We start from the raw sequence: 448,192 nt of genomic DNA, 5'->3' as shown, positions 1-448,192 counted from the left end.
CGCTACTTCCAGCAGGAAGTGAATGACAAGCTGAAGCTGGTGCCGGAAGGCATCGAGGGCCGCGTCGCCTACAAGGGCCAGGCCGGGGCCATCCTGCATCAGCTCGTCGGCGGCCTGCGCGCCGCCATGGGCTATACCGGCAACGGTACGCTGGAGGCCATGCGCACCAACTGCCGCTTTGTCCGCATCACCTCGGCCGGCCTGCGCGAAAGCCATGTGCATGACGTGGCGATCACCCGCGAGGCACCCAACTACCGGCAGGAGGGTTGAGGTCTCCATGACGCCTGCGGCGCGGCTCGCCGCCAGCATCGAGATCATCAGCGAAATCCTGCAGCGCGCCGCTGCCGCTGACCGTGTGGTCACCGACTGGCAGCGGCGCAGCCGTTTTGCCGGTTCAAAGGATCGCCGGGCGGTGAGCGAAACCGTCTATGCCGTGCTGCGCGAACAGGGCATGCGGCGCTGGCGTATCGAGCAGACCGGCGCCGAGCTGACACCACGTCTCCTGGTCTTTGCCGATGCGTCCACGCCGCCGCATGTCTGGCGGCAGCTCTGTGCCGATGGCGGCTACGGCCCGCCGCCGCTGGACGAGACCGAAACCGCGGCGCTCCTGCGCCTGCCGTCCGATGAAGACGCGCCGCTCTGGGCGCGCGCCAATCTGCCGCCGGCAGTGGCCGACATGGTGCAGGCCACATTCGGCAGCGATACCGAGATGGAGCTGGCGGCGCTGAATGGCCGCGCACCGCTCGACCTGCGCGTCAACACGCTGAAGAGCAATCGCGAGCTGGTGCTGGAACAGTTGCGCGCCGATGGCATCGCTGCGGCTGCCACGCCGCTGTCGCCGATCGGCATCCGCATCCCCGAGCGCGTGCGCCTGGACATGAATTCGCTCTATCGCGACGGCCTGATCGAGCCGCAGGACGAGGCGGCCCAGCTCGCCGGCCTGCTGGTCGATGCGCGGCCCGATGAACTGGTGATCGATCTCTGCGCCGGCGCCGGCGGCAAGACGCTGCTGCTGGCAGCAACCATGCGCAACCAGGGTGAAATCCAGGCCGCCGACAATGACCAGCGGCGGCTGGAGCGGCTGGTGCCGCGGCTGGATCGCGCCGGTGCTCGCAATATCGTGATCCATGATGCCGATGCGCTGCCGCAACTGCTGGGCGCGTTCGAGGGCAGGGCTGATCGCGTGCTGCTGGATGTGCCCTGTTCGGGCAGCGGCACCTGGCGGCGCAATCCGGAAGCGCGCTGGCGCTACGATCCGGCCAGCCTAGACGAGGTTTTGCGGCGTCAGCGCGGCCTTCTCAGCGATGGCGCGCGGCTGGTGAAACCGGGCGGCCGGCTGGTCTATGCGACCTGCTCGATCCTGCCGGCCGAGAATGGCGACCAGGCCGACTGGTTCCTGGAGCATCACGGTGAGTTTACGCCGCTGCCTCTGGCCGATGCCTGGCCGCCGGGTGTAACCGATCAACGCATACGTTCCGGCGACCGTCTCAGCCTCACCCCGTACCGGCATGGCACCGATGGTTTCTTTGCCGCCGCATTCCGGAGGCAGGCATGAGCGGCCAGGAACGGCATCTTTGCGAGGAGCCTGTCCATGTCCCGTCTCTCGATCTCCCGTTTCACCCTGGCCCTGCTGGCGAGCCTGCTGATTGCGGCACCGGTCTTCGCCGCCGGCGGCAGCGATCCGGCACCGGCCGCCAAGCCGGTCGATCCGAATTTCACCGAGGGCAAGAAAGCCATCGACGCCAAGGACTGGGCGAAAGCCATTCCGCTGTTCGAGCAGGTGGTGGCCAAGGATGCGCAGAATGCCGATGCCTTCAACTGGCTGGGCTATGCCTGGCGCAACCAGGGCAACTACGACCAGTCCTTTGCCTTCTATGCCAAGGCGCTGGCGGTCAATCCGCGGCATCGCGGCGCCCACGAATATGTGGGCGAGGCCTATCTGAAGGTGAACAATCTGGAAAAGGCCGAGGAGCATCTGAAGCGGCTCGACAGCCTGTGCACCTTCGGCTGCGCCGAATACACCGAACTGAAGGCCAAGATCACCGCCTACAAGGCTGCCAAGCCGAGCTGACCGGCTCGGTCCGCCCGTCCAACCGGGCCATCCGGACCCCGGCTTCGGCCGCGGCGAGGGTGGCCCCCGTCGGGCCGGCCGGGATATACTGGCGGCCCCATCAAGGAGCCGTGCCATGATCCGTTCCGGTCACCGTTTCCCCCGTATTTTCCTGGCTGCTGTTCTGGCGCTGGCCCTGCCGGCCGCGCCGGTGTTCGCCATGGGCAACAACGATCCCGGCGCCGGCATGCCCAAGGCCGCCGATCCGAATTTCACCGAAGGCAGGAAGGCCATCGACGCCAAGAACTGGACGGTCGCCATCGACCTGTTCCAGAAGGTGGTGGCCAAGGACGCGAAGAATGCCGACGCCTTCAACTGGCTCGGCTATGCCCAGCGCAACCAGGGCGACTATGACAAGGCCTTCGCCGCCTATGGCAAGGCGCTCGAACTCGATCCCAAGCATCGCGGCGCGCATGAATATGTCGGCGAGGCCTATCTGAAAGTGAACAACCTGGCGAAGGCGGAAGAGCATCTCAAGACGCTGGATGCGCTCTGCACCTTCGGCTGTGCCGAACTGACCGAACTGAAAACCAAGATCGCTGCCTACAAGGCGGCCAAGCCGAGCTGACGTCCCCGCGCCAGCCCGCACCACGACAAGCAGAGGAGCTTTAAACGCCGATGGCGGAGCGCATTCTTATTATCGATTTCGGATCCCAGGTCACCCAGCTGATCGCGCGCCGCGTTCGTGAATCCGGTGTCTATTGCGAAATCGTACCCTTCCAGAAGGCAGAAAAGTGCCTGGACCTGGTGAACGATCACGGCACGCTGAAGGGCATCATCTTCTCCGGCGGGCCGGCCTCCACCACGGAAGAATTCTCGCCGCGCGCACCGGAAGGCGCCTTCAAGCTCGGCCTGCCGATCTTCGGCATCTGCTATGGCGAACAGACCATCTGCATGCAGTTGGGCGGTAGTGTCGAGACCGGCCATCATCGGGAATTCGGCCGCGCCTTCCTCGAGATCAAGGACGACTGCGACCTGTTCGACGGCGTCTGGGCCAAGGGCGAGAAGCACCAGGTCTGGATGAGCCATGGCGACAAGATCACCGAGATCCCGACCGGCTTCCGCGCCGTCGGCGTCAGCGATGGCTCGCCGTTTGCCGCCATCGCCGACGATGTGCGCAGGATCTACGCCGTGCAGTTCCACCCGGAAGTGATGCATACGCTGGACGGCGCCAAGCTGCTGCGTAATTTCGTGCGCAAGGTGGCAGGCTGCAGCGGCGAATGGACCATGAAGGGCTTCCGCAACGAGGCCATCGCCAAGATCCGCGAGCAGGTCGGAAAAGGGCGCGTGATCTGCGGCCTCTCCGGTGGCGTGGATTCTTCTGTCGCGGCCGTGCTGATCCACGAGGCGATCGGCGAGCAGCTGACCTGCGTCTTCGTCGACCACGGCCTGCTGCGCAAGGGCGAGGGCGGGGAGGTCGTCCGCCTGTTCCGCGACCATTACAACATCCCGCTGATCCACAACGATGCGTCGGCGCTGTTCCTGGGCAAGCTGGCCGGCATCAGCGATCCGGAGACCAAGCGCAAGACCATCGGTGGCCTGTTCATCGACGTCTTCGAGGCCGAGGCCAAGAAGATCGGCGGCGCGCAGTTCCTCGCCCAGGGCACGCTCTATCCGGACGTGATCGAGAGCATCAGCTTCTCCGGCGGCCCCAGCGTCACCATCAAGTCGCACCACAATGTTGGCGGCCTGCCGGCGCGCATGAACATGCAGCTGGTTGAACCGCTGCGCGAGCTGTTCAAGGATGAAGTCCGTATGCTGGGCCGCGAACTCGGCCTGCCGGAGTCTCTCGTCGGCCGGCATCCCTTCCCCGGCCCGGGCCTGGCCATCCGTATTCCGGGCGATATCACCAAGGAAAAGCTCGACCTGCTGCGCGAGGTGGATGCGGTCTATCTCGACGAGATCCGCCGCTCCGGCCTTTACGACCAGATCTGGCAGGCCTTCGCCGTGCTGCTGCCGGTGCGCACCGTCGGCGTGATGGGCGATGGTCGCACCTATGATCAGGCCTGCGCCCTGCGCGCGGTGACCTCGACCGACGGCATGACGGCGGATTACTTCCCGTTCCCGCACGACTTCCTCGGCCGCGTCGCCACCCGCATCATCAACGAGGTGCGCGGCATCAACCGCGTGACCTACGACATCACCTCCAAGCCGCCCGGCACCATTGAGTGGGAGTGATGCTGGATCAGGCGTGACAAAGCTCTTGTTCGTCTGCAGCCGGAACCAATGGCGCAGCCCGACTGCAGAGGCGATCTGGCGCCGCCGGCCCGGCTTCGATGTCCGTTCGGCAGGCACCAGTCCGAACGCGCGCAAGCCTATCGGCCCGGCAGATATCCATTGGGCAGATATAATATTTGTCATGGAGCACAAGCATCTGAAACGCCTTCGAGCGGAATACACGCAGCTGCTTGAACACAAGCGGGTGTACGTTCTAGATATTCCCGATGACTATCGCTTCATGGACCCTGAGCTGGTGGACATGCTCGAAGAGTCCGTGAATTCATACCTTGCCACTTAATGTAGGCCCTGAAAGTACCGCGCGTGGGCGCGGGTACCGACCAGAATCGCCTCAGATTTTCCAGCCCACACGGACCCTATGATTCGTCTCGATAACGTCAGCAAGCAGCACGGCCACCAGATCCTGTTCATCGATGCGTCGATGGGCCTCCAGAAGGGGGAGAAGGCCGGGCTGGTCGGGCCGAATGGCGCCGGCAAGTCGACCCTGTTCCGGATGATCGTCGGCGAGGAAAAACCCGACGATGGCCAGGTGGCGATCGATACTGGGATGACCATTGGCTATTTCAACCAGGATGTCGGCGAGATGTCCGGCCAGAGTGCCGTCGCGGCGGTGATGGACGGCGTCGGACCGGTGAGCGCGCTGGCCGCCGAAATGGCGCAGCTCGAGGCCGCGATGGTCGATCCGGACCAGGCCGACCAGATGGACGCCATCATCGAGCGCTATGGCGAGGTGCAGGGCCGCTTCCAGGAACTGGATGGCTATGCGCTGGAAGCGAAGGCGCGCGAGGTGCTCGCAGGGCTCAGTTTCAGCCAGGAGCGCATGGATGGCGATGTCGGGCTCTTGTCCGGCGGCTGGAAGATGCGCGTGGCGCTCGCCCGTATTCTGTTGATGCGCCCCGATGGCATGCTGCTCGATGAACCGAGCAACCATCTCGATCTCGAAAGCCTGATCTGGCTCGAAGCCTTCCTCAAGGATTATGACGGCGCGCTGCTGATGACCTCGCATGATCGCGAGTTCATGAACCGCATCGTCGGCAAGATCGTCGAGATCGACGGCGGTTCGCTCACCACCTATTCGGGGAATTACGATTTCTACGACCAGCAGCGGGCGCTGAACGAAAAGCATCGCCAGGCGCAGTTCGAGCGCCAGCAGGCCATGCTGGCCAAGGAGATCAAGTTCATCGAGCGTTTCAAGGCGCGCGCTTCGCATGCCGCCCAGGTGCAGAGCCGGGTGAAGAAGCTCGACAAGATCGAACGTGTCGAGCCGCCGCGGCGGCGTCAGGCGGTGCAGTTTGAATTCCGCACGCCGCCGCGCTCGGGCGAAGACGTGGCGAATTTCAGGGATGTGCACAAGAGCTATGGCAGCCTGTCGATCTACACAGGGCTGGATTTCCAGGTGCGCCGCAAGGAACGCTGGTGCATCCTGGGTGCCAACGGCGCCGGCAAATCCACCCTGCTGAAACTGATCGCCGGCGATACCAAGCCAGACCAGGGTACGGTGGCGCTGGGCAGCAGCGTGAAGATGGGCTATTTCGCCCAGCATTCGATGGACCTGCTGGACGGCGACGACACGATTTTCGAAACGCTCGACAAGTCATTCCCGCAGGCCGGACAACCGGCGCTGCGCACGCTGGCCGGCTGCTTCGGCTTCTCCGGCGACGATATCGAGAAGACCTGTCGCGTGCTGTCGGGCGGCGAGAAGGCGCGTCTGGTGATGGCCAAGATGCTGTACGACCCGCCGAACTTCCTGGTGCTCGACGAACCGACCAACCATCTCGACATGGCGACCAAGGAAATGCTGGTGGCGGCGCTGGCGGATTTCGAGGGCACCATGCTGTTCGTGTCGCATGACCGCCATTTCCTCGCAGCGCTGTCAAACCGCGTGCTGGAACTGACGCCCGAAGGCGTGCACCAGTTCACTGGCGGCTATACCGAATATGTGGCGCGCACCGGCCAGGAAGCACCGGGGCTGCATCCTGGCGGCTAGTCAGCAGGTGAGGCGGCATTCTGAGGCGTTAGACGGGGGAGCGGCATGAATCCATTTCCAGAAGACATTTTCACCGAACCGGAGGATGTCGATCCCGACACCCTGGCGAATCTGGGCCCGCTGCGCCGGCTCGCCGGTGTGTGGGAAGGCAAGAAGGGCATCGACCTCAATCCGAAGGCCGATGGCCCGGAGCGCCGGCAGTATCTTGAGCGCATCGAGATGCAGCCGATCGATCCGCAGGCCAATGGTCCGCAGCTGCTCTACGGCCTGCGCTACCACGTGCACGTCAACACGCCGGAAGAAGACATCACCTTCCACGACCAGACCGGTTACTGGCTGTGGGAACCGGCGACCGGCCTGGTGATGCAGACGCTGGCCATCCCGCGCGGCCAGACCGCGCTGGCGGTCGGCCAGGCAAAGCCCGATGACCTGAGCCTGGTGGTCAACGCCACGCGCGGCCAGACCAATTACGGCATCTGTTCCACCGATTTTCTCGAATACGCCTTCCGCACGGATTCCTACCGCCTCGAAATCACCTTCGACGCGGACGGCAGCTGGAAATACGTGTCAGACACCATGCTGATGGTGCGCGGGCGCAGCGAGTTGTTCCGGCATCGCGATGTGAACCGGCTGGTGAAGGTGGCGGAACCGCAGCCAAACCCGCTGCTGCTGCGGCAGAGGGAAAAAACCGCATGAGCGCCGCCAAAGCTACATCCCCCTCGAAGCTGATCGACGCGAAGATCAAGGCGCTCGGCGACTGGCGTGGTGAGACGCTCGCCCATGTCCGCGCGCTGATCAGGGCGGCTTTGCCGGACGTGGTCGAGACGGTGAAGTGGCGCGGCGTGCCGGTGTGGGAGAGCAACGGCATCCTCTGCACCGGCGAGACCTACAAAGCAGTCGTGAAGCTGACCTTCGCCAAGGGCGCATCGCTTGACGATCCCAAGGGCCTGTTCAACGCCAGCCTTGAGGGCAATACCCGGCGCGCCATCGATATCCACGAAGGCGAAAAGATCAACGCCACGGCTTTCAAGGCGCTGATCCGCGCCGCCGCGGCGCTGAATGCGGCGGCGCGCAGCAGGACGAAGCCGAAGCGCGCCTAGCCCTTCGCCGGAATGCGGGCAACCACCTTGAGTTCGAAATCGAAGCCGGCCAGCCAGGTCACGCCGACCGCTGTCCAGGCCGGATAGGGCGGTTCGCCGATTTCCTCGTCGCGGACCTTCAGCACGGTATCGAACTGCGTTTGCGGATCGGTGTGGAAGGAGATGACGTCGATGACGTCGTCGAAGCTGCCGCCCGCCGCCGCCAGCACGGCCTTCAGATTGGCGAAGGCGCGCCGCACCTGATCCTCGAAGACCGGTTCGGGTGAGCCGTCGTCGCGGCTGCCGACCTGGCCCGAGACGAAGAGCAGGTCGCCGGCGCGGATGGCAGGGGAATATTTGTGCAGGTCGTACAATGCATGGCTGTTGGCGGGAAAAACGGCGTCGCGTTTGGTCATGTCGGGCTCCTGGGTGTGAATGCAGGGCTAACATAAGGGCGGGAGATTAATGGGATTAGGCGTGGAAATCTGTATAAGCTGATGTAAAATCCCCAGTAATGTCCCGCCCGTCGCTTCACGACCTGACCGCTTTCGTGGCGGTCGCCACCCACCGCAGTTTCCGGCGCGCCGCTGACGAACTCGGCACCGCACCGTCCACGCTGAGCCATGCCATGCGCGGCCTGGAAGAGCGTCTGGGCGTGCGCCTGCTGAACCGCACGACGCGCAGTGTCTCGCCGACCGAGGCCGGGTTTCGGCTGCTGGCCAGTCTGCAAACCGCGCTGGCCTCGCTCGACGATGCGCTGGGCAGCGTCGCGGCCTTCCGCGGCAAGGTCGCGGGCACGGTGCGGATCAACGCGCCGCGTCTGGGCGCGGTGCTGCTGGTACGCCATGTCCTGCCGCGGATGGCGGAGCGCTTTCCCGATGTGACGGTGGATCTGGTGGTGGAAGGCCGGCTGGTCGATATCGTCTCGGGCGGCTTCGATGCCGGCATGCGGCTGGCAGACTCGATTCCGCGCGACATGATCGCGGTTCCCTTCGGTGGGCCGATAGGATTTATCTGCGTCGCCTCGCCGGACTATCTGAAACGCGCGGGTGTGCCGAAAACGCCCGACGAGCTGATGCGCCATCGCTGCATCGGCCATCGCCTGCCGGGCGGCAAGCTTTATCGCTGGGAGTTCGAGCGTGCCGGACAGGCGCTGGTGATCGATGCGCCCGGCTCGGTCATCCTTGATGACGAGGAGCTGATGGTGGAGGCCGCCGTGAAAGGCTTAGGCGTTGCCTATGTGGCGAATGCCGCCGCCACCGCAGCGCTCAAGGCGAAACAACTGCGCACGGTACTGTCTGCCTGGATGCCGGCGGAGGAAGCCATCGCCGTCTATTATCCCGGGCATCGCGCCGTGCCGCCGGCCCTGCGCGCGTTCCTCGATGTGGTGAAGGAAGTGGGCAGGGGCCGGTAAGGCTTGGCCATCGATTTAGCCCTTTGCTGCCGCTTCCAGCCCGGCGATATCGAATTTCACCATCTTCAGCATGGCCTCGGTGACGCGCTTGGCCACCGCCGGATCCGGGCTGCCCATCAGTTCGCCCAGGCGTTTCGGTGTGATCTGCCAGCACAGGCCCCAGCGGTCGCGCAGCCAGCCGCATTGTTCGGTCGAACCGCCATCCTTCAGGGCATCCCACAGGCGGTCGATCTCGGCCTGGGTCTCGCATTCGACAATGATCGAGAAGCTGTGGTTGAACGGATCCAGCGGCCCCGCCTGGATGGCCATGTAGCGCTGGTCGCCCAAGGTGAAGCCCGCCAATGTCACGCTGCCGGCCGGCCCGCTGGGTGTCTCGGCGGGCAAGGTTGAAACCCAGCCGACCGACGAGCCGGGGATCAGCGATGTGTAGAAGCGGATAGCCGCCTCCATGTCTTTCTCGAACCAGAGATGCTGCGTGACTTTCATGATGTGTCCTTCTGTGTGGCCGGCCCGCAAGGGCATGTGATCCAAGGACGGTGCGGCCGGCCCCGTTCCGACAGGCCGGCGCAAAAAACGTTGCGGTTCGGTATCGGCAATAAATTAGCATTGACTAATCAATAAGTGACTGCTAATATGATTTCATGATTGAAGCAGCCCCCATCAATGCCGTCATGCGCGCGCTCGCCGATCCTACCCGGCGCGCCGTCTTCGAACGGGTCGCCAATACCAGCGAGATCACCGTGGCCGAGCTGACGCGCGGCAGCGGGGTGACGCAGGGCGCGGTCTCGCAGCACCTGAAGGCGCTGAAGCAGGCCGGGCTCGTCATCGAACGCCCCGAGGGCCGCAACGTTTATTACCGCGCCCAGCCGCAAGGGCTGGAGCCGCTTTTCGACTGGATGAGCCATTACAGCGTCTTCTGGCGCGAGCGCTTCGCCGACCTCCGCACCCTCCTGAAGGATATCGATCCATGAGCACTCTCGCCGTGAAGCCGCAGGCGCAGTCCATCGTGGTCGACGAGGTCTTCCACCATGCGCCGGACATTCTCTGGAAAGCGATCACCACCGGCGCCCTGATCGGGCGCTGGATGATGGAGCCGACCGGTTTCGAGCCGGTGGAGGGCACGCGTTTCACCTTCAAGACGGCGCCGGCCGGCGCCTGGGACGGCATTATCCGCTGCCAGGTTCTGGAGGTGAAACCGAACGAGCGCTTCGCCTATGCCTGGACCGGCGGCGATGAGGGCAATGTCGGCTATGGCTCGCGGCTGGATACGGTGGTGACCTTCACGCTGACCAAGGTGCAGACCGGCACGCGGCTTCGCCTGGAGCATTCCGGCTTCGTCCTGCCGAAGAACGACACGGCCTATACGAATATGAGTCAGGGCTGGGTCAAATGCGCCCGCAACCTCGACGGCGTCGCCGGCGACCTGGACTGAACAGGAGAGACGACCATGAGTAAGCCTTACACGGGCGGCTGCGCCTGCGGTGCAATCCGCTATGAGATCGCCGCCGAGCCGGTCTTCTCCAATCATTGCCAGTGCCGGCACTGCCAGCAGGAGAGCGGCACCGGCCATGGCTCCTACATCACCTTCCCGAGCCGCAAGGATGTGACGTTGACCGGCAAGGCGGCCCATTGGGATCTGCGTGGCGACAGCGGCAGCATGAAGACCCGCGGCTTCTGCGCCACCTGCGGTTCGCCGGTCTATCTCACCTTTGCGGCGATGCCCGACATCTTCACCATTCATGCCGCCAGCCTGGACGATCCCGGCCGTTTCACGCCCCAGGTGGTGACCTATGCGATGCGCGGCCATGCCTGGGATCATCTGGATCCGGCGCTGCCGAAATTCGACAAGATGCCGCCGGGCTGATAACGGGACGGGCGCGGCGGCGGCCGGCTCGCCTAGCCATGGCGGGGCAGATGCACTAGAACGTGGTCTGCTGATTCCAGAGGAATGGGGACATGGCCGCCACTGCAAAAATCCTGTTGCTCGGCTCGGGCGAGCTGGGCCGCGAATTCGTGATTTCCGCCAAGCGGCTGGGCGCCCATGTCGTGGCCTGCGACAGCTATGCCGGTGCGCCGGCGATGCAGGTGGCCGATGAATACGACGTCTTCTCGATGCTGGATGGCACAGCTTTGGGTGCCGCCATCGACAGGCACAAGCCCGATTTCATCGTGCCGGAAGTGGAAGCCATTCGCACCGAGGTGCTGAAGGACTATGAGGACCGTGGCCAGAATGTGGTGCCTTCGGCGCGCGCCACCATCATGACCATGAACCGCGATCGCATCCGCGAGGTTGCCGCCACCGAACTCGGCTTGCCGACCTCGAAATACCTCTATGCCGAAAGCCTGGAAGAGATGCGCGCCGCCGTCGCCAAGGTGGGGATTCCCTGCGTGGTCAAGCCGGTGATGTCGTCGTCTGGTAAAGGCCAGAGCACGGTGAAGACGCAGGCCGATGTCGACAAGGCCTGGAATTATGCCGTGGCCGGCATGCGCGGCGACCGCGTCTGCGTGATCGTCGAGGCCTTCATCGCCTTCGATTACGAGATCACGCTGCTCACCATCCGTACCCGCGACGGGGTCGTCTTCTGTCCGCCGATCGGGCACCGGCAGGAGCGCGGTGATTATCAGGAAAGCTGGCAGCCGACTCCGATGTCGGACAAGGCGATTGCCGAGGCGCAGCGGCAGGCGAAAGCCGTGGTCGACAATCTCGGTGGCTATGGCCTGTTCGGCGTCGAGTTCTTCATCAAGAATGACGACGTGATTTTCTCCGAGTTGTCGCCGCGCCCGCACGATACCGGCATGGTGACGTTGATCTCGCAGAACCTGACCGAGTTCGACCTGCATGCCCGCGCCATCCTCGGCCTGCCGATCCCCTCCATCACGCAATACGGCGCCAGCGCCTCGGCGGTGATCCTGGCCGATCGCGATTCCAGCGATTTCTCGGTGGAAGGTGTCGCCGATGCCCTGCAGTCGCCGGGCCTGGGTATCGACATCGATGTGCGCATCTTCAACAAGCCGACCACGCGGCCTTATCGCCGCATGGGGGTGACGCTGGCGCTGGTACAGGACGGCGATACCGATGTCGCGCGCAAGGCTGCGAAGGCTGCTGCCGACAAGGTGAAGATCAGCTATCGGAGCTGAAGCGGTCTGCCGGCGAAAGCTGTTTTTCCGGAATAGAAACAATCGGTGGCTGGCGAGGGCTGGAAAAAACCGCAACGTCACCCATGTTCTGCGCAGACCGCATTGCATGGAAAATTAAAATGACCGCCCAGACCATCCTCAAACTAAATGACGGCCGCGCCATCCCGCAAATCGGGCTGGGCGTATGGCAGGCCACCGACGCGCAGGCCGCCATGGCGGTGCGCACAGCGCTGCAGGCCGGCTATCGCCATGTCGACACGGCCGCCATCTATAATAACGAGACCGGCGTGGGTGAGGGTATTCGCGCCGCCGGCGTGAAGCGCGAGGATGTCTTTGTCACCACCAAGCTGTGGAACGATGCGCAGGGGGCCGATACAGCACTCAGGGCCTTCGACCAGAGCCTGAAGCGGCTCAAGCTCGATTATGTCGATCTTTACCTGATCCACTGGCCGGCCCCGCGCAAGGGGCTGTATGTCGAGAGCTGGCGTGCCCTGATGACGCTGAAAGACCAGGGCCGGGCCAGGTCGATCGGCGTCTCGAATTTCACCGCCGAGCACCTCGACCGTCTGATCGGTGAAACCGGCGTCACCCCGGTGCTGAACCAGATCGAACTGCACCCGCGCTTTCAGCAGCGCGCGCTGCGCGAGGTCCATACCCGTCTCAAGATCGCCACTCAGTCTTGGAGCCCGCTTGGCCAGGGTCAGCTGCTGTCCGATTCGGTGATCGGTGCGATTGCCGCCAAGCACAAGCGCACGGTGGCGCAGGTCGTGCTCCGCTGGCATGTCGAGGCCGGCCTCATCGCCATTCCGAAATCGGTGACGCCCGGCCGCATCAAAGAGAATTTTGATGTTTTCAATTTCGCCCTTGATGCCGACGACATGGCGCAGATCGCAAAACTTGATACAAAGGATGGCCGCATCGGCCCGGATCCGATGACGGCAGCATTCTGACCGGCATTTCAGCAGGGGAGAACATGTCCATAGACCGCAGCAATCCATCGGGCCTGGCGAAGCCGACCGGTTATACGCATGTCACCGTGGTTTCGGCTGGCCGCCAGGTTCATATCTCGGGCCAGGTTGCGCTGGATGCCGAAGGCAACCTTGTCGGCAAGGGCGACCTGGGCGCGCAGACCGAGCAGGTACTGAAGAATCTGAAAACCGCGCTGGCCTCGGTCGGCGCGGATTTCTCGAAGGTGTTCAAGATGGTCACCTATGTGGTGGACCTCTCGCCCGACAAGCTGCCGGCCGTGCGCGGCGCGCGGGCGAAGGTTTTCGGCGACGGACCCTATCCGGCCAGCACGCTGGTCGGCGTCACCGCGCTGGTCAATCCGGATTTCCTGATCGAGATCGAAGTCATCGCCGCGCTGGATTAAATATTGGTCTGGACTGAAGCGCCCTCTAGACCGCGCCGTCGTCCGGGATCGGCAGCACACGGCCGCAATGCTTGCAATGCACGGCGTCGCGGTCGTGGATGCGGAGCGCGCAGTCCGGGCATTCGAAGCGCACCTTGTGCGGGCGGAAGATCGCCTGCAGCAGCCGCAGGAACAGGCTGACGCCCACAATCATGATGAGCACGGCCAGCAGCCGGCCGCCAGGTCCCACCAGGGTGATGTCGCCAAAGCCCGTCGTGGTCAGCGTGGTTATGGTGAAATACAGCGCATCGATATAGGTCGCGATGCCGTTGTTGATGTTGTGTTGCGTCACATAGACGAAGGACGTGACGATGAAGACAAAGACCGCGAGGTTGAGGCTGCGCTGGATCACGTCTTCATAAAGGCGGAAGCGCTGCGACGTGGCGCGCAGGTCCTTCAGCAGCCGGTAGGAGCGCAGCAGCCGCAGGGCGCGGAAGACGCGCAGGAAGCCCAGATTCTCCAGCACCGCCGGCAGGAACAGCGAGGCGATCACCGCGATGTCGGTGGCGGTCGCAAGGGTCAGCAGATGCTGGCGGCGGTCTTTCTCGGCATAGAGGCGGGCGGCGAATTCCAGCGTGAGCAGGGCGCCAAGCGTGAAATCGAGCGGCAGCAGCCACCACTGGTCCTGCGCGGCCGAGGCAACGATGAAGACGGCGATGGTGAGCAGGTCGAAGCCGATCAGGCTGTAGCGGAACAGCCGCGCCCGGCGGCTGTCGCCGAAATACAGGGCCTGCAGCGTTGTGCGGAAGCTCGTCTCGCGTGGCATGGGCCCTCGGCTGCCGGGCGGTTCATCCTACAGTCCTGATTTTAATGGGCTATTTCCGTGCTTGACGCAACCGGGGCGTCTCTTGTATTAAACCAAAAGGTTATTTAACTAACAGGTTTAATTCAGATGGCCATCGACCACCTCAGCACCACGCTGTCCGCGCTTGCCGATCCGACCCGCCGGGCGATCCTGGCGCGGCTGGCGCTGGGCGAGGCCTCGGTCGGCGAACTGGCCGAACCCTTCGAGATGTCGATGCCGGCCGTGTCCAAGCATCTGAAGGTGCTGGAGCGTGCCGGGCTGATCACCCGGGGTCGCGAGGCCCAGTGGCGGCCCTGCCGGCTGGAGGCGGGACCCTTGCGCGATGTTGCCGGCTGGCTCGAGGAATACCGCCAGTTCTGGGATGCCAGCCTGGATCGGCTGGATGCCTATCTGACCGCGATGGAAAAGGAAGAGGGCCATGACTGAGATCGCCGTCCCGGCCGCCGACCGCGAACTGACCCTCACCCGACTGATTGCCGCGCCGCGCGCCAGAGTCTTCGCCGCCTGGACCGAGGCGAAGCATATGGCGCAGTGGTGGGGACCGAAGGGCTGCACCACGCCGGTCTGCGAACTGGATGCACGGGTGGGCGGTGCGATACGGCTGGTCATGCGCACACCGCCGGATGGCAAGGACCGTCCGCTGAACGGCGTGTTCCGCGAGATCGTGCCGAATGAACGCGTGGTCTTCACCCTCAGCATCGACAACAGCACCCATGCCTGGGACGACCTGCCGGTGCCCGATGCCGTCCACGTCGTGACGCTGAGCGACGAAGCCGGCAAGACCCGGCTGACGGTCACCACACGCGTGAAGACGGTCGCTGATCGGGACTTCCTGGCCAGCAACGGCCACGGCGAGGGCTACATGTCCAGCCTGATACGCCTGGAAGAGCTTGTGACCCGGTCCTGATTTTCCACCCCAGAAGAAACAGAGAGAAGAAGCGATGTTGAAGATTCTTGCCATTGTTGCCGGCGTGCTGGTCGTCGCCATTGTTGCCGTGATGATCGTTGCCGCCACGCGGCCCGACGAGTTCCGCACCGCCCGCAGCACCAGCATCAAGGCGCCGCCGGAGAAGATCGCGCCCTATATCAACGACCTGCGCCGCCATGTGGAATGGTCGCCGTGGGAGAAGATGGATCCGGGCATGACCCGCAGCTACAGCGGATCGCCGGCCGGCGTGGGCCAGCATTACGACTGGGACAGCAAGAAGGATGTCGGCGCTGGCAGCCTGGAGATCACCGAGATCACGGCGGCGCGCACCAAGATGAATCTCGACTTCACGCGGCCCTTCAAGAGCAACAACTTCGTCGAATTCACCTTCGAGCCGAAGGGGGACGCCACCGAGGTCACCTGGACCATGCATGGCATCACGCCCTATGTCTTCAAGATCGTCCATGTCTTCATCAATCCGGACAAGATGGTGGGCGGCGCCTTTGCCCAGGGCCTGGCCGACCTGAAAGTGCTGGCCGAGAAATAGGCCGCTTGCGAATCGTCGCGTCGTTCCGGCATAAAGCCCCGATCCCCCAAGCTTCCGGCTGCTGGAGCGACGCGATGAGCCTCACGATCTATGGCATCAAGAACTGCGACACCATGAAGAAGGCCTTCACCTGGCTTGACGATCATGGCATCGCCTATGATTTTCACGACTACAAGAAAGAGGGCATCGCCAAGGGCAGGCTGGACGCCTGGTGCAAGGCGCTCGGCTGGGAAACCGTGCTCAACCGCGCCGGCACCACCTTCCGCAAGCTGCCCGATGCCGACCGCGAGGGTCTCAGCCAGGGTAAGGCGATTGCCCTGATGCTGGCGCAGCCCTCGATGATCAAGCGGCCGATGCTGGATCTCGGTGACGGCAGCCTGCTGATCGGCTTCAAGCCCGAGGCCTATGCGGCGGCCTTCAAAAAGAAGGCCTGAGTTCATAAAAGAGACCTGCGCATCGGTTCCCGTGGCGGCATAATCCGGCCATACGGAGACAGGACCGCAGCATGGACAAACTCTATCTGGACGACCTGAGCGTGGGGCAGCGCTTCATCAGCGGGACCCATGCGCTGGACGAGGCGCAGATCAAGGCCTTTGCCGGCCAGTTCGACCCGCAGCCCTTCCATCTCGATCACGAACAGGCAAAAGCCACGCTGTTTGGCGGCCTGGCCGCCAGCGGCTGGCACACGGCGGCGATCACCATGAAGCTGCTGGTGGCGTCCGCGCCGCTGGCCGGCGGTATCCTCGGCGCCGGCGGCGAGCTCGCCTGGCCGCAGCCGACCCGGCCCGACGACGTGCTGCATGTGGAAGCGGAGATCGTCGAGATCATCCGCTCGAAATCGCGGCCGGACCGAGGTTCGGCGATGATGCGGATCGAGACCAGGAACCAGCGGGGCGAGATCGTGCAGACCTTTGCCGTCCGCACCGTCGTCCCCGTGCGGCCGCAGGCCTGAAAGACCGCCGGCGGGCTTGCCAATCCGCCGGGCTTACCTACTTGGTGGCGGGTCAACCGGCAGCAGACCGGCCAGTGGGGGCTGGGCCTGCCGATCCGACCAGGAGATCATCACCAATGTCGCTTTCGATGTACCAGGCCTCCGTGCCGGTCTTTACCCGTGCCCTCGGCATGCTGTCCAACCTGCTGACCAAGGCCGAGGCCCATGCCGCCGCCAACGGCCTCACGCCGTCCGACCTACTGGATGCCCGGCTGGCGCCGGACATGTATGCCCTGACACGCCAGATCCAGGCCGCCGCCGATGCCGCCAAGTTCGGCGCCGCGCGTCCGGCCGGCGTCACGCCGCCCAGCAACCCGGATACGGAGACCAGCTTTGCCGAACTGCAGGCGCGGCTGAAGGCGATGATCGATTTCATCAACGGCATCGGCGAGGCGGCTTTCGAAGGCGCCGAGACGCGCCCGGTGGTGGTCAAGACCGCCAATGGTGAACTGAAGTTCACCGGCCAGAGCTATCTGCTCACCTTCGCGCTGCCGAATTTCTTCTTCCACGCGGTCACGGCCTACGACATCCTGCGCCACAAGGGCGTGGCCCTGGCCAAGCGCGACTTCCTCAATCTGGGCTGATCAGCGCGCCAGGCCTTCGCGATAGCTGGCGTAGAACGGACGCCAGCCGAGCGCGGTCCTGGCCCGCGTATTCCTGAGCCGGAAGGACGGAAAGCCGGCCGCCCCACCGGTGTCCGGCGCGGGCTGGCCGAGGCTGGCGGCGATGAAGCCGAAGACATCGCGCCATGGCGCCGGTGCATCGTCGCAGACGATCAGCGTCTGCCGCGACGGCCAGGCTGCCACGGCGTTGGCGGTGGCCGCCGCCATGTCGGCGATATGCACCAGCGAGACATAGTCGCTGCCGTCACCGGGCATGCGCAACTTGCCGCTGGCTGCGCCCGCGAACCAGCGCTCGTCGAAGCCAGTGCCCGGCCCGTAGAACAGGCCGCCGCGCAGAATGATCCAGTCTAGTCCGGATGCCCTGATCGTTGCTTCCATCGCCAGGGCGGCATGGATTGCCTTGCCCGCGATCGTATCGGTCGACGCGGCAAAGACGTGATCTTCATCTGACCAGGCGTCGCTTCCCGATGCGTTCACGAAGCTGATGCTCTGCTGCAGGATGCGCGTGATGCCGGCCGCGCGGCAGGCCGCGATGAAATGCGGCGCACCCTCGACGCGCAGCTTGTCGTTCGCGGCGAAGTCTCCGCGGCCGCTGGGGCCGGGCAGGGTGGTGGCGAGATTAATGGCGGCGGAACAGCCGTCAAAGGCCGCCGTCATCGCCGCCGTATCGAAAATATCCGCAACCCGCACCGTCGCGCCGCAGGCCCGGGCAACCCCGGCGGCCTCGGGGCGCCGGACAATGGCGGTCACCGCATGACCGGCGGTGACAAGGCGCGGGATTAGGTGGCGCGCATAGACGCCGTTGCCGCCCAGCATGGCGATCTTGTCCGTCATGGTCGTCTCTCCCCAATAGCGCTGGGAAGACTATGACGGGTTCTGCCTGCGGTCTACTTGCCGTCGAAACGGCGGCTGAAGATCACGCGCGGCTCTTCAATATAGCCGAGGGCTTGGTAAAAGGCGCGCACCCTGTCGTTCTCGGGCCGCACCATCAGCATCACCTTGGGGATGCCGCGCGCCTTCACCCAGTCTTCGGCCGCCGCCACCAGCCGGCGGCCGATCCCGCCCTTCTGCAGGGCGGGATCGACGGCCAGGTAATAGAGCCAGCCGCGATGGCCGTCATGGCCAACCATGACGCTGCCGATAACCTTGCCATCCTCATCGCCGATGAGGATGGTCGATTCCGCTTTCGAGATGCAGGTGTCGATGTCGCTGCCGGGATCGTTCCACGGCCGGGTCAGGCCGCAGGCTTCCCACAGGGCGATGACGGCGGCGCGATCTTCGCCGCGATAGGGGCGGATATCCATGATGGCTCAGCCGGATGTCTGGTTGCCGTCGGGCCGGAAGCGGCTGCCGAGCCGGTAGCGCGACGACGGGTGCAGGAAACGCACCAGCGTCACCGTCGTGCCGCGGTTCCAGGTGCGCCGGGTCAGCAGCAGGCAGGGTTCGGTCGCCGGCATATGCAGGCGACTGGCCTGGTCGGCGGTTGGCAGCACGGCATCCACCACATGCTCGATCTGATCGCAGGGCACATGGCGTACCAGGTATTCGCTGGGCGGAATCTCGGTAAAATCCTGCGCCAGGAAATCCGGCGCCATCTTCGGGTTGACGTAGCGGTCTTCCAACTGCACCGGGGTTTCGTTTTCCAGATGCAGGCAGACGATGTGATAGACGGACTCGCCCGGCGTCAGGCTGAGCCAGGCGGCGATCTCCGGCGGCGCGGCGATACGCTCGGCGACCTGCAGCACGCAGCGATAGTCGTGCCCGCGCTGGCGGATTTCACTGGCGATATTGGCGATCTGCAGCAGTGTCGACTGCGGCTTGTCCTCGGCGACGAAGCTGCCGACGCCGACCACGCGCACGATGCGGCCCTGGTCGACCAGTTCGCGCAGGGCCCGGTTCACGGTCATGCGCGAGGTGCCGAACTCGACGAGCAGTTCATGTTCCGAGGGCAGGCGATGGCCTGGTGGCCAGGAGCCATCCTGGATCTTGCGCTGGATGTAATCCTTCACCTGCTCATACAGCGCCATGGCCGGCGCCGTGGCCGACGCGGTTCGGGTAAGTTTGCTGGCGCTGGCGGTGGTCATGGCATCAGTGATCGGCAGCGATGGCTTCGGCGCGGATTTCCTCGGTCAGCCGCGCCTTGATCGCCATGAATTCCGGCGAGGTCTTGATGGTGTAGGGGCGCGGATGCGGGAAGTCGGTTTCCACTTCCGTCTTGATCCGGCCGGGGCGGGCGGTAAAGACCACCACGCGGCTGGCCATGAAGATCGCCTCGTCGATGTCGTGGGTGACGAACAGCACGGTCTTCTGCGCCTGCTCCCAGATGCCGAGCAGCAGTTCCTGCATCAGCACGCGGGTCTGGTTGTCCAGCGCACCGAAGGGCTCGTCCAGCAGCAGGATCTTTGGGTCATTCGCCAGCGCCCGGGCAATCGCCACGCGCTGCTGCATGCCGCCCGATAATTGCTTGGGGTAATGATCCTCGAAGCCGCGCAGGCCGACCTGGGCGATGAAGCGTTCGCTGATCTCGCGCTGCTGTTTTGCAGGCATGCCCTTCTCGCGCAGGCCGAAGCAGATATTCTGCCGCACGGTCAGCCAGGGAAACAACGTGTAGCTTTGGAACACCACGCCGCGGTCGGCGCCCGGGCCGATCACCGGTTCGCCATCCAGCAGGATGTCGCCGCTGGTCGGCGTCTCCAGGCCGGCCACCAGGCGCAGCAGGGTCGACTTGCCGCAGCCCGATGGGCCCAGCACGGTGATGAAGTCGTTGTCGCCGACTTCGAGGCTGACGGGCAGCAGGGCCTGGGTGGGCGGCGCATCGCGGCGCACGCCGGGGAAGGTCTTGCTGACGTTCCGGATCGAAAGACGGCTCACCGCAGCAGACTCCACGAGAACAAGCGTTGATTGAGTTTCTTGAAAGCGAGATCGGAGATCAGGCCGACCAGGCCGATCACCACGATGCCGGCGATGATATGGTCGGTCGCCATCAGCGCCTGGCTGTCGGTAATCATATGGCCGATGCCCGAGGAGGCACCGATCAGTTCGGCGACGATGATGTAGGTCCAGCCCAGGCCCAGCACCTGGCGCAGCGCCTCGCAGATTTCCGGCGCGGCGCCCGGCAGCAGCACGCGGCGGATCACGCCGGTATCGGTGCAGCCCAGCGTATAGGCGGCTTCCACCAGGTCGCGGCGGGTGGCGGCGACAATCATGGTGATCATCAGGGTAAGCTGGAAGAAGCAGCCGAGGAAGATCACGGTCAGTTTCTGCTTTTCGCCGATGCCAACCCACAGGATCAGCAGCGGAATGAAGGCCGAGGCCGGCAGGTAGCGGGCAAAGGAAATGAAGGGCTCGAAGAAGGCCTCGATCGGCTTGTAGGCGCCCATGGCGATACCGAGCGGCACGGCAATGATGGCGGCGATGGCGAAGCCGCCCACCACACGCCAGATGGTCATGGCCACGTCGAAGCTGAATTTCTGGTCGAGAAAAAGATGTATCCCGGACTGCAGTGTCTGCCATGGGTTCGCCAGGAAATGCGGCGGCACCAGGCCGGTGACGGTAATCAGGGCCCACAGCCCCACAAAACCAACGAAGAACGCTATGCCAAGAACGATACGGCTCTCGCGCGTCACGGGGACGAGCAGTTTCATACGGACCTCGGCATGGTGTTCATCATCGGTATCTGCGGGACTGTGGGCATTGTACTGATCTTACGCTTTTAGTTCAGGAAGCTGGTGTCAAACAGGCTGTCCATGTTGGTCGGCGCGGTCTTGATCACGCCGATTTCCTGCAGCAGCACGGCGGCTTCCTTGTTGAAGGCCTGGATTTCGCCATTGAAGAACTTCTTGTTGGCCTCGCGGTCGGCCCATTTGATCATCGACTGCGACTTCTCGAACTGCTCGGCCGTCTGCTTGACGTCGGCGCCCATGATGGTGAAGGCCTTCACCTTGTCCTTGGCGATCATTTCCAGCGACTCGAAGTAGCTTTCGACCAGCGCCTTCACGGCCTTCGGGTTCTCCTTGATGAACTTGGGCGTGCAGCCGAAGCTGTCGAAGACCATCGGATACTGCAGCGAGTCAGCGATCAGCTTGCCCGACTCCGGCTTGTTGCGCACGAGGCTCAGATACGGCTCGTAGGTGACGGCGGCGTCGAGGCCGGCAGTGCCGGCGACGAAGGCATTGGCGGCCGGGGCCGGCTCCAACGTCACCAGGGTGACGTCGCTGAGCTTCATGCCGTTCTTCTTCAGGATCCACGACAGGGTGAAATGCGGGTTGGTGCCGGGTGCCGAAGCGGCAACCGTCTTGCCCTTCAGGTCGGCGACCTTCTCGATGCCCGGCTTGGCGACGATGCCGTCCGAGCCCATGCCCTGGTCCATCTTGAACAGCTGCGTGGTGGCGATGCCGTTGGTGTTCCACACAATCCAGGTTTCCACCGTGGTGGCGGCGCACTGGATGTCGCCCGAGGCGAGCGCCAGATGGCGGTCCTTCTGCGGGATCTTGGCGATCGTCACATCGAGGCCGTTCTTCTTGTAGATGCCGGATTCCTTGGCCAGCGTGATCGGCGCGAAACCGGTCCAGCCCGAGATGCCGATGCCGACTTTGGTTTCCTGCGCCTGGGCCAGCGAGGCGGAAACGGCGAGGGCGGCGCCGAGCAGGGTGCCGACTGCAAGTTTGGTGGATGTGGACATCGTGGTCTCCGTGAGAGGTGAAGCGTGAAAGATGAACGGGACGCCCCGGCTGCAACTGGGCCGGGACAGGGTGAACTCAGGTGATGGACGCGCCGGCGGAATAAATGACGGGAAAGATCGGCGCATCGAACGGATCGCCATCGGCCATGGTCAGGCCGGTGAACGGCGGCGATCCCTTGCCGGCACGCTGGGCGTAGACGGCATCGTCGCCGACCCAGCGGGCGGAAAAGACCCGGCGCATGCGCGGCGAATGATTGGCCGGCGCGCCATGTACGGTACGGAAGTTGAAGGCGATGGCATCGCCCGGCTGCATGTCCCAGCCGGCGATGTCCAGCTCGCTGCGCATGCCCTCGATATCGGGCATCACTTCGAAATCGTCGTTGTCGTAGAGCCGCGTGCCGTTGAAGCGCATCGGCCGGAAATCCTTGCCCCAGCGATGCGAGCCGCGCACGCATTCCATCACCACGTCGCGCGGCACCGGATCGAGCGGAATCCAGAAGCTCACGCTCTGTTTGCCGTCGACGCAGTAATAGGGCTGATCCTGGTGCCAGGGCGTGATGGTGCTGCCGCCCGGCTGCTTGACCAGCACATGGTCGTGGAAAAAGCGCCCGGTCTTCGAGCCCATCAGGGCGGCGGCAACCCGGGCGGCATCGGACTGCTTCACGAATTGTTCGAATTCAGGGATGCGCTGCCAGTTGCACAGATCCTGGAAGAACGGCGCCGAGCCGTCTTCGGGCTTCACCGTGCGCTCCAGCGGACTTGGATTGGCCATCAGGGTTTCGATGCCGGCGCGCAGCGGCTCGACCCAGGGCTTGAACACACCGCGCAGGACAATCACGCCGTCCTGCTGGTAGGCCGCCACATCGTCCGGGCTCACCAGCGCCTCTTGGCTGACTGGCGACTGTTGTACGGCACTCATCCCCACCCCACTAGATTGGTCTATACAGGTTGGAAAGCACAAAGCATGCCATGGCTTAGTGCCTGTCGGGGCGCGGTGCGGGCGATGCCCGGATGCTGAAGAAGGCTGTATTCAGCGGCAACCTGCCCATGTTTTGGGCCTTGTTGTCGCGCCCCGCCTGCTTGCGTCCTGGTCGTTTCGACCACCCCCGACGCTGCCCAGATTAAGGCCGTGGCGCGAAACTCGGCAAGTCAAATAATCATGTATAGACAACTGAACGGACCGGGCCTTAGGCTGACCGGGTCGTCGGCAGGGGAGATTCGTCATGCGTTATCGTTTGCAGCCCGGAAAACTGCCATTGCGTGACCTTGCCCGGCTGTATCGCGGCGAGGGCCCGATGGCGATCGATCTCGATGAAACCGCCCGCGGCCCTGTGGAAAAGACCGCGGCCCTGGTCGCCGCCGCGGCGGCTGGCGAAGCGCCGGTCTATGGAATCAACACCGGGTTCGGCAAGCTGGCGAAGGTGCGCATCGCGCCCGACCAGGTGGCGGAGCTGCAGCGTCGCCTCGTGCTAAGCCATGCCGTGGGAACTGGCCCGCTGCTGCCCGATGCCATCGTGCGGCTGATCCTGCTGCTCAAGATCAACAGCCTCGCGCAGGGACTCTCGGGCGTGCGCTGGCAGACCATCGAAGCCCTGCTGGCCCTGCTCAATGCCGATGTGCTGCCCTGCATTCCCGCGCAGGGCTCGGTCGGCGCCTCGGGCGATCTGGCGCCGCTCGCACATCTGGTGCTGCCGCTGATCGGTGTCGGGACCGTGCGGATCGATGGCGTGGAGCTGCCCGCCGCAGCCGGCCTGGCCAAAGCGCGGCTGGCGCCGCTCACGCTGGGCGCCAAGGAGGGCCTGGCGCTGCTCAACGGCACGCAGGTGTCCACCGCGCTGGCGCTTGCCGGCCTGTTCGCCACCGAAGACGTGACGGCGGCGGCGCTGGTCACCGGCGCGCTCAGCACCGATGCCGCCGCCGGCAGCGACACGCCGTTCGATCCGCGCATTCATGCGGCCCGCGGCCAGCCGGGCCAGATCGCGGTGGCCGATATGCTGCTGCATCTGCTGGAGGGCTCGCAGATCCGCGCGTCGCACCGCACCGGCGATGAACGCGTGCAGGATCCGTACTGTTTGCGCTGTCAGCCCCAGGTGATGGGCGCGATCCTCGATCTGCTGCGCAACGCCGCCGGTACGCTCGCCTGCGAAGCCAATGGCGTCTCCGATAACCCGCTGGTGTTTGGCGAAGGTGAAATCCTCTCCGGCGGCAACTTCCATGCCGAACCGGTGGCCTTTGCCGCCGACATGATCGCCATCGCCCTGGCCGAGATCGGCAATATTTCCGAACGCCGCATTTCCCTGCTGGTCGATCCGGTGCTGAGCGGCCTGCCGGCGTTTCTCGCGCCGAACCCCGGCATCAACTCGGGTTTCATGATCGCCCAGGTGACGGCGGCGGCGCTGGCGTCGGAAAACAAGCAGCGCGCCCATCCGGCCAGCGTCGATACCATCCCGACCTCGGCCAACCAGGAAGACCATGTCTCGATGGCGGCCCATGCCGGCTACCGCCTGCTGGCGATGGCGGAGAATGTCGCTGGCATCGTCGCCATCGAATGGCTCTCGGCGGCCCAGGGCGTCGATCTGCGCCAGCCATTGCAGACCTCGCCGCGGCTGCAGGCTGCGCATCGGTTGCTGCGCGACCAGGTGAGCTTCATGGGCGAGGATCGTTATCTGGCGCCCGATCTGGCGGCGGCCAAGGCGCTGGTGCGCGCGGGCAGCCTGCGCCAGCTGCTGGCACAGGACCTGATCGCGGCCTGAGCCGTCAGGTCTTCGAGGTCAGCCGGCAGACGGCAAGCGTCACGGCGAAGCTGGCGAATGCGACGAGGACGCCGGCGAGGAAAAGCTGTTCCAAAAACGGCATGGGGAGACTCCTTCTGCGATGCCACGCAGACAGGCTATGCCGTCCCGGCGCCGGCCGGTTTGATCTGGATCAAGGCAGCGTCCGGTTGCCCGGAAAAAAGCGACTCGCATCCGGCTCGCGGCGAATCGGATTGTCAGCGAGTCAGGGTCCGCCTCGGGCTTGTCTGGGCCGTGGGATATGCTACCTCGGTTCACCCGCTGCGGATGGTCCGATTCTGTCTGGCGGGAGCAATCCGCAGAATTTGGAGAGGGCAATGAACAAGGCTGATTTGATCGAGATCGTCCGCGAGACCGCCGGCAGCACCAAGGCGGCGGCCGGTGAGGCCGTGGATGCGCTGTTTGAGGCGATGGCGAAGTCGCTGAAGAAGGAAGGCGGCTTCACCATCGTCGGCTTTGGCACCTTCAAGGTGTCCAAGCGCGCCGCCCGCAAGGGCCGCAACCCGCAGACCGGCGAGACGATCAAGATCGCAGCCTCGAAGTCGGTGCGTTTCAAGGCGTCGACGAATTTGAAGAGCCGGCTGTAAGCCCGGCACCCTTCGGCATGCAAAAGGCCCGCTGCTGCAGCGAGCCTTTTTTATTCCGGTTTATTCCAGCGCGAAGCTGTCGCAGAACTCGCCGTAATCGCAGGTGATTTCCTCACCCCTGGCGATGTCGCGCGCCGCATAGGTGAGCGGCGTGGTGTTGTCGGTGTTCGGCGTGGTGCTGTGGTTGATGAAGCGGGTGTTGTCCAGGCTGACCACCCAGCCGCCGGCAATCTGCGGCGTGACATAGCCGTAGCGGTCGACGAAGGCGCGCGCCACCTCGGGCAGGTTTTCGAAATCGCTTTGCGGAATGATGCGGTCGAAGGCGGGTTCGAAGCGCCAGATCAGCGTGCCCTTCTTGATGGGCTCTGCTGCGAACAGGCCGACGCCCTCGATGGTGCTGGCGGCGGTGTAGGTGGAAACCAGAAGCATGCCGGCTGACTCCGTGTGACCGGCGTCAGCCTAGCATGCTCCCATTCAGATGATCAGCCCATGCGCATCTTGAAGAAGGCCACGGCCTTGCCGAAGCCGTCCTCGGCCTGCTCCTTGCGGTAGCTCGGGCGGTAGTCGGCATGGAAGGCATGCGGCGTGTCGGGATAGACGTAGAAGACGGCGAACTTCTTCTCGGCTTCCAGCGCCGCCTTCATGCGGTCGACGGTATCGTTCGGGATGCCCTGGTCGGCGCCGCCGTAGAGGCCGAGCACCGGCGCTTTCAGTTGCTTGACCACATCGATCGGATGCTTCGGCGTCAGTTCGGAGGCATTGCCGACCAGGCGGCCGTACCAGGCCACACCGGCTTTCACCTTCGGGTTATGCGCGGCATAGAGCCAGGTGATGCGGCCACCCCAGCAGAAGCCGGTGATGCCCAGCTTGTTCGGGTTGCCGCCGTTCTTGGCGGCCCAGGCGGCGGTGGCGTCGAGATCGGCCATCACCTGCGCATCCGGCACCTTGGCGGCAGCGGCCTGCGCGCCGGCCATGTCGGTCACCTTGCTCATATCAGCCTGGCGCGCATAGAGATCGCCGGCGATCGCCTGGAAGCCCTGCTTGGCGAAGCGGCGGCAGGTATCCTTGATGTATTCGTGCACGCCAAAGATTTCCTGCACCACCAGGATGGTGGGGAAGGGACCCTTGCCGGCCGGCTGGGCGCGATAGGCCTTCATGGTGCCGCCCGGCACCGGGATGTTCACTTCGCCGGCAGTCAGGCCGGTCTCATCGGTCTTGATCGCGGTCTGGCCCATCACCGGACCGGCGGCCACGGTGAAGCCGGTGATCAGGCTGGTGGCCATGAAGCCACGGCGGTTGAAATCGACTTTCGGCATCAGGGCGAGCAGATCGGCGTTCATATAGTCCTCCATGGAAATCCGGCCGGGAATCCAGAACGGCCCCGGCGAAACAGACGCGGCAGGATAGCGGGGAGGCCCCGTATCCTGTCGATAAAAATTCCGTGAGAATCGGCAGATATCGGATGAATTATCCGAACAGGCGGTAGGCGAAGGCGACGCCTGCGAAAATCGCCAGCCAGATGGCGAGGAACATCAGGATGCGGCTGCTCTTCCACGGCAGGCGGAGCGCCGCCGGCAGGATCAGCAGGACCGCCAGAAGAACGGCGGCAAGCTGCAGCCAGTCAGGCTGGGTCACAGAGGATCAGTCGGCCGCCGAGACCTTGGTGGCACCGCCGCGCATGCAGGTGCGGTGCAGACGGTCGGCTTCCGGCTCCTTGAAGGAGAGGAAGCGCATCTCCAGGCCGCTGACCACCTTGTAGGACGGATTGGCCTCGGCGGTCGGGCCTTGATGTTTGGCGGGCAGGGTATGCACGACCGACAGCACATTCTCCGGGCTGATGCGCATTTCGATCTTGCCGCCATCGGCAGCCTTATCGCTGGCGCAGACCCGGCCGAGCTGACGGTCGAAGCTCTTCACGCGGTCGTATTTCGGATCGGCGACGCCATCGGGCACATCGCTGCTGACGCTGCTGGCGAGCAGGGCCGGGCGGTATTTGTGGAATTCGGCGGTGGCCAGCACGATGCTGCCATAGGGGAAGAAGATTTCGACATCGTCCAGGCGAGCATGTTCGCCCAGACGGCCATCCACCACCGGCAGTTCGATCACGCGATACGAGGGCAGGCGGGTGACATCTTCGTTCAGGCGGATGATGCCGCGGTCATTGCCGCGATCCTTGGCGCGCTCTGCTTCGAAGGGCACGATTGCGGTTGGTTTGGCGCCTTTGCCCTTGCTCTGGGCGGCCGCCATCTGTGGCACGAATCCGACGCTTATGCCGGCAGCCATAACAGCTGCCACAATCCAGAATCGACGCATGAAGGTCCCCCCTCGAAGCGGATCGCCTGACCGGCGATATGGGCGCCACTCGCCCTTTGGTCTGTCGAATGTTGGGCGCAGACTAGCCGTTTTTCCGATTCTTGCCAAGAGTCCAAGAGTTATCAAAAGGTTACTGGCAAATTTGGGAGTCTTCCGGGCTTTGCCATCGTCTGACGATCCGGGTAATGTACGGCCGCTTTCAGGCCGACCCCTTTGTCATGACGGGCCGGCCTGTTGTCGCTTGAGGAGTGCCGCGTGGCCAATTTTATCGAGGAAGTCGACGAGGAAGTCCGCCGCGACCGGCTGGAAATCCTGTGGAAGCGGTTCAGCCCGTTCATCATCGGCGCTGTTGTCCTGCTGCTGCTGGCGGTGGCCGGGCATCAGGTCTGGAAGAGCTGGCAGGCCGACAAGGCCGCCGCGGCCGGAACGGCGTTCAGCGCAGCCCTGACCCAGGCGCAGGGCGGCAAGCCGGCGGAAGCCGCGCAGGCCCTAAGCGAACTGTCGAAGACGGCGCCGCGCGGCTATGCGCAGCTGGCGCGGTTCCAGCAGGCCGCCATGCTGATCGAAGCCAAGGATATGCCCGGCGCCATTGCCGCCTATGATGCCATCGCCGCCGACAGCAGCTTCGAAACCCGTTTCCGCGATCTCGCCCGCTATCTTGCGGTGTTCCACGGCCTCGACACCCTGGAGCCCGAGCCGATGCGCCAGCGTCTGGGCGCCATTGCGACCGACAGCCCGTGGTCGGCCAATGCGCGCGAATTGCAGGCGCTGGTCGAACTCAAGGGCGGCAATATCGAAGCGGCGCGCAAGCAGCTGACCGCGCTGGCCGACGATCCGCTGGTGCCGGCAGGATTGCGTGGCCGCGCTGCCGAGCTGCTCGCCGCGCTCGGCGGACCCGTGCAGTAACCAACATAACGCCAAAGGCTCGTTCATGAAGCGCTTCGCCGTCCTGCTGCTCGCCGCCGCCAGTCTCGCCGCCTGCGATACGGTTGGTGACTGGTTTGCCGACAGCAAGCAGCTGCCGGTGGCGACCGGTGAACGCATTTCCGTGCTGGCCTTCGACAGCCAGCTCGATCCCGATCCGCAACTGGCGGAAACCCCGGTCAGCCTGCCCAGGCCGTGGAAGAATCCCGACTGGCCGCAGGCCGGCGGTTATCCCGGACATGCCATGCAGCATCTGGCGCTTGGCGACACGCTGCGCCGCGCCTGGGCGGCCGATATCGGCGCCTCGGCGAGCGACGAGCAGAAGATTCTGGCCCAGCCGGTGGTGGCTGAAGGCCGCGTCTTCACCATGGATGCCGAAGCCCAGGTCAGCGCTTTCGACACGGCCAATGGCCGTCGTCTCTGGCGCGTGCGGCTGACGCCCAAGCGCGAGGATGACGGCGCTATGGGCGGCGGTCTCGCCTATCATGGCGGCAAGCTGTTCGTCAGCACCGGCTACGGCGATGTCTTCGCGCTGGAGCCGGGCACCGGCCGCGCCTTCTGGATCGCGGCCCTGAAGCAGCCGATCCGCGGCGCACCGTCGGCCGATGCCGGCCGCGTCTTCGTCATCACCTACGACAACCAGATGCATGCCCTCGATGTCGAGCGCGGCGAAGAAATCTGGTCCCATGCCGGCATCAGCGAAGCGGCCGGTTTCCTCGGCGCCGCCAATCCGGCGATCGAAGGCAATATCGTCATCACGCCCTATTCCTCGGGCGAGTTGCTGGCGCTGCGTGCCGATACCGGCGTGGTCGCCTGGTCGGAACAGCTGGTGCGCGCTGCCGGCCGTATCAGCCAGGCCGGCGCGCTGAACGACATCAACGGCCGCCCGGTGATCGATCGCGGCGTCGTCTATGCCGTCAGCCAGTCGGGCCGCTTCATCGCCATCGACCTGCGCACCGGCGAGCGCATCTGGGAGCGCGTCATCCCGAGCATCCAGACGCCCTGGATCGCCGGCGACTTCATCTATGTCATCACCATCGACGCGGAAATCCTCTGCTTGTCGCGCCGCGACGGCAAGGTGAAGTGGATCCGCCAGCTGCGCCGCTATGAAGACCCCAAGGCCAAGACCAACAAGGGCATCATCACCTGGTACGGCCCGGCCCTGGCTGGCGACCGCCTGCTGGTTGCCTCGACTGACGAGCGCGTGCTGGCCCTGTCGCCTTATACCGGCGACCTGATCGGCCAGGTTTCGCTGTCGGATAAGGCCTCGCAGCCGCCCGTGGTGGCCGATGGCACCGTTTATATCGTAACCGACGACGCGCGACTGATCGCGCTGCGTTAAGGAAAACCATGTCCGCCAAGATTGCCATTGTCGGCCGACCCAATGTCGGCAAGTCGACGCTGTTCAACCGTCTGGTGGGCAAGCGGCTGGCGATTGTCGACGACACGCCGGGCGTCACCCGCGACCGGCGCGAGGGTGCTGCGCGTCTGGGCGATCTGGAATTCACCGCCGTCGATACCGCCGGTCTGGAAGATTCCGACGTCGAGAGCATGACCGGCCGCATGCGGGTGCAGACCGAGGCGGCGGTAACCGAAGCCGATGTGGTGCTGTTCGTGATTGACGGCCGTGCCGGCGTCACCCCGATCGACAAGCATTTCGCCAACTGGCTGCGCAAGCAGAAGACGCCGGTGCTGCTGCTGGCCAACAAATGTGAAGGCGGGGCCGGCAAGACCGGTGTCGGCGAGGCCTATGGCCTGGGCTTTGGCGATCCGCTGCCGGTATCGGCCGAGCATGGCGAGGGGCTGTACGATCTGGCCGTCGCGCTGATGCAGCATATCGGTGGCAATGTCGATGGCGTGCCGGCCGAAGACAGCGACCTGCTCGACGACGTGATGGCCGATATCGACATCGACCCCGATGCCGAGGCGCCGCCGGAAGAAGACAAGCGGCCGATTCAGCTCGCCGTGGTGGGCCGGCCGAATGCCGGCAAGTCGACCCTGATCAACAAGCTGATCGGCAGCGACCGTCTGCTGACCGGGCCGGAGCCGGGCCTGACCCGCGATGCCATCGCCATCAAATGGGAATACGAGGGCCGCGAAATCCGTCTGGTCGATACCGCCGGCATGCGGCGCAAGGCCCGCGTCGACCAGAAGCTGGAAAAGCTGTCGGTCGCCGACTCTTTACGCACCATCCGGCTCGCCCAGGTGGTTGTGCTGGTGCTGGACGGCGCGCTCGGTTTCGACAAGCAGGATCTCACCATTGCCGATCATGTGCTGAGCGAAGGCCGGGCACTGGTTCTGGCGGTGAACAAATGGGATGCCGTCGAGGATCGCGCGCTGACGCTGAAAGAGATCGAGGATCGCCTGGAACGCTCGCTGCCGCAGGCGCGCGGCGTTCCCGTTATCACATTCTCGGCCCTGACCGGCCGTCACCTCGACCGCCTGCTGCCGGCGGTGATGAAGCAGTATGAGCGCTGGAACACCCGTATCCGCACCGCGCCGCTCAACCGCTGGCTCGATGAAGTGACCCAGCGCAATGCGCCGCCGCTGGCCGGTGGGCGCACCGTACGCATCCGCTATGCCACCCAGGTGAAGGCGCGGCCGCCGACGATTGCGCTGTTCGCGCCGCGTGCCGAATACATCCCGGAATCCTATCTGCGCTATCTGATCGGCAGCCTGCGCGAGATTTTCGACCTGCAGGGCGTGCCGATCCGTATGCACCTGCGCAAGGGCAAGAATCCCTTCGTGGACGAAGAAGACTGATCTAGAATCCCCCGCATAGACCGGCGGGAGGATTCGATGGACAGGTGGTTTCGGGCGGCGCTCGATTACATTCCCGATTGGGTTGATTTCCAGGTTCGCGGTTCGGGTCGTACCGGCTGCGTGCTCGCCATCGCCCATCGCGGCAAGCTGGTGTTCCAGCATGCCGTCGGTCATGCCAACGACCTGAAGCAGACGCCGCTGACCCTGCAGCATCGGTTCCGCGTCGCTTCCCATTCCAAGACCTTTACGGCCGCCGGCATCATGAAGCTGCGCGAGCGGCGCAAACTGCGCCTGGACGACTCCATCGGCCAGTATGTCGATGGCCTGCATCCCAAGCTGGCCGCGGCCACACTGCAGCAGTTGCTGTCCCATGGCGCCGGCGTGGTGCGCGATGGCGGCGATACCGGCCACTGGTCCGACACGCGGCCCTTCCGCAATGATGCGGAATTGCGCGCCGACCTGGCGCTGCCGCCGACCATCGAGCCCAACACGCGGTTCAAATATTCCAATCACGGCTACGGCCTGCTCGGCCTGGTGATCGAGGGCATCACCGGCGAGCCTTATGTCGACTGGATGCGGCACGAGATCGTGGCCGCGGCCGGTTTGCGCGAGACCGAGCCCGATTTTCATCGGCGCCGCTGTGCGCCGATGGCCAGCGGCCACAGCAGCAAGCTGCTGCTCGGTCGCCGCGTCATCATTCCCGGCGACAACGATACGCAGGCGCTGGCGCCGGCCACCGGCTTTGTCAGCACGGCGGCCGATCTGGTGCGCTTTTACAGCCAGCTGATGCCGTCGTCGAAAAGCCATCTGCTATCGGTGGCCAGCCGGCGCGAGATGATCCGCCGGCTGTGGCGCGATCCCTACAGCAGCATGGAAACCCATTACGGTCTCGGCATCATCAGCGGCCAGATCGGCGACTGGAGCTGGTTCGGCCATTCCGGCGGTTTTCAGGGTTTCATCACCCGCACCGCCAGCCTGCCGGATCAGGAGATCACGATTTCGGTGCTGAGCAATTCCAGCGACGGTCTGGCCGGACTATGGCTCGATGGCATCGTGCATATCCTGCGCGGCTTCGCCCGCCATGGCGCACCGACACGGCGCACTGCCGACTGGCGCGGGCGCTGGTGGGGCCACTGGGGCGCTACCGATCTGGTGCCGATGGCCAACAAGATCATGGTGGTTAATCCGGTCTTCATGACCCCCTTCATGGATGCCAGCGAACTGACTGTCGAGGGCCGGGACCGCGCGCGCACCACACAGGGCGGCGGCTATGCCAGCTATGGCGAGCCGGCGATGCTCAAGCGGAACGCGCGCGGCAAGGTGAGCGAGGTCTGGATCGCCGGCTGGCGCATGCAGACTGAAGCCAAAGCGGCGCAGGCGATGAGCGCGCTATACGAGCCGAAGGTCACAAAGACAAAGGCGCGCAAGCGCCGCTGAGGCGGCTACGGCTGGCCGTTGCGACCGAACTGCAGGAAACCCGGCCGTTCGCTCAGCCGCTCGTAATAGGCGCTGACGGCCGGGAAGTCCGGTCGCGGCATGGGCGTCCCGAACCAGCGGTTCACCGACAGGCCGATGACGATATCGGCGGCATTGAAGGCGGCGCCCGTCACATAGGCCGCGGTGCGCTGCAGTTGCTGCTCCAGCACTGCGACCTTGGCGGTCCAGTCCGTGATCGAGCGTTCGATCTCGGCCTGGTTGGTGAAGGCGGCGGGATTGCGCACCAGCGCCATGTAGGCATAGCGCCAGGCGCCGTTGAAATCGCCGAGCTGCCAGTCCATCCACATCTCCACCTTGGCGCGGCTGGCGCTGTCGGTCGGCAGCAGGTCGGGGCGGCCATGACGGCCGATCAGGTAGCGTACGATGGCATTCGATTCCCACAGCACCACGTCGCCGTCGCGCAGCACCGGCACCAGGCCATGGGGATTGAGCGCGAGGAAGGCCGGGTCGCGCGTCGAGCGGCCGTCGCCGCCCCAGCTCGCGTCATGGACATAGTCGCGGCCATCCTTCAGGCCGAGTTCGGCGCAGGTCCACAGCACCTTGCGCACATTGATGGAACCGGCTTTACCCAGGATGGTCAGCATGGCGCTCTCGGAACGGCTTGGAAAAAATCGCCGGGACTGTAGCCGAAAATACTTCGGCCGCGACCGAAACATTGCACCCCTGCAATCTGTCATAAGGGGGTGTCGTTATCGTGACAGGAGAGTCGTGTGTTTGCCGGTTTTGAACTATCCGCCCTGGTCTGGATCGCCTTTGTCTTCCTGCTTGCCGGCACGGTGAAGGGCGTGATCGGCCTCGGCCTGCCCAGCATTACCCTGGGCCTGCTCGCCGCCACCATGGACCTGCGCATGGCGATGATCGTGCTGCTGGTGCCCAATCTCGCCACCAATGCCTGGCAGGCGTTTGTCGGCGGGCATTTCCGTGTGCTGCTGCGCCGGCTCTGGCTGTTCCTGCTCGCGGCCACGGTGGCCATCTGGTTCGGCGTCGAAGCGCTCAGCATCATCGATCCGAAATGGCTGAACGCGCTGCTCGGCCTGCTGCTGATCGCCTATGCGCTGCTCGGGCTGCTGCGGCCGCCGGTGGCGCTCAGCGTCCGCCATGAACGCTGGGCCGGACCGCTGGTCGGCCTCGTCAACGGCGTGCTGACCGGGCTCACCGGCTCCTTCGTGGTGCCCGGCGTGCTCTACCTGCAGGCGTTGGGATTGACGCGCGACCAGCTGGTACAGGCGATGGGCCTGTTGTTCATGGCCTCGACGCTGGCGCTCGGCGCAGCCCTTGGCGGCCGCGCCATGCTGGACGCCGACCAGCTGCTGCTGTCGGCGCTGGCCGTGGTGCCGGCGGTGCTGGGGATGGTGACGGGGCAGGCGCTGCGCAGCCGCATGTCGGAAGCCGCCTTCCGCCGCGCCTTCTATATCGCCCTGCTGCTGCTGGGTCTTTATATCGTCGGGCGGTTCATCCTGTGACCCGCCCGACGATCGCGCGCAATCAGAGCGGCTTGTTCAGGTAATGCGCCACTTCCTGCGGGAAGAAGCCGACGCTTTTGACGGCTTCCTTCAGCTTGGCTTCCGACACGCCGAAGCGGTCGGTCCAATATTCGATCTCGCTCTTGTCGGCGACATTCACGCGCTCATGCAGGCGCTTGCGCGTCTTGTCGCCGGCGCCGGCCTGGTCGCCGTTTTTCGCCAGCGAGGGCGTGCTGGCGGTCGGCTGGCTGATCGAGGCCGGATCGCTGGCCGGGAAACTGTCGCGCAGCGCCGCATCCAGCTCCACGTCCTCGTCGCGGTCCTCGCGCTTGGCTTCCTGCATCTGCTCTTTCGAGGGCTTGCTCGACTCAGTCTTCAGTTCCGAAGGATGACGGCTGCTGGCCATGACGGGCCTCCTTTGTGGGATCGCAGGAATAACGGTCCGCAGCCACGGCAGTTCCCGCTGGCGAATCGCGAAAAAGCAGGCGAAGCGCGGGCTTAGGCGGGGCTTATCCATGCTATGCTCCATGCCGGGACTCGCCAAACGCGGAGACGGCTCCATGGCAATCGCGGCAACGATCATGGTGGCGCTGGTGGCGCTGCTGCATGTGTATTTCCTGGTGCTGGAGATGGTGCTGTGGACCAAACCCACCGGCCTGCGCGTTTTCCGCAACACGCCGGAGAAAGCCGAGATCACCCGCGTGCTGGCGGCCAACCAGGGGCTCTATAACGGCTTCCTCGCCGCCGGCCTGATCTGGGGCTTGCTGCATCCCGATCCGATTGCGGCGCGCGAGCTGCTCACCTTCTTCCTCGCCTGCGTCATCGTCGCCGGACTCTACGGTGCCTGGACGGTCAGCCGCCGTATCCTCTATGTGCAGGCCCTGCCGGCGCTGGTGGCGCTGACCCTGGTCTGGCAGGTGATGTGATCTAGACGGCACCCTGCCGGCTCTGCCAGCGGAAGCCGAGCACGGCGCTGAGCAAAAGCGCGGCGCCGCAGGCGGCGATCACCGGCCGCGCGCCGAACCAGGCGAACAGCCAGGCGCTGACCGCCGTCGCCAGCAGCGCGCCGGTCCAGGCGCCGACCAGCTTCAGCCGATAAAGCCGTGCCACCATGCGGCGGTTGGCCTCGGCCTGGATCTGGCTCAGGAAACTCAGGTCGGCCAGCGGCCCGCCGCAGGCGGTGAAGGCGGCGGCCAGCATCAGCCAGCGGATATCGGGCGCCGTCGCCATGGCGCAATAGCCGATGCCGGCCACGATATGCCCGGCCCGCGTCCACCAGGGCGCACGGCGGATTTCCAGGTTGCCGGCCACCAGGCTGCAGGCGATGTTGCCGGCGCCATAGGCCGCCATCACCGCGGCATAGCCGCCCAGGTCGCCCATCGCCTCGCTCTGGATCATCAGCGCCACGCCGAGGATATAGCCGACCTGCCAGGCGCCGTTGCTGACCACATTGGCAACCAGCGCGAACCACACCGGCGGCCGTGCCCGCGCCGCCTGCAGGGCCTCCAGCACCTCGCGCAACGGCCGCGCGGCTTCCGCGGCGGTGGGCAGGGCCTCGGCCGGCTTCACGTCGGGCGGCACGCGCCGGTGCAGCAGAAACGTCGCGGCGGCCGAGGCGAAGAAGCCCAGCGCCGCCGCGGTGAGGATCGCCATCTGCGACAGCACGGTCTGCAGCAGGCCGATCAGCAGCGGCCCGACCACGCGCGACAGCCGGGCGGCGGCATCGATCAGCGCATTCATCGCGTTCAGCAGCGCGCCCTCGCGCGTCAGACGCGGCAGCGCCGCATAGATCACCGGATAGGGCAGCGGCCGCAGCAGTGCCATCAGCAGCACGGTGGGCACGAAGAACCAGGTCGCATCGGGCGCCACCAGCAGCCACAGCGCCGGCAGCAGTACCAGCACCGCGCGCAGCGTGTCGATCACCGTCAGGCTGGAGAATTCCTCGAAGCGGTCCACCAGCAGGCCGCCGAACAGGCTGAGCAGCAGCGACAGCGCCGCCGTGCCCATGATGACCCAGGAGGCATGGGCGCCCACCGCGTCGACGGCGATCCAGGCAATCGAGGCGTCATACACCTGCAGGCCCACCTGGCCGATGCTGGTGCCGAACCAGAGCAGGGCCATGTTGCGGTCGCGCAGGGGGCGGAACAGGCGCATGGAGGCGAAAGAAATGAAAGCGGGGCGAGAGAAAGAAAGAGAAAGAAGCGGAGCGAGAGAAAACCGGGCGAAACAGGCGTTGAATCGGTTGTACGCCTCGGGCCGCGCCGCTTCAACCCGCCGCTGACGTCATTCTGTCGGCGCGCGGCCCGCGGTCGCGCATGATCGTCGCCGCGCGGAACCAATCGATGACAGCATGGTTGTTGGATACCCGAGCCGCAGACGGCTCCACTGTCGCCGGCAGCGACGCACCAGCAACCTGGAGACGCCCCCATGGCCAGACAAGCGACCAAGACCAAAACCGCCAGCACCAAGGCCCGCAGCGGCGCCGCGCGGAAAACGGCCAAGACTGCCAAGTCCGCCAAGTCAGCAGCGTCGCGCGCCAAGAGCGCGACGCGCAAGGCGAGCGCCCGCAAGACGACAGCCGCCCGCAAGACGACAGGCGCCCGCAAGGCCGCGCCGAAATCTGTCGCGCGCCAGTCTGGCGCCAGCAAGTCCGCCGTCACCACCGGCCGCGCCACAGGACGTGCCACCGTGGCGCAGAATGTCAGCAAGCCCTCGCAGCTGCCCTTCACCGCCTCGGCGGCGATGACCAAGGTGGTGAAGGAGATGGTGACCAGCCTGGCCGTGGAGGGCACGCCCGATGACGCCATTGCCCTGCTGAAGGCCGATCACCGCAAGGTGGAGGGCCTGTTCGAGCAATTCGAGCATACCCAGAACAAGGCCGAGAAGGCCGAGCTGGCGGCCAAGATCTGCCTGGAGCTGCGCGTGCATACCCAGGTGGAGGAGGAAATCCTCTATCCGCCGGCCCATAAGGAGATCGAGCACGATCTGGTGGATGAAGCGGTGGTGGAACATGCCGGCGCGAAAGACCTGATCGCGCAGATCGAGGCCGCCGATCCCGCCGATCACCTCTATGATGCGAAGATGAAAGTGCTGAAGGAATACATCAAGCATCATGTGAAGGAAGAGGAAGAGGAGATGTTCCCCAAGCTGAAGGGGCATGACCTCAACCTGCATGCCATGGCCGAACAGATGGGCGCGCGCAAGGCGCAGCTGCTGAAGCAGTTCGCTAGGGCGAAGTAACGGACACAGTCGCCGCCACGGCACGGCGGAAACGGCAAAGCCCCGCGCGCGCGATCGCGCGGGGCTTTTTCGCATTCGGCCGTCAGTCCAGGGTGTCAGTCCAGTTCGGCGGGATCGACGATATCGGATATGCCCAGCAGCGCGGCTGGCGGTTCGGCCTGCAGCCGTGCCGGACGCCGGCGGAAGAACGGCCGCCGGCTGGCGGTGACATCGATGCGGCGGATATCGGCGTTGGCGCCCGGTGCCGGGGTAGAGAGGGCCAGGGCAGCCAGGAGCGGGGCGGTCTGGCGGTTCGACCAGGCGATCCGGTAGGCGGGGCCGGACTGCTGCACCACCACATGGGCCTCGTCGGCGCATGCGGTGGCGGCTTTCACCGCTTCGGCCATCGCCTGGTCGCGGGTGAGATACCCGCCATAGGTTTGGCCCTTCTTGCGGATTCGCCAGACATCGTCTTCCTCGATGACGAAGTAGTAGATCGGCATGGGGCCCTCCCGGGAGCGCGCGTGTTGATTGGCGGCCCTAACGGTGGATGGCATATGCCTGTTCCGTGATCGTTTTTTGAAGCCGAATGTGCCGCGTCTGCCAATGCTGCGGCGCAGCGCGGCGGTACATAACCACGCCGGCCCGAATAAGCCCGTAAACCGCGCCATCATAAACCTGTGACAATCGCTCAGGCTGGTCTGGCTGGGATTGACGCTGGCGCCAGACGGATTTTGAATAGTGGGGCTGCGCGGCTTTTCGGGCCACCATGCGCTCTGCGGGTCAGTAGGATCTGCAGGTCAGTACGATCTGTCCCTTTGCCGACGGGAGATTGTGATGCATGCCCTGATCATCGAAGACCACGATCCGATGGCCAATGTGATCGCTGCCATCCTGACCTCGGCGGGGCATACAGTGGTACGCGCCAGCGACGGGCGCTCCGGCGTGGCGAAGTTCGAGGCGGAACGCTTCGACGTGGTGATCACCGACATCATCATGCCGGATCAGGAGGGCCTGGAAACCATCCGCCAGCTTGTGCAGCGGCAACCGGATGTGCGGATCGTCGCCGTGTCGGGCAGCGGCAACAATGGCGGCATCGATTACCTGCGCATCGCCCGCGAATTCGGCGCGGCGGCCACGTTGCAGAAACCATTCCAGCCGGAAGACCTGCTGCGCCTGGTGCAGATGCAGGAGCGCGGCGTGGTGGCTGCGGCGGATTGAGGCGGCACGAAACAGGTCTTCCATTGCGACGGAAACGACAAAGCCCTGCGTGAGCAATCATGCGGGGCTTTGTCATTTGGACCATCGTGAGTGCATAACTCCGTATTATTCAAATACGAGAAAAATGCGCCTTTCTTGCTTTAATTTAGAATATCTCTCATGGCATCGTAATTTTAAAAGGGGAGGGGTTATGCAGTCATATACTCGGCGAGTAATAGATAGCATTTTACCACTCTCTGTGGCCGATACGTTGCCCAAGGCATTTGAAGAATGGGTATTCACCGGGCATACGGACGATCACGAAGAGCCTTGCGAGACATGCCATCTCTGCGGGCAAGATGGATTGAGGTATCACTTCGAGATATCGAACAAACTTACCTGTCACACCATGATGGTTGGATCGCATTGCATTCTTCAATTCAATGTCGCGGTCTTCCATGGCGGTCGTCGTCTTACATTGGCGGAAGCGAAAAAGAGGCTTGATGAGATCACAAACCAGATGAGACTCGATGCCTGCATTCGTGCTCTCGAGAATCTGGCGAAGATCGAGCAAAATGACATTCTAGAAAATGCACTTAAGTACTATAGAAAGAATAAAAAACTAACTCCCAAACAGGCCTTCGTGGTTTTCTGGCGCCTAACAAAAAATAAAATAGACCACTCTCCCTCCTTCTTTAACATCACCTTGCAGAAAGATCGTTACGTAGCCGATTTGGCGAATATGCCAACCGGTAGAGTGCACTATTTTTGGAGGGCACTGACTGGGGGGCAGAGGAAAAAGGCGGTAGAGCTGGGACATCCACCGCCTAAATAGAAATTTAGGCGGCAATAGTCGCGAGAAACATAATGCCCCCTTCAACGCGCTTTCTAATTGCTCGTAGCTTCGCAAAGCCGTGCTTTCCAGCGGCACCATGTGTCGCTTCGTTAAAGACATTGAATAATTCAATGATGTTGTCGATATCGGCTTCCACGAAACCCGCAAGTTCTGCGGTGTTGATATTTTTCCGGCTCAGTAAATATTGAATTTTTGCACGTCGAGTTGGCTTGTCCTGCTGTGTACGTTGACACATTGGGTCGGCAGCGATGACATCCGTGTCATCGGCCCAAGCTTCCAATATCTCTGTGTAGATTTCCCGGACGCTCGTGCAGAAGTGCCGGGCGGCATCTGGGTTGTCTGGATTAAGAGCGAAGACAGCTCCTTTCCAGCGATCGCGTAGGTCTTCAGAGAATCCGGATAGATACTCAAGAACTCCTGTGTCTTCGATTGGCGTATCTGTGGTGGCGGGCGTTTCATCCAGCAGTGTGCCCATCACCTCAATACTGTTGGCGCTTTCTTGTTCAGAAAGAGCGACAAGATTTGCATGCTCTGATGAAATGGGGCTTTCTTCGCGAACTCGTTCATAGTGATCATGAAGCGAGTAAGTGGACGTCCGGACTGCGCTATACGACACAACAATAGGACGATTTCGGAGAGCGTTAATCTGCTGTTGTAGTCTTTGGCGGTCAGCGCGAATCCCCGCATTATAGATGTTTAATGCGTGATTGTACTTAGCGATTGCCCGAGCTGCGTTCTGATTTGCCTGACGAATTTCGCGGTCGATGGCTTCGTGACGACGGCGTACTTCACGGTTATGGTTTTCTATGATTTGTTTGTTGGCCCGATTTATACGATCAATTTCCTGATTGCGGCGCCGAATCTCTTGATTTTGGCGCTCGATCATCTGTCGGACCATAGCGTTATATTGGGAAGGAGTTAGTTTGCGCGTCATTGGTGCAAGTCCTTCTAAATTCTTTGGTCGCGATACGGACTCTCAGACTAATGGTTGGAGATGTAATTTCTTGAAATTATAATTTCTTAATCTGAGTGTTCAATCTCTCCAAATCCTTCATCACCCAATCCGCGTCGCGCGTGAATGTCGCGTCGTCCATCTCCGGCAGTCTGAACAGTGTGAGGATCACCTCGGCGCCGTCGCCATTGGCGATCACGCGCAGCGGCACATAGATCTGCATGCCCGCCATTCCATTTTGGCTGGGTGTCGTCACCGTATGGTCGAGGATGCCGAAGGGATTGCGCGGGCTGAATACCACCGTCATCAAGCCGGCCTCCTGCTGCGCCACCCAGCGGCCATCGTCGAGCTGGCGCAGGCTGCCGAGCCCGCTGGCCCAGGCGGGCCAGTTGGCCGGATCGGCGAGGAAGGCATAGACCGCCGCCGCCGGCCGGCCGATAGATATACTGAGATGGCGGCACGGCAGGGTGGGCCCCGACGGCGCCGGGCCGGGCAGGGGGACGGGCGGGGTCATGGACGGCTCCCTTGATTTTTACGCATGTTCATTATATGTTCTTTTTCGGGTGTCGTCAAATCCGGATGATGCTCCGTGTCCGGATTTCTGACCGGGCAACCCGGGGAAGCCGGACGAAGCAAAACGAAGCCCGGCGAATGCAAACGAACGCAAACGAAGCCGAACGAAGCCGGCCGAAGGCAAACGAAGCAAAAGGAAGCCCGAGGGAAGCCGGCCGAAGCGGAATAAGCCGGAATAAGACGGAATAAGGCGGAATAAGCACCGGATAAGCCGGAATAAGGATCGGATAAGACGGAATAAGGCGAAACAGACATGCAGGGCGCCGTGATTTTCAGCCGAACCGGGGTGTTCGCCGGGGCAACCTTCGCTTGCCCGGCGGAAGCCGGGCGCTATAGTCCGCCCCCATGATCGCCCCCGTTAACATATCCGGTCTTAACAGTCTGGGCCTGCCCGGCGCGCCGTCGCAAACCCGCGTGGTGGTGGCCATGTCGGGCGGGGTGGATTCCTCCGTGGTCGCCGGCCTGCTCAAGCGCGAAGGCTACGATGTCATCGGCATCACACTGCAGCTCTACGACCATGGCGCGGCGCTGGCCAAGAAAGGCGCCTGCTGCGCCGGCCAGGATATCCACGATGCGCGCCAGGTGGCCGAGCGACTGGGCATTCCGCATTACGTGCTGGATTACGAAAGCCGCTTCCGCCAGTCGGTGATGGACGAATTCGCCGACAGTTACGTGAATGGCGAAACGCCGATCCCCTGCATCCGCTGCAACCAGCGCGTCAAGTTCCGCGACCTGCTGGAGACCGCGCGCGATCTCGGCGCCGCGGCGCTGGCCACCGGGCATTATGTGAAGCGCGCTCTTGGTGCAGACGGCCAGGCTGAATTACACAGGGGCCGCGATCCGCGCCGCGACCAGAGCTATTTCCTCTACACCACCACCCAGGCGCAGCTCGACTATCTGCGCTTCCCGCTCGGCGATCTGGAAAAGCCCGCCGTGCGCAAGCTGGCGGAAGAGTTCGGGCTGATCGTGGCCGACAAGCCGGACAGCCAGGATATCTGCTTCGTGCCCAATGGCGATTACGCCAGCGTCGTGGCGAAGCTGCGCCCCGAAGCGGCCGAGCCGGGCGAGATCGTCGATCCCGAGGGCCGCGTGCTCGGCCGTCACGAGGGCATCATCCATTTCACCGTCGGCCAGCGCAAAGGCATCGGCATCGCCGGCCCGGAGCCGCTCTATGTTCTGCGCATCGATGCGCCGAAGCGCCGCGTCGTCGTCGGGCCGAAAGCGGCGCTGGCGCGCAGCCATGTCATGCTGCGCGAACTCAACTGGCTCGGCGGCGCCATCCCGGCCGAGGGGCTGGAGGTCAGCGTGAAGCTGCGTTCGGCGCAGCCGGCGGTGGCGGCGACGATCTTCGCGGCCGGCGAGGGAACCGCCCGGCTGGAGCTGGCCATGGCCGAATTCGGCGTCGCGCCCGGCCAGGCCGGGGTGGTCTATGCCGGCGACCGCCTGCTCGGCGGCGGCTGGATCGCACGGGCGGCGGCAGGCGAATTAGCGGCCTGAAATCAGGGGCTTGCGGCGCGCTTGACAGATCGGGGCCGGTTCCGTATTCCATGCGCCTCCGCGCCGGCTTTTACCGGTGCGGGCCCGGATGTGGCTGGATAGCTCAGTTGGTAGAGCAAGGGACTCATAAGCCCTGGGTCGGCGGTTCAAATCCGCCTCCAGCCACCATCCCGCCTCTTATAATCCCCGCACCATGCCGCCATCGACCCGCAGTTTCACGCCGGTGATATAGCCGGCGCGCGCGCTGGCCAGGAAGGCCACCGCATCGGCGAATTCCTCGGGCCGGCCATAGCGGCCCGTCGGAATCGTCGCCTGCGAGGCCTTGGCGATCTCCTCGCGGCTCTTGCCCTGCCTGGTGGCCGCGGCACCGTCGAGCTGGTCGACGCGGTCGGTATGGATGCGGCCGGGCAGCACCAGGTTCACCGTCACGCCGCTGGCCGCCACTTCGGCGGCCAGGGTCTTCGACCAGCCCAGCACCGCCATGCGTAAGGCGTTCGACAGCGCCAGATTCGGGATCGGCTGCTCGATGCCGGATGAGGCAATGGTGATGATGCGGCCGAAGCCGCGCGCCTGCATCGGCGGCAGCAGCCGGTTGCTCAGGTGAAACAGATGTCCGGCCATGGCGGTGAACTGCTGCTGCCACAGCTCCAGCGCCATGCCGGCGGCCCCACCCGGCGGCGGCCCGCCGGAATTGTTGACCAGGATATCGACGCCATCGGGCAGCATCGCCTCCGCCAGCGCATCGACCGAGGCGCGGTCGGCGAGGTCCAGCGGTTTTGCCGAGAGCCGCGCTGCGACTTCGGGCGACTCTTGCGCGATCCAGGCCTGGGTATCGGCCAGCGTGCGGGCGGCGGCGATGACACTGGCGCCTTCGCGGGCCAGCACGCGGGCGACGGCGGCGCCCAGGCCGCGGCTGGCGCCCAGCACCAGCGCGCGTTTGCCGGTGAGTCCCAGATCCATCAGCCGATCTCCTGCAGGCGCTTGGCTTGCCGCGCGATCATGGTCTCGATCTCCGCGATGTCCGCAGGCGAGAGCTTCGGACCGGGCTTGCGCAGGGCGGCAGAGGCAATCACGCCGCGCTTCTGCAAAACGTATTTCCTGATGGCAAGACCAGGGCCGGGCTGCTGCTCGTAACGCGCCAGCGGCAGATAGGCGTCGAAGATGTCGCGCGCGCGGCCCGGATCGTTCTGCTGGTAGGCGCGCACCACGCCCACCATCATTTCCGGATAGGCGAAGCCGGTCATGGCGCCATCGGCGCCGCGCTCCATCTCCTCGGGCAGGAACAGCCCGCCATTGCCGACCAGGATGCTGACGCGCCGCAGGTCTTTCATGGCGCGCAGGGCCGAGAGTTTGGCCAGGCCCGGCCAGTCCTCGTGCTTCAGCATCACGCAGGAGGGCAGCGCCTTGATGATGCGGGCGATCACCCCGGGTGACATATGCACATTGGTCGATTGCGGGAAGTCCTGCACCACGAAGGGCACGGCGCTGCCGATGGCCTCGACCGCATGCTCGTAATAGGTGACGATCTGATCGTCGGTCTTCAGCGTACCGGGCGGTGCGATCATCACGCCGGCGGCGCCATCGTCCATCACGGCTTTGGTCAGTTCGGCCATCGAGGCAAAGCCGGGGCTGGACGCGCCCACCACCACCGGCACCTTGCCATTGAGCCGTTTCAGGACTCTTTGGACGAAGCTGCGCGATTCCGTCAGCGTCAGTTTCGGCGCTTCGCCCATCATGCCCAGCAGGGTGAAGCCGGTGACGCCCTGCGCCATGTAGAAATCGACCATGCGGTCGGTGCTGTCCAGGTCCAGTGCGCCGCTGTCGGTAAACGGCGTGACCGAGATGATGTAGACGCCCTTGGCGGTTTCGTCGAGTTTGGCCATGAAGTCCTCGTTAGGCGAGCGGTTATGTTTGGAGCAGTTTGCCCGGGTTGAGAATATTGCGGCTGTCGAACAGCGCCTTGATGTCATGCATCATCTGCAGCGCAACAGCGGGCTTGTAGCGCGGCAGCTCGTCGCGGCGGAGCTGGCCGACGCCATGCTCGGCGCTGATGCTGCCGCGATAGCGCTCGACCAGGTCATGCACCACGGCATTGAGCGGTCCGGTGAGGGCGTAGAAGTCGTCGTCGTTCATATGCGGCGCGCGCTGCAGGTTGTAATGCAGGTTGCCGTCGCCCAGATGGCCGAAGACCAGAAAATTAAGACCGGGGAAGGCGGCTTCGACGGCGGTTTCACACTCATCCATGAAGGCGGCAAGCCTTCCGATGGGCAGCGCGATATCATGCTTGATGGTCTTGCCGGCCCGCACCTGCGCTTCCGAGATGCCTTCGCGCAGGCGCCACAGGGTTTTTGCCTGTTCCTGGCTCTGGGCGATCACCGCATCCGTGGCCTCGCCGGCCTCGACCGCCTCGGCCAGGACGCTTTCCAGCAGGCCGCCAAGATCGGCGGATGCATCGGCATCGCTCAACTCGGCCAGAACCACGGCCGGCGGGACGGCTGCAAAGGGCGATACGGTCCCGGTCACATGCTGCAGCACCAGATCCAGGCAGTTGCGGGTCATGAATTCAAAGGCGGCCAGGCGGTCGCCGGCGCGTGCGCCCAGCCGCACGAAGAGCTTGAGTGCGGCATCGCGATCAGGCAGGGCGACCATGGCGGTGGCGCGCGTCGCGGGGGCGGCATAGAGCTTCAGCACAGCCGCCGTGATGACCCCCAGCGTGCCTTCCGAACCGATGAACAGGTCGCGCAGGTCATAGCCGGTATTGTCCTTGCGCAACCCGCGCAGCCCGTCCCAGATGCGGCCATCGGCCAGCACCACTTCCAGCCCCAGCGCCAGTTCGCGGGTGTTGCCGTAGCGCAGCACGGCGATGCCGCCGGCATTGGTGGCAAGGTTGCCGCCGATGGTGCAACTGCCTTCGGCGCCCAGGCTCAACGGGAAGAACCGTCCGGCTTCGCGCGCCGCGGCCTGGATATTGGCAAGGATGCAGCCGGCATCCACCGTGATGGTGTTGCCGACCGGATCGATCTCACGGATTCTGTTGAGCCGGCCCAGGCTGAGGATCACCTGCCGGCCGCTGTCGTCCGGCGTGGCGCCGCCGGCCATGCCGGTATTGCCGCCCTGTGGGATAACGGAAACGCGCGCCTCGTTGCAGCAGCGCAGCACGGCCGCGACTTCCGCGGTATCGGCCGGCCGCACCACCGCCAGGGCGCGGCCGCGATATTTCTTCAGCCAATCGACAACATAAGCCGCCTGATCGGCATCTGCGGTCAGCACATGGGCCGGACCGACGATACCTTTCAGTTGAGCCAGAAATGCCGCGTCGCTCATGTCTTGCGGGCCTGCCATTCGGCCACGGTCATGCGCGGAATCTCGAACCGGTCACGGGTGCGGGTGTACCAGCCGGCGCCGTGCATGCGGCCGACCAGATCGAGAGCATCGGGATCGACATGCAGCTTGTCGTCGATGGCGCCATCGGCGATATGCAGATGCACGATCTCGCCCGTCACCAGGCTGCGGTTATAGGGCAGTGCCTGCGTGGCAAAGAGCCGGCATTCGAAGCTGACCGGCGACTCTGCGATGCCCGGCACGGCGATCTGTTTGGAGTCGCGCGGCGTGAAGCCGGCAGCCTCGAATTCGCTGACGCCTTCGGGAAAATCGATGGCACTGGCCACCATGGCTTCCGCGATGGCATGGCTGACCAGGTTCACCACGAATTCGCCGCGTTCAATGATGTTGCGCGCCGTATCCTTGTGCGGCTTGCCGTCGTCGCGCTTGCTGCCCTCGATACCGATCACCAGCAGTGGCGGTGCATTGCTGAAGACATTGAAGAAACTGAACGGTGCGGCATTGGTGCCGCCGTCGGCATTCAGCGTGGATACCAGCGCGATCGGGCGCGGCATCACCGTACTGACCAGCAGCTTGTAGATGCGGTCGGGCGAGAGATCGGCGGCGGCGATGTCCATGCCGGCTTACCAGCCCAGACGCACGCGGCCGAGCGCCATGGTGGTGGCGGCCTGGGTGGGCTCGATCACCGGAATGCCGAGCGCATCCTGCAGCGGGTCGCGGAACACCGCCATGCCGGCGCAGCCCATCACGATGGTATTGGCCTGGCGTTCATCGCGCAGGCGCTTACCGGTATCGATCATGCGTTTCAGCGTGCGTTCGCGATCCGAAAGTTCGGCCACGGTCAGGCCGATGGCCATCTCGCCGGCGAGACGATCCGTGATCCCCATGGCGCCCCAAAGCCGCAGATGGCGCGGGATCGAACCATCGAGAATGGCGATGACGCCGAATTTATGGCCCATGGTCATGGCGGTGAGCGCGCCGCTTTCGGCGATGCCGAGCACTGGCTTGCTGACCGTTTCGCGCACCACATGCATGCCGGGATCGCTGAAACAGGCGATGACGAAGGCGCTGGCTTCGGCTTCCAGCGACTTGGCGAGGCGCGCCAGCGGCAGCGCCACGGACTCCACATCATGCTGGGTCTGGATGCCGGCGGGGCCTTCCTTCAGCGTCAGGCTGCGGATGGCCGGACCGCCGCTGATGCGCAGCGGTTCCAGCGCGGCATCGATGCCGGCGGTGACCGCTTCGTTCGAGTTGGGATTGATCACAATGATGGTGGGCGTCATCGCAGGTCCTCGCAGAAGTCATCGTCAGTCTATGCCAGCCCGGGGCTCCTGTGGGTGGCATGGTCCTTGCGTATTTGTCGCGCGCCCTTAACGCAATGTTATGGGCAGGGCTGATTTTAGGGCATCATGCGATGGCCATAAGAAAATCAGGTCACGGGAGGCCGGTATGTCGTTGAATCTTCGTCAGATCGAGGTGTTTCGCGCGGTGATGAGCACCGGATCGATCAGTGGGGCCTCCAAAGTACTGCATGTGTCGCAGCCTGCCGTCAGCCGTCTGCTGTCCTATACCGAGACCCGGGTCGGTTTTCCGCTGTTCGAACGCATCAAGGGACGGCTCTATGCAACCCCTGAGGCGAAACGCCTGTTCCGCGAGGTCGATCATGTCTACCTCGGCGTGCAGCGGGTGAACGAAGTCGCGCATTCGCTGGCCGAGCGGCGACAGGGCGTGCTGCATGTCGTCTCCAGCCCAAGTATCGGCCATGTGCTGATTCCACAGGCAATCGCCACGCTCTGCGCGCAATACACCGATGCGAAAGTGACCTTCAATTTCCTCAATTACGCGCCGCTGCAGGACCGCCTGCTGAACCACCAGGCCGATATCGGCGTGATCAGCACGCCGATCGAGCATCCCAATCTGGAGACCAAACCGCTGGGCCAGAGCCCGGTCTGCTGCGTCTGCCCGGAAGATCACCCGCTGACGCAGAAGGCCATGCTGACTCTGGCCGACCTGCAGGATTATCCGCTGGTCGCCTATGACCGCGAGACGCCGTATGGCCGCATGGTGGCGCAGATGTATCATCGCGCCGGTTTGCCGCTGAAAACCACCATCGAGGTCGGGTCGCCGCAAAGCGCCTGCGCGCTGGTGCAGGCGGGGGCGGGCATCGCGCTGATCGACGAATTCTCGCTGCACAACTGGCCAAACGGCCATCTGGTGATGCGCCCGGTGGTCGACGCGCCGGTGATGATGGCGAACCTGGCCTTCCTGCGCTTCGAGCCGATGTCGCAGCTGGCGCAATCCTTTGTCAAAATCCTGCGCAAGCTGATGGCCGTGAACGGATTTTCGCTGCAGGACGAACTGCCGGAACGAGCCGTCCGGCACTGACGCGGGGTGCGCTTCTGGGCCCATAACATCGTGTTAAGGGCGGATGACAAACCGGCATGAGACATTCTGGTGCTGCATTGCGAGAATTTCGCTTCCGGAGCGCTGAATCGTCTATCCAGCTTTTGAGTGGGGCGCATGAGTGATTTCGATCTGGTGGTGCGCAATGGCCGCGTCGCCACCGCGAGCGATGTATTCGAAGCTGATATTGGCGTGCGCGACGGCGTGATTGCCGCCGTGGGAAAAGGGCTCGGGCCCGGCAAGCGCGAGATCGACGCCGCCGGTCGCTGGGTGTTGCCCGGTGGCATCGACAGTCACTGCCATGTGGAGCAGCTGTCGGGCATGGGCGTCATGTGCGCCGACGATTTCTATTCCGCCACGGTCTCGGCCGCCTTTGGCGGCACCACCACCATCATTCCCTTCGCCGCCCAGCACCGCGAGATGAAAATCCCCGAGGTGGTGGCCGATTACGGCCGGCTGGCGCGCGAGAAGGCGGTGATCGATTACGGCTTCCATCTGATCCTGGCCAATCCCGACGATACGGCGCTGCAGACCGACCTGCCGCAGGCGATCCGCGACGGCATCACCTCGCTCAAGGTCTATATGACCTATGACAAGCTGCGGCTGGACGATCACCAGCTGCTGGATGTGCTGTCGGTGGCGGCGCGCGAGCAGGCACTGGTGATGGTGCATGCCGAGAATCACGACATGATCCGCTGGCTGGCCCATCGCCTGCTGGAGCAGGGCCACACGGCACCGAAATTCCATGCCGTCGCCCATGACCCGATTGCCGAGAGCGAGGCGACCAACCGCGCCATCGCGCTGTCGCGCCTGTTGGGCGTACCGCTGCTGATCGTGCATGTCTCCGCCCAGGAGGCGATCAATACCATCCGGCGCGCCAAGACGCGCGGCGCGGCCGTCTATGCCGAAACCTGCCCGCAATATCTGTTCCTGACCGCCGAGGACCTGGATCGTCAGGGCCTGGATGGCGCCATGTTCTGCTGCTCGCCGCCGCCGCGCGACAAGGAATCGCAGGAAGCGGTCTGGGCCGGCATGAAGGACGGGACGCTGCTGACCTATTCTTCGGATCACGCGCCCTATCGTTTTGACAAGAGCGGCAAGCTGCCCAAGGGCGATGCCACCACCTTCAAGGAAATGGCCAATGGTGTGCCCGGCATCGAGCTGCGCCTGCCGCTGCTGTTCTCGGAAGGCGTCATGGCCGGCCGCATCACCATTCAGGAATTCGTGGCGCTGACTGCCACCAACCATGCCGCCATGTATGGCCTCACGGGCCGCAAGGGCGTGATCGCTGTCGGCGCGGATGCGGATATCGGCATCTGGAACCCGGAACGCGAAATCACCGTGACGGCATCAATGCTGCACGACAATGTCGGCTACACGCCCTATGAGGGCCGTCAGTTGAAGGGCTGGCCCGAGATCGTGATCAGCCGCGGCCGCGTGGTGGTCGAGAACAACACACTGAATGCCGAGCGCGGCTCCGGCCAGTTCCTGAAGCGCAAGCCCTCCGACATGCTGGCCAACCCGACCGGCATCTCGGCCGCTGTCGCGCGCCAGATGCTGCGCAGCCTGGTGGGCATGCCATGAGCGGCCTGAAACGCCCTTACGGCATTGCCGTCGCCCAGCTCGGGCCGATCAATCTGGCCGACAGTCGGGCGGCCGTGGTCAAGCGCCTGATCGCGCTGCTGCGCGAAGCCCATGGCCGCGGCGCGAAATTCGTGGTCTTCCCCGAACTGGCGCTCACGACGTTCTTCCCGCGCTACTGGATGAGCGAAGACGAAGCGGTCGAGCGTTTCTTCGAACGCAGCATGCCTGGCCCGGAAACCAAACCGCTGTTCGATCTGGCCGCTGAATTCAAGATCGGTTTCTACCTCGGCTATGCCGAGATCACGCCGGACGGCCGCCGCTTCAACACCGCGATCCTGACCGACGAGAACGCCAAGATCGTCGGGCGCTACCGCAAGATCCATCTGCCCGGGCATTCGCATCATATCGAGACCGCGCCGTTCCAGCATCTGGAGAAGAAGTTCTTCGAGGTCGGCAACGAGGGCTTCAAGGTCTGGGAAACGCTGGGCGCCCGCATCGGCATGTGCATCTGCAACGACCGCCGCTGGGCCGAGACTTATCGCGTGATGGGCCTGCAGAGCGCCGAGATCGTGGCGCTGGGCTACAACACCCCGAGCTGGAACATCCACTGGTCCGAGCCGCCGCATCTGCGCATGTTCCATCACCTGCTCTCCTTGCAGGGCAATGCCTACCAGAACGGCATCTGGGTGGCGGCAGCGGCCAAATGCGGCAAGGAAGACGGTTTCCACATGATCGGCGGTTCGGCCATCGTGTCGCCCACCGGCGAGATCACGGCGTTCGCGCAGAGCGAGGAAGACGAGCTGATCTTCACCAATGCGGATCTCAGCATCGGCGAGACCTTCCGCGAGCATGTGTTCAACTTCGCCAAACACCGCCGGCCCGAGCATTACAGCCTGATCATCGAGCGCACCGGCGCCGGCGCGCCGCTCGGCACGGCACCGGACTGAAACTTGCAAGGACCAGTTCACGCTTTCCATCCATCATCCAACAAGGGGGTTGTCATGACGTATCGCATATTGAACCGGGGGCTCGTCGCCGCCGTTGCCGTGGCCTTTGCCACCCTGAGCCTGCCGGCTCTGGCCCAGACGCTGAAGACCGGCATCGATGCCACCTTCGCCCCGCATGCCATGGCCAAGCTGGGCGGCGGCCTGCAGGGCTTCAACATCGATCTCGGCGAAGAGCTGGCCAAGAAGCTGGGCAAGAAGATCGATATCGAGGGTACGGAATTCTCCGCTCTGATCCCCGGCCTGAATGCCAAGAAGTATGACTTCGTGATCGCGCCGGTGACGGTGACGCCCGAGCGTTCTAAGAACATGCTGTTCAGCGACGGCTATCTCAATACCGACTATGGCTTCGTGCAGAAGAAGAGCACGCCCGACATCAAGACGGTGGAAGACCTCAAGGGCAAGACCATCACCGTCAACAAGGGTTCGGCCTACGAAAACTGGGCGCGTGACAATGCCGAGAAGCTTGGCTTCAAGTATGACGTCTTCGGTACCAATGCCGATGCCGTGCAGGCGGTGCTGGCCGGTCGCGCCGATGCCAACATGTCGGGCAACACCTCCAGCGCCTGGTCGGCCAAGCAGAATCCCGACCTAAAGGCCACGCTGGTGATCTCCACCGGCCTGGTCTGGGCGATGGCCTTCCGCCTGGACGACAAGGCGCTGCGCAACGAGCTCTCCATGGCCATCAAGTGCATGAAGCAGGATGGCAGCCTGGCCAAGATCGTCGAGAAGTGGCTGGGCGAGAAGCCGAAGCCGGGTTCGGCTGCCGCCACCATCACGGCCGGCTTCGGTGTGCCGGGCATGGAAGGCTACGATCCGACGGAAACCCCGCTGAAGTGCTCGTAAGCATTTGCTGGCAAGGTAAATGAGTCCGTCACCGATCCTGGAGCTCGTAGGCCTGCACAAGGCCTACGGCTCCCTCGATGTCCTGCGTGGGATCGATCTGCGGATCTGGCCCGGTGAGATGGTTTGCGTCATCGGGCCGTCCGGTTCGGGCAAGAGCAGCATGCTGCGCTGCTGCAACCGGCTGGAAGAGTCGACGGGCGGGCAGGTGGTGGTCGATGGCATCGACATCACCCGCACCGATGTCGATATCAACCAGGTGCGCCAGCATATCGGCATGGTGTTCCAGAGCTTCAATCTCTATCCGCATCTGACAGCGCTGGGCAATGTCGCGCTGGCGCTGCGCAAGGTGCAGGGCAAGTCGAAGGCCGAGGCCGAGACGCTTGCCATGGCGGCGCTGGAGCGTGTCGGTCTGGCCGACAAGGCCAGGGTGCATCCGGCGCAGCTTTCGGGCGGCCAGCAGCAGCGCGTCGGCATCGCGCGTGCCATCGTGCTGCAGCCCAAGCTGATCCTGTTCGATGAACCAACCAGCGCGCTCGACCCGGAAACCGTGGGCGAGGTGCTCAAGGTGATGCGCCAGCTGCGCGAAGCCGGCATGACCATGCTGGTGGTCACTCACGAAATGGGGTTTGCCCGCGCGGCGGCCGATCGCGTCATCTTCATGGATGGCGGCGTGATTGTGGAGCAGGGGCCGCCGGCCGAGGTTTTCGGCGCGCCGCAGCACGAGCGTACCAAGGCTTTCCTGTCGCGCTATAACGGCGCCGCCGAATGAGCCTTCGGCCATGACCGATCTCGAACGGTTCATCCATACCTTCTTCAATCTGGAGGTGGCGGCGAAATACTGGCCCGATCTGCTGAAAGGTCTGGGTGTCACCGCCGGTGTCGGCGTGCTGGTTGCCATCAGCGGCCTGGCCTTCGGCGTGGTGCTGGCGGTGCTGCGCGCTCTGCAGATCCGGCCGCTGTCGCTGCTGATCATCGCCTTTGCCGATATCATGCGGGCCCTGCCGCCGCTGGTGCTGATGATCATCTTCTTCTTTGCCTTTCCGCTGATCGGCATGCCGATGAACGCCTTTGCCACGGTCTGGCTGGCGCTGTCGCTGGTGCTGGCCGCCTATGCCGAGGAAAGCATCTGGGGCGGCATCCTGGCGTTGCCGCGCGGCCAGTCGGAAGCGGCGCGCTCCACCGGTCTCACCTGGTGGCACACCATGACGGCGGTGATCCTGCCGCAGGCCTTCCGCATCGCCGTGCCGCCGCTGACCAACCGCGTGATCGCGATCAGCAAGAATGTGGCGCTCGGCTCGGTGGTGGCGCTGAACGAGGTACTGAACGAGGCGCAGTCGGCCAGCAGCAATTCGGGCAATCCCACGCCGCTGACCATGGCGGCGGCGGCCTATCTGCTGCTGTTCATTCCGATCCTCTATGCGGCGCGGCGGCTGGAAACCCGCTGGCAGTGGAAAGTCTGAGGCACGCACCATGGACGCACTGCTGCGCAACTTCTTCAATATCGACGTCTTCATCCAGGTCTTTCCCTATCTGCTGCAGGGCCTGTTCACCACGCTGTGGCTGTCGGCGCTGGTGATTCCGCTCGGCCTGATCGGCGGTCTGGCGGTGGCGCTGATCGGCACCCAGAGCGAAAGCCGGCTGGTGCGGTTCCTGGTGGCCGCCTATGTCGATGTGTTCCGCGCGCTGCCGCCGCTGGTGCTGCTGATCTTCATCTATTTCGGCACGCCCTTCCTCGGCCTCGACATCCCCAAGCTGCTGGCGGTGGCGCTCGGCTTCCTGCTCAACAATTCGAGCTATTACGGCGAGGTCTTCCGCGCCGGCCTGCTCAGCGTGCCGCAGGGCCAGATGGAAGCGGCGCGCTCCACCGGTCTGAGCCGGATGCAGGCGCTGGCCTATGTGATCGTGCCGCAGGCGACGCGCAACGTGCTGCCCGATCTGGTCGGCAACAGCATCGAGGTGGTGAAGCTGACCACCATCGCCAGCGTGGTGGCGCTGCCCGAACTGCTGCGGGTGGCGCGCGATGCACAGGCCCTGCTGTTCAATCCGTCGCCGGTGGTGCTGGCGGCGCTGATCTACCTGGCGATCCTGTGGCCGCTGGTGCGCTGGCTCAGCCGGCTGGAGCACAAGAATATGGTGGCGCGCTGAAGCCTGCGGCTCTTGCCGGTGCGCCGGTTCCCGGCTAAGCAGGCAGCCAACGTCTTGCCTACCATTCCGGGAGAAACCGCATGACCAAGCTTCGGATCACGGCCGGTGATTTCGTCTTCGGCGCCAAGTTCGAGGAAGAAGCCGCGCCCAAGACCTGCGCGAAATTCCGCAGCCTGCTGCCCTATAACGAGAAGATCATCCATGTGCGGTGGAGCGGCGAGGGCTGCTGGATCCCGCTCGGCGATCTCGACCTCGGCCTCGGCTACGAAAACCACACCAGCTATCCGGCGCCGGGCCAGATCATCCTGTATCCGGGCGGGATCAGCGAGACCGAGATTCTGCTGGCCTATGGCGGCGTGCATTTCGCCTCCAAGATGGGCCAGCTGGCTGGCAACCATTTCATCACCATCACCGAGGGGCTGGAGAACCTGATGCCGCTCGGCAAGTCGGTGCTGTGGAAGGGCGCCCAGTCGATCCGCTTCGAACTGGCCTGAACCAGCCGGCACGGATTTCACAGGCAGGGCCGCGGAATACCGCGGCCCTTTCGCTTTCTGCCTTGGTTTATCGCCACTTGGCAGGTTGCCGTTTTCCAACCTGCCGAAACGGTATGCATCTTGCTTAGTATTGGGGCGGGCGCGCCGTGGAAGGCGCGCGGTGGGATGGATTTGTGGCTGGCGTACGCATTCTTCTGATCGACGAGGACCCGGAACGCGCGGTGGTTCTGGCCGAGGCCCTGCAGGGCCAGGGCTACGACCTCGTGGCGCAGCTGGCCCCGCGCGACCTGAGCGCAAAACGGGTGCAGGAGATTGCGCCCGACGTGATCATCGTCGACATGGAATCGCCCAGCCGCGACACCATCGAAAGCATGCGCCAGATCAACGCCGACCAGCCGCGGCCGATCGTGATGTTCGTCGACCAGTCCGACGAGACCATGATCAATCAGGCCATGCAGGCCGGGGTTTCGGCCTACATCATCGATGGCCTGAACGTGAACCGGGTGAAGCCCATCCTTGATGTGGCGATTGCCCGCTTCCGTGAATTCCAGGCGCTGCGCGACGAGTTGAAAAAGACCAAGGCGACGCTCAACGAGCGCAAGACCATCGAACGGGCCAAGGGCATGCTGATGAAGGAGCGTGGCCTGAGCGAAGAGGACGCCTATGCGGCCCTGCGCAAGCTGGCTATGGACCGCCAGCAAAGGCTGGCCGATGTGGCCGAAACCCTGCTGGCTTTCGCCGATCTCCTGAAAAGCAAATAGGGCAGTCCGGCTGCCCTTTTGCGCAGCACTACAGGGCAGTCGCCCGATTTATGTGCAGTGCAGCAATCGCAACCCGACTCGGCCATCCGGTCTATATCCTTGAAAAGCCGATAAAATCCGCACGGACCGGGACTGGCATGCTTCATGCTTTGTTAAACGTGACTTCCGGCTGCAATGGCGCAGTCGGTCCATAGTTCCGACCTCCCAGCCAAGGCCTCCCCAGGCAAACGCTGATCGGTCGCGAAACGGACAATGGCGTCCGGCAATGCGGTCCCGCAAGGGGCCTCGATTGTCGGGCGCTTTTTTTATGGCCGCGGACAGGGCGCGGGACACAAAAGGAGGGGTTCTACATGGTTGCGAAGTCCAAGGGTTTTAATCGTCGTCAGCTGTTCAAGGGCGCCACGGGTGCTGCGGCATTGATGGCAGCGGCCCGTATTCAGTTCCCCGGCGGCGCGTTCGCGCAGGCCGCCGGCCCGGAAGTGAAGGGCACCAAGCTCGGCTATATCGCGCTGACGGACTCGTCGCCGCTGATCATCGCCAAGGAGAAGGGCATCTTCGCCAAGTATGGCCTACCTGACATGGTGATCGACAAGCAGGCTTCCTGGGGCGCGACGCGCGACAATATCGAGCTGGGCGAGGCCGGCGGCGGCATCACCGGCGCGCATATCCTGACGCCGATGCCCTATCTGATGGCCGCGGGCAAGATCACCAAGTCCAAGATTCCGATGGCGATGCTGGCGCGCCTGAACACCAACGGCCAGGCGATCTCGGTGTCGAAGGCCTATGCCGACCTCAAGGTGACCTCCGACGCCAAGGCGCTCGGCGTCGCCTTCCGCAAGGCCAAAGCCGAAGGCAAGGACATCAAGTGTGCGATGACCTTCCCGGGCGGCACCCATGACATGTGGATCCGTTACTGGCTTGCCGCCAACGGCATCGATCCGGAGAAGGATGTCTCGACCATCACCGTGCCGCCTCCGCAGATGGTGGCGAATATGAAGGTCAATACCATGGAAGCCTTCTGCGTCGGCGAGCCCTGGCCGTCGCAGCTGGTCAATCAGGATATCGGCTATACCGCGCTCACCACCGGCGAACTGTGGAAGGACCATCCGGAGAAATCGCTCAGTCTGCGCGCCGACTGGGTGGAGAAGAACCCGAAGGCGGCCAAGGCCATCCTGATGGCGACACTGGAAGCCCAGCAGTGGTGCGACAAGACCGAGAACAAGGCCGAGCTGTGCAAGATCGTCGGTGGTCGCGATTGGTTCAAGGTGCCGGTGGAAGACATCCTCGATCGCCAGACCGGCAAGATCGATTACGGCAACGGCCGCAAGGTGACCGTGGGTCCGGAAAGCCCGCTGGTGATGAAGTTCTGGCGCGACTTCGCGTCCTATCCGTTCCAGAGCCATGAGCTTTGGTTCATCACCGAGAATATCCGCTGGGGCTACCTGCCCGGCGATACGGATGCCAAGGCGCTGATCGGCCAGGTCAACCGCGAAGACCTGTGGCGCGATGCGGCCAAGACACTGGGTGTGGCCGCGGCCGACATTCCGGCCTCGACCTCGCGCGGCAAGGAAACCTTCTTCGACGGCAAGGTCTTCGATCCGGCCGATCCGGCTGGGTATCTGAAGAGCCTCGCCATCACCCGCGTCTGAACTCCAGGGTGATCTGATGTCTGCTCACGACAAGGAGCTGTCCATGGCCATCAAGACCGATGTGCTGAGCAAGGCGGAACTGGGGGGCGGCGAGAGTATTCTCGCCGCCCTGTATCCGCGTGTGCTGAGCGGCCTGCATTTCATCGCCACACGCGTTCTGCCGCCGCTGCTGTTCCTTGCGCTGCTTGGCGTCATCTGGGAAGTCGCCTGTTCCGGCCCGAAGGCCACACTGCCGCCGCCGTCCAAAGTGGTGGCCGATACCTGGGAGCTGATCATTGATCCCTTCTTCGACAAGGGCGGCCTCAACAAGGGCATGTTCTGGCATCTGGCTTCCAGCCTGAAGCGTGTCGCCATCGGCTTCTCGTTGGCGGCGGTCGCCGGTATTGCACTGGGCGTGCTGATCGGCCAGTCGACGCTGGCTTTCCGCGGCCTCGATCCGATCTTCCAGGTTCTGCGTACCGTGCCGCCGCTGGCTTGGCTGCCGCTGTCGCTGGCGGCCTTCCGCCATGCGGATCCTTCGGCCATCTTCGTCATCACCATCACGGCGATCTGGCCGATCATCCTCAATACCGCGGTCGGCATCCGCAATATTCCGCAGGATTACCGCAATGTGTCGCGGGTGCTGCGGCTCAACGGTCTTGAATTCTTCTACAAGATCATGCTGCCGGCCACCGTGCCGTTCATGTTCACCGGCCTGAAGATCGGCATCGGTCTCAGCTGGCTCGCCATCGTGGCCGCGGAAATGCTGATCGGCGGCGTCGGGATCGGCTTCTTCATCTGGGATGCCTGGAACAGCTCGCTGATCAGCGAGATCATCCTGGCGCTCATCTATGTCGGTCTGGTCGGCTTCATGCTCGACCGCCTGATCGGCTTCATCGGCAGCCGCATCGGCGGCTACACCTCGGCGCAGTAGGAGCTGCAGGTATGGCACGCCACCCGGGGAAGAAGGCTGTGAGGGCCGTCAGTACGGCGGCCCCGACCGCCCTGCGGATCGGTTTCATCGCGCTGACCGATTGCGCGCCGCTGATCGTTGCCAAAGAGAAGGGCTTTTTCGAGCGCCATGGCCTGGATGTCACCCTGCAGCGCGAGCCCTCCTGGGCCAATATGCGCGACAAGGTGGCGCTGGGGGCACTCGACGCCGCCCATATGCTGGCGCCGATGCCGCTGGCCGCCACATTGGGCGCCGGTGGCTGGAAGAAGCCGCAGATCACGTCGTTTGCGCTGAACCTGAACGGCAATGCCGTGACGATCTCGGCCAAATTGTGGAATCGCCTGCTGGAGGCCGAGCCAGCCCTGCTGCACGACCGGCATGAGGCCGGCAATGTGCTGCGCCGTCTGATCGCCGCGGACCGCAAGGCCGGCCGCGACAAGCTCACCTTCGCCACCGTGTTCAATTATTCTTCGCATCAGATCCAGCTGCGGTACTGGCTGGCTTCGGCCGGCATCGATCCGGATCGCGATGTGCAGCTGGTGGTGGTGCCGCCGCCGCAGATGACGGATCGCCTGGCGGCCGGCGAGATCGATGGCTTCTGCGTTGGCGATCCGTGGAATTCCCTGGCGGTGCTCCGCGGCGTCGGCCGCATCCTGATCTCGGGCTATGAAATCTGGAACAATCGTATCGAAAAGGTGATCGGCTGCAATCGCGAGTGGGTGGAACGGAATCCGCTCACGCACAAGCTGATGCTGATGGCCCTGATCGAAGCGGCCGAATGGCTCGACCGGCCGGAGAACCGTCTGGAAGGCGTCGAGATCATGGCGCGCCCCGAGTATATCGGTCCGGAAGCGGCGGAAGCGATCCGGCTCGGCATGCTGGGCGTAGTGCGTTACGGCCTCGATGTCAGCCCCGAGCATATGCCCGATTTCATCGTCTTCGGCCGTTATGCGGCGAACTTCCCTTGGCGCAGCCAGGCCGAATGGTACCTGAGCGAGATGCAGCGCTGGAAGCTGATCGATCCCGGCACCGATATCGCCGCCGTGGCCGATGCGGTTTATCGCACCGATCTCTATCGCGAGGCCGCCGCCGCTCTGGATCGCCCGTTCCCGCTGATCGATCGCAAGCCGGAAGGCCTGCATGCCGGTCCCTGGACTCTGGCCCAGGCCAGCGCGCCGATCGAGATGGGCGCCGATCTCTTTTTCGATGGCTCGTATGTGTCTTCGGCACGCCCGCTGGCGCCGGCCGTCACCCGTGAACCCCAGACCACCACCGTCGCCAAGCGACGCCCCAGCGCGAATCAATAGGAGTGCCAGCATGACTGCCTATCTCAGCATCGAAGACGTCGGCATGACCTTCAAGGGCGCCAATGGCCCCTTCATCGCGCTGCGCGATATCAAGCTGGAGATCAATAGCGGTGAATATGTCGCCCTGATCGGCCATTCCGGCTGCGGCAAGTCGACCCTGCTCAACATCGTTGCCGGCCTGCAGCGCGCCACCACCGGTGGCGTATTGCTGGAGGCGAAGGAAGTGACCGATCCCGGCCCCGACCGTGCCGTGGTGTTCCAGAATCACTCGCTGCTGCCCTGGCTGACCGTGTACGACAATGTACGTCTGGCCGTGGACAAGGTGCACAGCAAGACCAAGTCGAAGACCGAGCGCGACGAATGGACCCGGCATAACCTGGCGCTGGTCGGCATGGATCACGCGCTGGACAAGCGCCCGCAGGAAATTTCCGGCGGCATGAAACAGCGCGTGGGGATTGCGCGCGCGCTCGCCATGGAGCCCAAGGTTCTGCTGCTGGACGAACCCTTCGGCGCACTGGACGCGCTCACCCGCGCGACCCTGCAGGATACGGTGATGGACCTGCAGGCCAAGCTGAAGAACACCGTTATCATGATTACCCATGATGTGGACGAGGCCGTGCTGCTGTCCGACCGCGTGGTGATGATGACCAACGGGCCGGCCGCCACCATCGGTGAAATCCTCGAGGTCAAGCTGGCGCGGCCGCGCAACCGCCTGGCGCTCGCGACCGATCCGGAATATGCGCGCTGCCGCCAGCAGATCATGGAATTCCTGTATGCGCGCCATCGCGCCCCGGCCGTGCACGCCGCCTGAACAGTTAGAGAGGACGTCGATATGTCTATGCGACGGAGTATGAGCCATGGCTGAGAAAGAGAAACTGGTCATCGTCGGCAACGGCATGGCGCCTGGCCGCATGCTGGAGAAACTGTTCGAGGCCGCTCCGGGCCGTTACGATGTGACGATCTTCAATGCTGAGCCGCGGGTCAATTACGACCGCATCATGCTGTCGCCGGTGCTGTCGGGCGAGAAGACCTATGAGCAGATCGTCATCCATGGCGATGGCTGGTACATCAACAACGGCATTACCCTGCACAAGGGCACCCGCGTCACCGGTATTGACTGCGCAGCGAAGACCATTTCCACGGATAATGGCCTGACCGAGCCTTACGACAAGCTGGTGATTGCCACCGGATCGGTGCCCTTCATCATTCCGGTGCCCGGCCACAAGCTGCCCGGCGTTCTGAGCTATCGCGATCTTGACGATGTCGATGCCATGATCCTGGCCGCCAAAGCGCGTGGCAACGCCGTGGTGATCGGCGGCGGCCTGCTCGGCCTGGAGGCGGCGGCCGGCCTGGCGGAGCAGGGCATGCAGGTGACGGTGCTGCATCTGATGCCGACCCTGATGGAGCGCCAGCTCGATCCGGCGGCCGGCTATCTGCTGAAAAAGGCCATCGAGGAACGTGGCATCAAGGTTCTGACCGGCGCCGATACCAAGGCGATCCTGGGCGAGAAGAAGGTCGAGGGTGTCGAGCTGAAGGACGGCACGGTGATCCCGGCCGACCTGGTGGTCATGGCCGTCGGCATCAAGCCCAATGCCACGGTGGGCAAGGAGGCGGGCCTGACTGTCAACCGCGGCATCGTGGTCGATGACCAGATGCGGACGTCTGACCCGAATATTTTCGCGCTGGGCGAATGCGCCGAACATCGTGGCGCCACCTATGGCCTGGTCGCGCCGCTTTACGATATGGCCGGCGTGCTGGCCAAAACACTGATCGGCGAGCCGGCCGCCTATAACGGCTCAGTCACCGCCACCAAGCTGAAGGTCACCGGCATCAACCTCTACTCGGCCGGCGATTTCGCCGAGGCCAAGGATCGCGAGGAGATCGTGCTGCGCGATGCCAGTCGCGGCGTCTACAAGCGGCTGGTGATCAAGGACCAGCAGATCATTGGCGCCGTGCTCTATGGCGATACCGAGGATGGCGCCTGGTTCTTCCAGCTGCTGCGCGAGCAGAAGGATATCAGCGATCTGCGTGAAACCCTGATCTTCGGTCAGGGTTACGCCGGAGGGTCCCCCCTGGACCCTATGGCGGCCGTTGCAGCCTTGCCGGATGAGGCAGAGATCTGCGGTTGCAACGGCGTGTGCAAAGGCAAGATCGTTTCCGCCATCACCAGCAATGGCCTGACCAGCCTGGAGGAGGTGCGCGCCACCACCAAGGCTTCGGCCTCCTGCGGCTCCTGTACCGGCCTGGTGGAAAAGCTGATCGGCTTCACGCTCGGCGACGGCTACAAGCCGGCCGAAGTGAAAGGCATGTGCGGCTGCACCGATCTCAGCCATGACGATGTGCGCCGGCTGATCGTCGCCAAGGAACTGAAATCGATCCCGGCTGTGATGCAGGAGCTGGAGTGGAAGACCTCCTGCGGCTGCACCAAATGCCGCCCCGCGTTGAACTTTTACCTGATCGCCACCTGGCCCGGCGAATATGTCGATGACAACCAGTCGCGCTTCATCAATGAACGCGCGCACGCCAATATCCAGAAGGATGGCACATACTCCGTCGTTCCGCGCATGTGGGGCGGCGTCACCAGCGCCAAGGAGCTGCGCGCCATCGCCGATGTGGCCGACAAGTTCAATATCCCGACCGTGAAAGTGACGGGCGGCCAGCGCATCGATCTGCTGGGCGTGAAAAAGGAAGACCTGCCCGGTGTCTGGGCCGATCTCAATGCGGCCGGCATGGTCTCGGGTCATGCCTATGCCAAGGGGCTGCGCACGGTGAAGACCTGCGTCGGCACAGAATGGTGCCGCTTCGGCACCCAGGATTCCACCGGCCTGGGCATCAGGCTGGAGAAATACACCTGGGGCAGCTGGACGCCGCATAAGGTCAAGCTTGGCGTCTCGGGCTGCCCGCGCAATTGCGCCGAGGCGACCGTGAAGGATATCGGCATTATCTGCGTCGATTCCGGTTACGAACTGCATATCGCCGGTGCCGCCGGCCTCGAGGTTAAGCAGACTATCCTGTTCCACAAGGTGGAAACCGAGGCCGAGGTTCTGGAATTCACCGGCGCCATCATGCAGCTCTATCGCGAGCAGGCGCATTACCTCGACCGCATTCATAAATGGCTGCATCGCGTTGGTCTCGACACGGTGAAGCAGCAGCTCATCGAGGATGTTGAGCGTCGCAAGGCGCTGTCGGCCCGTTTCGAGTATTCGCAGGTCTTCGCCCAGATCGATCCCTGGGCCCAGCGGGTGGAGGGCGCCTTTGCCCATGAGTACAAGCCGCTGGCCGATCTGCGCGTGGCGCAGGCGGCCGAGTAAGGCGCGTAGGAGAGGCCGGTGATGAAAATGAGCAACGACTGGCTCGATATCGGTACGCTGGATGATATCCCGCAGCGCGGCGCCCGTGTGGTGAAGACCTCGCGTGGCGACATTGCGGTGTTCCGCACCATGGATGACAAGATTTTCGCTCTCGACGACAAATGTCCGCATAAGGGCGGCCCGCTGTCGCAGGGCATAGTGCAGGGCGATGCCGTGAGCTGCCCGCTGCATAACTGGCTGATCGACCTCCGGACCGGCGAGGCCCAGGGCGCCGACGAAGGCTGCACGCGCAGCATCGCCGTACAGCTGAAAGACGGGCGTATTCTGCTGTCCTGGCCGGGAATCGATTCTGGCATGGCAGTACAGGCGGCCTGACATCATGACGGGCGTCACCGAGACTCGCACGACTTGCCCCTATTGCGGGGTTGGCTGCGGCCTGACGGTGACGCGGGATGAAGCCGGCAGCGTGGCAGTGAAAGGCGACGCTGACCATCCGGCCAATTTCGGCCGCACCTGCTCCAAGGGCTCGGCGCTGGGCGAAACACTCGGCCTGGACGAGCGGCTGCTGCATCCGGTCGTGGAGGGCGCTCGCACGACTTGGAATACGGCCCTGGATCGCGTGGCCTCCGTGTTTGCCGATACCATTGCGCAGCATGGCCCGGACTCGGTGGCCTTTTATGTCTCGGGCCAGTTGCTCACCGAGGATTATTACGTCGCCAACAAGCTGATGAAGGGTTTTATCGGCTCGGGCAACATCGACACCAATTCCCGGCTCTGCATGGCTTCGGCCGTCGCGGGGCACAAGCGCGCCTTCGGCACCGATACGGTGCCGGGCAGCTATGAGGATTTCGAGCAGGCCGATCTGGTCGTGCTTGTCGGCTCGAATCTCGCCTGGTGCCATCCGGTGCTGTTCCAGCGTCTGGCCGCCGCCAAGACGGCGCGCCCGGACATGACCGTTGTCGTCATCGATCCGCGCCGCACCATGACGGCACGGTCCGGCGACCTGCATCTGGCGCTCAATCCCGGTTCCGATGTCGCGCTGTTCAACGGGCTGCTGGTGCATCTGATGGATGCCGGCAAGGCGGATGCCGCTTTTGTTGATGCCCATACCGCCGGCATCGCCGCGGCACTGGCGGCGGCGCGCGGCCTGTCGCTGGCCGAGGTGGCCGAAGTCACCGGCCTGAGCCAGGTCGAGCTGCGACGGTTCTACGATCTGTTTGCCCGCACCGAGCGCGTCGTCACCGGCTTCTCGCAAGGTGTCAACCAGTCGAGCAGCGGCAGCGACAAGGTCAACAGCATCCTCAATTGCCATCTCTTCACCGGCCGCATCGGCAAGCCGGGTGCCGGCCCGTTCTCGATCACCGGCCAGCCCAATGCCATGGGCGGTCGTGAGGTCGGCGGCCTGGCCAACCAGTTGGCCTGCCATATGGAGCTGGGCGATGCCGGTCATCGCCGCATTGTTCAAGGTTTCTGGAAGTCACCGCGCATCGCCGACAAGCCGGGCCTGAAGGCCGTCGACCTGTTTCGTGCCGTGAAGGATGGCGCGGTGAAGGCCATCTGGATCGCCGGCACCAATCCGGTGGACAGCTTGCCCGATGCCGACGATGTGCAGGCGGCGCTGCAAGCCTGCCCCTTCGTTGCGGTATCCGATGTCATGGCGGTGACCGATACGGCGCGCCATGCCCATGTGCTGCTGCCGGCCGCCGCCTGGGGTGAAAAGGATGGTACGGTAACCAACTCCGAACGCCGCATCTCGCGCCAGCGTCCCTTCCTGCTGATGCCGGGCGAAGCAAGGCCAGACTGGTGGATTTTCACGGAAGTGGCAAAGCGCATGGGCTGGAGTGACAGCTTTGCCTATGAGCGTCCGGCCGATGTGTTCCGCGAATATGCGCAGCTCAGCGGTGTCGAGAATGATGGCGGCCGTGACTTCGACATTTCCGCTCTGGGTGAGATCACCGCCACCGAATATGAGAGCCTGTCGCCCTTTCAATGGCCCTATGTCGCCGGCACGGACCGCAGCGAGCGCCGTTTCTTTGCCGATGGGCGCTTTTACACGCCGGATCGCCGCGCGCGCTTTATCGCCACGCCATTCAAGGCACCCATGGAGCAGGTCTCGGATGAATGGCCGCTGGTGCTGAATACCGGCCGGATACGTGACCAGTGGCACACCATGACCCGCACGGCGCTGTCGCCGCGGCTGATGGGCCATATCGCCGAGCCTTTTGTGGAAGTGCATCCCGACGATGCCGCACGCTTTGGCGTTGCCGCCGCCGGTCTCGCGGTGATCGAGAACCCCCGCGGACGCATGCTGGCCCGCGTGCTGGTGACACCGGACCAGAAGCGCGGCACGATCTTCGCGCCGCTGCACTGGACCGACCAGCTGAGCGCGCAGGCCCGGGTCGATACGCTGGTCAATCCGGCGACCGATCCGGTTTCCGGCCAGCCCGAGCTGAAATTCACCGCCGTATCGCTGCGGTCTTATGAGGCGGCCTGGTACGGCTTTGCTGTCATGGCGCACAAGCCGGCAGAGATCGAAGCCGGTTACTGGACGCTGGCGCGTGCAAAGGATGGCTGGCGGCTGGAACTCGCCGATGAGGCCCTGCCGCAGGACTGGACGGTCTTTGCCCGCATGCTGTTCGGCATTGCCGAAGATGCCACGGTCGAAGTTCTGGCCTATCACGATGCGGCTTCGCGCCAGCATCGCTTTGCCGCCTTCCGTGATCAGCAGCTGATCGGCGCATTGTTTGTCGGCCCGGAGCCGGTGGCGGTGTCGCGCGCCTGGGCGGCGGAACAGCTGGGGCTGGCGGTTGCCAATCCGGCCGCGCGGTTGCGTCTGCTGGCCGGCCGTGCCGGTGCGGATCAGCCCGATCGCGGCGCCATCGTCTGTGCCTGTTTCGACATCGGCAGCAACCAGATTGCCGGCGCAGCCAGCGCCGGCTGTCAGACCGTTGAAGCCGTTGGTGTCGCCACCCAGGCCGGCACCAATTGCGGCTCCTGCCGCAGTGAAATCCGGAGGATCATCGATGCAGCCCGTATCCAGAAAGCCGGCTGAGGCCGTGCAGGCGCAGCGCATCGGGCAACTGGCGAAACTGCCGGTATTCCTAGATCTGCACGGCAAGTCCGCTATCGTCGCCGGCGGTACGGCGGCGGCGGCCTGGAAGGCCGAGCTGCTGGCGGCGGCCGGCGCCAGCGTGACGGTTTATGCCAATGACTTCAGTGCCGAGATTCTGGCCCTGGATGTCTTGCGGATCGAACGCGGCTGGCAGCCGGATGATCTCCGCAATGTAACCCTGGCCGTTATCGACGCCGCGGATGATGTGGAAGGTGCGGCCTTCCATGCGGCGGCCCGGACCGCCGGCGCCATCTGCTCGGTGATCGACAAGCCGGCCCATTGCGACGTGCAGTTCGGCGCTATCGTCAACCGTTCGCCCGTGGTGATCGGCATTTCCACCGATGGCGCCGCACCGGTGCTGGCGCAGGCGATTCGTCGCCGCATCGAGACGGTACTGCCCGCCACGCTCAGCCGCTGGGCCACGGCTGCGAAGAGCATTCGCCGTCATCTGGCCGAACGCCTGCCGACGGTGGCGCAGCGCCGCAGCTTCTGGGAGCGGTTTGCAGAACGCGCCTTCCTCGAACCCACGGTGCCATCCGACAGTGAACTGCTGCAGGGCCGGGCTGCCACTGTGACCGGGCATGTCACCCTGGTGGGTGCTGGTCCCGGCGATGCCGAGCTGTTGACCCTGAAGGCCATGCGCGCCCTACAGTCGGCCGATGTGATCCTGTTCGACGATCTGGTTTCTGACGATGTGCTGGAACTGGCGCGGCGCGAAGCCCGGCGCATGATGGTGGGCAAGCGCGGCGGCCGGCCGAGCTGCAAACAGGAAGAGATCAATGCCCTGATGATCAAGCTGGCGGCGCAGGGCAAGCGCGTGGTGCGGCTGAAGGCCGGCGATCCGATGGTCTTCGGTCGTGCCGGCGAGGAGATTGCGGCGTTGGACGCCGCCGGCATTCCGGTGACAGTGGTGCCGGGGATCACGGCGGCGCTGGCGGCAGCCTCCAGCCTCGGCGTGTCGCTCACTCATCGCGATGCCGCGCATTCGGTGCGCTTCGTCACCGGCCATTCACGGCGCGGCGGCCTGCCTGATGATCTGGACTGGCGCGGACTGGCCGATGCCGAGACATCGCTGATGGTCTACATGGCCGGTCGCACCGGCGGGAACTTTGCCGCGCGGCTGATCGGGCAGGGGCTGCCGGCCGGCACGCCGGTGGTTGTCGTGTCTGCTGTTTCGCGGCCTGAGGAGCAGCGCTGGCATGGTTCGCTGGCGCAGCTGGGCGAGGGCCTGCAGCAGATGGGGATCGACAGCCCTGTGCTGGTGGGAATTGGCCAGGTGTTTGCCGCAGCGCAGCGAAAGGCTGTCGCCACGCCGACCGAACGGATCACCCGTATCGCCTAGAGGATCGGCCCTTCGACGAAGACCCGTCCCTTGGGATCTTCCACCTCGATCACATACAGGTCGGGGTCGCGGCGGATCGCCTTTTCGATGGCGGCTTCGGCTTCGGCATCGCTCAGACGGTCGGCGCCGCCCAGCTTCAGCCAGCCGGCCCGGCCCTCGGCATCACGGGCCTGGCCCAGCACCATGGCTTCCTGAGCACTGAAGGCGATTTTGAGCAGCACGGTACCGGCATCCGGGTCGCCCTTGCGGCGGATCGCCACCGGAATCGCTTCCAGGTCGTATCGCCGCAGTACCGCCTGGACCAGCAGCCGGGTTTTCAGCCTTGCTTCGCTCATGGCCGCACCCTGCCCCGGAATGGCGCCCGCCACAAGGCAGGGTCACAAGGCGGCGGAGGCATGCTGGCGGGGGGCGCGGGCCGCTGGTAGACTGTGAGTCGGTTCCGGAGAGCCAGATGAACCAGTTGAAACCGGAGATCGATCTCGACATCGCGGGCAAACGCACCCGCGCAGGAACCCTGCGCCAGCGCATTGCCGACGAGATTCTGTCCGGCGCCCTGCCGCCCGGTGCGCGCCTGGAAGAGCAGGATCTGGCCGACCGTTTCGGCGTGTCGCGTACCCCGGTGCGCGAAGCCCTGAAAGCCCTGGTCGAAACCGGTCTGGTGGAAATCCGTCCCCATCGCGGCGCCCTGGTCGCCATTCCCAGTCGCCAGCATATGCATGACCTGTTCGAGGTGATGCGCGAGCTGGAGGCGATCAGTGCACGCTATGCCGCCCAGCGCATGACCGCGGGCGAGCGCAAGAAGCTGGAAGAACTGCACGAGCGGTCGCGCTTCATGGTGCGCGACGGTGAGATCGACGCCTATGCGGCGATGAATGTCGCATTCCATACCCTGATCTACGAAGGCACGCATAATACGGCGCTGGTGGAGAATACGATGACGGTGCGTCAGCGCCTGTCGCCATTCCGCCGCGCCCAGTTTCGTCTCGTCGGTCGCCTGGCCAGCTCGTTCGCCGAACATGATGCTGTGGTGCGGGCGATCCTGCAGGGCGATGCCGGTGCGGCCGAACAGGCCATGGCGCATCACATCGGCACGGTCGACGTCGCCTCGGAAGAATTCACGAAATAATCGCCGTTACTTGACCGGCATGCTGCGTGTTGCCTCGTCCTGGGCGCGGATGCGTTCGCGGTGCAGCACGTAAAGGCCGCTGCCGACGACAATGACGATTCCGCCCCAGGCCAGCAGATTGGGGATATCGCCCCAGACCACGAAACCCGAGACCAGAGCGAAGATCAGCCCGGTGTAGCGGAAGGGCCCGACGGTGGCGAGGTCGCCATGACGGAAGGCGTCGACGATCAGCAGATAACCGATAATCAAGAAGACGCCGGCGCTGGCCAGCAAGAGGTATTCGCGCCAGGTGATACTGGCCCAGCCTTCAAAAACCGAGAGTATCAGTGCGCCGCCCAGTACGAAGATCGAATTGGTCAACGCGATGACCAATGAGGGAATGTTCTGGTCGATCCGACGCGTGGTCAGGTCACGCGTCACGATGAAAATGGTGGAGGCCATTGCCACCAGCGCATAGGCGTTAAAGCCTTCAGCGCGGGGCTGAACGATCAACATAATACCGCCGAAGCCGACAACCACTGCGGTCCAGCGCCGCCAGCCAACCGGGACCTGCAGAAACATCGCTGCTACGGCGGTCATCAGCAGCGGCGTGCTCATGTTGATCGCCGTGATATTGCCGATCGGCATGTGGAACAGCGCCACCAGGTAAAGAATCGTGGCGATCACATCCAGGCTGCTGCGCGCCATGACTGCGGGGTTGATGGCGCGGCGCAACTGGGCCACCTGGCCGGTGGCGAAGACCAGCGCCAGAAGAAGCAGGGTGGCTATGATATTGCGCAGTGTGATCAGCTGGCCGGTCGGTGTGGTGGTGCTGGCCAGTTTGATCAGGGTGTCGTTGGTGACGAAGGCGCCCATGCCCAGAATCATCGAGGCCACGCCGCGACGGGTGCCGTAGCCGAACAGGCGGGCATAGAAAGGTATGGCAGCGGGAGATGGCGGGACGGGACGCATTGTTGTGATTTTGATTCTGTAAAACGGCACACTACCTATATTGCCTGCGGCCGGATACCCGCCGGCCTGCAGGGCAGTCCTGTGCGGAATGCAGGGCTGCGCACTATATTACTGACAGCCGATCCGCCGACCCTGGAGATTGCCATGTGGTTCACTGCGCCGCGTCATAAGATTGAATTGCCTGCGCGCGACAAGGCCTTGCCCGGCCGCAGCAGCGTCATGCCGGTCCCGGCCAAGCATTTCGTCAACGGCCATGCGATCAAAGGCCCGTTCCCCGAGGGGATCGAACTGGCGACGTTCGGGCTGGGCTGCTTCTGGGGTGCGGAGCGCAAATTCTGGCAGGCGGGACCGGGCGTCTACAGCACGGCGGTGGGCTATGCCGCCGGTTATACGCCGAATCCGACTTATGAAGAGGTCTGCAGCGGCCTGACCGGCCATAACGAGGTGGTGCAGGTGGCCTTCGACCCGAAGGTGATCTCCTATGCCGCCCTGCTGAAGATTTTCTGGGAAAGCCACGATCCGACCCAGGGCATGCGTCAGGGCAACGACACCGGTACCCAGTATCGCTCCGGGATTTATGTCCATTCGGCCGAACAGCGGCGGGTAGCGGAAGCCTCGCGCGCGGCTTATCAGGTGGCGCTGACCAAGGCTCGGCGGGCCAAGATCACCACCGAAATCCTTGATGCGCCGCCATTTTATTATGCCGAGGATTACCATCAGCAGTATCTGGCCAAGAATCCCAATGGTTACTGTGGGTTAGGTGGAACCGGGGTCTCCTGTCCCATCGGCCTCGAGGTTGTGCAGTAAGTTTTTCTTACTTTTGGCGTCCATGCCGTATAAAAACACGGCATGGACGACTTTGATCGGAAAATACTAGAGCATATTCAGGTATTCGGGCGTAGTTCGTACGGAGAGATCGGGGCGGTTATCGGCCTGTCGGTTTCGGCGGTGAACGAGCGGCTGAAAAAGCTGGAAAAGCAGGGCGCCATCGCTGGTTGGACAGCGCGCCTGGACCCGGTAGCCGTCGGCTGCGAAGTTCTCGCCTTCGTCTATGTCCTGATTGAACGGCCGGAGCATGAGCCGGCTTTTCTGGCCCTGGTGCGGGAAGAACCCACCATCCAGGAATGCCATCATGTGGCTAGTGACTGGTCCTACCTGCTGAAGGTGCGCACGGCGAGCCTGGCCTCGCTGGAGGACCTAGTGGCCCGCCGCATCAAGGCGTTGCCGGGCATTCCCCGCAGCCAGAGCATCATTGTGCTGTCCACGGCCAAGGAAACCGCGGCCATTGCGATCCCGGTACCCCGGACGTGACGGCGGATTCAGAGCTTTTTCTGCGCGGCATCCTGCTCGGGCTGGCGGTCGCCATGCCGGTGGGACCGATTGGCGTGTTGTGCATCCAGCGTAGTCTGGCCGGCGGATTCTGGGCCGGATTCAGCGGCGGAATCGGCACTGCCGTGGCCGATGCCGTGTATGCCGCGCTGGCGGCAGCCGGCTTTGCCGCCCTGGCCGGCCGTATCGGGCCGGTACAGGGTGTTCTGCATTGGGCGGGGGCAGCCTTTATGCTCTGGCTCGGCTGGAAAACCATCACCAGTCCGGTGACCGATGCGGCCGCCGACCTGCCGCAGGCTGGCCGGCCCCTGCGGCTTTTCGCTGTCACATTCGTGCTGACCATGAGTAATCCGACAACCATTCTGTCCTTTGCCGCCCTGTTTGCCGGACTGGGGCTGGCAGCCGATCCGACGCTGGATGCAGCGGCCATGGCGGTTGCCGGGGTTTTCATCGGTTCGCTGCTTTGGTGGGCTGTTTTGAGCGGCGGCGTGGCGGCATTACGACAGCGGATCGGTCGCACGGCGCGGGTCTGGATCAATCGTATTGCCGGTAGTGCGCTGATCCTGTTCGCACTCGCACTCGTGCTCTAGCCAAGCCTTGTCAGCCCCGGGCTGAATCGGCAAGCTGCGTCCCCAGTTTGGCGCAACGAGGCGCCATTTAAAGGAGATATCCGTGATGATGATGCGATGGAAAACGTTGGGCGCGGCGCTGCTGCTGACGACTGGCGTATTGGCCGCGCCGATGCTGTCGGCCCAGGAACTCAAAATCGGCATTTCGACCGAGCCGAGCGCGATGGACCCGCACTATCACAATCTCGGTCCGAACAACCAGCTCGCCTTCACCATTTTCGACACCCTGATCCTGCAGGACGAGACCCAGAAGCTGGTGCCCGGTCTGGCCGAAAGCTGGACGGCCCTCAACGACACCACCTGGGAATTCAAGCTACGCAAGGGCGTGAAGTTCCATGACGGTTCGCCGTTTACCGCGGCCGACGTCGTCTTCTCGATGGCGCGCCCGGCCAAGGTGCCGAACAGCCCCTCGCCGTTCACGCTGTTCACCCGCTCGTTCAGCGAAGTGAAGGTGGTCGACGACTTCACCGTGCAGTTCATCACCAAGGCGCCCGCGCCGCTGCTGCCGACCGATGTCAGCCGCGTCGCCATCATGTCGTCCAAGGCCGCCAAGGCCGATGTCGCCGAAGGCATGACCACCGAAGCGCTCGGCAAGGGCGAAGGCCTGGTCGGCACCGGCGCCTACAAGTTCGTCGAGTGGACCCGCGGCAACCGCATCGTCTTTGCTGCCAACAAGGATTACTGGGGCGACAAGCCGAAATGGGAACGGGTGATCTATCGCCCGATGTCGAATGACGCCGCCCGTGTGGCAGCCCTGCTTGCCGGCGATGTCGACATGATCGAGAATCCGCCGCCGGCCGATCTGAAGAAGCTGCGCGAGAATCCGAATGTGAAGATCAGCCAGGCTGTTTCGAACCGCCTGATCTACATCCATCTCGACAGCTTCAGCACGCCGGCCACGCTGGGCATCACCGACGTTACCGACAAGAATCCGCTGAAGGACGTGCGCGTCCGCAAGGCGCTGTCGATGGCGATCAACCGTGACGCCATCACCAGCCGTATCATGGAAGGCCTGGGCCAGCCGACTGGCGACTTCCTGCCGTCGCCGATGTTCGGTACCCGCAAGGATGCCAAGCCGGAAGCCTTCAATTCCGACGCGGCCAAGAAGCTGCTCGCCGATGCCGGCTATCCGAACGGCTTCAGCATCACGCTGGGCACGCCGAACAACCGCTATATCAATGATGCCGAAGTGGCACAGGCGGTGGCGTCGCAGTGGACCCGTATCGGTGTGAAGACCAAGGTGGATGCCACCACGGCCACCGTGTTCTTCAAGAACCGCGACGAGTTCAAGTATTCTGCCTATCTGGCTGGCTGGGGCGCCGGCACCGGCGAAATGTCGGATCCGCTGCGCTCGCTGGTCGCCACGCCGATCCGCGAAAAGGGCTTCGGCGGCACCAACAAGGGCCGGTATTCGAACCCGCAGCTCGATGCAATCATCGAACAGGCGCTCGGCACCGTCGACAATGGCAAGCGCGAAATGCTGCTGCAGCAGGGCTCGAAGATGGCGATGGACGACCAGGCGCTGATCCCGCTGCATATCGAGATCACGCCCTGGGCGACCCGCAAGGGCCTCAGCTACAAGGCGCGCGCCGACCAGTACACGGTCGCCAACGGCGTCGCCCGCGACTGACCGCGGCACAGCCGGAAACAAAGACGCCGCGGGAGCGATCCCGCGGCGTTTTTTTATGAGAGGAACTGTTCGTTGAGGATGCGCTCTTCCAGGCTGTGGCCGGCATCGAACAGCAGGGTTAGGCTGAGATCCGGCGCCTCGCGGATTTCCACGCTCACCACATCGCGCACTTCGTTGAAATCGGCGGTCGCCGAGACCGGACGCTTGGCGGTTTCCAGCACTTCGATTTTCACTGTGGCATTGCGGCCGAGCAGGGCACCGCGCCAGCGGCGCGGTCGGAAGGCGCTGATCGGCGTCAGTGCCAGCACCCCGGCCGAAAGCGGCAGCACCGGGCCGTGGGCGGACAGGTTATAGGCGGTGGAGCCGGCTGGCGTCGCCACCAGGGTGCCGTCGCAGACCAGTTCCTCTACGCGCACGCGGCCATCGATCAGGATGCGCAGCTTGGCGGTCTGGCGCGTCTGCCGCAGCAGCGCCACCTCGTTGATCGCCAGCGCTTCATGGCTTTTGCCCGAGGCGGTGGTGGCACGCATGCGCAGCGGATGCACAGTGGCGGCCTGGGCTTCGTTCAGCCGCTCGACGAGGCTGTCTTCGCTGTATTCGTTCATCAGGAAGCCCAGCGTGCCCTGATTCATGCCATAGATCGGCGTCTGGCCGGTCATATACTGGTGCAGGGTCTGCAGCATGTAGCCGTCGCCACCGAGCGCCACGATCACATCGGCCTTTTCCGGCGCCACATCGCCATAGCGTGCGGCCAGCCGTGCGCGCGCGGCCTCGGCGGCATCGCCTCTGGCGGCAACAAAGGCGATCTTGTTAAACTGCGTCATGGGATACGTGCCCGCCAGCCTTGGTTGGAGCGACTTCAGACCTGCAACTGCGGTCAGTATAACCAGCCGGGCAGGGGGCGGACAGCCCTCGGCGCGGCCGTCGAAGGCGGGATTGCCAGCTACAGGGGTGTGGGATGCTGATGCGTCGGTTCAGACAGGTTTTCATCATCCAGGCCCTGGCCGTGCTGTTGCTGGCCGGTATGGCTGACGCGGCGGAAAAGGATCGCCATGCGGGTTACTATTATCCGCCGCTCACATCCCGCGAGGTCTACAAGGCGCGCGCCGTGGTAATGCCGGAGGCATCGGGCGATGTGCGCCTGGGTTTTGTCACCGGGTTGGCCTACCAGCAGAATGCCCGGCCCTATCCGCCCACCTTTGTCATGTTCGCCAAGGGCGAGGACTTCGAGCGCCTGATTATCGTCGCCATCGGTAACGGGTTCCGCGGCCTGTATCAGGCGCGGGCGGTGCTGGCGCAGATGACCAGCATTGCGCGAGGCGCGCCGGTGTTTCGCGACAACGGCCTGCAGGATATGCTGACCTTCCTCGACCTGGCCCGTATGCTGGGCTTTGAGGAATTGACCATTTCCGATGGGCAGACTTTCGCTCATCGCATCGATCTGAAATAGAGGATTGCGGCCATGACGGTATCGGTTTGGAAGCGGCTGGCGGTTGCGACAGTGCTGTCGCTGGGCGTCGCCATGGCGGCGCATTCGGCCGGGGCGCAGGAGCTGCGGATTGGCCTGTCGACCGAGCCCAATTCCATGGACCCGCATTACTTCAACCTGACGGCCAATAACCAGATTGCCTATTCGGTTTTCAGTACCCTGATCCAGCAGGACGAGACGCAAAAGCTCACGCCTGGTCTTGCCGAAAGCTGGACGGCGCTCGACGACACCACATGGGAATTCAAGCTGCGCAAGGGCGTGAAGTTCCATGACGGTTCGGCTTTCACGGCAGCCGATGTCGTCTTCTCGATGGCGCGCACGGGGAAGGTGCCGAACAGCCCGTCGCCCTTTACTGTCTTTGCCCGCGCTTTTTCCGATGTGAAGGTGATCGACGATCACACGATTCATTTCATCACCAAGGGGCCGACACCGCTGCTGCCCAACGACCTGAGTCGCGTCGCCATCATGTCGTCCAAGTCGGCCAAAGCCGATCTCGCCGAGGGGCTTGCTACCGAAGCGCTTAACCGCGGCGAGGGCCTGGCCGGCACAGGACCGTACAAGTTCGTCGAATGGACACGCGGCAACCGGCTGGTGCTGGCGGCCAATCCGGATTACTGGGGCGGCAAGCCGAAATGGGACCGGGTCATCTACCGCCCGATGTCGAACGATGCCGCACGCGTTGCCGCACTGCTCGCCGGCGACGTTGACATGATCGAGAATCCACCGCCGGCCGACATGAAGAAGCTGCGCGAGAATCCCAACCTGAAGATCAGCGACGTGGTGTCGAACCGCCTGATCTATATTTCGCTGGATGTGGGCGAGCCGACCGCGGGCATCCCTGATACCGACGGCAAGAATCCGCTGCGTGACGTGCGCGTGCGCAAGGCGCTGTCGCTGGCGATCAACCGCGAGGCGATTGCCAGCCGCATCATGGAAGGCTTGGGCAAGCCGGTGGGCGATTTCCTGCCCAGCCCGATGTTCGGCACCCGCCCGGATGCCAGGCCCGATCCATATGACGCCGACCGCGCCAAGAAGCTGTTGGCCGAGGCGGGTTACCTGAACGGTTTCACCATCACCATCGGTTCGCCGAACAACCGCTATATTAACGATGCCGAAGTGGCGCAGGCGATTGCCTCGCAATGGACCCGCATCGGCGTCAAGGCCAAGGTGGACGCTGTGAATGCCACGGTGTTTTTCAAGAACCGTGACGAATTCAAATATTCGGCCGGCCTGGTCGGCTGGGCTGCCGGTACTGGCGAAATGTCGAACCCGCTGCGTTCCATTGTCGCCACCGTCAACCGCGAGAAAGGTTTCGGCACGGCGAACAAGAGCCGCTACTCCAACCCGGCGCTTGATACGATCATCGAGCAGGCCATCGGCACGGTGGATAACGCCAAACGCGAGGCGCTGTTGCAGCAGGGCTCGAAGATGGCGCTGGATGACCAGGCGCTGATCCCGCTGCATATCGAGGTGACGTCCTGGGGATTGCGCAAGGGTTTCAGCTACAAGGCCCGCGCCGACCAGTACACCCTGGCCGATGGAGTGTCGAAAGACTGAGGCTCAGCCGGCCGCTTAATCAGCCGCCGGTCTGGTCAGCCTCCGGTCACGCTCATATGGCGCGGCACGGCGGCGGTGGCCTGGCGGCGATCGATAATGAAGTCATGGCCCTTGGGCTTGCGGGCGATGGCTTCCCGGATGGCGGCTTCCAGGGGCAGGTCGCTTTCCGACATCCGTAGCGGTGCGCGCAGATCGGCGGCATCGTTCTGGCCCAGGCACATATATAACGTACCTGTGCAGGTGAGGCGCACGCGGTTGCAGCTCTCGCAGAAATTATGCGTCATCGGCGTGATGAAGCCGAGCCGTCGGCCGGTTTCTTTCACGGTGTAATAGCGCGCCGGACCACCGGTTTGATAATCGGTATCTTCGAGAGTCCATTTGCGCTGGATCTGGCCGCGTGCCATCGACAGCGGCAGATACTGGTCCAGCCGAGCAGCTTCGCCGATCTCGCCCATCGGCATCACCTCGATAAATACGAGGTCAAAGCCTTCATCGCCGCACCAAGCGATCAGGTCGTTGAATTCCATGTCATTGACGCCGCGCAGGGCGACGGCATTAATCTTCACTTGCAGCCCGGCTGCCTTGGCGGCCTGCAGGCCGGCCATCACCTTGTCGAGCTTGCCCCAGCGGGTGAGCTCGGTAAACTTTTCGGCATCCAGCGTATCGAGCGAGACGTTGATGCGGCGCACACCGGCCGACGCTAGGCCATCGGCGTATTTTTCCAACTGACTGCCATTGGTGGTGAGCGTCAGTTCGTCAAGCGCACCGGTTTTCAGGTGGCGACCAAGATTGTCGATCAGGGTCATGATGCCGCGGCGCACCAGAGGTTCGCCGCCGGTCAGGCGCAGCTTGCGCACCCCCATGCGCACAAAGGCCGAGCAGAGCCGGTCGAGTTCTTCCAGGCTCAGGACGTCGGCTTTCGGCAGGAAGGTCATGTCTTCCGCCATGCAGTAGACACAACGGAAATCGCAGCGGTCGGTGACCGACACGCGCAAGTATGAAATCGAACGGCCGAAGGGGTCCTGCATGGTGGCGCTTAAGATAGTGGCGGGGCAGGGTCCGGGCAACCCCGGCCAATCCCGGGCTTTGCGGCGGTTTACGCCAGCGGCAGCCGGACCTCGACAACATCATGCCCGTGGCTGCCGGCACTTTTGAAGCCCAGTTCGGTGGCCAGCGCCCGCATCGCCTGGTTTTCGCGCAGGATGTCGCCAATGATCTCCCGGGTCCCGCGCTGCCGGCAATAGTCGATAATCTTTCGCATCAGGATTTCGCCCAGGCCCTGCCCCTTCATGTCGGTCCGCACCAGCACGGCAAATTCGGCGCGCAGATTGTCGGGGTCGGTGATCGCGCGCACCACACCCAGGGTCTCAGCCTGTCCGTCACTCTTGAGGCGTGTGGCGATGAAGGCCATCTCGCGCTCGTAGTCAATCTGGGTGAAGCGTGCCATTTCCGAATGCGGCAGGCTGCGCATCGGCGAGAAAAAGCGCAGGCGGTAATCCTCGGCCGAAACCTGGCTGACGAATTCGGCGTGGGCGGGTTCATCCTCGGGGCGGATCGGCCGCAGGAGGACCTTTTCGCCGTCCCGCAGTTCGATGGTTTCTTCCAGGCCGCTGGGATAGGGGCGGATCGCCAGACGGTCATGACCCGTCACCGTGCTGTGCCGCACCACCATGCGGGCATCCAGCGCCATCATGCCTTGGTCGTCGGCGTAAAGCGGATTGATATCGAGTTCGGCGATCTCGGCATGATCGGCGATCATCTGGGCGACGCGGATGATCAGGGCGGCCAGGGCATCGCGGTCGACCGGCGGAAAGTCGCGATATCCGGCCATCAGGCGGCTGACCTTGGTGCGGTCGATCAGATCCTGGGCCAGATGCATGTTCAGCGGCGGCAGGGCCACGGCGCGGTCGCCGATCACTTCGACCCCCACACCGCCCTGGCCGAACATGATGGCGGGACCGAAAATCGGATCGGTTAGAGCGCCAACGATCAGTTCGTGCGCGCGCGGCCGCCTGATCATGGCCTGAACCGTGAAGCCGTCGAGGCGCGCCTGCGGCCGATGCTGGCGGACGCGCTCGAGCATGGCGACGGCGGCAGCCAGCAGTTCTGCTTCGCTGCTGAGATTGAGGGCCACGCCGCCGACATCGGATTTATGCGTGATGTCGGGCGACAGAATCTTCAGCGCAACCGGGTAACCGATGTGCTGTGCCGCAGCAACCGCATCGGCCGGGGTTGCAGCGGCGGCGGTCGGCACGGTCGGGATGCCATAGGCGGCGAGAATGCGCTTGGCTTCGATCTCGTTGAGCATGCTGCGCTGTTCTGCCAGCGCCGTCTGGATCACGGTGCGGACGGCGGCATGATCGGGCTGGAAATCCTGCGGCATCTCTGCCGGTGTTTCCATGAGGTTTTTCATGTTGCGCCGATAGTCCACCATATGGGTGAAGGCGCGGATCGCGGCGTCGGGCGTGTCATAAGAGACCAGTCCCGCTTCGGCAAAGGCCTTGCGTGCCGGCAGCACGGAATCGCCGCCCGACCAGCAGGTGAGGATATTCTTCGTGGTGCCGCGCGCGGTTGCGATCACCGCTTCGGCCGGCGCCAGCGGCGGCGCAATCGCGGTCGGGGCGTGCATGACCAGAACGGCATCGACGCCGGGATCGGTCATCACCGCATGCAGTGCTGCGGCATACCGCTGGGGCTGTGCATCGCCGATAATATCCACCGGGTTGGCATGCGACCATGTGGTCGGCAACACCCGGTCGAGCGCCGCCACGGTGATGGGGTTCAGTTCCGCCAGCAGGCCACCATGTTCGATCAGGGCGTCGACCGCCATCACACCCGGACCGCCGCCATTGGTCACGATGGCCAGACGCTCGCCCGGCAGGCGGCGGCTGCGCGCCAGGGTTTCGACGGTCTCGAACAGTTCTTCGATGCCGTCCACCCGCAGGATACCGGCGCGTCGCAATGCGGCTGTGTAAACATCATCGCCACCGGCCAGCGCCCCGGTATGCGAGGCTGCGGCCTGCGCAGCGCGTGCGTTGCGTCCCGATTTTACGGCGACGATCGGTTTGGTGCGGGCGGCTGCGCGGGCCGCCGACATGAATTTGCGCGCGTTCTTGACGGACTCGATATACAGCAGGATGGCACGCGTCTGCGGATCGCTGGCGAGATAATCGATGATGTCGCCGAAATCCACGTCGGCACTGTCGCCGACCGAAAGGAAATGGCTGAAGCCGATGCCATGCTGCTTGGCCCAGTCGAGCACGATGGTGCATAGCGCACCGGACTGGCTGACAAAGGCGAGTTGTCCGGCCTCGGCATTGGTATGGGCGAAGCTGGCATTCAGGCGCAGGCCGGGCACCAGCAGGCCGATGCCATTCGGTCCCAGGATGCGCAGCAGATGCGGCTTGGCGGCATCCAGCATCGCCTGCTGCAACGTACGGCCATCGGCCGTGGTCTCGGCCGAGAGGCCGGCGGTGAGCACGACTGCGGCGCGGCAGCCCATGGCCGCCAGGGCCTCGATCTGCGGCGGGACCTGTGCGGGCGGCACGGCGATGACGGCCAGATCCGGTGCGCTGGGCAGGGCGGTCACGCTGCCATAACAGGGCCGTCCCTGCAGGTTGCGGTATTTCGGATTAACCGGCCAGACCGCGCCGGCAAAGCCGCCCTGCACCAGATTGTCGAGCACGACAGTCCCTACCTTGCCCGGCCGGTCCGAGGCGCCGATGACGGCGACCGAGCGCGGTGCGAACATTTTGTCGAGATTGCGAATCGTCATGCGGCAGCACTATAGCGGATCGGTGACGGTGGCGTGACGCACCATATGAATGGCCGGCGGAATGGCAGCCAGCACCAGGGCAACGGCCAGCCAGTCCGGCAACGGCCCCCAGAGGATCATGGCTGCGCAACCGCCGATCAGCAGCACGCTCAGCGCGAGTGCAGATGCTGTTATGCGTTGTGGGCAATGCTGCCAGGCCGCGACAGTCAGAGTAACGGTGCTTGCCAGATTGGCCAGCAGCATCGCGCCGGCCACGCCTTCCAGTCCGGCCAGACGTGCAGCCGGCCAGACTGTGGCAAGGAATATTCCGAGCGCCAGCAGGTTGTTGCTGACCGACCAGCCGGTGCGACCGGTTCGCAGGATGCCGCTGGTGAGTGGCGATTTCACGGTAATGACCACGCGCGACAGCAGCAGCAGCGCATAGAGCCCTGCCATCTGCGGCATGGGATCATGGGCCAGCAGTCCCGACAGTAGCGGTTGTGCAACCAATGCAGCGAGAGCAAGCAGTGCCGCCGCCGCAAGGGCAAGGCTGGTCACCCGACTGACGATCTGTGCGGCTTCGGGACGGCGTAGGGCGTGGTGCATAAGGCCGCCCCAGGCCATGAAAAAGGGCAGGGCCAGCAGGCCTTCGAACAGCAGGGTGATGCGATTGACCACCAGGAACAGGCCAGCCGCCTCGATGGAGATCATGGCGGCGAGCAGAAAACGGCAGAGTGTATCGAGGCTGTAACGCAGCATCAGTCCCAGCATCAGCGGCACGCCATACCGCAGCAGCCGTGCCATTTCGTCACCACGGATTTTCAGAGACAGGCGGCGTCCCACCATGGACAGCGCGAACAGGCTGGATAATCCCAGCGACACGGCCTGTGCGATCAGCAGGCCGGACAATCCGTAATCCAGTCCGGCGACCAGCCAGGTGCTGAGCAGCAGCAGCAGCACCAGTTGGGCGATGGCAATGGCGCCGGTGAGCCAGATATGGCGGCTGGCGCGTAATTCGGTCAGCAGCATGGATTGTACCGCGCCGAACAGCGGCGGTGGCAGCAACAGCCAAGCCATCGGCAACGGCGCCGCGTCGAAATAGGCCATGACCGACGCGCTGGAAAACAGCAAAACCAGCAGCAGGCCGATCAGAAGACTGGCGGTGATGGTGAGCAGCAGCGCGTTGCCGAGCAGGACGGGGCGCTGCTCGGGCGGGTGCTGTGCATAATAGTAGAGATAGGCGAATTTCATGCCCAGCATGGCCAGCGTGCCGGCTTGCACCTGCGCCGCCTCGATCAGGCTGTAGAGGCCCAGCTCCGATGGCGACAGGTACGCGGTGATCAGCGGCAGCAGCAGCAGATTACCGAGGGTGAGCATGCCAAGCGACAGGAAATAGCCGGAATAATCGCGCAGCAGGGCGGCGGTGAAGGCGGCCGGGCCGGCCAGCCGTTCCGGTGCGCGGGCGCTGGACAGGTCTGCGCTGGTGGGCATGGACTCGGGAACGCTCAGGACATTCTCCCGGGACGGGGCCTGACCGCAGTCGGGGGCTTACGAATCCCTTAACGGTCATGGCATAAACATCGGCATATTATCATGCAGCCCGATCATATTATCCGGAAAATCAATGAAGCGCTGGCCGCGGCCAAGGCGTTCCAGGCCGGCCGTCGTTTCGATGACGCGCGCCATGCCTGCAGTCTGGTGCTGAAAGTCGATCCGCAGAATCGGCGGGCGAAGATTCGCCTCGGCCTGATCGCGAATGCCGAAGGCCATTACGAGCTGGCTGCCGGTTATTTCGATGAAGCCGTAGTGCAGATGCCGCAGGATGCCTATGCCGTGCGCTTGCTCGCCATGGCCTGGCGCCAGGCCGGCCGGCCCGAGCAGGCCGAGGAAGTGCTGGATCGTCTGATGCCAGTACTGCCCGAAGATGCCGAGCTGTTGCTGGAAAAGGCGCGCTGCCGCATCGACCGCGACGCGGCGACTGAAGCCGTGCCCTATCTCGAGCGCGCCGTGGCCCTGGCGCCCGATCATGCGACAGCCAACAGCTTTCTGGGCATCGCGCGGCGCAGCGCCGGCGATCGTCCGGGCGCGCTGAGCGCTTTTCAGGCCGCACTCGCGCTCGACCCGCGCGATGTGGCGGCGCTGAACGGCATCGGCAACGATCTGCTGGAGCGCGAACAGTTCGATCAGGCCGTGGCCTATTACCGCAAGGCGCTGGAGTTGCAGCCGGGCTTCATGAAGGCGCACAAGAACCTCGCCTACACACTGAGCCTCACCGACGATACGGTAGCCGCGCGCGCCTGTTTCGAGGATTTGCTGGCGCGCTATCCAGCCTACGCCGAAGCACGGATGGATTTCGGTCTGTTCCTGCTGTCCAACCGGGACTACGACCGCGGCTGGCGCGAATTCGAGGGGCGCTGGGATTTCAATGGCTATCGCGAACCCGACTGGGGCGTCGGTCTGCCACGCTGGGACGGCGCGCCGCTGGCCGGGAAGCATCTGCTGCTATGGGGCGAGCAGGGCATCGGCGACCACATCCTCTATGGCACGATGCTGCCGGCTGCGATCAAACGGGCCGCAGGACTGGTGACCATTGCTGTCGAGAAGCGGCTGGTGCCGGTTTTCGCGCGGGCGCTGGCATCGGACCGGGTGCGTGTGATCGAACGCGACGCGACCATGCAGGCCGATCTGCAATGCCCGTTCGGCAGCATGGGACAGTGGTTGCAGGGTGAAGAACGCAATGGCGGCCATTATCTGAACGTGGACGAGGCGCGCGCGGCAACATTGCGGGCGCGCTATGCAGCATTGGGCAAGCCGGGCGACCGTTTGATGGGCCTGTCCTGGCGCAGCATCAACTGGCATATCGGCGCCTACAAGAGTCTCGATCTAAAAACACTGCTGCCGATCCTGAAGCGGCCCGGCATCGTCTGGGTCAGTCTGCAATATGGCGATGTGGCAAGAGAAATCGCCAAGCTGGCGGCGCGTCAGGGCATCGTGGTGCACCAGGACCCGGAGATCGACGCAACCAACGACCTTGAGGGTCTGGCAACGCAGATCGCGGCGCTGGATGGCGTGGTCAGCACCAGCAACTCGACCGTTCATTTCGCCGGCGGCCTGGGCAAGCCCTGCTGGGTGCTGCTGCCTTACGGGCGTGGTCGCATGTGGTACTGGCCGCGCCATGGCGAAACCACGCCATGGTACGACTCCCTGCATCTGATGCGTCAGCACTCGCCCGGCGACTGGTCGGGTCTTCTCGATGCGGTGAACGGGGCGCTCGATGGCCACGGCTGAAGCGAAATCCGAAGCCGCCCGTCTGCTGATGGCCGGGGTCGCTGCCCATGGCCGCAACGACCTGGCGCAAGCCCGGCAGAGCTACGAGGCCGCCTTGCAGGTGCTGCCCGATCAGGCCGATGCGCTGCATCTGCTTGGCGTGATCGCCGACCAGGAAGGCCGCCCAGCCGATGCCGTTGCCCTGATCCGCCGCGCCATCGTGTTATCGCCGCAGGCTGCCGAATTCCATGGCAATCTCGGCACGGCGCTGCTGGGCACCGGCGACCGGCCGGCCGCGATGGCGGCCTATCGTCAGGCCCTGGCCCTCGATCCGGCCTATGCGCAGGGTCATATCAATCTGGGCAACCTGCTGCAGGATGACGGCGATGCTGCGGCTGCATTGCCGCATTACCAGTCCGCCGTGGCGCTGGCGCCGGCCGATCCGGCGGCGCGGCGCGGTCTGGGTACGGCGTTGCTGGCGCTGAAGCGCGACCAGGCCGCGCTGGAACAGTTTGCCACGGCCATCCAGGCCAACCCCGATGTCGCCGATCTGCGTGATCTGGTGGCGCGTGCGCTCGGCAATCTCGGCCGCTATCCCGATGCGATCATGCATCATCGCAAGGCCATGGCGCGTGCGCCTGCCGATCTGCGCTATCGCGAATCCTATGCCAGCACGCTGCTGAAAAAAGACACACCCGGAGCGCGCAGCGAAGCCGAGCGCGAATTGATGGCCGTGCTGGCGCAGGAGCCGGACCGGCTTGAAGCGCTCATCACGCTCGGCGCCGTACTGATGAAGCAGCAGCGTCCCCATGATGCGCGGCCCTATCTGGAGCGTGCCCTGGCGCAGCGGCCGGACCGTCTCGATGCTCTGGTGAACTATTCGGCCGCGCTGTCCTTCGCCGGCCGTTTCCCCGAGGCGCTGGCAACGGCAGAACAGGCTAATCTGCTTTCGCCCGACGATTGCATCGTGCTGGCCCATCGCGGCACCGTGCATGAATATGCCGGCGACTATGAGCGTGCCCTGGCCGATTATGGTGCGGCGCTGCAGGCCACGCGCCGCCGCACGCCGGAGATGCTGGCCGAGGTGGAACTCAAGCTTGCGGTGCTGCAACTGTCGCTTGGCCGGTTTGCCGAGGGCTGGCCGCGCTATCGCGCGCGCACCGATGTGCGGCTGCCCGATCCGCGCGGCGCCGCCTTCCGGGCGATGCTGCCGGCCTGGGATGGCGAAGTTCGTGCCGGCCAACGCATCCTGGTCTGGGGAGAACAGGGCATCGGCGACCAGATCATCTATGCCGCGATGCTGCCCGCGTTGCAGGCGCGCGGGGCTGCCTTCATCTTTGTCTGCGATCCACGGCTGGTGCCATTGTTCCGCCGGTCCTTTCCGCAGATGGCGGTGGAAGCGGCGCGGGAAGGCGAGCTGGAGCGATTCAGGGGGCAGGCCGATGTACAGATCGGCCTGGGCGAACTCGGCCTGTGGCTGCGGCCCAGCCTGGCAGATTTCCCGGCACCGGCGGCTTATCTGCGTGCCGATGCCGATGCGGTTGCCGAACTGCGCCATCGGTATCGCAGCCATGGACGGAAACTCACCGTCGGCCTGATCTGGCGCAGCGGCAATGTACGCATGGGCGGCTACAAGAGTGTGCCGTTGCGCGACTGGGCGCCGGTACTGCGGCGCCCGGACATTCTCTTCGTTGACATGCAGTATGGCGATACGGCGGAGGAGCGCCGTCAGGTGCAGGAGACGCTTGGCGTCGATATCCTGCATGATGACAGCGTGGATGCCATGAACGATATCGACCGCTTCGCCGCCCAGTGCGCCGCCGTCGATCTGGTGATCGGGGTGAGCAGCAGCGGCCAGCATGTGGCGGCCGCGCTGGGCCAGCCCTGCTGGATCGTGCTGCCCGGCGGCCTCGGTCGGCTGTGGTACTGGTTTCTCGATCGCAGCGACAGTCCCTGGTATCCGCAGGTCCGTCTGTTCCGCCAGCCGCCGGGCCATAGCGAAGACTGGGCTGCGACCATCGCGCAGGTCGGCGCAGCGCTCGATGAGCGGTTGCAGGGAGGCGCGGCATGAGTATCTCGTGGCAGGTATTGCTGCAGCAGGCTGCAACCGATCATGCCGCCGGCGATCTGGTGCGCGCGGAGGCAGCTTATCTGTCGGTACTGCAGCAGATGCCGATGCAGGCCGATGCCCTGCATCTGCTCGGGGTGCTGCGGGACCAGCAAGGCCAGCATGAGGCTGCTGTCGACCTGATCCGGCAGGCTCTGCAGCAGGCGCCTGATGCTGCCATGTTCCACGGCAACCTTGGCAACGCGCTGCTGGCCCTGCAGCGAGCGGCTGAAGCTGAAGTGGCCTATCGCGATGCCATCCGCCTCGATGCGACCTATATCGAAGGGCATTACAATCTTGCCAATCTGCTGCGCGACCGTGGCGAGATTTCTGCCGCGCGCGAAGCTTTTGAAACCGCGCTGAGGTTGCAGCCTGACCATCTGCCGGCGCGTAACAACCTGGCGATGCTGCTGTGGGAAGATCTCGGCGACAGCGCGGGTGCGGCGGCGCAGTTCAACCGGCTGCTGGCGCTTGCGCCGGACTGGCCGGCGGCGCGCATGAATCATGGGCTGTTTCTGCTCGGCAATGGCCGCTATGCCGAAGGCTGGCGCGAGTATGAATGGCGCTGGCGCAATCCGGCCTATACGGAACGGGACTGGAGTCTCGGTCTGCCGCGTTGGAACGGCCAGCGCCTGGATGGCCCTCTGCTGCTGTGGGGCGAGCAGGGCGTTGGCGACCAGATTCTATATGGCACCATGCTGGCCGATGCGGCGCGGCGCTGTGGCCAGCGGGTCATCGTCGCTGTGGATCCGCGTCTGGTTGCATTGTTCACGCGCAGTCTGACCGGCGCGCAAGTCAGCGTTGTTGCACGCGGCGCGCCCGTTGATGCCGTCGCGCAGGCGCCATTCGGCAGCATGGGGCAGTGGCTGCGATTGCAGGAAACCGATTTCGCCGCATTGCCGGCACGCGGATATCTGCAGGCCGATGGCCTGCGGCAGCAGCAGTTGCGCGCGGTCTATCGTGATATGGCCGGTGCTGAGCGCGTGATTGCAGGCATCTCGTGGCGCAGCGGCAATACCAGTATCGGCGGCCATAAGAGCATTCCACTGCCGGATCTGCTGCCGGTGCTGCAACGGCGCGACATCTTCTGGGTCAGTCTGCAGTATGGCGATGTGGCCAGTGATCTGGCCTGGCTGGGCGAGCGCGGCGTGACGCTGCATCACGATCCGGCCCTTGATGGCCTGCTTGATATGGACGGCTTTGCCGCCCAGGTCGCAGCACTGGATCATGTGGTGACGGTCAGCAATACCGCCGTTCACGTGGCCGGAGCCCTTGGAATCGCCTGCCACCTGCTATTGGCCAGAGGGCGGGGACGGCTGTGGTATTGGCCGGCAGAAGGGGCTGACAGCCGGTGGTACCCGACTGTTACACTCTGCCGACAGATCAGTCCGGGCAGCTGGGACGGGCCGATCCAGGTCGTGACTCGGGCTTTTGAGGACCGCAAAAGGTAGATTTTATTGTAGTAAAACAGTCATTTGCCACCCGCCAAGGCAGTATAATTCGTGTGCGGAGCAGAGGCTTCCCTAACGGAAGCGATATGGTGAATAATTGGTAAAGATTTGGTAATGCTCCATTTTTCCCGCCTGTCACCCATTTTTTCTGTTGACGAGATGGCCGCCGGTCTGGTTTAAAAGCCACGGTCCTTAAAAAAGGGCATGCCTAACTACTTCCTAGAAAGGGAAACACAATGGCTAATTCGGTCAATACCAACGTTGGCGCGCTCGTCGCTCTGTCCTCGCTGCGCGGCCTCAACGCTGACCTCGACAAGACTTCCAAGCGAGTTCAGACCGGTTTCAAAGTTGCCGACGCGTCCGATGACGCCGCCGTCTTCGCGGTGGCGCAGGGCATCCGTGGCAACATCAAGGCTTATGCCTCGGTGCAGTCCTCGCTGGCTGCCGGCGAAGGCCTTGGCCAGGTGACCGCTGCCGCGCTGAGCGGCATCTCGAACCTCGTTGGCGACATCAAGGCGAAGTTCGCCAACCTCGCCGACGGCTCGCTGACCACTGACCAGCGCACCGTTTATCAGAACGACGTGACCAAGCTGATCGGTCAGATCACCAACTACATCAACCAGGCGACCTACAACGGCAAGAACCTGCTGAACAGCGACACCACCTCGGCGGTCACCTTCGTGGCCGACGTGACGGGCACCACGCTGACCCTGCAGAATTCGAGCAACCTGTCGACCGCGACGAGCGAAGCGGGCGGCCTGTCGGTCACTCTGGCTGCTTACACCTCGGCTGGCGGCTACTCGGCCGCTGTCTCGGGCCTGGGCACCTTCGAATCGCTGGTCAACTCCATCTCGGCGCAGATCGCCGCGCAGTCGCGCTCGATCACGCTGCAGAAGGGCTTCGTTGACGACCTGGTCGACGCCACCAAGAAGGGCCTTGGCGCCCTGGTTGACGCCGACGTTGCCGCTGAGAGCGCCACCCTGCAGTCCCTGCAGGTCCGCCAGCAGCTCAACATCCAGGCGCTGTCGATCGCCAACCAGCAGCCGAACACCCTGCTCAGCCTGTTCCGTTAATCGGCAGTCTGATCTCTTTCGGAAAAGGGGGCCTTATGGCCCCCTTTTTTTATCTTTTCGGTTTTCGGCCAAGGCCTGCCGGCGGCATTCCTTGACGGGGCTGCGGAAGCGGGATAGCCCTCTCTCAGGGCCCATCAACAGTGGAGGGAGGGGACGCAGACCCCTCCGGATCTCGTGCCGCTTATCATCACGCTCAAGGCCGGTGAGAAGTTCATTTTGAACAGGGCGGTGCTGAGCCTGTCGAAATCAGCCAGCATCATTATCGAAAATAAAGCATCCTTCCTCCGCGAAAAGCACATTATGCGGCTGGAGGATGTCGATTCACTGGCCAAGAAAATCTATTATCTCTGCCAGCTGGCTTATCTGTGGGAAGAGAAGTTCGACGAGTATTACCCCCAGATTAAAGAGGCCAGTTTGGAGTTTGTTAAGGCGGCGCCGAGTACTCATGCGGTGATCGCCTCCCTCGGAGCGGCCCTGGTCCAGAAGGATTACTTCAATCTTCTGAAGCTGGCCCGCCGCCTGATCGAGGTGGAGAGGAGATTGCTTGATGCCGGGACCAAACCCCTACCAGACAGCGCAAAACACCCTTGAGACGCCGCGGCAGCTCGAGTACCGCCTGTTTTCGGCGGTGACGCGAGCGCTGATGGACGTCCGCCCGCTGATGGGCACCGGCAGCCCCGCCGAAGTCGCCAAGATTGCCTATGCCATCGGCTGGAACCGCGATGTCTGGAATCATCTGATGCCGGAAGTGCTGGACGAAGCCAACCGGATGAGCAAGGACCTCAAGGTCTCGCTGATCAACATCTGCATCTTCGTCAACAAGCATACCGACAAGATTACCCAGGGAATCTCCAAGGATGTCGATGCGTTGATCCAGATCAACCGCAATATCATGGACGGCCTCAAGTAGGCTGATATCCGGCTGCAGATGGGCGGTCTCTCCCCCGACTGGCGGCAGCGTCTTGCCGCTGCGATGCAGCACCATCAGTCCGGGCAGCTTGCCCAGGCCATCGCGCTTTACCAGCAACTTGCGACCGAGCAGCCCGACCATGCCGATGCCCTGCATCTGCTGGGCATGGCGCTCGACCAGGCCGGCCTTCCGGCGCAGGGCAGGCCTGCGATCGAACTGGCAATCCGGCTGTCGCCCGACACGCCCGCCTATCATGTCTCGCTTGGCAATGCCTGTCGGGCCCTGGGCGATGGCGATGGCGCCGCCGCGGCTTATGCGCAGGCGCTGCGGCTGATGCCGGCCATGGCCGATGCCCATAACGGGCTCGGCCTGCTGGCCCAGCAGCGACAGGACTGGCCGGCGGCGCGCCAGCATTTCCAGGCCGCGCTGACCGTTGCCCCCGGCGATACCGATGCACAGCTCAATCTGGCTGTGACGGCATGGTCTGCGGGCGAGACCGAGGCCGCGCTGACGGCGCTCTCGGCCCTGCTGGCGGCACATCCCGCCTACATGCCCCATGTGGTGCAGCTGGCGCGCAAGGCGCTGACCGGGCGATCTGCCGCATCCGCCACGCGCCTGATCGATCTGCTGGCAGCCTCCGGCCTGCCGGCGGCTGAACTGCATGTGCTGCGCGGCAATCTGGCGGCGGGAACCGGCGATGTGACGCAGGCGGAGCAACACTACCGCGCTGCCCTCGATGCGATGCCCGACAACCGCGATGCGCTGCGGCTGCTCAGCCATCTGCTGCTGGAGCGTCAGGATTATGCTGCGGCCTTGCCGCTGCTTGAGCGCGCCCATGCGCTGCAGCCGGGCGACTTTGCTGTTTTCTCCGGGCTGGGCGCGGCGCTGATGCGCACCGGCGCTTACGAGCGCGCCATTGCCGTGTTGCAGCAGGTGGTCGCGCATGATCCCGCACTGACCGGTGCATGGAGCGACCTTGTGATCGCCTGCGTGAAATTGTCCCGGTATCCGGAGGCGATTGCAGCCCTGCGCCAGCTGATTGCGCTCGATCCCGGCAACGCAGCCAATTATGCAAATCTCGCCAGCTACGAGGCGCATATCGGCAACATGCAGCAGGCCGAGGATGCCTTGGCCATCGCGCTGTCTCATGATCCCGATGCCGCTGCCACGCTGGGCACGCTGGCCAATATCCGCGACCTGCGCGGCGATGCGGCAGAAGCCGAAGCGATCTATCGCCGTCTGATCGCGCGCGATCCGGCGGATGCCGTCACGCAGACCAACCTGGCGCTGCTGCTGCTGCGGCAGGGCCGCTATGCCGAGGGCTGGGCGCATTATGCCTGGCGTTCGAAAGCGCGCGACTGGAGCAGCGCCGATGGCAGCCGGGGCCTGCCGCGCTGGGATGGCCATATGCCGCCGCCCGGTCCGTTGCTGACCTGGCGCGAGCAGGGCATCGGCGACGAAATTCTCTATGCCTCCGTGCTGCCAGAACTGGCCGCGCGTGGATTGCCGATCGTGCAGGCCACCGATCCGCGTCTGGTGCCGCTGTTCGCCCGTTCATTTCCCGATATTCGCGTCGTGGCGGATGACGGCAGACTGGATGTCGCCGCCCTTGGTCTCGCCTGCCAGCGGCCACTGGCGGATCTGGCCGCCCTGTGCCGGCCGGACATGGCCAGTTTCGCAGCGCATCCGAACGCCTATCTGAAAGCGGCTCCCGAACGGCGCACGCTGCTGCGCGACCGGTATCAGGCGACCGGGAAAAAGCTGCTGATCGGTGTGGCGTGGAGCAGCCGCAATCCGCGCACCGGTCGCAACAAGTCGCTGTCGCTGCTCGACATGCAGCCGCTGCTCCAGGAGCCCGATGCAACCTATGTGTCGCTGCAGTATGGCGCGGCGGCCGGCGACATCGCCGAGTTGCAGGCGCAGGCGGGTCTGCAGGTGCTGCAGGATGCTGAAATCGATCCGCTGGCCGATATCGATGCCCAGGCCGCGCAGATTGCTGCCCTCGACCTCGTGGTCACGGTCAGCACGGCCACCGCCCATCTGGCGGCGGCGCTGGGGGTTCCGACCCTGATCCTGCTGCGGCAGGACTGGGGCCAGCTCTGGTACTGGGGCGAGGCCGGGGTCCGGACGCCGTGGTATCCCGCCGTCCAGCTCTGCCGCGTACCGCGCGGTGCCACCGCTGCCGATCTGGTGGCCCGGGGCCGGGTGATGATGCAGGGCATGCTGGCCCCGTTTCGCAGCCGCGGAATGCCATAGGTCGGAAAGGGGCTTGTCTGCTAGAATTGCCCCCAGCTGCTTGCCACTGGACGCCGCATTTACGTTCGATAAACCAAAATATGCGAGGAAGGCGTTGGCTAAGAACAACGCCGATTCGCAAAACAGAGGGGAATACCCATGGCGATGAACGAAGAAGAGCAGAGCAAGGTGACGCGCGAGTCCTTCGTCGCAACCTGGGAAGCCCTGGTGAATGGCGGTATCAGCCGCGAAGTCGTGGCGGCCATTGCCATGAGCATGGCGCTGGCAGAACTCACCTCGCTGTTCGGCAAGGCCGTAACGGCGCATGGTCTGGAGAAGCTGCCCGATACGATCCGTGCCGGTGCCTTTGACAGCAAATAAGCCGCAGACCTCGCGGAGAAACAAAAAAAACCGGCCAATGGCCGGTTTTTTCATGTCTGCTGGGCAGTGAGTTTAAACCGAGATGTCGACCTGGGCGCCGACGCCGGATGCAGTAGGCGCCTTGGGGCGTGCGCCAGCCGCCGAAGCAGCCGTGATCGCCTTGACGTTTTCCAGTCCGGCGCTGACAGCGCTCAATACGGCAAGCTGACTGTCACGGGCGGCCTTCAGGCCAACCATGTACAGCTCTCCTTTAACACCGCTGATTTCCATTCTGGAAACCTCCAAAATTCGTTAAGGCGAAGTTTACCCTGTCTTCAGTGGGCCGCCAAGCATTTCCGCAGGCTGCAGCCGGGCCGCGCTGTGGACAAACCTGGCGGAGCGGGAGAACTGTTCAGCCTGTAATGCTGTTTATTTTCAATATGTTGGGTCGATTTTCTGGGGACGGCCGGTTCGCTGGACGCTTGACAGGGCGGGGCCGGGGCTTATGACTTGCGCAACATTTTTCAGCGCTGACCGGCGCTTACCATCTTTCAGGAGCTTCCGATCATGACCCGCGCTTTCTTGTTCCCGGGCCAGGGCAGCCAGGCCGTCGGCATGGGCAAGGATCTGAACGACGCATTCGCCACGGCGCGGGAGCTGTTCCAGGAGGTCGACGACGCCCTGTCGCAGAAGCTGTCCAGCCTGATGTTCGCCGGCCCGGAAGCGGACCTGACCCTGACCGAGAATGCGCAGCCGGCGCTGATGGCGGTCAGCCTGGCGGTGGTGCGCGTGGCCGAGAAGGATTTCGGTATCGACCTGGCGGCCAAGGGCGCTTTCGCTGCCGGCCATTCGCTGGGCGAATATTCCGCGCTCTGCGCCATGGGTGCGCTCAGCGTTGCCGACACGGCCCGCCTGCTCAAGCTGCGTGGCCAGTCGATGCAGAAGGCGGTGCCGGTCGGCACGGGCGCCATGGCGGCGCTGCTGGGTGCCGAACTGGAGCAGGCCCAAGAGGTGGTGACCGAGGCCGCCCAGGGCGAGATCGTCGGCTGCGCCAATGACAATGGCGGCGGCCAGGTGGTGATCTCGGGGCAGAAGAGTGCTGTCGAACGTGCCATCGAAATCTCGAAGACCAAGGGTATCAAGCGCGCCATGCTGCTGCCGGTCAGCGCGCCGTTCCATTGCGCGATGATGCAGCCGGCTGCCGATGCGATGGCCGAGGCGCTGGCCGGTGCGACAGTCAATGCACCGAAACTGCCGGTCGTTTCGAACGTTACGGCCAAGGGCGTGTCCAATCCCGACGACATCAAAAAGCTGCTGGTGCAGCAGGTGACCGGGCTGGTGCGCTGGCGTGAAAGCATGCAGTGGCTGAAGGCCCAGGGCGTGGCGCAGGCCTTCGAACTGGGCTCGGGTAAGGTTCTGGCTGGCCTGATGAAGCGGATCGACAAGGACATCGAGACGGTCAGTGTCGGCCTGCCGGCTGAGCTGGAAGCCTGGGCCAAGAGTCTCTGATACTGGGCCTGTGATCATTATCAAGGAGAAAGCGTGATGTTCGATCTGACCGGCAAATTCGCTCTGGTCACCGGCGCCACCGGCGGCATCGGCAGTGCGGTCGCCACGGCCCTGCATGCGCAGGGCGCCACGGTGGCCCTGTCGGGCACGCGCGAAGCCGTGCTGCAGGAGCTTGCCGCCAAGCTGGGCAGCCGTGTGCATGTCGTGCCCTGCAACCTGGCCGATGCGGAGGCCGTGAACGGCCTGATCGCCAAGACTGAGGCCGCGATGGGCCAGGTGGATATCCTGGTCAACAATGCCGGCATCACCCGTGATACGCTGGCCATGCGTATGAAGGACGAGGACTGGCAGACCGTTCTCGACGTCAATCTGAGCGCCGCCTTCCGGCTGGCGCGCGCCTCGTTCAAGGGCATGATGAAGCGCCGCTGGGGCCGCATTGTCAGCATCACCTCTATTGTGGGCGCCACCGGCAATCCGGGCCAGGCCAATTACGCAGCTGCGAAGGCCGGCCTGACCGGTATGAGCAAGGCGCTGGCCCAGGAAGTGGCCTCGCGCAATATCACCGTGAACTGCGTCGCACCCGGTTTTATCCAGACCGCGATGACCGATGTGCTGACCGATCAGCAGAAGGAAATGATTTCGCAGAAGATTCCGGCCGGCCGACTCGGCCAGGGCCCGGAAATCGCTGCTGCGGTGGTTTATCTGGCCTCGGACGAAGCCGCTTATGTCACCGGTCAGACCTTGCATGTGAACGGCGGTATGGCCATGATTTCCTAAGGAAATCTGGCGTCGAATCAGCCGTTTCGGATGGTCTGGAACGGCTTGGAAGCGTGGGGTTTCTATGCTAAGGGAGGCCCCCATCTGCCCGTCGCCGTGCAAACGGCCGACGCCGGCAGTCACAACCACAGGGATTTAAGAAATGAGCGACATTGCTGAGCGCGTGAAGAAGATCGTCGTCGAACATCTGGGCGTCGAAGAAGAGAAGGTGGTCGAGGGTGCGAGCTTCATCGACGACCTGGGCGCCGACAGCCTGGACACGGTCGAGCTGGTGATGGCGTTCGAAGAAGAATTCGGCGTCGAGATTCCGGACGATGCGGCCGAGAAGATTCTCTCCGTCAAGGACGCCATCGACTTCATCAAGGAGCGTTCGGCGTCGTAATCCGCCAGCGCTGCTGCCCTAGCGTTTTCGCTTCCGTTTTCGTCAGAAAGGTTCCGCCATGCGTCGTGTCGTCGTCACCGGCCTCGGCCTGGTCACGCCGCTCGCCTGCGGCGTCGAGGCGACCTGGACTCGGTTGATCAACGGTGAATCCGGCCTCGGCCCGATCACCCGTTTCGATGCATCCGAGATGCCGGCGCGTGTTGCCGCTCAGGTACCGCTGAAGGCCGACTTCCCGGACAGGGCAGACGCCTTCGATCCTGACGAATGGATGGAAGCCAAGGAACGCAAGCGCGTCGACGATTTCATCGTCTACGGCATGGGTGCGGCAAAGCAGGCGGTGAAGGATTCCGGTTGGGTCCCCGCCGATGAGGAGCAGCGCTGCCGCACCGGCGTGCTGATCGGCTCCGGCATCGGCGGCCTCAACGGCATCGAAGAGGCGGCGATCACCCTGCGTGACAAAGGTCATCGCCGCATCAGCCCGTTCTTCGTGCCGGGCCGTCTGATCAATCTGGTCTCCGGCCATGTTTCGATCGAATACGGCTTCAAGGGTCCGAACCACGCGGTGGTGACGGCCTGTTCGACGGGTGCGCATGCGATCGGCGATGCGGCCCGTCTCATCATGTGGGACGATGCCGATGTGATGGTGGCCGGCGGTGCCGAAGCCACTATCGGCCCGCTCGGCGTGGCCGGCTTTGCGGCCGCCCGTGCGCTCTCGACCGATTTCAATGACAATCCGAAAGCGGCTTCGCGTCCCTGGGACAAGGGTCGTGACGGTTTCGTCATGGGCGAAGGCGCCGGCGTGGTGGTGCTCGAGGAACTCGAGCATGCCAAGCGTCGCGGTGCCAAGATTTACGCCGAAGTGGTCGGTTACGGCCTCTCGGGCGACGCGCATCACATCACCGCACCGCATGAAAGCGGCGATGGCGCGTTCCGCTGCATGCAGATGGCGCTGAAGCGCGCCGGGATGCAGCCTTCCAATATCGACTACGTCAACGCCCATGGCACGTCCACGCCGCTGGGCGACGAGATCGAACTGGGCGCGATCAAGCGCCTGTTCGGCGATGCGGTTGCCAACCTGTCGATGTCGTCGACCAAGTCGTCGATTGGTCACCTGCTCGGCGCCGCCGGTGCCGTGGAGGCGATCTTCTCGACGCTGGCGATCAAGACCGGGATCGTGCCGCCGACGCTCAACCTGGATAATCCCAGCGACGTCGCCGTCGGCATGGATCTGGTGCCGCACAAGGCGAAAAAGCGCGAGGTGCGTGCGGCCCTGTCGAATTCCTTCGGCTTCGGCGGCACCAACGCGTCGCTGATCCTCAAGAAGTACGACGCCTAAAGTCTTCCGATGAAGCGGATGCTGCGTGCGCTGCTGGCAACCCTGCTGGCGGTCGCCATCGGCCTGTCCGCCGCCTGGCTGTGGTATGCCGCCTGGCTCGACAGGGCCGGACCGCTGGCGCGCGAGACGATCGTCCTGATTCCGCGCGGCACCCGTGTCTCCGGCATTGCCGAACGTCTGGCCGAAGCCGGCGTGGTCAGTCAGGCGCGCCTGCTTGAAGTGGCGGCCTGGCACACCGGCCTGGCAGCGAGCCTGAAGGCTGGCGAGTATCAGTTCGCCGCCGGCGACAGCCCGCGCAGCGTGCTGGAGCGGATTGCGGCCGGCAAGGTGCTCGCCCGCCGGCTGACCATTCCCGAAGGGCAGATGACGGTGGAGATTCGCCGCATCATCGAAGCGGGCGAGGCGCTGGCCGGCACCTGGCCTGCCGATCCGGTGCCCGAAGGCAGCCTGCTGCCCGAGACCTACCAGTATATTTACGGTGACAGCCGCAACGATCTGGTGGCGCGCATGCGCAAGGCGCGTGAGGAACTGATGGCCGAACTATGGCCCAAACGCGCAGCCGGCCTGCCGTTGGCCACACCGGAGCAGGCCGTGATCCTGGCGTCTATCGTCGAAGCCGAGACGCCGGTGCCGGCTGAACGGCCGCGGGTGGCCGGCGTGTACCTGAACCGCCTGAAGCGTGGCATGAAGTTGCAGGCCGATCCGACGGTGGCCTACGGGATCACCAAGGGCGAGCGCGAGCTGGAACGCCCGCTGACGCTGAACGATCTGGCGCAAGCCACGCCGTGGAACACCTATACCATTGACGGCCTGCCGCCGGCCCCGATCAATCATCCTGGCCGCGCCAGCCTGGCGGCAACCCTGCAGCCGGAAAACCACGGCTTCCTGTATTTCGTGGCCGATGGCAAAGGCGGCCATGTCTTTGCCGCCACCTATGAGCAGCATCTGCGCAATGTGGCGGCCTATCGCGCGACGCAGCGGCGTTGATTATTCCTTGGCCGGCGCCGCCCGCATCATGCGGTCGACCAGCGCATAGGGCAGCAGGCCGAGCAACCGCACGAAAGCGACCATCGGCCAGGGGAAGGCGATGCGGCCCTGATTGGCGGCCAGGCCGCGGATAATGATTTTCGCCGCCTTGTCGGTATCCATCAGGAAGGGCATCGGGAATTTGTTGCGGGCGGTCATGCGGCTGACCACGAAGCCCGGGCAGATGGCCGAGACTTTCACGCCGCGGGGCGCCAGCATGCCACGCAGTTCTTCGGCATAGGCGCGCGCGAAATGCTTGGTGGCGGAATAGGGCGCGGCACCTGGCATGCTGACGAAGCCGGCAATCGAGGACACGATGGCGATCTGTCCCTGGCGCTGCTGCACCATGATCGGCACGGCGGGATTCACCGTATTCAGTACGCCGTCGATATTCACCGCGGTGAGCGCGCGGACATGGCCATCGAACTGGTCCCAGGATTTGAAGCTGCCGCCGACACCGGCATTGGCGATCACGAGGTCCAGTCGCGCCCGGGCCGCGATCCCGGCAATGAAATCCTGCATGGCCGCGCGGTCGGTGACGGCCACGGCGCGGGCCTCGACCATCGCGCCCTTGGCGCGGCAGGCCTCGGCCACGGCCTGCAACCGCGCTTCGTCGCGGCCGGTCAGCGCCAGCAGCACGCCGGGGCGGGCGTAATGTTCGGCCAGCGCCTGGCCGATTCCACTCGATCCGCCGGTAATGACAATGCCGGAAAGCGGTTGTTCTGCCATGGCTTAGCCTCGACCCTCCGGCTGATTCCCCCTATAGTGCGCGCACCGTAGCATTTTCGGGGGAATCGTGTCGCTTGTCAGTATGACCGGCTTTGCCCGCGTCGATGGACGCGCCGGCAGCAAGGCTTGGATCTGGGAACTCAAATCGGTCAACGGCCGCGGGTTGGAGCTACGCTTCCGCCTGCCGCCGGGCTTCGATTCCATTGAACCGGAGATTCGCACCCTCGCGCAGACCAGGCTGGTGCGCGGTAATGTCACGCTCAATCTGCAGCTCGCGGAAAACGCCGATGCGGCGCCACCGGCCTATCGCCTGAACGAGGCGTTGCTGGAACAGCTGCTGGCCGTCGGCAGCAAGCTGGAGGCGCGCGGGATCGGTGCGCCGCGGCTGGATGGTCTGCTGGCGGTGCGCGGTGTGGTCGAACCGGTCGCTGGTGCCGTTGAAGACGAAGCGGCACGCGCGGCCACCGAAGCCGCGATGAAAAAGACCTTTGCGGCCGCCCTTGATCAGCTGGTGAGCAGCCGGGCTGCCGAAGGCGCCAAGCTTGGCGGCATCCTGGGCAGCATGCTGGACGAGATCACGGCTCTGGTCGGGCAGGCGGCCGGCATCGAGGCGGTGCGCCCTGATGCCCTGCGCCGTCGCCTACGCCAGCAGCTGGACGATATTCTGGCCCAGAAGCCGCCGGTGTCGGAAGAGCGTCTGGCCCAGGAACTGGCGATGCAGATCACGCGGCTCGATGTGCGCGAGGAGCTCGATCGCCTGAAGGCCCATGTGGAGACCACGCGCAGCCTGCTCGGCGGCGCCGACCGCGGCGTTGGCCGCAAGCTGGATTTTCTGGCGCAGGAGTTCAACCGCGAAGCCAATACCCTGTGCTCGAAAGCCTTCGATGCCGGGCTGACCGCGGTTGGCCTCGAACTCAAACTGGTGATCGACCGTCTTCGCGAGCAGGCCCAGAATGTCGAGTAAGTCCTCCAAAGCCCCGGCGATCTCGGTGGCGCGCCGCGGCCTGATGCTGGTGCTGTCCTCGCCGTCGGGCGCCGGCAAGACCACGATCTCGCGTCGCCTGCTGGAAACCGACGACGACCTGCATCTCTCGATCTCGGTCACCACGCGCGCACGCCGGCCGGGTGAAGTGGACGGTACGCATTACCACTTCATCAGTTCGGAAGATTTCGGCCTGATGGTGAACCGCCAGGAACTGCTCGAGCATGCCAAGGTGTTCGATTACTACTACGGCACGCCGAAGGAGCAGGTGGAAAAGCGCCTCTCCGCCGGACAGGATATCCTGTTCGATATCGACTGGCAGGGCACGCAGCAGCTGCGCCAGCGGGCGCGTGACGACCTGGTCAGCGTCTTCATCCTGCCGCCTTCGACCCGCGATCTGGAAAAGCGCCTGCACACCCGGGCGCAGGATTCCGCCGAGGTGGTGGCCAAGCGCATGTCCAAGGCCGCGGATGAGATCAGCCACTGGGCCGAATACGACTACATCGTGATCAATGACGATGTGGAGCGCTGCCTGGCCGAGGTGCATGCGATCCTGCGGGCCGAACGGTTGAAACGCCATCGCGGCGTCGGCCTGGTCGATTTCGTCAAGCAGCTGCGCGAAGGCCGCTGATTACAGCAGCCTAGCCAGCGCGCAGAATTCCTCGACCGACAGCGTTTCGGCGCGCCGCGTCGGATCGATGCCGGCGGCGTTCAGCTTGGCATCGGCGTCCGGCCAGAGCGGCTTCAGCGCCGCGCGCAGCATCTTGCGACGCTGGTTGAACGCGACGGCGGTCACGCGCTCCAGCTTTGCCGGTTCGGCCTCGGCCAGCGGCTGTTTGCGCGGCTGCAGCTCTACCAGCGTCGAGGTCACCTTGGGAGCGGGCACGAAGGCTTTCGGCCCGATATCGAACAGCATGCGCACTTCGCAGCGCCATTGTGCGGCCACGCTGAGCCGGCCATAGGTTTTACCCCCTGGCTTCGCCGCCATCCGCTCGGCCACTTCTTTCTGCACCAGCACGGTGATGCGGGAAAAATTCTGTGCCTGCGCCACCCAGCTCAAGATCAGCGGCGTGGCGATGTTGTAAGGCAGGTTGGCGACAACCTGCCAGGGCGGCGGCGCCAGGTCGGCAAAGGCGGTCTCCAGCGCGTCGCCCGGATGCAGCTGCAGGCGGCTGCCCGCGGCCAGCGCCAGATCGGCCAGTGCGGCGAGGCAACGCTCGTCGCGCTCGATGGCGACCAGGTTCGGCGCGCCTTCCAGCAGCAACGCGCGCGTCAGGCCGCCGGGGCCGGGACCGATCTCGATCACCGTCGCGCCGGCCGCCCAGGGCATGGCGGCGCGGGCGATCTTGCGGGTGAGATTGAGGTCGAGCAGGAAATTCTGCCCAAGCGATTTGCGCGCGGCCAGCTCATGCTGCGCGATCACCTCGCGCAGCGGCGGCAAGGCCTCAATGGCTGCTGACATTGCGCCCCGGATGCGTCCTGTGGCGGGCCATGGCCGCGGCCATGCGGATGGCGGCGATCAGGCTGTCGGGCCGGGCGATACCTTTGCCGGCGATGTCGAACGCCGTGCCATGGTCGGGCGAGGTGCGGATCACCGGCAGGCCGAGCGTGACATTGACGCCCTGGTCGAAATCCAGGGTCTTGATCGGGATCAGCGCCTGGTCGTGATACATGCACAGCGCCACGTCATAGGTCGCACGCGCCGCCGCATGGAACATGGTGTCGGGCGGCAGGGGGCCGCGCGCATCGATGCCTTCGGCGCGCAGTTGCGCCACGGCTGGTGCGACGATGGCGGCATCTTCGCTGCCCATGTTGCCGCTTTCGCCCGCATGGGGATTGAGGCCGGCAACGGCCAGTCGCGGCCGGGCAATGCCGAATTTCGTCTGCAGGTCCTGCGCCACGATACGCCCGGTCTCGACGATCAGCGCGGGCGTCAGCATGGCAATGGCCTCGCGCAGGGCCACATGGATGCTGACCGGCACGACACGCAGCCGTTCCGAGGCCAGCATCATCACCGGCTTCGGCGCATCGCAGAGTGCGGCGAGGAATTCGGTATGACCCGGATGGCTGAAGCCGGCATCGTAAAGCGCCGCCTTGTGGATCGGATTGGTGATCATGGCGGCGACCGTACCGTTGCGGCACAGCGTGGTTGCCAGTTCGATGGCATGCAGCACGGCCGGCGCATTGCGGCGATCCGGGATTCCGGGTTGCGGCAGGGCCGGCAAGGGCGCGGGCAGCACCGGCAGGGCATAGGGGAAAACATCGGCGGCTTCCGCGACGTCCTCGATCGCCTGGACCGGCACTTGCCAGCCCTGCTGCGCGGCAATGGCCTGCAGGCGGGCAGGATCGTCGAGCAGGAAGAAGGGTGGCAGGTGATCGGTATCGCGCCGCAGCCAAGCCAGCAGGGCGATCTCGCCGCCGATACCGGCCGGTTCGCCCATCGTCACGACAAGCGGCAGGGCCGGCCCGGCGGCGGTGGCGCCGTTATCTGAATTCGATGGTGGCATCGCGGCGCAGTTCGCGGATGTAGCGCTGGGCCATCAGCTCGGCGCGCCGCACCAGCAGGCTCTGACGCACATCGAGGCGATTGATACCGCTGGCCTCTTCACGGGCGCAGAGCGTGAACAGATGCACGGCGCGCGAGGCCCGCACCGGCTCGGAGGTCTCGTTCACCTTCAGCGGCGTGACAGCCTGGCGGAAATTCTCGGGCAGATCGCCCAGCCGCAGGGTGCCCAGGCTGCCCGAGCCGGTCGCCTGCAGGTCGGCGGCCACCTTCTCGACATCGTCGCAGCTGCGGATATTGCCGCGGGCGGCGCCGGCCTTGGCGACGGCCGCCTGGACATCGGCAGCGGGGGCATTCTGCACCAAGGGCAGCAGGAGCTGTTTCAGCGTCACCCGGGTGTCTTCCACGCCGGGCATGGCGATGCGGCGGCGGTCGCGCAGGGCGATGATTTCCCAGCCGCCGATGGTGCGGACCGGCTCGGAGAGGTCGCCCTTGTTCAGTTTGGCGATGGCAGCTTCGACCTCTTCGGCCAGTGTGCCGCGCTGGACCCAGCCGACATCGCCGCCGCTGGCGGCTGTCGTGCCGCGGCTGAACTGGCGGGCCAGGGCCGGGAAGCTGCTGCCGCCCTTGATCTGCTCGATGATGCGCAGCGCGAGCTGGCGCTGGGGCTCTTCCTGGTCCGGGCTGTCGACCGGCACGAGAATTTCCGAAATCAGGTCTTCGGTCTGGCCGACATTGGCGCGCAGCTTGGCGACCGCTTCGTCGATTTCCTGTTCGGTGATGGTGACCTGGGCGCCGACGCGGGCGCGCACCATGCGGCTCCAGGTCAGTTCGTTGCGGATCTGGCTGATCGCCGCCGTCGGATCGACGCCGGCGCGTTCGGCAAATTCCTCGAAGCGGCCCGCCGGAATATTCATCTGCCGCTCGATGGTGGCAATGGCGTTGTCGATCTCCTGCTGCACCGGGCTGATGCCGCGTTTCTTGGCTTCCTGCAGCTGCAGCCGCTCGTCGATCAGGGACCGCAGGGCCTGGTCGCGCACGGCCCGGCGGATTTCCGGGTTATCCGGCAGGCGCGTGGTGGCCATGATGATGCGCGCGCGTTCGTTCACGTCGCGCAGGGAAACGACCTCGTCGTTCACCAGGGCAACGATGCGTTGCTGGTCCTGCGCATGCAGGGGAGCCGCAAAGGCGGCGCTCAGGAGCAGAATGAGTGCGAAGATGCGATGCATGGTTGGCTCAGCTGAAAGTCGCAATCCTGAAACGCAGGCCGATGGTGGTTGCCGGCTGGATATCGCGATTGACCGTGAATGTCCGCTCGGCGAACAGGATGATGTCGAAGCACTCGTCAGTATAGCGCAAACCGCCGAAATTCAGCAAAGAGCCTTCGGTCTTAAGGTCGCGGGTATGCCGGAATTCGGTCGACCAGTATTTCGTCAGCTGCATGCGGACGGCGGCGCTGACGGCCTCCTGGTTGCCGGTATTCTGCAGATAATCGGTATTGGTGACGTCGGCGTAGGAGAGCGAGACGTAGTTGGTGCTGGTGCCGATGGTGGTGCCGAGTTCATGCCGGCGCACCGAAAGTTCGCTGTTCTGGGCCAGGCGGACGCGATCCACCAAGGTGATATAGCGGCCGGGCGAAACCGTCAGCCGGCCGACATAATCGGAGAACTCGTCGCGCAGGCCGGAGGTTTCCGTGAAAGTGTCGTCGGCCTTGGCGCGCAGCGACTGTCCGGCGAGGAATTCGACATAGCCGCCGCGGTCGCTGTAAGCCGCCGTGCGCAACCCGTAATTCAGTTTGGGGCCACCATCCCAGCGGTCATAGCCGCTGAACCGGCTGAGCGAGAAGAGATTGGTTTCGTCGAATTCGAAGCTGAGCGAATCCTCGTTCGGGATGCCCTTCTTATTGCCGCCATAGGGCGTGACGACAGCCATCGCGATGGGTTCGATCAACTGGCGCATGCTGCCTTCGTCGCGCACGAAGGGATAGCGCCAGTCGAGCGCCACCAGCGGCAGGACGCGGCCGACCATGTCGGATTCACTGGTGCTGCCGGGTGTCGCCAGTGCCGACTGGTTGAGGTTGTTGGTCCAGTAGCCGTCGGCGCGCACCATGGCGGTGGCCGTGAAGACTTCGCCGCTGGGCGCATAATAGGGCTGTGCCCAGGACACCGTGCTGCTCAGGCGGCGCGTGTCGGTGCCTTCGGTGCGCATGAGCGACACCATGTTGGCATCGAGCGCCCAGCGCCCGCCGTAATCGCCCGGCTCCATGACGGCCGAGTAATCCATCACCGGCACGGCAACCGGCACGTTGCCGTTTCTCACATTGGTGCGCAGATTCTGGAACGAGAAGGCATTCACCGACGCGAAATGCCGGTTATTGATCGCTTCGGCATAGATGCGGCTGGTCAGCGTGTTGCTGCTCGGCCGGTCGTTGATGCGGTAGCGGCTCAGATAGGTGTCGTCGGACGCGCGCAGGATATTAGCGCCCATGGTGACGTCGTCGGTGGCGCGGAAGGCCATGTTGGTGCGGAAATGTCCGCGCACGTCGCCGCTGACATCTTCTTCAGTGATGCTGCCGTCGGTTTCGATTACGCCGCGCGCCATGCGTTGGCGGTATTCGGCGGTCAAATGCGCGCCCTGACGGCTCGAATACTGCGGCGAGATCGTCACATCGGTGCTGTCGTCGATCACCTGATAATAAGGGAGCTGGAGCATCTGCCCGAAATACGATGTGTTAACATACCGGGGCGGCAGGATGCCGCTGCGCCGGTTCACCGTCGGGTCGGGATGACTGAAATACGGCGTATAGAGCACCGGGATGCCGAACATTTCAAAGACGGCGTTGCGGTAGGTGATCTCCTGCTCGGTCTCGTTATGCTCGACGCGTTCGCCCTTCAGCTGCCATAGCGGCGCGCGGGTGGGATCATCCTCGCAGAGCGAGCAGGTCGTGTAGACGGCCTTGCGCATCACGGTGCGGTTGCCATCGCGTCGTTCGGCCGACACGGCTGCACCGCGCGACTTGTCCGCCAGCAGGAAGGAGGCGTCCCGGATGAAGCCGTTCCGCATGCCCGACGTCAGTTCCATGTAATCGGCGAAAAGCACCGTGCCGTTTTCTTCCAGCAGGGTGACATTGCCGCTGGCGATCGCCCTGTCGTCCTTCTCGCTGTAGCTCACCAGGTCGGCCATCAGGGTGCGGCCGCCCTGGGCGAGTTCCACCTTGCCCTCGGCACTGATGAGGCCGAGCGACTGGTCGTATTTCAGGCTGTTGGCGGTCACCAGCACAGGTTCGTTCCGGCCGCCCTGCGACTGAGTCTGGGACTGCTGGTTCTGCGCCTGGGCCGAGGCCGGACTGCTGGCGGCGATCTGTATGGTGGTGGATGCGGCAATGGCCAGCAGCAGGCCGAGCGCTGCTGACGATAGCAAGCCGCTGCGCCGGACCGTCATCCGTCCTCCAGGTGAAAGAGCAGCGAGATGCCGAGCATGGCGAAGATGGCCGTGGGTGCCCAGGCCGCCATTTGCACGGGCAGGGTGCCGTTGAGGCCGAAGGGTTGGATCACTTCGACGCTGAAATACAACAGGAAGCCGGCGGCAACGCCGCCCGCCAGCATCAGGCCGATGCCGCCGCGCCGGGTCAGCCGCAGGCTGAAGCTGGCGGCAATCAGCAGCATGGCGCAGAGCAGCACCGGCGAGGCGAGCAGGCTGTAAAAATGCAGGCGATGACGCACGGCCGAGAAACCCGCCGTTTCCAGCGTGGCGATGAAGGAGGGCAGTTCCCAGAACGAGATCGTGCTGGGTGAGGCAAAGCTTTCCTGGATGCGGTCGAAGGTGAGCGTCGTGGCCACGCTCAGCTTTTCAAAGCGTTCGGCCGGCCGGTCCGGATAGCTGACGATCGCATTCTCCAGCTGCCACTGGCGATCCTCCAGCAGGGCAACAGCCGCATCGATGCGCTTCACGAACTGGTCGCGGCCATCGTAATAGAACAGGATCGCGTCGCGCAGTTCCACGCCCTGTTGGGCCACGCGCAGGGCGTGCACCACCACTTGGCCGGAAGCATCGGCCTCGCGCATCCACAGACCGCTGGAAGAGACCGCCAGCATGCTGGTGCGGCCGCGCATCACCTTGGCGTCGATATTCTCGTAACGCCCCAGCATGGCGGCACTGAGCGGGTTGTAGACGGTGACCAGGAACACGCCGAGCATCGCAGCAATCGCAATGCCGGGGAACAGGAACTGCCAGACGGAGACGCCAGCGGCACGGCTGACGGTCAGCTCCTGCGAGCGCGTCAGGCGGCTCAGCGCCAGCATGCTGCCGAACAGCACGGCAAACGGGAACAGCTTGGTCATCAGGCTGGGCAGCTTGAGCAGCGACATCTCGAATACCAGGTCGAGACCGGCCTCGGTGCGGCCACTGGCCCGGCGCAGCATTTCCACGGTGTCGAAACTGAAGGCCAGAACGGCCAGCACCACCAGAACGGTTAGGATGCCGGCGAAGAACTGGCGGCCGAAGTAGATCGAGAGCGTGGTGGATTGCCGCATCAGCCAGCCGCCTGCAGTTTGGCGCGTGTGATCGGTTCGCGCAGCAGCAGCACGGTGGCGGCAATGAACAGGGCCGGCAGAATATACATCAGCGGCACCAGGGCGATGCTCTTGGCGGCCAACTGGGTGACGCCAAGGCTCACCACCTGCAATGCAATGGCTGCGGTGGCGCCGATCGCCAGGCGCTGGCCATGGCCGCGCCGGTTGTATTCGCCGCCGATCACGCTGGCGATGGCGATCAGGATCAGGGCCGGTGCATAGATCGGGGTGATCAGGCGGCGATGTCCCTCGGCCACCAGCTTGCCGTAATGCTGACGGTCGTCGGCGTTGCTCATATCGGGCCAGAACAGGTCGCCCAGGAACCGCTCTGACGGTTCGCGCCAGGCCTGGCCTTCCTTTTGCGCGTAAGTCTCGAGATCCAGGCTGTAATTGTCGAAATACAGCAGCGACAGCGACCGGCGCTCGGCGTCGATCTGCTGGCGGTTGCCCTTCACCATGTAAAGACGCGGGCCCTGCGGGGTGCGGATCAGCGTGGCCTTCTCGGCCATCATGGTGATCGGCAGCGTGGCGTTGCGGTTGTCATGCACCAGAACGCCCAGCATGTCGCCATTGCTGTCGCGCTCACGCACATAGACGGTCAGGTTCGGCGTCGGCGTGTTGAATACGCCCTCCAGGATGGCCATGCCGGCGAGGTCGTTACGGAACTCGTACTGGCTCGCCTTCAGCGTGCTGGAGCCCAGCGGCATCAGGAACAGCAGGATCACATACATCACCGCCATCACGACCATCGCGATGTAGAGGGCGGGTCGGGCCAGCGCCAGGCGGCTGAAGCCGGCGGCCGACAGCACGATCACCTCGGAGTCGCTGGACAGGCGGTGGAAGGCATAGAGCGTGGCGCAGAAGGCGGCGACCGGCAGGATGATGGCCATGATGTTGGGCAGCACCAGCATGGTCAGGTAGAGGAAATCGCCGAACGCGAGGTTGTTGTTCACGATGCGGTCGATGAACCGCAACGACTGGGTCAGCCAGATCACCCCGGTCAGGGTGAGGGTGGCAAAACCGAGCGGCCAGGCGATCTGGCGCATGATGTAAACGGAGACCCCGCGCATGGCGCGCAGTATAGCCAATCCGCCCTTTGCCGCCACCGCCTCGCAGTGAAAAGAAGAACTTGGTCCACAACGCAGAATCGGCGATTCGGGCATGCGCGCCGATTGATCGGGCAAGCCCCGGGCCGCTATAGTCCTCGACCGGTCCCCGACAGCCTTTTTGATCCGGTTGGAGCATCATGAAAATCGAAATCGTCGACGCCAAATCCCCCAAACGCGGCAGCCTGGTCCTGGTCGTCGGCGAAGGCCGGCAGCTGGGGGCCTTCGGCCAGCGGACCGACAAGGCCCTGGGCGGGGCCCTGGGCAAGGCGATGGCGGCAGCGCCGCGGTTTACCGGCGCCCGCGGCCAGTGGCTCGAGCTTCTGGCGCCCGGTGCCGGCCTCAGCCGCATCCTGCTGGCCGGTCTGGGCAAGCCCGCCGAGACCAAGGCCGCGACCTATGAGGCGCTGGCCGGCGATGCCGTGCGCCGGCTCGCCACCTCGGGCGAGGTCGATCTGGCCGTGGCCGCCGAAGTCCTGAAGGGCACCGTGCTGCCGGCTGCCGAGGCCGCGGCCCGCGCCGCTCTGGGCGCCCGTCTGGGTAGCTACCGGTTCGACAAATACCGCACCAAATTGAAAGACAAGGACAAGCCCAGTCTGAAGGCCGTCAGCGTGCTGAGCGAGACCGCGGCGGCGGCGAAAAAGCTGCATGCGCCGCTCGACAAGCTGGCCGCCGGCGTCGAGATCACCCGCAACCTGGTGACCGAGCCCGCCAATGTGATCTTCCCGGCCAGCCTGGCCGCCGAATGCCGCAAGCTGACCAAGCTGGGTGTCAAGGTCGAGGTGCTGGGCGAGCGTGAAATGAAGCGGCTCGGCATGGGCGCGCTGCTCGGCGTCGGGCAGGGCTCGGCGCGCGAATCGCAGCTCGTGGTCATGCAGTGGAATGGCGGCAAGAAGGGCGTCAAGCCGGTTTCGCTGATCGGCAAGGGCGTCTGCTTCGACACCGGCGGCATCTCGATCAAGCCGGCCGCCGGCATGGAAGAGATGAAATGGGACATGGGCGGCGCGGGTGCCGTGATCGGTGCCATGGCGGCGCTGGCCGGCCGCAAGGCGAAAGCCAATGTCGTCGGCGTGGTGGCGCTGGTGGAGAACATGCCGTCGGGCACCGCGCAGCGGCCGGGCGACGTGGTCACGTCGATGTCTGGCCAGACCATCGAGGTGCTGAACACCGATGCCGAAGGCCGCCTGATCCTGTGCGATGCCATGTGGTATGCGCAGCAGCGCTTCAAGCCGCAGGCCATGGTGGATCTGGCCACGCTGACCGGCGCCATCATCATCGCGCTCGGCCATGAACATGCCGGCCTGTTCTCGAACAACGACCGGCTGTCGGAACAGCTCACCGCTGCCGGCAAGACCGAGGACGAGCCGCTGTGGCGCCTGCCGCTGGGCGAAGCCTACGATGCCGGCCTGAATTCGCCGATCGCCGATATGCAGAATATTGCGGGGCCCGGCTTTGGCGCCGGCTCGATCACGGCGGCGCAGTTCCTGCAGCGCTTTGTGGTCGACAAGACCCCCTGGGCGCATCTGGATATCGCCGGCACGGCCTGGAGCAAGAAGGACAAGGCCACGGTGCCGAAGGGTGCCACCGGTTTCGGCGTCCGCCTGCTCAACCGCCTGATCGCCGATAACTACGAAGATCGCTGAGTGGCCGAACTGCTGTTCTACCATCTGACCCGGCGGCGCCTCGACCAGGTGCTGCCGGAACTGCTGGAAAAGACCCTGCAGAAGGGCTGGCGGGCCGTGGTGAAGGGCGGTTCGGACGAGCGCATCCAGCAGATCAACAGCGACCTGTGGACCTATGGCCGCAACAGCTTTCTGCCGCATGGCATCAAGGCCGATGGCTTCCCGGATCAACAGCCGATCTACCTGACCATCGAGGACGAGCGGCCCAACGACGCGCAGGTGCTGTTCCTGGTCGATGGCGCCGATGCCGATGATGTCGCCGCCTACACCCGCGTCTGCGACCTGTTCGACGGCAATGACGACGCGGCGGTCGGTGCCGCGCGGGCGCGCTGGAAAAAAGCCAAGGAGGCCGGCCACACGCTGACCTACTGGCAGCAGTCGGACACCGGCGGCTGGGTCAAGAAGGCGGAAGGCTAGGCCGCCTCGCTCTGCGCTTCTTCCAGTTTCGCCTGGGCGTCGAGCCAGGTTTCTTCCGCCGCTTCCAGCTTCTTCACGATCTCGCCATGCTGCTTCTGCAGCTCGGTCTGCTTGGCCGGCGCCATCTTCGTATAGGTGTCGGGATCGGCGAGCGTCGCATCCAGCCGCATCTTCTCGGCAGTCAGCTTGGCCATCGCCTTTTCCGCATTGGTGACGGCGATGCGCAACGGCGCCAGCGCCTGACGCGCAGCGGCGGCGGCCTTGCGGTCGGCCTTGCGGTCCGACGACGAGACGTCGGTGCTGTTGCCGCCGCCCTTCAGCTTCACGGTCGCCTGCGCACGGCGGCGGTCGGCCAGCAGTTTGGCGTAATCGTCGAGATCGCCGTCGAAATCCTGCACGGTGCCGTCGCCGACCAGCCAGAAGCGGTCCGCGCAGGCTTCGGCCATATGGCGATCATGGCTGACCAGAATCACGGCGCCCTTGAACTCGTTCACCGCCTGCACGAGGGCATCGCGCGTATCCATGTCGAGATGGTTGGTCGGTTCGTCGAGGATCAGCAGATGCGGCGCATGGTAGGTCACCATGGCAAACAGCAGCCGCGCGCGTTCGCCGCCCGAGAGCTTGCCGGCCGCCGTCTGCGCCTTTTCGCGCGTCAGGCCGAAACTGCCCAGACGCGTGCGCAGCTGCTCGATGGTCCATTTCGGCATCAGGTCGGCCAGATGCTCGACCGGCGTGCGGTTTTCATCCAGCACTTCATCCTGGTCCTGGGCGAAATAGCCGATGCGCAGCTTGCCCGAGCGCTGAATCTTGCCGGCCTGAGGCTTGAGCGTGCCGGCGAGGATCTTGGCCAGCGTGCTCTTGCCGTTGCCGTTGGCGCCCAGCATGGCGATGCGGTCTTCCATGTCGATGCGCAGATCGAGATGGCGCAGGATCGGCTTGTCCGTCGTGTAGCCGGCGGTCAGATGCTCCAGCATGATCAGCGGCGGCGGCAGTTCTTCCGGATCGGGCAGGCGGAAGATCACGGAGGGGTCTTCGACGGCGGCGGCAATCGGCTGCATCTTGGCCAGCATCTTCAGGCGGCTCTGCGCCTGGCGCGCTTTCGAGGCCGAGGCGCGGAAGCGGGCGACGAACTCTTCCATATGCTTGCGCTGTTCGGCCTGGCGCGTGGCGAAGGCGGTCTGCTGCTCCATGCGCAGGCGGCGCTCGGTCTCAAACGTGTCGTAGTTGCCGCGATAGAGCACCAGCTTGCCGTTATCGATATGCAGGATGTGCTCGATGGCGGAATTCAGGAAATGGCGATCATGGCTGATCAGCATGAAGGTGCGTGGATAGGTCTTCAGGTAGCCTTCGAGCCACAAGGAGGCTTCGAGGTCGAGATGGTTGGTCGGCTCATCGAGCAGCAAGAGATCCGGCTCGGCAAACAGACAGCCGGCCAAGGCGACACGCATGCGCCAGCCGCCGGAGAAACTTTCCAGCGGGCGGTTCTGCGCCGCTTCATCGAAGCCCAGGCCGGCCAGGATGACGGCGGCGCGCGCCGGCGCCGCATGGGCGTCGATCTCGGCCAGCCGCATATGCACGGCGGCGATGCGCTCGGCATCCTCCATGCTGGTGGAATGCTCCAGCTCGTCGGCCTCGATGAGAAGGGCCTCGCGCTCGGTATCGGCGGCCAGCACATAGGCGATCGGGCTCTGCTCGCCGCCCGGCGGCTCCTGCGGCAGCTTGGCGATCTTGCAGTCGTTGGGCAGTTCGACGCCGCCGGTTTCGGTCTGCAGGTCGCCGGTGACGATCTTGAACAGCGTCGATTTTCCGGTGCCGTTGCGCCCGACCAGGCCGACCTTGTGGCCGGCCGGGATCGTGGCCGAGACATGGTCCAGCAGCACACGGCCGGCAATCCGGTAGGTCAGGTCGCGAAAAGACAGCATTTATAACAACTTAAGGTCGGGGCCGGGGAGGGCCGGTGTCAGGGGCGCGGGGCCGGGATGGTTGCGGCCCTCGAGCGGAGCCTCTATATACCCGCCACCGATTTTTAGCCAAGACCCAAAGGACTTCTGATCATGGCGATTGAACGCACTTTCTCGATCATCAAGCCGGACGCGACCCGCCGCAACCTGACCGGCGCGATCAATGCCAAGATCGAGGCCGCCGGCCTGCGCATCGTGGCCCAGAAGCGCATGCAGATGAGCCAGGCCCAGGCCGAGAGCTTCTACGGCGTGCACAAGGCCCGTCCGTTCTTCAAGGACCTGGTCGACTTCATGATCTCCGGCCCCGTCGTTGTGCAGGTGCTGGAAGGCGAAGGCGCCATTGCCAAGTATCGCGACGTGATGGGCGCCACCAACCCGGCCAATGCCGCGGCCGGCACCATCCGCAAGGAATTCGCCGAGAGCATCGAAGCCAACTCGGTGCACGGCTCGGACGCCGCCGAGACCGCCGCGGTCGAGATCGCCTACTTCTTCGCCGGCATCGAAATCGTCGGCTGATACCATCCTTTCAGTCTCCGGACTGGATCAGGGCCCGGCAGCGATGCCGGGCCTTTTTTCGTATGCGCCGGCCCTGCATCGTCGTTCCCGCAAAAGCGGGAAACCAGACCTGGAGCCTGTCCGCACGCCGTCTATCCGTCCTTATTCGACTCTTATCCGTCGCTATTGAATCCTTATTTGCGCTTATCCGCGTCTCATTCGGTGCTGTAAGCGTCGAAACTGATGCTGTAGCCGTCAAATCTCGCCAAATCGGGATGCAGTGGTATGCAGCTTAGTTGGAGCGCATACGTGCTTATCCGATGCTTGGCTCTCCAATATTAGGTTTTAACAATTGCGCCTCGCGCGATTGGCAACGGTGACTCGGCAAGCCTTACTGGAGTCTGTTGACAGATTAGAACATTATAAGTACATTATATGGGAATAATGTCAAATATTCTGGTGAATTTGTACCCATCTCTTTGGGAAATAAGAAGTTTAAGAGAATCAAGATTGCCTTTTGGGATGCAGTAGACCTATATAAAATCTAGAAGATAACGTTTTTTCGTTGAAAAGGCCGATTTATGATAACTTCCTTCGGAATAAAAAACTTCTATTCGGTCTTGCACGAACAGGTAGTTGATTTGCGAGTGCCCGATACCAGTCCGGACTTACCGGAACGGTTTGTGCGGCCGTTTGAAGGTGCAGGTCGAATAAACAAAGTTCTCGCAATTTATGGAGCGAATGGCTCTGGGAAATCGACAACTTTGCGAGCCATTCCGTTTTTGAAATGGTTCGTCAAATCCTCCTTCGAGCGAACACCGAGTGAATATCTACCTTATTTCGAATTTGCGGATAGGCGTGCTGGTATCGATGAAACAGAACTATGGGTGGAGTTTGATACTGATTTAATTGAAGGCTTGCCAAGGTGTTTGTATCGGTACGAAGTGCGGATCAAGACAGATCCTGATCACGTTACTTATGAAGCGTTGAAGGTGAAGCCGAAACGCAATTATCAGCGCGTATTTGAAAGAACTGAAGAAGGCATTTCATTCAGCCCTTATATGCAAATTTCCAAGAACGATCCGCGGCGAGAAAGCATTCGTCCAGATTGTAGTTTAATCAGCACGTTTGCAAAATTTGCTCATCCGTTGGCCACAAAAATTGTCCAACTGATGTTGCTGGTTCAATCAAATATCCATCTTATGAAGAAAGAGGAATTTCCAGAGAAGCAAGCAATAGAATTTTATGCCGAAAATCCGGCGCTTCTCCAAGCCCTTAATAAGCGTATACGGTTTATGGATCTTGGTGTTGAAGAAATAGAAATAGACGAAACTTCTGAGGGTCATAAGGCATATTTTAAGCACGTTGGTTTGCCGAGGAGGCTTTTACTTGCGCGTGAGTCTCACGGAACGCAGCAATTCTTCCGTTTCTTCCCATATCTTTATTTTGTGTTGGCGTCGGGGGGGGTGGCTGTCATGGATGAATTTGACAGCGATATCCATCCGTTGTTGCTGCCGGAGATTTTGCGATGGTTCTATGATCCAGTCACCAATCCAAATAACGCCCAGCTCATAATGAGTTGCCACAACCCATATCTGCTGGAGCATCTTGAGAAAGAAGAAGTTGCCTTTACTGAAAAAACGGCAATGGGAGAAACCGAGCTATTCTCCTTACGAGACATAAAAGGTGCTCGGCGTGATGCCAGCCTTTATGCCAAATACATTGGTGGCGCATTCGGCGCTATTCCGAGGCTTGGATAGCGGAAAATGGTGGCAAGAGGACGAGTCCGGGTAGTCAGGACCCGTGTTTTTGTCGGCTGTGAAGGAGAATCCGAGCGCGCATATGCGGCTTGGCTTCAAAGCCTTGCTGACGCTTTGGATTTACCTCTGTTCATTGACCCCGTGCTTGCTGGCATTGGCGGTGGTGATCCAGAGGGTATCGTTCGAAGGCGAATTATGGAAATGATACGCAAGGAGCAATCGCATGGCGTCTATCAACATCGCGCGATTCTGCTGGATAATGATACTGCTATGCGCCAGCGCGACAAACGTGATGCTGCTATTCGGTTTGCGGCAGACCACGGTGTAACTTTGATATGGCAAGAGCCAGATCATGAAGGTCTTCTGCTGCGGCATTGCCCCGGATGCGCGACTCACCGGCCGGTGGCTGGAGGAGACTCAACCCGAAGGCTCCGCGCTCATTGGCCGGATTATGAAAAGCCAGCCGATAGGATTGCTTTGGCCAAGCGGTTCTCATTAGACGATTTGAAACGTCTAAGTGCCCACGAAATTGAACTTGTCAGCTTCCTGAGGGGCTTAGGATTCAATATATAGAGGAGGCAACTTCTAGATCGCGGATTAGCTTAACCCGCGAACTGTTATCGTTCCGTTTTTAATTAGGACGCTCTGGCCCTCGATCACCAGCCGGCCTTCCGCCAGCAGCTTCAGCGCCTGCGGATAGATCACATGTTCCTGCGCCAGCACGGCCTCGGCCAGGTTCTCCGGCGTCGCATCCGGCGGCACCGGCACGGCGGCCTGCGCAATGATCGGGCCGTCATCCAATGCCGGGATCACGAAATGCACGGTGCAGCCGCTGATCTTCACGCCGGCGGCAATCGCCTGTTCATGCACGCGCACGCCCTTGAAGGCCGGCAGCAGCGAGGGATGGATATTGATCATGCGGCCATGCCAGCCGCGCACGAAATCATCGGTCAGGATGCGCATGAAGCCGGCGAGGCAGATCAGTTCGATGCTTTTGCTACGCAGCACCGCATCCATGGCGGCATCGAAATCCGCGCGCGTCCGTCCCTTGCTTTCGATCACCGCGGTTTCGATGCCGTGCTCGCGCGCCACCGTCAGGCCCTCGGCATCGGCGTGGTTGCTCAGCACCAGGGCGATGCGGGCCGGATAATCGGTGCTCTTTTCGCTGGCCTCGATCAGCGCACGCAGGTTGCTGCCGCGCCCGGAGATCAGCACGGCCACGGCCTTGCGCTCGGGGCGCTTCGCCGCCGTCATAGGATCAGTTCCAGGCCGTGTCGCAGTTGCGCATGCTGACCATCGGTTCGGCGGCGCTGTCCTGCTGGGCCTCGATCACGCCCAGGCGGGAGACGGTCTCGCCGGCCGTCTTCAGCTTCTGGATCACGGTCTCGGCCTTTTCCTTGGCCACGACGACGACCAGGCCGATGCCGCAGTTGAAGGCACGCGCCATCTCGGCGTCGTCGATCTGGCCGGCGGCTTTCAGCCATTTGAATACCGGCGGCAGGGTCCAGCCGGTGGCATCCACGATGGCGTCGGTGCCATCGGGCAGCACGCGCGGGATATTGTCGACCAGGCCGCCGCCGGTGATATGCGCCATCGCCTTGATCAGGCCCTCGCGCACCAGTGGCATGCAACTTTTCACGTAGATGCGCGTTGGGACCATGAGGATTTCCGCCAGCGGCTTCGACGGCTCGAAGGGGGCGGGGCTCTCAAACGAGAGGCCGTTATCGGCAATCACCTTGCGGACCAGCGAAAAGCCGTTCGAATGCACGCCCGACGATGCGAGGCCAAGCAGCACGTCGCCCGGCTTTACATTCTGTGGCAGCAGGCGGCCGCGCTCGGCGGCGCCGACGGCGAAGCCGGCGAGGTCGTAATCCTTGGCGGCATACATGCCGGGCATTTCGGCGGTCTCGCCGCCGGTGAGCGCGCAGCCGGCCTGGCGGCAGCCTTCGGCGATGCCGGCCACCACCTTGGTGGCGACATCGACTTCGAGTTTGCCGGTGGCGTAATAGTCGAGGAAGAATAGCGGCTCGGCGCCCTGCACCAGGATGTCGTTGACCACCATGGCCACCAGGTCGATGCCGACGCCGTCATGGCGGCCGGTTTCGATGGCGATCTTCAGTTTGGTGCCGACGCCGTCCGTGGACGAGACCAGGATCGGATCGGTGAAGCCGGCCGCCTTGAGGTCGAACAGCGCGCCGAAGCCGCCGAGCGAGGCATCGGCGCCCTTGCGGCGGGTGGAGGCGGCGAGCGGCTTGATCGCATCGACCAGGGCTTCCCCGGCATCGATATCGACACCGGCGGCTTTATAAAGCGGCGACGTGTTGATGATGGCCTCCACGGCGGGTAGATTGAGCGGCGCTGAATAATGCTGGCACCATACTTATTCCCCCTGTCTTTGCAATGCTTGCCTCACCCATGCTAAGAGCCTGTTTTTACGCGATATTCGCCTTCGTTCTGGCTCTGGCTGCAAGCCTGCCGGGCCTGGCCCAGCCGCGGACTCCGGGGGGCGCGCGCCCTGATCCCTTCACGGTGTCGGATGTGGCGGTCGATGCCTCGGCCGACAGCGCCGCCGCCGCCCGGCCACTCGCCATCGCAGACGGCGAGCGCCGCGCCTTCACCACGCTGCTGCGCCGCCTGACCCAGCCCGAGGATCACGGGCGTCTGCCGCGCCCGTCCGAGGCTTTGCTGAACGATGTGATCGCCGGTTTCGGCATCGACGAGGAACGCGCCTCGGCCACCCGCTATATCGGCAAGATCAGCGTCACCTTCCGCGCCGAGGCGATCCGCCGGCTGCTGCAGGATAACAAGCTGGCCTATGCAGAGACGATGAGCCGGCCGGTGCTGCTGGTGCCGGCCTGGCAGTCGGCGGGCGGCGCAAAGTTGTGGGAGGCCGACAATCCCTGGCGCGCCGCGTGGCTCCAGCGTCCCGATCCGCAGGGCGGCCTGGTGCCGCTGCAGATCGCGGCTGCTGCGGACAGCGGCCCGGCGCTCGAGCGCCTGCTCGGCAATGCCGATGACCTGAAAGCCATGGCGCGCCGCGCCGGTCTGGAAGATGCGCTGGCCGTCGTCGCCACCTTGCAGCAGGCCGATCCCGGCGCCGTGCGCATCGACATCGCCGTGCAGCATCAGGGGCCGGGCCTGTTCCTCGACGGGCTGGAGCCCTTTACCGCCACCGGCGGCACCCAGGAAGAAGCCCTGCTGTCGGGCGCCATCGAAATGGCGCGCCGCATCGAAAGCCGCTGGAAGCAGGGCAGCGTGATCGACCTGGAGAAGCAGGGCCAGATCAGCGTCGCCGCCGGCTTCCAGAGCCTGGCCGAATGGAACAAGCTGCGCACCGCGCTCAGCGCCATGCCGATCGTGCGCAAGGTGGATGTGCTGCGGTTGTCGCATCGCGATGCCCAGCTGCTGCTGGAGTATTATGGCGAGACCGAACAGCTCTCCACCGCGCTGGCCCAGCGCGACGTCTCGCTGCAGCAGCGCGACGGCTTCTGGCAGATGCAGAGCCGCAAGTGACCCGCCGCCAGCAGATCATCGCCTGGATTTGCCTGCTGGTCGGCGCCATCGCGCTGCTCATCATCCTGCGCGACATGCTGCTGCCGTTCGTGGCCGGCATGGCGCTGGCCTATTTCCTCGATCCGGCCGCCGACTGGATGGAGCGCCGCGGGGTGAAGCGCTGGCTCGCCACCCTGCTGATCATCGGGCTGTTCTTCGTCGCCTCGATCATCGTGATCGTGCTGCTGGTGCCGGTAGTCTCGACGCAGTTCGCCAAATTCATGGACCATGTGCCGGAATACATCCTGTATTTCCAGGAGCGCGTGCTGCCCTATGTGCAGGGCCTGGCCGAACGCTTCGGCTTCGATCTGAACGGTGATCCGAAACAGGCGCTCGGCGGCCATAGCGAACAGGTGATGAAGGTGGTCGGCGGTGTGCTGACCAGCCTGCTCGGCGGTGGCCAGGCGATCTTCAACATCATCTCGCTGCTGGTCATCACGCCGGTGGTCGGCTTCTACCTGCTGCGCGACTGGGACGAGATGGTCGCCCGCATCAACAGCTACCTGCCGCTCGACCATGCCGATACCATCCGCCAGCAGGCGCGCGAGATCGACCGCGTGCTGGCCGGCTTCGTGCGCGGCCAGCTGCTGGTCTGCCTCAGCCTCGCTGCCTTCTACGGCATCGGGCTCACCGCCGTCGGGTTGCAGTTCGGCCTGTTTATCGGCGTGACCGCCGGCATGATCTCCTTCATCCCCTATGTCGGCACCACGCTCGGCTTTGTCGTCAGTGTCGGCGTGGCGCTGGCGCAGTTCTCGCCCGACTTCCTCTGGGTCGGCATTGTCGCCGGCATTTTCATCATCGGCCAGGTGATCGAGGGCAATGTCCTGCATCCGGTGCTGATCGGCGACCGCGTCGGCCTGCATCCGGTGTGGATCATCTTCGCGCTGCTGGCCGGCGGCAGCCTGTTCGGCTTTGTCGGCATCCTGCTGGCGGTGCCGATCTTCGCGGTGATCGGCGTGCTGGTGCGTTTCGCGCTCGACCGCTATCGCGAGAGCTATCTCTACCGGCCCGGTGCGCCGGAGACGCCGGCCGACGAGTAAGTTTTCCCATGCCGCATCCGCAGCTTCCCCTCGGTCTTGCCCTGCCGACCTCATGGGCGCGCGAGGATTTCCTTGTCGCGCCCGGCAACGAAGCCGCGCTCGGCGCCATCGAGCGGCCGTTCTCCAGCCTGGTGCTGCATGGTCCGCCCGGCAGCGGCAAGACGCATCTGGCGCATGTCTGGGCGAGTCTGTCCGGTGCCCGCCTGGTCGATCACGATGCGCTGACCACGGCCGCGGTGGATGACCTGGCGCAGCAGCCGCTGGCGCTGGATGACGCCGACCGCGTGGCCGATCCGGCGGCGCTGTTCCACCTCATCAACCTGATGCGCGAACGCGGACATGCCCTGCTGCTGACCGGCGCGCGTGCGCCGGCGCTGTGGCCGTTCACCCTGCCTGACCTGATGTCGCGACTGAAGGCAATGCCGTCGGAGGGCATCGACGAGCCCGACGACGCGCTGCTGGCCGCCGTGCTCGTGAAGCTGTTTGCGGATAAACAGCTTCAGGTCGGCGAGGGGCTGGTGAGCTATCTGGTGCCGCGCATCGAGCGCTCGTTCCATGCCGCCCGCCACTGGGCGGCAGCGCTGGATGCGGCGGCGCTGGCCGAGAACCGCCCGGTCACCGTGGCGCTGGCGCGCCGGCTGCTCGACGAGAGCGCCGCCGTCTAGTCTTCGATCTTCTTGCCGTCGAGATCCTTGGCGCTGCGCTCGGCATCCTTGCGGGCCTCGCCGCGCGCCTGCTTGCTGGTGCCGAAGGTGACGCGGTTCGCCGCCGCCTGCGCCTTCTGCTGCTGGCGGGTCAGCGCCTTGCGCGCCTTGTTCAGGTTGATCACGTTACCCGGCTTCTCTGGGGCCATGCCGCCAGTATAGGCGACCGGATTCAATTGTCGATCTGCCAGGCGAGCGCCAGCGTCTGCCAGACGATGCTGCGGGCGATCTCGGTGGCGATGGCATTGGGCTGCTGGCGCAGAGTAATGCCGTCGATCACATGGACCGCGCTGCTGCGGCCCTCGAAGCCATAGCCGGCCTCGGTCATGCTGTGAAAGCTGATGCTGCCGCCGGCCTGCTGGCGGCAGCGGCCATAGCTGTCGCGGTGCCGGCCCCAGGCATCCAGCAGCCCGTAGAAGATATGCACCTGCGTCGGACCGGCGGTGGCGTAATCCACCGGGCACCAGCCGGCGCAGCCGGGCGCGAAGGCGAAGACCGCCGCCGGCATCGCCGTTCCCTCGCTGCCGAAATAGCTGGCGCTGTTCAGTGCCTCGGTGCCGCCGCGCCCCGAGCCCATGATGGCGAAACGGGTCGTGTCGATGCGTGGCTGCTCGCGCCGCGCGGCATCGAGCGCTTCGCGGGCGTCGATGGCATAAGACAGCGTGCAGCCGGCATTGAGCCAGTCATGGCGGCCGCGCAGGGCGGCGCTGCGCGGCTGCGCCACCGCGATGCCGCGTTCCAGGAACCAGCCGATCCAGGGATTGCGATGGGTCAGCGAACTGCCGCCATTGCCTTCCAGCAGGATCACCAGCGGCGCTGGCTGATGCCCTGGGGGCAGGAACCACAGCAGATGATCGCGGACATCGTCCGGGCTGGCCCCGGCGGGACAGCCGGCGAGAGAGACGGTGGCGAGCAGCAGGAGCAGGGCATGGCGCAGGGTCATGGCCCCAGAGCAGCAGGCCAGCCGTCAAGCCTGCGTCAGAAAACGGCCATTCCCATCGTGAAATGATCGTGAAATCCTGCCCCCGGGTTGCCACGCAGGGTAAGCGGCTTTGCCGGGGGCTCGACCTTGGCTAGAATCGCTACCCGGAACGGGGAGTCGAGGCTGTCGTGTCATATGTCGCGATCAGGGAGGCCGGCGCAGGCGCCGGGCCGGAAGGCGGATCCGCCCGGATCGAGCTGCTGGGTCCGTTCCGCCTGATCGCGGAAGGCCAAAATATTGCGGAAGGATTGGGCCGCAAGAACCAGGCCCTGCTGGCCTATCTGGCCGCCGTACCGGACCATCGCGCCTCCCGCGAAAGACTGGCCAGCCTGCTGTGGGGCGAGCGTTTCGACGAGCAGGCGCGCCAGAGCCTGCGGCAGACCCTGATGGCGCTGCGCCGCAGCCTCGGCGATGCCGCGCCCGGCCTGCTGGTGGTCGATCGCGCCGAGGTGCGTCTGGATCCCGGCGCCTTCACCACCGATATCGCCGTCTTCGATGCCGCCGCGGCGACGGCCGATCGCGCACTGCTGGAACAGGCGGCGGGCCTGTGGCGCGGCGACTTCCTGGCGGGCCTGGATATTCCCTCGCCCGATTACGAAGACTGGCTGCGTGGCCTACGCGAGACCTGGCGGCTGCGCATGGTGGCCCTGCTGATGCAGCAGGCGCATGTGTTGCTGCAAGCGGGCGACGGACCGGCGGCGCTGCTGGCGGTGAACCGGCTGGTCGGCCTCGATCCGCTGAACGAAGCCGCAAGACGGCTGGAGCTGGATGTGATCGCCCGCTTCCGCGGCCGGGCTGCGGCGCTGCAGGCCTATCAGCAGTTCGCCGGACTGCTGCAGCAGGAATTGCAGGTGGCGCCGGCCAGCGAAACCCAGGCGCTGGCCCGTCGGCTCGGCGAGGGCGATGACGCCACGGCGATGCTGACTGATACGCCGCGGGCGATCGATGTGACGGCCGAGACCGTGCCGTTGCGCCGGCACCGCTGGATTGCGGCTGCGGCGGCGGCTGTCATGGTGCTGGGCGCCGGGATACTGCTGCTGCGTGCGCCGGCAGAACCCGCGGCCGTTGTTGCAGCAGTGCCATCGACCAAGCCGCCATTCACATTCCATGTGGCCGCGGCGGCCGGCGACAGTGCGGCCTTCTGGGACGATCTGAAAACCCGGGTGGCGATGCTGCCGGTGACGACGCTGGCGCGCGAGCGCGGCATGGCGGCCTTCGTGGTGGAGGGTGGCGTGCATGCGGCGCCCGAAGGACAGGCGATCAACCTGCGTCTGATCGACAATGTCGCCGGCCAGACGCTGTGGGCCGACCGCATTCTGGTGCCGCGTGCCGACGGACCGGCGGCCGGCGAGGCCGCCACACGGCTTTATGCCGAGCTGCTGGTCGTGATGCAGCAGCGGCTTGGTCCGTTGCCGCCGCTGTCGCCGCAGATGCAGGCGGGCTGGGAGAGTTTTCGCGGCGGCGTCACGCGGGAGAATGTGGCCGAAGCGCAGCGTCTGTTCGGCGAGGCGCTGGCCGCCAATCCCGAGGATGCGGCAGCCAAGCTGGGTCTCGCCCATTGCCTGGCCATCAATATCCTCAATCGTTGGTCGCGCGCGCAAAGCCCGGAAGAGGAGACGCGGCAGGCACTCGCCTATCTGGAGCAGGCTGCGGCGCGGCTGCCCCGCCATATCCTGCTGCATTACACGGTCGGCCTGGCACACAAGGCACGCCGCGACTATCCGCGCGCCCTGGCCGCCTGGCAGGTGGCGCTGGCCATCGATCCGCGCGACGGCGCCACCCATGCGCAGATCGCCCATGTCAATCTGCTGACCGGCAACGTGCAGGGCGGTATGCAGCAGGCCGAGCTGGCGATCCGCCTCAACCCCTATTCGCGGGCACTCGACCGCGCCTATTTCTATGCCGGCATGGCGCGGCTGCTGAATGGCGACTATGCGCAGGCCGAGCAGCATCTGGCGCGGGCGGCAGCCATCAACGGGCAACTCCCCGATGTCTTTGCCTGGCGGGTGGCGGCGCTGGCGCAACTGGGGCGGCAGGCCGAAGCCGAAGCCGCCTATGCCGACCTGATGCGACGGTTTCCGACCTGGAATGTCGACCACCATTTCCTGCAGGCGGTCGATCGCAGCGTCATGGATCGCTTCACCAGCGGCATCGCCAAGGCGATGCCTGCCACGCAGGCTTCAAAGTCGAAGTAGGGCGGTTCAGGCCTCTATGCTGCCGGGCGCGCTGAAGGCATAGCCGCGGCCATAGATCATCTTGATCGGCGCTTCGATCTGGGTGTGGTCCTTGATCTTGCGGCGCAGGCGGTTGACCACCGCATCCAGGTGCCGGTTGTCCCAGTTCACATTCGGCCGCGCCAGAATCTGCGCCAGATCTTCGCGCGAACAGGGCTGGCCGGATTTTTCAAGCAAGGCCGTGATGAAAGCCAGTTCGGTTGCAGTCAGTTTGACCTCACTGCGATTCGGCGCCACCAGATGCCAGTTCGAGCGCAGCAGTCGCCACTGATCCGGCGTGCGGCCGACGGCCTTGCTGCGCGGATCCTGCAGGCGCCGCAGCAGGCTCTGCACCGTGGCCTCGATCTCGCGCAGCGACGAATGCTTGACCAGATAGATGTCCGCGCCGCTCTCGAAGCCACGGATGCGGTCTTCGCTTTCGCCCAGCGCGGTCAGCATGATGATGCCGCAGTCGATCTTGCCGCGAATCTCGCCCGCAAGATCGAAGCCGTTGCCATCGGGCAGGCCGATATCGAGGATGATGATGGCCGGCGGCTCCGGCAGGTCGAGCTGCTGGCGCAGTTCCTGCGCGGTGCCGACGCCACGGACAGCAAAGCCGCGCATGGCCAGATATTCGACCAGATCGTTGCGCAGCGACGGTTCGTCTTCGACGACCAGGATGGGTGTCGCAGTCATGCTTCCTCGTTGAGTCCGTCCACGGGCATGCCGGGCAGGGGCAGTCGAATGGTGGCAACCGTGCCGCCGCCGCGTCCCGAGCGCAGGGACAGCAGGCCGTTATGATAGTCCAGCAGGCGCCGGGCATTGTGCAGGCCCAGTCCGGTGCCGGTTGCCGGCATGGTGTTGGAGGCGCGGAAGAAGCGGCGCCCGATGGAGGCGATCTCGGCTTCGGGGATGCCGATGCCCTGGTCGCTCACCGTCAGGATGATGGCCTTGTTCTCGCTGCGCACGGCGATTTCAACCGGGCTGCCGTCCGGCGCATATTTCAGTGCGTTGTCGATCAGGTTGATCAGCACGGTGGTCAGCATATCCGGGTCGCCGCGATAGAATGGCAGCCCCGCATCGATGCGGAAGTTGAGCCGGCCGGCGGCTTCAATGCCCTCGAAATGGCGCTGCACGCTGGCCATCAGATTCTGGATATCGATCCGTTCCGGCTGCACCACATTCTGCTGCCGCCGCTCGGCATCGAGGAAGCGGTCGATCAGCTGCACCAGCCGGCTGACGGCCTCACGGATATTGCCCAACCGCTTGGTCACCGGCTCCGGTGGATCGGGCAGCACCACGCCGATCATTTCGGCGGCGCGATCCACCACCGCCAGCGGCGTGCGGAATTCATGGGTCACCATGCGCATCAGCTGGCGCTGTTCCTGCCGCAGAGCTTTCTCGGTTTCCAGGGTGGAGGAAAGCTGGTCCTGCAGTTCGCGGCGCTGCGTCACCTCTTTCAGCAGCGCCTCGTTCTTCTGCCGGATGCCGGTCGACAGCCGCACACCCACCATCAGCAGCAGCATCAGGAACAGGCTGGTGATGAAGATGTTCAGGAAGAAGAAATACCAGGCCTGGGTCACCTCGGAGACGAGCTGCTCCGGGCTGTACCAGTATTCGAAGGCAATGGCGCTGCGCACCGCGAGCGCGATCAGGTCGCTGACGAATACCAGGCTCAGCGCCCAGCGCAACACGGGCGGCTGTGTGCGGTCGCGCGCCAGTGTGGCGATCATGAACAACAGCATGGCACTGCTGATGATGTTGCTGACGATGACACGGATGGCGATGTTGGCCGGGTCGATCAGCAGCGCGGCGGGCCAGAACACCAAGGCGAAGATCACGCAGGTCCACATCAGCCATGGCTGGCCGCGCTGGTCGAGGAAGCGCGCCACGCCATGGGCGATCAGCACGGTGCCGATATGGGTCAGGTAGTTCTGCGCGATGATGAAGACGCCGACGGGGACATCGATGCTGCCGCGGATCGCCAGCAGCAGCAGGCCGATGGCGAACAGCAGGTAGCCGACGGCGACGAAGCGCAGTTCGAACATGTGCCGCTGGGTGAACCAGAGCAGCAGCCACACCATCCCCTGCAGCATCACGGTGGCGGTCAGAATCAGGACGGTGGTGTTCAGGTGCAGCATGGCGGCGCATCCTGTCCGAACTCCCCGTTGCATGCCAGATGTCTGGCCGGCCCGAAACGGCGAATGTTCCCGTCGCGTTCATTGACAGGGTGGTCCGGCCCGCCGGTCGATCCGGCCCGGGCCGGCGACGCTAATCCTTCGATCTGTCATCCATAAGCTGGGCCGGGACGACGAAACTGGCGAGGAATCCGCCTTTCCCCGCCACCTGGCCCCAGCTTTTGGCGCTGAAGGTCAGTTCGGCCAGGCCGCCGGTCGGGTATTTGTCGGTCAGCCGCTCCAGGGCGTCGCCGGCGCTGGTGCCGGTCAGGTCGCGGGCGAAGTCTTCCAGGCCCGGGTTATGGCCGATCAGCATCAGTTCATGCACCGCCGTCGGCGTCGATCGCACCAGGGCCAGCAGGGCCGGGGGTTCGGCCAAGTACAGCCCGGCATCGAAGCGGACCCGGGCATCGCCCGGCACTTTCGGCGGCTTATCGCCGGCCAGGCGCTTTTCCAGCCGCTCCCAGGTCTGCCGGGTGCGGGTGGCCGGCGAACACAGCACCAGGTCCGGGTGAATCGCCCGCTCGGCCATATGGCGGGCCAGGGCCCGGCAGGCCTTCTTGCCGCGGGGGCTGAGCGGCCGGGCGAAATCGTCCAGGTCCGGGTCGTCCCAGGCAGACTTGGCGTGGCGCAAAAGCCATAGGCGGAGCATGGAGTTATCCTTTGTTTAAGCCGGGGCGGCAGACTGTCGCTGCTTTGACATAAAGGGTGGTTAGACCTATACCCGAAGGCGTCGACCGGTTCATCCTCCGGGCAGATCGCCGGTAACGACAGAGGCATTCGACATGCGCAGCAAGGCGGACAATCTCAAGGTTCTGAAGACCGATGCACCGGTGATCGAGGCGGTTCCGACGCCCGATCCGGGCCCCGCGCCGCTGCCCGGCCGGCCGCCGATCACGCTGAGCGCGCGCGAGCGCTTCATCAATCGCGAGCTGTCGTGGCTGGCCTTCAATCTTCGCGTCATGGAAGAGGCCAACAACAAGCGCTATCCGCTGCTGGAACGTCTGCGCTTTTTGTCGATCTCGGCCAACAATCTCGATGAATTCTTCATGGTGCGCGTCGCCGGCCTGCATGGCCAGATCAAGGCCGGCATCGAGGATGCCAGCCAGGAAGGCCTGACGCCGGCCCAGCAGCTGGCGCAGATCAACGAGGCTGCCGCCGATCTGATGAAAAAGCAGCAGGTCTGCTGGTCGTCGCTGACCGACGAACTGGCCAAAGCCGGCATCCATGTCCTGCAGCCCGACCAGCTGACAGCCGAGGACCGGCGCTGGCTCGAGGATTATTTCCTCGGCCATGTTTTCCCCGTGCTCACGCCGCTCGCCATCGATCCTGCTCATCCGTTTCCGTTTATCCCCAATCTCGGTTTCGCGATGGTGATGCAAATGCGACGGATCCGTGACGGCCGCAGCCTGAATGCGCTGCTGCCGCTGCCGAGCCAGGTCGACCGCTTCACCCGCCTGCCGGGCGATGGCATCCGCTTCCTGTCGCTGGAAAACCTGGTCGGCCTGTTCATCAACAAGCTGTTCCCCGGCTATGAAATCCTCGGTGCCGGCCAGTTCCGCATCACGCGCGACAGCGATATCGAGATCGAGGAAGAAGCCGAAGATCTGGTCCGCCTGTTCGAAACGGCGCTGAAGCGCCGCCGGCGCGGCACCGTGATCCGGCTGAAGATCAATGCCGGCATGCCCGACGACCTGCGCCGTTTCGTCTGCGAGGAGCTGGAAGTCAGCCCGGAGGCGGTGATCGCCGTCGATGGCATCCTGGGTCTGGCCGACACCAAGAAGCTGATCGTCGACGATCTGCCGGAGCTGAAATTCCCGCCCTTCAATCCGCGCTTCCCCGAACGCATCCGCGATTACGGCGGCGACTGCTTCGCCGCGATCCGCCACAAGGATCTGGTGGTTCACCATCCTTATGAAAGCTTCGACGTGGTGGTGCAGTTCCTGCGCCAGGCGGCGGCTGATCCGAATGTCGTGGCGATCAAGCAGACGCTGTACCGCACCTCGGACGACAGCCCGATCGTGCGTGCGCTGATCGAGGCGGCCGAGGCCGGCAAGTCGGTGACGGCACTGGTCGAGCTGAAGGCGCGCTTCGACGAAGCTGCCAATATCAAATGGGCGCGCGATCTCGAACGTGTCGGCGTGCAGGTGGTCTACGGCTTCATCGAGCTGAAGACCCATGCCAAGATTTCGCTGGTGGTGCGCCGCGAAGGCGGCCAGCTCAACACCTATGTGCATTTCGGCACCGGCAACTATCACCCCTATACGGCGCGCGTTTACACCGATCTGAGCTATTTCACCGACGACAGCGACCTGGCGCATGACGCCACCTATCTGTTCAACTTCCTCACCGGCTATGCGGCGCCGGAAAACCTGAAGAAGGTGGCGATCTCGCCCTATACGCTGCGGCCGCGCCTGCTGGAGCTGATCAACGAGGAAATCCGCCATGCCGAGAACGGCAAGCCGGCGGCGATCTGGGCCAAGATGAACAGCGTGGTCGATCCGGTGGTGATCGATGCGCTGTACCAGGCCAGCCAGGCCGGCGTGCAGATCGACCTGATCGTGCGCGGCATCTGCTGCCTGCGGCCGGGCGTGAAGGGCCTGAGCGAGAATATCCGCGTCAAAAGCCTGATCGGGCGCTTCCTCGAACATTCGCGTATCGTCTGCTTCGGCGCCGGCCATGGCCTGCCGTCGGCGGAAGCGAAAATCTTCATCTCCTCGGCCGACTGGATGCCGCGCAATTTCGACCGTCGCGTCGAAGTGCTGATCCCGATCGAGAACACGACCGTGCATGAGCAGATCATGGACCAGATCATGGTCGCCAACCTGAAGGACCAGGCGCAGAGCTGGTATCTGGGCGCCGACGATACCTATTCGCGGGCGTCGTCCGACCTCGACGCGTTCAGCGCCCATACCTATTTCATGACCAATCCCAGCCTGTCCGGTCGCGGCAAGGCGCTCAAGAAAGCCGGGGCCCTGCCGCGGCTGCAGTGGAAAAACCAGTAGGAAAGCCGCGTGGCCGTTGCGCAGACCCTGACCAAACCCGTTTCCGCCCAGTCGGCTCTGCCCTTCGGCGTTATCGATGTCGGTTCCAACTCCGTACGCCTGGTGGTGTTCGGCGAGCCGTTGCGCTCGCCGATCGCCATGTTCAATGAAAAGGTGCTCTGCGGCCTCGGCCGTGGATTAAGCCAGACCGGCGCGCTGGACGGCGAGGGCGCCAAGCAGGCGCTGCTGGCGATCCGGCGCTTTGCCGTGCTGGCGCGCCGCATGGATGTGCGGTCCTTGCGCATCGTTGCCACCGCGGCCGTGCGCGATGCCAGCAATGGCGCCGCTTTCGTCGAGCAGATCGAGCGCGAGACCGGCGAGACGGTGAGCGTGCTGACCGGCCAGGAAGAGGCGACTTTCTCGGCCTATGGCGTGCTGTCGGGCATTCCCGATGCCTGCGGCGTGATGGGCGACCTGGGCGGCGGCAGCCTGGAACTGGTGGCGCTGGACGGCACCAGGCTGGGCGACAGCATCACCCTGCCACTCGGCCCGCTGCGCATCGCCAACCTGGACTCCTATCCCGTCGTGAAGGCCTATATCGACGAGAAGATCGGCGGCGTGCCCTGGCTGAAAAAGTGGAAGGGCAAATCGCTCTATGCCGTCGGCGGCTCGTGGCGCGCCATCGCGCGTGTGCATATGGCGCAGAAGCACAGCCCGCTGCATATCATCCACCAGTATACGCTGGGCCGCAGCGAGGCCGCCGACTTCACCCGCCTGATCGCCAAGCAGAGCAAGGAATCGCTGGCCCGCGTCGAAGGCGTGCCGCGCCGGCGCCAGGACGTGCTGCCGCTGGCCGCGCTGGTGATGCGCCGGCTGCTGAAATTCCTCGAGCCCAAGGATGTGGTCTTCTCGGCCAACGGCCTGCGCGAGGGGCTTGCTTACGCCCTGCTGAACGAGCGCCAGCGTGCCGAAGACCCGCTGCTGGCCTTTTGCACCCATATGGCGATCCGTGAAGGCCGGTTCGGCGAGCATGGCGCCGAACTCGACCGCTTCATCGCGCCGCTGTTTGACCGCGACCAGCCGCCGCGCCAGCGCATCCGCATGGCTGCCGCCGTGCTGTCGGACACCGCCTGGCGCGTGCATCCCGATTATCGCGGCGAGCAGTCGCTGGGCGTGATCCTGCATGCGCCCTTTGGCGCCATCACCCAGGCCGAGCGCGCCCTGCTGGCGCTGACGGTGTTCACGCGCTACACCGGCACGGCCAGCGATCCGGTGGCGGCGCCGGCCTGGCAGTTGCTGAATGCCGAAGAGATCGAATATGCCCAGCGCATCGGGCTCGCCCTGCGTCTGGCGCAGACCCTGTCGGCCGGGGTGCCGGGCATTCTGCCGGAGTGCAAGCTGCGTCCGAACGGCAGCGGCATCGTGCTGGAGCTGCCGGCCCAGCATGCGGTGCTGGATGGCGAGGCGGTGCAGCGCCGCGTGGAGGCCCTGGCGAAAGCGCTGGGCCGCAATGGCGAAGTGCGGGTCCTGAAAGCCCGCTGACGATTACTTCAGTTCGACCAGCTTGATGCGGGTGCCTTCGGCCGCCAGCGCCAACTCACCATGCTTGAGCCGGAGGGCGTCGTTGCCGAACAGCTCGCGGCGCCAGCCCCGCATGGCGGGAACATCGGCATTGTCATCGGCAGCGATCTTGTCGAGGTCGGAGGAATTGGCCAGCAGCTTCTGCGCGACATCGTGGTCGTCGCATTTCAGCTTGAGCAGCACTTTCAGCAGTTCGACCAGCGGCCCGATGCCGCGCGGCAGTTCCGGCTCGCGCTCCAGCACCGGCCAGGTGGTCTTCGGGCTGGCCAGCTTGGCGGTGATCGCGGCCAGCAGGCCGGTGCCCATCTTGCCCTCGGCAAAGCCCTTCGACAGGCCGCGCATGCGCTCCAGGTCGTCGGCCGATTTCGGCGGATGGGCGGCGATTTCCATCAGGGTTTCGTCGCGGATGATGCGCTGGCGCGGGATATCGCGGTTGCGCGCTTCCACCTCGCGCCAGGCGGCGGCGGCCTGCAGCACAGCGAGATACTCGCCCTTGGTGGTGCGCGGCTTGAGCCGCTTCCAGGCATTGTCGGGCGCCACCTCGTAGGTGGCGGGATCGGCCAGCAGCGCCATCTCGTCGGCCAGCCATTCGACCCGGCCGGATTTCTGCAGCTTGGCGTTCAGCTTCTCGTAAATCTTGCGCAGATGCGTCACGTCGCCCAGGGCATACACGACCTGCTTTTCGGTCAGCGGCCGGCGCGCCCAGTCGGTGAAGCGCGAGGACTTGTCGACCTGGGCGCCGGCCAGCTTGGCCACCAGCTGCTCATAGCTGACCTGGTCGCCGAAGCCGCAGACCATGGCGGCCACCTGGCTGTCGAACAGCGGGGCAGGGACCTCGCCCATCAGCTTGGTGAAGATTTCCAGATCCTGCCGGGCGGCGTGAAACACCTTCAGCACGGCCTTGTTGCGCAGCAGCGCGAACAGCGGCTCCAGGTCCAGGCCCTCGGCCAGGGGGTCGATCACCCGCGCCTCGTCGGGTCCGGCCAGCTGGATCAGGCAGACCTTGGGCCAGTAGGTGGTCTCGCGCATGAACTCGGTGTCCACGGTCACGTATGGTGTCGTGGCCAGGGAGGCACAGAAACGGGCAAGGTCTTCGGTGGCGGTAATCGGGGCGGGATCGGCACGCATGTCCGGTCAGATAGCATGCCCGGGCCGTCAGCCCAATGGCCGGTTGCGGGCAGGATGCGGAAATTCCGGCCGGATCGGTCTTGACTTTCGGGCCCCAACCGGGCCTGTTCCCCCTTTGATTTCCTCAGCTTTTCGACGGATTTGGCGATGTCCCGTTACCGTACCCATACCTGTGGTCAGCTCCGCCCCGAACAGGTCGGCAGTGAAGTGAAACTTGCCGGCTGGGTCCATCGCAAGCGCGACCACGGCAACCTGCTGTTCATCGACCTGCGCGACCATTACGGCATTACCCAGTGCGTCGCCCAGAGCGGTTCGGACGCCTTCAAGCAGATGGAAGCGCTGCGCTCGGAATACGTGGTCAGCGTCACCGGCAAGGTGGTGGCCCGCACCGGTGACACCGTGAACCCGAACCTGCCGACCGGCAGTGTTGAAGTGGTGGTGGCGAGTATCGAAATCCTGGGCGAGGCGGCCGACCTGCCGATGCCGGTATTCGGCGAGCAAGAATATCCGGAAGACATCCGTCTCAAGTATCGTTTCCTCGACCTGCGCCGCGAGCGGCTGCACAACAACATCATCCTGCGCTCGAAGGTGATCTCCTCGATCCGCCGCCGCATGACCGATCAGGGCTTCATGGAATTCCAGACCCCGATCCTGACGGCCAGTTCGCCGGAAGGTGCGCGCGACTTCCTGGTGCCGAGCCGCATGCATCCGGGCAAGTTCTACGCCCTGCCGCAGGCACCGCAGCAGTTCAAGCAGCTCATCATGGTCTCGGGCTTCGATCGTTATTTCCAGATCGCGCCCTGCTTCCGCGACGAAGACGCGCGCAAGGACCGCAGCCCGGGCGAGTTCTACCAGCTCGATGTCGAGATGAGCTTCGTCGAGCAGGATGACGTGTTCAACGCCGTCGGCCCGGTGATCCATGGCGTGTTCCAGGAATTCGCCAACGGCCGCGACTGCGGTCCGCTGGAATTCCCACGTATCCCGTATCGGGAGTCGATGCTGAAATATGGCTCCGACAAGCCGGACCTGCGTAACCCGATCATCCTGGCCGACGTGACCGAGGTGTTCCGCGGTTCGGGCTTCGGTGTCTTTGCCCGCAACATCGAGAACGGCGCCGTTGTGCGCGCCATTCCGGCGCCGGGTGCGGCCGGCCGCCCGCGCAGCTTCTTCGACAAGATGAATGACTGGGCGCGCCAGGAAGGCGCCGCCGGCCTCGGCTATATCATCCTCGACAACGGCGAGGCCAAGGGGCCGATCGCGAAGTTCCTCGATGCCGACCGCATCGCCCTGCTGAAGCAGCTCGGCAATGTGAAGGATGGCGATGCCATCTTCTTCGCCTGCGACAAAGAGCTGCCGGCCGCCAAGCTGGCCGGCCAGGCCCGCATCCGCATCGGCGACGAGCTGGATATCTGCGAGAAGAACGTCTTCAAGTTCTGCTGGATCGTCGACTTCCCGATGTTCGAGTATAACGAGGACGACAAGAAGGTCGATTTCAGCCACAACCCCTTCTCGATGCCGCAGGGCGGCCTGGAGGCGCTGAACACGCAGGACCCGCTGACCATCAACGCCTATCAGTACGACATCGTCTGCAACGGCGTGGAGCTGTCGTCGGGCGCGATCCGCAATCACAAGCCCGAGATCATGTACAAGGCCTTCGAGATCGCCGGTTACGGTCCCGACGTGGTCGAGGATAAGTTCGGCGGCATGCTGAATGCGTTCAAATACGGCGCCCCGCCCCATGGCGGCATCGCGCCGGGCATCGACCGCATCGTCATGCTGCTGGCGGATGAGCCGAATATCCGCGAAATCGTGCTGTTCCCGATGAACCAGCAGGCGCAGGATCTGATGATGCAGGCGCCGAGCGAAGCGACGATGAAGCAGTTGCGCGAGCTGCATATCCGCGTGGTCGCCCCCGACCTCGAGAAGAAACCTTCGTGATGTAAGGCAGGGCGGCCATGCTCGATCCTCTCGACTATGTCCGCTTTGCCGTCACGCTGTTCTCGATCCTCGATCCTTTCGCGGCCATCCCGCTGTTCCTGATGCTGACCGGCGACCGCTCGCGCGAGGAGCGGCGCAGCACCGCGCGCACGGCGGCGCTGGCGGTCTTCGTCATCCTGCTGGTGGCGGGTTTCTCGGGTGACCTGATCCTGCGTCTTCTGGGCGCCAGTCTGCCGGCCTTCCAGGTCGGCGGCGGCATCGTGCTGTTCCTGATGGCGCTCAGCATGATCAATGCGCGCATGAGCCCGCAGCAGCAGACCCCGGAAGAGCATGCCGAGGCGACGGGCAAGTCCGGCGACGAGCGTGCGGCTGTGGGTGTGGTGCCGCTGGCCATGCCATTGCTGGTTGGCCCGGGCTCGATGTCGGCCACCATCATCTATATGGAGCGCGGCGCCGGCTGGCAGCACAAGAGCTTGAGCGTGGCCGTGCTGGCGCTGATCTGTGTCAGCATCTGGGTGGTGCTGCAGCTGGCCCGTCCCATCGGCGACCGCCTGGGCCAGACCGGGATTAACATCCTCAACCGCATTTTCGGCTTGCTGCTCGCCGCAGTAGCGGTTCAAATCTTTGCCAGCGGTCTGCGCGGCCTGTTTCCGGCCCTGGGCTGATCCGCCGCGCGGGAGTTTCCCGCCGTATTCAGCGTTGCGTCTAACGAACAACAAAAGAGAACAGCCTCGCCATGCTCGATACCGAAGCCAAGAATTTTCTCGATGCCGTGAAGCTTGCCGGCCGTCCCGATGTGGCCACGCTGACGCCGCCGGAAGCGCGCAAGATGTACAGCGAGACCCGCGCCGCGGTGACGCCCGAGCCGCCGGAGATGTCGGAAGTCGACAACATCGCCGCGCCCGGCCCGCATGGCCCGATCCCGCTGCGCTATTACCGACCGGCCGGCGCCGACAAGAAAGAGGCGCTGCCGGTGCTGGTCTTCTACCATGGCGGCGGCTGGGTGATCGGCGATCTCGACACCCATGACGTGGTCTGCCGCAGCCTGGCCAGCGAGACGCGCTGCGCCGTGGTCTCGGTCGATTACCGCATGGGGCCGGAGCATAAATTCCCCGCCGCGGTGGACGACGCCTATGCGGTGGCCGCCTGGGTGGCGACCGAGGCCAAGCATCTGCGCATCGATCCGCGCAAACTGGCGGTCGGCGGCGATTCTGCCGGCGGCAACCTCGCCGCCGTGGTCTGCCTGCTGGCGCGCGACAAGGCGGCGGCCGGCGAGGCCGATGTGCCGAAGATCGCCTATCAGCTGCTGATCTATCCGGCCACCGACATGCATATGCAGACCGGCTCCCATGACCGCTTTGCCAAGGATCATCTGCTGACCCGCGCCAGCATGGACTGGTTCCAGCAGCAGTATCTGAGCGACATCGCCGACCGCGACGACTGGCGCGCCTCGCCGCTGCGCGCCAAGAGCCTGGCGCATCTGCCGCCGGCCTATGTGCTGGTCGCCGGCCACGATCCGCTGCGCGACGAGGGCGAGGCCTATGCGAAAGCGCTGAAGGCCGCCGGCGTGCCGGTGGTGTTCCGCGAGTTCCCCGGCCAGATCCACGGCTTCGTGGTGCTGGGCAAGGTGCTGCCCCAGGCCGGCGAGGCGATTGCCGAAATGGGCACGGCGCTCAAGCTGGCCTTTGGGTTGGGGTGATTATTGAAGGGCATCTTTGAGTCGCTTTAATAAAAAATCGTCAGGCAAAATTGTGGACGTTGTAGTGTAAACGCGCTTACTAGCTTGGCGGGCAATAGCGTCATTCAATTCCTCAGTAACTCTATCTATCGAGTAGCGTTGAATTACTATGTCAGCGATACCGTCGCGATGAAATGCGAAAAACGCGTGCGATGGCGACAAAGGTAATGCGATAAAACAGTCTCTGCGATGCAGGCCTACAGGAAAAATTAGAGGTCTGTCGCCAGTGATCAGCGATGTTCCACTACTGGAGGCATCAATAACCAACCATTTCATTTCCTTAAAATCTCTGATCGCCTTCGGGTAAGAGCCAATTTTAGGTATCTGGCCAACGCCAATATTCTTTATTAGTCCGGGGTAATTAAGATCAACCCAGTGGTCTACGCTGTCGGGATCGCTAGGCCCTTTTGCAGCGGTGTACTCATCTTGCTTACTCTGAATGTTTTCCAAAAACCCGGCGCTTAATGCATCTTTTATTTTCGATACATTCTCTGGCGTTCTAACTTTCAAGTTCAAAACAAATTGCGCCCAAACCGTCCTTTGTTCGTTTGATAATTTCCGAAAGCTAATAAGGCGATCTAGAATTATTGCACTTTTATTGTCCAGCGGAGAGTAAAAATCCGTTTCAACCTCAGCGGCATTAGACGCGAGAAATTCCTCTGAATATGAATACAGATCATGCTCGTAGCCGGTTCTTTCTGGTACAGAGTATTGCCTGTCAATTTTTCCACGAAGATTCTTGAATATTTGGATTTTCCCGTTCTCGTCTTTCCACTTTCGTAAGTAGAACGCAGGAACTGAGTGATGTTTTTTGGGTGTGTTCATCTTTTTTACTCCCGCCCCAGCACCAGTACCCATAAACTCCGCCGCAGTTCGGTCGGATCGACCCGCGTCTCCGCGCCCATCTCGGTGACGCCGGGATGCAGCAGGTTGCGGCGGTGGCCCTCGCTCTGCATCCACAGCCGTACGACCTCCGCCGCATCGCAGCCGCAGAGCGCGATGTTTTCCGCGCCGGCCCGATAGCGGTAGGCCACGCGCTGCAGGCGCAGGATCAGGTCGCTGCCGTCGCAGCCGTCATGCGACAGTTTTCCGCAGCTCTGTAAATCGGCGGTATGTGCCGCCGCCGCTGTCGCCAGCCGCGTATTCCAGCCGAGCGGCGCAAGGCTGTTGGCGGCGCGCACCGCATTCACCTGGAACAGCAGTTCATTCTGCCAGATCGCATCCATCGCTGCGGCCGGAGGAATGCGGCCAAAACATGACAGCAGCAGCACGATCACGCAGAGATGAAAGCGCGTGGCATCTTGAATACGCAAAGGATATTTCCGATCTAGCGTCCTGCAACTCATACACGGAGGCTAGACGAGCGATGATCGACGCGAAATCCCTGCTGGACCAGTTTCTCGGCGGCAACAGTGTCAATTCTGGTGGCAAACCGCAGGGCGCCAGCGCAAATTTCGGTGATCTCGCCAAACGCGGCCTCGATACGCTGGGCGGCGGCAAGGGCCTCGCGGTTGGCGGCCTGCTCGGCCTGCTGGTCGCCAACAAGACCGCGCGCAAGACCGCCGGCACAGTGGCGGTCTATGGCGGCGCGGCGGCGCTGGGCCTGCTGGCCTGGCGCGCCTTTCGCAATTACCAGGATGGGCAGAAGGCCGGCACGGCGCCGGTGGCGCAGCCGACCGATATCGCCAATGTCGATCCGAAATACCTGCCCTCGGCGGCGCCGGCCAGCAATGGCCAGCCCTTCGAACTGGCGCTGATCCAGGCGATGATCGCCGCGGCAAAATCCGATGGCCATTTCGATACGGTGGAGCAGGGCCGGCTGTTTGGCGAGATCGAGCGCATGGCGCTGGATTCGGAAAGCAAAGCCGCGGTCTTCGACCTGCTGGCCAAACCGGTGAGCGTCGATGCGATTGCCGCTGCGGCGAGCAACGAAGAACAGGCGGCCGAACTGTATCTGGCCTCGCGCATCGCCATCGACCCGGATCATCCGGCCGAGCAGGCGTATCTGGCGGCGCTGGTGCAGAAGCTGCAGCTGCCGCCCGATCTGGTGGCGCATCTCGACCGTCAGGTGATTGCCACCCAGGCCGAGGTCAAGGCGGCGTAAGCGCCGTCAGGCGCGGAGATAGCTGGAGAGGCCCTGGCCCATACTGCCGCCGCCACCGAACAGGCTCAGCAGGAAGGACGTGTTGTTGGCACGCATCACCTGCTGCATCAGGCGGTAGTTGTAGGCGCCGCCGCTGTTGTAGGGGTCTTCCTTTTCCTTCTTGGCCTTTTCAGCGGCTTCCGCCTTGGCCTTTTCCGCCACCACCTTGGGATCCTTGGGGTCGACGGGAATGGCGCTGCTCGGCAGATACTGTTTCAGTTCGGCAAAGGCCGCGCGCTGTTCGTTGGTGGTATAGGCCTTGGTCTCATCATAGACGATGGCGTTCAGCTCTTCGCGGGTGAGGCCCTTGAAGGGATTGTCGGTGCTCCAGCCATTGGCGAAGCGGGTGGCCAGCCGGGCGCGCTCGACGCGTTCGGGCGTGCCGGTGACGGTCTCGTTGTTGGCGGCCAGCTTCTGGGCCATGGTCAGCGTCGTGGCTGACTTGGCCAGCACGGATTTCTCCAGCTCGTCGCGTTTGGTCAGGGCGGCGCGGCGCTCGTTGATGGTGTAGTCGCCACCGTCGTTGGCGATCACGGCGGTGAGTTCGTCGCGGGTGAGGGCGGCAAAGGGATTGGCGCCCTTGCCATTCAGGAAGTCGGTGGCCTTCTTGGCCGCGGTCAGCCGTTCCGGCGTGCCGGATTTCGGCACTTCCGCGTCGGCGGTCTTTTTCTCGAACTCGCTCTGCGGCACCAGGCTGTCCTTCATCAACACGAAATCCTGGCGGGCGAATTCGCTGTAGGCGGCGCGGCGTTCGTTGGTGGTGTATTTGCCATCCTTATCGACGATCACGGCGGCCAGTTCGGCCGGCGACTTGCCCTTGAAGGGATTGGCGGCCTTGCCGTCGATGAAATCGCTGGCCTGCTGGGCGGCGGCCTTGCGCGCGGTGTCGGCCTCGGTCTCGCCGGTCAGCGGCGGCAGCGCCTTGTCGGCTTCCTCGGCCTGCTGGGCGCTGGTCAGGAAGATGGCCGAGAGAATCTGCTTCATCTTGCCAGTGATCAGGTCTTCCTCATCCGGCGTGGCGGTGGCCGCAGCCTGCTCGGCCAGCACCTTCAGGGCGGCCGGCGACAGCGTCACTTCCACGCCCAGATCCTGGCGCAGGTCGGTGGCGACCATGACCGGCTTCTTCGCCGTCTCGCCAGACGCAGTGTCGGGCGTCGTGGTCGCCGGTTTGGCGGTGCCGGCCAGGATGGTGCTGGTATAGCCGTAGGCCGAGGTAATCGAGGTCATGGCGGAATCCTTTGCTGCTGGCAGACTTGCAAGCGGCAGGCCATCCAAATCCCTGTTTAAGCTATTGAAATATCATTGCGATTTATTGCTGTGGCCCGGCAGGGTCTGCCGGCCGGCAAAAGCTGCCGGGACAAAGAAAAGCCCCGGCATCCTTTGGGATGCCGGGGCGGGCCGGAGGAGAAACCGGCGGTATCTTACGAACAGCCCGTGGTGCCGCCGCAACTGTCGCATTTCAGGCAGGTGCCGTTGCGCACCAGGGTGAAGTTGCCGCATTCGGGACAGCTGTCGCCCTCATAGCCTTTCATGCGCGCCAGCGAGCGCTGCTGCGCCACGCTGGGGGTGCCGTTGCCGCCGCCCATTGCGGCCACAGGCACATCCATTTCGGCATGGATATGCGTGTCGGTGGTGACATGCATCATCGGTCCATCCGTGCCGGTGGCCTGCAGTTCCGTCGCCGGCGCGCGATTCTGGCCGCCCTTCAGCACATAGAGGTTGGAGCGGATATAGCCGGTGGAGGCGACCTTGATCTGCTCCTGCTCGACCTTCACCTTCTCGGAGGCCGGCAGCTCCTTGGCGCCCAGCGCATCGTGGCGCAGGTCTTCCGGCTGCACATGGGCCAGGTCGGTGCGGCCGAGGTAGCTGATCGCCAACTCGCGGAACACATAGTCGAGGATCGAGGTCGACATCTTGATGACGTCGTTGCCTTCCACCATCCCCGAAGGCTCGAAGCGGGTGAAGGTATAGGCATCGACGAACTCTTCCAGCGGCACGCCATACTGCAGGCCGATGGAGATGGCGATGGCGAAGTTGTTCATCAGGCTGCGGAAGGCGGCGCCTTCCTTGTGCATGTCGATGAAGATCTCGCCCAGCTTGCCCTCGTCATATTCGCCGGTGCGCAGATACACTTTATGTCCACCGACGATGGCCTTCTGGGTATAGCCCTTGCGGCGCAGCGGCAGTTTCAGGCGGCCGGCGATATGCTTCTCGACGATGCGCTCGGCGATGATCTGGGCGCGCGCCGCTGCCGGGGCTTCCGCCACCTGCTCGGCAATCGTCTCCATGGCGTCGACATCATCATCCAGCATCTGCGCCTGCAGCGGCTGGCTCAGCTTGGAGCCATCGCGATACAGCGCCATCGCCTTGCAGCCGAGTTTCCACGACAGCATGTAGGCCTGCTTGCAATCCTCGACGGTGGCGAGGTTGGGCATGTTGATGGTTTTCGAAATCGCGCCGGTGATGAAGGGCTGGGCCGCCGCCATCATGCGGATATGGCTTTCGGCCGAGAGGAAACGCACGCCGTCCTTGCCGCAGGGATTGGCGCAGTCGAACACCGACAGGTGCTTGTCCTGCAGGTAGGGCGCGCCTTCCACCGTCATGGCGCCGCAGCAATGGAGATTGGCGGCGGCGATTTCGACGCTGCTGAAGCCCAGCGCCGTCAGCAGGTCGAAGGCCGGATCGTCGAGCTGGGCGTCGGTGAAGCCGAGCGCCTTGCAGGTATCGGTGCCGAGCGTCCAGCGGTTCAGCACGAACTTGATATCGAAGGCGCCGGGCAGGCCGGCCTCCACCTTGGCGATGGCGGCAGCGCCAAGGCCGCGCGCCGCCAGGGTCTCGTGGTTGATCCCGGGTGCGCCATCGAGCGTGCCATGACCGACGGCATAGTCGATGATGCCCTTGATCTGGCCGTCGTTGTAACCCAGCGTCTTCAGCGCCAGCGGCACGGTGCGGTTGATGATCTTGAAATAGCCGCCGCCGGCCAGCTTCTTGAACTTCACCAGCGCGAAGTCGGGTTCGATGCCGGTGGTGTCGCAATCCATCACCAGGCCGATGGTGCCGGTCGGCGCGATCACGCTGACCTGCGCGTTGCGGTAGCCATGCTGGGTGCCCAGCTCCAGCGCGCGGGTCCACACGGCTTCCGCGGCGGTCAGCAATGCCGCATCGGGGCAGCTGGCATGATCCAGCGGCACCGGCGGCGTGGTGAGGCCGTCATAGCCGAAATGGTCGCCCTGGGCGGCGCGGCGATGGTTGCGGATCACCCGCAGCATGTTCTCGGCATTCGGCGCATAGCCGGGGAAGGGGCCCAGTTCGCCGGCCATCTCGGCCGAGGTGGCATAGGACACGCCGGTCATCAGCGAGGTGATGGCGCCGCAGAGCGCGCGGCCGGCTTCGGAGTCATACGAGAATCCGCAGGACATCAACAGGGCGCCGAGATTGGCGTAGCCCAGGCCCAGCGTGCGGAACTTGTAAGAGCGCTCGGCGATCTCCTTGCTGGGGAACTGCGCCATGAGAACGCTGATTTCCAGCACCACGGTCCACAGCCGCGTCGCATGTTCGAAACCGGCGATGTCGAACTTGCCATCCGCCTGGCGGAAGCACATCAGGTTCATCGAGGCGAGGTTGCAGGCCGTGTCGTCGAGGAACATGTATTCCGAGCACGGGTTCGACGCATTGATGCGGCCGTCGGCCGGGCAGGTATGCCAGTCGTTGATGCTGGTATCGAACTGGATGCCCGGATCGGCCGAGGCCCAGGCGGCATAGCCGACCTGTTCCCAGAGCTGGCGCGCCTTCAGCGTCTTCGCCGGCTTGCCGTCGTTGCGGCGGATCAGGTTCCAGTCGCCGTCCTGTTCCACGGCCTGCAGGAAGCCATCGGACACGCGCACCGAGTTGTTGGAATTCTGGCCCGAGACCGAAAGATAGGCTTCCGAATCCCAGTCGGTGTCGTAAGCCGGGAAATCGATGGCGGTGTAGCCCTGCTTGGCGAACTGCACCACGCGCTGGATGTAGTTTTCCGGGATCATCACCTTGCGCGCGGCAAGGATTTCCTTGCGCAGCTGCGCATTCTTCTTCGCATCGAAACGCGCCTCGCCGCTGCCGAGCTGGCAGGCGGCCATGATGGCGCCCAGATGCTGCTGAGACAGCTTCGAGCCGGTGACCAGCGCCGCCACCTTCTGCTCTTCCTTCACCTTCCAGTCGATGAACTGCTCGATATCGGGATGGTCGATATCGCAGATCACCATTTTCGCGGCACGCCGCGTGGTGCCGCCCGACTTGATGGCGCCGGCGGCACGGTCGCCGATCTTGAGGAAGCTCATCAGGCCCGACGACTTGCCGCCGCCCGAGAGCCGTTCGTTCTCGCCGCGCAGCTTGGAGAAGTTGCTGCCGGTGCCCGAGCCGTATTTGAACAGGCGCGCCTCGCGCACCCACAGGTCCATGATGCCGCCCTCGTTGACGAGGTCGTCCTGTACCGACTGGATGAAGCAGGCATGCGGCTGCGGATGTTCGTAGGCCGAGGCCGAACTGGTCAGCAGGCCGGTCTTGAAGTCCACGTAATGATGGCCCTGGGCCGGGCCGTCGATGCCATAGGCCCAATGGAGTCCGGTGTTGAACCATTGCGGCGAGTTGGGCGCGGCGATCTGCGCCGCCAGCATGAAGCGCATCTCGTCGAAGAAGGCGCTGGCGTCCTCTTCACTGTCGAAATAGCCGCCCTTCCAGCCCCAGTAGGCCCAGGTGCCGGCGAGGCGGTCGAACACTTCGCGGCCGCTGGTCTCCTGGGTGAAGCGATCTTTCTCAGGCAGGCTGCTGAGCGCATCCGTGTCGGCCTCGCGGCGCCACAGGAATTCCGGCACGTCGCTTTCCTCGACCGGGCGCATCGCCACCGGCACGCCGGCGCGACGGAAATACTTCTGCGCCAGCACATCGGCGGCCACCTGGCTCCAGCCGGCCGGCACTTCCAGGCGATCGAGCTTGAAGACGCTGCTGCCGTCGGGATTGCGGATTTCGCTGCTGGTGGTTTTCCACTCCAGTCCGGCATAAGCATCCTGACCGGCCACCGTAAAATGCCGCTGAATACGCATTGCGTGATTCTCCCGCCGAACCTAATGAAATCAAAGCGTTGTTTCGGTTGGAAAACCCAATATCTGGTTACCAAGCCCCCGCAACAGGCGCTAAATCTAGGGACCTCTCGTGAGTCGGAGCAAATGGAGAATATTAATTAATTCAGGATGGTTCTTTTTACGTTCTCTTGACTGGATTTCGCCATATTTAGGCTTATGACTATGACTCGTTGAGTTCTTCAGGATTCGCCCCATGCGCCCTCTATTGCTTGCTGCCGCCATGATTTTTTCCGCTCTCGTGGCGGGCCCGAGTCTGGCCCAGGACAAGGCCACCCGGGCGGCGGCCGAAAAGCTGATGACGACCATCGGCCTGGAGAAGCGCGTCGAGACCATCACCCAGCTCTATCTGAACTTCCTGCCGGCCGGCACTCCGGCCGAGCAGCAGCGCGCCGCCGAGCTGCGCCAGCGCGCGCCCAGTGCCGGGCCGCGCTTCCGCGGCGCCGTGGTCAATGCCGCCAGCCAGAGCTACACACGCGGCGAGATCGAGGCGCTGGACGGCTATTTCGCCAGCGGCGAGGGCCAGCGCCTGCTGACCACCGTGCTGACCCGCGCCGTGCTTGGCGTCGGCCAGAAGGGCGGCGTGAAGGCGGGCGATATCCTGCGGCCCGAAGAACTGCCGCTGGATAACCCGGCGCTGCAGGCGGCGGCGAAGAAATACCCGGCCTTCGAGAGCGTGGCGCGTGGCGAGCTGCAAAAGGAATTCGCCCAGGAAATCGCGCTGATCACGGCGCGTTGAGCGCGGCGTGATGGACAATCGTCTTGAGCAGCAGATCGGCTTCATTGTCGAGATCGACAAGCTGAAGACCATCCTGCGGCGCACGCTGATCATGGATGCGTCGCGGCGCGAGAATGACGCCGAGCATTCCTGGCATCTGGCCACCATGGCGCTGGTGCTGGCCGAATATGCCGAACCGGGCGTCGATATCGGCCGCGTGATCCAGATGCTGCTGTGGCACGATCTGGTCGAGATCGATGCCGGCGACACCTTCCTCTATGACGTAGTGGCGACCGAGGACAAGGACGCGCGCGAGCAGCAGGCCGCCGACCGGCTGTTCGGGATGCTGCCGGCGGAACAGGGCACGGCCTTCCGGGCGCTGTGGGACGAGTTCGAGGCGCGCGAGACCAAGGATGCGAAATTCGCCCGTGCCATCGACCGCGTGCAGCCGATGCTGCACAACTTCCACACGGAAGGTGGCACCTGGCGTGAATACGGCGTGACGCTGGACCAGGTGCTGGCGCGTAAGAGCCTGGTGGCAGATGCCTCGCCGCGTCTATGGGCCTATGTGCAGGCGATGCTGGCGGAAGCCGTGCGTCGCGGCTATCTGGCAGAGAAAAAAGCCGGATAATCAAAGTCTTCCGGCCTGATATCGACTCGCAGCAGGCCCAGCGAAGGCTTGCCCGCAGCCGCCCGCAATGCCATATTCCGGCTGTATTTCCAGCCGGATTCCCGGCCTGAGGTGGGCGTTTCATGAGTCTGATCGGCACCAAGCTTTTCACCTGGTGGAAGGGCGAGCACGTCGGCACCGACGGCTTCGGCAACCGCTATTTCCGTCTCAAGGACGGCAAGCGCAAGCGCTGGGTGCTTTACAACGGCCTGGCGGAAGCCTCCAAGGTGCCGCCGGAATGGCATGCCTGGCTGCATTACACGGTCGACGACGCGCCGATCCATGGCGTCGAGCACAAGCCGTGGGAGAAAGAGCATCTGCCGAATCTGAGCGGCACGCCTTACGCCTACCGGCCGCAGGGCAGCGTCGCCAAGGGCGGTCGCCGCCCCGCCGCGACCGGCGACTACCAGGCCTGGCAGCCTGAATAACGACGACAGCGCAGTCACAGGCAGGGGCAGGGGATGAACGGCAATCTGGTGGAGACGCTGATCGGCGCTGTGGTGCTGCTCGTCGCCGGTTTTTTCCTGGCCTTCGCCTATACCACCGGCGGCGTCGGCAGCAGCCGCATGTCCGGCTATGAGTTGCAGGCGCGCTTCAACCGCGCCGACGGTCTGGTGGTGGGCGGCGATGTGCGCATGAGCGGCATCAAGATCGGCACCGTGACCAAGCAGGCTCTGGATCCCAAGACCTTTGACGCCATCGTCAGCTTCTCGGTCGACAGCCGCTATCAGCTGCCCGAGGACTCTGCTGTGAAGATCGCGTCCGAGGGCCTGCTGGGCGGCAACTTCATCTCGGTCGAGCCGGGCGGCAGCAACACCACGCTGAAGCCGGGCAGTGAGATCAAGTACACGCAGGGCTCCGTCAACCTGATGGATTTGATCGGCCAGGCCATCTTCAGCGCCACCGGCGCCGGTGGCGGCAAGGACAAAGAGAAGAGCGGCGGCGATGCCGAGCTCAACCCGCTGCAGGGCATCGCGCCCAAGGCCAACTGACCGTCAGAGAGTTTTTCGTGCGCGCGTTCCGTCGTCTTCTGCTGGCCGTCGCGCTGCTGACCGCACCTGCTGCGCATGCGCAGATGCCCGATCCCATGCCGCAGTATCCGTCCACGCCGATGCCGGTCGTCGTCCTGCAGGGCCTGGATAAGATCACCGCGCGCATCTACACCTTCGAGGCGCCGGTCGATCAGACCATCGGCTTCGGCACGCTGAAGGTGACGCCGCGCACCTGCCGCAAGCGGCCGCCGGAATATCCGCCCGAAAGCATGGCCTTCCTCGAAATCGTCGAGCAGCGGCCCGAGCAGGAAGCCAACGCGCTGTTCAAGGGCTGGATGTTCGCCTCCAGCCCGGGCCTCAACCCGCTGGAGCATCCGGTCTACGACGTCTGGGTGATCGACTGCAGGACCAGCGCCGCCGGCGCATCGCCGCGCAGGCCGTAGAAATCCGCACGCCGCGGCAACGCGTCGTACAGCAGGTCCAGATACTGCTCGCGTTTGATCTCCACCGCGCCGAACTGCGCCAGATGCGGCGTGACGAACTGCGTATCCAGTAGGGTGAAGCCGCCGGCCAGCAGGCGGCCGATCAGATGCACCAGCGCCACCTTTGAGGCATCGGTCGCGCGGCTGAACATGCTCTCGCCGAAGAAGGCAGCGCCCAGATGCACGCCATAGAGGCCGCCGACCATGGCGCCGCTGTCGTCCCAGCATTCGACGCTGTGGGCAAAGCCCAGACGATGCAGCTGGGTATAGGCCTCGCGGATCGGCGTGTTGATCCAGGTGTTGCGGCGCTGCATATGCTCTGTCGGTTCGGCGCAGGCCGCCATCACGCCGGGGAAATCGGTATCCACGGTGACGCGGAAGGTCTCGCTGCGCACCTTGCGCGCCAGCTTGCGCGGCAGGTGAAAGCCATCCAGCGGAATGACGCCGCGATATTTCGGATAGACCCAGTAATAACCGGGATCGTCGGCCGCATCGGCCATCGGGAAATAGCCGCGGGCATAGGCCTGCAGCAGCAATTCGGGGGTGAGCGGTTCGGGGCGCGTGCTCATGCGGAAGAGCTAGGACGCGCCCCGGCCAAGATCAGCCCTGCCTGGCGATAAATTCTTCCAGCCAGTGGATGTCGTAGGCGCCATTGACGAAGTCGGGCTCGTTGATCAGCGCCAGATGCAGCGGAATCGTCGTCTCGATGCCGCCGATCACATATTCCTCCAGCGAGCGGCGCAGCCGCATCAGGCATTCGTTGCGGCTGGTGCCATGCACGATCAGCTTGCCGATCAGCGAGTCATAATGCGGTGGAATCTGGTAGCCGGTGTAGAGCGCAGAGTCGACACGAACGCCGAGCCCACCGGGCGCGTGATAATCGGTGACGCGGCCGGGCGAGGGCGCGAAGGTGCGCGGATTCTCGGCATTGATGCGGCATTCGATGGCATGGCCGCTGAACTTGATGTCGGCCTGGCTATAGCCCAGCGGCGCGCCATCGGCGATGCGCAGCTGCTCGCGCACCAGGTCGAGGCCGGTGATGGCTTCGGTCACCGGATGCTCCACCTGCAGGCGGGTGTTCATCTCGATGAAGTAGAATTCGCCATTCTCGAACAGGAATTCGATGGTGCCGGCGCCACGGTAGTTCAGCTTGGCGATGGCCTTGGCGGCGATGTCGCCGATCTGCACGCGCTGGTCGTCGTTCAGCGCCGGCGAGCGGGCCTCTTCGAGAACCTTCTGGTGGCGGCGCTGCAGCGAGCAGTCGCGTTCGCCCAGATGCACGGCATTGCCCTGGCCGTCGCCGAAGATCTGGATCTCGATATGGCGCGGACGGGCGAGATATTTCTCAACGTAAACCTGGTCGTTGCCGAAGGCATTGCGTGCTTCCGAGCGGGCCTGCTGCAGCGCCGGACCGAATTCGGCCGGGGAGCGCACCACCTTCATACCGCGGCCGCCGCCGCCGGCGGTGGCCTTGATCAGCACCGGATAGCCCATGTCGGCGGCAAGCTTGAGCCCCTGCGCCTCGTCGTCCACCGCGCCCTTCGAGCCGGGCACCACCGGGATGCCGAGTTCACGCGCCGCTTCCTTGGCGGTGATCTTGTCGCCCATCAGCTTGATATGCTCGGAGGTCGGGCCGATGAAGGTGATGCCATGGGCTTCGACGATCTCGGCGAACTTGGCGTTCTCCGACAGGAAGCCGTAGCCGGGATGGATCGCATCGGCGCCGGTGATCTCGGCGGCCGAGATGATGGCGGGGATGTTGAGGTAGCTCTGGCTGGACGGCGGCGGGCCGATGCAGACGGACTCGTCGGCGATGCGTACATGCATCGCATCGGCATCGGCGGTGGAATGCACGGCAACGGTGCGGATACCCATCTCGCGGCAGGCGCGATGGATGCGGAGCGCGATCTCGCCGCGGTTGGCGATCAGCACCTTGTCGAACATGATACGCGGCCCTGTCCTGTTACTCGATGACCAGCAGCGGCTGGCCGAATTCGACCGGCTGCTGGTTCTCGATCAGGATGCGCGCGACGCGCCCGCCCTTGGTGGCGGTGATCGGGTTCATGGTCTTCATGGCTTCGACGATCAGCACGGTCTGGCCGGCAGCCACGCTGTCGCCCACCTTGACGAAGGGCGCCGCACCCGGCTCGGGCGAGGTGTAGACGGTGCCGACCATCGGCGACTTCACGGCGCCGGGATGGCTGGCATCGTCGCTTGCGGCCGGCGCAGCGCCGGTGGCGGCAACGGCTGCTGCCGCGGCCGCAGCGGCAATCGTGGGCGCGGGGGCGGCGGCATAAACCGGCGCGCCGGCCTTGGTGACGCGCACCTTCAACGGGCCTTCGCCCCACTCGATCTCGGTCAGGCCGGTTTCGTTCAGCAGGTCGGCGAGATCGCGGATCATCTGCTGGTCGATGCGGCTGTCCTTGGCTTTATCCTTGGGCGCGGCCATGCGCTACTCCTGTATTCGCGAGACGAAGAAAACGGTTCAGACGATATCGGCCAGCGCTTCGAGCGCCAGCACGTAACCCTTGGGGCCGAAGCCGCAGATCATGCCCCTGGCCGCGAGCGACACATAGGAATGATGGCGGAAGTTTTCACGGCGGTGGATGTTGGACAGATGCACCTCGACGCAGGGCGTCTCGGCGGCATTGATCGCATCCAGGATGGCGACGGAGGTATGGGTATAGGCGCCGGCATTCAAGACGATGCCGGCGGCCTTGGTGCGGGTCTCCTGGATCCAGGTGACCAGCTCGCCCTCGTAATTGCTCTGGCGGAACACGATGGGCAGGCCCAGCCGCTTGCCGGCGGCCTGGCAGAGCTTTTCCACATCGGCCAGCGTGTCGCGGCCATAAATCTCGGGCTGGCGCAGGCCCAGCATGTTCAGGTTCGGACCGTTCAGCACATAGATGACGCGCGGCCGCTTCGCCGTCGGTTTTGCTGCGGATTTCCGTGCCGTTGCCATGCGATTCCATCGCCGTTCGTTGACCAGACCGCCTGCCGTACACCATCGCACAGCAGGGGGCAACCCGTTGATCGCGCTGGGAGCCGGTGGCCTGTGGACAGCTTTCGGCCGGCTCCGATGTTCGCGGGATGCTTCACGTGAAACAGGGTTTTGCGCGGCGGTCTTTTCTCTGGCCGGATGGCGGAAAACCGCCGCAGGCCGGCCGGGACGATGGGCGGCCGTCGGGCATCGCAGCGCTTCATTTGGCTTCGTTTCTGGTTACAGTAGATTATGAAACAAATACCGCCCCTTTATGAGGGTATTATGCGGTGACAATTGCCTTGACGCCGCCGGCCGGTTAATCCGGAGCCATGACCGCCCCAGACCCCGCCGACCAGCCCGCGCTGCATGTCGAGATCAATCCCGTCACGCCGTTCCAGCAGAACTGCTCGCTGATCTGGTGCCCGCAGACCATGCGCGGCGCCCTGGTCGATGCCGGCGGCGAGCCCGAGATGCTGCTGGCCGCGGTCGCGCGCCAGGGCGTGACCCTGGAAAAGCTGCTGGTCACCCATGGCCATCTGGATCATGCCGGCGCGGTGATGGAGATCGCCGAGCAGCTCGGCCTGCCCATCGAGGGGCCGCATGAGGATGACAAGTTCTGGATCGACGGCATGCCGGCGGCGGCCAAGCAGTATGGCTTCCCGCCCAGCCGCAGCTTCACGCCGACGCGCTGGCTGCAGCATGGCGACACCGTCACCGTGGGCAACCTGGTGCTCGACGTCATCCACTGTCCGGGCCATACGCCGGGCCATGTGGTGTTCTATCACGGGCCATCGAAGGCGGCGCTGGTGGGCGACGTGATCTTCCAGGGCTCGGTCGGCCGCACCGATTTCCCGCGCGGTAATGCGGCCGATCTCGTCCGCTCGATCCGCGAGCGGCTGTTCCCGCTCGGCGACGACATCACCTTCGTGCCGGGCCACGGGCCGCTCTCGACCTTCGGGCAGGAGCGCAGCAGCAATCCCTATGTGTCGGATCGCGCGCTGGGGATCGCCGGCTAGTCCATTATACCTAGGTTTGGTCCCGCCATATGCAGGTCCGATGGAGATGCGCAGCGCAGCACCCTACCTTTCGTGTGCATATCGAAAGGAACTGCCATGCGTTACCGGATTTTCGGCCAGACCGGCCTGCGAGTTTCCAGCTTTGCCCTCGGTACGGGCAATTTCGGCAAGGGCTGGGGCTATGGTTCCGACCGCGCCGAGGCGCAGGCGATCTACGCGCGCTACCGTGAAGCCGGCGGCAATTTCATCGATACAGCGGACCAGTACCAGTTCGGCCAGTCGGAAACGATGGTTGGCGAATTCATTGCTGCCGAGCGCGACGATGTCGTACTGACGACGAAATACTCACTCGGTGACAGCCCGGCGGCAGGTTTGCAACGCAGCGGCAACAGCCGCAAGGCGATGGTGCAGTCGGTGGAGGCTAGCCTGAAGAGGCTGAAGACCGACCGTTTGGATCTGCTCTGGGTGCATATGCCCGATGGCGTCACGCCGGTCGATGAAATTGCACGCAGCCTGGATGACCTGATCCGTGCGGGCAAGATTCTTTACGCCGGGTTGTCGGATTTTCCGGCCTGGCGCGTGGCTACGGCAGTGACGCTGGCGGAACTGCGCGGCTGGACGCCGGTTTCCGCCGTTCAGCTGGAATACAGCCTGGTCGAGCGTACGGCGGAGCGCGAATTGCTGCCGATGGCCGCGGCTTTCAATCTCGGCGTGGTCGGCTGGTCGCCGCTGGGGGGCGGGCTACTGACCGGCAAATACCGCAAGGGCGAGACCGGTCGCGCGCAGGGACTGGGGGCTGTGATCCATGCCGAAAGCGATGCACGCAAGACCGCGACGGTGGATGCGGTGCTGGCGGTGGCGCAGGAAACCGGTCATTCGGCTGGGCAGGTGGCGATTGCTTGGGTGCTGGGGAAGGGTACGCTGCCGATCCTCGGTCCACGCACGCTGGCGCAGCTCGACGACAATCTGGCAGCCTTTAATGTGACGCTGACGCCGGCGCAGATCGCCCGGCTGGACGAAGCCAGTGCCATCACGCTGGGTTTCCCCTTCGATGTGGTGGCGGGCACGGCCGGGCCGCTCGCTGGCGGCAAACCCGAGTTGGTGGATGCACCAGTGCGGGCTGTGCGTTGAGCTAGGTGTTGTACTTCACCACGGTCTGGTCAATCGCGCCGAAGATCGACTGGCCCTTGCTGTCTGTCATTTCCATACGGACATGATCGCCAAACGACATGAATGGGGTCTTCGGCTTGCCGTCGGCAATGGTCTCGATCATGCGGATCTCGGCCAGGCAGGAGAAGCCCTTGCTGGCATCGCGGTTCGATACTGTGCCGCTGCCGACGATGCAGCCGGCGCGCAGACGCCGCGTCTTCGCCGCATGGGCCACCAGATCGGCGAGGCTGAACTGCATGTCGGTGCCGGCGTCGGGTGCGCCGAACGGCTTGCCGTTCAGATGCGTCACCAGCGGGCGCATCACCTTGTTGTCTTTCCAGTCGCTGCCCAGTTCATCGGGCGTGACGGCGACCGGCGCGAAAGCCGTGGACGGCTTGCCGTGGAAGAAGCCGAAGCCTTTCGCCAGTTCGCCGGGGATCAGGTTGCGCAGACTGACATCGTTCACCAGCATCAGCAGGCGGATATGCTTTGCGGCCTCGGTGGATGAAGCACCCATCGGCACGTCGCCGGTGATGGCGGCGACCTCGCCCTCGAAATCGATGCCGTAAGATTCATCGGCCACTTCGATATCGGCGGTGGGGGGCAGGAAGTCATCCGAACCGCCCTGGTACATCAGCGGGTCATGCAGGAATTCCGGCGGCATCACCGCATTGCGCGCCTTGCGCACCAGTTCGACATGATTGAGATAGGCCGAGCCGTCGCACCACTGAAAGCTACGCGGCAGCGGCGCATGCAGCTTCTGCGGATCGTAAGCAATCGCGCCGGTGGCCGTGCCTTTGTTCAGGGCGTCGTACCGCTCCTGCAGCTTCGGTGCCATCACGGCCCATGAGTCGAGCGCCATCTGCAGTGTGGGGCAGAGTCCATCCACCGGCAGCATGGTTTTCAGGTCGCGGCTGACGACGGTGAGGCGGCCGTCGCGGCCATGCCGCAGCGAGGCAAGTTTCATGGGTGGGTGTCTCCCTATATGAATTTTACATCGTCATTCCCGCGAAAGCGGGAATCCAGGCGGTGGAAAGACTGGGCTCCCGCTTTCGCGGGAGCGACGAGAAAACTACTCCGCCGCCTGTTTGAATCCGTCCGGATTCCAGCTCGCCGCATAGCCGGTGAATTCGATGCTGTCGGCCGCAGCGCCGACATCCAGCGCGTCGCGGGTATCCAGCATCACCGCCACTTCGTCGGTCTCTTTTTTGGCGGCTTTCGCACCGGCGGCGAAGGCCTTCGGATGCGGGCCATGGGTGAAGCCGCAGGGATGCAGGCTGATCATGCCGGGATGGATGTTGTCGCGGCTGAAGAAGCTGCCGCGGTGATAGAAGATCACCTCGTCGTAGTCGTCATTGTTGTGGAAGAACGGCACTTTCAGCGCCTCGGGGTCGGATTCAATCGGGCGCGGCACGAAGGTGCAGACCACAAACCGGCTGGCCAGGAAGGTGGTGTGCGCGCTGGGCGGCAGGTGATAGCGGTGGCTCATCAGCGGACGGATGTCGCGCCAGTTGAGCTTCACCGCGGTGAGATCGCCCTTCCAGCCCACCACATCCAGCGGGTTGAACGGATAGGTGACGGTGGAAAGCTGGCTGCGCCGCTTGATGACGATGCGCCAGGGCTTTTTCACCTGCTGCTGGGCGAGGAACGGTGTGTCCAGTTTGGGAATCTGCAGCACGCCGGGATCGAAGATCGCATGCGGCCCGACCAGACCCTTGTCGGGCAGGCGGTAGCTGTCGTTGGTGGCTTCAATGAGCAGGAACTTGCTCGGGCTCTTCGGCTCCAGGCGCCACATGGTGCCGCGCGGCAGCATGATGTAATCGCCTTCGCTGTAGGACAGCCGGCCGAAGTCGCAGTAGAGATCGCCGTCGCCGTCATGCACGAACAGCAGCTCGTCGCCGTCGCCGTTGCGCACCAGATGGTCCATCGGTGCCGTCATCGTCATATGGCGATACTGCACATGGGCGTTCGACAGCAGCGTCTTCGCCTTCCACGGACAATCCACCGCATCGGCGAATTTCGCCGTATCGAAGGCGCGGGGTTTCAGCGGGCCTTCCCAGTCGATCCAGCCGGTCGGCGGATTCTGGTGATAGAGATGTGCGGCGGGGCCGAAGAAGCCCTCCTTGCTCATCTCGCGTTCGTAGGTGCCATCGGGGAGGGCGACATGGGCCTGCTTCGCGGCCGTGCCCTCGCTATGGCTCATCGGTATCCAGTTCTTACCCATGGGCGTTTCCTCCTGGACCTGTTTTTCTTAATTGGCCTTCAGCACGCCGCGGCGGATCTGGTCGAGTTCGATGGACTCGAACAGCGCCTTGAAGTTGCCTTCGCCGAAGCCGTCATTGCCCTTGCGCTGGATGATCTCGTAAAAAATGGGCCCGATGGCGTTCTCGGTGAAAATCTGCAGCAGCAGACCCTGACCCTTGGTCGGCGCGCCATCGATCAGGATCTGCAGCTCCTTCAGGCGGGCGACATCCTCGCCATGGCCGGGGAGGCGCTCGTTGATCTGGTCGAAATAGGTGTCGTTGGTCGACTGGAAGGGCAGGTCGCGGCCGCGCAGCGCACTGACGGTGCTGTAGATATCGTCGGTGCCCATCGCCACATGCTGGATGCCTTCGCCGTGATAGGCCGTCAGGTATTCGGCGATCTGCGACTTGTCGTCGGAGCTTTCGTTGATCGGGATGCGGATCTTGCCGCAGGGGCTGGTCATCGCCTTCGACTTCAGGCCGGTCAGCTTGCCCTCGATGTCGAAATACTTGATCTCGCGGAAATTGAAGAGGCGTTCGTAGAAGCCGGCCCATTCGCCCATGCGGCCGCGATGCACGTTATGGGTCAGGTGATCGACATAGGTGAGGCCGACGCCCTTCGGGTTGCGGTCGACGCCCGGGATCGGCACGAAGTCGACATCGTAGATGGTGCCGCGTTCGCCATAGCGGTCGACCAGATAGATCAGGCTATCGCCGATGCCTTTGATGGCGGGGATGTTCAGCTCCATCGGGCCGGCATGGGCCTCGACGCCCCAGGCGCCAAGTTCGACGGCGCGCTTGTAGGCTTTCGGCGCATCCTTCACGCGGAAAGCCATGGCGCAGATGGACGGGCCGTGGATGCGGGCGAAGCTCTGGGCGAAGCTGGCGGGTTCGGCATTGAGGATGAAATTGACGTCGCCCTGGCGGTACAGCGTCACATTCTTGGAGCGGTGCTTCGCCACCGCCTGGAAGCCCATGCGCTCGAACAGCGCGGCCAGCTTCTCGGGCTCGGGGGCGGCATATTCGATGAACTCGAAACCGTCGGTATTCATCGGGTTGTCGAACAGGTCGGCCATGGGGTAACTCCTCCCAGAGGACTGAATTGCGATTAGTCACAATATTAGTTACAATTGAAACTATATTCAAGGTCCCGAGGACCCAAAATGCCCAAAAGCCCGCTCGCGCTGGAGCGCTTCCTGCCTTACCGGCTGTCGGTGGTGACCAACCGCATCAGCGGCGCCCTGTCCCGTCATTATGCGGAGCGTTTCGGCATCAGCATTCCGGAATGGCGGGTGGTGGCGAATCTCGGCCGTTATCCGGGCCTGACCGCCAACGACGTGGTCGAGCGCTCGGCGATGGACAAGGTGACGGTCAGCCGCGCGGTGGCGGCGCTGGAAAGCAAGGGCCTGCTGGAGCGGGTGCGCGACGATGGCGACAAGCGCAAGTCGCGGCTCACTTTGTCTAAAAAGGGCCTCACGGTGTACAGCGAGATCGCGCCGCTGGCGCTGGGCTTCGAGCGCGACCTGCTGACGGCCTTGACGGTGGACGAGGCGGCTCAGCTTGACCGCATCATCGACAAGCTGAATGCGAAGATGGATAAGGTGGATGTCGCCTAGTCCACGCTGGTCGGCGGGGCGACCTGCTGCTTCTGTTGCGCTGCCACCTTGGCCTCGAAATTCTTCTTGCCGCGGCGATGCACGAAGAACAGCACGATGCCGACGACGGCAAAGATGCCCAGCATGATCAGGCCGAAATCCTTGGCGATATTACCCAGCGCCGCCTCGAACATCACGCCGAGCAGGTAGCCCGCCCAGCTGAAGGCATTGGCCCAGAGGCCGGCCGCGACAAAGTTGAGCGCGGCGAAGCGCGGCCAGGAGATCATGCTCATGCCCATGGCCAGCGACGAAAAATTGCGCACGCCATAGATGAAGCGGAAGCTGAGGATGAAGCCGACATGGTATTTGTGCAGCATGTCGAGGGCGACGTTGACGCCGCCCTGCAGCTTGGGGAAGCGCTTGAGCAGGCGGTGGCCATACTGGCGGCCGACCCAGAAATAAAGCTGGTCGCCGCAGAAGCTGCCGAGCCAGGCGGCGGCAATCAGCCAGTACATGTGCAGCATGCCCTGGCTGGCAGCGGCACCGGCGAAGATCACGAAGGTCTCGCCTTCCAGGAAGGTCCAGACGAAGGTGATGATATAGAACCACTCACGGTAATCCGTGATCAGGCGGTCGATATCAAGGAGCGATGAAAACCAGACGCGGAATTCGGCAAAGAGCTGGATGAGTTCGTTCACGACCGCCCCGACAAGGTTTAAATCAGGCCGGCAAGCGGCGACGAAGGATCAGCATACAGTTTCTTCGGCATGCGGCCGGCCTGATAGGCGAGGCGGCCGGCTTCGATGGCCAGCTTCATCGCCCGGGCCATGCGGATCGGGTCCTTGGCTTCGGCAATCGCGGTGTTCATCAGCACGCCGTCGCAGCCCAGTTCCATGGCGATGGCGGCGTCCGACGCGGTGCCGACGCCGGCATCCACCAGCACCGGTACTTTCGCATTCTCGATGATGACGCGAATGCCGACCGGGTTCTGTACGCCCAGGCCCGAGCCGATCGGCGCGGCCAGCGGCATGATGGCGCAGGCGCCCAGCTCTTCCAGCTTCTTCGCCGCGATCGGGTCGTCGGCGCAGTAAACCATGACGTCGAAGCCCTCTTTCACCAGCAGCTTCGTCGCGGCCAGTGTGGCTTCCATGTCGGGGTAGAGGGTCTTCTGGTCGCCCAGCACTTCCAGCTTCACCAGTTTCCAGCCGCCGGCCTCGCGCGCCAGGCGTAGCGTGCGGACGGCGTCGTCGGCGGTGAAACAGCCGGCGGTGTTGGGCAGGTAGGTGTAGATCTTGGGATCGACGTAATCGACCAGCATCGGCTGGTTGCGGTCGGTGACATTCACGCGGCGCACGGCCACGGTGACGATCTCGGCGCCCGAGGCCTCGATGGCCAGCTTGGTCTGCTCGAAATCCTTGTATTTGCCGGTGCCGACCAGCAGGCGCGAGCGGAAACGCTTGCCCGCCACCTCGAAATAATCGTCCTGCCCCAGCGGCGCATTGCCGCCGCCGATGAAATGCACGATCTCGATCTTGTCGCCGTCGTTGAGCGCGGTCGCGTCATAGGCCGAGCGCGGTACGATCTCGCGGTTCAGCTCGATGGCGATCTTGCGCGCATCCAGCTCCAGGGCGCCCAGCAGCTGTGCCACGGTTGCCGCTGCCGCCATGTCGCGCATTTCGCCGTTAATCGTCAGACGCATGTTCTAAGGCTACCCTGCCAGCCTGTGCCATCCATTGGCCCATGCCGGACAGATGGGGTCCGCAGGGCGCGCCGACAATAGAGCGGGCGCTGACGGCGCGGCAACCCTTTCGATGGTCCAATAATCCCGACAAGGCTTTGTAACATAACGAGACTGCGGTAGAATCCGGCGCATTGGAGGGGGGCTATGCTGCTATATGGGTATTTCCGGTCCTCGGCCGCCTATCGGGTCCGGATCGCGCTCAATCTGAAAGGCCTGGCCTACGACCAGACCTTTATCCATCTGGCCAAGCTGGAGCAGCTGAAGGACAGCTTTGCTGCGATCAATCCGCAGAAGCTGCTGCCGGTGCTGGTCGGCGATGACGGCACCCAGATGACCCAGTCGCTGGCGATTATGGAATATCTGGAGGAAACCCATCCCGAACCGGCACTGCTGCCGAAGGATCCGGCGGCCCGCGCCCGGGTGCGGGCCCTGGCACTGGCGGTGGCCTGCGAAATCCATCCGATCAACAACCCCCGCGTGCTGCGCTACCTGACCGGCACGCTCGGCGTCTCGGAAGAGCAGAAGGACGCCTGGTATCGCCACTGGGTGGAAGATGGTCTGCAGGCGGTGGAAAAGCTGCTGGCGGCCAGCCCGGACACCGGCCGCTTCTGCCATGGCGACACGCCGACCATGGCCGATATCTGCCTGGTGCCGCAGGTGGCCAACGGCCGCCGCTTCAAATGCGATTTCTCGGGCTGCCCGACCGTGATGCGGATCGAGGCGGCCTGCCAAACGCTGGAGGCCTTTGCCAGGGCCGCGCCGGCGCAGCAGCCGGATGCCGAATAGATGAGCGCGCCCGCCCCGCTGCGCCCCCGCGTCACGACCCGGCTGGTCCTGGCGGTGCTGGGGCTGGCCGGCCTGGCGGTGCAGGTCCTGCCGGCCGCGGCCCAGCAGGCGCCGGCCGTGGTGCGGATCGGCACCGGCGGTGAAAGCGGCACGTATTTTCCGGTCGGCAGTCTGATCGCCCGTGCGGTCAGCGAGACGCCGCTTGGCCCGGGCTGTGCGGCCGGGCAGGAGCGTGACGGCCGGTGTGGCGTGACCGGCCTGGTGGCGGTGGCGCAGACCTCGAATGGCTCGGTCGCCAATGCGACGGCCCTGCAGAACGGCGAGATCGAGATGGCGCTGGTGCAGGCCGATGTCGCCACCTGGGCTTATGGCTCGAAGGAGATTTATGCCAACCGGCCCTCGCAGGACCGGCTGCGCTTCGTTGCGCATCTGTATTCGGAAGCCATGCATGTGGTGGTGCGCCGCCAGGCCAATATCGGCCGCATCAACGATCTGCGCGGCCGCGCCGTGGCGCTGGACGAACCGGGCTCGGGCTCGCTGATCCATGTGCGCAACCTGCTTGGCGCTTACGCCCTGACCGAAAGCGACCTGCGCGCCTTCTACATCAAGCCCGACCTGGCCATCCCGCAGATGGCCGGCGGCCAGCTTGACGCCTTTTTCATCGTTGCCGGCTGGCCGGTGAAGTCGGTGGAGGATGCGCTGGCGACCGCAGGCGCCCGGCTGTTGCCGCTGGATGCAGCCCAGGTGCGCGGCGTGATGCAGCGCAATCCGTTCCTCAGCTTCGGCAGCATCCCGGCCGGCACCTATGCGGGCCAGCCGGAGATTCCGACCCTGATGGTCGGCGCGCAGCTGATCGCCCGCGCCGATCTGCCCGACGAGCTGATCGCCGGGTTCCTGGAGGCGCTGTGGAGCGAGCGCGGCCAGGCGATCCTGCGCAGCGGCCATCCGCGCGGGCAGGATATCCGTTTCCCGGCCGCCACCACCGGACGCAGTATCCCGCTGCATCCGGGTGCCGAGCGGTTTTACCGGGCGCGTGGCCTGCCGACGGGTTGATGATGAAATTCGTCTTCGGTCGGCAACAGATTGCGGCGGTTATGATCCTGGTGGTGGCCGGCGTCCTCGGCATTGCCTTCTATATCCAGAATACGCTCACCACGGTGGCGCGCGACCTGCCGCTGACGCTGCTGGACCAGGAGCGCGATGCCGAAACCATGATCCGCGAGATCGGCAACCTGGTCTGGGCGGTGGAGGCCTGGCGGCGCGATCCGAGCGATGCATCGCGCAACCGCGTGGCGGTGTATCTCTATTCCACCCGCGCCCGTGCCGATGCGCTGCGCGCCAACTACAATCTCGACAATATGGTGGGAGCGGCCGGCATGCATGCCGTGGCCAATCCGGCGCTGCAGGATATCGCGCGCTGGTTCGAGCGCGGCGTGCCAGGGCAGGAACCCAATTCGCCCGCCGTGATGGCGCTGATCCATGGTCGGGCGCAGGATGCCGCCAACCGGCTGCTGGGTCTGCTGGAGCAGTCGCGCAGCACGGCGCGCGACATGCTGCTGACGCAGGAGCGCCGGCTCGACCGCTTTGCCGACGGCGTCGGCATCCTGACCGGTTTTGCCGTGCTGCTGGTGATCGGGCTGGTGCTGCTGCTGTTCCGCGAGCGCCGGGTGGTGGAACTGAAGGAGCAGGCCGAACTGGCGGCGCTGTCAGCGAAACGGGCAGCGGAAGAGGCCAACCGCGCCAAGTCGGAATTCCTCGCCAATATGAGCCATGAACTGCGCACGCCGCTCAATGCCATCATCGGCTTCTCGTCGATCATCCGCAACGAGATGCTGGGAGCGGTGAATGTGCCGCGCTATCGCGAATATGCCGGCGACATCCATGCCAGCGGCGAGCTGCTGCTGGCGATCATCAACGATATCCTCGACCTGTCGAAGGTGGAGGCCGGCAAGTTCGAGCTGGCCGAAGAAGATTTCGATGCCGACGAGATCATGACGGCGGCGACGCGCCTGGTGCGCGACAAGATCGAGCGCGGTCGCGTGGAGCTGAAAGTCGTGCCGCCGCAACGGCTGATCCAGCTGCATGCCGACCGCCGCGCGTTGTTGCAGGTGCTCATCAACCTGCTGGCCAACGCGATCAAGTTCACCGAATCCGGCCAGGTGACGCTGACCGGCGAATGCGTCGAAGGCGGCGGCTTTGCCTATGTGGTGACCGATACCGGCGTCGGCATGACGGCAGCGCAGATCAAGATCGCGCGGCAGCCGTTCGGCCAGATCCAGAATTCCCTCACCCGCGGCCAGTCCGGCACCGGCCTGGGGTTGCCGCTCAGCGAACGCCTGGTGCAGATGCATGACGGCTGGCTCGATATCCAGAGCACGCCGGGCGTGGGTACGAAGGTGACGGTGCATCTGCCGCCGGCCCGCGTGCACGACGGCTTCCAGATCGGCAGCGCGTAAGCGGCTTCTATCCGCCCAGGGCGATGAGCGCGTCGGGCAGATCCGAGAAATGGTCGATCAGGCGGTCGCCGCCCAGCTCGGCCGGCGGGATGGTGGTATAGCCGAAGCTGACCACCACGCAGGGCAGGCCGGCGGCTTTGGCGGCATTCACATCGTTGGCGGAGTCGCCCACCATCGCGGCCCAGGCGAAATCCTCGCCGAGCCTGTCCAGCGTGCCGCGGATATGGCCGGGATCGGGTTTGCGCACCAGCAGGCTGTCGCCACCGACGATGGTGCCGAAGAACCCGGTCAGGCCGAGCTGGTCGAGCAGGCTGCGGGAAAAGCCTTCGGGCTTGTTGGTGCACACGCCCAGCGCATAGCCCTGTTCGGACAGCTGGGCCAGGCAGGTGGTGACACCGGGGAAGGGACGGCTGGTATCGGCCAGATGCCGCTCGTAATAGATCATGAAATCCTTGAACGCCATCTCGAAGGCCGCAGGCTCCGGCATGCCGCCGCTGGCCTTGAAGCCTTTTTCCAGCAGGGCGCGTGCACCATCGCCCACCATGCTGCGCACCGCGTCCAGCCCGATCGTCGCCCGCCCGGCGCGGTCCAGCGCATAGTCGGTTGCCGCCGCCAGGTCAGGCGCGGTATCCACCAGTGTGCCGTCAAGGTCGAACAGAATGGCTTTCCGGGTCATGGTTTTTCCGCGGTTCGGGAGGCGTTACAATTGGTAAGACCTTGAAACAGACCGAAATTGGAATTTATTTCCGCTTTCCGACTGGACTGTGAGACAGTCCGCGCGGCAAAAAAAGCCGGCGAATCACCGACCTTTTACACGGAACCCAAGCATGGCGAAACTGGCCACCGCCGTTGTCGTTCTGGCCGCAGGCCAGGGCACCCGCATGAAGTCGACGCTGCCCAAGGTGCTGCATCCGGTGGCCGGGCAGGCGATGCTGCGGCATGTGCTGGATACGGCGGCCACGCTGCAGCCCGAGCGTGTCGTCGTGGTGATCGGCAAGGGACATGACGCGGTGGCCGCGGCGGCCGCGCCGGCCAGTGTTGCCGTGCAGGATCCGCCGCGCGGCACCGGCCATGCGGTGATGGCCGCAATGCCGGCGCTGGAGGGCTTTGCCGGCGACGTGATCGTGCTCTATGGCGATACGCCGCTGCTGACGCCGGCGCTGCTGCAGAACCTGCTGGCGGCGCGGCGCGCGGCCCATGATCCCGCTGCTGTGATCACCGGCTTTCGCCCCGCCGATCCGGCCGCCTATGGCCGGCTGATCGTCAATGCCGACGGCCTGCTGGAAAAGATCGTCGAATACAAGAATGCAGATGCGGCCGAGCGCGCGGTGACGCTGTGCAATGCCGGCCTGCTGGCACTGGACGGTAAGCGCCTGCCGGCCCTGCTGGCGAAGCTGAGCGACAAGAATGCGCAGGGCGAATTCCTGCTGACCGATGTGGTCGAGCATGCCAATGCGGCGGGCTGGACCTGCGGCGTGGTGGAGGCCGATCCGGTCGAGGTGATGGGCATCAACAATCGCGCCGAGCTGAGTATCGCCGAAGCCGCGATGCAGCAGCGCCTGCGCCAGGCCGCGATGGCCGGCGGCGTGACCATGACCGCGCCGGAGACGGTGTTCCTGCGCACCGACACCGTGCTGGGACAGGATGTGGTGATCGAGCCCTATGTCGTCTTCGGCCCGGGCGTCAACATCGCCGACAGCGTGCTGATCCGCAGCCACAGCCATATCGAGGGCGCCAGCATTGCGTCGGGTGCGACGATCGGCCCGTTCGCGCGCCTGCGGCCCGGGGCCAGGATCGCGGCCGGTGCCCATATCGGCAATTTCGTCGAGATCAAGAATGCCAGCATCGAGGCCGGCGCCAAGGTCAATCACCTGACCTATATCGGCGACGCCCGCATCGGTGCGAAAGCCAATATCGGCGCCGGCACCATCACCTGCAATTACGACGGCTTCACCAAGGCGCATACCGATATCGGGGCCGGCGCCTTCATCGGCTCGAACTCGGCACTGGTGGCACCGGTGAAGATCGGCGACGGCGCCATGGTGGCGGCCGGCAGTGTGATCACCCGCGATGTGCCGGCCGATGCGATGAGCGTCGCGCGCGCGCGGCAGGAAGACAAGCCCGGCCTGGCCGCGAAGTTCCGCGCCATGAAGTCGGCCCTCAAGACTAAAAAGTAGGAGCAGCAGTATGTGTGGCATTGTGGGAGTGGTGGGGACGCGCAATGTCGTGCCGCTGCTGATCGACGGGCTGAAGCGCCTGGAATATCGCGGCTACGATTCCGCCGGCATCGCCACTCTGGTGCAGAACGGCGCCATCGAACGGCGCCGTGCCGAGGGCAAGATCGTCAATCTGGAAGAGCGTCTGACCCAGCAGCCGCTGCAGGGGTTCATCGGCATCGCCCATACGCGCTGGGCCACCCATGGCGCACCCAACGAGGCCAATGCGCATCCGCATGCCACGGCGCGCGTGGCGCTGGTGCATAACGGCATCATCGAGAATTACCGCGAGCTGGGCGAGGAACTGGTGGCCAAGGGCCACAGCTTCACCAGCCAGACCGATACCGAAGTGGCCCTGCACCTGATCGACCAGTATCTGGCCGAAGGCAACGATCCGGTTGCCGCGGTGCAGGCTGCGCTCGGCCGCCTGCGCGGTGCCTTTGCGCTCGGCATCCTGTTCCATGGCAAGGAAGACCTGCTGATCGGCGCCCGTCGCGGCGCGCCGCTGGCCGTGGGCTTTGGCAATGGCGAGATGTATCTGGGCTCCGACGCCCTGGCGCTGGCGCCGCTGACCGACAGGATCGCCTATCTGGAAGAAGGCGACAGCGTGGTGCTGACCCGCGCCGGCGCGCAGTTCTACGATGCCGGCAATGCGAAGGTGGAGCGCGTGGTGAAGCCGACCGCGATCAGCGGCGCCATGATCGGCAAGGGCAACTACCGCCACTACATGCAGAAGGAAATCTACGAGCAGCCGGCGGTGATGGGCGACACCATCAATACCGTGGTCAGCCCGACCGACCGCCTGGTGCATCTGCCCGATCTCGGCCTCGATCTGGCCAAGATCACCCGCATCACCATCGTTGCCTGCGGCACGTCATATTACTCCGGCCTGGTGGCGAAATACTGGCTGGAGCGCTATGCGAAGATCAATGTCGAGGTCGATGTGGCTTCGGAATTCCGCTACCGCGAAGCCCCGGTCGATCCTGCCGGGCTGGCGATCTTCATCTCGCAGTCGGGCGAGACCGCCGATACGCTGGCCGCGCTGCGCTATGTGAAGCAGAATGGTGGCCGCACCCTGGTGATCGTCAATGTGCCGGAAAGCAGCATGGCGCGCGAAGCCGATGGCGTGCTGCCGACCAAGGCCGGCCCGGAAATCGGCGTCGCCTCGACCAAGGCCTTCACCTGCCAGCTGGTGACGCTGGCCGCCTTCACCCTGGCCATGGCGCAGGCCCGCAAATCCCTGCCGGCCGCCGATCTCGCCCGCATGATGGCGGCGCTGATGGAGGTGCCGGCCCAGGCGGCCGAGGTGCTCAACCACGACGATGCCCTGCATGCCCTGGCCGAGAAGATCATGGATGCGCGCGACGTGCTGTATATCGGCCGCGGTCCCTGCTATCCGCTGGCCATGGAAGGTGCGCTGAAGCTGAAGGAAATTTCCTATATCCATGCCGAAGGCTATGCGGCGGGCGAGCTGAAGCATGGTCCGATCGCGCTGATCGACGAGGTGGTGCCGGTGATCGTAATCGCGCCGAGCGACAGCCTGTTCGAAAAGACCATCTCCAACATGCAGGAGGTGATGGCGCGCGGCGGCAAGGTGATTTTCATGTCGGACAGGAAGGGCTTCGCCCATATCGACGAGCGCACCTTCGCCACCGTCGAACTGCCCGAGGTCGATCCCTTTGTGGCGCCGATCCTCTATGCCATTCCGGTGCAGCTGTTGGCCTATCATGTCGCCGTGCTGAAAGGCACCGATGTCGATCAGCCGCGCAACCTGGCCAAATCCGTAACCGTAGAGTGAGCTGAATGAGTGTCCGCGACCGGGGCCTGCTGCCCTACGACCTGAGCATCTGCGGCGTTGCCGAGCTGGAACAGTTTGCCGGCAACGTGACGCATATCCTCGGTATCCTCGATCCCGGCACGCCGCAGCCGGACGGCTATGTGCATCACCCGCAGGCGCTGCGCGATGAATTCCGCTTCTACGATATCGTCACCGAGGCGGCCGGCCGCACCCTGCCGACCGAGCATGACGTGGCCGCCATCCTGAAGGTGGGCGAGAAGCTGGCGGCGCAGCCGGTGAAACATCTGCTGGTGCATTGCTATGCCGGCGTCTCGCGTTCGACCGCTTCGGCCGTCGCCCTGATGGCCCAGCGCAATCCGGGCCGCGCGGCCGATATCTTTGCCGCCCTGGGCGATATCCGTCCCAAGGCCTGGCCCAATACGGTGATGATCGGTCATGCCGACCGCCTGCTGGGGCTGGGCGGCACGCTTGTCGAAGCGCTCCGCCTGCACCACATTGCGGTGGCTCACCGCTATCCTGAGGTCCGCACCCTGATCTCCAGCGTCGGCCGTGGGCATGAACTGCCTGCCGAATACGCTGCCGAAGGACCGGACCCGCATGACCCAGTATGATTTCGACCTCTTTGTGATCGGCGGCGGTTCCGGCGGTGTGCGCGCCGGCCGTATCTCCGGCGGCTATGGCGCGCGTGTCGGCGTGGCCGAGGAATACCGCTATGGCGGCACCTGCGTGATCCGCGGCTGCGTGCCGAAGAAGCTGCTGGTCTACGGTTCGGAATATGCCCATGCCTTCGCGGATGCCGCCGGCTTCGGCTGGACGGTGCCGGAGCCGAGCTTCGACTGGGCGACCATGATCACCAACAAGGACAAGGAAATCGCCCGGCTCGAAGGTATCTACCGCAAGCTGTTCGAGAATGCCGGCGCAAAAACCTTCGACGGCCGCGCCACGCTCAAAGACGCCCATACCGTGGTGATCGGCGACAAGACAGTGACGGCCGACAAGATTCTGATCGCCACCGGCGGCCATCCGGTCAGGCCGGCGATCCCGGGCGCCGAGCTGATGATCAGCTCCAACGAGGCCTTCCATCTGAAAGACCAGCCGAAGCGCATCGCGGTGGTCGGCGGCGGCTATATCGCGCTGGAATTCGCCGGCATCTTCAACGGCTTTGGCTCGGCCGTCACCGTGCTCTATCGCGGCGACCAGATTCTGCGCGGCTTCGACGACGATATCCGCAACCATCTGGCCGGCGAGCTGGTCAAGAGCGGTATCGACCTGAAGCTGAAAACCGATGTGACGAAGGTTGAGAAGGCAGGCGCCGCCCTGCTGGTGCATCTGACCGATGGCAGCACGCTGGAGGTCGATGCCGTGATGGCCGCCACCGGCCGCAAGCCCAATACCGACGGCCTCGGCCTGGAGGCCATCGGCGTGAAGACCGATGCCGATGGCGCCGTGGTGGTGAACGAATATTCGCGCACCAGCGTGGAGAATATCTATGCCGTGGGTGACGTCACCAACCGCATCAACCTCACGCCGGTGGCGATCCGCGAAGGCCACTGCTTCGCCGATACGGTGTTCGGCAACAAGCCGCGTTCGCCCGATCATGCCGATGTGCCGGCCGCCGTGTTCAGCCAGCCGCCGGTGGGCACGGTCGGTTTGAGCGAGGCCGACGCCCGCAAGCAGTATGGCGACGTCGATATCTACCGCACCAGTTTCAAGCCGCTGCGCGCCACCGTCTCGGGTGGCCAGGAGCGCGTGATGATGAAGCTGGTGGTGGATGCGAAATCCGACCGCGTGATCGGTGCCCATATGGTGGGCGAGAGCGCCGGCGAGATCCTGCAGGGCATTGCCATTGCCATCAAGGCGAAGGCGACCAAGGCCGATTTCGACGCCACCATCGGCATCCACCCGACGGCGGCGGAAGAATTTGTCACCATGCGCGAGAAGGTGAAAGCCTGAGATGACGGCCGGGCCGCGCACCGATGCGAAGATCACCCTGATCCTCGGCGGCGCGCGCTCGGGCAAGTCGCGGCTGGCCGAGCAACTGGCCGCCGAACGCCAGGGCCCTCTGGTCTATATCGCCACGGCCGAAGCCTGGGATGACGAGATGCGCCAGCGCATCGCCGAACACGTCGCGCGGCGCGGGCCGCGCTGGCAGACCGTGGAAGCGCCGCTGGACATCACTATTCCCGCCGATGCCGGCGCCGTGCTGGTCGACTGCCTGACCCTGTGGCTGTCCAACCTGATGCATGCCGACCGCGATATAGCGGCCGAGACCGAGCGGCTGATCGGGGCACTGAAGGTGGCGCGCTGTCCGGTGCTGCTGGTCTCCAACGAGGTCGGCCTCGGCATCGTGCCGGAGAATAAACTCGCACGTGACTTCCGCGACCATCAGGGCCGGCTCAACCAGGCCATCGCTGCGGCGGCGGATCATGTGATCTTCACCGCCGCCGGCCTGCCGCTGGTCCTGAAATGACGGCACGCGCGCTCATGTTCCAGGGCACCGGCTCCGATGTGGGCAAGTCGGTGCTCTGCGCCGGCGTGATCCGGGCGCTGGTCCGGCGCGGCCATCGCGTGCTGCCGTTCAAGCCGCAGAACATGTCGAACAATGCCGCCGTCACCGCCGATGGCGGCGAGATCGGCCGGGCGCAGGCGCTGCAGGCGCGCGCCGCGAACGTGCCGACCAGCGTGCATATGAATCCCGTGCTGCTCAAACCCCAGGGCGACCGCACCAGCCAGATCGTCGTGCAGGGTAAAATCTACGGCCAGAGCGATGCGCGTGGATATCTGGGCCGCAAGGCCGAACTCTGGCCCTTCGTCGCCGAAAGTTTTGGCCGGCTGCAGGCCGAGGCCGATTTCGTCATCGTCGAAGGCGCCGGCTCACCGGCGGAAGTCAACCTGCGCGCCAACGATATCGCCAATATGGGATTCGCCACGCGAGCCGGTGTGCCCGTGGTGCTGGTGGGCGATATCGACCGCGGCGGCGTGATCGCCTCGCTGGTCGGCACGGCCGCGCTGCTGGAGCCGGAAGAGAAGGCGCTGGTTGCCGGCTATGTCATCAACAAGTTCCGCGGCGATGCCAGCCTGTTCGACGAGGGCCTGCAGGTCATCACGCAGCGTACGGGCTGGCGCAGTTTCGGCGTGCTGCCGCATCTGCCCGAAGTCAGCCGCCTGCCGGCGGAGGACGCGCTGGGGCTGGATAACGCCGAGGCCGGCGCCGGGGATACCGTGATCGCCGTGCCGCGGCTGAAGCATATCGCCAATTTCGACGACTTCGATCCGCTGCGGCAGGAGCCGGGCGTGCGCCTCGTCTTCGTGCCGCCGGGCCAGCCGCTGCCGGCCGATGCGGCGCTGGTCATCCTGCCCGGCTCGAAGGCCACCATCGCCGATCTGAAAGACCTGCGCGCGCAGGGCTGGGATGGCGATCTGACCGCGCATCTGCGGCGCGGCGGCCGCGTGCTGGGCATCTGCGGCGGCTACCAGATGCTGGGCCGCAGCATCAGCGATCCATCCGGCATCGAGGGTGCGCCGGAAGCGATCGAGGGCCTCGGCCTGCTGCAGGTCGATACCGTGCTGACCGATGCCAAGACCCTGATCGAGACCCGCGGCTTCGAACGCTTCACCGGCGAAGCCGTGCAGGGTTACGAGATGCATGTGGGCAATACAGCGGGTCCGGACACCGCACGGCCGTTGCTGCGCCTGCAGGGCCGTCATGACGGCGCCGCCGCGCTGGATGGCCGCATCGCCGGCTGTTACCTGCATGGCCTGTTCGGCAGCGATGCCTTCCGTGCCGCCTATCTGTCGCAGCTTACCGGGCGCTCTGTGGCGACGGGCGATTACGAGGCCGGCGTGGATGCGGCGCTGGATGCGCTGGCCGAAGCTGTCGAGCGGCATCTCGACATGGATGCGCTGATCAAAGCAGCGCGCTGACCAGGGCTGCGCCGAACAGCAACGCCACGGCGATGCGATACAGATGCAGGCCACGGCGGATATCGCCGGCCACGGCTTCGGCGCGGCCATCACCCATCCAGTGATCCTCGACCCAGGTTTCGCCATAGCGGCGCGGCCCGGCCAGTTTCAGGCCGAGTGCGCCGGCCATGGCGGCTTCCGGCCATCCCGCATTGGGCGAGCGGTGCCGGCCCGCATCGCGTTCCACGGCTTTGAAGGCCGCGGCGGCGCTGGCGGTCGGCAGCAGCGCGGCAGCGACAATCAGCAGCAGGGCGCTGAGCCGCGAGGCGGGCAGGTTGACCAGATCGTCCAGCCGTGCCGCCGCCCAGCCGAAGGCGCGGTATCGCTCGCTCTTGTGGCCGATCATGCTGTCGGCGGTGTTGAGCGCCTTGTAGAGCGCGATGCCGGGCAGGCCGCCGACCAGCAGCCAGAAGGCCGGCGCCACCACGCCATCGGAAAAATTCTCGGCCAGGCTTTCCAGCGCGGCGCGACTGACGCCGTGTTCGTCCAAGCTGTCGGGGTCGCGGCCGACGATCATCGCCACGGCCTTGCGGCCGCCGGCAAGGCCATCGAGCTCCAGGCCGCGTCGCACGGCGGCCACATGGTCGTGCAGGTTGCGCGCCGCCAGCAGGCTGGCGCAGAGCGCGGCTTCCAGCAGCCAGCCCCAGGGCAGGCTGCGCAGGGCGGCGCTGACTGCCATGGCAATTACGGCGGTCGCCAGCAGGACCAGAAGCAGGGCGGCAGCACCGGCCAGCCGCCGCCAGCCATCGCTGCGCAGCGGACTGTTCAGGTTGCGCTCCAGCAGGCCGATCAGGCCGCCGATCCAGCTGACCGGATGGCCGATGACGCGATGGACCGCGGCCGGCCAGCCGATCAGGGCTTCCAGACCGAGCGCAACGACCAGGAGCCAGAGGTTGATTGCTGCAGGCTGCACCGTACAATCGCCCTTCGTTGATGAGATCAGGCGTTTCAGATGAGGTCACCATGGGCGAGGTCCCGCCGAGCCGTCAACCTGCCGCGCCTGTCGTTTCCGGGCCTGTTCATGGCGGCGACCTCAGTGCGCTGCGCGCCGCGCCGGATGCCTTTGCCGGCGACTGGCTCGATCTCAGCACCGGCATCAATCCGGTGCCGTATCCCCTGCCGGCGCTGTCCCCCGACGCCTGGACGCGGCTGCCGGCCCGCGCGGCGCTGGCCGATCTGCTGGAGGCGGCACGACAGGCCTATGGCTGCGATACCGAACGCGCGGGCATCGTCGCCGTGCCCGGCACCCAGGCGGCAATCCAGTGGCTGCCGCGGCTGTTCGCGCCGGCGCGGGTCAGCGTGCTGGGGCCGACTTATGGCGAACATGCCCATGCCTGGCAGCAGAACGGCCATGCGGTCACCGAGATCGACGGCATCCCCGGTACGCTGAGCGGCACCGATATTCTCGTCGTGGTGAACCCGAACAATCCCGACGGTCGCGCCATCGGCGCGCAGATGCTGCAGCGCTGGCATACCGAACTGAGCGCGCGCGGCGGCTGGCTGATCGTGGATGAAGCCTTTGCCGATGTGGTGCCGGAGCTCTCGCTGGCGCCACTGGCCGGCATCCCGAACCTGCTGATCCTGCGCTCGTTCGGCAAATTCTTCGGCCTGGCCGGACTCAGGCTGGGTTTCGTACTGGGCGATCCCGAGGTGCTGGCCGTACTCGATGCCGCCATCGGTCCCTGGGCGGTCAGCGGGCCGGCCCTGGAAATCGGCGCTGCGGCGCTCCGCGATACGCAATGGCAAGCCGCGATGCGCGACGAATTGCGGGCGCGCAGCCGCCGCTTCGACCAGGGCATGCGCGACCGCGGCATTCATGTGCTGGGCGGCATTTCCCTCTATCGCCTGGCCAAGCTGCAGGATGCCGCCGCCTTTGCCGTGGCCCTGCAGGGACAGGGCATCCATGTGCGCCTGTTCGACTACCAGGCGCACTGGGTGCGGTTTGGCCTGCCCGGCGATGAGGGCGAATTCTGGCGGCGCCTCGATCTGGTGCTGAAAGGCTTCAGCCTTTAGCCAGGCTGCGCTTGTGCAGCAGGCTGGCGCCGATCACCAGCAGCGTGACGACCGCGATCATGATGGTGGAGATCGCGTTGATCTCGGGCGAGATGCCTAAACGCACGGCGCTGTAGACTTTGATCGGCAGCGTCGTGGCCCCCGGCCCGTTCACGAAAGAGGTGATCACCACATCGTCGACCGACAGCGTGAACGCCAGCAGCCAGCCAGCGGCCAGGGCCGGCGCGATGCCGGGCACGGTGACCAGCAGGAAAGCCTGCACGGGACCGGCGCCGAGATCGCGGGCGGCCGCTTCCAGATCGGGATTCAGCGTCACCAGCCGCGACTGCACGATCACCAGCACGAAGGCGGCGCCGAAGGTGGCATGAGCGATGGTGACAGTGAGCAGGCCGCGCTCGACATCCAGCGCCACGAACAGCAGCAACAGGCTGACGCCGAGGATGACCTCCGGCAGCACCATCGGCGCCAGCATCATGGCGCCAAACAGACCGCGGCCGGGAAAGCGGCCGAGCCGGGTCAGCGCCAGCGCGCCGGCCGTGCCAATGATGGTGGCGAGCGTGGCCGACAGCGCGCCGATGCGCAAGCTGAACAGCGCCGCGTCCAGATAGGCGGGATTGGAAAACAGCGTCTCGTACCAGTGCAGCGACCAGCCGCCCCAGACCGTGACCAGCCGCGAGGCGTTGAAGGAAAAGATCACCACCAGCAGGATCGGCAGGTAGAGGAAAGCCAGGCCGAGGCCGAGCGCCGTGAGATGGATGCCGCCAAAGCGCTGCATCAGTGTGCCGCCCCCTTGTCGTCGGCGAGTTCCACCTTCTGCAGCCACAGGGCTGGCGCCAGCAGCAGGGCGGTGAGCAGCACGGCGATCGCCGAGGCCATGGTCCAGTCGCGGTTGGAGAAGAATTCGGTCCAGATGGTCTGGCCCAGCATGATGGTGCCCGATCCGCCCAACAGGTCGGGGATGACGAACTCGCCCATGGTGGGAATGAAGACAAGCAGCCCGGCCGCGATCAGGCCGGGGCGGGCCAGCGGCACGGTGACCAGCCAGAAGGCCTTCAGGGGCGAAGCGCCGAGATCGATGGCGGCTTCGGCCAGCTGGCGCGGCTGACCATGCAGGCTGGCATAGATCGGCAGGATGGCAAAGGGCAGGTAGCTGTAGGTCATGCCGATGATGATGCCGAAGCCGGTATTGATCATCACCAGCGGCTGGTCGATCAGCCCGAGCCAGAGCAGGGCGGCATTGATCAGGCCTTCAGGTTTCAGCAGCGCGATCCAAGCATAGACGCGGATCAGCAGCGAGGTCCAGAAGGGCAGCACGATGAGGGTGAGCAGCAGCGGCTGCCAGCGCTCTGCCGCGCGATCGACGGCACGGGCGATGCCCAGGCCCAGCACCAGGCAGAAGACGGTCGACAGGCCGGCATAGAGAAGGCTGTTGCCGAAGGCGCGCAGATAAAGTGCATCCTCGAAGATCAGGGCGTAATTGCCCAATTGTGCGTTCCAGACGCCATCCTCGATCAGCGGCGTATAGGGCGGCTGGGCCAGCAGAGGCTCGGCGAAGCTGATCTTCAGTACCAGCAGCAGCGGGATGGCGACCAGCGCCAGCAGCCACAGGCCGGGCAGGGCAAGCAGGGCGAGGCGGCGCCGGCTCACAGACTGTCCCGCAACGGGATCAACGCATCGGCATCCCAGCTCAGCCACACGCTCTGGTCCAGTTCCAGCAACGGCTCGTGAATGGCATTGAGCTGCGAAGCCTTGATGATCCGACCATCGGCCAGCGTCACGTCCACCGTGGTCATGTCGCCGATATAGTCGATATCGGTGATCGTGCCGGTCGCGGTATTCGGCCCGGCGGGCAATGCTTCGCGGGCAATCTCGATCTGCTCCAGGCGCAGCGCCAGCAGCTGCCGGCCGCCGGTGCGGCCTTCGGGGCGGAAGCGCAGGTCGAGGCTGCCGCTCTTCGCCGCGCCGTCGGCCGAGACGATCTCGGCCTCGAACAGGTTGGTCTCGGCCATCAGGCTGGCGACGAAGCGGTCCACCGGGCGGTCGTAGATGGTGCGCGGCTGGTCGATCTGACGGATGCGGCCATGATCCATCACGGCGATACGGTCGGCCAGCGCCATGGCTTCGTCATTGTCATGGGTGACGAAGACGAAGGCGATGCCGGTCTGGCGGTTCAGCTTGCGCAGCTCGGCCTGGGTCTGCTGGCGCAGGCGCTTGTCCAGTGCGCCGAGCGGTTCATCCAGCAGCAGCAGGCGCGGCCGCTTCACCAGCGCGCGCGCCAGGGCCACGCGCTGCTGCTGGCCACCGGACAGCTGATGCGGCTTGCGTTTCGCAAAGCCGGCGATTTCGAGCATCGCCATGGCCTCGCTGACGCGGGTTTCGATCTCGGACTTCGGCAGGCCGTCGCGGCGCAGGCCGAAGGCGACATTGTCGGCGACGCTCAGATGCGGAAACAGCGCATAGGACTGGAACATCATGTTCACCGGCCGCCTGTGCGGCGGCAGCGCCGTGATGTCGGCGCCATCCAGCAGGATGCGGCCGGCATCGGGCACTTCCAGTCCGGCGATCATGCGCAGCAGGGTCGACTTGCCACAGCCGCTGGGGCCAAGCAGCACCAGGGACTCTCCCGGCGCAACGCTCAGGTCGAGGGCATCGACTGCCGTTTCGCCGCCATAGGATTTACTGACGCCCTCGACCTGCAACAGACTCATGCGGTCAGTTGCCGCCCTTGATGCGGGTCCAGCTGCGGGTCAGCAGGCGCTGTTCGGCCTGGTTGAAGGGCTGCACGGTATAAAGCGACTTGATGACATCGGCCGGCGGGAAGACATCCTTGTCGGCCATGGCTTCCTTGTCGACCAGCGACAGCGAGTCCGGCACGGCATTGGGATACTGCACCGCATTGGTGATCTTGGCGATCACCTTGGGCTGCAGGATGTAGTTGATGAAGGCATGGGCGTTATCGGGATTGGGCGCGTCGGCCGGAATCACCATCACGTCGAACCACTGCTGCGCACCTTCGCGCGGCAACAGGTACTGGACCTTCACACCCTTCTTGGCTTCTTCCGCGCGTGTCCGCGCCTGCAGGATGTCGCCGGAGAATCCGTAGACCAGGCAGGCATCGCCGTTGGCGAGGTCGTTGATGTATTGCGAGGAGTGGAACTTGCGGATGAAAGGCCGGACCTTCAGCAGCGCCGCTTCGGCCTTGGCGAGGCTGGCGGCGTCTTTCGCATTGGGATCGAGGCCGAGATATTTCAGCGCGGCGGTCATCAGCTCGTCCGGCGCATCCAGCACCATCACGCCGCAATCGGCGAATTTCGACACGATCTCCGGATCGAACAGCATCTTCAGCGAATAGGCTGGCGGATTGGGCAGGCGCTGCTTGATCTTGTCAGGGTTCAGCCCGATGCCGCTGGTGCCCCAGAGATAGATGGCAGCGTGTGCGTTGCCGGGATCGAATTTCGCCAGCCGCTCCATCAGGGCGGGATCGAGGTTTTTCAGGTTCGGGATCTTCGCCTTGTCGAGCGGGCGCAGCAGCTTCGCCTGCACCTGGCGCGCCATGTAGTATTGCGTCGGCACCACGATGTCATAGCCGGTCTTGCCGGCCAGCAGCTTGCTCTCCAGCGTGTCGTTGCTGTCATAGACGTCGTAACGGACCTTGATGCCGGTTTCGGCCTCGAAATCCTTCAGCACCTGCGGATCGACATAATCCGACCAGTTATAGACGTTGACCACCTTGTCCTGGCCCCAGGCGATGTTCTGGGCGGGCAGGGCAAGGGCAAGCACGGAAAAGGCCAGAATGGCGGCAAGGCGCATGATGGAAGTCCCCCGGAGTCAGTGACCGGATTATGACAATCCGTCCCCGCAGCGGCAATCCCGGGGCAAGCTGTCCCGGACTGTGGATTGTCATCGACCTGTCACGACTGTCTCCGACTTATCCCCAGGTTTTCATCGCCCTGTCATCGAATCGCGATGGAATAGGGAACCGGTGATTCGGCCGGAAGGGCCGGTTTAGGGAGAGAGATCACGCAATGCGCATTCTGATCGTTTCCGATGCATGGCACCCCCAGGTCAATGGCGTGGTGCGCACGCTGACCAAGACCCGTGAGATCCTGGAAAAGCGCGGCTATCTGGTCGAGGTGATCGGGCCGGAGCAATTCCGCCGCATCCCGTGCCCGACCTACCCGGAGATCGAGCTGGCGATCCTGCCATACCGCAAGCTGGTGCGGCTGATCGAGGCCTTTGCCCCGGACGCCATCCATATCGCCACCGAGGGTCCGCTGGGCATGGCGGCGCGCAAATACTGCAAGCGCAACGACCTGATCTTCACCACCGCCTATCACACCAAATTCCCCGAATACGTCCATGAGCGCAGCGGCCTGCCGCTCAGCTGGAGCTATGCCTTCATGCGCTGGTTCCATAATGGCGGCGCCGGCGTGATGGTGGCGACCGACAGTCTGGCCCAGAGCCTGACCGAGCATGGCTTCAAGAACCTGCGCACCTGGTCGCGCGGCGTGGATGTCGAACGCTTCAAGCCGCGGCCGAAGGACATCCTCGATCTGCCCCGACCGATCTATCTCTATGCCGGCCGCGTCGTGGTCGACAAGAATATCGAAGCCTTCCTGAAACTGAAGCTCGACGGCACCAAGCTGGTGGTCGGCATCGGCCCCGACCTGGAAGGCTATCGCGCCAAGTATCCGGAAGCGGTCTTCGCCGGTTATCTGGAGAACGGCCATCTGGCCAGCTATTTCTCGGCCGCCGATGTCTTCGTCTTCCCCAGCCTGACCGACACCTTCGGTCTGGTGCTGCTGGAGGCCATGGCATCGGGTGTGCCGGTGGCGGCCTATCCGGTCACCGGGCCGATCGACATTGTCGGTCCGCATCCGGAGGTCGGCTGCCTCGACGAGGATCTGGCCGTGGCAATCAAGGGGGCGCTGGGCAAGTCGCCCGAGGCCTGCCGCGCGCTGGCGCTGCAGTATTCCTGGGATGCCTGCACCGACCAGTTCCTGAAAAACCTGGCGCCACTGCGCAAGCCCCTGCCGGACCAGCAGGCGACCACGACGGCGGCCAGCCGGGCCGCCTGAGGGTCCGTCTCTCTTTTTTGGAAATATTCCAGATAGAGAGACCGTCAGCATGCGGCGCTAATCCTGCGGGATTAGTTTGCGTGCATTGCATACAAGAGTCTGCTGTTCACGCAGATTTCATGCGGTGTTTCGGCGAGTCTCTCGCAAAAACGGCCTTGATCGGAAACGCCTCCGCCCCTATGGGTTAGCCGCGCGCGAGCCCAGGGGGATGTCATGCCGCATCTGACCGCCCGGAATTCTTCAGCCCTGCTTGAGAAGCTGTACATGACCGTCGTCGACGACGGCGCGCTGAAACCGTTTCTCAGCGAGCTGGCGCTGGCCTATGACGCCAGCCTGGCCACGGTCGCGACCATGGACGGCCACTCCCGCCACGATCACCTCCGCATTTCCAGCGCCGTCGATCCGCAGCAGGGCGCCAGCACGGTGCCCGGCTATTACGCGGCGCTCAGCCCCTTCCGTCCGGTGATGCTGCAGAAGCAGAATTACGGCCGCGTCATGACCTCGAGCCAAATCGTCGATCCCGAGCGGCGCGCGCGTGACGCCTTCATCAATGAATTCCTCAAGCCGGACGGCCATGAATACCTGGTCACTGGCATCTTCGGCGAGGGCGAGGGGCGGCATAATTATTTCGTGCTCAATCGCGGTGGCAGCCATGGCGAGTTCGACACCGATGCGGTCGCCGGCCTGGAAGACCTGGTGCCGCATTTCCGTACCATGCTGCGCATTCGCAACCGCATGATCGCGCGTGACCGCCACATCGATGTCATCCGCATGTCCGCGGACCAGCGCGGCGACGGTCTGGTGCTGCTGGATCGCCGCGGCAAGGTGCAGGTGATGAATGCGCAGGCCGAGGCCCTGCTGGGCGATGCGGATGGCCTGAGCCTGACGGACAGTCTGCTGCGGGCAGCGCTGCCCGAGGATGACGGCCTGCTGCAGCAGGCCATTCACCGTTTGCTGCAATCGGTTGCAGCGGGCGAGATGGAGCCTGCTGTATCGCTGGCGGTGCGCCGCCCGTCCGGCGCGCAGGCCTGGCGGGTGCATGTCATGCCGCTGGCGCTGCGCAAATTCCTCTTCGCTGGCGATGAAGTCGATCTGGCGGTGCAGATTGTCGGGCCGCCGGCAACGGTGACAACGGTGGACGAGACCATGGCCGAGCAGTTCGGTCTCAGCCGCGCCGAAATCCGCGTCGCCACCCATCTGGCCGCCGGCGTGCCGCCGAAGCGGATCGCCGATATGCTGGGAAACAGCATAAACACCATCAAGGTGCATCGGCGGAACCTCTACCGGAAGCTGGGTGTCAGCCGGCATTTCGATCTCGTGCGCCTGTTCGGCGGCAAGCCCTGAGCGCCGGGCCGGCGGAATAATCGCCGCTGCGCCTTGAATACGCCCCGCGGGCTTCGTTAGGCTTCACTCATATATCAGTATGAGGGAGGGGCCATATGGCCGTCGAAATCGTCCAGACCATCGCCATGATGCCGGCCGTGCAGCAGGTGCTGGATCGCGACTATGTCGTGCACAAGCTGTGGGAAGCCAAGGATCGTGACGCGCTGCTCAAGCAGGTGGCGCCCACTGTGCGCGGCATCGTCACCTCGGCAAGCTCGGGCGTGAACCGGGCACTGATGGAAGCCCTGCCCAAGGTTGAAGTGATTTCCAGTTTCGGCGTCGGCTATGATCCGATCGATATCGGCGCCGCGAAAGAGCGCGGTATCATCGTCGCCAACACGCCTGATGTGCTGACCGAATGCGTGGCCGATACCGCGATGTCGCTGACGCTGGCGATGATGCGCCGTATCCCGCAGGCCGATCAGTTCGTGCGCCAGGGCAAATGGCCGACCGACAAATTCCCGCTCACCGAGAAGCTGGGCGGCAAGGTGATGGGCGTTCTGGGGCTGGGCCGGATCGGCCAGGCGATTGCAAGGCGCGCCGAGGCTTTCGGCGTCGAGATCGCCTATTTCGGCCCGCGCAAGAAGGCCGATATTGCGTACAAGTATTACGACAACCTCGTCGCCATGGCGAAGGAGGTCGATATCCTGATGATCGCCTGCCCGGGCGGCAAGGAAACCCATGGCATCGTGAACCAGGCGGTGATCGATGCGCTGGGACCGAAAAGCTATGTCGTCAATATCGCGCGTGGCAGCGTGGTGGACGAGCCGGCGCTGGTGAAAGCGCTGGTCGACGGCAAGCTGGCGGGCGCCGGCCTCGATGTCTTTGTCGACGAGCCGAATGTGCCGTCGGCCCTGTGGAAGCTGGATAACGTGGCGCTGGCCCCGCATATCGGCTCGGCCACGCATCAGACGCGCCAGGCCATGGGCGATCTGGTGCTGAAGAATCTTGCGGCGCATTTCGCCGGCAAGCCGGTGATCGCGCGCGTGGTCTGAATTTCCGAAGGATAGTCGTTTGCGGCAGCCCCGGTGCAGACCGGGGCTGTTTGCGTTTCAAGCGCTAGATGTCGGTATCGGTTTTGCTGCCGCTGGTCAGGCGGGTCTTGCCGCTCATGATCTTGTGCAGCAGTTCCATCGCCATCATCTTCACGCCGTGATCGACGATGCGGCGCTGTTCGTCCAGATGGGTCTGCACGGCCGAGCCGCCCTTGCCGCTACGCGCCACGGTCTCGGCGCTGTCCAGCGGCACGGTCTCCAGGCCGGTGGCATTGTTTTCCAGCTTGCGGGTGAAGAAGGCATAGATATCGCCCAGCGAGCGCGCCTTGCCATCGGGCGTGTAGAACACCCCCTGGTTGGCAGACGCGGCTTCCGGCAGCAGGGCGGCGCCGCTCTGTGCCGGATTGTCTTTCAGGCCCGACAGGAATTTGGTGGCGCCGCTCGCGCCGAGGAAATGGCCGAGATAAAGGTCGACCTTCTTCACGTCGACGCCGAATTCGCGCGACAGGATCTGCTGGTTGCTGCGGGCATATTCCGCCGCCATCACCGAGGCGACGCGCGGATCGTCACGTAAAGACAGGATGTCGCGGCGGGCCTCGGCATCGCTGACACGCGGGCGACCATCGCTGCCGGTAGAAATCTGCTGTGCCTCGCTGGCGAGGCCGTGCTTGGCGCCGTGGTCGCGCACGGTTTCCAGCCAGGTGCTTTCGATGAACTGGAACAGGCCGCGCGCCGAACTGGTCTTGGCCTGGGCATCGGCCTTGAAGCCGCTTTCCTGTCCGGCCTGCGCCACCAGATAGGCGAAGTCGACGCCGGTGCGGCTGCTGGCCTGCTTCATGGTGTTGAGCAGCTCGTAGCTCACCTTATGGCCGCCGATGCGATAGCTGTCGGCAGTGGCGGCGGGCGGGAAGGGCGTGACAGGAGGCATGCGCTGAACCTGATAAGAGCAGTGTTTCCTTTAGCCGGCGCGCGGCAAAGATTCCGTTAACAACCGCGTCATAAGGTATCCCCTTGTTACAATTCGGGTTTTCAGGCAAACAGAACGCATGATTGAGCAGCTGTCGGCCAATATGGCGACTGTGGACTGGGCGGCCAACGGACCCTGGCTGGCCCTGCTGCTGATTCTGCTCAGCGGCATCGGCCTGCCGGCGGCCGGTTATGCCCTGTTTGACCGCTGGGCGGCGCGCCGCCTGCGCATCGATACCATCGCACTGGCCACCCGCTATGGCGGCTTCATGAATTCCTGGGCGGTGTTCGGCCGCCATGCCGGCGAATACCGCGATCTGCGGCCGCTGTTCCCTGAGGCGCAGGCGGCCGAACTGGCGCGCTTCCATGACGGCACCGCCTGTATCGCCGCGCGGTTCCGCACCGAGACGGCAGCCCAGTCTGCGGCCGAGCAGCGCTTCGCCAGCTTTGCCGCCGCCGGGGTGGAATATGCCGATGCCGGCGTCTCGTTCCAGACCGGCGGCGCCGGCGAGAAGAAACGCGGCTATGCCAAGGGCCAGTGGCTGGTGATCGGCGATACGCTGTTTGCCTTCTATGGCCCCGACAGTCCGGCGCTGGCGCGGCGGCGTCAGGCGATCCCGGCCCTGCGTGCCCGCCGCTTTCCCGGACCGCTGCGCATGCTGCACAGCCGCGGCGGTCATAGCGCGCTGGCGGGTTTATGGATTTTGCTGCATGTGCTGGTGGCCGGTCAGTGGCTGGAGCACAGCGCGCTGCGCGTCGGCGAGGGCGCGCCGGTGCCGGCCAGCGAACTGCGTCTGCGCCTGATCGGGCTGGATAACCGCAGCCTGCGTCTCAGCACGATCCGCAAACCGGACGGCCTGACGATTGCCGGCCGCAGCGACGACCTGCGGCAGCAGGATCTTGGCCTGCTGGCCGGACGCGACTGGATCACCGGCGTCGATCTCGTCATCGATCTCGAACGCAGCGTCGTCAAGGTGTTGCCGCTGGTCGGCCGTAGCCCGCCGCCCGAACGCCTGGGCGAGGCGCCGTCGCCGCCCGAGCGCTGGCGCAACAACGGCCTGCTGCTCGACGACAACGATCCGCTGCTGCTGGCCGTGCGCGATGCGGTGGTGGCGGCCGGCTGGGACTGGCAGCCGGTGTTGTGGCCAAGCCTGCCCCGGTTGCGTCCGGGCTGGCTGCAGTGGGCATGGCCTCGTTCCGACGGCTGACTTATAGTTGCCTCCACGTATACGGAGGAAGCCATGCCCAAAGGCTACAAGGCCATGCTCGATGAAGCACTGGCCGAGATCGTCACGCTGACGCCGGAACAGGCGGCGGCCGAGCGGACCAGGCCCGATGTCGTCTTTGTCGATATCCGCGATCCGCGCGAGCTGGAGCGCGATGGCGCCATTCCCGATGCGCTGCATGCCACGCGCGGCATGCTGGAATTCTGGATCGATCCGGAAAGCCCGTATCACAAGCCGGTCTTCGCAGAAGACAAGCGCTTCATCTTCTTCTGCGCCGGCGGCCTGCGTTCGGCGCTGGCGACCAAGACGGCGAAGGATATGGGGTTGCAGAAGATCGCGCATATCGATGGCGGCTTCAGCGCCTGGAAAAAAGCCGGCCTGCCCACCATCGAATGGAAGCCGAGGAGCAAGGCATGAGCGGCGGTCCTCTCTCGGGTCTGAAGGTGATCGAGATGCCGGCGATCGGGCCGGTGCCGTTCTGCGGCATGCTGCTGGCCGATCTGGGCGCCGATGTGCTGCGCATCGACCGCACCGGCGATGTCGATCTCGGCCTGCCGATCGAACCGAAATACGAACTGCTCGGCCGTGGCAAACGCTCGCTGGCCCTCGACCTGAAAGACCCGAAAGCCATCGCGCTGGTGCTCGACCTCTTCGGCAAGGCCGATGTGGTGATCGAGGGTTTTCGCCCCGGCGTGATGGAACGCCTCGGGCTCGGACCCGATGTGGCGCAGCAGCGCAACCCGAAGCTGGTCTATGGCCGCATGACCGGCTGGGGCCAGGATGGGCCGCTGGCCATGGCCGCCGGCCATGACATCAACTACATCGCGCTCACCGGCGCCCTCCATGCCATCGGGCATAAGGATGGCAAGCCGGTGCCGCCGCTCAATCTGGTCGGCGATTTCGGCGGCGGTTCGCTCTATCTGGCCATGGGCGTGCTCGCGGCGCTGTTCGAGCGCCAGCAGTCCGGCAAAGGCCAGGTGGTGGATGCCGCCATGGTGGATGGCGCGGCCTCGCTGATGACCATGTTTTTCGGCATGAAGGGCGGCGGGCTGTGGAGCGATGTGCGCGGCGCCAACATGCTGGATACCGGCGCGCCCTGGTACGACACCTACGAATGCCGCGACGGCGGCTTTGTCGCCATCGGCTCCATCGAGGGCAAGTTCTATGCAGATCTGGTCAAGGTGCTGGGGCTCGATCCGGCGACGCTGCCGAAACAGCATGACCGCAAACGCTGGCCGTCTTTACGCGCCGCCTTCGCCGCCACCTTCCGCACCAAAACGCGGGACGAATGGTGCGCGCTGATGGAGGGCAGCGATATCTGCTTCGCCCCGGTGCTGAGTCTGGAGGAAGCGCCGCGTCATGCCCATATGGCGGCGCGCCAGACCTTCGTGTCGCCCGATGACGTGGTGCAGCCGGCGCCGGCGCCGCGCTTCTCGCGCACGCCGGGCGCCATCCGCGCCAAGCCGCCGTCGCGCGGCGAGGGTGGGGAGACGGCGCTGAAAGACTGGGGCGTCGCCTGATGCCGCGTCTGGCGAACAAGGTGGCGCTGATCACCGGCGCGGCATCCGGTTTCGGTCTGGCGACGGCTGAACTGTTTGTTGCCGAAGGCGCGCGCGTCATCCTCACCGACCGTAACGCCGAAGGTGCAGCAGCAGCAGCTGCACTGGGCCCTGCTGCGCGCTTCCGCAGCCTCGATGTCACGCAGGAAGACCAGTGGCAGACGGCGATTGCCGATGTGGCAGTGCAGGAAGGCCGGCTGGATATCCTGGTCAACAATGCCGGGATCGGCCTGTTCCGCAAGGTGACGGAGATGACGCTGGCGGAATGGCGCCTGGTGCAGGCGGTGAATTCCGATGGCGTGTTTCTCGGATGCAAGCATGCCGTGCCGCTGATGCGCGACAAAAGTGGCGGCGGCTCGATCGTCAATGTCGCATCGGTGGCCGGCAAGACCGGCGCGCCGGACATGACCGCCTACTGCGCCTCGAAGGGCGCGGTGACACTGTTCACCAAGGCGCTGGCGATGGAGGCGGCCCATGGCCGCTGGAATATCCGCGTCAATTCCGTGCACCCAGCCTATGTCGCCACCGCGCTGGTGGAGGCGCATATCGCCCAGGCCGAGGATCCGGTGAAGGCGCGCCGCTTCCTCGAACGCCTGCAGCCGGTCGGCCGCATGGGCACGGTGGAAGAGGTGGCGCATGCCATCCTGTATCTTGCCAGCGATGAGGCGAGCTTCGTTACCGGTTCGGAACTGATGGTCGACGGCGGCCTCACCGCGCAGTAGCCTTTTCTTCTTTTTGATTGAGCAAGCGAACAGGAGTATCGCATGGATTTCGGTATCAAGGGGCGTAACGCGCTGGTCTGCGCTGCCAGCAAGGGGCTGGGCTTCGGTTCGGCGCTGGCGCTGGCCAAGGAGGGCGTGCATGTCACCATCACCGCCCGTGGCGCCGAGACCCTGGAAGCGGCCGCGAAGAAAATCCGCGAGGCCGCGCCGGATGTCAGCGTGAAGACGGTGGCCGGCGACATCACCACGGTTGAAGGCCGCGAGCAGGCGCTGGCCACAGCCGGCGAGATCGACATCCTGGTCAACAATGCCGGCGGGCCGCCGCCGGGCGATTTCCGCGACTGGGACCGCGAGCACTGGATCAAGGCGCTAGATGCCAACATGATTACCCCGATCCTGCTGGCCAAGGCGGTGATCGACAAGATGGCGGCGCGCCAGTTCGGCCGCATCGTCAACATCACCTCCAGTTCGGTGAAGGCGCCGATCCCGATCCTCGGCCTCTCCAACGGCGCGCGCTCGGGCCTGCATGGCTTCATTGCCGGCTTGTCGCGCCAGGTGGCGAAGGACGGCATCACCATCAACAACCTGCTGCCTGGCCGCTTCCTGACCGACCGCCTGCGCGTGACCATGAACAAGGGCGGCGCGCTGCAGGGCGAGGCGCTGGACGCCGAGATCGCCAAGCAGGCCACCACCGTACCGGCCGGCCGCTTCGGCACGGCGGAGGAATTCGGCCAGGTCTGCGCCTTCCTCTGCTCGGTGCCGGCGGCCTACATGACCGGCCAGAATGTGCTGCTCGACGGTGGCAATTATCCCGGCAGTTTCTGACATCTGCCTTGACGGAGAGGGGGCTTCGGCCCCCTTTCTTTTTTGTTCTTGTTATAACTAGACCAGTCTATATAATTGTAGCATGTCCAAAGCCGCTACCCTGGCCCGCAAGCGCCCCGCCACCACCCGCGACCGCTTTGTCGTGATGACGGCGAAGCTGATGTCGCGGCGCGGCTATGCCGGGGTGGGGCTGAACGAGATCGTCGAGAAAAGCGGTGCTCCGAAGGGGTCGCTCTACCATTACTTCCCCGCAGGCAAGGAACAGCTTGCCGCCGCCGCCGTCACCTGGGCCTCCGACTGCTTCCTCGCCACCCTGACGGCCGAGATCGAACAGGCCGGTTCGGCCGCCGCCGCGATCCTGGCGCTCAGCGTCAAGATTGCCGGCTGGATGGAAGAGTCCGGCTTCAAGGACGGCTCGCCGCTCACCATCGTCGCGGTCGAGACCGGGGCCTTTGTCGAGCCGCTGCGGCTGGCCTGCCAGACCGGTTACCAGGCCTGGGCCGACCTGCTCGCCGACCAGTTGCGCCGCGACGGCAAGCCGGCGAAAGAGGCCAGCGACCTGGCGCTCTGGGCCGTGGCTTCGCTGGAAGGCGCCATCGTGCTGGCGCGTACCCAGCATTCCGCCGAACCGCTGCGCCGCATCGGCAAACTGCTGCACCGGAGTTTCAGATGAGCGAAGACGACACCCCGAAGCTGCTGCTGACGCGCGAGCGACTGGAGCATGTGATTGCCATTAGCACCTTCACCAGCTGGGTCGGCACCCGCGTGCTGGAGCTGGAGCCCGGCCGGGTCAAGGTGGAGGTCGATGTGCGCAAGGAGATGAAGCAGCATCATGGCTTCGTCCATGGCGCCATCATCGGCTACATGGCCGATACGGTCTGCGCCTGGGCCGCCGCCTCGGTGGTTGGCGATGTGGTGACGTCGGAATACAAGCTCAACCTGCTGGCGCCGGCGCTGGGCGACAAGCTCACCGCCATCGGCACGGTGGTGAAGGCCGGCAAGCGCCAGGCGGTGACGCGCGCCGATGTTTTCATCGTGGCGGACGGTGTCGAGAAGATCGTCGGCACCGCCCTGGCCACGATTGCCCGAGTTTAGGCTTTACGCCTTCTCCACCGGATGCGCGGCGCGGAAACCGACCTGCAGCCGGTTCCACACATTGATCGCGCCGATCAGCAGCGTGAGCTGCACCTGTTCGGCTTCGGTGAAGGCGGCCTTGACCAGAGCGTAATCTGAATCCGGCGCGCCGGTCTCGGCCACCCGGGTGAGGGATTCCGTCCAGGCCAGCGCCGCCCGTTCGCGGTCGTTGTACAGCGGCGATTCCCGCCAGGCGTTCAGCATATAGAGCCGCATCTCGGTCTCGCCATGCTTGCGGGCATCGGTGGCGTGCATGTGGATGCAGAAGGCGCAGCCGTTGATCTGCGAGGCGCGCAGCTTCACCAGTTCGCGCAGGCCCTGTTCCAGGCTGCTGCTGTTGAAGCTGGCCTCCAGGGCCATCATGGCCTTGAGGCCTTCGGGGATGGATTTGAAGGGGGCGTTCAGGCGGGGTGTCATTGTCGTTTCTCCGTGGCGTGCACCATGCACGCTTCACTCCCATAGACGGGGCAGGTCCGGCCGCTGTGACAGGCCAGGCGGTTATTCTCCGCCATGATCGGCCGGTTGTCCCGTTTCCGCCGGGGCAGGCCGGAAATGACGGTTTCGTGGAAGGGGTTATGGCCCTCCCAAAGCCGTTGTGCCCCTCTGCGAGCGGCGTTACACTCCATCGCTTTCCAGTGCCAAGAGGCCTGAATTTATGAGCTGGGAAGCCGAGATCGCCGAGCTACGGCGACGCGAAGAGATGGCCCGCCAGATGGGCGGGGCCGACAAGATCAAGCGCCAGCATGACGGTGGCAAGCTGACGGTGCGCGAGCGCATCGACCAGCTGCTCGACCCCGGTTCCTTCCATGAGGTTGGCGCCATTGCCGGCCGCGCGCGCTATGACGCCACCGGCCAGCTCCAGGAGTTCAGCCCGACCAATTTCGTCTTCGGGCGCGGCAGGATCGACAGCCGTCCCGTCGTGGTCGGCGGCGACGACTTCACCGTGCGCGGTGGCGCGGCCGATGCCTCGATCTGGCAGAAGCAGGTGCATGCCGAGCAGATGGCGCTGGAGCTGCGCATCCCGATGGTGCGCCTGGTGGATGGCACCGGCGGCGGCGGTTCGGTCAAGTCGCTGGAGATGGAAGGCCGCACCTACGTGCCGCTGATGCCGGGCTGGGAACATCTGGTCGCCAATCTCTCGACCGTGCCGGTGGTCGCCCTGGCGCTGGGTTCGGTCGCCGGCCTGGGTGCCGCCCGTGCCGTCAGCAGCCATTTCTCGGTGATGGTCGAGGGCATCTCGCAGATGTTCATCGCCGGGCCCCCTGTTGTGGCGCGCACCGGCGTGATCATGACCAAGGAAGAACTCGGCGGCGTCGACATCCACACCCGCGCCGGTGCGGTCGATCTGGCCGTTGCGACCGAAGCCGAAGCCTTCGAGGCGGCGCGGCGCTTCCTGTCCTACCTGCCGCCGTCGGTCCATGAGCTGCCGGCGCGCGTAACGCCGACCGACGACATCAATCGTCGTGAAGAGAAACTGATTGCGACGATCCCGCGCGACCGCCGCCGCGTCTACAAGATCCGCGAGATCCTCGACTCCGTCGTCGACGACGGCAGCTTCTTCGAGATGGGCCGCATGTACGGCCGCTCGGTGGTGACGGGTCTGGCGCGGCTGGACGGCTGGCCGGTCGCCATCCTGGCCAGCGATCCCTACCATTACGGCGGCGGCTGGACTGCCGACGCCGCCCACAAGATCACGCGCTTCGTCGACCTGGCCGAGACCTTCCATCTGCCGGTGGTGCATTTCGTCGATATCCCGGGCTTCCTGATCGGCCCGGAAGCCGAGCAGAGCGGCACCATCCGCCATGGCGCCCGCGCGCTCGCCGCTGTCTATCAGGCCAGCGTGCCCTGGTGCTCGATCATCCTGCGCAAGGCCTTCGGTGTTGCCGGCGCCGGCCATTCCAATCACACGCGCCTGCGCTACCGTTATGCCTGGCCGTCCGGCGACTGGGGCAGCCTGCCGCTGGAGGGCGGCATCGAGGCGGCCTATCGCGCCGACCTGGAAAAGGCCGAGGATCCGGCCGCACTGCTGAAAGACATCGAAGAGCGCCTCAATCAGGTGCGTTCGCCGTTCCGCACGGCGGAGGCCTTCCTGGTGGAAGAGATCATCGATCCGCGCGACACGCGGCCGCTGCTCTGTGAATTCGCCAACCTCGCCGCACCCTTGCGCAAAACCGGGCCATCCACCTTCGGGTACAGACCATGAGCACCACCGAGATTCCGAATATCCCCAACGAGAAGAAGCCGGCACCGAAATCCATCGTGCTGACCTCGCATCCCAACAGCTCGGCCGGCAGCAAGCCGCTGTCGGTGGAATGGGGCGCCGCCGATCCGCAGCAGCGCGGGCCCATCGTGGCGACCTTGAAGAATCCGGGGGGCAAGAATGCTGTGGGCACCCATTCGGGCGCCTATTCGCTCTATCGTGCGCTGGCCGTGGCATCGGGCCAGCTCAAGGCCGAGCACAAGCCCGATCTCACCAACACCGCGCCGGCCGAGCCGCTTGGCCCGTTCCCGCAATGGGCCGATCCGGAAAAGATCGTCTCGCTCGATCCCTGGGGCCATATCACCAGCCAGGTCTTTGCCGAGCAGATCAAGGCCGGCTGGGATATCCGCCCGACCATCGCAGTGACCAAGGCGCATATCAACATGCCCGAGCTGCACGATGCCGTGCGCGCCGGCCGCATCAAGCCTGACGGTCATATCCTCGCCAGCAACGGCGATGTGAAGGTGACCAAGGTGGCGGTCGAGCCGGTCTGGTATCTGCCCGGCGTGGCCAAGCGCTTCAACATCAGCGAAACCGAATTGCGCCGAGGTCTGTTCGAGCAGACCGGCGGCATGTTCCCCGAGCTGGTGACGCGTTCCGATCTCAAGGTCTTCCTGCCGCCCATCGGCGGCATGACCATCTACCTGTTCGGCGATGTGTCGAAGCTGGGCAAGCCGGCCACCAAGATCGCCTGCCGCATCCATGACGAATGCAACGGCTCGGATGTCTTCGGCTCGGATATCTGCACCTGCAGGCCCTACCTCGCGCATGGCATCGAAGTCTGCATCGAAGAGGCCCAGCAGGGCGGCGTCGGCATCATCGTCTATAACCGCAAGGAAGGCCGCGCGCTGGGCGAAGTCACCAAGTTCCTGGTCTACAACGCGCGCAAGCGCCAGGAATCAGGCGACCGCGCCGAGACCTATTTCCAGCGCACCGAATGCGTCGCCGGGGTGCAGGACATGCGCTTCCAGGAGCTGATGCCGGACGTGCTCCATTGGCTCGGCATCAGCCGCATCGATCGCCTGGTGTCGATGAGCAACATGAAATACGACCCCATTGTCGCCAGCGGCATCCAGGTGGTGGAGCGCGTGCCGATCCCGGACGAGCTGATTCCCGCCGATGCCCGGGTCGAGATGGATGCCAAGAAGGCGGCCGGCTATTTCACCGACAAGGTGCCGGACGAAGACGAACTGAAAAAGGCCAAAGGCCGCGGTCTCGAGGAGTAAACCTGGTGAGTAACCTGAACGATCCGGCACAGGCGGTGGCCTGGCTGCGGACGCCGAAGGCGATCCGTGAACGCTGCCATGCCCTGTTCAACCTGGCCGAACGCGAGGCCCTGCCGAATTTCAGCCTGCATCTGGATAAGCTGGAGCCCGCCGCCGATTACGTGGCGCAGGTGATCCGCGAGAATTATCCGACGCTGGCCATTCCCTATCATGCGCGCTGGCGGCATTTCGCCGCCGGGGGCGTCAATCGCTGGCGTGATCTGGAGGCGACGTTGAAGGGCGCCGATACCGACGAGATCGCCCGCATCCGTTTCGATCTCTGCGTCACCAGCGTGCTGCTCGATGCCGGCGCCGGGCCGGGCTGGTCCTATGACGAGACCGGCCATGGCAAGGTCGCGCGCTCCGAAGGCCTGGCAGTGGCCAGCCTGCATGCCTTCCGCGCCGGACTGTTCTCCGGCGACAAGGCGCAGCCGTTGCGCGCCGATGCTGCCGGGCTTTCGCCCTTGGCCCCGAATGCCATCGCCCATGCCTTCCAGGTCTCGGATGCCAACCCGCTGGTCGGCGTGGAAGGCCGCGCGGCGCTGATGCGCAATCTCGGCCAGGCGCTGAAAAGCCGGCCCGACCTGTTCGGACCGCAGGCCCGCATCGGCGGGCTCTACGATTATCTCAAGAGCCGTGCGGTGACGGACGGCAAGCTGCCGGCGGCCGCCATCCTGGCCGCCGTGCTGGAAGGCCTGGGCCCGATCTGGCCCTCGCGCATGACCATCGACGGCGCCAATCTGGGCGATGTCTGGCGTCATCGCGGCCTGATGAGCGGCGATCTCACCTCCGGCCTGATCCCGTTCCACAAGCTGTCGCAATGGCTGACCTACTCGCTGGTGGAAATCTTCGAGGATGCCGGCATCGTGGTCAGCGGGCTGGACGATCTCACCGGCCTGCCGGAATACCGCAACGGTGGCCTGTTCATCGATCTGGGCGTGCTCAGCGTGCGCCACGACGCGCTGAAGAAATATCCGATCCCGGTCGAGGACGAGGCAGTGGTGGAATGGCGCGCGCTGACGCTGGCGCTGCTCGACCAGATCGCCGATCCGGTGCGCGCCCGTCTGGGCAAGACGGCGGCCGAGATGCCGCTGGCCCGCATCCTGGAAGGCGGCACCTGGGCGGCCGGGCGCAAGATCGCCAGGGAGAAGCGACCCGATGGCGGCCCGCCGCTGACAGTGGCCAGCGACGGCACGGTTTTCTAGGATTTCATTTTTCGGGGGAGAGTAGACGATGAATGCGTTTCCCAATGCCACGGTCGTCCAGCATCCGCTGGTGCAGCACAAGCTCACGCTCCTGCGCCGCAAGGAGGTCTCGACGGCCGAGTTCCGCCGCCTGGTGCGCGAGCTGAGCCTGCTGCTCTGCTACGAGGTCACCCGCGACCTGCCCATGGAGAAGGTCGATATCGAGACGCCGCTGGAGCATATGAAGGCGCCGCTGCTCTCGGGCAAGAAGCTGTGCTTTGTGCCGATCCTGCGCGCTGGTAACGGCATCCTCGACGGCATGCTGGATCTGGTGCCGTCGGCCCGCGTCGGCCATGTCGGCCTCTACCGCGACCCGGAGACCCTGGTGCCGGTGGAGTATTACCTGAAGCTGCCGGAAGACGTGCGCGAGCGCCTGGTGATCGTGGTTGATCCGATGCTGGCAACGGGTCATTCGGCTGCCGCCGCTGTCACCCGCCTGAAAGAGGCCGGCGCCAGCCAGATCAAGTTCGTCTGCCTGCTCACCGTGCCGGAAGGCCTGCGGGTGATGCAGGACAATCATCCTGATGTGCCGGTCTTCACCTGCGCCATCGACCGCCAGCTCGACGAACACGGCTATATCCGCCCGGGCCTGGGCGATGCCGGCGACCGGATCTACGGCACCAAATAGGGTTACGCCGCCGCCGGCGTCGCCGGCCCGCGGATGACCAGACAGTCGTCATAGACCTGCGCATCGACGGCGAAGACGCGGCGCAGCAGCTCGCTGTTCAGCACGGCTTGCGGCCGGTCCAGCGCCTCGATGCGGCCGCGGTTCAGCACCAGCACGCGGTCGCTGTAGCGATAGGCCAGCCCCAGATCGTGCAGCACGGTGACGACGGCCACGCCGCGGGCGGCCAGGTCGCGCGCCAGCGCCAGCACCGCATGGGCATGGGCAAGGTCCAGGCTGGCGGTGGGTTCGTCCAGCAGCAGCACGGGCGCAGCCCCGCTGAAATCCAGCTGCGCGATCACGCGGGCCAGCTGCACGCGCTGCTGTTCGCCGCCTGACAGCGTGCCATAGGAGCGGTCGGCCAGATGCAGGATGTCGGCGGCGCGCAGCGCCTGTTCGACGGCAGCCGCATCGGCGGCGGCCGTGCCGGTCTCGCGGAACGGCATGCGGCCCAGCGCCACCACAGCGCGCACCGGCAGAGCAAAGGCCAATTTGGAGGCTTGCGGCATCACGGCGCGACGACGGGCCAGCGCCAAAGGCGTCCAGCCGGAGAGCGGCATGCCGTCCAGGCGGATTGTGCCGGCGCTCGGTGCCAGATCGCCCGCCATGGCCGAGAGCAGCGTGGTCTTGCCGGCGCCGTTGGGACCGACGATGGCCAGCAGTTCGCCGGCCGCGAGATCGAAAGACACGCCGTCCAGCAGGCGGCGGGTCGGTTTTTCGACGGTGACGGTGTCCACCTGCAGGCTCATGCGGCGAACTCCCCGCGGGCCCGCCACAGCAGGCTGAGGAAGACCGGCGCGCCGATCAGGCAGGTGAGCAGGCCGAGCGGCAGTTCGGCCGGGGCGACGATGATGCGCGCGATCAGGTCCGCACCGATCAGCAGGGCCGCGCCCAGGATGGCGCAGAGCGGCAGCAGGCGACCATGCTGTGGTCCGGCGACCAGGCGGACCACATGCGGCACCAGCAGACCGACGAAGCCGACGGTGCCGCTGACCGCGACAGCGCCGCCGACGGCCAGCGCCGTGCACAGGCAGGCCAGGCGCTTGACCCGTTCGATCCGGAAGCCCAGATGGCCGGCTTCGCGCTCGCCCAGGTTCAGCGCATCCAGTGCGCGCGAGAACCAGGGCAGGGCGATGATTGGCGCGGCGGCAAAGGGCGCCAGGATGGCCACGCTCTGCCAGCGCGCGCCGCCGACACTGCCGAAGGTCCAGAACGAGATGTCGCGCAGCTGGACGTCGTTGGCGAGGAAGATCAGGAAGCCGGTCAGCGACAGTGCGATGGCGTTGAAGGCGATGCCGGCCAGCAGCAGCATCGGCACCACCGTCGTGCCGTTCACCAGGGCGACGCGATAGATCATGGCGATCACGGCTAGGCCGCCGGCAAAGGCACCCAGCGGCAGCAGCACCGGCTGCCAGACGGCCGGGAAGGCCGTGCCGGTCAGCACGATGATCGTGGCGGCGGCGACGGTGGCGCCGGCCGACACGCCGATCAGGCTGGGATCGGCCAGCGGATTGCGGAACAGGCCCTGCATGATGCCGCCGGAGATGCCGAGCGCGGCGCCGACCAGGCCGGCCAGCAGCACGCGCGGCAGGCGCAGGTAGAGCACGATGGATTCATGACGGCTTTCGGCAGCCTGGCCGAACAGGGCGGCCAGCACCTCCGATGGCGACAGCCGCACGGCGCCGATCGCCAGCCCGGCGATGGCGGCGATCAGCAGCAGGACCAGCGCACCGCCCAGCAGCAGCGGCAGACGCAGGCGCAGCGGCGCGACACCGGCAGGGGCTTCGATCACGCTCATAGCCAGGGACGGGCCGGCAGGGCCGGCAGGGCCGCGCCGGGATGCAGCAGTTCGGCCAGGTCATGGGCGGCATGGGCGATGCGCGGGCCGAGGCCGAGCATGTAGAGCGTATCCATGGCATGCACGCGGCCGGTGCGGATGGCCTTGGTGGGCGCCAGCGCCGGCAGTTTCGACACGCCGGCCGCGCCGCCCAGCGCCTCGAAGGAATGGCCGGGCAGCAGGACGACATCGGGATCGGCCGCAAGGGCTGCTTCCGCATTCAGCGGTTTGAAGTTCTTGTAGTCGGAGACGACATTCTCGGCGCCGGCCAGCTTCAGCATGGCATCGGCCGAGGTTTCCTGACCCGCGGCCAGGATATTGCCGTTGCTGGTGCTGAGCACGAACAGCACGCGGGTTTTTTTCAGTGGCGCGACCATCCGCTGCAGGGCCTGCAGGTCGGCCTCCACGGCATCGGCCATGGCCTTGCCCTGGGCCTGGCGGCCGACCGCCTCTGCGACAGCCAGAATCTTTTTCGGCACGGCCGGATCGATATAGCTTTCCGGCACCACCAGCAGCGGCAGGCCGGCGGCCCGCAACTGCGCGATCGTCGCCGGCGGGCCGGCATGGTCGGTGGCGATCAGCAGGGTGGGCGAGAGCGACAGGATGCCCTCGGCGCTCAGCGTGCGCACATAGCCGATCTGTGGCAGCTTGCTGGTCAGGCTGTGTGGATACAGGCTGGTGGTGTCGACGCCGGCCAGCTGGTCGCCGGCACCGAGCGCCACCACGATCTCGGTCAGGGCACCGCCGGCCACCACCAGACGCGGCGGCGCGGCGGCATGGCCGGGGCGCGGCAGCGCAGTGGCGGCGAGGGCGCCCAGAAGGAAGCGGCGCGTGAGTGTCATGGCGATGCTCCTGTGCGTACAGGGAAGGTGCCGGCCCGGATCGGTATCCGGACCGGCCGTGAGATCAGGCCGCGGCGCGCGACACCAGCGATTCCGCCAGCGTGCGCCAGTCCTGCAGTTCCGGATTGCCCGGCTTGCGCTTGCCGAAGAAGGAGACGATCAGCTCGCCGTCCTTGTCGAACAGCTCCAGCGAGGTGACCGTGCCGTCCACGCTGGGCTTGCGCACCAGCCAGCTCGACACGATGGCATCCTCGCGCAGATGCAGGTTGAACATCGGATCCAGCACATTGAGCCACGGGCCGGTCGGCACCAGCCGCTTCACCGTGCCGGTGTGGATCTGGATCATGCCGGGATTGCCGACAAAGACCATGATCGGCAGGTCGGCTGCCGAAGCGGCTTCCATCATGCGCCGGGCGCTGTCGTTGCTGACCGGCACGGCGAAGTCCTGGCCGGCGAGGCGGAAGGCCTGTTCGCGCGCCACCTTGTGCTTGCGCAACAGCGGGAAGAAGTCGTGGGTATCCTTCAGCGCGGCCCATTCGCTGCGCAGGCCGGCAGCATCGATCTCGGCATCCGGGCGCGGCGCAGGCCTGGCCGCGGCCGGCTTGATTGCCAGTTCGGCCGACTGCTCGGGCGCACGGAATGTCTCGGCGATGGCCTTGAAAGCGGCGGTGTCGGTTTTCTCGGTGGCGTAGATCTTGTGGATCGCCTGGCCGGCGCCATCGAAGAACTGCAGGCTGATGCGCGGGCCGGCCTTGGTGTCCTCGGCAACGGCGAAGCCATGGGCCCAGGGGCCGAAGAAGATGCGCAGGTCGATGTCGTCGCCGAGGATCAGGCCGACATGGCCTTCCAGCGACAGCGCGCCATAGACACCATGGCGCTCATGCACGATGGCGTTGTTGCGGGTCAGGGCCATCACTTCGCCAACGCCGCTGACAGCGCTGATGATGTCGGACCACGGACCCTGCAGGCGGGTGGCGCCCCGGTCGGTTCCTTGGCCCAGGCGGGTGGTCAGCAGCTCGGCCTCGGAGACGTCGAGGCGGGCGGCGGCATCGCGGATGCGCAGGTTGGGCTCGGCAGCGCGCAGCGCGGCCCAGCGGTCGGCGAGGGATGAGTTCGGTTGGCTGGTCATCGGAAAGCTCCAGGCTGTGTCGTGGCAGATACCGGCCGTCCCGATGGGGCTCGGGACGGCCGGGTTTAATCAGAATCCTTTGGTGTAACTGACAGAGATTCGGTAATCGCGGCCTTCTTCGTAGAGGCTGGCCAGATGACGGCGATAGGTATTGTCGAAGACGTTCTCGACACCGGCATCGACGCGGAAGCCCTGCAGATAATCCGGCATCGGCAGCCACGATACGAACAGGCTGTGCACCGCATAGCCGCTGGTCGTCGGCGTGGCCGAGGTCGGGGTACCTGTTACGAAGGGCACGTTGCTCACGCGGTCCTGCTCGGCGACGAATTCGCCGCGCCAGCCGAACTTCAGGCCGTATTGCGGCAGCTTGCCGCCGAGCACCGCGGTGAACTTGTCGGCGGGGATCGAATCCAGCGGGCGGCTGGTGCGGTCGTTCTCGCCGCGGATGCGTGAATATCCCATCGAGCCAAAGGCAAAGCTCGTATCATAGGCGGTCGAAAGCTCGGCACCCTGGATCGTGGCTTCGGGGATGTTCTGGTTGGTGGTGCTGCCGGCGCCGGCATTGCCGGTGACGATCGTCTCAATGAAGTCTTCCGCCTTGGTGTGGAAGTAGGTGGCGTTGACGCGAAGGCTGTCCTTCGCGGTCATTACATTGTCGAACTTCAGCTTGACGCCGCCTTCCGCCGTCTCGGTGGTCTCCGGCTTCAGGTTCGGGTTGGGGACGAACAGGTTGCCCGGGCCCAGATGCGCGCCGGCCACATACATTTCCAGCAGGCTGGGGGCGCGGAAGCCGTAGCCGTAGGAGCTGTAGAGGCTGAGCCAGGTCATCGGCTGCCAGTTGGCTGCGAGTTTCGGCGAGAACTGGCTTTCATCCTTCGGCGTCGAGATATTCGCCTGGCTTTCATAGGTATCGAACCGGCCCGATGGCGTCAGGGTGAAGCCGCGGAACAGCTCGATCTCGTCCTGGATGTAGTAGCCATAGACATCCATTTCGGCATTGGGATAACCGGCACGGAAGCTGTTGTTGCGATATGAGCTCTGATGGTCCTGGTAGTATTCGGTGCCGAAGGTTACGGCATGCTTGTAGCTGCCGGTTTCGAAACGCGACGTGTTGTAGATGTCGTAGCCGTCGGTGGTCAGCAGGGTCCGGTCATAACGGGCGGCAGCGGGGCGCGACCGGTTCTCGTTGGTGGCCAGCTCGTTGCGATACAGCTTCACCGTCGGGTTCAGCAACGGCATATCGGGATTGGTGAAGGAGTAGGCGGTGGTATAGGTCCGCATCTCGGTGTCGCGATACACCGGATAGGCCTCGTTGACGCTCTGCACGGCATCCGGGTTCGACAGGGTGTCGCCATCCTGCTTGAAGCGGATCGCGCTGAAGCTGAGCTTATGGCCCTCGGCCGGTCGGATCGTTGCCTTCAGCAGCATGTCGCGCAGGTCTTCCGATGACGGGACCAGTTCGGTGCCGCCGCCCTGCTTCAGGGTACCGGCATCGCGATAGGAGAAATTGCCCAGCAGGTCGACCTTGTCCTGGTAACGACCGAACACGCCGGCGCTGTAGTAGTTTTCGCGCGCGACCGAGCTGTAGCCATACTTGGTGCGGAAGCCCATGGTCTCTCCGCTGTCGAGCAGGTCGGAGGCATCCTTGGTTTCCATCGCGACGACGCCGCCGATGGCGCCGGAACCATGCAGGGCAGAGTTGCTGCCGCGCACGACCTCCACCTGTTTCAACAGGTCGGGGTCGAGGAAGAAGCGGCCCTTGTGGCCGGCATTGAAGTTTTGGCGGGCGCCGTCCAGCGTGGTGACCACGCGCTGGCCGCCCATGCCGCGGATGTTGACGTCCTGGCCGATGCGGCGGGGACCGCCGCTCATGTCGACGCCCGGCAGGTCACGCAGCAGGTCGTCGATCTTCGACGGGCTGCGGCTGTCGATCTGCTCGCTGTCGATGACCGAGACATTTGCCGGCACCTCATCAAGGGTGTGGGCGGTCTTGGTCGCCGTGATGGTGACCGGGTTGAGGTTCACCGCGTCGGCCACCTGCTGGGCCATGGCGTCCTGGACGCCCGCGCCGCCGAGCAGGGCGCCTGCCACGGCAACGCCGCGAAGAATCGGATGTCGATTGGATATAGTGGTCACGTAGGTCCCCATGCCTTGGTTAGCCGGTCATTTCTGATCTGGCTGGCTGCCTTGCGCGGGGCGTACGCTGGGTGGCTGGCTGTCGGTGTACAGGGTCTTATTACGAAGCTTTGCCTTTTGCAACTACGAGTCATTATTAAGTGTAAAAATTTGAACCCGTAAAACAACGGCTTGATCGCCCGATCTGGCGTCTGGGAAGCCCAGGGGTGCCCATAGGCGACCGGCGGGCGGCATTAGGGCGTGGCGGCACAGGCCTGACGCCGGTTCGGGTCCGCCGGCCTCGCCGGTCATCGGCGGCCGGTCCCCTTCGTATCCACCATCACAGCGCCGGCGCAGATGCGGGCGCATAGTGACGCCACACTAGAAATTCTCCCCGAGGAGCCGCGTCATGGCTGCCATTCTTCTTCGCCGCGCTCTGCGCGTATCGCTCACTCTCGCCGCCGCGGCTGTCGCCGGCGTCGCCGCCAATGCCTGGGCGGCGCCTGATCAGCCGGCCGGTTTCGGCATCCAGCCCGCCGCCGTCACCAGCCCGGCCCCCCGCGTGGTGGGCGAGGAGAGCCGGCGCGGCCTGCCGGTGGTGCTGGGCGGCCGCATCGCCAGCGGCCCCGGTTCGGGCGTGAAGTTCACCCTGGACGACCGCACCAGCGTCATCATCGGCCCCAACAGCGTCATCAGCGTCGACGAGTTCGCCGCCGACCGGGTGGTGCTGCGGCTCGAACGCGGCAGCTTCCACCTCGACAGCGCCAATCCCGGCAATGTGTACGTTGTGATGCCGGGCGGCACCGTGACGGTGAAATCTGCCACCATCGGTGGCCGCATCCTGCCCGATTGCACCGAAATCGCGCTGCTCAGCGTCGGCCGAGCCGAGGTGACCAGCTTCGGCGGCCACAGCGTCAGGCTCGACAAGATCGGCGCCGCCACGCGCCTGACCGGCCTCGGCAGCCCGAGCCAGCCGCAGGTTCTGTCGCCGCAGCGGCTGCAGGATTTCATCGGCCTCACCAGCCAGATCGCGGCCCGCTGAGGCGCGGACTCGGTCTCGCGAGTCGCGCTGCGCGAGGCTGCCGCAGCGTCTCCGGACCGCCGCGGCGGCGCTTACCGAAATTTTATCCTGCGCCGCCGCACGCCGCTCGCTCGCGACCCGAAGATCAGAAAAAGCCGCAATCCATGCGGCTTTTTTGTATTGCGGCGAGATGATGGCGCAGCGCGGCTGTGACGCACAGAACACGCTGCCGGTAAAAAATTTTCCCCACAGGGCAATTTCCTATTGCAATGGGGGGGAGATGTTGTAAATACCGCTTCAACGACGCACCCGCACGTGCCGATGGCCCCTGGCAGGTTATGCAACGACGAACGCGTCCTTTTTGGTCGCACAGCCTGATAGCTGTGCCGGTTTAAAGCCGGTCCGAGAGGGAGGTTTCGATGCTTGCAGCCAGCGCTGGCCGCACCAATACCCGTCTGCGACGTAATTCGCAGAAGCGTATCGAGTTGGGTCAAATTACCCCCAAGATGCAGAAGTTTCTCGCCGAAGCGCGGGACACCGAGCCGTTCCTGGTCGTCGATGTCGATATCGTCGAGCAGAACTACCGCGAGCTGCGCCGCCTGCTGCCGATCGCCAAGGTCTACTACGCGATCAAGGCGAACCCGGCCCCGGAAATCCTGCGCCGCCTGCGCACGCTCGGTTCGAATTTCGACACGGCTTCGGCCAACGAGATCGAGCAGTGCATGCTGCAGGGCGTGACGCCCGACCGCATCTCGTTCGGCAACACCATCAAGAAGAAGCGCGACATCGCCTGGGCCTTCGAGAAGGGCGTGCGCCTCTATGCCTTCGACTCGCTCTGCGAGCTGGAGAAGCTGGCCGAGCTCGCGCCGGGCTCGCAGGTCTTCTGCCGCGTGCTGATGGAATGCGAAGGCGCCGAATGGCCGCTGTCGAAGAAATTCGGCTGCGCCCCGCGCATGGCCGCCGACCTGCTGGTCAAGGCGCGTGAGCTGGGTCTGGACCCCTATGGCATTTCCTTCCATGTCGGCTCGCAGCAGACCGATCTGAACCAGTGGGACAAGGCTGTGGCCCAGGTCTCGCAGATGTTCACCGTGCTGCAGCAGCACGATGTCGATCTGCGCATGGTCAATCTCGGCGGCGGTTTCCCGGCGAAGTACCGCACGGATATCCCGATGCTGGAGGCCTATGCCAAGGCGATCAGCGACGCGATGACCGCGCATTTCGGCAACAATCTGCCCGATATGATTATCGAGCCGGGCCGCGGCCTGGTGGGCGATGCGGGCGTGATCCAGGCCGAGGTCGTGCTGATCTCGGAGAAGGATTACGACGACGACCGCCGCTGGGTGTACCTGGATATCGGCAAGTTCTCCGGCCTGGCCGAAACCATGGACGAGGCGATCAAGTATCGCATCGTGACCCCCCGCGATGGCGGCCCGACCGGGCGCGTGTCGCTCGCCGGTCCGAGCTGCGACAGCGCCGATATCCTGTACGAGAAGGCGGAATACCAGATGCCGCTGGCGCTCGAAGTGGGTGACAAGATCCAGATCCTGTCCACCGGTGCTTACACGACGACCTATTCGTCGGTTGGCTTCAATGGCTTTCCGCCGTTGAAGAGCTACTGCATCTAAGCATTAGCGGTTTCCAGCGTACCGAGTGGGTTCCGAAAGGGCCGGCCGCGCAAGCGGCCGGCCTTTTTTCATGGCGGCACCTGCAACCGGGAGACGGATGGCCTCTGGCCACAACCCAACCCTAATTTGCCTAACCCATATGTATAACTGGCAAATTGCCGTTTCCTGTTGCGGTTAAGGCTGGCCTGTGTGACAAATTCCTGCCCGAAAAACGCGTAAAAAGCTGCGACTCAATGAAATGGGTCGAGAAACAGGGGATTTGGCCGGTTGCAGAGGATCTGAACCCGGCTTCCGTCCTGCGGCCACGGGCAGCCGAAGGGACGGCAAGGGGAATGCGGTGAAGGAACCACCCTTCGGCGAAGACCGCTTCATGGCCGCGCTTGCGCGCCATCGCGAATCTGCGGATGAAATTTCCCCAGCGCCGGCCGAAACCGAGGCCGCCCTGCTGCATGCCGCCCTCGACACCATGGGCGAGGGCTTTGCCGTCTGGGATAGCGGCCCCAACCTGGTGCAGGTCAACCGCCGCCTGCCCGATCTGTTCGGCATCCCCGAAACCTTGTTGCAGCCCGGCCTGCCGGCACAGGAGTTTCTCGGCCTGCTGGTCTCGCGCGGGGTGCTGACCATTCGCGCCGAGGAGGCGACCGCCTGGATCGAGGCCTATATCGCCGCCTCCACGCGCGCCGACCGCAAGCAGGAAGTGCGCCTCACCGACGGCACCTGGCTGAACTTCGACTGGCGCCGTTTGCCGCCCAGCAACGGCAAGCCGGGCGGCTATGTCTCGGTCTTCACCGATATCACGGTGCGCAAGCGTGCCCAGATCCGCCTGCGCCAGGCGGAAGCCAAATACCGCCAGATCTTCGACAACGTGCATGAAGGCATCATCCAGGTGACGCCGGAAGGCCGCGTGCTGTCGGTCAACCGCGCCGGTGCCGCCATCTTTGGCTTCGCCTCGCCCGAGCAGATGCTGGCCAATGTCACCCGCGCCGGCGACCAGCTCTATGTGAATCCGGAACGGCGCCGGGAGTTGTTCCGGCATCTGGAACGCCATGGCCTGGCGCGCGATTTCCGCTCCGAGATGCGCCGCAACGACGGCAGCACGATCTGGATTTCCAAGACCATGCGCCGGGTCACCGACGAGAGTGGCAACGTCGTGATGATCGAGGGCATGTTCCGCGACGTCAGCACCCAGCGCCGCAACGAGCAGCAGCTGATGATGGCCAAGGAAGAGGCCGAAGCCGCCAGCCGCGCGAAATCCGACTTCCTCGCCAACATGAGTCACGAGCTGCGCACGCCGCTCAACGCCATCCTCGGTTTCAGCCAGGTGCTGATGGACGAGATGATGGGGCCGCTGGGCAATGCCAAGTATCGTGAATACTGCCGCGACATCGTGCAAAGCGGCGAGCATCTGCTGGCGCTGATCGGCGACATCCTCGATATGGCCAAGGTCGAGTCCGGCAAGATGGCGCTGGACGAGGAATGGCTGGATGCCAGCGAAAGCCTGGACGCGGCGCTGCTGCTGGTGCGCGAGCGCGCCGTCAACAACCGCATCCAGATCCGCAAGCAGTTCGCCAATCCGCCGCCGGCCATCTGGGGCGACATGCGCCGCCTGCGCCAGGTCTGGATCAACCTGTTCAGCAACGCGGTGAAATTCACCCCGCAGGGCGGCAGCGTCGATATCCGCTGCGAGCTGCAGGCTGACGGCCGGCTGGAAATCGCCGTCACCGATACCGGCATCGGCATCGCCGAAGAGGATATCGAACGTGTGCAGCAGCCCTTCAGCCAGGTGGCCAATGCGCTGTCGCGCAGCCATGAGGGCACCGGGCTCGGCCTGTCGCTGTGCCGCAGCCTGGTCGAGCTGCATGGCGGCGAGCTGTATATCGAAAGCCGGGTCGGCGAGGGCACCTGCGTGACGGTGACGCTGCCGGCCGAACGCTGCCGGCCGGGGCCGCTAGCCGGCGTTCAGCTGGCCGGTGCGCAGGACCAGTTTGCCAACGGCTTTGCGTTCGCCCAGGCAGCGCAGGGCGGCAGCAGCTTCCTCAAGCCGGTAGACGCCGCCGATGTGCGGCCGACCGACGGCCCCGTGCTGGCCGCCGACTAGCCAGTCGCGCAATCCCTGATCCAGCGCCCGGGCGGCGGCCGGATCGCGCCGGGCTTGCTCTCCCGCACGCACGCCGATCAGTTCGGCTTCCTTCAGCAGCAGGCGATTGGCTGGCAGCCTCGGGATGCCACCGCCCGCAAAGCCCACCACCAGCCAGCGCCCGCCGGGTTTCAGCGCGCGCCAGGCCGTGCTGAATATCTCGCCGCCGACCGGATCGAACACCGCATCGGCCTGCACGGTCTTTTCCCAGCCTTCGCTGGCGGGATCGATGCAGAGACTGGCGCCAGCGGCTTGTGCTGCCGCGCGCTTCTCCGCCGAGGAGGCCACCGCAATCACCTGCGCCCCGATCCGCGCGGCCAAAGTCACGGCCGCCAGCCCGGTGCCGCCGCCAGCACCCAGCACCAGCAGGGTTTCGCCGCGCCTCAGCCGGCCGCGCCACAGCAGCGCCACCCAGGCGGTGGCTGCTGCGACCGGGAAGGCGGCGGCTTCCTCCCAGCTCCAACCCGCCGGCTTGGGCAGCAGGGTCTCGGCCGGCGCGACGATCTCTTCGGCATAGCAGCCTTGGCCACGCAGCAGCACGGCCTCACCCACGCGGCAGAGATCGGACGCCGTTTCAATCACATCGCCGGCTGCCTCGAAGCCCGGCACGAAGGGCAGCGGCGGCTTGTGCTGGTAATCGCCGGCCACCTGCAGCAGATCGGGGAAGTTCACGCCGGCGGCGCGGATGGCGATGCGAACTTCGCCGGGCTTCAGCGGTTCACGCGCCAGCGTCGCCATCTCCAGCACATCGGGCGGGCCGAGCCGGCGACAGAGCATGGCGCGGTAGGTGCTGCTCATGGCTTCCGGTGGATGATGCGCCAGCCGAAGCCGAGCGTCAGCAGCAGCAGGACGCCGCCGATCAGATAGGGCAGGGTGATACCCACCTCGTCGAACAGCAGGCCGCCCCAGATCGGCCCGGCGACGCGGCCGAGCGCCCCCACCGCCTGGTTGACGCCCATGGTCAGGCCCTGGCGGCCGTCATCGGCGCTGCGCGAGATCAGGCTGTTGATGCTCGGGTTGACCATGCCGAACCCGCCGGCGGTGCACAGCATCGAGATCGCCATCAGCGGGATGCTGAACACGCCATAGGTCATCGCCGTGCCGATGGCGAGGATCACCAGGCCGATGCTCAGCACCCAGGCCTCGCCCATCCAGCGGGTCAGCGGGCCGATCAGCACGCCCTGCATGGTCAGCACGATGCAGCCGATGAAGGTGAAGGCGAGGCCGACGTCATAGGCATGCCAGTCCAGCCGCGTGGCGGTGAACAGCGGGAACAGCGTCTCGATCTGGGCGAAGACGAAGTTGATGGCGAAGTTGACCAGGATCAGCGCCAGCGCCTGGCGGTTGAGGTCGCCGATACCGGCCAGCGGATTGCGGAACAGGCGTCCGGGTTCGGTCGGCCGCGCATGGGTTTCGCGCAAGGTGAGCAGCGCCAGCAGCAGGGCCGTGGTGGAGGCCGCGGCGGCGGCGAAGGCCGGCCAGGCATAGCGCGGATGGGCTTCGTCCGGTCCGATCAGCAGGCCGCCCAGCACCGGGCCCAGGATCATGCCCAGCCCGAAGGCCGCGCCGATCATGCCCATGCCCCGGGCGCGTGTTTCCGGCGTGGTGGCATCGGCGATGATCGCCTGGGCGATGCCGATCTTGCCGCTGCCGATGCCGGCCAGGATGCGGGCCAGGAAGATCACCAGCAGGGTGTCGGCGAAGGCGAGCCAGATATAGCCGAGCGCGCTCACCGCCGTGCACAGCAGGTAGACCGGCTTGCGGCCATAGCGGTCTGACAGGCCGCCCAGCACCGGCGAGGCGGCAAACTGGGCGATGGAAAACACCACCGCCAGCAGGGCCACCGTGAAGGGCGAGGCACCGTAATGGATCGCGTAAAACGGCAGCAGCGGCAGGATCAGGCCGAAGCCGATCAGGTCGACCACCGTGGTGAAGAAAATCGCGACCAGCATTGAGGCGACAATCTCGTGAAAAAGCGCGAAACCGGCGGGAAACAAAGCGGATTTGCGGCTCCCGGCATTGCCCGGTGGAGCCCGCTCCGCTACTTTCCGCGCAATTTTCTGCCGCGCGGTTTCCGCTGTACTGGCGAAGGACGGGACATGAAGGTTAAGGGCGTAGCCTACCGTACGATCTGGGTCAACGGCGACGGCTGGTCGGTGGGCATCATCGACCAGACCAAGCTGCCGCATGCCTTTGTCACCACCAACCTGACCACCTGGGAAGAGGCCGCCCATGCGATCAAGGCGATGATCGTGCGCGGCGCGCCGCTGATCGGCGCCACCGGCGCCTACGGTCTGGCGCTGGCCATGCGCGTCGACGCTTCAGACGCGATGCTGGATAAAGCCTATGCCGTCATCAACGAGACGCGGCCGACCGCCATCAATCTGAAATGGGCGCTGGATCGGGTGCGCAACGCGCTGCACAACCAGCCGGCCGAACAGCGCGCCGCGACAGCCTATAAGGTCGCGGCCGAGATCGCCGACGATGACGCCGCCACCTGTTCATCCATTGGCGACCATGGCCTCAAGATCATCGAAGACCTCTACGAGAAGGCCGGCCGCAAGCGCACCATCAACATCCTGACCCATTGCAATGCCGGTTGGCTCGCCACGGTGGATTGGGGCACGGCGATTGCGCCGATCTACAAGGCCCATGACAAGGGCATCCCGGTGCATGTCTGGGTCGACGAGACGCGGCCGCGCAACCAGGGTGCATCCTTGACCGCCTGGGAACTGAACAGTCATGGCGTGCCGCATACGGTGATCGTCGACAATGCCGGCGGCCATCTGATGCAGCATGGCAGCGTTGACATGTGCATCGTCGGCACCGATCGCACCACCCGCGAGGGCGATGTCTGCAACAAGATCGGCACCTATCTGAAGGCGCTGGCGGCGCATGATAACGGCGTGCCGTTCTATGTGGCGCTGCCGCATTCCACCATCGACTGGACCATCCGCGATGGCGTGAAGGAAATCCCCATCGAGGAACGCGCCCAGGAAGAAGTCACCGTGATGAGTGGCCGCACGGCCAGCGGCGAGATCGTGCCGGTGACGATCACGCCCGAAGGCAGCAGGGCCGCCAATTTCGGCTTCGACGTCACGCCGGCCCGCCTCGTCACCGGTCTGGTCACCGAGCGCGGCGTCTGTGCCGCCTCGGAAGCCGGCCTGACGAAACTGTATCCCGAGTTTGCGTAAGCCATCACCCGTCATTCCCGCGAAAGCGGGAATCCAGACGACAGAAGAACTAGACTCCCGCTTTCGCGGGAGTGACGATTTAAACAGGATTGCCCGATGAAAAATCTCTGGTCCGATCGCGACGCCAAGGCCGCCATTGCCCATTACGCCAAGCAGGGCGTGAATGCCGATCTGGCGATCCGCACCTATACGACGCGCCTGCTCGGCGGCGTGCCCGATCTGGTGCAGCATGGCGGCGGCAACACCTCGGTGAAGACCCAGATGCCCGATCCGCTCGGCAAGCCGGTGGACGTGCTCTGCGTCAAGGGTTCGGGCTGGGACATGGCGGTGATCGAGCCGCCGGGCCTGCCGGCTGTGAAACTGGCGCCGCTGCAGGACCTGATCGCGCTGAAAAGCCTGACCGACGAGGACATGGTCAATATCCAGCGCTGCAACCTGCTGGACTCGACCTCGCCCAATCCCTCGGTGGAGACGCTGTTCCACGCCTTCCTGCCGCACAAGTTCATCGACCATACCCATGCCAGCGCCGTGCTGGCGATCACCGACCAGCCCGATGGCGATGCCATTTGCAAAAAGCTGTACGGGAACCGCGTCGCGCTGGTCGAATACGAGATGCCGGGCTTCGGTCTCGCCAAGAAGGCCGCCGCCGCCTTCAAGGCCAATCCGCAATGCCAGGGCCTGATCCTGCTCAAGCATGGCATCTTCACCTTCGCCGAGACGGCGAAGGAGGCCTACGATCTGATGATCGAATTCGTCAGCAAGGCCGAGGCGCATCTCGCCAAGGGCAAAAAGACCGTCTTCACGCCGGGCAAGGCGCTGCCGAAAAAGATCGCCGCCGCCGAAGACGTGCTGCCGATCCTGCGCGGCCTGCTCAGCATCCCGGTCGATGCCGATGGCGCCGTCACGCGCTGGGTTTTCAACCTGCGCGACAGCGCCGATATCCAGGCCTTCGCGCGCGGCAAGGATGTGATGCGCTACAGCCAGGCCGGCACGGTGACGCCCGATCATGTGATCCGCACCAAGCCCTGGCCGCTGGTGCTGCCGGCGCCGGAAGCCGGCAGGCTCGATGCCTTCAAGGCGGAGGCGCAGAAGGCGGTCGATACCTATATCAAGAAGTACAAGGCCTATTTCGAGCGCCACAATGCCAAGGCGCAGCCAAAGAAGATCATGCTCGATCCGATGCCGCGCGCGCTGCTCATTCCCGGCCTCGGCCTGGTCGGCGTCGGCAAGACGCGCAAGGATGCCGTGATCGCCGGCGACGTGGCCGAGATGGCGGTCAGCATCATCACCAAGGCCGAAGCCATCGGTAAATTCACCAGCATCAAGGAGCGCGACATCTTCGATGTCGAATACTGGTCGCTGGAACAGGCCAAGCTGGGCAAGGGCGGCGAGAAGCCGCTGTCGCGCCAGGTGGCGGTCATCACCGGCGGGGCCGGGGCCATTGGCGCGGCGACCGCGAAAGCCTTTGCCGCCGAGGGCGCCGAAGTCGCCGTGTTCGATCTCGATGGCGCCAGGGCCGCCGAAGTGGCGAAGAAGCTCGGCGGCATCGGCATCGCCTGCGACGTCACCGATCCGAAAGCGGTGCAGGCAGCCTTTGCCAAGGTCGTGCAGCATTTCGGCGGCGTCGATATCGTCGTCTCCAATGCCGGCAATGCCTGGGGCGGCAGGATCGGCGAGGTCTCCGACGACCTGCTGCGCAAGTCGTTCGAGCTGAACTTCTTCAGCCACCAGTCTGTCGCCCAGGCCGCCGTGAAGGTGATGCTGCAGCAGAAGACCGGCGGTTGCCTGCTGTTCAACGCCTCCAAGCAGGCGGTCAACCCGGGTCCCGATTTCGGGCCGTATGGTCTGCCGAAAGCCGCGACGCTGTTCCTGTCGCGCCAGTATGCGCTGGATTACGGCGCAGAGGGCATCCGTTCGTCTGCCGTGAATGCCGACCGCATCCGCTCGGGGCTGCTCACCGACGAGATGGTGGCCAAGCGTTCGAAGGCGCGGGGCCTGAGCGAGAAGGATTACATGTCGGGCAACCTGCTGCTGCGCGAAGTGAAGGCCAGCGATGTCGCCCAGGCCTTCGTGCAGTTGGCCGTGGCGTCCAAGACCACGGCGGCGGTGGCCACCGTGGATGGCGGCAATATCGCGGCGGCGCTGCGGTGAGCACGGAGGCATCTGCGCCGCGCTGGCTCAAGCCGGTCACCGAATACGGGCCGCTGGTCGTCTTCTTCGGCGTCTACAGCGCCGAGGGCCTGCTGCCGGCGACCGCGGCGCTGCTGGCGGCCACCGCCATCGGCCTCGGCCTGTCGCTGTATTACCTGCGGCGCCTGCCGCTGCTGCCGCTGGTCACCGCCGGCGTGGTTGCCGTGTTCGGCGGCCTGACCCTGTGGCTGCAGGACGAAACCTTCATCAAGATGAAGCCGACCATCGTCAACGCCATCATCGCCGTGCTGCTGCTCGGCGGCGCGCTGCTGAACCGGTATCCGGTGAAGCTGGTGCTGGGCGCGTCCCTGGCGTTGACCGAGGCCGGCTGGCGTCAGCTGACCTTGCGCTGCGGCCTGTTCTTTGCCGCCATGGCGGTGCTGAACGAGATCGTCTGGCGGACCCAGAGCACCGATCTCTGGGTGGCGTTCAAGGTCTTCGGCCTGATCGGCCTCACGGTCGGGTTCATGCTGCTGCAGATGCCGCTGATCGCGCGGCACCGGATCGAACGGCAGAGCTAGGCTTCGATCACCGCCAGCACCTGGCCTTCCTTGACGCTGTCGCCCTCGGCGACCGTCAGGGACGCGAGCCGGCCGGCCTTGGGCGCCTCGACCGGGATTTCCATCTTCATCGATTCCAGGATCATGACGACGTCGCCGGCCGCCAGGCTGGCGCCGATGGCCGCTTCGAGCTTCCAGACCTTGCCGGTCACGTCGGCCTTGATGGGTATGCTGGGCATTGTTCCTCCTGTCTTAACCATCTTAATACCTTGGTCATGCTTTGCTCGTCAGCCTAAAATGCCCCGTGCTGCTTCAGAGTGCCGTCCCGATGAGCCGTCTGCCGATCTATTGCCGTAACGTCATGCCCGTCCTGCTCGCGGCCCTGCTGCTCAGCGGCTGCGAAGGCTATTACCAGGCGCGGCGCGAACTCGGGCTCGATCCGCAGGATCCGCCGCGGCCGGAGGTGCAGCTGCCGCCGCCCGGCACCATTTCCCAGGCAAGCTGGACCGCCCAGCGCGCCGCCAGCATGGCGAAGAGCGACCAGAGCAACACCACGCCGGTGGGTTACAAGGAGCCGGACAAGCCGGCCCAGCCAGCCGCAGCCGCAGCGCCGGCAGGCGCAACGCCAGCAGCAGTAACGCCGATGGCTGCCGCGCCGGTCCCGGCCCAGTCTGGGTCGTCCGCCCCGCCGCGCATGGCCAGCGCACCCGCCAGTGCACCTGCCAGTGCGCCAGCCGCGCGTCCCGCACCCGCGATACCGCCCTCGACCTCCAATCCGGCAGCGCTGTCCGTGACGCCGTCGCCGGCCCTGCCGGCCGGCTACAAACCGTCGCCGTCGGTGGTCGATCAGCCCGGCGCGGCCCAGGAGCAGCAGCAGATCGCCGCCACCGCCGGTGCGATGCCGACCCCGCCGATGCTGTCGGGCAGCATGAAAGACTCAGCCTCGGCCATGGCCGGCGGCTGGAAGGCGCATCTTGCTTCCCACCGCACGGAATCCGCCGCCATCAACGAATGGCAGGAGCTGCTGAAGGCCAATGCCGCGCTCTACGGCCAGTACGATCCGCTGGTGGAATGGACCGACACGCCGCGCGGCGCCTTTGCGCGCCTGGTGCTGGTCGGCTTCGCCGAGCGCAAGGATGCGGATGCCGCCTGCGCCAGGCTGCGCTCGTCCACGCGCTACTGCGCGAGCATCAAGGACTGATCGGTTTTCAGTGCGGCTGATCGGCTGCGGCGTCGGGCTTTTTCGGCCTGGGCGGCGGCAGCGGGCGCGGATATTTCGCCACGATCTTGCGCAGGCCGGCCAGCAGTTCGGCGCTGTCATCCGGCGTCTTGCGGCTCTGGTCGGCGGCGCAGAGCAGCCGCAGCACCGACTGGTGCATGGCGATGGCTTCCGGACTGTACAGGCCGGCGGCATGCAGACGGTAGAGCAGCTCGCACAGGCTGTCGGCGGCTTCGGTCACCAGCGGCGCGCCGAAGGTGCCGCCGAGATCGCGGATCTGCATGGCCTGGCCATACGCCGCCTGCAGGGCTTCGGGGATGCTGCCGGGCAACTGGTCGAGCGTGAGGTCGAGCGCCTGCAGCGCATCGCTCACCCAGGTCAGATAGCGCCCGCGCTCGGCGCGCACAAAGGCATCGGCGGCGCCCAGCAGGGCGGCGGCCGACTTGCCGCCCTCGCGCAGCGCCAGCATGGCGAAGCGCGACTTGATCTGCACGATCTTCACCTCGGCCTTGGCGGGTTCGGGCTGGATGACCTGCAGATCGGTTTTGGTGTCGCTCATGACAGGCGTATCCGTCAGTGCAGCGCCATCCGCGCTTCGTTGGCGGCCAGCACCGGCAGGGCGGCGCTGCCGCTGCGGCGGTCAGGCGCCAGCGCCGGCCCGGCATCGCCCTTGAAGCGGCGATCCGGCCCGTTATAGACCGACGCCATCACGAAGGGGCGCGGGTCTTCGGCGATCCACAGCAGGCGGTCATACAGCAGCTTGGGCGAGATCGGCTTGGCCAGCACGAAATTGGCGCCGCAGTCGCGCGCACGCTCCACGGTCTGCGCCTGCGCATGGCCGGTCAGCACGATCACCGGCGTGTAGCGGTTGGGGTTGTTATGGTCGGCGCGGATGCGGCGCACCAGGTCGAAGCCGTCGAGCTGCGGCAGGTTGCAGTCGCAGACCAGCAGGTCGGTAATCTCGGCGCGGCTGCGCGCCAGCGCGTCATCGCCGGTACCGGTAACAGCGATATGCTGCGCGCCCAGCGCATGCAGGATGCCGTAGAGCAGGGTCTGGAAGTAGGCATTGCCGTCCGCCACCAGGAAGCGGAGGCTGTTCAGATTCAGGGCCGGTTTCGCCATCGCAGTCGCTTTCTGTGTTTTGCAGCGGACGCGGTTACGTCTGACTCGGGGTGGCTATCTGGGATAGTATTTATCCAGAAAGAAAAACAATCATCAAGAGAATATCTGGCTAGAGTTGTATTGCTGTCGCTGTAATAAACGTTAATTTGCAGGAAGTGTTTGAAAAGTCAAATATATCCGTCTACGGAGCAGCGTCCGGTTCCGGCATCGGCCCGGCAGGCCCGGAATCAAAAAGGCCGGGGTTTCCCCCGGCCTTTGTCGTCTTGATATCGGCTGCCTGCTTTAGGCAGCGTCAGCAGACCGTGACGCGCGCTTGCGGTCGTTCGGGTCCAGCAGCTTCTTGCGGATGCGGATCGACTTCGGCGTCACTTCCACCAGCTCGTCGTCACCGATGTAGCTGATCGCCTGCTCCAGCGTCATCTTGCGCGGCGGGGTGAGGCGCACGGCCTCATCCTTGCCCGAGGCGCGCATGTTGGTCAGCTGCTTGGCCTTCATCGGATTGACTTCGAGGTCGTTGTCGCGGCTGTTCTCGCCGATGATCATGCCCTCATAGACCGGCGTGCCGGGATCGACGAACAGGGTGCCGCGCTCCTCGATATACCACAGCGCATAGGCCACGGTTTCGCCGGTGCCGTTGGCAATCAGAACGCCGTTGCGGCGGCCCGGGATGACGCCGCGATGCGGGCCGTAACCATGGAACAGCTTGTTCATGATGCCGGTGCCGCGCGTGTCGGTCAGGAACTCGCCGTGATAGCCGATCAGGCCGCGCGAGGGTGCATGGAAGGTGATGCGGGTCTTGCCGCCGCCCGACGGGCGCATGTCGCGCAGCTCGGCCTTGCGCAGCGACATCTTTTCCACGACCACGCCGGTATAGGCGTCGTCGACATCGACATGCACTTCCTCGATCGGCTCCAGCAGGTCGCCGTTCTCGTCCTTCTGGAACAGCACGCGCGGGCGGCTGATCGACAGCTCGAAGCCTTCGCGGCGCATCACTTCGACCAGCACGCCGAGCTGCAGTTCGCCACGGCCGGCGACCTGGAAGGCGTCCTTCTCCTCGGTCTCGCGAATGTGAATCGCGACGTTGCCTTCGGACTCGCGCATCAGGCGGTCGCGAATGACGCGGCTCTGCACCTTGCTGCCTTCCTTGCCGGCGAAGGGCGAATTGTTCACCGAGAAGGTCATGGCCAGAGTCGGCGGATCGATCGGATTGGCCGGCACCGGCTCGGTGACGGCGGGATCGCAGATGGTGTCGGCCACGGTGGTGGTGGTCAGGCCGGCGATGGCGACGATATCGCCCGCATCGGCTTCTTCCACCGGCACGCGTTCGATGCCGCGGAAGGCCAGCAGCTTGGTGACGCGGCCGGTCTCGATCTCGGTACCATCCGCGCGCAGCGAATGGATCGGCATGTTAACCTTCAGCTTGCCCGAGTAGATGCGGCCGGTGAGGATGCGGCCGAGGAAGTTGTCGGCCTCCAGCGTCGTGACCAGCATCTTGAACGGCGCATCCTGTTCGGCGGTCGGCGCCGGCACATGGCGGACGACGAGGTCGAACAGCGGGGCAAGGTCCTTGCGCGCGCCTTCCAGGCTGTCATCGGCCCAGCCGCTGCGGCCCGAGGCGAACATGCAGGGGAAGTCGAGCTGCTCTTCGCTGGCATCCAGCGCCGCGAACAGGTCGAAGACTTCCGAATGCACTTCCACCGGACGGGCGTCCTGGCGGTCGACCTTGTTGATGACCACGATCGGACGCATGCCCAGGCCGAGCGCCTTGCCCAGCACGAACTTGGTCTGCGGCAGCGGGCCTTCGGCGGCGTCCACCAGCAGGACGACACCGTCGACCATGCTCAGGATGCGCTCGACTTCGCCGCCGAAATCGGCGTGGCCGGGGGTATCGACGATATTGACGCGGGTGCCGTGCCACTCGACCGAGGTGCACTTGGCCAGGATGGTGATGCCGCGCTCACGCTCCAGATCGTTGCTGTCCATGACGCGCTCGGCGACCTGCTGGTTCTCGCGGAACGAGCCGGACTGGCGCAGCAGGGCGTCGACCAGCGTGGTCTTGCCATGGTCAACGTGGGCGATGATGGCGATATTGCGAATGTCCATGCGGCTTACACGAAAGGCCCGGTCCATCCTGAGGGCAGGTGGCCAGGCGCGATTCCTTTGGGTTCGGGCTTAAGTTGCGGGGTTTATACGGGTCCGGACCCTTTGTGACAAGGCCAGATTTGTTGCGCCGCAATGACGGCGGCGCAGGGCTGGTATGCCCGGCGGATACCGGGAAAAACCTAAAACTGTTCAAAGGGTTAAGGCAGAACGATTCGACTCAGCGGGCACGCCGGATCTGGCGCACCGGAGCGGGGGTGGCCGGGGCGGTCTGGCCGGCTGAAACCTGGGCCACAGTTTCGGTCGCCTGGGCCGCCAGCCAGGTCACAAAAGATCGCACGCGGGTGTCGTTCGACAGCCGCGCCGGCCAGACGGCGATATGGGCCTTCTGCGAGGTCATGTCCCAGTGCCGTGGCAGCACCCGCACCAGCCGGCCCTCGGCCAGCGCGTCATGCACCAGCAGCGACCGCCCCAGCGCCACGCCGGCGCCTTCGAGGGCAGCGCTCACCGCCGTGCCGATCTCGTCGAAGCGCAGGCTGGCGCGCGGCCGGGTGGTCACGCCCAGCCGCTTGAACCAGGTGCTCCATTCCCATTCCTGGCCCTGGCCGCCTTCCGCGCTCTTGAACAGCAGCGGCAGGCCGGCGATCTGCGCCGGTTTTTTCAGCGGCGCGTCCAGCACCGTGGGCGCGCAGACCGGAAACACCTGTTCATGGAACAGCAGGCGCTGGGTGCTGGTGTTGCGGCCCTCGTCGGGCTTGACCCAGCTGACGCGCAGATCGAGATCGCCGCCGCGCGCCTCGGCCTGGGCGCGGGTGGTGAAGATCACCAGCTCCACATCGATGCCGGGATGGCGCCGGGCAAAGGCGGGCAGGCGGCGCAGCAGCCAGTGATGCGCCAGCGCCGCGCCGATGCCGACCCGCAGGCGCGCCGGCGCCGCGGCCAGGCGGCAGCGGGCGCGCAGCCCGGCCATGCCGTCGAACACATCGCCCAGACCCTCCGCCAGCGCGGTGCCGGCCGGGGTTGGCGCCAGGCCGGCGCGGCGCCGCAGCAGCAGCGGCGTGCCGATGAAAGCCTCCAGCCGGCGCAGGCGATGGCTGATCGCGCTCTGGGTCACGCCCAGTTCAGCCGCCGCCGCCGTCATGCTGCCATGGCGCAACGCGGCGTCGAAAGCGACGAGGGAGTCGAAAGGCGGCAGCGGGTGCTGGGCAGACATGCAGAGTAGTATGAATTAGATTCATGCTTCTGTGAAGCCTTGTCGCGCGCGCGCAACCGCCGGCCGTGGCATGCAGGGGCATGACCGATCTCACATCCGCTCCGCGCGCCGGCCTGCTGGCGCATCCGATGGCCGTCGCCTGGGTGCTGGCGCTGTCGGTCAGCCTGGCCAACTTCGATGTCACCGCCATCGCCGTGGTGCTGCCGGCGATCCGCGACGAACTCGGCTTCTCGATCAGCGCCACCGCCTGGGTGATGGATGCCTACAGCCTGGCCTTTGCCGGCACGCTGTTCGCGGCCGGGGCGCTGGCCGATCGTTTCGGCCGCCGCCGCATCCTGCTGCTCGGCAATGTCGGTTTCGCGCTGGCCTCGCTGCTCTGCGGCCTGGCCTGGGATGGGCCATCGCTGTGGATGGCCCGCGCGCTGCAGGGCCTGTGCGCGGCCTTCTTCATCACCGGTGGCCTCGCCGCGGTCTCGCTGGCCTACCCCACATCGAATACGGCCGCCCGCGCGCGCGCCTTCGGAATCATCGGCGTCACCAGCGGCGCGGCGATGGCGCTGGGCCCGACGCTCGGCGGCTTCATCGCGGCCGGCTTCGGCTGGCGCTGGATCTTCCTGGTCAACCTGCCGATCTGCGCCGTCTGCGAATGGGCCGTGCGCCGCGTCACCGCGGAATCGCGCGACGAGGCGGGCCGCGCGCTGGATCTTCCGGGCGTGGCGCTGCTCACGCTGGCCATCGCGCTGCCGGTGCAGGCCCTGCTGCATGCCGACGGACCGGTGCTCTGGCGCTGGGCGGCCGTGATCGCGGGGCTGGCGCTGGGCGTTATGCTGGTCTTGCAGCAGAAGCGGCGCGCCAAACCGATGCTGGACCCGCTGCTGTTCCGCCGGCGCGAGGCCATCGGCATCGGCTGCCTGCTGCTGTCCCTGTCGGTCAGCTACTGGGCGACGCTGATCTACCTGCCGCTCTGTCTGCTGGCAACCTTCGGCCTCGGCATCGAACAGGGCGGGCTTGCCATGCTGGCCGCCACGGTGCCGATGCTGGTGCTGCCGCCGGTCGGCGTCTGGGCGACGCAGCGCTATGGCTGGCGGGTGAATTTCACCGGCGGCATGCTGCTGCTGGGTGCCGGTCTGGCGCTGCTGGCCTGGGCGGTGTTCACCGGCGCCGCGCTCTGGGTCGTGCTGGGCGCGATGCTGCTGATGGCCAGCGGCGCGGGCTTGAGCAATTCGCAGGTCTCAGGCGCGCTGGTGGCGCTGGCGCCGCCGGAACGCGCCGGCATGGCCTCGGCGATGGCGACCACGCTGCGCCAGGCCGGCTTCGCCATCGGCATCGCCCTGCTCGGCGCGGTATCCTCTGGCGGCACGGCTTTCGCGCCGGCCTTCGCGCTGGCGGCGCTTGCGGCGGGGCTCGGCGCGCTGGCGGCGCTGCTCACCCTCAGTCCGGGCCGGCAATCACCGTGATTTCCGGCGTCACGCTGCGCCAGTCGCCGCTCCACCAGCCGCGATCCTCGCGGCGCTGCCAGAACTGGCAGACGAAGATCAGCATGACCTGATCGCTGCCGCGCAGCGGCGTCACCAGACGGTAGGTGATGCCGTTCACGAAGTTGCCTTCGTCGTGATAGAGGCTGGAGGAATAGACCGGCCGCGCTTCGGCGATGGCGGTGCGGTTCAGCAGCCGTACATAGTCGTGATAGCTGGCGGGCAGCAGTTCATCGATATGACGGCCGGTCGGTTCGCGGCCGGCATGCTGGACCACATCGGTGCCGGCCAGACGAAAGCGGTAGCGCTCGTCGGGCGGTGCGCCGCTGCGTTCGAGCAGCATGATATTGGGCAGCAGGGCGGGGAAATGCAGCGGATCGATGGCGCTGCGTGGCGGCGCCTCGCCGTTCTCGCGGCGGGCAAACCAGTATTGCGCAAGCTGCCGCAGCCGTTCATCGGGTATGCTCCCGATGCTGCCCCGCCTGATTTCAACACTGACGCGCGGCGTGGTTGCGAACGTCTGCATGGCCTATTCAGTGCAGATCGTTCGCGGCCCGGCAAGAGTCAAATGGGCTGGATTCAGCAGAGGGTCGGGGTTAGCAGAAGGCTGGGGTCAGACCACGATATTGGCGATCAGGCCGGTCTTCTTCTGGTCCAGCTCCTTGGACAGACCTTCCTTCATCTTCTTTTCCAGCAGTTCGCGGAACTCGTCCTCGATTTTCTTGCGCGATTCCTCGTCCATGTCGGCCAGCGACTTCTCGTCCAGGCCCTTGCTTTCGAGGAACTGCTTGCGGATGCGTTCGGGCACCGAAAGCTTGGCGTAATCGAGGAATTCCTGCGTCGCATCCGGCTTCACGCCGGTCTCGCCGGTCAGCGCGGCGGCGGTGGCAGAGGTGGCGTCGTCCTTGGCTTTCGCCGCGGCATCGGTCGGCTTCACGCCGCCGGCCTGGTTGATGCCGTAATAGGGGTTGGTGAAATAATTCGAGGCAATCGTGCTCATGGAGCGGTCCTTACACCAGCAGGTTGGCGAGCCCACCGGCGGTTTTGCCGGTCTGCTGTCGCACCATCTCTTCCACCTTCTGGCGGATGCCTTCCTCGATGGCTTCGCGCTGTTGCGCGTCCATCTCGTTCAGTTTCTCCTGGGTGACGTCCTTCTCCTTCAGCTCCTGCAGGCGGAGCTTCTCGGCATCGGACATTTTCGCGTAATCGAGGAAGTCCTGTTCGGGACCCTTCTTGATCTTGTCGACTTCCTGGACGGTGCCCTGGTCATCGGGCGCGAAGAAGTCGGCCGCCGAGGTGCTGCTGATCTGTCGCGGTGCGAACAGGGTGGCGAGAGCATCGAGGCCGCCGCCGATTCCGGAAATGGACATGGCTATTCTCCGTGGTGTTCTGGACACGGAGGAAGCAAGGCATATGCCAGCGGTAGAAGTGTTGCGGTTGCAAGGATGTGTCGCGGATTACCGCGAAATCACAATGCTACGGCATATGGTGAATACGCGTTAACCGGAAAGTTTTGCCGGGCAGCGCGAGCAACACGGCGCGATTTGCCGGGACGGAATTACCGATCCACATGCCCGAGGTCGCGGTCCGGATCGAGGCGGTCGCGCACCAGCTGCTTGAGCGTCTTCACATCGGGGAAGCCGCCATCGCGTTTGCGCTCCCAGATCAGCGCATCGTCGTAATGGATTTCGAAGATGCCGCCGGTGCCGGGCTTGAGCGCCACGTCTTCCACATCGTCGACAAAGGTGGAGAGCAGCTCCTGCGCCATCCAGGCGGCGCGCAGCAGCCAGTGGCATTGCGTGCAGTAGGTGATGCGGATGCGGGGCTTGGCGGCCATGGCGGGACTCCGGAAAAAGTCCAGCCAGCCTAGCAGGTTAGGCGGGCTCGATAAAATATGATGACGATCATAATATTCCATGGCAGTCTGGCGCCATGAAATCCGCAACAGCCCCAGATCCTTCCGACAATCCGGCCAGAGCCCAGGCCCGGGCCCATGCACCGGCCCGCACCAAGGGCTATGCCACCCGCCAGGCCATCCTCGCCGCCGCCGCGACCGCGATCCGCGAGCAGGGGCCCGACCGCATCAGCGTGGTGGCGGTGATGCGCGCCGCCGGCCTCAGCCATGGCGGCTTCTACGCGCATTTCGAGTCCAAGGAAGCGCTGGTGGCGGAAGCCATCGCCAGCATGTTCGCCGGCGGCCGCGACCGCTTCATCGCCCGCATCGGCAGCCGCACCGGCCCGGAGGCGCTGAAGACCTGGATCGACAGTTACGTGTCGCGCAGCCATCGCGACAATCCCGGCGGCGGCTGCGCGCTGTCGACGCTGATGTCCGACATGCCGCGGCTGGATGCGGCGGCGCGCGCCGCCTTCGACGACGGCATGCGCGGCATCGCCGCCCGGCTCAGCCGTTATCTGTCGGGGCCGCAGGCGCAGGCCGAGCCCCAGGTGCTGACCCTGCTGGCCGAGATGGCCGGCGCGGTGGCGCTGTCGCGCGCCGTCGCCGATCCGCAGCTCTCCGACCGCATCCTGAAACAGTCGCGCGCCGCCCTGAAGGCGCGCATCGATGAAATGAGCGCCGCATGAACCAGCAGGCCCCCGTGACACCGGCGATGCCCGCCGCGGCAGGCAACCGTGAGGCTTTGCTCACCGCGCCGATCCTGCCCACGCTGCTTAAACTATCGGTGCCCAATGCCGTGGCGATGACCGCCACCGCGCTGGCGGCGATTGCAGAGACGGCTTATGTGGGCGTGCTCGGCATCGAGCCGCTGGCGGCGATGGCGCTGGCCTTCCCGATGATCATGCTGATGCAGATGATGTCGGCCGGCGCCATGGGCGGCGGCGTGTCCTCGGCGATTGCCCGCGCGCTCGGCGCCGCCGACCTGCCGCGCGCCAATACGCTGGCCATCCACGCCATCGTCATCGCGGTGTCGGCCGGGTTGTTCTTCACGGCCTTCTTCTGGCTGCTCGGCCCGGCGATCTACAGCCTGCTCGGCGGTCGCGGCGAAGCCCTGCATCAGGCGATCCTCTATTCCCACACGGTGTTCACCGGCAGCATCGCCGTCTGGCTGTTCAACACGCTGGCCTCGGTGCTGCGCGGCACCGGCCGCATGATGGTGCCTTCTGTCATCAGCCTGCTGGTGGCGGTGGCGCAGATCGTCATCGGTGGCACGCTCGGTCTGGGGCTTGGCCCGGTGCCGCGTTTCGGCATGATCGGCGTCGGCCTCGGCCAGGTGATCGCGTTTGCGCTCGGCGCCCTCTATCTCTTCTGGCATCTGCGCTCGGGTCGCGCCCGGCTGCGGCTGACGTTTGCCGGCTTCAGATCCGAACGCGCGCTCTATCTCGATATCCTGAAGGTGGGCGCGCTCGCCTGCGTCTCGTCGCTGCAGACCGTGCTGACCATCCTGATTTTCACCGGCCTGGTGGCGCGCTTCGGCACGGTAGCGCTCGCCGGCTATGGCATCGGCGCGCGGCTGGAATTCCTGCTGATCCCGATTGCCTTCTCGGTCGGCGTCGCCAGTGTGCCGATGGTCGGCATGGCCTTTGGCGCGCAGAATATCGCGCGCGCCCGCCATGTCGCCTGGACCGCCGCCAGCTTGGCTGCCGCAGCACTCGCCGTGATCGGCATCATCGTGCTGATCGTGCCCGATGCCTGGACCACGCTGTTCACCACCAACCCGGATGTGGTGGCGGCGGCGCGCCAGTATCTGATCGCCGCCGGCGCCGGCTTCCCCTTCTTCGGCTTCGGTCTCTGCCTGTATTTCGCCAGCCAGGGCTCGGGCAAGGTGCTCGGCCCCGTGGTGGGTGGCACCATCCGTCTGGTCATGGTCGCCCTCGGCGGCTGGTGGCTGACGGTGAGCGGGGCGGAGGTGTGGACGCTGTTCGCGCTGGCCGGCGCGGCGATGGTCGTATACGGCGTTTCCACCGGCCTGCTGGTGAAGGCGACGCGCTGGTAGCCGGAAGCCCGGTTTTTTAAGGAACCTTCCGGCCCCCCCGGTCGTCCTGTTCCTGTCGCCCGGGCCCGCAGCGGGACGGGGCCAGAGAGGGCCACGGCTGCCATGAAACTGTTTGAATGCCTCGGCTGCGGCCAGCCGGTCTATTTCGAGAATACCTCCTGCGAAAGCTGCGGCCGCCGTCTGGGCTACCTGCCGCAGGCCGGCGTGCTCAGCGCCCTGGAACCGGCCGCGCCCGTTTCGGCCGATCCGCCCGCCGATCTCAATGCCGTCAACCCGAATGCCACCAATGGCGTCTGGCGCGCGCTGGCCGCGCCCGAGGCGCGTTGGCGCTTCTGCATCAATGCCCAGCACGATGCCTGCAACTGGCTGGTCGAAGCCGAGCCCGAAGGCGCAGCCCCCAACCCCGAGGCCTATTGCAGCGCCTGCGCCCATAACCGCACGGTGCCCGATCTGGGCGATCCGCAGCATCTGAACAACTGGCGCCGCATCGAAAGCGCCAAGCATCGCCTGTTCCACGGCATCCAGCGGCTCGACCTGCCGCATGAGACCCGCGACCAGGATCCGGATGAAGGCCTGGCCTTCGATTTCCTCGCCGATCCGCCCGACCCGAAAGCGCCGCGCATCGTCACCGGCCATGACAACGGCCTCATCACCATCAATCTGATGGAAGCCGACGACGCCAAGCGCGAAAAGATCCGCGTCGCCATGCACGAACCCTATCGTACGCTGCTCGGCCACTTCCGCCACGAGGTCGGGCATTACTACTGGGAGCGGCTGGTGCGCCGCGCCGGCGACAACTCGGAAGCCATGAGCGGCTTCCGCGCCCTGTTCGGCGACGAGCGCACGGATTATGGCGAGGCGCTCAAGCGCCATTATGCCGATGGTCCGGCGGCGAGCTGGCAGGACGGCTTCGTCAGCGCCTATGCCGCCGTGCATCCCTGGGAGGATTTCGCCGAGACCTGGGCGCATTACATGCACATCGTCGATACGCTGGAAACCGCCGGCGCCTTCGGCCTGCGGGTCAAGCCACGCATCAGCCGCGGCGAGGAGATCGGCACCCGCATCGATTTCGACAGCTATCAGGCCGAGAGCATCGACCAGCTGATCGAGGCCTTCCTGCCGATCACCTTCGCGGTCAACAGCCTGAACCGCTCGATGGGCCAGCCCGATCTCTATCCCTTCGTGCTCAGCCCGCGCGCCATCGAGAAGCTCGGCTTCATCCATGCGCTCTGCCGCCATGCGCGCGAGGGCCTGCCGCAGATCACGCCGCGCCTGTCGGCCCAGCCGGCCGCCATGCCGCTGCAGGCGAGCCAGCCGCAGGCGGTGCCCATCACTGTCGAACCGGCCACGCCGCCCGCGCCGCTGCCCGAAGGCCCGGCCGACGAGCCGGTGACGCCGCAGACCGCGGCCCTGATCGCGGTGGCCGCGCAGCTCGCGCTCGATCCGGTGGCGTGAATTCAGTCCACGCTTTCGTCATCCCCGTGAAAGCGGGGATCCAGAGCCGCGAGGCTCAGGCATTGGCCTCTGGGTTCCCGCCTTCGCGGGAACGACGGGGAGAGTTATCCCTTCTCAGGCGTCCTGGGCGCCGTGGTAGAAGAAGATGGAGAGGATGCGGTCCACCGTGACGCCGTCTTCCGACAGCGGGCAATGCGCCAGTTCCACATCGGCAAAGCTGAAGCGGAAGGGAATATTGACCCGGCCGCGCCAGTGGATCATGCGGCCGCTCTCGGCCACCTGGCGTCGGATATCGACAATCTTGGCCTGGCTCTCATCGGGCGCCGTGTGCAGGTTCACGCTGGTTTCGATATAGCGGTTCATCAGCGGCACCGGCGCCGCCGCCAGCACGATTTCGCCCGCCACCCGCACGAAGAACCGCATGGCATCGCCGGCTTCGCGGCGCACCTCGACCAGCACCACATGGCCCAGCAGGGCGGCAATCGCCATCGGATCGAAGGCGGCGCGCGCCGGCAGCCGGTCGGCCGGATGGATGCGCTGCATGTAGCGCAGGAAATCGGCGACGACCCGGCTGTCGGCAGCGGCCAATCCAGCGTCGAGCGCGGCCAGATTGGGATGGGTCATGGTTATTCGCTGCCGCTGTAATAGAGAGCCGAAAAGATGCGGTCGATGGTAACGCCGTCATCGGCCAGCGGGCAATGCACGTATTCCACGTCATCGTAATCGAGGCGGAATTTCATGCGCGGCTTGCCGCGCCAGTAATACAGCCGGCCGGTCGCCAGCACCTCCTGGCGCACATCGGCGATGATGTCGGTGCTGCGCTCGGTGCGATGCGGCTCGGCCAGGCGGCTGAACTCGTCCAGATAGCGGTTCATCATCGGCGCCGGCGCTGCGGCCAGCATCACCTCGCCGGCGACGCGCACGAAGAACCGCGCCGGGGCCGGGGCCGGCTGGCGATGCACCTCGGTCAGCACCACATGGCCCAGCAGCTCGGGGATATGCAGCGGATCGATATCGCGGCGGCCGGGCAGGCGGTCGGCCGGGTGGATGCGCCGCATGTAGGTCAGGAAGGCGGCAACCTTGCGGCTGCGGACGCGGGGCAGCGTGGCGTCGATGGCGACAAGGTTGGGATGGGTCACGGCTGCGGGTCGAGCGCGGCCAGACCTTCGTAATGGAAGATCGAGACGATCTGGTCAATGGTGCGGCCGTCTTCGGCCAGCGGGCAATGCACCAGTTCGATGCTGGCGTAATCCAGCGAGAAGCGCACCCGCGGCTTGCCGTGGCGATACAGCATGCGGCCGGTATCGATCACCGTGTGGCGGCTTTCGATCGGGAAGCGCACGGTGGATTCAGAGGTATTGGCGATCTCGTCCATGTAGCGGCCATGCAGCTTCATGCCGATGGCGGCGGTGACTTCCTCACCGGCGACCTTGACGCGGAAGCGCGGCCGCTCGCCGCCATACTCCACCTCGGTCAGGACCAGATACGGCAGCAGGCGCGGGATGGCCATCGGATTGAAGCGGCTGCGCGCCGGCAGGGCGTCCACCGGGTGGATGCTGCGGTAATAGGTCAGGAACTGCGCGGTGGTTCCATGCCGCGCCACGCCCTGGGCGGCGATGACAGCCTCAAGGTTGGGGTGCAGGGCGGGAAACGACTGGGCCGTGGTGAAGAGGGGCATGCGCCGCCCTTTCCTGGTCGCGGGAGCGCGCTGACTACCAGCTTGCATTGCGACGCACCATTGCAGGGACTGCAAAGCTGCTCTGCGGTATGACAGCGGACAGATTAAATATAATTAATCCTATAAATTCCTATTTTGTTCTTTTCATTTGACCAATCTGACCCTAATCTCTTGGCACCCCCTCAGCCGCGGAGACCCGCCATGACCCGTCGCACCGCTTACGATCCCTTCAAGGATGAGACTCTGGGGACCGGCCATGAAAGCGCCTGGCCGCCGCCGGAGCCGGCGCCTTCGCTCCCCAGGCCCAAAGCGCCGCGGCGCCGGCCGCAGCTGATCGACTGGCGCGGCGTCGCCCGGCGCATGGCCGAGGGCGAGGGCATTCCCGTCATTGCCGCGGCGCTCGGGATTCCCGAACAGCGCATCTGGTCGCATCTGAACAAGAGCAGCCGCTTTGCCCTCTACATCCGCCAGGCGCTGGAGCGCCAGCGCCTGCTGACCCGGGCGCAGTTCCCGGCGCTGGCTGCCAGCATCCTGCGGCAGGGGCTGACCGCAGAGCGGCTGTTGCCCGCCGATGTGCTGGTCTGGCTGAGCGCGCAGATGAAGGCACAGGATCAATTCAGCTCCGAGGAGCTGACGGCGCAGTTGCGCGCGGCCTGCGCCTCGGGGCGCAAGGCGAAAGACGACGCGCAGGTTGTGCAATCTGCCGCGCCGATTTCACCAGCACTAGAAACGAAGCAAAACGAAACCCAAAGAAGCGAAACGCCGCGACCGTTTCCGCTCGCGGCGCCAGTTACACAGGACTCAGGCGGGCCAGACTCAGGCCGGAATGCCGCTGCCGGTGCGCACGCGCTCCAGCAGCCGGTCCATGAAGGCCTCGCACAGGCCGATCTGGCTGAGCGCGATGAACTCGTTGGGCTTGTGGGCCTGCTCGATCGAGCCCGGGCCGCAGACGATGGTGGGAATCCCCAGTTCGGAGAACAGGCCGGCTTCCGTGCCGAAGGCCACCTTCTGCACGCGGTTGGCGCCGGTTAGGGCCTTCGCCAGCTCGATCACGCCGGCGCGGTCATCCGTTGAGAGTCCGGGGAATTCCGAAATCTGCGTGAAGGTGAAGCCCGCAGCGGGATCAATCGCCTTCAGCTCCGGCTCCAGCTTGGTCCTCGCATAGGCGACAACTTCAGCAAACAGCGCATCCACATCGTCCTGCGGCAGGTAGCGGATCTCCCACAGGAAGTGGCAGTCCTTCGGCACGATGTTCAGCGCCGTGCCGCCATTCACCACGCCGGTATGCAGCGAGGTATAGGGTGGCGCGAATTCCGGATCGAACGGCCCGTTGTCGCGCTTGTTGCGCGCCAGCGACTTGATGAAGGCGATCAGCTCGGCCGCCGCCTCCACCGCATTGGCGCCCTGGTGGGTCAGCGAGGAATGGCATTCAAAGCCGCGCACATCGACGCGCCAGCTTTTCTTGCCCTTGTGCTGGGCGATCACTTGCATCTCGGTCGGCTCGCCGACGATGCAGGCCTTCGGGCGCACCGGCATCTCCTTCAGCGCCTCGATCAGGCGCTTGGCGCCCAGGCAGCCGACTTCCTCGTCATAGGTGAAGGCATAATGGATCGGCGTCTCCAGCGTCTGCGCCAGGAATTTCGGCGCATACGAGAGCGCGATGGCGACGAAGCTCTTCATGTCCGAGGTGCCGCGGCCATAGAGCAGGCCGTCCTTCTCGGTCAGCGTGAAGGGATCGGTGTCCCACTCCTGGCCATCGATGGGCACGACATCGGTATGGCCCGACAGCACGATGCCGGGTTTGTCCTGCGGGCCGATGGTGGCATAGAGGTTGGCCTTCTTGCCGGTGGCGTCATGCACCAGCGTGGAGTCGACGCCGAGGCCTTTCAGGTGGTCGCGCACCCAGTGGATCAGGTCGAGGTTGGAATCGCGGCTGACGGTCGGCATCTCGATCAGCTGCTTGATCATCGCGAGCGCTTCGGGGGAGGGCTTGGGGGTGGTCATATTTTTTGTCTCTCTATGTACAACTATTATTCGTCATTCCCGCGAACGCGGGAATCCAGAGTCCAGAGCGGCGGCCCTGGTCCCCGCCAAGAAGATCTTCTGGGCGGGGACGACGAGGGGTTACGACGACTGCAGGCTCTTGATCTGCGCGTCCAGGTCGTCGGCGATGAAGGCCTGCACGATCTCGTCGATGCTGGCATCCACGGTGAAGCCCAGATCCTTGGCGCGCTGCGACGTGGTCTCGCCAGGCCAGCCGTCGACGATCTTCTGGATATGGGCATCGGGCGTCCAGTGGATGGTGCCGATCTTGCGGTTGGCGCCCTTCAGGGCGGGGGTGGCGCGCTCGACGGCGGCCGCCATTTCGCCGGCGGTAACGCGGATGCCGCTCAGCAGCAGCGCACGGTCGGTGCCGAATTTCTCCGCCGGCAGGTCATGGGCGCGGATGAAGGCATCGACCACGCGTCGTGGCGAGAGACAGGCCATCGGGCTGTCGGGCCGCACCGGGCAGGTGGCGTCGACGCCGCTCAGCGGCTCGCGGATGATCGAGCTGGCCCAGGTGCTGGCGGCTTTGTTCGGTTTGCCCGGCCGCACCATGATGGTGGGCAGGCGGATGCTGCGGCCATCGAGGAAGCCCTTGCGGCTGTAGTCGTTGACCAGCAGTTCGCCGCTCAGCTTCTGCGCGCCGTAGGAGGTGGTCGGCCGCTGCGGCGTGTCGTCGCCCACCGCCTGTGGCAGCTTGCCGCCATAGACGGCCACGGACGAGGCGAAGACCACGCGCGGCGTGTGGGCCATGGCGCGGCAGGCTTCCAGCACATTCTTGGTGCCCTCAAGGTTGACGCGGTAGCCGCCCTCGAAATCGGCCTCCGCGCCCGAGGAGACGATGGCGGCGAGATGGAAGACGGAGTTTGTCTTGTCGCCGATCAGCGCCTTGACCTGCGCCGCATCGCTGATGTCGCCGGCCTTGATCGTGACCTTGGGATCGATGGGACCCATGGCCATGACGGTATCGAACAGGGTGATATGGGCGATCGGCTGCGGCTTGCCGTCGGCTCCGGCCAGCGTGCCGCGACGCAGCAGTTCGCTGACCAGTTTCTGGCCGATGAAACCGGCGCCGCCGGTGATGACGACATTGAGCATGAGCGCCCCTTTCCCGAAAGCGCCCACGCTAACCAGCCTTGTTCAGCCAGACAAGGCGTGCGGCGGTTATCGTCCCGGCGGCGGCCCGTCGCCGCGCATATGCGGCGGTCCGCCCATCGGCCCGCCGGGCGGGGGACCGCGCCGCAACATGCGTTCGCCGAATTCGCGGCGCTGCTCCGGCGTCATGGCGTCGGCGGCGGCCAGCAGGCCGGCCTGCAGACCCTGCTGCAGCTGGTCCAGGCGCTGGCGATGTTCGGCCAGCACGGCGGCCAGGCGGTTATGGTCATAGGGTTCGGCGGTCAGGGCGCTGCCGAGGTCGCGGCGCATCTGATGCTGCGACAGCGCGCCGCCCTTGCGGCCTTCCTGGAACGCCTGGCGGAAGGCCTGCGCGGCATTGTCGGGCAGCCGGCGGGCATACTGGTCCTCGATCTGCGCGCCGCGGCGCTCGGCCATCTCGCGGTATTTGAAGAACCGCACGGCGCCGAAACTGGCGAAGCCGATATTGAGCGCCACCGAGGCGATCAGGCCGATGGCCAGCCAGCGGTTGATCTTCGACTTGGGGGCGGAGGCGACAGGATCAGACATGATGGCTCAGTCCTCGGTGAGGAATGGTGTGGCACTGGCGATCTGCACGCCGACCATGTCGGTTTCCTGCGCATCGATCAGGCCGAAATTGACAAAGCCGGCGCTGACGCCGATGGCCAGCGCGAGCGCCAGGGCTGCGAATTGCGGCATGGCGCGGCCACTGGGGAACAGCAGCGCCAGCGCCTCGATCACCTGCACACGCCAGTGCGGCGCCGCAGCGGGACGTGTGGCGATCTGGTCCAGCACGCGCTGGCGCAGCGCCGCGCTCGGTTCCAGATCGGGCAATGCGGCGCCCTGCAGCAGGCGGTCGAAGGCGGCCGCCTGGCGCTGCAACTCCTGCGCGGCGGGCGAGGCGGCGAGGAAGGCTGCAGCGGCAGCGCGCTCGGCTTCGGGCCACAGCGCCGGGTCAGCCCCATAGGCATCAAGCAGGTCGGTGAAGCGGGCGATATTCATGGGGTGCCTCCTTGGCCCAGCGCAGGGGCCAGATCGTCGCGCAACGTGCGCTTGGCGCGGATCAGCAGGGATTCCAGGGCGCCGACGCTGATATCCAGCGCCTTCGCCGCATCGATGTTGCTTTCGCCTTCCCAGAAGCAGAGCAGGATGGCGGCGCGCTGGCGTTCGGGCAGCTTCTGCAAAGCGGCGGCGACGCGGTCGCCGGTCTCATGGGCGAGGCGCGCCTCGTAGGGCGTAGCGCCATCCTCGTCGATCGGCTCGGGCTGGTCGTCCAGCACCGCCATCTTCGGTTTGCGTTTGCGGTCGATGCTCAGGTTGACCACCACGCGGTTGAGCCAGGTCTTGAAGCTGGCGCCGCCATCGGGACGCCAGCGCGCCGCATGCTGCCAGACCCGCAGGAAGGCCTCCTGCGCCACCTCTTCGGCATCGGCGCGGTCATACAGTACGCGGTAGGCCATGGTGGTCGCATGGCGCAGGTATTTGTCGACCAGCAGGCGATAGGCCGCGTGGTCGCCGCGCGCGACCCGCTGCATCAGGGCGGCGTCGATATCACTCATGCGCTCGGCCGGACCAGTGTCCAGCCGGGGCAGGGCGAGGGAAGCGAACATGGGAGACGGTCCTGCTCATGCCGTTGGGTTCTGGAGGGTTACACGGCGGCATGGCGGCTTTCCTGCGCAGGAAAATCAGGCCTGACCGGCGGCTTCCAGATCCTTCAACTCCTTGGTCAGGCGGGCGATTTCCGCGCCCACGGCGGCGGCGATGTCCGGCGCGTCCCAGTCGCGGTACTGCTGCTGCCGATAGGCCAGGGCATTGCGATAATAGAGCCAGGCGTTCAGGCGGCAGCGCACATAGTTGTTCTGGGTCTTGATCACTTTGCCCGGACTGCCCACCACCACCGAATTGCTGGGGATGACGGTGCCTTCCTTCAGGAAGGTGTGGCCGCCGATGATGCAGTTATCACCGATCTCGCAGCCGTCCATGATGGTCGAGCCGATGCCGATCAGGCAGTTGTCGCCGATGGTGCAGCCATGGATGGTGCAGTGATGGGTGATCGAGCAATGGGCGCCGATGTAAGTGCCGGTCTGGCTGCCCACATGCAGCATCGAGAAATCCTGGATGTTGGTGTGCTGGCCAACGACGATCTCGTAATTCTCGGCACGCGCGGCCACATTGATCCAGATGGAGGAGCCTTCCTCCAGCCGGACCTTGCCGTAGATCTGGGCGGTGTCGTGGATATAGGCGGGATTGTTCAGGACCACGTCGGGGCCGTACACGGGCATCGCATTCCTCCATCCGTTGGTCCCAGCTTAACCAACGGTGCGAGGGCGCAAAAGGTGCCCGGCCCGGCCAAAACGAAACGGGCCTCCCCCAGGATCGCACCCGGGGGAGGCCCGTGCATGGCAGTATGCGAATGGTGCCTTACTTGGTGGCGTCCTTCAGATAGGCGATCAGGTCGGCGATCTCGCTTTCCTTCTTGATGCCGGGGAAGACCATCTTGTTGCCCGGGATATAGCCCTTGGGGTCGGCGATATAGGCGGCGACGGTGGTTTCGTCCCAGGTGATGGCCTTGGCCTTCATTGGATCCGAGTATTTGAAGCCGGCGCTGGTGCCGGACTTGCGGCCGAACAGGCCGGCCAGGCTCGGGCCGACCGTATTCTTGCCGGCTTCGAGCTGATGACAGGCGCGGCATTTGGCGAAAGCCTTGCGGCCTTCTTCGGGATTGCCGGCAGCCTGGGCTGCAGAAATGCCGGCCAGCAGGCCGACGGCGGTCAGGGCGGTGAACAGGACTCGGGACATCGGGGGGCTCCTGGGGACGAGGGGAAGCGGCTGGTCGGCTAAGCTTTCTGAGAAAAACTGTGTTTCTGAGGAAAATAGTCCGATCTGGCAAAAAAATAACACAGCGACTCGCATCGGCAACAGCGGCGCATTGCCGCATTTACCGGTGCTTAAGAAGCGGCTGCTTAGATGCCCCGCCTGAGTGGTGGAGAGACGCGTAGCATGAATATGATGGCGAATCTGGGGCAGGCGCGGGTGCAGGCGATGTTGCAGGCAGGCAATGACGTGCTGCAGGTTCAGCAGGCCCTGGCGACGAAGCGCAGCAATCTGGTTGCCGAACTGCTGCGTGGCGAAGAGGATTTCTTCGAGCAGCAGCATTATCCGGCCGGCGATGTCTTCGATCCGGCAACAGGTGCGCAGTACTACTACCATGCCCATCGCAACGAAGACCGTGAGCACGGTCACTTCCATGTCTTCCAGCGGCCCAATTTCATCCCCGAAAAATTCGAGCCGGCGCGCTATGTGAAGCCCGGTGTCGGCCGCTGCGGCCCGCAGGACGCGATCGGCCAGCACTGGCCGCGCGGCGAGCAGGCGCTGGCCCATATCGTCGGCGTCGCCATGGACCATTACGGCCAGCCGATCCGGCTGTTCACCACCAACCGCTGGGTCACCGACGAAACCTGGTTCCCGGCCCGCGACGTGATCGCCATGCTGGATCGCTTCGAGCTGCGCCACGCCTGGCCGTCGGCCGAGGTGAACCGCTGGCTCAACGGTCTGCTGCATCTGTTCCAGCCCGAGATCGTCGAACTGATCCGCCGTCGCGATGCCGCCGTGGAAGCGCGCGGCCGCGCCAATCCGCGCGGCGACGCGCTGGAAGACCGCAGCCTGGAAGTCACCGCGTCACTGGATATTTCGGTGGAACGCCGGGTGCGTCAGCTGCGCCGGTCGCTCGCGGCCTGAGGCTTTACGGCAGGTAGCCCAGATTGCGCCATTCCGCATAGGCCTTGCGGAAGGTATGGAAGGAATCCCACACCTTCTTGAATTCCGGGTTGGCGGCGCTTTCTTCCTTCACCACCTGGATCCAGGATGATTTGAGCGCATCCATCACCGCCGGCGGCAGGGTATGCACCTGCACGCCGCGCTGGCGGATTTCCTGCAGGGCTTTCACCTGCTGCACTTCGCCTTCCGCCAGGCTCTCGCGGATGTTGTCGCCGCAGACGCTGGTGATCAGGCTGCGCTGGGCATCGGTCAGGCCGTCCCAGACCTTCATATTGATCAGCAGGGTGATCAGTGAACTCTGCTGGTGCCAGCCGGGGAAGTAATAATGCTGCGCGGCCTTCTCGAAGCCATAGCGCACATCGACAAAGGGCAGCGAGAATTCGGCGGCATCGATGCTGCCGGTCTGCAGCGCATAGAAGGTGTCGCCGCCGTTCAGCGCGACCGTCTCGACGCCCAGGCGCCGGATCACCTTGGCGCCGATGCCCATGAAGCGCATGCGCAGGCCCTGCAGGTCCTTCACCGTGTTGATCTCGCGGCGGAACCAGCCGCCGGATTCCGGCGGCAGCACGGTGCAGACCACCGGCTTGATGTTAAAGCGCGAGAAGCTCTCGTCCATCAGATCCTGGCCACCGCCATAGGATAGCCAGGCGAGGTATTCGCTGGCCGAGGGGCCGAAGGGCACGGTGGAGAACAGCCAGAAGACGCTGTCGCGTTCGGCGAAGAAATTCGGCGATGACCACACGGCGTCGATGCTGCCGTTGGAGACCTTCTCGAACAGCTCGGCATTGGGCGCCAGCATGTTGGGCTCGAACAGCTTGACGTCGATATTGCCGTCCGAGGCGGTGGAGAGCTTCTCCACCATGCTCACGGCCATGGTGCCGATCTGCGGCGCCGATGTGGGGGCGGCGCTGGCCAGCTTGATGACGACGGGGCGGCCGGGGGCTTCGGTGACGGCCGGCGGCGTGGCGAGCTGGCCGGCGTCGGGGTCCTTGATGGCACGCGCTTCCGGGGTATTGGCAGACCGCTGCAACGAGACGGTGCCGATACCGATCAGAATGCCCAATACCAATGCCAGGCCGGCAACCGTGACCAGGCGCGCCATGTCAGCAATACCCTTTTCCTCGGTCAGCGTAAGGTCCCACCAACGCTGCGGCCCAGGCACTGTCACCGGGCCGGTGTCACAATAGGCGGCAAGCCGAGCAGCCGTCTATGCATACGCCGCTGCTCAAGGGCCTGTCAGAGCCCAGTTTTACCGGAAACCACCCACACGTCAGGTTGAGAGTTGATAACAAATAACCGTCTGGAGAGGCAAAACCGGGCGCGCAGCCGGCAGCCGCCCTACGGAGCCGGCCGGGGCTTTGGCGGCACCACGCCGTAGTCGCGGATCCAGGACAGGCTGTCGGCGGTCGCCCCCGCGGGACGGTATTCGCAGCCGATCCAGCCGTCGTAGCCCAGGGCGTCGAGCTGGCGGAAAATGAAGCCGTAGTCGATCTCGCCGTTGCCGGGCTCGCGGCGGTCGGGCGGATTGGCGATCTGCACATGGCCGATCACCGGCATCTGGCGGGCGATGCGCTTTGCCAGATCGCCGTGAATGATCTGCGCATGATAGACATCGAATTGCAGGCGCAGGTTGGAAGCACCCACCTCCTGGATCACCCGCTCGGCGAAATCGAAATCGCTCAGGAAGAAGCCCGGCACGTCGCGCTGGTTGATCGGTTCGATCATCAGGGTGATGCCGGCGCCGCCAGCCTGCTGCGCCGCCCAGGCCAGGTTGTCCATGTAGCAGGCTTCCATGGCCCGGCGGTCGGCCTTGGGCGCCTGCAGTCCGGCCACCACATGGATCTGCCGGCAGCGCAGCGCCTCGGCATATTCAAGGGCGCGCGCCATGCTGGCGCGGAAGTCCTGGCGGCGATCGGGCAGGGAGGCCAGCCCGCGTTCGCCGGCCGGCCAGTCGCCCGGGGGCGCGTTGAACAGCGCGACCTGTAAACCGGCATCGCGGACGGCAGCGGCCACGGCGGCGGCGCTGTGGTCGTAGGGGAACATGAATTCCACGGCCTGGAAGCCCTGGGCAGCCGCGGCCGCGAAGCGGTCGAGGAAGGGCTCGTCCTGGAACAGGAAACTCAGGTTCGCGGCGAAACGCGGCATCTCTCGGCCCCCCGGCCCGTTGAACCCGATCTGTCACCGGGCGTTGGTTTTCCGAGACTGTCATTTCTGCTAACTGTTGAGCAAGTCTTCTTCTTTTCCCTGTCCCAGTCCAAGGACCCCCATGCCCGACGGCATCCTGCAGGCGGAACGTGACGGCGGCCGGTTGCGGCTCAGCGCCAGCGGCGCCTGGACCCTGCCGAGCGCCGCCGCCCTGCTGGCCAGCATCGAGGGCCTCCAGGCCGGCGGCCTGCGGCAGGCGGTGCTGGAGACCGGCGGCATCAGGCGGCTGGACACCGCCGGCGCGGTGCTGCTGCACCGGGTGGAGGCGGCGCTGGCCCGCCAGGGCGTGCAACTCGACTGGAGCGGCCTGAAGCCCGAGCATAAGACCCTGGTCGACTATGTGCGCGCCTGCGACGCCACGGTGCCGATGCGGCCGCAGGCCGGCAGCGGCGCGCTCGCCCTGATCGCCTATCTCGGCTGGCTCACGGTGTTCTTCGGGCGCGAGGCGCTGCGCTTCATCGCCTTCATCGGCCAGGTCACCCTGACCATGACGCGGCTCGGCTGGCAGCCGCAGCGCCTGCGCTTCACATCCGTGGTGCATCACATGGAGCAGGTGGGGTTGAAGGCGATCCCCATCGTCGGCCTGCTGTCCTTCCTGATCGGCATGGTGATGGCCTACCAGGGCGCCAGCCAGCTGCAGCGCTTCGGCGCGCAGATCTTCGTGGTCGACCTCATCAGCATTTCGGTGCTGCGCGAACTCGGCGTGCTGCTCACCGCCATCCTGATCGCCGGCCGTTCGGGCAGCGCCTTCACCGCACAGATCGGCAGCATGAAGGTGAACGAGGAAATCTCGGCCATGCGCACCCTGGGCCTCGATCCCATCGAGGTGCTGGTGCTGCCGCGCGTTTTCGCCCTGTTGCTGACCCTGCCGGTGCTCGGCTTCTTCGCCGATGTCATGGGCCTGCTGGGCGGCGCGCTGATGGCCTGGAACACGCTGGGCATCGATCCGTTCCTGTTCTTCAACCGCCTGCACGAGGGCAATGCGCTGCGCCATTTCACGCTCGGCATCGTCAAGGCGCCGGTATTTGCCGTGCTGATCGCCCTGGTCGGCTGCTACGAAGGCCTGCGCGTCAAGCATGACGCCGAGAGCGTCGGCCGGCTGACCACGCGCTCGGTGGTGCAGTCGATCTTCCTGGTCATCGTCTTCGATGCCCTGTTCTCCATCGTCTTCAGCCTGCTGGGTCTGTGATGTCAGAAACAGCCAAGACTGAAGAAAAGGATGTCGTCATCTCGGTGCGTGGCCTGGTCAACCGCTTCGACGGCCCTGCGGTACACGATGGCCTCGATCTCGATGTCTATCGTGGCGAGGTGCTGGGGGTGGTCGGCGGCTCGGGCACCGGCAAGTCGGTGCTGTTGCGCAGCATCATCGGGCTCAACCACACGCGTGGCGGCAGCATCCGGCTGCTGGACACCGATATGATCGCCGGCAAGCCCGATGACCTGCGCGCCGTGCGCCAGCGGTTTGGCGTGCTGTTCCAGGATGGCGCGCTGTTCTCGTCGCTGACGGTGGCGCAGAATATCCAGGTGCCGCTGAAGGAATTCTACGACCTGCCGCAGGACCTGCTGGACGAGATCGCGGCGGCGAAAGTCCATATGGTCGGCCTGCCGGCCGATGCGGCGGGCAAGTTTCCCGCCGAGCTGTCGGGCGGCATGCGCAAACGCGCCGGTCTGGCGCGGGCGCTGGCGCTCGATCCGGAAGTCGTGTTCTTCGACGAGCCGACCGCCGGCCTCGATCCCATCGGCGCGGCTGCCTTCGACCAGCTGGTGCGCGACCTGCAGAAGGCGCTGGGGCTCACCGTGTTCATGGTGACCCACGATCTGGATTCCCTCTATGCCATCTGCGACCGCATCGCCGTTCTGGCCGAGAAGAAGGTGCTGCTGACCGGCCCGATGGATGTCATGCTGGCCGAGACGCATCCCTGGGTGGTCGAGTATTTCCATGGGCCGCGGGCCCGCGCCGCCGCCGTGACCGCGGCGCAGGACGAAAGGTAAAAGACAATGGAAACGCGTGCCAATCACCTGCTGATCGGCAGCTTCATGCTGGTCTTCCTGGTCGCCATCGTCACCTTCGTGCTGTGGCTGGCCAAGACCCAGAGCGACCGCGATGTCGCCCGCTACAATATCTTCTTCACCGGCTCGGTTGCCGGCCTCGGCGTCGGCGGCGACGTGCGGTTCAATGGCATCAAGGTCGGCAGCGTCACCCAGATCGTGATCGACCGCGAGGATACCAGCCGCGTGCGCGTGATCGCCGAGATCGGCGCCGACACGCCGGTGCGCCAGGATTCGATCGCCACCCTGCAGCTGCAGGGCATCACCGGCGTGTCCTTCGTGCAGATTTCGCCGGGCAGCCGCGGCGCGGCCATCCTGCCGGTGGTCAGCAGCAGCGATCCGAAGGACTATCCGGTGATCAACTCGAAATCCTCGGCCATCGAAGCGCTGGTGGAAGCGGCGCCCGAGCTGTTCCGTCGCGCCGCCCAGGTGCTGAGCGACGAGAACCTGGCCAACCTGAGCGGCGTGATCGCCGACCTGAAGACGGTGACCGGTTCGCTGGCCTCGCGCCAGGATTCGATCGGCCGCGCCATCGACAGCTTCGAGCGCACCAGCACCGACATCGCCAAGGTGGCGGCTGCCGCCGGCGACATCGCCGGCAAGCTGGACGGCCTGATCCGCGAGGCCGAACGCACCTTCCAGCAGACCAACAGGATGCTGGATGGCGATGCGACGGCGGCGCTGGCCGATGCGCGCGGTGCCATGAAGAACCTGAACGCCACGCTGGCCGAGCTGCGCGCTATGGCGGAAGAAAACCGGGCGCCGCTGAATGCCATCACCACCGACGGCTTCGGCGAGTTCCGCCGCTTCGTCGCCGAGGCGCGCAATCTGGTGATGAGCCTGTCGCGCGTGGCGCAGCGGCTGGAAGACGATCCGAGCGCGGTGCTGTTCGGCAACCGCGACGCTGAATACCGAACCGAGGGAGGCCGCCGATGAAGGCGACACTGACACGACGCGGCCTGGTGCTGGCCGGCGCCAGCCTGCCGCTGGCCGCCTGCGGCGGCCTGATCCCGCAGGCGCCGCCGTCCAACCTCTACACCCTGTCGCCCAAGACCACCTTCCGCGGCGACCTGCCGAAGGTGGATTTCCAGCTGGTGGTGGAGGAACCCTATGCCGCTGGCGGCCTGGATAACCATCGCATCGCCATCTACACCACGCCGTTCGAGGTGAAGTATTACGCCGAGGCGCGCTGGGCCGAGCGGGTACCGCGCATGGTGCAGACCCTGCTGGTCGAAAGCTTCGAGAATACCGGCAGGATCGTTTCGGTCGGCCGCCAGTCGGTCGGCCTGCGCTCGGACTTCAACCTGAAGAGCGAGCTGCGCGAATTCCAGGCCGAGCTGAAGGAAGGCACCGTGCCGGAGGTGCTGGTGGCGCTGAACGCCAAGCTGGTCAGTCAGACGCGGCACCAGATCGTCGCCTCGGCCAATTTCGACCGCCGGGTGAAGGCAAAAGGCGCGGGCCTGCCGGCTGTGGTGGAAGCCTTCGACGAGGCGCTGGGCTACGTGCTGCGCGAGACCGTGCAGTGGTCGCTGACCAACATGCGCAAAGATGTGCTGTAACGGACCTTACAGCCCGCTGCGCAGTTCGACGATCGGCTTGGACATCACGGCTTCGGTGTCCCAGGGGAACAGGATCCAGGTATCCTGGCTCACTTCGGTGATGTAGCTGTCGACCATCGGCCGGCCCGACGGCTTGGCATAGATGGTGGCGAAATGCGCCTTGGGCAGCAGCTGGCGCACGGCCTTGGCCGTAACGCCGGTATCCACCAGGTCGTCGACGATCAGCCAGCCTTCGCCCTGATCGGGGAGCGCGGCGGTGGCGTCCTTCAGGATGTTGACCTTGGAGCCGCGCTCTAGCTCGTTATAGGTGGAGCAGGAGATGGTCTCGATCACGCGCACGTTCAGTTCGCGCGCCACGATGGCCGCCGGCACCAGGCCGCCACGGGTGATGGCGACGATGCCCTTGTACTTGCCGCCATTGGCCTGCGCCGCATCGAGCAGGCGCCAGGCCAGCGCCTTGCAGTGGCGATGCAGCTCTTCCCAGGAGACGGGGAAGAATTTGGTGTAGCCATGGGTCTCGGTCATCTCAGGCTCCCGGCGCCGTTGTGGCCTGGCGGTAGGCTTCCATGGGAGTGCGGACCATGTCCGGGATCTCCACGGATTTCAGAATTTTCTCGTCGACGATGCAGGAGACATGAGTCGCGGTGAAGCAGACCTCGCCGGCGGCATTCCGTCCCTTGATGTCGAAGGTGATGGTGGAGCGGCTGATCTTCTCGATCCGCAGCTCGACCGTGAAGGGATCGCCGCCTTTGAGGGCGCGCTGGAAGTCCAGCCTGGTGCTGACCGTGGGGGCGCCGAGGCCGAATTCCTTGTGCAGGCGCAGGAACCAGACGCCCACCACTTCGCGCCAGAAGGCCTCCAGCGTCTCCATCACATAGTCGAGGAACTGCGTGGTGTAGACCATGCCGGCCGGGTCGCATTCGCCCCACTGCACGATGCGCGGGACGGCGAAGGGCCGGTCAGGGGTATAGGCGGGTTTTGAATCGCTCATGGGGGCGGATGATACGGAGGCCGCCGGGCAAAAAAAAGGGCGTCCGCTGGGGATTCGGACGCCCGGTTGGTCTGGGAGACTTGTCTGGGAGGGAACCCTTACGCGCGGACGTACTCGAAATCGACCGCCTGGTTGTTGATGCCGCGGGCCGGCGGCGCGATCCAGCCGGCGAATTTGCCGATCTCGGTCACCGGCTTCATCAGGCTGATGACATAGAGGCGGTCGTCCTCGGTGGGCAGCCAGTCATGATGCTTGGCGTCCCATTCGGCCTGACTGACGATGCGGCCCTGCGGATCGACGCGCAGCTCGGCGAACTGGCCGATCTGGCGGTGGAAGGCGCGGTGCGGAATCTTCAGCTCGAAGTCGATGCCGTGGCGCTTGATCACCTGGTTCCAGCGCATCACGCCGCGGGCGCAGTCGGCCACGTAGTCGTCGCGCAGGCGCTCGTTGAGCGAGACCAGGGCGGCCTCTTCCTTGTCGCGGAAACTGTCGCCATGGGCTTCCAACACCTTGTAGCTGGCATCGGTCAGCTTGTGGTCATCCTCGATGCGCATTTCATCGAAGCGGCCCTTGATGCCCATGGTGTAGTAGTTGGCGGCGTTGGTGGAGATTTCCGAGCCGAAGAGATCGACCGAGACCGAGAAGTGGAAGTTCAGGTATTTCTGCAGGGTCGGCAGGTCGATCACGCCATGCTTGCGCACGTCGTCGGTCTTGAAGTCGCGCATGACTTCGCAGGTGCGCTGGATCACGCGGCTGATGCCGGTCTCGCCCACGAACATGTGGTGGGCTTCTTCCGTAAGCATGAAGCGGCAGGTGCGCGACAGCGGATCGAAGCCGCTTTCGGCAAGAGATGCCAGCTGGAACTTGCCATCGCGGTCGGTGAAGAAGGTGAACATGAAGAAGCTGAGCCAGTCCGGCGTCGCCTCGTTGAAGGCGCCGAGGATGCGCGGCTTGTCGTCATCGCCCGAGCGGCGCTGCAGCAGGGCTTCGGCTTCCTCGCGGCCGTCGCGGCCGAAATGGGCGTCCAGCAGGTAGACCATGGCCCAGAGATGGCGGCCTTCCTCCACGTTGACCTGGAACAGGTTGCGCATGTCGTAGAGCGAAGGACAGGTCTGGCCGAGCAGACGCTGCTGTTCCACCGAGGCCGGCTCGGTATCGCCCTGGGTGACGATCAGGCGGCGCAGCACGCCGCGATATTCGCCGGGCACTTCCTGCCAGGCGTCTTCGCCCTTGTGGTCGCCGAAGTTGATCTTGCGGCCGGCTTCCGGCTCGGCGAGGAAAATGCCCCAGCGGTAATCGGGCATCTTCACATAGCCGAACTGCGCCCAGCCCTGGCTGTCGACGCTGGTGGCGGTGCGCAGATAAGCCTCGCGGGCCTGGAAGCCGGCGGGGCCCATGTCGCCCCACCAGTCGAGGAATTTCGGCTGCCAGTCTTCCAGCGCGCGCTGCAGGCGGCGGTTGTCCGAGAGATTGACGTTGTTCGGAATGCGGGACGTGTAGTCGATAGCCATGGTCGATCTCCCTTACACGCGTTTGCGGTCGTAGGCGGCGCGCTGGCCGGTGCCGTACTGCTTGAGCGCGCCCTGTTCGCCAACAGCGTTGGGACGCTGGAAAATCCAGTTCTGCCAGGCGGTGAGGCGACCGAAGATCTTGGTCTCCATGGTCTCCGGGCCGCCGAAGCGGAGCGAGGCTTCCATGCCGGTGAGGGCATCGGGCGAGAAGGCGGCGCGTTCCTCGATGGCGATGCGCACCTCGTCGTCCCAGTCGATATCGTCGGGCGTGAAGGTGACGAGGCCGGCTTCGTCGGCTGCTTCGGCATCCAGGTCCTGGCCGATCTGCTTCTTGATGCTGTCGACGCGGCTGAGATCATCCAGGTTGCGGCTGGCAATGCGGCTGAGGCCGTTGCCCATCGGATAGGCGCCGAAGTTCAGGCCGGTCAGGCGCAGCGTGGCCGGCGGGCGGTTGTCGCCTTCCATCTGGCCGTCCAGCATGTAGGAGCGGTCCGCGGCTGCCACCAGTTCGAACAGCGTGCCGGTGAAGCAGGAGCCCGGCTCGACCAGGGCGAAGATCGAGCGCGAGGAGACATCGACGCGCTTGAACACGCGCTTGAGGAACAGGCGGGTCTCGCGCACCAGCCAGTTGGTTTTATAGCGCTCGAGGACGTCATCATAAGCCGCGACCAGATCGGCATCGCCCTGGCTGCGGAACACCCACATGCCCACGGTCTCTTCGTTGGTGCGCAGATGCAGGATCAGGTCGTCCATCTCGCGGGCGAAGGCCAGAGACCAGAACTGGTCGCCCTGGGCCTGGATCGCCTCGGCGGTGGCTGGCGGTGCAGCCTTGGGGCCCTGCACGGTGATCTCGGCGATGCCCTTGGCGCGGTCGATCTTGGCCTCGACATGGCTGTAGCTGATGCGGTCGCCATCGATCTTGCGGTTCAGCGGGGTGAGCGCAATGCCCTTCGCATCGGCCGGGCGGTCGGACTTCGCCGCCATCTCCAGCGCGCGTTCGCGCATGGCATCGGCCAGCTTGGTGCGCGGCACGACTTCATCGACCAGGCGCCAGTCGACGGCGCGCTTGCCCTTGATGCCTTCCTCGATGGTGCAGAAGAAATCGGCGCGGTCGCGGCGCACCATGCGCTTGTCGACCAGGCGGGTGAGGCCACCGGTGCCCGGCAGCACGGCCAGCAGCGGCACTTCCGGCAGCGAGACCGAGGTGTTGCCGTCATCGGCCATCAGGATGTAGTCGGCGGCGAGCGCCAGTTCGTAGCCGCCACCGGCGCAGGGGCCGTTCACGGCGGCGATATAGGTCTGCTTCGATTCCGCGGTGGCGTCTTCGATGCCGTTGCGGGTCTCGTTGGTGAATTTGCAGAAGTTGACCTTCCAGCCATGGGCCGACTGGTTGAGCATGCGGATATTGGCGCCGGCGCAGAAGATGCGCTCCTTGCCGGAGGTCAGGATCACCGAGCGGATTTCGGGATGCTCGAAGCGCAGGCGCTGGATCGCGTCATGCAGCTCGATATCGACGCCGAGATCGTAGGAATTGAGTTTCAGTTCGTAGCCGGGACGCAGGCCGCCGTCTTCCTTCACATCCATCGCCAGCGTGGCGACCGGACCGTCGAAGGTCAGCTTCCAGTGCTTGTACTGGGCGGGCGCGGTGCGGAAATCCACCGGAGCATGGGTGCCGTTGCGTTGTTCGGCCATTGGGGCAATCCTCCCTGAACTGTTTCTGCATTATAATGCATAATCGGGAGGCCGCAAGAACTATCTTGCAGTTACTCAGCCGCCTCCCGGGCCAGCCAGGCGGGGTGGGCTTTCAAAGCGGCGGCGAGGTCGGCCCCGGCCTGAACCACGGATTTGCCGGCGGTGTCGAAGGCCATGTCGGCGCGGGCATAGAGGGCTTCGCGCTGGGTCAGGATGCGGCGCAGGTCGGCCATGGCTTCCGACTGGCCGGCGATCGGCCGCATGTCGCCTTGCGCAACCACACGGCCCATATGCTCCTCGGGTGCGGCCTTCAGCCAGATGGTGAAGCAGTGGGTGAGCAGATGCGCATAGGTGCCGGGTTCCGACGGCAGGCTGCCGCCGGTGGCGATCACCTTCGGCGCGGGATCGGCGGTGACGCGTTCCAGCGCGCGACGCTCGAAGCGGCGATAGGCCGACTGGCCGTAGAGATCGAAAATCTCGTTCAGCGACAGCCCGGCTTCGATCTCGATTTCCTTGGCCATTTCGACAAAGTGGAGTCCGAAGGCTTCGGCGAGTTGCTTTCCCAGCGTGGTCTTGCCGGCGCCGCGCAGGCCGGTCAGCGCAATATGGCGCTTGATCCCCGGCGACACGCCGAAGCGGTCACGCACGAAGCTTTGCAGTTCCTGCAGCTGTTCGGTGGAGAGGTCTTCGATCTGGCGCAGCAGCAGGGCCTGGTCGATGCCGATCTGGGCGCGGTCGCCGAGGAAATCGGTGATCGGCAGATCCATGGCGCGGGCGATCTGGCGCAACAGCAGGATGGAGATATTGCCGGCGCCGCCTTCAAGCTGGGCGAGGTAGCGCTCGGAAACGCCGGAATCCTTTGCCAGAATCTTGCGGCTCATGCCGCGCCGGGCACGGGCATTGCGAACGCGTTCCCCCACCACCTGCAGGAAGGCGGTGTCTTCGGGTGTGGTTTTGTCCCGCGTTTCACTCATGAGATGCACTATAATGCAATTTGCACTGGAGCGCCAGAGATTGATGCGTTATAGTTCGGGCTGGATCGTGTTGAGGAAGGGTAGTCCATGCAGGTTTCGATTCTGGTCGGCACCATGACCGGCACCGCCGAGCTGGTGGCTGGCGACATCAAGAAGACGCTGGAGGGCAAGGGCCACGGCGTCGACATCCTGCTGATGGACAATCTGAAAGCCGACGTGTTCCAGCGTCCGGGCGCCTTCCTGATCGTCACCTCGACCTACGGCCAGGGCGACGTGCCCGACAATGCCCGCGATTTCCTCGCCGACCTGCTGGCGGTACGGCCCGATCTGACCGGCAAGTATGTCGGCATCATCGGCCTGGGCGACACGACCTATCAGGATACCTTCAACCACGGCGGCAAGCAGTTCGAAGACGCGGTGCGCAGCCTCAATGCCTCTGTGGTGGGCGAGCGCATGCAGCATAACGCTTCGGGCGGCACGCTGCCGGAAGACGACGGCATGGCCTGGGCGGTGGAATGGGCCGATCAGGTCGCACCGCTGGCCAAGGCCGCATAAACGTCCGCAGCAAGCGGGCGGCAAAAAACAAAGATATTCCCCGGGAGGAAATCATGCCGCGCTTTCTCGAGCTGCCGCGGCGGTATAACGCCGCGACCCATTTCGTCGACCGCCATATCGCCGAGGGCCGCGGGGCGAAAACCGCCTTCATCGATGACAAGGGCCGCTATACCTATGCCGAGCTGCTGGCCCGGGTGAACCGCGCCGGCAACCTGCTTAAAAGTCAGGGCGTGCAGCCGGAGCAACGCGTGCTGATCGCGCTGCTGGACGGCATCGATTTCCCGGCGATGTTCTTCGGCGCGATGAAGATCGGCGCCGTGCCGGTACCGGTCAACACGCTGCTCACCACGCCGGACTACGACTTCATGCTGCGCGACAGCCGCGCCGTGGTGCTGGTGGTATCCGACGCACTGATGGAGCGCTTCCGTCCGATCATTTCCGATCAGCCCTATCTGCAGAAGGTGCTGATCTCGGGGCAGGTACCGCCGACGGTGACGCCGCTGACCAAACTGATGGATGAACAGTCCGATCAGCTTGAAGCGGCAGCCACCACGCCGGACGATATCGGCTTCTGGCTCTATTCCTCGGGCTCGACCGGTTCGCCCAAGGGCACCATCCACCTGCATGGCGATCTGGTGCATACCGCCGTGCTGTACGGCGAGGATGTGCTGGGCATCCGGGAAGACGATGTGGTCTTCTCGGCGGCGAAACTGTTCTTCGCCTATGGCATGGGTAATGCCATGACCTTTCCGCTGCAGGTCGGCGCCACCGGCGTGCTGATGGCCGAACGGCCGACGCCGGCTGCGGTGATGAAGCGGCTGAAGGAGCACCAGGCGACGATCTTCTACGGCGTGCCGACGCTGTATGCGGGTATCCTGGCCGACAGCGGCATCAACAAGGACAGCGGTTCGGCGAAGCTGCGGCGCTGCGTCTCGGCCGGCGAGGCGCTGCCCGAGGATATCGGCAAGCGCTGGGAAAAGCTGTTCGGCGTGGAGATTCTCGACGGCATCGGCTCGACTGAGATGCTGCATATCTTCCTCTCCAACCGGCCCGGCGAAGTGCGCTATGGCACCACCGGCAAGGCCGTGCCGGGCTATGACCTGCGCGTGGTGGGCGAGGACGGCAAGGAGTCCGCGCCCGGCGAGATCGGCGAACTGCTGGTCAGCGGGCCGTCCTGCGCGGTGGCCTACTGGAACAACCGCGCCAAGAGCCTGAACACCTTCCAGGGGCCGTGGACGCGCACCGGCGACAAGTATGTCTGCGACAAGGACGGCTATTACACCTATGCCGGCCGCAGCGACGACATGCTGAAGGTCAGCGGCATCTGGGTCTCGCCGTTCGAGGTCGAGTCCGCGCTGCTGGCCAATCCGAAGGTGCTGGAAGCCGCGGTCGTCGCCCATGCCGATACCGACGAGCTGGTGAAGCCGAAGGCCTATGTGGTGCTGAAGGCGGAATTCGTGGCGGGAGAAGCACTGGTCGGCGAGCTGCAGATGTTCGTCAAGGATCGCCTCGCGCCCTACAAATATCCGCGCTGGATCGAGTTCGTGCCCGAGTTGCCGAAGACGGCGACCGGCAAGATCCAGCGTTTCAAGCTGCGGCGCTGACTGCTCATGCCGGCGGGCCTGCAGACGGTCGAGACCTCAGCCGGTCGCATCGAGTATCGCTGGGTCGGGCATCGTGGCTCCGCCCTGCATGATGCATCTTTGCCGGTGCTGGTCTTCCTGCATGAAGGCCTGGGCTGCGTCGCGCTGTGGAAGGACTTTCCCGACCAGGTGGCGCAGGCCACCGGCCTGCCGGCGCTGGTCTACAGCCGCATCGGCTATGGCGGCTCGGATGCCTGCACACTGCCGCGCCCGCTGACCTACATGCATGCGGAAGGCGAGACAGTGCTGCCCGAACTGCTGTCGGCGCTCGGCGTGCAGCGTCATATCCTGGTCGGTCATTCCGATGGCGCATCGATTGCGCTGATCAACGCCGGTTCCGGTGAACGTCCCGGCCTGCTTGGCGTTGTCGCCATGGCGTCGCATGTCTTCTGCGAAGAGATTTCCGTCACCTCGATCCGCGCCGCCGGCAAGGCCTATGCCGAGGGCGACCTGCGGGCGCGGCTGGTGAAGTATCACGGCGTGAATGTCGACAATGCCTTCCGCGGCTGGTGCGATGCCTGGCTCGATCCGGCCTTCATGCGCTGGAATATCGAGGGCTATGTCGACCGCATCGGCGTGCCGGTGCTGGTGATCCAGGGCGAAGACGATGAATACGGCACGGCTGCCCAAGTGGAGAGCATCGCCCGGCGCGTCGCCGGTGGGGCGGAAACCCGGATGCTGCCGGCCTGCGGCCACAGCCCGCAACGCGATCAGCCCGACGCCTGCCTGCGTGCGATTAGCGCATTCTGCCGGCGAATCATCGCGGCCTGACTATCCTTACAGACGAGTGCGACGGGCCCACTGCGACGTCTGGCTGCAGTCGGGGATATATGCTTGTGCCGATCGTCGCTTTTTGTCTAATTCTAGTTGCATGCGAATGATTTTTAACTAAATAGGTTTTATGAGCGAGAGCATTCCCCAGCCCAGCGCCAAGCCGCATGCCGACCGTATTCTGGTGGTCGATGACCATCGCGAATTCGGCGAGTTCGTGCAGCGCGTGGCTGAAAAGGCGGGCTTTGCCGTCACCGTGGTCGATACGGCCGAGGCCTTCCGCGAACTCTATCCGCAGGTCCTGCCGGCCATTGTCTGCCTCGATATCGTGATGCCGATGGAAGATGGCATCGAGCTGATCACCTGGCTGGCACGCGAGCGCGCCGCGGCGGCGATTTTCATCATCACCGGCCATGATCCGTCCTTTGCGCGGGCGGCCGTGGAGATCGGTCGCAGCCGCGGCCTCAATATCGCCGGCGTGCTGCAGAAGCCGGTATCGCTCTCCACCCTGCGCGATATCCTGCAGGCGACACGCGCCGATGCCGGCCGGCTCGCCGCCGACTGATCGGTAAAATCAGGATGTCTTGAGCGCTGCTGCGATCTTGACCAGCAGGCGTGCCATATCGACAGGCTTGGTATCGTAATCGATACAGCCGGCGGCCAGACTGCGTTCGCGGTCGGTGGCCAGGGCATGGGCGGTCAGTGCGATCACCGGAATGACGGCCGTGGCCGGGTCCGCCTTCAGGCGCCGGGTCGTCTCCAGTCCGTCGATGCCGCTGCCCAGACCGATATCCATCAGGATCAGGTCGGGTTGCATGAAGGGTGTCAGTTCCAGGGCTTCCTCGCCGGTGATGGCGTAATCCACGCTGAAGCCGCGCTTGAGCAGCCGGCGGCCCAGCATGTCGCGGTTGAGGGCATTGTCCTCGACAATCAGCACCCGGGTCATGGTCAGACCATGGCCGCGGTCATATCGACCCGCGCCGGCAGGACAATGGTGAAAACGGCGCCGGCGCCCTGGGCCGACTGCAGGGTGATGTCGCCGCCGAGCAGGCGGATCAGCCGGCGGCTCAGGGCCAGGCCCAGACCGGTGCCGCCGTGATGGCGCGAGACATTGCTGTCGCCGCGGTTGAAATCCTCGAAGATCGCTTCGTGATGCTCGGGGGCAATGCCGATGCCGGAATCGCGCACGGCAATCTCGATCCAGTCGGCAGCGTCGCGGCGGAAGGAACGGGTGGCGATGGTCACCGTGCCGTTCTTGGTGAACTTGCCGGCATTGCTGAGCAGGTTGATGATCGCCTGTCGCAGCTTGGTGACGTCGGTATCAAGCTGGGTGATGCCGCCCTGGTGCTCGACGATCCAGGTGTTGCCGTTCTGCTCCAGTATGCGGCGGCAGACGGTGATCGAGTCGTCCAGCAGGTCGCCGAGCTGGGCGCGCTCGATGGCGATTTCCATCTTGCCCGCCTCGATTTTCGACAGATCGAGGATGTCGTTGATGAGGGCGAGGATATGCTTGCCGGCGGTGTGGATCTTTTCCAGGTCGCCGGTACCGTCATCATTGCCCGCTTCACGGGCCTCCTCGATCAGGATTTCGCTGTAGCCGATCACGGCATTCAGCGGCGTGCGCAATTCATGGCTCATGCTGGCGAGGAATTCGGTCTTGGCGTTGCTGGCGCGCTCGGCGCGGTGCTTGGCTTTCAGCAGTTCCACGGTGCGTTCGGCGACCATCATCTCCAGGTTTTCGTTCTGCTGCCGCAGCCGTACGGCTTCAGCCTGGGCGCGGTTGGCCAGCGTTTCATCCACCATGGCCGCCAGCAGGCCGAGCGACAGGATGACGAAGGAGGCGGCGGCGACCGAGATGGCCAGCAGTTCGGGCGGAATGCCCTCAGGCGCATCCAGCGCGCCATGGCGGGGGATGAAGCTGGCGGCAGCCATGCCGGTGTAATGCATGCCGGCGACCGCCACGGTCATCAGTACGGCAGCCACCAGCTTGAAGGGCAGGGATTTCGACTGCTGCGACAGCCAGAGCGCAGCGGTGGCGGCCACGATGGCGATCAGGATCGACAGCACCACCAGGCCGGAATGCCATTGCAGCTCGGCGCCCATCTGCATTGCCGCCATGCCGGTATAATGCATGGCGTTGACGCCCAGGCCGGTGATGCAGCCGGCCAGCAGCAGTCCCGGCAGGCGGGTATCGCGAAAGGCGACGAAGCCCATGCCGAAGCCGACGACGGCGATCGCGACCAGCATCGACAGGATGGTCAGGCCGGCGTGATAGCGCACCGGCATGCCCAAATCGAAGGCCAGCATGGCGACGAAATGCATGCTCCAGATGCCACCGCCGAGCGCAATGGCGGTAGCGGCGAGCCAGCCGTAACGGGCCGGGCCGCTGCTGACTTTCAGGCGCCCGGCGAGACTGAGGGCGGTGAAGCCGGCGAAAAAGATGACAGCCAGGGACAGCAGGACCAGTTCGAGCTGGTAGGCCTCCTGCAGCGGGATCGACAGGTATTGCGGGTTGGCGGCTGGCATAGCGGGTCCGGATGATCCTATCGCGGTGATACAGCAACTCGCGGAGTCGCCGAAGATTTTTTTGCTGTGCCGGCGGCCGGCCGGAGGGCGATTCTCCGAACAAGTTTATGTGATTTTTACTCTCACTTGCAGGCCCGCGAGCGCGGTGGTAGCGTCTGGCACTGCAAGTCATTCGCATAAACACAAACAAAACCGTCCAGGAGCCATCATGCTCAAGATTCCGACTCCCTTCGCCGTTGCGCGCCGCGCCGCCCTGCTGGGTGCGCTGGCTGGCGCCGTTCTGGTCGCCCTGCCGGGCTTGGCCGTCGCGCAGGACAAGGTGCTGAACCTGTATTCCTCGCGCCATTACGACACCGATGAGGCGCTGTACGAGAATTTCACCAAGGCGACCGGCATCAAGATCAACCGTCTGGAAGCCGGGGAGGACCAGTTGCTGCAGCGCCTGAAGGCCGAGGGCGACAAGAGCCCGGCCGACGTGCTGATCACTGTCGATGCCGGCCGCCTCTGGCGCGCCCAGGAACAGGGCCTGCTGCAGCCGCTGAAAAACGCCGCCCTGGAAAAGGCGATCCCGGCGCATCTGCGCGAGGCCGAGGGCCACTGGTTCGGCTTCTCCAAGCGCGCCCGCATCTTCGTGGTCAACAAGGACAAGGTGAAGCCGGGCGAGCTGACCCGTTATGAGGATCTGGCCGATCCGAAGTGGAAGGGCCGCCTGCTGATCCGCTCGTCGACCAATGTCTACAACCAGTCGATTGTCGGCTCGATGATCGCCACGCTGGGCGAACCGGCCACCGAAATCTGGGCCAAACATGTGGTGCAGAATTTCGCCCGCGCGCCCAAGGGCGGCGACACCGACCAGATCAAGGCGGTGGCGGCCGGCGAGGGCGATGTGGCGCTCTCCAACACCTATTACTTCGCCCGCCTGCTGAATTCGTCGAAGGCGGAAGACAGGGCGGTGGTGGCCAATCTGGCGGTGATCTTCCCCAACCAGGGCGATCGCGGCACCCATATCAACATCAGCGGCGCCGGCATTGCCAAGTATTCGCCGAACAAGGCGAATGCCATCAAGTTCCTCGAATACCTCGCCTCGGCGCAGGCGCAGACCTATTTCGCCAAGGGCAACTACGAGTTCCCGGTGATCGCCAATGTGCCGCTGCACCCGGTGATCGCCTCTTGGGCGGAATTCAAGGAAGACCAGATCAACGCCGCGGTGTTTGGCCGCAACAACGAGGCGGCCCTCAAGCTGATGGACCGCGCCGGCTGGAAGTAATCGGGCCGGCCGGAAATATCCGGTCATCGGTCACAATGGATGAAGGGCGGGGTTTTCCCCGCCCTTTTTCGTTGCTACATGCAGGCGACGACAATCCGCTGCAACAGGACAGGCTGCCATGACCCAGGCGCGAAACCGGACCTTGATGATGCTGGCGGCGATGCTGGTCTTTTCCTTCGGCGGCGGCCTGATCGGCGGCTATTTCGGCAGCCAGCAGGTGCTGCGCGGCCAGAGGGCCGAGAATGCCCGGCTGCAGGACAGCATCGATCGCGTGTCGAGCGCCACCGTCAACGCCATCACCTCGCTGGCGACGGATACGGAAATCGTCGCGGCCGACATCGTGGAGCTGAGCAACCGGCTGGATGCGCTGGAGGTCAAGGCCAGCGACATGAGCGAAAGCATGAGTGCGGCCAGCCGGCGCTGACGCCGCAGCTCAGTCGTTGGCCTGCAGCTTGCGCATCGCCGCGGTGACCATGGGATTGCGCGTATCCAGCCTGCTCAGGCTGCCATGCAGCACCTGGCGCAGCGATTCCGGGTTGCTCACTTCCATCGGCGTCCAGAAGCGCCGGCTGGCGCGGAAAAAGCCCACTTCATCCAGGAACGAGACGCCGAAGTAATAGGCTTCCGGCGCGCTGTCATAGGGCATCTCGTCGAAGCTGCCATCGGCATTGACCGAAACGCTGAGCGAGCGCGCCAGCATGATGGTCAGCTCGGCGGCGCAGCGGGCCCGCTGTTCCGCCGTCATATGCGGCCAGGCGCGGCGCAGCAGGCGCGCCACGTCATAGGCATGGTGGTTGTTCTGGGTGCCCTGGTCGCGCCAGCCATAGGGGTAGCGCGCGGTGCGGATGGCAAACAGCGTGTCGGCCAGTTCCTTCATATGCGGCGGATCGTTGGGGCGGTAGCTGATCGCATGGAAGGTGATGCTGAGATCGTTGGTCTTGCGCACCTCGCCATCGACCAGATACCAGGCGCCCCAGAATCCGGTTTCCGGATTCTGGGCGCGGTTGTCGAGGAAATCGAGCAGCGTGTCGGCCAGCGCCTTCACCGGAATCGTCTTGGGCAGCAGCGCCGCTACCTCCGGCATGAAGAACAGCTGCGCCAGGCCGGTAATGGTGAGGTTGAGTTCCTTGCGGTTGTCGATGCCGTTCCGCGCCACGTCGGAGATCAGCAGGCTTTCCAGCCGGTCGCGCAGTTTCTGCGGTGTATCCACTGGCGCCAGGAAGCCGAGCGCATGCTGCGGCATCTTTCCGGCATGGGCCAGTTCCTTCAGCGGATCGACGCTGGCATGCATGCGCAGATACCAGGCCGTGAAACAGCCGCCCCAAGACCCGTCCTCGGCCGACTGCTGGAAGGCATCGTCCTGGGCCGGGTTGCCCAGGCTGGCGCGCAACGCGTCGAGGCGGCGACGGATCGCGGCGGTGTCGTTGGTGTAATTGATGAGGTCGCGGGCTTCGCTCAGGATCTGCGTCGAGCAGAGCGGTTCGTGACCGGCATGGCCGCGGGCGACGATCTCATCGCGCAACTGGCGGAATTCCGGACCGAAGCGGCCGTTCATCTCGCGCTTGAACGGCGAGGTCGGAATATAGTTGGGCACAAAGCGGTAATGGATCGGCGTCGGCCGGCTGACCAGCGGCGAGGGCTGCGCCACGCTCCATTCCGGCCGGACCACGGTGACCATGGCGCCGCCGATCAGCAACGCGCAGCCGATGGCGGCGGCAATGGTAAGGCGGCGCTTCATGTCGATCGATCCCGCGTTTGCCGAAGGATATCAGGCCCGCTGTGACAGCACCATGAAACAGGGCACCGGCTGGCCCATTTCCTCGCGGCCATGGGTGTCGTCGAAGCGCAGGATGGTGAAGCCGGCCTGTTCCAGCGTCCGGCGCACATAGGCGGCGTCATGCTGGTAACGGCCAGTGGGACCGAGACGATAGCCGGCGGCCGGCACCTCGCCGGTGGCGGCTTCCACCGTGAAGGCAAGCAGGCCCTGCGGATTGCTGCGTGCGGCGATGGCCTGGAAGCTGGGTTCCAGTGCGCCGAAATAGCAGAACACGTCGGCGGCCACGGTGACGTCGTAGCGCTCGTTGCCCCTGGCGAGGAAGGCGCCCAGTTCTTCCTGGCGCAGATCGCTGTACAGCCCGCGCGCCTGCGCCTTGGCCAGCATGCCGCCGCTGAGATCGACGCCCACCAGCTTTTTCGCCAGCGGCTTGAGGAAGGGCGCGCACAGGCCGGTGCCGCAGCCGGCATCGAGAATGGTCAGGCTGCTGCGGCCATCCAGCGCATCCTTGACATGGCCGCAGATCATTTCCGGCACGCGATAGCCCAGATTGCCCAGCGTGGTCTCGAAATCGCCGGAGAAGCGGTCGAAGGTTTCGCGCACATAGTCGTCGCCGGCGCGTTCGGGCGCCTGTTCGCCGAGCGCTGCCGCGGCCATATGCTGCGCCACCGGATCGTTCGGGCTCACCTGCTGCCAGCGCAGCGCGAAGTCGCGCGCCTTGTCGCGGTTGCCTTCGCGGATCAGGCCGTAGAGCATCTCGCCCATGTGATACTGCAGCATGGTGTCCTTCGGCGCTGCGGCCAGCGCGCGGAAGGTGACTTCGGCGCCCTCGACATAGCGGCCGACCTTGTACAGCGCCAGCGACAGGTTCTTCAGCGCCTGCGGATGCTCGGGCACCAGGCCCACCACGGTCAGGCTGGTTTCGATGGCGCCGGCGAAGTTGTTGCGCGCCAGCAGCAGGCCGGCGAGGTTGGCATGGGCATCGGCATAGGCCGGCTCCAGCTCGACGGCGCGGCGATAGGCGGCTTCGGCCTCATCGGGACGATCGGTGTCGCGGAGCGCGTTGCCCAGGCTGAAATTGGCCTGCGCATAGGTCGGGTGCATGGCGATGGCGGTGCGATAGCTGGCGATGGCGCCGTCCATATCGCCGTTCTGCCGCAGGGCGACGCCGAGATTGAAATGCAGCAGCGCGCTGTCGGGGATATGCTTCAGGCCGGTGCGATAGGCTTCCAGCGCCTGGTTGATGCGGCCATTGCGCAGATAGGTATTGCCGAGATGCACATGGGCTTCCAGGCCCAGCGGCGCCAGCTGGATCACCCGCTTGAAGGCCTGCACTGCCGGCTTGAAGTTGCCCATGGCGGCATGCAGCTGGCCCAGGCCATACCAGGCATCGGGACGGCCGGGAGCCGTCTTGACCAGATCCTGCAGCAGCGCCAGCGCACCCTCAGTCTGGCCCTGCGACAGCAGCGCATTCGCCACCATCAGCGGATCGCCGGGCTGCCCGCCCTGGGGCATGAGCGCGTCACTTACCGAATTTGCCATTTTTAAAAGCCTTGCAACGGACAGGTCACTCTTCGCCGGGTCGTGACCGGGCCACGGCGGCATGCAGCCAGATTACGGGAACCAGGCTGACCGCCACAATGATCAGCGCCCCGGTGGAGGCCTCGCTGAGACGCTCGTCACTGGCCAGTTGGTAAACCCGCACGGCCAAAGTGTCAAAATCGAAGGGCCGCACGATCAGCGTGGCGGGCAATTCTTTCAGGACATCCACGAAAATCAGCATGGCCGCCGTCATCAGGCTGCCGCGCAGCAGCGGGGCGTGAATCCGCCGCACCACGCCCAGCGGCGTCTGGCCCAGCACGCGGGCGGCCTGGTCCAGGCTGGGGCGAATCCGGTGCAGGCCGCCATCCACCGTGTTGAAGGCGACGGCGAGGAAGCGCACCAGATAGGCATAGAGCAGCGCCACCACCGTGCCGGTGAGCAGCAGGCCGGGGCCTTTGCCGAAGGCGGCCTCGGACCAGCGGTTGATCTGGTGGTCGAACATAGCGAGCGGCAGCAGCACGCCGATGGCGATCACCGAGCCCGGCACCGCATAGCCCATGGTGGCGAGCTGGATCAGCCAGTTCATGGCGCGATTGGGTGCCAGCCGGTTGGCATAGGCCAGCGCCAGCGCCACCACGATCAGCACCACGGCGGCGAGGCCGGCCAGCACGAAGCTGTTCAGTGTGAAGCCGGCGAGGCGGCCGATGCTGAACTGGTCGCCTTCGCCGATGGCCAGATGCAGCAGCCAGCCGCCGGGCAGCACGAAGCCGATGACGATCGGCAGCAGGCAGGCGAGGATCGCAGCCGTTGCGGCAACCGGTGTCAGCGGGCGCAGCGGCAGCGGCCGCGTGCGGGCCGAGGTGTGATGGAAGCGTTTGGCGTTGCGGCTGGCGCGTTCCAGCATCACGGCGGCCAGCACGAAGACCAGCAGCACGCCGGAAAGCTGCGCCGCAGCCGTAACGTCGCCCATGCCGAACCAGGTGCGATAGATCGCGGTGGTGAAGGTGGGTACGCCAAGCCAGCTGACGGCGCCGAACTCGGCCAGCGTCTCCATCAGCACCAGCGCCACGCCACCGGCGATCATCGGCCGCGCCAGCGGCAGAGCGATGCGGAAAAAGCGCTGCCAGGGACCGAGGCCCAGCGTGCGGCCGACTTCCAGCACGCAGATCGACTGGTCGAGGAAAGCGGCGCGTGCCAGCATGAAGACGTAAGGATAGAAGGCGAAGATGAACAGCGTCACCGCGCCCTGCAGCGACAGGAAATCGGGAAACCAGTAATCGCCGCGCTGCCAGCCGAACAGATGACGCAGGCCGGTCTGTACCGGGCCGGCGAATTGCAGCAGGTCGCTGTAGACGAAGGCGCTGACATAGGCCGGCATGGCCAGCGGCAGGAACAGGCCCCAGGACAGCCAGCGCCGGCCGGGGAATTCCGTCATCGTCACCAGCCAGGCGCAGCCGGTGCCGATCACCATGGCGCCAAAGCCGACACCGACCATCAGCACCGTGGTGTTGAACAGCATCTCGGGCAGCACGGTGGCGACCAGATGGCGCCAGACCTCGGCGGCGGGCTGACTGAGGTTCAGCAGGATGGCGAGGGTGGGGGCCGCGATCACCACGGCGACCAGCGTGGCGAACACGGTCCAGCCGCCGCCATGCCGGCCGCGCAGGCGCATGGCCGGCGCGACGGGGGGAGACGGCAGGGGAGCGGCGGTATCGGTCACGATGCTCGCAACGGCGGGTTGAAGGAGGCGGAAACGGATGCCTCTGCTTACGGCATTTGCAAGCTATTCGCAAATATCCGGAGGTCGTTTTCGGCCTCCGGCGCGAGGCATTCCGACGCGGCCTGCCATCACGCGATTGCCGGTTTGCCGCAGCTTACCTATGCTGGTTATCCAGGCAGGAGGGCAGGCAATGGCGGAGACGGCACGGTTCGCCCGCAATGGCCAGAACAGACCGAGCGATGCACAGCTGCGCTACCTGCGCCGCGGGCTGCGGCAGGCCGGCGGCAAGCTGCCGCTGTTCGACGAGCATGGCCAGCAGATCAGCACCCACACGATCCAGTCCTGCATCACGGCCGGCTGGGCCGAGCCCTGGTTCGAGAATCCGATCAAGCCCGACTGGCTGGTCTGCAAGCTGACCCCGCAGGGGCGGGCCTTATTCGATATTCGTGGATAGTGAGAATGCGTTCCAGTTTTGCCATGCGGGCCGGTCTGCTCGCCCTGTCGATATCCGCCGTCCTGTTCGTACCATCGCCTATGCGGGCGCGGCCCAGCGACCAGTTCTCCACGCCCTTCACGACGCCGGCGCCGGTCGACAGCATGCCCAGCCTGCTGCAGCGCGCCGAGGCGGGCGATGCAGCGGCGCAATATGCCATGGGCGTCGCCTATCAGCTCGGCGTCGGCACGCCGCGCAATGACGGTGTGGCGCGGCAGTGGTTCGAGCGCGCCGCCGTCAAAAACCATGTCGGTGCGCTGGCCGGACTCGGGTTCATGCGTCTGCTCGGGCTTGGCGGGCCGGTCGATCTGCCGGGCGCCGAACAGGCGTTGCGTGCGGCCGGCGAACGCGGCGAGGCTTCGGCCTGGGCCAATCTCGCCGAACTGATCCTTGCCCATCGTCCGGCCGAGAAAGATGCCGCCATCGCTCTGCTGGAACGCGCGATCGCCGATGGTGCCGTCAATGCGCGCTACCGGCTCGGGCGGTTTCTCTATGAAGGGACGTTTGTGGCCGCCGATACCGCGCGCGGCCTGGCCCTGCTGGAAGAGGCGGCGCAGCGCGGCAGTCCCTATGCGCAGACCTATCTGGCCTATCTGATCCTGGAGCAACGTCTCGACAAGGCCGAGCCGGCGCGCGGCTTACAACTGGCGCGGCAGGCGGCCGCGGTCGGCATGGCCGAAGGTTTGAACGAACTCGGGCGCTATCATCTCAGCGGTGTCGGCACGGCGCGCAATGTGCCCGAAGCCGCGCGCCTGTTCCTGCAGGCCGGCGAACTGGGCGATGCCAATGGCTGGTTCAATCTGGCGCTGATCCAGGACGAGGGCCTGCTGGGCGGGATCAACGAAGCGGAAGCGCGGCGCCTGAGTCTGCGCGCCGCCGATCTGGGCCATGTGGACGCCGCCGGCATGGCGGGGCGCATGCTGTATCGCGGTCGCGGCGGCGCCCGCGATCCGGCCGCGGCCTTGCCCTATCTGCGGGTTGCCGCCGAGGCCGGCCTGGCCGATGCCCAGAATCTGCTGGCGGGTCTGCTGTTCCGCGGTGAAGCCGGCAGCCCGGCCGATCCGGCGGCCGGCATGGACTGGTGGGAACGCGCCGCCGAGCAGGGTAACAGCGCCGCAGTCAACAATTTCGCCACCTATCTGGCCAGCGGTCGCGGCCGTGCCGCCGATCCGGCGCGGGCGCGGCGGATGATCGTCGCCCAGGCCGAGCAGGGCTATGGCCCCTCGCAGTTCCGCTGGGCGCTCTGGCAGGAACAGGGCTGGCAGGGCACACCGAAGGATATCCCCGGGGCGATCCGCTGGTTCGCCCGCGCCGCCGAGAGCGGCCATGCCGCCGCCGCCTTCAAATACGCCAGCTACCTGGAAGCGGGCGAGGGCGTGCCGGCCGATCCGGCTGCGGCCCGGCGCTGGTATGGCATCGGCGCCGAGCGCGGCAATCCGCTGGCCCAGTTCCAGCTCGCCCGCATGCAGCTCGGCGGCGAGGGCGGCCCGGCCGATCCGGCGGCAGCCATGGGCTGGCTCGAACGCTCGGCCAACCAGGCCAATCCGGAAGCCCTGTTCGTGCTGGGCGACCTGCTCTATCGCGGCGAGGGCCGGCCGGCAGACCGGCCCCTGGCCTGGGCCTATTTGCGGCTTGCCGAAAATGCCGGGGTCGTCGAGGCTGGCCCCAACCGTCGCCATGTCGAGGCCGAACTGGACGCGGCCGGACGCGACCGGGCCGTCGCCGCCATCAACCGCCTGCTCGCCGCTCGCGGCCGGGAAAAGGAGGAGGAATGATTCCGCTGGTCTGTGCCGCCCTGGCCTGGCTGCTGCTGCATCTGGTGGTGGCCGGTCCGCTGCGTCCGGCCCTGGTCGGTCGCCTGGGGCTGCCCCGCTATCTTGGGTTGTTCTCGGTCCTGAGCGCCCTGTCCCTGGCGGCCCTGATCTGGACCTATCGTACGGCACCCTATGTGGAGATCTGGGAAACCACATCGAACCTGGCGCTGATCCCGATCCTGGTCATGCCGTTGGCCTTCCTCTTTCTGGTCGCCAGCCTGCGGCCGAGCAATCCGACCATGGCCGGATCGGAGCTGACCATGAAGGGCGAATTGCCGGTGGTGGGCTTCACCAAGGTGACACGGCATCCCATGCTCTGGTCTTTCACCCTCTGGGCCGCCACCCATATGGTGGCCAATGGCGATATCGCCACCTGGCTGATGGCGGGGGCGATCCTCGTCACCGCGGTCAACGGCATGCGCTCGATCGACCGCAAGCGGGCCGTGGAATTTTCCGATAGATGGCAACGGTTTGCTGACAAAACCTCGATTATTCCGCTGGCAGCGGTGATGCGGGGTCGCACCCGCCTGCGCATGTCGGATATTGGAATTCTGAATATACTAATCTCTGCAATACTTTATGTCGGATTCATGTGGTGGCACGCGACTTTATTCGGTGTGCCGGTCTATCACCCCTGATGTTGCGGTCATGCAGAATATATGATTCTATGAAATTAATTAAATATAATAATTTCAGATATTTAAATAATATTATTCACCTTATGAATGAAACGTGATGGCGCGCCGAGCGGCAGGACGTTTCGTCGGCTGGTTCCGGCCGGCCCGGAAGGCCGGCGGCGACAGCCTGCAGGCGCAGCTGTTTGCCGCCATCCGCCAGGCGGTCCTGACCGGTGAACTGGGGCCGGGCGAGCGGCTGCCCTCCAGCCGGGCGCTGGCCGCCGATCTCGAACTGGGCCGCAATACCGTGGTTGCCGCCATGGAGCGCCTGGTGGCCGAGGGCTATCTGGTACCGCGTCCCGGCGCCGGCCTCTATGTGGCGGCCGACCTGCCCGCCGAAGGCTTCGAACCGGCGGCCCGGCCGGCGGCGCCGACCCTGTCCCGTCGCGCCGGCCATTTTGCCGAACTGCACGCAGAGCGCGAACCCTCGCCCCAGCACCTGCTGCAGCCCGGCCAGCCGGCGCTGGCGGATTTTCCCCTCGATCTGTGGCGGCGTCTGGCGGTGCAGGTGCTGCGGCGCGAGCGGCAGGCGCTGCTGAGCGGCGGCGATCCCCGGGGCCTGCCCGGCCTGCGGCGGGCGCTCGCCACCTACCTGGCCGACACCCGTGGCGTGGTCTGCAGTCCGGAGACCATCGTGATCGTTTCCGGTGCCCAGCAGGCGCTCGATCTGATCGGCCGGGTGCTACTCGATCCCGGCGATGCCGTGGCGGTGGAAGACCCCGGCTATATCGGTGCCCGCGAGGCCCTGGCCGGGGTGGGCGCCCGGCTGCTGCCGGTGCCGGTGGATGACCAGGGGTTCGATCCGGCGGCGCTGGCCCGGCTGAAGCCGGCGCCGAAGCTGGTGATGCTGACGCCTTCGCACCAGTTCCCGCTCGGCATGACGCTGCCGCTGGGCCGCCGGCTGGCCCTGCTGGCCGAGGCGCGGGCGCGCGGGCTGTGGATCGTCGAGGACGATTATGATTGCGAATACCGCTATGGCAGTCCGCCGCTGCAGGCCCTGCAGGGCCTCGATGGCGGCGAGCGCGTGCTCTATGCCGGCACCTTCAGCAAGGTGCTGTTCCCCGGTCTGCGGCTTGGCTATGTGGTGCTGCCGCCGGGGCTGGTGGACGGCTTCCTGCGCGCCAAGGCGGCGGCCGACGGTTTCGCGCCGCCCTGGCCGCAGGCGACGCTGGCCGCCTTCATCGCCGAAGGTCATCTGGCCCAGCATGTGCGCCGCATGCGCACGCTCTACCGCAAACGCCGGCTGGCGCTGCTGGCGGCGCTGGAGCGGCAGGCGGCCGATCTCTTCACCATCCGCGCCTCCGCCGCCGGCCTGCATGTGGTGGCCGAATTCCGCGACGGTCGCGACGACCGGGCCGCCGCGCTGGCGGCCCAGGCCGTCGGCCTGCGGGTGGCGCCGCTGTCGCGCTATGCTCTCACGCGCCCGGCCAGCGGCCTGCTGCTCGGCTTCGCCGCCCATGACGAAGCCGAACTGGAGAAGGCGGTTCAGCGTTTGGTCAGCGTCTTGAGGTAACCCGGCAGGGCAATCCCGTCCTTCATCATCGGATCCGGCAGCGGCGCGCCGAAGCCCTGCCTGAACGGCAGCACGCCGGTCCAGACCGGAATGTCCATATCTTCCGGATCGTCCTTGTTCGGGCCGCTGCGAATCTTCACGCCGGCTTCGGTCAGCGGCATGCGCAGCACCATGGTGGCCTTGAATTCCTGCTTGTTGGGACCGCGGATTTCGGCCCAGCGGCCCGGCGCGATGCGCTGGGTGAAGGCTTCCAGCGATGCCAGCTTGTGATCGTCGGGCACCGTCTCGAAGCTGCCGAAGGCGACCACCGAACGGTAGTTCATGGAATGGTTGAACGAGGTGCGGGCGAAGACCAGGCCATCGAGCAGGGTGATGGCGACGCAGGCCGGAATCCCGGTCGCCAGCGCCAGGGCCATGCGGCTCTTGCTCGAGCCATGGATGTAAAGGTGGTCGCCCTCGCGCCAGTAAGCGGTGGGGATCACGATCGGCTTGTCGTTGTCGGTGAAGGCGATATGGCAGACATAGCCGGCATCCAGCACGGCATGCAGGGTTTCGGTATCGTAATGGCCGCGGGCGGGCAGGCGTTTGACGCGGGTGCGGGCGCTGGGCGGCTTGGCGGCATTGGGACTGGGGGCGGGGGACTGGGTCATGCTGGCTCCTTGTCCTGCAGCGATTATCGCCAAACTGGTTCCTGAAAAAGCGCCAGTTTTCATAAATGATATGGAGCCGGTTAAGCGGGCCGGTCGGTTTACCTTGTCCGGGACCCATGCTACAGCCGCAGGCAGTGCATTGAGCCGCCAGGATTTCGGAGCGCAAAGACGGTGTGGGACCTGCTGATGATGCTGGGCAAGGGCGCCCTGGCGGGTTTTATCATCGCCGCGCCGGTCGGCCCGGTGGGTGTGCTCTGCGTGCAGAAAACCCTGATGCAGGGCCGGATGGCCGGGCTGTCGGCCGGCCTGGGGGCCGCCATGGCCGACGCGCTGTATGGCTGCATCGCCGCCTTTGGCCTCAGCCTGATCTCAAGCTGGCTCGAAGCGCATCAGCTGGCCTTCCGCATCGGTGGCGGCCTGTTCCTGCTGTTCATGGCCTGGCGCATGCTGCGCGCGGCCATCCGGCTGCCGGCCGAAGCGGCGCCCGCCGCGCCCCTGCGCAGCGACGGGCTGATCGCCGGCTTCATCTCCACCTTCGTGCTGACGGCGACGAACCCGATCACCATCGTCGCTTTTCTCGGGATCTTCGCCTTTTTCGGCATCGGCTCTTTCGGCCTGTCGAACGAGATGGCCGCCTGGCTGGTGCTCGGCGTCTTCGCCGGCTCGTCGGTTTGGTGGCTGTCGCTGGCCGGCCTGGCCGGCGCCTTTCGCCAGCGCCTCAACAATGGCGGCCTGCGCTGGATCAACGGCCTCTCGGGCCTGCTGATCCTGTGTTTCGGCCTGTATGGTATCGTGAGTGCATTATGGTTCAGAGGGTAGCATGACGGATCAGCATGCGGTTTTGCCGCCGATTGAAATCACGCCGAAGGATATCGGCCGCTATCGCACCGGCAACCGCGGCGTCGATTATGTGCATACCTTCGATTCCGGCCGGCCCGGTCCGCATGTGATCGTCAACGCGCTGACCCATGGCAACGAATTCTGCGGCATGGTGGCAGTGACGCATCTGCTGGAGAACAATATCCGTCCGCTGCGCGGCAAGCTCACGCTCGCCTTCGCCAATGTCGACGCCTATCACCGCTTCGATGCGGCGAAGCCGTTCGAATCCCGCTATGTCGAGCGCGATTTCAACCGCGTCTGGGATGTCGACACGCTGGAAGGGCCGGACGAGACAGTCGACGTGCAGCGCGCCCGCGCGCTGCGGCACATCTACGCGGAAGCCGATGCGCTGATCGACATCCATTCGACCTCCTATGCCGTGCCGCCGATGCTGATCCATGAAGGCCATGCCAAGGTCGCGCCGCTGATGCGCCATCTGCAGTCGCCGCTGCATCATGTGATCCTGCCCGGCGTGAAGCATCCTGGCCGCCCGCTGCTGCAGTACGGCGCTTTCGGCCAACCCGACAAGGCGCCGCTCGCCTTCGTGGTCGAGTGTGGCCAGCATTTCGCGCGCAGCGCCGGCGAACTCGCGATTTCGATCACGATGCGCTTTCTCGATTTTTTCGGCCAGATTCCGGCCGATCTTGCGGCGCAATATAAGCCCGAGCCGGGCACGCCAATGGTCTACGAGATCACCGACGTTAAGGTGGCAAAGACCGATCAGTTCTGCTTTGCCATGCCGCTGGTCGGCTTCGAGGATCTGCCTGGCGGCACGCTGATCGCCACCGATGGCGACGAGACGATCCGGGCGCCGGCCGAGGGCTGCACCGTCATCATGCCGGCGCGCCGCATCGTCAAGGGCAGGGATGTGGTGTCGCTGGCGCGCCGCCTGCAGTAGACGAAGTCATTCGTAGACGGGTCATTTCCGCGAACCAATCAGGCCCGGATTGGTTCGCATCACAGACCCGTGTGATGCCTTAACGGCAGGCATGCGGGCTGTTTTTCCGCCATGATGTTTTTACAGTCAGGTGTAGACGTATATACACCTGCCCCCCTATGATCCGGGCAACGCCAGGCCCACAGGGGGGCTTCAGGTGGAACAACAGCCCGCGCAAACACGGGCTTCATCTCTTCGTTGGGAGAAGGATAAGGGGACTATGCAGCGAGGCAAGTTTATCAAGGCCGCGTTGATCGCGGCGGTGGCCACGATCGCACTGCTCGGCGCACAGCCGGGCTCGGCCAAGACGTTCAAATGGGCGAATGACGGCGACGTCAATTCGATGGATCCTTACGCCCGCAACGAAACCTTCCTGCTCAGCTTCAACCTCAATATGTATGAGGGGCTGTTCCGGCGCGACAAGAACCTGAAGCTCGAGCCCGCGCTGGCCACCAAGGTGGAGCAGCCGAGCAGCACGGTGTGGCGCTGGACGCTGCGCCAGGGCGTGAAGTTCCAGGGCGGCGAGGAGTTCTCGGCCGAAGACGTCGTGTTCTCGATGAAGCGCGCTGCCGGTCGCGGCTCCAACGTCGCGGGCAACTTCACCTCGGTGAAGGAAGTGCGCGCCGTCGGCAAGGACGTGGTCGAGATCGAGACCAAGTATCCTGACCCGCTGCTGAACGACAAGCTGTCGCAGATCGGCATCATGTCGAAGGTGTGGGCGGAGAAGAACAACGCCGTCGAATGCGCGGACATGACGAAGAACGAAGAGAACTTCGCCACCCGCAATTCCAACGGCACCGGCCCGTTCAAGCTCAAGCTGCGCGAGCCGGACGTGCGCACCATTCTCGAGCCGAACCCGACCTGGTGGGACAAGCCCGAGCATAACCTCACCGAGATCGTCTTCCAGCGCATCGGCAACGAAGCCACCCGCGTGGCGGCCCTGCTGTCGGGCGAAGTGGACATGATCTACACCGTGCCGCCGCAGGACATCGACCGGATCAAGAAGACCGCCGGCCGCCGTGTCATCGAAGGCCCGGAAACCCGCATCGTCTTCTTCGGCTTCAACCAGCAGGTTGACGAACTGCCGGAGTCGAACATCAAGGGCAAGAACCCCTTCAAGGACGTCAAGGTTCGTCAGGCCTTCTACCACGCCATCGACGTGGAAGCGATCAAGCGCACTGTCATGCGCGGTCAGTCGCGTCCCAGCGGCCTGATGATCGGCACCGGTCTGAACGGCTACGACAAGTCCATGGACGTGCGTCCGAAGTTCGATCCGGAACTGTCGAAGAAGCTGCTGACGGAAGCCGGCTATCCGAACGGCTTCGAGACCGGCCTGGATTGCCCGAACGACCGTTACGTCAACGACGAAGGCATCTGCCGTGCGACCGTCGCCATGCTGGCGAAGGTGGGCATCAAGGTGAACCTGCTTGCCCAGACCCGCGGCAAGTACTTCGCCAAGATCCTGCGCACCTCGGCCGACATCGAGAAGGCCCCGAACACCAGCTTCTACATGCTGGGCTGGTCGCCGGGCGCCACCTACGACGTGCACAACGTCTTTGAGTCGCTGCTGCAGACCCCGTCGAAGGCGAGCGGCAAGGGCCTGTTCAACGCCGGTGGCTATTCGAACAAGGCGTTCGATGCGCTGGCCGACAAGATCGAGCAGGAAACCGACGTTGCCAAGCGCAATGCGATGATCAAGGAAGCCACCAAGATCTATCTCGACGACTACGGCGTCATCCCGCTGCATCAGCAGTTCGTGGTATGGGCGGCGAAGGATTCGGTCGATCTGGTGCAGCTGGCGGATAACTACTTCCCGCTGCGCTTCGTCAAGGTCAAGTAAGCTGACACACATGGGCGGCCCGGGTCTCTCCGGGCCGCCCATACTATTTTCCAGACCAGCCCCATGATTGCGTTCATTATCCGCCGTATCGTGCAGTCCGCCCTCGTCATGTTGGCGGTCGCCTTTATTGCCTTCATCATGTTCAACTTCGTCGGCGACCCGGTGGCCCTGATCGCCGGTACGGATCTGCCGGCAGAGCAGCGCATCGAACTGCGCAAGACGCTCGGCCTTGATGATCCCACGCCCGTGCGCTTCGCCCGCTATGTGGCCAATGCCGTGCAGGGCAATTTCGGCCTGAGCTACCGCACCACCGAGCCGGTCGGCCGCATGATTATCGACCGCCTGCCAGCCACTCTGGAGCTGAGCCTGATCGCCGCGATCTTTGCGCTGGCGGCCGGCATTCCGATGGGCGTGTTCTCCGGCCTCTATCCCAGCCACTGGATCAGCCGCACCATGATGACGGTGTCGCTGATCGGCATTTCGCTGCCCACCTTCCTGATCGGCATCCTGCTGATCTGGGTCTTCGCCGTGCTGCTCGGCTGGCTGCCGAGCTTCGGCCGCGGCGATACCGTCAAGGTCGGCTTCTGGACCACCGGTTTCCTCACCGCCAGCGGCTGGCGCGCCGTGATCCTGCCGGCCATCACGCTCGGCCTGTTCCAGATGACGCTGATCATGCGCCTGGTGCGCTCGGAGATGCTGGAAGTGCTGCGTACCGATTACATAAAATTCGCCCGCGCCCGCGGGCTGGCCAACCGGGCCATCAATTTCGGCCATGCGCTGAAGAACACCCTGGTGCCGGTCATCACCATCACCGGGCTTCAGCTCGGCGCCATCATCGCCTTTGCCATCATCACCGAGACGGTGTTCTCCTGGCCCGGCATGGGCCTGCTGTTCCTGCAGTCGGTGATCGCGGTCGATATTCCGGTCATGGCCTCGTATCTGGTGCTGATCGGCTTCCTGTTCGTGGTCATCAACCTGATCGTCGACAGCCTGTATTTCGTGGTCGATCCGCGCCTGCGCAGCCAGACCGGCAAGGGGGGCAAGTGATGTCCCGCCTGTCTGCCACCTGGGCCAAGATCGTCGACAGCGACCTGTACTGGAGCTTCACCCGTTCCAAGCTCATCATGCTGTCGGGTGCGGTCACGGTGCTGTTCTTCGTCGCCGCCGTCGGCGCGCCGCTGATTGCGCCGCATAACCCATTCAACCTGGCATCGCTCGAACTCTCCGATGCCTTCCTGCCGCCGGTCTGGGATTCCGCCAGCGGCACGGCGAAATACCTGCTCGGCACCGACGACCAGGGGCGCGATGTGCTGTCGGCCATCATGTATGGCACGCGGACCTCGCTGCTGGTGGGCGTTCTCGCGGTCATCTTCGCCATGGTGCTGGGCATCGCGCTTGGCCTGATCGCCGGGTATCTCGGCGGCGCGGTGGATGCGCTCATCATGCGCGTGGCCGATGTTCAATTGTCCTTTCCTGCAATTCTGATCGCCATGCTGGTCGACGGCATCAGCCGCGGCCTACTCGGCAGCGACAAGCGCGACAATTCGGCCCTCATCGTGCTGATCATCGCCATCGGCCTCAGCTACTGGGTGCAGTATGCGCGCACCGTGCGCGGCTCCGTGCTGGTGGAGAAGAACAAGGAATATGTGCAGGCCGCGCGCGTGATCGGCCTGCCGGGCGCGCTGATCGCGCTGCGCCATGTGCTGCCCAATGTGCTGGGGCCGGTGCTGGTGATCGCCACCATCAACCTGGCGCTGGCCATCATCACGGAAGCCACGCTCAGCTTCCTCGGCGTCGGCCTGCCGCAGACCCAGCCCTCGCTGGGCACCCTGATCAATATCGGCCAGCGGTTCCTGTTCTCCGGTGAATGGTGGATTGCCATCTTCCCCGGCGCAGCGCTGGCCATCCTCGTGCTTGCAGTCAACCTGCTGGGTGACTGGCTGCGCGATGCCCTCAACCCGAAGCTCCGGTAATCCCCATGACCAGCCCGAAGCTGCTTGAAGTCCAGAACCTGCGCGTCGAATTCCCCACCCGGCGCGGCACGCTTGTCGCCGTCGACGACGTCTCGCTCGAAATCTCCGCCGGCGAAGTGCTGGGCGTGGTGGGCGAGTCCGGCGCCGGCAAATCGATGACCGGTGCCGCCATCATCGGGCTCCTTGAGCCGCCAGGCCGTATTGCGGCGGGCGAGATTCGCCTGGATGGCCGCCGGATCGACAATCTGCCCTATCACGAGATGCGCAAGATCCGTGGCCGCCAGATCGGCGCGATCTTCCAGGACCCGCTGACCAGCCTCAATCCGCTCTACCGGATCGGCGACCAGCTGGTGGAAACCATCCTGACGCATCTGCCGCTGACCCAGGCCCAGGCGCGCGACCGTGCCATCAAGCTGCTGGAAGATGTCGGCATTCCCTCGGCGTCGGAACGCATCAACAGTTATCCGCACCAGTTCTCCGGCGGCATGCGGCAGCGCGTGGTGATCGCGCTCGCGCTCGCCGCCGAACCCAAACTGATTATTGCCGACGAGCCGACCACGGCACTGGATGTTTCGATCCAGGCGCAGATCATCCAGCTGCTCAAGCGGCTCTGCCGCGAGCACGGCACCGCCGTGATGCTGGTGACCCATGATATGGGGGTGATCGCCGAAACGGCCGACCGCGTTGCCGTGATGTATGCTGGCCGCATCGCCGAGATCGGCCCGGTGCAGGATGTCATCAAGCGTCCGCACCATCCCTACACTGTCGGCCTGATGGGGGCGATCCCGTCCATGGCCGGCAAGGTCGACCGCCTGACCCAGATCGATGGTTCGATGCCGCGCCTGACGGCGATCCCGAAGGGCTGCGCCTTCAATCCGCGCTGCCCCAAGGCGTTCGACCGCTGCTATGTCGAGCGACCCGAACCGATGCCAGCCGGCAACAGCCATGCCGCCTGCTGGTTGGTGCAGAAGGAGCCGGCCCATGTCTAAGGTCACCGTCCCGATGCTGACTGTCACCAACCTCAAGCGGGTCTTCGATGTTTCCGCGCCCTGGCTCAACCGCGTGCTGGAGCGCAAGGGCAAGAGCATCGTGCGCGCCGTCGACGGCGTGAACTTCTCGATCAACAAAGGCGAGACCTTCAGCCTGGTGGGCGAGTCCGGCTGCGGCAAGTCGACCGTGGCGCGGCTGATCGTCGGCCTTTATGAGCCCAGCGACGGCTCGATCAATTTCGAAGGCGTCGAAGTCGGTCCGGCGCCCGAGCGTGCGAAGCACCCGGATATCCAGGGCCGCATGCAGATGATCTTCCAGGACCCTTACGCCTCGCTCAATCCGCGCTGGCGTGTGGGCGATATCGTGGCCGAGCCGCTGCGCTTCCGCAAACTGCTGAGCGAGAAGACGGCTGTCGACAAACGTGTGGGCGAGCTGCTGGCGCAGGTCGGCCTGTCGCCGCTGGATGCCCGCAAATATCCGCATGAATTCTCCGGCGGCCAGCGCCAGCGCATTTCGATCGCGCGCGCGCTCGCCGGCGAGCCGGAATTCCTGGTCTGCGACGAGCCGACCTCGGCGCTCGACGTTTCGGTGCAGGCCCAGATTCTCAATCTGATGAAGGACCTGCAGCGTAAGCTCGGCCTGACCTATCTGTTCATCAGCCACAATCTGGCCGTGGTGTATCATGTCTCCGACAAGGTGGGTGTGATGTATCTCGGTCGGCTGGTGGAGTGGGCCGATACCAAGACGCTGTTTGCGCGCCCGCTGCATCCCTATACCCGCATGCTGCTCGACGCGATTCCCGATCTCGACATGACCGGCCGTTCGCGCACGCCGGTGGCCGGCGAAGTGCCCAGCCCGCTCAATCCGCCGTCGGGCTGTAGCTTCCATCCGCGCTGTCCGCTGGCCAACGAACGCTGCAAGCGTGAGGTGCCCAAGGCCCTGACGGTCGAGGGCGGTGCTGTGGCCTGTCATGCGGTTGAGGAAAACCGTCTGCCGCCCTGGAAAGCCCAGGCTGCTGCCTAAAGGCTGCCGCAGCCTCGTAGCGACTCCCTGGCATTAACCTTCGAGACTGCAGCGCGCTTGTCTTGCCGCTCGCGCCTGCCTACATTTGCGGGCAGGGACGATGAGTCCCGTTTGTGGCGTAAATCACCAGCACTTCCGATAACAACGGTCGAAGCCGCAGGGGGAAAGGCGGCACGGCCATAACAAGGAGGCCGGGCGATGAGTTACCGCGATATCACGGTGCATCTGACACTCGATCCGCGCAACACGGCGCGCACGCAGCTTGCCATTGCCATGGCGCGTCGTTTCGGCGCCCGGGTCAGCGGCCTGTATACGGTGCCGCCGCCGAATGTGCCCTATTACATGGGCGAGTATATCCCGACCGAACTGATCCAGAAGCAGATGGACGAGGCGCAGAAATCCTCGGTCGGCGCCAAGGAGGAATTCCTCGCCACCTGCACCAATGCCGGCATCGAGCATCGCTGGCTCAGCAGCGATCTGGCGCCGGTCGAGGCATTGCGTCTCGCCAGCCGGGCCTGCGACATCGCGCTGGTCGGCCAGCCCGATCCCAATCCGTCCGATCCTGCCGCGATCCCTTATGGGACAGACGTGCTGCCGCATGAACTGGCGCTGCAGGCCGGCCGGCCGATCCTGGCCGTGCCGCATTCCGGCGATGTGGCGGAGGTGGGTCGCCGCGTGCTGGTGGCCTGGAACGGCAAGCGCGAGGCGGCGCGGGCCCTGCATGATGCCATGCCGCTCTTACGCGGCGCGGAAGCCGTGCATATCGTCACCATCGGTGCCGAGCGGAAAGGCCGCACGCCGCTCAGCGAGGTTGCCGGGCATATGCAGCGCCACGGCCTGCGGCTCGAAACCGCGATCATCAACGGCAATGGCCAGAAGGTGGGCCTGGCCCTGCTGGCGGAAGCCAAGGGCCGCGGCTGCGACCTGATGGTGATGGGCGCTTTCGGTCATTCGCGCCTGCGCGAAATGGTGTTCGGCGGCGTCACCGAAACCGTGCTGGCGAATATGAGTCTGCCGGTTCTGCTGAGCAACTAGTCTGCCGCGCAGCTAGGCGCGGGCAGGGCCGGCAATCGCGACGCTGTTCCGGCCGGCCCGCTTTGCCGCGTAGAGCGCATCATCGGCCTGGCGCATGAGCTCTGGCCATTCAGTGCCGTTCTCGCCCAGCGTGGCGACGCCGATGCTCACCTGCAGGGACAGGTTCTGGCCATCGATATCCATGGCCAGTTCCGATATGGCGGTGCGGATACGTTCGGCCAGCAGTGCCGCGCCGGCGGCGGCGGTGTTCGGCAGCAAGGCGCAGAATTCTTCCCCGCCGATCCGGCCCAGCAGGTCTTCCCGGCGCAGGCAGAGCCGTGTCGCGGCGACAAAGCGGCGCAGGACGGCATCGCCGGTCGGATGGCCGTGACGGTCGTTGATCGACTTGAAGTGATCGATATCCAGGATCAGCAGGCTGAGCGGCAGGTTGTGCCGCTGGCTGCGGCTGATTTCGATATCGGCCGCCTCATCGAGGGCGCGCCGGTTCAGCGCATCGGTCAGGGCATCGCGCCGCGCGGCCTCCTGTAGTCGGGCCGCAATGGTTTCGTTGACCAGCAGGACCGCGGCGAAGACGGCGGCGAGGGACAGCAGCATGAGAACCAGGAGGATCCAGCCCGACAGAGGCAACTGCATGAACGGACGATCTGTCGGCGGCGAGAGAAAGACCGCGGCAGCCAGCGTCAGGTTGACGATCACCTGACAGCCATAGACTGCGGCGCAGATGGTCTGGGTGAACCGGGTGCCCGGCCGGATTTTGCAGATCAGGCTGTACATCCGCAATGCGGAGAAGAGCGCGAAAACGGAAAGCAGCAGGGTGCTGCGGATGCGGGCGTTGGGATCGATCAGGCCGAAATACACCAGCCCGACCACCGATAACCCCAGGATTGCCAGGCCAAGGCGGTATGGCAGGCGGCGATCGAAGAACGCCTCGATCCCCCACCAGGTGAAGATATAGCCGCTGATGATGAAGATGTTGGCGACGACAATCGAAACGTAGGGCGGAATGGTGCCGCGCAGGAAAATGCCGAAGATGCCGATGGAGATGGCCATGGCGCCCACAGCCCAGTAGGCCACGCCCTTCATGTTGCGATGAATCATCCACAAGGCGGTTAGGATGCCGCATTCAAGACACACCACGAGGACGGTGACAAAGCTGACGGTGGATGTATCGAGATGCATGAAATCGGCTTGGGCGGGACAACCGATTGTGCGCAGGGGGCATTAAAAAAATCAACTAAGGGATAGTACGTGCGGTGGCATTTATAGGTAGAGCGCTATATCGTCGGGCTACCACTTTAGATATTGGCCATGCTGCTTTCCGCAAACGAAACCCAGCTGCTCGTCGTTGATATTCAGGAACGCCTGCTGCCGGCAATGCAGGATGGCGCGCGCGTGCTGCGCAACACCGGTATCCTGCTGCAGGCGGCACAGGCGTTACAGATTCCGGTTGCCATCACCGAGCAATATCCCAGGGGCCTTGGCGCCACGGTCCCCGAAATCAGGGCGGCTGCGGGCGCCGCAGCGATCCTGGAAAAGATGCATTTTTCCGCCTGGGCCGATCCAGGCATTCGCGCCCATATCGCCGAAGTGGGGCGGCCGCAGATCGTCATCGTCGGCATCGAGGCCCATGTCTGCGTGCTGCAGACGGCGCTCGGTCTCGTGGAACACGGGTATCGCGTGACAGTGGTGGCCGATGCGATTTCCTCGCGCCAGGTTGAAAGCGTGCATCTGGCGCAACGGCGTATGAGTAACGCCGACGTGATACTGGCCAGCACCGAGATGTGCCTGTTCGAATGGCTCGGTACGGCATCGCATCCGCAGTTCAAGGCGCTGTCGCGCCTGATCCGGTAAGAAGGGTTTCTGTATGCGTCAGTCTTTGGTGCTTGTTCCCGGCCTGCTGCTGACCGCCGATTTCTGGCGCGAACAGGTGGCGCGTCTATCTGAAGTTACTCAGTGCATTATACCCACGAGCCATTTCCACCAGGACAATTTCGGCGACATGGCGCGGCTGGTGCTGGCCGAGGCGCCGGAAACATTCGCGCTCTGTGGCCTCTCGATGGGCGGTTATGTTGCGCAAGAGATCATGCGCCAGGCGCCGCAGCGGGTGACGCGTATCTGCTTGATGGATACGTCTTCACGCGCCGATACGCCGGAGCAGACCGAGCGACGCCGTGGCCTGATCCACCTCAGTCAGATTGGCCGCTTCAAGGGCATCACGCCGCAACTGGTGCCGCTGCTGCTGCATCCGGACAACCAGAAGAACGCGGCGCTTGTCGGCCGGCTGATGGCGATGGCGGAAGATATCGGCCGCGAGGGTTTCACCCGGCAGCAGACCGCGATCATCAATCGGCCCGATGGCCGCGCCGACCTGAAAAACTACAAGGTGCCGGCGCTGGTGATGTGCGGCCGTCAGGATGCGCTGACGCCGCTGGAGCTGCATGACGAGATGGCGTCGCTGATACCCAATGCCAAGCAGGTGGTGATCGAGCATAGCGGCCATCTGCCGCCGATGGAAAAGCCCGACGAGACGGCGGCCGCCCTTAAAGAGTGGCTCGCTGCCTAGACGTCGATATCGGTGGCGAAGGCGGCGCGTTCCTGGATGAACTGGAAGCGCAGCTCCGGCTTGCGGCCCATCAGGCGCTCGACCAGGTCTTCCGACTCTTTCACTTCTTCCACCGGAACCTGCACGCGCAGCAGCACGCGGTTCTTGCGGTTCATGGTGGTTTCCTTCAGCTGCGCGGGCGGCATTTCGCCCAGGCCCTTGAAGCGGCTGATCTCCACCTTGCGGCTGCCGAAATGCTGCTTGATCAGCTTGTCCTTGTCGGCGTCGTCCATGGCGTAGAAGGTCTTGCCGCCGGCGCTGAGACGATACAGCGGCGGCTGCGCCAGATAGAGATGGCCATGCTCGATCAGCTTGGGCATCTCGCGGAAGAAGAATGTCATCAGCAGCGAAGCGATATGCGCGCCATCGACATCGGCGTCGGTCATGATGATGACCTTGTCATAGCGCAGGTCTTCATTGCGATAGCGGCCGCCGGTGCCGCAGCCCAGCGCCTGGGTCAGGTCGGCGAGTTCCTGGTTGGCGGCCAGTTTGCCCGAGCCGGCCGATGCCACGTTGAGAATCTTGCCGCGCAGCGGCAGCACAGCCTGGGTACGGCGGTCGCGGGCCTGCTTGGCCGAGCCGCCCGCCGAGTCACCCTCGACGATGAAGATTTCCGAACCATTGGCGGCCTCGTCGGAACAATCCGCCAGCTTGCCCGGGAGGCGCAGCTTGCGGGTCGCCGATTTGCGGCTGACATCCTTCTCGGCGCGGCGGCGCAGGCGGTCTTCGGCACGTTCGATCAGGCGGGCGAGCAGGGCATTGGCATGCTGCGGCGCGCCGGCGAGCCAGTGGTCGAAGTGGTCCTTGATCGCGACTTCGACCAGCTTCTGCGCTTCCACCGTGACCAGCTTGTCTTTGGTCTGGCCCTGGAACTGCGGATCCTTGATGAACAGCGACAGCATCGCGGTGCCGGCGAGCAGAATGTCGTCCGCCGTGATCTGCGCCGCCTTCTTGTTGTTGCTCAGCTCGGCATATTCCTTCAGGCCGCGCATCAGCGCCGAACGGAAGCCCAGTTCATGGGTGCCGCCATCGGGCGTGGTCACCGTGTTGCAGTAGGACTGCAGCCAGCCTTCGTCGATATCCTGCGGCCAGTGGATCGCCCATTCGACCTGGCCGCGTTCGCCGGCCAGCGCGGCGCGACCGGCAAACGGCGTCGGCGTCACGGTCTGCTGGCCTTCGAGCTGTTCGTTCAGATAATCCTGCAGGCCGCCGGGGAAATGCAGCACGGCCTCGGCCGGCGTGATCTCGTCGCCTTTCAGCAGTTCGGGATCGCATTTCCACAGGATCTTCACGCCCGGATACAGATAGGCCTTGGAGCGCGCCATCTTGAACAGACGGGCCGGGCGGAAATGCGCGCCCTTGCCGAAGATCTGCTCGTCGGGATGGAAGGTGACCATGGTGCCGCGGCGATTGGGGGCGGCGCCCACTTTCACCAGCTTGCCCTGCGGTGTGCCGCGCGAATATTCCTGGCGCCAGAGTTCCTTCTCGCGCGCCACTTCCACGACCAGCTTGTCGGAGAGCGCGTTCACCACCGAGATGCCGACGCCATGCAGGCCGCCAGCGGTGGAATAGACCTTGGACGAGAACTTGCCGCCGGAGTGCAGCGTGGTGAGGATCACCTCCAGCGCCGACTTGTCCTTGAACTTCGGGTGGCGGTCGATCGGGATGCCACGGCCGTTGTCGCTGACCTGCAGGCTGCCATCCAGCTGTAATGCCACCTCGATACGGTCGGCATGGCCGGCGACGGCCTCATCCATAGAATTGTCGAGCACTTCGGCGAACAGATGGTGCAGGGCGCGCTCGTCAGTGCCGCCGATATACATGCCGGGTCGGCGCCGCACCGGCTCCAGACCCTCGAGTACCTCGATGTCCTTGGCGGTGTAATCGTTGCCGCCCTTGCTTCCCTGTTGAAACAAGTCGTTCATTCTATTCACAGATTCGCTTTAAGGGGTGACTCGCTGTTGGGCCGCAGTATAGTAGGCCCCACGGGTGAAACAACCAACATGCAGTGACAAAGTCAGGGGTGACGATGAGCGAATCGGCACAAAACACGACGCCTGAGTCGCGCGGCGAACCGGTGATCCGCAGCGCGCCGATGCCGGCCGACATGAACGGCAACGGCGATATTTTCGGCGGCTGGGTGCTCAGCCAGATGGATATCGCCGGCGGCATCATCGCCGCGCGCCGCGCCCAGGGCCGCGTCGTCACCGTGGCGGTGGATGCGATGACCTTCCACCAGCCGATCAAGGTGGGCGACATCGTCTCGATCTATGGCCGCGTGATCCGCGTCGGCCGCAGCTCGATGGCGGTGAAGATGGAAACCATCGTGGCGCGGCGGCTCGATCCCACCGAGATCAAGGTGACCGAGGGCGTCTACACCTATGTCGCCATCGACGAACATGGCCGGCCGCGCCCGGTCCCTGAAAAACCATGACCAATGGCCGGACGCATTACGCCGCCGACGAAATCGTCGCCCCCGCACTGATCGCGTTGAAGGCCTGGTATGACGAGGCGAAGGGCAGCCGCGCCATGGCGGCGTTTGCCGATCTGCCCGACCTGCAGACTCTGCCCGGTGTGACCGACCTGGCGCTGGTCGAGATCAGCGGCGACGGCCGCTATCCCTATCTCGCGCTGGGCGAGGGCTATCGCCGCACGGCGGCGGTGGGCGGCAGCGGCCTGACGGCCGGCGCCGATGGCGTGGTCCAGGAAACCCGACCGGTGATCCGCCAGCATTTCGACCTGACGATCCGCCAGGCCGGCAGCTTCCATGTCAGCGTCACCCGCTGGGACGGGCCGAAGATCCTGCAATACGACCGCCTGATCCTGCCGTTGGACGACGGGCAGGGCGGCATCACCCATCTGCTGGTGGGTGAGGTCTTCCTGCGCGTGGCCAAGCCGGGCTGATCCGGGGCTTTTGTCCTGACGTCTCGCAACGCTTCGTTTTGCTTCGTTTCTAGTTACACCAGAACAAGGTCGAAGATTTTACCCGTTTTAATATAGGCCCTGCCTCATATTGGAACATACAATGAACATAGGCTGATTTCAAGCCGGGGCCGCAAATACCACAGCGACGCGAATAGTCACAAATAGTCGAGGCGATACCCGCGGATGCAACTGATACAAGCTAGGGCATGGGTGCTGCAGCAGGGTATCGGACGGCGGTGATCGGACTTCACAGCCTGGCGGTCGCAGGGCTGCTGGCACTGGGACTGGCGCTGCCGGCCGGGGCGCAAAGCCCATCGGCGCAGGACGACGAAATCCAGTCGGCCAGCGCGCCCAATCCTGCGCTCCCCGATATTCCTTATGCGGCGATCATCGGCGTGCCGATGCCGACGCCGGTCGGCATCTGGCAGGATGACAGTGGTCGTGTCTGGGTGGAGATCGCGCCCTGCGGCGAGCGGTTCTGCGGCCGGCTGGTCTGGTTCAAATGGCCCGATGGCGACGATGGCCGGCCGCTGGTCGATCTGCAGAACAGCGATGTAGCGCTGCGCAGCCGCCCGCTGCTCGGCCTGACCATCCTGCGCGATCTGTATCGCACGGCGGATAACAGCTGGGAGGGTGGCGCGATCTACAATCCGGAAGACGGTATCGATTATCGCGCGAAAATGTCGATTGCCGACGACACGACGCTGCGGGTGCGCGCCTATGCGCTGCTGCCGCTGTTCGGCAAGACCAAGACCTGGACGCGGATGAAGTGAGGCCGGGCCGATGTCGTCGAAGTCGTGGATGCCACGCCTCCGGCATGGCATGACGAATGAAAAAAACGCCCCGTCATGCCACGCTTGCGTGGCATCCACGATTTCCTGCCGCTACACCAGCGTCTCATAGAGATCATCCCAATCGGGATTGATCGCATGGATCAGCCGCACCTTGTCGGCGCGGCAGGCGCTTGAGCATTTTCTCGCGGCGGATCGCGTCGATGATGGCCCCGTGTTCCTCGGCCCAGACCAGTCGCGTCAGGCCGTATTTTTTGCTGAAACCATCGATCAGGCCTTCGCGATGCTCATGGGCACGGCGCGGGAGGTCGGAGGTGACGCCGACATAGATCGTGCCATTGCGCCTGTTGGAAACGATATAAACCCAGCCGCCCGCCATGAGAGATGATGGCCGCGACGACGAGTGGGAGGCAAGTGCGAATACTCGCAGGCACACGGCGGTATGCGCCAAAGTCGTGGATGCCACGCAAGCGTGGCATGACGGATGAGGTGGGGGTGAGTGGCGAGGCCGCGATGAGGCGGGGCGAGAAACGGTGCGATGTCGCTGTGCCGATGCGTGACGCAGCTACTCCGCGCTCACGCCGGTATACGGCACCGTCGGTGCGGCTGGCGCCAGCGCGTCCCGGCCGGCGCTGGAGATCGAGACGCCGACGCTCATGCCCAAGTAATCGCCGGGGCGACCGGTGAAGCTGCCGGCCACCGGCGTCAGTTCGGCCATGCCGCGCGCCACCGCCACCGGGATCAGGCCGTAGCTGCCATAGGTCTTGTGCGTCGGGTCGAAGGCGATCCAGCCCGCACCGGGCAGATAAATCTCCAGCCAGCCATGGGTCGAGCCCTCGCCATAGACGGCGTCATCCAGCCCGTCGCGCAGCGGATTGTAAAGATAGCCCGAGACCAGGCGCGCGCCGAAGCCGAGCCAGCGCACCGCATCGGCCATCAGTACCGCGAGATCGCGGCAGGAGCCCCAGCCGCGCTGCAGCGTTTCCAGCGGCGCCTGGGTGCCCTGGGCATCGCGGCTCTGATAGGACACCCAGCCGGAAATGCCGGCATTGAGATCGCGCAGCAGCGCCAGCGTGTCGGTCGCGTCCTTGGCGATGAAGCCGCGCACCCAGTCGCGCAACTTGCCCTGCGGATCGGCATAGAGCGGCTGCGCCAGCGGGCCGAGCGCGTTCCAGTCGGCATCGCTGTAGCGGAAGGGATAGCGCATCGCTGCAGTGGCAATCGGGATCAGCGGCGCGGGCTCGGCCCAGGGAACGTTGCCGTGATCGATGCGGATATGGCTGTCGATGGTGAGGCGATCGGAGGCCCAGAGCGGCGCGGCGATGGCCACGGCATTGCCATAGACATCCTCGCTCCAGGTCACCAGGCTGGGCGGATCGGTTTCGATATGGAAGGACAGCAGCCGGTTGGCGGCGCTTTCGCGCGGCCGCAGCATCAGCCGATGGCCACCCAGGCCGACCGGCTGGGCGTAGAGATAGGTGGTGCGATGGTGGATGCGCAGCAGCATGTCAGGCCGGCGCCGCATCGGCGCGCAGCAGCACCGCCAGTTCGTCGGGCGTGACCGGCACCATCTGGCGCATGGCGCTCGCTGTGGCGATGGCGGGCAGCTGCAGCAGGGTGGCGGTGCGCTGGTAGGCCGGGAAGGACAGGCTGTCGATCCGCTCTTCTTCATTCACCAGCAAATAGGTGCCAGCCGGCTGCGCTTCATCCAGCGCGCTCAGGCGGAAGGGACGACTGAAGGTGAGGGTGGTCTCCGTGCTGCGGGTCGTCATGGCTGTCCTTCCTGGGCGGATATCTGCAGCCATTTGCAGGCCACCAGCGGCGGCCGCTGCGCCATCTGCGCAACGAAAAGCAGGGTGTGGGAGAATCGCCGTACCAGCCTCTGCCCTATAGGCGGGTGATGCAAGGGTATTCGGGGCGCCTAAATTTTCAGACACCTTCGGCCTGTGGTTGCCGTCTTTGGCGGTTTGCTGCACGCAAAGCGACGCCGTTATCGGCTTTAAACCTGATTTGACGGCGGAATCCGCACAAGCTGCGAGCCGCAACGCCGCCATGCGCCCCCTGGCCTGGCCGTTGCCGGAGACCGGCAGTCATGGCCCCCTATCGACAGATCGCGCAACAGTCCATCAGCCTGTTCACCGGCGCACCGGCTTTCTGGCGCGCCTCCGGTTTCTGGCGCGGCCGTGCCGGCCTGGTGATCGCCTTCACCGCGCTGCTGGCCGGCTTCCTCGTCGCCATGGTCGCCTTCGAGATCAAGCGCCGCCACGATACCACCATCGCCACGGCCGAATACCGCACCCAGGATCTGTCGGCGCTGGCCGCCGAACATCTGGCCCGCAGCCTGGAAGCCATCGACCGCACCCTGCAGGAAACCGCGCGCCTGGCCATGCCGCTGCTGGACGGCCATCGCGATGTCGATGACAGCGCCGCGATCGACATCGAGCGTATTTTCGGCAGCGCCACGGCGATCAGCTGGATTTCCATTCACAGCAGCGACGGCATCCGCGTCCTTGGCTCCAGCCGGGCCGGCGCGCGCGGCCTGAACGTGTCGGAGCAGGAGCCGTTCCTGTCGCATGCGGAGGTCGACGACCGCCGCATGCATATCAGTCACCCCTTCGTCTCCAAGGTGACCCAGCGCAAGTCCGTGTTGGCTTCGCGGCGGGTCAATGGCGTCGACGGCAGCTTTCTCGGGGTCGTCACCGCGCGTCTGGATCTAGACCATTTCACCAAGCTCTATATGTCGCTGGCCCTGGGCGACAGCGGATCGGTGTTCGTCACGCTGGATGACGCCACCACCCTGATCCGCACGCCGGTCGACGACCGGCTGGTCGGAAAGCCGATTGCGCCGCCCGATGTGTTCGCGGGTGTGATGGCGCATGGCCGGGCCGGCACCGTGCATATGCGCAGCCCGATCGACGGGCAGAAGCGCGTGATGAGCTATCGCCGCGTACCCTACAATCCGCTGGTGATCGGCGTCAGCTTCTCGAAGGATGAGATCCTGAGCGTCTGGCGGCGCAACTCGATCATCGCCGCCTCCGTCATCCTGCTGACCGCGCTGTCCATCCTGGTCGGCGGCGTGCTGCTGGCGCGCAGCCTGTATCGCGGCGAACAGCGCGAACGGCAGCTCGATATCGCCAAGCAGGAAGCCGAAGCGGCGAGCCATGCCAAATCGGAGTTCCTCGCCATCATGAGCCATGAGCTGCGGACGCCGATGAACGGCGTGCTCGGCTATACGAACCTGCTGTCGGAGCTGGACCTCGATGAGCGCGGCCGTGGTTATGTGTCTATCATCCGCGAATCCGCCACCAGCCTGCTGACCATCGTCAACGACATCCTCGACTATTCCAAGATCGAGGCGGGCAGGGTGACGCTGGAGAGCATGCCGATCGATCTGCATCGCCTGATCGACGACGTCATGGCGCTGAACCGGCCGGCTGCGACGGCCAAACAGCTTGACCTGCGCCTGAAATTCGACCCGCAGGTGCCCGACCACGTGGTCGCCGATCCCACCCGTCTGCGGCAGATTCTGGTCAACCTGCTGGGCAACGCGGTGAAATTCACCACAGAAGGCAGCGTCGCACTGTCGGTCAGTCTGGAAGCGGCGGGCCAGGGACGCAGCAGCGTGCGCTTCGCCGTGAGCGATACCGGTGTTGGCATTCGCGAGGCCGATATGCCGCTGCTGTTCCAGAGTTTCACGCAGGTGGATTCCACCGTTGGCCGCCGCTTCGGCGGCACCGGCCTTGGCCTGGCGATCTGCAAGCGTCTGGTCGACCTGATGGGCGGCACCATCGGCGTGGCCTCGGAACTCGAAGTCGGCAGCACCTTCTGGTTCACCCTGATCTTCACCGATGTGGCCCGGGAGGATGCTGTATCCGGGATGACGCAGCCGGCGGCGGATGATCTGCGCACCGGCCGGGTTCTGGTGGTGGATGACAACCTGACCAACCGCCGCCTGGTCTCGGCGCTGCTCACCCCGGCGGGCAATACGGTGATTACGGCCGCCAGCGGCGAGGAAGCCCTGCACCGGCTGTCGGAAGAAGATTTCGACATCGTGCTGATGGACCTGAACATGCCGGTGATGAGCGGGCTGGAAGCCACCACCCGCATCCGCATGCTGCCCGAGCCGGCCGCCAGCGTCCCGGTGATCGCGCTGACCGCCAGCGCCATGGCCGAGGAAGTCCTGCGCTGCCGCGCTGCCGGCATGAATGGCCATGTCGCCAAGCCGATCGACGCCGCCCATCTGCTGCGCACGGTCTCGAGCAGCATGCGCAAGGCCGCCTGAGCCATTAACCCCCTGAATAGACTGCGGCAAAAGCGCCGCAGTTGACGCCTGCGCCGCCACCGCTTAAAACCCGCCGCAGCAGGGCCGGCGCAGGATGATCGCCATTCCCTGATCGGCCCTGACGATGATGGGTGGGCCGCTGCTGATATTGCCGTCCCTGATCTCCCGAAAGACGTTTATTCCATGACTGATTTTGCCGGCGTTATTGCGCCGCTGTCGCTTGCGTTGACGCAGCGCGGCTATACCACGCTCACCCCCGTGCAGGCTGCCGTGCTGGAACCGCAGCATGCCGAAGCCGACCTGCTGGTCTCGGCGCAGACCGGGTCGGGCAAGACCGTGGCCTTCGGCCTCAATATCGCGCCGACCCTGCTGCAGGGTTCGGACGGCTTCGAGCCGTTCCGCGGCGGCAATGCCCGCGGGGGCGGCTGGCAGCCGCCGCTGGCGCTGGTGATCGCGCCGACGCGCGAGCTGGCGCTGCAGGTCTGCCGCGAGCTGGAATGGCTGTACGAGCCGACCAATGCCCGCGTCGTCTCCTGTGTCGGCGGCATGGACATGCGCACCGAACGCCAGGCGCTGAATGCCGGTGCCCATATCGTGGTCGGCACGCCCGGCCGCCTGCGCGACCATATCGAACGCGGCGCCCTGGATATCAGCGGTCTGCGCGCCGTGGTGCTGGACGAAGCCGACGAGATGCTGGACCTGGGCTTCCGCGAGGATCTGGAATTCATTCTCGATGCCGCGTCGCCCGAGCGGCGTACGCTGCTGTTCTCGGCCACCGTATCGAAGCCGATCGCCCAGCTGGCCAAGCGCTTCCAGAAGGATGCGATCCGCATCTCGACGGCGGCCGAACGCGAGCAGCATCACGACATTGAATACCGCGCGCTGATGGTGGCCCCGAACGAGCGCGAGAACGCCATCATCAACGTGCTGCGGTTCCATGACGCGAAAAGCGCCATCGTCTTCTGCGGCACCCGCATGGCGGTGAACCATCTGTCGGCGCGGTTATCCAATCGCGGCTTCGCTGTCGTCGCCCTGTCGGGCGAGCTGAGCCAGAACGAACGCACCCATGCGCTGCAGTCGATGCGCGATGGCCGCGCCCGCATCTGCGTCGCCACCGACGTGGCCGCGCGCGGCATCGACCTGCCGGGCCTGGAACTGGTCGTGCATGCCGATCTGCCGACCAACCGCGAAGCGCTTCTTCACAGATCAGGTCGTACCGGTCGCGCCGGCAACAAGGGCATCTGCGCCCTGCTGGTGCCGCATAACCGCCGCCGTGGCCTGCAGCGCCTGCTGGCCGAAGCCAATATCGAGGCGAAATGGGCGCAGCCGCCGAGTGCTGCCGAAATCCAGGCCGCCGACCGCAAGCGCATCCTGAACGACGAAACCCTGCAGGCGGCGCCGAATGCCGAGGAACTGCCGTTCGTGACCGAGCTGCTGGCCAAGCATGGCGCCGAGAAGGTGGCCGCCGGTTTCCTGCGCCTGCAGATGGCGCGCCAGCCGGCGCCGGAAGAGCTGCTGGACGTGGGCTCGGAAGCGCCGGCCGCTTTCGGGGGGCGCGATGATGCACGCCCGCGCAAGGGCCGCGACGACTTCACTGGCAATGGCGTGTGGTTCCGCATCACCGCCGGCCACAAGCAGAATGCCGAGCCGCGCTGGCTGCTGCCGCTGATCTGCCGCGTCGGCCATGTCACCCGCAAGGATGTCGGCTCGATCAAGATTTTCCATACCGAAAGCCAGTTCGAGATTGCCGCCGGCGTCGCCCAGCGCTTCGCCGACCAGATCGCCCGCGAAGGCACCGGCGAGAAGCAGATCACCATTGCCCGCCTTGACGGTCCGCCCGGCATGGCCGGCGAGACCGGCGCGCCGGACGGCGATGGCGGCAAGAAGCCCTGGACCGGCAAGAAGGCCGGCGGCTTCACCCGCAAGGAATTCGGCGAGAAGAATGCCGCCACCTTCGGCGAAAAGAAGGACTGGGCCGGCAAGAAGCCGGGCTTCGGCAAGAAAGAGTTCGGCGGTAAGCCGGGCGAGAAGAAGACCTGGGACGGCAATACCAGCCGCCCCTACAAGCCCGATTTCAAGAAGCCGGTTGCCGAGGGCGGTGCCGCTCCGGCAGGATCGGGCAAGCCGGCCTGGAAGAAAAAGCCGGACCACAAGTAGGACTGACCCGGCCGCGTGAAGCCGGGCGGTCTTCATGAGGCTGCCATGCTGCTCACCCTGTTCGACTTCGCCGGGACCTTCGTGTTCGCGCTTTCGGGCGCGACGGCCGGCGTGCGCCGCCGGCTCGATCTGTTCGGCGTGCTGGTGCTCAGCTTTGCGGCTGCCAGTGCCGGCGGCATCCTGCGCGATGTGCTGATCGGCGCGCTGCCGCCGGTCGCCCTGCGCGACTGGGCCTATCCGCTGATAGCCGCGGTGGCCGCGCTGCTGGTGTTCTGGCGCTACGCCCTGGTGGAAAAACTGAAGCATCCGGTGCAGCTGTTCGACGCCGCCGGCCTGGCGCTGTTCGCCGTGCTGGGCGCGCAGAAGGCGCTGGATTACGGCCTCAATCCGCTGGCCGCGATGATGCTGGGCGTGCTCAGCGGCATCGGCGGCGGCATGGCGCGCGATATCATGCTGGCGGAAATTCCCACCGTGCTGCGTGCCGAGGTCTATGCGGTGGCCGCGCTCGCCGGTGCGGCCGTGGTGGTGGCGGTGTCAGCGCTCGGCCTGCCGCATCATGTCGGCATCATCGCCGGCGGCCTGCTCTGCTTTGCCGTGCGGGTGCTGGCGATCCGCCGCAACTGGCAGATCGCCGTGGCCCGTCCCGGCGACGACCCGTCGCCGCCAGCTTAGAATTCTTCCCAGGCGCCGTCGTCATCGGCCGGCGCCTTCGCGGCCGGCTTCGGCACGATTTTCAGGGCCGGGCGTTTCGCGGCCGGCGCCGCCGGCGGCTTCACCGCGATGACCTGGGTGACGACCGGCCTGGCGGCCGGACGCGGCGCGGCGGCCTCGTCGAGACGGTAGCGCTGCACCAGCTGCGCCAGCTCCTGGGCCTGGCCCGACAGCGCCTGGGCGGAAGCGGAGGTTTCCTCGACCAGGGCGCCATTGCGCTGGGTCATTTCATCCATGCTGGCGACGGCCGTGTTGACCTGTTCCAGGCCCGCGGCCTGTTCCTTCGATGCCGCCGCGATCTCAGCCACGATGTCGGAGACTTTCTTGATCGCACCGACGATCTCGGCGAGCGAGACGCCAGCCTGGTTGACCAGGGCGGCGCCGGTCTTGACCTGGGCATTCGAGGTCGAGATCAGCGCCTTGATGTCCTTCGACGCATTGGCCGAGCGCTGCGCGAGCGCACGCACTTCCTGCGCCACCACCGCAAAACCCTTGCCGGCTTCGCCGGCACGGGCGGCTTCCACACTGGCATTGAGCGCCAGCAGGTTGGTCTGGAAGGCGATTTCGTCGATCAGGCCGATGATGTCGGAAATCTTCTGCGCGCTCTGCTCGATCTGCGTGACGGCGGTGACGGCGTCCGACACCACGGTGCCGCCCTTTTCGGCCGTATCGCGCGCCACGGTGGCGAGCTGGCTGGCGGCCTGGGCGTTATCCGCATTCTGCTTCACGGTCGCCGTGATCTCGTGCATGGAGGCCGCGGTTTCCTCGATGGAAGCGGCCTGGCTTTCGGTGCGCTGGGCCAGGTCCTGGCTGCCGGTGGAAATCTCGCCCGAGGCTTCCGCGATGGTGACGGAGGTATCGCGCAGATTGCCGATGATGCCGCTCATGGCATCGACCAGATCATTGACGCCACTGCACAGCGTGGCGATCTCGCCGCTTTTGCCCTGCATGGCGATCCGCTGGGTCAGGTCATTGTTGCGGGTCGCATCGACCACGACCTTGACCTGCTGCACAGCCATCTCGGTCATGCGCGCGGCCAGGATCTGCGCCGTGATGTCGGTAGCGTATTTCACCACCTTGAAGGGGCGGCCATTGGCATCCATGATCGGATTGTAGCTGGCCTGGATCCAGACCTCACGGCCACCTTTGCCGACACGCTTGTACTGCGCGGCTTCGAATTCACCGCGGCCGAGCTTGTCCCAGAAGGCCTTGTACGCGGCGCTGTCGCGATAAGCGGGTTCGACGAAAATGCGATGATGCTGGCCTTTCACCTCGGCCAGCGTGTAGCCCATGGCGCCGAGAAAATTCTCGTTGGCATTGAGGATCACGCCATCCAGCGTGAACTCGATCACCGCCTGCGACTTGCCGATCGCGGCGATCTGGCCCTGGTAATCGGCCATGACAGCCTTCTGCGCCGTGATGTCGGTGGCGAATTTCACCACCTTGTATGGCCGCCCGCGCTTGTCGAAGATCGGGTTGTAGCTGGCCTGAATCCAGATGTCCTTGCAGCCGTTGGCGATGCGCTTGTACTGCGCGGCTTCGTATTCGCCGCGGCCCAGCTTGTCCCAGAAGGCCTTGTATTCGGCGCTTTGCGCATAAGCCGGATCAACGAAGATGCGGTGATGCTTGCCCTTCACCTCATCGAGGCGATAGCCCACGGCATTCAGGAAATTCTCGTTGGCATGCAGGATGGTGCCGTCGAGGGTGAATTCGATGATGGCCTGCGCCTTGTTGATCGCGTCAAACTGCGCACGCAAATCGCTCGCAGCGGAACTTGCGGAAAACTGGAACATCTTGGGGAGTCCTTTTTGTGAATTTACGCCGGGTTATGCCGGTCTCTTTTTCGCCGGTCTCATGCTTATACGGACGATTTATAAGAAAGGATCGGTAGAATTACTAAATAAATACTTTGTTATTAGCAGTATTACCTAAGGTGGTGTAAAACGCAGTGAACAAGCCGGAGTTTTACAGTATTGGTTGAACCCATTACTTTGAGTTGAGGTTGCAGTAATGAGCGCCACTCATTTGCATGGGAGTGGGCGGGGTCGCCGTGGCCATATTGCCGGCGCGGCGACTCAGGCGCTGTCGCGCTCCACGATCGTGAAGCCGATATCGACCAGCTTGTGCTTCGGGTTGTGCCCGGCCGCGCGGGCCACCAGCATTTCCGCGGCGATGCGCCCGATGCCGGCGCCATCGGTGCGCACGCTGGTCAGCGGTGGATCGGTGTCCTTGGCAAACGAGAGATCGCCATAGCCAATCACCTTCAACTGCTGCGGCACCCTGAGGCCTCGCGCCCTGGCTTCGATCAATGCGCCGAGCGCCAGATTATCCGAGCCGCAAAAGACGCCATCGATATCGGGGTGATCGCGCAGCAGGGCGGCAAGGCCGCTGCGGCCGTCGCCCATCGGCGTGGGGGCGGGCGCCTCGATCACCGGAATCGGACGGTTCTTGCTGCCGAGCTTGCGGAAGGTTTCGCTGAAAGCGCCGGCACGCAGGCGCGCGCGGCGATCATCGGGCGAAACAATTGCCGGACGGCGGCAGCCGCGTTTGTACAGGTATTCGGCTGCCGCCTTGCCAATGGCCGGATGCGAGAAGCCGACCAGCATGTCGATCGGCTTGTCGGTCAGGTCCCAGGTTTCCACTACCGGAATGCGGGCGGCGCGCAGCTTGCGCCGCACATCGGCGGAATGAACGATACCGGTGAGGATGATGCCATCGGGGCGGCGGCCGATCACGGCAGCCAGCAATTCGTCCTCGCGCGCATCATCATAGCCGGCCTGGCCGATCAGCAGCTGATAGCCCTGCGCCTGCAGATGTGCGGCGACGCTTTCCATCGTGGCGGTGAACATGGCGCCGGCAATGCTGGGCACCAGGGCAACGATCAGCTTGCTGCGGTTCGACGACAGCGAGCCGGCCAGCAGGTTGGGGGTATAGCCCTGGCGCCGGATGGCGGCACGCACTTTTTCCAGCGTCTTGGGCGAGACCTGGTCTGGCGTATTGAGAGCCCGGGAAACCGTGATTTTGGTGACACCGACCTCGGCCGCGATATCGGCAAGCGTCGGCGTTTTCGCAGTTGCGGTACGGCTTTTGGGCGCGGTCTTCACATTTCCAGTATAGCCAGCGGAATGATTCCGGGGTAGGCTCGGCCAGTATGTTACCGGTAACATTTTCCAGCCAGCAGAACAGCCCAAGCCCCATGAACCAGATCGACCTGCATGCCAAACGCCTGATCGGCCCTGTGATCCGCCTGCATCCCGACGACAACGTGGTTGTCGCCCGCATCGACGTGGTGCCCGGTATTCCGGTGGAGGGCGACAACCGCCATCCCGGCTTCCTGATCCGCGACAAGACCCTGGCGGGTTACAAGATCGCCGCCCGTGACATTGCCAAGGGCGAGCCGATCCTGAAATACAACGTCACCGTCGGCTTCGCTGCGGAAGATATCCGCGTCGGCAGCATGCTGCATGGCCACAACACCGAATTCCGTGAGTTCGACCGCGACTATGCCCATGCCCAGGGCTACAGGCCGGTGGAGATGATCCCCGAGGCCGAACGCGCCACCTTCCAGGGTATCGTACGTCCCGATGGCCGCGTCGGCACCCGCAACTTCATCGGTATCGTCTCCACTGTGAACTGCTCGGCCACCGTGGTGCATGCGGTCGCCCGGCATTTCACCGAAGAACGGCTGGCCGATTTCCCTAATGTGGACGGTGTGGTGGCCTTCAGCCATGCGCTGGGCTGCGGCATGGAGATGACGGGTGAGGCGATGGCGCTGCTGCGCCGGACGCTGGGCGGTTATATCCGCCATGCCAATCTCGCCGCCGTCGTGGTGATCGGGCTCGGCTGCGAGCGCAACCAGCTCGGCGGCATGATGGAAGAGCAGGGACTGGAGCGCAGCGCCAACCTGGTCACCTTCGTGATGCAGGAGACCGGCGGCACCCGCAAGACCATCGAGGCCGGCATCGAGGCCGTGAAGAAGATTCTTCCTGCGGCGAATGACGTGAAGCGTACCACCGTGTCGGCCAGCCATATCAGCGTCGGGCTGCAGTGCGGCGGTTCGGACGGCTTCTCGTCGATCACCGCCAATCCGGCTTTGGGCGCGGCCATGGATATCCTGGTGCGTCATGGCGGTACGGCGATCCTGTCGGAAACGCCAGAGCTCTATGGCGTGGAGCACACGCTGACCCGGCGTGCCGTGACGAAGGAAGTGGGCGAGAAGCTGGTGGAGCGTATCCGCTGGTGGAAGGACGTCTATGCCGTGGGCCGCGACGTGCAGATCAACGGCGTGGTCAGCCCGGGCAACCAGGCCGGCGGCCTCGCCAATATCTTCGAGAAGTCGCTCGGCTCTTCCATGAAGGGCGGCACCGGGCCGCTGATGGATGTCTACAAATACGCCGAGCCGGTGAAGACAAAGGGCCTCGTCATCATGGATACGCCCGGCTACGACCCGTGCTCCGCCACCGGCCAGATTGCCGGCGGCGCCAATATCATTGCCTTCACCACCGGCCGTGGTTCGGCCTTCGGCGCCAAGCCGGTGCCATCGCTGAAACTCGCCACCAATTCACCGATGTACCGCCGCCTGGAAGAGGACATGGACATCAACTGTGGCCAGATCCTCGACGGCACCAAGTCGATGCAGGAAATGGGGCAGGAGATTTTCGAGCATATCCTTCGCACGGCATCCGGCGAGAAGAGCAAGAGCGAGCTACTCGGTGTCGGCGACCACGAATTCGTCCCCTGGCAGATCGGTATCGTGGGGTAGCGAAGACCAACCACTGAAAAACTAAAAACCGGAGGAAACGACAATGAAAAAAGTCATGCAGGGACCTGACAGGCGTCAGGTCCTCACGGGAACGCTTGCGTCCGGGGCCGTGCTGGCAGCCGGCAGTCTGGCCAGGCCAGTTTTCGGACAAGGCGCTTATCCCAACCGCCCGATCCGCTTTATCTGTCCCTGGCCGGCGGGCGGCACCGCCGATGCCACCATGCGCGCGCTCTGCCGCGTGGCGGCGGCCGAACTGGGTCAACCGATCACGGTGGAGAACCGGGCGGGCGCAGCCGGCATGATCGGTGCCGCCGGCATCGCCACGGCGCAACCCGATGGCTACACCATCGGGCAGATTCCTCTGAGCGTGACGCGCTTTTCGCAACTGGGCAGTTTCCAGCACGATCCACGCAGCGACTTCACCTTCATTGCCCGCACCGCCGGTCAGACCTTTGGCATCGCCGTGCGCGCGGACTCGCGCTTCAAGACCATCCAGGATGTGGTGGCGGCGGCGAAGGCCAAGCCCGACACCGTGACCTATGCCACGTCAGGCGTGGCGGGGCAGACCCATATCGGCATGGAGGAATTCTGCCATGCCGCCAGGATCAAGATGAGCCATGTGCCCTTCAAGGGCGGCGCCGATGCCCTGCAGGGCGTTCTGGGCGGCCATGTGGAGGTGCTGGCGGATTCCAGCAGCTGGGCGCCGCTGGTGCGCGACGGCCGCTTCCGCCTGCTGGCCACCTGGAGCGAGCAGCGGCTGGCCGGCTTTCCCGATGTGCCGACCCTGAAGGAAAGCGGCTACAACGTGGTGATGCAGGCGCCGAACGGCGTCGGCGCGCCCAAAGGCCTCGATCCGGCGATCACGGCGAAGTTGCGGCAGGTGTTCCGCAATGCGGCTTTAAGTGCAGAGCATACTGAAACCTGCAACCGTCTCGACATGGTGGTGATGTATCTGGACGGCGAGGATTACCGCAAATTCGTTGCCCAGAATTACGAGGAAGAGAAAGTCATTATCGAACGGCTGAAGCTGAAGGAACTGCTGAGCAAGAGCTGACGCTCAGGTCGGCCGCGCTCGCCGTGCGCGGCACAAAAAAAAGCGGGCAGCAGAGACGCAGATCATAACCTGCTCCTGCTGCCCGCAACGGGTCGGTCGGGCGGTTGCGCCCGACCGTGACGGCTTAGAGGCCCGCCAGCTTTTTCTTCATCGTGATGAAGGTCGCATCGTCGTACTTGTTGTCGGCGCCGGCCGCGGAATCAATCGCCCAGCCAATGCCGCCGCCAGCAATGATGTTGCCGAAGGTTGCAGCCGAGGCATGCGATTTCAGGAAGGTGGTGCTTTTGTCATACCCATCGAGCTCACAGGTGACCTCGATGCCATGCTTGGTGCGGTCGATCCGCACGGCGCCCGGCGTTACAACTTTGCCGATCGGCAAGCCATTCCGCATCAGGTTGCAGGATGCGCCGGCCGGGTCGGAGTTGAATGACAGGGTCTGAGAAGTGCCTTCCACAATCGTGGAGCACCCCGTCACCGCGGCAAGCGCAATGACGGCCGTGAAAACAGCCAAATTTTTCATTATTCCCCCAAAGAACGTTCATTTGCCTCGAGGCTGACCACCCAGCCTCAGTTGCAATTTATCGAAAACAATTCTCGCGTTTCAAGGGGAATATGCACTCATAAAGGGTAAAAATCCGCCATTCCATCCATTGATAAATCTGGACAAAGCCGGGTCTTCCCGCTCGCAATGGCTGTAGAATCAGGCGCGATAATCCGCCTGCTCGCGGTCGAGTTCGCGCTTGATGCTCTCCAGATGCAGGCGCGCGGATTCGCCATCGCCGTCGCGCATCTGCCGGTAGGTGGCTTCGGCGATGTCGGGATCGACCGGCACCAGGCGACGGCCGGTCGACTGCGCGATCACCTGCACCTGGCAGGCGCGTTCCAGGTAGTAGAGGTCGTCCCAAGCCTCGGCGATGGTCTTGCCCAGCACCATGACGCCGTGCTGCTTCATGAAGACGATATCGGCATCGCCGACGGCGGCGGCGATACGGTCGCCCTCCGAGGTATCCAGCGCCAGGCCGTTGTAATGGCCGTCGACCTTGGTGCGGCCATAGAATTTCAGCGACGACTGGCCGGCAAACAGCAGCGGCTTGCCTTCGGTCATGCACAGCGCCGTGGCATAGGGCATGTGGGTGTGAAAGGCGACGCGGGCGCGCGGCACGTTCAGATGCATGCGGGCATGGATGAAAAAGGCGGTGGCTTCCGGCACGCCGTCGCCCTCGACGACATTGCCGTGGAAATCGCAGATCACCAGGTTCGAGGCGGTCACTTCGCTGAAGGCCCGGCCATAGGGATTGACCAGGAACAGATCGTCATGGCCGGGCAGCACAGCCGAGAAGTGGTTGCAGATGCCTTCATGCAGGCCGAGTTTCGCGGCCATGCGGAAGCAGGCGGCGAGATCGACGCGGGCCTGGCGGATCGCATCGGTCTGCAGGTCGGGACGGTTATGGCCGCTGAGCGGTCGGGCGTCGGAGGAAAGGGCGTGGGCCATGGGCGGTCCGTTCTTCTGAACTGATATGAGATCCAGTTTCTCACTTTCGTCGTGCCCGCGAAAGCGGGAACCCAGACTACCGTTGCTCGGGATGCCCGCTTCCGGGGGGATGACGGAATGAATGCTGACAATTCCACGGTTGCCGGGCTGCGACGGCTGCGCCAGACTGGCAACATCCGCGCGACTGGCGAGACAAGGTGGACCACCACCGGGGAACGCGGATGCCGGTCTGCCGCTCGCCTGGGCATCGCTCTGACAATCCGTTCTGCCATGGAGGTGCTCATGTCTGCGCTGCATATCGGTTTCGCGCTGTTTCCCAATCTGACCCAGCTCGACCTGACCGGGCCGTGGGAGGTGTTCTCCAAGCTGCCGGATGCGCAGTGCCATCTGCTGGCCCATGACCTGCAGCCGGTGCGCAGCGCCAGCGCCGGACTGACCATCCTGCCAACCACCCGCTATGCCGATTGTCCGCCGCTGGACGTGATCTGCGTGCCGGGCGGGCCGGGGCATCTGCAGGCGATGGAAGATGCGGCGCTGCTGAATTTCCTGCGCATACAGGAGAAGACCTGCCGGTATGTCACGGCGGTCTGCACCGGTGCGCTGGTGCTGGGCGCGGCCGGCCTGCTGCAGGGCTATCGCGCCACCACGCATTGGATGTCGCTGCAACGGCTGGGCGCTTTCGGCGCCATACCGGTGGCGGAGCGCGTGGTGACCGACCGCAACCGTGTCACCGGCGGCGGCGTCACGGCCGGTATCGATTTCGGCCTGGCGCTGGTGGCGGTGCTGGCCGGCGAACAGGCGGCGCGCGAGATTCAGTTGCAGATTGAATACGAGCCACAGCCGCCCTATGGCGGCAGCCCGCAGACCGCGGCACCGGAAACGGTGGCCACTTTGCGCGGACGGCTGGGCGGTTATGCCGCGGCGATGGCGGAGACCGATGCCCGCGCGCTGGCGCGGCTCAAGCCTTGAGAGGAGAAACCATGGAAACGATTCAGCGCAACCCGACCACGGGCGTCTATGCCGCGACGCCGGATTACATCCACGCCCTGGAGGTGCGCAATCCGACGCGCTTTCTTTACGTCGCCGGCACCATGGGGCTGGACGAGAGTGGCGCGGCGGGCAAGACGCTGGACGAGCAGCTGGTGCTGATCTGGTCGAACCTGCGCACGATTCTGGCCAGCGCCGACATGACGGTGGACAGCATCGTGCGCATCACCAGCTACCTGCGCGATGTGTCCTATGCGGAAGCGAACCAGAATGCGCGCCTAGCCGCTCTGAAGGGACGTGTCGTGCCAACCACCGCCATCGTGGTGCAGACCCTGCTGCCGGAATGGCTGGTCGAACTGGAGATCGTGGCGGCGGCCTAGGCCTTGCCGGTCGCTTCCGCTTCCTGCTTGGTGATATCCTTGTCGGTGAACAGGTAGTCCTTCAGCTGCTTTTCGAAGTCCTTGCTGTTGCGGCGCAGCCATTCGATCACCATGGCGGCATGCTCCATTTCCTCGCGCATGTTGTGCAGCAGGATGGCTTTCAGGGCCTGGTCGTCGCAGTCATCGGCACGCTGGCGATACCAGTCGACCGCCTCCATCTCCTCCATCAGCGAGGTGATGGCGTAATGCAGGTGCAGCGCCTCCTTGCTGAGGCGTTCGCGGGGGACATGCAGGTCTTCGCTGGACATGGGGACTCCTGAGGCTGAAGGTCCCTTTAGAAATGGCCGGAATCCCGCAAAGTTCCTTCTGAGAATAATCCTCAGAAGGCCAAGAGTCAGAAGGCCCGGGTCTCACCGATCTTCATCACCCCGGCCTCATCCGGGTGATAGCCCATGATGGCGGCTTCCTTCGCCAGGCGATCCGGTGCTTCGAACTGCGGTTCCTCGCTCAGTCGTACCGTGCCCCAGTGCATGCCGATCATGCGCCGTGCGCCAACGCGGCGCGCGATTTCCACCGCCTGTTCCGGCGTCGTATGGCTGCCGCGCATGATGCTCTGCGGTTCATAGGCACCGATCCCGACCAGGCCGAGATCGAAGGGTCCGAGTTTCTCGCCGATCTCGCGGAAGACCGGACCGATGGTGGTGTCGCCCGAGAAGAACAGGCGCTTGTCGCCGGCGCGATAGACGAAGCCGGCCCAGAGCGTGCGGTTGCCATCGAACAGGCCGCGGCGCGAGAAATGGATCGCCGGTGTTGCCGTGACGGTGACGCCTTTGCGCTCGACACTCTGATACCAGTCGAGTTCGGTGACGTCGGTATAGCCCAGGTCGGTGAAATAGCGGCCCAGGCCGAGCGGCACGACGATGCTGATCCTGGTCTTGTTCGGCATCGCATCGAGGGCGGCAAGATCGAGATGGTCGTAGTGATTGTGACTGACGGTAAGGATGTCGATCGGCGGCAGGGTCTGCGGATTGAGCGCCGGCGGCACATAGCGTTTCGGGCCGAAGCGGTTGAACGGTCCCGCATGGTCGGAGAGATAGGGATCGGTGAGCAGCGTGGCGCCGCCGATGCGGATCAGGAAGGCGGCATGACCGAGCCAGGTGAGGCTGTCGGCATTGTGATGCCGGGCTATGCCGGCCTGCACCTCGGCGGCCGGCAGCACATGGCCGTCGGGGATCGCTTCTGTGCTGAAACCGGCCAGCACCATGCTCCACCAGAAGGGCACCAGATCGCCAAAGCCCGGTGGCTCGACGGGGATCGAGTCCTGCGGGTTGCGGAAGCGGCCATCGCTCAGATGGTGATAAGGCTTGTCGGGCATCTGGGTCTCAGTGCGCGGGGCGCAGTTGCTGACGACCATCGCGGTCAGGAGGAGGGCGGCAAGGCGGTGCATGGTCGTCCTGACGCTAGACCGATCTCGCGGCAGGGCAATGCCACATGCAGAGCACAGTGACGGCGGTCACCGGATGAAGGCTCAGGCGCGCCCCTGCTGCGCCACGGCGGTGCCCCGGCAGGCCAGGGTGTAGCGCGTGATGAGATAGCTGCGCGGGCGGTCGGGGAAGCGTGTGCGCAGGGCCTCGGCATCCGCCTGCATGCCGGCTGCGGTGCGCAGGTCGCCGGTCTGGCGCAGGGCAGCGGCATATTCCTGCATGGCATCGGCGAGGTTGGCCGGATCGTCGCCTTCCAGCCCGAGCCGGCGCACCATCGGCACGGCTTCGGCGTAATAGGGCAAGGCCTGGGCATAGTGCCGGCGGTCGTAGAACAGGCGTGCCAGCTCGAACAGGCGGCGCGAGATCTGCACGCTGGCCGGGCCGCTGGTTTTTTCCTCCAGCGCCAGCGAGGTGAGCAGCAGTTCGCGCGCCTCCTCGAACTTGCAGCCATGGCCCTTCATGCGGCCGAGATTGTAGAGGTTGAGCGACAGCAGGGCCGGCGGCACCTTTTCGGTGCCGGCCCAGACCAGCGCGCGTTCGTAATTCTCTTCGGCCGCAGAATAGTCGCGGCTCTGCTCGGCGCGCATGCCGGCATCATGGTAGCGCGCCATGTTGGTGGTCCCGAAATCCCTGGCGCAGCCGGCGGTCAGCACGGTCAGCACCAGAAGGGCGAGCGATGCCCGCATTGTTGTCTTCCCCCATCGCAAATGGCGACGACCTGAGTCTATGGGCTGAACGGGGCGAACGGAAGGGCAAAAAGAAAGCCCCGCCGGCAGGAACCGGCGGGGCTCGTTGGACACCCGGCTGCTGAAAGCCGTGAGCCCAGGGAAGGTCGTTCTTAGACCGAGTAGTACATCGAGAACTCGATCGGGTGCGGGGTGTGCTCGAAGGCGTACACCTCTTCCCACTTCAGTTCCATGTAGGCGTCGATGAAGTCGTCGTTGAACACGCCACCGGCCTTCAGGAAGGCGCGGTCCTTGTCCAGGGCTTCCAGGGCTTCACGCAGCGAGCCGCAGACCTGCGGAACCTTGCTCAGTTCCTCCGGCGGCAGGTCGTACAGGTTCTTGTCCATGGCCGGGCCGGGATGGATCTTGTTCTTGATGCCATCGAGACCGGCCATCAGCATGGCCGAGTATGCCAGGTAGGGGTTCGCGCCCGGATCGGGGAAGCGGACCTCGACGCGCTTCGCCTTCTCGCCGGCGCCGAACGGGATGCGGCAGGAAGCCGAACGGTTGCGCGCCGAGTAGGCGAGCAGCACCGGGGCTTCGAAGCCGGGGATCAGGCGCTTGTAGCTGTTGGTCAGCGGGTTGGTGAAGGCGTTCAGCGCCTTGGCATGCTTGATGATGCCGCCGATGTAGAACAGCGCCATCTCGCTGAGGCCAGCATACTTGTTGCCGGCGAAGAGCGGCTTGCCAGCTTTCCAGATCGACTGGTGAACGTGCATGCCCGAGCCGTTGTCGCCCTTGATCGGCTTCGGCATGAAGGTCGCGGTCTTGCCCCAGGCATGGGCCACGTTGTGCACGCAGTACTTGTAAATCTGCATGCTGTCGGCGGACTTCAGCAGGGTGGCGAACTTGATGCCCAGCTCGTGCTGGCTGTTCGCCACTTCATGATGGTGCTTTTCGACGGTCACGCCCATGCCGGCGATGGTCGACAGCATTTCCGAGCGCAGATCGCCGCCCTGGTCGAGCGGGGCGACCGGGAAGTAGCCGCCCTTGATCGGGGCGCGGTGGGCCATGTTGCCACCTTCGTAGCTCTTGCCCGAGTTGTAGTCTCCTTCGATGTCGTCGAGGTAGACGAAGGTTTCGTTCATCGAGGTCTTGAAGCGCACGTCATCGAAGACGAAGAACTCGGCTTCCGGGCCGAAATAGGCCACGTCGCCGGTCTTGCTGGTCTTGATGTAGGCTTCGGCCGCCTTGGCGATCGAGCGCGGGCAACGGTTGTACGGGGTGCCCTCATGCGGCTCCAGCACGTCGCAGAACAGCACGGCGGTGGTCTGGGCGGAGAAGGGATCGTAGGTGAGGCTGTCGAAGTCCGGCTTCAGCAGCATGTCGGACTCGTTGATCGCCTTCCAGCCGGCGATCGACGAACCGTCGAACATGATGCCTTCCTTCAGGGTGGCTTCGTCGATCATGGTGATGTCGAAGGCGACATGCTGCCACTTGCCACGCGGATCGGTGAACCGGAAGTCAACGTACTTGACTTCCTTTTCCTTCAACTGCTTCACAATGGATTTTGCATCAGCCATGGCTGTTTTTCCTGCTCGTTCTTCCCTGGTTTAAAATGACTCACGGAGGGCAGCCCCTGACGGGCGATACTCGATGAGATTTGGTGGTAGAGGCGGAGAGTTCCTGCTCCGCCGTCAGACCGCTTCCGCGCCCTTTTCACCGGTGCGGATGCGAATGACCTCTTCGACAGTGGAAATGAAAATCTTGCCGTCGCCGATGCGGCCGGTGCGGGCCGCCTGGGTGATGGCCTCGACGGCCTTCTCGACCATGCTCTCGTCCAGCACGACCTCGATCTTCACCTTGGGCAGGAAATCGACGACGTATTCGGCGCCGCGATACAGCTCGGTATGGCCTTTCTGGCGGCCGAAACCCTTGGCTTCAGTGACCGTGAGGCCCTGCAGACCGATTTCGTGGAGGGCTTCCTTCACTTCGTCGAGCTTGAACGGCTTGATGATGGCTTCGATCTTTTTCATGGGTGCGACAACACTTTGGCCGGAATGGAAATGACGGGGTTTGCAATGCACACTCTATGCCAGCATTAACCCGGGTTTAACCTGCGGGATTCCCCACTATGGCGGGGGGTGTGGGTAAGTGTTCGGGCTGTTTTGCATAGAAAATACCCTATTTGATTAATATATAGGCTGAAAACAGCCTAATGTTTCGGCTTTTTCTGGCTAAGGAAGTCAGCGATGCGACCGAGGGCCTCGCTGATGGCCTGATCCGAGGCAGCAAACGACAGCCGGATATAGCCTTCGCCATGGCTGCCGAAGCTGGTGCCGGCGATGGTGGCGACACCGGCCTGTTCCAGCAGCCCATCCTGCATCTGGCGCGCGTTCAACCCCGTTTCGGTGATGTTGGGGAAGGCGTAGAACGCCCCTTCGGGCTTGATGCAGCTGATGCCGGGGATTTTGTTCAGCCCGGCGACGCAGAGATCGCGGCGGCGGCGGAAGGCCAGCCGCATTTCCTCCACGGCATCCTGCGGTCCGGTCAGTGCGGCGATGCCGGCGAACTGCGTCGGCGCGTTGACGCAGGAATGGGTGTTGATGGCGAGCTTGGTGGCCAGTTCGGCCAGCCGCGCCGGCCACAAGCCCCAGCCCAGACGCCAGCCGGTCATGGCATAGGTCTTCGACCAGCCTTCGAGAATGATGAGGCGATCCTGCAACTGATCGAGATACGGGATGAAGCTGGCGTAAGCGCCGTCGCCATCCAGCACCAGGCGCGAGTAGATCTCGTCGGCCATGATGGTGACATGGGGGAAGCGCTGCAGGCCTTCGATCAGTTTCTTCACTTCCGATGCGGGCGCGACGCCGCCGGTCGGATTGGCCGGCGAGTTGACAATGAGCAGCCGCGTGGCCGGCGTGATGCGCGCGAGCAGATCGTCGGCGCGGAAGGCGAAGCCGTCTTTCTCCAGCAGCGGGTAACCGGCGAGTTTGGCGCCGGTGTAGTTGACCAGCGATTCATAGATCGGGAAGCCGGGATCGGGATACATGATCTCGGCGCCGGGTTCGCCGAACATCTCGATGGCGGTGGCCATTGTCACCTTGCCGCCGGGCACCACGACGATGCGGTCGGGCGAGACGCTGACTTTGTAGCGTGCCGCGATCTCGGCGCAGACGGCTTCGCGCAGAGGCAGGATGCCATTCGCCGGTGTATAGCCGTGATGGCCGTCGCGCAGCGCCTTGATGGCGGCTTCGACCACATGCGGCGGGGTGGGAAAATCGGGCTGACCGATGCCGAGGTTGATGATGCTCTTACCCTGGGCCTCCAGGGCTTTCGCACGTGCGAGAACCTCGAAGGCGCTCTCCGAGCCCAGACGCGACATCCGCGCGGCAATCTGCATGCTTTTCCTCCCGCTGTAACCCGTCTGCTTATGCCGGGATTCCGGCGGGCAAACAAGGCAGGGCGACCTCACAAATGCAGGCCGGCGCCTTGCGAGGGCAGGCGGGCTTGCCTAGTGTTCTCAGCCTCATAACACCCTGCAAGGAAATCCCCATGCTGCTCGATGTCCGCACCTATACCTGCCGTCCCGGCACCATCAAGCTGCAGCTCGAACTCTACGAAAAGCTTGGCTTCAAGCCGCAGACCCGCCATCTGGGCCAGCCGGTCGCCTTCATGGTCACCGAGACCGGCCCGATCAACACCTATATCCATATCTGGGCCTATGAGAATGCCGGCGATCGCGAGACCAAGCGCGCCGGCATGCAGGCTGATCCGGAGTGGCAGGCCTTCATCAAGGCGAGCGGCGAGGCAGGGTATCTGATCAACCAGGTGAACCAGCTGATGACCCCGGCGGCCTTCGCGCCGATCAAGCGCTAATCCATACCAGCAGAGAGTACGCGTGATGAAACGCAGTGGCGGTCATATCCTCGTCGAGCAGCTTCGCATCCAGGGCGTCGATACCATTTTCGGCGTGCCGGGCGAGAGCTTCCTCAACGTGCTCGATGGTCTGCATGACCATACCAACCACATGCGTTTCGTGATCTGCCGCCAGGAAGGCGGCGCGGCGATGATGGCCGATGCCTATGGCAAGACCACCGGCAAGCCCGGCATCTGCATGGTGACACGCGGGCCCGGTGCGACGAACGCCTCGGCCGGCGTACATGTGGCCTATCAGGATTCGACGCCGATGATCCTTCTCATCGGTCAGGTCGGCCGCGACATGATCGAGCGCGAAGCCTTCCAGGAAATCGACTATCGCCGCATGTTCGGCCAGATGGCCAAGTGGGTGGCGCAGATCGACGATGCCGCCCGCATCCCGGAATTCATCAGCCGCGCCTTCAGCGTGGCGATGTCGGGCCGCCGCGGCCCGGTCGTCCTGGCGCTGCCGGAAGACATGCTGACCGATGTGGTTGAAACACCGGACGGCAAGGCTGTGCAGCCGGTGGAGGCACATCCATCCGATGCGCAGATGGCGAAATTGAAAAGCCTGCTGCAGGCGGCGAAGAAGCCGATGATGATCGTCGGTGGTTCGGGCTGGAGCGAGAGCGTGCGCGAGCAGGTGCAGACCTGGGCCGGTACCTCCGGTATTCCGGTCGGTGCATCCTTCCGGCGCCAGGATTACCTGGACAACGACTGGCCGAACTATGTCGGCGATGTCGGCATCGGCATCAATCCAAAGCTGCAGGCACGCATCAAGGACGCCGATCTGCTGCTGGTGATGGGCGCCAAGCTGGGCGAGATGACCACCGGCGGCTACACCATGATCGATATCCCGCTGCCGGGTCAGACGCTGGTGCATGTGCATGCCGGCGCCGAGGAGCTTAACCGCGTCTATACCGCCGAGCTGCCGATCAATGCGTCCGCGGCCGGCTTTGCCGGTGCGCTGCTGAAGATGGGACCGGTGGATGGCAAGGCCTGGGCCGCCGATACCCGACAGCTGCGCGCTGATTACGAAGCCTGGCAGACCGTGCCGCCGTCGCCCGGCGATGTGCAGATGATGGATATCGTGAAGTGGCTGACCAAAACGCAGGGCGCGGACCTGGTGCTGTGCAACGGCGCCGGCAATTACGCCACCTGGCTGCATCGCTTCCACCGCTATCGCCGTCATACCAACCAGCTGGCGCCGACTTCGGGTTCAATGGGCTATGGCGTGCCAGCAGCAGTGGCGGCCAAGATCGCCAATCCGCAGCGCACGGTGGTGGCCTTTGCCGGCGACGGCTGCTTCCTGATGACCGGGCAGGAATTCGCCACCGCCATGCAGTATGACGCCGCCATCATCGTGGTGGTGGTCAACAACGGCATGTACGGCACCATCCGCATGCATCAGGAGCGCGAATACCCGGCGCGTGTCAGCGGGACGGAACTGAAGAACCCGGATTTCGCGGCTTATGCGCGTGCCTTCGGCGGCCATGGCGAAACGGTGCTGAAGACGGAAGAGTTCGCACCAGCCTTCGAACGCGCCAAGGCCTCAGGCAAGCCATCGATCATCGAGATCAAGCTGGATCCGGAAGCGCTCACCCCGCGCATGACGCTCACCCAGATCCGCGAAGCGGCCGTGAAGGCCAAGGCGCATCACAGCGATCGCTAAGATACGACCATGAGAAAGCCGGACGCCTTGCGAAGGCGTCCGGCTTTTTTGTTGCCTACTTCTTCACATTCACGATCACCACGCCGCCCAGCGCCAATGCACCGCCGATCAGGCCGAGCATGGTCGGCACTTCGCCAAGCCAGAGCCAGCCCATCAGCGTCGCCGTCGGCGGTACGCAATACATGAAGTTGGCGGCGCGTGCGGCCGGCAGACGCGACAGCGCCACCGTCCAGCTGCCATAGGCGATCAGGCTGGGCACCACGCCGAGATACAGCACCCACAGCAGGATGCCGGTGGAAGCTGCCTGCGCCTCGACTGCGGCGCTGGGCAGCCAAGGCAGCAGGAACAACGCACCGATCACCATATTCCAGGCCGAGACGGTCAGCGGCTTGTGGCGGGCGAATAGCGGCTTCTGCACGATGATGTTCACGGCGGTGCATAGTGCTGCGCCGAGGATCAGCAGCGCGCCGGTATCGAGTTGCAGGGTATCGAAATCACCGAGCGCGATTAGCCCGATGCCGGCAAAGGACAGCGCCGTGCCGATCCAGCCATAGATGTTGAAGCGTTCGCCTAGCAGCGCCATGGCCAATGCCGCGGTGATGATCGGATTGACGTTGATGATGAAGCTGGCAGCGCCGGCAGTGACGGTCATCTCGCCCATGTTGAGCAGGGCCGTATAGAGCGCGACGAACAGCAGGCCGCCCGAGACGAAGCGCCAGGCCTCGGCCAGCTGTGGCAGCGCCGGCCGGGTGATGGCCAGGAACAGGGCCGCCGGCAGGGCCGCGATGACGAAACGGGCTGCGCCCAGTTCCAGCGGGCCGAAACCAGCCAGGCCGGCGCGGATGGCGGGGAAGGCCGAGGACCAGGCGATCACCGTGATGGCGACCGCGGCGATGGTGACGGTATCCAGGCGGGGCCGGACAGGGGTGGCGGGCAGGGCGTCGCAGGCGGCGGACATGGCAAAACTCCAGTGGTTCCAGTCCCCTAGACATCGGGCGGAACCAGCTGATTGACAATCGAACAGATCGAGGGTCAGCTGTGCGTATGGATCACAGCTTGCCAGCCCAGCTCCCCCCGCTCGATACGCTCCGCGCCTTCGAGGCCGCCGCCCGGCTGGGCAGCTTTTCGGCCGCGGCCGAGACCCTGAACCTGACCCATGGCGCCATCAGCCGGCAGGTCGCCAAGCTGGAGCGCTGGCTCAATGTGCGGCTGTTCGACCGGCAGGCGCGCGGGGTCGGCCTGACGCCGGATGGCCAGCGCCTCTACCAGCGCACGCGCGAGGCCTTTTCCCTGATTGCCGATTATGGCGACCGCTGGACCGATCCGCGCGGCTCAGCCGTGGTGCGGCTCAACTCCATTCCGTCGGTCACCGGCCGCTGGCTGATGCCGCGTCTGGCCGGGCTGGAAGCCGGGCCGCCGCAGCTGCGCGTGCAGCTGTTGATCGATCATCGCCATGTCGATCTGGCAGACGAGGGCGTCGACCTTGCCATCCGCTGCGGTCGCGGTTCGGTGCCGGGCCGCATATCGCTGCAGCTGTTCGAAGAACATTGCTTCCCGGTCGCTTCGCCCGCGCTGGCGGCAAAGATCGGCAAGGGCAGGCCCGAGCGCCTGCTGGATTATCCGCTGATCCATGATTCCAGCGCCACCGGTTGGCGCGCCTGGCTGAATGCCCAGGGGCTGGACTATCGCCCGCGCGCCCAGGACCGCCGCTTCGAAGATTACAATCTTGTGCTGGATGCGGCGGCTTGCGGACTGGGGATCGCGCTGGCGCGGCCGCCGCTGGCTCATATCGATATCGAGCAGGGCCGCATTGCCGCGGTGGATCATCGCACGGCGCTGAACTCCGTTTCATACTGGCTTGACCGGCCGCAGGGGCAGCTGCGGCCCGCCGCGGCCCAGCTGGCCGGACGATTGGCCGCACTGGCGGCGGTGTCGCAGCCGGCGCTGAAAGCATTTCTGAAAGACGACGCATAACGGCGCGGCTAGACTGTGCCGGATAAATCGCAGGGAGGCCGGTCATGGATCGTCGTGTGTTTCTCGGGTCTGCCGCCGCTGTCGTCGCCGGTGCCGGCGCGGCTGTGGCCCAGCATCACCTGCATCTGCCGGAAGCGAAGCCTTCTGTTGCGCCTTATGCCAATCTGGGCCAGGGCGGCGCGCCGCATCACATGACCGGCGAGCAGGAAGCGCAACGCGTCACGGCTTCACCGGCACCGCCCGGCGTGCCCGGCCGCTGGTTCGCCCGCGCTGCCCTGCCGATCCCGCGCAGCGAAATGGCCTGGGCCACCGCCTGGGACAATCGTATGTACATCGTCGGCGGCTATGGCGAGGGCAAGGTCAACCGCAGCTACAACCATATCTACGATCCGGCGCAGGACCGCTGGTTCGACGGCGCACCGCTGCCGCGCGGCGCCAACCATGTGGCGGTCTGCGCCGATGCCGGCAAGGTCTATGCCTTCGGCGGTTTCACCGAGCAGAACCGCCTGTCGGATGCCAATGCCTATGTCTATGACATTGCCGTCAACAGCTGGCGCAGCATCGCGCCGATGCCACGTCCGCGTGGCGCCGCGGCAGCCGTGGTGCTGCATGGACGCATCCATCTGATCGGCGGCGCTTCCGAGCCGGCGCGCGAGCGGGCATCAGTCGGATGGCATGAAGTCTACGATCCGCAGTCCGACAGCTGGCAGGCGCGCAAACCGCTTCCCGGTGCACGCGACCATGTCGGCGCCGTGGCCTTCAACGGCAACATCCATATCATCGCCGGGCGTTTCAACACGTTCGAGTACAACACCGATCTGCATCATGTGTATCTGCCGCAGCAAGATACCTGGGAGACCCGCGCGCCGCTGCCGGTGTCGCGTTCGGGCCATGGCCTCGTGATCTATCGCGACCGCCTGTTCGCCATGGGCGGCGAGTCCGGCGTGATCGCCGGCGGCCAGATCACGCAGGCAAAAGTCTTCGGCCAGATGGAAAGCTACGATCCGGCAACCGACCGCTGGCAGAGTCACGCCGCGATGCCGACGCCACGTCATGCGGTGGGCGCTACCGTGTTGAACGATGCGATCTATGTGGCCGGCGGCGGCGCGGTCACCGGCGGCATGGTGCAGTCGGCCGTGCATGAGGCGTTTACACTGGGCTGACGGGAAAAGCGGGGGCGGGGGTGAAGATTTGGATTTATGCCGCGGCGGCGGTGCTGCTGCTTGCGGGGAGACCGGCGACAGCACTTGTGATGGAGGTGGCTGACACGCATGTCATCCTGTCGGGCTCGGTTGCCAGCGGCGATTACTATAAATTCAACACACTGCTGATCCGCAATCCGCAGGTCGATACGGTGGTGGTGCGCGATTCACCGGGCGGTCACGCGCCGAGCGGTTACAGCATCGGATCGCTGATCCGCAGCCGCGGACTGAACACCGTGGTTTCGGGCTACTGCCGGTCGGCCTGTTCGCGCATTTTCCTGGGCGGCGTCGAACGCCGCTTTGCCGATGATACGCCGGTCGGGCAGACCTATGTCGCCTTTCATGGCAATTATGACGACAGCGGCCGGCTCAACCTCGCCAATGTCAATGAGCTGCGCCAGTACATCGTCAGGCACAGCGATGGCAAAGCCGACATGGCCCTGATCGAGCGCTGGACCACCATCGCGCAGACCAAGGGCTATATCTATTTTTTCGATTCCAATCGCCTGAAACGGAAGGACGGGATGTCGGTTTTCCTGTGTCAGGGCCATGAAGAGAAGAAATACGAGGATTGCGAAAAGATCGCCGGGAAGACGGGCTACGATCTGGGCATATTCACGGCAACCGATCTGGTGACACCGAAGAAACCGGGATAGGCCGGTTTATTTGATGCCGAAGGCGCGTTTGAAAATGTCGCCGATAGCCGTGCCGATATTGGCGTTCTGCGCCACGCTCTCGTAATTGCCGGTATACAGCTTGGTGATGATCGCCTCGCGCGGCGAGGTTTCCCCGAAGCGCAAATGTACGTGACTGCGCCCTGCATCGGTGACATGAGCGGTGGTCGGCCCGATTTCAGGGATATCGACGACGATCTCGGCATCGCGCAACTGCGGCGCCAGTGCCGGCGGCACTTCAAGCCGGGCGCCCGAGACTGACATGTCGAGCAGCCAGACCGGATAGGTCTGCCCGCGGCAGGAGAGAGTGACGGCCTCTTCGATACCGAAGCGCTCCTCGCGGCGCATGCGCGGCCGCTCGACAGCCAGCAGCATGACCAGTGCGAGGATCAGCAGGTTCCAGCAGCTCCAGAAGGTATAGAGCGTCGGGTCGCCGCCGTCGGCCAGCCGGCCTTCGACCAGGCTGCTGCGGAAGGCGAGGATGGCGAAGACCGTGAGCGCGAAGACCGTGCCGGCCTCAAGGAAGACCGGCCAGTTGATCTGGATGCGGTCGGTCATCACCCCCTTGCTGGTGACGCGGAACACCTGGGCCTTGCGGAAGATCAGCGCGGTCCAGACCGCCGGGGCAACGCGCGAGGCGCAGACGAACTCCGTCAGGTCGGTCAGGATCGGCATGATACGGCCGCTGGATACCCAGACGAACAGCGCGGTGGAGGAGAAGAAGGCCGGCATGAAATGATAGGCGTAGTCGCCCACGTCAGCGCGCAGGATCGAGATGCCGCCATACCAGTAGAGCAGGGGCGCAAGCAGGCCGAACAGGCAGAAGGCCGGCAGGCTGAGCCAGTAATTCGCTGTTTCCAGGAACAGGAAACGGTGCATGAGGTCGAGGTTGTTGCGGCCGAAGGGGCCGACCTTGACGAACAGCGACTGGATGGCGCCGATGCCCCACCGGCTGCGCTGCTTGATATATTCACCGATGGTTTCCGGCGCCAGGCCGTTGGACAGCTTTTCGTTCAGGTAGCGGGTGACGTAGCCGGCATCGATCAGCTTGAAGCTGAGCAGAATATCCTCGGTGATGGTTTCCATCGGATAACCGCCGATATCCTCGATGGCGGCGCGGCGGGCGACAAAGGATGTGCCGCAGCAGTATGACACGTCCCAGCCATCCTTGGCCGGCTGCAGGGTGTCGAAGAAAAAGCGCTGCTCGTCGACCCAGGATTCCGACAGCATGAAGTTATGCTGCAGCATGTTCGGATTGAAGAAGAACTGCGGCGTCTGCACCAGGGCGACGCGGGGGTCTTCGAAAAATCCAACCACGCGGCGCAGGAATTTCCGCTTCGGCACGAAATCGGCATCCAGCACCATGATGAACGGCGCATTGGTTTCGGTTTTCGAGATGTTCAAGGCGTGGTTCATATTGCCAGCCTTGGCGCCCTTGTTATCGTCACGCCGCAGATAGCGCACGCCCATGGCAGCACATTTATCGCGCAGCCAGTCGCGCCGGGTATCGTCGAGTACCCAGACGTTAAAGTTCGGATAGTCGAGGGCCCGGGCGCCGAGGATGCTGCGCTCCAGCACCTCCCAGGATTCGTTATAGGTGGGGATGAAGACATCGACCGCCGGCATGTCGATCCGGCTACGGCTGTTCTGTTCGTTCAGTTCGGCAGCCGGCGTGTTGTCGCGGTGACGCCAGAATGTCAGCAGGCAGACATAGGTGCTGAAGGCCAGCATCAGTTCCAGGGTCAGGAACAGCATACCGAAGATAAAGTCGGCCGGCTGCGCCATCGGCGGGATGGTCTCGGTGATGCGCCAGTACATGTAGCGCAGGCTGAGCAGAAGGACCGCTACAATGAAGCCGCGCCGCACCAGCAGGTTGCTGGGCCTGACCAGCGGCAGCAGCAGGATCGCGCCGGCCAGCAGGGCGATGCCGGGAACGGCGGCGAGCAGGTTGTTCACGGATCAGCCGAGGGTGAGGAGGCTGCTGAGGCGGCGGGTGATATTGTCGAGCACGGTATTCTTGATATGCAGACGACCGACGCGGCCGACCGGGCAGGCTTCAGGCTGACTGACCAGAACCTGCGGATTTTCCGCACTGGTGCCCGTGGCGAAGTCGACGGCGAAGATCCAGCGCAACTGGTCGACGCCCGGCGTCGTGGTGATGGCGAATTCGCGGCGGTCGGCATCCTGATCGCCACGCAGACCGACGAGGCGGGCCTTGTGACTGACCATGCGGCCGTTGCGTTCGAATTCCACCATAGCGCTGTCGCCGATCGACAGGGTCTCGTCGGTACGGCGGTCGCGGGCCACTTCGAAGAAGATGCGCGAGCAATCGGCGACCTGCAACAGCGGCACACTGGTCCCGATGGTGGCGCCATCGCTTTCCAGCATGCGCCAGAGCACACCATCGGCTGGGGCAACGATGGCGGCTTCGCCCATCTGCTGGCGCCGGCGCTGTTCGGCCTGGAGTTGGCGTTCGACCTGGGTCTGTTCGGCGACCAGGTCGGCCTTGCGGCTGGTCAGGCCCACGCGCTGGAGTTCGATCTCGTCGCGGCGCTGCTGGGAATAGGGGGCGTTATTGTAAGAGTCGGACAGATAAATGCCCTGGTCGGCGGCATTACGTTCCTGGCGCAGCCGGTCGAAGCTGCGGCGCAGCGTCGCCAGTTCGGCCTGCGCCACTTCGGCCTCCGAACGGCGCTTGTCGAGATCGGCAGTGCTGGCATAGCCCTTTGCGGCCAGCGGTTCGATCCGCTTGAACTGGGCATCGAGCAGGCGAGTGCTGGCTTCGGCCCGGCGGATACGCGCTTCGGCTTCGGCGAGCTGGGCATTCAGGTTCGATACAACGGCAGTGCGGAAGTTCTGGCTGTCGCCCCCAAGCCGCTGCAGAAAGGGTTCCAGCGCGGCGATCTGCTGGTCGATGCCGGTAATGCGTTCCACCAGTGCATCATTGTGGGCCTGCAGATTGGCCAGACGCACGTCGCGATCCGGAGAGTCGCGCAATATGGCCAGGGTCTGGCCGCGCTTCACCCGCTCGCCGATCTGCGTCTCGCCATAGCTGATCTGGCCATCGATGGGCGCACGCAGTGTGATGAGATCGGCATTCACCCGCCCGACCGGGACCTGGGCATAGAACACGCCCGGCACGATTGCGTAACCGAAGACGGCCAGCAGGAGCAGTCCAAGGCCGATGCGAAGGATGCGGCCGGGAATGGCAGGCTTGGTTTTGATTTTGGACATATACATGGCGGTTTGCGGGTTTCCAGCGAACTGGACGGAGTCATAGCGTGAGGCTTCTCAACTTCCGGCATTAAAATACCGTAAGTAGTTTTCTGTCTCGAAAACCTTATGGTTAGTGGAAGATTTACATCGGGAATGAATGACTTACCGCATTGCAATCTGAAAGCGGTGTCCTGGCGGCCGACTTTCGATATATCTACTCGCGCGGGTAAAACAGGCGAGGGTCACGGCCCTGCCGGACCCTTGTGCGGCTCTGATTGTTGCAGGTTGAAATATTGTAATTGTGTTCGATGGCGGTCGTGGCCGCCGGACGGAAGCGGGAAACGACATGCTTGCTACCATTGCCCCGGTTGGCGCCCTGTTGTTGAGCGTTGCCTTGCTGCTGACCGGAAACGGGTTGCAGGGCACGTTGTTGCCGATCCGCGCCAGCCTGGAAAGTTTCGGCGCGCTTTCGATCGGCATTCTCGGGTCGGCCTATTACATCGGCTTTGTCGCCGGCTGCATCGCCACGCCGAAGCTGATCCGACGCGTGGGGCATATCAGGCTGTTCACGGCGATGGTTTCGGTTGCTTCGGTGATTCCGCTGGCTCATGCCATGCTGGTGGGGCCACTGCCATGGTGGCTGCTGCGTGCCATGACCGGCATGTGTCTGGCCGGCCTGTATCTGATTATCGAAAGCTGGCTGAACGAACGTGCGACGCCGGAAAACCGCGGCACGATCTTCACCACCTATACCACCGTGAATTTCTCGGTGATTACCCTGGGCCAGCTGCTGTTGCTGGCCGATGACCCGATCCGCTTCCATCTGTTCAGCCTGGCTTCGATCCTGGTGTCGCTGGCGGCCGTGCCGGTGGCGCTGACCCGTTCACCGCAACCTGCGCCGATTTCCTCGGCCCGTCTCAGCCTGCGCGGCCTGTATCGCGTTTCGCCTGTCGGCGTGGCCGGCGTGCTGACCGTCGGTCTTGCCAATGGTGCCTTCTGGGGGATGGCGCCGGCCTTTGCATCCCAGGCCGGTCTCAGCATTCCCCAGGTTGCCTGGTTCATGAGCGCGACCGTGATCGGCGGTGCGCTGGCCCAATGGCCGTTCGGCCGGCTGTCCGACCGCATGGATCGCCGCAAGACCATCCTGCTGGCCTGCGGGTTGGCGGCCGGGGCCGGCGCCCTGATGATTGTCACGTATCTGACGCTGCCGGCCCTGATGATCGGCGCCGGTTTCCTGTTCGGGGTTTTCTCGTTCCCCCTCTATGCGATCAGCGTCGCCCATACCAACGACATGGCCAAGGATGTCGATTTCGTCGCTGTGGCTGGCGGGTTGCTGCTGATCAACGGAGCGGGCTCGGTGATCGGTCCCTTGGTGGCCGGTGTGGCGATGGACCGCCTCGGTCCCGTGGGGCTTTTTGGCTTCACCGCGGTGGTTCATACGGCGATGGCGGCCTTCGCCGTGCACCGCATGGGCCAGCGTGCGGCTCCGCCACAGGACCAGAAAGCCGATTTCGTGCCGATGCCCTCCACCGCGCCGGTACGGGCGGATCTGGATCCGCGCGCCGATGAGGTGGCCAACCAGGCCGCGAAGGCGGTTTAGGTCTGGCAACGGTCACAAAAAACCGCGCCGGCGGCAGGAAATCTGCCCGCCCGTCGTGTAGGCTGCAGCCATGACGATTCCGAATACAGAACATATGCCTGCCAGCGATATCCCCGTGGCGATGTGGCTGGTCAAAGCCGGGCTCGACGATGGCGTGCCGGCAGACCTGATCACTGAATTCTGCGACCGGCTTGTCGGCGTGGGGATTCCGCTGCAGCGGGTTTTCATCGGTATGGCCACATTGCATCCGCTGGTGCGCGCGCGCGGGTATACCTGGACGGAAAGCGGCGGCCTGATCGGCAACGATGCCATGCCGCATCGCGATCCCGACGACGAGCCGGCGGCCTGGACGGCGAGCCCGCTCCGTCACATGCTGGCCAACGAAGTGGGCGAGATGCGGCGCGCGCTGACCGGGCCTGAAGCCACCTTCGATTTTCCCGTCCTGTCCGAATTCGCCGAGCAGGGCCTGACCGACTGGTTCGCCCAGGCCCACAGTTTCGGATGGGCCTTCAAGAATTCGCACCACATTACCGACCGCTATGCCGGCATCGGCATGATCTGCTCCTTCGCCACCGCAGAGCCGGGCGGTTTCGACGAGGATCATCTGACCCGCATGCGCCGCCTGATTCCGCTGCTGGCACTGGCGGTCAAGGCAGCGATCCTGACCCAGCTCAGCCGCGACGTCACGGCGGCCTATATCGGCGGCGACGCGGCCCAGCGTGTGCTGAATGGTGCGATCCGTCGCGGCCAGGCGGAGAAGGTGGAGGCGGTCATCCTCTACGCCGATCTGCGCGGCTTTACCGCCCTGGCCGACCGTCTGGCCATCGAACCGCTGGTCGAGACGCTGAATGCGTATTTCGATTGTCTGGGACCTGCCATCGAGGCCGGTGGTGGCCAGGTGCTGAAATTCCTCGGTGACGGGTTGCTGGCGAGCTTCCAGCCCGACCATCAGAATACTACGGCAAAAGTCTGTGCCGCGGCCCTGCAGGCGGCGCGGGCGGCGCTCGATGCCGTGGATGAGCTGAACGCGGCGCGCGCTGCCGCCGGATTGCCGGTGCTGGCGCTCGACATCGCCCTGCATGAAGGACTGGTGATGTATGGCAATGTCGGTACCGGGGCGCGGCTCGATTTCACCCTGATCGGTCCGACGGTGAACGAGGCGTCGCGGCTGGAGAATCTCTGCACGGCGCTGGACCGCAACCTGCTGGCGTCGGAATCTTTTGTGCAGTCGGCCGGACCGGGGACGGGGCTGGTCTCGCTGGGCCGCCATGTGCTGCGCGGCGTGGCGGAACCCCGGGAAGTCTTTGGCCTGCCCTGAACAGGCGAAGGCATGGCAGACAAAAAAACGGCGCCTTTCGGCGCCGTTTCCATTCGCGGATGATCGCGGGCGATCAGAGAACCTTGAGGTTCACCGCCGAGGTCTTGCCCTTCTGGGTGGCCAGTTCGTATTCGAGGTTCTGGCCCTCGTTCAGGGTCGACAGGCCAGCGCGTTCAACGGCACTGATATGCACGAAGACATCTGCGCCGCCGGCAGCCGGCTGGATAAAGCCGAAGCCCTTGGTGTTGTTGAACCACTTCACGGTACCGTTCGCCATAGGAAACTCCTGATAGGCATAGTCAAGGAAGGCATGCCGTCGGCATGCCCGGGTCTGCAGACGACCATGCCTTGCGGGCAGGGCCGGACAACCTGAATTCTGGAGAGCCTGGCGGCTGTCGCGGGGATGAAATCCATCGCGACGACCTGCATCAGCAGGCCAAAATACCGATTGCGGTGTTCATAAAGAAGGCAAGGTGCCTGCTTGTCAACGCATCGGCCGGTTGTCTGGGCAGGCTGGGGGCCAATTGAGGCAATATTGTGAATTCTTTGGCTTTTTTGCCCATATGCGGAAAGTAACCTTGAATTAACGCCGGATGTGCTTATCTTCAGTCCTGGTCGTCAAGACCAACGATGATCGCCGACCGTAAAGTGGGATGCAGTGACCCGCCGGCGTATCATCACCTTACCTTCCCCTTCCCTGACAATCTGAACGCTCTGCAATCCTGGCATCCGCTGCGGATTGTATTGGTGCGTTCGCATCGCCGTATGGCAGGATCGCAACAGTTGGGCAATTCGACTGCCCGGGCGAGGGGACGCCTATGGTGTATAATACGACATCGACCACGCGGCGCCTGCTCGCACGCGATGGTCAGGCCCTGGCGGCCGATCTCACCGCCAAATTCCATCATGAACGCCTGCTTGGTTTTGTCGCCCTGTGGTCCAGCGCGATCGAGCCCGGCCGCAAAGTGCCCTCGCGGGATGCTTTCACGCCGGAGCTGCTACGCGACTATCTGCCTTATCTTGTCATCATCGGTATGGATGAGACCCGTCAGCGCTATCGTTTCCGTCTCGTCGGCACCGAGGTGGTGGCCATGAATGGCCGCGACGGTACCGGCAAATGGCTGGACGAACTTTATTCGCCCGCCGATATGGCGGCGCATCACACCGTCCATCAGGGCATCATCGCTACCGGCAGGCCGGTGCGGGTTTTCGGCACGCTGGGATTTGTTGACCGCAGCTATATCGCGCTGGAAGCTGCCGTGGTGCCGCTGGCGGCCAGCAGGCCGGACCATATCGACCAGTTCATGGTCTGCATGGCCTATGGTGAAATCCAGCCGCCGCGCCCTTAAGCCAGTGCCGCGGCCACCTGGTCGGTGGTTGCGGTCCAGCCGACGATGGCGCCCTGGGCACGGATCATCTCGATTGCAGCGGCCTTGAATTCCGGGAAATAGCTTTCGGTGGCGTCTTCCACCAGCAGGCATTCGTAACCGCGATCATTGGCTTCGCGCATCGAGGTCTGCACGCAGACTTCGGTGGTGACGCCGCCAAAGAGAAGATGCGTGATGCCGCGCTGCTTCAGGTCATCCTGCAGGCTGGTGGCATAGAAAGCGCCTTTGCCGGGCTTGTCGATCACCAGTTCGCCGGGCAGGGCGGCCAGCTCCGGGACCAGATCGTTTCCCGGTTCGCCGCGCACCAGAATGCGGCCCATCGGGCCGGCATCGCCGATGCGCAGGCTGGCATTGCCGCGCGTCAGCTTGGCCGGCGGGCAATCCGACAGATCGGCTTTGTGGCTTTCACGCGTGTGGATCAATGGCAGCCCGGCCTTGCGCCAGACAGACAGCAGCCGGGCCACAGTGGGCACGATCACGCCGAGCCGGCTGACATCATTGCCAAGTGCATCGCCAAAGCCACCGGGTTCGATGAAATCGCGCTGCATGTCGATCATGACCAGTGCGGTCTTCTGCAAGGGAAATTCGTAAGGATAAGGTTTGGCGGCGGCGATGCTGGGCATGGTCAGTGCCCTGCCATATGGCGGCCGATGACGGTCAGGTCGGCGGCGGCGATGGCGTCCTCATAGACAATGCGGCCGGAGAACATCACGGCGATGCGATCCGACAGTTCGAACAGCTCGTCGAGATCCTCGCTGACCAGGAGTACGGCAGCGCCACGGTTGCGGGCTGCCATGATCTGGCCGTGGATATCGGCGACGGCGGCGAAATCGAGGCCGAAGCAGGGGTTGGCGGCAACCAGCACATTCACCTCGCCACCGATCTCGCGGCCCAGCACGGCGCGCTGCACATTGCCGCCCGAAAGCTGGCCGATGGCGGCATCCGGCCCGGGAGTCTTGACGCGATAGCGGGCGATAATCTGCTTTGCGGCCTCGCGGAAGGCGCCGGGCTTCAGCCACCAGCCACCAGCCGCGAACGGCGCCTCGTCAAAGCGGCGGAAGGCCAGGTTCTCCGCCACACTCATGCCGGCGACACAGGCATTGCGCAGGGGCTCTTCCGGCAGGCAGGACAGCTTGTGTCGCTTCATCGCCGCACGGCTGCAGTCAAATGTCTCGCCATGCAAGGCAATGCTGCCATCCACGATCTTGCGCTGGCCGGCGATGGCTTCGACCAGTTCGCGCTGGCCGTTGCCGGAGACGCCGGCGATGCCAAGAATCTCGCCGGCGCGCACGCGCAGGCTGACGCCTTTCACCGCGGGCTGGCCGGCATCGTCGGCCACGTTGAGGGTCTTGATGGCAAGGCGGGTTTCGCTGCCGGCTTCGCCACTGCGAGGGGCGGGATCGGGCAGCTTCTGTTCGCCCATCATCATCTTCGCCATATCGTCGGCGGTCAGATCGGTCACCTTGCCGCTGCCGGCGAATTTGCCGCGGCGTAAAACGGTGACGCTGTCGGCAAAGGCAAACACCTCACGGAATTTATGCGTGATGGTGAGTACGGTGAGCTGCTGCGACTTCGTCATATCGCGCAGCAGACCCAGCACCTCGTCGGCCTCTCCCGGTGTCAGCACCGAGGTCGGTTCATCGAGAATAAGGAAGCGGCGCTTGAGATACAGCTGCTTGAGGATTTCGGTCTTCTGCTTCTCGCCGGCCGCCAGTGCCGCGACCTTGCGATCCAGCGGCACGCGGAAGGGCATGGTGGCGAAGAAAGACTCCAGATCGGCCTGCTCCGCCTTCCAGTCGATCACGCGTGGCAGGTCGGTACGCGCCAGCACCAGATTCTCGGCAACTGTCATATCGGGGACCAGCGTGAAATGCTGGTAGACCATGCCAAGGCCGAGCGTATGCGCCATGCGCGGACTGGAAATCGGCTGTTCATGATTGCCGACCATCACCTGGCCGGTATCGGGCGTGTAATAGCCCATCACACATTTGACCAATGTGCTCTTGCCGGCGCCGTTCTCGCCCAGCAGAGCATGGAAGCTGCCGGCTTCCACCTTCAGCGTCACATCGTCCAGTGCCTTAAGGGCCCCGAACTGCTTGCTCATCCCCAGCGCTTCCAGCGACACGGCGCCGGTGGCGGGCGGAGCGGCCGGATCAGGGACGAACATCACCATCAGGCGATGCCCTCCAGGAAGGCAGCCGAGGTGGCGACCGCACCGAATACGCCGCCCTGCATCTTGATCATCTTCAGCGCGGCGTCGTGGTTGCCCTTGTCGGTGGCACCGCAGCAGTCCTCCAGCAGGATGCATTCAAAGCCGCGATCGTTCCCTTCGCGCATCGTGGTATGGACGCAGACATCGGTGGTGATGCCGGTCAGCACGATATTGCGGATGCCACGCAGGTTCAGGATCAGTTCCAGATCGGTGGCGCAGAAGGAGCCTTTGCCGGGTTTGTCGATGATGACTTCGCCGGCTTTCGGCGCCAGTTCCGGGATGATGTCCCAGCCCGGTTCGCCGCGCACCAGAATGCGGCCGCAGGGGCCCGGGTCGCCGATGCCGGCACCGATACGCTGCGAACGCCAGCGCTTGTTGGCCGGCAGGTCGGCCAGATCGGGGCGATGGCCTTCGCGGGTATGGATGATGTGATAGCCCTTGGTGCGCATGGCGGAGAGCAGACGCTGGATCGGTTCGATCGGCGCGCGGGTCAGGGAGAGATCGTAGCCCATGGCGTCGACATAGCCGCCCTTGCCGCAGAAATCGGTCTGCATATCGATGATGATAAGCGCCGTATTCTCCGGCCGCAGGTCGCCATTCCACGGCCAGGGATAGGGATCGGCGGCGACATGACGGCCGGCATTGGCTGTGGCGGTCTGGTAGGTCATCGGGTCACTCCCAGTTCGCCTGGCGCGCCGGCAATCGTGCGGTCGCGCGAGCAGGTCAGGATCATGATCACAAGGGTGAGGAAATACGGCATGGCATTGAACAGGTAATAACCCTGTGTGATGCCGACGGATTGTAAGGCGGGCCCGAGAGCCGCAGCCCCGCCGAACAGCAGCGACGCCCAGAAGCACAGCATCGGATTCCAGCGCGCGAAGATCACCAGGGCGACGGCCGTAATGCCCTGTCCGCTGGACAGGCCCTCGCTCCAGCTGCCGGGATAGGACAGCGAGAGGAACGAACCGCCGATGCCGGCCAGAAAGCCGCCGCTGGCGGTGGCAAACATCCGCACCTGGTTGACGGCATAGCCCAGCGCACGGGCGGCATCGGCGCTGTCGCCGACAGTGCGCACGATCAGGCCCCAGCGGGTGTTGCGGAAAGCCCAGAGCAACACGGGTGCGAGCACCACGCCGATCAGGAACAGCGCGTTGATGCGCAGGGAGTCGCGGACCTGGGCATTGTCGCTCCAGTTGCCGAACGGGATCGAGGGCAGGTTCGGGGCCTGTGGCTGGATGAAAGGCTTACCGAGGAAGAAGGCGAGGCCGATACCGAACAACATCAGCGCGATGCCCACGGCAATGTCGTTGACGCGCGGCAGGCTGCAGATCAGGGCATGCACGATGCCGAACACGGCGCCGGCACAACCGGCCGCCAGTACACCGAGCCAGGGCGAGCCGGTGAGGTAGGACACCGCGTAGCCGCTCATGGCGCCCATCACCAGGGTACCTTCCAGGCCGAGGTTGATGCGGCCGCTTTTCTCGGTGATGCATTCGCCAAGGCTGACGAACAGGAATGGCGTGCTGACGCGAATGGCGCCGGCCAGCACCGCCAGCGGTACGCCCCACCAGCCAAGCAGATCGGCGCTCATGGCTTCATCTTTCGCGACAGCCACGGCAGCCGGCCGTACAGCACTTCGCTGGTCAGAATCGAGATGAAGATCAGGCCCTGCAGCACCAGAACGGTGGCGTCAGGCAGGCCCAGGCGACGCTGCAACAGGCCGCCGCTGGCGCCGATACCGCCGAGCAGGATGGCGACCGGGATGATGGCCAGCGGATTATGGCGGGCGAGGAAGGCGACGAGAATGCCGGTATAGCCATAGCCGACGATCAGCGAGGCATTGGCCTTGCCATGCACGGCAGCCACTTCCACCATGCCGGCCAGACCGGCAGCCGCGCCGGCGAGGCCGCAGGCGACCAGCACCAGCTTGCCGACCGGCAATCCGACCATGCGGGCAGCCTTCACATTGCCGCCGGCCACGCGCATGGCGAAGCCGAACGTGGTGCGATAGATCAGGATATAGGCGAGCACGCAGGCGATGACGCCATAAGCCAGGCCCCAGTGGATATCGGTGCCGGGTATGGTGCTCAGCATATTGGCGTCGCCGATATGCGGCGTGGATGGCTTGTTCAGGCTGGCCGGATCGCGCAGCAGGCCCTCGACCAACTGGTTGAAGATGGCAATGGCGATATAGACCAGCAGCAGGCTGGAGATCGTCTCGTTGACGCCGCGCCAGTGCCGCAAACCGCCGGCAAGCGCGATCCATACCGCACCGCCCGCCATCGCGGCCATCGCCATGGCAAGCTGGACGACCAGCGGCGCCGCGTTGGGCAGGGCCTGGCTGATCGCGGCGGCCGCAAGACCACCGATCACCAGTGCGCCTTCGCCGCCGATCACCACCATGCCAAGCTGAGCGGGCAGGGCGCAGCATAAGGCCGTGAGGATGAGCGGCGCGGCACGGGTCAGGGTGTTCTGCCAGGAGAACCAGGAGCCGAAGGCACCGGCATACATGAGGCTGTAAGTGTCGAAGGGATTGACGCCGGCCAGCGCGACGAAGATGCCGAACAGGACGAGGGCGGCCAGCACCGCCAGCAATGGTACGGCAACGGCCTCGGCACCGCTGCGCAGGATGTCCTGCCAGCGGGCCGTGCCATCGTCGAGTTTAAGCGGACTGGCCTCCACGGCGGTTCACGCGAGGGCGCCGAGCACGCCTTCGACCAGATAGTTCATCTTCTCCAGTTCGATATCGGTCTGGCCGCGCTCGGTACCGGCGGCGATCACCGTGGCGCCCTTGTTGTCCTTGATCGGACCCTTGAAGATCACATAGGAGCCGGTGGTCAGCTTGGCCTTGATGTCGTCGGCATGCTTGCGGGCCTTTTCCTCGACCAGCGGACCATAGGCCGAGGTCTTGACGATGCCTTCCTTGAGGCCGCCGCGCACCAGGTTCGGCAGCTTCTCGCCGCCCTGAACCGACTTGGCGAGCTTGGGATACAGCGCTTCCCAGTTCCATTCGGCGCCGGTGAGATAGCCCTTGGGCGCGAGCTTGGACTGGTCGACGTGGTAGCCGCAGACCATGATGCCGCGCTTCTCGGCGGTCTCGACAATCACCTTCGGGCTGTCGACATGGCAGGTGACGACATCGACGCCCTGGTTGATCAGGCCGTTGGTGGCTTCGGCTTCCTTGACCGGCAGCGACCAGTCGCCGGTGAAGATCACCTGGGTGGTGACATTCGGATTGGCGAGCTTGGCTCCCAGCGTGAAGGCGTTGATGTTGCGCAGCACCTGCGGGATCGGCTTGGCGGCGATGAAGCCGAGCTTGCCGGTCTTGCTGGTGTAGCCGGCGACGATGCCGTTGAGATATTGCGCTTCGTCGATATAACCGAAATAGCTGCCCGCATTGACCGGGTCCTTGTCCGACCACATGCCGCCGCAATGCAGGAAGCGGACCTTGTCGTACTTTTTGGCCAGCTTGATCATATGCGGGTTGTAGTAACCGAACGAAGTCGGGAAGACCAAGGCGGCGCCGTCGAGGTTGATCATCGACTCCATGGTCTTCTCGACCGCGACGGTCTCGGGCACGTTCTCTTCTTCCAGCACCTTGAAGCCGCCGAGCTTCTTCAGTGCGGCCGCGCCCTGGGCATGGGCCTGATTGTAGCCGAAGTCGTCACGGGGCCCGACATAGATGAAGCCGATCGCGACATCCTTGGCGTGGGCCGATCCGAGCGGCAGACCAGCGGTGAGGGTGGCGGCGCCGAGCGCGGCGCTTCCCTGCAGCATGGAGCGGCGGCTGAGCTTGAATTCTGATGTCATGGCAAATTCCCCCTTGTCCCGTGGCAGAAGTCATCTTCGCTTTATACGGGCAGCAAGAGTTGTGCCGCTTCTTGTGCGTTGTAGAAAATTCTTTGTATCCAAGAGCTTGGCATAGAACGCCCGGCCCATTCGTATACATGTCTGGAGTGATTGTATAAAAAATAGCCAATAATTGAGAATTGTATGCATCTTTTATGCGCCAGTTCCGGGCCGATGGTTGCCGTGGCAGAAACATCGACCGACAATCTGTATACGCAACCGACTCCGGGGGCGGCTGACCGTTCATTTTCTGGCCCTGAGTTTTTCCATGATCCTTGGTATTCCCCTGAGCGAACTCGCCTGGCTTGCTGTGGCGCTGCTGGCGGCTGGCGCGGTGACCGGCGTGCTGGCCGGCGTATTCGGTGTCGGCGGCGGCGCTGTCATCGTCCCGGTGCTCTACGAGCTGTTCATTGTCATCGGGATACCGGAAGACGTGCGCATGCCGCTCTGCGTCGGCACCTCGCTGGCGGTGATCATCCCAACCTCGATCCGCTCCTTCAATGCGCATCGGCGCAAGGGCATGGTCGATATGTCGATCGTGAAAATCTGGGCTGTTCCGGTTGTTCTGGGTGTGGTGATCGGCGGCGTGATCGCCCGTTATGCACCGGCCGATCTCTTCAAGGCGGTGTTCGTGGTGGTGGCCGGCGCTTCGGCGCTGCGTCTGCTGTTCGGCAAGGAAAGCTGGAAAATCGCCGACGACATTCCGTCCAATCCGATCATGCGGGCCTATGGCGTACTGATCGGTATCCTGTCGGCGCTGATGGGGATCGGCGGCGGGCAGCTGTCCAGCCTGTTCATGACCTTCTACGGCCGGCCCATCCACCAGGCCATCGCCACCTCCTCGGGCCTCGGGGTCATCATCTCCATCCCCGGCGCGCTCAGCTACATCTATGCCGGCTGGCCGAAAGCTGCGGAGTTTCCCGACATCACCGCTCTGCAGCCGCCGCTCGCACTGGGCTACGTTTCGCTGCTGGGTTTCGTGCTGTTCGTGCCGACCAGCATCTGGACTGCGCCGCTTGGTGCCCGGCTCGCCCATGCCCTTCCCAAGCGGAAACTGGAAGTGCTGTTCGGCCTGTTCCTGGTGGCGGTCTGCCTGCGCTTCGTGATCAGCTTCTTCTGACCGGCCGGCTCTATCGGAACGCCCGGATTGCGGGTATTCCTTTTTGACTATTCTGCTGGGGTAAGGGGATGATGCAACAGGTCCTGAACGACAGGCGGGCCCTGGTGGGGTTGGTCACGGCATTGCTGGTGACCGGGTTTCTTGCCACATCGCTGGCGAGCTACTTCGTATCGCGCCAGTCGCTGCGCGATGCGGTGGTGCAGACCGAACTGCCGCTCACCTCGGACAATATCTATTCGGAAATCCAGAAGGATCTGCTGCAGCCGATCCTGATCTCTTCGGTGATGGCAACCGACACCTTCGTGCGTGACTGGGTATTGACCGGCGAGCAGCAGCCCGACCGCCTGATCCAGTATCTGCATGACATCAAGGGGCGCTACAGCGCTTTCACCAGTTTCTTCGTTTCGGAGAAGACGCGGAATTATTATCACGCCGACAGCCTGCTGAAGCGGGTGGACGAAGCCGAGCCGCGCGACGCCTGGTATTTCCGTGTCCGCGACATGATTCTGCCCTACGAGATCAATGTCGATCCCGATCTTGCCAATCAGGATACGATGACCATCTTCATCAATTACCGTGTCCTCGACTATCAGGGCAACTTCATTGGCGCCACCGGGATCGGCCTGACGGTGAATGCCGTGCGCAACCTGATCACCGAATACGAGCGCCGGTACGGCCGCACGGTGTATTTTGCCGATGAGCATGGACAGATCGTTCTGGTGGGCGAGGATAATGCCGTTCCCGAGAACGATGTCCGTATGCGCGGCCCGCTAGGGCAACTGATGCCGCAATGGTCGCGGCGCGACGTAAAGACTTTTGAATATGAGTATGGCGGCCAAACCCGCTTTCTCAATGTCCGGTTCATTCCGGAACTGGGCTGGTATCTGCTGGTCGAAAAGGAAGCCGACCGCGATCTCGCCCAGATCCGGCGCGCGCTTTATATCAACATCCTCATCTGCATCGTCATCACCGCGCTGGTACTGGCCGGGACCTGGCTGACCGTAACGCATTTCCAGAAACGGCTGGAAGCGATGGCCACCACCGACCGCCTGACCGGTGTGGCCAGCCGTCATGCTTATGACATCCTGATCGATCAGGCGATCCGCGATGCCCGGCGGTTCTCGCAACCGCTGTCAGCGATCATGATCGATGTGGATCGCTTTAAATCGATCAATGACGATCTCGGCCACACGGCCGGTGACCGTGTGCTCAGCGGCGTGGCGAATGCCATCCGTGCTGCCCTGCGTTCTTCGGACATCATTTGCCGCTGGGGCGGCGACGAGTTCCTGGTGGCGTTGCGCAACTGCGATCTCTTCAATGCCGAAAGACTGGCTGAGGCTATTCGCCAGACGGTGGAGGGCGCCAGCTTTACACTGGATGGCCACAGCATCCAGGCGACGGTGAGCATCGGTGTCGCGCCATTGCAGCATGACGATGATGCGACCGCTTTTGTCGCCCGGGCCGACGCGGCTCTCTATCTGGCCAAGCAGGCCGGCCGCAACAAGGTAAAGGTTGAAGACGCGGTCCAGGCCGCGGGCTGAGCGCTGCCTGCCGGCAGGTTGGCGGACAGGGTGAGATTCGAACTCACGGTACCCGTGAAGGTACGGCGGTTTTCAAGACCGCTGCCTTAAACCACTCGGCCACCTGTCCGGCGGGCCGGTCATACGGCTGGGCGGCGGGCTCGTCAACCCGGAGCGACGGGGTGGGTGGAGATAGCCGGCCCGGTCCGGGCCAGCCGATCCCGGCGGTTTCAGGCGTCCTGACGAACCAGCCGCAGCAGGTCGAAATGTCTCGCCGCACCGATCTTGCGATACAGCGAGCGGCGCTGAACCTTCAGCGTGTTGACGCTGACGTCAAAGCGCGTGGCGATGTCTTTCAGCTGTCCGCCAATAATCAGGGCCTCGGCCAGACGCAATTCTGCCCTGGTCAGATTGTAGCCGGCGAGTGCGGCCTGGGCGGAGGCCACCGGTCGCACCATGGGGTCGGTGATTTCGATTGCGGCGGCGATCTGGTTGCCCTCGAAATGCGCATCGCGGCCGGTCACCGGAAAAATCCAGAGGCTGTATGGCAGGTTACCGTTTTGGCGCCGTATGGTCATGGTGCTACTGGCGGGTAGGGCGCGCGGATCGCTGGCCATCGTGGTCTCGCTCTGGCAACTGCGGGCAATCAGTTGCCTCAGGCGTTGATCGTCCGCGTGATCGGGCACCAGAAGGCGGTTATGTGCACTGCTCAGGCCGTCGTTGAGGGCGAGGATGCGCTCGGCTTCGCGGTTCATGGATACGATGCGGCCATGCTGATCGACACAGATCAGGCCTTTGCCTTTGGCGTCGAGGTATTGCTGGCTGACATCTTCGTGGCGTCCCATGCCGATCAGATGCTCGCGGATACGATAGGCCAGTGCCAGATGCGGCAGGAGTCCCTGCATCGCATTGATCTCTGCCGTTTCGAAGGCGCCGACGCGTCGGGACCGATGCACGGCGATATAGGCTGCGGTTCCCGCGCTGACCTTGAACACTGAGCCAAGCAGATAGCGGATGTCGTAGTCGGCGAGATAGTCGTTACAGAATTCGCTCTTCTCGAATTCGCTGGCAGCAATCATGCGATTGCAGCTCAGGGCCCGCCCGATATTTTCGCGCCTGAACAGGATCGGCCGCAGCGGGCTGACCCGGCTGAAATGTGAGGTATAGCGGTCGTACCAACTGCGATCAAAGGCGCGACTGGTGTGTTGCACAACCGGTTTGCCCGTCTTGGCGTTGACCGTGGCCAGCGAGCAGTTCACGCCGTCGAAGGTGGCGTTCAGAATGCGCAGGAAATCGGCCCAGTGCCCGTATTCGATCGCGCCTGAATATAGGTGAGCCAGCAGGCGCGACTGCTCATCCGTTGAGATATGCCCCATAACCAGAACTCCGTCCAACGCTCAGCGAACAGAGTCCTGATCGATCTGCATGTTCGCGATTGATGACGCTGCCTGGTCCCGACGCAGGCCGCATTGTGCATGCGGCTTTATTCCCCATCGGCGCATGCTGGCGGCTGTATAGTCGGATTGGGTTACGCGACCAAGGCTTTTCACGCCCTGCACATGTAACAGTTATTTCAGCGGCGCGATCCCGCTGCATAATCTGGAATCGTTCAAAGGATTATGGCGATTCCAGATGGATTGTATGGGTGCAATGTGCGCCAGAATGCGTAGCTGATCGCGATCAGCCCTTCGTTGCGACGGCACTGTCGTTTTGGCCGATCAGCTTTTCCAGGCGTTCGACAGCCATGCGCTGGGCCGAAATCTTGAGCGTTAGTTCCGCGATGGTTTTGCGCTCGGCAATGGATTGCTGCTCAAGGTCAGTGATTCTGCGGCCACGACGCTGCAATTCTGCGGCATTCCAGCCATAGGCGAGATTGTGGCGTTTATGCGCGGCCAGAACCTGCAGCAGCACGAAAGCAATGCCGGGAATGCCGATCAGGCAGAAAGAAACAATCAGGATAAAGGTCATCATGACGCGGCTCCGGCCCTGTGCTGAACGCGGGTCTCATCAATAGGCGGCGGATGCAGGTTTTGGCAATACTGCATCGGTCGAAGGCCGGGACTTCGCTGCAAATCGGAAATTTTGATTGGATTTGGCGCGAAAAATAGCAACCGTAAATAGTATAAAGCCGGACCGCGCCATGGCTTCAGTGCGGGCCGGGCAGCACCAGGGCAAGTGGTTTCTGCGGCAGAGTGGTGCGAGACACCACCGTGCTCGGACCGGCATTGAGCTTGATCTCATGGGTGGCGCGCAGCCGGGTCAGGAAGCGCTCAAGGGTGCTCTCGCTGAAGTAATGCATCGGGATCACCAGCGGTGCGGCGAGCTGGGTGATGACTTCCTGCATATCGAAAATGTTGAGCGTCAGGCCGCCATCGACGGGCACGAAAACCACATCGATACGGCCCAGATCGGCCAGATGGCCCGGGGTCAGCTTGTGATGCAGATGGCCAAGATGCGCGATGCAAAGATCGGCGACGTCGAACACGAAAATAGAATTCCCATCGTATTCGGTGCCGTTGAAATTGCGGATGTTGGTCGGCACGTTGCGCACGCGCATATCCTTGTACTGGATATTGTGACGTGCCGGCTTATCCTGGTAAGTCCAGCCGCGCAGGACATGGGTTATGCCCGGTTCCGGGTGATCGGTGAAATGCGTGGTATGAGCATAATTCATCGTCACGATGTCGGGCCGTACGGCAGGGCGGATATAGTCGTTGTAGTCGGTCGCGGCCGTCACACCCATGGGCGTCTCGATCAGGAAGGTGGCGTGGCCGACAAAAGTGATGCGCGTGCTGCTGGCGGGAGCCGCTGCCAGCCGCATGCTGGCCGGCATGATTTGTGGCCGCCGTTCCGACACTGCTCCCAGGCAGGCCGCCCAGGACAGGGCGGGCAGCAGGGTGGTTGCCAGGCTTGCGAGGGCAAGGAGCAGGGCGGGGCGGCTGAGCATGACGCTTACCTCATGATCTGGGGGGCACGATCCATTTGTTTTTTGGCACGTTGTTGCGGCGGTCTTCACGATCGTCCTGGCGCCGGCCAGGGTGATCGGGATTGTTCCTGCGGCGTCGGTCTGGTCCGGCATAATCCTTCGATTTGATGAAGCGCCGGGGGCGCTCCAGCAACGAAGCCAGACAGCGTAACATGACTTCGGGCTGGACCGGCTTCACCAGAAAGTCATCGACACCGGCATTATGCGCTTCGGCCACCCGGTCGGGTTCGGCATGGGCCGTGATCATCACGATGGGAACATTCGGATTGCCCAGTCCGTCGGGCTGCCGGATCATCCGCACCAGCATCAGGCCATTGACGATGCCAAGCTGGAAATCGCACAGGATCAGGTCGAAGGCGCTCTGTTTCAGGGCTTCGATTGCGAGCGACATGTTCGGGGCAAGCGTGATCTTGCTGAAGCCAAGCGCCTGCAGGATGGCATTGAGCGTTGCCGCAGCGGGCGGATGATCCTCGATCAGCAGGATGCGGGCGCGCAGGTATTCTGTTTTCATGATTCCGTTCGCATTACAGGAACCACGGCTCTTCCGGTGGCGAGGGCGCAAGTCTCGAATCGCCGCGCCGGCGCGCCAGGATGCCCTCGCGTTGCTGCTGCCTGCGGTCAGGCCCGAAATAGCTTTTGGTATCGACGAAGGGGCGGGCGCGCCCGAGGACAGACTGAATGGTGCCGTACAGCATATGGGCGCTGACCGGTCTGGACAGAAGCTCATTGATGCCGGCCGCCCGGATCATGGCATAGCGCTCGGGCGGCATTCTGCCGGCGATCATGACGATCGGGGTGTAGCGGTTGGTCAGGCGGTTATCGCGTCGCACGGCTTTCACCAGGGACAGACCGTTGATGGTGCCGAGAGTGAAGGCGCAGAGCATCAGATCGTAAAGCCGACCGGTCTTGAGCAGTTTGACTGCGCCGGGCGCGTCGGACACGTGGTCGATCCGCAAGACTCCAAAGCCGTGCAGGATTCCGCTCAGGATCTCGGTCTGGGCCGGATCGCTTTCCACGATCAGAATCTTAAGTCTGCAAAAGTCGAGGGCCACGGGTTGCCTTGAGATCAGGTCATGTCGACCCTGATATTAGCCATGCGGCGGCGGTGCCGGAAGCTGCAATCCGCATGCCGACCCGGAATCGGGGCCGGCATCACTCCCACTGATCCGACGGATCGGTATCGCTTTTGCCACGATCGCCCTCGCGGCGCCCCTGCAGTCCCGGCTCATTGCGCCGCCGCCGGTCAGGTCCGAAATAGGCCCTGGTTTCGATAAAGGCCCGCGGGTTCTTGAGGATGGTCTCGATGGCGCGCAGCAGGGTTGGCGGATCGATCGGCTTGCCGAGGAAATTGTTCACGCCGGCTTCGCGCGCGGCAATGATGCGCTCGGGTTTGGTGTCGCCGGTGATCATGATAATCGGCATGTAGCGGTTGGTCAGCTGGTTGTTGTTGCGTACGATCTTGACCAGGGACAGCCCGTTGATTTCGCCGAGATTGAAATCACACAGCATAACATCATACAAAATGCCGGTCTTGAGATGGCGCACGGCCGCGGCAACGTCATCGGCACGGTCGATATGGCGGACGCCGATGGCTTGCAGCATGGCGATCAACGCCAGAGCATGGGCGTCATGATCTTCGACCAGCAGGATTTTCAGCTTCTCGTAACTTAACGACACCCTGCAGCCCCTGACCCCAAATTACTGGGTGATTTTAAACAGGCCGTGGCAAGGCGTATAGCCCAATTTAGGACTGCCATCAGCGGCGGCAGAGCGGCAGCTCGTTCGTCAGCAGGTTGCCCTGGAGCTTGGAGTAATATTTAAAGCCCGGCCACTTTTCCTTCTTGATGCGATCGATGATGTCATAGGTGCTTTTGCAGACGCCTTCATTGGTCTGCAGCGGCTTCATGGTCGCAACGGCGGCGTCGGTCTCCCATTGCTGGGACTGGACGCGATTCGGATAGATGCGGGACAGGGCCTGGCGCCGCAGGTCGACGGCGGCTTTCAGGCGGTCAGTATTGTCGCGGTCGAAGGTGTACCAGTCATCAAGATAGGCCTGTCCCGCGGGGTCGACCTGGGCGCAGCGGCGCAGGATTTCGCGCAGCTGAATGCCGGTGCGGACTTCGGCTTCCGCCTCGGCTTCTTTCTTGGTGAAGCAGGCGGCATTGCTGGCGCCGGCGCGGGTGTTGTTCTGGCCTTGCGACCAGGCCGGCATGGCAACGATCAGCAGGGCGAACAGCAACAGAAAGCGCGTCATCATGACAATACTCATACCATCCGTTCGGGCAGGACAGGCAGTGGACCATCATCGGCCATGGCCAGGACAGCGGCGATAAAGGCGCCAGGGTTCTCGATGCCGCCGAATTGCAGCAGCATTGTGGCTTTATCCTGCATGGCGGCATCATCCAGCGGATTTTCCGGATCCCCGAAGGCATCGACCCGCTCGGCGGCCAATAGGCTGCCATCGTCAAGACGGATGCTGACCCGGGCGCCCCAGGCGCGCGGGTAGCGGTCGACGAACGGCGCCGTCGCCTCAATGGTGACTGCGGCCGTATATGGCGCCAGGCGTGCCCGGGCCGTGGGGTCGAAGCTGCTGAAATCCACCTTGCCATCCTGCACGGCTGCGGCTGCCGTATGCTGCAGCGAAAACTTGGCCGCATACTCGCTGTCTGGTGCCGGGCGGTCGCAGACATCCAGCGCCGCCTGATAGGTGGCGACATGGATATGCTCGACCTGCCGGTTGCCGATCTGGCCGGCCAGTTCGATGGCGGCGTCGATGGTCGGGTGGGTGTGGCGGCAGCAGGGCCATGGCTTGATCGAGGTCTGGCGCAGTTGCCATGGCGCGCCGGCTTCGGCCAGAACGCGTTCGGGCTGTGCATCGGTGCAGGTGGCTTTGAAAAACCCCTTTTCGCCTTCCAGGATGCGCGGCGGGCCGGAAAAACCGCGCGCCGCCAGATCGGCAGCCAGCAATCCGGCTTCGGCGGCACGTCCGGCATGGAGATGCTTGCTCATCGCGCCGGTATCGAGGAACTGCCACAAGCCCGATGACTGCGTGCCGGCATTGCCCAGCGCATCCGTCATGGCGGCGTGATCGAGACCGAGCAGATCACCGGCGGCATAGGCGGAGCCAAAGGGGCCGCAGGTGGCGGTGTTGTGCCAGATCCGGTAATGCGCGGGGCCGACCGCCATGCCGATACGACAGCAGGCTTCGAAGCCGCGTAGAACGGCAGCAAGAAAGGCGCGGCCGCCGATGCCGCGGCGATGCGCCAGGGCATAGGCGGCAGGCACCACAACGCAGCCGGGGTGCACAACCGATGCCCGATGCAGGTCGTCGACTTCCAGAATATGCGTCAGGCCACCGAGCAGCAGGGCCTCGCGCCCCGAAGTGAGCGCTTCGGCGGCCGCCCATTCCAGCAGGATACGGCCCGGCTCGGTGTTGCGTCCGGCCAGGGCATTGGCCAGGGCGTCCAGCGTGAACAGCGCAGCGCTGCGATAATCCTCGACCGCGATCGGCTTGGCGGCGATCAGGGCGGCAAGGTGGCCGGTGAGGGAAAGCGGTGGAATGGCGGTCATGTCCGGGACTGTGGCGGGCTGTGCGGAAAGGGTTTAACCCAAATTTATCACTGGGCAGGCAGAATCCCACCCTCGTTTCCGCTCCCCATCGAATGCCTCCATGATGCAGGTTCTTTCCGTATTCGCCAATCTGGGCAGTCTGCTGTTCGGCCTCTTGCTGCTGGCGCTGCCGTTATCGTGGTGGAGCCGCAGCCGGCGGTTCGGGATCGGACTGGGTGGCCTGTTGTTGGCCGGTATTCTGGTCCTTGGCGCGGTGCCATTGCAGGACTGGCTGCTGCGACCGCTGGAGGATTATTTCCCGGTACCGGACCTGCCGCCGCATGTCGATGGGATCATCGTGCTGGGCGGCTCGGAGCGACCGCGGATCATGGCCGCGCGTGGCTGGCCGGAACTGAACGGCAATGCGGATCGGCTGGTGGCGTTTGTTGCCCTGGGCCGCCGCTATCCGGAGGCGAAACTGGTCTTCACCGGCGGCGGTGCGGCACCTGCTCCCGACGACGGGGTCACCGAAGCCGATGTTGCGGCCCGTGTATTCGATCTGCTCGGATTCGATGCTTCGCGGGTGGTCTTTGAGCGGACATCGCGCAACACCATGGAAAACGCCCGGAACTCGGTCGGGCTGGTCCAGGTGCAGCCGCGCGAGACCTGGCTGCTTGTCACCTCCGCCTCGCATATGCCGCGTGCCGTGAACTGTTTCGCGGCGGTTGGCTGGCCGGTTCTGCCCTATCCGGTGGATTTCGCGACCGGCCGGGCACAAGACCGCGATTTCGCGCCGTTTCGCAATCTCGCCGCCCTGAATGGCCTGAGCAAAGAATGGCTGGGCCTGATCAGTTACCGGATTATGGGGTATACCAATGATTTCCTGCCCCCGCGCAGGACGGATGCACAGAAACCGTGAATTATCACAGTTTGGCACTGGCGGTGGCGGTCCTGGCAGGTTAATGCCTTGAACGTCTTGCAGATTACGGATTCGGAGGGTTAGCGATGCGGCGGTTGCGGCTTGGCGCAGTTTTGCTTGGTTTCTGCCTGGTCGCGGCCTGTGGCATCCGGCCGTCCGGTCAGCCACGGGAAGGCGCGGCGGCGCAGACGCCGCCGGCTGCAGCACCTGTCGCTGCACCGGTGACGGCCAGCAATGTGCCTGCTCCGGCGGCGCCCCCTGCGACACCGACCGCCAATGCAGAACCGATTGCGCCGTTCAATCGCGCCGATTTCGAAGCGTTCCTGGCCGAGGTGCGGACCGAAGCCCTGCAGAAGGGCATCAAGAGCGACGTGGTGAAACAGGCGCTGACCGGCGTCGAGCCGATCATGCGTATCATTGAGCGTGACCGTAACCAGGCCGAATTCAAACTCAGCTTCGCCACCTATCGCGACCGTGTCATCACGCCGACGAATGTGGCACGTGGCCAGAAGCTGCGGGATGACCACCAGGTATTGCTGCGCCAAGTGGCCCAGCGTTATGGCGTACAGCCGCGTTTCATTCTGGCGATCTGGGGCATCGAAACGCGCTACGGTGCGGTAAAGGCGGATGTGCCGCTTGTGCACTCGCTGGCGACGCTGGCTTTCGACCGCCGCCGGTCCACCTATTTCCGCGGCGAGCTGTTCGCGGCGCTGACCATGCTGGATCGCGGCTATATCGATTTCCCCACCATGAAGGGGTCGTGGGCCGGTGCCATGGGGCAGCCGCAGTTCATGCCGACCAGCTATCTGTCCTATGCCGAGGATTTCGACGGCGATGGCAAGCGCGACATCTGGAACAATACCGGAGATGTCTTTGCCTCCATCGGCAACTATCTGGCCAAGCATGGCTGGAGCACGAATCAGACCTGGGGGCGCGAGGTGCGGATTTCCCCCGACCTGCAGAAGCGGCTGGGAGAATTCGCCCGCGAGGGCCGTTCCGGCTGTCGGGCCATCGACCAGATGACCCGCGACATGCCCCTGGACGACTGGAGTCGACTGGGAGTGCGGCGGGCTGATGGCGGGGAACTGCCCAAAGCCCAGCAGTCAGGTGCTCTGGTTCAGCCGGATGGGGCCGGGGGACCGACCTTCCTGGTCTATGGCAATTACCGCTCGGTGCTGCGTTACAACTGCGCCCATCACTACGCTTTGACTGTCAGCCTGCTTGCCGATCGCCTCGGCGACAGTTAATATACGCAACATCTAGACCATGAAGCGCCGTCGGCACGCCATCCCTTGCTCTACCGGGGGGGTCAAGGGGGACTCCCGGACCGCCTGGCAGAGGTATGCCCGCCTCGTGGCCGTTGCCCTGATGGGGCTGGGTCTGACGGCCTGCGCCGAGACCAAGCTGTTCAATCATACCGCCAAGTCGATCATGCGGACCGACCAGCCTGGCGGTGGCCCATCCACAGCGGGCAAAGGCGGCATCTACAAGGTGGGGAATCCTTACCAGATCAATGGCGTTTGGTATTACCCGAAGGAAGACCCGAATTACGACGAAACGGGCATCGGGTCCTGGTATGGCGAGCAGTTCCACGCCAAGACCACCGCCAATGGCGAAACCTTCGACATGAATGACGTGACGGCGGCGCATCCGACATTGCCGATGCCCTCGCTGGTGCGTGTCACCAATATGGAAAACGGCCGCACCATCGTTGTGCGCGTCAACGACCGCGGTCCCTATGTGAACGGTCGCGTGATCGATCTGTCGCGCCGCAGCGCGCAACTGCTGGGCTATGACCGCCAGGGCACCGCCAAGGTGCGGGTGCAGTATGTCGGCCCCGCGCCGTTGCCGGGCGATTCCGGCAGCACCATGGTGGCGTCGCGCAGTGTTGGCGGCGACGAGCGCCCGAGCGCTGCGCCACGTGGCGGTGTCCAGGCCGAGGCCCTGCCGCCGCCGCCGGGCGCCAAAGGCCGCAGTGGCGACGTGGTGCAGACTGCGCCGGCACAGCCGTCGCCCATGCAGATTCTGTCGGCGCAGAATGCCAGCCAGGCTCCCCAGGGCGCGCAGACCAAGGTTGGCGATGTGGTTGCGGTGAACGACCTGTCGCAACAGAAGGTCGAGGTCGGCCCGGCCCGTGGCGGCCAGATTTACGTTCAGGTCGGCGCTTTCACCCTGCATGAGAATGCCCATAAGCTGGCGGCGCAGCTGTCGCTGATCGGCCCGACCGGCGTCAGTTCGACATTCGTGAACAAGCAGGAATTTTTCCGCGTCCGCCTCGGACCCTTCAACCAGGTCTCCGCTGCTGACCAGGCTTTGCAGCAAGCGATTAATAACGGACAGAGCAATGCGCGTATCGTTGTCGATTAAGCCTTTTGTCGCGGCGGTTGCCGTAGTGCTGGTGCTGGGCCTTGACGCGGCTCCGGCCAGGGCACAGCTCGGCCAGGTCGAGACGGTCGCGCGCCAGATGCTGCTGATCGACTACGACACTGATACGGTGATCTTCGAGAAGAATGCCGACGAGCTGATGCCACCGTCGTCGATGTCGAAGCTGATGACCGCCTTCATGGTGTTCGAACAGCTGCAGGCCGGCAAGCTGCGTATGGACGACATGCTGCCGGTCAGCGAGAAGGCCTGGCGTATCCAGGGTTCCAAGATGTTTGTGCCGATCGGCGGCCGCGTGAAGGTGGAAGACCTGCTGCGCGGCATGATCATCCAGTCTGGCAACGATGCCTGCGTCGTGCTGGCCGAAGGTGTTGCCGGCACGGAAGAGCGCTTCTCTGAACTGGCGACCGAGCGTGCGCGCCAGCTGGGCATGAAGAACAGCACCTTCCGTAATGCCTCGGGCTGGCCCGATCCGCAGCATATGATGACGACGCGCGACCTGGCCATCCTGGCCAAACAGCTGATCTCGCGTTTCCCCCAGTATTACCATTTCTACTCCGAGAAGGAGTTCACCTACGGTATCGACCAGGTGACCAAGAAGCCGATCACCCAGGGCAACCGTAATCCGCTGCTCTACAAGGATGTCGGCGCCGATGGCCTGAAGACAGGCCATACCGATGCGGCCGGTTATGGCCTCACCGTGTCCGCCAAGCGCGGCGAGCGCCGGCTGATCCTGGTGGTGAACGGTCTGAAGAGCATGAACGAGCGTTCGCGCGAGTCCGAGCGTCTGCTTGAGCTCGGTTTCAGCCAGTTCGACAATTACAGGCTGTTCACTGCCGGTGCGACGGTCGACGAGGCCGACGTCTGGCTCGGCGAGGCCCCGCGCGTGCCGCTGGTGATCGAAAAGAGCCTGGCGCTGACGCTGCCGCGCCAGAGCAAGGCCGGCGTCAAGGTCACGATCTCTTACGACAATCCGATTCCGGCACCGGTCGTCAAGGGCACGCCGGTTGCCAAGCTGGTGGTGGCCAACAAGGACGCTACGCTGATGGAAGTGCCGCTGGTTGCCGGCGCCGATGTGCAGCAGCTCGGCTTCACCGGCCGTATCAGCGCCGCGGTCAGCTATCTGCTCTGGGGCGCGAAGAAGCAGTGACCGCAGGTCCCAGTCGCTTTCCGGGGCGCTTCATCACGCTGGAAGGTGGCGAGGGCGCCGGCAAGTCGACCCAGGCAAAGCGCCTGTCGGCAAAGCTGGCGGAGCATGGCATCGAAACAGTGCTGACCCGCGAGCCGGGCGGTACGCCCGGCGCCGAGGCGATCCGCACGCTGCTGGTCACCGGCGATCCCGACCGCTGGGATGCTATGACCGAAACCCTGCTGCATTATGCGGCCCGTCGCGCCCATGTGGAGAAGACGGTGAAGCCGGCGCTGGCGCGCGGCGCCTGGGTGATTTCCGACCGCTTCGCCGATTCAACCATGGCCTATCAGGGCTATGGCGGTGCCGTGGGGCGCGATACGATCGCCGCCCTGTACAAACTGGTGCTTGGCGACTTCGCCCCGGATTTGACCTTGGTGCTGGACCTGCCGGTCGATATTGGTCTCTCTCGCGCGAAAGCACGCATGCAGGGACAGGCTGTGGCGGAAGACCGCTATGAGCGCATGGGCCATGAATTCCACGAAACCCTGCGCCGGGCTTTCCGCTATATCGCCACCCGCGAACCGCAGCGCTGCCGTGTGGTGGATGCCAGCGGCGATGCGGATCAGGTGGCCGCTGCGCTCTGGCAGGCGGTTGCTGCACAGTTTACCCTGACGCCATGAGTGGCTTCGATCCGCAACAGGCGGCCTCCTGGGGGCCGCGCCACAATGCTGCGCTGTTCGGCCATGCCGCGGCGGAGAAAACGCTGCTGGATGCCTGGGCATCCGGCCGGCTGCCGCATGCCTGGATGATTACCGGTCCGCGCGGTGTGGGCAAGGCGACGCTGGCGTTTCGTTTCGCCCGTTTCCTGCTTGCCACCGGTCCGGTATCCGCAATCGACAGCGGCCCGAGCCTGTTCGGCGACGGGCCGGTACTGCCCGAGAGCATTGCCGTGCCAGAGGAGAATCCGGTGTTCAGCCGTGTGGCCAATGCCGGCCATGCCGACCTGATCACGGTGGAGCGCAGTTACGACGACAAGGCCGACCGTTGGCGCGGCGATATTGTCGTGCAGGATATCCGCGCCGTGATCGACCGTTTCGCCATGACGGCAGCGGAGGGCGGTTATCGCGTCTGTATTGTCGATGCTGCCGATGACATGAACACCAATGCGGCGAATGCGCTGCTGAAAATTCTGGAAGAACCGCCACCAAACGCCGTGCTGCTGCTGGTCAGCCATGCGCCCGGCGGTCTGCTGCCGACCATCCGCTCGCGCTGTCGCCGGCTGCCATTGAAAGCCCTGGACGAGGCCGATCTGATGCCGGCGCTGGACCGGCTGCTGCCCGATCTGGATGCGGGCGAACGCCGTGGTTTGGCGGTGCTGGCCGAAGGCGCGCCGGGCCGCGGCATGATGCTGGCCGGGCAGGGCGGGTTGAAGCTGTTGCATGGCCTGCTGGACATGGTCGGGCAGTTGCCCAAACCCGATATCGCCAAGCTGCACGCCTTCGGCGATGCGCTGAATCGCGACCGCAGCGGGGCGGGCTTCCAATTGATGACCGACCTGTTTCGCTGGTGGCTGGCCCGCCTGATTCGCGCGGCTGCAGCCGGCCGGATCGGTGGCAGTGGCTGGACCGAGATTTTCCCGGGCGAAACCGCCCTGGCGCAACGGCTGGCGCAATGGCAGGGTCCGGACCGCTGGGCCGAGGACTGGGAAACCATCGGTCGCTTGCTCGACCGCGGGGAATCGGTCAATCTCGACCGCAAGCAGATGCTGCTGAACCTGTTCGCAGCACTGGCGCGGTCTGCAGCCGTGCGTTGATACGAAGTTTTTTGGGCAGGGGGATTTTATGGCCAAGGCCGCCGCAGGCGCCAATACGCCCGACAGTCTGGAAAAGATCGACCTGCTTGCCGATCTCAGCCCGGCTGCGCGCGCGGATGTGGAGCGTGCCTGCCAGTGGCGTCGCTTCGCCGCCCACGAACAGATTCTCGACCGCAACAGCGACAGTCGCGATGTCTATTTCGTCGTCGACGGCACGGTTGAGGTGGTGAACTTTTCCGGCAATGGCCGCGAGATTTCCTACGCCCTGGTTTCGGCCGGCAGTTATTTCGGCGAGATCGCCGCCATTGATGGCGAGCGCCGCTCAGCCAGCGTGGTGGCGCAGACCACCTGCCGCCTTGCCGCCTTGCCGCCGAAGGCTTTTGAAGCGCTGCTGGCACGCGAGCCGGCGGTGGGTCTGAAAGTGATGCGCCGTCTCACCAGCATCATCCGTGCCAATAACGAACGCATCATGGATCTGGCGACACTGGGCGCCATTCAGCGCGTGTATCGCGAATTGCTGAAGCTGGCGCGCAAGGACCCGTTGAACAACGACGGCTGGATGATCTATCCGATGCCCAAGCAGCATGAAGTTGCCCGTCGTGCCGCCACCACGCGTGAAACAGTGGCGCGTGTGCTCGCCAACCTGCTGCATGGCGGTCAGGTCACCCGCAAGGACAAGACCTATTACCTGACCGACCGCGCAGCCTTGGAACAGGCAATCCAGCGGCTGGATGTGCGCCAGGGCGGGCATGGCCTGGCGTAACGCCGGGCACCTGTTCCTTCAAAATACAAGTTGCTGCATTGCGGGGGCTCGCGGGGCCTCCGTTTCTGCGTTGCCCTGACATATGAGATAGGAGATAGTGACAGTGCCGTGGACAGGCGCGCGAACAAACGACGCGTCGACGTGGCACAGGAAACGCCAATCAGCAGGAGGGTAACCCATGCGTGGGTTCAAGGCATTCGTCACGAGTCTCGTCGCCGGCGCGGCATTGCTGGCAGCAGTCGGCGCGCAGGCCGCCTATCCGGATCGTCCGATCACCCTGATCGTGCCCTGGGGCGCCGGTGGCGGCACCGATGCGACGGCGCGCATCATCGCCAGCCTGATGGAAAAAGAGATCGGCCAGCCGGTCAATGTGGTGAACCGGACCGGCGGCAGCGGTGTGGTGGGGCATGCCGCCATCGCCCAGGCGCCGGCCGATGGCTACACCATCGGTCTGATCACCGTCGAGATCGCGATGATGCACTGGCAGGGTCTCACCGAGCTGAACCCGACATCCTATACCCCGATCGCACTGGTCAATGCCGATCCGGCCGGTGTGCAGGTCGCCGCCGATGCGCCGTATAAAACCGTGAAGGAGCTGCTGGCCGCCGTGAAGGCGAATCCGGGCAAGTTCAAGGCTTCGGGCACCGGGCAGGGCGGCATCTGGCATCTCGCCATCGCCGGACTGCTCAAGGATCAGGGCATCGACCCGTCCACCGTCGGCTGGGTGCCGAGCAACGGTGCGGCGCCGGGCCTGCAGGACATGATCGCCGGTGGCGTGCAGATCGCGCCGGTTTCGCTCCCCGAAGCCCGTGCGCTGATCGAAGCGGGCAAGGTGAAAAGCCTGGCCATCATGGATCCGAAGCCATCGGCCCTGTTCCCCAATGTGCCGACACTGAAAGCGGAAACCGGCAGTGACTGGACCATGGCCGCCTGGCGTGGCATCGCGGCGCCGAAGGGGCTGCCAAAAGATGTGGCCGACAAGCTGACGACCGTCGTGAAGAAGGTCTACGACAGTAAAGAGTATCAAGACTTCATGGCGCAGCGCGGCTTCGGCATCATCTGGGCTGGCCCGGAGGACTATGCCAAGTTCATGGCCAAATCGGATGCCGATCTCGGCGCCGTGATGAAAGCGGTTGGCATCGCCAAGTAAACGCGATCGAACAGATGGTGCGCCGGCGCGACAAAGATTCGCGCCGGCGTTTCTTTCCGTCAAACAGGTAATCCCGCATGCGTATTCATGATGCTCTCAGCGGCGCTCTGCTGGCTGTTCTCGCCATCGCCATTCTGCTCACGGTCAGTCAGTATCCACCAATCCCCGGTCAGAATATCGGCCCCTCGGCCTTTCCCGGCCTGCTGGCCGTTCTGCTGCTGGGCTGTTCACTGGCATTAATTTGGCGCGGATTTCGTGCCGAACGCCAGCCGCTGGTGCTGCTCGGCGCCTGGATGCGTTCGCCCCATCATGCCGTGAACTTCCTGCTGATCGTGGCCGCGCTGCTCTTCTATATTTTTTGTGCGGATACACTGGGGTTTATTCTCTGTGGCATCGGAATCCTGAGCACCCTGTTCTACAGCCTGCGGGTCCGGCCGCTGTTGATTCTGCCGATTGCAATCGGCGTAACGCTGGTCATCCACACCATCTTCTACAAATTCCTGCGCGTGCCTCTGCCATGGGGCTGGCTGCAGGGTATTAGCTGGTAGGAGGCCCGCATGCTGCAGCATACGATGATGGCCTTCCAGCTGGTGTTCGATCCTTACGTCCTGATGGTCATTCTCTGCTCGGCCATATTCGGCCTGGTGGTGGGGGCCATTCCGGGCCTGACCGCGACCATGGCGACGGCGCTGCTGGTGCCGATCACCTTCTTCATGCCGCCGGTGCCGGCGATTGCGGCGATCGTGACCGCAACAGCCATGGCGATTTTCTCCGGGGATATTCCCGGTGCACTGCTGCGCATTCCGGGCACACCGGCATCCGCCGCCTATACCGATGAAGCCTATCAGATGACGCTGAAAGGCCAGGCCGAGGTGGCGCTTGGCGCCGGTCTGGTGTTTTCGGCCATTGGCGGACTGTTCGGAACCGCAGTTCTGATCACGGCCGCGCCGGCCCTGGCGGAAATTGCCCTGAAGTTTTCGTCCTTCGAATATTTCTGGCTAGTCGTGCTTGGACTTGCCGGCGCTGTCTTCATTGGCAGCAGCAGCGTCCTGAAGGCCTGTATCTCGCTGCTGATCGGCCTGCTGGTCTCCTGTGTCGGCCTCGACAATCCGGGCGGCTATCCCCGCTTTGCCTTTGGCAATACCGAATTGATGGGGGGCGTGAGCCTGATCCCGATGATGGTTGGCATGTTCGCCGTTTCGGAAATCCTGCGCTTTGTCGTGAACATGGATCCGCCAGCCCGTCCGCCGACCAAACGACTGGGCAATGTCTTTGCCGGCATGTGGGGATTGCTGGTGAAGTATCCCGGCGCGTTGCTGCGCGGCAGCGTGCTGGGAACGATCATCGGCATCCAGCCCGGTTCCGGCGCCGATATGGCGTCATGGATGTCCTATGCCATGAGCAAGAAGTTTTCCAAGGAACCAGAGAAGTTCGGCACCGGCCATGTCGAAGGGATTGTGGAGTCCGGCGCCGCGAATAACAGCTCTCTGGCCGGCGCCTGGATCCCGGCGCTGGTGTTTGGCATTCCGGGCGACTCCATTACGGCGATTGCCATCGGTGTGCTGTATCTGAAGGGACTGAATCCTGGTCCGACATTGTTCCTGCACAATCCGGAAAACGTTTACGCGATTTTCCTGGTGTTCATCCTGGCCAATATCATCATGGTGCCGCTGGGCTGGGCGACGATCCGGCTGGCCACCAACATCCTGCGCGTTCCAGGGAACATCCTGATGCCGGTGATCCTGCTGTTCTGCATGGTCGGCGCTTTTGCGATCAACAACACCGTGTTCGGTGTTCTGATTGTCTTGGTCTTCGGTGTACTCGCCTATGTGATGGAGGAAAACGGATTCGCGGTTGCACCGGCGATTCTGGGTGTGGTGCTGGGCACCATGCTGGAGGAAACCTTCGTTACGTCGATGATCAAGGCCGATGGCAACCTGATGGTCTTCCTGGAGCGGCCGATCTCGGCTGGCCTGGGCGTTGCGACATTCGTCATCCTGTTCTGGCCGGTCGGCAGCTGGCTGGTGCGGCGTTTGCGGGCTAGGCCGGCGCTCTGAGTACGGGGACGCGCCGGCCGCGCCACCAGACCGTAAGCCGGAGAATGATCGCCGCGATCACCAATGCCACAGGCAGCCAGTAAAGCGGCATGTCCGGCGCGCGCTTGCCGAAGGTGATGATGAACGACAGCGCGATATACCAGGCGCCGCACCAATGCAGGATGCGCCAGTTGCGGGTACCCAGCCAGCGTGCGGCGCGGTCGAACGACGTGGCTGCCATCAGGATGATGAACAGATAGGCCGAGCCGCCGCTGATCAGCGTGCCCGTCGTGGTCATCTGGCTGAACTGTTCCGGATCCAGGCGGGCAAAGGCGATGATCGCAATGGCATGAATGCCGTGAGATACGGCAAAGCTGACGCCGAGATAGCGTCGGTTGCGGCGTAGCCAGCGTGTAAGGTTGCTTGGCCACAGAGCGACAAGCGCCGAGGCCGCAAAGACCGGCAGGAACAAGGCCAGTGAACTGCGTGCCGTGGCGCGGATCACCAGTCGGATGCCGTCAACTGAGAAATTCTCACCGGCAAATAGACCAAGGGCCATGGCAACCAGCAGGATCGAGATGGTGCCGGTCAGTTTCCAGCCATTGAGGTAGTGCGTCATGCCGCCGGGCCTCCCTGTTGAGCCGGCACGATCCTTCTGCCGCAATGGCCGGTCTGGCAAGTGACGGCCATTACAGCCGGCGGCGGGTCACAGGGACGTGATGAAATCCGTCAAGGCACGATTGAAGACGTCGGGTGTTTCCAGATGCGGGCTATGACCAGCCTGGTCGATGCAGACGCGCCTGGAGTTTTTGATGTTGGCCGCGATCCACTGGCTGACGGCGGGTTCATAAAGCTGGCTCTCGCCCCCGTGCAGGATCAGGACAGGCAGAGACAGGCGGGGCAGAAGCCCCCGATAATCCTGTCTGGCCATCGAATCCCAAAGAGCAGCCATGGCGTGGCCATCGTTGTGCGCGATTTCACCGCCGATCCAGTCTATCAGATCCGGCGGTAGATGATGGTGGCGGGCAAACAGCCTGGGCATGGCCTGCTGCGCGTAGGTCGCCCAGTCGGCGCGCATCGCCTGCGTGGCAACATTGCTTTGCGTCAGGTCGAAGCCGTTGCGAATCCCAAAGCGCCAGTCGGGCGCACCGGTTATCCGTACGGTCATATCCTCGATCACCAGTCCGGCCAGTCTGTCTGTGCCATGCCGGCCGATATAGTCCAGCGCCACCATGGCGCCCATCGACCAGCCGATCAGGACGACATTCTGCAGATTGCGGGCGGCGAGAAGCTGATGCAGTTCATCCGCGATGCGTGGAATCGTCAGGGCTTCCGGCGCGGCCGGACTGTGACGATGGCCTGGCAGGTCAGGCAGCAACAGGTGATAGCTGTTGGCCAGATGGTCGGTCTGGGGCGAGAAATAGCCGCCGTGACTGGACCAGCCGTGCAGAAAAATCAGCGGCTGGCCCTGGCCGGCTTCATCGACATGCATGACGGTCAGGCCCCGACATCCAGTGCCAGCACCAGCGCGCGTCCCCGGCAGATCACCCGGCCGGTTGCATCCACGCAGGTGGTTGCCAGATCGACCAGATTCTTGTCCGGACGCAGGCGGGTGATCTCGACGGTGGCCGTCAGTTCCGTATCAAGCGCGGCCGGTCGTTCGAATTGCATATCCTGCTTGAGGTAGTTGGTGCCGAACCCCGGCAGCTCAACGCCCAACAGGTAGGAAAACAGGGCGCCGATCAACGGCTCCGGCACGGCCTGCAGTTGGGCACTGTTATCCCCGGCAAGATTCTGGAAGCGGGCGGCGTCTTCGGTGGTAAAGCGGCGGCGGGTTTCAGCCTTCTGCCCCACCTGCATACCCTTATGTATTTCAGTCGTCATGACAGGGCGATCTCCGTCTGACCGTCTAGGACTACGGCATTATCCGAAACCCGGGTGACGATTGTCGCCAACACGCAGCATTCTCCAAGCCGCTCGACCTCGGTCAGGGAGAAGCGATGTGCTTCGCCGGCATAGGCGGGGTTGGGGAACATCAGACTCTGGCTGGTCTGGCGGGCACCGGGATAGTGCTTTTGCACCAGTCCCCAGAGCACGGTGTACAACAGCATGCCATGGCTGACCGTGCGGCCAAACCGCGTACGGGCCGAAAATACCGCATCGACATGGATCGGATTGTTGTCGCCGCTGACGGCGGCGAAGACATCGAATTCGTTCTGACTCAGGCTGCGCTCGATACTGATGGTCATACTGTTCACGACTGGGAAAACGACTGACGCAGGATGTGCTTCTGCACTTTGCCGGCCGCCGTGCGTGGAAAATCGGTGATAATGCGAAAGTGCTTGGGCACCTTGTAGGCCGCAAGATTCTGGCGACAGAAGCTGCGCAGGGATTCTGCATCCAGGTTGGCGTCAGGTTGCGGCAATACATAGGCACAGCCGACTTCACCCCATTTCTCGTCCGGCACACCGATCACCGCGCATTCCAAGACACCGGTAGCCTTGTACAGCACGATCTCGACTTCGGCCGGATAAACATTCTCGCCGCCGGAAATGAACATGTCCTTGATCCGGTCGACGATGTAGTAGTAGCCATCGCCGTCGCGCCGCGCCACATCGCCGGTGCGCAGCCAGCCATCGCGGGTGAAAGCGGCTTTCGTTGCGGCTTCGTTGTTCCAGTAGCCCGGCGTCACGCCAGGACCGCGTATCTGCAGCTCACCGGTCGCCTCGTCCGGCAGTGGTGCATCACGATCATCCACCAGACGCACCTCGGCCAGGATCTGGGGTTTGCCGACCGAGCCGATCTTGCTTTCCGCATGCGCGGTATCCATCAGGAATACTGTCGGCCCGGTTTCTGTCATGCCCATGCCGTTGCAGACCCTGACGCCGCGGGCAGCAAACAGGCTGATCAGTGGGGCGGGCAACGGTGCCCCGCCGCAACCCCAGGACCGGACCTTCGAAAAATCGGCGCGGGCGAAGTCCGGATGCAGGCTGAGGGCCTGGTAGATGGCCGGTACGCCGAAAAAGGCCGTGCAGTCGCCGGCCTTCAGTGCAGCCATCACCGGATCGATTTCGAACTTGCGCAGCACCTTTACATGGCCACCCTGCATCAGGACGGGCAGGGTGTGCAGGTTTATGCCGGCGGTATGGAACAGCGGCAGGAAGTTGAGGGTGGTGTCCTGTGAGGTCAGGTCGATGGCCTGGCCGATATTGATGGCATTGGCGTATGCCATGCCCGGCGTCTGGATCACGGCCTTGGGCTTGCCGGTGGTGCCGGAGGTATAGAGCATGTACCAGACGCGATCGCTCGGCCAGGCCGTATCGAAACGCACCGGTGCCGTGGCGGCCACCGCCATATCGTAATCGGCAAAGGACAGCAGCCGCAGATCGAGACCGGCGGCCAGCGCCGCATGCTCGGCATCGTGGATCAGCAGCTTCGGGGTGGAATCCTGCAGCACCGGTCGCAGCTCAGGTGCCGGTTGCCGCCAGTTGAGCGGCACGAGCACGGCGCCCAGCTTGCCGCAGGCAAACAGGATTTCGAAAAAGCGCGCGTTGTTCAGGCACAGAATGGCAATGCGGTCGCCACTGACAATGCCGGATTGCTGCAGCCATGCGGCGAAGCGGCTGGCGCGATCGTCCAGATCGGCATAGCTCAGCCGGCGCCCATCATCGCTGTCGGTAAAGGCGATCCGGTCCGGTGTGAGTTCGGTGCGGCGGGCGGCAATATCGAAAACGAACTGCATGGCTGTTACGCTGTCTTGGCCAGAAAACGGGCCATGCCGGCTTCGGCCTCGTCGCTGTCGATCTGCTCTGCGAACTGATGCAACTCGGCCTCCAGGCCGGCGGCGTAATCCGGTCGTAACAGCGTCTTGGTGCGCCGGATACTGCCCGATTGCTTTGTCAGCAGCCTGTCCAGCCAGGCGTCGATCATGGCATCCAGGGAATCCGCCTCGGCCAATGCGGTCGACAGCCCCAGTTGTACGGCCTCGGCGGCTGTAACGCGGCGGTTCAGCAATTGAATCTCGCGGGCACGAGCCTGGCCGATACGAGCGGGCAGCAGGGCGGTCCAGCCACCATCGGGGCTGAAGCCCACCTGTGTGTAATACGGCTGGATGAAAGTTTCAGGCGTCATCGCGACCAGATCGCAGGCCAGGACAAAGCCCAGCGATCCACCGGTCACCGGCCCCTGTACGCGGCCGATTACCGGAATTGGCAGATCAAACAGCGCCTGTATGGCGCCGTTGAGCGCACCGACAATAGCTTCGGCATAAGCGCGACGCTGACCGCGCGGCTGCGCATGGAACCCGGCGACATCGCCGCCGGTCGAAAAGCTGGGGCCAGCAGCCTGCAGCACCACAGCACGAAGCTGGGGCAGGGCGGCGATGCGGGCGAGGTCGGCATTCAGGCTGTCGAGCAGCGCCGGGATCAGGCTGTTATGCCGCTCCGGCCGGTTGAGCGTCAGTCGGGCCACCGGCCCGTCGATCTGCAGCAGGGTGAGTGTCATGGTCGGCGTGGCGGCTCGGCAACGATGCCATGGGCAACCATGGCGGTTGCGACATCGACGATAGGATCCAGCGGCGCTTTCGGGTCCCAAAGGCCGTAACGCTGGCCGAGAAAAACCGCTATCCCCATCAGCATCCAGGCGCGGACTTCGGTCGCATGGCTGTTTTTGCCCGGTGCGATTTCACCGCGTTTCTCGGCCGCCGAGAGTGCGATGCGATAAGATTTGGCGAAGTCGGTGTAATACTGCCGATAAACCTTTTCGTCGACGAACTGCGACTCTTCCACCACCTTGTAGAGATCGGGGTTGCGGCGCACGAAGCCCAGAAAGGCATGCAGACCCTGCCGCTCGGCTTCAATGCGGCTCACGGCTTTTTCCGTGGCCTCGGTCAGATGATGGCGCAGCATGCGGCCCATATCGAGGACCAGCTCACGCATCACGTCTTCCTTGCTGCGGAAGTAGATATAGAAGGTGCCCTGGGCGACGCCGGCCTCGGAGGTAATTGTGGCAATCGAGGCTTCGGCAAAGCCACGCCGTCCGATTTCGCGCTTGGCGGCGTCGAGAATCTTGCGGCGGGTCTGTTCGCCGCGGCCGGTTTTCGGCAGCGGCAATGCACGTTTCCTCGGGTTCATGTGCGGCATGAATCTTTTGTGTGGTTATCCTCCGGAGGCGTCGCAACGGGTTTTCCGCTCCACGGGCGGGAATCCGGCTTGACGGCTTCCGGCACTAAGAGTACGAATCTATGAAACATGAATCAACTGTCATGTTTGCGGATCGTCCAGCGGGCGCGGTCTGCCACCGGCACCGGGGATCACCCGGGCCATGAAGAGGGAGGAGCCGATGTCGCACAAGCTGCATATCCGTACGCATGTCTGTACTCGCGTCTCCATCGTCATGTCCGCATCGTCGCAAGGGAGAGAATACATGCAGCGCGTGATCAAGACGGCGGGTCTGGCCGTCGCACTGACTGCCGGGCTGGCGCTGTCAGCGCAGGCCGCAGATCTGAAGATTGCCCTGATTACCAGCAAGACCGGTCCGCTTGAAGCCTATGCCAAGCAGACCGAGACCGGCTTCATGATGGGCCTGGAATATATGACCAAGGGCACGATGACCTGGCAGGGTCGCAAGATCCAGGTCCTGCTCAAGGACGACCAGCTCAAGCCCGATCTGGCCAAGTCGCTGCTGGAACAGGCCTATGCCGACGACAATGTCGATCTCGCGGTCGGCACCACGGGTTCGGGCGGCGCGCTGGCCATGCTGCCGGTTGCCGAAGAACACAAGAAAATCCTGATCGTCGAGCCCGCCGTGGCCGATGCGATCACCGGCGAGAAGTGGAACAGGTATATCTTCCGGACCGGCCGTAATTCCACCCAGGATGCCTATGCCGGCGCTGCCGCTTTTCCGATCTCCGGTGAAGTCAGCGTCGCCACACTGGCACAGGACTATGCCTTCGGACGTGACGGCGTGAAGGCGATGAAGGACGCGCTGGGCCAGCTGCGCCCGAACGTTAAGGTCGTGTTCGAGGAATACGCTCCGCAGCAGACCACCGACTTTACCGCTTCGGCGCAGCGCCTGTTCGACGCACTGAAGGACAAGCCGGGCAAGCGCGTCATTGCGATCATCTGGGCCGGCCCGCATCCGCTGCCCAAGATCGCCGATCTGAAGCCCGAGCGCTTCAACATCGAGATCGCGCCGGGCGGGAACATCCTGCCGGTGATGAAGGGCTATAAGCCCTATCCGGGCATGGAAGGCGCCGTTTATTATTACCATGACTTCCCGAAGAATCCGGTGAACGACTGGTTCGTGGCCGAGCACAAGAAGCGTAACAACGGCGCACCGCCGGACTTCTTTACTGCAGGCGGTTTCGCGGCCGCTTCGGCGGCACTGACCGCCGTGCAGAAGGCGGGCGGCACCAATACCGAAAAGTTGATCGCTGCCATGGAAGGCATGGTCTTCGACACCCCGAAGGGCACGATGCTGTTCCGCAAGGAAGATCATCAGGCGTTGCAGCAGATGTATCACTTCAAGGTCAAGAAGGACGGCAAGGACGACAACGACCTGCTCGACCTGGTGCAGACCATCCAGGAATCGGCGATGCCGCTGCCGATCCGCAACAAGCGCTAACCTTGCGAAACGGCCGGGGCAGGCGACTGCTCCGGCCGCATTTTCTGTCTGGATGCCATGTCTGTCATTCCCACCTTGGAAACCCGCGACCTGACGATCCGCTTCGGCGGTCATGTCGCCGTCAACGCGGTTAGCTGCGCGTTCCAGCCCGGCACGCTCACCGCCATCGTCGGGCCGAATGGCGCCGGCAAGACCACCTATTTCAACCTGATATCCGGTCAGCTAAAATCCACGGCCGGCCAGGTGCTGCTGCGCGGCGATGATGTCACGTCCATGAGCGCCTCGGCCCGCACCAAGCGCGGCATGGGACGCGCCTTCCAACTCACCAATCTGTTTCCAAACCTGACCGTGATGGAAAATGTGCGCCTTGCGGTACAATCCCGCGCCGGTGCGGGATTGCAGCTCCTGCAGCTCTGGAGTCATCGCCGCGATCTGATCGAGAAGGCCGACAGTCTGCTTGAATCCGTGCGCCTGGATGACAAGCGCAATGCCACGGCTGGCGCACTGCCGCATGGCGATCAAAGAAAGCTGGAGGTCGCGCTGCTGCTGGCGCTGGACCCCGATATTTTCATGTTCGATGAGCCCACGGCCGGTATGTCGGTGGATGAGGTGCCGACGGTGCTGGAACTGATCCACGGGATCAAGGCGCGTGGCGACAAGACCGTGCTGCTGGTCGAACACAAGATGGATGTGGTGCGCAGCCTGGCCGACCGCATCATCGTACTGCACAACGGCAATCTGGTTGCCGATGGCGAACCGGCGGCCGTGATTGCCTCGCCGATCGTGCAGGAAGCCTATCTCGGCATCAGTCCGGAGGCGGCGGCATGAGTGATCTGCTCCGCCTTGAGGGTGTCCACACCCATATTGCCCAATATCACATCCTTCATGGCGTCGATTTCGCCGTACCGCGGGGACAGCTTACCATGCTGCTCGGCCGCAATGGCGCCGGCAAGACCACCACGCTCCGCACCATCATGGGCCTGTGGCAGGCGAGTCAGGGCCGCGTCACCTTCGATGGCCAGGACATCACGGCGAAGCCGACGCCGGATATCGCGCAATCCGGCATTGCCTACGTGCCGGAGAATATGGGCATCTTCGCCGACCTGACGGTGCGCGAGAACATGATCCTCGCTGCCCGCGAAGGCGAGATCGACCTGGCGCGGCTGAAGTGGATTTTCGGGCTGTTTCCGGCATTGGAGCGCTTCTGGCTGCTGGCGGCCGGATCGTTGTCGGGCGGCCAGAAGCAGATGCTGGCGATTGCGCGCGCCATTATCGAGCCGCGCGCGCTTTTGCTGATCGACGAGCCGACGAAGGGGCTGGCGCCGGCAATCATCATGAACATGATCCAGGCCTTCAGGGAATTGAAATCGACCGGCGCCACCATCCTGCTGGTCGAGCAGAACTTCCTTGCCGCCAAACTGCTCGGCGACCATGTCGCGGTGATGGATGATGGCCGTATCGTCCATACCGGCGCAATGGCGGAACTGTCCGAGGACAAGAGCCTGCAGCAGAAGCTGCTGGGCCTGAGCATGGATGCGCATCAATGACCGCTGCTGTCGCGACAGAAACAACCACTCTGCCGAAGGTGCGCCTCGATATCCTGCCGGCACTGCTGGTGCCGATCCTGATGCTGGCCGCCCTGCCGCTGGTCGGCAGCTTTTCCAGCTGGGTGACGCTCACGGTGGCGGCGCTGGCCATGGGGATGATGATCTTCCTGATGGCTTCGGGTCTCACGCTGATCTTCGGCCTGATGGACGTGCTGAATTTCGGTCATGGTGTGTTCATCTCGTTTGGCGCCTATATGAGTCTCGTGGCGCTCGGCCCGCTGGCCGGCTGGGTCGAATCCACCAGTATCTGGCTCAATATCGGTGTGCTGCTGGCCTGCATGCTGGTGGCCATGGTGGTGACAGGCGCGCTCGGCTGGGCCTTCGAACGCGTGGTGATCCGCCCGGTCTATGGTCAGCATCTGAAGCAGATCCTGATCACCATGGGCGGCATGATTGTCGCCGAGCAGATGATCCATGTGCTCTGGGGCGCGAGCCCGATCCCGCTGCGCCTGCCCGAGGGCCTGCGCGGCGCCATTGTCATTGGCGACGCTGCCATGGAGAAATACCGCGTCATCGCCGTGGTGCTGGGGCTGACGGTTTTTGGCGCCATGTATGCGGTGCTCAACCGCACCAAGATCGGCCTGCTGATTCGCGCTGGTGTGGAAAACCCCGAGATGGTCGAAGCGTTGGGCTATAAAATCCGGCGCCTGTTCGTCGGCGTCTTCATCGCCGGTTCGGCGCTCGCCGGCCTCGGCGGCGTGCTCTGGGCCTTCTATCGCCAGACCCTGACCGCCGGCATGGGCATGGAAGTCAACGTGTTGATCTTCATCGTCATCATCATCGGCGGCCTCGGCTCGGTCGGCGGCTGTTTCATCGGCTCCCTGCTGGTGGCGCTGGTGGCCAATTACACCGGCTTTCTGGCGCCCAAACTGGCGCTTGGCTCCAGCATCCTGCTGATGGTGCTGATCCTGCTGTGGCGGCCTCAGGGGCTTTACCCTGTGGCGAAGCGGTAAGGGGAGGCGACCATGCTGCCCAGCAATCCGATCCACAGCCTGCTGTCCGGCGATTACCCGCGTTCCAGGGTGCTGGGCGGCGTGCTGTTCGTCATCCTGATCTGCCTGGCCTTCGCGCCCTTCCTGTTCCCCGGCAGCCAGCCGCTGAATGTGGCGGCCAAGATCTGCGTCTTTGTCATCCTGGTGGCGAGCTACGACCTGCTGCTCGGCTATACCGGCATCGTCTCTTTCGCCCATACGATGTTCTACGGCATCGGCGGGTATGGTGTGGCCATCGCCATGTACAATTTCGATGCCGGCTGGGGCGCGCTCGGCATCGGCGTGGTGGTTGCGCTGGTGCTGTCCATGCTGCTGGCGCTGCTGATCGGCCTCTTCAGCCTGCGCGTACGGGCGATCTTCTTCGCCATGATAACGCTGGCGGTCGCCTCCGCCTTCGCCATCCTGGCATCCCAGCTCAACGAGATTACGGGGGGAGAGGACGGCCGCAGCTACCGGATTCCGGAATTGCTGCGGCCGGCCTTCCGTCTGTTCGATGAGCCGGTCATGGGCGTGATGATCAATGGTCGCATCCTGGCCTATTACCTGATTTTCCTCTCGGCGCTTCTGCTGTTCCTGCTGGCGCTGCGCGTCGTCAACTCGCCCTTCGGCCGCGTGCTGCAGGCGATCCGGGAAAACGATTTCCGTGCCGAAGCGCTGGGCTACCGCGTTGTCGTCTACCGTTCGATTGCCAACTGTCTGTCGGCCGGCATGGCCACGCTGGCCGGCGTGCTGATGGCACTGTGGCTGCGGTATACCGGTCCGGACACCACACTCAGCTTCGCCATCATGATCGACATCCTGCTCATGGTGGTGATCGGCGGCATGGGTACGCTGTATGGCGCCGTACTCGGTGCCACGATTTTCATCCTGGCGCAGAATTACCTGCAAGTTCTGATGGGCCAGTTCAGCGCGGCGCTGGCTGCGGCTGGTATCCCGCTGCTGCCCAACCTGTTCCATGCCGACCGCTGGCTGCTCTGGCTCGGTATCCTGTTTGTACTCAGCGTCTATTTTTTCCCGGTCGGCATCGTCGGCAAACTGCGGCAGATGCGCAAATGATCCCACGTTCTCACTACATCACCCTGGCTGGCCGCAGCGTCCATCTGCTGGACTGGGGCCGGGAGGACGCGCCGCCGGTGATCCTCTGGCATGGTTTTGCCCGCAACGCCCATGACTTTGACGATCTGGCCGCGGCACTGGCCGCGCATTACCGGCTGATCGCCGTCGATACCATCGGGCGTGGCTTCAGCGAATGGAGCCCGCATCCCGATGCCGAATACACCGTACCCTTCTATGCCCGCCAGGCTATTGAGCTGCTGGAGCAGCTGAAGCTTGAAGCCGTGCGCTGGGTTGGCACTTCGATGGGCGGCCTGATCGGCATGGTCGCTGCGGCCACGGCGCTGAAAGGTCGCATCAGCCATCTGGTGCTCAACGATGTGGGGCCGGAAATCGCACCCGGTGCCGTGCAGCGCATTCTCTCTTATGCCGGCACGCCGCCTGCCTTTGCCACGCTGCCGGAGCTGGAACAGTATTTCCGCCAGATCTATACCCCCTTCGGTATTACCAGCGAGGCCGGCTGGCGCAAGCTGGCCGAGACCTCGGCGCGGCGGCTGCCCGATGGCCGCCTGACCCCCCATTACGATCCGCAGATCGCGGCCGTGCTGGGGCGGCAGAGCGCGGGCGCTTCGGGGGATGCCTGGCCGGTCTATGACCTGATTTCGGCGCGCACACTGCTGATCCGCGGGGCCGTATCCGATCTGCTGAGCGATGAAACCGCCACCGCCATGATGGAGCGCGGACCAAAGGCCCGCCGGATCGACATCCCGGGCATCGGCCATGCTCCCGCCCTGGATACGCCCGAGCAAATCGCCCTGATTGCGGCATTCCTGGCCGAATAGGGCGGCAGTTGGCCGGGAACGGTCGCCGCCCTATACTGGTGGCATGTCCAGCGCGCCCCATATTCATGACCATGGTCATGGCCACGATCACGACGTCTGCATCACCGATGCCCTGACCCGGGCCGAGGTCCATTGTGCCGCCAAGGGCGCCAAGCTCACACCCGTGCGCCGCCGGGTGCTGGAGCTGATCTGGCAGAGTCACAAACCGGCGGGCGCCTACGATCTGCTGGCCCAGCTGGGCAGCGACGGTCAGAAGGCGGCACCGCCCACGGTTTACCGGGCACTGGATTTCCTGGTCGAACAGGGGCTGGTGCACCGGGTGGAAAGTCTGAACGCTTTCATCGGCTGTGCCGAACCCGGCCATGCCGTGCAGCAGGAAATATTCATCTGCCGCACCTGCGGCACCGCCATCGAGATCAACGACCCCGAACTGGGGCACCGCATTCAGCAGGACGCCCGGTCCCTGGGCTTCCAGGTCGAACGCCAGACGATCGAAGTCGTCGGCATCTGCCGCGACTGCCGGGCCGTCTGATCCGCGGTTTACCGGGCCGACCGCCAGTCCCAGCTTTGTCATTATGCCCAGGCATAAAACCGGCATAACCTGATGGCACCGGCGGATGCCGGGGGGAATAACGCACCGGCAGCCGCTACCCTTGCCAGAGGAGGGTTCCATGGCACTTGCAAGCAGTCTGCGTCAGTTTCTCGACCGTCATGATATTCCCTACGATACCATCGCCCATCCGCATGCTGCGACTATGCAGCAGGCCGCCCATTCGGCAGGTGTGCCGGAGTCCTGCGTGGTCAAAGCGGTTCTGATGGAGGATGATGACGGCTTCATGCTGGCTGCCGTGCCGGCCTGCTGCGATGTGGCGCTGCACAAGCTGTCGCGGGCCGTGAAGCGGCCGGTAGAACTCGCCACCGAAAGCGATATTCAGTCCCTGTTTCGCGATTGCGCACCGGGCGCGCTGCCGCCTTTAGGCAGCGCCTATGGCGTGGAAGTGGTGATCGACCGCAGCCTCGACTCGATGGATGACCTGTATTTCGAGGGCGGTGACCATTGCACACTGGTTCATGTCAGTGGCAAGGATTTCCGGCGGCTGATGCCGGAAGCCCGGCATGCACGGATCAGTGTCTCGCACTGAAGAATCAGAAAGGCCCGCAGAACTGCGGGCCTTTCCAGTATGACAACCGGTCAGTGTTTCTGCTTCTGACGGTCGCCGTCGATTTCGCCAGGCTTGCGACCCGGTTTTACGACACGACCGTCACCATCGGTGTCCTTGCCGATATAGTCGCTCTGCATGCGCCGCTGCTGGGCGCCATCAACATCGCCGGCCACATGGCCCGGCTGCACCACGCGACCGTCATTATCGGTGTCGCGGCCCACATCGCTGTGCGGGGTGCCTTGCGGCGCGGTCTTCTGGCGGGGCTGCTGCTGTTTATTGGGCATGATTTTCTCCCTTGTTGTTGAACAGGGAAAACCCGCCGGCAGCAGAGATGTTCCAGGATTTTTAATGCCCTGGAATCAGCCGAATTTCGGCGGCCGTTTCTCGAAAAACGCCGTCATGGCCTCGCGCGCTTCCGCGGATTGTAACTGGGCCCGGAAATGCGCACCCTCGGCCGCCATCTGGCTGGCGACATCGCCCTTGGCATCACGCAGCAATTGCTTGGTCAGCTTGATCGCCGTTGGCGGCTTAGCGGCCAGCTTTCCGGCAATGGTGGTGGCTTCAGCCAGCAGCCGGTCGTCAGGGAAAATCGCATTGACGATGCCAAACTCCTTCGCCGTGGCCGGTGTGAAGGGCTCGCCCAGCAGGATTAGTTCAGCCGCACGCTGATGGCCGATCAGTCTAGGCAGCAGCAGAGACGAGGCAGCTTCCGGCACCAGCGCGAGATTGACGAAGGGGAAGGAGAATTTCGCGCTTTCACCGGCGTAGACCAGATCGCAATGCAGCAGCATGGTCGAGCCGACGCCCACGGCCACGCCTGCGACGGCGGCGACCAGCGGCTTCGATGCCGTGCTGATGGCCCGCAGGAAGCGGAAGACCGGGCTGTTCTCGCCCTGCGGCGGATTGTTGAGGAAATCCTGCAGGTCATTGCCGGCCGTGAAGGCGCCGCCATTGCCGGCGAACAGGATCACCCGCACGGCGCTGTCCGTCTCGGCGGCCTCCAGTGCATCGGCCAGTGTCGCATACATGGCCGAGATCAGGGCATTCTTCTTGTCAGGCCGGTTGAAGGTGATGGTCAGGATGCCATCGGCCTGGCTGGTCAGGATCTCGGTCATGGTTCGCTCCCTAGTCGGCGAACAGCAGGATGGCATAGTCGCCGACAGGGGTGAAGCCTAACGCAGCGTAAGCCGTCTGCCCGGCACGATTGTCTTCAGCCGTGAACAGGGTTGCCTGGGTCACGCCATTGCGACGGGCCTGCTCCAGCGCGCCGGCAATCACGGCGCGGGCATAGCCGCGACTGCGGAGATGTGGCGGCGTCCAGGCGTTGCCGACCTGCACGGTATCGGGCACGCGCGCATTGAAGCAACAGCCCGAGACCGGCAGGTCGCCATCCATCAGGATGAACTGTGCCTGCTCGGTTACCCAGAGTTTCGTCTCTTCGTGACAGCTCCGGGTCAGATCCTGCGATGGCGTTGCGCCAAGGCTCTCGCAACAGTAGTCGATGCGCCATTGCTGCAGCAGCGAGATATCTTCCGTCGTCGCCAGCCGGCACTGCAGATTCTGGTTTTCCAGCATCGGGTTCGGCATTTGCAGCCGGTCGAGCTGCAAAGCCATCAAAATCTCTTTCACGCGCAGCCTGTAATGCGTGACAGCCGGTTGTAGGGCATCCTGCGCATCCAGAGCCTGTTTCCAGGGGCCAAGAATGCCCACCGGTCGGCGATCGCCTGCAAGCAGGGCGGTAAGTGCCGCCACGTGCTGCGGCGCATACACTGCCAGGATGTCATTCCAGTAGCGGGCTACGGTGCCGATAATATCGCCGGCCTCGAAAGCGGCGGCGTAGCGGCCGTGGTAGGGCGTATTGCCATCCCGGATGCCGCTGTGGTGCAGGCTGGACCGCAGGACCATGGTTTCGACGGTATGCCGGGCCAGGAAGGCATCCAGTGCCGGTTGATCGGCCGGCTCCAGCAGGCGCAGGTCAGCCATCGTCAGCCTTGCGCTCTGTTCAGCCGATCGAACCCGGCCTTGAGGTCGGCGATCAGATCGCCGGGGTCTTCCAGGCCGATATGCACGCGGATCAGCGAGCCGTGATTCTGCCAGGGCTCGGCCGTGCGCACGCCCTTGATCGCCGGCACAGAGATCAGGCTCTCGTAACCGCCCCAGGAGTAGCCGATGCCGAAGAGTTCGAGATGGTCGACGAATTCGGCGACGGCGGCCTCGGAATATTTCTTCTGCAGCTCGAAGGCGAACAGCCCGCAGGCACCGAGGAAGTCGCGCTTCCATAAGGCATGGCCCGGGTCCTGCGACAGGGCAGGGTGGCGCACGCTGGTGACTTCCTCACGGCCGCGCAGCCAGTCGGCGATGGCAATGCCGCTCTCCATATGGCGGGGAAGACGCACGGCCATGGTGCGCAGGCCGCGCAGGCCGAGATAGACTTCATCCGGCCCGGCATTGGCGCCGATGGCGCGCGCGGTCTCGCGCAGGTCCGGCCAGCTTTCCTTGTTGGCGATCACGATGCCCAGCATCGCGTCGGAATGACCGACGATGTATTTGGTTGCAGCATGCACCGAGAGATCGACGCCATGGCTGAAGCTCTTGAAATAGAGCGACGTGCCCCAGGTGTTGTCCATCGCCAGCTTGGCGCCATGCTTGTGCGTGACCTCGGCAATCGCCGGTACATCGATCATTTCGAAGGTGAGCGAGCCCGGCGATTCAATGAAGACCAGCGAGGTATTGGCGCGGAAGCGCGCCTTGAAGCCGGCCATGTCGATAGCGGTCGGAAAATATTCGGTCTCGACACCCATGCGCTTGAGCACGGTGTCGCAGAAATGCCGGGTCGGGCCGTAGATGTTGTCGATGACCAGGATATGGTCACCCGATTTCACCACGCTCAGGATTGCGCCCGAACAGGCGCCGGCGCCTGACGGATAAGCGATGGCGCGATAGCCGCCTTCCAGTTCGGCCAGCGTGTTCTCGAAGGCATAGGTCAGCGGCGTGCCGGCGCGGCCATAGGTGGTGACCTGCTCGTCCTTCATTTTCGCCGAATAGACGTCGGCCAGCGCCTTCAGGCTGGGCTGCAGGATCGTCGAGGCCCGGTAGACCGGGATATTGACGGCGCCGTGATGGCCTTCGGGATCGCGGCCCAGGGTGGCGAGCTTGGTTTCGTCTTTCATGGCGGACTCCAATGTGATGTCCGACTATCGCAAAGACCTCGCTCAGTGAGAAGGCTTGGCGGGGGTATCCGCCTGGGCTTCCAGCCATAAAGCCGCCCCGAATGAAATCAGCGTCAAAACGCTGGCAGCCATGCGCAACACATTCCACGCCATCCAGTGGTCGGCATAATCCTGCCAGACCGTCGCAGCCGCGGAAGACGCTGTGCCAATGGATGCCAGCATCTCATTCAGCGGGACATTGTAGGTCATGGTCACGCCGAACGCGCCCAGAGCGTAGAATGCGGTTCCTGTCCAGATCAGCCAGCTGGCGGGATCGCGTGGCCGGGCCATGGCTGCAAGGCTGGCCAGAAGACCGAAGAGCAGTGTCCCGAAAAAACCGGCAGCGAAAGTCGTATTGCGTACCGAGGCGTTTATCGCCTGCATGGCGGCGATGGCCACTGACGGATCGGCGGCGGTAAAGCCGACCATAACGGAACAGTGATAAGCATAGAAGAAACCGGCCATCAAGGCCGCGGTGAGTGCGGCGAGGCCGGTGACGGACAGGCGAAACGGTCGCAGCATGGTTCCCCCCGAGATTGGCGACGCGATGGTTGCCTCCACGGCAGAGTGCCGGTTTTCCTGCGCGGAACATTTTCATTCTGCCATGGGTCTTGGCGGAGGCCTGTCTGGCGGCCTAAAACAGTCCGGTCCTTTCTGATGAGGTTGTCCCGTGACCCGCGCCGCCGCCATTCAAGCTGCCACTGCCTACCTGGACGAGGGCGGTTTTGCCGCCGATCTGACCCGCCGGGTGGCGATCCCGACCGAAAGTCAGAACCCAGACCGCGGCGCGGCCCTCGGCAATTATCTGGAACAGGAGATGCGCGGCAGCCTTGAGGCTTTGGGGTTCCAGTGCAGCGTGCATCCCAATCCGTCGCCGAAAGGCGGCCCGTTCCTGGTCGGCATCCGTCGTGAGCCTGGCGCAACCAAGACGGTGTTTTCCTATGGCCATGGCGATGTGATCCGTGGCCAGGATGCGCAATGGCGCAGCGGCCTCAATCCCTGGGTGGTCACGCAGGAAGGCGACAGGCTTTACGGTCGTGGCACGGCCGACAACAAGGGCCAGCATACGGTCAACATCGCCGCGCTGAGCGCCGTGCTGAAGGCGCGCGGTGGTAAGCTGGGGTTCAATGTCGTGTTGCTGATCGAGACTGGCGAGGAAGTCGGCTCGCCCGGCCTGGAGGCGTTTTGCAAATCCCAGAAAGACGCATGGCAGGCCAATCTGTTCCTGGCTTCCGACGGTCCGCGCCTGTCGCCGGAACGGCCGACACTGTATTGCGGCGCGCGTGGTGCGATGAATTTCGACCTCACCGTCGATCTGCGTCAGGGCGCACATCACTCGGGCAACTGGGGCGGCCTGCTGGCAGATCCTGGCATTATTCTCGCCCATGCCATTGCGAGCATTGCCGGTCCGACCGGCCAGATTCGTGTGCCGGAATGGGTGCCGAGCGAGCTGCCGGCCAATGTGCGGCGTGCGCTGGCCGATTGCGAGGTCAGCGGCGGCAGCGATGGTCCGGCCATCGACACCTGGTGGGGCGAGCCGGGCCTGACGCCGGCCGAGCGCGTCTATGGCTGGTGCAGCTTCGATGTGCTGGCCTTCAAGACTGGCAATCCGGAATTCCCCGTCAATGCCATTCCCGGTATTGCCACGGCGCATTGCCAGATCCGCTTCGTGGTCGGACCGGACTCCTCGCAGTTCCTGCCGGCATTACGACGCCATCTCGACCGTCATGGCTTCCCGCAGGTGCAGGTCGCGCAGGCCCGGGCCGAGGTCTTCCGCGCCACGCGGCTCGATCCTGACCACCCCTATGTGAATTTCGCGGTGGCATCGGTGGAACGCACTATGGGCCGCAAGCCGGCCCTGCTGCCCAATCTGGGCGGTTCGTTGCCCAACGAGGTGTTCGCCGAAACCATGGGCCTGCCGACCGTATGGATGCCGCATTCCTACGCGGCCTGTTCGCAGCATGCGCCGAACGAGCACATCCTGCTGCCGGTGATGCGGGAAGGGCTGGCAATGATGGCTGGCCTGCTCTGGGATCTGGGCGAGGCCGACGCCGCCGTTCTGCCGTCCTGACCGTCTGCGGACGTGAGTTTCGATCCGACGGCCAGCCTGGGCGGCCTGTTCCTGTGGTCGCTGCTGGCGGCGACCCTGCTGCCGTTATCCTCGGAAGCGGCCCTGGCCGCCGCCCATGCCGCGGCGGTGGCTCCGCCGCTCATTCTTTTTGCGGTTGCGACAAGCGGAAATGTATGCGGTGCACTGATCAACTGGTTATTGGGAGGCTGGTGCCTGCGCTTTAAGCACAAGCGCTGGTTTCCGATCAGTGTTGTGCAGTTGCACAAAGCCGAAGAACGATTCCGCCGCTGGGGCGGTATTACGCTGCTTTTTTCATGGATTCCGGTCATTGGCGATCCGCTGACCTTCGCAGCGGGCACGCTGCGGTATCCGTTGGCCCGATTTTTGATAGCAGTAACCATCGGCAAGGCGGCCCGTTATGCGATGGTCCTGTGGATAACTGACGTTGTCTTGCCGGTTTTTGCGGCGTCGTGATAATTTAGCCACGGTAGCTGTGGAAACGCAGTACCCAGTCACAACAGGGAAGGGTTATATCCATGAAACTTTTGCAAACGGCCGCTGCCGCGGCTGCGCTCGTGTTTATTGCGCAGGGCGCGCAGGCGGGCGCCACCTTTGATGCCGTCAAGGCCAAGGGCTTCGTGCAATGCGGAACGAATACCGGTCTGGGCGGCTTTGCCGCGCCGGACAGCCAGGGCGTCTGGAAGGGCCTCGACGTCGACGTGTGCCGCGCGGTTGCTGCTGCAGTGTTCGGCGACGCGACCAAGGTCAAGTATACCGGTCTGACCGCCCAGCAGCGCTTCACCGCCCTGCAGTCGGGCGAAGTCGACGTCCTGTCGCGTAATACCACGCAGACCCTGACCCGCGACGCGTCGCTGGGTCTGATCGGCGCCGGTATCAACTATTATGACGGCCAGGGCTTCATGGTGACCAAGAAGCTGGGCGTGAAGAGCGCCAAGGAGTTGAATGGCGCCACCGTCTGCGTGCAGCCGGGCACCACCACCGAACTGAATCTCGCCGACTATTTCCGCTCGGAGAAGATGACCTTCAAGCCGGTGGTCATCGAGAAGCTCGACGAAGTCGTCGCCGCATATGCCTCGGGCCGTTGCGACGTCTACACCACGGACGCGTCTGGCCTCGCCGCCACCCGCGCCACGCAGCTGCCGAACGGCGACGATCATCTGATCCTGCCGGAAATCATCTCCAAGGAGCCGCTCGGCCCGATGGTTCGTCAGGGTGACGACCAGTGGCTGGTCGTGGTTCGCTGGGCCCTCAATGCGATGATCGAGGCCGAGGAATACGGCATCACGTCGGCGAATGTCGACGAAATGCTGAAGAGCGACAACCCCAACATCAAGCGCATCCTGGGCGTCACCCCGGGTGCAGGCAAGGCGCTCGGCGTCGATGAGAAGTGGGGCTACAACATCATCAAGCAGGTCGGCAATTACGGCGAAAGCTTCGAGCGTAATGTCGGCATGGGCAGCCCGCTCAAGCTGGCCCGTGGTGTGAACCAGATGTGGTCGAAGGGCGGCGCGCTGTACGCCTGGCCGATCCGGTAAGATCAGGTAGGGGAGGCCGGCAGCGAATACAGGGCGCTGCCGGCCACTCCATTCTCTACGCCTATATTCAGTTCTCTTAGCCATGGGGGGCACATGGCCGAAGATCGGGTAAGGGGGGCGCAAGCTGCGCCGCCGCGTCGTTTAAGCTGGTATGATCCGGATGTAAGATCCGTCGTGTATCAGGTTGTTGCTGTCGGACTGGTCGCTGTCGTCGCCTGGTTCCTGATCTCCAACACACTGCATAATCTTTCCATTCGCAATATTTCCACCGGCTTTGATTTCCTCAAGCGGGAATCCGGTTTCGCCATCGGCGAATCGCCCATCGAATTCGGGCCGGAAAACACCTATGCCCGCGCCATTCTGGTCGGCCTGCTGAACACCATCCGCGTGGCGGTGATCGGCATCATCCTGGCCACCATCATCGGCACGATCGTCGGCATCGCCCGGCTGTCGAAGAACTGGCTGGTGTCCAAGCTGGCGATGATCTACGTCGAGGTCATCCGCAACGTGCCGCTGCTGCTGCAGCTGTTCTTCTGGTATGCGATCATCACCGAGACGCTGCCGGGCCCGCGTTCGGCTATCAACGTCATGCCGGGCGTCTTCATGTCCAATCGCGGCATCAAGGTGCCGTCGCCGACCGACCATTTCGCCTTCGATCTCGCCGCCATCGGCTTCCTGCTGGCGCTGGTGCTGATCGGTGTGGTGGTTCACTTCGCCAAGAAACGCCAGGACGCGACCGGCCTGGCCTTTCCGGTCTATCGCACGGCCATCGCATTGCTGATCGGCATGCCGTTCCTCGGCTGGCTGATCGGCGGTGCGCCGATGGAGCTGAACGTACCGAAGCTGCAGGGCTTCAATTTCGTCGGCGGTGCCACGCTGACGCCGGAATTCGCCGCCCTGCTGTTCGGTCTTGTGCTCTATACCGCCGGCTTCATCGCCGAGGTGGTGCGCGCCGGCATCCAGGCGGTGAGTTACGGCCAATGGGAGGCGGCGAGTGCCATCGGATTAAGCCGCAGCCAGACCCTGCGGCTGATCGTGCTGCCGCAGTCGCTGCGCGTGATCATCCCGCCGATGACCAGCCAGTATCTGAACCTGACCAAGAACAGCTCGCTGGCGGTGGCGATCGGGTATCCCGATATCGTCTCGGTCGCCAACACCACGCTGAACCAGACCGGTCAGGCCATCGAAGGCATCCTGATCATCATGGCCGTGTATCTGACCATCAGTCTTTCGATCTCGATGTTCATGAACTGGTACAACAAACATATTGCGTTGGTGGAGCGGTAAGATGACGACAGCCACCGAATCCCTGCCGCCGCCGACCTCCACCACCGGGCCGATCGCCTGGGTGCGCGAGCGTCTGTTCTCCTCACCCCTGAACGCCATCCTGACCATCCTGTCGGTCTGGCTGGTGCTGATGTCCTTGCCGCCATTCATTGAATGGGCCCTGATCAAGGCGAATTTCGTGGCGGCGACATCGCAGGAATGCCGCGGTACCGGCGGCGCCTGCTGGGCCTTCATCGGCGTGAAATACCGCCTGATGCTGTTCGGTCTGTATCCCTATGACGAACAGTGGCGTCCACTGATCGCCACTGTCCTGCTGATCGCGATGATCGTGATGAGCTGCGTGCCGCGGTTCTGGAATGCCAGCCTGCTGGTCATCTGGGTCGGCGGCCTGATCGCCGTCGCCGTGCTGATGTGGGGCGGCATCCTCGGCCTGAAATATGTCGAGGACACGCTCTGGGGCGGCCTGCCGCTGACCCTGATCCTGGCCACCTTCGGCATCGCCATCGCGTTTCCCTTTGGCGTCATGCTGGCGCTGGGTCGACGCTCGAAGATGCCGGCGATCAAGACGCTTTGTGTGCTCTACATCGAACTGATCCGCGGCGTGCCGCTGATCAGCATGCTGTTCATGTCGTCGGTGATGCTGCCGCTGTTCCTGCCGGAAGGCTTCAGCATCGACAAGCTGCTGCGCGCCCAGATCGCGATCATCCTGTTCGCGGCGGCCTATCTGGCTGAGGTGGTGCGTGGCGGTTTGCAGGCGATCCCGAAGGGACAGTATGAGGGCGCTGACTCGCTCGGCCTCAGTTACGGCCAGAAGATGAGTTTCGTCATCCTGCCGCAGGCACTCAAGATCGTGATTCCGCCCTTGGTCAGTTTGTTCATTGCGGTGTTCAAGGACACCTCGCTGGTGGTCATCATCGGCATCTATGACCTGATGCAGTCGACCAAGGTGGCGCTCACCGATCCCGCCTGGCGTGGCTTCTCGATCGAAGCCTATTTCTTCGTTTCGGCGATCTACTTCGTCTTTTGCTATTCGATGTCCAAATACAGCCAGAACCTGGAAAAGCGTCTGGCCACCGGACACAAGCGCTGAAGGATCAATTGACCATGGCGAACAACGTTATCGAGCTGCAGAGCGTCAACAAGTGGTATGGCGAGTTCCACGTGTTGCGGAACATCAACCTCAACGTCAAGAAGGGCGAGCGTATCGTCGTCTGTGGCCCGTCGGGCTCCGGCAAGTCGACCATGATCCGCTGCATCAACCGGCTGGAAGAGCACCAGAAGGGCCATATCATCGTCGATGGCACCGAACTGACCAACGACCTTAAGAATATCGACGCGATCCGTCGTGAGGTCGGCATGGTGTTCCAGCATTTCAACCTGTTCCCGCACCTGACCGTGCTGGAAAATCTGACGCTCGGCCCGATCTGGGTGCTGAAGAAGCCCAAGGCTGAGGCCGAAGCGACGGCGATGAAATACCTGAACCGGGTGCGTATTCCTGAGCAGGCCGGTAAATTCCCCGGCCAGCTCTCGGGTGGCCAGCAGCAGCGCGTCGCCATCGCCCGCTCGCTATGCATGAACCCGAAGATCATGCTGTTCGATGAGCCGACCTCGGCGCTCGATCCGGAAATGGTCAAGGAAGTGCTGGACGTCATGGTCGGCCTGGCCGAGGACGGCGGCATGACCATGATCTGCGTCACCCATGAAATGGGTTTTGCCCGCAAGGTGGCGGATCGCGTGATCTTCATGGATCGCGGCGAGATCATCGAGCAGAACACGCCGAACGAGTTCTTCTCCAATCCGCAGAACGAACGCACCCAGCTGTTCCTGAGCCAGATCCTGCACTGATCGGTTAAAACCGTGCTATGCTTCTCCCCATAACAAACGGGGAGGAGCATCATGCGCAGTCTTGTCGCAGTTCTTCTTGTGCTTACGGCGGTCCCGGCGGCCAGCGGCCCCGCCTGGGCCCAGTTGCCGGCCATCGATCCGGTCGGGCAATACCGCCTGATTGGCCCTGCCGGCCGCAGTGACAGCCGCTGCATCGGCCGACCTGAAACCCCACTCTGTGCCGTTGAAACCCTGCTGGCCTGTTTCGCCCGCCGCGATACGGATCTCTGCCGCATCGTCTGGTCCGGTGCCAACGGGGCTGCCGGCAGTCTGATGACAATGTCGAATTCCCGGTACTGGTGGAGCTATCGCGTTGCCGCGGCCGAACAGTCTTCGGCGGACGAGGCGGTGATTGCCGTGGCCGGGCGCAACTGCGGCCTGCTGCAGGCCGAGCCGGACTGTGCCACCACGCCCGCGCCGCCCACCCGTTACCGGGTGCAGCGGATCGATGGCCGGTGGGCCGTGGTCGACTGGCAGTCGCAGGCGGGCGATCCCACACCGGTGCGATAAGCGAAGGAGAGCGGAACTGCGCGGCGATCCGCGCCGTTCTGCATGCGACGGTCAGGGCGTATAGTCGAGGGCCATGGAATCGAGGCAACGATGACACGGCTGTTTGACGCATTGCGCCATATCTCGGCTGGTTGGCGGCTGCTGATCTGTCTGATCGTCGGCAGTGCGATCTTCCTCTGGCCGTTTGAGCCCGACGATCCGCTGGTGCATGCCGGGGCCGCCTGGGTGGCTGGCGTGGCGCTGTTCCTGGGCTGGACCGCCTATGCGGTCAGCTGCATCTCGATTGCCCAGCTGCGCAAGCGCGCCCGTGAACTGGATGACAGCGCCTGGGTCATATCCGTGCTGGTGGTGATTGCCGCGGTCATCAGCCTGCTGGCGCTTGGCCTGATCGTCTATGGCAAAGACAGTGCCCAGGGGCTCGTGCTGGCCCTTCGGCTGGGCTTTGGTGGCGCCAGCATGGTCGCAGCCTGGCTGCTGATCCATACGGTGCTGGCATTGCACTACGCCCATCTCTATTACGGCGACACCGAAGGTGACGGGAAAAAAGAAGATCGTCGCGGTCTGGATTTTCCCGGCAAGGGCGACCCGGATTACTGGGATTTCTTCTACTATTCCTTCGTGATCGGCATGACCTGCCAGGTCTCGGACGTTTCGATCTCGTCGCGCGGCATGCGGCGGCTGACGCTGGCACACAGCATCGTGTCGTTCTTCTTCAATACCACGGTGATCGCGCTGACGGTGAACCTGATCGCCAGCAACTGAGGTCAGCTTAGGCCGGCATAGCGCAGGGCAATGGCGATAACCATGCCGATCAGGATGGCGGTCATCGACTTGCGCAGGATCAGCATCACCGCAACGGCGGCGGCCAGACCCGCCCACATGGCGGGATCGCCCTTCATGGCGGCCGCCACCACGATGGCGATCAGCACGCCGCCGGCAGTGTGGCGCAGGAAGCGCTCCAGCCGGGGCGAGACGGTGACATAGCTCATCATCCAGAAGCCGCCGACGCGGGTCAGCAGCGTGGCAAGGGCCATGCCGAAGATGGCAATCACCGCTGTGAGATCGAAGGCGGTGAAGCTAGTCATGGCGGCTGCTCCACAGGCCGGCGAGGCCGGCGCAGAGGCCGCCGATCAGGATATACCAGTTGCCGGGCAGCCAGAGCAGGGCAGCCACGGTGCCGGCGATGGCGGCGATCCAGGGCAGGATGTCGCTGCGGCCGCGATAGAGCCCGACCACCGAGGTGGCGAAGACGCCGGCGATCAGGACATCGAGGCCCCAGCGTTTGACATCCAGCCCGCCGCTGCTGGCCAGCGCGCCAAGCGCTGTGCCGCCGACCCAGACCGGCCATTGCATGATGACGGTGCCGAGCAGGATGCCGAGATCGCGCCGGCCGTTCATCATCGCCTGCAGCGTAATGGCCCAGCCGGCATCGGTCATGCCGGCCGAGATCGGCAGCACCCAGCGACGCGGCAGGTTGGCGATATAGGGATGCATCGCCGCGCCCATGACGATATGGCGGGCATTGACCAGGAAACTGGTCAGCACGATGGCCGCCACCGGCAGCGGTACGGCACTCCACAGGCTCAGTACGGCGAACTGCGCACTGCCAGCAAAGGTGGCGGCGCTCATCAGGATGGCTTCGCCCGGAGACATGGTGACGCCGAGCGCGGCGGCGCCGAAGGCGATGCCGAAGGGCAGCGCGCTGAGGCTGTAGGGCGCGGTCAGCTTCATGCCGTGCCAGACGCCATCGGCGGTGAACACGGCCGGCTGGGGCGCGGCAGAATCGGGAGCTTGGGCGTTCATGGGGCGGCAAACTAGGGGTTGGCGGCGGGGCAGTCAACCGGTATGATGGTTATATGGCGAAAGCGCTCCCCATCCTTGAACTCGGCTTGCTCGGCGGGCATCCGGCGCTGGATTACGTCAATACGCTGGACTGGCGCGACCGATCCGTAGATGAGGGTGGCCCGGTCGAAACCCTGGTCTCCTATGATGCGCTGCTGGCCTGGTGTCGGCGCTGCGGCATCATCGGGGTCGCCACCGCGACGGAGCTGGAGCATCAGGCCGCTGCCGATCCGCGACAGGCCGCTGCCGTGCTGAGCGAAGCAGTGGCGCTCCGCGAGGCGCTCTATCGTCTGGCGCGGGCGACACGCGCAGGCAAGGTGGCGCGGCCGGCTGATCTTGACATGCTCAATGGCTGTTTACTGCGCTATCCGGAAGGGCGCACGCTGGCGCCGACCGGTCATCGCTTCGTCTGGAAATCCCACGGCGATGGCATCGCCCTCGGTTCGCCGCTGGGTGCCGTTGCGCGGCTTGGCGCGGAACTGCTGGTAACAGCCGAGCCGGAAAGTATCCGCTGCTGTGCCGGTCCCGATTGCGGCTGGCTGTTCCATGACACCAGCCCGAACAAGCGTCGCCGTTGGTGTTCGATGGAAAGCTGCGGCAATCGCGCCAAGGCGCGGCGGCATTATCTGCGAGTCAAAACCCAGGCCTGACGATCCGCACGGAACTTTGTTGGCGAATTTTCATTGGAATCATTCCAAGGAAAAGACCAGCAGAGGTGGATCATGGCCAAGACAGCAGCACCGTCCAAAAAGGCGGGCCTGAAGACCGTTGCGGGCAAGGGTGGCGAAACGCACCAGCAGGCGACGGCGGCCGACGGTCGCGACCGTCTCACCACCAACCAGGGCACGGCGATTGCCGATAACCAGAATTCCCTGAAGGCGGGTGCGCGTGGCCCGACGCTGCTGGAAGATTTCGTGCTGCGCGAGAAGATCACCCATTTCGATCATGAGCGCATCCCGGAGCGTATCGTGCATGCGCGCGGGTCGGGCGCCCATGGCTATTTCCAGGTCTATAAAAGCCAGAGCGCGCTGACCAATGCCGCCTTTCTGCAAAATCCGCGCGAGAAGACCAAGGTCTTCGTGCGCTTCTCCACGGTGGCTGGTGGCGCCGGTTCGGCCGACACCGTGCGCGACGTGCGCGGCTTTGCCGTGAAGTTCTATACCTCGGAAGGCAATTTCGATCTGGTCGGCAACAACATCCCGGTCTTCTTTATCCAGGATGCGATGAAATTTCCCGATCTGGTGCATTCGGTGAAGATGGAGCCTGATCGCGCCTTCCCGCAGGCGGCTTCGGCGCATGACACCTTCTGGGATTTCGCCTCGCTGATGCCGGAAACCACCCACATGCTGATGTGGGCGATGTCGGATCGTGGCATCCCGCGCAGCTACCGCATGATGGAAGGCTTCGGGGTGCACACCTTCCGTTTCGTCAATGCCAAGGGCAAATCCACCTTCGTGAAATTCCACTGGCGGCCGACCATCGGGTCAGTCTCGCTGATCTGGGATGAAGCCGTGAAGCTGGCCGGCGCCGACTATGACTTCCATCGCCGCGATCTGTGGAACGCCATCGAGGCTGGCGATTATCCGGAATTCGAACTCGGCATCCAGGCGTTCGATGAAAAGACCGCCGATGCGCTTGGCTTCGACGTGCTGGATCCGACCAAGGTGATCCCGGAGGAAATGATTCCGGTGCAGATGATCGGCAAGCTGGTGCTGGATCGTAATCCGGACAACTTCTTTGCCGAGACCGAGCAGGTCGCCTTCCATCCCGGCCATGTCGTGCCCGGCATCGACTTCACCAACGACCCCCTGCTGCAGGGCCGGCTGTTCTCCTATACCGATACGCAGTTGAGCCGCCTTGGCGGCCCGAATTTCCATGAGCTTGAGATCAACCGCCCGGTCTGCCCGATGCGCAACTTCCAGCGCGACGGCATCCATCGCATGGCGGTACCCAAGGGCCGCGTTGCTTATGAGCCCAACAGTCTCGATCCGGACAGCCCGCGCGAACACCCCACGGCCGGCTTCACCAGTTTCCCCGAGCCGCTGACCGGCGAGAAGCAGCGCATCCGGTCGGAGAGCTTCGCCGATCACTACAGCCATGCGCGGCTGTTCTGGCTCTCGATGACCGAACCGGAGAAGACCCATATCGTCAGCGCCTTTGCCTTCGAACTGGCCAAGGTGGAAACCATCGCCATCCGCAAGCGCATGCTGGGCCGCCTGAAGCTGGTGCATGACGATCTCTGCAGCCAGGTGGAAGCCGCGCTCGGCATGGAGGGGCAGGCCGAAAAGCTGACGCCCGCCGTTGCGGCCAAGACCATGAAGCCGTCGAAGGCGCTCAGCCTGATCGCCAAGGCCTTGCCCACCATCAAGGGTCGCAAGATCGGCGTTCTGGTCACCGATGGCGGCGATGCCAAGCTGCTGGCGGCCGTTCAGAAGGCGGCGCAGGCCGAAGGCGCCGTGGTCGAGATCATCGCCCCCAAGATCGGCGGCGTGAAACTCAGCGACGGCAAGGTCACGCCTGCCAATCACACAATCTCAGGCGGTCCGTCCGTGCTGTTCGATGCGGTGGTGCTGCTGCCCTCCACGGATGGCGTGAAGAAACTGGTGCGTGAGGCCGGCGCCGTGGCCTGGGTGCATGATGCCTTCAGCCATCTGAAGGTGATCGGCAATGTGGCCGCAGCCAAACCTCTGATGGACAAGGCTGGCGTCGAGAAGGATGACGGCATCGTGGCGCTCGAGGGTGGCGTGGCGGCCTTTATCAAGGCGGCGCAACAGCATCGCATCTGGGCCCGCGAGCCCAAGCTGCGCAGTCCCGGCTGATTAGCGGCGCGGATCGAACAGCGCGTCGCGGGTCTGGTAGGGCCGGAAGCCAGTCTTCTGGTACAGCGGCAGTGCGGCCGGATGGTCGAGGTTGCAGGTGTTCACCATCAGCCGTTGCGTGCCGTAGGAGAAAGCCTGCCGTACGCCGGTGCGCAGCAGCCATGGCCCCAGGCCGCGGCCGAAGAATTCCGGCGCCAGGCCGAAATAGGCGATGTTGATCGGCTTGCGCGGATCGCTGTCCTCGTCGCGGCGGTCGAGTTCGATATACCCGGCCGGCACGCCGCCGACATAGGGTACCCAGATTTCCACCAGCGGATCGCAGATCACTTGGCCCAGCGCGACATCGCTCATACGGTGGCGATCGACCCAGTGCCAGGCGCGGCCGACCGTGTCGTAGAGGTAGCGATAGAAGCCGACGGTGGGCTTTTCCAGCCGCAGCAGCGCCAGCTTGGGCACCAGCGGCGGCCGTTCGCTGCCCTCGGGAAGGGCTTTCAGCATATCCAGATAGACGACCGTGACATTGTAGCGGCCGTCCTCCAGCAGTTCGGCCGGGCGCAGCCGGAAGATCGCCGGCGCAACCGTGTTCTCGGTATCGCGGGCTGCGGCCATGCAGGGGATCGTTACTTGGTCAGTTCGGCCGGCAGGTCGGCGCGGCCGCCCCATTCGGTCCATGAGCCGTCATAGACCGAAACCTGGCGATGCCCGAGCAGATGCATGCCCAGCGTGAGGATGCAGGCCGAAACGCCCGAGCCGCAGCTGTTGATCACCGGTTTGCTCAGGTCGACGCCGGCTTTGCCGAAGATGTCGTGCAAAACATCGGCCGACTGGAACAGGCCGGTCTGCGGATCGGTCATCATTGAGGAAGGCACGTTAAGCGAACCCGGAATATGACCGCCGCGCAGGCCGATGCGCGGCTCCGGCTCGGTGCCATCGAAGCGGCCCTTGCTGCGGGCATCCACCACCTGTTCGCGCGGGCTCGCCATGTTGGTGCGCACCTGTTCCACGTCGCGCACCAGCATGTCGTTGCGCCGCGCGGTGAAATGCCGTTCGCGCGGCAGCGGCGGCAGGTCTTCCACCGGCCGGCCTTCCGCCTTCCACTTCTTGAAGCCGCCGTTCAGCACGGCCACGTCGGTATGGCCGAAGACGCGGAACATCCACCAGGCGCGCGGTGCCGAGAGATGCACGTCCGAACCGTCGTAGACCACGATGCGGTTGCCGTCGCCGATGCCAAGGCGCCGCATGCGGGCGGAGAATTTCTCCGGGCTGGGCAGCATATGCGGCAGCGGCACATCGGTATCGGCGATCTCGTCGATATCGAAGAACACCGCGCCGGGGATATGCGCATCGGCATATTCGGCCTTGCCGTTGCGGCTCATGGTCGGCAGATACCAGGAGGCATCGACGATGCGCAGATCGGGCGCCTTCAGATGCTCGGCCAGCCACTCGGTCGATACCAGCGCATCCGGGTTGACATAGTTCATGCGACTGCTCCCTGCTTGCGGTCTTTATGCCGCGAATTCGATGCTGACGCGGCGGTTCTGCCGGCCCTTGTTTTCGATCTTGCGCACGGCGACCGCGCCGATCTCGCCGGTCTGCTTCACATGGGTGCCGCCGCAGGCCTGCAGGTCGAGTGGCTTGTCGAGGCCTGCCACTTCGATCAGGCGCACCTTGCCCAGGCCCATCGGCGGTTTCACTGCCATGGTCTTGACCAGGTCGGGGCTGTTGAGCAATTCCTCGTCGGTGATCCAGCGCGCGGTCACCGCATGATCGGCGGCAACCAGTTCGTTCAGCTTCGCCGTCAGCGTGTCCTTGTCGGGGATGCTGTCGGCCATGTCGAAATCCAGCCGGCCCTTGCCATCGCTGACCTGGCCGCCGGTGACCGGGAAGGGCACCAGCACCGACAGCAGATGCAGGCAGGTATGCATGCGCATCAGGCGATGCCGGCGCGCCCAGTCGATCTCCAGCCGGCCGCGGGCGCCAACCTTCAGCAGGGCCGAGCCGCCGGCCGGCACATGGACAATGCCCTCGGGGCCATCGCCCTTGCGGGTGTCGGCAATCGCGATGGCGTCGCCGCTCTCCAGCACGAAGCGGCCGCTATCGCCGGGCTGGCCGCCGCCGGTCGGATAGAACACGGTCTTGTCGGTCTGGAATCCACGCTCGTCGATGGCGGTGATCACTGCATCGCAGTGGGTGAGATAGGCATCGTCGCGGAACAGGAACTCGGTCATGGCGCTCACACCATCCAGGCCGGAACCGGCAGGTTCTTGCTGCGCAGGAAGTCCGGGTTGAACATCTTGCTCTGGTAGCGCGCGCCGCCATCGCACAGGATGGTGACGATCGTGTGTCCAGGCCCCATTTTCTTTGCGAGGCGGATCGCGGCGGCCACGTTGATCCCCGACGAGCCGCCCAGCACCAGGCCTTCATGCTGCACCAGGTCGAACACCACCGGCAGCGCTTCCTCGTCGGGAATCTGGAAGGCGTCGTCCGGCGTGATGCCCTCCAGGTTGGCGGTGATGCGGCCCTGGCCGATGCCTTCGGTGATCGAGCTGCCTTCGGCCTTCAGTTCGCCATGCTTGTAATAGTGATAGAGCGCCGCGCCCATCGGATCGGCCAGCGCCACCTGCACCTTCGGATTGCGTTCCTTCAGCGCCATCAGGATGCCGGCAAACGTCCCGCCCGAGCCGACCGCGCAGGTGAAGCCATCCACCTTGCCGCCCGTCTGTGTCCAGATCTCGGGGCCGGTGGTGTGGTAATGCGCCGCGCGGTTGGCGATGTTGTCGAACTGGTTGGCCCAGATCGCGCCCTTGGGTTCGGTCTTCGCGATCTCCTCGGCCAGCCGGCCAGAATATTTCACGTAGTTGTTCGGGTCCTTGTAGGGGACAGCCGGCACCAGGCGCAGGTCGGCGCCGCACAGGCGCAGGAAATCCTTCTTCTCCTGGCTCTGGGTATCCGGCATCACGATCACGGTCTTGAAGCCGAGCGCATTGCCCACCAGGGCCAGGCCGATGCCGGTATTGCCCGCCGTACCCTCGACAATGGTGCCGCCGGGTTTCAGGGTGCCGCGCTTCAGCGCATCCTGCACGATATACAGCGCTGCCCGGTCCTTTACCGAACCGCCTGGATTCATGAATTCAGCCTTGCCATAGATCTCGCAGCCGGTGAGATCGGAGGCGGCTTTCAGGCGGATCAGGGGGGTGTTGCCGATGCTGTCGACGAAGTCTTTGCGAATGTCCATGCCGGGCTCGATATCCTGGGTCTCGGGCTGATATAGCGTCCCCCGAAACCCATCCTATACCGAGGGGGGGTTAGGGTCGCAACCCGCGGGGATCGGCCCATCTCTGCCGCAGCTTTTCGCGGTACAAACCGAGCCAGAGCAGGCCGATGGTCGCCGGCGAATTGGGCATTTTCCCGGCTTCCCACTGGGCAAAGGCCTCGGGGAAGGGCATGGCGAAGACCCGGATATCCTCATGCTCGGCGGCCAGTCCGTGGAAGCCGCCGGCCCGGCCGGCATCCACCTGGGCGCAGAACATGTGGAAGCGCTCGCAGCAGAAGCCCGGCGTGGAATAGACCATGCCGACCGGCAGCAGCGGCCCGATGGCGTCCAACCCGGCTTCCTCCTTCAGCTCGCGGATGCCGACCTCCTCGGTCGACTCTCCGTCCTCGATCAGGCCAGCCACGGTTTCCACCATCCAGGCGCGGTCGCCATTGAACAGGGCGGAGGCGCGGAACTGCTCGATCAGCACCACCTCGTCGCGCTTCGGATCGTAGGGCATGACGCAGACGGCATCGCCGCGATACACCACCTCGCGGTCGATCTCGAGTGCACCGCCTTCAAAGCGACCATGCCGCAGCCAGAGCTTGTCGACTTTCAGGTGCCCCCGGAAGACCTGCTCCTGCCGCGTGACCTCGACGGGATAGGGTTGGTGGCTGGTGCTTATCTGCTTGCGCATGGCATCGGACCCTGACTGTGAAGCAAATGAAGGAAGGCATCCTTATGGCGACGCTGCCAGCCCGCCAGATGCCAGTCGGTCTTGGCGGCGGGGAGAACAGGGCCGGCGGGCAGGAACACCAGGGCGCGCTGGCTGCCGGCGGCACTGGCTGGTCTCACCGGCAGGGCGCGGCTGACATATTCCGGCCCTTCGTAGCGGGCGAGGCGCCCGGCGTCTGTGGGGCGTGCCGCACGGAACAGCAGGCCATCGACCACGCCGCCGGGGGCGCGAATCAGCACGGGATAGCTGCGGCCCTGGGCCTGCTTGCGGCGGAAGCCGTGCAGCAGTGCCGGCTCAAGCTGCCGCGGGCTGGGGCGGTAGCCGAGAATCAGGGTCTGGATATCGGAGTCGCACAGCGTGCCGTAGAAAAAATACCGCATGGACAGCTGGCTTGACCTGCCGGGGGATTGATCCACATTGTGAAAACTTGCGTACATTACGATGTAATCCAAGCGTCAGGGTTTAGCAAAGATCATGTCTGTGACCGATTTGGCCAGCACCCAGCCCGCTTCGCGGGTACCGGAGCACCATATCCCCGCCGAGTTGCTGCTCGATTACGCCGGCGGCAATCTGGCGGAACCGTGGTCGCTGGTCGTGGCCTGCCACCTGACCCTTTGCCCCCATTGCCGCCGCGAACTGTCCGCCATCGAGCAGGCGGCCGGTGCCCTGCTGGAGAACCAGACCCCACCGGTCGCGGCGGCGGGTTTTGCCGCCGTGGCGGCGCGTCTGGGCGCACAGGAACCGGCAGCACCTAGGGCGGCCTCGCGGCCTGCCGGCGGACTGCCCAAGCCGCTGCTCGACTATCTGGGTGGTCGCGGTGTGGATGACATCTCATGGCGCTGGAGCGGCGCCGGCCTGCAGTCACATGCGCTGCCGGCAAACAAGTCGCAGGGTGGCATGGTCAGCCTGTTGAAGATCGCACCCGGCGCAGGCCTGCCGCTGCATACCCATCGCGGCAACGAAATGACACTGGTGCTGAGCGGCGGCTATACCGACGAGCATGGCACTTTCCAGCGCGGCGATCTGGAGGTTGCCGATGGCAGTCTGCAGCATCGGCCGTTGGCCATGCTGGACCAGCCCTGTCTCTGCTTGGCCGTCACCGACGCGCCGCTGAATTTCAGCGGTCGCCTTGGCTGGTTCTTCAATCAATGGGCAAAAGTCTCGGCATAGCAGCCCTGGTCATTGTGCTGGCTGCTGGTGCAGGGCATGCCGGCGAGCTGGAAACGCGCGATTTCGAGGTGTTTCGCAATGGCGAACCCATCGGCCATCATCGCGTGGTGATCGACCGCGACGGCGATATCGCCCATGTGAAGATCGATATCGGGCTCAGGGTCACTTTCGGGCCGCTAACGCTATTCCGCTATCTGCATGAGTCCGAGGAAGTCTGGCATGGCGATCGCCTGCAGGCCCTGAAATCCACCACAGACAATGATGGCACGGCCGAAACCCTGCAGGTGGAGGCCGATCCCGCAGCCAATGACCTGAAGGTGACAGGCTCGCGTTTTAGCGGCCGGCTGCCGGCCGATGCCATGCCCACCAGCTACTGGCGCAGCGACTTTGTCAGCCGCGCCACCATCATGGACAGCCAGAACGGTCGCGTGCTGGCCCTGCGCGTGCAGCCTGAACGGTTTGAAATGGCCTCGGTTCTGCGCAGCGAAGTGCCGGCGCGGCGCTACCAGGTGTTGGGCGATATCGATCTCACCCTCTGGTACGACCGGTCCGGCCAATGGGTGAAGGCAGCCTTCCCCGGCAAGGACGGTTCGAGGATCGAATATCGCCTGCGCTAGTTGCGGCTGAAGCCATACTGCACCACGTCGATGGTGCCGGCGTTGAAGCCGCCTTCGCAATAGGCCAGGTAATAACGCCACATCCGGCGGAAGCGCTCGTCGAAGGCCTGCAGCCGGCTGTCCATCGCGCGGATCTGCGGCCAGGCTGCTTCGAAGGCGTGATGCCACAGATTCAGCGTGCGGGCGTAATCGCGGCCGAAGCTGAAGGCATCGGCGATCTGCAGCCCGGCGGCCCCGGCCTGCTGCGTCACGGTCTGCGGCGACAGCAGCATGCCGCCCGGGAAGATATAGGCCTGGATGAAATCCATCGTGCCGCGGTAATCCTCGAAATACTTGTCGGCGATCACGATGGCCTGCACGCCGCCGCGGCCCTGCGGCTGGAGGCGATCGCGCAGCTGGCCGAAATACAGCGGCCAGTATTTCTCGCCCACGGCCTCGATCATCTCGATGGAGGCCACGGCATCATACTGACCCGTCAGGTCGCGGTAGTCGCACAGCTCGATGCTCACGCGCTCGTTCAGACCTTCGCGCTGCACCCGGGCCTGCGCATAGTCATGCTGCTCGCGGCTGATGGTGACGGCATGGACCTGCGCGCCGTATTCCTTCGCGGCCAGACAGGCAAAGCCGCCCCAGCCGCAGCCGATTTCCAGCAGGCGCTGCCCCGGTTTCAGCTGCAGGGTCTCGCCGGCGAGACGGCGGTATTTGTTGAGCTGGGCTTCTTCCAGGCTTTCGCTGCCGCGCTGCCACAGGGCGGCGGAATAGGTCATCGAGGGGTCGAGCCAGCGGCTGTAGAAATCATTCCCCAGATCGTAGTGATAGGCGATGTTGCGTTTGCTGCCGCGCTTGGTGTTGGCGGCAAACGCGAAGCCGATGCGACGCAGGGCCCGCAGCCAGGGCTGGCCCATCAGTGTGGAATCGAGGTCGGTGTTGATGCAGGCCCATTCGGTCAGTGCGCCGAGGTCGTCGCAGTCGAAATCGCCATCGATATAGGCCTGGCCGATAGCCAGGTTGCCGCCCAGCAGCAGACGCTTGGCCATGCGATGGTCGTTGATGCGCAGGGCCGCGTCCGGCCCGGGTTGGCTGCCGCGGGCCTGCACGCAGCGGCCATCGGGCAGGGTGACGGTCAGGCTGCCATGGCTGACGCGCGGCGACAGCGACAGCATCAGCCGCGTCCAGCGCGGCAGGTCGGGCAGCCGGAAGGCATCCTGCGCGGTTTTCAGTTGCACCGGTTCGTAGGATGGCGCCGGCAGGATGTCATGATGATGGTGCGTCAGGCCGGCCTGCGCCATCGCGTCGGCGGCCGCTTCCATCGCGGCTTCGGCGGCCGCGTTCAGCGGATTCTTGCGGTCGGCATAGGCTTCACTCATACAACGCTCCCATTGCGCTCAATCGACCTTGCTTTTCCCGGCGGTCACCGCCTCCACGGGCGGCGCGCTCCAGCCGAAGAAGGCCGCACCCTTGCGCCAGAGCTGCAGCGCTTCCCAGTGGATGCCAGCCATGACTTTTACGGTCATCAGGGGATGGCGGATGCAGGCTTTCAACAGACTGTGATCGGACAGCGTTTCGCGCCGGCCGGTCTGCGTGGCGATCAGCTGCAGCGCGCCTTCTGGGCTGTGCTGATGGATCAGGATGCCGATCTTGTCGCCCGGCGGCTGCAGGCGGAAACGGTATTCGCCGCTCAGCGGCAGGAAGGGCGAGACATGGAAGCGCTTGGCCACGCTGTGCTCCAGTGGCGCAGCATTGCGCTGCTGCGGCACTTCGATCAGGTAGCTGTGCTGGTCGCCGAAGGTGTTCTTCACTTCATACAGCACGGCGCGCAGCCGTTCGGCGGCGTCGTAGCAGAAAAAGACGCTGAGCGGGTTGAACACATAGCCGAACAGGCGCGGGAAACAGAAGATGCGGATGCGGGCTGCGGCGTCGCTCAGTCCCTCGCGCGCCAGCGCGGCTTCCACCCAGGGCCGCAAGCCGGAGCCATCGCGCGGGCCATGGTCGCGATCGTGGAAGCTGAGCAGGCCGAAGCGGTTGTGGCGGAACAGCCGCGATCCGGCGGCGATGGCGGGCAGCGCGTCGATATCCAGCAGCAGCGAGAAGACCCGATAGCTGAAGCGGTGCCGGAACGGCAGGCGCCGTTCGTGCATCACCCGGCACCAGTAGAGGCTGGCGGCAGGCAGGACGGCGCCGCCGGCCGTCATTCCGCTGCCTCGCGCTGGGGCCGGGCCGCCTGATCGAAGGGCGCGGTGACGCCGAGCCCGGCGGCGACAGCCAGTCCGGCGCTGAAACCGTCCTCATGGAAACCGTATCGGCACCAGGCGCCGCAGAACCACAGGCGGTCCTTGCCCTGGATCTCGTGCAGCCGGGCCTGGGCATCGACGGCGGCGCGATCGAACAGCGGGTGATCGTAGTTGAATTCGGCAAAGACCGTGTCTTTCGCCGGCTCGCGGATCGGATTGAGGGTCACGAACAGCGGCTTGCTCTCGTCGATCGACTGGAGTTTGTTCATCCAGTAGGTGAGGCCGACGCGGCGCTGCAGGTCGCGGCGCGGTTCCGACAGGTAGTTCCAGCTGGCCCAGACGCTGCGCCGCACCGGCATCTGCGTCGCGTCGCGATGCAGCACCGCGCGGTTGGGCTGGAAGCGGAAGCAGGACAGGATAGCGCGTTCGGCTGGCATGGCTTGGTCGCCCAGCAGACGCAGGGCCTGGTCGCCATGGCAGGCCAGCACCACCTGGTCGAAGCGGCTGCTGCCGGCGGCCGTCACGACGGTGACGCCGGCGTCTTCGCGGCGCACGGCCTGCACCGGCATGTGCAGATGCAAGGTGAAATCGCCGGCGGCCAGCAGGCGCTTCACATATTCGCGGCTGCCGCCCTGCACGGTGTACCATTGCGGCCGGTCGTCGATGCTGAGCAGGCCGTGATTCTTGAAAAAACGCGCGAAGGTCTCGGCGGGAAAGTCCAGCATGCCGGCCAGCGGCGTCGACCAGATCGCAGCCCCCATCGGCAGCAGGTAATCCAGCATGAAACTGTCGCCATAACGGCCCTGCGCCAGATAGTCGCCCAGGCTCAGGCCCGCCATGCGGCCGCTTGCCAGGTCGGTCACCGCGGTGCGGTTGAAGCGCAGGATGTCGCGCCACATGCGATGGAAACCGGGCTTCAGCAGGTTGCGCTTCTGCGCGAACAGCGTGGCGATGCTGCTGCCGCTCCATTCCAGCTTGCCATCTCCGACCGAAATGGCGAACGACATGTCGCTCTTTATCGAGGGCACCCGTAATTCATCGAACAGCCGCGTCAGGTTCGGATAGTTCCAGTCGTTGAAGACGATGAAGCCGGTATCGACCGCGATGGGCGCGCCATCGTAATCGATGGTGGCGGTGTTGCTGTGGCCGCCGGCATAGGCATTGGCCTCGAAGACGGTGACATCATGCTGGCGCGACAGCGCCCAGGCGGTGCCCAGTCCGGCGATGCCTGCGCCGATCACGGCGATGCGCTGCCGCCGTTCGGTATCGTTGCCTGTCATTCAGCCCCCGCTGCCTGGCGGTTATCTTCGCGTAAAGCGGCAAATGCCGCCAGTGCCGCCTTGCGGGCACCGTCATGGTCGACCACGGGGGCGGGATAGTCGCGGCCAAGCACCAGGCCCGAGTCGGCCAGCACCCTGTCCGGCGCCAGCCAGGGTTTGTGGATGTATTTGTCGGGCAGGGCGGCCAGCGCCGGAATCCAGCGCCGCACATAATCCCCGCGCGTATCGAACTTCTCACCTTGCAGGATGGGGTTGAAGATCCGGAAATAGGGCGCGGCATCGGCGCCGGAGCCGGCCACCCATTGCCAGCTCGCCGCATTGTTGGCGAGGTCGGCATCGACCAGCGTGTCCCAGAACCAGGCGGCGCCATGGCGCCAGTCCTGGCGCAGATGCTTCACCAGGAAGGAGGCCGCGATCATGCGAACGCGATTGTGCATCCAGCCGGTGTGCCAGAGTTCGCGCATGCCGGCATCGACGATGGGATACCCGGTGCGGCCGCGCTGCCAGGCGGCGAGCAGGCCTGTGTTGGCGTCCCAGGGAAAGGCATCGAAGTCGCCGCGGAAATTGCGCTGCGGCAGCGCGGGGAAATGGAACAGCAGGTGATGCGAGAATTCGCGCCAGCCGATCTCGGAGAGGAATTTCTCGGCATTGCGGCCGACGCCCATGCCGCCGCGATCGATGGCCAGATGCAGCGCCTGCCAGATCTGGCGCGGCCCGATCTCGCCGAAATGCAGATGCGCCGACAGGCGCGAGGTCACGATGCGGTCCGGACGGTCGCGGCCATCGGCATAGGCCGTCAGACTGTCATCGAGGAAAGCCTGCAGCCGTGCGGCGGCGCCGGCTTCGCCCGGCGTCCAGGTCTCGCGCAGGCCGGCGGCCCAGTCGGGCATCTGCGGCAGCAGCCGCCAGTCCGACAGATGATCGCTGGCCAGGGGCTGCGGCCAGGCCTGCGCCTGTTGAGGGGCGCGCAGCGGCGCGGCCGGCGCAGGCAGGGCGCGGCAGGCGCGCCAGAATGGCGAGAACACCTTGAACCAGCCCTGCGCCTGGGTCTTCACCGTCCAGGGTTCGAACAGCAGGCCGGCATTGTGGGTGTCGACGGTGATGCCCCTGGTTTTGAGCGCGGTCTTGATCGTGGTGTCGCGCGCAATCGCCGCCGGCTCGTAGCAGCGGTTCCAGTGCACATCATCCGCGCCGGTCTCGCGGGTCAGGGCGGGCAGGATCCGGGCCGGATCGCCGCGCCGCAGGACCAGCGCCATGCCGTAGCGCGCCTGCAGGTCGGCCGCGAGCGCCGTCAGGCTGTGATGCAGCCACCAGCGGCTGGCGCCGCCCATGGCCCAGTCCTTCGTTGCCGTGTCGAGGATATAGAGCGCCAGCACCGGGCGGCCGCTGGCGGCGGCGGCGGCGAAGGCCGGATTGTCGTTCAGGCGCAGATCCTGCCGGAACCAGACGATGACAGGAGAAGTGGTCGGAGGCGACGCCATGCTGTGCCGTATCTGCGATGCGCCGCGGCGGCAGAAGGCTGCCGCGGTCTTCGCTCAGTGATACGCAGATTGGCGGGAGCCGGATCACTGCCCTGCAGGGCGGCGATCAGCGGTTGGTGGCGTCGGTGTCGCGTTCCAGCAGGCGCAGCGCCAGCGAGGCGGCCTGGGTGCGGTTGAACACCTGCATCTTCGCGAAAATCTGTCGCAGATGCGCCTTCACGGTGACTTCCTGCACGCCGAGCTTGATGGCGATGGCCTTGTTCGAGTCGCCCTGGCTGACCCATTTGAGCACTTCGCGCTCGCGGTCGGTCAGCGCGGCCAGACGCGGATCGGCTTCGGGCACCGGCGGCGGCGGCCGCGGCACGCCGTCATCGACCAGGCCGTCCAGTTCGTGCCGCAGGCTGCGCAGCAATTCGCGGTCGTCGGCGCCGGCCTTGGCGCGTTCGGCCAGGTTGGCGAACTTGGCGGCGGCGATATAGCTCGGCAGGAATTCCTCATACAGCCGCAGCGCCTTCACCACGGTGAGGATCATGCTCTGCTGCGTGATCTCGGTCTTTTCCTTGTAGTCGTTGATGCCGTGGTTCGACACTACGGTCAGCGGCGGCGCCTGGCCCGGCTGGCCGGTGCGGATCACGATCTGCACCGACTTGTTGTCGAGGTCGGTGCGGATGAAGTCGACCAGCGCCAGTCCGGCATGCTCGGTCTCCATCACCACATCCAGCAGCACCAGCGCGATGTCGGGATTGTCGCGCATCACGTCGCGCGCTTCGGTGGCGGAAAAGGCGCTGAGGAAGCTGAGGCCGCGCTTGCGATAGTTGAAGTTGCGCAGCAGCAGCTTGGTCAGCGAATGGACATCGGGCTCGTCGTCGACGATCAGGACTTTCCAATGGCGGCGGTCGATCGGCGGACGGGTGTCGTCGCGCCGGTCGGACTTGTCATCGAGAAAGTGGAGTGAAGGTTCCGCCAAAGCCATCCGCCTCCAAGCGGTGGAGCATTGTAACGGATCGCTTCGCAAAAGAAACGACGGCGCCGCCGGGTTTCGCGCGCTTTTCGACTTAAGTGTTGATTACGCCACTTTTACGCGCGGCTGCAGGCGCGTATCGGCGGCCTGCAGCAGACGCCCGTCGGCGGCGCGCAGTTCCAGATTCCGCACGCGCTGACCGTTTTGGCGGTCGACCAGTTCGACCGGGCAGTCGTCGCCGGTAAACTGGTAGGTCTCGCCCCATTCGCGCATGGCCACCAGCACGGGGAACAGCGCGCGGCCCTTGGGCGTCAGTCCATATTCCTTCCAGGCGCTGCCCTTCGGATTGCCGCCTTGGGTTGCTGGGGCGGATTCCAGGATGCCGGCGGCCACCAGGCTGCGCAGCCGCGCGCTCAGGATGTTTTTCGCCAGCCCCAGGCTTTTCTGCAATTCACCGAAGCGGCGCGGGCCGGGCAGGGTGTCGCGCACAATCAGCAGCGACCACCAGTCGCCGACCACATCCAGGGTGCGGGCGATCGGGCAGGTGGCGTCTTCCAGGCTGGTGCGTTTCATGGTCCGGGTCCTTTTCCGCGCCCGGGCCAGACTGTGAGGGCGGTCACGCGGGCGGGGCGGTCTATTTGTTGCAATATAAAACCGCTATCGGTATTTCTCAAGTATGGTTTCATGATGAAACCAATAAGAACCTGGAGAAGTCCCATGAGGCTCAAGAACAAGACGGCGCTGATCACCGGCGGCAACAGCGGCATCGGCCTGGCCACCGCGAAAGCTTTCATCGCCGAGGGCGCCCGCGTCGCCATCACCGGCCGCAACAAGGCCACGCTCGATGCGGCCCTGGCCGAACTCGGCCCCAATGCCATTGCCATCCAGGCCGATGCCACCGACATCGCCGCCACCGAGGCCGCCGTGGCCCAGGCCGCGAAGACCTTCGGCAAGCTCGACATCGTGTTCGCCAATGCCGGCATCCCCGGCAGCACGCCGCTGGGCAGCAGCAAGCTTGAGGTCTTCGAGCAGATCCTGCGCACCAATGTCACCGGCGTCTTCTTCACCGTGCAGGCGGCCGTGCCGCATCTGAACGACAAGGCCTCGATCATCCTCAACGGTTCGGTGATGTCGCAGCTCGGCTCGCCCGGCTCGTCGGCCTATGCGGCCAGCAAGGCGGCCGTGCGTGGCATGTCGCGTGTGCTGGCGTCTGAACTGGCGCCGCGTGGCATCCGTGTCAATGTCGTCTCGCCCGGTGCCACCCGCACGCCGATCTGGAACTCTGCTGCGCCCACGCCGGAAGCGATGACGCAGTTGGACAAGCGCCTGAGCGGCATCATCCCGCTCGGCCGCCTGGGCGAAGCCGACGAGATCGCCAAGACCGTGCTGTTCCTGGCGTCTGACGACTCGTCCAATGTGAACAGCGCCGAAATCTTTGTCGATGGCGGCAGCAATGGTTCGCCGGTCGGCGGCCCAGTCTTCCGCTAAACCGGTGTTCCGCGGCTAAACGGATTTAACGGAACGAGAGGAGAGGGGTCGCAGGGCCCCTCTCTGTTTTTTACTGCAGGCGCGCCGTCAGAATCTTGAAGCCGGCATAGCCAAACGCCAGCGCGAAGATACCTTCGAACCAGCGGCGCAGACGCAGATACACCCGCACCGCCGGCGCGCTGGAGAACAGCAGCGCATAGCCATGGAAGACCAGCGTGCTCTGCACTGCGACCGCGGCGATGATGGTGAGCAGCGTGAGCGGCGAGGTCTGCGCCGGTACGCCCACGGCATAGAGCGAGCCGAAGAACAGGATCGCTTTCGGATTGGTCAGGTGCAGCGCCAGGCCGCTGGCATAGGCGCGTTTCAGAGAACTGTAGGCGCCGCCCTTGGTCGTGATGTCACCGGGCTTGAGCGCCGAGCGCGCCGATTTGAAGGCCAGGAAGATCAGATAGCCGGCGCCGAAATAGCGCAGCAGTTCGAACACCCAGGCATTGGCCAGCATCACCGCGCCGAGACCGAAGGCGGCCGCCGTCGACCACATCAGCGATCCGGTGCTGACGCCGGACGCCATGGCGAAGGCATAGCGGCGGCCCGAGGTCATCGCCGTGCCGGCGATGTTGAGCGTGGCGGGACCGGGACTGCCGGTGGCGAGCAGGGCGGCGAGCAGGATGAGGGGGAGATTGATGTCGGTGAGCATGGCCAAAGCTTGGTCAGGCCTGTTCTTGAAATCAACAAAGGAGATGTACCGCTACAATCCGGTTGCAGCGGTGCGGCCCTGATGCAGGGAATGACGTATTCGAATGTGCGGGAAATGGCTCCGAGGGAGGGATTCGAACCCCCGACCGGGCGGTTAACAGCCGCCTGCTCTACCACTGAGCTACCTCGGATCAGTGCGGGCCGGAACCTAACCACCCCCGCCCTATCCCGCAAGAGCCGTGTTCAAAAATTTCGCGGCGGCTTTGGGCCGCGCCAATCCGGCTTTTCCCCTTGCCCGCCAGATGCTAAGCGGGAGGCGAGGGAGCCGTAGAACATGAAAATGACCAAGGCCGAACTGGAAGCCTTTCTCGACGCCGAATTCCCCCAGATGCGTCCACTGCGCATGCGAATCGAATCCTGGGATGGCGCGGTGCTGCGCCTGGCCATGCCGGTCGGCGAGCAGCAGCTGCGGCCGGGCGGCACGGTCTCGGGCCCGGCGATGATGACGCTGGCCGACTGCGCCGCCTATCTGCTGCTGCTCGGCCTGATCGGGCCGGTGGCCCTGGCGGTCACCACCAATCTGAACATCAATTTCCTGCGCAAGCCGGGGCTGGGCGACCTGCGGGGCGAGGCCACCATGCTCAAATTGGGCAAGACCCTGGCGATCTGTGAAATCGCCATCTATTCGGGCGAGGGCGCCGAGCCGGTCGCCCATTCGGTGCTGACCTACGCCATTCCGCCTAAAAAATAGGCGAAAATCCGACAAAAAGTGGTGGTGGAAACGTTATTACCGGATGGACCTTTTTCTGTCTGGGTGCCGTTATCGGCCTGCACCCCTGTAAATGCCTGAATTTGCAGGCATAGAGCCGAGAATCACTGCTATATTCTAGCAAGAGTGGCGGCCAGCGCAGGGGAGGGGCATGCGCTACGAGTATAAACTTCCGATCCTGATCGGGGCGATCTCGTTGCTGGTCGGTCTGGCCGTGGTGGGTTCGATCTTGCCGACCACCGAGCGGGGCCTGCGCACGGCCGCGATCGACAAGTTGGACTCTGCGGCTGAAGGGCGCCGCGCGGCCGTAATCCAGTCGATCACCGAAATCCGGCAGCAGGTGGCCCTCTCTGTCCGGCGTCAGGATATCCAGGATGCCACCCGCCGGCTGTCGAATGCCTTCAAGCGCATGACACCCGAGCAGGTCGATCAGCTGCGTCGTGCCTACGGTAGTGAATCGCGTTTTCCGCCCGCTGCGCGACATGCGGTGGACGATGCCGACGACGGCTCGCTCTATTCAACGATCCATCGCGAGGTCCACAATAATCTTCGCCGCCTGGCGCAGATCAAGGGCATCAGGGATGTGAAGCTGGTGAACGATACTGGCGACATCATCTACACGATCCGTAAGGACGACGATTTCGGCACCAATCTTCTGGATGGCCCTTATGCCGGAACCGAACTGGCCCGGCTGTATACGCGCGCCCTTGCCGATGTGCCGCTTGGCGAAACCGCCTTCGCCGATTTCTCGATATATGCTTCGGCCGGCGAAGGTGTTGCCTTCGTCGCTTCCAAGCTGAATGTCGATCTGCAGCATGCCATCGGTGCGCTGGTCATCTCGTTTGCCAGTGACAAGATCAGCCAGATCATACTCGATCCGACCGGGCTGGGCGAAACCGGTGAGGTCTATCTGGTTGGGCCTGACTATCTGCTGCGGTCTAACAGCAGATTCTATCCGGATGGATTTCTTTCGATGCGGATGGAGAATGACCTGATCCGCGGCGCGCTGAACGGCAAGGAGGCGCAGCAGCTCACCAAGGATGCACAGGGAAATACAGTCCTCGCGCTTTACAAACCCGTCGATCTCGATGGCGTTACCTGGGGGCTGGTGACGCAGGCCGGTACGCGGGAACTCTTTGCCTCTCTGGATGAAAGCCAGCGCACGGCAATTCTCAGCGCTCTGGCGGCAGTGATCCTGGTCGGATTGGTCGGTTTCGGAGTTGCGCGGGCATTGGTGCGCCCGATCCGAACGCTGTCGCAGGTGATGACCGGGCTCTCGACCGGCAATCTCGGCATTTCCATTCCCTATGTCGAACGGACGGACGAGATCGGGGCGATGGCCCAGGCGGTACGCAGCTTCAAGGCTGCGTACGAACGCAACGATGACCTGGCCCGCACCGTGGCCCAGAAGGAACAGCGGCAGTCTGAACTGCTGAATCGCACGCCGCTGGGCGTGCTGGTGGTTACGCCGGATCTGGAGGTGCGGTTCATTAACGACCGCGCGATTGGCATTCTCGGTTTGCCGCAGTCGGTGTCTGATCCCGACCATCTGGTGCGGGTGACGGCTTCTCTCGACTGGGCGCAGGTAGGCGACTATGCCAGGAAGGCCTTTGCCGCCGGCGGTCATGGTGCAAGGGATATCCAGTATCACCGGTCCGCTTCAAACGAGGCGCGGATACTGACCACGGTTGCAGGCCGCATCCGTTTCGGCGAAGAGGACTGCCTGATCTGCTTCCTCGACGATGTGACCGAGCGCCGCGATGCCGAGCGGCTTCTGGAAAAGGAACGCAATTTATCCGCGGCCCTCTTTGAAGGCGCGCCGGATGCCGCGGTGATCGTCGACAGCGATGGACAGATTGTCCATTTCAATCACATGGCCGAGAATCTGTTCGGCTATCGGCGCGCGGATGTAATCGGCAAGCCGGTGGAAGTCCTGATGCCGGAACGGTATCGGACCGGTCATGTCGCGATCCGCAATGCCTTTCTGAGCCAGGCAACCGCGCGCGCCATGGGCAGCGGCCGGCAGTTGAGTGCGCGCCGCAGCGACGGAAGCGAATTCCCGATTGATGTCAGCCTCAGTCCGATTGCGGGTGAAAAGCTGGTTGCCGCCTCGGTCCGTGATGTCACGCAGCGCAAGGAGGCAGAGCGGGCGTTATTGCAGGCCAAGGAAACGGCAGAAGAGGCGACGCGCGCCAAGTCGTCATTCCTCGCCATGATGAGCCATGAAATCCGCACGCCAATGAACGGCGTGATGAGCATGGTGGAAATGCTCGATTCCACCGAGCTCGATACGGATCAGCGCGACATCTCGCGGGTGATCCGGTCCTCCGCCGAGGCACTGCTGACCATCATCAACGACATCCTCGATTTTTCGAAGATCGAGGCCGGCAAGTTCGATCTCGAAGCCGTGCCCTTCGATCTTGCTGCGGTTTCCGAAACCGCGGCTGAAATGATGGCGCTGAATGCCCATGATAAAGGTTTCCGCCTGCTGGTCGAAGTTGATCCTACCATTCCGCTCAAGCTGCTCGGCGACCCGAACCGGCTGCGCCAGGTGCTGATCAATCTGTTGAGCAACGCGGTCAAATTCACCGAGAAAGGCTATGTCTTCCTGAAGGCGCGGCGGTTGGCTGGCCGCTCGCGCAAGGGCGTTGAGACGATCCGTTTCGAGGTCAGCGATACCGGTATCGGCCTTTCGGATGAGCAGACGGGGCGGTTGTTCCAGGCTTTTCAGCAGGCCGATGCATCCACCTCGCGCAAATTCGGCGGCACCGGCCTTGGGCTCACCATTTCGAAGCGCATCGTCGAACTGATGGGCGGTGAGATTGGAGTCAGTTCAATTCTCGGGGAAGGCTCGACCTTTTGGTTCGAGGTCCCGTTCCAGGTGGTCGATCCGGCCATCGATACTCCACCGGCCGATATTTCCGATATTGGCGTCGTCAGCATCGGCTTCGACGATACGGCGAGTGGCATCGTCAACCGCTACCTGACAGCGGCCGGGGTACGTCGGATCGAAAGCGCGGGCCACCACGATTTCGAGCAGGCCCTTTCCGCCATGTCCGGCGAGGTGCCGGTCGTGGTCGCATTCCTGCTGCTGCGTGATTCCGTCCTCGCTGTCGAGGCTATGGAACGGATGCGGCGGCTCGGATTGCCCAATCTGCGCATCCTGGTGGCCACGCCGCGCGTGATGCTGTCCACCATGGGCCGCGTCAGGGACGATGGCGCGCGTGCCGTCCTGCCGCTGCCGCTGCCGCGACAGCTGTTCTGGCGCGGGCTCGCCTATGCTGCGGGCCGCGTGTCGGACATGGGCGAACAGGATATCCGGTCTTCGGCGGAGGCCGCCTGGCTGCCGCCTTCGATAGAAGCCGCGCGGGCTGAGAAGGCGCTGATTCTCGTGGCCGAGGATAACCGCACCAACCAGCATATCATCCACCGTATTCTCAACCGCATGGGCTATGCCCATGAGATCGCCGCCAACGGCGAGGAAGCGCTCCGGATGTACGAGCAGGGCGGCTATGGCCTGATCCTGTCGGATTATCACATGCCGGTGATGGATGGTTTCGCCATGACAACAGCGTTGCGAGAACGCGAAGAGGGCACCGGTACGCGCATTCCTGTGATCGCACTGACAGCCGACGCGATGGCTGCGACGGAGCAGCATTGCATTGCCGCTGGCATGGACGGTTTTCTCACAAAGCCGATCAACACCGTACTGCTGCGGTCGACGATTGAGCAATGGATGCCGCAGGGCCAGGGACTGCGCCGTCGGGATAACAATGAAAGGCCCTCTGCTGCCATACAGACACCGGCAGCAGGCAACACTGACGGGACTGTTTTCGATCTTGCGCGTATTGCTGAAATCTTCGGCGCCTACAACGCGGATGCCGCCGAACTGGTACAGGGCTTCGCTGGCGATCTCCCTGGTCGCATAGTCGCCATCGAGACTGAACTTGTGGCTGACGCCGGGCAGGCGCGAGATCTTGTGCACGCCCTGAAAGGTGCCGCCCGCAGCATCGGCGCCGTCCAGCTGGGCGATTGTGCCGCCGTCATGCAGGACGATCTGGATTCAGGAGACTCCGCGGCGGCGGCAGCGCGGATTGCCGAGCTGCGCATTCAGGTCGATAGGTTCATTGCTACGGTGGCATCCCTCAGGCCTGCCGCATAGATTGAGGATTCCGATGTCGAAGATTGATTATTCTCGCCTGAATATCCTTTTAATCGAGGATGAATCCTATACCCGCGTGATCACGCGGCGCATCCTGAATCAGATCGGCGTGCGGGAGGTGGCCGAGGCCAGAAACGGAATGGAGGGGTTGAGCGAGATTGTGCGCGCCCGACCCGATATCATTTTCTGCGACGTGAACATGGGATTCATGGACGGCTTCGAATTCCTCGAACAACTCCGCACAATTACCAGCGCCGATCTGGATCGGACCTGGGTGGTGATGCTGACCGCGGATGGAAGCTATGAGACCCGCCTGAAGGCGAGAGAGCATACCGTCGCTGGCTTCCTGCTGAAGCCGGTCAGTGTCAATCACATCCGTGAGCAGATCGATGCCATCGTTGCCAACGATGCTGAACTTGCCGCTCGTGTGCATCATGGTCTGCCGGTCGACTACAACAAAATGCGGATTTTGATTATCGATGATGAAGACTTGGTTCGGCAGACCCTGAACAAGATGCTGGCACAGCTTGGCCCGGTCACCACGGCAGAAGCCACCGACGGCATGAAAGCGCTGATGGAAGTGGCCAAGTTCAAGCCGAACCTTATCCTCTGTGACGTGCACATGAAGCCGATGGGCGGGCTGAAATTTCTCGAAGGGCTGCGGCAGCTCAATGTTAGGGGTATCGAAGACACCCCGGTTATCATGATTACCGGCGACAGCGCCGTGGATACCGTCAGCGAGGCCCAGCGGCTGAAAGTATCGGGCTATCTGATCAAGCCCACCAACATTAAGGACTTGCGCGCCCGCATTGAACACGCCATTCGCTCGACCCCCCGGCTGTTCAGCCAGGTCCGCCGATCTCTGTAGCTGGAAATGTCTTGGTGGGTTGAAACCCGATTTTCCGTTCCTATATTGTTCCGTAACGGGTGTTTCCTTTGGTCGAATGCACGCACAACCAGAAACGAAGCAAAACGAAGCCAAAGGAACGCAAACGAAGCTGAAGGAAGCCCGAACGAAAGCGGGCGAAGCCAAACGAAGCCGCGCGAAGCGAAACGAAGCATTTCCATGTCTCGGCGCGCCCGCGACAGTGGGACTCCAGGTCTTTGGCCTCGTCTGTTGCAGAAAGTCTGGTTTCCCGCTTGCGCGGCCATGACGGAAAACGCAGTAAGCCTTTGATTTATATGAAGTGAAGCGGCGGTATAATAATACCGCTGTATAAGTATCTGATTTCATTGCGCAGATCGGGTTTGACAGCGCGCCAAAAATCCTCATAGTGCGCCCCGATCCGCCCGCCGGCTGTCCGGCGGGATTTTTACTACTCTGTCAGGACGTCAGATGAAGACCTTCACCGCCAAAGAGTCCGAAGTGGACAAGAAGTGGCTGCTGATTGACGCCGATGGCCTGGTGTTGGGGCGGCTCGCCTCCCTGATCGCCATGCGTCTGCGCGGCAAGCACAAGGCCATTTTCACGCCGAACTGCGATACCGGCGACAATATCATCGTCATCAATGCCGAGAAGGTTCGCCTCACCGGCCGCAAGGCCGCGAACGAGACCTTCTACTGGCATACCGGCCATCCCGGCGGCATCAAGGGCCGCACTCTGGGTGAGGGCCTTGCCGGCAAGTATCCCGAGCGCGTGATCCTCAAGGCCGTCGAGCGCATGCTGCCGAAGGAGAGCCCGCTGGCTCGCCGTCAGCTCACCAAGCTCAAGGTCTACAAGGGCGCCGAGCATCCGCATGAGGCACAGCAGCCGGTCAAGCTGGATGTCGCCGCGCTCAATCCGAAGAACAAGAGGAACGACTAATCATGGCTGAGTCCCGCACACTCGCCGATCTGAGCCTGGGCAATGCGCAGGCCGCCGTCGCCACCAAGGCTGTCGTTGAAGAGCGCAAGGTTGACAAGCTCGGCCGCGCCTACGCCACCGGCAAGCGCAAGAACGCCATCGCCCGCGTCTGGATCAAGCCCGGCACCGGCAAGTTCACCGTGAACGGCAAGGAGAGCAACGATTACTTCGCTCGTCCCGTGCTGCGCATGCTGCTCGCCCAGCCGCTGGTGGTGACCAACCGCTCCGGCCAGTTCGACATCTACGCCACCGTCGTCGGCGGCGGCCTGTCCGGCCAGGCCGGCGCGCTGCGTCACGGCATCTCGAAGGCGCTGACCTATTTCGAGCCGACGCTGCGTCCGGCTCTGAAGGCCCAGGGCTTCCTGACCCGCGACAGCCGCGTGGTCGAGCGCAAGAAGTACGGCAAGCCGAAAGCCCGCCGCAGCTTCCAGTTCTCGAAGCGTTAATCCTTACGCTGCATTTCTGCAGCGCTGCGAAGAAGGCCGGAGCCGCAAGCTCCGGCCTTTTCTCTTTATGGCGCTGTCGCTTATGATCGTCCGGCCCAGAACGGGAGCCCGTCAGGTTCATGGATTCCGAAGCCGCTTTCCTTCTTCTCGTGCCGGCCATTCTGCTGCTGCTCGGCGCCGGCGCGCTGGCCAGCTGGTTTGAGCGCATGGCCTATGGCTGGGCCATCGGCGCCGAGAGCCTGAGCGACGAGCATCACATCAATGCCCGGGTCGAGCGCGAGCATGCGCAGAAGCGCACCGAGTTCGCGCGTCTGCGCGATGCCAAGGCCGAGCTGGATGTCGAGATCAACCTGGCGCGCAAGGAGCGCGCCAGCCTGCAGGACCAGGAGCGCCGTCTCGCCGATCGCCAGGAGAACCTGGTGTCCGAGGCCGGCTACCCGGTGCCGGGCAACAAGGGCTTCTATCTCAGGCTGGAGGGCCCGGCCGCGGTGATGCCGTTTGCCGGCCTGTCCTCCATCCCCACCGATCTGGGCGGGCGCCGGCGCGTGCGCATGGTGGTCTGGGCCATCGGTCCGGCCGAGGCCCAGACGCTGGCGCAGAACTGGGCCGGCACTGATGCGCGCATGCTGTCGATCCGGCCGTTTTACGGCACGCTGTTCTGGCACGAGGTCTGAGCCATGGATGACGTGCTGCCGATCCTGGCGTTGCTGATCGCGTTGGTGCTGGTGGGCCTGGCGCTGATCATCGCCGGCGACCGCGCGCGCCTGGGCTGGCAGCGCGCCGAGAATGAAAAGCTCGGCCGCCGCCAGCGCCAGACCGAACTCAGCGCCCGGCTCGAACAGCTCGACCGCGCCATCGCCGAGCAGACCGCCGCCATCGCCACGGCGGAACGCGAACTGGAGCGCGCGCGCACGGAGAATGATGGCCTGCGCGCCGGTCTGGATCGCGCCGAGCTGCCGTTCGTCTACACCGTCGTGCCGCTGGAAAGCCGCGACATGTATGCCCGCGTCTTCCGTTTCGCCGCGCGCAATCCGGCGCTGGGGGCCGGGTTTGCCGCGCCGGATCCGCTGGCCCAGTGGGACACCGGCCGGTTCTATGCGGTGGCGGCGACCAACCAGGCCGAGGCCCGGTCGGTGGTGGATCGCCTGCTGCCGCGGCAGAAGGGCTTCAATGTGGTTAACGTGGGCGAGACCGGGCCCGAGTCTCCGGCCGAACCGTCATAAAGCCGCATGGCTGCTCGCGAATCGGGCAGTCGACCGCGCAATTCCGACGAAACATTTCGTTGCGTTGGCAGGGCCTTTGCCTGACATTGGTCCGGGGCAACTGCTGGGAAGACCGTCGGCATGGACGCCGTCGATATCGTATCTGCGCTTCTGCCATCGCTGATCATGTTCTTCGCCGTGTCGCTCGGCGCGAACAGTCTGGAGCGGTATGTGCAGAATTATGCGCGTGGCCGTTTCGAGATCGACCGCATTGCCGGCGAGGTCGACCAGGCGCGCACGCGCATTGCTGAGATCCGCGTCGACTACGACCGCCTGCTCGAGGAGAAGGCGGAGCTCGACATGAAGCTCGCCGAAAAGCAGTCCCAGCATGGCGACATGACCGCGCGCGAGGTCGAGTTCAGCGATCAGCGCCACATGATGGTCTACGAGATCGGCATTCCGCGGCCGCAGCAGACCGGCTGGTATGTCAAGCTGATCGGTCCCGAGATGCACGAGATGTTCAGCGGGCCGGCCTCGGGCGTCTGTCCGTTTCCCGGCCGTCGCGCCGCGCGCCTGATCGTCTGGGGTATCGACAACGAGGATCAGGTGCGCCAGCGCACCAAGAAGGTGTTCGGCGCGCTGTCGGAAATCATGGTGATCCGTACCTTCAGCGGCAAGCTGAGGCTGGGCGATGTTTGATTATTCCATGACCCAGTTCATCGGTATCCTGGCGGCGGGCGCCAATATCGCCATCGCCATCATGATTATCATGCTGCTGGGCGAACGCAGCCATGCGGCCTGGACGCGCATGCGGCTGCGCTCCGAGGAGCTGATCGCCCTGCGCGAGGAGATGCGGCGCAGCGTCGAGGAAAGCCTGCGCGTGGTGCAGCAGCAGCAGGAAGAGATCGCCACGGTGAAGAACCAGATCGTGCGCGCCGAACAGGATATCGAAAGCCTGCTCAAGCGCCATCGCGAGACCGACCTGCCGGTCGGCTATACCTCCACCCCGGTGGATGTGGTCGACCGCCGCTATCGCACCTGGCGGGTGGTGGTGCGCAACACCGACCTGGGCGCCGATGCCGGCTCGTTCAGCCATCCGGCGCATCGCTGGATCGAAGGCCGCTATTACGAGGTGCCGGCGCCGAACATGGATTATGCGGTCTCCAACATGCAGAGCCGCTTCCTGCTGCGCGATGGCTTCATGGTCGAGGCGGCGCCGCTGCGCCAGCCGCTGGTCATGGTGGACGACGTGGTCGAGGCGATCTGACCGCTGGCGCAGCGCGCCGTCTTTTCCTACCATGGCTGCAGGACGCCCGGACTGACAACGGGCCGGAGGAACCGCCATGAGATACTTGTCCGCCATTGCCGCGGCGCTGGTCGCCGTTGCTGCCGCCACTGCATCCGCCCAGCCGGCGGCCTATCCCAACCGCACGATCCGCTTCGTGGTGCCGTTCGCGCCCGGCGGTTCGTCCGACATCATCTCGCGTTCGGTGGCAAGCCAGCTCTCGGTCACGCTCGGCCAGCAGGTCTATGTCGAGAACAAGGGCGGCGGCGGCGGCAACATCGCCATGGAAGAGGTCAAGCGCGCAGCGCCCGATGGCTACACGCTGATCCTCGGCCATATCGGCACGCTGGCGGTGAACCCGGCCATGTATGGCGCGAAACTGCCCTACGATCCGGTGAAGGATTTCCAGCCGGTCTCGCTGCTGGCCGTGGTGCCGAATGTGATAGCCGTGACGCCCGACCTGCCGATGAAAACCCTGGCCGATTTCGTGAAGGCGGCGAAGGACAAGCCGGGCAAGCTGAATTACGGCTCGGCCGGCAACGGCAGCGCCGGCCATCTGGCGATGGAATATTTCAAGCTGGAGGCCGGCGTCGACCTGGTGCATATCCCGTATCGCGGCACCGGGCCGATGCTGGCCGATCTGCTGGGCGGCCAGCTGGAAGCCACCTTCAACGGCATTCCGCCGATCATCAGCCAGATCAAGGCCGGCAAGCTGCGGCCGCTCGCGGTTGGGTCTGCAGCGCGAGTACCCGCATTACCAGACGTGCCGACGATCGCCGAAAGCGGCTATCCGGGTTTCGAGACCTCGCAGTGGTACGGCCTGATGGCGCCGGCCGGCACGCCGCGCCCGATCATCGACCAACTGCAGCAGGCGGTGGCGAAAGCACTGGCCAGCGACGATACCAAAAAGCGGATCAGCGACGATGGCGGCGTGATCGCCGGCGGCACGCCGGAGCAGTTTGCGGCGCTGATCGCCAAGGAGAAGGAGCGGTGGGCCAAGGTGGTGGCCACCGCGAAGATCCAGCCGGATTGACCTTAGTTGGGAGCAATATGATATTCTTATAAAATATAAATGGGGGGTTCAATGTTAAGAGAAGATCTCAGCAACGCTGTGTTTGAAATCCTTGATGCATTGAAAATGGCGAAAGTGTTTGAGGCCATAACTGCGCTAGTTGCTCAAGAGGGTAATGCTAATTCTAGACTGAACATCGAGCACTCCGACCAAATTCTTACTTCGTTCTCAGAATATAAACGTCGAGCCCTGGAATTTTCTGAATCTGCAAAGTCACTGGTTGAGATTTTCGAACTTGAACAGTTTGAACAAGCAAAATGGTGGGCAGGCCTAATTCACCGATCACCCGAAAAACAAGATGGAGCGTCCTTTCGAAGAATCTTATATGCCGCGCATCACAAACTATCTACGGCGCGAGAGTTTTTGCCGCAAATTGTTTCGTTGTTAGCCAGAAATGATCGGCCATCAGAAGACGCTGGTATTGAGATTATCGAGCTTCGTTTTCCTGATAAGGAAGATGAATCTGTCACGGCGGCCAATTTATGCGATGCGCTACAAGGGTTGAATGAAGTTTATAAAAATATAAGCAGGCTTGCGGGCCTTGCGGATTCTGAACTGCGTATTGCTTCATTGGACTCTGGTAGTGATAAGAAAGTAAAATTAAAAGGCTTTGCTGGGCAGATTAACGCGACAAAAGATTTGTTGCGTGAGTGTTGGCAGAAATTAGTTTTTCACGACGAGATGCAAGTTGAAAAACAGCTAAAGGTAATTATTGGCAGTCTGGATGTTTATGAGAAGCTTCATGCTATGGAGAAAAAGAAATCAATCTCAAAAGAAGAATCTGAGCTTGTGAAGCGCGGTATTATGGCTGGCTTGAATAGGTTTCTTTCATCGGGAGCTACAACTGAAGAACTTTCTGGAACTCAGTCTCTTCCTCCACTATTAGATGTTGTGCCTCATAAGCCCCGTTTGCTTTCTCATGCAAACTCAAAGGGGAGAAAAAAATTAAAAAATACGAGCGATCTTCCGCCTAGTGAAGAGCCTAAATAAAACTACCGGTTCAGTTCCTTCATCCCGCGCTCCAGCCCTTCGAGAGTAAGCGGGAACATGCGGTTGGTCATCAGCTGGCGCACCACCTGCACCGAAGGCGTGAAGTCCCAGTATTTTTCCTGCACCGGGTTGAGCCAGATCGCCTTCGGATAGGTGTCCAGCAGACGCTGCATCCACACCGAACCGGCTTCCTCGTTCCAGTGCTCGACGCTGCCGCCGGGCTGTACGATCTCGTATGGCGACATCGTTGCGTCGCCGACGAAGATGATTTTGTAGTCGTGCTGGTAGGTGCGCAGCACTTCATGCGTGGGCGTGAATTCGCTGTGGCGGCGCCGGTTGTCCTTCCACAGCTTTTCGTAGACGCAGTTATGGAAGTAGAAGAATTCCATATGCTTGAACTCGGCGCGCGCCGCCGAGAACAGCTCTTCCGTCACCCGGATATGGTCGTCCATCGAGCCGCCGATATCGAACAGCAGTAGCACCTTCACCTTGTTGTGGCGCTCGGGCACCAGCTTGATGTCGAGATAGCCGGCATTGGCGGCGGTCGAGCGGATGGTATCGGGCAGGTCGAGTTCCATCTCGGCGCCCTCTCGGGCGAATTTGCGCAGGCGCCGCATCGCCACCTTGATGTTGCGGGTGCCAAGCTCGACGCTGTCGTCCAGGTTCTTGTATTCGCGCTTGTCCCACACCTTCACGGCACGGCGGTTGCGCGACTTGTCCTGGCCGATGCGTACGCCTTCGGGGTTGTAGCCATAGGCGCCAAAGGGCGACGTCCCGGCGGTGCCGATCCATTTGTTGCCGCCCTGGTGCCGGCCCTGTTGTTCTTCCAGACGCTGTTTCAGCGTCTCCATCAGCTTGTCCCAGCCGCCCAGCGCCTCGATCTGGGCTTTCTCTTCCTCGGTCAGCACCTTCTCGGCGAGCCGCCGCAGCCATTCCTCCGGAATCTCGGCTGTGATTTCCGCACCGGCTTCCCCGGCGCCGACAAACGAGAGCCCGTTGAAGCACTGGCCGAAGACGCGATCGAATTTGTCGAGGTTGCGCTCGTCCTTCACCAAAGCGGTGCGGGCGAGGTAGTAGAAATTCTCGACGCTGTATTCCGGCACGCCCTTGTGCATCGCCTCGATCAGGGTGAGGTATTCCCGCAGGGTGGCGGGCACCTTGGCCTTGCGCAGTTCGAGGAAGAAGGTGATGAACATGCCGGGGCGCCTTTCTCTGCCTTGGCTCCGGGGCTTAACCGCGTTCGCGCCGCGAGATAAAGGCCAGACGCTCGAACAGATGCACGTCCTGCTCGTTCTTCAGCAGCGCGCCGGCCAGCGGCGGGATCAATTTGCCCTGGTCCTTGCTGCGTAGCGCTTCCGGCGGCAGGTCTTCCGCCATCAGCAGCTTGAGCCAGTCGAGCAGCTCGGAGGTCGAAGGCTTCTTCTTCAGGCCGGGCGTCTCGCGGATGTCGTAGAAGACATTCAACGCATCGCGCACCAGGCTCTTCTGCACGCCGGGGTAATGCACCTCGATGATCTCTTCCATGGTCTCGCGCTCGGGGAAGCGGATGTAGTGGAAGAAGCAGCGGCGCAGGAAGGCGTCAGGCAGTTCCTTTTCGTTGTTCGAGGTGATGATCAGGATCGGGCGGATTGCCGCCTTCACCGTCTCGCCGGTCTCGTAGACGAAGAATTCCATGCGGTCGAGTTCGAGCAGCAGGTCGTTGGGGAATTCGATATCGGCCTTGTCGATCTCGTCGATCAGCAGCACCGGGCGCTGCTCGGCCGTGAAGGCCTCCCACAGCTTGCCCTTCTTGATGTAGTTGCGGATGTCGCGCACACGCTCGTCGCCGAGCTGGCTGTCGCGCAGACGCGAGACGGCGTCGTATTCATACAGGCCCTGCTGCGCCTTGGTGGTCGACTTCACATGCCAGGTCAGCAGCGGGGCGTTCAGCGCCTTGGCGATCTCGATGGCCAGCACGGTCTTGCCGGTGCCGGGCTCACCTTTGACCAACAACGGCCGCTCCAGGGTGATGGCGGCGTTCACCGCGACCTTCAGGTCATTGGTGGCGACATAGGACTCGGTACCGGTGAACTTCATGCGACGTTTCCCACTGGCGGCTGTAAGCAATGGCAAAGACGCTAGGTCGCAGGCCCCGCTGGCGCAAGCCGTGACGTAACGTCAATCGCAGCCGGCCCGCGAAGGCGGCGGATCAGTTGGTGGTTTTGTAATTGACGCAGATCTTGGATTTTTCGATCTCGTCGATCGCGTCGCCGGTATTGCCGCAGACTCCCGCGGTGGCATCCTGCGCGTTGACGCAGAGCAGCGAGCAGTCCTGGCAGACGCCGAATTCCACCATCTGGTGGCGGGACTGCAGATCGTGCAGCAGGCGGGTCAGGCCCTTGACCATCTCGGCGCCCAGCTCGTCGGCAATCTCGGTGCTGGCCCGTTCCAGGGTCTGCATCGGGTCATTGCCCAGCATCGTCTGGCCGGCCTCGGTCAGGCAGAGATCCACCTGGCGGCGGTCGTCGGTTTTTTTGCAGCGGGTGATCAGGCCCTTGTTCTCAAGCGCGATCAGGGTCTGGGAGACGGTCCCTTTGGTGGCGCCGAGGTATTCGGCCAGGGCCGTGGGGGAGCGGGAATACTTGTTGGCCTGGGCGATGAACCGCAGGGCTTCCCATTGCGCCGGGTTCAGGCCATTGGCGAACTGCAGCTCGCGGGTGAGGCGGCTCAGGCGGTCAAGCAGGATGATAACACGTTGAGCGAGAACGGCTTTTCCGGCTCCGCCGGCGCCATGGCCCGGGTCATCGGTATCGATACGCGGTTGCGGGGTGACAGGCATCACAGTTTTGTTTCGACTCGCTAATACCGCTTGCTGTGGGAACAGGGCGAGGCGTATCGTGTTTTTTGTAGCGACCCGATACTACTTGCCATTTGCCCGGCGACCAGCACCAGCAACCTAGTGCACCCTCGGGTAAAAGTCGATGGAGGACATACAAATGGCCATCGCATCTGCCCCCCGGACCCTGGACGGCGCCGACCGGCGCTATCTTTCGACCGTCATGACCAAGGCCCTGCTCAGCGAGGAAGAGGAACTCGACCTCGCCCGGCGCTGGCGCAACAACGGCGACCAGCGTGCCATGCAGAAGCTGGTAACGGCGTATCTGCGCCTGGTCGTGGCCACTTCGACCCGTTTCCGCAATTACGGCCTGCCGATGCCCGACCTGATCCAGGAAGGCAATATCGGTCTGATGCTGGCCGTGAACCGTTTCGACCCCGAGCGCGGCGTGCGGTTCTCCACCTATGCCGCCTGGTGGATCCGCTCGTCGATCCAGGAATATGTGCTGCGCAACTGGTCGATCGTGCGTTCCGGAACGTCCGCCGGCCAGAAGGCGCTGTTCTTCAACCTGCGCTGGCTGCGCGCCAAGCTGGAGCGCGCCGGCGGCGGCACAGCCCAGCTGGACAATGCCTCGCGCGACGAGATCGCCAAGGCCCTGAAGGTTTCGCCGGCCGACGTCACCACCATGGCGCAGCGCTTGGCGGCCCGCGATCATTCGTTGAATGAGACCGTGGGCGGCGAGGAGGGCGGCGACGCGTTCCAGGATTTCCTGGTCGATCCGGGCCCGAATCCCGAGGAAATCGTCACCACCAAGATGGATGGCGGCCAGCGCCATGTCTGGCTGACGGAATCGCTGAAGGAGCTCAGCCCGCGTGAACAGCTGATCATCGTCGAGCGTATGCTCAACGATGAGAAGGCGACGCTGGAAGAGCTGGGCGGGCGCCTCGGCGTCACCAAGGAGCGTGTGCGCCAGATCGAGACCAAGGCCTTCCGCAAGCTGCAGATGGCCGTGCATCGCAAGGCCAAGCAGGCTGGCGAAAAGATCATCGGCCAGCTGGAAGACCTGAGCGCCCTGAGCCCGGCCTGAAAACCCGGTCGCGGTTACCCTAAATTCGCCCACCCCTGCTTGACATCGGGGTGGGCGACGGGTAAACCGCCGCCTGCCGCGGGGGTGTAGCTCAGTTGGTTAGAGCGCCGGCCTGTCACGCCGGAGGTCGCGGGTTCAAGTCCCGTCACTCTCGCCATTTCCCCGCGGGCCCTTCTTCCTGAAAATCCGAACTGTCCTGACCGCCTCCGGGCCGGTCCGAATCCACTCCGCCGTAGGCGGATCGATTCGGCCATCGGTAAGTTGCGAGGCGTTCTCAGAAAGCCGAAAATCGGTTTTCAGCCGGCAACTTGCGGGCTTTTTTGCCGCACGGACGCGTGTTGCGGCGCGGCACGGAACCGGCTAGAACAGCCACGAACTCGGGCGGGGTGGGACCGGTCCGGGACTTAGTTGTTTTTTCGGAGGGGAATGACCGTGGACGCCCTGCTGCGGGAATATCTGCCGATCCTGCTTTTCCTTGGCCTTGCCATCGTGCTGGCTGTGGTTCTGGCCCTGCTGCCCTTTGTGGCCGCCAAACGCGCGCCGGACCCCGAGAAGAATTCCACCTACGAATGCGGCTTCGAGCCGTTCGGCGATTCGCGCAAGCAGTTCGACGTGCGCTTCTACCTGGTCGCCATCCTGTTCATCATTTTCGATTTGGAAGTGGCCTTCCTGTTCCCCTGGGCGATCAGCCTGGGCGAGATCGGCGTCTATGGCTTCTGGTCGATGATGATTTTCCTGGGCGTGCTGACCGTCGGCTTTATTTACGAGTGGAAGAAGGGGGCTCTGGAATGGGAGTGAGCAACACCATGCAGGTGGCCCCCAAGAACGCTCCTGGGACGAGCACGGCCATTCAGGCCGGCGGCTCGCAGGATGAATTCTTCAAGGACATTTCCGACGAGCTGGCCGACAAGGGCGTGGTGATTTCCTCGCTCGACAAGCTGGCCAACTGGGCCCGTACCGGGTCGCTCTGGCCGATGACCTTCGGCCTGGCCTGCTGCGGCGTCGAGATGATCCACGCCTATATGGCGCGCTACGATCTCGACCGTTTCGGCTCGATGCCGCGGGCCTCGCCCCGCCAGTCCGACGTGATGATCGTTGCCGGCACGCTGACCAACAAGATGGCGCCGGCGTTGCGCAAGCTCTACGACCAGATGGCCGAGCCGCGCTACGTCATCTCGATGGGCAGCTGCGCCAATGGGGGCGGCTATTATCACTATTCCTATTCGGTGGTGCGCGGTTGTGACCGTATCGTGCCCGTCGACGTCTATGTGCCGGGCTGCCCGCCGACCGCGGAAGCGCTGATCTACGGTCTTCTGCAGTTGCAGAAGAAGATCATCCGCACCGGCACCATCGCCCGCTGAAGAGAGCCCCATGACCGACAGCAACGCTCTCCGCGATCTGGGTGACCATGTCGCCGCCCGTCTGTCCGGCGCCGTGCTGGACAGCGTGATCACTCATGGCGAGCTGACCATCCAGGTGCCGGCCGAGCGCATCGTCGAGGTGATGACCTTCCTGCGCGACGATGCCAAATGCCAGTTCATCGAGCTGGTCGACATCACCGGCCTCGACTGGCCGGAGCGCGCGAAACGCTTTGACGTCGTCTATCACCTGCTGAGCATGACGCTGAACCAGCGCATCCGCCTGAAGGTGCAGACCGACGAAGAAACCCCGGTGCCGTCCATCGTCGGCGTCTACTCGGCCGCCAACTGGTTCGAGCGCGAGACCTGGGACATGTATGGCGTGATGTTCTCCGGCCATCCGGACCTGCGCCGTATCCTGTCGGATTACGGTTTCGAGGGGCATCCGCTGCGCAAGGATTTCCCGCTCACCGGTTATATCGAAGTCCGTTACGACGAGGCGCAGAAGCGCGTGGTCTACGAGCCCGTGCAGCTGACGCAGGAATTCCGCCGCTTCGATTTCATGAGCCCGTGGGAAGGTGCGAAATACGTGCTGCCGGGCGATGAGAAGGCGGCGGGCGAGGGGCAGAAGTAATGGCCGAAGTCACGATCGCCAACTACATGGTCAATTTCGGGCCGCAGCATCCGGCGGCCCACGGCGTGCTGCGTCTGGTGATGGAACTCGATGGCGAGATCGTCGAGCGCTGCGATCCGCATATCGGCCTGCTGCATCGCGGCACCGAGAAACTGATCGAGCACAAGACCTATCTGCAGGCGGTGCCGTATTTCGATCGCCTCGATTACGTCGCGCCGATGAACCAGGAGCATGCTTTCGCCCTGGCCGTGGAGAAGCTGCTCGGCCTGGAAGTGCCGGCGCGCGGCCAGGCCGTGCGCGTGCTGTTCGCCGAGATCGGCCGTCTGCTCAACCATCTGCTGAACGTGACCACTCATGCTCTCGATTGCGGCGCCATGACGCCGGCGCTCTGGGGCTTCGAGGAACGCGAGAAGCTGATGGAATTCTACGAGGGCGTTTCCGGCGCCCGCATGCATGCGGCCTATTTCCGTCCCGGCGGCGTGCACCAGGATCTGCCCAAGGGCATGGACGAGGCCATCGTCAAATACCTGCCGCGCATGCTGAAGGTGATCGACGATATCGAAGGCCTTCTCACCGAGAACCGCATCTATCGCCAGCGCAACGTCGATATCGGCGTCATCAGCGCCAAGGATGCGATGGACTGGAGCTTCTCCGGCGTCATGCTGCGGGGCTCGGGCGTCGCCTGGGATCTGCGCAAGTCGCAGCCCTATGACGGTTACGAGAAGTATGATTTCGACATCCCGATCGGCAAGAACGGCGACTGTTTCGACCGCTATCTCTGCCGCATCGAGGAAATGCGCCAGAGCGCCAAGATCGTCGAGCAGGTGGTTGCCGCCATGCCGACCGGCCCGGTCGCGTCCGACGATCGCAAGGTCGTGCCGCCCAGCCGCGGCGAGATGAAGCGCTCGATGGAGGCGCTGATCCATCACTTCAAGCTTTACACCGAGGGCTATCACGTGCCCGAGGGCGAGGCTTATGCCGCCGTCGAAGCCCCCAAGGGCGAATTCGGCGTTTACCTGGTATCCGACGGCTCGAACAAGCCGTATCGCTGCCGCATCCGCGCGCCGGGCTTCCCGCATCTGCAGGCCACCGACTTTATGTCGAAGGGCTACATGCTGGCCGACGCGGTCTCCATCGTCGGCAACATGGATATCGTGTTCGGAGAGATCGACCGATGAGTGGCGTCCATATCGCACCGCCCGAGCTTCAGCCGGCCAGCTTCGCCTTCACGGCGGAAAGCATGGAACTGGCGAAGATGCATATCGCCAAGTATCCGGCTGGCCGCCAGCAGAGCGCGGTGATGCCGCTGCTGGATATCGCGCAGCGCCAGCATGACAACTGGGTGCCGCAGGCCGCGATCCGTTATATCGCCGATCTGCTGGGCATGCCGTCGATCCGCGTGCTCGAAGTCGCCAGCTTCTACACGATGTACAACCTGGCCCCGGTGGGGAAGCATTTCGTGCAGGTCTGCACGACCACGCCCTGCTGGCTCGCCGGTTCCGACAAGGTGCTGAGCGCTTGCAAGAAACATCTCGGCCTCAATCCGGGCGAGACCTCGGCCGACGGCCAGTTCACCGTGATCGAGGTGGAATGCCTGGGCGCCTGCGTGAATGCGCCGATGCTGCAGTATAACGACGACTTCTTCGAGGACCTCAACGAAGAGTCGACCGGCAGGATTCTGGAAGCGCTGAAGCGCGGCGAAACGCCGAAGCCCGGCCCGCAGAATGGCCGCCTGTCATCCGAGCCGCTCGGCGGCGCGACGACTCTCACCACTTTCAATCCCGCGGTTTCGGCCGGCGGGAATGACGACTGAGGCGGAGCCAGACCATGCTTCAGGATAAAGACCGCATCTTCACCAATCTCTACGGCCAGCAGTCGTGGCGCCTCGAGGCTGCCCGCAAGCGGGGCGACTGGGACAACACCAAGGCCATTCTCGACAAAGGCCAGGACTGGATCATCGAGGAGATGAAGAAGTCCGGCCTGCGCGGTCGCGGCGGCGCCGGTTTCCCCACCGGCCTGAAATGGTCGTTCATGCCCAAGCAGTCTGACGGGCGCCCCAGCTATCTCGTCGTCAATGCCGACGAAGGCGAGCCGGGCACCTGCAAGGACCGCGACATGATGCGCCACGATCCGCACAAGCTGGTCGAAGGCTGCCTGGTCGCCGGTTTCGCCATGCGCGCAGTTGCCGCTTACATCTATATCCGCGGCGAGTTCTACCGCGAAGCCGAGAATCTGCAGGGTGCGATCGACGAAGCCTATGCCGCCGGCCTGATCGGCAAGAATGCCTGCGGTTCGGGTTACGACTTCGATGTCTTCGTGCATCGCGGTGCCGGCGCTTATATCTGCGGCGAGGAAACCGCGCTGATCGAAAGCCTGGAAGGCAAGAAGGGCCAGCCGCGCCTGAAGCCGCCATTCCCGGCCAATATGGGCGTCTGGGGCTGCCCCACCACCGTGAACAACGTCGAGAGCATCGCGGTGGCGCCGACCATCCTGCGGCGCGGCGGCGACTGGTTCGCCGGCATCGGCCGTCCGAACAACACCGGCACCAAGGTCTTCTGCATCTCCGGCCATGTGAACAAGCCGTGCAATGTCGAAGAAGAGATGGGCATTCCGCTGAAGGAGCTCATCGAGAAGCATGCCGGCGGCGTGCGTGGCGGCTGGGACAACCTGCTGGCCATCATCCCGGGCGGTTCATCCGTGCCGCTGCTGCCCAAGGCGATCTGCGACGATGTGCTGATGGATTTCGATAGCCTGCGCGCCCAGCGCTCGGGCCTCGGCACCGCGGCCGTCATCGTCATGGACAAGTCGACCGACGTGGTACGCGCCATCGCGCGCCTGTCGAAATTCTACAAGCATGAATCCTGTGGCCAGTGCACGCCGTGCCGTGAAGGCACCGGCTGGATGTGGCGCGTGATGGAGCGTCTCGTGCAGGGCAAGGCCGAGAAGCGCGAAATCGACATGCTACTCGAAGTCACCACGCAGGTGGAAGGCCATACGATCTGCGCGCTCGGCGATGCCGCGGCTTGGCCGATCCAGGGCCTGATCCGGCATTTCCGCGGCGAGATCGAACGTCGCATCGATGCGTATCATACGGGCGCGCCGGTTCTGCCGGCGGCGGCCGAGTAGGCGGGGAAGGGTAAGCAATGCCCACGTTGACCATCGACGGCATCCAGGTAACGGTCGAGCCGGGTACCACCGTGCTGCAGGCCTGTGAACTGGCCGGCAAGGAAATCCCGCGCTTCTGTTACCACGAGCGTCTGACGATTGCCGGCAACTGCCGCATGTGCCTGGTCGAACAGGAGAAGGCGCCGAAGCCGATCGCCTCCTGCGCCATGCCGGCCGCCGACAATATGGTGATCAAGACCGACACGCCGCTGGTCAAGAAGGCCCGCGAAGGTGTGATGGAATTCCTGCTCATCAACCACCCGCTGGATTGTCCGATCTGCGATCAGGGCGGCGAATGCGACCTGCAGGACCAGTCGCTGGGGTATGGCAAGGGCAGCTCGCGCTACGACGAGAACAAGCGCGCCGTCAAAGACAAGTATATGGGTCCGCTGGTCGAGACGGTGATGACCCGCTGCATCCACTGCACCCGCTGCGTGCGCTTCGCCACCGAAGTGGCCGGTGTGCCGGAACTGGGCGCCATCGGTCGCGGCGAAGACATGCAGATCACGACGTATCTGGAACAGGCGATGACGTCGGAACTCTCCGGCAATGTCATCGACCTCTGCCCGGTGGGCGCGCTGACCTCGAAGCCCTATGCCTTCACGGCCCGGTCGTGGGAATTGCGCAAGACCGAAAGCGTCGATGCGATGGACGCCGTCGGCGCCAACATTCGTGTCGACGTGCGCGGCCGCGAAGTCATGCGCGTGCTGCCGCGCGTCAACGAGGACGTCAACGAAGAGTGGCTGTCGGACAAGAGCCGCTTCGCCTATGACGGCCTCAAGGCCCGTCGTCTGGATCGCCCTTATGTACGCAAGGCCGGCAAGCTGCAGGAAGCCACCTGGCCGGAAGCCTTTGCCGCCGTTGCGGCTGGCCTGAAGGGCCTTGCCGGCAATCAGATCGCGGCGATTGCCGGCGACCTTGCCTGCGCCGAAAGCATCACGGCCCTGAAGGACCTGATGGGCAAGCTCGGCTCGGCCAATCTGGATTGTCGCCAGGATGGCGCGCAGATCGACCCGTCGAACCGCGCCGGTTATCTGTTCAACAGCGGCATCAGCGGGATCGATGAAGCCGATGCGATCCTGATCGTCGGCAGCAATCCGCGCCGCGAAGCAGCCCTGATCAATGCCCGTATCCGCAAGCGGTTCCTCACCGGCAAGGTGAAGATCGCGCTGATCGGCGCCGACCAGCCGCAGCTCACGTACAAATACGATTATCTCGGTGCCGGCGCTGCCACGCTGAAAGACATCGCCGAGGGCCGCCATGCCTTCGCCGAGGTGCTGAAGGGCGCGCAGAAGCCGATGCTGATCCTCGGCCAGGGTGCGATTGCCCGTGCCGATGGCGCTGCCGTGCTGGCGCTGGCCCGGCAGGTCGCTGACTCCGCCGGCCTCGTCAAGGACGGCTGGAACGGCTTCAACATGCTGCACACCGCGGCGGCTCGCGTCGGTGCGCTCGACCTGGGCTTTGTTCCCGGGCAGGGCGGCAAGGACGCTGCCGGTATTCTCGCCGGCGCGCAGTCGGGTGAGATCAAGGCGGTCTATTTGCTGAATGCCGACGAGATCGATACGACGAAGCTCGGTTCGGCCTTCGTGATCTACCAGGGCAGCCATGGCGATGCCGGCGCCCGTCGCGCCGATGTGATCCTGCCGGGCGCGGCCTATGTCGAGAAGGATGCCACCTGGGTGAACACCGAGGGGCGCGTTCAGCTTGGCCGTCGCGCCGCCGCCACGCCGGGCGATGCCCGCGAGGACTGGGCGATCATCCGCGCGCTGTCCGAGCCGGTCGGCCACAAGCTGCCCTATGACAACCTCGGCATGCTGCGCCGTCGCATGCTGGAACTGGCGCCGCATTTCTCTGGCGTCGATAAGGTCACGCCGGCTGCCTGGGGCGCCTTTGGTGCCGCGGGCGCGGTGACCGATGCGCCGTTCGTTTCGACGGTCGCCGATTTCTACCTGACCAACCCGATTGCCCGCGCCTCGGCCACCATGGCCGAATGCTCTGCCATCGCGCGCGGCGTCGCCATGCCGAAGACGGGTACCCATGACTGAGTCGCTCTGGCAAACCCTGTGGACCGGCTACGTCTTTCCGGGCGGGCTGATCCTTGTCCACATCCTGATGCTGACGGTGCCGCTGCTGATCGCCGTGGCCTATCTGACGCTGATGGAGCGCAAGGTGCTGGCGGCGATGTCGCTGCGCATGGGCCCGAACGTGGTCGGCCCCTTCGGCCTGCTGCAGCCCTTCGCTGACGCCGCCAAGCTGATCTTCAAGGAAACTATTATCCCGTCCGGCGCGAACAAGTTCCTGTTCATCGCCGCGCCCTGCATCACCTTCATTCTGGCGCTGATCGCCTGGGCGGTGATTCCGGTGGGCGAGGGCCTTGTGATCGCCAATATCAATGTCGGCGTGCTGTACCTCTTCGCTATCTCTTCGCTCGGCGTCTACGGCATCATCATCGCCGGCTGGTCGTCGAACTCGCGCTATGCCTTCCTCGGCGCCCTGCGCTCCTCGGCCCAGATGGTGTCCTACGAAGTCTCGATGGGCTTCGTCATCATCAGCGTGCTGCTCTGCGTCGGTTCGCTGAACCTGAGCGCCATCGTGAATGCCCAGAAGACGGTATGGTTCGCCATCCCGCTGTTCCCGATGTTCATCGTCTTCTTCATCTCGGCGCTCGCCGAGACCAACCGCCATCCTTTCGACCTGCCCGAGGCCGAAGCCGAACTGGTTGCTGGCTACCAGGTCGAATATTCCTCGATGGCCTTCGCCCTGTTTTTCCTCGGCGAATACGCCAACATGATCTTGATGTCGGGCATGACCACGATCCTGTTCCTGGGGGGCTGGCTGCCGCCGTTCGACATCGCGCCGTTCAACTGGATCCCGGGCCTGGTCTGGTTCTGCCTCAAGATCTTCGTGCTGCTGTTCGTGTTCATCTGGGTGCGTGCCACTGTGCCGCGCTACCGGTACGACCAACTGATGCGTCTGGGCTGGAAGGTCTTCCTGCCGTTCTCGCTGTTCTGGGTGGTGGCCACCGCGGGCGTTCTGCTCGCCTTCGACCTGCTGCCGAAAGGGGTCTAAGCCATGGCTTTGCTCGATCGCGGTGCCCGCACGATCTTCCTCTGGGAAGTGGTGAAAGGCCTCGGCCTGACCTTCGCGTATATGTTCAAGCCGCGCGCCACGGTGAACTACCCCTATGAAAAGGGTCCGCTCAGCCCGCGCTTCCGTGGCGAGCATGCGTTGCGCCGCTATGCCAACGGCGAAGAGCGCTGCATCGCCTGCAAGCTCTGCGAGGCGATCTGCCCGGCCCAGGCCATCACCATCGAGGCCGAGCCGCGCGATGACGGCTCGCGCCGCACTACGCGCTACGATATCGACATGACGAAATGCATCTACTGCGGCTTCTGCCAGGAAGCCTGCCCGGTGGATGCCATCGTCGAAGGTCCGAATTTCGAGTTCGCCACCGAAACCCGCGAGGAGCTGTTCTACGACAAGGACAAGCTGCTGGCGAACGGCGAACGCTGGGAATACGAGATTTCGCGCAATATCGCCGCCGACGCGCCGTACCGTTGAGCGCTGGGCTGGCGAGGGGGTAGAGCATGATTATCCAGGCCTTGGCCTTCTATCTGTTTGCGGCGATCACCGTGGCCTCCGGCTTCATGGTGATCTCGTCGCGCAATCCGGTGCACAGCGTGCTCTTCCTGATCCTGGCCTTCTTCAATGCGGCCGGCCTGTTCGTGCTGATGGGTGCCGAATTCCTCGGCATGATCCTGGTGATCGTCTATGTCGGCGCGGTCGCCGTGCTGTTCCTGTTCGTCGTCATGATGCTGGACATCAACTTCGTCGAACTGCGCCAGGGCTTCCTGCAGTATCTGCCGATCGGCGGCCTGATCGGCGCCATCCTGCTGATCGAACTGGCGCTGGTTGTCGGCAGCTGGGTGCTGACCCCGGCGGCGCTGTCGGGCGGCACCGATCCGATCCCGGCACTGACGCAGACCACCAATACCCATGCGCTCGGCGCCGTGCTCTACACGAAATACATCTACCTGTTCCAGGGCGCCGGCCTGATCCTGCTGGTCGCCATGATCGGCGCCATCGTGCTGACGCTGCGGACGCGCCCCGGCGTGCGCCGCCAGAGCATCAGCGTGCAGGTCAACCGCCTGCGTGAAGACGCCGTTGAGATCAAGAAGGTCGAGACGGGGAAGGGTATCTGATCATGACCATCGGCCTTGGACACTACCTGACCGTCGCTGCCATCCTGTTCACGCTCGGGATCATCGGCATCTTCCTGAACCGCAAGAACGTCATCGTCATCCTGATGTCGGTCGAACTGATGCTGCTGGCCGTCAACCTGAACCTGGTGGCCTTCTCGACCCATCTGAACGATCTGGTCGGCCAGGTGTTTGCGCTGTTTGTGCTGACCGTGGCCGCCGGCGAGGCCGCCATCGGCCTGGCGATCCTGGTGGTCTACTTCCGCAACCGCGGCACCATCGCGGTTGAAGACATCAATATGATGAAGGGCTGAGACGACGATGACGATGTACCATCTGATCGTTTTTCTGCCGCTTCTGGCCGCCATCGTCGCCGGCCTGTTCGGCCGTCGCATCGGCGACAATGCCGCCATGGCCGTCACCTGCGTGGCCGTGGTCATTTCCGCCATCCTCTCCTGGGTGGCCTTCTATATGGTCATCTATAACGGTCAGGTCGTCACCGTGAAGGTGCTCGACTGGATCGATTCCGGCAGCTTCAGCGTCGACTGGGCGCTCAAGATCGACCAGCTCACCGCCGTCATGCTGGTGGTGGTCAACACCGTGTCGGCCGTGGTGCATGTCTATTCCGTCGGCTATATGAGCCACGACGAGCATCGCCCGCGCTTCTTCGCCTACCTGTCGCTGTTCACCTTCGCCATGCTCATGCTGATCACGGCGGACAACTTCGTGCAGCTCTATATGGGCTGGGAAGGCGTCGGCCTGGCGTCCTACCTGCTGATCGGCTTCTGGTTCAAGAAGCCCTCTGCCAATGCCGCCTCGATCAAGGCCTTCGTGGTCAACCGCGTCGGCGATTTCGGCTTTGCCCTCGGCATCATGGCGCTGTTCCTCGCCACCAACGCCGTCACCTTCGATGCCGTCTTCTCGGCGGCGCCGGCGCTGGCCGGCAAGACCTTCCATTTCCTTTGGAAGGACTGGGACATCCTGACGGTCGCCACCTTCCTGCTGTTCCTCGGCGCCATGGGCAAGTCGGCCCAGCTCGGCCTGCACACCTGGCTGCCTGACGCGATGGAAGGCCCGACCCCGGTGTCGGCGCTGATCCATGCCGCGACCATGGTCACCGCCGGCGTCTTCATGGTGGCGCGCTGCTCGCCGCTGTTCGAATACGCGCCGGTCACGCTGAACATCGTCGCCGTGGTCGGCGCCTCGACCGCCTTCTTCGCTGCCACCGTCGGCCTGGCGCAGAACGACATCAAGCGGGTGATCGCCTATTCGACCTGTTCGCAGCTCGGCTACATGTTCTTCGCGCTCGGCGTCTCGGCCTATCCGGCCGCAATCTTCCATCTGTTCACCCACGCCTTCTTCAAGGCGCTGCTGTTCCTCGGCGCCGGCTCGGTGATCCATGCCGTCAGCGGCGAACAGGACATGCGCAACATGGGCGGCCTGTGGAAACACATCAAGGTCACCTATGTGATGATGTGGATCGGCAGCCTGGCGCTGGCCGGCTTCCCGATCTTCGCCGGCTACTATTCCAAGGACATGATCCTTGAAGTGGCCTATGCCGCCGGCGGCGTCGGGCAATATGCCTATATCATGGGTATGGCCGCCGCGATCCTGACGGCCTTCTATTCCTGGCGCCTGCTGTTCATGACCTTCCATGGCGCGCCGCGTGCCGACCATCATGTGATGGAACACGTGCATGAAAGCCCGATGATCATGCTGGCGCCGTTGGGCGTGCTGGCCTTCGGTGCGATCTTCGCCGGCATTGCCTTCCATGACGGCTTCATCGGCCATCACTGGAAGGAATTCTGGGGCAGCTCGATCCTGATTCTCGACAATCACAAGGCCATGGAAGACGCCCATCACGTGCCTTTCCTGGTCAAGGTCGGCCCGATCATCGTCGGCGTCATCGGCATCTTCATCGCCTGGATCGCCTATATCCGCGACACCACGCTGCCGCAGCGCGCTGCCGCACAGCAGCCGATGCTGTACCAGTTCCTGCTCAACAAGTGGTATTTCGACGAGCTGTATGACCGCATCTTCGTGCGTCCGGCCTTCTGGCTCGGTCGCGTGTTGTGGAAGGGCGGCGATGGCAAGATCATCGACGGCCTCGGTCCCGATGGTTTTGCCGCCACGGTCATCCGCCTGGCCAAGCGCGCCAGCGTGCTGCAGACCGGCTATGTCTACCACTATGCCTTCGCCATGCTGATCGGCGTGGCGGCGCTGGTCACCTACTTCTTCAGTTCCATGGGGCACTAAGTCATGTCCAGCATGCCCTTGCTCTCGATTGTCACCTTCCTGCCGCTGATCGGTGCGCTGTTCATCTTCCTGGTGCGCGGCCCCGAAGAGCTGGTTGCCCGCAACGCCCGCTCGGTGGCGCTGTGGACCACGTCGATCACTTTCCTGGTGTCGCTGCTGATCTGGTTCAACTTCGACAACGGCACGGCCAGTTTCCAGTTCGTGGAAAAGGCCGCCTGGGTCGGCGCCGGCATCAACTACCATATGGGTGTCGACGGCATCTCCATGCTGTTCGTCATCCTGACCACCTTCCTGATGCCGTTCTGCATCCTGGCCTCGTGGGAAGCCATCGACACCCGCGTCAAGGAATACATGATCGCCTTCCTGGTCATGGAAACCCTGATGATCGGCGTGTTCTGCGCGCTCGACCTGGTGCTGTTCTACCTGCTGTTCGAAGCGGGCCTGATCCCGATGTTCCTGATCATCGGCATCTGGGGCGGCAAGCGCCGCATCTATGCCAGCTTCAAGTTTTTCCTCTACACGCTGCTCGGTTCGGTGCTGCTGCTGCTGGCGCTGCTCTACATGTACTTCACCGCCGGCACGACCGATATCCCGAGCCTGATGAAGACCGGGCTGTTCTCAGCAGGGGCGCAGACCTGGCTCTGGCTGGCCTTCTTCGCCTCCTTTGCCGTGAAGATGCCGATGTGGCCGGTGCATACCTGGTTGCCCGACGCCCATGTCGAAGCGCCCACGGCCGGCTCGGTGATCCTGGCCGCCGTGCTGCTGAAGATGGGCGGTTACGGCTTCCTGCGCTTCTCGCTGCCGATGTTCCCGATTGCCTCGGAATATTTCGCGCCCTTCGTCTTCGCGCTCTCTGTCATCGCCATCGTCTATGCCTCGCTGGTGGCGCTGGTGCAGGAAGACATGAAGAAGCTGATCGCCTATTCCTCGGTGGCGCATATGGGCTTCGTCACCATGGGCATCTTCGCGCTCAACACCCAGGGCATCGAAGGCGCGATCTTCCAGATGCTCAGCCATGGCATCATTTCGGGCGCGCTCTTCCTCTGCGTCGGCGTGGTCTACGACCGCCTGCATACCCGCGAGATCGCCCGTTACGGCGGCTTGGCCAACAACATGCCGAAATACGCCACGGTGTTCATGCTGTTCACCATGGCCAATGTCGGCCTGCCGGGCACCGGCGGCTTCGTTGGCGAACTTCTCACCCTGGTCGGCGCCTTCCAGGCCAATACCTGGGTGGCGCTGATCGCCACCTCGGGCGTGATCTTCGCGGCAGCCTATGCGCTGTATCTCTATCGTCGCGTCGTCTTCGGTGAACTGACCAAGGCCGACCTCAAGGCGATGGTGGACATGACCCCGCGCGAGATCGCGATCTTTGCGCCGCTGGTGATCATGACGCTGTGGATGGGTATCTATCCCGCGCCGTTCTTCGATGTGATGGCGGTGTCGGTCAAGCATCTGCTTGACCAGCACCAGACTGCGATGGCCGCCGCCAAGGCGCTGGCCACTGCTGCCCGTTAGGAGTTGACCCCGTGACCGCTGCCACCATGCCGCTTCTGGCGCCGGCCTATCCGGAACTCTTCCTCGCCATCGCTTCCATGGCGCTGCTGATGCTCGGCGTCTTCAAGGGCGACAGCTCCAGCCGCCTGGTTTCCTGGCTTGCCGTCGGCGTTCTGGTGGTGACTATCCTGCTGGTCGTCATGCAGCCGGCCGCCACCGCCATCACCTTCGGTGGCATGTTCATTTCCGATGCCTTCGGCCGTTTCGCCAAGGTGCTGATCCTGCTCGGCTCGGCCTTCGCCATCATCCTGTCGCTCAGCTATGTGCGCTCCGAGAAGATGGAGCGCTTCGAGTATCCCGTGCTGATCCTGCTGGCCAGCACCGGCATGCTGATGATGGTTTCGGCCAACGACCTGATCGCGCTGTATCTCGGCCTTGAGCTGCAGTCGCTGTCGCTCTATGTGCTGGCCGCCTTCAAGCGCGATTCCGGCCGCGCCACCGAAGCCGGCCTCAAGTATTTCGTGCTGGGCGCGCTGTCGTCCGGCATGCTGCTCTACGGCGCCTCGATGATCTACGGCTTCGCCGGCTCGACCAACTTCGCCCTGATCGCCAAGGCGCTGGCGGGCTCGCACCAGGGCTCGATCGGCCTGGTGGTCGGCATCGTCTTCCTCTCGGCCGGCCTGGCCTTCAAGGTCTCGGCCGTGCCCTTCCATATGTGGACGCCGGACGTCTATGAGGGCGCGCCCACGCCGGTGACAGCCTTCTTCGCCGTGGCGCCCAAGGTGGCGGCTATGGCGCTGTTCGTGCGCGCCATCCTGACGCCGTTCAGCGCCATCGGCGCCGACTGGCAGCAGATCATCATCGTGATCTCGGTGCTCAGTATGCTGCTGGGCGCCTTCGCCGCCATCACCCAGACCAATATCAAGCGCCTGATGGCCTATTCCTCCATCGGCCATGTCGGCTATGCCCTGATCGGCCTGGCGGCCGGCACGGAAGAGGGCGTGCGCGGCATCCTGATCTATCTGGCGATCTACCTCGCCATGAATGTCGGCACCTTCGCCATCATCCTGTCCATGCGTCGCGACGGCCAGATGGTCGAAGGCGTGGCCGATCTCGCGGGTCTGGCCAAGACCCATCCGGGCATGGCGCTGCTGCTCGCCGCCTTCATGTTCTCGCTGGCGGGCGTGCCGCCGCTGGCCGGCTTCTTCGGCAAGTTCTATGTCTTCATGGCTGCCATCAACGCCAAGCTCTATGTGCTGTCGGTGATCGGCGTGCTCAGCTCGGTGGTGGGCGCCTATTACTACCTGCGCATCGTCAAGCTGATGTATTTCGACGAGGCGACCGCGCCGCTGGCCAAGCCGATTGGCAGCGAGCTGGGCGTGGTGATGACCGTGACCGGTCTCTTCACCATCCTGTTCTTCGTCATCCCGGCGCCGATGCTCAATCTGGCCGGCGCGGCAGCCAAGTCGCTGTTCCCCTGATCTCCGTCACACACACCCGGGGTCTCCCATGAAGTGGGATCTCCGGGCGTTCGACACCATCGACAGTACCAACGAGGAAATCCGCCGCCAGGCCGAGGCCGGCGCGGGTGAGGGCCTTGCGGTGCTGGCGGCGCAGCAGACCGCCGGTCGCGGCCGGCGCGGTCGTGCCTGGGAATCGCCGCCGGGCAACCTGTTCCTGTCGCTGCTGCTGCGGCCTCGCGTGAGTCCCGCCCAGGCGGCGACCCTGTCCTTTCTCACCTGCGTGGCAGCGGCCGATGCGGTCGACCTGGCCGGCACGACATCGCCCGTCACCTGTAAATGGCCCAACGACCTGCTGGTCGGCGGCGCCAAGGTCGCCGGCATCCTGCTGGAATCCCGCACCACGCCCGAGGCTGCGCTCGACTGGGTCACCGTCGGCATTGGCGTGAACCTGAAGCATCACCCCGAGGGCACACCCTATCCGGTAACAGACCTCAGCCGGCATGGCATCGATGTCACGCCGCGGGTTTTCGCCGACTGGCTGCTGGCGCGGTACGGCTACTGGTATGGTCGCTGGCAGGCCGAAGGCTTCGCGCCGGTGCGCGCGGCCTGGCTCGCCCGGGCCCAGGGCCTGGGCCAGCCCGTGATTGTGCGGCTGCCGGACCGGGAACTGCAGGGCCGCTTTGCCGCTTTGGATGATGGCGGCGCGCTGCTGCTGGAATTGCCCGACGGTCGCATGCAGACTGTGACTGCCGGCGACGTCTTCCCAGTTGTCGATCCCGGCGTCTGAACCGAGAGGCATCCATGCTGCTCGCCATCAATGCCAACAACACCAACGTCAAGTTCGGCGTCATCGACGGCGACCGTATCGTCGGCGAATGGCGCCAGCATACCTCGGCCATGCGCACCGCCGACGAACATGCGGTCTGGCTGCTGCAGCTCATGCAGATCGAGGGCATCGACCCGAAAAGCGTGCGCAGCGCCATCATCGCCAGCGTGGTGCCGCAGGCCACCTTCAACCTGCGCCGGCTCTGCACCCGCTATTTCGAAACCGAGCCTCTGGTGCTCGGCGAACCCAATGTGAAATACGGCATCCAGGTGAAGGGGCAAGGGGCCGGCGCCGACCGCATCTGCAACACCGTCGGCGCCCATGTGCTGTTCCCGAAGACGCCGCTGATCGTGGTCGATTTCGGCACGGCCACCACCTTCGATGTGGTCGATGAGGAAGGCAGCTATTGCGGCGGCGTGATCGCACCGGGCATCAACCTTTCGATCGAGGCGCTGGTCAGCGCCACGGCGCTGCTGCCGCGGATCGTCGTGGAGAAACCCAAAAGCGTGATCGGCACCACGACGGTGGCCTGCATGCATTCCGGCGTGTTCTGGGGCTATGTCGGCTTGATCGACGGCATCGTCGCCCGCATCAGGACCGAGTTCGGCCGGCCGATGAAGGTGATCTCCACCGGCGGCCTGGCGCCGGTCTTCGATGGCTCGACCGATGTGATCGAGCAGAACGTGCCTGACATCACCGTGCGTGGCCTGATCGAGATATACCGACGCAGCACGACCTGATGTCAGCCCGCCTCGATAAAGACAGTCTGTATTTTCTCCCACTCGGCGGCGTCAACGAGATCGGGATGAATCTCAATCTCTATGGCTATAACGACCAGTGGCTGATGGTCGATCTGGGCACCAGCTTTGCCGACGACAACATGCCCGGCGTCGATATGGTGGTGCCGGATGTGGCCTGGATCGCCGACCGCCGCGAGCAGCTGCTCGGCCTCGTGCTGACCCATGCCCATGAGGACCATCTCGGCGCCATCAGCCATGTCTGGGACGAGCTGCAATGTCCGATCTGGGCGACCGGCTTTGCCGCCTCTGTCCTGCGCCGCAAGCTGGCCGAGAAGGGCATGGAGGACGAGGTTCCGGTCCATATCTATCAGCCGGGCGATCTGATCGAGCTGGGGCCGTTCAGGATCCGCTCGATGAACATCACCCATTCGACACCCGAGAGCCAGGCGCTGGCCATCGAGACCCCGCGCGGCGTGGTGCTGCATACCGGCGACTGGAAGCTGGATCCGCGCCCGATGCTGGGGCCGGTCACCGAAGTCGAAGCGCTCCGCGGTTATGGCGACCGTGGCGTGCTGGCGCTGGTCTGCGACAGCACCAATGTGTTCAGCCGCGGCACGTCTGGGTCCGAGGGCGCGGTGCATGACAGCCTGATTCCGCTGCTGCGCGACAAGCCCGGCCGCATCGCCGTGACGACCTTCTCGTCCAATCTGGCCCGGCTGGAAACGCTGTTCGCGGTGGCCAACGAGCTCGGCCGCCATATCTGCCTGATCGGCCGCTCGCTGCATCGTTTCCTCGCTGCGGCGCAGGAGAACAACTACCTCAAGCATATCCCCAATCTGGTCGACGACCGCGAAGCCGGTTTCCTGCCGCGCGACAAGATCATGTATATCTGCACCGGCTGTCAGGGTGAGGTGCGCGGCGCCATGGCCCGCATCGCCTTTGGCAACCATCCCCATGTGGTGGTTTCGCCCGGCGACACCGTGGTGTTTTCCTCCAAGATCATCCCGGGCAACGAACGCACCCTGTTCAAGCTGCATAACGAGCTGGTCAGCCGCGGCATCGAGGTGATCACCGAGAAGGATGCCTTCGTGCATGTCTCCGGCCATCCCTCGCGCGACGAGCTGGCCGAGATGTATGCCCTGGCGCGGCCGCAGATCGCCGTGCCGGTGCATGGCGAGCCACGGCATCTGGTGGAGCATGCGCGCTTCGCCCAGAGCCTGCAGGTGCCGCACGGCATCGTGCCGCGCAACGGCGACCTGATCCGCCTGGCGCCGGGCCTGCCCGATGTGGTGGAGCAGGTGCCCGCCGGGCGCCTCGCCATCGACGGCGACGACCTGATCCCGCTGCAGGGCGGCACCCTGCAGGCCCGGCGCAAGCTGGCCTTCAACGGCGCCGTTTCGATCAGCCTGGTGGTGGACCGCGCCGGCAGGCTGAAGGCGCCGCCCCGGGTCAGCCTGGCCGGTGTGGTGAATTTCGAGGTCGACGAGATCGAGGACGAGGTAGCCGAGGAGATCGCCGAGGCCATCGACGGGCTGGGAAACAGCATCCGGGACGACAGCGCCCTGGAGCAGGCGGCGCTCAAGGCGCTGCGCGGCTATATCCGCGAGCTGACCGGCCGCAAGCCACTGATGCATGTCCATATCCTGCGGCTGGCCTAGGGGCAGGCTGCGTCACCGAAGCACCTTGTCGGCGGGCGTTTCCGGCCTCATATTGCAGTGCAGAAGAGACCAGCAGGAAACGCAGACATGATCGGCCGCCTCAACCACGTCGCCATTGCCGTCCCCGACCTTGCCGCCGCCGCGGCAATGTATGCCGATACCCTGGGCGCGAAAGTCTCGCCGCCGCTGGCCCAGCCCGATCACGGCGTCACCGTCGTCTTCGTTGAGCTGCCCAACACCAAGATCGAGCTGCTGCATCCGCTGGGCGAGGGCTCGACGATTGCCAAGTTCCTGGCCAACAACCCCTCGGGCGGCATGCACCATGTTTGCTATGAGGTGGAAGACATCATCGCGGCGCGCGACAAGCTGAAAAAGCAGGGCGCGCGCGTGCTGGGCGATGGCGAGCCGAAAATCGGCGCCCATGGCAAGCCCGTGCTGTTCCTGCATCCCAAGGACTTCGCCGGCACCCTGGTGGAAATCGAACAGGTCTGATCCAGGCCGTCCCAGCAAAGAGTCCGCGTCATGACCTGGTACAACAACGGCATCGCTTTCGTGATCATCTACATGGTCACGCTGTTTTGCGTGCTGCCGATCGGCGTGCGCACCGCGGCTGAAGCGGGCGAGGACCTGGTGGAGGGGCAGGCGGATTCGGCCCCCTCGAATCCGCGGCTCGGCTTCAAATTCCTGCTGACCTTCGGCATCAGCTGGGTGATTTTCGGGATCTACTACGTGGTCGGATATTACGACCTGCTGGGGCTGACCAGCCTGTTCGGACGCGGCAGCTAGGCTGCGTCGACACTTCTCTACTTTTGCGGGAATTTTGGGGAAGGGGTACCCCAGAAAAAGAAAAGGAGCAAGGACATGCCTCGCTCCGTACCCCGTCTCGCACGGGTAAGTTTAAGCCTCCCCAGACTTGGGCCGCCTGTTACCAAGCGGTTGCGTAATTTATATACCGATTGATGAAACCGTTGTCATCCAAAAAGTTATAGGACTCTAACAAATTGGTAATAATGCCGGTCGAGGGTGGATGTATGCGGCTTTTTTCGATGATCGCCCTGCTGACTACCCTTACGGCAACCCTGCCGGTTGTGGCCCAGACTGCCACCCAGCCGGGTCAGAAGCCGGGCGACTCGGGTACGCTGCCGGTTGTCGTGGCCCTGAATGCCGCCGATTGCCGCCGTCTGATCGCCCAGCGGGGCATGGTGGTGCAGCACCAGCCCGATCCGGGCGTGAATTACCAGCCCGGCCGCGATGTCGACAGCAGAGGGCGGCCTATCGCGCCGGCCGACCTGCCGAGCAATGCGCCGGCCTATTTCGAGGGGCCGATCGAACTGCCGGTGGTGATCCCGCTGAGCGAACTGCCCGGCACCCGTCCGCCCGGTATCGGCCGCTCCGAACTGCCCGTCGGCAAGGTCAGCATCGATACAACGACCGGCAAAGTGGTGCTGAACGGCCGGCCCGTCACCCCGCCCACGGAAGATGCCCTGGCCGTGGCCTGCCGCGATTATCTGTCGAAATCGCAGCCGCGCCGCTAGTCATTGCCCCGGGGGAGGCTGGGCCTTAAAAACGCCCCATTATCCCGCCATCACCGCACGATCTCCAGGACAACCCGACGATGCGTCTCAGCACCTACTTCCTGCCCGTTCTCAAGGAAAATCCGAGCGAAGCCCAGATCGTTAGCCACCGGCTGATGCTGCGTGCCGGCATGGTGCGCCAGACCGCCGCCGGCATTTACACCTGGCTGCCGCTTGGCCATCGCGTGCTGAAGAAGATCGAGCAGATCGTGCGCGAGGAGCAGGACAATGCCGGCGCCCAGGAACTGCTGATGCCGACCATCCAGTCGGCCGAGCTGTGGCAGAAGAGCGGCCGCTATGAGGATTACGGCAAGGAGATGCTGCGCATCACCGACCGTCACGAGCGCCCGATGCTCTACGGCCCGACCAACGAGGAAATGCTGACCGACATCGTCGGCGGCGAGCTGAAGAGCTACCGCGACCTGCCGAAGATCCTCTATCATATCCAGTGGAAATTCCGTGACGAGGTGCGTCCGCGCTTCGGCGTCATGCGCGGCCGCGAATTCCTGATGAAGGATGCCTATTCCTTCGATCTGGACCAGGCCGGTGCGCGCCGGTCCTATAACCGCATGTTCGTCGCTTACTTGCGCACCTATGCCCGCATGGGTCTGAAGGCGATCCCGATGCAGGCCGATACCGGCCCGATCGGCGGCGATCTCAGCCATGAATTCATCATCCTGGCCGAGACCGGCGAGAGCGGCGTCTTTTGCGACAAGGCGCTGGTCGAGCGCGACGTGCTGGGCGAGGGCGTCGACTACAATGGCGACCTGCAGCCCATCGTGGATAGCTGGACCGCGCCCTATGCGGCCACCGAAGAGAAGCATGACACGGCCCGTTTCGAGGCGCTGCCCAAGGAGCGCCAGGTGGCGGCCCGCGGCATCGAGGTCGGCCATATCTTCTATTTCGGCACCAAGTATTCCAAGCCGATGGGCGCCGTGGTTCAGGGTCCGGGCGGTGAAGCGATCACGCTGGAGATGGGTTCCTACGGCGTCGGCGTGTCGCGCCTGGTCGGCGCCATCATCGAAGCGAGTCATGACGACAACGGCATCATCTGGCCGATGAGCGTCGCCCCCTTCCATGTCGGTCTGATCAATCTCAAGGTCGGCGATGCCGATTGCGACAAGGCCGCGGAAGACCTCTATGCGAAGCTGAAGGCCGCCGGGTTTGACGTGCTCTACGACGACCGCGACGAGCGCGCCGGCGCCAAGTTCGCCACCATGGACCTGATCGGCCTGCCGTATCAGGTCACCGTCGGCCCGCGCGGCGTCAAGGCCGGCACGCTGGAGGTGAAGAACCGCGCCACCGGCGAAAAGGAAGAGCTGACCGTCGATGCCGTGCTGGCCAAGTTGGCTGCCGCGCGCAACGCCTGATCCAACCAAGGATACCGGATGCCGTTCTTCTCGCGTTTCGAATGGATGCTGGCGCTGCGCTACCTGCGGGCGCGGCGGCAGGAGGGCTTCATCTCGGTGATCGCGGTGTTCAGCTTCCTCGGCATCATGCTGGGCGTGGCGACGCTGATCATCGTGATGAGCGTGATGAACGGTTTCCGCGCCGAGCTGGTCGGCCGCATCCTCGGCCTGAACGGCCATCTGACCATCCAGTCGGACCAGGCGCCGATCATTCGTGATTTCCAGTTCGTCACCGATGCCGTCAGCCAGATGCCCGGCGTGACCATGGCCAATCCGATGATCGAGGGCCAGGTGATGGCCACCGCCGACCGTGGCGCTTCCGGCGTCATGGTGCGCGGCGTGCGTCCGGCCGACCTGATGAAGGAAAGCGCCATCGCCAAGGGCATCCGCGAAGGCAATATCCGCGATTTCGATGGCGACGATGCCGCCGTGATCGGTCATCGTCTGGCGCGCAAGCTCGGCCTGCGGGTTGGCGACGACATCACCCTGATCTCGCCGCAGACCAACGCCACGCCGTTCGGCAGCGTGCCGCGGCTGGTGCGTTACAAGGTGGTCGCCGTCTTCGACGTCGGCATGTTCGAGTATGACTCGGCCTTCGTCTATCTGCCCTTTGTCGCGGCCCAGACTTATTTCCGCCTGCAGAATGCCGCCAGCGGTGTGGAAGTGCGGTTGTCCGACCCCGATCAGGCCCGCGCCTTCGGCCGCCAGGTGCTACAGCGGCTGGGACCGAACTACCGCATCTACGATTGGCAGCAGGCCAACGCCCAGTTTGTGAGCGCTCTGCAGGTTGAGCGCAACGTGATGTTCCTGATCCTGACCCTGATTATCGTGGTGGCATCCTTCAACATTATTTCCAGCATGATCATGCTGGTGAAGGACAAGGGGCGCGACATCGCCATCCTGCGCACCATGGGCACCTCGCGCGGCACCGTCATGCGCGTCTTCGTCATCGCCGGCGCCAGCATCGGCGTGCTGGGCACCGGCTTCGGCTTCGCCCTTGGGCTGGCCTTCTGCCTGAATATCGAAAGCATCCGCCAGTTCCTGCAGACGCTCACCGGCTGGCAGCTGTTTCCTGCAGAGATTTATTTCCTGTCACAACTGCCGGCCAAGGTCGACAGCACCGAGGTGACCTATGTGGTCATCATGGGCCTGGCGCTGACCCTGCTGGCCACGCTCTATCCGAGCTGGCGGGCCGCCCGCCTCGATCCGGTGGAGGCGCTGCGCTATGAGTGAGATCGTCCTTCAGCTCGAAAACATCCAGCGCAGTTTCCGCCAGGGTGGTGAGGATATTGCCGTGCTGCGCGGCGTCGAGCTTGCCGTCAAACGCGGCGAGATCGTGGCGCTGCTTGGCCCGTCGGGCTCGGGCAAGTCGACGCTTCTTCACATCGCCGGCCTGCTGGAGCAGCCGTCGTCCGGCCGCATCGTCATCGGTGGTCAGGACTGCAGCGCCATGAGCGAGTCCGAGCGCACGCAGACGCGGCGCCATCGTCTCGGCTTCGTCTACCAGTATCATCACCTGCTGCCGGAATTCTCGGCGCTGGAGAATGCCGCCATGCCGCTGCGCGTGCGCGGGCAGGGGGCAGGCGAAGCCAAGCAGACCGCCGGCGACCTGCTGAAGCATCTGGGGCTCGGTCACCGCCTCGATCATCGTCCGGCGCGGCTGTCGGGTGGCGAGCAACAGCGCGTGGCGATTGCCCGTGCGGTGGTGGGCAAGCCGGATCTTCTGCTGGCGGACGAACCGACTGGTAACCTAGACGAGAAGACAGCCGAGGTGGTATTTGGCGAGCTGACCGGGCTGGTGCGCAATACAGGCATCGGCGCGTTGATCGCCACGCACAATCTCGAGCTGGCGCAGCGTATGGACCGTGTCGTCACGCTGCATGAGGGGCTGCTGAAGGCGGCCTGATTCCTATGCCCTCCAGTCGCCCTGCGACCGACGCGATGTCTGTCGAAGCCGGTTACGAAGACGATCTGGCGCTCCGCATCAGCGGCGACAGCACCAAACGCGCCTTCGCTTTCGCCGCGCTGATCCTCGCCTTCAGCATCTGGGACCGGTTCGTCGACGCCGCCCATGCCAACGAAGCGCTGCTCTGGCGCATCGGCACGGCACTGGCCATTATCCTGGTCCACAGCCTCTGGATCGTCTCGCAGAAAAAGACCTACGGGCTCTACCGCCGCCTGGTGCTGATCCATACGGTTACCGTGCCCTTCGGCATGGCCGGCGCGGTGTCTGCGCTGAATGACGGGCTGCTCTACGGCCTGTCCAATTTCGTCTTCATCTATCTCTGGATCCCGAGCGTGCTGCCGGTGCGGCGCGATGCTCTGCTGGGTGGCATTCTGTCGGCCATCGCGATCCTGGCCGTGGTGCTGGCCAAGGGCCATGGCGGTCTGGTGGTCGGCAATATCGTCATGCTGGCCGTGCTCGGCATCGTGCTGGCGATGGCGACCGCAGCCAAGTTCGAGGCGGCGCTGCAGCGCGCCTGGAGCCAGGAACAGGTGGCGGCCCGCGAGGCCCGCACCGACAGCCTGACCGGACTGGTCAACCGCCGGCGCTTTTCCGAGGTGGCGGCGGCGGAATGGAGCCGCAGCATCCGCTACGGCCGCCCGGCCAGCCTGATCCTGTTCGATCTCGACCACTTCAAGCGCATCAACGACGAGCATGGCCATGCCGCCGGCGACCTGGTGCTGCAGCAGGTGGCCGAGGTCTGCCAGTTCGAGATCCGCGACATCGACCTGCTGGCCCGCATCGGCGGGGAGGAATTCGCAGTGCTGCTGCCGGAAACCGCGCCGCAGGCCGCGCTCGGCCTGGCCGAACGCCTGCGCCGCTGCATCGAGCGGCTGCAGGTGCAGACGCCGAAAGGCATCATGCGGCCGACCGCCAGCTTCGGCCTGGCGCCGCTGACGGTGGAAGGCCATGACTGGACCGAGGCGCTCGATCTGGCCGATGGCGCGCTCTACCGCGCCAAGGAAAACGGCCGCAACCGGGTCGAGACGGCGATGGCGGCTTAAGCCCGCCGCGCCTTCCACTGTTCTCTGCTCTGGCCCCAGACCACGATCGCATGGTTGATCGGCACGGGCAGCCAGCCGTCACGCAGGATGGTCGAGCCGAGCCGCTTTGCCACCGCCTGTGAATTCACATTCTCCGGCGCGATGGTATGGACCACCTCGGTCCAGCCCAGGGTGTCAAATGCCCAGTCGATGGCCGCCGTTGCGCCCTCGGTGGCGTAGCCCTTGCCCCAGACATCGCGGATCAGGCCCCAGCCGACCTCGGTGCCGGGCCAGCCATGCGGCTGCCAGGGGCCGAGGCGGCCGACCCAGCGGCCGGTCGATTTCTCGATCACCGAGAACATGGAAAAGCCATTGATTGCCCAGGAGCCAGTCATGGTGCAGAGCGAGCGCCAGACCAGGGGCGGCGGCATCACGCCGCCCAGATGCGTCATGACCTCTTCGTCGGCACCCCAGGCGCACCAGGCTTCGAAATCTTCTTTCTGCGGCGGGCGCAGGATCAGGCGTTCGGTTTCCAGGCGGACCATCGGGGCATTCCTCGTCTTGTCGGGCGCGCATCCCATGGGAAGGTCGCCTGATGGTCAAGCCGGAGAAATGTCACCGGGACAATTCGGCAGGCGTCAGCTCCGCCAGCGCAGGACCGTGTCCTTGACCGCGTTCACGAAGGGTCGGCCCTCGGCGCGGGCGCGCTGGTATTCGTTCTTGAGCTGGTAGTACCAGCGGGCCTGGGTGTCGGTATCGCGGATCAGCATCAGGGTGGGATCGTATTTCAGGCCGCGCTGCTGGCGGATCAGGATATCGCGGTCCTGGCCCAGGAAGTGATCCATCAGGTAAAGCGCCACCGGTTTCAGCAGTCCCAGCCAGGGCATGGTCCAGAAGAAGATGTTGGTCACTTCGGTCTGGGTATCGTCGATGGGGGTCACCGCCGTGAAGTTCCAGACGCTGTTCTTGCCGATCCGGATATGCTCGACCCGCACCCCGGGCAGGCGGAAGCTGATCTCGGTTTCCGGTGCCGCGCCGAGGATTTTATAAGCCAGAGTCATCGCCGGTTTATGGCGCTTCATCACGAAACCATAAGGACTTGGACCGAATTTCTTCGCTTTCGATTTAAGTTTGATCGGACCGGTGCGCCAGTACCAGGAGCGGTGGATGAAGGGCACATGGGCCGGGTCCATCAGGCCGACGACCGCATGGTCCATCGCGCAGGGAAACAGCATCGCCTTGGTCAGGGCCGGCAGGGCGCCAGCCGGCAGTTCCGGCAGCGCCGGCGGATCTTCATCGGGCTCGGACTTGCCGTCCGCGGCCATCCAGATCCAGACCAGGCCGTTCTGCTCGCGCACCGGATAGCGCTTCACCCTGATCTTGGTGATGTCGAAGTCCTGGCCTTCGACCAGGGACGGAATGTGGGTGCATTGACCGGACGCCCCGAATTTCCAGCCATGATAGGGGCACTGGACGTCCTGGCCGTCGAAGCTGCCTTCCGAGAGCGGCACGCCGCGATGGGGGCAGATGTCGCGGACGGCGAAGACGTCTCCGGCCTTGGTCCGGCCGAACAGCACGGGCTGGCCCAGCAGCAGCTTGGTGGTCATGGCACCGGGCTTGAGCTGGCCGCCGGGCAGGGCGAAATACCAGATATCGGTCAGCAGGAACTTGGGATCGCTCATGGAATCCGGGCCAGGGGCTGGAAAGCCCATCCCTAGCACGCGGCCCCTTGAACGGCCAGTCGTTCGCACTATGTTCCTTCAGGTAGAGCGATGACGCGCGCCAGGCAAGGACAAGGCGAAACGAAGCAAAACGAATGCAAACGAAGCCCGGATGAAGCCATGGGAAGCGCGAACGAAGCCGCGCGAAGCCAAACGAAGCAGAACGAAGCCAAACGAAGCAAGACGAAGGCGCGGCGGCGCACAGGGGAATCGGACCTTATCCCGAAGCCAAGCCCTAGTCGGGATTTCCGCTTCGTTCGCCTGTATCTGGGATTCGTCCGCGGCTGTTCCTGAACTTGTACCTGAGGAACCGGGGTTATCCACAAGATATTGGGAATCAACACAATTTTGCCACACTCTCTTTGGGATTCGGATAGCAGGCGTTCTGGTTTCAGGGGCCTAGGTCGCGTATCGTAAGGCAGGAACAGGAATCGAATACGAGTCATGAGCCACGCCGACTTCGTCCATCTCAGGGTCCACACGGCTTACTCGCTGACCGAGGGCGCCATCCGCCTGCCCAAACTGGCCGAGCTGTGCCTCAAGCATGCCATGCCGGCGGTGGCCATCACCGACACCAACAATCTGTTCGGGGCCCTGGAATTCTCCAAGGAGATGGCGGGCAAGGGCATCCAGCCGATCATCGGCTGCCAGCTCAACCTCGCCCGCGCCGACCAGCAGCAGGCCTCCTTCGGCAAGACCCTGCGCAAGCCCGATCCCGACCGCCTGGTGCTGCTGGCCCAGAACGAGGCCGGCTACGCCAACCTGATGAAGCTTTCGACCAAGGCCTATCTGGAGCCGCCGCCGGGCGAGGTGGCCCAGGTGCAGTGGGCCGACCTGGAACAGTTCGGCGAAGGCCTGATCTGCCTGACCGGCGGCCCCCAGGGCGCCATCGTCCGGCTGCTGAACGAGGGCCAGACCGATGCCGCCCGCCAGCAGCTCGAACAGCTCAGACAGCTTTTCCCCGGCCGGCTCTATGTCGAGATCCAGCGCCATGGCTGGGCCATCGAGACCAAGACCGAGCCGGCCCTGCTCGATCTCGCCTATGCGCTCGACCTGCCGCTGGTCGCTACCAACGACTGCTATTTCCCCGACGAGGATATGTACGAGGCCCATGACGCGCTGCTCTGCATCGCGGAAGGCACCTATGTGGGCGAGCAGAACCGCCGCCGGGTGACGCCCGAACACCGCTTCAAGTCGGCGAAAGAGATGCAGGCGCTGTTCGCCGATCTGCCGGAAGCCATCGACAATACCCTGGTGATCGCGCGCCGCTGTGCGGTCAAGTCCAACGAGCGCCAGCCGATCCTGCCGAATTTCGGCGACGGCACGGGTGAGTCCGAGGCCGATATGCTGCGCCGTATGGCGCGCGAAGGCCTGGAGCAGCGCCTGCAGCAGATCGAGGTGACCGATCCGGAGCAGGCCAAGGTTTATTACGACCGTCTGGAATTCGAATGCCAGACCATCATCAACATGAAATTCCCCGGCTACTTCCTGATCGTGGCCGACTTCATCCAGTGGTCCAAGCGCAACGGCATCGCCGTCGGGCCCGGCCGTGGTTCGGGCGCTGGCTCGGTGGTCGCCTGGGCGCTGACCATCACCGATCTCGATCCCCTGCGCTTCGGTCTGCTGTTCGAACGCTTCCTCAATCCGGAACGCGTCTCGATGCCCGACTTCGATATCGACTTCTGCCAGGAACGCCGCGAAGAGGTGATCCATTACGTGCAGAAGAAATACGGCGCCAGCAACGTCGCCCAGATCATCACCTTCGGCAAACTGCAGGCCCGTGCCGCCCTACGAGACGTGGGCCGCGTATTACAGTTGCCGCTGGGCCAGGTCGACCGCATCTGCAAGCTGGTGCCCAACAACCCGGCCAACCCGGTGACCCTGGCCCAGGCGATCAAGGAAGAGGTTCGCTTACGCGAAGAGCGTGACGCCGACGAGGGCGTGGCGCGCATGATGGATGTCGCGCTGAAACTGGAAGGCCTGTACCGCAACGCCTCCACCCATGCCGCCGGCGTGGTGATCGGCGACCGGCCGCTGGTCGAGCTGGTGCCGCTCTACCGCGATCCCCATGCCTCGATGGCGGCGACCCAGTTCTCGATGAAATACGCCGAGGCCGCCGGCCTGGTGAAGTTCGACTTCCTCGGCCTGAAGACGCTCGACGTGCTGGAAAAGGCGGTCGATCTGATCCGCGCGAATGGCACCGCCATCGATCTGGCCGCCATCCCGCTCAGCGATCAGCCGACCTTCGAGCTGCTCGGGCGCGGCGATGCGGTCGGCGTGTTCCAGTTTGAAGGCAGCGGCATGCGCGACATGCTGCGCAACATGAAGCCCGACGCCTTTGAGGACCTGATCGCGCTGGTGGCGCTCTATCGCCCGGGTCCGATGGAGAATATCCCGAGCTACATCGCCCGCAAGCACGGCAAGGAAAAGCCGGACTACCTGCACGACTGGCTCAAGCCGGTGCTGGAGGAAACCTACGGCGTCATCATCTACCAGGAACAGGTGATGGAAATCGCCAAGGTCCTGGCCGGCTACTCTTTGGGCGAAGCCGATAACCTGCGCCGCGCCATGGGTAAGAAGATCAAGGCCGAGATGGACGCGCAGAAGGACCGCTTCGTCAACGGCGCCAAGGACAAGGGCGTCGAGCCGGAGCGCGCCGCCTTCATCTTCGAACTGGTGGAAAAATTCGCCGGCTACGGCTTCAACAAAAGCCATGCGGCGGCTTATGCGCTGGTCGCCTGGCACACCGCCTATCTGAAAGCGAATTTCCCGGTCGAGTTCATTGCCGGTTCGATGACGCTGGATATTTCCAATACCGACAAGCTGAACGTCTTCCGCCAGGAATGCGCGCGCCAGAGCATCAGCCTGCTGCCACCCGATATCAACAAATCGAAGGTCGAGTTCTCGGTTGAGTATGACAAGCACGAGAAGGGCGCGATCCGCTACGCGCTGTCGGCCGTGCGCAATGTCGGCGCCGCGCCGATGGCGCAGATCGTGGCCGAGCGCGAGAAGAACGGCCCGTTCAAGTCGCTGTTCGATCTGGCCGCCCGCGTCGAGCCATCGGCGCTGAACAAGCGCATGCTGGAGAACCTGGCCAAGGCCGGCGCCTTCGACAGCATGGAAAAAAACCGCTCGAAGGTTCTGGCCGGACTGGAAACCTTGGTGCGCTACGCCCAGAGCAAGGCGGAAGAGCGCGCTTCCAACCAGGTCAACCTGTTCGGTGGCGGCAAGACCGAGGAGCGCCTGCCCAAGCTGCCCGAGGGCCAGCACTGGACCCCGATGGAGCAGCTGGCCAAGGAATTCGAGGCCATCGGCTTCTATCTTTCGGCCCATCCGCTCGATGCCTATCAGGCGACGCTGAACCGCGTCGGCGTCAAGCGCTATACCGAGATGCTGAAGCAGCTGCACAGCAGCGACCAGATTTTCAAGATCGCCGGCACCGTGATCTCGAAACAGGAGCGCACCTCGCAGAAGACCGGCAACCGTTTTGCCTTCGTCCAGTGTTCGGATGCGTCGGGCATGTATGAGGTGATGCTGTTCTCCGAGGTGCTGGCGCAGTATCGCGACCTGCTGGAGCCCGGCACCAATGTGGTCTGGCGCATGTCGGCCAAGGTGGATGGTGAACAGCCCAAGCTGAACGGGCAGGGCGTCGAGAAGCTCGATGATGTGGCGGCGCGCGCCGCCGCCGGCATCAAGATTCTGGTCGACAACGCCCAGCCCTTCGAACAGATCAAGGGCCTGCTCGACAAGGCCGGCCGCGGCAAGGGCCAGGTGCTGCTGGGTCTGAAGCTGGAAGAGCCGGGCCTTCCCGGCGGACTGGAAGCCGACCTCAAGCTGCCGGTCGCCTACGCCATCACCCCGAATGTGCGCCACCAGATCCGGGTGCTGCCCGGCGTGGTCGAGGTTTACGATATCTGACGATCTTCGGAGTATACGATGTCCGCCGCGCAGCCCCAGACCATCCACCGCAAGGACTACCGCAAGCCCGATTACCGCATCGAGACGGTCGATCTGGAATTCGATCTGGCGCCCGAAGCCACCATTGTGAAATCGACTCTGGCGTTGACGGCGGAAACTGCCGGTGCGCCGCTGCGGCTGGATGGCGAGGACCTGGAGCTGCTGTCCATCGCCATCGACGGCAAGGCGCTGGACCGCGCTGCCTACACGACCGATGCCGAAAGCCTGACCATTTTCATTCCGCCGGCCAGCTTCACGCTGGAGATCGTCACGAAGATCAACCCGAAGGGCAACACCCAGCTTTCGGGGCTCTATCAGTCGGCCGGCACCTACTGCACCCAATGCGAGGCGGAAGGCTTCCGCCGCATCACCTATTTCCTCGACCGACCCGATGTGATGGCAGTTTACCGCACCACGATCCGTGCGGATAAATCGACCTGCCCGGTGCTGCTGTCGAACGGCAACCTGGTGGAAGAGGGCGCGCTGCCCGATGGCCGCCATGTCGCCGTCTGGGCCGACCCGTTCCCGAAACCCTGTTATCTCTTCGCGCTGGTCGCCGGCGATCTGGCGGTGGCGGAAGACAGCTTCACCACGCAGAGCGGCCGCAAGGTGGCCCTGCGCATCTTTGTCGAACACGGCAAGCAGGACCGCACCGGCTATGCCATGGATGCGCTGAAACGCTCCATGCGCTGGGACGAGACCCGCTTCGGTCTCGAATACGACCTCGACCTGTTCAACATCGTTGCCGTCAGCACCTTCAACATGGGCGCGATGGAGAACAAGAGTCTGAATGTCTTCAACGACAAATACATCCTGGCCGATCCCGACACGGCCACCGATTTCGACTATGCCGGCATCGAGGCCGTGGTGGCGCATGAGTATTTCCACAACTGGACCGGCAACCGCATCACCTGCCGCGACTGGTTCCAGCTTTCGCTAAAGGAAGGCCTCACCGTCTTCCGCGACCAGGAATTCACCTCCGACATGCGCGCCCGTCCGGTCAAGCGCATCCAGGATGTGCGCAACCTGCGCGCCCGTCAGTTCCAGGAAGATGCCGGCCCGATGGCGCATCCGATCCGGCCGGACTCCTATATTGCCATCGACAATTTCTATACGGCGACGGTGTATGAGAAGGGCGCGGAAGTCATCCGCATGATCCATACCCTGCTGGGCGAGGCCGACTTCCAGAAGGGCATGAAGCTCTATGTCGAACGCCACGATGGCGAAGCTGCAACCTGCGACCAGTTCGTCGACGCCATGGCCGATGCCAGCGGCGTCGACCTCGCGCAGTTCCGGCTCTGGTATGCCCAGGCCGGCACGCCGGAGGTGAAGGTGGAAGGCCGTTACGATGCCGGAGCCGGCGTCTATGAACTGACCGTGCAGCAGACCGTGCCGTCGACGCCGGGCCAGGACAACAAGCAGCCGATGCTGATTCCGCTTCGCGTCGGCCTGCTGGATGCGCAGGGCCAGGGCATTCCGCTGAAACTGGATGGCGAGGCCAAGGCCGCCACCAGCCGCGTGCTGCCGCTGACCGGCGCGAAACAGACCTTCCGCTTTGCCGGCGTGCCCGAGCCGAAGGCTGTCTCGCTCAATCGGGGCTTCTCGGCGCCGGTCAATATCGTCTCGAAGCAGGGCGGTGCCGAACGCGCCTTCCTGATGGCCCATGACGAAGACGCCTTCGCACGCTGGGAGGCCGGCCAGCAATATGCCACCGACCTGCTGCTGCAGCGGGTGGCGCAGCCGCGCCAGGCCTTCGATCCGGCCTTCATCGAGGCGGTCGGTCTGATCCTGAACGATCATGGCCTCGACAAGGCCTTTGTCGCCGAAGCCATCGCGCTGCCATCCGAAGACTATATCGCCGACCGCATGGCGGTGGTGGATGTCGAGGGCGTATATGCGGCGCGCAAGGCGCTGCGCCGGCAGATCGCCGAAACCTTCCGGCCGCAGTTCGAGCAGATCTACCAGCGCAACACCGTGCCCGGCGCCTACAGCCCGGCGGCCGGTCCGGCGGGCCAGCGTGCGCTCAAGAATGCCGCGCTGTCCTACCTCTCGGCCCTGGCGGAGGATGACTCCGGCCTGCGCCAGATGATTTTCACGCAGTACAAAACCACCGACAACATGACCGACCGTATGGCCGCGTTGCGCCTGCTGGTCGATCTCGATGGTCCGGAGCGCCAGACGGCGCTGGAGGATTTCTACACGCGCGCCGCCGGCGATGGTCTGGTGATCGACAAATGGCTGGCGCTGCAGGCGATCTCCTCGCTGCCCGATACGCTGCAGCAGGTGAAGGCCCTGCTGTCGCATCCGGCCTTCTCGATGCAGAACCCTAACAAGGTGCGGTCGCTGATCGGCAGCTTCGCCGCCAACGCGCTGCGCTTCCATGCCGCCGACGGCTCGGGCTATGCCTTCCATACCGACCGCATTCTCGACCTGGCCGCCGTCAATCCGCAGATCGCCGCCCGTCTGGTGGCGCCGCTCGGGCGCTGGAAGCGTTTCGACGCCGGTCGTCAGGCCAGGATGAAGGCGCAGCTGGAGCGCGTGCTGGCGGTGCCGAACCTGTCGCGCGATGTCTTCGAGGTCGCGTCGAAGTCGCTGGTCTGATCAGGGCGCCCCTGACTTAAGGTGCTGGCGAGTAGGCGCGCAGGAAGGCCGTGACGGCGCTGTCGACGCGCTGGCGGATTTCCGCCTCGCTCAGGGGCGTCTCGCGGATATGCAGCAGGCGGCGCATGGCGTTATGGCCGATCAGCATGCCGAAGAACTGCTCGGCGGCCAGCCGCGTGTCGCTGATGGTCAGCCGGCCGGATTCGGTTTCGCGCTGCAGATAGGCGGCGAGCAGGGTCAGTCCGCGGCCCGGGCCGTTCTCGTAGAAGGTCGGGCCGATGGTGGGGAACTGCGCGGCGGCATTGATCAGCAGGCGCTGCAGGTTGATCGAGCGTTCCGACGACAGCGTGCGCAGGAAGCCTTCGCCCAGCAGGGTCAGCACCTGATGCGGCATGGCGCCGGGTTTCAGGTCGGCCAGCGGCGCGGTGATGGTCTGCGACGTCGCCTGCACGATGGCGGCGAAGAGCTCGTCCTTGGAGGCGAACAGGTTATAGATGGTCTGACGCGACACACCGGCTTCGGCCGCGATGACGTCCAGGCCGATGCCGTAGCCGTGTTCGAGGAACAGCCGGCGCGCGGTCTCCAGGATCGCCTCGCGTTTGGCCGGGTCGGCCGGGCGGCCGCGTTTCGGAGCGGGGGCACTCAATGCGCATCTCCCGGCGCCGGCGCCTGCTTGGGCTTCTGCGCGAGGATGACGGCCACGGCGGCGGCGGCAAACAGGATCGACAGCAGGGTGAAGGCGTCGATGAAGCTCATGATATAGGCCTGGCCCTGCACCTTGTTGCCCAGCATCTTCATGGCGAATGCGGTCGGGTCGCCGGCGATGCGGTCGCCGAACAGGTTGCCGATGTTGTCGATATACTGCTGCACCTCGACGCGGCCGGGATTGACGAAGTCGACCAGACGGTTCCAGTGGAAGTTGGTACGCTCGGTCATGATGGTGTTGATGCCGGCCAGCCCGAAGGCGCCGCCAAGGTTGCGGGTCAGGTTGTACAGTCCGCTGGCATTCTTCAGTTCCTGCTGCGGCAGGGTACCCAGTGCGATCACGTTGATCGGCACGATACAGAACATCAGCGCCATGCCGCGCATGATCTGTGGCAGGAACAGCTCGTCGAACTGCCAGTCGCCGGTCAGGCCGGTCATGCTCCAGGTGCTGGCAGCCAGCAGGGCGAAGCCGAAGGCCAGGACCGGGCGCGGGTCGGGCACCTTGCGGGCGAGGAAGCCGGCGGCCGGCGCGGAGAAGAACTGCGCCAGGCCGGTGACGAACATGATCTCGCCGATCTGCAGGCTGTTCAGACCGCGCACGCGGCCAAGATACAGCGGCAGCAGGTAGACCAGGCCGTAAAGGCCGACGCCGATGGTCAGGCTGAACAGGCAGCCGGTGGCGAAGTTGCGGTTGCGGAAGGCCTTCAGGTCCACGATCGGGTTGCTGTAGGTCAGGCTGCGCCAGAAGAACACGGCCGCACCGATGATGCAGGCGAGCGCGAAGTTGCGGATCTCCGCGTCGGCGAACCAGTCGTTGCGGGTGCCTTCCTCCAGCACATATTCCAGGCTGCCGAGGAACACCGCGAGCGAGGCCAGGCCGATATAGTCGAAGCCCTTGAACAGCGCGTAGTTCGGCTTGTCGATATCCATGAAGGTCCAGACCAGCAGGCAGACGATGATGCCGGGGATGATGTTGATCAGGAACAGCCAGTGCCAGGAGAACAGCTGGGTCAGGTAGCCGCCGAGCGTCGGCCCGATGGTGGGAGCGAGCGTCGCGACCAGGCCGATGATGACGGTGGCGCCGGCCATCTTGTTGCGCGGAAAGATCATGTAGGTGCTGGCGAACACGGTGGGGATCATCGCGCCGCCGAGGAATCCCTGCAGCGCGCGCAGCACGATCATGGCCTCCAGGTTGGTGGTCATGGCGCAGCCGATGCTGGCCAGCGTGAAGCTGGCGGCCGAGATGGTGAACAGCACCCGGGTCGACAGCAGCCGCGAGAGATAGCCGCTGAACGGGATCATGATCACTTCGGCGATCAGGTAGGAGGTCTGCACCCAGCTGATCTCGTCGGCCGAGGCGGAGAGTCCGGCCTGGATCTCGGTCAGCGACGACGAGACGATCTGGATGTCCAGGATCGCCATGAACATGCCGAGCACCATGGCGAAATAGCCGATCAGCCGGCCTTTCGGCATCGCCGGCGAGTCGGCCGGCAGTGCAGTCATGGTGGCAGCAGGGGCGGACATGGCCGGTTCAGTTGCTGGCGACGGTGCGGGCGTCGTTGACGGCGCGCAGGTCGACATCGACGACCACCGACATGCCGGGCACCAGCAGCGGCTGGGCCGAAACCTTGTCGAGCAGCAGCTTCACCGGCACGCGCTGCACGATCTTGGTGAAGTTGCCGGTGGCGTTGTCGGGCGGCAGCAGGCTGAACTTGGCGCCCGAGGCCGGGGCGAAGCTGTCGATGCGGCCCTTCAGCACCACATCGGGGAAGGCGTCGACATGGAAGGCGGCGACCTGGCCGGGCTTCATGCCTTTGAGCTGCGTTTCCTTGAAGTTGGCGACGACATAGACCGCCTCGGTCGGCACGATCACCATGATCTGGGTGCCGGGTTTCACATACTGGCCGGTCTGGCCGGTGCGGTTGCCGATCACGCCATCGACCGGCGCGCGGATCACGGTGTTGTCGAGATCGAGCCGGGCGGCGGCGAGGTCGGCCTCGGCCTGGACGATCTGTGCCTTGGCCTGTTCATAATTGGCACGCAGCACGGCGATCTGGTTCTGCTCCAGCGATTTGCCGGCTTCGGCGCGGTCGACCGCCGCCCTGGCCTTGCGCTGGTCGGCCTGGGCCAGTTCCAGCTTCTGGTTGGAGACGTAGTTGCCGGCGGCGAGCGCGCGATAGCGCTTGAGGTCTTCCTCGCTGCGCACGGAGTCGGCACGGGTGCTGCGCAGGGACGCATCGGCCTCGGCGATGGCGGCCTGCTGGCTGCCGATCTGCTTCTCGACCACGTCGCGCGCGGCGCGGCGCGCCTGCACGGCGGCTTCCAGCTGCACCATCTTGGCGCGGTAGTCGCTGGCATCGATCTCGAACAGCACGGTGCCGGCCTTGACCTGCTGGTTGTCGGCCACTGCCATGTTGGTGATGTAGCCGGTCACCTTGGGGGCGACGACGGTGATGTCGGCGCCGATATAGGCGTTGTCGGTGGTCTCGATGAAGCGGCTGTAGCTGTACCAGTGCCAGGCGCCATAGGCGCCGCCGGCGAACACGGCCAGGCCGGCGAGGGAGAGGATCAGTTTCTTCTTGGTCATCGCGCAAATCCTGCAAGCGAAAGGAAGTCCACGAGGTGACTTGTATGATTACTGTACGGACCTGTCTAGGAATTAGCCGGTCACGGGCAGTGACCGGGGTCACAGGCGGGGGCGAACCATGACAGCGCAAGCTCCGGATAGTGCCCCCGGCGCCGGGCCGGCTATGTCAGCGGATACAGCCTGGAGGACCACATGTCGTCGATTAACCCTTTGCCGCGCTTATGCTTTGCCAATCTGGCGGCCAATGGCGCCGAGCAGCTCGGTCTGGCCGCCATCCCGCTGATGGCGGCGATGACCCTGGGCGCCACGGCGGAAACCATGGGGATGCTGAGCGCCGCCCAGACCCTGCCGTATCTGCTGCTGTCGCTGTTTGCCGGATTCTGGGCCGACCGGGTGTCGCGCAACCGCCTGATGGCTGGAGCCGAGGCGGGACGGGCGCTGCTGCTGGCCCTGCTGCCGCTGGCCGCGCTGGCCGGCTGGCTCAACATGGTGGCGCTGGCGCTACTGGGTTTTGCGCTGTCGGCGGCGACGGTGGTGTTCAACGTGGCGGCGCAGGCCTATCTGCCGGCCATCGTGGCGCGCGACGGCCTGCCGGCCGCCAATGCGAAAATCGAATTCACCCGCGCCGCCGCTGTGTTCCTCGGGCCCGGCCTGGCCGGTGCGATTGCGGCCTGGACGTCGCCGGTGGCGGCGCTGGCGGTTTCGGCCATCACCTCGGCCCTGACGGCCTGGATACTGATCGCGCCATCGATGCATCGGGATCTGCCGGTTGCATCAACACGCCTGCCGATGCGGCAGGCGCTGACGGAAGGTCTGGTCGTGGTCTGGCGCCATCCGCTGCTGCGGGCGATTGCCGCCTGCGCCATGGCGTGGAATTTCAGCTGGTTCGTGCTGATGGCAGTGTTCGTGCTGTTTGCCATGAATACTGTCGGGCTCGGTCCGGCAGAGATCGGCATGGCGCTGGGCGCGCAGGGCGCCGGCATGCTGTTGGCGGCGCTGGCAGCACCGGCGTTGCATGCGCGACTGCGGCTGGGCGTCATGATCCTGCTTGGTCCGGCGCTGTCGGTCTTTGCCGCGCTCTTCATCGGCGCGGCAACCTTAACCGGCGAGAAGGGCGCCGCCTTCGCATTGCTGGTGCTCGGCTTCTTCACCTTCGGCTTCGGCCCGATGCTGTGGACCATCGGCCAGACCAGCCTGCGTCAGGCTATCGTGCCGCTGCGCCTGATCGGGCGCGTCAGCGCCATCCAGCAGGTGGCGACACTGGGAATGCGGCCGCTTGGCGCCTTGGTCGGTGGCTTCGCCGGCCAGCATTGGGGTCTGAGCAGCGCGATCTGGCTGGCGGTGGCCGGCTATGGCGTGCAGCTGCTGGTGATCCTGCTGTCGCAGATGCCAGCGCTGCGGACTTTGCCGCCGGCGCTGGACGACGAGGGTGCTGCTATTCCGGCAGCTTGAAGCCGATCACGCCGCGCAGATCGGCGCCTTCCAGATCGGCACCACGCAGATCGGCGTTGGTGAGATCGGCATCGAGAAAGGAGCAGCCGCGCAGGTTGGCGCTGCGCAGATCGGCCAGCGTCAGGATCGAGCGGTTGAACACCGCGCCTTCCAGATCGGCGCCCTGGAACTTCACCTGGGTCAGGTTGCATTCCTGCAGGGAGGCCGACTGACGGCGGTTCATGGCACCGGCGATGCTGACGGTGGAAAGCTTGGCGCCGCGGAAATCCGCATTGGTCATGATGGCGCGATCGAACTTGGCGCCCTGCAGATTGCAGGTGGCGAAGTTGGCATTCAGCATCATCGCGCCGCGCAGGTCCGACAGCACGAAGCGCGAGCCGGAGAAATCGGTGTTGCGCAGGATGGCATAGGAGAAATCGCCGGCCGAGAAGTTGATGTTGTTCAGCTTCAGATCGGAGAGATCATAGCGGCTGAAATCCACCCGCATGCCCTGCTTGCCCAGCGTCTCGATCCAGGTGAGATGCTCTTTCACGATGAACTGCAGCGAGCGGTCCAGACTCTCCAGGCTGCGCGGCATGATCGCCTTGGTGACATCGGCGTCGCGCAGATCGACCGGGCGGAAATAGGCCGCCGTCAGGTCGGCGCCATCGAAATTGGTTTCGTTCAGCACCGCGCCGGCCAGCACCGAGCCGTGCAGCACGCAATGCGACAGGTTCGAGCCGGTGAGGTCGGCGCCGGTGAACAGGCAGCCAGACAGGTTCGAGCCCGAGAGGTCCGCGCCGTTCAGCTTGGCGTTGGAGAAGTTGCAGTTGCTCAGATCGGTGTTGCGACCGACCACCTTGCCCAGCTTGGCCGAGGTGAGGTTGGCGCCGGCCATCTTGGCGTTGTCGATCGAGGTGGCGCGTTTCAGCACCGCGATCAGGTTGCCGTCGTCATCGGGCCGCAGCAGCACGCCGTCGCGGATATCGGCATTGGTGAGATTGGTGCCTTCCAGATTGGCGTTGCGCAGGTTCACGCCGCGCAGATCGGCCTTGGTCAGGTCGGCGCGGCGGAAATCCGCTCCCTGTAGGTCGGCGGCGAAGAAGGATGAACCGACCAGGATGGCATGGCTGAAATCGGCATAGTTCATCTTGCTGCCGACGAAATCGGCCGAGGTCAGTTCCTTGCCGCTGAAATCGACCCGCGAGGCATCGCGAAAATGCATGACCATGCGTTTGCCGCCACGAACGCCACGCACATAGTTGGCGTGGTTTTCGAAGAGCTCGTCGACTTCGTACTGGGCAATGACCTTTACGGGGTTATTCATGCAGTCGTTTCTTTTGTTCTGTGCCCATCAGCCTAGCATAGCGCTAAGACAAATTCACGCCGGTTGCGCCCGAGAAGTCGGCGCCGCCCACATCGGCATCGCGCAGGTCGGCGCCGGTCAGGTCGGCCCCCCGGAAGTTGGCCCCCTTGAGGTTGGCGTTGCGGATGTCGGCATGCATCAGGATGGCGCGGGTCAGGTTGGCCCCCTCAAGGTCACAGGCGCTCAGGTTCGCTTGACTGAGATTGGCATTCTCAAGGTTGGCGTGCCAGCGTTTCCCATGCAGCGAGGTGATCGACATCGGCGACAGCTTGGCGCCACGGAAGTTGGTGCCGATCAGGTTGGCGCCGGCGAATTTCACGCCGCGTAGGTCGGCATCGATGAACTGCGCGTTGAGCAGCATGGCGTCGCCGAAATCGCACATGGTGAGGGTCGCGCCGGAGAAGTCGGATTCCACCAGGGTGGCCTGGACGAACAGGGCGGCAGACAGGTCGATCCGGGCCAGTTTCACCCCGGACATGTCGATGCGGCTGAAGTCGGCCCGCCGGCCCTTGGCACCCAAAGAATCTGCCCAGGCCAGATGCTCGCGCAGGATGATCTGCAGGGGCTTGTCCAGGTCGGCCACGGCCTTGGGCAGCATGGCGCCGGTCAGCCGGGCATCCTTCATTTCGGTGTGACGGAAGAAAGCGCCGGCCAGATCGGCGCCCTCGAATTTGGTGCCGTTCAGCATGGCGCCGGCCAGAACCGCGCCGGACAGCGAGCAGCCGCTCATATTGGTGTTGGTCAGGTCGGCGCCGACGAAGATCGCGCCGCGCAGGTCGGAGTTGGACAGGTCGGCATCGACCAGTTTGGCATTGGCAAGGTTGGCGTGGCTCAGATCGGCCTGCTGGCTCATGATCCGCCCCAGCTTGGCGCCGACCAGCTTGGAGTGCGTCATCTGCGCGCGTTCGGTGACGGCGCCGCCGACCGCGATGGGTACAAGATTGCCGTCCTCGTCCGGCCTGAGCAGGCGCCCGTCGCGCAGGTCGGCCCCCGAGAGATCGGCAAATTCCAGGATGGCGCCACGCAGGATGGCACCGCGCAGGTCGGAGCGGGTGAGGTCGGCCGAGGTGAGGTCGGCGCTTTCAAGATCGGCGCCGTAGAAATTGGCCCCGGCCAGGTTGGCGAACTTGAACACGGCCGCCTTAAAACGGCCCCCGACCATGGCAATTTCGCGCAGGTCCCGGTTGGCGAAATTGAGGCCGCAGGCATCGCGAAACTGCAGGTTGAGCCGGATGCCGCCACGCATGCCCTTGGCAAACCGCTCCTGGCTTGCCAGCAAAGGGTCGAGATCTTTCTGCTGGATCAGCGCCGCATCGGACATGCTGCATATGACCATGGCAGCATATGGATACGCCAGTATCTGTTTGTCAGGACACGGAAAAATCTATGGTAAACGTCTGACCGGGCCAGCCTGGGGATAACCCTGCAAAGGCCCCCCAGATGCGGCTTGCGTTCCCGGTCTGAACCGGCTACAAGGCGCCCACTCAAACCCACACGCAGGCTTGCGCTGTTATCGGGGAGACATCCCGATCCAGTGTTCCGGTGTCCGAGTTCCACACGAGGAGCGAAGGACGTGCCTGCGGCGGCCCAACCGGAGAAGGATATATAGGATGACCTTACCGAGCTTTACCATGCGTCAGCTCATTGAAGCAGGCGTGCACTTCGGCCACCAGACCCATCGCTGGAACCCGAAGATGAAGTCGTATCTCTTCGGAGATCGCAACAACATTCACATCATCGATCTGCAGCAGAGCGTTCCGCTGCTGCATCGCGCCCTGCAGGCCGTGCGTGACACGGTTGCCGGCGGCGGCCGCGTGCTGTTCGTCGGCACCAAGCGCCAGGCCTCGGAAGCGATCGCGGAAGCGGCTGCCAAGTGCGGTCAGTACTACGTGAACCATCGCTGGCTCGGCGGCATGCTGACCAACTGGAAGACCATCTCCCAGTCGATCAAGCGCCTGAAGGAGCTGGAAGAGCTGCTGGGTTCGGGCGAGCAGGGCATTGCCGGCCTGACCAAGAAGGAAGTGCTGAACCTGACCCGCGAGCGCGAGAAGCTTGATCGCGCGCTGGGCGGCATCAAGGACATGGGCGGTCTGCCCAGCATCATGATCGTGATCGACACGGTCAAGGAAGACATCGCCATCGCCGAAGCCCGCACCCTGGGCATTCCGGTGGTCGCGATCCTCGACTCCAACTCGGATCCGCAGGGCATCACGTTCCCGGTGCCGGGCAACGATGACGCGCTGCGCGCCATCAACCTGTATTGCGATCTGTTCTCGCTCGCCATCCTGAGCGGCGTCGAAGAGCAGCTTTCCGCCAGCGGCGCCGACATGGGCGCGGCCGAGGAAATGCCGGTTGAAGTCATCCCGCCGGCGGCCATCGAAGGTGGCGAAGCCGCGGCCCAGGCCTAAGACGCCTGTTTCTGTTCGGTCGCGGCGCCTCTGTCGTTTTTCGACGGGGCGCCGCAGCCGTTTCTGTGACCCGACCGTTCAATACGGTTCAATGACATTGGAGAAGATTCATGGCTGAGATTACTGCGGCCCTGGTGAAGGACCTGCGCGAGAAGACCGGCGCGGGCATGATGGATTGCAAGAAGGCGCTGAACGAGACCGGCGGCGATCTGGATGCCGCCATCGACTGGCTGCGCAAGAAGGGCCTGTCGGCTGCCTCCAAGAAGGCCGGCCGCGTGGCCGCCGAAGGCCTGGTCGCGGTTGCCGTGAAGGACAACAGCGGCGCCATCGTCGAAGTGAACTCGGAGACCGATTTCGTCGGCCGCAATCCGCAGTTCCAGGCCTTGGCCGCCGGCGTTGCCACCGTGGCGCTGAGCGCCGGCGACGATGTTGCCAAGATCGAAGCCGCCGCCTTCCCGGGCAGCAGCCGCAACGTGAAGGACGAAGTGACCCATGCCATCGCCACCATTGGCGAGAACATGACGCTGCGTCGCGCCAAGAAGCTGACCGTCGATGGTGGCGTCGTGGTGTCCTACGTGCACAGCGCGCTGGCCGATGGCCTGGGCAAGCTGGGCGTTCTGGTTGCGCTCAAGTCGACCGGCAAGCGTGACGTCGTCGAGCAGATCGGCAAGCAGGTGGCGATGCATATCGCGGCCGCCAATCCGCAGTCGCTGAGCACCAAGGATCTGGATCAGGCCCTGGTCGAGCGCGAGCGTCAGGTGCTGACCGACCAGGCCGCTGGTTCGGGCAAGCCGGCCGACATCATCGCCAAGATGGTCGAAGGCCGTATCCGCAAGTTCTATCAGGAAGTCGTTCTGCTCGAGCAGACCTTCGTGATCGACGGCGAGACCCCGGTGGGCAAGGCCGTCGAGAAGGCCGCCAAGGATGCCGGCTCGCCGATCGAGATCGCCGGTTTCGTCCGCTTCCAGCTGGGCGAGGGCATCGAGAAGAAGGCGGACGATTTCGCCGCCGAAGTGGCCAAGATGGCGGGCTGATTGCCCGTTATCGCTAATTCCGGTTCAGGGGGGCGTAAGCCCCCCTTTCCATGTCCGGGGCCTGACCGGGGCGGGGCGGGGCGGCCGGATGGAGCGCTGCCATGCTTTTTGCGGCCATGGTATAAAGCCGCCACAGAATCGCCGCGCTTTGCCGTCATCCCTTGGCCGCCGCGCCGGGAATCGCCTTCCGAGGACCTCATGAGCTTCAAATACCGCCGTGTCTTGCTGAAATGCTCGGGCGAGGCCCTGATGGGCCCGACACCTTATGGCATCGATTTCGATACGGTCGACCGCATCACCGCCGAGATCAAGGCGGTGCATGCCATGGGCGGCGAAGTCTGCCTGGTGATCGGCGGCGGCAACATCTTCCGCGGGGTCTCCGGGGCGACCCAGGGCATGCAGCGGGCTTCGGCCGACTATATGGGCATGCTGGCCACCGTGATTAACGGTCTGGCCGTGCAGCATGCGCTGGAATCCCATGGCGTACCGAGCCGGGTAATGTCGGCCATCCGCATGGACACGGTCTGCGAGCCCTATATCCGCCGTCGCGCCATCCGCCATCTGGAAAAGGGTCGCGTGGTGATCTTCGCCGCCGGCACCGGCAACCCGTTCTTCACCACCGATACCGCCGCTGCCCTGCGCGCGGCCGAAATGGGCTGCGATGCCCTGCTCAAGGGTACCCAGGTGGATGGCGTCTACACGGCCGATCCGAAGAAGGACAAAACGGCGACCCGCTACGAGACCCTGACCTATATGGACGTGCTGCAGAAAGACCTGAAGGTGATGGATGCCTCGGCCATCAGTCTGGCCCGGGAAAACCGGATTCCGATCCTGGTGTTCTCCTTGCACGAGGCGGGCGGCTTCGCCAAAGTGCTGGCCGGCACCGGACGCTGTACCGTGATTGAAGGCGAGTAACCGGCGCATTCTCTTAAATATTTGGTATTGCTTAGAAAAAAGACGGGAGCAGGCAGGTGGCCGAACCGGATATCGACGACATTGAACGGCGCATGACCAAAGCGGTCGATGTGCTGAAACATGAATTCGCCAGCCTGCGCACCGGACGCGCCAGCATCAGCATGCTCGATCCCGTCCGCGTCGACGTTTACGGCAGTGTGATGCCGATCAACCAGGTGGGCACGGTCAGCGTGCCCGAGCCGCGCATGATCAGCGTGCAGGTCTGGGACAAGAGCAACGTGAAGGCGGTTGAGAAGGCGATTGCCGCCAGCGGCCTGGGCCTGAACCCGCAGGCCGACGGCACCCTGATCCGGATTCCGATCCCGGAGCTGAACGAGCAGCGCCGCAAGGAGCTGACCAAGGTGGCCGGCCAGTATGCCGAACAGGCCAAGGTGGCGGTTCGCGGCGTGCGTCGCGATGGCATGGATCACCTGAAGAAGTCGGAGAAGGACGGCGATCTCGGCGAGGACGACGTCAAGATGTACCAGGACGAAATCCAGAAGCTGACCGACGACGCCACCAAGAAGATCGACGATTTCCTGGCGCAGAAGACCAAGGAGATCCTGCAGGTCTAGCATGTCGCAGCCGGTTGCATCACAGGCCCTCGCGCCACCCGCACCGCGCCACATTGCCATCATCATGGATGGCAACGGGCGCTGGGCGAAGGCGCGCGGCCTGCCGCGCAACCTGGGTCACCGGCAGGGCGTCGATACCGTGCGCGAGGTGGTGCGCGGCTGCCGCGATCTCGGTATCGAATACCTGACGCTCTATGCCTTCTCGTCGGAGAACTGGAAGCGGCCGGAAAGCGAAGTGGCGGGCCTGATGGATCTGCTGCGGCTGTTCATCCGCCGCGAGCTGGACGATCTGGCGCGCAACGGCGTGTGCATCCGCATGATCGGCGACCGCAGCAAGCTGGCGCCGGATATCGTTTCCCTGATTGCGGATTCTGAAACGCGCACGCGCGACAACCGCAAGCTTACACTGACGATTGCGCTCAGCTACGGCGCCCAGGATGAGATCGTCGACGCCTGCCGGCAGCTGGCCGAACAGGTGGCGGCCGGCCATCTGAAGCCGCAGGACATCACGGCCGACATGCTGGCCGGTCATCTGCAGACGGCAGGCACGCCCGACCCGGATCTGATTATCCGCACCAGCGGCGAGCAGCGGCTGTCGAATTTCCTGCTCTGGCAGTCGGCCTATAGCGAGCTGATCTTCGTCGACAAGCTGTGGCCCGATTTTTCGGCGCAGGATCTGGCCGATGCCGTGCAGGCCTACCAGCGCCGCGACCGCCGGTATGGCGCCAGCGAGTGATGCCTTTATCCCGATGAGCGCTGTTGCCCTGAGCAGTTTGCAGCTCCGTATCCTGTCGGCCGCGGTCATGCTGCCCGTTGCCGTGGCCGCGGTCTGGTTCGGCGGTGCGGCCTTCACGGCGCTGGTGGCGCTGGCCGGCGTGCTGATGCTGTGGGAATGGTGGCGACTGCCGCGGCAGGGCGGTGCAGTTGCCGCCTGGACGCGCGGTCCGCTGTGGATGGCGCTGGGCCTTGTCTATGTGCTCGTGCCCTGCGCGGCGCTGGTCTGGCTGCGCGACACGCCGGAACAGGGACGCCATATCACCTTCTGGCTGTTCTGCGCCGTGTGGTCCACCGATACCGGGGCGTACTTCGCCGGTCGCACCATCGGCGGACCGAAACTGATCCCGCGCATCTCGCCGAACAAGACCTGGGCCGGACTGCTGGGCGGCATGGTCAGCGCCGCCATTGCCGGCGGTATGGTCGCTGCCATCGATCCCGCCATGCCGGCGCTGGCGCTGGCGGCCTTGGCCGGACTGGTGGCCGTGGTATCGCAGGCCGGCGACTTCACGGAGTCAGCGCTCAAGCGCTATTTCGGCGTGAAGGATTCCAGTCAGCTCATTCCGGGTCATGGCGGCGTGCTGGATCGTCTGGACGGCCTGCTGTTCGCCGCGCCTTTTGTCGCCGCCTGCGATCTGCTTTCGGGAAGGATGCTATGGGGATGACGGCTGCACGACGCGTCACCATCCTGGGCTCCACCGGCTCGGTCGGCCGCTCCACCATCGATCTGGTGACCCGCGAGCCTGACCGGTTCCCGGTCGAGGCGTTGACGGCCCAGAGCAATGTGGCCCTGCTGGCCGAGCAGGCGATGCTGGTGAAGGCCCGGCTGGCCGTGATCGGTGACGAAAGCCTGCTGGCCGAACTGCGCCAGCGTCTGGCCGGCAGCGGCATCGAAACCGCGGCCGGGGCAGGGGCCATTATCGAAGCCGCAGCGCGGCCGGCCGAGTGGGTCATGGCGGCCATCGTGGGTGCTGCGGGTCTGGAGCCGACCCTGGCGGCGGTCCGTCGCGGGGCGCTGGTGGCCCTGGCCAACAAGGAAAGCCTGGTCTGCGCCGGCGCGCTGGTCATGCGCGAGGCGGCGCTGCACGGCGCCACCATCCTGCCGGTCGATTCCGAGCATAATGCGATCTTTCAGGTCTTTGACTTCGATGCCCCCGACAGCATCGACCGGGTGATCCTGACCGCCTCGGGCGGCCCGTTCCGCACCCTCAATCTCAGCGAGATGCGCGAAGTCACCCCAGCCCAGGCCATTGCCCATCCGGTCTGGAGCATGGGGGCCAAGATTTCGGTCGATTCAGCCACCCTGATGAACAAGGGGCTGGAAATGATCGAGGCCAGCTTCCTGTTCCCGGTGCCGGAGCAGCGGATCGAGGTGCTGATCCACCCCCAGTCGGTGATCCACAGCCTGGTTTCCTACGTGGATGGCTCGGTGCTGGCCCAGCTCGGCACCCCCGATATGCGTACCCCTATTGGCGTTGCGCTCGCATGGCCGTCCCGCATGGCCACGCCGGCCGCCCGTCTGGACCTGGCCGCGATTGCCAAGCTGACCTTTGAAGTGCCTGATTTTGCTCGCTTTCCGGCCCTGAACCTGGCACGGCAAGCCTTGCAAACAGGGGGCGCTGCCCCTACTATCCTGAACGCGGCCAACGAAGTGGCCGTCGATGCCTTTCTGAATGGCCGGATCGGGTTCCTCGACATCACGCGGATTGTCGAACAGACCCTGGCCCGGGTTCCCTGCGGGGCCTTGGATGACCTTGCGGCCGTGCGCGAGGCTGATGGCGCAGCAAGGCGTTATGCGGCGCATCTGATCGATCCGACGGACGACGACCGGATCGTACGGGTGCAAACGAGAGGACGGGGCCGGCGCTGACGCGCGGCCGTTGAGGTGCCATGGACTTCATTGCCAGTTTTGCCGGATACGTCATTCCTTTCGTCGTTGTCCTCACCATCATCGTGTTCGTGCATGAGCTCGGCCACTATTCGGTGGCGCGCTATTGCGGCGTCAAGATCGAGGTCTTTTCCATCGGCTTCGGCCCGGAGCTGTTCGGCTGGAACGACAAGCATGGCACGCGCTGGAAGATCAGCGCCGTGCCGCTTGGCGGCTATGTGAAGTTCTTCGGCGATGCCGATGCGACCTCCAGCACCGATAACGCCGCCGTCGCCACCATGACCGACGCCGAGCGCGCGGTGTCGTTCCATCACAAGACGCTCGGCCAGCGCGCCGCCATCGTGGTGGCCGGTCCCGCGATCAACTTCATCTTCGCGATCCTTGTTTTTGCGGCCATGTTCATGACGGTCGGCCAGCCGTTCACCCTGCCGGTGGTGGGTGAGGTGCTGCCGGGCAGCGCGGCGCAAGTCGCGGGCCTGCGTTCGGGTGACCGGATTCTCACGGCGGACGGATCGAAGGTCGACCGGTTCCAGGAACTGCAGACCTATGTGGCCCTGCGTGCGGAAACTCCGATCGTATTGCGCGTGCAGCGTGATGGCGCCGAGATCGAATTGACCGTGATTCCGCAGCGTGTCGATGTGGTGGATGCCGCGGGCAACCCCCAGCGGCTGGGCCGGATCGGCGTACAGAATGGCAGCGGGCAGGAACTGGTTCGTCTCAATCCGGTCGATGCCACAGTTCAGGCCGTGCGCGAAACCTGGCAGGTGGTGGCCAATACCTTCACCTATCTGGGCCGGATCATTAACGGCAAGGAATCCGGCGACCAGCTGAGCGGCCCCCTGGGGATCGCCAAGATGTCGGGCGATGTGGCGAAATCCAGCTGGCTGGGCCTGGTATTGCTGATGGCGACCCTGTCGGTGGCCATCGGGCTGATTAACCTGTTCCCGGTGCCGATGCTGGATGGCGGCCACCTGCTGTTTTACGGCATTGAGGCCCTGCGTGGCCGCCCGATGGGCGAACGGGCCCAGGAATACGGTTTCCGCATCGGTTTTGCCCTGGTCATGTCGCTGTTCGTGTTCGCGACCTGGAACGATTTGAACCGCCTGCCAATTTTCAATTTCCTCACTGGGCTTTTTTCGTGAATCCGGCTAAGTGAGAGGCGGTCTCAAGACGATGGGGATTGTGGCGGGGATGTTCCGAAACGACGCGTTATCCATGCTGCGCCGGCTGCTGATGTTGCCGGTGCTGGCCTGGCTTCTGGCCACGGGCCTCGGCACCGGGCAAGCCATGGCGCAGGCCGGTGGTCCGCAGATCCGCGATCTGGTGATCGAGGGCAACCAGCGTATCGAAATCTCCACCATCCAGAATTACCTCACCCTGCAGCCGGGCTCGGTCTATTCGCCGTCCGAGGCCGACAAGTCGCTGAAGGCCCTGTTTGCCACCGGCCTGTTTGCCGACGTCAATCTGCGCCTACAGGGCAGCAGCCTGATCGTGCGCGTGGTCGAGAACCCCGTCATCAATCGCATTCTCTTCGAAGGCAACCGCCGTGTGCAGGCGGACCAGCTGCGCAGCGAGCTTCAGCTGAAGGCGCGTCAGGTCTATACCCGCGCCAAGGTGCAGGCCGACACCCAGCGCATCCAGCAGATCTACCGCCGCACCGGTCGCTTTGCCGCTACGGTGGAACCCAAGGTCATCCAACTGGAGCAGAACCGCGTCGACCTGGTCTTCGAAATCAGTGAAGGTCCGCTCACAGGCGTCAGCCGCATCCGCTTCATCGGCAATACCCATTTCAGCGACTCCCGCCTGCGCGAGGAAATCCAGACCAAGGAAACCGCCTGGTGGCGCTTTCTGAGTTCGGATGACAGCTACGATCCGGATCGGGTCACCTTCGACCGCGAGAAGCTGCGCAAGTTCTATCTCAGCAAGGGCTATGCCGATTTCGCGGTGAACAACGCTGTTGCCGAACTTCTGCCCAACCGTGAGAAATTCGTCATCACCTTCACGGTGGAAGAAGGCCAGAAGTACAAGTTCGGCAAGATGGATGTCGTCAGCGAGCTGAAGGGCATCGAAGGCGGCCAGCTCAAAGAATTCGTCGAGACCAAGCCGGGCGATGTTTACAATGCCGATCTGGTCGAGAAGACCGTACAGGCGCTGACCACCGAGCTTGGCCGTTTCGGCTATGCCTTCGTCGATGTGCGCCCGGATGTGAACAAGGATCGCGAAAAGCGCATCATCGATATCACCTATCGGATTGGCGAAAGCCCGCGCGTCTTCGTCGAGCGTATCGATATTGTCGGCAATGTGCGCACGCTGGACAAGGTCATTCGTCGCGAGTTTCGTCTGGTCGAAGGCGATGCCTTCAATTCGGCCAAGCTGCGTCGCACCCGCACCCGTCTGCGTGGCCTGAACTTCTTCGACAAGGCCGAAATCGCCGAAAGCAAAGGCAGTGCGCCGGACAAGGTGGTGCTGACCGCCGAAGTGACGGAGAAGTCGACCGGCGAATTGTCGATCGGCCTCGGTTACTCGACAACGGAAAGCGTGCTCGGCGACATCTCGATCCGTGAGCGCAACCTGCTCGGTCGTGGCCAGGACCTCAAGATCGGTTTCAGCCTGTCGACCCGCCGGCAGCAGATCGATATGGGCTTCACCGAGCCGTATTTCCTCGATCGCGAACTGGCTGCCGGTTTCGACCTGCTGCGCCGCCGCACCGATCTTGAAAAGCGCAGCGGTATCGACCAGACCACGACGGCCGCCACGCCGCGCCTGTCATATCCGATCACTGAAAACCTGTCGCAGCTGGTCTACTACCGCATTCGGCAGGACAAGATCGACAACATCGTGTCGACGGCGTCGCGGTTCGTCAAAGCGCAGGAAGGCACCTTCCTGACCTCGGCGGTGGGCCATACACTGACCTATGACCGGCGCGACGACCGCATCGAGCCGACCAGCGGTTATGTGCTGCGCCTGACCCAGGAAGCGGCTGGTATCGGCGGGACCGAGTATTACTTCAAGAATGTCGGCACCGCGACCAAGTACTTTGCCGTCACCGATGACACGGTGTTCAGCGTTGGCGCCGAAGCCGGCATGATCAACGGTCTGAGCGACGACGTCCGCCTGCCGAACCGCTTCTTCATTGGCGGCGACACGTTCCGCGGCTTCGAGACCGGCGGTATTGGACCGCGTGACCGTACCACAGGCGACGCCCTCGGTGGCGAACGGTATTACAAGGCCGAGGCAGACCTGGTCTTCCCGATCGGCCTACCGAGCGAATTCGGCATCAAGGGGCGGCTGTTCTCAGAAGCCGGCACCCTCTGGAAGAGCAGCGATGTCGGCCCGGAAGTGGTTGACGAGAAAAGCATCCGCGTTTCGGTGGGTACCGGCGTGCAGTGGAAATCCCCACTCGGCCTGATCCGTGTGGATCTTGGCTTCCCGATTGTCAAAGAAGACTTCGATGAGAAGGAACTTCTGCGTATCAACTTCGGTTCCCGTTTCTAACGGTTTCTGTTTAGCAAGGTTTGATGGTTATGACTTCGATGTCCAAATTCGTATTTGCCCTGCTGGCGCTGGTCGCAACCGCGCTGCCGGGCGCAGCCATGGCGCAGGCCGCCGGCGGCAAGGTGCCGCCGACCGTTATCGCCGTTATCGACAGCCAGCGCGTCAATCGCGATGCCGCAGCCCTGAAGACTGCCCGCCAGCAGCTTGAGCAGTATCGTTTCAACTTCCAGTCGGAAATCGCCAAGGAAGAGGAAAAGCTGCGCGCCGAAGAGCAGGAAATCGGCCGGCAGCGCTCGGTGCTGTCGCCGGAAGCCTTCGAACAGAAGCGCCAGGCCTTCCAGGGCAAGGTGGTGGAGCTGCAAAAGCGCATCCAGGAGCGTTCGCAGTCTCTGGAAAAGATGCTGAACGGCGTACGCGAGCAGGTCACCTTGCAGGTCGTCGAAATCCTGAAGGGTCTGGCCACGGAGCGCGGTTTCAACATGGTGCTGGATCGTGCCCAGGTTCAGATTTTCATTGGCGACAGCATCGATATTACGCCCGAGGTGCTGAAGCGTCTGGATCAGCGCCTGCCGTCCGTCAAAGTGAATCTCCCCGCCGGGAAATGATGAATGGCGGATCCGCGCTTTTTCGAGCGGGCCGGCCCTTTCACGCTGGGTGATCTGGCGGCGCGTTGCGGCGCCAGGCTGGCGGATCCGGCGCAGGCCGCTTTGTCTGTCGACGATGTCGCCACACTCGATCAGGCCGGCTCCGGTCAGCTGACATTCCTCGATAATCCAAAATACGCCGAAGCCCTCTCGACGACCCGCGCCGGTGCCTGCATCCTGCATGAAAAGCATGTCGGCCTGGCGCCGCCCGGCGTGGCCTTGCTGGTCTCGCCCAAGCCGTATCTGTCCTATGCGCGCACGGCGCAGATATTCTACCCGGCCACAATGCCGGCCGCGGGTGTCCATCCCATGGCGGTTGTCGAGCCCGGAGCGATACTCGGGGCGGGCGTTTCGATTGCGCCCTGCGCTGTGATCGGTGCTGGCGCCGTGATCGGCGCTGGCACGGCGATTGGCGCCGGCACGGTGATCGGCGCCAATGTCCAGATCGGCGAGGGCAGCCGGATCGGTGCAAATGTCACGCTGAGCCATTGCGTGATCGGGGCCCGCGTTACACTGCATCCCGGCGTACGCATCGGTCAGGACGGTTTCGGTTTTGCGCCGGACCCGGCCGGTCATGTGAAGGTGCCGCAGCTCGGCCGCGTTTTGCTGGGTGACGACTGCGAGGTTGGCGCCAACAGCACCATCGACCGCGGCGCAGGTCCGGATACGGTGATCGGTCCGGGCTGTTGGATTGATAATCTGGTTCAGATCGGGCACAACGTGACGCTTGGTCGGGGCTGCATCATTGTGGCGCAGGCCGGTGTCGCGGGCTCCACCCAACTGGGCGATTTTGTCGTGCTGGCCGCGCAGAGCGGCATTGCCGGTCATCTGAAGATCGGCACGGGCGCACGTATCGGGGCAAAGTCGGGTGTGATGACCGACATTCCGGCCGGGGAAAGCTATTTCGGCATTCCCGCGACCAAAGTGAAGGAATATTTCCGTCAGGTGGCGACCATGCGTCGCCTGGCGCAGAAGAAAGGCCAGCGGGATGAGTGAGACCGAAAGCGGAGTGACTGTAGCAGCCATCGATGTGCTGCGGATCATGGAAATGATCCCGCATCGGTATCCGATGCTGCTGATCGATCGTGTCGTCGACCTGAAGGTCGGCAAGAGCGCGATCGGTATCAAGAATGTCACCATCAATGAACCGCAATTCACCGGTCACTTCCCGAGCCAACCGGTGATGCCCGGCGTGATGATCGTCGAGGCGATGGCACAGACCGCGGCAGTTGTTGTGGTGCACAGCCTGGGCAAGGAAGCCGAAGGCAAGCTGGTCTATTTCATGACCATCGACGAAGCGCGTTTCCGCAAGCCGGTGACGCCAGGCGACCAGATGCACATTCATGTCAGCGCCATCAAGCAGCGCGGCCCGGTCTGGAAATTCGAGGGCAAGGCCATGGTCGATGGCAAGCTGGCCGCCGAGGCGATTTTCTCCGCCATGATTCTCGACCGGAAATAACCCATGGGCAGCATTCACCCCACAGCCATCATCGAGGATGGCGCCAAGCTGGGAGCCGATGTGAAGATCGGCCCTTATAGTGTGGTTGGCGAACAGGTTGAGCTTGGCGACGGTGTCGAGCTTCTGAGCCATGCCGTGGTTGCCGGTATTACATCTGTCGGCTCAGGCACCAGGATTTTTCCTTATGCCTCGGTCGGCCATGCACCGCAGGATCTGAAGTATCACGGCGAGGCGTCGCGGCTGGTGATCGGCAAGAACAACGTGATCCGCGAAGGCGTGACCATGAATACCGGCACCGAGGGCGGTGGCATGCTGACCAGTGTCGGCGATAACTGCCTGTTCATGACCGGCGCCCATGTCGCCCATGATTGCCATGTCGGTAATAACGTCGTGATGGCCAACAATGCGACGCTGGCGGGTCATATCGAGGTCGGCGACTTCGCCTTTGTCGGCGGTCTGGCCGCGATCCACCAGTTCTGCCGCATCGGCCAGCATGCCATGATCGGCGGCATGAGCGGCGTCGAGCAGGATGTCATTCCCTATGGTATGGTGATCGGCAATCGTGCGCATCTGACCGGCCTCAATCTTGTTGGCCTGAAGCGCCGGGGTTTCGAACGCGACGATATTTCCAAGCTGCGCGAAGCCTATGATCTTCTGTTCGCCAGGGGCGATACACTGAGCAAGCGCCTGAACGATGTCGCGGCTCAGTTCGATGGCGCCAAGCTGGTCCAGGAACTGGTCGAGTTCATCCGCAACGCCTCCAAGCGTGGCGTTTGCCAGCCGCAGGCGGATGGTAACGGCGCGGTCTGATACCGGGCATCCCAAGCTGGGACTGATCGCCGGCGGCGGCCAGATTCCGGCCCTGATCCGCGACGCCTGGCTTGCCCAGGGCCGGCCGCTGTTTATTGCAGCCCTCAATGGCTTCTGTCTTCCCGCCACCGTGGAGGGCACCGATCATGGCTGGTTCGACCTGCCGCAGGTCGGTGGCCTGCTCAAGGCGTTGAAACAGGCCGGTGTGAGCGAGGTCTGTCTCTGCGGCTCGGTCACCAAACCCGATTTCAAAAACCTGAAACCCGACCTGAAAGGCGCGCTGTTGCTGCCACGCCTGGTCAAGGCGGCGTTGAGTGGTGACGATGCCATCCTGCGTGTGGTGATTGAAACATTCGAGCAGGACGGTTTCCGCATCATTGGCATCGATGCCCTGATGCAGGAGCTGCTGGTGCAGGAGCAGACCTATGGCGGTCGCGCGCCGACAGAGAGCCAGCAGGCGGATATCGCCCTGGCCCTGCAGGCGGCCCGCGATCTGGGCGCGGCGGACAAGGGCCAGGCGGCCGTGGCGGCCGGCGGCCGCGTGGTAGGGCTGGAAGACGATGCCGGCACCGATGCGCTGCTGCGCCGGATGGCAGAGATACCGGCGGCGCGGGGCGGCGTGCTGGTGAAATGCGTCAAGCCGCAGCAGGACCGGCGTGTCGATCTGCCGACCATAGGCACCGTGACTGTGGATCAGGCCGCTGCGGCCGGCCTCAGCGGTATCGCTGTCGAAGCCGGTGCAGCGTTGATGGTGGATGCCGCCGCAAGTGCTGCGGCCGCCGACCGCCACGGCCTGTTTCTGATCGGACTGCCCCATGGCGGTTGAACCACGCAAATTGCGGGTGGCGCTGCTGGCCGGCGAACCATCAGGCGACGTGCTTGGCGCCAGCCTGATGCGCGCCCTGCGCAGCGAGACGGAAGGCGGGGTCGAGTTTATCGGCACCGGTGGCGCCCAGATGGAGGGAGAAGGGCTGCAGAGCCTGTTTCCGGTTTCCGATATGGCGATCATGGGTGTCGTCGAACTGCTGCCCAAAGCCCGGTTCCTGCTCGGCCGCATCGATCAGGCGGCAAGGTTCGTGCTGTCGGAAGCACCCGATGTGGTCGTCACCATTGACAGCCCCGGCTATACCCGTCGCGTGATGCAGCGGGTGCCGGGGCGGAGCTTTCCGATCGTGCATTATGTCGCGCCGACAGTCTGGGCCTGGCGTCCAGGTCGTGCCCGCCGCCTGGCACGACTCTGCGATCATCTGCTGGCGCTGTTGCCGTTTGAGCCACCGTATTTCGAGGTGGTGGGTCTGCCGACCACATTCGTCGGCCATCCGGCAGTCGAAACGCTGGCCGCAGCGCGTCGTGCCGAATCCAACGCAACCGCCGAAGGCCGCGGCTTCCGTCAGCGTCACGGTATTTCTTCCGATGTCCGCCTGCTGGCATTGATGCCGGGCAGCCGCAAAGGCGAGGTGACAAAACTGCTGCCCGTGTTTACCGAAGCGCTGGCCATGCTGAAGGCGCAGGGACAGGCGCTGCACCTGTTGATCCCGACAGTGGAGACGGTTGCCGATCTGGTGCGCGATGCGGTTGCGACCTTGCCATTTCCGGCCACCGTGCTGGATACGGCGCCAGAACGCTACGCGGCCATGTTGGCGGCCGAGGTTGCGCTGGCGGCATCCGGGACTGCGACACTCGAACTTGGCCTCGCGGGCACGCCGACCGTGCTGGCTTACCGGATCAACCCGATCAGTGCCGCCATCATGCGGCGGTTCATCAAGATTCCCTATGTGGGGCTGGTCAATATCCTGCAGCAGCGCGAAGTCATGCCGGAATTCCTGCAGGAAAACTGCACGGCGGCAAAGATTGCGCCGGCCCTGTCGCTACTGCTGACCGATCCGGCCGTGCACCGGCGCCAGGTCGAGGATTGCGCCGCCGTTGCGGCCCAACTGGGCGCCGACGATCCGGTCCCGCCGGCCCATCGTGCGGCCCGCGCCGTTCTGGCCGTCGCGGCCAAGCGGTTGCCCGCGCCGACCTGATCCCCCATATCATAGCCCTCAAGCCCCGGAGGATTGCCCGATGAACGAGACTGCCCCCATTAACAAACCCGCCGTCCAGGCCGGCAGCTTCCAGATGCTGCACACCATGCTGCGCGTGCTGGACCTGGAAAAGTCACTCGATTTCTATGTCGGCAAGCTGGGGATGACCCTGCTGCGCAAGACCGATTATCCGACCGGTGAATTCACCCTGGCCTTCGTCGGCTATGGCGACGAGAAGAGCAATACGGTGATCGAGCTGACCCATAACTGGGGGCAGAAAGAGCCCTATACGATTGGCAGCGGCTTCGGCCATCTCGCCCTTGGCGTGCCGGACATCTACGGCGTGTGCAAACTGCTCGAAGAGGCCGGGGTGAAGATTCCGCGGCCGCCCGGCCCGATGAAGCATGGCGGCAGCGTTATCGCCTTCATCGAAGACCCGGATGGCTACAAGATCGAACTGATCGAGCGCAAGCCTGCATAAAGCAAAAGGCCCGGTTTGATCCGGGCCTTTTCATTGTCGCGGTCGCAGTGTCAGGGGCTGACGCTAACCGTGGCGCGCATCTTTGGATGGATGCGGCACTGGATAATATAGTCGCCGGCTTCCTTGAATGTGACGGCCGTTTCGGAATCGGGAGCCTGCAGGCCGATATCGAAAATCCCGCCCTTGCTGGGCGAGTAGACGTTATGACCGAAGGGATCTTCGTTGCGGAAGGTCACCTGACCGCCGACCTTGACCTTCACAGAGCCGGGCTTGAAGGCAATGCCCTGCTGCAGGATGGTGGTGCCGGCCTGCGCCTCCGACCATGTGGAATACAGGCTGATGCACAGGGCCAGCAGCAGGCTGCCGATCGCCACGGCGATGCCATTGTACAGCATCGTGCAGCGGTCTATTTGCGCGGCGTCAGGACGGCGATATCGATGATCGCAGTCTTGCCGCTGCCGATGGCGCCGATTTTCTTGGTCTTGCCGGTGCCGACATCGAAGCTGTGCAGCACGGCATTGCTGACGGCAAAGCCGAAGTAATTGTCCTTGGCATCGGTATAAATATCGATGGCATCGACAATCGTACCGGCGGGGATGCCGGTTGCGCCGACCGTGCGCAACACGCCGTCATTTGGCGGGTCCTGCACGACATAGGTGCCATTCATGCTGTCCATCTCAAACAATTGGGTCTGTGTGGCGCCGGCGAATGAGTTGATATAGGCGCCGGCGTAGACGCCGACCGGCTTGCCGGCATTGCGGTCCTGCTGCCGGTAGGCCAGCTTGCCGTCGACCACGGTCTGGCCGGTATCGACATTGGCGCGCAGGCTCTGGCCGGTGGATCCGATCACACGCATGCGGTCGGCCTGCGGGTTGAAGTCGACAATGACATGGTCGACAGAGTCGATAACCACCGAGAGCTTGGATTTGCGGGAGGCGGCACCGGTCATGGTATCAATGGTGTAGATCGTGCTGTCGGTGGTCAGCGCATACAGCTTGCCGTCCGCCGGGCGGACATCGATGCCGATGACCTTGCCTTCGACACCGGTGATGGCGACCGACTTGACCTTGCCCGGCGCCTTGTCGCTGAACAGGACGATCTCATTGCGGTTGTTCAGGCCGGCGAAATCCAACGCCTGGGCCTGGCCGGCAAAGCCGGTCAGTAAGAAAACGGAACCCAGGGCCGCCGCAGTAATCTTGGAACGCATGAAATCCTCCTAGCCAAATGGCACGGTTTTGGTCGCATTGAAGATTGATAGATTGATCCGGTGGGCGGTCAAGGGTGGAAAATCCCATATTATCGGGAATTTAAGGCAGCTTTATATTAAACATGGCGGCAATCTTCTGCTGCAGCTGGGCCGCCGAAAATGGCTTGATGACATAGGCGTCGACCTTGTTGTTGCGGGCCGTGATGACAAAATCCTCGTTGGCATTTCCGGTCAGCATCAGAAAGGGCATGTTCTCCCAGGTTCTGCGCACATGCTTCAGTAGGTCCAGCCCGGTGACATGCGGCATGTTCCAGTCTGAAATAATCAGGTCAAACTGGATTTCCGATTCCCCCAGCATTTCGATAGCAGCCTGACCGTCCTTGACGACGGTCAGTTTGGTGACGCCCAGTTGGCGCAGAACCGATGCCGCCAGCCGCTGGGCGAACATGTCGTCTTCGACAAGCAGGACGCGAAGGTTTCCCGCGCCGGGAATTTTGTTATCCAACATGCTTCAATCCGGCAGGCTCGGCCGCAGCGCTGGCCCAGTCGCGCAGCCATGTCGTGCCTGATTCGAGGGACCATTTCAGTTGATCAGTGTAGCGCCTTGTCTCTGCGGCGTCCCCGGAGAGGCCGGCTTTTTCCAGGGCCTCGGCCTGACGGCGCACCATGCGCAGGCCAAGGCTGGCGGCCGAGCTTTTCAGGCTGTGGCCCAGTTCGGCCATGCGATGGCAGTCATTGTCTTGTTCAAAGGCGGTCAGGCCGGCCGCCATTTCGACAGACAGCTCGATAAAGGTTTGCACTAGGTCGATGGCGGTCTCCTGACCCAGGTCGTCGACCAGGCTTTGCAGAACCCCGGAATCGAAATCTTCTTCGGCCGTGGCGCCACCATAAGGCGTTGGTTCCGCGATCTGGACCATCGGCTCGCCAACAAACCCCATGACCCGGCGGATCGCCTGATCCAGCGCCGCCGGTACGATGGGCTTGCCCACATAGTCGTTCATGCCGGCCGCCAGGCATCGTTGCACACCATCGGTGCTTAAGGAGGCCGTGACGGCAATAATACGGGTATCGCGCCATGGTTCGCGCAGTTTGCGGATTTCCTGGGCGGCCGTAATGCCATCCATTTCCGGCATATGCACATCCATAAGGATCAGGTCGAAGGGTGGCGTGGCCTGGCCGGCTGCTTCGAGAGCAAGCCGGCCATTGTTCGCAAAGGCCACCTGATGCTTCTGTTCCATCAGGATGCCGGCGGCCACCTTACGGTTCACCGGATTGTCTTCGGCGACCAGAATCCGCAGCGAGGGCAGGGGAGTATCGACCGCATCCTTCTTCACGGCCAGCGGCTCATGGCCCATCAGCAATGGCAGGCGGAACCAGAAGGTACTGCCCACGCCCTGTTCGCTGTCGACGCCAATCGTACCGTCCATGGCTTCAACCAGCCGCTTGCAGATGGCCAGACCAAGTCCGGTGCCGCCGAAACGACGCGTAATAGAGGAATCCGCCTGCACGAAGCTGCCGAACAATTTGCTCAGGCTTTCCTTACTCATGCCAATGCCGGTGTCGCGGATTTCAAAGCGCAGCATGGCAGCGTTGCCCTGCGCGTCCGGTTCATGGCGGACGATGACGTCGACGCGGCCTTTTTCGGTGAATTTGATCGCGTTGCCGATCAGGTTCAGCACAACCTGGCGCAGCCGGTTCGGGTCGCCCATCAAATAGGGCGGCAGGGTGTGGTCGATCGTTGCGCCCAGGAGCAGGCCTTTTTCCTCGGCACGATTTTTCATCAGCATCAGGGATGCGCTGATCACGCGCGCAAGGTCGAAGTCGATCTGTTCGACATCGACGCGGCCCGCCTCCAGTTTCGAAAAATCGAGGATGTCGTTCAGGATGACCAGCAGGGCTTCAGCGGAATCGAGCACCGTGCCGGCAAGGTTGCGCTGTTCCGGATTGAGCGGTGTTTTGGTCAGCAGGCGGGTCAGGCCCAGCACGCCATTCATTGGCGTGCGGATTTCATGGCTCATCATCGCCAGGAATTCGGACTTGGCCTTTGTTGCGGCCTCGGCGTGTTCACGGGCGACCTGGAGATCTTCGAGGGCCTGACGGAACACCCGCAGCGATGCGGCCATCTGACCGATTTCGTCGCGTCGTTTGCTTTCCGGGACGTCGACACCGATATCGCCATCGGCCAGCCGGAACATGGTCTGTGTCATGGTGTTGAGTGGCGACACGATGTTCCGTGTCAGCATGACCGAAACGACGAGGATGACAGCCGCCAGCGCCGCAATCATCGTCATGGTACGATCTTTGGTCGCCTGGATTGTGGCTTCGGCCTGCGTGCGGAAAACGAACCCGTCCTCGGCAGCGATCTGGGTCAAGATTTCCAGATTTTCCGAAATCGCGGCGGCAATGGTTTCACGCGTGCGGATGTGCTCGCGGCGGGCCGCGGAGTCTGGCAATTCCTTCAGTGCATCCAGCGTCGACTGCAGCCAGACTTCATTCAGATCGCGAATTTTTGCGCCGTATTTACGGATGGCTTCATTCAGTCCGCGCTCTTCCGCGATGCCCAGATCGGCCAAGAACTCTTCGTTCTTGGTCTTTATGTCCTCGGCATGTTGCTCGCTGTCCGCGATTTCACTCTCGGTCAGCAATTCACGGGTCGACAACTCCTGGGTGCCAAAATCGGTCTGAGCCAGACGGGCATAGTTGATCGCCATCAGCGGCTGATCGTACAGGCGCACCACAAGGTCGCCGACCGACTGGACCGCCCAGAGAGCAGCCACACCCAGGCCAGCCGCCGTCAGGACGGCGATAGCAAAGGCGGCGGCAAGTTTCAGGCGCACAGTGATGCGCATACGGAGAATCTATCCTGTTACGCGAACATAGGTTGGTTTTTTATCAGGTTGCCACGAGTCTTTGCGCGGACAAATGAAAAGGGCCGCCCGAGGGCGGCCCAAATCTCATCGGTTGCCTAATGGGTCACAGACGAGCGACCAGCCAGGCGATCAGCACACCGGCACCGGCGATCCACAGCCAGAATTGCGGCTGTCGCAGCAGAATCCGCGGCGCGATCCGGTTGTCGTTGGAGGCCGAGGGCATCGTGACGAAACCAGGACGCATCCAGCCATACCCGGTTGTCCGGGTTCCCGTAGGGGGCTTGCCGCCATGCTGTTCCGCTCGTTTGCCCATTCGGCCCGCCTCCCGTCGGTGCCGTCAATCCACGTTAATAAAACGCGGATTACTTGCGCTTGTCGAGCGGAATATACGGCCGCTTGGTGGCACCGGTATAGAGCTGACGGGGGCGGCCGATCTTCTGGGCCGGATCCTCGATCATCTCGTTCCACTGGGAAATCCAGCCGACGGTGCGGGCCAGCGCGAACAGCGCCGTGAACATCGCGGTGGGGAAGCCCATGGCGCGCAAGATGATGCCCGAGTAGAAGTCGACATTCGGGTACAGCTTCTTGGAGACGAAGTAATCGTCTTCCAGCGCGATACGCTCCAGCTCCATGGCCATCTTCAGCAGCGGCTCGTCCTTGACGCCCAGTTCGTCCAGCACCTCATAGCAGGTCTGGCGCATCACCTTGGCGCGCGGGTCATAGTTCTTGTAGACGCGATGGCCGAAGCCCATCAGGCGGAAGCCCGAGTTCTTGTCCTTGGCCTTCTTGACCGCTTCGCCGACCTTGTCGACCGAGCCGATCTCTTCCAGCATCTTCAGCACGGCTTCGTTGGCGCCGCCATGCGCGGGGCCCCAGAGGCAGGCAATGCCGGCGGCGATGCAGGCGAACGGGTTGGCGCCCGACGAACCGGCCAGACGCACGGTTGAGGTCGAGGCATTCTGCTCGTGATCGGCATGCAGGATGAAGATGCGGTCCATGGCGCGGGCCAGGACCGGGCTCATCTTGTAAGGCTCGGCCGGCACGCCGAAGGTCATCTGCAGGAAGTTCTCGGCATAGCCGAGATCGTTGCGCGGATACATGAAGGGCTGGCCGATCGAATACTTGAAGGCCATCGCCGCAATGGTTGGCATCTTCGCGATCAGGCGATGCTGCGCGATCATGCGCTGCTTCGGATCATCGTAGTCGGTCGCGTCGTGATAGAAGGCGGAGAGGGCGCCAACAACGCCGCACATCACGGCCATCGGATGCGCATCGCGCCGGAAGCCGCGGAACAGGAAATGGATCTGTTCATGCAGCATGGTGTGATTGGTGATCGAATTCTCGAACGATGTGCGCTGCTCGCCATTCGGCAGCTCGCCGTTCAGCAGCAGGTAGCAGGTCTCGAGGAAGGTCGAATGTTCGGCCAGCTCGGCGATGTCATAGCCGCGATACAGCAGCACGCCTTCGTCGCCATCGATATAAGTGATCTTGCTTTCGGTGCTGGCGGTCGAAGTAAAGCCCGGGTCATAGGTGAAGTGACCGGTTTCGGCATAGAGCTTGCGGATGTCGATCACCGACGGACCGACCGAACCATCCAGCATGGGGAGGGTAACGGTCTTTCCGGTGTTCGGATCGGTGAGCGTAACGGGCTTGCTGCCGGTGGTCATTCGGGTACCCCCAGGTTGGAGACTGTGTATCTGGTTGTGTTGCAAACAATTATAGGGTGGTGGCCGCGCCGGAGGAAAGTGTTCCGTCACTCGCAAAATACCCGACCTTGGATGAATAAAATTCCTGCAACTATCCGACGTTACGTCCGCGTAACTCCGGATTTCCAGTTGTGGAATGCCGTGCTAGGCGTAGCGACTGCCGTTCCCTGATTTGCTCCGGAGATAGACCGATGATCGACGCCGCTGCTCTCGACACCCTGTTCCGCACTGCCCGGACCCATAACGGCTGGCTCGACAGGCCGGTGAGCGATGCGCAGCTGCAGCAGATCTATGACCTGATGAAATGGGGTCCAACCAGCGCCAACTGCAGTCCGGCACGGATCGTCTTTATCCGTAGCCCGGAGGCCAAGGCCAGGCTGAAGCCTGCCCTGGGAGCCGGCAACCTCGACAAGACCATGGCGGCGCCTGTCACCGCCATTATCGGCTATGACCTGAAATTCTATGACCAGCTCCCGCAGCTGTTTCCCCATAACCTGGAGGCCCGCAGCTGGTTTGCCCATGATGCCAGGGCGGCAGAGGTGGCCGCCTTCCGTAACGGAAGCCTGCAGGGGGCCTATTTTATCCTGGCGGCCCGGGCTGTCGGGCTGGATACCGGTCCGATGTCAGGGTTCGACAGTGCCAAGGTCGATGAGACGTTTTTCCCGGGTGGGCAGGTGAAGTCGAATTTCCTCTGCAATCTCGGCTACGGCGATTCTACCAAGCTTTTCCCGCGCAGCCCCCGGCTGGCATTCAGTGAGGCCTGTCAAGTTCTTTGAATGTTCTCATATTTGGCGGGTGTCTATATGAGGCCCGCAAATATAAAACAGCCGCGAATCCTGCTGTTTTTGGGCTTTGGCGCCGATGCGACAAAACTTCACAGAAAGATGGGAAAACGCGCTTGACCGGGTAGGGTGCGGCCAGTATGTTCCGGCCCGCGAGTCGACCCGGTAGTAGGGATTTCCCTAGACACAGGTTGGCGAACAGCCCGGTTTCCGTAGCGCTCACGTCGAGGCTAGGCTTACGCAAGAGACATAATGACCCCTCTCCGCTGCCGATGGGCAGCAAGTGATGGGTCTGGAGCGGAATGCGAGGCGGATTGCCGGGCTGAAAGGCCGACGGTGGTTCGCCTTGAGTTGTTTTTTTATGTGTTGAACCAAAACTTGGCGGAGTTTCAACTCGTATGCCGACTATTAACCAGCTGATCCGCAAGCCGCGCTCGCCGAAGCCGGTCCGTGACAAGGTCCCCGCGCTGCAGGAATGCCCGCAGCGTCGTGGCGTTTGCACTCGCGTCTACACGACGACCCCGAAGAAGCCGAACTCGGCGCTTCGTAAGGTTGCCCGCGTGCGCCTGACCAACGGTTTCGAGGTCAGCAGCTACATTCCCGGCGAAGGCCATAACCTCCAGGAGCACTCGGTCGTCATGATCCGCGGTGGTCGTGTGAAGGATCTTCCCGGCGTGCGTTATCACATCGTCCGCGGCGTGCTCGACACCCAGGGCGTCAAGGACCGCAAGCAGCGCCGTTCGAAGTACGGCGCGAAGCGTCCGAAGTAAGGAGAGAGATCCATGTCGCGTCGCCACGCTGCTGAGAAGCGCGAGATTCTGCCGGATCCGAAGTTCGGTGATCTCGTCCTGACCAAGTTCATGAACATGCTGATGTACGACGGCAAGAAGTCTGCCGCCGAAGCGATCATCTATGGTGCGCTCGACCGCATCAAGGCGAAGTCCGGCAGTGACCCGGTCAAGATGTTCCACGATGCGCTGAACAACGTGCGTCCGGCCATCGAAGTCCGTTCGCGTCGTGTCGGCGGCGCCACCTACCAGGTTCCGGTTGAAGTGCGTCACGATCGTGGCCAGGCCCTGGCGATCCGCTGGCTGATCTCGGCGGCCCGCGGCCGCGGCGAGAACACCATGATTGATCGTCTGTCGGGCGAACTGCTCGATGCCGCCAACAACCGCGGCGGTTCGGTCAAGAAGCGCGAAGACACCCATCGCATGGCGGAGGCCAACAAGGCCTTCTCCCACTACCGCTGGTAAGAAGCGGCTTAAGAGTCCCCGGAGATCGTCATGCCTCGCACTACTCCCTACGAGCGCTACCGTAATATCGGCATCATGGCCCACATCGATGCCGGCAAGACCACGACCACGGAGCGCGTGCTCTATTATACCGGCCGTTCGCACAAGATCGGCGAAGTCCATGATGGCGCTGCCACGATGGACTGGATGGAGCAGGAGCAGGAGCGCGGCATCACGATCACGTCTGCCGCCACGACCTGCTTCTGGAACGACCATCGCATCAACATCATCGACACCCCCGGCCACGTCGACTTCACCATTGAAGTCGAGCGTTCGCTGCGCGTGCTCGACGGTGCGGTCTGCCTGTTCGACGGCGTTGCCGGCGTTGAGCCGCAGTCGGAGACGGTGTGGCGCCAGGCCGACAAGTACGGCGTGCCGCGCATGTGCTTCGTCAACAAGCTTGACCGCATGGGCGCGAATTTCTTCCGTTGCGTTGACATGATCATCGACCGCCTGGGCGCCACCCCGGTGGTGCTGACGCTGCCGATCGGCGCGGAATCCGACTTCAAGGGTGTGGTGGATCTGGTGCGCAACCGTGCGATCATCTGGAAGGATGAGAGCCTGGGCGCCGAATTCTACTACGATGAAATCCCGGCCGATCTGAAGGATCAGGCAGCCGAATGGCGCCAGAAGATGATCGAAGCCGTGCTCGAGATGGATGATGCCGCTCTGGAGGCTTACCTCGAGGGCAAAGAGCCGGACGACAAGACTCTGACGGCCTGCATCCGCAAGGGCACTATTGCTTCGAAGTTCGTGCCCGTTCTCTGCGGCTCGGCCTTCAAGAACAAGGGCGTGCAGCCGCTGCTCGATGCCGTCGTCGATTACCTGCCGTCGCCGGTGGATGTCGCGGGCGTCGAGGGCCTGAAGCCCGAGAGCGACGACAAGCTGGTTCGCAAGACCTCGGATGACGAGCCGTTCTCGGGCCTCGCTTTCAAGATCATGAACGATCCCTTCGTTGGCTCGCTCACCTTCGTGCGCGTCTATTCGGGCGTGATCGAGAGCGGCGCCGGTGTGCTGAACACCGTGAAGGACAACCGCGAGCGTATCGGCCGCATGCTGCAGATGCATGCGAACAGCCGTGAGGAAATCAAGGAAGCCCGCGCCGGCGACATCGTCGCGCTGGCCGGCCTGAAGAACACCACCACGGGCGACACGCTCTGCGATCCGAACCATCCGATCGTTCTCGAGCGCATGGAATTCCCCGAGCCGGTCATCGAAGTCGCGGTTGAGCCCAAGACCAAGAATGACCAGGAGAAGATGGGCCTGGCGCTCAATCGTCTCGCTGCCGAGGATCCGTCCTTCCGCGTGTCGGTCGACCATGAGAGCGGCCAGACCGTGATCAAGGGCATGGGCGAACTGCATCTCGAAATTCTCGTCGACCGTATGCGTCGCGAGTTCAAGGTCGAAGCCAACGTCGGCGCGCCGCAGGTGGCGTACCGCGAGGCCCTGACCAAGAAGGCCGAGATCGATTACACCCATAAGAAGCAGTCGGGCGGTTCGGGCCAGTTCGCCCGCGTCAAGCTGCGCTTCGAGCCGCTGGAGCCCGGTCAGGGCGTCGTGTTCGAAAACGATGTCGTCGGCGGTAACGTGCCGAAGGAATACGTGCCGGCCGTTGAAAAGGGCATCCGTCAGATCGCCGCTTCGGGCGTGCTGGCCGGCTTCCCGGTCATCGACTTCAAGGTGACGCTGTATGACGGCGCCTACCATGACGTTGACTCCTCGGCGCTCGCCTTCGAAATTGCCGCCCGTGCGGCCTTCCGCGAAGTGGCGCCGAAGGCTGGTGCCAAGCTGCTCGAGCCGATCATGCGCGTCGAAGTGGTTGCCCCGGAAGACTTCGTCGGCGACGTCATGGGTGACCTGTCGTCCCGCCGCGGTCAGCTGACCGGCACCGAGCCGCGCGGCAACGCGCAGGTCATCAACGCGATGGTGCCGCTGGCCAACATGTTCGGCTACGTCAACAACCTGCGCTCGATGACTCAGGGCCGCGCGCAGTACACCATGACTTTCGATCACTACGCCCAGGTGCCGCAGAACGTGTCCGATGAGGTGCTGGCGAAGCTCGCCGGCTGATCTCAGAAGAATACGAACGGCATCGATAGACACACATCCGATCTAGCGGAGAAGTAAAATGGCCAAGGCAAAGTTTGAGCGTAACAAGCCGCACTGCAACATTGGTACGATTGGTCACGTTGACCATGGCAAGAC

Annotated in this window: 449 protein-coding genes, 4 tRNA genes, 1 pseudogene and 1 riboswitch (1 of these 455 cut by a window edge); of the genes and pseudogenes, 267 read left to right on the top strand and 187 right to left on the bottom strand. The window is 64.2% G+C overall.

Annotation, left to right across the window (positions count from 1 at the left end):
- The 9 genes from guaB to AC1ROB_RS15085 form a co-directional block, all read left to right on the top strand.
- Positions 1-270: the final stretch of an IMP dehydrogenase gene (gene guaB / locus AC1ROB_RS15125; RefSeq protein WP_492970301.1), read on the top strand. 1,194 nt of this gene lie to the left of the window's left edge; the window shows 270 of its 1,464 coding nt (coding positions 1,195-1,464); its start codon lies off the left edge, out of view; it ends in the stop codon at positions 268-270.
- A 7-nt stretch (positions 271-277) separates the two neighbouring features.
- Positions 278-1,555, top strand: coding sequence for an RsmB/NOP family class I SAM-dependent RNA methyltransferase (locus AC1ROB_RS15120; protein WP_492970302.1), 1,278 nt, complete (start codon positions 278-280; stop codon positions 1,553-1,555).
- 36 nt (positions 1,556-1,591) lie between these two features.
- Positions 1,592-2,071, top strand: coding sequence for a tetratricopeptide repeat protein (locus AC1ROB_RS15115; protein WP_492970303.1), 480 nt, complete (start codon positions 1,592-1,594; stop codon positions 2,069-2,071).
- Between the two features lie 115 nt (positions 2,072-2,186).
- Positions 2,187-2,678, top strand: a complete 492-nt coding sequence (locus tag AC1ROB_RS15110) for a tetratricopeptide repeat protein (RefSeq protein WP_492970304.1) — start codon at positions 2,187-2,189, stop codon at positions 2,676-2,678.
- 50 nt (positions 2,679-2,728) lie between these two features.
- The gene (gene guaA / locus AC1ROB_RS15105; protein WP_492970305.1) at positions 2,729-4,288 is read left to right on the top strand and encodes a glutamine-hydrolyzing GMP synthase; all 1,560 of its coding nucleotides are present in this window, start codon (positions 2,729-2,731) and stop codon (positions 4,286-4,288) included.
- 13 nt (positions 4,289-4,301) lie between these two features.
- Positions 4,302-4,628, top strand: coding sequence for a low molecular weight protein tyrosine phosphatase family protein (locus AC1ROB_RS15100; protein WP_492970306.1), 327 nt, complete (start codon positions 4,302-4,304; stop codon positions 4,626-4,628).
- A gap of 78 nt (positions 4,629-4,706) precedes the next feature.
- Positions 4,707-6,335 carry an ABC-F family ATP-binding cassette domain-containing protein gene (locus AC1ROB_RS15095; protein WP_492970307.1) on the top strand — a complete coding sequence of 543 codons (1,629 nt, stop codon included), beginning with the start codon at positions 4,707-4,709 and terminating at the stop codon, positions 6,333-6,335.
- Positions 6,336-6,380: 45 nt separating this feature from the next.
- A complete protein-coding gene (locus AC1ROB_RS15090) occupies positions 6,381-7,031 on the top strand; it encodes an FABP family protein (RefSeq protein ID WP_492970308.1) in 651 nt (216 codons plus the stop codon).
- Positions 7,028-7,435, top strand: coding sequence for a DUF1801 domain-containing protein (locus AC1ROB_RS15085; RefSeq protein WP_492970309.1), 408 nt, complete (start codon positions 7,028-7,030; stop codon positions 7,433-7,435). The genes AC1ROB_RS15090 and AC1ROB_RS15085 overlap by 4 nt, the downstream gene beginning before the upstream one ends.
- On the opposite strand, the gene AC1ROB_RS15080 is transcribed toward AC1ROB_RS15085, so the two are convergent.
- On the bottom strand, positions 7,432-7,830 hold the full coding sequence (locus tag AC1ROB_RS15080) for a RidA family protein (protein WP_492970310.1): 399 nt from the start codon (positions 7,828-7,830) through the stop codon (positions 7,432-7,434). The genes AC1ROB_RS15085 and AC1ROB_RS15080 overlap by 4 nt on opposite strands.
- A gap of 98 nt (positions 7,831-7,928) precedes the next feature.
- Between AC1ROB_RS15080 and AC1ROB_RS15075 the strand changes: the two genes are divergently transcribed.
- Positions 7,929-8,828: a LysR family transcriptional regulator gene (locus tag AC1ROB_RS15075; protein ID WP_492970311.1), complete on the top strand. Its 900-nt coding sequence runs from the start codon at positions 7,929-7,931 to the stop codon at positions 8,826-8,828.
- Positions 8,829-8,843: 15 nt separating this feature from the next.
- Here AC1ROB_RS15075 and AC1ROB_RS15070 read toward each other — a convergent pair whose 3' ends face one another.
- Positions 8,844-9,314, bottom strand: a complete 471-nt coding sequence (locus AC1ROB_RS15070; RefSeq protein WP_492970312.1) for a VOC family protein — start codon at positions 9,312-9,314, stop codon at positions 8,844-8,846.
- 155 nt (positions 9,315-9,469) lie between these two features.
- Between AC1ROB_RS15070 and AC1ROB_RS15065 the strand changes: the two genes are divergently transcribed.
- From AC1ROB_RS15065 to AC1ROB_RS15040, 6 genes are all read left to right on the top strand, one after another.
- Entirely contained in the window at positions 9,470-9,799 is a 330-nt protein-coding gene (locus AC1ROB_RS15065) for an ArsR/SmtB family transcription factor (protein WP_492970314.1), read from the top strand.
- Positions 9,796-10,260, top strand: a complete 465-nt coding sequence (locus AC1ROB_RS15060) for an SRPBCC family protein (RefSeq protein WP_492970315.1) — start codon at positions 9,796-9,798, stop codon at positions 10,258-10,260. Before AC1ROB_RS15065 ends, AC1ROB_RS15060 begins: the two co-directional genes overlap by 4 nt.
- A 15-nt stretch (positions 10,261-10,275) precedes the next feature.
- A complete protein-coding gene (locus AC1ROB_RS15055) occupies positions 10,276-10,692 on the top strand; it encodes a GFA family protein (RefSeq protein ID WP_492970316.1) in 417 nt (138 codons plus the stop codon).
- A 92-nt stretch (positions 10,693-10,784) separates the two neighbouring features.
- Positions 10,785-11,966: a formate-dependent phosphoribosylglycinamide formyltransferase gene (gene purT, locus AC1ROB_RS15050; protein WP_492970317.1), complete on the top strand. Its 1,182-nt coding sequence runs from the start codon at positions 10,785-10,787 to the stop codon at positions 11,964-11,966.
- A 119-nt stretch (positions 11,967-12,085) separates the two neighbouring features.
- Complete coding sequence (locus AC1ROB_RS15045; protein WP_492970318.1) at positions 12,086-12,916, top strand: aldo/keto reductase; 831 nt, start codon at positions 12,086-12,088, stop codon at positions 12,914-12,916.
- A 23-nt stretch (positions 12,917-12,939) separates the two neighbouring features.
- Complete coding sequence (locus AC1ROB_RS15040) at positions 12,940-13,338, top strand: RidA family protein (RefSeq protein WP_492970319.1); 399 nt, start codon at positions 12,940-12,942, stop codon at positions 13,336-13,338.
- Positions 13,339-13,363: 25 nt separating this feature from the next.
- On the opposite strand, the gene AC1ROB_RS15035 is transcribed toward AC1ROB_RS15040, so the two are convergent.
- Positions 13,364-14,143, bottom strand: a complete 780-nt coding sequence (locus AC1ROB_RS15035; RefSeq protein WP_492970320.1) for a potassium channel family protein — start codon at positions 14,141-14,143, stop codon at positions 13,364-13,366.
- A gap of 126 nt (positions 14,144-14,269) precedes the next feature.
- On the opposite strand from AC1ROB_RS15035, the gene AC1ROB_RS15030 reads away from it, so the two are divergent.
- From AC1ROB_RS15030 to AC1ROB_RS15005, 6 genes are all read left to right on the top strand, one after another.
- Positions 14,270-14,608: an ArsR/SmtB family transcription factor gene (locus AC1ROB_RS15030; protein WP_492970322.1), complete on the top strand. Its 339-nt coding sequence runs from the start codon at positions 14,270-14,272 to the stop codon at positions 14,606-14,608.
- Positions 14,601-15,089, top strand: coding sequence for an SRPBCC family protein (locus tag AC1ROB_RS15025; RefSeq protein WP_492970324.1), 489 nt, complete (start codon positions 14,601-14,603; stop codon positions 15,087-15,089). Before AC1ROB_RS15030 ends, AC1ROB_RS15025 begins: the two co-directional genes overlap by 8 nt.
- Positions 15,090-15,123: 34 nt before the next feature.
- Entirely contained in the window at positions 15,124-15,657 is a 534-nt protein-coding gene (locus tag AC1ROB_RS15020; RefSeq protein ID WP_492970325.1) for an SRPBCC family protein, read from the top strand.
- 74 nt (positions 15,658-15,731) lie between these two features.
- Complete coding sequence (locus AC1ROB_RS15015) at positions 15,732-16,091, top strand: ArsC family reductase (RefSeq protein ID WP_492970326.1); 360 nt, start codon at positions 15,732-15,734, stop codon at positions 16,089-16,091.
- A gap of 71 nt (positions 16,092-16,162) precedes the next feature.
- Positions 16,163-16,609, top strand: coding sequence for a MaoC family dehydratase (locus tag AC1ROB_RS15010; protein ID WP_492970327.1), 447 nt, complete (start codon positions 16,163-16,165; stop codon positions 16,607-16,609).
- Positions 16,610-16,725: 116 nt separating this feature from the next.
- On the top strand, positions 16,726-17,232 hold the full coding sequence (locus tag AC1ROB_RS15005; RefSeq protein WP_492970328.1) for a DUF1993 domain-containing protein: 507 nt from the start codon (positions 16,726-16,728) through the stop codon (positions 17,230-17,232).
- Here the strand turns inward: AC1ROB_RS15005 and AC1ROB_RS15000 are convergent, their stop codons facing one another.
- The 7 genes from AC1ROB_RS15000 to AC1ROB_RS14970 form a co-directional block, all read right to left on the bottom strand.
- Positions 17,233-18,105 carry an NAD-dependent epimerase/dehydratase family protein gene (locus AC1ROB_RS15000; protein ID WP_492970329.1) on the bottom strand — a complete coding sequence of 291 codons (873 nt, stop codon included), beginning with the start codon at positions 18,103-18,105 and terminating at the stop codon, positions 17,233-17,235.
- 53 nt (positions 18,106-18,158) lie between these two features.
- Positions 18,159-18,575 carry a GNAT family acetyltransferase gene (locus AC1ROB_RS14995; protein ID WP_492970330.1) on the bottom strand — a complete coding sequence of 139 codons (417 nt, stop codon included), beginning with the start codon at positions 18,573-18,575 and terminating at the stop codon, positions 18,159-18,161.
- 6 nt (positions 18,576-18,581) lie between these two features.
- A complete protein-coding gene (gene hutC, locus AC1ROB_RS14990; protein WP_492970331.1) occupies positions 18,582-19,355 on the bottom strand; it encodes a histidine utilization transcriptional repressor HutC in 774 nt (257 codons plus the stop codon).
- A gap of 4 nt (positions 19,356-19,359) precedes the next feature.
- Complete coding sequence (locus AC1ROB_RS14985) at positions 19,360-20,142, bottom strand: ABC transporter ATP-binding protein (RefSeq protein WP_492970332.1); 783 nt, start codon at positions 20,140-20,142, stop codon at positions 19,360-19,362.
- Positions 20,139-20,915 carry an ABC transporter permease gene (locus tag AC1ROB_RS14980; RefSeq protein ID WP_492970333.1) on the bottom strand — a complete coding sequence of 259 codons (777 nt, stop codon included), beginning with the start codon at positions 20,913-20,915 and terminating at the stop codon, positions 20,139-20,141. The genes AC1ROB_RS14985 and AC1ROB_RS14980 overlap by 4 nt, the downstream gene beginning before the upstream one ends.
- A 68-nt stretch (positions 20,916-20,983) precedes the next feature.
- Positions 20,984-21,952 (bottom strand): ABC transporter substrate-binding protein, encoded by a 969-nt coding sequence (locus AC1ROB_RS14975; protein ID WP_492970334.1) that lies wholly within the window; start codon positions 21,950-21,952, stop codon positions 20,984-20,986.
- 76 nt (positions 21,953-22,028) lie between these two features.
- Positions 22,029-22,829: a phytanoyl-CoA dioxygenase family protein gene (locus tag AC1ROB_RS14970; RefSeq protein ID WP_492970335.1), complete on the bottom strand. Its 801-nt coding sequence runs from the start codon at positions 22,827-22,829 to the stop codon at positions 22,029-22,031.
- Between the two features lie 346 nt (positions 22,830-23,175).
- Between AC1ROB_RS14970 and hutH the strand changes: the two genes are divergently transcribed.
- On the top strand, positions 23,176-24,705 hold the full coding sequence (gene hutH, locus AC1ROB_RS14965) for a histidine ammonia-lyase (protein ID WP_492970336.1): 1,530 nt from the start codon (positions 23,176-23,178) through the stop codon (positions 24,703-24,705).
- A 356-nt stretch (positions 24,706-25,061) separates the two neighbouring features.
- A complete protein-coding gene (locus tag AC1ROB_RS14960; protein ID WP_492970337.1) occupies positions 25,062-25,331 on the top strand; it encodes an HU family DNA-binding protein in 270 nt (89 codons plus the stop codon).
- A 60-nt stretch (positions 25,332-25,391) separates the two neighbouring features.
- Here AC1ROB_RS14960 and AC1ROB_RS14955 read toward each other — a convergent pair whose 3' ends face one another.
- The 4 genes from AC1ROB_RS14955 to AC1ROB_RS14940 all read right to left on the bottom strand — a co-directional run bounded on the left by AC1ROB_RS14955 (position 25,392) and on the right by AC1ROB_RS14940 (position 27,614).
- Positions 25,392-25,760, bottom strand: coding sequence for an SET domain-containing protein (locus AC1ROB_RS14955; protein WP_492970338.1), 369 nt, complete (start codon positions 25,758-25,760; stop codon positions 25,392-25,394).
- A gap of 53 nt (positions 25,761-25,813) precedes the next feature.
- On the bottom strand, positions 25,814-26,671 hold the full coding sequence (locus AC1ROB_RS14950) for a dienelactone hydrolase family protein (protein ID WP_492970339.1): 858 nt from the start codon (positions 26,669-26,671) through the stop codon (positions 25,814-25,816).
- A gap of 127 nt (positions 26,672-26,798) precedes the next feature.
- Positions 26,799-26,966 carry a hypothetical protein gene (locus AC1ROB_RS14945; protein ID WP_492970340.1) on the bottom strand — a complete coding sequence of 56 codons (168 nt, stop codon included), beginning with the start codon at positions 26,964-26,966 and terminating at the stop codon, positions 26,799-26,801.
- Between the two features lie 6 nt (positions 26,967-26,972).
- A complete protein-coding gene (locus AC1ROB_RS14940) occupies positions 26,973-27,614 on the bottom strand; it encodes a hypothetical protein (protein WP_493031485.1) in 642 nt (213 codons plus the stop codon).
- Positions 27,615-27,899: 285 nt separating this feature from the next.
- Between AC1ROB_RS14940 and AC1ROB_RS14935 the strand changes: the two genes are divergently transcribed.
- From AC1ROB_RS14935 to AC1ROB_RS14920, 4 genes are read left to right on the top strand one after another with little or no spacing between them, the layout of a single operon-like run.
- Entirely contained in the window at positions 27,900-28,550 is a 651-nt protein-coding gene (locus tag AC1ROB_RS14935; protein ID WP_492970342.1) for a tetratricopeptide repeat protein, read from the top strand.
- A 25-nt stretch (positions 28,551-28,575) separates the two neighbouring features.
- Positions 28,576-29,910: a PQQ-like beta-propeller repeat protein gene (locus AC1ROB_RS14930; RefSeq protein WP_492970343.1), complete on the top strand. Its 1,335-nt coding sequence runs from the start codon at positions 28,576-28,578 to the stop codon at positions 29,908-29,910.
- A gap of 8 nt (positions 29,911-29,918) precedes the next feature.
- Positions 29,919-31,331: a ribosome biogenesis GTPase Der gene (der, locus tag AC1ROB_RS14925; RefSeq protein WP_492970344.1), complete on the top strand. Its 1,413-nt coding sequence runs from the start codon at positions 29,919-29,921 to the stop codon at positions 31,329-31,331.
- A gap of 36 nt (positions 31,332-31,367) precedes the next feature.
- Positions 31,368-32,768 carry a serine hydrolase domain-containing protein gene (locus AC1ROB_RS14920; RefSeq protein ID WP_492970345.1) on the top strand — a complete coding sequence of 467 codons (1,401 nt, stop codon included), beginning with the start codon at positions 31,368-31,370 and terminating at the stop codon, positions 32,766-32,768.
- Between the two features lie 5 nt (positions 32,769-32,773).
- Here AC1ROB_RS14920 and AC1ROB_RS14915 read toward each other — a convergent pair whose 3' ends face one another.
- Positions 32,774-33,412 (bottom strand): glutathione S-transferase family protein, encoded by a 639-nt coding sequence (locus tag AC1ROB_RS14915; RefSeq protein ID WP_492970346.1) that lies wholly within the window; start codon positions 33,410-33,412, stop codon positions 32,774-32,776.
- A gap of 126 nt (positions 33,413-33,538) precedes the next feature.
- Between AC1ROB_RS14915 and AC1ROB_RS14910 the strand changes: the two genes are divergently transcribed.
- Positions 33,539-34,291: a sulfite exporter TauE/SafE family protein gene (locus AC1ROB_RS14910; RefSeq protein WP_492970347.1), complete on the top strand. Its 753-nt coding sequence runs from the start codon at positions 33,539-33,541 to the stop codon at positions 34,289-34,291.
- A 22-nt stretch (positions 34,292-34,313) separates the two neighbouring features.
- Here AC1ROB_RS14910 and AC1ROB_RS14905 read toward each other — a convergent pair whose 3' ends face one another.
- Complete coding sequence (locus AC1ROB_RS14905) at positions 34,314-34,697, bottom strand: DUF3606 domain-containing protein (RefSeq protein ID WP_492970348.1); 384 nt, start codon at positions 34,695-34,697, stop codon at positions 34,314-34,316.
- 154 nt (positions 34,698-34,851) lie between these two features.
- Between AC1ROB_RS14905 and AC1ROB_RS14900 the strand changes: the two genes are divergently transcribed.
- Positions 34,852-35,217 carry a DUF1304 domain-containing protein gene (locus AC1ROB_RS14900; RefSeq protein WP_492970349.1) on the top strand — a complete coding sequence of 122 codons (366 nt, stop codon included), beginning with the start codon at positions 34,852-34,854 and terminating at the stop codon, positions 35,215-35,217.
- Position 35,218: 1 nt separating this feature from the next.
- Here the strand turns inward: AC1ROB_RS14900 and AC1ROB_RS14895 are convergent, their stop codons facing one another.
- On the bottom strand, positions 35,219-36,445 hold the full coding sequence (locus tag AC1ROB_RS14895) for an MFS transporter (protein WP_492970350.1): 1,227 nt from the start codon (positions 36,443-36,445) through the stop codon (positions 35,219-35,221).
- A gap of 273 nt (positions 36,446-36,718) precedes the next feature.
- Between AC1ROB_RS14895 and AC1ROB_RS14890 the strand changes: the two genes are divergently transcribed.
- On the top strand, positions 36,719-37,531 hold the full coding sequence (locus tag AC1ROB_RS14890) for a hemerythrin domain-containing protein (RefSeq protein ID WP_492970351.1): 813 nt from the start codon (positions 36,719-36,721) through the stop codon (positions 37,529-37,531).
- Positions 37,532-37,626: 95 nt separating this feature from the next.
- Here the strand turns inward: AC1ROB_RS14890 and AC1ROB_RS14885 are convergent, their stop codons facing one another.
- The gene (locus AC1ROB_RS14885; protein ID WP_492970352.1) at positions 37,627-38,013 is read right to left on the bottom strand and encodes a hypothetical protein; all 387 of its coding nucleotides are present in this window, start codon (positions 38,011-38,013) and stop codon (positions 37,627-37,629) included.
- A 334-nt stretch (positions 38,014-38,347) separates the two neighbouring features.
- Between AC1ROB_RS14885 and AC1ROB_RS14880 the strand changes: the two genes are divergently transcribed.
- Entirely contained in the window at positions 38,348-38,731 is a 384-nt protein-coding gene (locus AC1ROB_RS14880) for a response regulator (RefSeq protein WP_492970353.1), read from the top strand.
- 190 nt (positions 38,732-38,921) lie between these two features.
- Positions 38,922-39,545 (top strand): hypothetical protein, encoded by a 624-nt coding sequence (locus AC1ROB_RS14875; protein WP_492970354.1) that lies wholly within the window; start codon positions 38,922-38,924, stop codon positions 39,543-39,545.
- Positions 39,546-39,549: 4 nt separating this feature from the next.
- Here the strand turns inward: AC1ROB_RS14875 and AC1ROB_RS14870 are convergent, their stop codons facing one another.
- A complete protein-coding gene (locus tag AC1ROB_RS14870) occupies positions 39,550-40,452 on the bottom strand; it encodes a pPIWI-associating nuclease domain-containing protein (RefSeq protein WP_492970355.1) in 903 nt (300 codons plus the stop codon).
- Between the two features lie 124 nt (positions 40,453-40,576).
- Positions 40,577-41,032 (bottom strand): hypothetical protein, encoded by a 456-nt coding sequence (locus AC1ROB_RS14865; RefSeq protein ID WP_492970356.1) that lies wholly within the window; start codon positions 41,030-41,032, stop codon positions 40,577-40,579.
- A 404-nt stretch (positions 41,033-41,436) separates the two neighbouring features.
- Here AC1ROB_RS14865 and mnmA point away from each other — a divergent pair, with 404 nt between their 5' ends.
- Complete coding sequence (gene mnmA / locus AC1ROB_RS14860; RefSeq protein ID WP_492970357.1) at positions 41,437-42,588, top strand: tRNA 2-thiouridine(34) synthase MnmA; 1,152 nt, start codon at positions 41,437-41,439, stop codon at positions 42,586-42,588.
- 92 nt (positions 42,589-42,680) lie between these two features.
- Positions 42,681-42,756, top strand: a tRNA-Met gene (locus AC1ROB_RS14855).
- Between the two features lie 9 nt (positions 42,757-42,765).
- Here AC1ROB_RS14855 and AC1ROB_RS14850 read toward each other — a convergent pair.
- The 5 genes from AC1ROB_RS14850 to AC1ROB_RS14830 are packed head-to-tail and all read right to left on the bottom strand — an operon-like array spanning position 42,766 to position 47,213.
- A complete protein-coding gene (locus tag AC1ROB_RS14850; protein ID WP_492970358.1) occupies positions 42,766-43,548 on the bottom strand; it encodes an SDR family oxidoreductase in 783 nt (260 codons plus the stop codon).
- Positions 43,548-44,471, bottom strand: a complete 924-nt coding sequence (locus AC1ROB_RS14845) for a dihydrodipicolinate synthase family protein (protein WP_492970359.1) — start codon at positions 44,469-44,471, stop codon at positions 43,548-43,550. Before AC1ROB_RS14845 ends, AC1ROB_RS14850 begins: the two co-directional genes overlap by 1 nt.
- Before the next feature lie 22 nt (positions 44,472-44,493).
- Positions 44,494-45,912: an FAD-binding oxidoreductase gene (locus AC1ROB_RS14840; protein WP_492970360.1), complete on the bottom strand. Its 1,419-nt coding sequence runs from the start codon at positions 45,910-45,912 to the stop codon at positions 44,494-44,496.
- Positions 45,909-46,547, bottom strand: a complete 639-nt coding sequence (locus tag AC1ROB_RS14835; protein ID WP_492970361.1) for a flavin reductase family protein — start codon at positions 46,545-46,547, stop codon at positions 45,909-45,911. Before AC1ROB_RS14835 ends, AC1ROB_RS14840 begins: the two co-directional genes overlap by 4 nt.
- Positions 46,548-46,553: 6 nt before the next feature.
- The gene (locus tag AC1ROB_RS14830) at positions 46,554-47,213 is read right to left on the bottom strand and encodes an aspartate/glutamate racemase family protein (RefSeq protein WP_492970362.1); all 660 of its coding nucleotides are present in this window, start codon (positions 47,211-47,213) and stop codon (positions 46,554-46,556) included.
- 166 nt (positions 47,214-47,379) lie between these two features.
- On the opposite strand from AC1ROB_RS14830, the gene AC1ROB_RS14825 reads away from it, so the two are divergent.
- From AC1ROB_RS14825 to cysG, 17 genes are all read left to right on the top strand, one after another.
- Positions 47,380-48,315, top strand: a complete 936-nt coding sequence (locus AC1ROB_RS14825) for a LysR substrate-binding domain-containing protein (RefSeq protein ID WP_492970363.1) — start codon at positions 47,380-47,382, stop codon at positions 48,313-48,315.
- Positions 48,316-48,450: 135 nt separating this feature from the next.
- Positions 48,451-49,917: a dihydropyrimidinase gene (gene hydA, locus AC1ROB_RS14820; RefSeq protein WP_492970364.1), complete on the top strand. Its 1,467-nt coding sequence runs from the start codon at positions 48,451-48,453 to the stop codon at positions 49,915-49,917.
- On the top strand, positions 49,914-50,864 hold the full coding sequence (locus AC1ROB_RS14815) for an N-carbamoyl-D-amino-acid hydrolase (protein ID WP_492970365.1): 951 nt from the start codon (positions 49,914-49,916) through the stop codon (positions 50,862-50,864). The genes hydA and AC1ROB_RS14815 overlap by 4 nt, the downstream gene beginning before the upstream one ends.
- A 54-nt stretch (positions 50,865-50,918) precedes the next feature.
- A complete protein-coding gene (locus tag AC1ROB_RS14810; RefSeq protein WP_492970366.1) occupies positions 50,919-51,767 on the top strand; it encodes a transporter substrate-binding domain-containing protein in 849 nt (282 codons plus the stop codon).
- A 19-nt stretch (positions 51,768-51,786) separates the two neighbouring features.
- Positions 51,787-52,536, top strand: coding sequence for an amino acid ABC transporter ATP-binding protein (locus AC1ROB_RS14805; RefSeq protein WP_492970367.1), 750 nt, complete (start codon positions 51,787-51,789; stop codon positions 52,534-52,536).
- Between the two features lie 10 nt (positions 52,537-52,546).
- Complete coding sequence (locus AC1ROB_RS14800; RefSeq protein WP_492970368.1) at positions 52,547-53,227, top strand: amino acid ABC transporter permease; 681 nt, start codon at positions 52,547-52,549, stop codon at positions 53,225-53,227.
- A 10-nt stretch (positions 53,228-53,237) separates the two neighbouring features.
- Entirely contained in the window at positions 53,238-53,912 is a 675-nt protein-coding gene (locus AC1ROB_RS14795; protein WP_492970369.1) for an amino acid ABC transporter permease, read from the top strand.
- Positions 53,913-53,992: 80 nt separating this feature from the next.
- Positions 53,993-54,406, top strand: coding sequence for a DUF3830 family protein (locus AC1ROB_RS14790; protein WP_492970370.1), 414 nt, complete (start codon positions 53,993-53,995; stop codon positions 54,404-54,406).
- Between the two features lie 173 nt (positions 54,407-54,579).
- On the top strand, positions 54,580-55,167 hold the full coding sequence (locus AC1ROB_RS14785) for an ANTAR domain-containing response regulator (protein ID WP_492970372.1): 588 nt from the start codon (positions 54,580-54,582) through the stop codon (positions 55,165-55,167).
- Positions 55,168-55,517: 350 nt separating this feature from the next.
- Positions 55,518-56,816, top strand: a complete 1,299-nt coding sequence (locus AC1ROB_RS14780; RefSeq protein WP_492970373.1) for a CmpA/NrtA family ABC transporter substrate-binding protein — start codon at positions 55,518-55,520, stop codon at positions 56,814-56,816.
- A 16-nt stretch (positions 56,817-56,832) separates the two neighbouring features.
- Positions 56,833-57,729 carry a nitrate ABC transporter permease gene (ntrB, locus tag AC1ROB_RS14775; protein WP_492970374.1) on the top strand — a complete coding sequence of 299 codons (897 nt, stop codon included), beginning with the start codon at positions 56,833-56,835 and terminating at the stop codon, positions 57,727-57,729.
- A gap of 11 nt (positions 57,730-57,740) precedes the next feature.
- Complete coding sequence (locus AC1ROB_RS14770) at positions 57,741-59,054, top strand: CmpA/NrtA family ABC transporter substrate-binding protein (RefSeq protein ID WP_492970375.1); 1,314 nt, start codon at positions 57,741-57,743, stop codon at positions 59,052-59,054.
- Between the two features lie 10 nt (positions 59,055-59,064).
- The gene (locus AC1ROB_RS14765) at positions 59,065-59,865 is read left to right on the top strand and encodes an ABC transporter ATP-binding protein (RefSeq protein WP_492970376.1); all 801 of its coding nucleotides are present in this window, start codon (positions 59,065-59,067) and stop codon (positions 59,863-59,865) included.
- Between the two features lie 46 nt (positions 59,866-59,911).
- A complete protein-coding gene (gene nirB, locus AC1ROB_RS14760) occupies positions 59,912-62,365 on the top strand; it encodes a nitrite reductase large subunit NirB (RefSeq protein WP_492970377.1) in 2,454 nt (817 codons plus the stop codon).
- A 21-nt stretch (positions 62,366-62,386) separates the two neighbouring features.
- Positions 62,387-62,740, top strand: a complete 354-nt coding sequence (gene nirD / locus AC1ROB_RS14755) for a nitrite reductase small subunit NirD (protein WP_492970378.1) — start codon at positions 62,387-62,389, stop codon at positions 62,738-62,740.
- A gap of 4 nt (positions 62,741-62,744) precedes the next feature.
- Positions 62,745-65,417 (top strand): nitrate reductase, encoded by a 2,673-nt coding sequence (locus AC1ROB_RS14750; protein ID WP_492970379.1) that lies wholly within the window; start codon positions 62,745-62,747, stop codon positions 65,415-65,417.
- Entirely contained in the window at positions 65,389-66,819 is a 1,431-nt protein-coding gene (cysG, locus tag AC1ROB_RS14745) for a siroheme synthase CysG (protein WP_492970380.1), read from the top strand. Before AC1ROB_RS14750 ends, cysG begins: the two co-directional genes overlap by 29 nt.
- On the opposite strand, the gene AC1ROB_RS14740 is transcribed toward cysG, so the two are convergent.
- Positions 66,816-67,154, bottom strand: a complete 339-nt coding sequence (locus AC1ROB_RS14740; RefSeq protein ID WP_492970381.1) for a DUF1491 family protein — start codon at positions 67,152-67,154, stop codon at positions 66,816-66,818. The genes cysG and AC1ROB_RS14740 overlap by 4 nt on opposite strands.
- A 116-nt stretch (positions 67,155-67,270) precedes the next feature.
- Between AC1ROB_RS14740 and AC1ROB_RS14735 the strand changes: the two genes are divergently transcribed.
- Entirely contained in the window at positions 67,271-67,945 is a 675-nt protein-coding gene (locus AC1ROB_RS14735) for a GntR family transcriptional regulator (RefSeq protein WP_492970382.1), read from the top strand.
- Positions 67,946-67,951: 6 nt separating this feature from the next.
- Here the strand turns inward: AC1ROB_RS14735 and AC1ROB_RS14730 are convergent, their stop codons facing one another.
- Positions 67,952-68,896 carry a DMT family transporter gene (locus AC1ROB_RS14730; protein WP_492970383.1) on the bottom strand — a complete coding sequence of 315 codons (945 nt, stop codon included), beginning with the start codon at positions 68,894-68,896 and terminating at the stop codon, positions 67,952-67,954.
- Between the two features lie 144 nt (positions 68,897-69,040).
- Here AC1ROB_RS14730 and msrA point away from each other — a divergent pair, with 144 nt between their 5' ends.
- The 4 genes from msrA (at position 69,041) to AC1ROB_RS14710 (ending at position 72,484) form a co-directional block, all read left to right on the top strand.
- Positions 69,041-69,703 carry a peptide-methionine (S)-S-oxide reductase MsrA gene (msrA, locus tag AC1ROB_RS14725; protein ID WP_492970384.1) on the top strand — a complete coding sequence of 221 codons (663 nt, stop codon included), beginning with the start codon at positions 69,041-69,043 and terminating at the stop codon, positions 69,701-69,703.
- A gap of 42 nt (positions 69,704-69,745) precedes the next feature.
- Positions 69,746-70,207, top strand: coding sequence for an Lrp/AsnC family transcriptional regulator (locus AC1ROB_RS14720; protein WP_492970385.1), 462 nt, complete (start codon positions 69,746-69,748; stop codon positions 70,205-70,207).
- Complete coding sequence (locus AC1ROB_RS14715; protein ID WP_492970386.1) at positions 70,204-70,815, top strand: LysE family translocator; 612 nt, start codon at positions 70,204-70,206, stop codon at positions 70,813-70,815. The genes AC1ROB_RS14720 and AC1ROB_RS14715 overlap by 4 nt, the downstream gene beginning before the upstream one ends.
- 85 nt (positions 70,816-70,900) lie before the next feature.
- A complete protein-coding gene (locus AC1ROB_RS14710) occupies positions 70,901-72,484 on the top strand; it encodes an ABC transporter substrate-binding protein (RefSeq protein WP_492970765.1) in 1,584 nt (527 codons plus the stop codon).
- A 53-nt stretch (positions 72,485-72,537) separates the two neighbouring features.
- On the opposite strand, the gene AC1ROB_RS14705 is transcribed toward AC1ROB_RS14710, so the two are convergent.
- Positions 72,538-73,308 (bottom strand): NAD kinase, encoded by a 771-nt coding sequence (locus AC1ROB_RS14705; protein ID WP_492970387.1) that lies wholly within the window; start codon positions 73,306-73,308, stop codon positions 72,538-72,540.
- A 140-nt stretch (positions 73,309-73,448) separates the two neighbouring features.
- Here AC1ROB_RS14705 and AC1ROB_RS14700 point away from each other — a divergent pair, with 140 nt between their 5' ends.
- Both AC1ROB_RS14700 and AC1ROB_RS14695 read left to right on the top strand, forming a co-directional pair.
- Positions 73,449-73,934 (top strand): molybdopterin-guanine dinucleotide biosynthesis protein A, encoded by a 486-nt coding sequence (locus AC1ROB_RS14700; RefSeq protein WP_492970388.1) that lies wholly within the window; start codon positions 73,449-73,451, stop codon positions 73,932-73,934.
- 12 nt (positions 73,935-73,946) lie between these two features.
- Complete coding sequence (locus tag AC1ROB_RS14695) at positions 73,947-75,530, top strand: ABC transporter substrate-binding protein (RefSeq protein WP_492970389.1); 1,584 nt, start codon at positions 73,947-73,949, stop codon at positions 75,528-75,530.
- Between the two features lie 35 nt (positions 75,531-75,565).
- On the opposite strand, the gene moaA is transcribed toward AC1ROB_RS14695, so the two are convergent.
- From moaA to AC1ROB_RS14680, 3 genes are all read right to left on the bottom strand, one after another.
- Positions 75,566-76,558: a GTP 3',8-cyclase MoaA gene (gene moaA, locus AC1ROB_RS14690; RefSeq protein WP_492970390.1), complete on the bottom strand. Its 993-nt coding sequence runs from the start codon at positions 76,556-76,558 to the stop codon at positions 75,566-75,568.
- Between the two features lie 68 nt (positions 76,559-76,626).
- The gene (locus AC1ROB_RS14685) at positions 76,627-79,305 is read right to left on the bottom strand and encodes a bifunctional acetate--CoA ligase family protein/GNAT family N-acetyltransferase (protein ID WP_492970391.1); all 2,679 of its coding nucleotides are present in this window, start codon (positions 79,303-79,305) and stop codon (positions 76,627-76,629) included.
- Positions 79,306-79,314: 9 nt separating this feature from the next.
- On the bottom strand, positions 79,315-80,775 hold the full coding sequence (locus AC1ROB_RS14680; protein WP_492970392.1) for a lipopolysaccharide biosynthesis protein: 1,461 nt from the start codon (positions 80,773-80,775) through the stop codon (positions 79,315-79,317).
- Between the two features lie 102 nt (positions 80,776-80,877).
- Between AC1ROB_RS14680 and AC1ROB_RS14675 the strand changes: the two genes are divergently transcribed.
- The 8 genes from AC1ROB_RS14675 to AC1ROB_RS14640 all read left to right on the top strand — a co-directional run bounded on the left by AC1ROB_RS14675 (position 80,878) and on the right by AC1ROB_RS14640 (position 90,708).
- Positions 80,878-82,572, top strand: coding sequence for a tetratricopeptide repeat protein (locus AC1ROB_RS14675; protein ID WP_492970393.1), 1,695 nt, complete (start codon positions 80,878-80,880; stop codon positions 82,570-82,572).
- Positions 82,559-84,622 (top strand): tetratricopeptide repeat protein, encoded by a 2,064-nt coding sequence (locus AC1ROB_RS14670; protein ID WP_492970394.1) that lies wholly within the window; start codon positions 82,559-82,561, stop codon positions 84,620-84,622. Before AC1ROB_RS14675 ends, AC1ROB_RS14670 begins: the two co-directional genes overlap by 14 nt.
- Positions 84,619-86,109, top strand: coding sequence for a tetratricopeptide repeat protein (locus tag AC1ROB_RS14665; RefSeq protein ID WP_492970395.1), 1,491 nt, complete (start codon positions 84,619-84,621; stop codon positions 86,107-86,109). The genes AC1ROB_RS14670 and AC1ROB_RS14665 overlap by 4 nt, the downstream gene beginning before the upstream one ends.
- 236 nt (positions 86,110-86,345) lie before the next feature.
- Positions 86,346-87,182: a flagellin gene (locus AC1ROB_RS14660; RefSeq protein ID WP_492970396.1), complete on the top strand. Its 837-nt coding sequence runs from the start codon at positions 86,346-86,348 to the stop codon at positions 87,180-87,182.
- A 174-nt stretch (positions 87,183-87,356) separates the two neighbouring features.
- Complete coding sequence (locus AC1ROB_RS14655) at positions 87,357-87,773, top strand: flagellar biosynthesis repressor FlbT (RefSeq protein WP_492970397.1); 417 nt, start codon at positions 87,357-87,359, stop codon at positions 87,771-87,773.
- Positions 87,730-88,092, top strand: coding sequence for a flagellar biosynthesis regulator FlaF (flaF, locus tag AC1ROB_RS14650; RefSeq protein ID WP_492970398.1), 363 nt, complete (start codon positions 87,730-87,732; stop codon positions 88,090-88,092). The genes AC1ROB_RS14655 and flaF overlap by 44 nt, the downstream gene beginning before the upstream one ends.
- Positions 88,093-88,110: 18 nt before the next feature.
- Positions 88,111-90,348 (top strand): tetratricopeptide repeat protein, encoded by a 2,238-nt coding sequence (locus tag AC1ROB_RS14645; protein ID WP_492970399.1) that lies wholly within the window; start codon positions 88,111-88,113, stop codon positions 90,346-90,348.
- A gap of 138 nt (positions 90,349-90,486) precedes the next feature.
- Positions 90,487-90,708, top strand: a complete 222-nt coding sequence (locus tag AC1ROB_RS14640) for a hypothetical protein (RefSeq protein ID WP_492970400.1) — start codon at positions 90,487-90,489, stop codon at positions 90,706-90,708.
- Positions 90,709-90,780: 72 nt separating this feature from the next.
- Here AC1ROB_RS14640 and AC1ROB_RS14635 read toward each other — a convergent pair whose 3' ends face one another.
- Positions 90,781-90,945, bottom strand: a complete 165-nt coding sequence (locus AC1ROB_RS14635; protein ID WP_492970401.1) for a hypothetical protein — start codon at positions 90,943-90,945, stop codon at positions 90,781-90,783.
- 309 nt (positions 90,946-91,254) lie between these two features.
- On the opposite strand from AC1ROB_RS14635, the gene fabD reads away from it, so the two are divergent.
- From fabD to mltG, 5 genes are all read left to right on the top strand, one after another.
- Complete coding sequence (fabD, locus tag AC1ROB_RS14630) at positions 91,255-92,196, top strand: ACP S-malonyltransferase (RefSeq protein WP_492970402.1); 942 nt, start codon at positions 91,255-91,257, stop codon at positions 92,194-92,196.
- A 36-nt stretch (positions 92,197-92,232) separates the two neighbouring features.
- Positions 92,233-92,973, top strand: a complete 741-nt coding sequence (gene fabG, locus AC1ROB_RS14625) for a 3-oxoacyl-[acyl-carrier-protein] reductase (protein WP_492970403.1) — start codon at positions 92,233-92,235, stop codon at positions 92,971-92,973.
- Between the two features lie 142 nt (positions 92,974-93,115).
- Positions 93,116-93,355 carry an acyl carrier protein gene (locus tag AC1ROB_RS14620; protein WP_492970404.1) on the top strand — a complete coding sequence of 80 codons (240 nt, stop codon included), beginning with the start codon at positions 93,116-93,118 and terminating at the stop codon, positions 93,353-93,355.
- 58 nt (positions 93,356-93,413) lie between these two features.
- On the top strand, positions 93,414-94,691 hold the full coding sequence (fabF, locus tag AC1ROB_RS14615; protein WP_492970405.1) for a beta-ketoacyl-ACP synthase II: 1,278 nt from the start codon (positions 93,414-93,416) through the stop codon (positions 94,689-94,691).
- Positions 94,692-94,700: 9 nt separating this feature from the next.
- On the top strand, positions 94,701-95,678 hold the full coding sequence (gene mltG, locus AC1ROB_RS14610; RefSeq protein WP_492970406.1) for an endolytic transglycosylase MltG: 978 nt from the start codon (positions 94,701-94,703) through the stop codon (positions 95,676-95,678).
- Here mltG and AC1ROB_RS14605 read toward each other — a convergent pair whose 3' ends face one another.
- Positions 95,679-96,446 carry an SDR family NAD(P)-dependent oxidoreductase gene (locus AC1ROB_RS14605; protein WP_492970407.1) on the bottom strand — a complete coding sequence of 256 codons (768 nt, stop codon included), beginning with the start codon at positions 96,444-96,446 and terminating at the stop codon, positions 95,679-95,681.
- 67 nt (positions 96,447-96,513) lie between these two features.
- Between AC1ROB_RS14605 and AC1ROB_RS14600 the strand changes: the two genes are divergently transcribed.
- The gene (locus AC1ROB_RS14600) at positions 96,514-97,410 is read left to right on the top strand and encodes a YicC/YloC family endoribonuclease (protein ID WP_492970408.1); all 897 of its coding nucleotides are present in this window, start codon (positions 96,514-96,516) and stop codon (positions 97,408-97,410) included.
- Positions 97,400-98,059 carry a guanylate kinase gene (gene gmk / locus AC1ROB_RS14595; protein ID WP_492970409.1) on the top strand — a complete coding sequence of 220 codons (660 nt, stop codon included), beginning with the start codon at positions 97,400-97,402 and terminating at the stop codon, positions 98,057-98,059. The genes AC1ROB_RS14600 and gmk overlap by 11 nt, the downstream gene beginning before the upstream one ends.
- On the opposite strand, the gene rsmA is transcribed toward gmk, so the two are convergent.
- Genes rsmA through lptF form a run of 6 tightly spaced genes read right to left on the bottom strand, consistent with a single transcriptional unit; the run spans position 98,060 to position 105,572 of the window.
- Positions 98,060-98,890, bottom strand: a complete 831-nt coding sequence (gene rsmA / locus AC1ROB_RS14590) for a 16S rRNA (adenine(1518)-N(6)/adenine(1519)-N(6))-dimethyltransferase RsmA (RefSeq protein WP_492970410.1) — start codon at positions 98,888-98,890, stop codon at positions 98,060-98,062.
- On the bottom strand, positions 98,874-99,935 hold the full coding sequence (gene pdxA / locus AC1ROB_RS14585) for a 4-hydroxythreonine-4-phosphate dehydrogenase PdxA (protein WP_492970411.1): 1,062 nt from the start codon (positions 99,933-99,935) through the stop codon (positions 98,874-98,876). The genes rsmA and pdxA overlap by 17 nt, the downstream gene beginning before the upstream one ends.
- Positions 99,913-101,160: a peptidylprolyl isomerase gene (locus tag AC1ROB_RS14580; RefSeq protein WP_492970412.1), complete on the bottom strand. Its 1,248-nt coding sequence runs from the start codon at positions 101,158-101,160 to the stop codon at positions 99,913-99,915. Before AC1ROB_RS14580 ends, pdxA begins: the two co-directional genes overlap by 23 nt.
- A gap of 7 nt (positions 101,161-101,167) precedes the next feature.
- Complete coding sequence (locus tag AC1ROB_RS14575; protein ID WP_492970413.1) at positions 101,168-103,372, bottom strand: LPS-assembly protein LptD; 2,205 nt, start codon at positions 103,370-103,372, stop codon at positions 101,168-101,170.
- Complete coding sequence (lptG, locus tag AC1ROB_RS14570; RefSeq protein WP_492970414.1) at positions 103,369-104,463, bottom strand: LPS export ABC transporter permease LptG; 1,095 nt, start codon at positions 104,461-104,463, stop codon at positions 103,369-103,371. The genes AC1ROB_RS14575 and lptG overlap by 4 nt, the downstream gene beginning before the upstream one ends.
- On the bottom strand, positions 104,463-105,572 hold the full coding sequence (gene lptF / locus AC1ROB_RS14565; RefSeq protein WP_492970415.1) for an LPS export ABC transporter permease LptF: 1,110 nt from the start codon (positions 105,570-105,572) through the stop codon (positions 104,463-104,465). The genes lptG and lptF overlap by 1 nt, the downstream gene beginning before the upstream one ends.
- Before the next feature lie 176 nt (positions 105,573-105,748).
- Here lptF and AC1ROB_RS14560 point away from each other — a divergent pair, with 176 nt between their 5' ends.
- Entirely contained in the window at positions 105,749-107,251 is a 1,503-nt protein-coding gene (locus tag AC1ROB_RS14560) for a leucyl aminopeptidase (RefSeq protein WP_492970416.1), read from the top strand.
- Positions 107,252-107,707 (top strand): DNA polymerase III subunit chi, encoded by a 456-nt coding sequence (locus tag AC1ROB_RS14555; protein WP_492970417.1) that lies wholly within the window; start codon positions 107,252-107,254, stop codon positions 107,705-107,707.
- Here the strand turns inward: AC1ROB_RS14555 and AC1ROB_RS14550 are convergent.
- Positions 107,704-109,629 carry an ABC-F family ATP-binding cassette domain-containing protein gene (locus AC1ROB_RS14550; protein ID WP_492970418.1) on the bottom strand — a complete coding sequence of 642 codons (1,926 nt, stop codon included), beginning with the start codon at positions 109,627-109,629 and terminating at the stop codon, positions 107,704-107,706. The two genes, AC1ROB_RS14555 and AC1ROB_RS14550, sit on opposite strands and share 4 nt — an antisense overlap.
- A 132-nt stretch (positions 109,630-109,761) precedes the next feature.
- On the opposite strand from AC1ROB_RS14550, the gene ndk reads away from it, so the two are divergent.
- Both ndk and AC1ROB_RS14540 read left to right on the top strand, forming a co-directional pair.
- Positions 109,762-110,184: a nucleoside-diphosphate kinase gene (ndk, locus tag AC1ROB_RS14545; protein WP_492970419.1), complete on the top strand. Its 423-nt coding sequence runs from the start codon at positions 109,762-109,764 to the stop codon at positions 110,182-110,184.
- Between the two features lie 560 nt (positions 110,185-110,744).
- The gene (locus tag AC1ROB_RS14540) at positions 110,745-111,923 is read left to right on the top strand and encodes an AAA family ATPase (RefSeq protein ID WP_492970420.1); all 1,179 of its coding nucleotides are present in this window, start codon (positions 110,745-110,747) and stop codon (positions 111,921-111,923) included.
- A 120-nt stretch (positions 111,924-112,043) separates the two neighbouring features.
- Here the strand turns inward: AC1ROB_RS14540 and AC1ROB_RS14535 are convergent, their stop codons facing one another.
- The 3 genes from AC1ROB_RS14535 to purM all read right to left on the bottom strand — a co-directional run bounded on the left by AC1ROB_RS14535 (position 112,044) and on the right by purM (position 114,261).
- Complete coding sequence (locus AC1ROB_RS14535; RefSeq protein WP_492970421.1) at positions 112,044-112,277, bottom strand: hypothetical protein; 234 nt, start codon at positions 112,275-112,277, stop codon at positions 112,044-112,046.
- A 243-nt stretch (positions 112,278-112,520) separates the two neighbouring features.
- Entirely contained in the window at positions 112,521-113,177 is a 657-nt protein-coding gene (purN, locus tag AC1ROB_RS14530) for a phosphoribosylglycinamide formyltransferase (protein ID WP_492970422.1), read from the bottom strand.
- A gap of 4 nt (positions 113,178-113,181) precedes the next feature.
- Positions 113,182-114,261 carry a phosphoribosylformylglycinamidine cyclo-ligase gene (purM, locus tag AC1ROB_RS14525; protein ID WP_492970423.1) on the bottom strand — a complete coding sequence of 360 codons (1,080 nt, stop codon included), beginning with the start codon at positions 114,259-114,261 and terminating at the stop codon, positions 113,182-113,184.
- A 191-nt stretch (positions 114,262-114,452) separates the two neighbouring features.
- On the opposite strand from purM, the gene AC1ROB_RS14520 reads away from it, so the two are divergent.
- From AC1ROB_RS14520 to AC1ROB_RS14510, 3 genes are read left to right on the top strand one after another with little or no spacing between them, the layout of a single operon-like run.
- Entirely contained in the window at positions 114,453-115,436 is a 984-nt protein-coding gene (locus AC1ROB_RS14520) for a hypothetical protein (protein ID WP_492970424.1), read from the top strand.
- Complete coding sequence (locus tag AC1ROB_RS14515) at positions 115,433-116,515, top strand: AI-2E family transporter (RefSeq protein WP_492970425.1); 1,083 nt, start codon at positions 115,433-115,435, stop codon at positions 116,513-116,515. The genes AC1ROB_RS14520 and AC1ROB_RS14515 overlap by 4 nt, the downstream gene beginning before the upstream one ends.
- Positions 116,516-116,523: 8 nt before the next feature.
- The gene (locus AC1ROB_RS14510; RefSeq protein WP_492970426.1) at positions 116,524-117,180 is read left to right on the top strand and encodes an AAA family ATPase; all 657 of its coding nucleotides are present in this window, start codon (positions 116,524-116,526) and stop codon (positions 117,178-117,180) included.
- Here AC1ROB_RS14510 and AC1ROB_RS14505 read toward each other — a convergent pair.
- Positions 117,177-117,368: a DUF4169 family protein gene (locus AC1ROB_RS14505; protein ID WP_493031481.1), complete on the bottom strand. Its 192-nt coding sequence runs from the start codon at positions 117,366-117,368 to the stop codon at positions 117,177-117,179. The genes AC1ROB_RS14510 and AC1ROB_RS14505 overlap by 4 nt on opposite strands.
- A gap of 23 nt (positions 117,369-117,391) precedes the next feature.
- Complete coding sequence (locus tag AC1ROB_RS14500) at positions 117,392-118,162, bottom strand: alpha/beta hydrolase family protein (RefSeq protein WP_492970428.1); 771 nt, start codon at positions 118,160-118,162, stop codon at positions 117,392-117,394.
- Positions 118,163-118,329: 167 nt separating this feature from the next.
- Between AC1ROB_RS14500 and AC1ROB_RS14495 the strand changes: the two genes are divergently transcribed.
- Positions 118,330-120,396 carry an AfsR/SARP family transcriptional regulator gene (locus AC1ROB_RS14495; protein WP_492970429.1) on the top strand — a complete coding sequence of 689 codons (2,067 nt, stop codon included), beginning with the start codon at positions 118,330-118,332 and terminating at the stop codon, positions 120,394-120,396.
- A 6-nt stretch (positions 120,397-120,402) separates the two neighbouring features.
- Here the strand turns inward: AC1ROB_RS14495 and AC1ROB_RS14490 are convergent, their stop codons facing one another.
- The 3 genes from AC1ROB_RS14490 to AC1ROB_RS14480 all read right to left on the bottom strand — a co-directional run bounded on the left by AC1ROB_RS14490 (position 120,403) and on the right by AC1ROB_RS14480 (position 123,243).
- Positions 120,403-121,110, bottom strand: a complete 708-nt coding sequence (locus AC1ROB_RS14490; RefSeq protein WP_492970430.1) for a response regulator transcription factor — start codon at positions 121,108-121,110, stop codon at positions 120,403-120,405.
- Positions 121,107-122,555 (bottom strand): sensor histidine kinase, encoded by a 1,449-nt coding sequence (locus AC1ROB_RS14485; protein ID WP_492970431.1) that lies wholly within the window; start codon positions 122,553-122,555, stop codon positions 121,107-121,109. The genes AC1ROB_RS14490 and AC1ROB_RS14485 overlap by 4 nt, the downstream gene beginning before the upstream one ends.
- A gap of 130 nt (positions 122,556-122,685) precedes the next feature.
- Positions 122,686-123,243, bottom strand: coding sequence for a SixA phosphatase family protein (locus tag AC1ROB_RS14480; protein ID WP_492970432.1), 558 nt, complete (start codon positions 123,241-123,243; stop codon positions 122,686-122,688).
- 133 nt (positions 123,244-123,376) lie between these two features.
- Between AC1ROB_RS14480 and AC1ROB_RS14475 the strand changes: the two genes are divergently transcribed.
- Entirely contained in the window at positions 123,377-125,596 is a 2,220-nt protein-coding gene (locus AC1ROB_RS14475; RefSeq protein WP_492970433.1) for an RNA degradosome polyphosphate kinase, read from the top strand.
- Between the two features lie 9 nt (positions 125,597-125,605).
- Positions 125,606-127,117: a Ppx/GppA phosphatase family protein gene (locus tag AC1ROB_RS14470; RefSeq protein ID WP_492970434.1), complete on the top strand. Its 1,512-nt coding sequence runs from the start codon at positions 125,606-125,608 to the stop codon at positions 127,115-127,117.
- A 3-nt stretch (positions 127,118-127,120) separates the two neighbouring features.
- Here the strand turns inward: AC1ROB_RS14470 and rnd are convergent, their stop codons facing one another.
- Positions 127,121-128,284 (bottom strand): ribonuclease D, encoded by a 1,164-nt coding sequence (gene rnd / locus AC1ROB_RS14465; protein ID WP_492970435.1) that lies wholly within the window; start codon positions 128,282-128,284, stop codon positions 127,121-127,123.
- 147 nt (positions 128,285-128,431) lie between these two features.
- Here rnd and aspS point away from each other — a divergent pair, with 147 nt between their 5' ends.
- From aspS to lipP1, 3 genes are all read left to right on the top strand, one after another.
- Positions 128,432-130,222: an aspartate--tRNA ligase gene (aspS, locus tag AC1ROB_RS14460; RefSeq protein WP_492970436.1), complete on the top strand. Its 1,791-nt coding sequence runs from the start codon at positions 128,432-128,434 to the stop codon at positions 130,220-130,222.
- 17 nt (positions 130,223-130,239) lie between these two features.
- Positions 130,240-130,887 carry a MarC family protein gene (locus AC1ROB_RS14455; protein WP_492970437.1) on the top strand — a complete coding sequence of 216 codons (648 nt, stop codon included), beginning with the start codon at positions 130,240-130,242 and terminating at the stop codon, positions 130,885-130,887.
- A gap of 71 nt (positions 130,888-130,958) precedes the next feature.
- Positions 130,959-131,921: a LipP1 family hormone-sensitive lipase gene (gene lipP1 / locus AC1ROB_RS14450; protein WP_492970438.1), complete on the top strand. Its 963-nt coding sequence runs from the start codon at positions 130,959-130,961 to the stop codon at positions 131,919-131,921.
- Here the strand turns inward: lipP1 and AC1ROB_RS14445 are convergent, their stop codons facing one another.
- On the bottom strand, positions 131,922-132,785 hold the full coding sequence (locus AC1ROB_RS14445) for a DUF4238 domain-containing protein (protein WP_492970439.1): 864 nt from the start codon (positions 132,783-132,785) through the stop codon (positions 131,922-131,924). It abuts the gene before it with no gap.
- 5 nt (positions 132,786-132,790) lie between these two features.
- Positions 132,791-133,273, bottom strand: coding sequence for a CAP domain-containing protein (locus AC1ROB_RS14440; RefSeq protein WP_492970440.1), 483 nt, complete (start codon positions 133,271-133,273; stop codon positions 132,791-132,793).
- 53 nt (positions 133,274-133,326) lie between these two features.
- Between AC1ROB_RS14440 and AC1ROB_RS14435 the strand changes: the two genes are divergently transcribed.
- Positions 133,327-134,064 (top strand): tellurite resistance TerB family protein, encoded by a 738-nt coding sequence (locus AC1ROB_RS14435; RefSeq protein ID WP_492970441.1) that lies wholly within the window; start codon positions 133,327-133,329, stop codon positions 134,062-134,064.
- 6 nt (positions 134,065-134,070) lie between these two features.
- Here the strand turns inward: AC1ROB_RS14435 and AC1ROB_RS14430 are convergent, their stop codons facing one another.
- On the bottom strand, positions 134,071-135,330 hold the full coding sequence (locus AC1ROB_RS14430; protein WP_492970442.1) for a hypothetical protein: 1,260 nt from the start codon (positions 135,328-135,330) through the stop codon (positions 134,071-134,073).
- Positions 135,331-135,524: 194 nt separating this feature from the next.
- Positions 135,525-139,181 carry a vitamin B12-dependent ribonucleotide reductase gene (locus AC1ROB_RS14425; protein ID WP_492970443.1) on the bottom strand — a complete coding sequence of 1,219 codons (3,657 nt, stop codon included), beginning with the start codon at positions 139,179-139,181 and terminating at the stop codon, positions 135,525-135,527.
- 232 nt (positions 139,182-139,413) lie between these two features.
- On the opposite strand from AC1ROB_RS14425, the gene AC1ROB_RS14420 reads away from it, so the two are divergent.
- The 5 genes from AC1ROB_RS14420 to AC1ROB_RS14400 all read left to right on the top strand — a co-directional run bounded on the left by AC1ROB_RS14420 (position 139,414) and on the right by AC1ROB_RS14400 (position 142,040).
- Positions 139,414-139,956, top strand: coding sequence for a DUF2059 domain-containing protein (locus AC1ROB_RS14420; RefSeq protein ID WP_492970444.1), 543 nt, complete (start codon positions 139,414-139,416; stop codon positions 139,954-139,956).
- Between the two features lie 10 nt (positions 139,957-139,966).
- Complete coding sequence (locus tag AC1ROB_RS14415; RefSeq protein ID WP_492970445.1) at positions 139,967-140,566, top strand: HD domain-containing protein; 600 nt, start codon at positions 139,967-139,969, stop codon at positions 140,564-140,566.
- Between the two features lie 122 nt (positions 140,567-140,688).
- On the top strand, positions 140,689-141,033 hold the full coding sequence (locus tag AC1ROB_RS14410; protein WP_492970446.1) for an NADH:ubiquinone oxidoreductase subunit NDUFA12: 345 nt from the start codon (positions 140,689-140,691) through the stop codon (positions 141,031-141,033).
- A gap of 33 nt (positions 141,034-141,066) precedes the next feature.
- Entirely contained in the window at positions 141,067-141,597 is a 531-nt protein-coding gene (mlaD, locus tag AC1ROB_RS14405) for an outer membrane lipid asymmetry maintenance protein MlaD (protein WP_492970447.1), read from the top strand.
- A gap of 17 nt (positions 141,598-141,614) precedes the next feature.
- Positions 141,615-142,040 carry a DUF2155 domain-containing protein gene (locus tag AC1ROB_RS14400; protein ID WP_492970448.1) on the top strand — a complete coding sequence of 142 codons (426 nt, stop codon included), beginning with the start codon at positions 141,615-141,617 and terminating at the stop codon, positions 142,038-142,040.
- On the opposite strand, the gene aat is transcribed toward AC1ROB_RS14400, so the two are convergent.
- The 4 genes from aat to aroQ are packed head-to-tail and all read right to left on the bottom strand — an operon-like array spanning position 141,977 to position 145,041.
- Positions 141,977-142,648 carry a leucyl/phenylalanyl-tRNA--protein transferase gene (gene aat, locus AC1ROB_RS14395; protein ID WP_492970449.1) on the bottom strand — a complete coding sequence of 224 codons (672 nt, stop codon included), beginning with the start codon at positions 142,646-142,648 and terminating at the stop codon, positions 141,977-141,979. The genes AC1ROB_RS14400 and aat overlap by 64 nt on opposite strands.
- Positions 142,649-142,679: 31 nt before the next feature.
- Positions 142,680-144,023, bottom strand: coding sequence for an acetyl-CoA carboxylase biotin carboxylase subunit (gene accC, locus AC1ROB_RS14390; protein ID WP_492970450.1), 1,344 nt, complete (start codon positions 144,021-144,023; stop codon positions 142,680-142,682).
- A gap of 19 nt (positions 144,024-144,042) precedes the next feature.
- Positions 144,043-144,528, bottom strand: coding sequence for an acetyl-CoA carboxylase biotin carboxyl carrier protein (gene accB / locus AC1ROB_RS14385; protein ID WP_492970451.1), 486 nt, complete (start codon positions 144,526-144,528; stop codon positions 144,043-144,045).
- Between the two features lie 36 nt (positions 144,529-144,564).
- Complete coding sequence (gene aroQ, locus AC1ROB_RS14380; protein WP_492970452.1) at positions 144,565-145,041, bottom strand: type II 3-dehydroquinate dehydratase; 477 nt, start codon at positions 145,039-145,041, stop codon at positions 144,565-144,567.
- A gap of 350 nt (positions 145,042-145,391) precedes the next feature.
- Here aroQ and AC1ROB_RS14375 point away from each other — a divergent pair, with 350 nt between their 5' ends.
- Positions 145,392-146,078, top strand: coding sequence for an MBL fold metallo-hydrolase (locus AC1ROB_RS14375; RefSeq protein WP_492970453.1), 687 nt, complete (start codon positions 145,392-145,394; stop codon positions 146,076-146,078).
- Positions 146,079-146,174: 96 nt separating this feature from the next.
- Complete coding sequence (locus tag AC1ROB_RS14370) at positions 146,175-147,209, top strand: aldo/keto reductase (RefSeq protein ID WP_492970454.1); 1,035 nt, start codon at positions 146,175-146,177, stop codon at positions 147,207-147,209.
- A 1-nt stretch (position 147,210) separates the two neighbouring features.
- Here AC1ROB_RS14370 and AC1ROB_RS14365 read toward each other — a convergent pair whose 3' ends face one another.
- From AC1ROB_RS14365 to hppD, 3 genes are all read right to left on the bottom strand, one after another.
- Positions 147,211-148,194: a fumarylacetoacetate hydrolase family protein gene (locus tag AC1ROB_RS14365; RefSeq protein ID WP_492970455.1), complete on the bottom strand. Its 984-nt coding sequence runs from the start codon at positions 148,192-148,194 to the stop codon at positions 147,211-147,213.
- Between the two features lie 105 nt (positions 148,195-148,299).
- Positions 148,300-149,451 (bottom strand): homogentisate 1,2-dioxygenase, encoded by a 1,152-nt coding sequence (locus AC1ROB_RS14360; protein ID WP_492970456.1) that lies wholly within the window; start codon positions 149,449-149,451, stop codon positions 148,300-148,302.
- Between the two features lie 27 nt (positions 149,452-149,478).
- The gene (gene hppD, locus AC1ROB_RS14355; RefSeq protein WP_492970457.1) at positions 149,479-150,546 is read right to left on the bottom strand and encodes a 4-hydroxyphenylpyruvate dioxygenase; all 1,068 of its coding nucleotides are present in this window, start codon (positions 150,544-150,546) and stop codon (positions 149,479-149,481) included.
- An 87-nt stretch (positions 150,547-150,633) separates the two neighbouring features.
- Here hppD and AC1ROB_RS14350 point away from each other — a divergent pair, with 87 nt between their 5' ends.
- Positions 150,634-151,086, top strand: a complete 453-nt coding sequence (locus tag AC1ROB_RS14350) for a MarR family winged helix-turn-helix transcriptional regulator (RefSeq protein ID WP_492970458.1) — start codon at positions 150,634-150,636, stop codon at positions 151,084-151,086.
- Here AC1ROB_RS14350 and AC1ROB_RS14345 read toward each other — a convergent pair.
- Both AC1ROB_RS14345 and thiS read right to left on the bottom strand, forming a co-directional pair.
- Complete coding sequence (locus AC1ROB_RS14345; protein WP_492970459.1) at positions 151,083-151,763, bottom strand: DedA family protein; 681 nt, start codon at positions 151,761-151,763, stop codon at positions 151,083-151,085. The two genes, AC1ROB_RS14350 and AC1ROB_RS14345, sit on opposite strands and share 4 nt — an antisense overlap.
- A gap of 17 nt (positions 151,764-151,780) precedes the next feature.
- Entirely contained in the window at positions 151,781-152,764 is a 984-nt protein-coding gene (thiS, locus tag AC1ROB_RS14340; protein WP_492970460.1) for a sulfur carrier protein ThiS, read from the bottom strand.
- Positions 152,765-152,950: 186 nt separating this feature from the next.
- Here thiS and maiA point away from each other — a divergent pair, with 186 nt between their 5' ends.
- From maiA to AC1ROB_RS14325, 3 genes are read left to right on the top strand one after another with little or no spacing between them, the layout of a single operon-like run.
- Positions 152,951-153,592, top strand: a complete 642-nt coding sequence (maiA, locus tag AC1ROB_RS14335) for a maleylacetoacetate isomerase (RefSeq protein WP_492970461.1) — start codon at positions 152,951-152,953, stop codon at positions 153,590-153,592.
- The gene (locus AC1ROB_RS14330; RefSeq protein WP_492970462.1) at positions 153,593-154,645 is read left to right on the top strand and encodes a TAXI family TRAP transporter solute-binding subunit; all 1,053 of its coding nucleotides are present in this window, start codon (positions 153,593-153,595) and stop codon (positions 154,643-154,645) included.
- Positions 154,645-156,048, top strand: coding sequence for a sensor histidine kinase (locus AC1ROB_RS14325; RefSeq protein ID WP_492970463.1), 1,404 nt, complete (start codon positions 154,645-154,647; stop codon positions 156,046-156,048). The genes AC1ROB_RS14330 and AC1ROB_RS14325 overlap by 1 nt, the downstream gene beginning before the upstream one ends.
- A 7-nt stretch (positions 156,049-156,055) precedes the next feature.
- Here AC1ROB_RS14325 and gph read toward each other — a convergent pair whose 3' ends face one another.
- Positions 156,056-156,724, bottom strand: a complete 669-nt coding sequence (gene gph / locus AC1ROB_RS14320; protein ID WP_492970464.1) for a phosphoglycolate phosphatase — start codon at positions 156,722-156,724, stop codon at positions 156,056-156,058.
- A gap of 151 nt (positions 156,725-156,875) precedes the next feature.
- On the opposite strand from gph, the gene glmU reads away from it, so the two are divergent.
- Genes glmU through AC1ROB_RS14290 form a run of 6 tightly spaced genes read left to right on the top strand, consistent with a single transcriptional unit; the run spans position 156,876 to position 163,986 of the window.
- Positions 156,876-158,225: a bifunctional UDP-N-acetylglucosamine diphosphorylase/glucosamine-1-phosphate N-acetyltransferase GlmU gene (gene glmU / locus AC1ROB_RS14315; RefSeq protein WP_492970465.1), complete on the top strand. Its 1,350-nt coding sequence runs from the start codon at positions 156,876-156,878 to the stop codon at positions 158,223-158,225.
- A gap of 10 nt (positions 158,226-158,235) precedes the next feature.
- A complete protein-coding gene (gene glmS, locus AC1ROB_RS14310) occupies positions 158,236-160,062 on the top strand; it encodes a glutamine--fructose-6-phosphate transaminase (isomerizing) (protein WP_492970466.1) in 1,827 nt (608 codons plus the stop codon).
- A 5-nt stretch (positions 160,063-160,067) separates the two neighbouring features.
- Positions 160,068-160,673 (top strand): tyrosine phosphatase family protein, encoded by a 606-nt coding sequence (locus AC1ROB_RS14305; RefSeq protein WP_492970467.1) that lies wholly within the window; start codon positions 160,068-160,070, stop codon positions 160,671-160,673.
- On the top strand, positions 160,660-162,015 hold the full coding sequence (gene gor, locus AC1ROB_RS14300) for a glutathione-disulfide reductase (protein WP_492970468.1): 1,356 nt from the start codon (positions 160,660-160,662) through the stop codon (positions 162,013-162,015). Before AC1ROB_RS14305 ends, gor begins: the two co-directional genes overlap by 14 nt.
- A 1-nt stretch (position 162,016) precedes the next feature.
- A complete protein-coding gene (gene cobU / locus AC1ROB_RS14295) occupies positions 162,017-162,532 on the top strand; it encodes a bifunctional adenosylcobinamide kinase/adenosylcobinamide-phosphate guanylyltransferase (protein ID WP_492970469.1) in 516 nt (171 codons plus the stop codon).
- Positions 162,529-163,986 (top strand): cobyric acid synthase, encoded by a 1,458-nt coding sequence (locus AC1ROB_RS14290; protein ID WP_492970470.1) that lies wholly within the window; start codon positions 162,529-162,531, stop codon positions 163,984-163,986. Before cobU ends, AC1ROB_RS14290 begins: the two co-directional genes overlap by 4 nt.
- Here AC1ROB_RS14290 and cbiB read toward each other — a convergent pair.
- A complete protein-coding gene (gene cbiB / locus AC1ROB_RS14285) occupies positions 163,970-164,938 on the bottom strand; it encodes an adenosylcobinamide-phosphate synthase CbiB (protein ID WP_492970471.1) in 969 nt (322 codons plus the stop codon). The genes AC1ROB_RS14290 and cbiB overlap by 17 nt on opposite strands.
- A gap of 50 nt (positions 164,939-164,988) precedes the next feature.
- Here cbiB and cobD point away from each other — a divergent pair, with 50 nt between their 5' ends.
- Positions 164,989-166,038 carry a threonine-phosphate decarboxylase CobD gene (gene cobD / locus AC1ROB_RS14280; RefSeq protein WP_492970472.1) on the top strand — a complete coding sequence of 350 codons (1,050 nt, stop codon included), beginning with the start codon at positions 164,989-164,991 and terminating at the stop codon, positions 166,036-166,038.
- Here the strand turns inward: cobD and AC1ROB_RS14275 are convergent.
- Genes AC1ROB_RS14275 through AC1ROB_RS14260 form a run of 4 tightly spaced genes read right to left on the bottom strand, consistent with a single transcriptional unit; the run spans position 166,028 to position 169,848 of the window.
- On the bottom strand, positions 166,028-166,813 hold the full coding sequence (locus tag AC1ROB_RS14275; protein ID WP_492970473.1) for an ABC transporter permease: 786 nt from the start codon (positions 166,811-166,813) through the stop codon (positions 166,028-166,030). The two genes, cobD and AC1ROB_RS14275, sit on opposite strands and share 11 nt — an antisense overlap.
- Positions 166,813-167,685 (bottom strand): ABC transporter permease, encoded by an 873-nt coding sequence (locus AC1ROB_RS14270; protein ID WP_492970474.1) that lies wholly within the window; start codon positions 167,683-167,685, stop codon positions 166,813-166,815. The genes AC1ROB_RS14275 and AC1ROB_RS14270 overlap by 1 nt, the downstream gene beginning before the upstream one ends.
- The gene (locus tag AC1ROB_RS14265; RefSeq protein ID WP_492970475.1) at positions 167,682-168,746 is read right to left on the bottom strand and encodes an ABC transporter ATP-binding protein; all 1,065 of its coding nucleotides are present in this window, start codon (positions 168,744-168,746) and stop codon (positions 167,682-167,684) included. Before AC1ROB_RS14265 ends, AC1ROB_RS14270 begins: the two co-directional genes overlap by 4 nt.
- A gap of 4 nt (positions 168,747-168,750) precedes the next feature.
- A complete protein-coding gene (locus tag AC1ROB_RS14260; protein WP_492970476.1) occupies positions 168,751-169,848 on the bottom strand; it encodes a polyamine ABC transporter substrate-binding protein in 1,098 nt (365 codons plus the stop codon).
- Between the two features lie 215 nt (positions 169,849-170,063).
- On the opposite strand from AC1ROB_RS14260, the gene AC1ROB_RS14255 reads away from it, so the two are divergent.
- The 3 genes from AC1ROB_RS14255 (at position 170,064) to AC1ROB_RS14245 (ending at position 173,494) form a co-directional block, all read left to right on the top strand.
- Positions 170,064-171,116 carry a glycosyltransferase family 4 protein gene (locus AC1ROB_RS14255; protein ID WP_492970477.1) on the top strand — a complete coding sequence of 351 codons (1,053 nt, stop codon included), beginning with the start codon at positions 170,064-170,066 and terminating at the stop codon, positions 171,114-171,116.
- A 213-nt stretch (positions 171,117-171,329) separates the two neighbouring features.
- Positions 171,330-172,460, top strand: a complete 1,131-nt coding sequence (locus AC1ROB_RS14250; protein ID WP_492970478.1) for a helix-turn-helix transcriptional regulator — start codon at positions 171,330-171,332, stop codon at positions 172,458-172,460.
- A gap of 95 nt (positions 172,461-172,555) precedes the next feature.
- Positions 172,556-173,494 carry a 2-hydroxyacid dehydrogenase gene (locus tag AC1ROB_RS14245; protein WP_492970479.1) on the top strand — a complete coding sequence of 313 codons (939 nt, stop codon included), beginning with the start codon at positions 172,556-172,558 and terminating at the stop codon, positions 173,492-173,494.
- Positions 173,495-173,558: 64 nt separating this feature from the next.
- On the opposite strand, the gene AC1ROB_RS14240 is transcribed toward AC1ROB_RS14245, so the two are convergent.
- Complete coding sequence (locus AC1ROB_RS14240) at positions 173,559-174,422, bottom strand: transglycosylase SLT domain-containing protein (protein WP_492970480.1); 864 nt, start codon at positions 174,420-174,422, stop codon at positions 173,559-173,561.
- 118 nt (positions 174,423-174,540) lie between these two features.
- On the opposite strand from AC1ROB_RS14240, the gene AC1ROB_RS14235 reads away from it, so the two are divergent.
- From AC1ROB_RS14235 to AC1ROB_RS14205, 7 genes are all read left to right on the top strand, one after another.
- The gene (locus AC1ROB_RS14235; RefSeq protein ID WP_492970481.1) at positions 174,541-175,668 is read left to right on the top strand and encodes a hypothetical protein; all 1,128 of its coding nucleotides are present in this window, start codon (positions 174,541-174,543) and stop codon (positions 175,666-175,668) included.
- A gap of 33 nt (positions 175,669-175,701) precedes the next feature.
- Positions 175,702-176,103, top strand: a complete 402-nt coding sequence (locus AC1ROB_RS14230; protein WP_492970482.1) for a rhodanese-like domain-containing protein — start codon at positions 175,702-175,704, stop codon at positions 176,101-176,103.
- The gene (locus AC1ROB_RS14225) at positions 176,100-177,206 is read left to right on the top strand and encodes a CaiB/BaiF CoA transferase family protein (RefSeq protein WP_492970483.1); all 1,107 of its coding nucleotides are present in this window, start codon (positions 176,100-176,102) and stop codon (positions 177,204-177,206) included. Before AC1ROB_RS14230 ends, AC1ROB_RS14225 begins: the two co-directional genes overlap by 4 nt.
- Positions 177,206-177,967 carry an SDR family NAD(P)-dependent oxidoreductase gene (locus AC1ROB_RS14220; RefSeq protein WP_492970484.1) on the top strand — a complete coding sequence of 254 codons (762 nt, stop codon included), beginning with the start codon at positions 177,206-177,208 and terminating at the stop codon, positions 177,965-177,967. The genes AC1ROB_RS14225 and AC1ROB_RS14220 overlap by 1 nt, the downstream gene beginning before the upstream one ends.
- 42 nt (positions 177,968-178,009) lie before the next feature.
- Entirely contained in the window at positions 178,010-178,792 is a 783-nt protein-coding gene (locus AC1ROB_RS14215; RefSeq protein ID WP_492970485.1) for an SDR family oxidoreductase, read from the top strand.
- Positions 178,793-178,874: 82 nt separating this feature from the next.
- A complete protein-coding gene (locus AC1ROB_RS14210) occupies positions 178,875-179,465 on the top strand; it encodes a TetR/AcrR family transcriptional regulator (RefSeq protein WP_492970486.1) in 591 nt (196 codons plus the stop codon).
- Entirely contained in the window at positions 179,462-179,887 is a 426-nt protein-coding gene (locus tag AC1ROB_RS14205; protein ID WP_492970487.1) for a PaaI family thioesterase, read from the top strand. Before AC1ROB_RS14210 ends, AC1ROB_RS14205 begins: the two co-directional genes overlap by 4 nt.
- 3 nt (positions 179,888-179,890) lie before the next feature.
- Here AC1ROB_RS14205 and AC1ROB_RS14200 read toward each other — a convergent pair whose 3' ends face one another.
- A complete protein-coding gene (locus AC1ROB_RS14200) occupies positions 179,891-180,343 on the bottom strand; it encodes a carboxymuconolactone decarboxylase family protein (RefSeq protein WP_492970488.1) in 453 nt (150 codons plus the stop codon).
- A gap of 238 nt (positions 180,344-180,581) precedes the next feature.
- Here AC1ROB_RS14200 and AC1ROB_RS14195 point away from each other — a divergent pair, with 238 nt between their 5' ends.
- From AC1ROB_RS14195 to upp, 4 genes are read left to right on the top strand one after another with little or no spacing between them, the layout of a single operon-like run.
- Positions 180,582-182,129: an acyl-CoA carboxylase subunit beta gene (locus tag AC1ROB_RS14195; protein WP_492970489.1), complete on the top strand. Its 1,548-nt coding sequence runs from the start codon at positions 180,582-180,584 to the stop codon at positions 182,127-182,129.
- Positions 182,126-183,412 carry a GTP cyclohydrolase II gene (locus AC1ROB_RS14190; protein ID WP_492970490.1) on the top strand — a complete coding sequence of 429 codons (1,287 nt, stop codon included), beginning with the start codon at positions 182,126-182,128 and terminating at the stop codon, positions 183,410-183,412. The genes AC1ROB_RS14195 and AC1ROB_RS14190 overlap by 4 nt, the downstream gene beginning before the upstream one ends.
- A 5-nt stretch (positions 183,413-183,417) precedes the next feature.
- Positions 183,418-184,656, top strand: a complete 1,239-nt coding sequence (locus tag AC1ROB_RS14185; protein WP_492970491.1) for a URC4/urg3 family protein — start codon at positions 183,418-183,420, stop codon at positions 184,654-184,656.
- Positions 184,657-184,684: 28 nt separating this feature from the next.
- Positions 184,685-185,323 (top strand): uracil phosphoribosyltransferase, encoded by a 639-nt coding sequence (gene upp / locus AC1ROB_RS14180; RefSeq protein ID WP_492970492.1) that lies wholly within the window; start codon positions 184,685-184,687, stop codon positions 185,321-185,323.
- Positions 185,324-185,325: 2 nt separating this feature from the next.
- Here upp and AC1ROB_RS14175 read toward each other — a convergent pair whose 3' ends face one another.
- From AC1ROB_RS14175 to AC1ROB_RS14155, 5 genes are all read right to left on the bottom strand, one after another.
- Positions 185,326-186,108 (bottom strand): heme ABC transporter ATP-binding protein, encoded by a 783-nt coding sequence (locus AC1ROB_RS14175; RefSeq protein ID WP_492970493.1) that lies wholly within the window; start codon positions 186,106-186,108, stop codon positions 185,326-185,328.
- On the bottom strand, positions 186,105-187,151 hold the full coding sequence (locus AC1ROB_RS14170) for a FecCD family ABC transporter permease (RefSeq protein ID WP_492970494.1): 1,047 nt from the start codon (positions 187,149-187,151) through the stop codon (positions 186,105-186,107). The genes AC1ROB_RS14175 and AC1ROB_RS14170 overlap by 4 nt, the downstream gene beginning before the upstream one ends.
- A gap of 2 nt (positions 187,152-187,153) precedes the next feature.
- The gene (locus tag AC1ROB_RS14165) at positions 187,154-188,038 is read right to left on the bottom strand and encodes a heme/hemin ABC transporter substrate-binding protein (RefSeq protein WP_492970495.1); all 885 of its coding nucleotides are present in this window, start codon (positions 188,036-188,038) and stop codon (positions 187,154-187,156) included.
- Positions 188,039-188,102: 64 nt separating this feature from the next.
- Positions 188,103-189,167 (bottom strand): hemin-degrading factor, encoded by a 1,065-nt coding sequence (locus AC1ROB_RS14160; RefSeq protein WP_492970496.1) that lies wholly within the window; start codon positions 189,165-189,167, stop codon positions 188,103-188,105.
- A gap of 69 nt (positions 189,168-189,236) precedes the next feature.
- A complete protein-coding gene (locus tag AC1ROB_RS14155; protein WP_492970497.1) occupies positions 189,237-191,303 on the bottom strand; it encodes a TonB-dependent hemoglobin/transferrin/lactoferrin family receptor in 2,067 nt (688 codons plus the stop codon).
- 388 nt (positions 191,304-191,691) lie between these two features.
- Between AC1ROB_RS14155 and AC1ROB_RS14150 the strand changes: the two genes are divergently transcribed.
- The 3 genes and pseudogenes from AC1ROB_RS14150 to AC1ROB_RS14140 all read left to right on the top strand — a co-directional run.
- Positions 191,692-192,324 carry a FecR domain-containing protein gene (locus AC1ROB_RS14150; RefSeq protein ID WP_492970498.1) on the top strand — a complete coding sequence of 211 codons (633 nt, stop codon included), beginning with the start codon at positions 191,692-191,694 and terminating at the stop codon, positions 192,322-192,324.
- A gap of 473 nt (positions 192,325-192,797) precedes the next feature.
- On the top strand, positions 192,798-193,928 hold the full coding sequence (locus AC1ROB_RS14145) for a type III PLP-dependent enzyme (protein ID WP_492970766.1): 1,131 nt from the start codon (positions 192,798-192,800) through the stop codon (positions 193,926-193,928).
- Positions 193,929-194,166: 238 nt separating this feature from the next.
- Positions 194,167-195,846, top strand: a pseudogene (locus tag AC1ROB_RS14140) (PAS domain-containing sensor histidine kinase); the annotation flags it as partial.
- 30 nt (positions 195,847-195,876) lie between these two features.
- Here AC1ROB_RS14140 and AC1ROB_RS14135 read toward each other — a convergent pair.
- Both AC1ROB_RS14135 and AC1ROB_RS14130 read right to left on the bottom strand, forming a co-directional pair.
- Positions 195,877-196,863, bottom strand: coding sequence for an NADPH:quinone oxidoreductase family protein (locus tag AC1ROB_RS14135; RefSeq protein WP_492970499.1), 987 nt, complete (start codon positions 196,861-196,863; stop codon positions 195,877-195,879).
- Entirely contained in the window at positions 196,860-198,254 is a 1,395-nt protein-coding gene (locus AC1ROB_RS14130) for an MFS transporter (protein WP_492970500.1), read from the bottom strand. The genes AC1ROB_RS14135 and AC1ROB_RS14130 overlap by 4 nt, the downstream gene beginning before the upstream one ends.
- On the opposite strand from AC1ROB_RS14130, the gene mtnA reads away from it, so the two are divergent.
- The 3 genes from mtnA to AC1ROB_RS14115 all read left to right on the top strand — a co-directional run bounded on the left by mtnA (position 198,165) and on the right by AC1ROB_RS14115 (position 201,970).
- The gene (mtnA, locus tag AC1ROB_RS14125; RefSeq protein WP_492970501.1) at positions 198,165-199,259 is read left to right on the top strand and encodes an S-methyl-5-thioribose-1-phosphate isomerase; all 1,095 of its coding nucleotides are present in this window, start codon (positions 198,165-198,167) and stop codon (positions 199,257-199,259) included. The genes AC1ROB_RS14130 and mtnA overlap by 90 nt on opposite strands.
- Before the next feature lie 96 nt (positions 199,260-199,355).
- A complete protein-coding gene (locus tag AC1ROB_RS14120; protein WP_492970502.1) occupies positions 199,356-201,410 on the top strand; it encodes a bifunctional aldolase/short-chain dehydrogenase in 2,055 nt (684 codons plus the stop codon).
- Positions 201,407-201,970, top strand: a complete 564-nt coding sequence (locus tag AC1ROB_RS14115) for a septation protein A (protein WP_492970503.1) — start codon at positions 201,407-201,409, stop codon at positions 201,968-201,970. The genes AC1ROB_RS14120 and AC1ROB_RS14115 overlap by 4 nt, the downstream gene beginning before the upstream one ends.
- Here AC1ROB_RS14115 and AC1ROB_RS14110 read toward each other — a convergent pair.
- Positions 201,967-202,188 (bottom strand): biotin/lipoyl-binding carrier protein, encoded by a 222-nt coding sequence (locus AC1ROB_RS14110; RefSeq protein WP_492970504.1) that lies wholly within the window; start codon positions 202,186-202,188, stop codon positions 201,967-201,969. The two genes, AC1ROB_RS14115 and AC1ROB_RS14110, sit on opposite strands and share 4 nt — an antisense overlap.
- A gap of 89 nt (positions 202,189-202,277) precedes the next feature.
- On the opposite strand from AC1ROB_RS14110, the gene AC1ROB_RS14105 reads away from it, so the two are divergent.
- On the top strand, positions 202,278-203,150 hold the full coding sequence (locus AC1ROB_RS14105; RefSeq protein WP_492970505.1) for an SPOR domain-containing protein: 873 nt from the start codon (positions 202,278-202,280) through the stop codon (positions 203,148-203,150).
- A 7-nt stretch (positions 203,151-203,157) separates the two neighbouring features.
- On the opposite strand, the gene AC1ROB_RS14100 is transcribed toward AC1ROB_RS14105, so the two are convergent.
- The 4 genes from AC1ROB_RS14100 to AC1ROB_RS14085 all read right to left on the bottom strand — a co-directional run bounded on the left by AC1ROB_RS14100 (position 203,158) and on the right by AC1ROB_RS14085 (position 207,603).
- Entirely contained in the window at positions 203,158-203,727 is a 570-nt protein-coding gene (locus tag AC1ROB_RS14100) for a hypothetical protein (protein ID WP_492970506.1), read from the bottom strand.
- Positions 203,728-203,741: 14 nt separating this feature from the next.
- The gene (locus AC1ROB_RS14095; RefSeq protein ID WP_492970507.1) at positions 203,742-204,290 is read right to left on the bottom strand and encodes a response regulator; all 549 of its coding nucleotides are present in this window, start codon (positions 204,288-204,290) and stop codon (positions 203,742-203,744) included.
- A gap of 282 nt (positions 204,291-204,572) precedes the next feature.
- Positions 204,573-206,393 (bottom strand): translational GTPase TypA, encoded by a 1,821-nt coding sequence (gene typA, locus AC1ROB_RS14090; RefSeq protein WP_492970508.1) that lies wholly within the window; start codon positions 206,391-206,393, stop codon positions 204,573-204,575.
- Positions 206,394-206,610: 217 nt separating this feature from the next.
- The gene (locus tag AC1ROB_RS14085; protein ID WP_492970509.1) at positions 206,611-207,603 is read right to left on the bottom strand and encodes a LysR substrate-binding domain-containing protein; all 993 of its coding nucleotides are present in this window, start codon (positions 207,601-207,603) and stop codon (positions 206,611-206,613) included.
- A gap of 80 nt (positions 207,604-207,683) precedes the next feature.
- On the opposite strand from AC1ROB_RS14085, the gene AC1ROB_RS14080 reads away from it, so the two are divergent.
- Entirely contained in the window at positions 207,684-209,060 is a 1,377-nt protein-coding gene (locus AC1ROB_RS14080; RefSeq protein WP_492970510.1) for an MFS transporter, read from the top strand.
- Here the strand turns inward: AC1ROB_RS14080 and AC1ROB_RS14075 are convergent.
- The 4 genes from AC1ROB_RS14075 to AC1ROB_RS14060 form a co-directional block, all read right to left on the bottom strand.
- Entirely contained in the window at positions 209,035-209,604 is a 570-nt protein-coding gene (locus AC1ROB_RS14075) for a PAS domain-containing protein (protein WP_492970511.1), read from the bottom strand. The two genes, AC1ROB_RS14080 and AC1ROB_RS14075, sit on opposite strands and share 26 nt — an antisense overlap.
- A gap of 87 nt (positions 209,605-209,691) precedes the next feature.
- On the bottom strand, positions 209,692-210,078 hold the full coding sequence (locus tag AC1ROB_RS14070; protein WP_492970512.1) for a hypothetical protein: 387 nt from the start codon (positions 210,076-210,078) through the stop codon (positions 209,692-209,694).
- Between the two features lie 10 nt (positions 210,079-210,088).
- On the bottom strand, positions 210,089-210,448 hold the full coding sequence (locus tag AC1ROB_RS14065) for a hypothetical protein (protein ID WP_492970513.1): 360 nt from the start codon (positions 210,446-210,448) through the stop codon (positions 210,089-210,091).
- Positions 210,449-210,636: 188 nt separating this feature from the next.
- Positions 210,637-210,915, bottom strand: coding sequence for an Rdx family protein (locus AC1ROB_RS14060; RefSeq protein ID WP_492970514.1), 279 nt, complete (start codon positions 210,913-210,915; stop codon positions 210,637-210,639).
- 95 nt (positions 210,916-211,010) lie between these two features.
- Here AC1ROB_RS14060 and AC1ROB_RS14055 point away from each other — a divergent pair, with 95 nt between their 5' ends.
- The 3 genes from AC1ROB_RS14055 (at position 211,011) to AC1ROB_RS14045 (ending at position 214,486) form a co-directional block, all read left to right on the top strand.
- Entirely contained in the window at positions 211,011-211,661 is a 651-nt protein-coding gene (locus AC1ROB_RS14055; RefSeq protein WP_492970515.1) for a TetR/AcrR family transcriptional regulator, read from the top strand.
- Complete coding sequence (locus AC1ROB_RS14050) at positions 211,658-213,031, top strand: MATE family efflux transporter (protein WP_492970516.1); 1,374 nt, start codon at positions 211,658-211,660, stop codon at positions 213,029-213,031. Before AC1ROB_RS14055 ends, AC1ROB_RS14050 begins: the two co-directional genes overlap by 4 nt.
- Positions 213,032-213,133: 102 nt before the next feature.
- Complete coding sequence (locus tag AC1ROB_RS14045) at positions 213,134-214,486, top strand: zinc-binding metallopeptidase family protein (RefSeq protein ID WP_492970517.1); 1,353 nt, start codon at positions 213,134-213,136, stop codon at positions 214,484-214,486.
- A 114-nt stretch (positions 214,487-214,600) separates the two neighbouring features.
- On the opposite strand, the gene AC1ROB_RS14040 is transcribed toward AC1ROB_RS14045, so the two are convergent.
- From AC1ROB_RS14040 to AC1ROB_RS13995, 10 genes are all read right to left on the bottom strand, one after another.
- Entirely contained in the window at positions 214,601-215,110 is a 510-nt protein-coding gene (locus tag AC1ROB_RS14040) for a PAS domain-containing protein (RefSeq protein ID WP_492970518.1), read from the bottom strand.
- A gap of 2 nt (positions 215,111-215,112) precedes the next feature.
- Entirely contained in the window at positions 215,113-215,625 is a 513-nt protein-coding gene (locus AC1ROB_RS14035; RefSeq protein ID WP_492970519.1) for a PAS domain-containing protein, read from the bottom strand.
- On the bottom strand, positions 215,622-216,164 hold the full coding sequence (locus AC1ROB_RS14030) for a PAS domain-containing protein (protein WP_492970520.1): 543 nt from the start codon (positions 216,162-216,164) through the stop codon (positions 215,622-215,624). The genes AC1ROB_RS14035 and AC1ROB_RS14030 overlap by 4 nt, the downstream gene beginning before the upstream one ends.
- A gap of 816 nt (positions 216,165-216,980) precedes the next feature.
- A complete protein-coding gene (gene argE / locus AC1ROB_RS14025) occupies positions 216,981-218,168 on the bottom strand; it encodes an acetylornithine deacetylase (protein WP_492970521.1) in 1,188 nt (395 codons plus the stop codon).
- 120 nt (positions 218,169-218,288) lie between these two features.
- Positions 218,289-219,305 (bottom strand): D-erythronate dehydrogenase, encoded by a 1,017-nt coding sequence (gene denD / locus AC1ROB_RS14020; RefSeq protein ID WP_492970522.1) that lies wholly within the window; start codon positions 219,303-219,305, stop codon positions 218,289-218,291.
- 66 nt (positions 219,306-219,371) lie between these two features.
- On the bottom strand, positions 219,372-219,890 hold the full coding sequence (locus AC1ROB_RS14015) for a periplasmic heavy metal sensor (protein WP_492970523.1): 519 nt from the start codon (positions 219,888-219,890) through the stop codon (positions 219,372-219,374).
- A 6-nt stretch (positions 219,891-219,896) separates the two neighbouring features.
- The gene (locus AC1ROB_RS14010) at positions 219,897-220,343 is read right to left on the bottom strand and encodes a hypothetical protein (protein ID WP_492970524.1); all 447 of its coding nucleotides are present in this window, start codon (positions 220,341-220,343) and stop codon (positions 219,897-219,899) included.
- Positions 220,340-220,951, bottom strand: coding sequence for an RNA polymerase sigma factor (locus AC1ROB_RS14005; RefSeq protein ID WP_492970525.1), 612 nt, complete (start codon positions 220,949-220,951; stop codon positions 220,340-220,342). Before AC1ROB_RS14005 ends, AC1ROB_RS14010 begins: the two co-directional genes overlap by 4 nt.
- A gap of 75 nt (positions 220,952-221,026) precedes the next feature.
- Positions 221,027-221,623 carry a gamma carbonic anhydrase family protein gene (locus AC1ROB_RS14000; RefSeq protein WP_492970526.1) on the bottom strand — a complete coding sequence of 199 codons (597 nt, stop codon included), beginning with the start codon at positions 221,621-221,623 and terminating at the stop codon, positions 221,027-221,029.
- Between the two features lie 139 nt (positions 221,624-221,762).
- Positions 221,763-222,140, bottom strand: a complete 378-nt coding sequence (locus AC1ROB_RS13995; protein ID WP_492970527.1) for a c-type cytochrome — start codon at positions 222,138-222,140, stop codon at positions 221,763-221,765.
- A gap of 201 nt (positions 222,141-222,341) precedes the next feature.
- Between AC1ROB_RS13995 and AC1ROB_RS13990 the strand changes: the two genes are divergently transcribed.
- Positions 222,342-223,079 (top strand): DUF6969 family protein, encoded by a 738-nt coding sequence (locus AC1ROB_RS13990; protein WP_492970528.1) that lies wholly within the window; start codon positions 222,342-222,344, stop codon positions 223,077-223,079.
- A 4-nt stretch (positions 223,080-223,083) separates the two neighbouring features.
- On the opposite strand, the gene AC1ROB_RS13985 is transcribed toward AC1ROB_RS13990, so the two are convergent.
- A complete protein-coding gene (locus AC1ROB_RS13985; RefSeq protein WP_492970530.1) occupies positions 223,084-224,286 on the bottom strand; it encodes a TRAP transporter substrate-binding protein in 1,203 nt (400 codons plus the stop codon).
- 170 nt (positions 224,287-224,456) lie between these two features.
- Entirely contained in the window at positions 224,457-225,263 is an 807-nt protein-coding gene (gene otnI / locus AC1ROB_RS13980) for a 2-oxo-tetronate isomerase (RefSeq protein WP_492970531.1), read from the bottom strand.
- Positions 225,264-225,384: 121 nt separating this feature from the next.
- Between otnI and AC1ROB_RS13975 the strand changes: the two genes are divergently transcribed.
- Genes AC1ROB_RS13975 through AC1ROB_RS13960 form a run of 4 tightly spaced genes read left to right on the top strand, consistent with a single transcriptional unit; the run spans position 225,385 to position 228,931 of the window.
- Positions 225,385-226,512: an ABC transporter permease gene (locus tag AC1ROB_RS13975; RefSeq protein WP_492970532.1), complete on the top strand. Its 1,128-nt coding sequence runs from the start codon at positions 225,385-225,387 to the stop codon at positions 226,510-226,512.
- A complete protein-coding gene (locus tag AC1ROB_RS13970) occupies positions 226,512-227,315 on the top strand; it encodes an ABC transporter ATP-binding protein (protein ID WP_492970533.1) in 804 nt (267 codons plus the stop codon). Before AC1ROB_RS13975 ends, AC1ROB_RS13970 begins: the two co-directional genes overlap by 1 nt.
- Positions 227,316-227,321: 6 nt before the next feature.
- On the top strand, positions 227,322-228,308 hold the full coding sequence (locus tag AC1ROB_RS13965) for an MlaD family protein (RefSeq protein ID WP_492970534.1): 987 nt from the start codon (positions 227,322-227,324) through the stop codon (positions 228,306-228,308).
- Positions 228,305-228,931 carry an ABC-type transport auxiliary lipoprotein family protein gene (locus tag AC1ROB_RS13960; RefSeq protein ID WP_492970535.1) on the top strand — a complete coding sequence of 209 codons (627 nt, stop codon included), beginning with the start codon at positions 228,305-228,307 and terminating at the stop codon, positions 228,929-228,931. Before AC1ROB_RS13965 ends, AC1ROB_RS13960 begins: the two co-directional genes overlap by 4 nt.
- Positions 228,932-228,937: 6 nt before the next feature.
- Here AC1ROB_RS13960 and gpt read toward each other — a convergent pair whose 3' ends face one another.
- The 5 genes from gpt to AC1ROB_RS13935 all read right to left on the bottom strand — a co-directional run bounded on the left by gpt (position 228,938) and on the right by AC1ROB_RS13935 (position 234,099).
- Positions 228,938-229,456 (bottom strand): xanthine phosphoribosyltransferase, encoded by a 519-nt coding sequence (gpt, locus tag AC1ROB_RS13955; protein ID WP_492970536.1) that lies wholly within the window; start codon positions 229,454-229,456, stop codon positions 228,938-228,940.
- A 1-nt stretch (position 229,457) separates the two neighbouring features.
- Complete coding sequence (locus AC1ROB_RS13950) at positions 229,458-229,922, bottom strand: acyl-CoA thioesterase (protein WP_492970537.1); 465 nt, start codon at positions 229,920-229,922, stop codon at positions 229,458-229,460.
- Positions 229,923-230,020: 98 nt separating this feature from the next.
- Positions 230,021-231,433 (bottom strand): benzoyl-CoA 2,3-epoxidase subunit BoxB, encoded by a 1,413-nt coding sequence (boxB, locus tag AC1ROB_RS13945; protein WP_492970538.1) that lies wholly within the window; start codon positions 231,431-231,433, stop codon positions 230,021-230,023.
- A gap of 12 nt (positions 231,434-231,445) precedes the next feature.
- Positions 231,446-233,125, bottom strand: coding sequence for a 2,3-epoxybenzoyl-CoA dihydrolase (gene boxC / locus AC1ROB_RS13940; protein ID WP_492970539.1), 1,680 nt, complete (start codon positions 233,123-233,125; stop codon positions 231,446-231,448).
- Between the two features lie 71 nt (positions 233,126-233,196).
- Positions 233,197-234,099, bottom strand: a complete 903-nt coding sequence (locus AC1ROB_RS13935; RefSeq protein ID WP_492970540.1) for a helix-turn-helix transcriptional regulator — start codon at positions 234,097-234,099, stop codon at positions 233,197-233,199.
- 87 nt (positions 234,100-234,186) lie between these two features.
- On the opposite strand from AC1ROB_RS13935, the gene AC1ROB_RS13930 reads away from it, so the two are divergent.
- The 4 genes from AC1ROB_RS13930 (at position 234,187) to AC1ROB_RS13915 (ending at position 237,633) form a co-directional block, all read left to right on the top strand.
- On the top strand, positions 234,187-234,654 hold the full coding sequence (locus AC1ROB_RS13930; protein WP_492970541.1) for a flavodoxin domain-containing protein: 468 nt from the start codon (positions 234,187-234,189) through the stop codon (positions 234,652-234,654).
- Positions 234,655-234,707: 53 nt separating this feature from the next.
- On the top strand, positions 234,708-236,258 hold the full coding sequence (locus AC1ROB_RS13925) for a benzoate-CoA ligase family protein (RefSeq protein WP_492970542.1): 1,551 nt from the start codon (positions 234,708-234,710) through the stop codon (positions 236,256-236,258).
- 6 nt (positions 236,259-236,264) lie between these two features.
- Positions 236,265-237,068: an alpha/beta fold hydrolase gene (locus AC1ROB_RS13920; RefSeq protein WP_492970543.1), complete on the top strand. Its 804-nt coding sequence runs from the start codon at positions 236,265-236,267 to the stop codon at positions 237,066-237,068.
- Between the two features lie 130 nt (positions 237,069-237,198).
- Positions 237,199-237,633 (top strand): response regulator, encoded by a 435-nt coding sequence (locus AC1ROB_RS13915; RefSeq protein WP_492970544.1) that lies wholly within the window; start codon positions 237,199-237,201, stop codon positions 237,631-237,633.
- A gap of 9 nt (positions 237,634-237,642) precedes the next feature.
- On the opposite strand, the gene AC1ROB_RS13910 is transcribed toward AC1ROB_RS13915, so the two are convergent.
- Together AC1ROB_RS13910 and AC1ROB_RS13905 are read right to left on the bottom strand one after the other, a co-directional pair.
- Positions 237,643-238,014, bottom strand: coding sequence for a response regulator (locus AC1ROB_RS13910; protein WP_492970545.1), 372 nt, complete (start codon positions 238,012-238,014; stop codon positions 237,643-237,645).
- Positions 238,015-238,016: 2 nt separating this feature from the next.
- A complete protein-coding gene (locus tag AC1ROB_RS13905; protein ID WP_492970546.1) occupies positions 238,017-239,594 on the bottom strand; it encodes a sensor histidine kinase in 1,578 nt (525 codons plus the stop codon).
- Between the two features lie 208 nt (positions 239,595-239,802).
- Between AC1ROB_RS13905 and AC1ROB_RS13900 the strand changes: the two genes are divergently transcribed.
- Both AC1ROB_RS13900 and AC1ROB_RS13895 read left to right on the top strand, forming a co-directional pair.
- Complete coding sequence (locus AC1ROB_RS13900) at positions 239,803-240,861, top strand: Fe(3+) ABC transporter substrate-binding protein (protein WP_492970547.1); 1,059 nt, start codon at positions 239,803-239,805, stop codon at positions 240,859-240,861.
- A 118-nt stretch (positions 240,862-240,979) separates the two neighbouring features.
- Positions 240,980-241,285: a hypothetical protein gene (locus AC1ROB_RS13895; protein ID WP_492970548.1), complete on the top strand. Its 306-nt coding sequence runs from the start codon at positions 240,980-240,982 to the stop codon at positions 241,283-241,285.
- Between the two features lie 9 nt (positions 241,286-241,294).
- Here AC1ROB_RS13895 and AC1ROB_RS13890 read toward each other — a convergent pair whose 3' ends face one another.
- Genes AC1ROB_RS13890 through AC1ROB_RS13880 form a run of 3 tightly spaced genes read right to left on the bottom strand, consistent with a single transcriptional unit; the run spans position 241,295 to position 245,897 of the window.
- Positions 241,295-242,599 carry a hypothetical protein gene (locus tag AC1ROB_RS13890; RefSeq protein WP_492970549.1) on the bottom strand — a complete coding sequence of 435 codons (1,305 nt, stop codon included), beginning with the start codon at positions 242,597-242,599 and terminating at the stop codon, positions 241,295-241,297.
- Positions 242,600-242,629: 30 nt separating this feature from the next.
- Positions 242,630-244,177: a tetratricopeptide repeat protein gene (locus AC1ROB_RS13885; RefSeq protein ID WP_492970550.1), complete on the bottom strand. Its 1,548-nt coding sequence runs from the start codon at positions 244,175-244,177 to the stop codon at positions 242,630-242,632.
- Between the two features lie 25 nt (positions 244,178-244,202).
- Positions 244,203-245,897 (bottom strand): ABC transporter permease, encoded by a 1,695-nt coding sequence (locus AC1ROB_RS13880; protein WP_492970551.1) that lies wholly within the window; start codon positions 245,895-245,897, stop codon positions 244,203-244,205.
- A 190-nt stretch (positions 245,898-246,087) separates the two neighbouring features.
- On the opposite strand from AC1ROB_RS13880, the gene AC1ROB_RS13875 reads away from it, so the two are divergent.
- The 4 genes from AC1ROB_RS13875 (at position 246,088) to pdxR (ending at position 250,394) form a co-directional block, all read left to right on the top strand.
- On the top strand, positions 246,088-246,351 hold the full coding sequence (locus tag AC1ROB_RS13875; RefSeq protein WP_492970552.1) for a hypothetical protein: 264 nt from the start codon (positions 246,088-246,090) through the stop codon (positions 246,349-246,351).
- Between the two features lie 5 nt (positions 246,352-246,356).
- The gene (locus AC1ROB_RS13870; protein ID WP_492970553.1) at positions 246,357-248,165 is read left to right on the top strand and encodes an SEL1-like repeat protein; all 1,809 of its coding nucleotides are present in this window, start codon (positions 246,357-246,359) and stop codon (positions 248,163-248,165) included.
- Entirely contained in the window at positions 248,162-248,842 is a 681-nt protein-coding gene (locus AC1ROB_RS13865; protein WP_492970554.1) for an NnrU family protein, read from the top strand. The genes AC1ROB_RS13870 and AC1ROB_RS13865 overlap by 4 nt, the downstream gene beginning before the upstream one ends.
- Before the next feature lie 97 nt (positions 248,843-248,939).
- Positions 248,940-250,394, top strand: a complete 1,455-nt coding sequence (gene pdxR / locus AC1ROB_RS13860) for a MocR-like pyridoxine biosynthesis transcription factor PdxR (RefSeq protein ID WP_492970555.1) — start codon at positions 248,940-248,942, stop codon at positions 250,392-250,394.
- Here pdxR and AC1ROB_RS13855 read toward each other — a convergent pair.
- Positions 250,367-251,044, bottom strand: coding sequence for a pyridoxamine 5'-phosphate oxidase family protein (locus tag AC1ROB_RS13855; RefSeq protein ID WP_492970556.1), 678 nt, complete (start codon positions 251,042-251,044; stop codon positions 250,367-250,369). The genes pdxR and AC1ROB_RS13855 overlap by 28 nt on opposite strands.
- 171 nt (positions 251,045-251,215) lie before the next feature.
- Here AC1ROB_RS13855 and AC1ROB_RS13850 point away from each other — a divergent pair, with 171 nt between their 5' ends.
- The 8 genes from AC1ROB_RS13850 (at position 251,216) to AC1ROB_RS13815 (ending at position 259,721) form a co-directional block, all read left to right on the top strand.
- Positions 251,216-251,863: a LysE family translocator gene (locus AC1ROB_RS13850; protein ID WP_492970557.1), complete on the top strand. Its 648-nt coding sequence runs from the start codon at positions 251,216-251,218 to the stop codon at positions 251,861-251,863.
- 1 nt (position 251,864) lies between these two features.
- Positions 251,865-252,821, top strand: a complete 957-nt coding sequence (locus tag AC1ROB_RS13845; RefSeq protein WP_492970558.1) for a M14 family metallopeptidase — start codon at positions 251,865-251,867, stop codon at positions 252,819-252,821.
- 259 nt (positions 252,822-253,080) lie between these two features.
- Positions 253,081-254,700 carry an ABC transporter substrate-binding protein gene (locus AC1ROB_RS13840; protein WP_492970559.1) on the top strand — a complete coding sequence of 540 codons (1,620 nt, stop codon included), beginning with the start codon at positions 253,081-253,083 and terminating at the stop codon, positions 254,698-254,700.
- 63 nt (positions 254,701-254,763) lie between these two features.
- On the top strand, positions 254,764-255,747 hold the full coding sequence (locus tag AC1ROB_RS13835; protein WP_492970560.1) for an ABC transporter permease: 984 nt from the start codon (positions 254,764-254,766) through the stop codon (positions 255,745-255,747).
- Positions 255,747-256,673, top strand: coding sequence for an ABC transporter permease (locus AC1ROB_RS13830; RefSeq protein WP_492970561.1), 927 nt, complete (start codon positions 255,747-255,749; stop codon positions 256,671-256,673). Before AC1ROB_RS13835 ends, AC1ROB_RS13830 begins: the two co-directional genes overlap by 1 nt.
- Positions 256,674-256,678: 5 nt before the next feature.
- Entirely contained in the window at positions 256,679-257,662 is a 984-nt protein-coding gene (locus tag AC1ROB_RS13825) for an ABC transporter ATP-binding protein (RefSeq protein ID WP_492970562.1), read from the top strand.
- Positions 257,655-258,686, top strand: a complete 1,032-nt coding sequence (locus AC1ROB_RS13820) for an ABC transporter ATP-binding protein (protein ID WP_492970563.1) — start codon at positions 257,655-257,657, stop codon at positions 258,684-258,686. Before AC1ROB_RS13825 ends, AC1ROB_RS13820 begins: the two co-directional genes overlap by 8 nt.
- A gap of 198 nt (positions 258,687-258,884) precedes the next feature.
- Entirely contained in the window at positions 258,885-259,721 is an 837-nt protein-coding gene (locus tag AC1ROB_RS13815; RefSeq protein WP_492970564.1) for a universal stress protein, read from the top strand.
- Between the two features lie 12 nt (positions 259,722-259,733).
- Here the strand turns inward: AC1ROB_RS13815 and AC1ROB_RS13810 are convergent, their stop codons facing one another.
- A complete protein-coding gene (locus tag AC1ROB_RS13810) occupies positions 259,734-260,900 on the bottom strand; it encodes a GGDEF domain-containing protein (RefSeq protein WP_492970565.1) in 1,167 nt (388 codons plus the stop codon).
- A gap of 129 nt (positions 260,901-261,029) precedes the next feature.
- On the opposite strand from AC1ROB_RS13810, the gene AC1ROB_RS13805 reads away from it, so the two are divergent.
- Together AC1ROB_RS13805 and AC1ROB_RS13800 are read left to right on the top strand one after the other, a co-directional pair.
- Positions 261,030-261,572, top strand: a complete 543-nt coding sequence (locus AC1ROB_RS13805) for a hydrolase (RefSeq protein ID WP_492970566.1) — start codon at positions 261,030-261,032, stop codon at positions 261,570-261,572.
- 13 nt (positions 261,573-261,585) lie between these two features.
- Positions 261,586-262,284 (top strand): alpha/beta fold hydrolase, encoded by a 699-nt coding sequence (locus AC1ROB_RS13800; RefSeq protein WP_492970567.1) that lies wholly within the window; start codon positions 261,586-261,588, stop codon positions 262,282-262,284.
- On the opposite strand, the gene parE is transcribed toward AC1ROB_RS13800, so the two are convergent.
- Positions 262,281-264,248: a DNA topoisomerase IV subunit B gene (gene parE, locus AC1ROB_RS13795; protein ID WP_492970568.1), complete on the bottom strand. Its 1,968-nt coding sequence runs from the start codon at positions 264,246-264,248 to the stop codon at positions 262,281-262,283. The genes AC1ROB_RS13800 and parE overlap by 4 nt on opposite strands.
- A gap of 104 nt (positions 264,249-264,352) precedes the next feature.
- On the opposite strand from parE, the gene AC1ROB_RS13790 reads away from it, so the two are divergent.
- The 3 genes from AC1ROB_RS13790 (at position 264,353) to AC1ROB_RS13780 (ending at position 266,021) form a co-directional block, all read left to right on the top strand.
- Complete coding sequence (locus AC1ROB_RS13790) at positions 264,353-264,757, top strand: acyl-CoA thioesterase (RefSeq protein ID WP_492970569.1); 405 nt, start codon at positions 264,353-264,355, stop codon at positions 264,755-264,757.
- Positions 264,754-265,227: a hypothetical protein gene (locus tag AC1ROB_RS13785; RefSeq protein ID WP_492970570.1), complete on the top strand. Its 474-nt coding sequence runs from the start codon at positions 264,754-264,756 to the stop codon at positions 265,225-265,227. The genes AC1ROB_RS13790 and AC1ROB_RS13785 overlap by 4 nt, the downstream gene beginning before the upstream one ends.
- A 227-nt stretch (positions 265,228-265,454) precedes the next feature.
- The gene (locus AC1ROB_RS13780) at positions 265,455-266,021 is read left to right on the top strand and encodes a DUF2147 domain-containing protein (protein ID WP_492970571.1); all 567 of its coding nucleotides are present in this window, start codon (positions 265,455-265,457) and stop codon (positions 266,019-266,021) included.
- Positions 266,022-266,154: 133 nt separating this feature from the next.
- Here AC1ROB_RS13780 and AC1ROB_RS13775 read toward each other — a convergent pair whose 3' ends face one another.
- The 3 genes from AC1ROB_RS13775 to AC1ROB_RS13765 all read right to left on the bottom strand — a co-directional run bounded on the left by AC1ROB_RS13775 (position 266,155) and on the right by AC1ROB_RS13765 (position 267,811).
- On the bottom strand, positions 266,155-266,418 hold the full coding sequence (locus AC1ROB_RS13775) for a GIY-YIG nuclease family protein (RefSeq protein ID WP_492970572.1): 264 nt from the start codon (positions 266,416-266,418) through the stop codon (positions 266,155-266,157).
- A 186-nt stretch (positions 266,419-266,604) separates the two neighbouring features.
- On the bottom strand, positions 266,605-267,546 hold the full coding sequence (locus AC1ROB_RS13770; RefSeq protein WP_492970573.1) for a transglutaminase family protein: 942 nt from the start codon (positions 267,544-267,546) through the stop codon (positions 266,605-266,607).
- A 1-nt stretch (position 267,547) separates the two neighbouring features.
- On the bottom strand, positions 267,548-267,811 hold the full coding sequence (locus AC1ROB_RS13765) for a hypothetical protein (RefSeq protein ID WP_492970574.1): 264 nt from the start codon (positions 267,809-267,811) through the stop codon (positions 267,548-267,550).
- 320 nt (positions 267,812-268,131) lie between these two features.
- Between AC1ROB_RS13765 and AC1ROB_RS13760 the strand changes: the two genes are divergently transcribed.
- The 3 genes from AC1ROB_RS13760 to AC1ROB_RS13750 all read left to right on the top strand — a co-directional run bounded on the left by AC1ROB_RS13760 (position 268,132) and on the right by AC1ROB_RS13750 (position 273,150).
- Positions 268,132-270,321 carry a hybrid sensor histidine kinase/response regulator gene (locus tag AC1ROB_RS13760; protein WP_492970575.1) on the top strand — a complete coding sequence of 730 codons (2,190 nt, stop codon included), beginning with the start codon at positions 268,132-268,134 and terminating at the stop codon, positions 270,319-270,321.
- Between the two features lie 183 nt (positions 270,322-270,504).
- Positions 270,505-272,478, top strand: a complete 1,974-nt coding sequence (locus tag AC1ROB_RS13755; protein WP_492970576.1) for a DEAD/DEAH box helicase — start codon at positions 270,505-270,507, stop codon at positions 272,476-272,478.
- A gap of 45 nt (positions 272,479-272,523) precedes the next feature.
- The gene (locus AC1ROB_RS13750; RefSeq protein ID WP_492970577.1) at positions 272,524-273,150 is read left to right on the top strand and encodes a trimeric intracellular cation channel family protein; all 627 of its coding nucleotides are present in this window, start codon (positions 272,524-272,526) and stop codon (positions 273,148-273,150) included.
- Here the strand turns inward: AC1ROB_RS13750 and AC1ROB_RS13745 are convergent.
- On the bottom strand, positions 273,147-274,982 hold the full coding sequence (locus tag AC1ROB_RS13745; RefSeq protein WP_492970578.1) for a methyl-accepting chemotaxis protein: 1,836 nt from the start codon (positions 274,980-274,982) through the stop codon (positions 273,147-273,149). The two genes, AC1ROB_RS13750 and AC1ROB_RS13745, sit on opposite strands and share 4 nt — an antisense overlap.
- Positions 274,983-275,264: 282 nt before the next feature.
- Positions 275,265-276,293, bottom strand: a complete 1,029-nt coding sequence (locus AC1ROB_RS13740; protein WP_492970579.1) for a LacI family DNA-binding transcriptional regulator — start codon at positions 276,291-276,293, stop codon at positions 275,265-275,267.
- A gap of 92 nt (positions 276,294-276,385) precedes the next feature.
- Here AC1ROB_RS13740 and AC1ROB_RS13735 point away from each other — a divergent pair, with 92 nt between their 5' ends.
- The gene (locus AC1ROB_RS13735; RefSeq protein ID WP_492970580.1) at positions 276,386-277,951 is read left to right on the top strand and encodes a UxaA family hydrolase; all 1,566 of its coding nucleotides are present in this window, start codon (positions 276,386-276,388) and stop codon (positions 277,949-277,951) included.
- Positions 277,952-277,994: 43 nt separating this feature from the next.
- Positions 277,995-279,005 (top strand): tripartite tricarboxylate transporter substrate binding protein, encoded by a 1,011-nt coding sequence (locus AC1ROB_RS13730; RefSeq protein ID WP_492970581.1) that lies wholly within the window; start codon positions 277,995-277,997, stop codon positions 279,003-279,005.
- Between the two features lie 124 nt (positions 279,006-279,129).
- On the opposite strand, the gene AC1ROB_RS13725 is transcribed toward AC1ROB_RS13730, so the two are convergent.
- Together AC1ROB_RS13725 and AC1ROB_RS13720 are read right to left on the bottom strand one after the other, a co-directional pair.
- Complete coding sequence (locus AC1ROB_RS13725) at positions 279,130-279,525, bottom strand: hypothetical protein (protein WP_492970582.1); 396 nt, start codon at positions 279,523-279,525, stop codon at positions 279,130-279,132.
- A 180-nt stretch (positions 279,526-279,705) separates the two neighbouring features.
- Positions 279,706-280,497 (bottom strand): aldolase, encoded by a 792-nt coding sequence (locus AC1ROB_RS13720; protein WP_492970583.1) that lies wholly within the window; start codon positions 280,495-280,497, stop codon positions 279,706-279,708.
- 170 nt (positions 280,498-280,667) lie between these two features.
- Positions 280,668-280,750: riboswitch (ZMP/ZTP riboswitch) on the top strand.
- Between the two features lie 29 nt (positions 280,751-280,779).
- Between AC1ROB_RS13720 and AC1ROB_RS13715 the strand changes: the two genes are divergently transcribed.
- Positions 280,780-281,466 carry a DJ-1/PfpI family protein gene (locus tag AC1ROB_RS13715; RefSeq protein WP_492970584.1) on the top strand — a complete coding sequence of 229 codons (687 nt, stop codon included), beginning with the start codon at positions 280,780-280,782 and terminating at the stop codon, positions 281,464-281,466.
- An 11-nt stretch (positions 281,467-281,477) separates the two neighbouring features.
- Entirely contained in the window at positions 281,478-281,864 is a 387-nt protein-coding gene (locus AC1ROB_RS13710) for a RidA family protein (protein ID WP_492970585.1), read from the top strand.
- Here the strand turns inward: AC1ROB_RS13710 and AC1ROB_RS13705 are convergent.
- The 6 genes from AC1ROB_RS13705 to AC1ROB_RS13680 all read right to left on the bottom strand — a co-directional run bounded on the left by AC1ROB_RS13705 (position 281,861) and on the right by AC1ROB_RS13680 (position 287,416).
- Positions 281,861-282,172 (bottom strand): ferritin family protein, encoded by a 312-nt coding sequence (locus AC1ROB_RS13705; RefSeq protein WP_492970586.1) that lies wholly within the window; start codon positions 282,170-282,172, stop codon positions 281,861-281,863. The two genes, AC1ROB_RS13710 and AC1ROB_RS13705, sit on opposite strands and share 4 nt — an antisense overlap.
- Positions 282,173-282,258: 86 nt before the next feature.
- Positions 282,259-283,239 carry an MBL fold metallo-hydrolase gene (locus tag AC1ROB_RS13700; RefSeq protein WP_492970587.1) on the bottom strand — a complete coding sequence of 327 codons (981 nt, stop codon included), beginning with the start codon at positions 283,237-283,239 and terminating at the stop codon, positions 282,259-282,261.
- A 153-nt stretch (positions 283,240-283,392) separates the two neighbouring features.
- Positions 283,393-284,034, bottom strand: coding sequence for a tetratricopeptide repeat protein (locus tag AC1ROB_RS13695; protein ID WP_492970588.1), 642 nt, complete (start codon positions 284,032-284,034; stop codon positions 283,393-283,395).
- Positions 284,035-284,186: 152 nt separating this feature from the next.
- Positions 284,187-285,596, bottom strand: a complete 1,410-nt coding sequence (gene glnA, locus AC1ROB_RS13690; RefSeq protein ID WP_492970589.1) for a type I glutamate--ammonia ligase — start codon at positions 285,594-285,596, stop codon at positions 284,187-284,189.
- A 114-nt stretch (positions 285,597-285,710) separates the two neighbouring features.
- Positions 285,711-286,049 carry a P-II family nitrogen regulator gene (locus AC1ROB_RS13685; protein WP_492970590.1) on the bottom strand — a complete coding sequence of 113 codons (339 nt, stop codon included), beginning with the start codon at positions 286,047-286,049 and terminating at the stop codon, positions 285,711-285,713.
- Between the two features lie 179 nt (positions 286,050-286,228).
- Positions 286,229-287,416: a pyridoxal phosphate-dependent aminotransferase gene (locus AC1ROB_RS13680; protein ID WP_492970591.1), complete on the bottom strand. Its 1,188-nt coding sequence runs from the start codon at positions 287,414-287,416 to the stop codon at positions 286,229-286,231.
- A gap of 152 nt (positions 287,417-287,568) precedes the next feature.
- Between AC1ROB_RS13680 and AC1ROB_RS13675 the strand changes: the two genes are divergently transcribed.
- Positions 287,569-287,892 carry an NIPSNAP family protein gene (locus AC1ROB_RS13675; RefSeq protein WP_492970592.1) on the top strand — a complete coding sequence of 108 codons (324 nt, stop codon included), beginning with the start codon at positions 287,569-287,571 and terminating at the stop codon, positions 287,890-287,892.
- A gap of 25 nt (positions 287,893-287,917) precedes the next feature.
- On the top strand, positions 287,918-289,603 hold the full coding sequence (locus AC1ROB_RS13670; RefSeq protein WP_492970767.1) for a thiamine pyrophosphate-binding protein: 1,686 nt from the start codon (positions 287,918-287,920) through the stop codon (positions 289,601-289,603).
- Positions 289,604-289,658: 55 nt separating this feature from the next.
- Here AC1ROB_RS13670 and AC1ROB_RS13665 read toward each other — a convergent pair whose 3' ends face one another.
- Positions 289,659-290,561, bottom strand: coding sequence for a DMT family transporter (locus tag AC1ROB_RS13665; RefSeq protein ID WP_492970593.1), 903 nt, complete (start codon positions 290,559-290,561; stop codon positions 289,659-289,661).
- A gap of 98 nt (positions 290,562-290,659) precedes the next feature.
- Between AC1ROB_RS13665 and AC1ROB_RS13660 the strand changes: the two genes are divergently transcribed.
- Genes AC1ROB_RS13660 through AC1ROB_RS13650 form a run of 3 tightly spaced genes read left to right on the top strand, consistent with a single transcriptional unit; the run spans position 290,660 to position 293,435 of the window.
- Positions 290,660-291,577: a LysR substrate-binding domain-containing protein gene (locus tag AC1ROB_RS13660; RefSeq protein ID WP_492970594.1), complete on the top strand. Its 918-nt coding sequence runs from the start codon at positions 290,660-290,662 to the stop codon at positions 291,575-291,577.
- 44 nt (positions 291,578-291,621) lie between these two features.
- Positions 291,622-292,740: a Kelch repeat-containing protein gene (locus AC1ROB_RS13655; RefSeq protein WP_492970595.1), complete on the top strand. Its 1,119-nt coding sequence runs from the start codon at positions 291,622-291,624 to the stop codon at positions 292,738-292,740.
- 20 nt (positions 292,741-292,760) lie between these two features.
- Complete coding sequence (locus tag AC1ROB_RS13650; RefSeq protein ID WP_492970596.1) at positions 292,761-293,435, top strand: hypothetical protein; 675 nt, start codon at positions 292,761-292,763, stop codon at positions 293,433-293,435.
- A 6-nt stretch (positions 293,436-293,441) separates the two neighbouring features.
- On the opposite strand, the gene AC1ROB_RS13645 is transcribed toward AC1ROB_RS13650, so the two are convergent.
- Positions 293,442-295,409: a glycosyltransferase family 2 protein gene (locus AC1ROB_RS13645; RefSeq protein WP_492970597.1), complete on the bottom strand. Its 1,968-nt coding sequence runs from the start codon at positions 295,407-295,409 to the stop codon at positions 293,442-293,444.
- A 3-nt stretch (positions 295,410-295,412) separates the two neighbouring features.
- Entirely contained in the window at positions 295,413-296,693 is a 1,281-nt protein-coding gene (locus tag AC1ROB_RS13640; protein WP_492970598.1) for an HlyD family secretion protein, read from the bottom strand.
- A 322-nt stretch (positions 296,694-297,015) separates the two neighbouring features.
- On the opposite strand from AC1ROB_RS13640, the gene AC1ROB_RS13635 reads away from it, so the two are divergent.
- Positions 297,016-298,269 carry an MFS transporter gene (locus AC1ROB_RS13635; RefSeq protein WP_492970599.1) on the top strand — a complete coding sequence of 418 codons (1,254 nt, stop codon included), beginning with the start codon at positions 297,016-297,018 and terminating at the stop codon, positions 298,267-298,269.
- Positions 298,270-298,339: 70 nt separating this feature from the next.
- Positions 298,340-299,587 carry an adenylate/guanylate cyclase domain-containing protein gene (locus AC1ROB_RS13630; RefSeq protein ID WP_492970600.1) on the top strand — a complete coding sequence of 416 codons (1,248 nt, stop codon included), beginning with the start codon at positions 298,340-298,342 and terminating at the stop codon, positions 299,585-299,587.
- Between the two features lie 73 nt (positions 299,588-299,660).
- On the opposite strand, the gene AC1ROB_RS13625 is transcribed toward AC1ROB_RS13630, so the two are convergent.
- Positions 299,661-299,864, bottom strand: coding sequence for a cold-shock protein (locus AC1ROB_RS13625; protein WP_492970601.1), 204 nt, complete (start codon positions 299,862-299,864; stop codon positions 299,661-299,663).
- A 541-nt stretch (positions 299,865-300,405) separates the two neighbouring features.
- Here AC1ROB_RS13625 and AC1ROB_RS13620 point away from each other — a divergent pair.
- Positions 300,406-300,936: a PAS domain-containing protein gene (locus AC1ROB_RS13620; RefSeq protein ID WP_492970602.1), complete on the top strand. Its 531-nt coding sequence runs from the start codon at positions 300,406-300,408 to the stop codon at positions 300,934-300,936.
- Here the strand turns inward: AC1ROB_RS13620 and AC1ROB_RS13615 are convergent.
- Genes AC1ROB_RS13615 through AC1ROB_RS13590 form a run of 6 tightly spaced genes read right to left on the bottom strand, consistent with a single transcriptional unit; the run spans position 300,933 to position 306,997 of the window.
- On the bottom strand, positions 300,933-301,598 hold the full coding sequence (locus AC1ROB_RS13615) for a cysteine hydrolase family protein (RefSeq protein WP_492970603.1): 666 nt from the start codon (positions 301,596-301,598) through the stop codon (positions 300,933-300,935). The two genes, AC1ROB_RS13620 and AC1ROB_RS13615, sit on opposite strands and share 4 nt — an antisense overlap.
- Before the next feature lie 2 nt (positions 301,599-301,600).
- Positions 301,601-303,148 carry an ABC transporter ATP-binding protein gene (locus AC1ROB_RS13610; RefSeq protein ID WP_492970604.1) on the bottom strand — a complete coding sequence of 516 codons (1,548 nt, stop codon included), beginning with the start codon at positions 303,146-303,148 and terminating at the stop codon, positions 301,601-301,603.
- A complete protein-coding gene (gene biuH / locus AC1ROB_RS13605) occupies positions 303,148-303,855 on the bottom strand; it encodes a biuret amidohydrolase (RefSeq protein ID WP_492970605.1) in 708 nt (235 codons plus the stop codon). The genes AC1ROB_RS13610 and biuH overlap by 1 nt, the downstream gene beginning before the upstream one ends.
- On the bottom strand, positions 303,852-304,778 hold the full coding sequence (locus AC1ROB_RS13600) for an ABC transporter permease (protein WP_492970606.1): 927 nt from the start codon (positions 304,776-304,778) through the stop codon (positions 303,852-303,854). The genes biuH and AC1ROB_RS13600 overlap by 4 nt, the downstream gene beginning before the upstream one ends.
- Positions 304,775-305,869 (bottom strand): ABC transporter permease, encoded by a 1,095-nt coding sequence (locus AC1ROB_RS13595; RefSeq protein WP_492970607.1) that lies wholly within the window; start codon positions 305,867-305,869, stop codon positions 304,775-304,777. The genes AC1ROB_RS13600 and AC1ROB_RS13595 overlap by 4 nt, the downstream gene beginning before the upstream one ends.
- A 6-nt stretch (positions 305,870-305,875) precedes the next feature.
- A complete protein-coding gene (locus AC1ROB_RS13590) occupies positions 305,876-306,997 on the bottom strand; it encodes a BMP family ABC transporter substrate-binding protein (protein ID WP_492970608.1) in 1,122 nt (373 codons plus the stop codon).
- 307 nt (positions 306,998-307,304) lie between these two features.
- Here AC1ROB_RS13590 and AC1ROB_RS13585 point away from each other — a divergent pair, with 307 nt between their 5' ends.
- Positions 307,305-308,156: a sulfite exporter TauE/SafE family protein gene (locus tag AC1ROB_RS13585; protein WP_492970609.1), complete on the top strand. Its 852-nt coding sequence runs from the start codon at positions 307,305-307,307 to the stop codon at positions 308,154-308,156.
- A gap of 68 nt (positions 308,157-308,224) precedes the next feature.
- The gene (locus tag AC1ROB_RS13580) at positions 308,225-309,697 is read left to right on the top strand and encodes a sensor domain-containing diguanylate cyclase (protein ID WP_492970610.1); all 1,473 of its coding nucleotides are present in this window, start codon (positions 308,225-308,227) and stop codon (positions 309,695-309,697) included.
- Positions 309,698-309,716: 19 nt separating this feature from the next.
- Here the strand turns inward: AC1ROB_RS13580 and AC1ROB_RS13575 are convergent.
- The 9 genes from AC1ROB_RS13575 to AC1ROB_RS13535 form a co-directional block, all read right to left on the bottom strand.
- Positions 309,717-309,806, bottom strand: a tRNA-Ser gene (locus AC1ROB_RS13575).
- Positions 309,807-309,906: 100 nt separating this feature from the next.
- Positions 309,907-311,052 (bottom strand): helix-turn-helix transcriptional regulator, encoded by a 1,146-nt coding sequence (locus AC1ROB_RS13570; protein WP_492970611.1) that lies wholly within the window; start codon positions 311,050-311,052, stop codon positions 309,907-309,909.
- Between the two features lie 304 nt (positions 311,053-311,356).
- Complete coding sequence (locus tag AC1ROB_RS13565; RefSeq protein WP_492970612.1) at positions 311,357-311,647, bottom strand: hypothetical protein; 291 nt, start codon at positions 311,645-311,647, stop codon at positions 311,357-311,359.
- A gap of 175 nt (positions 311,648-311,822) precedes the next feature.
- Positions 311,823-312,623, bottom strand: a complete 801-nt coding sequence (locus AC1ROB_RS13560) for an MBL fold metallo-hydrolase (RefSeq protein WP_492970613.1) — start codon at positions 312,621-312,623, stop codon at positions 311,823-311,825.
- A 10-nt stretch (positions 312,624-312,633) separates the two neighbouring features.
- Complete coding sequence (locus AC1ROB_RS13555) at positions 312,634-313,173, bottom strand: response regulator (protein ID WP_492970614.1); 540 nt, start codon at positions 313,171-313,173, stop codon at positions 312,634-312,636.
- Between the two features lie 13 nt (positions 313,174-313,186).
- Positions 313,187-313,678 (bottom strand): response regulator, encoded by a 492-nt coding sequence (locus tag AC1ROB_RS13550; protein WP_492970615.1) that lies wholly within the window; start codon positions 313,676-313,678, stop codon positions 313,187-313,189.
- Positions 313,679-313,814: 136 nt separating this feature from the next.
- Positions 313,815-314,339, bottom strand: a complete 525-nt coding sequence (locus AC1ROB_RS13545) for a response regulator (RefSeq protein ID WP_492970616.1) — start codon at positions 314,337-314,339, stop codon at positions 313,815-313,817.
- Between the two features lie 79 nt (positions 314,340-314,418).
- Positions 314,419-314,919 (bottom strand): hypothetical protein, encoded by a 501-nt coding sequence (locus AC1ROB_RS13540; protein WP_492970617.1) that lies wholly within the window; start codon positions 314,917-314,919, stop codon positions 314,419-314,421.
- 8 nt (positions 314,920-314,927) lie between these two features.
- A complete protein-coding gene (locus AC1ROB_RS13535) occupies positions 314,928-316,232 on the bottom strand; it encodes an MmgE/PrpD family protein (protein WP_492970618.1) in 1,305 nt (434 codons plus the stop codon).
- Positions 316,233-316,386: 154 nt separating this feature from the next.
- On the opposite strand from AC1ROB_RS13535, the gene AC1ROB_RS13530 reads away from it, so the two are divergent.
- From AC1ROB_RS13530 to AC1ROB_RS13485, 10 genes are all read left to right on the top strand, one after another.
- Positions 316,387-317,130 (top strand): YdcF family protein, encoded by a 744-nt coding sequence (locus tag AC1ROB_RS13530; protein WP_492970619.1) that lies wholly within the window; start codon positions 316,387-316,389, stop codon positions 317,128-317,130.
- A gap of 86 nt (positions 317,131-317,216) precedes the next feature.
- Positions 317,217-318,377, top strand: a complete 1,161-nt coding sequence (locus AC1ROB_RS13525) for a lytic murein transglycosylase (protein ID WP_492970620.1) — start codon at positions 317,217-317,219, stop codon at positions 318,375-318,377.
- A 106-nt stretch (positions 318,378-318,483) separates the two neighbouring features.
- Entirely contained in the window at positions 318,484-319,497 is a 1,014-nt protein-coding gene (locus tag AC1ROB_RS13520; RefSeq protein WP_492970621.1) for a septal ring lytic transglycosylase RlpA family protein, read from the top strand.
- On the top strand, positions 319,475-320,662 hold the full coding sequence (locus AC1ROB_RS13515) for a D-alanyl-D-alanine carboxypeptidase family protein (RefSeq protein ID WP_492970622.1): 1,188 nt from the start codon (positions 319,475-319,477) through the stop codon (positions 320,660-320,662). Before AC1ROB_RS13520 ends, AC1ROB_RS13515 begins: the two co-directional genes overlap by 23 nt.
- On the top strand, positions 320,659-321,324 hold the full coding sequence (tmk, locus tag AC1ROB_RS13510) for a dTMP kinase (protein WP_492970623.1): 666 nt from the start codon (positions 320,659-320,661) through the stop codon (positions 321,322-321,324). Before AC1ROB_RS13515 ends, tmk begins: the two co-directional genes overlap by 4 nt.
- Positions 321,321-322,457, top strand: a complete 1,137-nt coding sequence (locus AC1ROB_RS13505; protein ID WP_492970624.1) for a DNA polymerase III subunit delta' — start codon at positions 321,321-321,323, stop codon at positions 322,455-322,457. Before tmk ends, AC1ROB_RS13505 begins: the two co-directional genes overlap by 4 nt.
- Positions 322,458-322,485: 28 nt before the next feature.
- Positions 322,486-323,220, top strand: coding sequence for a Crp/Fnr family transcriptional regulator (locus tag AC1ROB_RS13500; protein WP_492970625.1), 735 nt, complete (start codon positions 322,486-322,488; stop codon positions 323,218-323,220).
- A 178-nt stretch (positions 323,221-323,398) separates the two neighbouring features.
- Positions 323,399-324,370 (top strand): tripartite tricarboxylate transporter substrate binding protein, encoded by a 972-nt coding sequence (locus tag AC1ROB_RS13495; protein ID WP_492970626.1) that lies wholly within the window; start codon positions 323,399-323,401, stop codon positions 324,368-324,370.
- Positions 324,371-324,447: 77 nt separating this feature from the next.
- Entirely contained in the window at positions 324,448-324,918 is a 471-nt protein-coding gene (locus AC1ROB_RS13490; RefSeq protein ID WP_492970627.1) for a tripartite tricarboxylate transporter TctB family protein, read from the top strand.
- A 9-nt stretch (positions 324,919-324,927) separates the two neighbouring features.
- On the top strand, positions 324,928-326,427 hold the full coding sequence (locus AC1ROB_RS13485) for a tripartite tricarboxylate transporter permease (RefSeq protein ID WP_492970628.1): 1,500 nt from the start codon (positions 324,928-324,930) through the stop codon (positions 326,425-326,427).
- Here AC1ROB_RS13485 and AC1ROB_RS13480 read toward each other — a convergent pair.
- The 7 genes from AC1ROB_RS13480 to AC1ROB_RS13450 all read right to left on the bottom strand — a co-directional run bounded on the left by AC1ROB_RS13480 (position 326,411) and on the right by AC1ROB_RS13450 (position 331,538).
- Entirely contained in the window at positions 326,411-327,025 is a 615-nt protein-coding gene (locus tag AC1ROB_RS13480; protein ID WP_492970629.1) for a ferric reductase-like transmembrane domain-containing protein, read from the bottom strand. The genes AC1ROB_RS13485 and AC1ROB_RS13480 overlap by 17 nt on opposite strands.
- A gap of 87 nt (positions 327,026-327,112) precedes the next feature.
- On the bottom strand, positions 327,113-327,898 hold the full coding sequence (locus tag AC1ROB_RS13475) for an alpha/beta fold hydrolase (RefSeq protein WP_492970631.1): 786 nt from the start codon (positions 327,896-327,898) through the stop codon (positions 327,113-327,115).
- Positions 327,899-327,903: 5 nt separating this feature from the next.
- Entirely contained in the window at positions 327,904-328,260 is a 357-nt protein-coding gene (locus tag AC1ROB_RS13470; RefSeq protein ID WP_492970632.1) for a hotdog family protein, read from the bottom strand.
- A gap of 26 nt (positions 328,261-328,286) precedes the next feature.
- Entirely contained in the window at positions 328,287-328,655 is a 369-nt protein-coding gene (locus AC1ROB_RS13465) for a MaoC/PaaZ C-terminal domain-containing protein (protein WP_492970633.1), read from the bottom strand.
- A gap of 5 nt (positions 328,656-328,660) precedes the next feature.
- The gene (locus AC1ROB_RS13460; protein WP_492970634.1) at positions 328,661-330,148 is read right to left on the bottom strand and encodes an acyl-CoA synthetase; all 1,488 of its coding nucleotides are present in this window, start codon (positions 330,146-330,148) and stop codon (positions 328,661-328,663) included.
- Between the two features lie 5 nt (positions 330,149-330,153).
- Entirely contained in the window at positions 330,154-330,909 is a 756-nt protein-coding gene (locus AC1ROB_RS13455; protein ID WP_492970635.1) for an enoyl-CoA hydratase/isomerase family protein, read from the bottom strand.
- Positions 330,906-331,538, bottom strand: coding sequence for a TetR/AcrR family transcriptional regulator (locus AC1ROB_RS13450; RefSeq protein WP_492970636.1), 633 nt, complete (start codon positions 331,536-331,538; stop codon positions 330,906-330,908). Before AC1ROB_RS13450 ends, AC1ROB_RS13455 begins: the two co-directional genes overlap by 4 nt.
- 208 nt (positions 331,539-331,746) lie before the next feature.
- Between AC1ROB_RS13450 and AC1ROB_RS13445 the strand changes: the two genes are divergently transcribed.
- The 8 genes from AC1ROB_RS13445 to AC1ROB_RS13410 all read left to right on the top strand — a co-directional run bounded on the left by AC1ROB_RS13445 (position 331,747) and on the right by AC1ROB_RS13410 (position 338,666).
- A complete protein-coding gene (locus AC1ROB_RS13445; protein WP_492970637.1) occupies positions 331,747-333,030 on the top strand; it encodes a substrate-binding domain-containing protein in 1,284 nt (427 codons plus the stop codon).
- 57 nt (positions 333,031-333,087) lie between these two features.
- The gene (locus tag AC1ROB_RS13440; protein WP_492970638.1) at positions 333,088-333,858 is read left to right on the top strand and encodes an ABC transporter ATP-binding protein; all 771 of its coding nucleotides are present in this window, start codon (positions 333,088-333,090) and stop codon (positions 333,856-333,858) included.
- Positions 333,855-334,577: an ABC transporter ATP-binding protein gene (locus tag AC1ROB_RS13435; protein WP_492970639.1), complete on the top strand. Its 723-nt coding sequence runs from the start codon at positions 333,855-333,857 to the stop codon at positions 334,575-334,577. Before AC1ROB_RS13440 ends, AC1ROB_RS13435 begins: the two co-directional genes overlap by 4 nt.
- Complete coding sequence (locus AC1ROB_RS13430) at positions 334,574-335,590, top strand: branched-chain amino acid ABC transporter permease (RefSeq protein WP_492970640.1); 1,017 nt, start codon at positions 334,574-334,576, stop codon at positions 335,588-335,590. Before AC1ROB_RS13435 ends, AC1ROB_RS13430 begins: the two co-directional genes overlap by 4 nt.
- Positions 335,591-335,602: 12 nt before the next feature.
- Positions 335,603-336,685: a branched-chain amino acid ABC transporter permease gene (locus tag AC1ROB_RS13425; RefSeq protein ID WP_492970641.1), complete on the top strand. Its 1,083-nt coding sequence runs from the start codon at positions 335,603-335,605 to the stop codon at positions 336,683-336,685.
- Positions 336,682-337,524, top strand: coding sequence for an alpha/beta fold hydrolase (locus tag AC1ROB_RS13420; RefSeq protein WP_492970642.1), 843 nt, complete (start codon positions 336,682-336,684; stop codon positions 337,522-337,524). The genes AC1ROB_RS13425 and AC1ROB_RS13420 overlap by 4 nt, the downstream gene beginning before the upstream one ends.
- 43 nt (positions 337,525-337,567) lie before the next feature.
- Positions 337,568-338,056, top strand: a complete 489-nt coding sequence (locus AC1ROB_RS13415; protein WP_492970643.1) for a Fur family transcriptional regulator — start codon at positions 337,568-337,570, stop codon at positions 338,054-338,056.
- 139 nt (positions 338,057-338,195) lie between these two features.
- Positions 338,196-338,666: an aminoacyl-tRNA deacylase gene (locus AC1ROB_RS13410; protein ID WP_492970644.1), complete on the top strand. Its 471-nt coding sequence runs from the start codon at positions 338,196-338,198 to the stop codon at positions 338,664-338,666.
- Between the two features lie 50 nt (positions 338,667-338,716).
- Here AC1ROB_RS13410 and AC1ROB_RS13405 read toward each other — a convergent pair whose 3' ends face one another.
- The 5 genes from AC1ROB_RS13405 to AC1ROB_RS13385 form a co-directional block, all read right to left on the bottom strand.
- Entirely contained in the window at positions 338,717-338,971 is a 255-nt protein-coding gene (locus tag AC1ROB_RS13405; protein ID WP_492970645.1) for a hypothetical protein, read from the bottom strand.
- Positions 338,972-339,046: 75 nt separating this feature from the next.
- Complete coding sequence (locus tag AC1ROB_RS13400) at positions 339,047-339,802, bottom strand: enoyl-CoA hydratase (RefSeq protein ID WP_492970646.1); 756 nt, start codon at positions 339,800-339,802, stop codon at positions 339,047-339,049.
- Positions 339,803-339,812: 10 nt separating this feature from the next.
- Entirely contained in the window at positions 339,813-340,670 is an 858-nt protein-coding gene (locus tag AC1ROB_RS13395) for a GNAT family N-acetyltransferase (protein ID WP_492970647.1), read from the bottom strand.
- Positions 340,671-340,672: 2 nt separating this feature from the next.
- Complete coding sequence (metC, locus tag AC1ROB_RS13390) at positions 340,673-341,857, bottom strand: cystathionine beta-lyase (protein ID WP_492970648.1); 1,185 nt, start codon at positions 341,855-341,857, stop codon at positions 340,673-340,675.
- A gap of 42 nt (positions 341,858-341,899) precedes the next feature.
- Positions 341,900-342,418, bottom strand: coding sequence for an anthrone oxygenase family protein (locus AC1ROB_RS13385; RefSeq protein WP_492970649.1), 519 nt, complete (start codon positions 342,416-342,418; stop codon positions 341,900-341,902).
- A 148-nt stretch (positions 342,419-342,566) separates the two neighbouring features.
- Between AC1ROB_RS13385 and AC1ROB_RS13380 the strand changes: the two genes are divergently transcribed.
- The 8 genes from AC1ROB_RS13380 (at position 342,567) to AC1ROB_RS13345 (ending at position 349,966) form a co-directional block, all read left to right on the top strand.
- Positions 342,567-343,967, top strand: a complete 1,401-nt coding sequence (locus tag AC1ROB_RS13380; RefSeq protein WP_492970650.1) for a M20 family metallopeptidase — start codon at positions 342,567-342,569, stop codon at positions 343,965-343,967.
- A 12-nt stretch (positions 343,968-343,979) separates the two neighbouring features.
- Entirely contained in the window at positions 343,980-344,441 is a 462-nt protein-coding gene (locus AC1ROB_RS13375) for a YqaA family protein (protein ID WP_492970651.1), read from the top strand.
- Between the two features lie 62 nt (positions 344,442-344,503).
- Positions 344,504-345,523 carry an amino acid ABC transporter substrate-binding protein gene (locus AC1ROB_RS13370; protein ID WP_492970652.1) on the top strand — a complete coding sequence of 340 codons (1,020 nt, stop codon included), beginning with the start codon at positions 344,504-344,506 and terminating at the stop codon, positions 345,521-345,523.
- Positions 345,524-345,697: 174 nt separating this feature from the next.
- Positions 345,698-346,810, top strand: a complete 1,113-nt coding sequence (locus AC1ROB_RS13365; protein WP_492970653.1) for an amino acid ABC transporter permease — start codon at positions 345,698-345,700, stop codon at positions 346,808-346,810.
- Between the two features lies 1 nt (position 346,811).
- The gene (locus AC1ROB_RS13360) at positions 346,812-347,900 is read left to right on the top strand and encodes an amino acid ABC transporter permease (protein ID WP_492970654.1); all 1,089 of its coding nucleotides are present in this window, start codon (positions 346,812-346,814) and stop codon (positions 347,898-347,900) included.
- A 14-nt stretch (positions 347,901-347,914) separates the two neighbouring features.
- Positions 347,915-348,655 (top strand): amino acid ABC transporter ATP-binding protein, encoded by a 741-nt coding sequence (locus AC1ROB_RS13355; RefSeq protein WP_492970655.1) that lies wholly within the window; start codon positions 347,915-347,917, stop codon positions 348,653-348,655.
- 51 nt (positions 348,656-348,706) lie between these two features.
- On the top strand, positions 348,707-349,204 hold the full coding sequence (locus AC1ROB_RS13350) for a hypothetical protein (RefSeq protein WP_492970656.1): 498 nt from the start codon (positions 348,707-348,709) through the stop codon (positions 349,202-349,204).
- Positions 349,205-349,294: 90 nt separating this feature from the next.
- Positions 349,295-349,966, top strand: coding sequence for a DUF1345 domain-containing protein (locus AC1ROB_RS13345; RefSeq protein WP_492970657.1), 672 nt, complete (start codon positions 349,295-349,297; stop codon positions 349,964-349,966).
- A 2-nt stretch (positions 349,967-349,968) separates the two neighbouring features.
- Here the strand turns inward: AC1ROB_RS13345 and AC1ROB_RS13340 are convergent, their stop codons facing one another.
- Both AC1ROB_RS13340 and AC1ROB_RS13335 read right to left on the bottom strand, forming a co-directional pair.
- Positions 349,969-350,289, bottom strand: coding sequence for an AzlD family protein (locus AC1ROB_RS13340; RefSeq protein WP_492970658.1), 321 nt, complete (start codon positions 350,287-350,289; stop codon positions 349,969-349,971).
- Positions 350,282-351,007 (bottom strand): AzlC family ABC transporter permease, encoded by a 726-nt coding sequence (locus AC1ROB_RS13335; protein WP_492970659.1) that lies wholly within the window; start codon positions 351,005-351,007, stop codon positions 350,282-350,284. The genes AC1ROB_RS13340 and AC1ROB_RS13335 overlap by 8 nt, the downstream gene beginning before the upstream one ends.
- Before the next feature lie 53 nt (positions 351,008-351,060).
- On the opposite strand from AC1ROB_RS13335, the gene AC1ROB_RS13330 reads away from it, so the two are divergent.
- Both AC1ROB_RS13330 and AC1ROB_RS13325 read left to right on the top strand, forming a co-directional pair.
- Positions 351,061-351,696 carry a CGNR zinc finger domain-containing protein gene (locus AC1ROB_RS13330; protein WP_492970660.1) on the top strand — a complete coding sequence of 212 codons (636 nt, stop codon included), beginning with the start codon at positions 351,061-351,063 and terminating at the stop codon, positions 351,694-351,696.
- A gap of 72 nt (positions 351,697-351,768) precedes the next feature.
- Entirely contained in the window at positions 351,769-353,865 is a 2,097-nt protein-coding gene (locus AC1ROB_RS13325) for a catalase (protein ID WP_492970661.1), read from the top strand.
- Here the strand turns inward: AC1ROB_RS13325 and AC1ROB_RS13320 are convergent, their stop codons facing one another.
- From AC1ROB_RS13320 to AC1ROB_RS13295, 6 genes are all read right to left on the bottom strand, one after another.
- On the bottom strand, positions 353,866-354,474 hold the full coding sequence (locus tag AC1ROB_RS13320; protein WP_492970662.1) for a GNAT family N-acetyltransferase: 609 nt from the start codon (positions 354,472-354,474) through the stop codon (positions 353,866-353,868).
- An 11-nt stretch (positions 354,475-354,485) separates the two neighbouring features.
- On the bottom strand, positions 354,486-355,346 hold the full coding sequence (sseA, locus tag AC1ROB_RS13315) for a 3-mercaptopyruvate sulfurtransferase (RefSeq protein WP_492970663.1): 861 nt from the start codon (positions 355,344-355,346) through the stop codon (positions 354,486-354,488).
- Positions 355,347-355,370: 24 nt separating this feature from the next.
- Positions 355,371-356,093: an alanyl-tRNA editing protein gene (locus tag AC1ROB_RS13310; RefSeq protein ID WP_492970664.1), complete on the bottom strand. Its 723-nt coding sequence runs from the start codon at positions 356,091-356,093 to the stop codon at positions 355,371-355,373.
- A gap of 5 nt (positions 356,094-356,098) precedes the next feature.
- Positions 356,099-357,100, bottom strand: a complete 1,002-nt coding sequence (locus AC1ROB_RS13305) for a cysteine synthase A (RefSeq protein WP_492970665.1) — start codon at positions 357,098-357,100, stop codon at positions 356,099-356,101.
- Positions 357,101-357,170: 70 nt separating this feature from the next.
- Positions 357,171-357,815, bottom strand: coding sequence for an NUDIX domain-containing protein (locus AC1ROB_RS13300; protein WP_492970666.1), 645 nt, complete (start codon positions 357,813-357,815; stop codon positions 357,171-357,173).
- Positions 357,800-358,234, bottom strand: coding sequence for a gamma-glutamylcyclotransferase family protein (locus tag AC1ROB_RS13295; RefSeq protein ID WP_492970667.1), 435 nt, complete (start codon positions 358,232-358,234; stop codon positions 357,800-357,802). Before AC1ROB_RS13295 ends, AC1ROB_RS13300 begins: the two co-directional genes overlap by 16 nt.
- A gap of 94 nt (positions 358,235-358,328) precedes the next feature.
- Here AC1ROB_RS13295 and AC1ROB_RS13290 point away from each other — a divergent pair, with 94 nt between their 5' ends.
- Complete coding sequence (locus tag AC1ROB_RS13290; RefSeq protein ID WP_492970668.1) at positions 358,329-359,024, top strand: ChrR family anti-sigma-E factor; 696 nt, start codon at positions 358,329-358,331, stop codon at positions 359,022-359,024.
- A complete protein-coding gene (locus AC1ROB_RS13285; RefSeq protein WP_492970669.1) occupies positions 359,003-359,641 on the top strand; it encodes a DUF6134 family protein in 639 nt (212 codons plus the stop codon). The genes AC1ROB_RS13290 and AC1ROB_RS13285 overlap by 22 nt, the downstream gene beginning before the upstream one ends.
- Here AC1ROB_RS13285 and AC1ROB_RS13280 read toward each other — a convergent pair.
- From AC1ROB_RS13280 to AC1ROB_RS13255, 6 genes are all read right to left on the bottom strand, one after another.
- Positions 359,638-361,008, bottom strand: a complete 1,371-nt coding sequence (locus tag AC1ROB_RS13280) for a class I SAM-dependent methyltransferase (protein ID WP_492970670.1) — start codon at positions 361,006-361,008, stop codon at positions 359,638-359,640. The two genes, AC1ROB_RS13285 and AC1ROB_RS13280, sit on opposite strands and share 4 nt — an antisense overlap.
- 18 nt (positions 361,009-361,026) lie before the next feature.
- Positions 361,027-361,833 (bottom strand): DUF1365 domain-containing protein, encoded by an 807-nt coding sequence (locus AC1ROB_RS13275; protein ID WP_492970671.1) that lies wholly within the window; start codon positions 361,831-361,833, stop codon positions 361,027-361,029.
- Positions 361,830-363,152 (bottom strand): NAD(P)/FAD-dependent oxidoreductase, encoded by a 1,323-nt coding sequence (locus AC1ROB_RS13270; protein WP_492970672.1) that lies wholly within the window; start codon positions 363,150-363,152, stop codon positions 361,830-361,832. Before AC1ROB_RS13270 ends, AC1ROB_RS13275 begins: the two co-directional genes overlap by 4 nt.
- Entirely contained in the window at positions 363,149-364,633 is a 1,485-nt protein-coding gene (locus AC1ROB_RS13265) for a cryptochrome/photolyase family protein (protein ID WP_492970673.1), read from the bottom strand. The genes AC1ROB_RS13270 and AC1ROB_RS13265 overlap by 4 nt, the downstream gene beginning before the upstream one ends.
- Before the next feature lie 106 nt (positions 364,634-364,739).
- Positions 364,740-365,600 carry a LuxR family transcriptional regulator gene (locus AC1ROB_RS13260; RefSeq protein ID WP_492970674.1) on the bottom strand — a complete coding sequence of 287 codons (861 nt, stop codon included), beginning with the start codon at positions 365,598-365,600 and terminating at the stop codon, positions 364,740-364,742.
- A 99-nt stretch (positions 365,601-365,699) separates the two neighbouring features.
- Complete coding sequence (locus AC1ROB_RS13255) at positions 365,700-366,167, bottom strand: winged helix-turn-helix transcriptional regulator (protein ID WP_492970675.1); 468 nt, start codon at positions 366,165-366,167, stop codon at positions 365,700-365,702.
- Between the two features lie 144 nt (positions 366,168-366,311).
- On the opposite strand from AC1ROB_RS13255, the gene AC1ROB_RS13250 reads away from it, so the two are divergent.
- Positions 366,312-367,082 carry an SDR family oxidoreductase gene (locus AC1ROB_RS13250; protein ID WP_492970677.1) on the top strand — a complete coding sequence of 257 codons (771 nt, stop codon included), beginning with the start codon at positions 366,312-366,314 and terminating at the stop codon, positions 367,080-367,082.
- Between the two features lie 70 nt (positions 367,083-367,152).
- On the opposite strand, the gene AC1ROB_RS13245 is transcribed toward AC1ROB_RS13250, so the two are convergent.
- Positions 367,153-367,779 carry a LysE family translocator gene (locus AC1ROB_RS13245; protein ID WP_492970678.1) on the bottom strand — a complete coding sequence of 209 codons (627 nt, stop codon included), beginning with the start codon at positions 367,777-367,779 and terminating at the stop codon, positions 367,153-367,155.
- Between the two features lie 115 nt (positions 367,780-367,894).
- Positions 367,895-367,969: transfer RNA gene (locus tag AC1ROB_RS13240), tRNA-Asn, on the bottom strand.
- A gap of 143 nt (positions 367,970-368,112) precedes the next feature.
- On the opposite strand from AC1ROB_RS13240, the gene AC1ROB_RS13235 reads away from it, so the two are divergent.
- The 11 genes from AC1ROB_RS13235 to AC1ROB_RS13185 all read left to right on the top strand — a co-directional run bounded on the left by AC1ROB_RS13235 (position 368,113) and on the right by AC1ROB_RS13185 (position 379,547).
- A complete protein-coding gene (locus AC1ROB_RS13235; RefSeq protein ID WP_492970679.1) occupies positions 368,113-368,529 on the top strand; it encodes a PaaI family thioesterase in 417 nt (138 codons plus the stop codon).
- Between the two features lie 169 nt (positions 368,530-368,698).
- Positions 368,699-372,709 carry a PAS domain S-box protein gene (locus AC1ROB_RS13230; RefSeq protein ID WP_492970680.1) on the top strand — a complete coding sequence of 1,337 codons (4,011 nt, stop codon included), beginning with the start codon at positions 368,699-368,701 and terminating at the stop codon, positions 372,707-372,709.
- Between the two features lie 13 nt (positions 372,710-372,722).
- Complete coding sequence (locus AC1ROB_RS13225; RefSeq protein ID WP_492970681.1) at positions 372,723-373,577, top strand: response regulator; 855 nt, start codon at positions 372,723-372,725, stop codon at positions 373,575-373,577.
- Between the two features lie 468 nt (positions 373,578-374,045).
- Positions 374,046-374,513 carry a 50S ribosomal protein L13 gene (gene rplM, locus AC1ROB_RS13220; RefSeq protein ID WP_492970682.1) on the top strand — a complete coding sequence of 156 codons (468 nt, stop codon included), beginning with the start codon at positions 374,046-374,048 and terminating at the stop codon, positions 374,511-374,513.
- Positions 374,514-374,515: 2 nt separating this feature from the next.
- Positions 374,516-374,998, top strand: a complete 483-nt coding sequence (rpsI, locus tag AC1ROB_RS13215) for a 30S ribosomal protein S9 (protein WP_492970683.1) — start codon at positions 374,516-374,518, stop codon at positions 374,996-374,998.
- A 119-nt stretch (positions 374,999-375,117) separates the two neighbouring features.
- On the top strand, positions 375,118-375,672 hold the full coding sequence (locus tag AC1ROB_RS13210) for a hypothetical protein (RefSeq protein WP_492970684.1): 555 nt from the start codon (positions 375,118-375,120) through the stop codon (positions 375,670-375,672).
- A 3-nt stretch (positions 375,673-375,675) separates the two neighbouring features.
- Complete coding sequence (locus AC1ROB_RS13205) at positions 375,676-376,221, top strand: hypothetical protein (protein ID WP_492970685.1); 546 nt, start codon at positions 375,676-375,678, stop codon at positions 376,219-376,221.
- 120 nt (positions 376,222-376,341) lie between these two features.
- Positions 376,342-376,899: a hypothetical protein gene (locus AC1ROB_RS13200; protein WP_492970686.1), complete on the top strand. Its 558-nt coding sequence runs from the start codon at positions 376,342-376,344 to the stop codon at positions 376,897-376,899.
- Positions 376,900-376,906: 7 nt separating this feature from the next.
- Positions 376,907-377,467, top strand: a complete 561-nt coding sequence (locus tag AC1ROB_RS13195) for a hypothetical protein (protein ID WP_492970687.1) — start codon at positions 376,907-376,909, stop codon at positions 377,465-377,467.
- A 76-nt stretch (positions 377,468-377,543) separates the two neighbouring features.
- Positions 377,544-378,518 (top strand): Bug family tripartite tricarboxylate transporter substrate binding protein, encoded by a 975-nt coding sequence (locus tag AC1ROB_RS13190; RefSeq protein ID WP_492970688.1) that lies wholly within the window; start codon positions 377,544-377,546, stop codon positions 378,516-378,518.
- A 51-nt stretch (positions 378,519-378,569) separates the two neighbouring features.
- Positions 378,570-379,547: a hypothetical protein gene (locus AC1ROB_RS13185; protein WP_492970689.1), complete on the top strand. Its 978-nt coding sequence runs from the start codon at positions 378,570-378,572 to the stop codon at positions 379,545-379,547.
- 2 nt (positions 379,548-379,549) lie between these two features.
- Here AC1ROB_RS13185 and AC1ROB_RS13180 read toward each other — a convergent pair whose 3' ends face one another.
- The 3 genes from AC1ROB_RS13180 to AC1ROB_RS13170 form a co-directional block, all read right to left on the bottom strand.
- A complete protein-coding gene (locus AC1ROB_RS13180) occupies positions 379,550-380,743 on the bottom strand; it encodes a vWA domain-containing protein (RefSeq protein WP_492970690.1) in 1,194 nt (397 codons plus the stop codon).
- 34 nt (positions 380,744-380,777) lie between these two features.
- On the bottom strand, positions 380,778-381,623 hold the full coding sequence (locus AC1ROB_RS13175; RefSeq protein WP_492970691.1) for an AAA family ATPase: 846 nt from the start codon (positions 381,621-381,623) through the stop codon (positions 380,778-380,780).
- A gap of 112 nt (positions 381,624-381,735) precedes the next feature.
- Positions 381,736-382,365 carry a MarR family winged helix-turn-helix transcriptional regulator gene (locus AC1ROB_RS13170; RefSeq protein ID WP_492970692.1) on the bottom strand — a complete coding sequence of 210 codons (630 nt, stop codon included), beginning with the start codon at positions 382,363-382,365 and terminating at the stop codon, positions 381,736-381,738.
- Between the two features lie 157 nt (positions 382,366-382,522).
- Here AC1ROB_RS13170 and AC1ROB_RS13165 point away from each other — a divergent pair, with 157 nt between their 5' ends.
- The 26 genes from AC1ROB_RS13165 to AC1ROB_RS13040 all read left to right on the top strand — a co-directional run bounded on the left by AC1ROB_RS13165 (position 382,523) and on the right by AC1ROB_RS13040 (position 407,237).
- Positions 382,523-383,449 carry an RNA polymerase factor sigma-32 gene (locus AC1ROB_RS13165; RefSeq protein ID WP_492970693.1) on the top strand — a complete coding sequence of 309 codons (927 nt, stop codon included), beginning with the start codon at positions 382,523-382,525 and terminating at the stop codon, positions 383,447-383,449.
- Positions 383,450-383,529: 80 nt separating this feature from the next.
- A tRNA-Asp gene (locus AC1ROB_RS13160) sits at positions 383,530-383,606 on the top strand.
- A gap of 275 nt (positions 383,607-383,881) precedes the next feature.
- Entirely contained in the window at positions 383,882-384,247 is a 366-nt protein-coding gene (locus AC1ROB_RS13155) for an NADH-quinone oxidoreductase subunit A (protein WP_492970768.1), read from the top strand.
- The gene (locus AC1ROB_RS13150) at positions 384,238-384,810 is read left to right on the top strand and encodes a NuoB/complex I 20 kDa subunit family protein (protein ID WP_492970694.1); all 573 of its coding nucleotides are present in this window, start codon (positions 384,238-384,240) and stop codon (positions 384,808-384,810) included. Before AC1ROB_RS13155 ends, AC1ROB_RS13150 begins: the two co-directional genes overlap by 10 nt.
- Positions 384,811-384,820: 10 nt before the next feature.
- A complete protein-coding gene (locus AC1ROB_RS13145) occupies positions 384,821-385,441 on the top strand; it encodes an NADH-quinone oxidoreductase subunit C (RefSeq protein ID WP_492970695.1) in 621 nt (206 codons plus the stop codon).
- Positions 385,441-386,619, top strand: a complete 1,179-nt coding sequence (locus tag AC1ROB_RS13140; protein WP_492970696.1) for an NADH-quinone oxidoreductase subunit D — start codon at positions 385,441-385,443, stop codon at positions 386,617-386,619. The genes AC1ROB_RS13145 and AC1ROB_RS13140 overlap by 1 nt, the downstream gene beginning before the upstream one ends.
- Positions 386,616-387,254 carry an NADH-quinone oxidoreductase subunit NuoE gene (nuoE, locus tag AC1ROB_RS13135; protein WP_492970697.1) on the top strand — a complete coding sequence of 213 codons (639 nt, stop codon included), beginning with the start codon at positions 386,616-386,618 and terminating at the stop codon, positions 387,252-387,254. The genes AC1ROB_RS13140 and nuoE overlap by 4 nt, the downstream gene beginning before the upstream one ends.
- A gap of 14 nt (positions 387,255-387,268) precedes the next feature.
- Positions 387,269-388,567 carry an NADH-quinone oxidoreductase subunit NuoF gene (gene nuoF, locus AC1ROB_RS13130; RefSeq protein ID WP_492970698.1) on the top strand — a complete coding sequence of 433 codons (1,299 nt, stop codon included), beginning with the start codon at positions 387,269-387,271 and terminating at the stop codon, positions 388,565-388,567.
- A gap of 17 nt (positions 388,568-388,584) precedes the next feature.
- Positions 388,585-390,651, top strand: coding sequence for an NADH-quinone oxidoreductase subunit NuoG (nuoG, locus tag AC1ROB_RS13125; protein WP_492970699.1), 2,067 nt, complete (start codon positions 388,585-388,587; stop codon positions 390,649-390,651).
- On the top strand, positions 390,644-391,675 hold the full coding sequence (gene nuoH, locus AC1ROB_RS13120; RefSeq protein WP_492970700.1) for an NADH-quinone oxidoreductase subunit NuoH: 1,032 nt from the start codon (positions 390,644-390,646) through the stop codon (positions 391,673-391,675). The genes nuoG and nuoH overlap by 8 nt, the downstream gene beginning before the upstream one ends.
- A 3-nt stretch (positions 391,676-391,678) precedes the next feature.
- Positions 391,679-392,167, top strand: coding sequence for an NADH-quinone oxidoreductase subunit NuoI (gene nuoI / locus AC1ROB_RS13115; RefSeq protein WP_492970701.1), 489 nt, complete (start codon positions 391,679-391,681; stop codon positions 392,165-392,167).
- Between the two features lie 26 nt (positions 392,168-392,193).
- Positions 392,194-392,808 carry an NADH-quinone oxidoreductase subunit J gene (locus AC1ROB_RS13110; protein ID WP_492970702.1) on the top strand — a complete coding sequence of 205 codons (615 nt, stop codon included), beginning with the start codon at positions 392,194-392,196 and terminating at the stop codon, positions 392,806-392,808.
- 2 nt (positions 392,809-392,810) lie between these two features.
- Positions 392,811-393,119: an NADH-quinone oxidoreductase subunit NuoK gene (nuoK, locus tag AC1ROB_RS13105; RefSeq protein ID WP_492970703.1), complete on the top strand. Its 309-nt coding sequence runs from the start codon at positions 392,811-392,813 to the stop codon at positions 393,117-393,119.
- 13 nt (positions 393,120-393,132) lie between these two features.
- Positions 393,133-395,061, top strand: coding sequence for an NADH-quinone oxidoreductase subunit L (gene nuoL / locus AC1ROB_RS13100; RefSeq protein ID WP_492970769.1), 1,929 nt, complete (start codon positions 393,133-393,135; stop codon positions 395,059-395,061).
- A 3-nt stretch (positions 395,062-395,064) separates the two neighbouring features.
- Complete coding sequence (locus tag AC1ROB_RS13095; protein WP_492970704.1) at positions 395,065-396,579, top strand: NADH-quinone oxidoreductase subunit M; 1,515 nt, start codon at positions 395,065-395,067, stop codon at positions 396,577-396,579.
- Between the two features lie 26 nt (positions 396,580-396,605).
- On the top strand, positions 396,606-398,039 hold the full coding sequence (gene nuoN, locus AC1ROB_RS13090) for an NADH-quinone oxidoreductase subunit NuoN (protein ID WP_492970770.1): 1,434 nt from the start codon (positions 396,606-396,608) through the stop codon (positions 398,037-398,039).
- A gap of 28 nt (positions 398,040-398,067) precedes the next feature.
- Positions 398,068-398,808, top strand: coding sequence for a biotin--[acetyl-CoA-carboxylase] ligase (locus AC1ROB_RS13085; RefSeq protein ID WP_492970705.1), 741 nt, complete (start codon positions 398,068-398,070; stop codon positions 398,806-398,808).
- A gap of 14 nt (positions 398,809-398,822) precedes the next feature.
- Positions 398,823-399,587, top strand: a complete 765-nt coding sequence (locus AC1ROB_RS13080) for a type III pantothenate kinase (protein ID WP_492970706.1) — start codon at positions 398,823-398,825, stop codon at positions 399,585-399,587.
- Entirely contained in the window at positions 399,587-401,245 is a 1,659-nt protein-coding gene (locus tag AC1ROB_RS13075; protein ID WP_492970707.1) for a ribonuclease J, read from the top strand. The genes AC1ROB_RS13080 and AC1ROB_RS13075 overlap by 1 nt, the downstream gene beginning before the upstream one ends.
- A gap of 87 nt (positions 401,246-401,332) precedes the next feature.
- Entirely contained in the window at positions 401,333-401,737 is a 405-nt protein-coding gene (gene mce / locus AC1ROB_RS13070) for a methylmalonyl-CoA epimerase (protein ID WP_492970708.1), read from the top strand.
- A gap of 30 nt (positions 401,738-401,767) precedes the next feature.
- Positions 401,768-402,031 (top strand): DUF1467 family protein, encoded by a 264-nt coding sequence (locus AC1ROB_RS13065; protein WP_492970709.1) that lies wholly within the window; start codon positions 401,768-401,770, stop codon positions 402,029-402,031.
- A gap of 245 nt (positions 402,032-402,276) precedes the next feature.
- Complete coding sequence (locus AC1ROB_RS13060; protein ID WP_492970710.1) at positions 402,277-402,780, top strand: hypothetical protein; 504 nt, start codon at positions 402,277-402,279, stop codon at positions 402,778-402,780.
- 80 nt (positions 402,781-402,860) lie between these two features.
- Complete coding sequence (proS, locus tag AC1ROB_RS13055; protein WP_492970711.1) at positions 402,861-404,189, top strand: proline--tRNA ligase; 1,329 nt, start codon at positions 402,861-402,863, stop codon at positions 404,187-404,189.
- A gap of 18 nt (positions 404,190-404,207) precedes the next feature.
- On the top strand, positions 404,208-405,461 hold the full coding sequence (locus AC1ROB_RS13050) for a lipoprotein-releasing ABC transporter permease subunit (RefSeq protein ID WP_492970712.1): 1,254 nt from the start codon (positions 404,208-404,210) through the stop codon (positions 405,459-405,461).
- Positions 405,454-406,134 (top strand): ABC transporter ATP-binding protein, encoded by a 681-nt coding sequence (locus AC1ROB_RS13045; RefSeq protein WP_492970713.1) that lies wholly within the window; start codon positions 405,454-405,456, stop codon positions 406,132-406,134. The genes AC1ROB_RS13050 and AC1ROB_RS13045 overlap by 8 nt, the downstream gene beginning before the upstream one ends.
- 35 nt (positions 406,135-406,169) lie before the next feature.
- A complete protein-coding gene (locus AC1ROB_RS13040) occupies positions 406,170-407,237 on the top strand; it encodes a GGDEF domain-containing protein (RefSeq protein ID WP_492970714.1) in 1,068 nt (355 codons plus the stop codon).
- On the opposite strand, the gene AC1ROB_RS13035 is transcribed toward AC1ROB_RS13040, so the two are convergent.
- Positions 407,234-407,761: a GNAT family N-acetyltransferase gene (locus AC1ROB_RS13035; RefSeq protein WP_492970715.1), complete on the bottom strand. Its 528-nt coding sequence runs from the start codon at positions 407,759-407,761 to the stop codon at positions 407,234-407,236. The genes AC1ROB_RS13040 and AC1ROB_RS13035 overlap by 4 nt on opposite strands.
- Before the next feature lie 93 nt (positions 407,762-407,854).
- A complete protein-coding gene (locus tag AC1ROB_RS13030; RefSeq protein WP_492970716.1) occupies positions 407,855-408,898 on the bottom strand; it encodes a Rieske 2Fe-2S domain-containing protein in 1,044 nt (347 codons plus the stop codon).
- A 483-nt stretch (positions 408,899-409,381) separates the two neighbouring features.
- Between AC1ROB_RS13030 and dnaE the strand changes: the two genes are divergently transcribed.
- A complete protein-coding gene (gene dnaE, locus AC1ROB_RS13025) occupies positions 409,382-412,855 on the top strand; it encodes a DNA polymerase III subunit alpha (RefSeq protein WP_492970717.1) in 3,474 nt (1,157 codons plus the stop codon).
- Positions 412,856-412,873: 18 nt separating this feature from the next.
- The gene (gene pepN / locus AC1ROB_RS13020) at positions 412,874-415,495 is read left to right on the top strand and encodes an aminopeptidase N (protein WP_492970718.1); all 2,622 of its coding nucleotides are present in this window, start codon (positions 412,874-412,876) and stop codon (positions 415,493-415,495) included.
- Between the two features lie 16 nt (positions 415,496-415,511).
- On the opposite strand, the gene AC1ROB_RS13015 is transcribed toward pepN, so the two are convergent.
- The 3 genes from AC1ROB_RS13015 to AC1ROB_RS13005 are packed head-to-tail and all read right to left on the bottom strand — an operon-like array spanning position 415,512 to position 418,787.
- Positions 415,512-416,141 carry a TetR/AcrR family transcriptional regulator gene (locus tag AC1ROB_RS13015; protein WP_492970719.1) on the bottom strand — a complete coding sequence of 210 codons (630 nt, stop codon included), beginning with the start codon at positions 416,139-416,141 and terminating at the stop codon, positions 415,512-415,514.
- Positions 416,138-417,724, bottom strand: a complete 1,587-nt coding sequence (locus AC1ROB_RS13010; RefSeq protein ID WP_492970720.1) for a DHA2 family efflux MFS transporter permease subunit — start codon at positions 417,722-417,724, stop codon at positions 416,138-416,140. Before AC1ROB_RS13010 ends, AC1ROB_RS13015 begins: the two co-directional genes overlap by 4 nt.
- 7 nt (positions 417,725-417,731) lie before the next feature.
- Complete coding sequence (locus AC1ROB_RS13005; RefSeq protein WP_492970721.1) at positions 417,732-418,787, bottom strand: HlyD family secretion protein; 1,056 nt, start codon at positions 418,785-418,787, stop codon at positions 417,732-417,734.
- Positions 418,788-418,979: 192 nt separating this feature from the next.
- Here AC1ROB_RS13005 and AC1ROB_RS13000 point away from each other — a divergent pair, with 192 nt between their 5' ends.
- On the top strand, positions 418,980-420,239 hold the full coding sequence (locus AC1ROB_RS13000) for an MFS transporter (protein ID WP_492970722.1): 1,260 nt from the start codon (positions 418,980-418,982) through the stop codon (positions 420,237-420,239).
- On the opposite strand, the gene AC1ROB_RS12995 is transcribed toward AC1ROB_RS13000, so the two are convergent.
- Positions 420,223-421,545 carry a pentapeptide repeat-containing protein gene (locus AC1ROB_RS12995; protein ID WP_492970723.1) on the bottom strand — a complete coding sequence of 441 codons (1,323 nt, stop codon included), beginning with the start codon at positions 421,543-421,545 and terminating at the stop codon, positions 420,223-420,225. The genes AC1ROB_RS13000 and AC1ROB_RS12995 overlap by 17 nt on opposite strands.
- Before the next feature lie 43 nt (positions 421,546-421,588).
- Positions 421,589-422,905, bottom strand: coding sequence for a pentapeptide repeat-containing protein (locus tag AC1ROB_RS12990; protein WP_492970724.1), 1,317 nt, complete (start codon positions 422,903-422,905; stop codon positions 421,589-421,591).
- A gap of 289 nt (positions 422,906-423,194) precedes the next feature.
- Here AC1ROB_RS12990 and rpsB point away from each other — a divergent pair, with 289 nt between their 5' ends.
- The 16 genes from rpsB (at position 423,195) to gloA (ending at position 438,130) form a co-directional block, all read left to right on the top strand.
- Positions 423,195-423,992 carry a 30S ribosomal protein S2 gene (gene rpsB, locus AC1ROB_RS12985; protein ID WP_492970725.1) on the top strand — a complete coding sequence of 266 codons (798 nt, stop codon included), beginning with the start codon at positions 423,195-423,197 and terminating at the stop codon, positions 423,990-423,992.
- Between the two features lie 110 nt (positions 423,993-424,102).
- On the top strand, positions 424,103-425,026 hold the full coding sequence (gene tsf, locus AC1ROB_RS12980) for a translation elongation factor Ts (protein ID WP_492970726.1): 924 nt from the start codon (positions 424,103-424,105) through the stop codon (positions 425,024-425,026).
- Positions 425,027-425,224: 198 nt separating this feature from the next.
- Positions 425,225-425,941, top strand: coding sequence for a UMP kinase (gene pyrH / locus AC1ROB_RS12975; protein ID WP_492970727.1), 717 nt, complete (start codon positions 425,225-425,227; stop codon positions 425,939-425,941).
- 92 nt (positions 425,942-426,033) lie between these two features.
- Positions 426,034-426,555, top strand: a complete 522-nt coding sequence (frr, locus tag AC1ROB_RS12970; protein WP_492970771.1) for a ribosome recycling factor — start codon at positions 426,034-426,036, stop codon at positions 426,553-426,555.
- A 1-nt stretch (position 426,556) separates the two neighbouring features.
- A complete protein-coding gene (locus tag AC1ROB_RS12965; protein ID WP_492970728.1) occupies positions 426,557-427,291 on the top strand; it encodes an isoprenyl transferase in 735 nt (244 codons plus the stop codon).
- A gap of 13 nt (positions 427,292-427,304) precedes the next feature.
- A complete protein-coding gene (locus AC1ROB_RS12960; protein WP_492970729.1) occupies positions 427,305-427,994 on the top strand; it encodes a phosphatidate cytidylyltransferase in 690 nt (229 codons plus the stop codon).
- Complete coding sequence (locus tag AC1ROB_RS12955) at positions 427,991-429,199, top strand: 1-deoxy-D-xylulose-5-phosphate reductoisomerase (protein WP_492970730.1); 1,209 nt, start codon at positions 427,991-427,993, stop codon at positions 429,197-429,199. The genes AC1ROB_RS12960 and AC1ROB_RS12955 overlap by 4 nt, the downstream gene beginning before the upstream one ends.
- A gap of 20 nt (positions 429,200-429,219) precedes the next feature.
- The gene (gene rseP / locus AC1ROB_RS12950) at positions 429,220-430,359 is read left to right on the top strand and encodes an RIP metalloprotease RseP (protein WP_492970731.1); all 1,140 of its coding nucleotides are present in this window, start codon (positions 429,220-429,222) and stop codon (positions 430,357-430,359) included.
- Positions 430,360-430,432: 73 nt separating this feature from the next.
- Positions 430,433-432,712 (top strand): outer membrane protein assembly factor BamA, encoded by a 2,280-nt coding sequence (bamA, locus tag AC1ROB_RS12945; RefSeq protein WP_492970732.1) that lies wholly within the window; start codon positions 430,433-430,435, stop codon positions 432,710-432,712.
- A 38-nt stretch (positions 432,713-432,750) separates the two neighbouring features.
- Positions 432,751-433,317: an OmpH/Skp family outer membrane protein gene (locus AC1ROB_RS12940; protein ID WP_492970733.1), complete on the top strand. Its 567-nt coding sequence runs from the start codon at positions 432,751-432,753 to the stop codon at positions 433,315-433,317.
- Positions 433,318-433,320: 3 nt separating this feature from the next.
- Entirely contained in the window at positions 433,321-434,352 is a 1,032-nt protein-coding gene (lpxD, locus tag AC1ROB_RS12935) for a UDP-3-O-(3-hydroxymyristoyl)glucosamine N-acyltransferase (RefSeq protein ID WP_492970734.1), read from the top strand.
- Entirely contained in the window at positions 434,345-434,815 is a 471-nt protein-coding gene (gene fabZ, locus AC1ROB_RS12930) for a 3-hydroxyacyl-ACP dehydratase FabZ (protein WP_492970735.1), read from the top strand. Before lpxD ends, fabZ begins: the two co-directional genes overlap by 8 nt.
- Before the next feature lie 3 nt (positions 434,816-434,818).
- On the top strand, positions 434,819-435,625 hold the full coding sequence (gene lpxA, locus AC1ROB_RS12925; RefSeq protein WP_492970736.1) for an acyl-ACP--UDP-N-acetylglucosamine O-acyltransferase: 807 nt from the start codon (positions 434,819-434,821) through the stop codon (positions 435,623-435,625).
- A complete protein-coding gene (locus AC1ROB_RS12920; RefSeq protein WP_492970737.1) occupies positions 435,606-436,451 on the top strand; it encodes an LpxI family protein in 846 nt (281 codons plus the stop codon). Before lpxA ends, AC1ROB_RS12920 begins: the two co-directional genes overlap by 20 nt.
- Complete coding sequence (lpxB, locus tag AC1ROB_RS12915) at positions 436,441-437,649, top strand: lipid-A-disaccharide synthase (RefSeq protein WP_492970738.1); 1,209 nt, start codon at positions 436,441-436,443, stop codon at positions 437,647-437,649. The genes AC1ROB_RS12920 and lpxB overlap by 11 nt, the downstream gene beginning before the upstream one ends.
- A 40-nt stretch (positions 437,650-437,689) precedes the next feature.
- On the top strand, positions 437,690-438,130 hold the full coding sequence (gene gloA / locus AC1ROB_RS12910) for a lactoylglutathione lyase (RefSeq protein WP_492970739.1): 441 nt from the start codon (positions 437,690-437,692) through the stop codon (positions 438,128-438,130).
- 50 nt (positions 438,131-438,180) lie between these two features.
- Here the strand turns inward: gloA and AC1ROB_RS12905 are convergent, their stop codons facing one another.
- From AC1ROB_RS12905 to gltA, 6 genes are all read right to left on the bottom strand, one after another.
- A complete protein-coding gene (locus AC1ROB_RS12905) occupies positions 438,181-438,525 on the bottom strand; it encodes a cupredoxin domain-containing protein (RefSeq protein ID WP_492970740.1) in 345 nt (114 codons plus the stop codon).
- An 11-nt stretch (positions 438,526-438,536) separates the two neighbouring features.
- Complete coding sequence (locus tag AC1ROB_RS12900; protein WP_492970741.1) at positions 438,537-439,337, bottom strand: DUF4394 domain-containing protein; 801 nt, start codon at positions 439,335-439,337, stop codon at positions 438,537-438,539.
- 100 nt (positions 439,338-439,437) lie between these two features.
- A complete protein-coding gene (locus tag AC1ROB_RS12895; RefSeq protein ID WP_492970742.1) occupies positions 439,438-439,845 on the bottom strand; it encodes a response regulator in 408 nt (135 codons plus the stop codon).
- Positions 439,835-442,186 carry an ATP-binding protein gene (locus AC1ROB_RS12890; protein ID WP_492970743.1) on the bottom strand — a complete coding sequence of 784 codons (2,352 nt, stop codon included), beginning with the start codon at positions 442,184-442,186 and terminating at the stop codon, positions 439,835-439,837. The genes AC1ROB_RS12895 and AC1ROB_RS12890 overlap by 11 nt, the downstream gene beginning before the upstream one ends.
- 124 nt (positions 442,187-442,310) lie before the next feature.
- Positions 442,311-442,451 (bottom strand): hypothetical protein, encoded by a 141-nt coding sequence (locus AC1ROB_RS12885; protein ID WP_492970744.1) that lies wholly within the window; start codon positions 442,449-442,451, stop codon positions 442,311-442,313.
- A gap of 118 nt (positions 442,452-442,569) precedes the next feature.
- Entirely contained in the window at positions 442,570-443,874 is a 1,305-nt protein-coding gene (gene gltA, locus AC1ROB_RS12880) for a citrate synthase (RefSeq protein ID WP_492970745.1), read from the bottom strand.
- Between the two features lie 230 nt (positions 443,875-444,104).
- Here gltA and AC1ROB_RS12875 point away from each other — a divergent pair, with 230 nt between their 5' ends.
- The 4 genes from AC1ROB_RS12875 to fusA all read left to right on the top strand — a co-directional run bounded on the left by AC1ROB_RS12875 (position 444,105) and on the right by fusA (position 448,057).
- On the top strand, positions 444,105-444,689 hold the full coding sequence (locus tag AC1ROB_RS12875) for a malonic semialdehyde reductase (protein ID WP_492970746.1): 585 nt from the start codon (positions 444,105-444,107) through the stop codon (positions 444,687-444,689).
- Positions 444,690-445,093: 404 nt separating this feature from the next.
- A complete protein-coding gene (gene rpsL / locus AC1ROB_RS12870; RefSeq protein WP_492970747.1) occupies positions 445,094-445,465 on the top strand; it encodes a 30S ribosomal protein S12 in 372 nt (123 codons plus the stop codon).
- A gap of 12 nt (positions 445,466-445,477) precedes the next feature.
- Positions 445,478-445,948, top strand: coding sequence for a 30S ribosomal protein S7 (rpsG, locus tag AC1ROB_RS12865; protein WP_492970748.1), 471 nt, complete (start codon positions 445,478-445,480; stop codon positions 445,946-445,948).
- A 30-nt stretch (positions 445,949-445,978) separates the two neighbouring features.
- Positions 445,979-448,057 carry an elongation factor G gene (fusA, locus tag AC1ROB_RS12860; protein ID WP_492970749.1) on the top strand — a complete coding sequence of 693 codons (2,079 nt, stop codon included), beginning with the start codon at positions 445,979-445,981 and terminating at the stop codon, positions 448,055-448,057.
- The last annotated feature ends 135 nt before the right edge of the window (positions 448,058-448,192 follow it).

The sequence above is a fragment of the Ferrovibrio sp. GW821-FHT12F09 genome, from assembly GCF_058806775.1.
Note: the sequence above shows the minus strand (reverse complement) of the source record. Positions and strands in the feature narration are given on the sequence as shown.

Coding starts and splice junctions, on each gene's coding strand:
- AC1ROB_RS15120 (WP_492970302.1), top strand. CDS start 278: ATGACGCCTGCGGCGCGGCTCGCCGCCAGCATCGAGATCATCAGCGAA.
- AC1ROB_RS15115 (WP_492970303.1), top strand. CDS start 1,592: ATGTCCCGTCTCTCGATCTCCCGTTTCACCCTGGCCCTGCTGGCGAGC.
- AC1ROB_RS15110 (WP_492970304.1), top strand. CDS start 2,187: ATGATCCGTTCCGGTCACCGTTTCCCCCGTATTTTCCTGGCTGCTGTT.
- guaA (WP_492970305.1), top strand. CDS start 2,729: ATGGCGGAGCGCATTCTTATTATCGATTTCGGATCCCAGGTCACCCAG.
- AC1ROB_RS15095 (WP_492970307.1), top strand. CDS start 4,707: ATGATTCGTCTCGATAACGTCAGCAAGCAGCACGGCCACCAGATCCTG.
- AC1ROB_RS15090 (WP_492970308.1), top strand. CDS start 6,381: ATGAATCCATTTCCAGAAGACATTTTCACCGAACCGGAGGATGTCGAT.
- AC1ROB_RS15085 (WP_492970309.1), top strand. CDS start 7,028: ATGAGCGCCGCCAAAGCTACATCCCCCTCGAAGCTGATCGACGCGAAG.
- AC1ROB_RS15080 (WP_492970310.1), bottom strand. CDS start 7,830: ATGACCAAACGCGACGCCGTTTTTCCCGCCAACAGCCATGCATTGTAC.
- AC1ROB_RS15075 (WP_492970311.1), top strand. CDS start 7,929: ATGTCCCGCCCGTCGCTTCACGACCTGACCGCTTTCGTGGCGGTCGCC.
- AC1ROB_RS15070 (WP_492970312.1), bottom strand. CDS start 9,314: ATGAAAGTCACGCAGCATCTCTGGTTCGAGAAAGACATGGAGGCGGCT.
- AC1ROB_RS15065 (WP_492970314.1), top strand. CDS start 9,470: ATGATTGAAGCAGCCCCCATCAATGCCGTCATGCGCGCGCTCGCCGAT.
- AC1ROB_RS15060 (WP_492970315.1), top strand. CDS start 9,796: ATGAGCACTCTCGCCGTGAAGCCGCAGGCGCAGTCCATCGTGGTCGAC.
- AC1ROB_RS15055 (WP_492970316.1), top strand. CDS start 10,276: ATGAGTAAGCCTTACACGGGCGGCTGCGCCTGCGGTGCAATCCGCTAT.
- purT (WP_492970317.1), top strand. CDS start 10,785: ATGGCCGCCACTGCAAAAATCCTGTTGCTCGGCTCGGGCGAGCTGGGC.
- AC1ROB_RS15045 (WP_492970318.1), top strand. CDS start 12,086: ATGACCGCCCAGACCATCCTCAAACTAAATGACGGCCGCGCCATCCCG.
- AC1ROB_RS15040 (WP_492970319.1), top strand. CDS start 12,940: ATGTCCATAGACCGCAGCAATCCATCGGGCCTGGCGAAGCCGACCGGT.
- AC1ROB_RS15035 (WP_492970320.1), bottom strand. CDS start 14,143: ATGCCACGCGAGACGAGCTTCCGCACAACGCTGCAGGCCCTGTATTTC.
- AC1ROB_RS15030 (WP_492970322.1), top strand. CDS start 14,270: ATGGCCATCGACCACCTCAGCACCACGCTGTCCGCGCTTGCCGATCCG.
- AC1ROB_RS15025 (WP_492970324.1), top strand. CDS start 14,601: ATGACTGAGATCGCCGTCCCGGCCGCCGACCGCGAACTGACCCTCACC.
- AC1ROB_RS15020 (WP_492970325.1), top strand. CDS start 15,124: ATGTTGAAGATTCTTGCCATTGTTGCCGGCGTGCTGGTCGTCGCCATT.
- AC1ROB_RS15015 (WP_492970326.1), top strand. CDS start 15,732: ATGAGCCTCACGATCTATGGCATCAAGAACTGCGACACCATGAAGAAG.
- AC1ROB_RS15010 (WP_492970327.1), top strand. CDS start 16,163: ATGGACAAACTCTATCTGGACGACCTGAGCGTGGGGCAGCGCTTCATC.
- AC1ROB_RS15005 (WP_492970328.1), top strand. CDS start 16,726: ATGTCGCTTTCGATGTACCAGGCCTCCGTGCCGGTCTTTACCCGTGCC.
- AC1ROB_RS15000 (WP_492970329.1), bottom strand. CDS start 18,105: ATGACGGACAAGATCGCCATGCTGGGCGGCAACGGCGTCTATGCGCGC.
- AC1ROB_RS14995 (WP_492970330.1), bottom strand. CDS start 18,575: ATGGATATCCGCCCCTATCGCGGCGAAGATCGCGCCGCCGTCATCGCC.
- hutC (WP_492970331.1), bottom strand. CDS start 19,355: ATGACCACCGCCAGCGCCAGCAAACTTACCCGAACCGCGTCGGCCACG.
- AC1ROB_RS14980 (WP_492970333.1), bottom strand. CDS start 20,915: ATGAAACTGCTCGTCCCCGTGACGCGCGAGAGCCGTATCGTTCTTGGC.
- AC1ROB_RS14975 (WP_492970334.1), bottom strand. CDS start 21,952: ATGTCCACATCCACCAAACTTGCAGTCGGCACCCTGCTCGGCGCCGCC.
- hutH (WP_492970336.1), top strand. CDS start 23,176: ATGCGTTATCGTTTGCAGCCCGGAAAACTGCCATTGCGTGACCTTGCC.
- AC1ROB_RS14960 (WP_492970337.1), top strand. CDS start 25,062: ATGAACAAGGCTGATTTGATCGAGATCGTCCGCGAGACCGCCGGCAGC.
- AC1ROB_RS14955 (WP_492970338.1), bottom strand. CDS start 25,760: ATGCTTCTGGTTTCCACCTACACCGCCGCCAGCACCATCGAGGGCGTC.
- AC1ROB_RS14950 (WP_492970339.1), bottom strand. CDS start 26,671: ATGAACGCCGATCTGCTCGCCCTGATGCCGAAAGTCGATTTCAACCGC.
- AC1ROB_RS14940 (WP_493031485.1), bottom strand. CDS start 27,614: ATGGCTGCCGGCATAAGCGTCGGATTCGTGCCACAGATGGCGGCCGCC.
- AC1ROB_RS14930 (WP_492970343.1), top strand. CDS start 28,576: ATGAAGCGCTTCGCCGTCCTGCTGCTCGCCGCCGCCAGTCTCGCCGCC.
- der (WP_492970344.1), top strand. CDS start 29,919: ATGTCCGCCAAGATTGCCATTGTCGGCCGACCCAATGTCGGCAAGTCG.
- AC1ROB_RS14920 (WP_492970345.1), top strand. CDS start 31,368: ATGGACAGGTGGTTTCGGGCGGCGCTCGATTACATTCCCGATTGGGTT.
- AC1ROB_RS14915 (WP_492970346.1), bottom strand. CDS start 33,412: ATGCTGACCATCCTGGGTAAAGCCGGTTCCATCAATGTGCGCAAGGTG.
- AC1ROB_RS14905 (WP_492970348.1), bottom strand. CDS start 34,697: ATGGCCAGCAGCCGTCATCCTTCGGAACTGAAGACTGAGTCGAGCAAG.
- AC1ROB_RS14900 (WP_492970349.1), top strand. CDS start 34,852: ATGGCAATCGCGGCAACGATCATGGTGGCGCTGGTGGCGCTGCTGCAT.
- AC1ROB_RS14895 (WP_492970350.1), bottom strand. CDS start 36,445: ATGCGCCTGTTCCGCCCCCTGCGCGACCGCAACATGGCCCTGCTCTGG.
- AC1ROB_RS14890 (WP_492970351.1), top strand. CDS start 36,719: ATGGCCAGACAAGCGACCAAGACCAAAACCGCCAGCACCAAGGCCCGC.
- AC1ROB_RS14885 (WP_492970352.1), bottom strand. CDS start 38,013: ATGCCGATCTACTACTTCGTCATCGAGGAAGACGATGTCTGGCGAATC.
- AC1ROB_RS14880 (WP_492970353.1), top strand. CDS start 38,348: ATGCATGCCCTGATCATCGAAGACCACGATCCGATGGCCAATGTGATC.
- AC1ROB_RS14875 (WP_492970354.1), top strand. CDS start 38,922: ATGCAGTCATATACTCGGCGAGTAATAGATAGCATTTTACCACTCTCT.
- AC1ROB_RS14870 (WP_492970355.1), bottom strand. CDS start 40,452: ATGATCGAGCGCCAAAATCAAGAGATTCGGCGCCGCAATCAGGAAATT.
- AC1ROB_RS14865 (WP_492970356.1), bottom strand. CDS start 41,032: ATGACCCCGCCCGTCCCCCTGCCCGGCCCGGCGCCGTCGGGGCCCACC.
- mnmA (WP_492970357.1), top strand. CDS start 41,437: ATGATCGCCCCCGTTAACATATCCGGTCTTAACAGTCTGGGCCTGCCC.
- AC1ROB_RS14850 (WP_492970358.1), bottom strand. CDS start 43,548: ATGGATCTGGGACTCACCGGCAAACGCGCGCTGGTGCTGGGCGCCAGC.
- AC1ROB_RS14845 (WP_492970359.1), bottom strand. CDS start 44,471: ATGGCCAAACTCGACGAAACCGCCAAGGGCGTCTACATCATCTCGGTC.
- AC1ROB_RS14840 (WP_492970360.1), bottom strand. CDS start 45,912: ATGAGCGACGCGGCATTTCTGGCTCAACTGAAAGGTATCGTCGGTCCG.
- AC1ROB_RS14835 (WP_492970361.1), bottom strand. CDS start 46,547: ATGGACATCGCCGCCGCCGATCTCTCGCCCGACCGCATCTACAAGCTG.
- AC1ROB_RS14830 (WP_492970362.1), bottom strand. CDS start 47,213: ATGACGCCCACCATCATTGTGATCAATCCCAACTCGAACGAAGCGGTC.
- AC1ROB_RS14825 (WP_492970363.1), top strand. CDS start 47,380: ATGTCGTTGAATCTTCGTCAGATCGAGGTGTTTCGCGCGGTGATGAGC.
- hydA (WP_492970364.1), top strand. CDS start 48,451: ATGAGTGATTTCGATCTGGTGGTGCGCAATGGCCGCGTCGCCACCGCG.
- AC1ROB_RS14815 (WP_492970365.1), top strand. CDS start 49,914: ATGAGCGGCCTGAAACGCCCTTACGGCATTGCCGTCGCCCAGCTCGGG.
- AC1ROB_RS14810 (WP_492970366.1), top strand. CDS start 50,919: ATGACGTATCGCATATTGAACCGGGGGCTCGTCGCCGCCGTTGCCGTG.
- AC1ROB_RS14805 (WP_492970367.1), top strand. CDS start 51,787: ATGAGTCCGTCACCGATCCTGGAGCTCGTAGGCCTGCACAAGGCCTAC.
- AC1ROB_RS14800 (WP_492970368.1), top strand. CDS start 52,547: ATGACCGATCTCGAACGGTTCATCCATACCTTCTTCAATCTGGAGGTG.
- AC1ROB_RS14795 (WP_492970369.1), top strand. CDS start 53,238: ATGGACGCACTGCTGCGCAACTTCTTCAATATCGACGTCTTCATCCAG.
- AC1ROB_RS14790 (WP_492970370.1), top strand. CDS start 53,993: ATGACCAAGCTTCGGATCACGGCCGGTGATTTCGTCTTCGGCGCCAAG.
- AC1ROB_RS14780 (WP_492970373.1), top strand. CDS start 55,518: ATGGTTGCGAAGTCCAAGGGTTTTAATCGTCGTCAGCTGTTCAAGGGC.
- ntrB (WP_492970374.1), top strand. CDS start 56,833: ATGTCTGCTCACGACAAGGAGCTGTCCATGGCCATCAAGACCGATGTG.
- AC1ROB_RS14770 (WP_492970375.1), top strand. CDS start 57,741: ATGGCACGCCACCCGGGGAAGAAGGCTGTGAGGGCCGTCAGTACGGCG.
- AC1ROB_RS14765 (WP_492970376.1), top strand. CDS start 59,065: ATGACTGCCTATCTCAGCATCGAAGACGTCGGCATGACCTTCAAGGGC.
- nirB (WP_492970377.1), top strand. CDS start 59,912: ATGGCTGAGAAAGAGAAACTGGTCATCGTCGGCAACGGCATGGCGCCT.
- nirD (WP_492970378.1), top strand. CDS start 62,387: ATGAAAATGAGCAACGACTGGCTCGATATCGGTACGCTGGATGATATC.
- AC1ROB_RS14750 (WP_492970379.1), top strand. CDS start 62,745: ATGACGGGCGTCACCGAGACTCGCACGACTTGCCCCTATTGCGGGGTT.
- cysG (WP_492970380.1), top strand. CDS start 65,389: ATGCAGCCCGTATCCAGAAAGCCGGCTGAGGCCGTGCAGGCGCAGCGC.
- AC1ROB_RS14740 (WP_492970381.1), bottom strand. CDS start 67,154: ATGAGCGAAGCAAGGCTGAAAACCCGGCTGCTGGTCCAGGCGGTACTG.
- AC1ROB_RS14735 (WP_492970382.1), top strand. CDS start 67,271: ATGAACCAGTTGAAACCGGAGATCGATCTCGACATCGCGGGCAAACGC.
- AC1ROB_RS14730 (WP_492970383.1), bottom strand. CDS start 68,896: ATGCGTCCCGTCCCGCCATCTCCCGCTGCCATACCTTTCTATGCCCGC.
- msrA (WP_492970384.1), top strand. CDS start 69,041: ATGTGGTTCACTGCGCCGCGTCATAAGATTGAATTGCCTGCGCGCGAC.
- AC1ROB_RS14720 (WP_492970385.1), top strand. CDS start 69,746: ATGGACGACTTTGATCGGAAAATACTAGAGCATATTCAGGTATTCGGG.
- AC1ROB_RS14710 (WP_492970765.1), top strand. CDS start 70,901: ATGATGATGCGATGGAAAACGTTGGGCGCGGCGCTGCTGCTGACGACT.
- AC1ROB_RS14705 (WP_492970387.1), bottom strand. CDS start 73,308: ATGACGCAGTTTAACAAGATCGCCTTTGTTGCCGCCAGAGGCGATGCC.
- AC1ROB_RS14700 (WP_492970388.1), top strand. CDS start 73,449: ATGCGTCGGTTCAGACAGGTTTTCATCATCCAGGCCCTGGCCGTGCTG.
- AC1ROB_RS14695 (WP_492970389.1), top strand. CDS start 73,947: ATGACGGTATCGGTTTGGAAGCGGCTGGCGGTTGCGACAGTGCTGTCG.
- moaA (WP_492970390.1), bottom strand. CDS start 76,558: ATGCAGGACCCCTTCGGCCGTTCGATTTCATACTTGCGCGTGTCGGTC.
- AC1ROB_RS14685 (WP_492970391.1), bottom strand. CDS start 79,305: ATGACGATTCGCAATCTCGACAAAATGTTCGCACCGCGCTCGGTCGCC.
- AC1ROB_RS14680 (WP_492970392.1), bottom strand. CDS start 80,775: ATGCCCACCAGCGCAGACCTGTCCAGCGCCCGCGCACCGGAACGGCTG.
- AC1ROB_RS14675 (WP_492970393.1), top strand. CDS start 80,878: ATGCAGCCCGATCATATTATCCGGAAAATCAATGAAGCGCTGGCCGCG.
- AC1ROB_RS14670 (WP_492970394.1), top strand. CDS start 82,559: ATGGCCACGGCTGAAGCGAAATCCGAAGCCGCCCGTCTGCTGATGGCC.
- AC1ROB_RS14665 (WP_492970395.1), top strand. CDS start 84,619: ATGAGTATCTCGTGGCAGGTATTGCTGCAGCAGGCTGCAACCGATCAT.
- AC1ROB_RS14660 (WP_492970396.1), top strand. CDS start 86,346: ATGGCTAATTCGGTCAATACCAACGTTGGCGCGCTCGTCGCTCTGTCC.
- flaF (WP_492970398.1), top strand. CDS start 87,730: ATGCCGGGACCAAACCCCTACCAGACAGCGCAAAACACCCTTGAGACG.
- AC1ROB_RS14645 (WP_492970399.1), top strand. CDS start 88,111: ATGGGCGGTCTCTCCCCCGACTGGCGGCAGCGTCTTGCCGCTGCGATG.
- AC1ROB_RS14640 (WP_492970400.1), top strand. CDS start 90,487: ATGGCGATGAACGAAGAAGAGCAGAGCAAGGTGACGCGCGAGTCCTTC.
- AC1ROB_RS14635 (WP_492970401.1), bottom strand. CDS start 90,945: ATGGTTGGCCTGAAGGCCGCCCGTGACAGTCAGCTTGCCGTATTGAGC.
- fabD (WP_492970402.1), top strand. CDS start 91,255: ATGACCCGCGCTTTCTTGTTCCCGGGCCAGGGCAGCCAGGCCGTCGGC.
- fabG (WP_492970403.1), top strand. CDS start 92,233: ATGTTCGATCTGACCGGCAAATTCGCTCTGGTCACCGGCGCCACCGGC.
- AC1ROB_RS14620 (WP_492970404.1), top strand. CDS start 93,116: ATGAGCGACATTGCTGAGCGCGTGAAGAAGATCGTCGTCGAACATCTG.
- fabF (WP_492970405.1), top strand. CDS start 93,414: ATGCGTCGTGTCGTCGTCACCGGCCTCGGCCTGGTCACGCCGCTCGCC.
- mltG (WP_492970406.1), top strand. CDS start 94,701: ATGAAGCGGATGCTGCGTGCGCTGCTGGCAACCCTGCTGGCGGTCGCC.
- AC1ROB_RS14605 (WP_492970407.1), bottom strand. CDS start 96,446: ATGGCAGAACAACCGCTTTCCGGCATTGTCATTACCGGCGGATCGAGT.
- gmk (WP_492970409.1), top strand. CDS start 97,400: ATGTCGAGTAAGTCCTCCAAAGCCCCGGCGATCTCGGTGGCGCGCCGC.
- rsmA (WP_492970410.1), bottom strand. CDS start 98,890: ATGTCAGCAGCCATTGAGGCCTTGCCGCCGCTGCGCGAGGTGATCGCG.
- pdxA (WP_492970411.1), bottom strand. CDS start 99,935: ATGCCACCATCGAATTCAGATAACGGCGCCACCGCCGCCGGGCCGGCC.
- AC1ROB_RS14580 (WP_492970412.1), bottom strand. CDS start 101,160: ATGCATCGCATCTTCGCACTCATTCTGCTCCTGAGCGCCGCCTTTGCG.
- AC1ROB_RS14575 (WP_492970413.1), bottom strand. CDS start 103,372: ATGACGGTCCGGCGCAGCGGCTTGCTATCGTCAGCAGCGCTCGGCCTG.
- lptG (WP_492970414.1), bottom strand. CDS start 104,463: ATGCGGCAATCCACCACGCTCTCGATCTACTTCGGCCGCCAGTTCTTC.
- lptF (WP_492970415.1), bottom strand. CDS start 105,572: ATGCGCGGGGTCTCCGTTTACATCATGCGCCAGATCGCCTGGCCGCTC.
- AC1ROB_RS14560 (WP_492970416.1), top strand. CDS start 105,749: ATGAAAATCGAAATCGTCGACGCCAAATCCCCCAAACGCGGCAGCCTG.
- AC1ROB_RS14550 (WP_492970418.1), bottom strand. CDS start 109,629: ATGCTGTCTTTTCGCGACCTGACCTACCGGATTGCCGGCCGTGTGCTG.
- ndk (WP_492970419.1), top strand. CDS start 109,762: ATGGCGATTGAACGCACTTTCTCGATCATCAAGCCGGACGCGACCCGC.
- AC1ROB_RS14540 (WP_492970420.1), top strand. CDS start 110,745: ATGATAACTTCCTTCGGAATAAAAAACTTCTATTCGGTCTTGCACGAA.
- AC1ROB_RS14535 (WP_492970421.1), bottom strand. CDS start 112,277: ATGATCTGGCTCTTGCCATATCAAAGTTACACCGTGGTCTGCCGCAAA.
- purN (WP_492970422.1), bottom strand. CDS start 113,177: ATGACGGCGGCGAAGCGCCCCGAGCGCAAGGCCGTGGCCGTGCTGATC.
- AC1ROB_RS14510 (WP_492970426.1), top strand. CDS start 116,524: ATGCCGCATCCGCAGCTTCCCCTCGGTCTTGCCCTGCCGACCTCATGG.
- AC1ROB_RS14505 (WP_493031481.1), bottom strand. CDS start 117,368: ATGGCCCCAGAGAAGCCGGGTAACGTGATCAACCTGAACAAGGCGCGC.
- AC1ROB_RS14500 (WP_492970428.1), bottom strand. CDS start 118,162: ATGACCCTGCGCCATGCCCTGCTCCTGCTGCTCGCCACCGTCTCTCTC.
- AC1ROB_RS14490 (WP_492970430.1), bottom strand. CDS start 121,110: ATGACTGCGACACCCATCCTGGTCGTCGAAGACGAACCGTCGCTGCGC.
- AC1ROB_RS14485 (WP_492970431.1), bottom strand. CDS start 122,555: ATGCTGCACCTGAACACCACCGTCCTGATTCTGACCGCCACCGTGATG.
- AC1ROB_RS14480 (WP_492970432.1), bottom strand. CDS start 123,243: ATGCTCCGCCTATGGCTTTTGCGCCACGCCAAGTCTGCCTGGGACGAC.
- AC1ROB_RS14475 (WP_492970433.1), top strand. CDS start 123,377: ATGCGCAGCAAGGCGGACAATCTCAAGGTTCTGAAGACCGATGCACCG.
- rnd (WP_492970435.1), bottom strand. CDS start 128,284: ATGCGTGCCGATCCCGCCCCGATTACCGCCACCGAAGACCTTGCCCGT.
- aspS (WP_492970436.1), top strand. CDS start 128,432: ATGTCCCGTTACCGTACCCATACCTGTGGTCAGCTCCGCCCCGAACAG.
- AC1ROB_RS14455 (WP_492970437.1), top strand. CDS start 130,240: ATGCTCGATCCTCTCGACTATGTCCGCTTTGCCGTCACGCTGTTCTCG.
- lipP1 (WP_492970438.1), top strand. CDS start 130,959: ATGCTCGATACCGAAGCCAAGAATTTTCTCGATGCCGTGAAGCTTGCC.
- AC1ROB_RS14445 (WP_492970439.1), bottom strand. CDS start 132,785: ATGAACACACCCAAAAAACATCACTCAGTTCCTGCGTTCTACTTACGA.
- AC1ROB_RS14435 (WP_492970441.1), top strand. CDS start 133,327: ATGATCGACGCGAAATCCCTGCTGGACCAGTTTCTCGGCGGCAACAGT.
- AC1ROB_RS14430 (WP_492970442.1), bottom strand. CDS start 135,330: ATGACCTCGATTACCTCGGCCTACGGCTATACCAGCACCATCCTGGCC.
- AC1ROB_RS14425 (WP_492970443.1), bottom strand. CDS start 139,181: ATGCGTATTCAGCGGCATTTTACGGTGGCCGGTCAGGATGCTTATGCC.
- AC1ROB_RS14420 (WP_492970444.1), top strand. CDS start 139,414: ATGCGCCCTCTATTGCTTGCTGCCGCCATGATTTTTTCCGCTCTCGTG.
- AC1ROB_RS14415 (WP_492970445.1), top strand. CDS start 139,967: ATGGACAATCGTCTTGAGCAGCAGATCGGCTTCATTGTCGAGATCGAC.
- AC1ROB_RS14410 (WP_492970446.1), top strand. CDS start 140,689: ATGAGTCTGATCGGCACCAAGCTTTTCACCTGGTGGAAGGGCGAGCAC.
- mlaD (WP_492970447.1), top strand. CDS start 141,067: ATGAACGGCAATCTGGTGGAGACGCTGATCGGCGCTGTGGTGCTGCTC.
- aat (WP_492970449.1), bottom strand. CDS start 142,648: ATGAGCACGCGCCCCGAACCGCTCACCCCCGAATTGCTGCTGCAGGCC.
- accC (WP_492970450.1), bottom strand. CDS start 144,023: ATGTTCGACAAGGTGCTGATCGCCAACCGCGGCGAGATCGCGCTCCGC.
- accB (WP_492970451.1), bottom strand. CDS start 144,528: ATGGCCGCGCCCAAGGATAAAGCCAAGGACAGCCGCATCGACCAGCAG.
- aroQ (WP_492970452.1), bottom strand. CDS start 145,041: ATGGCAACGGCACGGAAATCCGCAGCAAAACCGACGGCGAAGCGGCCG.
- AC1ROB_RS14375 (WP_492970453.1), top strand. CDS start 145,392: ATGACCGCCCCAGACCCCGCCGACCAGCCCGCGCTGCATGTCGAGATC.
- AC1ROB_RS14370 (WP_492970454.1), top strand. CDS start 146,175: ATGCGTTACCGGATTTTCGGCCAGACCGGCCTGCGAGTTTCCAGCTTT.
- AC1ROB_RS14365 (WP_492970455.1), bottom strand. CDS start 148,194: ATGAAACTTGCCTCGCTGCGGCATGGCCGCGACGGCCGCCTCACCGTC.
- AC1ROB_RS14360 (WP_492970456.1), bottom strand. CDS start 149,451: ATGGGTAAGAACTGGATACCGATGAGCCATAGCGAGGGCACGGCCGCG.
- hppD (WP_492970457.1), bottom strand. CDS start 150,546: ATGGCCGACCTGTTCGACAACCCGATGAATACCGACGGTTTCGAGTTC.
- AC1ROB_RS14350 (WP_492970458.1), top strand. CDS start 150,634: ATGCCCAAAAGCCCGCTCGCGCTGGAGCGCTTCCTGCCTTACCGGCTG.
- thiS (WP_492970460.1), bottom strand. CDS start 152,764: ATGCGTCTGACGATTAACGGCGAAATGCGCGACATGGCGGCAGCGGCA.
- maiA (WP_492970461.1), top strand. CDS start 152,951: ATGCTGCTATATGGGTATTTCCGGTCCTCGGCCGCCTATCGGGTCCGG.
- AC1ROB_RS14330 (WP_492970462.1), top strand. CDS start 153,593: ATGAGCGCGCCCGCCCCGCTGCGCCCCCGCGTCACGACCCGGCTGGTC.
- AC1ROB_RS14325 (WP_492970463.1), top strand. CDS start 154,645: ATGATGAAATTCGTCTTCGGTCGGCAACAGATTGCGGCGGTTATGATC.
- gph (WP_492970464.1), bottom strand. CDS start 156,724: ATGACCCGGAAAGCCATTCTGTTCGACCTTGACGGCACACTGGTGGAT.
- glmU (WP_492970465.1), top strand. CDS start 156,876: ATGGCGAAACTGGCCACCGCCGTTGTCGTTCTGGCCGCAGGCCAGGGC.
- glmS (WP_492970466.1), top strand. CDS start 158,236: ATGTGTGGCATTGTGGGAGTGGTGGGGACGCGCAATGTCGTGCCGCTG.
- AC1ROB_RS14305 (WP_492970467.1), top strand. CDS start 160,068: ATGAGTGTCCGCGACCGGGGCCTGCTGCCCTACGACCTGAGCATCTGC.
- gor (WP_492970468.1), top strand. CDS start 160,660: ATGACCCAGTATGATTTCGACCTCTTTGTGATCGGCGGCGGTTCCGGC.
- cobU (WP_492970469.1), top strand. CDS start 162,017: ATGACGGCCGGGCCGCGCACCGATGCGAAGATCACCCTGATCCTCGGC.
- AC1ROB_RS14290 (WP_492970470.1), top strand. CDS start 162,529: ATGACGGCACGCGCGCTCATGTTCCAGGGCACCGGCTCCGATGTGGGC.
- cobD (WP_492970472.1), top strand. CDS start 164,989: ATGGGCGAGGTCCCGCCGAGCCGTCAACCTGCCGCGCCTGTCGTTTCC.
- AC1ROB_RS14275 (WP_492970473.1), bottom strand. CDS start 166,813: ATGCAGCGCTTTGGCGGCATCCATCTCACGGCGCTCGGCCTCGGCCTG.
- AC1ROB_RS14265 (WP_492970475.1), bottom strand. CDS start 168,746: ATGAGTCTGTTGCAGGTCGAGGGCGTCAGTAAATCCTATGGCGGCGAA.
- AC1ROB_RS14260 (WP_492970476.1), bottom strand. CDS start 169,848: ATGCGCCTTGCCGCCATTCTGGCCTTTTCCGTGCTTGCCCTTGCCCTG.
- AC1ROB_RS14255 (WP_492970477.1), top strand. CDS start 170,064: ATGCGCATTCTGATCGTTTCCGATGCATGGCACCCCCAGGTCAATGGC.
- AC1ROB_RS14250 (WP_492970478.1), top strand. CDS start 171,330: ATGCCGCATCTGACCGCCCGGAATTCTTCAGCCCTGCTTGAGAAGCTG.
- AC1ROB_RS14245 (WP_492970479.1), top strand. CDS start 172,556: ATGGCCGTCGAAATCGTCCAGACCATCGCCATGATGCCGGCCGTGCAG.
- AC1ROB_RS14240 (WP_492970480.1), bottom strand. CDS start 174,422: ATGCCTCCTGTCACGCCCTTCCCGCCCGCCGCCACTGCCGACAGCTAT.
- AC1ROB_RS14235 (WP_492970481.1), top strand. CDS start 174,541: ATGATTGAGCAGCTGTCGGCCAATATGGCGACTGTGGACTGGGCGGCC.
- AC1ROB_RS14230 (WP_492970482.1), top strand. CDS start 175,702: ATGCCCAAAGGCTACAAGGCCATGCTCGATGAAGCACTGGCCGAGATC.
- AC1ROB_RS14225 (WP_492970483.1), top strand. CDS start 176,100: ATGAGCGGCGGTCCTCTCTCGGGTCTGAAGGTGATCGAGATGCCGGCG.
- AC1ROB_RS14220 (WP_492970484.1), top strand. CDS start 177,206: ATGCCGCGTCTGGCGAACAAGGTGGCGCTGATCACCGGCGCGGCATCC.
- AC1ROB_RS14215 (WP_492970485.1), top strand. CDS start 178,010: ATGGATTTCGGTATCAAGGGGCGTAACGCGCTGGTCTGCGCTGCCAGC.
- AC1ROB_RS14210 (WP_492970486.1), top strand. CDS start 178,875: ATGTCCAAAGCCGCTACCCTGGCCCGCAAGCGCCCCGCCACCACCCGC.
- AC1ROB_RS14205 (WP_492970487.1), top strand. CDS start 179,462: ATGAGCGAAGACGACACCCCGAAGCTGCTGCTGACGCGCGAGCGACTG.
- AC1ROB_RS14200 (WP_492970488.1), bottom strand. CDS start 180,343: ATGACACCCCGCCTGAACGCCCCCTTCAAATCCATCCCCGAAGGCCTC.
- AC1ROB_RS14195 (WP_492970489.1), top strand. CDS start 180,582: ATGAGCTGGGAAGCCGAGATCGCCGAGCTACGGCGACGCGAAGAGATG.
- AC1ROB_RS14190 (WP_492970490.1), top strand. CDS start 182,126: ATGAGCACCACCGAGATTCCGAATATCCCCAACGAGAAGAAGCCGGCA.
- upp (WP_492970492.1), top strand. CDS start 184,685: ATGAATGCGTTTCCCAATGCCACGGTCGTCCAGCATCCGCTGGTGCAG.
- AC1ROB_RS14175 (WP_492970493.1), bottom strand. CDS start 186,108: ATGAGCCTGCAGGTGGACACCGTCACCGTCGAAAAACCGACCCGCCGC.
- AC1ROB_RS14165 (WP_492970495.1), bottom strand. CDS start 188,038: ATGACACTCACGCGCCGCTTCCTTCTGGGCGCCCTCGCCGCCACTGCG.
- AC1ROB_RS14160 (WP_492970496.1), bottom strand. CDS start 189,167: ATGACCAGCCAACCGAACTCATCCCTCGCCGACCGCTGGGCCGCGCTG.
- AC1ROB_RS14150 (WP_492970498.1), top strand. CDS start 191,692: ATGGCTGCCATTCTTCTTCGCCGCGCTCTGCGCGTATCGCTCACTCTC.
- AC1ROB_RS14135 (WP_492970499.1), bottom strand. CDS start 196,863: ATGAGCAGCACCTACCGCGCCATGCTCTGTCGCCGGCTCGGCCCGCCC.
- mtnA (WP_492970501.1), top strand. CDS start 198,165: ATGAAGGTTAAGGGCGTAGCCTACCGTACGATCTGGGTCAACGGCGAC.
- AC1ROB_RS14130 (WP_492970500.1), bottom strand. CDS start 198,254: ATGCGGCAGCTTGGTCTGGTCGATGATGCCCACCGACCAGCCGTCGCC.
- AC1ROB_RS14120 (WP_492970502.1), top strand. CDS start 199,356: ATGAAAAATCTCTGGTCCGATCGCGACGCCAAGGCCGCCATTGCCCAT.
- AC1ROB_RS14110 (WP_492970504.1), bottom strand. CDS start 202,188: ATGCCCAGCATACCCATCAAGGCCGACGTGACCGGCAAGGTCTGGAAG.
- AC1ROB_RS14105 (WP_492970505.1), top strand. CDS start 202,278: ATGAGCCGTCTGCCGATCTATTGCCGTAACGTCATGCCCGTCCTGCTC.
- AC1ROB_RS14100 (WP_492970506.1), bottom strand. CDS start 203,727: ATGAGCGACACCAAAACCGATCTGCAGGTCATCCAGCCCGAACCCGCC.
- AC1ROB_RS14095 (WP_492970507.1), bottom strand. CDS start 204,290: ATGGCGAAACCGGCCCTGAATCTGAACAGCCTCCGCTTCCTGGTGGCG.
- typA (WP_492970508.1), bottom strand. CDS start 206,393: ATGGACATTCGCAATATCGCCATCATCGCCCACGTTGACCATGGCAAG.
- AC1ROB_RS14085 (WP_492970509.1), bottom strand. CDS start 207,603: ATGTCTGCCCAGCACCCGCTGCCGCCTTTCGACTCCCTCGTCGCTTTC.
- AC1ROB_RS14080 (WP_492970510.1), top strand. CDS start 207,684: ATGACCGATCTCACATCCGCTCCGCGCGCCGGCCTGCTGGCGCATCCG.
- AC1ROB_RS14075 (WP_492970511.1), bottom strand. CDS start 209,604: ATGCAGACGTTCGCAACCACGCCGCGCGTCAGTGTTGAAATCAGGCGG.
- AC1ROB_RS14070 (WP_492970512.1), bottom strand. CDS start 210,078: ATGAGCACGATTGCCTCGAATTATTTCACCAACCCCTATTACGGCATC.
- AC1ROB_RS14065 (WP_492970513.1), bottom strand. CDS start 210,448: ATGTCCATTTCCGGAATCGGCGGCGGCCTCGATGCTCTCGCCACCCTG.
- AC1ROB_RS14060 (WP_492970514.1), bottom strand. CDS start 210,915: ATGGCCGCCAAGCCCCGCATCCGCATCACCTACTGCACGCAATGCCAC.
- AC1ROB_RS14055 (WP_492970515.1), top strand. CDS start 211,011: ATGAAATCCGCAACAGCCCCAGATCCTTCCGACAATCCGGCCAGAGCC.
- AC1ROB_RS14050 (WP_492970516.1), top strand. CDS start 211,658: ATGAACCAGCAGGCCCCCGTGACACCGGCGATGCCCGCCGCGGCAGGC.
- AC1ROB_RS14045 (WP_492970517.1), top strand. CDS start 213,134: ATGAAACTGTTTGAATGCCTCGGCTGCGGCCAGCCGGTCTATTTCGAG.
- AC1ROB_RS14040 (WP_492970518.1), bottom strand. CDS start 215,110: ATGACCCATCCCAATCTGGCCGCGCTCGACGCTGGATTGGCCGCTGCC.
- AC1ROB_RS14030 (WP_492970520.1), bottom strand. CDS start 216,164: ATGCCCCTCTTCACCACGGCCCAGTCGTTTCCCGCCCTGCACCCCAAC.
- argE (WP_492970521.1), bottom strand. CDS start 218,168: ATGACCACCCCCAAGCCCTCCCCCGAAGCGCTCGCGATGATCAAGCAG.
- denD (WP_492970522.1), bottom strand. CDS start 219,305: ATGCTCAATGTCGTCATCACCGGCGGCGCCGGTTTCATCGGCCAGAAA.
- AC1ROB_RS14015 (WP_492970523.1), bottom strand. CDS start 219,890: ATGTCTGATCCTGTCGCCTCCGCCCCCAAGTCGAAGATCAACCGCTGG.
- AC1ROB_RS14010 (WP_492970524.1), bottom strand. CDS start 220,343: ATGAATATCGCCCGCTTCACCGACCTGCTTGATGCCTATGGGGCTGAC.
- AC1ROB_RS14005 (WP_492970525.1), bottom strand. CDS start 220,951: ATGTTCGCTTCCCTCGCCCTGCCCCGGCTGGACACTGGTCCGGCCGAG.
- AC1ROB_RS14000 (WP_492970526.1), bottom strand. CDS start 221,623: ATGCCCGTGTACGGCCCCGACGTGGTCCTGAACAATCCCGCCTATATC.
- AC1ROB_RS13995 (WP_492970527.1), bottom strand. CDS start 222,140: ATGTCCCGAGTCCTGTTCACCGCCCTGACCGCCGTCGGCCTGCTGGCC.
- AC1ROB_RS13990 (WP_492970528.1), top strand. CDS start 222,342: ATGAATATGATGGCGAATCTGGGGCAGGCGCGGGTGCAGGCGATGTTG.
- otnI (WP_492970531.1), bottom strand. CDS start 225,263: ATGCCGCGTTTCGCCGCGAACCTGAGTTTCCTGTTCCAGGACGAGCCC.
- AC1ROB_RS13975 (WP_492970532.1), top strand. CDS start 225,385: ATGCCCGACGGCATCCTGCAGGCGGAACGTGACGGCGGCCGGTTGCGG.
- AC1ROB_RS13970 (WP_492970533.1), top strand. CDS start 226,512: ATGTCAGAAACAGCCAAGACTGAAGAAAAGGATGTCGTCATCTCGGTG.
- AC1ROB_RS13965 (WP_492970534.1), top strand. CDS start 227,322: ATGGAAACGCGTGCCAATCACCTGCTGATCGGCAGCTTCATGCTGGTC.
- AC1ROB_RS13960 (WP_492970535.1), top strand. CDS start 228,305: ATGAAGGCGACACTGACACGACGCGGCCTGGTGCTGGCCGGCGCCAGC.
- gpt (WP_492970536.1), bottom strand. CDS start 229,456: ATGACCGAGACCCATGGCTACACCAAATTCTTCCCCGTCTCCTGGGAA.
- AC1ROB_RS13950 (WP_492970537.1), bottom strand. CDS start 229,922: ATGAGCGATTCAAAACCCGCCTATACCCCTGACCGGCCCTTCGCCGTC.
- boxB (WP_492970538.1), bottom strand. CDS start 231,433: ATGGCTATCGACTACACGTCCCGCATTCCGAACAACGTCAATCTCTCG.
- boxC (WP_492970539.1), bottom strand. CDS start 233,125: ATGGCCGAACAACGCAACGGCACCCATGCTCCGGTGGATTTCCGCACC.
- AC1ROB_RS13935 (WP_492970540.1), bottom strand. CDS start 234,099: ATGAGTGAAACGCGGGACAAAACCACACCCGAAGACACCGCCTTCCTG.
- AC1ROB_RS13930 (WP_492970541.1), top strand. CDS start 234,187: ATGCAGGTTTCGATTCTGGTCGGCACCATGACCGGCACCGCCGAGCTG.
- AC1ROB_RS13925 (WP_492970542.1), top strand. CDS start 234,708: ATGCCGCGCTTTCTCGAGCTGCCGCGGCGGTATAACGCCGCGACCCAT.
- AC1ROB_RS13920 (WP_492970543.1), top strand. CDS start 236,265: ATGCCGGCGGGCCTGCAGACGGTCGAGACCTCAGCCGGTCGCATCGAG.
- AC1ROB_RS13915 (WP_492970544.1), top strand. CDS start 237,199: ATGAGCGAGAGCATTCCCCAGCCCAGCGCCAAGCCGCATGCCGACCGT.
- AC1ROB_RS13910 (WP_492970545.1), bottom strand. CDS start 238,014: ATGACCCGGGTGCTGATTGTCGAGGACAATGCCCTCAACCGCGACATG.
- AC1ROB_RS13905 (WP_492970546.1), bottom strand. CDS start 239,594: ATGCCAGCCGCCAACCCGCAATACCTGTCGATCCCGCTGCAGGAGGCC.
- AC1ROB_RS13900 (WP_492970547.1), top strand. CDS start 239,803: ATGCTCAAGATTCCGACTCCCTTCGCCGTTGCGCGCCGCGCCGCCCTG.
- AC1ROB_RS13895 (WP_492970548.1), top strand. CDS start 240,980: ATGACCCAGGCGCGAAACCGGACCTTGATGATGCTGGCGGCGATGCTG.
- AC1ROB_RS13890 (WP_492970549.1), bottom strand. CDS start 242,599: ATGAAGCGCCGCCTTACCATTGCCGCCGCCATCGGCTGCGCGTTGCTG.
- AC1ROB_RS13885 (WP_492970550.1), bottom strand. CDS start 244,177: ATGGCAAATTCGGTAAGTGACGCGCTCATGCCCCAGGGCGGGCAGCCC.
- AC1ROB_RS13875 (WP_492970552.1), top strand. CDS start 246,088: ATGGCGGAGACGGCACGGTTCGCCCGCAATGGCCAGAACAGACCGAGC.
- AC1ROB_RS13870 (WP_492970553.1), top strand. CDS start 246,357: ATGCGTTCCAGTTTTGCCATGCGGGCCGGTCTGCTCGCCCTGTCGATA.
- AC1ROB_RS13865 (WP_492970554.1), top strand. CDS start 248,162: ATGATTCCGCTGGTCTGTGCCGCCCTGGCCTGGCTGCTGCTGCATCTG.
- pdxR (WP_492970555.1), top strand. CDS start 248,940: ATGGCGCGCCGAGCGGCAGGACGTTTCGTCGGCTGGTTCCGGCCGGCC.
- AC1ROB_RS13855 (WP_492970556.1), bottom strand. CDS start 251,044: ATGACCCAGTCCCCCGCCCCCAGTCCCAATGCCGCCAAGCCGCCCAGC.
- AC1ROB_RS13845 (WP_492970558.1), top strand. CDS start 251,865: ATGACGGATCAGCATGCGGTTTTGCCGCCGATTGAAATCACGCCGAAG.
- AC1ROB_RS13840 (WP_492970559.1), top strand. CDS start 253,081: ATGCAGCGAGGCAAGTTTATCAAGGCCGCGTTGATCGCGGCGGTGGCC.
- AC1ROB_RS13835 (WP_492970560.1), top strand. CDS start 254,764: ATGATTGCGTTCATTATCCGCCGTATCGTGCAGTCCGCCCTCGTCATG.
- AC1ROB_RS13830 (WP_492970561.1), top strand. CDS start 255,747: ATGTCCCGCCTGTCTGCCACCTGGGCCAAGATCGTCGACAGCGACCTG.
- AC1ROB_RS13825 (WP_492970562.1), top strand. CDS start 256,679: ATGACCAGCCCGAAGCTGCTTGAAGTCCAGAACCTGCGCGTCGAATTC.
- AC1ROB_RS13820 (WP_492970563.1), top strand. CDS start 257,655: ATGTCTAAGGTCACCGTCCCGATGCTGACTGTCACCAACCTCAAGCGG.
- AC1ROB_RS13815 (WP_492970564.1), top strand. CDS start 258,885: ATGAGTTACCGCGATATCACGGTGCATCTGACACTCGATCCGCGCAAC.
- AC1ROB_RS13810 (WP_492970565.1), bottom strand. CDS start 260,900: ATGCATCTCGATACATCCACCGTCAGCTTTGTCACCGTCCTCGTGGTG.
- AC1ROB_RS13805 (WP_492970566.1), top strand. CDS start 261,030: ATGCTGCTTTCCGCAAACGAAACCCAGCTGCTCGTCGTTGATATTCAG.
- AC1ROB_RS13800 (WP_492970567.1), top strand. CDS start 261,586: ATGCGTCAGTCTTTGGTGCTTGTTCCCGGCCTGCTGCTGACCGCCGAT.
- parE (WP_492970568.1), bottom strand. CDS start 264,248: ATGAACGACTTGTTTCAACAGGGAAGCAAGGGCGGCAACGATTACACC.
- AC1ROB_RS13790 (WP_492970569.1), top strand. CDS start 264,353: ATGAGCGAATCGGCACAAAACACGACGCCTGAGTCGCGCGGCGAACCG.
- AC1ROB_RS13785 (WP_492970570.1), top strand. CDS start 264,754: ATGACCAATGGCCGGACGCATTACGCCGCCGACGAAATCGTCGCCCCC.
- AC1ROB_RS13780 (WP_492970571.1), top strand. CDS start 265,455: ATGGGTGCTGCAGCAGGGTATCGGACGGCGGTGATCGGACTTCACAGC.
- AC1ROB_RS13775 (WP_492970572.1), bottom strand. CDS start 266,418: ATGGCGGGCGGCTGGGTTTATATCGTTTCCAACAGGCGCAATGGCACG.
- AC1ROB_RS13770 (WP_492970573.1), bottom strand. CDS start 267,546: ATGCTGCTGCGCATCCACCATCGCACCACCTATCTCTACGCCCAGCCG.
- AC1ROB_RS13765 (WP_492970574.1), bottom strand. CDS start 267,811: ATGACGACCCGCAGCACGGAGACCACCCTCACCTTCAGTCGTCCCTTC.
- AC1ROB_RS13760 (WP_492970575.1), top strand. CDS start 268,132: ATGGCCCCCTATCGACAGATCGCGCAACAGTCCATCAGCCTGTTCACC.
- AC1ROB_RS13755 (WP_492970576.1), top strand. CDS start 270,505: ATGACTGATTTTGCCGGCGTTATTGCGCCGCTGTCGCTTGCGTTGACG.
- AC1ROB_RS13750 (WP_492970577.1), top strand. CDS start 272,524: ATGCTGCTCACCCTGTTCGACTTCGCCGGGACCTTCGTGTTCGCGCTT.
- AC1ROB_RS13745 (WP_492970578.1), bottom strand. CDS start 274,982: ATGTTCCAGTTTTCCGCAAGTTCCGCTGCGAGCGATTTGCGTGCGCAG.
- AC1ROB_RS13735 (WP_492970580.1), top strand. CDS start 276,386: ATGAACCAGATCGACCTGCATGCCAAACGCCTGATCGGCCCTGTGATC.
- AC1ROB_RS13730 (WP_492970581.1), top strand. CDS start 277,995: ATGAAAAAAGTCATGCAGGGACCTGACAGGCGTCAGGTCCTCACGGGA.
- AC1ROB_RS13725 (WP_492970582.1), bottom strand. CDS start 279,525: ATGAAAAATTTGGCTGTTTTCACGGCCGTCATTGCGCTTGCCGCGGTG.
- AC1ROB_RS13720 (WP_492970583.1), bottom strand. CDS start 280,497: ATGGCCCACGCCCTTTCCTCCGACGCCCGACCGCTCAGCGGCCATAAC.
- AC1ROB_RS13715 (WP_492970584.1), top strand. CDS start 280,780: ATGTCTGCGCTGCATATCGGTTTCGCGCTGTTTCCCAATCTGACCCAG.
- AC1ROB_RS13710 (WP_492970585.1), top strand. CDS start 281,478: ATGGAAACGATTCAGCGCAACCCGACCACGGGCGTCTATGCCGCGACG.
- AC1ROB_RS13705 (WP_492970586.1), bottom strand. CDS start 282,172: ATGTCCAGCGAAGACCTGCATGTCCCCCGCGAACGCCTCAGCAAGGAG.
- AC1ROB_RS13700 (WP_492970587.1), bottom strand. CDS start 283,239: ATGCCCGACAAGCCTTATCACCATCTGAGCGATGGCCGCTTCCGCAAC.
- AC1ROB_RS13695 (WP_492970588.1), bottom strand. CDS start 284,034: ATGCGGGCATCGCTCGCCCTTCTGGTGCTGACCGTGCTGACCGCCGGC.
- glnA (WP_492970589.1), bottom strand. CDS start 285,596: ATGGCTGATGCAAAATCCATTGTGAAGCAGTTGAAGGAAAAGGAAGTC.
- AC1ROB_RS13685 (WP_492970590.1), bottom strand. CDS start 286,049: ATGAAAAAGATCGAAGCCATCATCAAGCCGTTCAAGCTCGACGAAGTG.
- AC1ROB_RS13680 (WP_492970591.1), bottom strand. CDS start 287,416: ATGCAGATTGCCGCGCGGATGTCGCGTCTGGGCTCGGAGAGCGCCTTC.
- AC1ROB_RS13675 (WP_492970592.1), top strand. CDS start 287,569: ATGCTGCTCGATGTCCGCACCTATACCTGCCGTCCCGGCACCATCAAG.
- AC1ROB_RS13670 (WP_492970767.1), top strand. CDS start 287,918: ATGAAACGCAGTGGCGGTCATATCCTCGTCGAGCAGCTTCGCATCCAG.
- AC1ROB_RS13665 (WP_492970593.1), bottom strand. CDS start 290,561: ATGTCCGCCGCCTGCGACGCCCTGCCCGCCACCCCTGTCCGGCCCCGC.
- AC1ROB_RS13655 (WP_492970595.1), top strand. CDS start 291,622: ATGGATCGTCGTGTGTTTCTCGGGTCTGCCGCCGCTGTCGTCGCCGGT.
- AC1ROB_RS13640 (WP_492970598.1), bottom strand. CDS start 296,693: ATGTATATGTCCAAAATCAAAACCAAGCCTGCCATTCCCGGCCGCATC.
- AC1ROB_RS13635 (WP_492970599.1), top strand. CDS start 297,016: ATGCTTGCTACCATTGCCCCGGTTGGCGCCCTGTTGTTGAGCGTTGCC.
- AC1ROB_RS13630 (WP_492970600.1), top strand. CDS start 298,340: ATGACGATTCCGAATACAGAACATATGCCTGCCAGCGATATCCCCGTG.
- AC1ROB_RS13625 (WP_492970601.1), bottom strand. CDS start 299,864: ATGGCGAACGGTACCGTGAAGTGGTTCAACAACACCAAGGGCTTCGGC.
- AC1ROB_RS13620 (WP_492970602.1), top strand. CDS start 300,406: ATGGTGTATAATACGACATCGACCACGCGGCGCCTGCTCGCACGCGAT.
- AC1ROB_RS13615 (WP_492970603.1), bottom strand. CDS start 301,598: ATGCCCAGCATCGCCGCCGCCAAACCTTATCCTTACGAATTTCCCTTG.
- AC1ROB_RS13610 (WP_492970604.1), bottom strand. CDS start 303,148: ATGGTGATGTTCGTCCCTGATCCGGCCGCTCCGCCCGCCACCGGCGCC.
- biuH (WP_492970605.1), bottom strand. CDS start 303,855: ATGACCTACCAGACCGCCACAGCCAATGCCGGCCGTCATGTCGCCGCC.
- AC1ROB_RS13600 (WP_492970606.1), bottom strand. CDS start 304,778: ATGAGCGCCGATCTGCTTGGCTGGTGGGGCGTACCGCTGGCGGTGCTG.
- AC1ROB_RS13590 (WP_492970608.1), bottom strand. CDS start 306,997: ATGACATCAGAATTCAAGCTCAGCCGCCGCTCCATGCTGCAGGGAAGC.
- AC1ROB_RS13585 (WP_492970609.1), top strand. CDS start 307,305: ATGATCCTTGGTATTCCCCTGAGCGAACTCGCCTGGCTTGCTGTGGCG.
- AC1ROB_RS13580 (WP_492970610.1), top strand. CDS start 308,225: ATGATGCAACAGGTCCTGAACGACAGGCGGGCCCTGGTGGGGTTGGTC.
- AC1ROB_RS13570 (WP_492970611.1), bottom strand. CDS start 311,052: ATGGGGCATATCTCAACGGATGAGCAGTCGCGCCTGCTGGCTCACCTA.
- AC1ROB_RS13565 (WP_492970612.1), bottom strand. CDS start 311,647: ATGATGACCTTTATCCTGATTGTTTCTTTCTGCCTGATCGGCATTCCC.
- AC1ROB_RS13560 (WP_492970613.1), bottom strand. CDS start 312,623: ATGCTCAGCCGCCCCGCCCTGCTCCTTGCCCTCGCAAGCCTGGCAACC.
- AC1ROB_RS13555 (WP_492970614.1), bottom strand. CDS start 313,173: ATGAAAACAGAATACCTGCGCGCCCGCATCCTGCTGATCGAGGATCAT.
- AC1ROB_RS13540 (WP_492970617.1), bottom strand. CDS start 314,919: ATGATGACGCGCTTTCTGTTGCTGTTCGCCCTGCTGATCGTTGCCATG.
- AC1ROB_RS13535 (WP_492970618.1), bottom strand. CDS start 316,232: ATGACCGCCATTCCACCGCTTTCCCTCACCGGCCACCTTGCCGCCCTG.
- AC1ROB_RS13525 (WP_492970620.1), top strand. CDS start 317,217: ATGCGGCGGTTGCGGCTTGGCGCAGTTTTGCTTGGTTTCTGCCTGGTC.
- AC1ROB_RS13515 (WP_492970622.1), top strand. CDS start 319,475: ATGCGCGTATCGTTGTCGATTAAGCCTTTTGTCGCGGCGGTTGCCGTA.
- AC1ROB_RS13505 (WP_492970624.1), top strand. CDS start 321,321: ATGAGTGGCTTCGATCCGCAACAGGCGGCCTCCTGGGGGCCGCGCCAC.
- AC1ROB_RS13500 (WP_492970625.1), top strand. CDS start 322,486: ATGGCCAAGGCCGCCGCAGGCGCCAATACGCCCGACAGTCTGGAAAAG.
- AC1ROB_RS13495 (WP_492970626.1), top strand. CDS start 323,399: ATGCGTGGGTTCAAGGCATTCGTCACGAGTCTCGTCGCCGGCGCGGCA.
- AC1ROB_RS13490 (WP_492970627.1), top strand. CDS start 324,448: ATGCGTATTCATGATGCTCTCAGCGGCGCTCTGCTGGCTGTTCTCGCC.
- AC1ROB_RS13485 (WP_492970628.1), top strand. CDS start 324,928: ATGCTGCAGCATACGATGATGGCCTTCCAGCTGGTGTTCGATCCTTAC.
- AC1ROB_RS13480 (WP_492970629.1), bottom strand. CDS start 327,025: ATGACGCACTACCTCAATGGCTGGAAACTGACCGGCACCATCTCGATC.
- AC1ROB_RS13475 (WP_492970631.1), bottom strand. CDS start 327,898: ATGCATGTCGATGAAGCCGGCCAGGGCCAGCCGCTGATTTTTCTGCAC.
- AC1ROB_RS13465 (WP_492970633.1), bottom strand. CDS start 328,655: ATGACCATCAGTATCGAGCGCAGCCTGAGTCAGAACGAATTCGATGTC.
- AC1ROB_RS13460 (WP_492970634.1), bottom strand. CDS start 330,148: ATGCAGTTCGTTTTCGATATTGCCGCCCGCCGCACCGAACTCACACCG.
- AC1ROB_RS13455 (WP_492970635.1), bottom strand. CDS start 330,909: ATGACACTCACCCTGCTGCAGATCGACGGGCCGGTGGCCCGACTGACG.
- AC1ROB_RS13450 (WP_492970636.1), bottom strand. CDS start 331,538: ATGAACCCGAGGAAACGTGCATTGCCGCTGCCGAAAACCGGCCGCGGC.
- AC1ROB_RS13445 (WP_492970637.1), top strand. CDS start 331,747: ATGTCGCACAAGCTGCATATCCGTACGCATGTCTGTACTCGCGTCTCC.
- AC1ROB_RS13440 (WP_492970638.1), top strand. CDS start 333,088: ATGTCTGTCATTCCCACCTTGGAAACCCGCGACCTGACGATCCGCTTC.
- AC1ROB_RS13435 (WP_492970639.1), top strand. CDS start 333,855: ATGAGTGATCTGCTCCGCCTTGAGGGTGTCCACACCCATATTGCCCAA.
- AC1ROB_RS13430 (WP_492970640.1), top strand. CDS start 334,574: ATGACCGCTGCTGTCGCGACAGAAACAACCACTCTGCCGAAGGTGCGC.
- AC1ROB_RS13425 (WP_492970641.1), top strand. CDS start 335,603: ATGCTGCCCAGCAATCCGATCCACAGCCTGCTGTCCGGCGATTACCCG.
- AC1ROB_RS13420 (WP_492970642.1), top strand. CDS start 336,682: ATGATCCCACGTTCTCACTACATCACCCTGGCTGGCCGCAGCGTCCAT.
- AC1ROB_RS13415 (WP_492970643.1), top strand. CDS start 337,568: ATGTCCAGCGCGCCCCATATTCATGACCATGGTCATGGCCACGATCAC.
- AC1ROB_RS13410 (WP_492970644.1), top strand. CDS start 338,196: ATGGCACTTGCAAGCAGTCTGCGTCAGTTTCTCGACCGTCATGATATT.
- AC1ROB_RS13405 (WP_492970645.1), bottom strand. CDS start 338,971: ATGCCCAATAAACAGCAGCAGCCCCGCCAGAAGACCGCGCCGCAAGGC.
- AC1ROB_RS13400 (WP_492970646.1), bottom strand. CDS start 339,802: ATGACCGAGATCCTGACCAGCCAGGCCGATGGCATCCTGACCATCACC.
- AC1ROB_RS13395 (WP_492970647.1), bottom strand. CDS start 340,670: ATGGCTGACCTGCGCCTGCTGGAGCCGGCCGATCAACCGGCACTGGAT.
- metC (WP_492970648.1), bottom strand. CDS start 341,857: ATGAAAGACGAAACCAAGCTCGCCACCCTGGGCCGCGATCCCGAAGGC.
- AC1ROB_RS13385 (WP_492970649.1), bottom strand. CDS start 342,418: ATGCTGCGACCGTTTCGCCTGTCCGTCACCGGCCTCGCCGCACTCACC.
- AC1ROB_RS13370 (WP_492970652.1), top strand. CDS start 344,504: ATGAAACTTTTGCAAACGGCCGCTGCCGCGGCTGCGCTCGTGTTTATT.
- AC1ROB_RS13360 (WP_492970654.1), top strand. CDS start 346,812: ATGACGACAGCCACCGAATCCCTGCCGCCGCCGACCTCCACCACCGGG.
- AC1ROB_RS13355 (WP_492970655.1), top strand. CDS start 347,915: ATGGCGAACAACGTTATCGAGCTGCAGAGCGTCAACAAGTGGTATGGC.
- AC1ROB_RS13350 (WP_492970656.1), top strand. CDS start 348,707: ATGCGCAGTCTTGTCGCAGTTCTTCTTGTGCTTACGGCGGTCCCGGCG.
- AC1ROB_RS13345 (WP_492970657.1), top strand. CDS start 349,295: ATGACACGGCTGTTTGACGCATTGCGCCATATCTCGGCTGGTTGGCGG.
- AC1ROB_RS13340 (WP_492970658.1), bottom strand. CDS start 350,289: ATGACTAGCTTCACCGCCTTCGATCTCACAGCGGTGATTGCCATCTTC.
- AC1ROB_RS13335 (WP_492970659.1), bottom strand. CDS start 351,007: ATGAACGCCCAAGCTCCCGATTCTGCCGCGCCCCAGCCGGCCGTGTTC.
- AC1ROB_RS13330 (WP_492970660.1), top strand. CDS start 351,061: ATGGCGAAAGCGCTCCCCATCCTTGAACTCGGCTTGCTCGGCGGGCAT.
- AC1ROB_RS13325 (WP_492970661.1), top strand. CDS start 351,769: ATGGCCAAGACAGCAGCACCGTCCAAAAAGGCGGGCCTGAAGACCGTT.
- AC1ROB_RS13320 (WP_492970662.1), bottom strand. CDS start 354,474: ATGGCCGCAGCCCGCGATACCGAGAACACGGTTGCGCCGGCGATCTTC.
- sseA (WP_492970663.1), bottom strand. CDS start 355,346: ATGAACTATGTCAACCCGGATGCGCTGGTATCGACCGAGTGGCTGGCC.
- AC1ROB_RS13310 (WP_492970664.1), bottom strand. CDS start 356,093: ATGACCGAGTTCCTGTTCCGCGACGATGCCTATCTCACCCACTGCGAT.
- AC1ROB_RS13305 (WP_492970665.1), bottom strand. CDS start 357,100: ATGGACATTCGCAAAGACTTCGTCGACAGCATCGGCAACACCCCCCTG.
- AC1ROB_RS13300 (WP_492970666.1), bottom strand. CDS start 357,815: ATGCGCAAGCAGATAAGCACCAGCCACCAACCCTATCCCGTCGAGGTC.
- AC1ROB_RS13295 (WP_492970667.1), bottom strand. CDS start 358,234: ATGCGGTATTTTTTCTACGGCACGCTGTGCGACTCCGATATCCAGACC.
- AC1ROB_RS13290 (WP_492970668.1), top strand. CDS start 358,329: ATGTCTGTGACCGATTTGGCCAGCACCCAGCCCGCTTCGCGGGTACCG.
- AC1ROB_RS13285 (WP_492970669.1), top strand. CDS start 359,003: ATGGGCAAAAGTCTCGGCATAGCAGCCCTGGTCATTGTGCTGGCTGCT.
- AC1ROB_RS13280 (WP_492970670.1), bottom strand. CDS start 361,008: ATGAGTGAAGCCTATGCCGACCGCAAGAATCCGCTGAACGCGGCCGCC.
- AC1ROB_RS13275 (WP_492970671.1), bottom strand. CDS start 361,833: ATGACGGCCGGCGGCGCCGTCCTGCCTGCCGCCAGCCTCTACTGGTGC.
- AC1ROB_RS13270 (WP_492970672.1), bottom strand. CDS start 363,152: ATGACAGGCAACGATACCGAACGGCGGCAGCGCATCGCCGTGATCGGC.
- AC1ROB_RS13265 (WP_492970673.1), bottom strand. CDS start 364,633: ATGGCGTCGCCTCCGACCACTTCTCCTGTCATCGTCTGGTTCCGGCAG.
- AC1ROB_RS13255 (WP_492970675.1), bottom strand. CDS start 366,167: ATGAAACGCACCAGCCTGGAAGACGCCACCTGCCCGATCGCCCGCACC.
- AC1ROB_RS13250 (WP_492970677.1), top strand. CDS start 366,312: ATGAGGCTCAAGAACAAGACGGCGCTGATCACCGGCGGCAACAGCGGC.
- AC1ROB_RS13245 (WP_492970678.1), bottom strand. CDS start 367,779: ATGCTCACCGACATCAATCTCCCCCTCATCCTGCTCGCCGCCCTGCTC.
- AC1ROB_RS13235 (WP_492970679.1), top strand. CDS start 368,113: ATGAAAATGACCAAGGCCGAACTGGAAGCCTTTCTCGACGCCGAATTC.
- AC1ROB_RS13230 (WP_492970680.1), top strand. CDS start 368,699: ATGCGCTACGAGTATAAACTTCCGATCCTGATCGGGGCGATCTCGTTG.
- AC1ROB_RS13225 (WP_492970681.1), top strand. CDS start 372,723: ATGTCGAAGATTGATTATTCTCGCCTGAATATCCTTTTAATCGAGGAT.
- rplM (WP_492970682.1), top strand. CDS start 374,046: ATGAAGACCTTCACCGCCAAAGAGTCCGAAGTGGACAAGAAGTGGCTG.
- rpsI (WP_492970683.1), top strand. CDS start 374,516: ATGGCTGAGTCCCGCACACTCGCCGATCTGAGCCTGGGCAATGCGCAG.
- AC1ROB_RS13210 (WP_492970684.1), top strand. CDS start 375,118: ATGGATTCCGAAGCCGCTTTCCTTCTTCTCGTGCCGGCCATTCTGCTG.
- AC1ROB_RS13205 (WP_492970685.1), top strand. CDS start 375,676: ATGGATGACGTGCTGCCGATCCTGGCGTTGCTGATCGCGTTGGTGCTG.
- AC1ROB_RS13200 (WP_492970686.1), top strand. CDS start 376,342: ATGGACGCCGTCGATATCGTATCTGCGCTTCTGCCATCGCTGATCATG.
- AC1ROB_RS13195 (WP_492970687.1), top strand. CDS start 376,907: ATGACCCAGTTCATCGGTATCCTGGCGGCGGGCGCCAATATCGCCATC.
- AC1ROB_RS13190 (WP_492970688.1), top strand. CDS start 377,544: ATGAGATACTTGTCCGCCATTGCCGCGGCGCTGGTCGCCGTTGCTGCC.
- AC1ROB_RS13185 (WP_492970689.1), top strand. CDS start 378,570: ATGTTAAGAGAAGATCTCAGCAACGCTGTGTTTGAAATCCTTGATGCA.
- AC1ROB_RS13180 (WP_492970690.1), bottom strand. CDS start 380,743: ATGTTCATCACCTTCTTCCTCGAACTGCGCAAGGCCAAGGTGCCCGCC.
- AC1ROB_RS13175 (WP_492970691.1), bottom strand. CDS start 381,623: ATGAAGTTCACCGGTACCGAGTCCTATGTCGCCACCAATGACCTGAAG.
- AC1ROB_RS13170 (WP_492970692.1), bottom strand. CDS start 382,365: ATGCCTGTCACCCCGCAACCGCGTATCGATACCGATGACCCGGGCCAT.
- AC1ROB_RS13165 (WP_492970693.1), top strand. CDS start 382,523: ATGGCCATCGCATCTGCCCCCCGGACCCTGGACGGCGCCGACCGGCGC.
- AC1ROB_RS13150 (WP_492970694.1), top strand. CDS start 384,238: ATGGGAGTGAGCAACACCATGCAGGTGGCCCCCAAGAACGCTCCTGGG.
- AC1ROB_RS13145 (WP_492970695.1), top strand. CDS start 384,821: ATGACCGACAGCAACGCTCTCCGCGATCTGGGTGACCATGTCGCCGCC.
- AC1ROB_RS13140 (WP_492970696.1), top strand. CDS start 385,441: ATGGCCGAAGTCACGATCGCCAACTACATGGTCAATTTCGGGCCGCAG.
- nuoE (WP_492970697.1), top strand. CDS start 386,616: ATGAGTGGCGTCCATATCGCACCGCCCGAGCTTCAGCCGGCCAGCTTC.
- nuoF (WP_492970698.1), top strand. CDS start 387,269: ATGCTTCAGGATAAAGACCGCATCTTCACCAATCTCTACGGCCAGCAG.
- nuoG (WP_492970699.1), top strand. CDS start 388,585: ATGCCCACGTTGACCATCGACGGCATCCAGGTAACGGTCGAGCCGGGT.
- nuoH (WP_492970700.1), top strand. CDS start 390,644: ATGACTGAGTCGCTCTGGCAAACCCTGTGGACCGGCTACGTCTTTCCG.
- nuoI (WP_492970701.1), top strand. CDS start 391,679: ATGGCTTTGCTCGATCGCGGTGCCCGCACGATCTTCCTCTGGGAAGTG.
- AC1ROB_RS13110 (WP_492970702.1), top strand. CDS start 392,194: ATGATTATCCAGGCCTTGGCCTTCTATCTGTTTGCGGCGATCACCGTG.
- nuoK (WP_492970703.1), top strand. CDS start 392,811: ATGACCATCGGCCTTGGACACTACCTGACCGTCGCTGCCATCCTGTTC.
- nuoL (WP_492970769.1), top strand. CDS start 393,133: ATGTACCATCTGATCGTTTTTCTGCCGCTTCTGGCCGCCATCGTCGCC.
- AC1ROB_RS13095 (WP_492970704.1), top strand. CDS start 395,065: ATGTCCAGCATGCCCTTGCTCTCGATTGTCACCTTCCTGCCGCTGATC.
- nuoN (WP_492970770.1), top strand. CDS start 396,606: ATGCCGCTTCTGGCGCCGGCCTATCCGGAACTCTTCCTCGCCATCGCT.
- AC1ROB_RS13085 (WP_492970705.1), top strand. CDS start 398,068: ATGAAGTGGGATCTCCGGGCGTTCGACACCATCGACAGTACCAACGAG.
- AC1ROB_RS13080 (WP_492970706.1), top strand. CDS start 398,823: ATGCTGCTCGCCATCAATGCCAACAACACCAACGTCAAGTTCGGCGTC.
- AC1ROB_RS13075 (WP_492970707.1), top strand. CDS start 399,587: ATGTCAGCCCGCCTCGATAAAGACAGTCTGTATTTTCTCCCACTCGGC.
- mce (WP_492970708.1), top strand. CDS start 401,333: ATGATCGGCCGCCTCAACCACGTCGCCATTGCCGTCCCCGACCTTGCC.
- AC1ROB_RS13065 (WP_492970709.1), top strand. CDS start 401,768: ATGACCTGGTACAACAACGGCATCGCTTTCGTGATCATCTACATGGTC.
- AC1ROB_RS13060 (WP_492970710.1), top strand. CDS start 402,277: ATGCGGCTTTTTTCGATGATCGCCCTGCTGACTACCCTTACGGCAACC.
- proS (WP_492970711.1), top strand. CDS start 402,861: ATGCGTCTCAGCACCTACTTCCTGCCCGTTCTCAAGGAAAATCCGAGC.
- AC1ROB_RS13050 (WP_492970712.1), top strand. CDS start 404,208: ATGCCGTTCTTCTCGCGTTTCGAATGGATGCTGGCGCTGCGCTACCTG.
- AC1ROB_RS13045 (WP_492970713.1), top strand. CDS start 405,454: ATGAGTGAGATCGTCCTTCAGCTCGAAAACATCCAGCGCAGTTTCCGC.
- AC1ROB_RS13040 (WP_492970714.1), top strand. CDS start 406,170: ATGTCTGTCGAAGCCGGTTACGAAGACGATCTGGCGCTCCGCATCAGC.
- AC1ROB_RS13035 (WP_492970715.1), bottom strand. CDS start 407,761: ATGGTCCGCCTGGAAACCGAACGCCTGATCCTGCGCCCGCCGCAGAAA.
- AC1ROB_RS13030 (WP_492970716.1), bottom strand. CDS start 408,898: ATGAGCGATCCCAAGTTCCTGCTGACCGATATCTGGTATTTCGCCCTG.
- dnaE (WP_492970717.1), top strand. CDS start 409,382: ATGAGCCACGCCGACTTCGTCCATCTCAGGGTCCACACGGCTTACTCG.
- pepN (WP_492970718.1), top strand. CDS start 412,874: ATGTCCGCCGCGCAGCCCCAGACCATCCACCGCAAGGACTACCGCAAG.
- AC1ROB_RS13010 (WP_492970720.1), bottom strand. CDS start 417,724: ATGTCCGCCCCTGCTGCCACCATGACTGCACTGCCGGCCGACTCGCCG.
- AC1ROB_RS13005 (WP_492970721.1), bottom strand. CDS start 418,787: ATGACCAAGAAGAAACTGATCCTCTCCCTCGCCGGCCTGGCCGTGTTC.
- AC1ROB_RS13000 (WP_492970722.1), top strand. CDS start 418,980: ATGTCGTCGATTAACCCTTTGCCGCGCTTATGCTTTGCCAATCTGGCG.
- AC1ROB_RS12995 (WP_492970723.1), bottom strand. CDS start 421,545: ATGAATAACCCCGTAAAGGTCATTGCCCAGTACGAAGTCGACGAGCTC.
- AC1ROB_RS12990 (WP_492970724.1), bottom strand. CDS start 422,905: ATGTCCGATGCGGCGCTGATCCAGCAGAAAGATCTCGACCCTTTGCTG.
- rpsB (WP_492970725.1), top strand. CDS start 423,195: ATGACCTTACCGAGCTTTACCATGCGTCAGCTCATTGAAGCAGGCGTG.
- tsf (WP_492970726.1), top strand. CDS start 424,103: ATGGCTGAGATTACTGCGGCCCTGGTGAAGGACCTGCGCGAGAAGACC.
- pyrH (WP_492970727.1), top strand. CDS start 425,225: ATGAGCTTCAAATACCGCCGTGTCTTGCTGAAATGCTCGGGCGAGGCC.
- frr (WP_492970771.1), top strand. CDS start 426,034: ATGACCAAAGCGGTCGATGTGCTGAAACATGAATTCGCCAGCCTGCGC.
- AC1ROB_RS12965 (WP_492970728.1), top strand. CDS start 426,557: ATGTCGCAGCCGGTTGCATCACAGGCCCTCGCGCCACCCGCACCGCGC.
- AC1ROB_RS12960 (WP_492970729.1), top strand. CDS start 427,305: ATGAGCGCTGTTGCCCTGAGCAGTTTGCAGCTCCGTATCCTGTCGGCC.
- AC1ROB_RS12955 (WP_492970730.1), top strand. CDS start 427,991: ATGACGGCTGCACGACGCGTCACCATCCTGGGCTCCACCGGCTCGGTC.
- rseP (WP_492970731.1), top strand. CDS start 429,220: ATGGACTTCATTGCCAGTTTTGCCGGATACGTCATTCCTTTCGTCGTT.
- bamA (WP_492970732.1), top strand. CDS start 430,433: ATGCTGCGCCGGCTGCTGATGTTGCCGGTGCTGGCCTGGCTTCTGGCC.
- AC1ROB_RS12940 (WP_492970733.1), top strand. CDS start 432,751: ATGTCCAAATTCGTATTTGCCCTGCTGGCGCTGGTCGCAACCGCGCTG.
- lpxD (WP_492970734.1), top strand. CDS start 433,321: ATGGCGGATCCGCGCTTTTTCGAGCGGGCCGGCCCTTTCACGCTGGGT.
- fabZ (WP_492970735.1), top strand. CDS start 434,345: ATGAGTGAGACCGAAAGCGGAGTGACTGTAGCAGCCATCGATGTGCTG.
- lpxA (WP_492970736.1), top strand. CDS start 434,819: ATGGGCAGCATTCACCCCACAGCCATCATCGAGGATGGCGCCAAGCTG.
- AC1ROB_RS12920 (WP_492970737.1), top strand. CDS start 435,606: ATGGTAACGGCGCGGTCTGATACCGGGCATCCCAAGCTGGGACTGATC.
- lpxB (WP_492970738.1), top strand. CDS start 436,441: ATGGCGGTTGAACCACGCAAATTGCGGGTGGCGCTGCTGGCCGGCGAA.
- gloA (WP_492970739.1), top strand. CDS start 437,690: ATGAACGAGACTGCCCCCATTAACAAACCCGCCGTCCAGGCCGGCAGC.
- AC1ROB_RS12905 (WP_492970740.1), bottom strand. CDS start 438,525: ATGCTGTACAATGGCATCGCCGTGGCGATCGGCAGCCTGCTGCTGGCC.
- AC1ROB_RS12900 (WP_492970741.1), bottom strand. CDS start 439,337: ATGCGTTCCAAGATTACTGCGGCGGCCCTGGGTTCCGTTTTCTTACTG.
- AC1ROB_RS12895 (WP_492970742.1), bottom strand. CDS start 439,845: ATGTTGGATAACAAAATTCCCGGCGCGGGAAACCTTCGCGTCCTGCTT.
- AC1ROB_RS12890 (WP_492970743.1), bottom strand. CDS start 442,186: ATGCGCATCACTGTGCGCCTGAAACTTGCCGCCGCCTTTGCTATCGCC.
- AC1ROB_RS12885 (WP_492970744.1), bottom strand. CDS start 442,451: ATGCGTCCTGGTTTCGTCACGATGCCCTCGGCCTCCAACGACAACCGG.
- gltA (WP_492970745.1), bottom strand. CDS start 443,874: ATGACCACCGGCAGCAAGCCCGTTACGCTCACCGATCCGAACACCGGA.
- AC1ROB_RS12875 (WP_492970746.1), top strand. CDS start 444,105: ATGATCGACGCCGCTGCTCTCGACACCCTGTTCCGCACTGCCCGGACC.
- rpsL (WP_492970747.1), top strand. CDS start 445,094: ATGCCGACTATTAACCAGCTGATCCGCAAGCCGCGCTCGCCGAAGCCG.
- rpsG (WP_492970748.1), top strand. CDS start 445,478: ATGTCGCGTCGCCACGCTGCTGAGAAGCGCGAGATTCTGCCGGATCCG.
- fusA (WP_492970749.1), top strand. CDS start 445,979: ATGCCTCGCACTACTCCCTACGAGCGCTACCGTAATATCGGCATCATG.